This window comes from Actinobacillus equuli, from assembly GCF_900636745.1.
In the GTDB taxonomy this organism is placed as follows: domain Bacteria; phylum Pseudomonadota; class Gammaproteobacteria; order Enterobacterales; family Pasteurellaceae; genus Actinobacillus; species Actinobacillus equuli.
Genome location: NZ_LR134310.1, coordinates 1290172 through 1751544, shown reverse-complemented (window position 1 = coordinate 1751544; position 461373 = coordinate 1290172). Strand labels below are relative to the sequence as shown.

At 40.6% G+C, this 461373-nt stretch carries 419 protein-coding genes, 21 tRNA genes, 3 rRNA genes, 1 other RNA gene and 1 other annotated feature (2 of these 445 cut by a window edge); of the genes, 179 read left to right on the top strand and 265 right to left on the bottom strand.

What is annotated here, in order from left to right; all coding sequences use genetic code 11:
* The 7 genes from EL121_RS08285 to ybaK form a co-directional block, all read right to left on the bottom strand.
* A protein-coding gene (locus EL121_RS08285; RefSeq protein WP_039196057.1) for an ABC transporter ATP-binding protein crosses the window boundary here: on the bottom strand, positions 1-1655 show its 5' portion. It extends 190 nt beyond the left edge of the window; only the first 1655 of its 1845 coding nucleotides appear in the window; the start codon lies at positions 1653-1655; its stop codon lies beyond the left edge, outside the window.
* 104 nt (positions 1656-1759) lie between these two features.
* On the bottom strand, positions 1760-2269 hold the full coding sequence (gene luxS, locus EL121_RS08280; protein WP_039196056.1) for an S-ribosylhomocysteine lyase: 510 nt from the start codon (positions 2267-2269) through the stop codon (positions 1760-1762).
* Between the two features lie 56 nt (positions 2270-2325).
* The gene (locus EL121_RS08275) at positions 2326-4998 is read right to left on the bottom strand and encodes a PqiB family protein (protein ID WP_039196054.1); all 2673 of its coding nucleotides are present in this window, start codon (positions 4996-4998) and stop codon (positions 2326-2328) included.
* 180 nt (positions 4999-5178) lie between these two features.
* Positions 5179-5628, bottom strand: a complete 450-nt coding sequence (fur, locus tag EL121_RS08270) for a ferric iron uptake transcriptional regulator (RefSeq protein ID WP_014990964.1) — start codon at positions 5626-5628, stop codon at positions 5179-5181.
* A gap of 27 nt (positions 5629-5655) precedes the next feature.
* On the bottom strand, positions 5656-6180 hold the full coding sequence (gene fldA, locus EL121_RS08265; protein ID WP_005621908.1) for a flavodoxin FldA: 525 nt from the start codon (positions 6178-6180) through the stop codon (positions 5656-5658).
* A gap of 10 nt (positions 6181-6190) precedes the next feature.
* Positions 6191-6484, bottom strand: a complete 294-nt coding sequence (gene ybfE / locus EL121_RS08260; protein WP_014990963.1) for a LexA regulated protein — start codon at positions 6482-6484, stop codon at positions 6191-6193.
* 208 nt (positions 6485-6692) lie between these two features.
* Positions 6693-7166: a Cys-tRNA(Pro)/Cys-tRNA(Cys) deacylase YbaK gene (gene ybaK / locus EL121_RS08255; RefSeq protein WP_039196053.1), complete on the bottom strand. Its 474-nt coding sequence runs from the start codon at positions 7164-7166 to the stop codon at positions 6693-6695.
* Positions 7167-7255: 89 nt separating this feature from the next.
* Here ybaK and EL121_RS08250 point away from each other — a divergent pair, with 89 nt between their 5' ends.
* The 4 genes from EL121_RS08250 (at position 7256) to EL121_RS08235 (ending at position 11252) form a co-directional block, all read left to right on the top strand.
* Positions 7256-8257, top strand: a complete 1002-nt coding sequence (locus EL121_RS08250) for an oxidoreductase (RefSeq protein WP_039196051.1) — start codon at positions 7256-7258, stop codon at positions 8255-8257.
* 62 nt (positions 8258-8319) lie between these two features.
* The gene (locus EL121_RS08245) at positions 8320-9615 is read left to right on the top strand and encodes an NCS2 family permease (protein ID WP_039196049.1); all 1296 of its coding nucleotides are present in this window, start codon (positions 8320-8322) and stop codon (positions 9613-9615) included.
* A gap of 99 nt (positions 9616-9714) precedes the next feature.
* Positions 9715-10065, top strand: a complete 351-nt coding sequence (locus EL121_RS08240) for a DsrE/DsrF/TusD sulfur relay family protein (RefSeq protein ID WP_014990959.1) — start codon at positions 9715-9717, stop codon at positions 10063-10065.
* Positions 10065-11252 (top strand): BaiN/RdsA family NAD(P)/FAD-dependent oxidoreductase, encoded by a 1188-nt coding sequence (locus EL121_RS08235; RefSeq protein WP_039196047.1) that lies wholly within the window; start codon positions 10065-10067, stop codon positions 11250-11252. The genes EL121_RS08240 and EL121_RS08235 overlap by 1 nt, the downstream gene beginning before the upstream one ends.
* Positions 11253-11405: 153 nt before the next feature.
* On the opposite strand, the gene infA is transcribed toward EL121_RS08235, so the two are convergent.
* Positions 11406-11624 carry a translation initiation factor IF-1 gene (infA, locus tag EL121_RS08230; RefSeq protein WP_005598198.1) on the bottom strand — a complete coding sequence of 73 codons (219 nt, stop codon included), beginning with the start codon at positions 11622-11624 and terminating at the stop codon, positions 11406-11408.
* A gap of 91 nt (positions 11625-11715) precedes the next feature.
* Entirely contained in the window at positions 11716-12393 is a 678-nt protein-coding gene (locus EL121_RS08225) for a YtjB family periplasmic protein (protein WP_039196045.1), read from the bottom strand.
* 93 nt (positions 12394-12486) lie between these two features.
* Between EL121_RS08225 and serB the strand changes: the two genes are divergently transcribed.
* The 4 genes from serB to glgP all read left to right on the top strand — a co-directional run bounded on the left by serB (position 12487) and on the right by glgP (position 16650).
* A complete protein-coding gene (serB, locus tag EL121_RS08220) occupies positions 12487-13356 on the top strand; it encodes a phosphoserine phosphatase SerB (protein ID WP_039196043.1) in 870 nt (289 codons plus the stop codon).
* Positions 13357-13405: 49 nt separating this feature from the next.
* On the top strand, positions 13406-13897 hold the full coding sequence (locus tag EL121_RS08215) for a YajQ family cyclic di-GMP-binding protein (RefSeq protein WP_005598205.1): 492 nt from the start codon (positions 13406-13408) through the stop codon (positions 13895-13897).
* A 48-nt stretch (positions 13898-13945) separates the two neighbouring features.
* Positions 13946-14143, top strand: a complete 198-nt coding sequence (locus EL121_RS08210) for a DUF5363 domain-containing protein (protein ID WP_005620436.1) — start codon at positions 13946-13948, stop codon at positions 14141-14143.
* Between the two features lie 107 nt (positions 14144-14250).
* On the top strand, positions 14251-16650 hold the full coding sequence (gene glgP, locus EL121_RS08205) for a glycogen/starch/alpha-glucan family phosphorylase (protein ID WP_039196040.1): 2400 nt from the start codon (positions 14251-14253) through the stop codon (positions 16648-16650).
* Positions 16651-16713: 63 nt separating this feature from the next.
* Here glgP and malT read toward each other — a convergent pair whose 3' ends face one another.
* The 4 genes from malT to malK form a co-directional block, all read right to left on the bottom strand.
* A complete protein-coding gene (gene malT / locus EL121_RS08200) occupies positions 16714-19431 on the bottom strand; it encodes an HTH-type transcriptional regulator MalT (protein ID WP_039196038.1) in 2718 nt (905 codons plus the stop codon).
* A gap of 114 nt (positions 19432-19545) precedes the next feature.
* Complete coding sequence (gene malM, locus EL121_RS08195; RefSeq protein WP_039196036.1) at positions 19546-20433, bottom strand: maltose operon protein MalM; 888 nt, start codon at positions 20431-20433, stop codon at positions 19546-19548.
* Between the two features lie 71 nt (positions 20434-20504).
* The gene (locus EL121_RS08190) at positions 20505-21770 is read right to left on the bottom strand and encodes a maltoporin (RefSeq protein WP_039196034.1); all 1266 of its coding nucleotides are present in this window, start codon (positions 21768-21770) and stop codon (positions 20505-20507) included.
* Between the two features lie 69 nt (positions 21771-21839).
* Entirely contained in the window at positions 21840-22979 is a 1140-nt protein-coding gene (malK, locus tag EL121_RS08185) for a maltose/maltodextrin ABC transporter ATP-binding protein MalK (RefSeq protein WP_005601766.1), read from the bottom strand.
* Positions 22980-23355: 376 nt separating this feature from the next.
* Here malK and malE point away from each other — a divergent pair, with 376 nt between their 5' ends.
* From malE to EL121_RS08155, 6 genes are all read left to right on the top strand, one after another.
* The gene (gene malE / locus EL121_RS08180) at positions 23356-24540 is read left to right on the top strand and encodes a maltose/maltodextrin ABC transporter substrate-binding protein MalE (protein WP_005601768.1); all 1185 of its coding nucleotides are present in this window, start codon (positions 23356-23358) and stop codon (positions 24538-24540) included.
* Positions 24541-24653: 113 nt separating this feature from the next.
* The gene (gene malF, locus EL121_RS08175) at positions 24654-26204 is read left to right on the top strand and encodes a maltose ABC transporter permease MalF (protein ID WP_039196030.1); all 1551 of its coding nucleotides are present in this window, start codon (positions 24654-24656) and stop codon (positions 26202-26204) included.
* Positions 26205-26254: 50 nt separating this feature from the next.
* On the top strand, positions 26255-27145 hold the full coding sequence (gene malG / locus EL121_RS08170) for a maltose ABC transporter permease MalG (protein ID WP_039196028.1): 891 nt from the start codon (positions 26255-26257) through the stop codon (positions 27143-27145).
* Positions 27146-27237: 92 nt separating this feature from the next.
* Complete coding sequence (gene malQ, locus EL121_RS08165) at positions 27238-29256, top strand: 4-alpha-glucanotransferase (protein ID WP_039196027.1); 2019 nt, start codon at positions 27238-27240, stop codon at positions 29254-29256.
* A gap of 216 nt (positions 29257-29472) precedes the next feature.
* On the top strand, positions 29473-31059 hold the full coding sequence (locus EL121_RS08160; protein ID WP_039196025.1) for a carbon starvation CstA family protein: 1587 nt from the start codon (positions 29473-29475) through the stop codon (positions 31057-31059).
* A 66-nt stretch (positions 31060-31125) separates the two neighbouring features.
* Entirely contained in the window at positions 31126-31920 is a 795-nt protein-coding gene (locus EL121_RS08155; protein WP_039196023.1) for a TatD family hydrolase, read from the top strand.
* Positions 31921-31970: 50 nt separating this feature from the next.
* On the opposite strand, the gene EL121_RS08150 is transcribed toward EL121_RS08155, so the two are convergent.
* The 21 genes from EL121_RS08150 to EL121_RS08050 form a co-directional block, all read right to left on the bottom strand.
* Positions 31971-32642: a hypothetical protein gene (locus EL121_RS08150; RefSeq protein ID WP_039196021.1), complete on the bottom strand. Its 672-nt coding sequence runs from the start codon at positions 32640-32642 to the stop codon at positions 31971-31973.
* A 73-nt stretch (positions 32643-32715) separates the two neighbouring features.
* Positions 32716-34086 carry a glutathione-disulfide reductase gene (gorA, locus tag EL121_RS08145; protein ID WP_039196020.1) on the bottom strand — a complete coding sequence of 457 codons (1371 nt, stop codon included), beginning with the start codon at positions 34084-34086 and terminating at the stop codon, positions 32716-32718.
* Positions 34087-34168: 82 nt separating this feature from the next.
* Complete coding sequence (locus tag EL121_RS08140) at positions 34169-34693, bottom strand: TIGR00645 family protein (RefSeq protein WP_039196018.1); 525 nt, start codon at positions 34691-34693, stop codon at positions 34169-34171.
* 100 nt (positions 34694-34793) lie between these two features.
* Positions 34794-35432 (bottom strand): nitroreductase family protein, encoded by a 639-nt coding sequence (locus EL121_RS08135; protein ID WP_039196016.1) that lies wholly within the window; start codon positions 35430-35432, stop codon positions 34794-34796.
* Between the two features lie 159 nt (positions 35433-35591).
* A complete protein-coding gene (locus EL121_RS08130) occupies positions 35592-35885 on the bottom strand; it encodes an AzlD family protein (RefSeq protein WP_039196014.1) in 294 nt (97 codons plus the stop codon).
* Between the two features lie 3 nt (positions 35886-35888).
* Positions 35889-36575, bottom strand: coding sequence for an AzlC family ABC transporter permease (locus tag EL121_RS08125; RefSeq protein WP_156112310.1), 687 nt, complete (start codon positions 36573-36575; stop codon positions 35889-35891).
* A 29-nt stretch (positions 36576-36604) separates the two neighbouring features.
* Entirely contained in the window at positions 36605-37399 is a 795-nt protein-coding gene (locus tag EL121_RS08120; RefSeq protein WP_005621993.1) for a peptide ABC transporter ATP-binding protein, read from the bottom strand.
* A 124-nt stretch (positions 37400-37523) separates the two neighbouring features.
* Positions 37524-38600: a class II fructose-bisphosphate aldolase gene (fbaA, locus tag EL121_RS08115; RefSeq protein WP_039196010.1), complete on the bottom strand. Its 1077-nt coding sequence runs from the start codon at positions 38598-38600 to the stop codon at positions 37524-37526.
* Positions 38601-38750: 150 nt separating this feature from the next.
* Positions 38751-39926, bottom strand: coding sequence for a phosphoglycerate kinase (locus EL121_RS08110; protein ID WP_039196008.1), 1176 nt, complete (start codon positions 39924-39926; stop codon positions 38751-38753).
* Between the two features lie 156 nt (positions 39927-40082).
* Positions 40083-41438 (bottom strand): SLC13 family permease, encoded by a 1356-nt coding sequence (locus EL121_RS08105; protein WP_039196006.1) that lies wholly within the window; start codon positions 41436-41438, stop codon positions 40083-40085.
* A 291-nt stretch (positions 41439-41729) separates the two neighbouring features.
* Positions 41730-43127: an SLC13 family permease gene (locus EL121_RS08100; RefSeq protein ID WP_039196004.1), complete on the bottom strand. Its 1398-nt coding sequence runs from the start codon at positions 43125-43127 to the stop codon at positions 41730-41732.
* A gap of 245 nt (positions 43128-43372) precedes the next feature.
* Positions 43373-44764, bottom strand: coding sequence for a DASS family sodium-coupled anion symporter (locus tag EL121_RS08095; protein ID WP_039196002.1), 1392 nt, complete (start codon positions 44762-44764; stop codon positions 43373-43375).
* 241 nt (positions 44765-45005) lie between these two features.
* On the bottom strand, positions 45006-46919 hold the full coding sequence (gene parE / locus EL121_RS08090) for a DNA topoisomerase IV subunit B (RefSeq protein ID WP_039196001.1): 1914 nt from the start codon (positions 46917-46919) through the stop codon (positions 45006-45008).
* A 77-nt stretch (positions 46920-46996) separates the two neighbouring features.
* Positions 46997-48289, bottom strand: coding sequence for a phosphate regulon sensor histidine kinase PhoR (phoR, locus tag EL121_RS08085; RefSeq protein ID WP_039195999.1), 1293 nt, complete (start codon positions 48287-48289; stop codon positions 46997-46999).
* The gene (phoB, locus tag EL121_RS08080) at positions 48289-48978 is read right to left on the bottom strand and encodes a phosphate regulon transcriptional regulator PhoB (RefSeq protein WP_039195998.1); all 690 of its coding nucleotides are present in this window, start codon (positions 48976-48978) and stop codon (positions 48289-48291) included. Before phoB ends, phoR begins: the two co-directional genes overlap by 1 nt.
* Before the next feature lie 105 nt (positions 48979-49083).
* Positions 49084-49863, bottom strand: coding sequence for a phosphate ABC transporter ATP-binding protein PstB (gene pstB, locus EL121_RS08075; protein WP_039195996.1), 780 nt, complete (start codon positions 49861-49863; stop codon positions 49084-49086).
* A gap of 9 nt (positions 49864-49872) precedes the next feature.
* A complete protein-coding gene (pstA, locus tag EL121_RS08070) occupies positions 49873-50724 on the bottom strand; it encodes a phosphate ABC transporter permease PstA (protein WP_039195994.1) in 852 nt (283 codons plus the stop codon).
* Complete coding sequence (gene pstC, locus EL121_RS08065) at positions 50724-51677, bottom strand: phosphate ABC transporter permease subunit PstC (RefSeq protein ID WP_039195992.1); 954 nt, start codon at positions 51675-51677, stop codon at positions 50724-50726. The genes pstA and pstC overlap by 1 nt, the downstream gene beginning before the upstream one ends.
* Before the next feature lie 90 nt (positions 51678-51767).
* Positions 51768-52865: a porin gene (locus tag EL121_RS08060; RefSeq protein WP_129545060.1), complete on the bottom strand. Its 1098-nt coding sequence runs from the start codon at positions 52863-52865 to the stop codon at positions 51768-51770.
* 133 nt (positions 52866-52998) lie between these two features.
* A complete protein-coding gene (gene pstS / locus EL121_RS08055; RefSeq protein WP_039195987.1) occupies positions 52999-54042 on the bottom strand; it encodes a phosphate ABC transporter substrate-binding protein PstS in 1044 nt (347 codons plus the stop codon).
* Between the two features lie 130 nt (positions 54043-54172).
* Positions 54173-54559 carry a Cu(I)-responsive transcriptional regulator gene (locus EL121_RS08050; RefSeq protein ID WP_039195985.1) on the bottom strand — a complete coding sequence of 129 codons (387 nt, stop codon included), beginning with the start codon at positions 54557-54559 and terminating at the stop codon, positions 54173-54175.
* A gap of 78 nt (positions 54560-54637) precedes the next feature.
* Here EL121_RS08050 and EL121_RS08045 point away from each other — a divergent pair, with 78 nt between their 5' ends.
* The gene (locus EL121_RS08045; protein ID WP_039195983.1) at positions 54638-54838 is read left to right on the top strand and encodes a heavy-metal-associated domain-containing protein; all 201 of its coding nucleotides are present in this window, start codon (positions 54638-54640) and stop codon (positions 54836-54838) included.
* A 76-nt stretch (positions 54839-54914) separates the two neighbouring features.
* Positions 54915-57065, top strand: a complete 2151-nt coding sequence (locus EL121_RS08040) for a heavy metal translocating P-type ATPase (protein ID WP_039195981.1) — start codon at positions 54915-54917, stop codon at positions 57063-57065.
* 107 nt (positions 57066-57172) lie between these two features.
* Here the strand turns inward: EL121_RS08040 and EL121_RS08035 are convergent, their stop codons facing one another.
* Positions 57173-57994, bottom strand: a complete 822-nt coding sequence (locus EL121_RS08035) for an SDR family NAD(P)-dependent oxidoreductase (RefSeq protein ID WP_039195979.1) — start codon at positions 57992-57994, stop codon at positions 57173-57175.
* 26 nt (positions 57995-58020) lie between these two features.
* Positions 58021-58584 carry a nitroreductase family protein gene (locus tag EL121_RS08030; RefSeq protein WP_039198928.1) on the bottom strand — a complete coding sequence of 188 codons (564 nt, stop codon included), beginning with the start codon at positions 58582-58584 and terminating at the stop codon, positions 58021-58023.
* A gap of 111 nt (positions 58585-58695) precedes the next feature.
* Between EL121_RS08030 and sppA the strand changes: the two genes are divergently transcribed.
* The 4 genes from sppA (at position 58696) to EL121_RS08010 (ending at position 63354) form a co-directional block, all read left to right on the top strand.
* On the top strand, positions 58696-60552 hold the full coding sequence (gene sppA / locus EL121_RS08025) for a signal peptide peptidase SppA (RefSeq protein WP_039195977.1): 1857 nt from the start codon (positions 58696-58698) through the stop codon (positions 60550-60552).
* A gap of 120 nt (positions 60553-60672) precedes the next feature.
* The gene (locus EL121_RS08020) at positions 60673-61443 is read left to right on the top strand and encodes a ribonuclease T2 family protein (protein WP_039195975.1); all 771 of its coding nucleotides are present in this window, start codon (positions 60673-60675) and stop codon (positions 61441-61443) included.
* A complete protein-coding gene (locus tag EL121_RS08015; RefSeq protein ID WP_179130574.1) occupies positions 61444-61962 on the top strand; it encodes a SprT family zinc-dependent metalloprotease in 519 nt (172 codons plus the stop codon).
* 111 nt (positions 61963-62073) lie between these two features.
* Complete coding sequence (locus tag EL121_RS08010; RefSeq protein ID WP_039198926.1) at positions 62074-63354, top strand: NAD(P)/FAD-dependent oxidoreductase; 1281 nt, start codon at positions 62074-62076, stop codon at positions 63352-63354.
* 190 nt (positions 63355-63544) lie between these two features.
* Here the strand turns inward: EL121_RS08010 and EL121_RS08005 are convergent, their stop codons facing one another.
* From EL121_RS08005 to EL121_RS07975, 7 genes are all read right to left on the bottom strand, one after another.
* Positions 63545-65884 carry a Tex family protein gene (locus tag EL121_RS08005; RefSeq protein WP_039195972.1) on the bottom strand — a complete coding sequence of 780 codons (2340 nt, stop codon included), beginning with the start codon at positions 65882-65884 and terminating at the stop codon, positions 63545-63547.
* 75 nt (positions 65885-65959) lie between these two features.
* Complete coding sequence (gene pilW / locus EL121_RS08000; protein ID WP_039195970.1) at positions 65960-66508, bottom strand: type IV pilus biogenesis/stability protein PilW; 549 nt, start codon at positions 66506-66508, stop codon at positions 65960-65962.
* Between the two features lie 54 nt (positions 66509-66562).
* Positions 66563-67744, bottom strand: coding sequence for a bifunctional tRNA (adenosine(37)-C2)-methyltransferase TrmG/ribosomal RNA large subunit methyltransferase RlmN (locus EL121_RS07995; protein ID WP_039195968.1), 1182 nt, complete (start codon positions 67742-67744; stop codon positions 66563-66565).
* Positions 67745-67995: 251 nt separating this feature from the next.
* Positions 67996-68071: transfer RNA gene (locus EL121_RS07990), tRNA-Val, on the bottom strand.
* A gap of 51 nt (positions 68072-68122) precedes the next feature.
* Positions 68123-68198: transfer RNA gene (locus EL121_RS07985), tRNA-Val, on the bottom strand.
* Between the two features lie 50 nt (positions 68199-68248).
* A tRNA-Val gene (locus tag EL121_RS07980) sits at positions 68249-68324 on the bottom strand.
* A gap of 51 nt (positions 68325-68375) precedes the next feature.
* Positions 68376-68451, bottom strand: a tRNA-Val gene (locus EL121_RS07975).
* Between the two features lie 204 nt (positions 68452-68655).
* On the opposite strand from EL121_RS07975, the gene gltX reads away from it, so the two are divergent.
* Both gltX and EL121_RS07965 read left to right on the top strand, forming a co-directional pair.
* Positions 68656-70095, top strand: a complete 1440-nt coding sequence (gene gltX, locus EL121_RS07970; RefSeq protein WP_039195966.1) for a glutamate--tRNA ligase — start codon at positions 68656-68658, stop codon at positions 70093-70095.
* A 49-nt stretch (positions 70096-70144) separates the two neighbouring features.
* Positions 70145-70220, top strand: a tRNA-Ala gene (locus tag EL121_RS07965).
* Between the two features lie 137 nt (positions 70221-70357).
* On the opposite strand, the gene EL121_RS07960 is transcribed toward EL121_RS07965, so the two are convergent.
* From EL121_RS07960 to clpP, 4 genes are all read right to left on the bottom strand, one after another.
* Positions 70358-70525 (bottom strand): Trm112 family protein, encoded by a 168-nt coding sequence (locus EL121_RS07960; RefSeq protein WP_039195964.1) that lies wholly within the window; start codon positions 70523-70525, stop codon positions 70358-70360.
* Between the two features lies 1 nt (position 70526).
* Entirely contained in the window at positions 70527-71507 is a 981-nt protein-coding gene (gene lpxK / locus EL121_RS07955; protein WP_039195962.1) for a tetraacyldisaccharide 4'-kinase, read from the bottom strand.
* 94 nt (positions 71508-71601) lie between these two features.
* The gene (clpX, locus tag EL121_RS07950) at positions 71602-72861 is read right to left on the bottom strand and encodes an ATP-dependent protease ATP-binding subunit ClpX (protein WP_039195960.1); all 1260 of its coding nucleotides are present in this window, start codon (positions 72859-72861) and stop codon (positions 71602-71604) included.
* Positions 72861-73451: an ATP-dependent Clp endopeptidase proteolytic subunit ClpP gene (gene clpP / locus EL121_RS07945; RefSeq protein ID WP_014990900.1), complete on the bottom strand. Its 591-nt coding sequence runs from the start codon at positions 73449-73451 to the stop codon at positions 72861-72863. The genes clpX and clpP overlap by 1 nt, the downstream gene beginning before the upstream one ends.
* Before the next feature lie 124 nt (positions 73452-73575).
* Between clpP and EL121_RS07940 the strand changes: the two genes are divergently transcribed.
* The gene (locus tag EL121_RS07940; protein ID WP_039198925.1) at positions 73576-73956 is read left to right on the top strand and encodes a SufE family protein; all 381 of its coding nucleotides are present in this window, start codon (positions 73576-73578) and stop codon (positions 73954-73956) included.
* Between the two features lie 2 nt (positions 73957-73958).
* On the opposite strand, the gene EL121_RS07935 is transcribed toward EL121_RS07940, so the two are convergent.
* From EL121_RS07935 to ettA, 5 genes are all read right to left on the bottom strand, one after another.
* Positions 73959-74747 (bottom strand): glycosyltransferase family A protein, encoded by a 789-nt coding sequence (locus tag EL121_RS07935; protein WP_039195958.1) that lies wholly within the window; start codon positions 74745-74747, stop codon positions 73959-73961.
* A 66-nt stretch (positions 74748-74813) separates the two neighbouring features.
* A tRNA-Asp gene (locus EL121_RS07930) sits at positions 74814-74890 on the bottom strand.
* 41 nt (positions 74891-74931) lie between these two features.
* Positions 74932-75008 (bottom strand) — tRNA-Asp (locus tag EL121_RS07925).
* A gap of 102 nt (positions 75009-75110) precedes the next feature.
* Positions 75111-75884: a DNA polymerase III subunit epsilon gene (dnaQ, locus tag EL121_RS07920; protein ID WP_039195956.1), complete on the bottom strand. Its 774-nt coding sequence runs from the start codon at positions 75882-75884 to the stop codon at positions 75111-75113.
* 86 nt (positions 75885-75970) lie between these two features.
* On the bottom strand, positions 75971-77641 hold the full coding sequence (gene ettA, locus EL121_RS07915; protein ID WP_039195954.1) for an energy-dependent translational throttle protein EttA: 1671 nt from the start codon (positions 77639-77641) through the stop codon (positions 75971-75973).
* A gap of 163 nt (positions 77642-77804) precedes the next feature.
* Here ettA and EL121_RS07910 point away from each other — a divergent pair, with 163 nt between their 5' ends.
* Entirely contained in the window at positions 77805-78179 is a 375-nt protein-coding gene (locus tag EL121_RS07910) for a rhodanese-like domain-containing protein (RefSeq protein WP_039195952.1), read from the top strand.
* A gap of 152 nt (positions 78180-78331) precedes the next feature.
* The gene (locus EL121_RS07905) at positions 78332-78706 is read left to right on the top strand and encodes a hypothetical protein (RefSeq protein WP_052190369.1); all 375 of its coding nucleotides are present in this window, start codon (positions 78332-78334) and stop codon (positions 78704-78706) included.
* 71 nt (positions 78707-78777) lie between these two features.
* On the opposite strand, the gene murA is transcribed toward EL121_RS07905, so the two are convergent.
* From murA to mlaF, 7 genes are all read right to left on the bottom strand, one after another.
* Positions 78778-80055, bottom strand: coding sequence for a UDP-N-acetylglucosamine 1-carboxyvinyltransferase (murA, locus tag EL121_RS07900; RefSeq protein ID WP_039195950.1), 1278 nt, complete (start codon positions 80053-80055; stop codon positions 78778-78780).
* A gap of 123 nt (positions 80056-80178) precedes the next feature.
* Complete coding sequence (locus tag EL121_RS07895) at positions 80179-80439, bottom strand: BolA family protein (protein WP_039195949.1); 261 nt, start codon at positions 80437-80439, stop codon at positions 80179-80181.
* A gap of 14 nt (positions 80440-80453) precedes the next feature.
* On the bottom strand, positions 80454-80813 hold the full coding sequence (locus EL121_RS07890) for an STAS domain-containing protein (protein ID WP_039195947.1): 360 nt from the start codon (positions 80811-80813) through the stop codon (positions 80454-80456).
* A gap of 10 nt (positions 80814-80823) precedes the next feature.
* Positions 80824-81462, bottom strand: a complete 639-nt coding sequence (gene mlaC / locus EL121_RS07885) for a phospholipid-binding protein MlaC (RefSeq protein WP_039195945.1) — start codon at positions 81460-81462, stop codon at positions 80824-80826.
* A gap of 71 nt (positions 81463-81533) precedes the next feature.
* Positions 81534-82058: an outer membrane lipid asymmetry maintenance protein MlaD gene (gene mlaD, locus EL121_RS07880; protein ID WP_039195944.1), complete on the bottom strand. Its 525-nt coding sequence runs from the start codon at positions 82056-82058 to the stop codon at positions 81534-81536.
* Positions 82059-82076: 18 nt separating this feature from the next.
* Positions 82077-82853, bottom strand: coding sequence for a lipid asymmetry maintenance ABC transporter permease subunit MlaE (mlaE, locus tag EL121_RS07875; protein WP_039195942.1), 777 nt, complete (start codon positions 82851-82853; stop codon positions 82077-82079).
* Entirely contained in the window at positions 82846-83649 is an 804-nt protein-coding gene (mlaF, locus tag EL121_RS07870; protein WP_039195940.1) for a phospholipid ABC transporter ATP-binding protein MlaF, read from the bottom strand. The genes mlaE and mlaF overlap by 8 nt, the downstream gene beginning before the upstream one ends.
* 267 nt (positions 83650-83916) lie before the next feature.
* Here mlaF and EL121_RS07865 point away from each other — a divergent pair, with 267 nt between their 5' ends.
* Positions 83917-85332: a DegQ family serine endoprotease gene (locus EL121_RS07865; protein ID WP_039195939.1), complete on the top strand. Its 1416-nt coding sequence runs from the start codon at positions 83917-83919 to the stop codon at positions 85330-85332.
* A gap of 38 nt (positions 85333-85370) precedes the next feature.
* Here the strand turns inward: EL121_RS07865 and EL121_RS07860 are convergent, their stop codons facing one another.
* Both EL121_RS07860 and argR read right to left on the bottom strand, forming a co-directional pair.
* Entirely contained in the window at positions 85371-86264 is an 894-nt protein-coding gene (locus EL121_RS07860) for a TIGR01777 family oxidoreductase (protein WP_039195937.1), read from the bottom strand.
* The gene (gene argR, locus EL121_RS07855; RefSeq protein WP_039195936.1) at positions 86264-86725 is read right to left on the bottom strand and encodes a transcriptional regulator ArgR; all 462 of its coding nucleotides are present in this window, start codon (positions 86723-86725) and stop codon (positions 86264-86266) included. The genes EL121_RS07860 and argR overlap by 1 nt, the downstream gene beginning before the upstream one ends.
* Before the next feature lie 191 nt (positions 86726-86916).
* Here argR and mdh point away from each other — a divergent pair, with 191 nt between their 5' ends.
* Together mdh and EL121_RS07845 are read left to right on the top strand one after the other, a co-directional pair.
* Positions 86917-87870 (top strand): malate dehydrogenase, encoded by a 954-nt coding sequence (gene mdh / locus EL121_RS07850; RefSeq protein WP_039195934.1) that lies wholly within the window; start codon positions 86917-86919, stop codon positions 87868-87870.
* Positions 87871-87970: 100 nt separating this feature from the next.
* Complete coding sequence (locus EL121_RS07845; protein WP_039195933.1) at positions 87971-88234, top strand: hypothetical protein; 264 nt, start codon at positions 87971-87973, stop codon at positions 88232-88234.
* Positions 88235-88313: 79 nt separating this feature from the next.
* Here EL121_RS07845 and adk read toward each other — a convergent pair whose 3' ends face one another.
* Positions 88314-88958 (bottom strand): adenylate kinase, encoded by a 645-nt coding sequence (gene adk, locus EL121_RS07840; RefSeq protein ID WP_005617774.1) that lies wholly within the window; start codon positions 88956-88958, stop codon positions 88314-88316.
* Positions 88959-89190: 232 nt separating this feature from the next.
* Between adk and EL121_RS07835 the strand changes: the two genes are divergently transcribed.
* Positions 89191-91227, top strand: coding sequence for a TonB-dependent siderophore receptor (locus EL121_RS07835; RefSeq protein WP_039195932.1), 2037 nt, complete (start codon positions 89191-89193; stop codon positions 91225-91227).
* A 124-nt stretch (positions 91228-91351) separates the two neighbouring features.
* Here the strand turns inward: EL121_RS07835 and EL121_RS07830 are convergent, their stop codons facing one another.
* Together EL121_RS07830 and galE are read right to left on the bottom strand one after the other, a co-directional pair.
* Positions 91352-92638 carry an AmpG family muropeptide MFS transporter gene (locus EL121_RS07830; protein WP_039195931.1) on the bottom strand — a complete coding sequence of 429 codons (1287 nt, stop codon included), beginning with the start codon at positions 92636-92638 and terminating at the stop codon, positions 91352-91354.
* Positions 92639-92776: 138 nt separating this feature from the next.
* A complete protein-coding gene (gene galE, locus EL121_RS07825) occupies positions 92777-93793 on the bottom strand; it encodes a UDP-glucose 4-epimerase GalE (RefSeq protein WP_039195930.1) in 1017 nt (338 codons plus the stop codon).
* 504 nt (positions 93794-94297) lie between these two features.
* Between galE and EL121_RS07820 the strand changes: the two genes are divergently transcribed.
* Genes EL121_RS07820 through EL121_RS07790 form a run of 8 tightly spaced genes read left to right on the top strand, consistent with a single transcriptional unit; the run spans position 94298 to position 103998 of the window.
* Positions 94298-95167: a polysaccharide pyruvyl transferase family protein gene (locus EL121_RS07820; protein WP_039195929.1), complete on the top strand. Its 870-nt coding sequence runs from the start codon at positions 94298-94300 to the stop codon at positions 95165-95167.
* A complete protein-coding gene (locus tag EL121_RS07815) occupies positions 95167-96351 on the top strand; it encodes an MATE family efflux transporter (RefSeq protein WP_039195927.1) in 1185 nt (394 codons plus the stop codon). The genes EL121_RS07820 and EL121_RS07815 overlap by 1 nt, the downstream gene beginning before the upstream one ends.
* 13 nt (positions 96352-96364) lie before the next feature.
* Positions 96365-97258 (top strand): CgeB family protein, encoded by an 894-nt coding sequence (locus tag EL121_RS07810; protein WP_039195925.1) that lies wholly within the window; start codon positions 96365-96367, stop codon positions 97256-97258.
* 48 nt (positions 97259-97306) lie between these two features.
* Positions 97307-98314, top strand: a complete 1008-nt coding sequence (locus EL121_RS11640; protein ID WP_197050931.1) for an EpsG family protein — start codon at positions 97307-97309, stop codon at positions 98312-98314.
* 6 nt (positions 98315-98320) lie between these two features.
* The gene (locus EL121_RS11635) at positions 98321-99454 is read left to right on the top strand and encodes a glycosyltransferase family 4 protein (RefSeq protein ID WP_039195922.1); all 1134 of its coding nucleotides are present in this window, start codon (positions 98321-98323) and stop codon (positions 99452-99454) included.
* Between the two features lies 1 nt (position 99455).
* Positions 99456-100664 (top strand): exopolysaccharide biosynthesis polyprenyl glycosylphosphotransferase, encoded by a 1209-nt coding sequence (locus tag EL121_RS07800; RefSeq protein WP_039195920.1) that lies wholly within the window; start codon positions 99456-99458, stop codon positions 100662-100664.
* A 43-nt stretch (positions 100665-100707) separates the two neighbouring features.
* A complete protein-coding gene (locus EL121_RS07795; RefSeq protein ID WP_039195917.1) occupies positions 100708-101865 on the top strand; it encodes a polysaccharide export protein in 1158 nt (385 codons plus the stop codon).
* A gap of 27 nt (positions 101866-101892) precedes the next feature.
* Entirely contained in the window at positions 101893-103998 is a 2106-nt protein-coding gene (locus EL121_RS07790; protein WP_039195915.1) for a polysaccharide biosynthesis tyrosine autokinase, read from the top strand.
* Between the two features lie 90 nt (positions 103999-104088).
* Here EL121_RS07790 and ligA read toward each other — a convergent pair whose 3' ends face one another.
* Both ligA and zipA read right to left on the bottom strand, forming a co-directional pair.
* Positions 104089-106134, bottom strand: a complete 2046-nt coding sequence (gene ligA, locus EL121_RS07785; protein WP_039195913.1) for an NAD-dependent DNA ligase LigA — start codon at positions 106132-106134, stop codon at positions 104089-104091.
* 64 nt (positions 106135-106198) lie between these two features.
* Positions 106199-107191: a cell division protein ZipA gene (zipA, locus tag EL121_RS07780; protein ID WP_039195910.1), complete on the bottom strand. Its 993-nt coding sequence runs from the start codon at positions 107189-107191 to the stop codon at positions 106199-106201.
* 119 nt (positions 107192-107310) lie between these two features.
* On the opposite strand from zipA, the gene cysZ reads away from it, so the two are divergent.
* Entirely contained in the window at positions 107311-108192 is an 882-nt protein-coding gene (cysZ, locus tag EL121_RS07775) for a sulfate transporter CysZ (RefSeq protein WP_039195908.1), read from the top strand.
* Between the two features lie 59 nt (positions 108193-108251).
* Here cysZ and EL121_RS07770 read toward each other — a convergent pair whose 3' ends face one another.
* From EL121_RS07770 to nudE, 9 genes are all read right to left on the bottom strand, one after another.
* Entirely contained in the window at positions 108252-108605 is a 354-nt protein-coding gene (locus EL121_RS07770) for a hypothetical protein (RefSeq protein WP_039195906.1), read from the bottom strand.
* A 93-nt stretch (positions 108606-108698) separates the two neighbouring features.
* The gene (gene gnd, locus EL121_RS07765; protein WP_039195904.1) at positions 108699-110153 is read right to left on the bottom strand and encodes a decarboxylating NADP(+)-dependent phosphogluconate dehydrogenase; all 1455 of its coding nucleotides are present in this window, start codon (positions 110151-110153) and stop codon (positions 108699-108701) included.
* A 272-nt stretch (positions 110154-110425) separates the two neighbouring features.
* Complete coding sequence (locus EL121_RS07760; RefSeq protein ID WP_039195902.1) at positions 110426-111505, bottom strand: acyltransferase family protein; 1080 nt, start codon at positions 111503-111505, stop codon at positions 110426-110428.
* A 16-nt stretch (positions 111506-111521) separates the two neighbouring features.
* On the bottom strand, positions 111522-112211 hold the full coding sequence (locus EL121_RS07755; protein ID WP_039195900.1) for an aspartate/glutamate racemase family protein: 690 nt from the start codon (positions 112209-112211) through the stop codon (positions 111522-111524).
* Positions 112212-112313: 102 nt separating this feature from the next.
* Positions 112314-113639, bottom strand: a complete 1326-nt coding sequence (locus EL121_RS07750) for an MFS transporter (RefSeq protein WP_039195898.1) — start codon at positions 113637-113639, stop codon at positions 112314-112316.
* 132 nt (positions 113640-113771) lie between these two features.
* Positions 113772-114470 carry a 6-phosphogluconolactonase gene (gene pgl / locus EL121_RS07745; RefSeq protein ID WP_039195896.1) on the bottom strand — a complete coding sequence of 233 codons (699 nt, stop codon included), beginning with the start codon at positions 114468-114470 and terminating at the stop codon, positions 113772-113774.
* A 170-nt stretch (positions 114471-114640) separates the two neighbouring features.
* The gene (zwf, locus tag EL121_RS07740) at positions 114641-116128 is read right to left on the bottom strand and encodes a glucose-6-phosphate dehydrogenase (RefSeq protein WP_039195894.1); all 1488 of its coding nucleotides are present in this window, start codon (positions 116126-116128) and stop codon (positions 114641-114643) included.
* Positions 116129-116200: 72 nt separating this feature from the next.
* Entirely contained in the window at positions 116201-117013 is an 813-nt protein-coding gene (gene cysQ, locus EL121_RS07735; protein WP_039195892.1) for a 3'(2'),5'-bisphosphate nucleotidase CysQ, read from the bottom strand.
* Positions 117014-117025: 12 nt separating this feature from the next.
* Complete coding sequence (gene nudE / locus EL121_RS07730) at positions 117026-117580, bottom strand: ADP compounds hydrolase NudE (protein ID WP_039195890.1); 555 nt, start codon at positions 117578-117580, stop codon at positions 117026-117028.
* Positions 117581-117758: 178 nt separating this feature from the next.
* On the opposite strand from nudE, the gene hslR reads away from it, so the two are divergent.
* From hslR to EL121_RS07715, 3 genes are all read left to right on the top strand, one after another.
* Positions 117759-118166, top strand: coding sequence for a ribosome-associated heat shock protein Hsp15 (hslR, locus tag EL121_RS07725; RefSeq protein ID WP_039195888.1), 408 nt, complete (start codon positions 117759-117761; stop codon positions 118164-118166).
* A 129-nt stretch (positions 118167-118295) separates the two neighbouring features.
* The gene (gene hslO, locus EL121_RS07720) at positions 118296-119186 is read left to right on the top strand and encodes an Hsp33 family molecular chaperone HslO (RefSeq protein ID WP_039195887.1); all 891 of its coding nucleotides are present in this window, start codon (positions 118296-118298) and stop codon (positions 119184-119186) included.
* A gap of 228 nt (positions 119187-119414) precedes the next feature.
* Positions 119415-120941 (top strand): alpha/beta hydrolase family protein, encoded by a 1527-nt coding sequence (locus EL121_RS07715; RefSeq protein ID WP_231554679.1) that lies wholly within the window; start codon positions 119415-119417, stop codon positions 120939-120941.
* Positions 120942-121062: 121 nt separating this feature from the next.
* Here EL121_RS07715 and sohB read toward each other — a convergent pair whose 3' ends face one another.
* Both sohB and lpxB read right to left on the bottom strand, forming a co-directional pair.
* Positions 121063-122115, bottom strand: coding sequence for a protease SohB (gene sohB / locus EL121_RS07710; RefSeq protein WP_039195885.1), 1053 nt, complete (start codon positions 122113-122115; stop codon positions 121063-121065).
* A gap of 29 nt (positions 122116-122144) precedes the next feature.
* Positions 122145-123326: a lipid-A-disaccharide synthase gene (lpxB, locus tag EL121_RS07705; protein WP_081978343.1), complete on the bottom strand. Its 1182-nt coding sequence runs from the start codon at positions 123324-123326 to the stop codon at positions 122145-122147.
* A gap of 143 nt (positions 123327-123469) precedes the next feature.
* On the opposite strand from lpxB, the gene EL121_RS07700 reads away from it, so the two are divergent.
* The gene (locus EL121_RS07700) at positions 123470-124600 is read left to right on the top strand and encodes a porin (RefSeq protein WP_039195884.1); all 1131 of its coding nucleotides are present in this window, start codon (positions 123470-123472) and stop codon (positions 124598-124600) included.
* Between the two features lie 126 nt (positions 124601-124726).
* On the opposite strand, the gene asd (EL121_RS07695) is transcribed toward EL121_RS07700, so the two are convergent.
* Positions 124727-125839 (bottom strand): aspartate-semialdehyde dehydrogenase, encoded by a 1113-nt coding sequence (asd, locus tag EL121_RS07695; RefSeq protein WP_014990837.1) that lies wholly within the window; start codon positions 125837-125839, stop codon positions 124727-124729.
* 187 nt (positions 125840-126026) lie between these two features.
* Between asd (EL121_RS07695) and EL121_RS07690 the strand changes: the two genes are divergently transcribed.
* Positions 126027-126593 (top strand): superoxide dismutase family protein, encoded by a 567-nt coding sequence (locus tag EL121_RS07690; protein ID WP_039195882.1) that lies wholly within the window; start codon positions 126027-126029, stop codon positions 126591-126593.
* Between the two features lie 57 nt (positions 126594-126650).
* Here EL121_RS07690 and recF read toward each other — a convergent pair whose 3' ends face one another.
* The 3 genes from recF to dnaA are packed head-to-tail and all read right to left on the bottom strand — an operon-like array spanning position 126651 to position 130268.
* A complete protein-coding gene (gene recF, locus EL121_RS07685) occupies positions 126651-127733 on the bottom strand; it encodes a DNA replication/repair protein RecF (RefSeq protein ID WP_039195880.1) in 1083 nt (360 codons plus the stop codon).
* 59 nt (positions 127734-127792) lie between these two features.
* A complete protein-coding gene (dnaN, locus tag EL121_RS07680) occupies positions 127793-128896 on the bottom strand; it encodes a DNA polymerase III subunit beta (RefSeq protein ID WP_005595575.1) in 1104 nt (367 codons plus the stop codon).
* Between the two features lie 16 nt (positions 128897-128912).
* A complete protein-coding gene (gene dnaA / locus EL121_RS07675; protein WP_197050950.1) occupies positions 128913-130268 on the bottom strand; it encodes a chromosomal replication initiator protein DnaA in 1356 nt (451 codons plus the stop codon).
* Positions 130269-130428: 160 nt separating this feature from the next.
* On the opposite strand from dnaA, the gene prfA reads away from it, so the two are divergent.
* From prfA to lolE, 9 genes are all read left to right on the top strand, one after another.
* Positions 130429-131511, top strand: a complete 1083-nt coding sequence (prfA, locus tag EL121_RS07670; protein WP_015674540.1) for a peptide chain release factor 1 — start codon at positions 130429-130431, stop codon at positions 131509-131511.
* 62 nt (positions 131512-131573) lie between these two features.
* Positions 131574-132104, top strand: a complete 531-nt coding sequence (locus EL121_RS07665; protein WP_039198915.1) for a hypothetical protein — start codon at positions 131574-131576, stop codon at positions 132102-132104.
* A gap of 60 nt (positions 132105-132164) precedes the next feature.
* Positions 132165-133037: a peptide chain release factor N(5)-glutamine methyltransferase gene (gene prmC, locus EL121_RS07660; RefSeq protein ID WP_039198914.1), complete on the top strand. Its 873-nt coding sequence runs from the start codon at positions 132165-132167 to the stop codon at positions 133035-133037.
* Positions 133037-133903, top strand: coding sequence for a SirB1 family protein (locus tag EL121_RS07655; protein WP_039198912.1), 867 nt, complete (start codon positions 133037-133039; stop codon positions 133901-133903). Before prmC ends, EL121_RS07655 begins: the two co-directional genes overlap by 1 nt.
* A gap of 85 nt (positions 133904-133988) precedes the next feature.
* Entirely contained in the window at positions 133989-134843 is an 855-nt protein-coding gene (gene kdsA, locus EL121_RS07650) for a 3-deoxy-8-phosphooctulonate synthase (RefSeq protein ID WP_039198910.1), read from the top strand.
* A 56-nt stretch (positions 134844-134899) separates the two neighbouring features.
* The gene (locus EL121_RS07645; RefSeq protein WP_039198907.1) at positions 134900-135850 is read left to right on the top strand and encodes a 2-hydroxyacid dehydrogenase; all 951 of its coding nucleotides are present in this window, start codon (positions 134900-134902) and stop codon (positions 135848-135850) included.
* 129 nt (positions 135851-135979) lie between these two features.
* Positions 135980-137152, top strand: coding sequence for a lipoprotein-releasing ABC transporter permease subunit (locus tag EL121_RS07640; RefSeq protein ID WP_039198905.1), 1173 nt, complete (start codon positions 135980-135982; stop codon positions 137150-137152).
* A gap of 111 nt (positions 137153-137263) precedes the next feature.
* On the top strand, positions 137264-137944 hold the full coding sequence (lolD, locus tag EL121_RS07635) for a lipoprotein-releasing ABC transporter ATP-binding protein LolD (RefSeq protein WP_009874752.1): 681 nt from the start codon (positions 137264-137266) through the stop codon (positions 137942-137944).
* Positions 137944-139194, top strand: a complete 1251-nt coding sequence (lolE, locus tag EL121_RS07630; protein ID WP_039198903.1) for a lipoprotein-releasing ABC transporter permease subunit LolE — start codon at positions 137944-137946, stop codon at positions 139192-139194. The genes lolD and lolE overlap by 1 nt, the downstream gene beginning before the upstream one ends.
* A 161-nt stretch (positions 139195-139355) precedes the next feature.
* On the opposite strand, the gene EL121_RS07625 is transcribed toward lolE, so the two are convergent.
* Positions 139356-146201, bottom strand: a complete 6846-nt coding sequence (locus EL121_RS07625; RefSeq protein ID WP_039198901.1) for an ESPR-type extended signal peptide-containing protein — start codon at positions 146199-146201, stop codon at positions 139356-139358.
* A gap of 488 nt (positions 146202-146689) precedes the next feature.
* Between EL121_RS07625 and uvrD the strand changes: the two genes are divergently transcribed.
* On the top strand, positions 146690-148888 hold the full coding sequence (gene uvrD / locus EL121_RS07620; RefSeq protein ID WP_015674527.1) for a DNA helicase II: 2199 nt from the start codon (positions 146690-146692) through the stop codon (positions 148886-148888).
* 68 nt (positions 148889-148956) lie between these two features.
* Here the strand turns inward: uvrD and map are convergent, their stop codons facing one another.
* The 13 genes from map to hisG form a co-directional block, all read right to left on the bottom strand.
* Positions 148957-149763, bottom strand: coding sequence for a type I methionyl aminopeptidase (gene map / locus EL121_RS07615; RefSeq protein WP_015674526.1), 807 nt, complete (start codon positions 149761-149763; stop codon positions 148957-148959).
* A 105-nt stretch (positions 149764-149868) separates the two neighbouring features.
* Complete coding sequence (locus tag EL121_RS07610) at positions 149869-150534, bottom strand: 7-cyano-7-deazaguanine/7-aminomethyl-7-deazaguanine transporter (RefSeq protein WP_039198898.1); 666 nt, start codon at positions 150532-150534, stop codon at positions 149869-149871.
* Between the two features lie 120 nt (positions 150535-150654).
* Entirely contained in the window at positions 150655-151296 is a 642-nt protein-coding gene (hisIE, locus tag EL121_RS07605) for a bifunctional phosphoribosyl-AMP cyclohydrolase/phosphoribosyl-ATP diphosphatase HisIE (protein ID WP_039198896.1), read from the bottom strand.
* A gap of 3 nt (positions 151297-151299) precedes the next feature.
* The gene (locus EL121_RS07600) at positions 151300-152175 is read right to left on the bottom strand and encodes a hypothetical protein (protein ID WP_052190406.1); all 876 of its coding nucleotides are present in this window, start codon (positions 152173-152175) and stop codon (positions 151300-151302) included.
* A 38-nt stretch (positions 152176-152213) separates the two neighbouring features.
* On the bottom strand, positions 152214-152987 hold the full coding sequence (gene hisF / locus EL121_RS07595; protein ID WP_039198895.1) for an imidazole glycerol phosphate synthase subunit HisF: 774 nt from the start codon (positions 152985-152987) through the stop codon (positions 152214-152216).
* Positions 152969-153718 (bottom strand): 1-(5-phosphoribosyl)-5-[(5-phosphoribosylamino)methylideneamino]imidazole-4-carboxamide isomerase, encoded by a 750-nt coding sequence (gene hisA / locus EL121_RS07590; RefSeq protein WP_039198893.1) that lies wholly within the window; start codon positions 153716-153718, stop codon positions 152969-152971. The genes hisF and hisA overlap by 19 nt, the downstream gene beginning before the upstream one ends.
* Positions 153719-153845: 127 nt before the next feature.
* Complete coding sequence (gene hisH, locus EL121_RS07585; RefSeq protein ID WP_039198891.1) at positions 153846-154439, bottom strand: imidazole glycerol phosphate synthase subunit HisH; 594 nt, start codon at positions 154437-154439, stop codon at positions 153846-153848.
* Positions 154436-154975, bottom strand: a complete 540-nt coding sequence (locus EL121_RS07580; protein WP_129545058.1) for a hypothetical protein — start codon at positions 154973-154975, stop codon at positions 154436-154438. Before EL121_RS07580 ends, hisH begins: the two co-directional genes overlap by 4 nt.
* A 127-nt stretch (positions 154976-155102) precedes the next feature.
* Positions 155103-156185, bottom strand: coding sequence for a bifunctional histidinol-phosphatase/imidazoleglycerol-phosphate dehydratase HisB (gene hisB, locus EL121_RS07575; protein ID WP_039198886.1), 1083 nt, complete (start codon positions 156183-156185; stop codon positions 155103-155105).
* Between the two features lie 64 nt (positions 156186-156249).
* The gene (gene tnpA / locus EL121_RS07570; RefSeq protein ID WP_039198884.1) at positions 156250-156705 is read right to left on the bottom strand and encodes an IS200/IS605 family transposase; all 456 of its coding nucleotides are present in this window, start codon (positions 156703-156705) and stop codon (positions 156250-156252) included.
* A gap of 130 nt (positions 156706-156835) precedes the next feature.
* Positions 156836-157888, bottom strand: a complete 1053-nt coding sequence (gene hisC / locus EL121_RS07565) for a histidinol-phosphate transaminase (protein WP_039198882.1) — start codon at positions 157886-157888, stop codon at positions 156836-156838.
* 127 nt (positions 157889-158015) lie between these two features.
* Entirely contained in the window at positions 158016-159302 is a 1287-nt protein-coding gene (gene hisD / locus EL121_RS07560; RefSeq protein ID WP_039198881.1) for a histidinol dehydrogenase, read from the bottom strand.
* A 122-nt stretch (positions 159303-159424) separates the two neighbouring features.
* Positions 159425-160324 (bottom strand): ATP phosphoribosyltransferase, encoded by a 900-nt coding sequence (gene hisG, locus EL121_RS07555; RefSeq protein ID WP_039198879.1) that lies wholly within the window; start codon positions 160322-160324, stop codon positions 159425-159427.
* Between the two features lie 35 nt (positions 160325-160359).
* Positions 160360-160503: a sequence feature (His leader region), on the bottom strand.
* A 201-nt stretch (positions 160504-160704) separates the two neighbouring features.
* Between hisG and EL121_RS07550 the strand changes: the two genes are divergently transcribed.
* The gene (locus tag EL121_RS07550) at positions 160705-161562 is read left to right on the top strand and encodes a phosphoribosylaminoimidazolesuccinocarboxamide synthase (RefSeq protein ID WP_039198877.1); all 858 of its coding nucleotides are present in this window, start codon (positions 160705-160707) and stop codon (positions 161560-161562) included.
* 89 nt (positions 161563-161651) lie between these two features.
* Here the strand turns inward: EL121_RS07550 and EL121_RS07545 are convergent, their stop codons facing one another.
* The 5 genes from EL121_RS07545 to EL121_RS07525 all read right to left on the bottom strand — a co-directional run bounded on the left by EL121_RS07545 (position 161652) and on the right by EL121_RS07525 (position 167833).
* Positions 161652-161969 (bottom strand): DUF2322 family protein, encoded by a 318-nt coding sequence (locus tag EL121_RS07545; RefSeq protein ID WP_039198875.1) that lies wholly within the window; start codon positions 161967-161969, stop codon positions 161652-161654.
* A gap of 66 nt (positions 161970-162035) precedes the next feature.
* On the bottom strand, positions 162036-164123 hold the full coding sequence (locus tag EL121_RS07540) for a TonB-dependent siderophore receptor (RefSeq protein ID WP_039198873.1): 2088 nt from the start codon (positions 164121-164123) through the stop codon (positions 162036-162038).
* Between the two features lie 46 nt (positions 164124-164169).
* Positions 164170-166122, bottom strand: a complete 1953-nt coding sequence (fhuB, locus tag EL121_RS07535; RefSeq protein ID WP_039198871.1) for a Fe(3+)-hydroxamate ABC transporter permease FhuB — start codon at positions 166120-166122, stop codon at positions 164170-164172.
* Entirely contained in the window at positions 166116-167069 is a 954-nt protein-coding gene (locus tag EL121_RS07530; RefSeq protein WP_039198869.1) for an iron-siderophore ABC transporter substrate-binding protein, read from the bottom strand. The genes fhuB and EL121_RS07530 overlap by 7 nt, the downstream gene beginning before the upstream one ends.
* The gene (locus EL121_RS07525; protein ID WP_039198867.1) at positions 167069-167833 is read right to left on the bottom strand and encodes an ABC transporter ATP-binding protein; all 765 of its coding nucleotides are present in this window, start codon (positions 167831-167833) and stop codon (positions 167069-167071) included. Before EL121_RS07525 ends, EL121_RS07530 begins: the two co-directional genes overlap by 1 nt.
* 231 nt (positions 167834-168064) lie before the next feature.
* On the opposite strand from EL121_RS07525, the gene EL121_RS07520 reads away from it, so the two are divergent.
* The 3 genes from EL121_RS07520 (at position 168065) to EL121_RS07510 (ending at position 171729) form a co-directional block, all read left to right on the top strand.
* A complete protein-coding gene (locus EL121_RS07520) occupies positions 168065-169114 on the top strand; it encodes an extracellular solute-binding protein (protein ID WP_039198865.1) in 1050 nt (349 codons plus the stop codon).
* Between the two features lie 113 nt (positions 169115-169227).
* A complete protein-coding gene (locus EL121_RS07515) occupies positions 169228-169797 on the top strand; it encodes an acetate uptake transporter (protein ID WP_015674507.1) in 570 nt (189 codons plus the stop codon).
* A 294-nt stretch (positions 169798-170091) separates the two neighbouring features.
* Positions 170092-171729: an ABC transporter substrate-binding protein gene (locus EL121_RS07510; protein ID WP_039198863.1), complete on the top strand. Its 1638-nt coding sequence runs from the start codon at positions 170092-170094 to the stop codon at positions 171727-171729.
* A 71-nt stretch (positions 171730-171800) separates the two neighbouring features.
* Here EL121_RS07510 and pdxH read toward each other — a convergent pair whose 3' ends face one another.
* From pdxH to EL121_RS07490, 4 genes are all read right to left on the bottom strand, one after another.
* A complete protein-coding gene (pdxH, locus tag EL121_RS07505; protein ID WP_039198861.1) occupies positions 171801-172430 on the bottom strand; it encodes a pyridoxamine 5'-phosphate oxidase in 630 nt (209 codons plus the stop codon).
* 74 nt (positions 172431-172504) lie between these two features.
* The gene (gene srmB, locus EL121_RS07500) at positions 172505-173842 is read right to left on the bottom strand and encodes an ATP-dependent RNA helicase SrmB (RefSeq protein ID WP_039198859.1); all 1338 of its coding nucleotides are present in this window, start codon (positions 173840-173842) and stop codon (positions 172505-172507) included.
* 22 nt (positions 173843-173864) lie between these two features.
* Positions 173865-174302 (bottom strand): ribosomal protein S18-alanine N-acetyltransferase, encoded by a 438-nt coding sequence (gene rimI / locus EL121_RS07495; protein ID WP_039198857.1) that lies wholly within the window; start codon positions 174300-174302, stop codon positions 173865-173867.
* Complete coding sequence (locus EL121_RS07490; RefSeq protein ID WP_039198854.1) at positions 174295-174717, bottom strand: DNA polymerase III subunit psi; 423 nt, start codon at positions 174715-174717, stop codon at positions 174295-174297. Before EL121_RS07490 ends, rimI begins: the two co-directional genes overlap by 8 nt.
* A 104-nt stretch (positions 174718-174821) precedes the next feature.
* Here EL121_RS07490 and rsmC point away from each other — a divergent pair, with 104 nt between their 5' ends.
* On the top strand, positions 174822-175811 hold the full coding sequence (gene rsmC, locus EL121_RS07485) for a 16S rRNA (guanine(1207)-N(2))-methyltransferase RsmC (protein WP_129545057.1): 990 nt from the start codon (positions 174822-174824) through the stop codon (positions 175809-175811).
* 451 nt (positions 175812-176262) lie between these two features.
* Positions 176263-177153 carry a LysR family transcriptional regulator gene (locus EL121_RS07480; RefSeq protein WP_039198850.1) on the top strand — a complete coding sequence of 297 codons (891 nt, stop codon included), beginning with the start codon at positions 176263-176265 and terminating at the stop codon, positions 177151-177153.
* Positions 177154-177230: 77 nt separating this feature from the next.
* Here the strand turns inward: EL121_RS07480 and EL121_RS07475 are convergent, their stop codons facing one another.
* Entirely contained in the window at positions 177231-177908 is a 678-nt protein-coding gene (locus EL121_RS07475; protein WP_039198847.1) for a DNA utilization protein GntX, read from the bottom strand.
* 129 nt (positions 177909-178037) lie between these two features.
* Here EL121_RS07475 and EL121_RS07470 point away from each other — a divergent pair, with 129 nt between their 5' ends.
* From EL121_RS07470 to EL121_RS11680, 3 genes are all read left to right on the top strand, one after another.
* Positions 178038-178847, top strand: a complete 810-nt coding sequence (locus EL121_RS07470; protein WP_039198844.1) for a Cof-type HAD-IIB family hydrolase — start codon at positions 178038-178040, stop codon at positions 178845-178847.
* 105 nt (positions 178848-178952) lie between these two features.
* Positions 178953-180416 carry a porin family protein gene (locus tag EL121_RS07465; RefSeq protein WP_039198842.1) on the top strand — a complete coding sequence of 488 codons (1464 nt, stop codon included), beginning with the start codon at positions 178953-178955 and terminating at the stop codon, positions 180414-180416.
* A 204-nt stretch (positions 180417-180620) separates the two neighbouring features.
* The gene (locus EL121_RS11680) at positions 180621-183416 is read left to right on the top strand and encodes an autotransporter outer membrane beta-barrel domain-containing protein (RefSeq protein WP_231554678.1); all 2796 of its coding nucleotides are present in this window, start codon (positions 180621-180623) and stop codon (positions 183414-183416) included.
* Between the two features lie 58 nt (positions 183417-183474).
* Here EL121_RS11680 and ftsX read toward each other — a convergent pair whose 3' ends face one another.
* The 3 genes from ftsX to ftsY all read right to left on the bottom strand — a co-directional run bounded on the left by ftsX (position 183475) and on the right by ftsY (position 186872).
* Positions 183475-184413, bottom strand: a complete 939-nt coding sequence (gene ftsX / locus EL121_RS07455) for a permease-like cell division protein FtsX (RefSeq protein ID WP_039198839.1) — start codon at positions 184411-184413, stop codon at positions 183475-183477.
* A gap of 9 nt (positions 184414-184422) precedes the next feature.
* Positions 184423-185076 carry a cell division ATP-binding protein FtsE gene (gene ftsE, locus EL121_RS07450; protein ID WP_039198837.1) on the bottom strand — a complete coding sequence of 218 codons (654 nt, stop codon included), beginning with the start codon at positions 185074-185076 and terminating at the stop codon, positions 184423-184425.
* Positions 185077-185177: 101 nt separating this feature from the next.
* Entirely contained in the window at positions 185178-186872 is a 1695-nt protein-coding gene (gene ftsY / locus EL121_RS07445; RefSeq protein WP_039198834.1) for a signal recognition particle-docking protein FtsY, read from the bottom strand.
* Between the two features lie 77 nt (positions 186873-186949).
* On the opposite strand from ftsY, the gene rsmD reads away from it, so the two are divergent.
* From rsmD to tehB, 4 genes are all read left to right on the top strand, one after another.
* Positions 186950-187543 (top strand): 16S rRNA (guanine(966)-N(2))-methyltransferase RsmD, encoded by a 594-nt coding sequence (gene rsmD, locus EL121_RS07440; protein WP_039198833.1) that lies wholly within the window; start codon positions 186950-186952, stop codon positions 187541-187543.
* Positions 187544-187607: 64 nt separating this feature from the next.
* Positions 187608-187919: an HI1450 family dsDNA-mimic protein gene (locus EL121_RS07435; protein WP_005598462.1), complete on the top strand. Its 312-nt coding sequence runs from the start codon at positions 187608-187610 to the stop codon at positions 187917-187919.
* A gap of 15 nt (positions 187920-187934) precedes the next feature.
* The gene (gene hpaC / locus EL121_RS07430) at positions 187935-188447 is read left to right on the top strand and encodes a 4-hydroxyphenylacetate 3-monooxygenase, reductase component (RefSeq protein WP_039198831.1); all 513 of its coding nucleotides are present in this window, start codon (positions 187935-187937) and stop codon (positions 188445-188447) included.
* Positions 188448-188560: 113 nt separating this feature from the next.
* Complete coding sequence (tehB, locus tag EL121_RS07425; RefSeq protein WP_039198829.1) at positions 188561-189433, top strand: SAM-dependent methyltransferase TehB; 873 nt, start codon at positions 188561-188563, stop codon at positions 189431-189433.
* A gap of 130 nt (positions 189434-189563) precedes the next feature.
* Here tehB and artM read toward each other — a convergent pair whose 3' ends face one another.
* The 5 genes from artM to EL121_RS07400 all read right to left on the bottom strand — a co-directional run bounded on the left by artM (position 189564) and on the right by EL121_RS07400 (position 193119).
* Positions 189564-190247: an arginine ABC transporter permease ArtM gene (gene artM / locus EL121_RS07420; RefSeq protein ID WP_039198827.1), complete on the bottom strand. Its 684-nt coding sequence runs from the start codon at positions 190245-190247 to the stop codon at positions 189564-189566.
* A complete protein-coding gene (artQ, locus tag EL121_RS07415) occupies positions 190247-190918 on the bottom strand; it encodes an arginine ABC transporter permease ArtQ (RefSeq protein ID WP_039198825.1) in 672 nt (223 codons plus the stop codon). Before artQ ends, artM begins: the two co-directional genes overlap by 1 nt.
* A 5-nt stretch (positions 190919-190923) precedes the next feature.
* Positions 190924-191643 carry a transporter substrate-binding domain-containing protein gene (locus tag EL121_RS07410; RefSeq protein ID WP_039198822.1) on the bottom strand — a complete coding sequence of 240 codons (720 nt, stop codon included), beginning with the start codon at positions 191641-191643 and terminating at the stop codon, positions 190924-190926.
* A gap of 19 nt (positions 191644-191662) precedes the next feature.
* Positions 191663-192397: an arginine ABC transporter ATP-binding protein ArtP gene (gene artP, locus EL121_RS07405; protein WP_039198820.1), complete on the bottom strand. Its 735-nt coding sequence runs from the start codon at positions 192395-192397 to the stop codon at positions 191663-191665.
* A gap of 224 nt (positions 192398-192621) precedes the next feature.
* Positions 192622-193119 (bottom strand): YbhB/YbcL family Raf kinase inhibitor-like protein, encoded by a 498-nt coding sequence (locus tag EL121_RS07400; RefSeq protein ID WP_039198817.1) that lies wholly within the window; start codon positions 193117-193119, stop codon positions 192622-192624.
* Between the two features lie 72 nt (positions 193120-193191).
* On the opposite strand from EL121_RS07400, the gene EL121_RS07395 reads away from it, so the two are divergent.
* A complete protein-coding gene (locus tag EL121_RS07395; RefSeq protein WP_039198815.1) occupies positions 193192-194154 on the top strand; it encodes a calcium/sodium antiporter in 963 nt (320 codons plus the stop codon).
* 67 nt (positions 194155-194221) lie between these two features.
* Here EL121_RS07395 and EL121_RS07390 read toward each other — a convergent pair whose 3' ends face one another.
* Both EL121_RS07390 and EL121_RS07385 read right to left on the bottom strand, forming a co-directional pair.
* Entirely contained in the window at positions 194222-194512 is a 291-nt protein-coding gene (locus EL121_RS07390) for a helix-turn-helix domain-containing protein (RefSeq protein WP_039198813.1), read from the bottom strand.
* Positions 194493-194864 carry a type II toxin-antitoxin system RelE/ParE family toxin gene (locus EL121_RS07385; protein WP_005621659.1) on the bottom strand — a complete coding sequence of 124 codons (372 nt, stop codon included), beginning with the start codon at positions 194862-194864 and terminating at the stop codon, positions 194493-194495. Before EL121_RS07385 ends, EL121_RS07390 begins: the two co-directional genes overlap by 20 nt.
* A gap of 217 nt (positions 194865-195081) precedes the next feature.
* On the opposite strand from EL121_RS07385, the gene EL121_RS07380 reads away from it, so the two are divergent.
* The gene (locus EL121_RS07380; protein WP_039198811.1) at positions 195082-196830 is read left to right on the top strand and encodes a protein-disulfide reductase DsbD; all 1749 of its coding nucleotides are present in this window, start codon (positions 195082-195084) and stop codon (positions 196828-196830) included.
* Between the two features lie 59 nt (positions 196831-196889).
* Positions 196890-197459 (top strand): elongation factor P hydroxylase, encoded by a 570-nt coding sequence (locus tag EL121_RS07375; RefSeq protein WP_039198809.1) that lies wholly within the window; start codon positions 196890-196892, stop codon positions 197457-197459.
* Positions 197460-197502: 43 nt separating this feature from the next.
* Here the strand turns inward: EL121_RS07375 and rsmI are convergent, their stop codons facing one another.
* Positions 197503-198357, bottom strand: a complete 855-nt coding sequence (gene rsmI, locus EL121_RS07370; protein ID WP_039198806.1) for a 16S rRNA (cytidine(1402)-2'-O)-methyltransferase — start codon at positions 198355-198357, stop codon at positions 197503-197505.
* A gap of 72 nt (positions 198358-198429) precedes the next feature.
* Between rsmI and EL121_RS07365 the strand changes: the two genes are divergently transcribed.
* From EL121_RS07365 to dolP, 4 genes are read left to right on the top strand one after another with little or no spacing between them, the layout of a single operon-like run.
* On the top strand, positions 198430-200178 hold the full coding sequence (locus tag EL121_RS07365) for a penicillin-binding protein activator (protein ID WP_039198804.1): 1749 nt from the start codon (positions 198430-198432) through the stop codon (positions 200176-200178).
* Positions 200153-200524: a YraN family protein gene (locus tag EL121_RS07360; protein ID WP_015674478.1), complete on the top strand. Its 372-nt coding sequence runs from the start codon at positions 200153-200155 to the stop codon at positions 200522-200524. Before EL121_RS07365 ends, EL121_RS07360 begins: the two co-directional genes overlap by 26 nt.
* A gap of 8 nt (positions 200525-200532) precedes the next feature.
* Positions 200533-201111, top strand: coding sequence for a D-sedoheptulose-7-phosphate isomerase (locus EL121_RS07355; protein WP_039198802.1), 579 nt, complete (start codon positions 200533-200535; stop codon positions 201109-201111).
* A 19-nt stretch (positions 201112-201130) separates the two neighbouring features.
* On the top strand, positions 201131-201721 hold the full coding sequence (gene dolP, locus EL121_RS07350) for a division/outer membrane stress-associated lipid-binding lipoprotein (protein ID WP_039198799.1): 591 nt from the start codon (positions 201131-201133) through the stop codon (positions 201719-201721).
* A 49-nt stretch (positions 201722-201770) separates the two neighbouring features.
* Here dolP and EL121_RS11585 read toward each other — a convergent pair whose 3' ends face one another.
* From EL121_RS11585 to EL121_RS07265, 18 genes are all read right to left on the bottom strand, one after another.
* Positions 201771-201911 (bottom strand): hypothetical protein, encoded by a 141-nt coding sequence (locus EL121_RS11585; protein ID WP_164997541.1) that lies wholly within the window; start codon positions 201909-201911, stop codon positions 201771-201773.
* A gap of 28 nt (positions 201912-201939) precedes the next feature.
* The gene (gene mltF / locus EL121_RS07345) at positions 201940-203421 is read right to left on the bottom strand and encodes a membrane-bound lytic murein transglycosylase MltF (RefSeq protein ID WP_039198797.1); all 1482 of its coding nucleotides are present in this window, start codon (positions 203419-203421) and stop codon (positions 201940-201942) included.
* A 140-nt stretch (positions 203422-203561) separates the two neighbouring features.
* On the bottom strand, positions 203562-204860 hold the full coding sequence (locus EL121_RS07340) for an NAD(P)/FAD-dependent oxidoreductase (protein WP_039199104.1): 1299 nt from the start codon (positions 204858-204860) through the stop codon (positions 203562-203564).
* 95 nt (positions 204861-204955) lie between these two features.
* Positions 204956-205032: transfer RNA gene (locus EL121_RS07335), tRNA-Arg, on the bottom strand.
* Positions 205033-205104: 72 nt separating this feature from the next.
* Positions 205105-205181, bottom strand: a tRNA-Arg gene (locus EL121_RS07330).
* 13 nt (positions 205182-205194) lie between these two features.
* Positions 205195-205289, bottom strand: a tRNA-Ser gene (locus tag EL121_RS07325).
* Between the two features lie 247 nt (positions 205290-205536).
* The gene (locus tag EL121_RS07320) at positions 205537-207477 is read right to left on the bottom strand and encodes a heme lyase CcmF/NrfE family subunit (protein ID WP_039198794.1); all 1941 of its coding nucleotides are present in this window, start codon (positions 207475-207477) and stop codon (positions 205537-205539) included.
* Positions 207477-208022, bottom strand: a complete 546-nt coding sequence (gene ccmE / locus EL121_RS07315; protein ID WP_039198792.1) for a cytochrome c maturation protein CcmE — start codon at positions 208020-208022, stop codon at positions 207477-207479. The genes EL121_RS07320 and ccmE overlap by 1 nt, the downstream gene beginning before the upstream one ends.
* A gap of 222 nt (positions 208023-208244) precedes the next feature.
* Entirely contained in the window at positions 208245-208436 is a 192-nt protein-coding gene (gene ccmD, locus EL121_RS07310; RefSeq protein ID WP_039198788.1) for a heme exporter protein CcmD, read from the bottom strand.
* 22 nt (positions 208437-208458) lie between these two features.
* Positions 208459-209193 carry a heme ABC transporter permease gene (locus EL121_RS07305; protein ID WP_039198786.1) on the bottom strand — a complete coding sequence of 245 codons (735 nt, stop codon included), beginning with the start codon at positions 209191-209193 and terminating at the stop codon, positions 208459-208461.
* A gap of 71 nt (positions 209194-209264) precedes the next feature.
* On the bottom strand, positions 209265-209927 hold the full coding sequence (gene ccmB, locus EL121_RS07300) for a heme exporter protein CcmB (protein ID WP_039198784.1): 663 nt from the start codon (positions 209925-209927) through the stop codon (positions 209265-209267).
* A gap of 8 nt (positions 209928-209935) precedes the next feature.
* Entirely contained in the window at positions 209936-210571 is a 636-nt protein-coding gene (ccmA, locus tag EL121_RS07295; RefSeq protein ID WP_039198782.1) for a cytochrome c biogenesis heme-transporting ATPase CcmA, read from the bottom strand.
* Between the two features lie 138 nt (positions 210572-210709).
* On the bottom strand, positions 210710-211420 hold the full coding sequence (gene hda / locus EL121_RS07290; protein WP_039198780.1) for a DnaA regulatory inactivator Hda: 711 nt from the start codon (positions 211418-211420) through the stop codon (positions 210710-210712).
* Between the two features lie 273 nt (positions 211421-211693).
* Positions 211694-211809: ribosomal RNA gene (rrf, locus tag EL121_RS07285) — 5S ribosomal RNA — on the bottom strand.
* A 152-nt stretch (positions 211810-211961) separates the two neighbouring features.
* Positions 211962-214861: ribosomal RNA gene (locus EL121_RS07280) — 23S ribosomal RNA — on the bottom strand.
* 268 nt (positions 214862-215129) lie between these two features.
* A tRNA-Ala gene (locus tag EL121_RS07275) sits at positions 215130-215205 on the bottom strand.
* A 51-nt stretch (positions 215206-215256) separates the two neighbouring features.
* Positions 215257-215333: transfer RNA gene (locus EL121_RS07270), tRNA-Ile, on the bottom strand.
* Positions 215334-215414: 81 nt separating this feature from the next.
* Positions 215415-216954: ribosomal RNA gene (locus EL121_RS07265) — 16S ribosomal RNA — on the bottom strand.
* Together the 16S, 23S and 5S rRNA genes with 2 tRNA genes alongside form the textbook arrangement of a ribosomal RNA operon.
* A gap of 473 nt (positions 216955-217427) precedes the next feature.
* Here EL121_RS07265 and EL121_RS07260 point away from each other — a divergent pair.
* The 5 genes from EL121_RS07260 to EL121_RS07240 all read left to right on the top strand — a co-directional run bounded on the left by EL121_RS07260 (position 217428) and on the right by EL121_RS07240 (position 222817).
* A complete protein-coding gene (locus EL121_RS07260; RefSeq protein ID WP_039198778.1) occupies positions 217428-218261 on the top strand; it encodes a DUF5718 family protein in 834 nt (277 codons plus the stop codon).
* A gap of 134 nt (positions 218262-218395) precedes the next feature.
* The gene (locus tag EL121_RS07255; RefSeq protein WP_039198776.1) at positions 218396-219232 is read left to right on the top strand and encodes a DNA ligase; all 837 of its coding nucleotides are present in this window, start codon (positions 218396-218398) and stop codon (positions 219230-219232) included.
* 182 nt (positions 219233-219414) lie between these two features.
* Positions 219415-219672 carry an oxaloacetate decarboxylase subunit gamma gene (locus EL121_RS07250; protein ID WP_039198774.1) on the top strand — a complete coding sequence of 86 codons (258 nt, stop codon included), beginning with the start codon at positions 219415-219417 and terminating at the stop codon, positions 219670-219672.
* Between the two features lie 15 nt (positions 219673-219687).
* On the top strand, positions 219688-221493 hold the full coding sequence (oadA, locus tag EL121_RS07245) for a sodium-extruding oxaloacetate decarboxylase subunit alpha (protein ID WP_039198772.1): 1806 nt from the start codon (positions 219688-219690) through the stop codon (positions 221491-221493).
* A 16-nt stretch (positions 221494-221509) separates the two neighbouring features.
* Positions 221510-222817, top strand: a complete 1308-nt coding sequence (locus tag EL121_RS07240) for an oxaloacetate decarboxylase subunit beta (protein WP_039198771.1) — start codon at positions 221510-221512, stop codon at positions 222815-222817.
* An 89-nt stretch (positions 222818-222906) separates the two neighbouring features.
* On the opposite strand, the gene EL121_RS07235 is transcribed toward EL121_RS07240, so the two are convergent.
* The 5 genes from EL121_RS07235 to EL121_RS07215 all read right to left on the bottom strand — a co-directional run bounded on the left by EL121_RS07235 (position 222907) and on the right by EL121_RS07215 (position 230891).
* Positions 222907-223743 carry a DUF72 domain-containing protein gene (locus EL121_RS07235; RefSeq protein ID WP_039198769.1) on the bottom strand — a complete coding sequence of 279 codons (837 nt, stop codon included), beginning with the start codon at positions 223741-223743 and terminating at the stop codon, positions 222907-222909.
* Between the two features lie 83 nt (positions 223744-223826).
* Positions 223827-224996, bottom strand: coding sequence for a restriction endonuclease subunit S (locus EL121_RS07230; RefSeq protein WP_039198767.1), 1170 nt, complete (start codon positions 224994-224996; stop codon positions 223827-223829).
* 14 nt (positions 224997-225010) lie between these two features.
* Positions 225011-226663: an HsdM family class I SAM-dependent methyltransferase gene (locus EL121_RS07225; protein ID WP_039198765.1), complete on the bottom strand. Its 1653-nt coding sequence runs from the start codon at positions 226661-226663 to the stop codon at positions 225011-225013.
* 70 nt (positions 226664-226733) lie between these two features.
* Positions 226734-229868 carry a type I restriction endonuclease subunit R gene (locus EL121_RS07220; RefSeq protein WP_039198762.1) on the bottom strand — a complete coding sequence of 1045 codons (3135 nt, stop codon included), beginning with the start codon at positions 229866-229868 and terminating at the stop codon, positions 226734-226736.
* A 117-nt stretch (positions 229869-229985) separates the two neighbouring features.
* Positions 229986-230891, bottom strand: coding sequence for an NAD(P)-dependent oxidoreductase (locus EL121_RS07215; protein ID WP_414843498.1), 906 nt, complete (start codon positions 230889-230891; stop codon positions 229986-229988).
* Between the two features lie 171 nt (positions 230892-231062).
* Here EL121_RS07215 and EL121_RS07210 point away from each other — a divergent pair, with 171 nt between their 5' ends.
* The 3 genes from EL121_RS07210 (at position 231063) to fghA (ending at position 234048) form a co-directional block, all read left to right on the top strand.
* On the top strand, positions 231063-232181 hold the full coding sequence (locus EL121_RS07210) for an S-(hydroxymethyl)glutathione dehydrogenase/class III alcohol dehydrogenase (protein WP_005615594.1): 1119 nt from the start codon (positions 231063-231065) through the stop codon (positions 232179-232181).
* Between the two features lie 197 nt (positions 232182-232378).
* Positions 232379-233173, top strand: coding sequence for a glutathione-dependent disulfide-bond oxidoreductase (gene yghU / locus EL121_RS07205; protein ID WP_052190405.1), 795 nt, complete (start codon positions 232379-232381; stop codon positions 233171-233173).
* A gap of 14 nt (positions 233174-233187) precedes the next feature.
* On the top strand, positions 233188-234048 hold the full coding sequence (gene fghA / locus EL121_RS07200) for an S-formylglutathione hydrolase (RefSeq protein WP_039198758.1): 861 nt from the start codon (positions 233188-233190) through the stop codon (positions 234046-234048).
* A gap of 162 nt (positions 234049-234210) precedes the next feature.
* On the opposite strand, the gene mpl is transcribed toward fghA, so the two are convergent.
* A complete protein-coding gene (mpl, locus tag EL121_RS07195) occupies positions 234211-235575 on the bottom strand; it encodes a UDP-N-acetylmuramate:L-alanyl-gamma-D-glutamyl-meso-diaminopimelate ligase (RefSeq protein ID WP_039198754.1) in 1365 nt (454 codons plus the stop codon).
* 122 nt (positions 235576-235697) lie between these two features.
* Between mpl and fbp the strand changes: the two genes are divergently transcribed.
* Positions 235698-236702: a class 1 fructose-bisphosphatase gene (fbp, locus tag EL121_RS07190; protein ID WP_039198752.1), complete on the top strand. Its 1005-nt coding sequence runs from the start codon at positions 235698-235700 to the stop codon at positions 236700-236702.
* A gap of 69 nt (positions 236703-236771) precedes the next feature.
* Here fbp and EL121_RS07185 read toward each other — a convergent pair whose 3' ends face one another.
* Entirely contained in the window at positions 236772-237509 is a 738-nt protein-coding gene (locus EL121_RS07185) for a glutathione peroxidase (RefSeq protein WP_015674439.1), read from the bottom strand.
* 125 nt (positions 237510-237634) lie between these two features.
* On the opposite strand from EL121_RS07185, the gene oxyR reads away from it, so the two are divergent.
* From oxyR to tyrS, 6 genes are all read left to right on the top strand, one after another.
* Positions 237635-238528 carry a DNA-binding transcriptional regulator OxyR gene (oxyR, locus tag EL121_RS07180; RefSeq protein ID WP_039198751.1) on the top strand — a complete coding sequence of 298 codons (894 nt, stop codon included), beginning with the start codon at positions 237635-237637 and terminating at the stop codon, positions 238526-238528.
* Positions 238521-239150, top strand: coding sequence for an HTH-type transcriptional repressor FabR (gene fabR / locus EL121_RS07175; protein ID WP_039198749.1), 630 nt, complete (start codon positions 238521-238523; stop codon positions 239148-239150). Before oxyR ends, fabR begins: the two co-directional genes overlap by 8 nt.
* Positions 239150-239665 (top strand): protein disulfide oxidoreductase, encoded by a 516-nt coding sequence (locus EL121_RS07170; protein WP_039198748.1) that lies wholly within the window; start codon positions 239150-239152, stop codon positions 239663-239665. Before fabR ends, EL121_RS07170 begins: the two co-directional genes overlap by 1 nt.
* A 63-nt stretch (positions 239666-239728) precedes the next feature.
* On the top strand, positions 239729-242095 hold the full coding sequence (rnr, locus tag EL121_RS07165; protein WP_039198746.1) for a ribonuclease R: 2367 nt from the start codon (positions 239729-239731) through the stop codon (positions 242093-242095).
* Between the two features lie 115 nt (positions 242096-242210).
* Positions 242211-242675 carry a hypothetical protein gene (locus tag EL121_RS07160; RefSeq protein ID WP_039198745.1) on the top strand — a complete coding sequence of 155 codons (465 nt, stop codon included), beginning with the start codon at positions 242211-242213 and terminating at the stop codon, positions 242673-242675.
* Positions 242676-243017: 342 nt separating this feature from the next.
* Positions 243018-244208: a tyrosine--tRNA ligase gene (tyrS, locus tag EL121_RS07155; RefSeq protein WP_039198744.1), complete on the top strand. Its 1191-nt coding sequence runs from the start codon at positions 243018-243020 to the stop codon at positions 244206-244208.
* Positions 244209-244453: 245 nt separating this feature from the next.
* On the opposite strand, the gene EL121_RS07150 is transcribed toward tyrS, so the two are convergent.
* From EL121_RS07150 to EL121_RS07085, 14 genes are all read right to left on the bottom strand, one after another.
* The gene (locus EL121_RS07150) at positions 244454-244939 is read right to left on the bottom strand and encodes a hypothetical protein (protein WP_039198742.1); all 486 of its coding nucleotides are present in this window, start codon (positions 244937-244939) and stop codon (positions 244454-244456) included.
* A gap of 225 nt (positions 244940-245164) precedes the next feature.
* Positions 245165-246211, bottom strand: a complete 1047-nt coding sequence (gene fbpC / locus EL121_RS07145) for a ferric ABC transporter ATP-binding protein (protein ID WP_129545056.1) — start codon at positions 246209-246211, stop codon at positions 245165-245167.
* A 50-nt stretch (positions 246212-246261) separates the two neighbouring features.
* Positions 246262-248325, bottom strand: coding sequence for an ABC transporter permease (locus EL121_RS07140; RefSeq protein WP_039198738.1), 2064 nt, complete (start codon positions 248323-248325; stop codon positions 246262-246264).
* A 103-nt stretch (positions 248326-248428) separates the two neighbouring features.
* On the bottom strand, positions 248429-249469 hold the full coding sequence (locus EL121_RS07135; RefSeq protein WP_039198737.1) for an ABC transporter substrate-binding protein: 1041 nt from the start codon (positions 249467-249469) through the stop codon (positions 248429-248431).
* 255 nt (positions 249470-249724) lie between these two features.
* The gene (locus EL121_RS07130) at positions 249725-250240 is read right to left on the bottom strand and encodes a hypothetical protein (protein WP_039198734.1); all 516 of its coding nucleotides are present in this window, start codon (positions 250238-250240) and stop codon (positions 249725-249727) included.
* A gap of 67 nt (positions 250241-250307) precedes the next feature.
* Complete coding sequence (gene manA / locus EL121_RS07125) at positions 250308-251513, bottom strand: mannose-6-phosphate isomerase, class I (RefSeq protein WP_039198732.1); 1206 nt, start codon at positions 251511-251513, stop codon at positions 250308-250310.
* Positions 251510-251968 (bottom strand): DUF986 family protein, encoded by a 459-nt coding sequence (locus EL121_RS07120; RefSeq protein ID WP_039198731.1) that lies wholly within the window; start codon positions 251966-251968, stop codon positions 251510-251512. Before EL121_RS07120 ends, manA begins: the two co-directional genes overlap by 4 nt.
* 167 nt (positions 251969-252135) lie before the next feature.
* Entirely contained in the window at positions 252136-252972 is an 837-nt protein-coding gene (locus EL121_RS07115; protein ID WP_018652372.1) for a PTS mannose transporter subunit IID, read from the bottom strand.
* Positions 252973-252985: 13 nt separating this feature from the next.
* A complete protein-coding gene (locus EL121_RS07110) occupies positions 252986-253810 on the bottom strand; it encodes a PTS mannose/fructose/sorbose transporter subunit IIC (protein ID WP_018652371.1) in 825 nt (274 codons plus the stop codon).
* Between the two features lie 11 nt (positions 253811-253821).
* On the bottom strand, positions 253822-254802 hold the full coding sequence (gene manX, locus EL121_RS07105) for a PTS mannose transporter subunit IIAB (protein WP_039198730.1): 981 nt from the start codon (positions 254800-254802) through the stop codon (positions 253822-253824).
* A gap of 288 nt (positions 254803-255090) precedes the next feature.
* Positions 255091-255183, bottom strand: coding sequence for a methionine/alanine import family NSS transporter small subunit (locus tag EL121_RS07100; protein ID WP_015674419.1), 93 nt, complete (start codon positions 255181-255183; stop codon positions 255091-255093).
* Positions 255184-255192: 9 nt separating this feature from the next.
* The gene (locus tag EL121_RS07095) at positions 255193-256710 is read right to left on the bottom strand and encodes a sodium-dependent transporter (RefSeq protein ID WP_039198729.1); all 1518 of its coding nucleotides are present in this window, start codon (positions 256708-256710) and stop codon (positions 255193-255195) included.
* 370 nt (positions 256711-257080) lie between these two features.
* On the bottom strand, positions 257081-258355 hold the full coding sequence (locus tag EL121_RS07090) for an HlyC/CorC family transporter (RefSeq protein ID WP_129545055.1): 1275 nt from the start codon (positions 258353-258355) through the stop codon (positions 257081-257083).
* Positions 258356-258447: 92 nt separating this feature from the next.
* Complete coding sequence (locus EL121_RS07085; protein ID WP_039198725.1) at positions 258448-259242, bottom strand: cytochrome C assembly family protein; 795 nt, start codon at positions 259240-259242, stop codon at positions 258448-258450.
* Between the two features lie 229 nt (positions 259243-259471).
* Here EL121_RS07085 and yceD point away from each other — a divergent pair, with 229 nt between their 5' ends.
* The 8 genes from yceD to yggU all read left to right on the top strand — a co-directional run bounded on the left by yceD (position 259472) and on the right by yggU (position 264360).
* The gene (yceD, locus tag EL121_RS07080) at positions 259472-259996 is read left to right on the top strand and encodes a 23S rRNA accumulation protein YceD (RefSeq protein ID WP_039198722.1); all 525 of its coding nucleotides are present in this window, start codon (positions 259472-259474) and stop codon (positions 259994-259996) included.
* Between the two features lie 17 nt (positions 259997-260013).
* On the top strand, positions 260014-260184 hold the full coding sequence (rpmF, locus tag EL121_RS07075; protein WP_005598552.1) for a 50S ribosomal protein L32: 171 nt from the start codon (positions 260014-260016) through the stop codon (positions 260182-260184).
* A 24-nt stretch (positions 260185-260208) separates the two neighbouring features.
* Positions 260209-261243 (top strand): phosphate acyltransferase PlsX, encoded by a 1035-nt coding sequence (gene plsX / locus EL121_RS07070; protein ID WP_039198720.1) that lies wholly within the window; start codon positions 260209-260211, stop codon positions 261241-261243.
* A gap of 10 nt (positions 261244-261253) precedes the next feature.
* On the top strand, positions 261254-262204 hold the full coding sequence (locus EL121_RS07065) for a beta-ketoacyl-ACP synthase III (protein WP_039198718.1): 951 nt from the start codon (positions 261254-261256) through the stop codon (positions 262202-262204).
* Between the two features lie 47 nt (positions 262205-262251).
* Positions 262252-263013 carry a tRNA (guanosine(46)-N7)-methyltransferase TrmB gene (trmB, locus tag EL121_RS07060; RefSeq protein WP_039198715.1) on the top strand — a complete coding sequence of 254 codons (762 nt, stop codon included), beginning with the start codon at positions 262252-262254 and terminating at the stop codon, positions 263011-263013.
* 46 nt (positions 263014-263059) lie between these two features.
* Positions 263060-263401: a YggL family protein gene (locus tag EL121_RS07055; RefSeq protein WP_039198712.1), complete on the top strand. Its 342-nt coding sequence runs from the start codon at positions 263060-263062 to the stop codon at positions 263399-263401.
* A gap of 124 nt (positions 263402-263525) precedes the next feature.
* Entirely contained in the window at positions 263526-264059 is a 534-nt protein-coding gene (locus EL121_RS07050) for a YggT family protein (protein WP_039198710.1), read from the top strand.
* Between the two features lies 1 nt (position 264060).
* Positions 264061-264360: a DUF167 family protein YggU gene (gene yggU / locus EL121_RS07045; protein ID WP_039198707.1), complete on the top strand. Its 300-nt coding sequence runs from the start codon at positions 264061-264063 to the stop codon at positions 264358-264360.
* Positions 264361-264418: 58 nt separating this feature from the next.
* On the opposite strand, the gene EL121_RS07040 is transcribed toward yggU, so the two are convergent.
* The 20 genes from EL121_RS07040 to EL121_RS06945 all read right to left on the bottom strand — a co-directional run bounded on the left by EL121_RS07040 (position 264419) and on the right by EL121_RS06945 (position 286667).
* Complete coding sequence (locus tag EL121_RS07040) at positions 264419-265819, bottom strand: cytochrome-c peroxidase (protein ID WP_039198706.1); 1401 nt, start codon at positions 265817-265819, stop codon at positions 264419-264421.
* 175 nt (positions 265820-265994) lie between these two features.
* Positions 265995-266318: a zinc ribbon domain-containing protein YjdM gene (locus EL121_RS07035; RefSeq protein WP_005621693.1), complete on the bottom strand. Its 324-nt coding sequence runs from the start codon at positions 266316-266318 to the stop codon at positions 265995-265997.
* Between the two features lie 155 nt (positions 266319-266473).
* Positions 266474-268330, bottom strand: a complete 1857-nt coding sequence (rpoD, locus tag EL121_RS07030; protein ID WP_039198704.1) for an RNA polymerase sigma factor RpoD — start codon at positions 268328-268330, stop codon at positions 266474-266476.
* A 104-nt stretch (positions 268331-268434) separates the two neighbouring features.
* Positions 268435-270177, bottom strand: coding sequence for a DNA primase (dnaG, locus tag EL121_RS07025; protein ID WP_039198703.1), 1743 nt, complete (start codon positions 270175-270177; stop codon positions 268435-268437).
* A gap of 180 nt (positions 270178-270357) precedes the next feature.
* A complete protein-coding gene (gene rpsU, locus EL121_RS07020; protein ID WP_005598703.1) occupies positions 270358-270573 on the bottom strand; it encodes a 30S ribosomal protein S21 in 216 nt (71 codons plus the stop codon).
* Positions 270574-270786: 213 nt separating this feature from the next.
* Positions 270787-271659, bottom strand: a complete 873-nt coding sequence (rfbA, locus tag EL121_RS07015) for a glucose-1-phosphate thymidylyltransferase RfbA (RefSeq protein ID WP_039198701.1) — start codon at positions 271657-271659, stop codon at positions 270787-270789.
* Complete coding sequence (rfbB, locus tag EL121_RS07010) at positions 271656-272732, bottom strand: dTDP-glucose 4,6-dehydratase (protein ID WP_039198698.1); 1077 nt, start codon at positions 272730-272732, stop codon at positions 271656-271658. Before rfbB ends, rfbA begins: the two co-directional genes overlap by 4 nt.
* A 39-nt stretch (positions 272733-272771) precedes the next feature.
* Positions 272772-273860, bottom strand: coding sequence for an acyltransferase family protein (locus EL121_RS07005; protein ID WP_052190404.1), 1089 nt, complete (start codon positions 273858-273860; stop codon positions 272772-272774).
* 20 nt (positions 273861-273880) lie between these two features.
* Complete coding sequence (wbaP, locus tag EL121_RS07000; protein ID WP_039198696.1) at positions 273881-275296, bottom strand: undecaprenyl-phosphate galactose phosphotransferase WbaP; 1416 nt, start codon at positions 275294-275296, stop codon at positions 273881-273883.
* 70 nt (positions 275297-275366) lie between these two features.
* Complete coding sequence (locus EL121_RS06995; protein WP_197050929.1) at positions 275367-276314, bottom strand: beta-1,6-N-acetylglucosaminyltransferase; 948 nt, start codon at positions 276312-276314, stop codon at positions 275367-275369.
* Complete coding sequence (locus EL121_RS06990) at positions 276314-277333, bottom strand: alcohol dehydrogenase catalytic domain-containing protein (RefSeq protein ID WP_039198694.1); 1020 nt, start codon at positions 277331-277333, stop codon at positions 276314-276316. The genes EL121_RS06995 and EL121_RS06990 overlap by 1 nt, the downstream gene beginning before the upstream one ends.
* The gene (locus EL121_RS06985; RefSeq protein ID WP_039198691.1) at positions 277334-278038 is read right to left on the bottom strand and encodes an IspD/TarI family cytidylyltransferase; all 705 of its coding nucleotides are present in this window, start codon (positions 278036-278038) and stop codon (positions 277334-277336) included.
* A gap of 3 nt (positions 278039-278041) precedes the next feature.
* The gene (locus EL121_RS06980; protein WP_039198688.1) at positions 278042-279052 is read right to left on the bottom strand and encodes a glycosyltransferase family 2 protein; all 1011 of its coding nucleotides are present in this window, start codon (positions 279050-279052) and stop codon (positions 278042-278044) included.
* A 1-nt stretch (position 279053) separates the two neighbouring features.
* The gene (locus EL121_RS06975) at positions 279054-280121 is read right to left on the bottom strand and encodes a glycosyltransferase family 4 protein (protein WP_039198685.1); all 1068 of its coding nucleotides are present in this window, start codon (positions 280119-280121) and stop codon (positions 279054-279056) included.
* Positions 280114-280953: a LicD family protein gene (locus EL121_RS06970; RefSeq protein WP_039198682.1), complete on the bottom strand. Its 840-nt coding sequence runs from the start codon at positions 280951-280953 to the stop codon at positions 280114-280116. The genes EL121_RS06975 and EL121_RS06970 overlap by 8 nt, the downstream gene beginning before the upstream one ends.
* A gap of 21 nt (positions 280954-280974) precedes the next feature.
* Positions 280975-281766, bottom strand: a complete 792-nt coding sequence (locus EL121_RS06965; RefSeq protein WP_039198679.1) for a DUF4422 domain-containing protein — start codon at positions 281764-281766, stop codon at positions 280975-280977.
* Between the two features lie 13 nt (positions 281767-281779).
* Positions 281780-282889, bottom strand: a complete 1110-nt coding sequence (glf, locus tag EL121_RS06960) for a UDP-galactopyranose mutase (protein WP_039198678.1) — start codon at positions 282887-282889, stop codon at positions 281780-281782.
* Positions 282890-282907: 18 nt separating this feature from the next.
* Positions 282908-284326 (bottom strand): oligosaccharide flippase family protein, encoded by a 1419-nt coding sequence (locus EL121_RS06955; RefSeq protein WP_231554677.1) that lies wholly within the window; start codon positions 284324-284326, stop codon positions 282908-282910.
* 7 nt (positions 284327-284333) lie between these two features.
* Positions 284334-285440, bottom strand: a complete 1107-nt coding sequence (locus EL121_RS06950; RefSeq protein WP_129545054.1) for a hypothetical protein — start codon at positions 285438-285440, stop codon at positions 284334-284336.
* A 111-nt stretch (positions 285441-285551) separates the two neighbouring features.
* Positions 285552-286667 (bottom strand): LPS O-antigen chain length determinant protein WzzB, encoded by a 1116-nt coding sequence (locus EL121_RS06945; protein ID WP_039198672.1) that lies wholly within the window; start codon positions 286665-286667, stop codon positions 285552-285554.
* Positions 286668-286911: 244 nt separating this feature from the next.
* On the opposite strand from EL121_RS06945, the gene erpA reads away from it, so the two are divergent.
* Complete coding sequence (erpA, locus tag EL121_RS06940) at positions 286912-287253, top strand: iron-sulfur cluster insertion protein ErpA (RefSeq protein WP_005598685.1); 342 nt, start codon at positions 286912-286914, stop codon at positions 287251-287253.
* A 111-nt stretch (positions 287254-287364) separates the two neighbouring features.
* Here erpA and cysE read toward each other — a convergent pair whose 3' ends face one another.
* From cysE to lysM, 6 genes are all read right to left on the bottom strand, one after another.
* The gene (gene cysE / locus EL121_RS06935; RefSeq protein ID WP_039198671.1) at positions 287365-288180 is read right to left on the bottom strand and encodes a serine O-acetyltransferase; all 816 of its coding nucleotides are present in this window, start codon (positions 288178-288180) and stop codon (positions 287365-287367) included.
* An 11-nt stretch (positions 288181-288191) separates the two neighbouring features.
* A complete protein-coding gene (gene gpsA / locus EL121_RS06930) occupies positions 288192-289202 on the bottom strand; it encodes an NAD(P)H-dependent glycerol-3-phosphate dehydrogenase (RefSeq protein WP_039198668.1) in 1011 nt (336 codons plus the stop codon).
* 193 nt (positions 289203-289395) lie between these two features.
* Positions 289396-289893, bottom strand: coding sequence for a protein-export chaperone SecB (secB, locus tag EL121_RS06925; RefSeq protein ID WP_039195596.1), 498 nt, complete (start codon positions 289891-289893; stop codon positions 289396-289398).
* A gap of 22 nt (positions 289894-289915) precedes the next feature.
* Positions 289916-290365: a rhodanese-like domain-containing protein gene (locus EL121_RS06920; RefSeq protein ID WP_039198666.1), complete on the bottom strand. Its 450-nt coding sequence runs from the start codon at positions 290363-290365 to the stop codon at positions 289916-289918.
* A 132-nt stretch (positions 290366-290497) separates the two neighbouring features.
* Positions 290498-291799, bottom strand: a complete 1302-nt coding sequence (gene tig / locus EL121_RS06915) for a trigger factor (protein ID WP_039198664.1) — start codon at positions 291797-291799, stop codon at positions 290498-290500.
* A 207-nt stretch (positions 291800-292006) separates the two neighbouring features.
* Positions 292007-292450: a peptidoglycan-binding protein LysM gene (lysM, locus tag EL121_RS06910; protein ID WP_005621301.1), complete on the bottom strand. Its 444-nt coding sequence runs from the start codon at positions 292448-292450 to the stop codon at positions 292007-292009.
* Between the two features lie 299 nt (positions 292451-292749).
* Between lysM and EL121_RS06905 the strand changes: the two genes are divergently transcribed.
* The 4 genes from EL121_RS06905 (at position 292750) to EL121_RS06890 (ending at position 297164) form a co-directional block, all read left to right on the top strand.
* Entirely contained in the window at positions 292750-293187 is a 438-nt protein-coding gene (locus tag EL121_RS06905) for a DNA polymerase III subunit chi (protein ID WP_039198662.1), read from the top strand.
* Between the two features lie 16 nt (positions 293188-293203).
* Positions 293204-293638: a GNAT family N-acetyltransferase gene (locus EL121_RS06900; RefSeq protein WP_039198660.1), complete on the top strand. Its 435-nt coding sequence runs from the start codon at positions 293204-293206 to the stop codon at positions 293636-293638.
* Between the two features lie 25 nt (positions 293639-293663).
* A complete protein-coding gene (locus EL121_RS06895) occupies positions 293664-294146 on the top strand; it encodes a hypothetical protein (protein ID WP_039198657.1) in 483 nt (160 codons plus the stop codon).
* Positions 294147-294299: 153 nt separating this feature from the next.
* A complete protein-coding gene (locus EL121_RS06890) occupies positions 294300-297164 on the top strand; it encodes a valine--tRNA ligase (protein ID WP_039198655.1) in 2865 nt (954 codons plus the stop codon).
* Between the two features lie 126 nt (positions 297165-297290).
* Here EL121_RS06890 and EL121_RS06885 read toward each other — a convergent pair whose 3' ends face one another.
* Entirely contained in the window at positions 297291-297824 is a 534-nt protein-coding gene (locus tag EL121_RS06885) for a histone H1 family protein (RefSeq protein ID WP_039198653.1), read from the bottom strand.
* 166 nt (positions 297825-297990) lie between these two features.
* On the bottom strand, positions 297991-301056 hold the full coding sequence (gene rne / locus EL121_RS06880; RefSeq protein WP_197050928.1) for a ribonuclease E: 3066 nt from the start codon (positions 301054-301056) through the stop codon (positions 297991-297993).
* 472 nt (positions 301057-301528) lie between these two features.
* Here rne and EL121_RS06875 point away from each other — a divergent pair, with 472 nt between their 5' ends.
* Positions 301529-302536, top strand: coding sequence for a DUF3298 domain-containing protein (locus tag EL121_RS06875; RefSeq protein WP_039198650.1), 1008 nt, complete (start codon positions 301529-301531; stop codon positions 302534-302536).
* Positions 302537-302605: 69 nt separating this feature from the next.
* Here the strand turns inward: EL121_RS06875 and EL121_RS06870 are convergent, their stop codons facing one another.
* Both EL121_RS06870 and ubiD read right to left on the bottom strand, forming a co-directional pair.
* On the bottom strand, positions 302606-303127 hold the full coding sequence (locus tag EL121_RS06870) for an isoprenylcysteine carboxyl methyltransferase family protein (RefSeq protein WP_039198648.1): 522 nt from the start codon (positions 303125-303127) through the stop codon (positions 302606-302608).
* Positions 303128-303276: 149 nt separating this feature from the next.
* Positions 303277-304740, bottom strand: coding sequence for a 4-hydroxy-3-polyprenylbenzoate decarboxylase (ubiD, locus tag EL121_RS06865; RefSeq protein WP_039198645.1), 1464 nt, complete (start codon positions 304738-304740; stop codon positions 303277-303279).
* A gap of 145 nt (positions 304741-304885) precedes the next feature.
* Here ubiD and znuA point away from each other — a divergent pair, with 145 nt between their 5' ends.
* Positions 304886-305893, top strand: a complete 1008-nt coding sequence (gene znuA, locus EL121_RS06860; protein ID WP_039198643.1) for a zinc ABC transporter substrate-binding protein ZnuA — start codon at positions 304886-304888, stop codon at positions 305891-305893.
* A 75-nt stretch (positions 305894-305968) separates the two neighbouring features.
* On the opposite strand, the gene serA is transcribed toward znuA, so the two are convergent.
* The 9 genes from serA to tsaA form a co-directional block, all read right to left on the bottom strand.
* Entirely contained in the window at positions 305969-307198 is a 1230-nt protein-coding gene (gene serA, locus EL121_RS06855) for a phosphoglycerate dehydrogenase (RefSeq protein ID WP_039198641.1), read from the bottom strand.
* Between the two features lie 130 nt (positions 307199-307328).
* Positions 307329-307988 carry a ribose-5-phosphate isomerase RpiA gene (rpiA, locus tag EL121_RS06850; protein WP_039198639.1) on the bottom strand — a complete coding sequence of 220 codons (660 nt, stop codon included), beginning with the start codon at positions 307986-307988 and terminating at the stop codon, positions 307329-307331.
* Between the two features lie 130 nt (positions 307989-308118).
* Positions 308119-309453, bottom strand: a complete 1335-nt coding sequence (glmM, locus tag EL121_RS06845; RefSeq protein WP_039198637.1) for a phosphoglucosamine mutase — start codon at positions 309451-309453, stop codon at positions 308119-308121.
* Between the two features lie 100 nt (positions 309454-309553).
* Entirely contained in the window at positions 309554-311080 is a 1527-nt protein-coding gene (gene ilvA, locus EL121_RS06840; protein WP_039198636.1) for a threonine ammonia-lyase, biosynthetic, read from the bottom strand.
* A 131-nt stretch (positions 311081-311211) separates the two neighbouring features.
* Complete coding sequence (gene slyD / locus EL121_RS06835; RefSeq protein ID WP_039198634.1) at positions 311212-311817, bottom strand: peptidylprolyl isomerase; 606 nt, start codon at positions 311815-311817, stop codon at positions 311212-311214.
* Between the two features lie 144 nt (positions 311818-311961).
* Positions 311962-312102, bottom strand: a complete 141-nt coding sequence (locus EL121_RS11580) for a hypothetical protein (protein WP_164997540.1) — start codon at positions 312100-312102, stop codon at positions 311962-311964.
* Positions 312103-312176: 74 nt separating this feature from the next.
* Positions 312177-312863, bottom strand: a complete 687-nt coding sequence (gene aqpZ / locus EL121_RS06830) for an aquaporin Z (protein ID WP_039198629.1) — start codon at positions 312861-312863, stop codon at positions 312177-312179.
* Positions 312864-312999: 136 nt separating this feature from the next.
* Entirely contained in the window at positions 313000-313710 is a 711-nt protein-coding gene (locus EL121_RS06825) for an SIMPL domain-containing protein (RefSeq protein ID WP_039198627.1), read from the bottom strand.
* A gap of 43 nt (positions 313711-313753) precedes the next feature.
* Positions 313754-314512, bottom strand: a complete 759-nt coding sequence (gene tsaA, locus EL121_RS06820; protein ID WP_039198626.1) for a tRNA (N6-threonylcarbamoyladenosine(37)-N6)-methyltransferase TrmO — start codon at positions 314510-314512, stop codon at positions 313754-313756.
* Between the two features lie 96 nt (positions 314513-314608).
* Here tsaA and EL121_RS06815 point away from each other — a divergent pair, with 96 nt between their 5' ends.
* Positions 314609-315517 carry a 1,4-dihydroxy-2-naphthoate polyprenyltransferase gene (locus tag EL121_RS06815; protein WP_039198622.1) on the top strand — a complete coding sequence of 303 codons (909 nt, stop codon included), beginning with the start codon at positions 314609-314611 and terminating at the stop codon, positions 315515-315517.
* A 203-nt stretch (positions 315518-315720) separates the two neighbouring features.
* Here the strand turns inward: EL121_RS06815 and tuf (EL121_RS06810) are convergent, their stop codons facing one another.
* The 8 genes from tuf (EL121_RS06810) to EL121_RS06775 all read right to left on the bottom strand — a co-directional run bounded on the left by tuf (EL121_RS06810) (position 315721) and on the right by EL121_RS06775 (position 324341).
* A complete protein-coding gene (gene tuf, locus EL121_RS06810; protein WP_015674055.1) occupies positions 315721-316905 on the bottom strand; it encodes an elongation factor Tu in 1185 nt (394 codons plus the stop codon).
* A 62-nt stretch (positions 316906-316967) separates the two neighbouring features.
* Positions 316968-319073 (bottom strand): elongation factor G, encoded by a 2106-nt coding sequence (fusA, locus tag EL121_RS06805; RefSeq protein WP_039198619.1) that lies wholly within the window; start codon positions 319071-319073, stop codon positions 316968-316970.
* Positions 319074-319174: 101 nt separating this feature from the next.
* Positions 319175-319645, bottom strand: coding sequence for a 30S ribosomal protein S7 (rpsG, locus tag EL121_RS06800; protein ID WP_015674362.1), 471 nt, complete (start codon positions 319643-319645; stop codon positions 319175-319177).
* A 137-nt stretch (positions 319646-319782) separates the two neighbouring features.
* Positions 319783-320157, bottom strand: coding sequence for a 30S ribosomal protein S12 (gene rpsL, locus EL121_RS06795; RefSeq protein WP_005543325.1), 375 nt, complete (start codon positions 320155-320157; stop codon positions 319783-319785).
* A 123-nt stretch (positions 320158-320280) separates the two neighbouring features.
* Complete coding sequence (rfaC, locus tag EL121_RS06790) at positions 320281-321240, bottom strand: lipopolysaccharide heptosyltransferase RfaC (RefSeq protein ID WP_039199094.1); 960 nt, start codon at positions 321238-321240, stop codon at positions 320281-320283.
* A gap of 75 nt (positions 321241-321315) precedes the next feature.
* A complete protein-coding gene (gene waaF, locus EL121_RS06785; RefSeq protein ID WP_039198617.1) occupies positions 321316-322353 on the bottom strand; it encodes a lipopolysaccharide heptosyltransferase II in 1038 nt (345 codons plus the stop codon).
* An 82-nt stretch (positions 322354-322435) separates the two neighbouring features.
* Positions 322436-322891, bottom strand: a complete 456-nt coding sequence (locus EL121_RS06780) for an MliC family protein (protein WP_231554675.1) — start codon at positions 322889-322891, stop codon at positions 322436-322438.
* 73 nt (positions 322892-322964) lie between these two features.
* Positions 322965-324341: a LysM-like peptidoglycan-binding domain-containing protein gene (locus EL121_RS06775; RefSeq protein ID WP_039198615.1), complete on the bottom strand. Its 1377-nt coding sequence runs from the start codon at positions 324339-324341 to the stop codon at positions 322965-322967.
* 328 nt (positions 324342-324669) lie between these two features.
* On the opposite strand from EL121_RS06775, the gene EL121_RS06770 reads away from it, so the two are divergent.
* From EL121_RS06770 to gshAB, 3 genes are all read left to right on the top strand, one after another.
* Positions 324670-325032 (top strand): ComEA family DNA-binding protein, encoded by a 363-nt coding sequence (locus EL121_RS06770; RefSeq protein WP_039198614.1) that lies wholly within the window; start codon positions 324670-324672, stop codon positions 325030-325032.
* Between the two features lie 175 nt (positions 325033-325207).
* Positions 325208-326101: an archaetidylserine decarboxylase gene (gene asd, locus EL121_RS06765; RefSeq protein WP_039198612.1), complete on the top strand. Its 894-nt coding sequence runs from the start codon at positions 325208-325210 to the stop codon at positions 326099-326101.
* Between the two features lie 151 nt (positions 326102-326252).
* Positions 326253-328526, top strand: a complete 2274-nt coding sequence (gshAB, locus tag EL121_RS06760) for a bifunctional glutamate--cysteine ligase GshA/glutathione synthetase GshB (protein ID WP_039198610.1) — start codon at positions 326253-326255, stop codon at positions 328524-328526.
* A 91-nt stretch (positions 328527-328617) separates the two neighbouring features.
* On the opposite strand, the gene EL121_RS06755 is transcribed toward gshAB, so the two are convergent.
* Positions 328618-329238: a MerR family transcriptional regulator gene (locus tag EL121_RS06755; RefSeq protein ID WP_039198607.1), complete on the bottom strand. Its 621-nt coding sequence runs from the start codon at positions 329236-329238 to the stop codon at positions 328618-328620.
* 199 nt (positions 329239-329437) lie between these two features.
* Here EL121_RS06755 and EL121_RS06750 point away from each other — a divergent pair, with 199 nt between their 5' ends.
* Positions 329438-330640, top strand: coding sequence for an aromatic amino acid transporter (locus EL121_RS06750; RefSeq protein WP_039198605.1), 1203 nt, complete (start codon positions 329438-329440; stop codon positions 330638-330640).
* Positions 330641-330702: 62 nt separating this feature from the next.
* Here the strand turns inward: EL121_RS06750 and EL121_RS06745 are convergent, their stop codons facing one another.
* The 10 genes from EL121_RS06745 to napF form a co-directional block, all read right to left on the bottom strand.
* Positions 330703-330996, bottom strand: a complete 294-nt coding sequence (locus tag EL121_RS06745) for a YfcZ/YiiS family protein (RefSeq protein ID WP_039198603.1) — start codon at positions 330994-330996, stop codon at positions 330703-330705.
* A 63-nt stretch (positions 330997-331059) separates the two neighbouring features.
* Positions 331060-331830, bottom strand: a complete 771-nt coding sequence (locus tag EL121_RS06740) for a biotin--[acetyl-CoA-carboxylase] ligase (RefSeq protein ID WP_039198601.1) — start codon at positions 331828-331830, stop codon at positions 331060-331062.
* An 8-nt stretch (positions 331831-331838) separates the two neighbouring features.
* Positions 331839-332867: a UDP-N-acetylmuramate dehydrogenase gene (gene murB, locus EL121_RS06735; protein ID WP_039198600.1), complete on the bottom strand. Its 1029-nt coding sequence runs from the start codon at positions 332865-332867 to the stop codon at positions 331839-331841.
* 111 nt (positions 332868-332978) lie between these two features.
* On the bottom strand, positions 332979-333593 hold the full coding sequence (locus EL121_RS06730) for a cytochrome c3 family protein (RefSeq protein WP_039198596.1): 615 nt from the start codon (positions 333591-333593) through the stop codon (positions 332979-332981).
* 11 nt (positions 333594-333604) lie between these two features.
* Positions 333605-334030 carry a nitrate reductase cytochrome c-type subunit gene (locus tag EL121_RS06725; RefSeq protein WP_005625247.1) on the bottom strand — a complete coding sequence of 142 codons (426 nt, stop codon included), beginning with the start codon at positions 334028-334030 and terminating at the stop codon, positions 333605-333607.
* A gap of 210 nt (positions 334031-334240) precedes the next feature.
* The gene (gene napH, locus EL121_RS06720; RefSeq protein ID WP_039198595.1) at positions 334241-335134 is read right to left on the bottom strand and encodes a quinol dehydrogenase ferredoxin subunit NapH; all 894 of its coding nucleotides are present in this window, start codon (positions 335132-335134) and stop codon (positions 334241-334243) included.
* Positions 335134-336039 carry a ferredoxin-type protein NapG gene (gene napG / locus EL121_RS06715; RefSeq protein ID WP_039198593.1) on the bottom strand — a complete coding sequence of 302 codons (906 nt, stop codon included), beginning with the start codon at positions 336037-336039 and terminating at the stop codon, positions 335134-335136. Before napG ends, napH begins: the two co-directional genes overlap by 1 nt.
* A 186-nt stretch (positions 336040-336225) precedes the next feature.
* Positions 336226-338709, bottom strand: a complete 2484-nt coding sequence (gene napA / locus EL121_RS06710; protein WP_039198591.1) for a nitrate reductase catalytic subunit NapA — start codon at positions 338707-338709, stop codon at positions 336226-336228.
* A 33-nt stretch (positions 338710-338742) separates the two neighbouring features.
* Positions 338743-339003 (bottom strand): chaperone NapD, encoded by a 261-nt coding sequence (locus EL121_RS06705; RefSeq protein WP_015674344.1) that lies wholly within the window; start codon positions 339001-339003, stop codon positions 338743-338745.
* On the bottom strand, positions 338996-339529 hold the full coding sequence (gene napF, locus EL121_RS06700) for a ferredoxin-type protein NapF (RefSeq protein WP_039198588.1): 534 nt from the start codon (positions 339527-339529) through the stop codon (positions 338996-338998). Before napF ends, EL121_RS06705 begins: the two co-directional genes overlap by 8 nt.
* A gap of 199 nt (positions 339530-339728) precedes the next feature.
* On the opposite strand from napF, the gene EL121_RS06695 reads away from it, so the two are divergent.
* The gene (locus EL121_RS06695) at positions 339729-340304 is read left to right on the top strand and encodes an NAD(P)H-dependent oxidoreductase (protein ID WP_039198586.1); all 576 of its coding nucleotides are present in this window, start codon (positions 339729-339731) and stop codon (positions 340302-340304) included.
* A gap of 105 nt (positions 340305-340409) precedes the next feature.
* On the opposite strand, the gene frdD is transcribed toward EL121_RS06695, so the two are convergent.
* From frdD to frdA, 4 genes are read right to left on the bottom strand one after another with little or no spacing between them, the layout of a single operon-like run.
* A complete protein-coding gene (frdD, locus tag EL121_RS06690) occupies positions 340410-340754 on the bottom strand; it encodes a fumarate reductase subunit FrdD (RefSeq protein WP_015674341.1) in 345 nt (114 codons plus the stop codon).
* Between the two features lie 13 nt (positions 340755-340767).
* Positions 340768-341160, bottom strand: coding sequence for a fumarate reductase subunit FrdC (gene frdC / locus EL121_RS06685; protein WP_039198583.1), 393 nt, complete (start codon positions 341158-341160; stop codon positions 340768-340770).
* 8 nt (positions 341161-341168) lie between these two features.
* The gene (locus EL121_RS06680) at positions 341169-341903 is read right to left on the bottom strand and encodes a succinate dehydrogenase/fumarate reductase iron-sulfur subunit (protein WP_015674339.1); all 735 of its coding nucleotides are present in this window, start codon (positions 341901-341903) and stop codon (positions 341169-341171) included.
* 12 nt (positions 341904-341915) lie between these two features.
* On the bottom strand, positions 341916-343715 hold the full coding sequence (gene frdA, locus EL121_RS06675; protein WP_015674338.1) for a fumarate reductase (quinol) flavoprotein subunit: 1800 nt from the start codon (positions 343713-343715) through the stop codon (positions 341916-341918).
* Positions 343716-344062: 347 nt separating this feature from the next.
* Between frdA and epmA the strand changes: the two genes are divergently transcribed.
* A complete protein-coding gene (epmA, locus tag EL121_RS06670; RefSeq protein WP_039198581.1) occupies positions 344063-345046 on the top strand; it encodes an elongation factor P--(R)-beta-lysine ligase in 984 nt (327 codons plus the stop codon).
* A gap of 82 nt (positions 345047-345128) precedes the next feature.
* Here epmA and dapF read toward each other — a convergent pair whose 3' ends face one another.
* Positions 345129-345953 carry a diaminopimelate epimerase gene (gene dapF / locus EL121_RS06665; RefSeq protein WP_039198578.1) on the bottom strand — a complete coding sequence of 275 codons (825 nt, stop codon included), beginning with the start codon at positions 345951-345953 and terminating at the stop codon, positions 345129-345131.
* Positions 345954-346131: 178 nt separating this feature from the next.
* Here dapF and EL121_RS06660 point away from each other — a divergent pair, with 178 nt between their 5' ends.
* On the top strand, positions 346132-347454 hold the full coding sequence (locus tag EL121_RS06660) for an anaerobic C4-dicarboxylate transporter (protein WP_039198575.1): 1323 nt from the start codon (positions 346132-346134) through the stop codon (positions 347452-347454).
* Positions 347455-347513: 59 nt separating this feature from the next.
* Here EL121_RS06660 and EL121_RS06655 read toward each other — a convergent pair whose 3' ends face one another.
* Positions 347514-347885 carry a fluoride efflux transporter FluC gene (locus EL121_RS06655; RefSeq protein ID WP_039198573.1) on the bottom strand — a complete coding sequence of 124 codons (372 nt, stop codon included), beginning with the start codon at positions 347883-347885 and terminating at the stop codon, positions 347514-347516.
* Positions 347886-347887: 2 nt separating this feature from the next.
* Positions 347888-348952 carry an MFS transporter gene (locus EL121_RS06650; RefSeq protein ID WP_039198572.1) on the bottom strand — a complete coding sequence of 355 codons (1065 nt, stop codon included), beginning with the start codon at positions 348950-348952 and terminating at the stop codon, positions 347888-347890.
* Positions 348953-349046: 94 nt separating this feature from the next.
* On the opposite strand from EL121_RS06650, the gene EL121_RS06645 reads away from it, so the two are divergent.
* Together EL121_RS06645 and murQ are read left to right on the top strand one after the other, a co-directional pair.
* Positions 349047-350156 carry an anhydro-N-acetylmuramic acid kinase gene (locus tag EL121_RS06645; protein WP_039198570.1) on the top strand — a complete coding sequence of 370 codons (1110 nt, stop codon included), beginning with the start codon at positions 349047-349049 and terminating at the stop codon, positions 350154-350156.
* 53 nt (positions 350157-350209) lie between these two features.
* Positions 350210-351124 (top strand): N-acetylmuramic acid 6-phosphate etherase, encoded by a 915-nt coding sequence (gene murQ / locus EL121_RS06640; protein WP_039198568.1) that lies wholly within the window; start codon positions 350210-350212, stop codon positions 351122-351124.
* A gap of 66 nt (positions 351125-351190) precedes the next feature.
* Here the strand turns inward: murQ and ffh are convergent, their stop codons facing one another.
* The 8 genes from ffh to mutY form a co-directional block, all read right to left on the bottom strand.
* The gene (gene ffh / locus EL121_RS06635) at positions 351191-352588 is read right to left on the bottom strand and encodes a signal recognition particle protein (RefSeq protein ID WP_015674330.1); all 1398 of its coding nucleotides are present in this window, start codon (positions 352586-352588) and stop codon (positions 351191-351193) included.
* A 393-nt stretch (positions 352589-352981) separates the two neighbouring features.
* Positions 352982-353057, bottom strand: a tRNA-Asn gene (locus tag EL121_RS06630).
* 5 nt (positions 353058-353062) lie between these two features.
* Positions 353063-353138: transfer RNA gene (locus EL121_RS06625), tRNA-Phe, on the bottom strand.
* A gap of 139 nt (positions 353139-353277) precedes the next feature.
* A tRNA-Asn gene (locus EL121_RS06620) sits at positions 353278-353353 on the bottom strand.
* A gap of 5 nt (positions 353354-353358) precedes the next feature.
* Positions 353359-353434 (bottom strand) — tRNA-Phe (locus EL121_RS06615).
* Between the two features lie 124 nt (positions 353435-353558).
* On the bottom strand, positions 353559-354650 hold the full coding sequence (mltC, locus tag EL121_RS06610; RefSeq protein WP_039198566.1) for a membrane-bound lytic murein transglycosylase MltC: 1092 nt from the start codon (positions 354648-354650) through the stop codon (positions 353559-353561).
* A gap of 17 nt (positions 354651-354667) precedes the next feature.
* Positions 354668-354943, bottom strand: a complete 276-nt coding sequence (locus EL121_RS06605; RefSeq protein WP_015674328.1) for an oxidative damage protection protein — start codon at positions 354941-354943, stop codon at positions 354668-354670.
* Between the two features lie 3 nt (positions 354944-354946).
* Positions 354947-356092 (bottom strand): A/G-specific adenine glycosylase, encoded by a 1146-nt coding sequence (gene mutY, locus EL121_RS06600; protein WP_039198564.1) that lies wholly within the window; start codon positions 356090-356092, stop codon positions 354947-354949.
* 97 nt (positions 356093-356189) lie between these two features.
* Between mutY and gloA2 the strand changes: the two genes are divergently transcribed.
* From gloA2 to EL121_RS06570, 6 genes are all read left to right on the top strand, one after another.
* Complete coding sequence (gene gloA2 / locus EL121_RS06595) at positions 356190-356582, top strand: SMU1112c/YaeR family gloxylase I-like metalloprotein (protein WP_039198562.1); 393 nt, start codon at positions 356190-356192, stop codon at positions 356580-356582.
* Positions 356583-356886: 304 nt separating this feature from the next.
* Complete coding sequence (gene sfsA, locus EL121_RS06590) at positions 356887-357600, top strand: DNA/RNA nuclease SfsA (protein ID WP_039198560.1); 714 nt, start codon at positions 356887-356889, stop codon at positions 357598-357600.
* Between the two features lie 78 nt (positions 357601-357678).
* Positions 357679-358200 (top strand): ATP-dependent protease subunit HslV, encoded by a 522-nt coding sequence (gene hslV, locus EL121_RS06585; RefSeq protein ID WP_005613306.1) that lies wholly within the window; start codon positions 357679-357681, stop codon positions 358198-358200.
* Positions 358201-358345: 145 nt separating this feature from the next.
* Positions 358346-359668: an HslU--HslV peptidase ATPase subunit gene (gene hslU, locus EL121_RS06580; protein WP_039198557.1), complete on the top strand. Its 1323-nt coding sequence runs from the start codon at positions 358346-358348 to the stop codon at positions 359666-359668.
* A 52-nt stretch (positions 359669-359720) separates the two neighbouring features.
* Positions 359721-360911, top strand: coding sequence for a pentapeptide repeat-containing protein (locus EL121_RS06575; RefSeq protein ID WP_005599245.1), 1191 nt, complete (start codon positions 359721-359723; stop codon positions 360909-360911).
* Between the two features lie 236 nt (positions 360912-361147).
* Entirely contained in the window at positions 361148-361564 is a 417-nt protein-coding gene (locus tag EL121_RS06570; RefSeq protein WP_039198556.1) for a DUF417 family protein, read from the top strand.
* An 83-nt stretch (positions 361565-361647) separates the two neighbouring features.
* Here the strand turns inward: EL121_RS06570 and mscL are convergent, their stop codons facing one another.
* From mscL to EL121_RS06550, 4 genes are all read right to left on the bottom strand, one after another.
* Positions 361648-362037: a large-conductance mechanosensitive channel protein MscL gene (mscL, locus tag EL121_RS06565; protein ID WP_015674322.1), complete on the bottom strand. Its 390-nt coding sequence runs from the start codon at positions 362035-362037 to the stop codon at positions 361648-361650.
* Between the two features lie 111 nt (positions 362038-362148).
* The gene (hemG, locus tag EL121_RS06560; protein WP_039198553.1) at positions 362149-362673 is read right to left on the bottom strand and encodes a menaquinone-dependent protoporphyrinogen IX dehydrogenase; all 525 of its coding nucleotides are present in this window, start codon (positions 362671-362673) and stop codon (positions 362149-362151) included.
* 21 nt (positions 362674-362694) lie between these two features.
* Positions 362695-364173 carry a TrkH family potassium uptake protein gene (locus tag EL121_RS06555; RefSeq protein WP_039198551.1) on the bottom strand — a complete coding sequence of 493 codons (1479 nt, stop codon included), beginning with the start codon at positions 364171-364173 and terminating at the stop codon, positions 362695-362697.
* Between the two features lie 71 nt (positions 364174-364244).
* Complete coding sequence (locus EL121_RS06550) at positions 364245-364853, bottom strand: YigZ family protein (RefSeq protein WP_039198549.1); 609 nt, start codon at positions 364851-364853, stop codon at positions 364245-364247.
* A 161-nt stretch (positions 364854-365014) separates the two neighbouring features.
* Here EL121_RS06550 and EL121_RS06545 point away from each other — a divergent pair, with 161 nt between their 5' ends.
* From EL121_RS06545 to EL121_RS06505, 9 genes are all read left to right on the top strand, one after another.
* Complete coding sequence (locus tag EL121_RS06545; RefSeq protein ID WP_039198546.1) at positions 365015-365965, top strand: TAXI family TRAP transporter solute-binding subunit; 951 nt, start codon at positions 365015-365017, stop codon at positions 365963-365965.
* A 221-nt stretch (positions 365966-366186) separates the two neighbouring features.
* Positions 366187-367137 carry a methionyl-tRNA formyltransferase gene (gene fmt, locus EL121_RS06540; RefSeq protein WP_039198543.1) on the top strand — a complete coding sequence of 317 codons (951 nt, stop codon included), beginning with the start codon at positions 366187-366189 and terminating at the stop codon, positions 367135-367137.
* A gap of 95 nt (positions 367138-367232) precedes the next feature.
* Positions 367233-368690 (top strand): molybdate ABC transporter ATP-binding protein ModF, encoded by a 1458-nt coding sequence (gene modF, locus EL121_RS06535; RefSeq protein ID WP_039198540.1) that lies wholly within the window; start codon positions 367233-367235, stop codon positions 368688-368690.
* A 148-nt stretch (positions 368691-368838) separates the two neighbouring features.
* Positions 368839-369948 (top strand): alanine dehydrogenase, encoded by a 1110-nt coding sequence (ald, locus tag EL121_RS06530; RefSeq protein WP_039198538.1) that lies wholly within the window; start codon positions 368839-368841, stop codon positions 369946-369948.
* A 221-nt stretch (positions 369949-370169) separates the two neighbouring features.
* Positions 370170-370283, top strand: coding sequence for an LPS translocon maturation chaperone LptM (lptM, locus tag EL121_RS06525; protein ID WP_039198536.1), 114 nt, complete (start codon positions 370170-370172; stop codon positions 370281-370283).
* 126 nt (positions 370284-370409) lie between these two features.
* Positions 370410-371660: a diaminopimelate decarboxylase gene (gene lysA / locus EL121_RS06520; RefSeq protein ID WP_039198535.1), complete on the top strand. Its 1251-nt coding sequence runs from the start codon at positions 370410-370412 to the stop codon at positions 371658-371660.
* A 54-nt stretch (positions 371661-371714) separates the two neighbouring features.
* On the top strand, positions 371715-372332 hold the full coding sequence (locus EL121_RS06515) for a glutathione S-transferase family protein (protein WP_039198534.1): 618 nt from the start codon (positions 371715-371717) through the stop codon (positions 372330-372332).
* A 157-nt stretch (positions 372333-372489) separates the two neighbouring features.
* Positions 372490-374307 (top strand): heme anaerobic degradation radical SAM methyltransferase ChuW/HutW, encoded by a 1818-nt coding sequence (hutW, locus tag EL121_RS06510; protein WP_039198532.1) that lies wholly within the window; start codon positions 372490-372492, stop codon positions 374305-374307.
* Positions 374307-374906, top strand: a complete 600-nt coding sequence (locus EL121_RS06505) for an NAD(P)-dependent oxidoreductase (protein ID WP_039198530.1) — start codon at positions 374307-374309, stop codon at positions 374904-374906. Before hutW ends, EL121_RS06505 begins: the two co-directional genes overlap by 1 nt.
* Before the next feature lie 42 nt (positions 374907-374948).
* On the opposite strand, the gene EL121_RS06500 is transcribed toward EL121_RS06505, so the two are convergent.
* Complete coding sequence (locus EL121_RS06500; protein WP_039198528.1) at positions 374949-375491, bottom strand: RBBP9/YdeN family alpha/beta hydrolase; 543 nt, start codon at positions 375489-375491, stop codon at positions 374949-374951.
* A gap of 229 nt (positions 375492-375720) precedes the next feature.
* Between EL121_RS06500 and yiaK the strand changes: the two genes are divergently transcribed.
* The 7 genes from yiaK (at position 375721) to EL121_RS06465 (ending at position 382951) form a co-directional block, all read left to right on the top strand.
* Entirely contained in the window at positions 375721-376719 is a 999-nt protein-coding gene (gene yiaK, locus EL121_RS06495; RefSeq protein WP_039198525.1) for a 3-dehydro-L-gulonate 2-dehydrogenase, read from the top strand.
* 82 nt (positions 376720-376801) lie between these two features.
* Positions 376802-377263 (top strand): YhcH/YjgK/YiaL family protein, encoded by a 462-nt coding sequence (locus tag EL121_RS06490; RefSeq protein WP_039198522.1) that lies wholly within the window; start codon positions 376802-376804, stop codon positions 377261-377263.
* A gap of 40 nt (positions 377264-377303) precedes the next feature.
* Complete coding sequence (locus EL121_RS06485) at positions 377304-377786, top strand: TRAP transporter small permease (protein WP_039198520.1); 483 nt, start codon at positions 377304-377306, stop codon at positions 377784-377786.
* On the top strand, positions 377783-379060 hold the full coding sequence (locus EL121_RS06480; protein ID WP_039198518.1) for a TRAP transporter large permease subunit: 1278 nt from the start codon (positions 377783-377785) through the stop codon (positions 379058-379060). The genes EL121_RS06485 and EL121_RS06480 overlap by 4 nt, the downstream gene beginning before the upstream one ends.
* 222 nt (positions 379061-379282) lie before the next feature.
* A complete protein-coding gene (locus EL121_RS06475; protein ID WP_039198515.1) occupies positions 379283-380269 on the top strand; it encodes a TRAP transporter substrate-binding protein in 987 nt (328 codons plus the stop codon).
* Between the two features lie 115 nt (positions 380270-380384).
* A complete protein-coding gene (locus EL121_RS06470) occupies positions 380385-381371 on the top strand; it encodes a TRAP transporter substrate-binding protein (protein WP_039198513.1) in 987 nt (328 codons plus the stop codon).
* A gap of 122 nt (positions 381372-381493) precedes the next feature.
* On the top strand, positions 381494-382951 hold the full coding sequence (locus EL121_RS06465; protein ID WP_039198511.1) for an FGGY-family carbohydrate kinase: 1458 nt from the start codon (positions 381494-381496) through the stop codon (positions 382949-382951).
* Positions 382952-383020: 69 nt separating this feature from the next.
* On the opposite strand, the gene mioC is transcribed toward EL121_RS06465, so the two are convergent.
* From mioC to ydiJ, 5 genes are all read right to left on the bottom strand, one after another.
* Positions 383021-383464 (bottom strand): FMN-binding protein MioC, encoded by a 444-nt coding sequence (gene mioC / locus EL121_RS06460; RefSeq protein WP_039198509.1) that lies wholly within the window; start codon positions 383462-383464, stop codon positions 383021-383023.
* A gap of 120 nt (positions 383465-383584) precedes the next feature.
* Positions 383585-384943, bottom strand: coding sequence for a tRNA uridine-5-carboxymethylaminomethyl(34) synthesis GTPase MnmE (gene mnmE, locus EL121_RS06455; RefSeq protein ID WP_039198507.1), 1359 nt, complete (start codon positions 384941-384943; stop codon positions 383585-383587).
* 138 nt (positions 384944-385081) lie between these two features.
* Positions 385082-386710, bottom strand: coding sequence for a membrane protein insertase YidC (gene yidC / locus EL121_RS06450; protein WP_039198506.1), 1629 nt, complete (start codon positions 386708-386710; stop codon positions 385082-385084).
* A 153-nt stretch (positions 386711-386863) separates the two neighbouring features.
* A complete protein-coding gene (locus EL121_RS06445) occupies positions 386864-387289 on the bottom strand; it encodes a hotdog fold thioesterase (protein ID WP_039198504.1) in 426 nt (141 codons plus the stop codon).
* Between the two features lie 124 nt (positions 387290-387413).
* Complete coding sequence (gene ydiJ / locus EL121_RS06440; protein WP_039198502.1) at positions 387414-390503, bottom strand: D-2-hydroxyglutarate dehydrogenase YdiJ; 3090 nt, start codon at positions 390501-390503, stop codon at positions 387414-387416.
* A 424-nt stretch (positions 390504-390927) separates the two neighbouring features.
* Between ydiJ and ompA (EL121_RS06435) the strand changes: the two genes are divergently transcribed.
* Together ompA (EL121_RS06435) and ompA (EL121_RS06430) are read left to right on the top strand one after the other, a co-directional pair.
* Positions 390928-392055: a porin OmpA gene (gene ompA, locus EL121_RS06435; RefSeq protein WP_039198500.1), complete on the top strand. Its 1128-nt coding sequence runs from the start codon at positions 390928-390930 to the stop codon at positions 392053-392055.
* Between the two features lie 285 nt (positions 392056-392340).
* Positions 392341-393468: a porin OmpA gene (gene ompA, locus EL121_RS06430; protein ID WP_039198498.1), complete on the top strand. Its 1128-nt coding sequence runs from the start codon at positions 392341-392343 to the stop codon at positions 393466-393468.
* Between the two features lie 110 nt (positions 393469-393578).
* Here ompA (EL121_RS06430) and tpx read toward each other — a convergent pair whose 3' ends face one another.
* Entirely contained in the window at positions 393579-394079 is a 501-nt protein-coding gene (tpx, locus tag EL121_RS06425; RefSeq protein WP_039198495.1) for a thiol peroxidase, read from the bottom strand.
* Positions 394080-394211: 132 nt separating this feature from the next.
* Here tpx and EL121_RS06420 point away from each other — a divergent pair, with 132 nt between their 5' ends.
* The 3 genes from EL121_RS06420 (at position 394212) to accA (ending at position 397431) form a co-directional block, all read left to right on the top strand.
* Positions 394212-394937 carry a 1-acylglycerol-3-phosphate O-acyltransferase gene (locus tag EL121_RS06420; RefSeq protein ID WP_039198492.1) on the top strand — a complete coding sequence of 242 codons (726 nt, stop codon included), beginning with the start codon at positions 394212-394214 and terminating at the stop codon, positions 394935-394937.
* Positions 394938-394944: 7 nt separating this feature from the next.
* Positions 394945-396360: a multicopper oxidase domain-containing protein gene (locus EL121_RS06415; RefSeq protein ID WP_039198490.1), complete on the top strand. Its 1416-nt coding sequence runs from the start codon at positions 394945-394947 to the stop codon at positions 396358-396360.
* 117 nt (positions 396361-396477) lie between these two features.
* Positions 396478-397431 carry an acetyl-CoA carboxylase carboxyl transferase subunit alpha gene (accA, locus tag EL121_RS06410; protein WP_005625202.1) on the top strand — a complete coding sequence of 318 codons (954 nt, stop codon included), beginning with the start codon at positions 396478-396480 and terminating at the stop codon, positions 397429-397431.
* A gap of 139 nt (positions 397432-397570) precedes the next feature.
* On the opposite strand, the gene EL121_RS06405 is transcribed toward accA, so the two are convergent.
* A tRNA-Thr gene (locus EL121_RS06405) sits at positions 397571-397646 on the bottom strand.
* Positions 397647-397748: 102 nt separating this feature from the next.
* On the opposite strand from EL121_RS06405, the gene pdxY reads away from it, so the two are divergent.
* Entirely contained in the window at positions 397749-398609 is an 861-nt protein-coding gene (pdxY, locus tag EL121_RS06400) for a pyridoxal kinase PdxY (protein WP_039198488.1), read from the top strand.
* 34 nt (positions 398610-398643) lie between these two features.
* On the opposite strand, the gene EL121_RS06395 is transcribed toward pdxY, so the two are convergent.
* From EL121_RS06395 to EL121_RS06370, 6 genes are all read right to left on the bottom strand, one after another.
* Entirely contained in the window at positions 398644-399852 is a 1209-nt protein-coding gene (locus EL121_RS06395; protein ID WP_039198486.1) for a hypothetical protein, read from the bottom strand.
* Between the two features lie 230 nt (positions 399853-400082).
* Positions 400083-401267 carry an elongation factor Tu gene (gene tuf, locus EL121_RS06390; RefSeq protein WP_015674055.1) on the bottom strand — a complete coding sequence of 395 codons (1185 nt, stop codon included), beginning with the start codon at positions 401265-401267 and terminating at the stop codon, positions 400083-400085.
* A gap of 113 nt (positions 401268-401380) precedes the next feature.
* A tRNA-Thr gene (locus EL121_RS06385) sits at positions 401381-401456 on the bottom strand.
* Between the two features lie 3 nt (positions 401457-401459).
* Positions 401460-401534, bottom strand: a tRNA-Gly gene (locus EL121_RS06380).
* Between the two features lie 51 nt (positions 401535-401585).
* Positions 401586-401670: transfer RNA gene (locus tag EL121_RS06375), tRNA-Tyr, on the bottom strand.
* Between the two features lie 35 nt (positions 401671-401705).
* Positions 401706-401781, bottom strand: a tRNA-Thr gene (locus tag EL121_RS06370).
* Between the two features lie 246 nt (positions 401782-402027).
* On the opposite strand from EL121_RS06370, the gene coaA reads away from it, so the two are divergent.
* The 12 genes from coaA to EL121_RS06310 all read left to right on the top strand — a co-directional run bounded on the left by coaA (position 402028) and on the right by EL121_RS06310 (position 410210).
* Positions 402028-402978, top strand: coding sequence for a type I pantothenate kinase (coaA, locus tag EL121_RS06365; RefSeq protein ID WP_039198484.1), 951 nt, complete (start codon positions 402028-402030; stop codon positions 402976-402978).
* A gap of 166 nt (positions 402979-403144) precedes the next feature.
* Positions 403145-403684, top strand: a complete 540-nt coding sequence (locus tag EL121_RS06360; protein ID WP_039199090.1) for a DsbE family thiol:disulfide interchange protein — start codon at positions 403145-403147, stop codon at positions 403682-403684.
* 12 nt (positions 403685-403696) lie between these two features.
* Positions 403697-404722, top strand: coding sequence for a hypothetical protein (locus EL121_RS06355; RefSeq protein ID WP_039198482.1), 1026 nt, complete (start codon positions 403697-403699; stop codon positions 404720-404722).
* Positions 404719-405186, top strand: a complete 468-nt coding sequence (locus EL121_RS06350; RefSeq protein ID WP_039198480.1) for a cytochrome c-type biogenesis protein — start codon at positions 404719-404721, stop codon at positions 405184-405186. The genes EL121_RS06355 and EL121_RS06350 overlap by 4 nt, the downstream gene beginning before the upstream one ends.
* A complete protein-coding gene (ccmI, locus tag EL121_RS06345; protein WP_039198478.1) occupies positions 405186-406100 on the top strand; it encodes a c-type cytochrome biogenesis protein CcmI in 915 nt (304 codons plus the stop codon). Before EL121_RS06350 ends, ccmI begins: the two co-directional genes overlap by 1 nt.
* Positions 406101-406171: 71 nt before the next feature.
* Positions 406172-406756 (top strand): molybdopterin adenylyltransferase, encoded by a 585-nt coding sequence (gene mog, locus EL121_RS06340; protein WP_039198476.1) that lies wholly within the window; start codon positions 406172-406174, stop codon positions 406754-406756.
* A gap of 4 nt (positions 406757-406760) precedes the next feature.
* Complete coding sequence (locus tag EL121_RS06335) at positions 406761-407609, top strand: glycosyltransferase family 8 protein (RefSeq protein WP_039198474.1); 849 nt, start codon at positions 406761-406763, stop codon at positions 407607-407609.
* A gap of 8 nt (positions 407610-407617) precedes the next feature.
* Positions 407618-407956, top strand: a complete 339-nt coding sequence (gene glnB / locus EL121_RS06330) for a nitrogen regulatory protein P-II (RefSeq protein ID WP_039198472.1) — start codon at positions 407618-407620, stop codon at positions 407954-407956.
* A gap of 78 nt (positions 407957-408034) precedes the next feature.
* Positions 408035-408517: a signal peptidase II gene (gene lspA / locus EL121_RS06325; protein ID WP_015674061.1), complete on the top strand. Its 483-nt coding sequence runs from the start codon at positions 408035-408037 to the stop codon at positions 408515-408517.
* Positions 408518-409462 (top strand): 4-hydroxy-3-methylbut-2-enyl diphosphate reductase, encoded by a 945-nt coding sequence (gene ispH, locus EL121_RS06320; protein WP_039198470.1) that lies wholly within the window; start codon positions 408518-408520, stop codon positions 409460-409462.
* Positions 409462-409710: an FAD assembly factor SdhE gene (locus EL121_RS06315; protein WP_039198468.1), complete on the top strand. Its 249-nt coding sequence runs from the start codon at positions 409462-409464 to the stop codon at positions 409708-409710. Before ispH ends, EL121_RS06315 begins: the two co-directional genes overlap by 1 nt.
* A gap of 74 nt (positions 409711-409784) precedes the next feature.
* On the top strand, positions 409785-410210 hold the full coding sequence (locus EL121_RS06310) for a PACE efflux transporter (RefSeq protein ID WP_039198466.1): 426 nt from the start codon (positions 409785-409787) through the stop codon (positions 410208-410210).
* A gap of 102 nt (positions 410211-410312) precedes the next feature.
* Here the strand turns inward: EL121_RS06310 and EL121_RS06305 are convergent, their stop codons facing one another.
* Positions 410313-410693, bottom strand: coding sequence for a helix-turn-helix domain-containing protein (locus EL121_RS06305; protein ID WP_039198464.1), 381 nt, complete (start codon positions 410691-410693; stop codon positions 410313-410315).
* A gap of 231 nt (positions 410694-410924) precedes the next feature.
* Between EL121_RS06305 and EL121_RS06300 the strand changes: the two genes are divergently transcribed.
* The gene (locus EL121_RS06300) at positions 410925-412304 is read left to right on the top strand and encodes a transferrin-binding protein-like solute binding protein (protein ID WP_039198461.1); all 1380 of its coding nucleotides are present in this window, start codon (positions 410925-410927) and stop codon (positions 412302-412304) included.
* Between the two features lie 65 nt (positions 412305-412369).
* Here EL121_RS06300 and EL121_RS06295 read toward each other — a convergent pair whose 3' ends face one another.
* Entirely contained in the window at positions 412370-412747 is a 378-nt protein-coding gene (locus EL121_RS06295) for a glycine zipper 2TM domain-containing protein (protein ID WP_039198459.1), read from the bottom strand.
* A gap of 272 nt (positions 412748-413019) precedes the next feature.
* On the opposite strand from EL121_RS06295, the gene EL121_RS06290 reads away from it, so the two are divergent.
* The 5 genes from EL121_RS06290 to EL121_RS06270 all read left to right on the top strand — a co-directional run bounded on the left by EL121_RS06290 (position 413020) and on the right by EL121_RS06270 (position 416931).
* Positions 413020-413526 carry a TetR/AcrR family transcriptional regulator gene (locus tag EL121_RS06290; RefSeq protein WP_039198456.1) on the top strand — a complete coding sequence of 169 codons (507 nt, stop codon included), beginning with the start codon at positions 413020-413022 and terminating at the stop codon, positions 413524-413526.
* A 257-nt stretch (positions 413527-413783) separates the two neighbouring features.
* Complete coding sequence (locus EL121_RS06285) at positions 413784-414092, top strand: helix-turn-helix domain-containing protein (RefSeq protein ID WP_039198455.1); 309 nt, start codon at positions 413784-413786, stop codon at positions 414090-414092.
* A gap of 248 nt (positions 414093-414340) precedes the next feature.
* Positions 414341-415003, top strand: a complete 663-nt coding sequence (locus EL121_RS06280) for an NAD(P)H-dependent oxidoreductase (protein ID WP_039198453.1) — start codon at positions 414341-414343, stop codon at positions 415001-415003.
* A 76-nt stretch (positions 415004-415079) separates the two neighbouring features.
* Positions 415080-416138 carry an NAD(P)-dependent alcohol dehydrogenase gene (locus tag EL121_RS06275; protein ID WP_039198451.1) on the top strand — a complete coding sequence of 353 codons (1059 nt, stop codon included), beginning with the start codon at positions 415080-415082 and terminating at the stop codon, positions 416136-416138.
* 181 nt (positions 416139-416319) lie between these two features.
* On the top strand, positions 416320-416931 hold the full coding sequence (locus tag EL121_RS06270) for an ACP phosphodiesterase (RefSeq protein ID WP_423841616.1): 612 nt from the start codon (positions 416320-416322) through the stop codon (positions 416929-416931).
* A 56-nt stretch (positions 416932-416987) separates the two neighbouring features.
* On the opposite strand, the gene EL121_RS06265 is transcribed toward EL121_RS06270, so the two are convergent.
* On the bottom strand, positions 416988-417470 hold the full coding sequence (locus EL121_RS06265; protein WP_039198449.1) for a pyridoxamine 5'-phosphate oxidase family protein: 483 nt from the start codon (positions 417468-417470) through the stop codon (positions 416988-416990).
* Positions 417471-417558: 88 nt separating this feature from the next.
* Positions 417559-419367, bottom strand: a complete 1809-nt coding sequence (locus EL121_RS06260) for a monovalent cation:proton antiporter-2 (CPA2) family protein (protein ID WP_039198447.1) — start codon at positions 419365-419367, stop codon at positions 417559-417561.
* Positions 419368-419649: 282 nt separating this feature from the next.
* Between EL121_RS06260 and EL121_RS06255 the strand changes: the two genes are divergently transcribed.
* Positions 419650-421677 (top strand): BCCT family transporter, encoded by a 2028-nt coding sequence (locus EL121_RS06255; RefSeq protein WP_129545053.1) that lies wholly within the window; start codon positions 419650-419652, stop codon positions 421675-421677.
* A 92-nt stretch (positions 421678-421769) separates the two neighbouring features.
* On the opposite strand, the gene EL121_RS06250 is transcribed toward EL121_RS06255, so the two are convergent.
* A complete protein-coding gene (locus tag EL121_RS06250; protein WP_039198445.1) occupies positions 421770-422612 on the bottom strand; it encodes a patatin-like phospholipase family protein in 843 nt (280 codons plus the stop codon).
* A 229-nt stretch (positions 422613-422841) separates the two neighbouring features.
* Between EL121_RS06250 and mglB the strand changes: the two genes are divergently transcribed.
* Genes mglB through mglC form a run of 3 tightly spaced genes read left to right on the top strand, consistent with a single transcriptional unit; the run spans position 422842 to position 426417 of the window.
* Positions 422842-423834 carry a galactose/glucose ABC transporter substrate-binding protein MglB gene (gene mglB / locus EL121_RS06245; protein WP_039198443.1) on the top strand — a complete coding sequence of 331 codons (993 nt, stop codon included), beginning with the start codon at positions 422842-422844 and terminating at the stop codon, positions 423832-423834.
* Positions 423835-423890: 56 nt separating this feature from the next.
* Entirely contained in the window at positions 423891-425390 is a 1500-nt protein-coding gene (mglA, locus tag EL121_RS06240) for a galactose/methyl galactoside ABC transporter ATP-binding protein MglA (RefSeq protein WP_039198441.1), read from the top strand.
* Between the two features lie 16 nt (positions 425391-425406).
* On the top strand, positions 425407-426417 hold the full coding sequence (mglC, locus tag EL121_RS06235; protein ID WP_039198440.1) for a galactose/methyl galactoside ABC transporter permease MglC: 1011 nt from the start codon (positions 425407-425409) through the stop codon (positions 426415-426417).
* Between the two features lie 163 nt (positions 426418-426580).
* Here mglC and rpoH read toward each other — a convergent pair whose 3' ends face one another.
* Both rpoH and EL121_RS06225 read right to left on the bottom strand, forming a co-directional pair.
* A complete protein-coding gene (rpoH, locus tag EL121_RS06230) occupies positions 426581-427525 on the bottom strand; it encodes an RNA polymerase sigma factor RpoH (protein ID WP_039198439.1) in 945 nt (314 codons plus the stop codon).
* Between the two features lie 144 nt (positions 427526-427669).
* Entirely contained in the window at positions 427670-429007 is a 1338-nt protein-coding gene (locus tag EL121_RS06225) for an MFS transporter (protein WP_039198438.1), read from the bottom strand.
* Between the two features lie 179 nt (positions 429008-429186).
* Here EL121_RS06225 and ssrA point away from each other — a divergent pair.
* Positions 429187-429552: a transfer-messenger RNA gene (gene ssrA / locus EL121_RS06220) on the top strand.
* A 101-nt stretch (positions 429553-429653) separates the two neighbouring features.
* Here ssrA and EL121_RS06215 read toward each other — a convergent pair.
* The gene (locus EL121_RS06215; protein ID WP_039198437.1) at positions 429654-430523 is read right to left on the bottom strand and encodes an alpha/beta fold hydrolase; all 870 of its coding nucleotides are present in this window, start codon (positions 430521-430523) and stop codon (positions 429654-429656) included.
* A 49-nt stretch (positions 430524-430572) separates the two neighbouring features.
* On the bottom strand, positions 430573-430800 hold the full coding sequence (gene pptA / locus EL121_RS06210) for a tautomerase PptA (protein ID WP_039198436.1): 228 nt from the start codon (positions 430798-430800) through the stop codon (positions 430573-430575).
* Positions 430801-430920: 120 nt separating this feature from the next.
* Between pptA and EL121_RS06205 the strand changes: the two genes are divergently transcribed.
* Positions 430921-431196: a LysR family transcriptional regulator gene (locus EL121_RS06205; RefSeq protein ID WP_039198435.1), complete on the top strand. Its 276-nt coding sequence runs from the start codon at positions 430921-430923 to the stop codon at positions 431194-431196.
* Between the two features lie 13 nt (positions 431197-431209).
* Positions 431210-431794, top strand: coding sequence for a LysR substrate-binding domain-containing protein (locus tag EL121_RS06200; RefSeq protein ID WP_039198434.1), 585 nt, complete (start codon positions 431210-431212; stop codon positions 431792-431794).
* A gap of 89 nt (positions 431795-431883) precedes the next feature.
* Here the strand turns inward: EL121_RS06200 and lldD are convergent, their stop codons facing one another.
* The 6 genes from lldD to yccS all read right to left on the bottom strand — a co-directional run bounded on the left by lldD (position 431884) and on the right by yccS (position 439965).
* The gene (gene lldD / locus EL121_RS06195; RefSeq protein WP_039198433.1) at positions 431884-433029 is read right to left on the bottom strand and encodes an FMN-dependent L-lactate dehydrogenase LldD; all 1146 of its coding nucleotides are present in this window, start codon (positions 433027-433029) and stop codon (positions 431884-431886) included.
* 245 nt (positions 433030-433274) lie between these two features.
* Positions 433275-434753: a malate dehydrogenase (quinone) gene (gene mqo / locus EL121_RS06190; RefSeq protein WP_039198432.1), complete on the bottom strand. Its 1479-nt coding sequence runs from the start codon at positions 434751-434753 to the stop codon at positions 433275-433277.
* 176 nt (positions 434754-434929) lie between these two features.
* Positions 434930-435439, bottom strand: coding sequence for a hypothetical protein (locus EL121_RS06185; RefSeq protein ID WP_039198431.1), 510 nt, complete (start codon positions 435437-435439; stop codon positions 434930-434932).
* A gap of 73 nt (positions 435440-435512) precedes the next feature.
* Positions 435513-437141: a tannase/feruloyl esterase family alpha/beta hydrolase gene (locus tag EL121_RS06180; RefSeq protein WP_039198430.1), complete on the bottom strand. Its 1629-nt coding sequence runs from the start codon at positions 437139-437141 to the stop codon at positions 435513-435515.
* 42 nt (positions 437142-437183) lie between these two features.
* Positions 437184-437597 (bottom strand): hypothetical protein, encoded by a 414-nt coding sequence (locus EL121_RS06175; protein ID WP_005621446.1) that lies wholly within the window; start codon positions 437595-437597, stop codon positions 437184-437186.
* A 184-nt stretch (positions 437598-437781) separates the two neighbouring features.
* Complete coding sequence (yccS, locus tag EL121_RS06170; RefSeq protein WP_039198429.1) at positions 437782-439965, bottom strand: YccS family putative transporter; 2184 nt, start codon at positions 439963-439965, stop codon at positions 437782-437784.
* Positions 439966-440177: 212 nt separating this feature from the next.
* Between yccS and thrC the strand changes: the two genes are divergently transcribed.
* The gene (thrC, locus tag EL121_RS06165) at positions 440178-441461 is read left to right on the top strand and encodes a threonine synthase (RefSeq protein ID WP_039198428.1); all 1284 of its coding nucleotides are present in this window, start codon (positions 440178-440180) and stop codon (positions 441459-441461) included.
* Between the two features lie 123 nt (positions 441462-441584).
* Here the strand turns inward: thrC and uhpC are convergent, their stop codons facing one another.
* The 3 genes from uhpC to purL form a co-directional block, all read right to left on the bottom strand.
* Positions 441585-442910, bottom strand: a complete 1326-nt coding sequence (gene uhpC / locus EL121_RS06160; RefSeq protein WP_039198427.1) for an MFS transporter family glucose-6-phosphate receptor UhpC — start codon at positions 442908-442910, stop codon at positions 441585-441587.
* A 365-nt stretch (positions 442911-443275) separates the two neighbouring features.
* Positions 443276-444178, bottom strand: coding sequence for a hypothetical protein (locus EL121_RS06155; protein WP_052190403.1), 903 nt, complete (start codon positions 444176-444178; stop codon positions 443276-443278).
* Positions 444179-444293: 115 nt separating this feature from the next.
* The gene (gene purL, locus EL121_RS06150; protein ID WP_039198426.1) at positions 444294-448190 is read right to left on the bottom strand and encodes a phosphoribosylformylglycinamidine synthase; all 3897 of its coding nucleotides are present in this window, start codon (positions 448188-448190) and stop codon (positions 444294-444296) included.
* A gap of 198 nt (positions 448191-448388) precedes the next feature.
* On the opposite strand from purL, the gene EL121_RS06145 reads away from it, so the two are divergent.
* The 10 genes from EL121_RS06145 (at position 448389) to EL121_RS06100 (ending at position 458119) form a co-directional block, all read left to right on the top strand.
* Positions 448389-449231 (top strand): ChaN family lipoprotein, encoded by an 843-nt coding sequence (locus EL121_RS06145; RefSeq protein ID WP_039198424.1) that lies wholly within the window; start codon positions 448389-448391, stop codon positions 449229-449231.
* A 34-nt stretch (positions 449232-449265) separates the two neighbouring features.
* Positions 449266-451506: a TonB-dependent receptor domain-containing protein gene (locus tag EL121_RS06140; protein WP_081978381.1), complete on the top strand. Its 2241-nt coding sequence runs from the start codon at positions 449266-449268 to the stop codon at positions 451504-451506.
* 24 nt (positions 451507-451530) lie between these two features.
* Complete coding sequence (locus EL121_RS06135) at positions 451531-452364, top strand: heme/hemin ABC transporter substrate-binding protein (RefSeq protein ID WP_039198423.1); 834 nt, start codon at positions 451531-451533, stop codon at positions 452362-452364.
* Positions 452357-453343 (top strand): FecCD family ABC transporter permease, encoded by a 987-nt coding sequence (locus EL121_RS06130; protein ID WP_039198422.1) that lies wholly within the window; start codon positions 452357-452359, stop codon positions 453341-453343. Before EL121_RS06135 ends, EL121_RS06130 begins: the two co-directional genes overlap by 8 nt.
* The gene (locus EL121_RS06125; RefSeq protein ID WP_039198420.1) at positions 453340-454146 is read left to right on the top strand and encodes a heme ABC transporter ATP-binding protein; all 807 of its coding nucleotides are present in this window, start codon (positions 453340-453342) and stop codon (positions 454144-454146) included. The genes EL121_RS06130 and EL121_RS06125 overlap by 4 nt, the downstream gene beginning before the upstream one ends.
* Before the next feature lie 200 nt (positions 454147-454346).
* Positions 454347-454988: a YagU family protein gene (locus tag EL121_RS06120; RefSeq protein ID WP_039198418.1), complete on the top strand. Its 642-nt coding sequence runs from the start codon at positions 454347-454349 to the stop codon at positions 454986-454988.
* Positions 454989-455150: 162 nt separating this feature from the next.
* Entirely contained in the window at positions 455151-455810 is a 660-nt protein-coding gene (locus EL121_RS06115) for an amino acid ABC transporter permease (protein WP_039198417.1), read from the top strand.
* Positions 455800-456468: an amino acid ABC transporter permease gene (locus EL121_RS06110; protein WP_039198414.1), complete on the top strand. Its 669-nt coding sequence runs from the start codon at positions 455800-455802 to the stop codon at positions 456466-456468. The genes EL121_RS06115 and EL121_RS06110 overlap by 11 nt, the downstream gene beginning before the upstream one ends.
* Positions 456469-457200, top strand: coding sequence for an amino acid ABC transporter ATP-binding protein (locus EL121_RS06105; RefSeq protein ID WP_039198412.1), 732 nt, complete (start codon positions 456469-456471; stop codon positions 457198-457200).
* A gap of 85 nt (positions 457201-457285) precedes the next feature.
* Positions 457286-458119: a cysteine ABC transporter substrate-binding protein gene (locus EL121_RS06100; RefSeq protein WP_039198411.1), complete on the top strand. Its 834-nt coding sequence runs from the start codon at positions 457286-457288 to the stop codon at positions 458117-458119.
* Between the two features lie 67 nt (positions 458120-458186).
* Here EL121_RS06100 and EL121_RS06095 read toward each other — a convergent pair whose 3' ends face one another.
* Positions 458187-459149, bottom strand: a complete 963-nt coding sequence (locus tag EL121_RS06095) for a hypothetical protein (RefSeq protein WP_039198409.1) — start codon at positions 459147-459149, stop codon at positions 458187-458189.
* A gap of 227 nt (positions 459150-459376) precedes the next feature.
* Here EL121_RS06095 and EL121_RS06090 point away from each other — a divergent pair, with 227 nt between their 5' ends.
* Positions 459377-460351 (top strand): putative oxygenase MesX, encoded by a 975-nt coding sequence (locus EL121_RS06090; RefSeq protein WP_039198407.1) that lies wholly within the window; start codon positions 459377-459379, stop codon positions 460349-460351.
* An 18-nt stretch (positions 460352-460369) separates the two neighbouring features.
* Positions 460370-461373: the 5' portion of a methionine synthase gene (locus EL121_RS06085; RefSeq protein ID WP_039198405.1), read on the top strand. 31 nt of this gene lie beyond the right edge of the window; the window shows 1004 of its 1035 coding nt (coding positions 1-1004); it begins with the start codon at positions 460370-460372; the stop codon falls past the right edge of the window.

Here is a 461373-nt window from a genome sequence, read left to right as displayed (position 1 = left end):
ATTAGCTCGGTTAGGTTTTCTTGAATCGCCGCTTCCACTTCCGAATCCAACGCACTGGTTGCTTCATCCAATAACAGAATCGGCGCATCTTTTAACATCACACGCGCAATCGCAATACGCTGACGCTGGCCGCCGGAAAGTTTTACGCCTCTCTCCCCCACGTGCGCATCAAAACCGGTTCTGCCTTTTGCATCTTGTAGATTCGGGATAAATTCCGCTGCTGCCGCTTTTTCTACCGCTTTCAACATTTCTTCTTCAGTTGCATTCGGGCGACCATAAAGTAAGTTTTCACGCACTGAGCGATGTAATAACGAAGTATCTTGCGTCACTAAGCCAATTTGTGAACGGAGGCTCTCTTGGGTAATATCACGTACATTTTGCCCATCAATCGTAATTGAACCGTCTTGAATATCGTAAAAACGTAGCAATAAGTTAGTGAGCGTGGATTTACCTGCACCGCTGCGTCCGACTAAGCCGACTTTTTCACCGGCTTTAATGGTTAATTCAAAATCTTTAAGCAACGGCTTTTTCGGATCATACGCAAAATTGACGTGCTCGAATTTAATTTCACCTTTGCTAACTTCCAACGGTTTTGCATCCGCTTTGTCCACTACCGTATGCGGTTTTGATAACGTTTGCATACCGTCTTGCACCGTGCCTAAGTTTTCGAATAAACGGGCAAATTCCCACATAATCCATTGCGATAACCCTTTGATACGTAAAGCTAAAGCAGTTGAAGTGGCAATCGCACCGGCAGTAACCAATTCAGCACCCCATAGCCATAAACCGATACCGGCGGTTGCAACGATTAAACCGATACTCATCGCATTAGTAAGGGTTTCGATGACGGTTACCAGACGCATTTGTTTATGTACGGTGACCATAAATTCTTGCATTGATTCTTTCGCATACGCCGACTCACGGTTGCCGTGTGAGAACAATTTTACCGTCGCAATATTTGAATAAGCATCGGTAATACGACCGGTCATTAAGCTGCGTGCATCAGATTGTTCTTGCGCCGCTTCCGCTAATTTCGGTACGAAAATGCGGATCGTCACCGCGAGAGCAATAACCCATAGAATAAACGGCACAAATAACCAACCGTCAAACTGCAATAAGATCACACTTGAGGTAGTTAAGTAAACCGCAACGTAAACCAACATATCCGCACAGGTCATAATCACATCACGTACGGCTAAAGCGGTTTGCATCACTTTCGCCGAAACTCGTCCGGCAAATTCGTCTTGATAAAAGCCCATACTCTGACCGAGCATTAAGCGGTGGAAATTCCAGCGCAAGCGCATTGGAAATACGCCTTGTAACGATTGAAAGCGGATGCTACTCGCTAGAAATACGAATAAAATCCCTAACAAAGCGATGCAAAACATCGCAATAATACTACCGCTTTTCTCCGCCCAAAGTTGCGTCGGAGAATATTGTGCTACCCAGTCAACCAATTCGCCCATAAACTGAAACAATACCGCTTCGATAATCCCGACAGCAGCGACTAACACGGTCAGCATAACTAAATAGCCTCGCATACCTTTGGTCGCTTCAAAAATAAACGGAATAATCCCGGCTTTCGGTGTTTTAGGCGCTTCTTCCGGATAGGTTTCGATTCTCGCCTCAAACCAGCTGAAAATTTTGTTTAACATCTTACTTTCCTGAAAAAACTAAAAGACGCAATGTGCGTCTGTCAAAATTAGAATATATTTTGCAGAAGAAAAAGACGTAATAAAAATTACGCCTTTTTGAATGACTATGGATTTAATAATTTCTCATCAAGCGCTAAATCCTCGTTACGATTTACGCCAATACCTTTGGCTAACACATCACGAGCAATTTGGTGCGCTTCTTCAAGCGAATGCTCTTTGTAAGAGCCGCATTGATATTCGTTTAATTCCGGAATTTTTGACACATCCGGCACTTTATGTAACGCATCTTCCATTGATTTAGTCCATGCCGAAACGACTTCCGCTTCGCTTGGCGTACCGATTAATGACATATAGAAACCGGTACGGCAACCCATTGGTGAAATATCAATGATTTCCACATTTTCGCTATTTAAATGATCACGCATAAAGCCGGCAAATAAATGTTCCATCGTGTGAATACCACGCACCGGTAAAATATCAATATTTGGACGGCAAAAACGTAAATCGAATACGGTAATCGTATCGCCCTTCGGCGTCGTCATCGTTTTTGCAACACGCACTGCCGGTGCGTTCATACGAGTGTGATCAACTTTAAAGCTATCTAATAAAGGCATTTTTTACTCCAATTTAAAATTTAAAGGGGTAACGATAATTCCCCCATATTCTGAAATTATTCTGCGATTCCTTGATCCCATTCAGGGGCTTCTTGCGGAACCTTACGTTGTAATAAGAAATGGCGATTCGGTTTCGCTTGCGGCTGAACCACTCTGCCAGATGGAGTTGAGAACTCGATACCGCCTTTTAATAACTGCGACATTGTTCCCGAATTCATACTCACCCCTTGTAGGCTGACATCCATGGTATAGCCGGAAGCCGCCCAGAATTCAGTATTATTACGCACCAAATGTTGGTATTTACTTTCAATACTCACGTGAATCATCACTCTGTCGCCTAATTCACTTAAGTTTAGACGCTTAACGATCCCCACTTGCATACCTCGGTAAAGCACCGGTGCATCTACCTCAATCCCACGCGCATCACTAGTTTCGACAATCACTGGGAAGCCATTTGCATAAATGGTTTTGTTGGTATCGGTATCGCTTAAATTAAATTGCGTTTTGCGATTGCCGTTCCCAACATCGACATTAATGTAATTTTGTAACGCCGCATCAATATTTTTAACGCCGCTGGTGGTGATTTCCGCTGAGATCGCACTAAATCGACTGCCCTCTTTTGCCACCAAAGCATAATACTGGCTATCAATGTAAGCGGTCGCTTTTATCTGTTTCTTTGCATTTTGTAACTCAAGCGATTCAATCTGACCGATGGTTAACCCCATATATTTGATGTCCATACCTTTTGAAAGTTTGGAGGCATCTTTAGCGATTAACGTAATACGCGTATTGCCCGAAGTCGCTTTTGCTTGGCTGGCATATAAGGTTTTATCACCTTTAGTACCGCCGTTATCAAAGCTAATTGCGCCTTTCAAAGTGCGCATAAGTGGTGCGGCTTGTACATTCAAACCTTTCATTGAAAGCTCGGCAGAAACGGCCGGCTCAATCCAGAAACGGCTCTTATCACTGAGTAAATGGCGATACGCCGGTTCAATAAATAAATCGACTTCAAATTTACTTTTTTGAGGACGCACTTTCAGTACTTCACCGATTTGGAAATTTCGATAAAGCACCACAGAGCCTTTATCAATACCGGATAAATCGTCAGCCGATAAGGTTAAAGTTGTCTTTTTATGATCATCAACAATACCGGCTTCGGCACTTTCAACATCTTTATAAAGCGGATACTGCTTTTTGGCCTCGCCTTGCGCTTTGTCCGTTAATAGTCGAATACCGCCTTTTAACCAATCCGTCGGTGAACCGGCTTGTACTCGCATTCCGTCTAAACCGACCGATACATCTAAGTTTGAAATCGCAACAAATTTACTGTTACCAGCAACTAAATGGCGATATGGCGGATAAATAATGCCTTGGAAGGTTACCCCGTCCAAAGTTAACTTACGTTTCAGCAATTCACCGATTTGTACATCGTTATAGTAAATCCCTTGCCCTTGATCAACGCTATACGATTGCGGCGCAGTAAAGGTTAACGCCAGTAAATTCGGGCGAGAAAGTAAATAATCCGCTTCCTTCTGCACTTCAAATTCAAGTTTAGGCTCGCCTTTACCCGCTTCAATATCAAAATACAGACCACGGAAAAGCTCATTAATTTTACTAATTTGCTCTTTATTTAAATTAAATTTAGGCTCTTTCAGTAAAATTTTACTGCCTTGGCGCAATAAATCGATATGATTAGGATCGATCAATAATGTGCCCTTCATCACACCTTTATCTTGAGGATTTTCAGCGTTTGTTTGTGCATTATTACTATCAACCGGCACCGAAAGTTCTAAGTTCGATAGCACACCAACTTGCATATTTTGGAAAAATACCGGTGTTTCATTCACTTTAAGATTCTGCATAATCGGCAAAGTCACTTTTACTTCCGTACCTCGCTTTGCCGAACTTAAATTTTCATACAATTGGAATTTTTGCCCTTGATCCGCTTGTAACGAATCATCCGGCGAATCAAATGCCACCGCACCTTGTACAACTGAGGCAAGGCTATCTACATTCACCGATACACCACCAAGACCGACGTTGGCATTAATGCCGCTGATGTTCCAGAAATGTGAAGTTTGTTTCACAAGATTGGCATACTTTTTATCAATAACAACATCAATTTCAACTTTCTTTTGATCATTGGTAAAACGGTAATCGGCAATACTTCCGACCGGCACTTTACGGAAGTAAACGCTCGCTCCAACGGTAATTGACCCCAAATCATTCGAGATCAGACGAACTAATAAATCACCGTCGGTTACCGCCACCGCAGGCGGCTCTTCTTCTGCAATAAACTCATTCGCACTTTTGCCTTCACCCGGCAAAAGCGTAATGTAGTTACCAGAAACCAACGCATCCAGCCCGGAAACACCGGCAATAGAAGCACTCGGTTTAACCAACCAGAATTTTGTATCGTCACGTAATACGCTCTTAGCCTCCGGATTGATCTCAGCTTGCACTTCTACCTTTTTCAGATCATCTACGAAATATACCTTTTTCACCTGACCGATCTGTAAGCCTTGGTAACGGATCACCGTTTTACCGGCGGTAATACCATCACCTTCGTTAAAACGGATCGTAATTGTCTCACCTCTTTCTTTCAAAATCTGAAAAAAGAGCAAACAACCGATAGCAAACGCAACAATCGGTAACAACCAAAATGGCGAAATTTTACGAGGCTGACGCACCTTTGCCGGTACGGAGCTTAAAGCATTTTCATCTGTCATATCTATCGTTTATCTCGACAACTTTAGTGGTTTACTTTCGTAAAAAACAAACTAAAAATGACCGCTTGTAAGCGATTTTTAGCATCCTTTAGATAGCATAAAACCGAAGGTTTCAAAAACCTTCGGTATATTTTGCTAGAGATCCATACAAATCTACCGATTTCACGGATTCAAAATCAATTATTTTTTATCTTTTGACGAATCGCAATGCGCAATGTCATTACATTTAGCATAGAGATATAAGCTGTGAGTCGCTAATTCCATACCGTGTTGTTGACTGATTTCGCGCTGACGGCGTTCAATATCCGGATCTTTAAATTCAAATACCTTACCGCAATCCATACAGATAATATGGTCGTGTTCTTGCTCTACGTTAAGCTCGAATACCGCTTTGTTCGCATCAAAGTTATGGCGAAGTAAAATACCAACCTCTTCAAATTGGTTTAATACACGGTAAACCGTTGCTAAACCGATATCAGAACCTTGTTCCAATAAGAGTTTGTAAATATCTTCTGCAGAAAAGTGCTGCATTTGATCGCGATGTTGTTGCATTAACGCAAGAATGGTTAAGCGAGGCTCGGTTACTTTTAAGCCAACACTTTTAAGAAGTTTTGTATTCTCTTCAGACATAACTGTCACCCTTTGTCTATCCAATTACTATGCTAATTGATCTAAGCACATTTCTTCAGTAAGTTGTTTACACCAACGGCTTACGCGCTCACTGGTTAATTCAGGTTGGCGATCTTCATCGATACATAAACCAACGAATGTATTTTCATCAACTAACGCTTGAGATACTTCAAAACTATAGCCTTCTGTTGACCAATGACCAACAATCACTCCACCATTTTGTTCTACTACGTCACGAATAGTTCCCATTGCATCGCAGAAATATTCCGCATAATCTTCTTGGTCACCACAACCGAAAATACCGATAACTTTACCGCTAAAATCAATCTCTTTTAAAGTCGGCATAAAGTCATCCCAGTCTGCTTGAGATTCGCCGTAATACCAAGTCGGAATACCTAATAATAAGAAATCGTAAGCCTCAATATCTTCCTTGGTACTTTTCGCGATATCACGAATATCCACTAAATTCGCACCAAGTTCTTTCTGGATCATTTTTGAAATATTTTCTGTGTTACCAGTATCGCTACCGTAGAATAAACCTACCACTGCCATTTGAATTTACCTATTTTTCTAAGTCGGCGAAATTGTTGCCGATATAATCATTTAAAATAATTTCGATTAACTGTCCGCGTGTCACTCCACGTTGGGAAGCTTCCTCTTCCAAAGTCTGCACTAAGTCCGAATGTAGTTTTAATTCAACACGTTTAAGCCCGGACGAACGATCTCGTTTAAGCTGGTTCCGTTTATTAATTCGAACTTGTTGTTCCCGACTTAAAGGATTAGTGCGTGGTCGCCCAACTTTTGGCACGGTTGCGAACAGATCTAGCGTTATACAATCTGCGTCCTGTTTTGCCATTTGTTCCACACGAGAGATATTTGCCTATCATTCCAATAGATAATTCTAATTGAGAATGAGACGCTACTAACTAATGAGGTGTGAACTATACCATACTAATTTAGTCTTGGAAATTGCACGCCCTAAATTTACATTGGATTTGCGGAACTTTTCAGAAAGCGTAGATTTTTATTTGCTGTGCAAAATTCCGTCCAAAATCAACCGCTTGTTACTCTTTAATATCGGCAAAAGTTGCGTTTAGCAAACTTGCCAAATCTTGCGGCGCAAGCTCCACGTCTAAGCCTCGCTTACCGCCGGAAACAAACATCGTGGCAAATTGTTGTGCGGAGCTGTCAATCACGGTGGTTAAACGTTTCTTCTGACCTAGCGGACTAATTCCTCCCAGCAAATAACCAGTCGTTTTTTGGGCGATATCTTTATCCGCCATTTCCACTTTTTTCACACCGAGCGCACTCGCCGCACGTTTTAAATTTAGCGTATGCGAAACCGGCACAACCATCACCGCTAATTTTTTCTGATCACCATTTTCCGCCACCAATAACGTCTTAAATGTCTGATTGGCATCAATGCCTAATTTTTCCACCACTTCTTGCCCGAAATTGGTGTTATTCGGATCATGTTCATAAGGATGAAGCGTATGTGCAATTTTTTGTTTTTTTAATAAATTTATTGCCGGGGTCATTAGTTTTTCCTCTTAAAAATATTGTACAATTACTCCCTTTGTGTGTGCGTTACGCTAAATTAAGCGTATAAAAAAGGAGCAACTCACCTATGTCTAATTCAATTACATCAGATATCCGTTTAGCTATTGCCGCTGATTTTACCTTGTCATCAAAATTACTTGAAGCATTAGCAGAGAGTGATTTGCGTTTAGACAATATTTCTGCGATCGAAATCGAGCCGTTCGGTGAAGAACAATCCCTTTATATGGGCAGCAAAGCGATCGAGCAAATTGCACTTGATGAAGTAAATTGGGCGGATTTCAGCCACGTTTTCTTTGCCGGAAAAATGGCGCAAGCCGAAATTTTGGCACAAGCGGTGCAAGCCGGTTGTATCGTACTTGATCTTTACGGCATCACTGCATTAATTGCCAATGTGCCGGTGGTCGTGCCAAGCGTAAATGACGAAGCGATCGCAAACTTACGTGAACGTAATATCGTTGCTCTGGCTAATCCGCAAATTTCACAATTAGCCTTAGCCCTCAAACCATTCTTAGCTCAGCCGTTAAGCCATATTTTTGTCACGTCTTTATTACCGGCGGCATATTTCGGTGATGAAAAAGTTAAAGAACTTGCCGGTCAAACCGCTCGTTTATTAAACGGTATTCCGTTTGATGAAAATGCGGAACGTATCGCATTTGATACCGTTCCAGCAAACGTGCAAGGCGAAGAGAAAAAATTACCGTTCTCTCGTGTTTTCGAATTACAACTTGCAAAAGTTTTACCGAATTTAACCGCTTCCACCACCTTCCATTCGGTGCAAACACCTGTCTTTTACGGTATTTCACAAATGGTCACCTTACATTCGGAATATCAATTGGACGTTGAAAGTGTTAGCGCAGAATGGCAACAACAAAATTGGCTACGCTTCCATGAAGAAAGCGTGATGACACCGGTTAAAAACGGTGAAAACGAAGAAGAAAACTTACTTCAAATCAGCCAATTATTAGCAAAATCGGAAAACGAAGTGCAATTCTGGTCTGTCGCTGACGAACAGAAATTCAGCTTAGCGTTTTTAGCGATTCAGCTGCTCAACTTAGTGCTGGAATATTAATTTTATTCGCCACGGAATAAGTAAATCGCTCCGTGGTTTCTTTCCTTTTATTTGAGGTTTTTATGTTAGAACGTTTGTTCCAATTATCCGCAAAAGGCTCTAATGCCAAAACAGAAATCGTGGCAGGTATTACTACCTTCTTCACCATGGTTTACATCGTGTTCGTTAACCCGTCTATTCTTGGTGTAGCAGGTATGGATACCCAAGTGGTTTTCGTCACCACCTGTTTAATCGCCGCATTCGGGACGATTGCGATGGGCTTATTCAGTAATCTTCCTATCGCACTTGCACCGGCAATGGGCTTAAATGCGTTTTTCGCTTTTGTGGTGGTACAAAAATTAGGTTACTCATGGCAAGTGGGTATGGGCGCTATTTTCTTAGGCTCGGTCGGTTTATTCTTATTAACAATTTTACAAATTCGTTATTGGTTTATGTCGGCTATTCCGCTCGGTTTACGTGTCGGTATCGGTGCGGGTATCGGCTTATTTATCGCCCTTATCGGCTTTAAAAATATGGGCTTAGTAGTCGCAAATCCGGCAACACTTGTTGCACTGGGCGATCTGCACGATCCAAAAGTATTAATGGGCATCTTAGGTTTCTTTATTATTGTGGTGTTAGCCGCAAAAGGCATTCACTCAGGCGTACTTATTTCTATCGCCGTAGTCACTGCATTAGCGTTAATTTTTGACCCTGCGGTAAGTTTTAACGGTGTAATGTCTATGCCGCCAAGTTTAGATGCGGTAGTCGGTCAGGTGGATATTGCCGGTGCGTTAGATGTCGGTTTACTCGGCATTATTTTCTCCTTTATGTTAGTCAACTTATTCGACTCATCAGGTACATTAATTGCGGTAACTACCAAAGCCGGCTTTGCTGATGAACAAGGCCGCTTCCCTCGTATGAAACAAGCCTTATTAGTGGACAGTACTGCAGCAATGGCAGGTTCATTTATGGGAACATCGGCAATCAGTACTTATATCGAAAGCGGCTCAGGTGTATCCGTTGGCGGTCGTACCGGTTTAACTGCGGTAACCGTAGGTATCTTATTCTTATTAACCATTTTCTTCTCGCCGCTTGCTGGTGTCGTTCCGGCTTATGCAACTGCCGGTGCATTAGTTTTCGTGGGCATTTTAATGGCTTCAAGTTTAATTGAAGTGAAATGGGATGACTTAACCGAAGCGACTCCGGCGTTTATCACTACAGCAATGATGCCGTTTACTTATTCAATTACAGAAGGTATCGCATTCGGCTTTATTTCATATTGCGTGATGAAAGCTTGTACCGGTCGTTGGAAAGAAATCAATCCATCTGTTGCGGTAGTATCATTACTGTTTATCGCAAAATTTGTTTGGGTTGGCTAATAGCGCTTAACCACGGAATACACAAACAGCAACTTTGGTGAAAAATACGCAAAATTAGACCGCTTGTTTTGTGTATTCCGTCTTTTTAAGGGAACACTTATGCAAAAACTCCTCTTTATCTTCAACTCAGCGCCTTACGGCAATGAATCTTTATTTAGCGGTTTACGTTTAGCGCTACAAATTCAAGAACAGCATAAAGCTCAAATCAAATTATTCTTAATGTCCGATTCCGTCACGGCAGGTTTGAAAAAACAAAATCCGGCAGAAGGCTACAACCTACAACAAATGCTGGAAATTCTCACCGCACAAGGCGCAACGGTTAAACTTTGTAAAACCTGTACCAATGCACGTGGCATTACTGAATTACCACTGGCAGACGGTGTAGAAATCGGTACACTGATTGAGCTGGCGGATTGGACAATCGAAGCAGACAAGGTATTAAATTTCTAATGCAACATTTTGATGTCGTTATCATTGGCGCCGGCGCATCCGGTTTATTTTGCGCCGCACAACTTGGACAAGCCGGCAAACGAGTCGCCGTTTTAGACTCGGGTAAAAAGATCGGACGTAAAATTTTAATGTCCGGCGGTGGTTTTTGTAACTTTACTAATTTAGAGGTTACGGCGAATCATTACCTCAGCCAAAATAAACACTTTGTAAAATCGGCGCTGGCTCGTTATACCAATTGGGACTTTATCGCTTTAGTCGCACAATACGGGATCGGCTACCACGAAAAAGAATTAGGACAATTATTCTGTGACGAAAGCTCGCAGCAAATTGTCGATTTACTGCAAGCGGAATGTGACAAAGGCAAAGTGGAAATCTTTTTACGACAAGCGGTCATTTCTGTCGAAAAATTTGCAAAAAATTTCCAAATTCAGACCGCTAGTGAAACCTTTGAAACCGAGCATTTAGTCATCGCCACCGGGGGCTTATCTATGCCAGCGTTAGGCGCTAGCCCATTCGGTTATAAAATTGCCGAACAATTCAATATTCCGGTGATTCCGCCACGAGCAAGCCTTGTGCCTTTTACTTGGAAAGACTCGGACAAACATTTTGCGACACTTTCCGGCATTGCGTTACCGATTCGCGCTACTTGCGGGCAGCAAAGTTTTAGTAATCAAATGCTGTTTACTCATCGAGGTTTATCCGGCCCGGCAATTTTGCAAATTTCTAATTATTGGGACTTGGGTGAAACGGTAGAAATTGATTTGTTACCTTCTGATGACATTTCAGCAATCTTAACCGAATTGCGTCAATCTTCGCCGAAATTACAGCTAAAAACCGTATTAAGTCGTTACTTACCGAAAAAATTAGTCGAGTTTTGGTTGGAACAAGGTGATTTCAAAGATAATGTGATTGCTCAGCTAAGCAAAGCGGAATTAGCTCAGTTAGATCAACTGATTCACCATTGGCAATTTTTACCCAACGGAACGGAAGGTTATCGTACCGCCGAGGTCACAATGGGTGGTGTAGATACTGATTTTATTTCGTCAAAAACAATGCAAGCGAAACATACCGAAGGGCTTTATTTTATCGGTGAAGTGTTGGATGTGACCGGCTGGCTCGGCGGCTATAATTTCCAATGGGCGTGGTCGTCCGCTTTTGCTTGTGCGGAAGCGATTATTGAAAAATAGTATTTATAAACCACGGAATGCACTGAGAACACGGATATTTGGCTTGGAAGAATAATATTACTCAAAATCAATAAAACAACCTCAAGCCAAACGGGATAAAACAAAAAACGGAAGCTGATTTCTCAACTTCCGTTTTTTGTTTTAAGCTTTCAATTAACGTGCACGGAAAATAATACGTGCTTTGCTTAAATCGTATGGCGTCATTTCTACCGTTACTTTATCACCGGTTAAAATACGAATATAGTTTTTACGCATTTTACCTGAAATATGTGCGGTAACAACGTGACCGTTTTCTAATTCCACACGAAACATTGTATTTGGTAAGGTTTCTAAAATTGTACCTTGCATCTCAATGCAATCTTCTTTAGCCATTGATTCCTCTTTAAATTAGGGTTTGGATATAAATAAAAAAACGGGGTTTATTATACTCTCATCAGCCTAAATTACAATCATTTCCAAGCGATTACTTACGTCTAAATGTACGGCGACGTGAATGAAAACGTTGGGTTTGGGTCTTAGTCTTGGTTGTCGGCAGCTTAACCGATGAATGTATCACCACGCTTTTACGACGGAAGAAATAATGGTAACTACTTGCAAGCAAGATGCCTGCCAAGACTAAAATAATCAGTTGGCCATATAGCTGATGGAAAATGCGCTCCACTTTACTTTTGGTCGTTTGCCCATATTCCGCATCAAATGTCACACGCAAAAAACCGACTAAATCTTGCTGAGAAAAAATCGGCTCTACGATTTGTTGGGTTGCTAGTTGCTGAGCATTCTCTTCCGTCTTGTCTTGCTTAAGTAACGACTTAAATTCTAAAGCATTATGACTTTGGGCAATCAAAGTGCCGGACGGCGAATACAAACTGGCATCAATTACAAAATCTTCTTTCGAAAACGTGTCCAATGCTTCGATCAAATCTTCGTTTTTTACATTTTTCACTAACATCAACGAAAACAAATTCGCTTGCTGGCGTACTAATAAATGCGAAAGGTTGGAAACTTGATTAACACTCGCCAGTTGTGAACCTAATTTAAACTGGTTAACGCCGCTTAAAATCACACTCACAACCATAACGCATAAGGCACTAATTCCGGCAAGTAAACCAATTTTCACGAGTTTTTCACGGGGTAAATACATATAGATTAATTGCTAATAAATGGTCGATAATAGATAATTCAAACACGCATTATCTATGCACAATTCCAAAATGTCTATTAAAAAGAGAACACTATGCCAAACACCATTTTTATCTTTGCCAAGCAACTAAGCAAGCAGCAAATTCAGCAATTCTCAGTACAAACCGATGCAAAATTGTTAAAACAAGCGGCCTATTTAGGCTATAACCTTGCATTTTTTGAAACAAATTTAACCGCTTGCGATTTACGAGCAGCAGCAAGCCAAATAGCAGCAGATGTGGCGGATTTAGCGATTGTGCCGAATCTTGCGGAAGCCGGCTTATTGGTTATGGATATGGATTCCACCGCAATTAAAATCGAGTGTATTGATGAGATTGCCAAACTGGCGGGTTCCGGTGAAATCGTCTCAGCAATCACCGCAAGTGCCATGCGCGGTGAACTGGATTTCGAGCAAAGTTTACGTAAACGGGTTGGTACGCTGGAAAATGCACCGGAAAGCATTTTACAAACCGTACGAGAAAAGCTACCGCTGATGGACGGCTTTGAACAAATGGTCAGCGAACTAAAAGCACACGGTTGGAAATTAGCGATTGCTTCGGGCGGTTTTGATTATTTCGCCGACTATTTAAAAGAGAAATATCAGTTGGATTATGCAGTTTCTAATCAGTTAGAAATTATTGACGGCGAGTTAACCGGTGTCGTGCTGGGTAAAGTGGTGGATGCACAATATAAAGCGCAAACCTTAACCTCATTGGGCGAACAATTTAATATTCCACAAAATCAGTGGGTTGCAATTGGTGATGGCGCAAATGATTTACCAATGATCAAAACTGCCGCTCTCGGGGTTGCGCTGCACGCTAAACCAAAAGTTCAAGAACAGGCGAAATTTGTGATAAACTTTGGCGACTTGAGCGCATTGTGCGTGCTGCTTAATGCGAAAAATCTCTATGTATCATCCAACTAGGCTAATGCAAACTGTGTTAGCCGTAGTTTTCAATAATGAGGAATAAAAAATGCCATCTTTTGATATCGTTTCTGAAATTACCATGCACGAAGTGCGTAACGCCGTTGAAAATGCTAACCGTGTTTTAAGCACCCGTTATGACTTCCGTGGTGTTGAAGCCGTTATTGAGCTTAACGAAAAAAACGAAAGCATTAAATTAACCACCGAATCTGATTTCCAATTAGAGCAATTAATCGAGATTTTAATCGGTTCTTGTGTAAAACGTGGTATCGAACACAACTCGCTTGATATTCCAAGTGATGCGGAACATCACGGTAAACTCTACTCAAAAGAGATCAAACTTAAACAGGGTATCGAAACCGAAATGGCGAAGAAGATCACAAAGCTGATCAAAGATTCAAAAATTAAAGTTCAGACCCAAATTCAAGGCGAACAAGTACGTGTAACTGGTAAATCTCGTGATGATTTACAAGCGGCAATCCAGCTGGTAAAAGGCGCAGAACTTGGTCAGCCGTTCCAATTTAATAACTTCCGTGACTAACAAGCGGTTAAATTTTGCAATTTTTTTGCAAATTTGATGAGGTGAACTATGTCTGGTAAATCGTCAGATACATCACAAAGCTGGTTCAAAAAAATGCTGGCGAAATATGATAAATTTTGTGAAGAACTCGGTGTAAACCAAGGTGCTTGCCGTGGCTGCGTGCCGGTGGTGAAATTCGATCCGGAAAAAGAACCGAAATCAACAAAATCACAAGATAAAAACGCGACAGAACAGCACTCAAGCTAGTCCTACTACTAAATCCTCCCTGACTAATTTTAGCGGGGAGGATTTTTTTATTCAGTGGCTTTTTGATAATAGCGAAAAATTTCTTACTTTCATTCTGGAGAAAATGTATGGCGCTCACGGCACAATTTTCAGCATTATTTGAACGCAGTTTACAAGCTTACTGCGAAGAACGTTCTTTAAACCCAACTCAATTATCCGATCAACAATGGTATCAGCTGGTAGCACAAGTCGCACACCAAGCCGCTTTGCAATTTTTCCCGAAAAACGCACCGCTTGTTGATACTCGCAAAGTCAATTACCTTTCAATGGAATTCCTAGTCGGACGTTTACTCGGTAATAACTTACAGAATCTCGGCGTATATCAATATGTGGTAGATGAAGTGGCGAAATACGGCAAAACGTTAGTCGATATTTTAGAACAAGAAACTGATCCGGCTTTCGGTAACGGCGGTTTAGGACGCTTAGCCGCCTGCTATTTAGACTCAATGGCAAGCCTTGCTCAACCGGCAGTAGGTTACGGTTTACATTATCAATACGGCTTATTCAAACAAAGCTTTGATTGGGCGGGCAGACAACATGAAGAAGGCGACGCGTGGGGGCGTGATTTCTTCCCGTTACAGTCACACCGTGCGGATTTCCGCCAACAAGTCGGCTTTGCCGGCGAAGTTCATCATATTGCCGGCGATAAATACGAATGGCAACCGGCATGGACAATTTACGGTGAAGCATTTGATTTACCGGTGGTCGGTTATAAAGGCGTACAACAACCGTTACGCTTATGGCAAGGCTACAGTGAAACCGCTTTTGATTTAGCCAAATTCAATGACGGCGACTATTTAGATTCTGAGTCTGCGGTGATTGATGCGTCAAAAATTACCAAAGTGCTATACCCGAACGATAACCACCAAAACGGTAAAGAATTGCGTCTAATGCAACAATATTTCCATTGTGCCTGTTCGGTAGCGGATATTATCAAAAATCACTTAGCTAAAGGCAGAACTCTCGACCAATTAGCGGAATTTGAAGTGATTCAATTAAATGACACCCACCCCGCAATTGCGATTCCTGAGTTAATGCGTTTATTACTCGACCAATACGGTTACAGCTGGGAAAAAGCGTGGGCAATCTGTTCAAAAGTATTCGCTTATACCAACCACACCCTGTTGCCGGAAGCGCTAGAACAATGGGATCAAAACCTTGTTGCTAAATTATTGCCTCGTCATTTGATCATCATTGAACGCATTAATCTTGAGCTTTACCAACAAGTCAAAGCTTGCTTTACAGAAGATGAATTAGCCAACGTATGGGACGAAACGGCAATTATCGCCAATAATCGTGTACGTATGGCAAATCTTTGCGTGGTCGGTTCCTTTGCGGTTAACGGTGTAGCACAAATTCACTCGGATTTAGTGATTAGCGATTTATTCCCTGCTTATGCGAAATTATTTAACGGCAGATTCCATAATGTGACGAACGGTATCACCCCACGCCGTTGGATCCGTCAAGCTAACCCGTTATTAAGCGCATTACTCGATCAACATATTGAAGGCGACTGGACACAAAATTTAGAGCTGTTACGTCAAATCGAACCGCTTGCAGAAAATTCGGCATTTCAGACAGCTTACGCTGAGATTAAGCAACAAAATAAACAGGCGCTGGCACAAGTGATTGAGGAAACACTGGGTATCCAAGTGAATCAAAATGCGATCTTTGACGTACAAATTAAACGCTTCCACGAATATAAACGTCAGCACCTCAATTTATTGAATATTATCGCCACTTATCAAGAGCTGAAAGCCAATCCGGATATGCCATTTGTGCCGCGCGTCTTTATTTTTGCCGGCAAAGCCGCACCGGGTTATTTTATGGCGAAGCAAATTATTCAAGCGATTAATAATGTGGCGCACGTCATCAATCACGATCCGGAAATGCAAGGTAAATTACAAGTAGCATTTTTACCGAACTACAGTGTAAGTCTGGCGGAAAAAATCATTCCGGCGGCAGATGTTTCCGAACAAATTTCCCTTGCCGGTAAAGAAGCCTCTGGTACAGGTAATATGAAATTAGCCCTAAATGGTGCGATTACCTTAGGTACACTTGACGGTGCGAATGTGGAAATTGCCGAATTTGCTGGTGAGGAGAATGTTGTGATTTTCGGTCATACGGTTGAATCAGTACGTGAATTACGAGAAAAAGGTTATGTTTCTCGTGAATATTACGAACAAGATGAAGTTTTACGTAAAGCGATTGACGCGTTAGCGGACGGTTCATTTGCCGGCGGTAATAAAGAAATCTTCGAACCATTAGTTTATGATTTGCTAAACAAAGACTATTTCTGCGTATTAGCCGATTTTGCAAGCTACCGTGAAGCACAGCAAGAAGTTGCAAAACGTTACCAAAATCAGACCGCTTGGTTAAAATCTACGATTCTGAATACCGCGCGTCTCGGCAGCTTTAGCTCAGACCGTTCAATTCGTGATTACCAAACAAGAATTTGGAAAAGATAACGAAAGAAATACCCCTCGCCCTTTGTGGGCGAGGGGTATCACTAGTGGGAGTATTTTTTTAAATTAGCTATACCCCATCATTCTCAATAAACTGCGTGTATATTCAATCGCTTCACTACGATTCGCCACACCGATTTTTTGATACAAATTACGAATATGCGTTTTAATCGTAGTTATCGCTACCACCAATTCCTGTGAAATTTGTTCGTTACTATAGCCTGAATAAATTAAGCCGAGCACCTGCCATTCTCTCGCGGTAAGCGGACTGATTTTAAGTAATTCCGGTACTTGTGGATTCTTCAACAAGTTAGCGACAAATTCTTCATCAAAATGCGCAAATTTATGGCGATTGTGCTGGTTAATACTCCGCAAAATAAACTGCGCTTTGTGGGTCGAAAGTTCATCCAACACATTGATTTGTAACAACTGACGGATTTGCTGTGCCATCAAATCGCCTTCAATCACAAAAGCACTGATAAAATTGGTTTGTTGAGTTAAATTTAACGCTCGAATCAAATCTTTTTGTGCAAGATCCATTCTACCTTGGCGATAAAACACTCGGTTACGCAAAATCAGCGCTCGTTGCGTATCACTGATTAAATTAAAGGTTGCAGAAGTTTGTAACAGGCGATTCAAAATATTCAACGCTTGTTCAAAATTATCCTGCAGCAAATAACAACGAGCGATATTACGCCATTGACGTTGCAAAAAGTGATTATTGTCTTGTTCCGGAAAACTGACTTGTGTCAACCAGCTTTCTAAATGCGACTTATCATCACTGATTTGCCAATACAGCATTTGTACTTCATCAAAAGTTGAACGCCAATCCCAATGCACCGCCTGAGCAATAATTAAATTGCGACATTGTTCTATCAAACGTCCTGCATTATTTAAATCACCTTTAGTCAGCGAAACCTTTGCCAACAATGCCAAACAATGCGCTTGCTCGCCCTCTTTTTCTAAGACTTCAATACCGGCATTTGCCATCGCTTCCGCTTGGTCTAAATGATGCCATTCCCATAAGATTTGCCCTTTTAAACGCAATAAAAACTCGTGCATTGGAATTTGGTGTAAATGCTGCGCTTGTAAAGTGGTGTCTTTTAGCAAATCATAGGCAGACTGCCAAAAGCCTTGTGCCGATAAAATTTCCGCTTGTTGCAACTTCGACCATAACCACTGATGATAGGCCCTTTGCTCCAATGCCATTTTCTCCACTTTCTGCATTTGAGCCAAACCCTCTTTCAAATAACCACGGCAATGTTGCGCTTCTCCGATAATAGAGTTTGCAACAATTTGTGCATAACCAAAATCAGATGACAGATGAACAAGTGCCTGTTTTGCTAAATTATAGGCTTGCTCATCATTACCCTCATTAATCGCGACCTGTGCTTTTAGTGCATCAAAACGTGCTTGTAAATCGGCAACAAGCGGTTGATTTGGCTGAAACTTTTGCAAAATACCCGACACTTCTTGATGACGGTGCTGGCTCTGTGCAAGCCACGCTTTTAACAGTACTAAGTTTGAGTCTTGCCAAAGCTGCTGCGCTGAAAGTAATACCAAACAGTCTTCCAATAACTTAAGCTGACCTTGATGAAATAAAGACCAGCCATGTTCTTGTAAAATGGTATAAAGCGTTTGAGAATCTTCCAACATCTGCGCATGATAAAGCGCCTCGGATCCATAGCCTAATTTCAGCCACATCATCGCTGCGATTTTATGTAGCTCTTGCCATTCACAAGGCAGTTCCAAGCGACAACTTTGCGCAAGATAAGATGCTAAGATCGGATGAAATTTCCACCAAATTTCACCATCATCATGTAAGATCCGTTGAATAAAAAGCCCCATTTTTTCTAATTCATCGAGTTTTTTCACGCCGTTTTCATCTTTAGTGAGAGCAAGTACTAATTTTTCATTCATCGAACGTAAAATCGCACAGCGTTGCATAAATAACTTAATTTCCGGCTCAACGTAATGGAATACTTCTTCATTCAGATAATCGGCAATATGTTGTTGATTGAGCTTGGCAAATAATTTTTCCGGAGAACGCAATAATTCAGGATTTTGTTTCACCGCAAAACTGACTAATTGCAATGCCGTTGCCCAGCCTTCAACCCGATCACAAAGCGAAAATACCTCATCATCTGTAAGTGGTTCATTAAATTTTAACGCTAAAAATTGACGAGTTTCGGTCGGCGTGAATGCCAGCTGATACACATCAATTTCTAATAGTTGTTCATGAATTCGTAAATTGGTAATACTTAACGGAGGGGTTAAACGTGATAAGACAATCAGGCTCATCGTCTGTGGTTGATGCTTTAACCAAAAACGAAGCGCATCATGAATTTCGCTATTTTCAATATGATGATAATCGTCTATCACTAAGTAGAAATGGCTACGTACCTGAGAAAGCTGAACCAATAACTGAGAGAAATAATCTACCAAATTATTTTGGTAAACAATTCCGGAAAAAGAGAGGTCGGTCGCTTGCGAGAGTGCAGCGGTAAAATACGCGGAGAATTGTTCTGTTTTATTGTCACTTTCGTCAAGTGAGTACCAACCGATACGCTGGTTTTTCGCTAATTGTTTTTCCTTCCATTGGCAAACCAGCGTTGTTTTGCCGTAGCCTGCCGGGGCAATAACAAGCGTCATCGGGTAAAATTCCGCCCGATTTAATTCATTTAAGAGTAATGTTCGTTCAACGGTTTCTGTCTCTTTGACAGTTCGATTGACTTTACTAGAAATTAGCTTAGTTGGAATCAATCTTGAAAATGTTGCTTGCATTTTTCCTCCATTACATACGATATGGAGATTCTAACAATTTTCTCCTTATTTAGTTAGTGGAAATAAAAAAAGCCACTGAAAATTCAGTGGCAAAAGGATAAAGATAAAAAACATCTATTTTTTAGCAGAAACTTGTTTTAAGAAGATTTGACGAGGTGAAGAAAGCCCTAGTTGCTCCGCTTCGTTTACTAAATTCATTGCTTTACTAATATCATTATTTTTTAATGCTTGCGTAACCGCTTCATTAAAGTATTGTTCTGTGGTTTTCTCTACTGCTTTCGGTTTTGCATTTTTTTGCGGATTTTTAACCGCTTGTATTTCAGCCCCCACTGTTTGGGCAACTGTCGGTTTTGCTTCAAATAATGCCCCGCCATTAGCAACACTGCCTAAACCGACAAATTGAGTACTCTGAATACCATCTACATTAATTTGAATTTGTCCTGAATTAGTGTGTTTTACCAGTAAATCTGCAATTGCAGGCGGTTGGTTACCTTTTGCTTTTTCATATAATTTCACTGGATGAGTAAATGTCGTTTGTCCTGCGAGATCTTTTTCAGTGGTGTAGATCAGTAAATAAATAAAATCTTGTCCGGTTGCCGGCGTTAAACTTAATTCCGCTTGAATTTGCCCGCCTTCAAAGCCTCGTTCTTCCACAACTTTAAATTGCGAAGCGGGGTATGTTAGCGACTCATTAAAATTCGCATCCAGAACTAAGACATTCGGTACAAAAATATGGTCATTATCTACTACCAAGCTACTCACTTTGACCTTGAGTGTACCTTGATTTGCCGGAATTTTATAACCGATTACCGCACTATTTGTGCCTGCCAGCGTTTGGCTAAATGTACGGATTTGTTTTTCTGAAAGTTCATTAACAATCTTTTGTGAGAAAGTAACATCTTGCCAACCAAAACGGCTTAGTTCTGTCTTTGATGGTGTCGCTGCCATAGCAACCGATGCAAATAAAACACTTGATAAAAATGCTGCAATTTTGGTTTTCATAAATGCCTCTCTAAAAAATTATCTGTTACATCGTATAAAGGGGCGTAATACATACGCCCCAAATAGCTCAATTACCACCATGCTTCAAATTGAACACCGCCGATAAACTCGCCGTCTTTCGCTTTATAACCAGCGTCTGTACGATGTGCCGTGTTAAATTTGTCATTCCAGTGTGCATAAGTGCCGAATACACGGATTGCAGGGCGAGCCCAAATGCTACTACCCGCTTGCCATTGTTGCGCAATGGTGTATTTCATTAGATCATTTTTCTGACCGCTTGCTTGATCTTTAATACGGTCATAACCCACTTCTAATAAGGTACTCATTGTATCGTTCCATTTATACATTGGGCGAACACCCGCAGAGTACCAAGTTTTACCTCGTTTATTATCTAAGTCTGTTTTTTCGTAGATTAACGCATACATTACTTCTACTTTATCGCTTGCTTGTACAACACCTTGGTTAATTAAACGAAGCATATCGCCTTTATTATTCGCAGAACCGCCTTGTGAGTGACCTGTACTCCATGATGTCATTGCATCTTTGGCATACTGTGCGGTAAATTTATTAAAACCGCCGAAGAAGTTACCTTGAGTGTGCTCAATAGTTGCCATATAGCCACGTTTAGTCGCATCTTTTTCATAGATTGCACCATCTTTAGTATGCGCATTACCAAAGTCAAAACCGATTTCTAATGAGCCATCTTTATTGGTTTCAATGCCTGCTAAACGAACATCGAATACATCGTTATAAACATCTTTGTCTTGATTATTTTTCCATTTTTTCTCTTTTGGATCATAACCCCAACTATATGCACCATCTTTTTCAGTATTACGAGTTACCGCTAAAGAGAGTTTACCGAAACCGACATCAATATTTTCAACCCCTGCACCCGGACCTGAAATATCCCAGTAGTAGAAGTCATTCATATGTACATCGTGACGTTGGTAGAAACGTTTACCAGCCCATAAAGTTGCGCCCGGTAAGCTGTCAGCGAAGTTCTTGAACTGTACGTTAATTTCACGAAGTGCCGGATTAGTTGCTTCCCAGTCCACTTGTTGGTTCACCGAATAAGCAACGTTAGAGTCTAAATAAATAGATTTCTCACCATTTTTATAAAGCTCTTGACCTAATTTTAATTCCGCATAAGTTTCTGCTTCATTACCTAAACGGTATTTTGAACCGCCACCATTCACGGTAAATGCCGATTGCTCGCCACCACCCGAAGTCCAGCCGATCCCGGAACGTGCATAACCGTGGAAATCAACCGCTAATGCACTGGTTGAAAGTAAAGCACTTGAAACTAAAGTTGCTAACATCGTTTTATTGAGGTTCATAGGAAACTCCTTTCTCTTTTCAGACAGTTTTTTTCATTATTAAAATTTAAGGGAAACCCTTAAGAACATTTATACGCCTTGCTCGACAAATAAACGTTTACATGCCGTGCCATCTTCTCGGAAAAGATGACAACGATTCGGATTAATACCAATCGACATTGAATCACCTTCTTTCACTAATACAATGTCATTTTGGCGATAGACCAAACTCTGTTTAATCGGTGGCATTTCAATATGAACTTGCGTTTCGTTACCCAATTGTTCTACTACTTTTACCGTGCCGGAAATACAAACTTCGCTTTGTTCACACGGTAATAAATGTTCAGGACGAATACCTAATGAAAGGTTATCTCCTACTTTTACGCCACCACTTTCAACCGGTACCCAGAAATTTAAATGGGTTGAATCCGGTAATTCAATTTTCACCCCACCTTCACGCACATCAATCACTCGCACCGGCAAGAAATTCATCTTAGGTGACCCGATAAAACCTGCCACAAAACGATTTGCCGGATAGTGATAAAGCTCTAATGGCTTACCCACTTGAGCAACGTTCGTGGTAAGATTGCTGCCTGCAGAAAGCGCCTGTAAAACAACAATTTTATCGGCGAGCGTCATCGCTTCGATTTGGTCATGCGTTACATAAATCATTGTTCTGCCAAGTTTTTTATGTAATTTTGAGATCTCTACACGCATTTGCACACGTAATGCCGCATCTAAATTTGAAAGCGGTTCATCCAATAAAAACACTTCAGGCTGTGAGACTAAGGTACGCCCAATTGCAACACGCTGACGTTGACCGCCCGACAATTCTTTCGGCTTGCGATTTAGTAAATGAGCGAGTTGTAGAATTTCTGCAACTTGGTTGACTCGCTGATTGATTTCTTCTTTTTTAGCACCAGCCAATTTCAAACCGAACGACATATTCTCTGCAACAGAAAGATGGGGATATAGAGCATAAGATTGGAATACCATACCGATATTTCGATTCGCCGGCGGTACATCATTCATTCGTTTATCCCCGATAAATAAATCACCGGAGGTAATTTCTTCCAAGCCGGCAATCATTCGTAATACCGTTGATTTACCACAGCCTGACGGGCCGACAAAAACAACAAATTCGCCATCTTTAATTTCTAAATTAACATCTTTAGAAATATGTACATTGCCATACGATTTGCATACGTTTACTAATCGAACATCTGTCATTTTTTGCCCTCACTTTCTTATTTAAGAATTATGAAGTTTTATTCACAATCCTACTCTAACCTTGTACTTAGTTTACTTATTTCTTTAATTTGTACATCATACTTCTGAAATTTTTTCAGTTCTTAACTCAATGTTTTTATTCACTTTTTTCTGTTCTTTTTTGTGACATTGATCACAAAAAAAATAACAAAATTTGTGATCGAAATCACAAAAATAGAAAACATTAAGAATTCTGTGAACTATATCAATAAATTGAAAGGGAGGGCGTAGGAAGGGGGATGATGAAATAAAAGATAAATTTTCTCATTATGCGTTACGAAAATGGCTAATCTCTAATTAGTCTATTGATTATTTAAAACCAACTGAGGGAAATCCTATGAAAAAATTAACTAAAACCGCTTTAGCTGTATTAGCAGGATTATGTATTGCTCAAGGTGTGAATGCCAAAATTGTCGAAGGACAATTAAATGTTTGGATTAACGCAGATAAAGGTTATAACGGTTTAGCTGAAGTGGGTAAAAAATTTGAAGCTGAAACGGGTGTTAAAGTCATTGTAGAACACCCAAGTAAACTCGAAGAATTATTCCCACAAGTCGCCTCAACCGGTGATGGCCCTGATATTATTATTTATGCACATGACCGTTTCGGTGGTTATGCTCAAACCGGTTTACTAGCAGAAATTCAGCCAAGTTCAGATTTTAAAGCGAAACTCTCAGATATTGGTTGGGAAGCGACTAAATATAATGGTAAACAAATTGCTTATCCTATTGCTGTAGAAGCTATCTCTCTTATTTATAACAAAGATTTAGTAGCAACACCGCCAAAAACTTGGGAAGAAGTTGAGAAACTGGATAAAGAATTAAAAGCCAAAGGCAAAAGTGCGATCATGTGGAACTTACAAGAACCGTACTTCACTTGGCCGGTTATCTCATCTCAAGGTGCTTACGCATTTAAAGTTACGCCAAATGGCTATGATGTGAAAGATATCGGTGTAAACAATGAAGGCGCACAAAAAGGTTTACAATATGTTGTTGACCTCGTAAAAAATAAAGTAATCAGTGCAGATATGGACTATGCCGTTGCAGAAGCCGCCTTTAATAAAGGTAATACCGCATTAACCATTAATGGACCTTGGGCTTGGGCAAATATTGAGAAAAGTAAAATTAATTACGGTGTAGCCGTTCTTCCAACTTTAAACGGTAAAGCTTCAAAACCGTTTGTTGGCGTATTAAGTGCCGGTATCAACGCTTCAAGCCCAAATAAAGACTTAGCGAAAGAATTCCTTGAAAATCACTTATTAACTGATTCCGGTTTAGATACAGTAAATAAAGATGTTCCTTTAGGTGCTGTAGCGCTTAAATCTTTCCAAGAAAAACTAGCGAAAGATCCTCGCATTGCCGCAACCATGGCAAATGCGGAAAATGGTGAAATTATGCCGAATATTCCGCAAATGAGCCGTTTCTGGTATTCAGAAAAAGCAGCAATTGGTAACGCAACTACCGGTCGTCAATCCGTAAAAGCTGCACTTGATGAAGCTCAAGCAAAAATTGAGAAAGAATAAATATTCTCTCATCCCATAGGTGGGTCTTAAGACCCACCATTATCTTTATCGTTTTTCACAAAGAGGATGAGTTTAACCTTATCCCATTTTGCTCCATTCTTAGGGGAAATTCTATGCAAGCACTAAAAACCGTTACCCCTTCTCAATCTTGGGCAAAACGCCTATTTATTGGGTTACTTTACCTACTCTCTTTTTATCTTGTTTTTACTATTTATTTACAAGGCGAAATCTTATTTGCATTACTTGTACTCGTAGTAGTTACCGCCGGTATTTATATTTTCTCTAACAGATCAACTTATCACTGGCGATATGTTTACCCGGGTGTAGCGGCAATGGGGATCTTTGTACTCTTCCCGCTCATTTGTACCGTTGTCATCGCATTTACCAATTATAGCGGTTCGAACCAACTAAGTTTCGAACAAGTACTCAGAAACTTACAAAGCCAAACGTATGCCGCCGGCGAACGCTTAGATTTCAAACTTATTGAAGTTAATAACAACCAATATCAAATTGCTTTAACCAGTAAAGAATCGCAAAAAAATTATCTTTCCGACCCGCTTGTATTAAACGACCTAGCTTCGGAAATCACAGTAAATGAAGTAGAACAATTTCCGGCTGGTAATATTGCTCCATTAAAAGCCATTACACAAAATCGCCAAAACTTACAGTCTGTGAAACTTGTTCTTCCGACTGAGCAGAAACTCACTATGAGTTCTTTACGCCAATTTGCAGAACAAAAGGCTCGTTATACCTACGATGAGAACCGTGAAATATTAACAAATAATGAAACTCAAGAACGCTATAAAGCGAATGATGAAATCGGTTTCTTCCAAAAAGTAGATGCACAAAATAATTTTATAGACAGTAGATTGGAACCGGGCTATACCGTTACAACCGGTTGGCACAATTTTATCAAAATCTTAACCGATGACGGTGTTCAAGAACCCTTTATTAAAATCTTTATTTGGACTGTCGTATTTGCCCTTTTAACCGTGATTTTTACGACTTTACTCGGTATGATTTTTGCTTCTTTGGTGCAATGGGAAGCCCTACAAGGTAAAGCGATTTATCGTCTGTTACTCATTTTACCTTATGCCGTACCGGGCTTTATTTCAATCTTAGTTTTTAAAGGGTTATTTAACCAAAGTTTCGGTGAAATCAACCTCATTCTGAATCAGCTCTTCGGTATCCGTCCGGAATGGTTTAATGATCCGTTCTTAGCTAAGGCAATGTTACTGATTGTGAACACTTGGTTAGGTTACCCGTATATGATGATTGTCTGCATGGGCTTACTCAAAGCCATTCCGCACGATTTATATGAAGCTTCTGCGATTGATGGCGCAAGTGTATGGCAAAATTTCACGAAAATTACCATGCCATTGTTAATTAAACCACTTATGCCGTTAATGATTGCCAGCTTTGCCTTTAACTTTAATAACTTTGTATTAATTCAGTTATTAACTAACGGTGGTCCAAATATGGTAGGCACAACAACACCGGCAGGACATACCGATTTACTGGTCAGTTACACTTATCGTATTGCCTTTGAAGGTAGCGGTACACAAGACTTTGGTTTAGCGGCTGCAATCGCTGTCATCATCTTCTTGCTAGTAAGCGGATTAGCATTATTCCAAATCAGAATGACGAAATTATCACAAGATTAATTGACATTGCTCCTTCTACATACGAAGAAGGAGCAAAGAGGATATCAACTATGGCTATTGTTCAACCTAAATCAATGAAATTGCGTTTATTTTCCACGCATCTTTTTCTAATCTGTTTTTGTGCGATTATCTTATTCCCGATGCTGATGATTATTGGTATTTCATTACGTCCCGGAAACCTAGCAATTGGTGAATTGATTCCAAGTGAAATTTCACTTGAACACTGGAAACTCGCCTTAGGTATTAGCGTTACTCATGCGGACGGAAGTGTAACTCCACCGCCATTCCCCGTTTTACTTTGGTTATGGAATTCAGTCAAAGTCGCAGGGATTACGGCATTAATTACTCTCGCACTTTCAACCACTGCTGCGTATGCTTTTGCTCGTTTACGTTTTGCCGGTAAAAGCTTATTACTGAAATCGATGTTAATTTTCCAAATGTTTCCGGCGGTACTTTCATTAGTAGCATTGTATGCTTTATTTGATCGTCTAAGTGATTACATTCCGTTCTTAGGTTTAAATACACACGGCGGAGTAATCTTTGCTTACTTAGGCGGTATCGCAATGCACGTTTGGACAATTAAAGGTTATTTTGAAACTATTGATAAATCGCTTGAAGAAGCCGCAGCACTTGATGGTGCAAGCCCTTGGCAAACCTTCCGTTTAATTTTACTTCCGCTTTCTGTACCGATTTTAGCGGTTGTATTTATTCTTTCCTTTATCTCAAGCATTATCGAAGTACCGGTTGCTTCCCTATTGTTACGAGATGTTGATAACTACACGCTTGCAGTAGGAATGCAACAGTATTTACACCCGCAAAACTACCTCTGGGGCGACTTTGCCGCAGCAGCCATTTTGTCTGCAATTCCAATCACGCTTGTATTCTTATTAGCACAACGTTGGTTAGTCGGTGGTTTAACTGCCGGCGGCGTAAAAGGATAGGTATCGGAGGAGCCTCCTCCGAGGCTGCAAAAAATAAATAAAAAATAACCGCTTATGAGGCTATGCTCACTAAGCCCAAAAGGAAAATCACAATGAAATCGCTTCACCCATACCTTAACTCTTATTTCTTTGATGAATATGGCAGACGTCGTTATGCCAGCCAAGCTGTCTGTCGCAAAATTACAAAACGCTTAGGTTCTCCTAAAAGTAAACCCATTATCCCTCCTGTAAAGGTAGCGACAGAAGGACAAGCGGTCTATATTCGACTAAATCTTGCAAATAGCAATAAAGCCTTACAAGCTCGCTGGCAACTTCATTTAGAAAACGGTGAAACACGTTGCGGTAAAGTAAAACGTAATGCGATCAATTTACCGAAAGATCTGCCTCTCGGCTATCATCATTTACAGCTTGAAAGTGAACATTATTCACTTAACTGCCGTCTTATTATTACGCCGAAAACCGCTTTCCAACCGAAAGAATTACAACAAAAACAAAAATTATGGGGAGCAATTTTACAACTCTATACGCTTCGTTCCGAACATAACTGGGGCATTGGTGATTTTAGCGATTTGAAAACTTTCCTAAGTCGACTTGCTGAAAAAGGCGGTGATTTTGTTGGGTTAAATCCAATTCATGCGATTTTCCCAGCCAATCCGGAAAGTGCCAGCCCCTATAGCCCCTCATCTCGTTTATGGCAAAACATTATTTATATCGATGTAACCGCGATTGATGCCTTCCAACAATCTAGCGAAGCACAAGCTTGGTTTCATTCCGCAGAAATTCAACAACAGCTTATTGAGGCAAGAGTAAAAGACTACGTAGATTATTCGCAAGTAATACGCTTAAAACTCGAAGGGTTACGTTTAGCCTATGCTACTTTCGTTCAGCAAGACCAACAAGCTTTCGAACAATTTATCAATGAATACGGAGAAAGCCTAAAAGTGCAAGGCACATTCGACGCACTGCATTATTGGTTATCCAGCCAATTTAGCGAGCAATGGGGTTGGAATTTCTGGGCGCAAGAATATCAAGACTACGCTTCAAATGCGGTACAGGTATTCCAAACGGAACACAGCCAATTAGTTCGTTTCTATATGTGGTTGCAATTTGTGGCGCAACAACAATTAAAAGCGTGTAATCAATTGGCAAAAACACTCAATATGCCTATCGGCTTCTACCGTGATTTAGCGGTAGGTGTTGCCGATAACGGAGCAGAAACTTGGGCGGATAAAGAGTTATTTGTGCTAGATGCCTCTGTCGGTGCACCACCGGATATTATGGCGCCAAACGGACAGAATTGGGGATTATCGCCAATGCATCCGGAAGTATTGCAAAGCCGAGGATACCAGCCGTTTATTGATTTATTACGTGCCAATATGAAAGATTGCGGTGCATTACGTATCGACCATATTCTTGGTTTTGCACGTATGTGGTGGGTGGCAAAAGGTGATTCGGCTAAAAACGGCGCTTATGTGCGTTATCCGCTAGAAGATTTATTAGCAATTCTTGCCTTAGAAAGCCAACGAAACCAATGTTTAATCATCGCAGAAGCGCTTGGTACAGTTCCGAAAGGCATGCTACAGAAATTAGAAGACAAAGGTATTCTTGCTTATAACATTTTCTACTTTGAATGGGATCAGCACGGCAGTAAGCCATTAACTAATTATCCATATCAAGCGATGACTACACTCAGTACGCATGATTTACCGACCGTACAAGGCTACTGGAAAGGCTACGACTTTGATTTAGGTGAGAAATTCGGAGTTTATCCAAGTGAGAAAGTGCTTAATATTCTGAAACAGAGTCGCCATTTCAATAAAGAAGCGATTAGACAAGCGGTCGAAAAAGTCCAAGATCTTGCAAAAGATAGCGAAGGCGTAAACCTACAATTTGTGCACCAATTACAACGCTATGTGGCGGATACTAATTCTGCCTTATTTGGCACCCAGCCGGAAGATTGGCTAAATATGCTCGAGCCGGTAAATATTCCCGGAACAAGTAATGAATATCCGAATTGGCGTAGAAAATTAAGCCATACAATTAATGAGATTTTTAACCACGAGCAAATCAATCAACTACTTGATGCTTTCGAACAAAAACGGAATAGATAACAAAATAGCCACAAATTCTTGTGGCTATTTTTATAAATTGTAACTTATTTAAAATAGGAGGAACAGAACAAAACTTTGAAGTCATTCACATTTATTACATAAACTCCTCTTTATAGTAACGAACTTAATTTACTTTATTCACGTATATCACTAAAATACAACGCCTTTAGGCGATTTGTGATTTCCAAATTCAAACTTTTATAAGGTTACTTTTATATGTTGTGGTTCTTCTTTTGTGTAGCAGTTCTCGTACTAGGCTACTTTGTTTACGGAAAGATCATTGAAAAAATCTTCGTGATCAACCCGAAAAAAACAACACCGGCTTATGCGATGAACGATGGTGTTGACTATATGCCAATGTCAAAAACAAAAATTTGGCTCATTCAATTATTAAATATTGCAGGAACAGGTCCTATTTTTGGTCCAATCCTCGGCGCGCTATATGGTCCGGTTGCAATGCTTTGGATCGTAATCGGTTGTATTTTTGCCGGTGCGGTACATGACTACTTCTGTGGTATGTTAAGTATTCGTAACGGTGGCGCAACAATGCCGGCTTTAGCAGGTAAATTCTTAGGCCGCCCGGTTAAAGTATTCATCAACGTGATGGCTCTTGTTCTTCTTTTACTTGTTGGCGTGGTATTCGTAGCAAGTCCGGCACAATTAATGGCAACTATTACAATGGATGTCTTCGGTGCGACAGGCGGTACTTTACAACTAAACGATGCGGAAGCACTTCACCACGCAGTTGAAGCAGGCGGCTTAACGGTTTGGGGTATGGATAAAGCAACGGTTATCTCTGTTTGGACATTAATCATCTTTGCTTACTATATCTTAGCAACCTTACTTCCGATTGATAAAATCATCGGCCGAATCTACCCATTCTTCGGTGCATTATTACTGTTTATGTCTGTAGGTATGGTTTACGGTTTAATTACGTCCCATTTCAGTGCAACGGATCCAATTGAATTCTTCCGTACGATTAATGCAGACGGTCAAGGTTTAACATGGGAAAAATTCACTCAAAACTTCCAAGTGAAAGGTGATGTTCCAATTTGGCCTTTATTATTCTTAACTATTTCTTGTGGTGCATTATCAGGTTTCCATGCAACGCAAACCCCATTGATGGCACGTTGTGCGGAAAATGAAAGCGAAGGCCGTTTTATTTTCTACGGAGCAATGATTACCGAGGGGGTGATTGCATTAGTATGGTGTATGGTTGGTCTTGCATTCTATGAAAACCCACAAGCGTTACAAGATGCAATTTCTGCAGGTTCACCGTCTAAAGTGGTTTATGACAGCTCATTACACTTCTTAGGCTTTATCGGTGGTATTTTCGCAGTATTAGGCGTAGTAGTATTACCAATTACTTCAGGTGATACGGCATTCCGTGCTGCACGTTTACAATTGGCTGAACTCTTTAAAATTGATCAACGTTCATTAGCTAAACGCTTAATGATTGCAGTACCGTTATTCGCATTAGGCTTCGTGGTATCAAAAATTGACTTCAGTATCTTATGGCGTTACTTCACTTGGGCAAACCAAATGACAGCAATGGTAATGCTTTGGACTGCTGCGGCATATTTATATCGTTACAAAAAATTCCACTGGGTATGTTCAATTCCTGCATGGTTTATTACAACCGTATGCGCAACCTACTTGTTCTATAACAAAATCGGCTTCGGTTTAGATTATCAACTTTCTGTTTACTTAGGTTTTGCAACAACTGCTGTTTGTATCGTATTGTTCTTCACCATGCTTAAACCACTAGGCGAACGTGATGAAGATGCCTATGTAACAAATTAATCCATTGATTGATATTTTAAAAGCGGGGATAATTTCCTCGCTTTTTTATTTTAACCATTCACTTATATGCAATTCTTTGATACCCACACTCATCTAGATTATGTTGCGGAAAATCTCAATCTTTCCATTCCCCAACTTGTTGAAAATGCCAAACATGCAAATGTCACTCGCATTTTAATTGTGTCTGTATTTGCAGAAAATTTTGCAAAAGTAACCGCTTGTGCCGAGCAAGCACCAGAAGATTTAGTGTATGGATTAGGCTTACACCCGCTTTATATTCAACAACACCAAACGGTTCATTTAGATTATTTAGAATCGTTATTAGCACAACAAGACCCACAATGTACTGCAATTGCGGAAATTGGTTTAGAAAGAGCGGTAGAAACGCTTTGTACCCCCGAACTTTGGCATAAACAGTGTGAATTTTTAGAAGCACAACTTGCTTTTGCCAAGCGGTTTAATTTGCCGGTAAATTTACATTCGCGAAAAAGTCATGACCAACTTTCGGTATTTCTAAAAAAAGCCAATCTATCGCATACTGGAGTGATTCATGGATTTGCCGGAAGTTATGACCAAGCAAAACGCTTTATTGATTTAGGCTATAAAATTGGGGTGGGAGGTACAATTACCTATGCAAGAGCCAATAAAACCAGAGAGGCTATTCGTAAGCTACCTTTAGCAAGTTTATTACTAGAAACTGATTCACCCGATATGCCTGTATTTGGTTTTCAGGGAGAACCGAATCGACCGGAAAGGCTGAACGTAAGTTTTCAAGCGCTATGTGAATTACGTAACGAATCGCCACTAGAAATTGCTGAAACGATCTGGAAAACCAGCGAAGATTTATTTTGGTATAAATAAAAATAGGGCAAAATATTTTGCCCTATTTTCCATTTTATATAGCGACTCAATTAGTACGAAATCGTCACGGTTTTTACACCACAATTATTCTCGGCTACCTCTTCTTGAGACATAAACGGATAACGACATTGAATCTTTTGTTGACGAATTTCATTATCCGACATAGGCACCTGCGCACCAACTCGTAACTCTTCCGGAGAGAAGTTACTCACTAGCTTACCATTTTCATAAGTACCATTAACATCTTGACGACGCTTAGTCGATTTAGATTTTGTGGCAGAATGTGTTGTACTCTTCCCAAGTTTCGCTTCGCGAGATGCTGCAACAAATGATTTTTGTGTAACGCTCTTTTCTGGCTTATGGCGTTTTTCAATCATTTTATGCTGCTCATCAGGCTTGCTTGTTTTCAACAATTCTGTTTTTTCTTCTTTCTCAAGATGAATTACAGATTTCTCTTCTTTATCGACATGTGTTGTAGATACAGATTGCTCTTTCTTTTTATCTGTTACATCAACAACTTTTTCAGATTTATCAACATTCTCCGAAGAAACTTTACTTTCTTCGATCCCTTGTTCTGAAGATTTCTCCTCAGGTTTTTCTCCTGTTTGAGGCTGTTTTTGCTCTACGGGCATTTGACTAGAATCAGCATCCTGCTTTTTCGCATCATCAAAACATCCAGCTAAGAGAAAACTTACCCCTAAAGCGGCTAATAAGTTTTTCATTTTAAATTTCATTCCTAATAAGACAAAAGGTAAGCAAACAAAAGAGCTTACTTACCTTGATATATTATTATAATTATCGCATAGTTACAAATTCTTCTGATCCTGTTGGATGGATCGCCACAGTGTTATCAAAATCAGCTTTTGTTGCTCCCATTTTAATCGCTACGGCAAATCCTTGAATCATTTCATCAACGCCGAAACCGATGCCATGTAAGCCGACTATTTTCTCTTCTTGACCGACACAAACCAGTTTCATTCGGCAAGGTTGGCGATGTTGTGTTACCGCAGTATACATTGCCGTAAATGAAGATTTATACACTTTTACATTTTCAGCACCATACTGCTCAATTGCTTGCGGCTCGGTTAAGCCGACCGTGCCGATAGGCGGGTGGCTAAATACAACCGTTGGCACTAAATTGTAATCTAAATGTTCATTCGGTTTATTGTTAAATAAACGTTCAGATAAACGGCGACCCGCTGCTACCGCTACAGGTGTTAATTCAATACCGCCTTCAATAATATCACCAACCGCATAAATATTCGGTACATTGGTATTTTGGAATTTATCTACGATAATTTGACCTTTAGCGTTGGTTTTCACGCCTACTGCATCAAGATTGATTTTATCACACACCGGCTCACGACCAATTGCCCAAATTAAGCAATCCACAGTTGTTTCTCTGCCATCCGCTAATTTTAATACTAGCGAACCGTCAGCATTCTTACTTACTTCTTGCGGAATCGCTTGAGTATGTAGCGTGATACCATCTTGTGCTAAGACTTCCACTAACGTTTCAACAATCAGAGGATCTTGATTACGTAACGGAGCGTGTTGACGTACAAATAAATGCGTTTCAGAACCGAGACTATTTAATACACCGGCAATTTCAACCGCAATGTAGCCGGCGCCGACTACCGCAACACGTTTCGGTAATTCACGTAATGCAAAGAACCCGTCAGAATCAATACCGTACTCTGCGCCTTTAACCGCCGGAATCGACGGACGACCGCCGGTTGCGATTAAAATATGATCCGCAGTAATTTGTTCTGTACTGCCGTCCGCATAAGTGACTTCCACTGTTTTGCTATCAACAAACTTGGCAAAACCATTAAATACATCAACATTATTTTTAGCTAAGACATTGTTGTATGAGGTATGAATACGAGAAATATAGGCTTCACGACTTTCGATTAATTTCGCAAAATCGAAATTATTTACCGTCACATCAAAACCGTAATCAGGCGCATAGCTGTTAATTGCTTCTGCGATATGCGCACCGTAAAACATCACTTTTTTAGGCACACAGCCCACGTTCACACAAGTACCGCCGAGATATTTCGCTTCAATGATCGCACATTTTTTACCATAACTTGCCGCACGATTGATTGAAGCAATACCACCGCTGCCGCCGCCAATGGCTAAATAGTCATAATGTTTTGTCATAATCTTCCCTACTATAAATAAAATAAAAGCGGTTTAATTCTAACCGCTTTTTGTAAAAATGCATTAAATTATTGTGATAGGCCTAATGCTGTTTTGAACTGACTGCCGATGAATGCGAGATCTTATCCGTATAAGCCATCGCTACTGCTGAAATTAAGAACGTCACATGAATAATCACCTGCCATTGCATAGTTTTTTCATCTAAATTTGCCGCATTGATAAAGGTTTGCAGTAAATGAATAGAAGAAATACTAATAATCGACATCCCCAATTTCACTTTTAATACCGAAGCATTCACATGATGAAGCCATTCAGGTTGATCCGGATGATCATCCACATGAAGTTTTGACACGAATGTCTCATAACCGCCGACAATTACCATAATTAATAAGTTAGCAATCATCACCACGTCAATGAGGTTTAATACCGTTAGCATAATCGTATTTTCGTCCATGACACCAAGGTTTACAATTAAGTTATAAAGTGATTTCATAAACTTATAAGCGTAAATGCCTTGCACGACAATTAAGCCTAAATAAATTGGCAATTGCAGCCAACGGCTTGCAAAAATAATCTTATTTAAAATTGAATTATTAACAGATTGCATACTTCCTCAATATAAGCATCATAAAAAAAAGCGGGCTAATTCTAACAACTTTTGGTAAAAGTTTTAATAAATTAGACCGCTTGTTTAACAAATATTACAATTACTTTTTAAAACCCTGTCCGTTATTCCATGAAACGGTATAGTTAAGCGGTAAACGGCTACTCGGTAGTGCTGCTGTCGCAGCTTTGCCAATCGCTAATAGCATCACTGGCAAATAGCGTTCGGCATCTACATCGAGTGCGGTTAATACGGCAGAACGATCAAACACCCCAATAGCATGAGTATCATAGCCCTTATCTTTGGCAATCAGCATAAACTGCATAGCGGCTAAACTCGTGTCGGTGATCACTTGATCACGGATATCTTGTTCACTCGAAGCATTATGTACACTGAGTAGAAAATCCAATGAACGTTGCTTAAATTGAGCATGTAAACAACCTGTCTCAATCGAACGTTCCAAAATATCATCCAGTAACAACTGATATTGTAAATCCGCTAGTACTAAAATCACTGCTGAAGCCGTTTCACATGGCGGTGCATTAAATGCAACAGAACCCAGTAATTTATTTTTTTGCACAGCATCGTCCACCACTACAAAGCGCCATGGTTGTAAATTCGCTTTAGAGGGCGCAAGCTGTGTCAGTGCTAACATTTCTTCCAGCTCTTGGCGCTCAATCTTCACATTAGGATTAAAAACTTTGATGGTTTTGCGCTGTTCAATAACATTCTTTAGTTCCATTTTTCATTCCTTCTACAAATTATTTTTATCAGTGTACGTTTAGCTAAAATAAAGAGAAATAGTCTAAATGAGGTATTTAAAACTTTTTATGAACTAGATCAAAAACCAAACAAGCGGTTAAATTTGCAAATTTTCTCGCAAATTTAACCGCTTGTTCAGCTAGAAAATAGTACGTAGTAAGCCGGTTGCAGCAATAGAAATAATCACCGTGGGAAATAAGGAAAATTTCATCATTGCCAAACAAGTAAGGATGACAGCAATCGTATTGGCAATATCGCCGGACATAATGGTCGGGGCAATAACGGAAATTAAAACACAACCCGGAACAGCTTCCATTACTTTCTCTGTTGTGCGACTTAATTTTCGATTTCGCAGCACAAGAAAGCCAAGAATGCGAGTAAGATAAGTCGAGAACGCCATTAAAATAATCGTGAAGAAAACACTCGATGCCATTATTTATCCTCTCTTAATGCAAAGAAAGGCGGATAAAATCCCCGACAATGCGCCTGCCAGCACATACCAAGCGCCCTCAACCGTATGGAAAACCAATCCTGCTACCAACAGACTAACAAACCATGGTCGAGCAAATGAAAACGACTTCCACATTCCTTTTAACATTACTAAAAAGATGGCGGTAAAAGACATATCGAAACCGTATTTCTCTAGATCACCGACAAAAGGCCCGATATAAGCGCCTAACATACTGGAACTCACCCACATAATATAAAGGCTGATTGCCGTTCCCATATAATAGGGAATACTAATTGCTTTTTGCGGGCGTTTCTGCGCATCGGCTAAATTCATCGCCCATACTTCGTCCGTCATAAAAAAGAGTAAGCCGAGCGATTTCAAACGACCGATGTTTTTCATATAAAGAGATAACGCCGCCCCCATAATAATATGACGGCTATTAATCAACATTGAAACAGCAACAATAACGCTGATGGCAAGCGGATGATTCCAAAGATTCACGGCAGCAAATTCCGAACCGCCGGCAAAATTCAACCCCGTTAACAAGCCGATTTCGTAAAACGGCATACCTTTTTGTGAAGCTTGAGCGCCAAGCACAAGCCCTAATGGAATAAAGCCAAGTGTCATCGGAGAGACTTCCTTTACTCCACGGAAAAATTCATGATGTTGCATAATTTAATTTTTATTTTATGAAAAGTAGGCTATTCAGCCCAAGCTTCCGGTGTAAGTTGCTTGCCAAAATGGCTTTCAATTAAACGGGCGGTAATCGCACTTTGTGGGTTTAACAGGAGGTCTTTGGTTTTACCATACTCTACCACTTCCCCCTCATGCATAACCATTAATTTATCCGCAATATGCTTAATTAAACCTAAATTCTGTCCGACATAGATAATTGAAATGCCCAAACGTTCTTGGAGGGTAAGCATTAAATTAGTCAGTTGTGTTCTCACTGAAAAATCTAATGTACTTAGCGTATCGTCTGCAATCAGGATTTCAGGCTCTAAAATCAGCGCCCGAGCCAAAGCAATACGTTGTTTCTGGCTGCTTGAAGTGTCTTTAATATGAATCAAGGCGTGTTCCGGATACATTCCGACTAATTTTAAGATATGAAAGATACGTTCATTACGTTCGGCTTCGCTGAGATCTGTTGCCAAACGTAGCGGAGCATCTAAGATTTGCCCGATGTTATAGTTAGGATCAAAAGCATAATTCGGGTCTTGGAACATCATTCGAATATGACGAGTACGGAATTGGTAATCGCCGAATTTTAATTTTTTGCCACGGAATAGCATACTTCCGGAAGTCGGCTTGGTTAAGCCGACAATCATTTTTGATAAAGTCGATTTTCCCGCACCGTTTTCACCAATAATCGCCAGCGTCTCACGTTTATTTAAGCTAAAAGAGACTTCTTTTACCGCATAAAAATCTTGCTTGCGAAATAAACTTATTCGGTCAGTAAAACGTTTACTGAGATTTTGAATTTCTAATAATGCCATAACAGTAATAGATAATAGAAAAAAGATAATTTGAACGAATAATTATTGATTATCCTTTTTCAATTATCAATGAAAAAGACCGCCGATAAGCGGTCTTTTTTGGTTAACTTTTTACAATCTGAAATTATAAAACGTTTACACAGTTTAAATCTTCGAAAGATTGCTCTAAGCGTTTAGACATAGATTCTTCCATTTTACGTAACCAAACACGTGGATCGTAGTATTTTTTGTTTGGAGAATCTGGACCTTCTGGGTTACCTAATTGACCTTGTAAGTATGCTTCGTTCGCTTTGTAGAATTGAAGAATACCGTCCCAAGATGCCCATTGCGTATCTGTATCGATGTTCATTTTGATCGCACCGTAGCTGATCGCTTCACGGATTTCTTCACGTGATGAACCTGAACCGCCGTGGAATACGAAGTCGATTGATTTCGCAGGAAGGTTACGCTCTTTAGAAACGAACTCTTGTGATGCACCTAAGATTGAAGGTTTTAATTTTACGTTACCTGGTTTGTAAACGCCGTGTACGTTACCGAATGCCGCAGCAACAGTGAAACGTGGGCTTACTGGGTTTAATTGGTCGTAAACGTATAACACGTCTTCAGGTTGAGTATATAATTTAGACTCTTCAACATCTGAGTTATCTACACCATCTTCTTCACCACCGGTAATACCGATTTCGATTTCAAGTGTCATACCCATTTTATCCATACGAGCTAAGTACTCACGGCAGATTGCCATGTTTTCTTCCATTGGCTCTTCTGAAAGGTCGATCATGTGAGAAGAGAATAAAGGTTTACCTGTTTCCGCAAAGTGTTTTTCACCCGCTTCTAATAAACCGTCAATCCACGGAAGTAATTTTTTCGCAGCGTGGTCAGTATGAAGAATTACCGGTACACCGTACTCTTCTGCTAACGCGTGAACGTGTTTCGCACCTGCGATTGCACCTAAAACATCTGCACGAGCACCTGATGCTGGTTTGATACCTTTACCTGCATAGAATTGTGCACCACCGTTAGAGAACTGAACGATCACGGGTGCTTTTACACGTGCTGCAGTTTCTAATACTGCATTTACAGAGTCAGAACCTACACAGTTTACCGCCGGAATTGCAAAATTGTTTGCTTTAGCATAAGCGAATACTTTTTGAACGTCGTCGCCTGTTACTACACCCGGTTTTACGATGTCTAATAATGCCATTTTTGAGTTTCCTATAGTGTTTGATAGATTTGGTAGGACGCAAGGCATTGCGTCCTTCTTAAATTTTGTAACGGACACGAAGTTTCATGTCCCTACAAGCGGTCGAATTTTGCAAAAATTTTGCGAATTTTGACCGCTTGTTATTAAGAATTAGCCGTTTGCACGTTTCTCTAAGATTTCAACTGCCGGTAATACTTTGCCTTCTACGAATTCTAAGAACGCACCGCCACCTGTTGAGATGTAAGAGATTTTATCTGCAATACCGAATAAATCGATCGCCGCTAACGTATCACCGCCACCTGCGATAGAGAATGCACCGTTTGCCGTTGCTTCAGCGATTGCGTTTGAAATCACTTCAGTACCTTTACGGAAGTTAGGGAATTCAAATACGCCAACCGGACCATTCCAAAGAATCGTTTTTGCAGATTTGATGATATTTGCTAATTCTTCTGCTGATTTATCACCGATATCAAAAATTGATTCGTCCGCTTGAACTTCAGATACGGCTTTTTCTGTTGCCGGAGCGGTTTCAGAGAATTCTGTACCTACACGTACATCAACAGGAACTGGGATATTAGTTGCTGCAGCTAAACGTTTTGCTTCAGGGATTAAATCTTCTTCATATAAAGATTTACCTACAGGGTGACCTTCTGCTGCGATGAAAGTATTTGCGATACCGCCACCAACGATTAATTGGTCTGCGATTTTTGAAAGGCTGTCTAAAACAGTTAATTTAGTAGAAACTTTTGAACCGCCTACGATTGCTAACATCGGGCGTTGTGGCTCTTTTAATGCTTTACCTAAAGCATCTAATTCTGCCGCTAATAACGGGCCAGCACATGCAACCGGTGCAAATTGTGCAACACCGTAAGTAGAACCTTCAGCACGGTGTGCTGTACCAAATGCGTCCATTACGAAAACATCACAAAGTGCCGCATATTTTTTTGCTAGTTCAGGATCGTTTTTCTTCTCACCTTTATTGATACGTACGTTTTCAAGCACAACGATTTCGTTTTCCGCAACATCAACACCGTCTAAGTAGTCACGTACTAAGCGTACCGGCACACCTAAATCTGATGCATTTAAATAATCAACCACAGGTTGTAAAGAGTTTGCTTCTTCGAATACACCTTCAGTTGGACGACCTAAGTGAGAAGTTACCATTACTTTAGCACCTTTTTGTAATGCTAATTTTAAGGTAGGAATGGTTGCACGAATACGTGCATCAGATGTCACTTTGCCATCTTTTACCGGTACGTTTAAATCAGCACGGATAAATAAACGTTTGCCAGCAAGATCAAGGTCTGCCATTTTAATAACTGACATAGTAAGTTCCTCTTTTTTAAGTTTCAAAAATAAAACAGCATGATTATATCATTTTCTACCCATTTTGGGCGAATGTAGATCAAATTCTTGCACAATTTTGCAAAAAACAATCGATTTTTGAGCGCTTATTTGACCTCTTTTACTCCAAATGGAGTGCTACCACCAAGTGGTCCAGAAGAAATACGACAAGCAGCCAAGAATTAACACACAAGCGAGATTCATAATTAACCCGACTTTAACCATCTCACTTTGTTTTATATAGCCGGTAGCAAACACAATGGCATTTGGCGGTGTGGCAATCGGTAACATAAAGGCAGCGGAAGCACCACAAGCAATAATTGCCGCTAGTGAAATCGGTGGCAAACCGAGAGAGTTTGCTACCGAAATAAAAATCGGCATCATCAACGCGGCACTTGCGGTATTTGAAGTAAATTCGGTTAAAAACACAATAAACGCCGCCATAGAAAGCGTCATAATGAGCCAGTGCTTATTACCGATATAATTTACGATACCGTCAGCCAGAATTTTACTTGCACCGGTATCTTTCAACACGATCCCAAGGGTTAAACCGCCACCAAATAACATTAATACGCCCCACTCTGCGCGTTCTTGAATTTGCGCCCATGTTGCCGTATTCGTAATGCAAAGCACGACAACTGCAACCATTGCAATCACCGCATCAAAACTTTTAATTGATTCCTTTAATGCAAAAGCTTGGCGTACAACAGGTTCAATCACGCTACTAAAGGTTAATAAAATTGCGGTCACGCAAAAAACAACTAATGTCGTTAAACGTTGTGCCGTTAATGGAATTTGTTCAACTTTTGCTTCAAACGGCACATTAAAGTTCGGGCGTAGCACAACTAATAATGAAAACACCATCGCAATCATTAATAACACAGCTACTGGCATACCATACGCAAGCCATTCAGAAAATGACACTTTAATATAAGAGGCTAAAATCGCATTAGGCGCTGATCCGACCAAAGTTCCCATCCCACCGATACTTGAGCTAAAAGCAATGCCAAGCAATACAAATACATATAATCTGCGATGTTGTTGAAAATCTAACTGATGCAAAATCCCAAGCGTTAAAGGCAACATTAACGCCGCAACCGCCGTATTATTAATAAATAACGAAAGCCCTGCCGTAACACCAAATAAATAGATAACGGTAAGTTTTAAATTACCTTTGGCTAAACGAATCACATGGTTTGCGATCCATAAATCGATTTTCTGCAAATTAAGTACGGCAGCAATAACAAAACCACCAAAAAACATAAAGATAATCGGTTCAGAGAAAGGAGCGAAAGCCGCTTTGGTTGATAAGACATTCAGGAAAATGGCAAAAATAGGCACCATTAAAGAGGTAACAGTAATATTGAAAGCTTCGGTTAGCCATAAAATGCCGACAAAAATAAGCAATGCCAGCCCTCGATTCTCTTGCGGATTAAATGGTAGCAGTTTAATTAACGCAAAAAACAGTATCAGATCCAGCAATAAAATTATCATGCCCCTTATTGGGCTTTTAGTTGTTTTTGACATAGTTATACCTCTTATTGTTTGCATATTGGTCTTTTATAGACCTTAAATTCGACAATAGCGTATTTTTATCAAAAGTAAAGAGATAAAACGGAAAATCAACTAATTATTTTATCTAGAGTACTCCATTAACTAATTACGCAAAAACAATTACCTTTTTGCTAGAAAATTGAATATAAACTTAAAATCAACAAATAAATATTCACTTTATAAAATAAAAAAGCGTAGCCGATACGCTACGCTTTTCAGAATTCAATCAATTTATTTCAACCAGAAGAAATAACCGATAAGAGAGATGGCTAGAATACAAACGATACTAAGTTTATACGAACGTAACATATCGCTTTGTTTTACAATACCCGTACTAAATGCAATCGCATTCGGCGGCGTACCCACCGGCATCATAAAGGCACATGAAGCACCAAAGCCGATAATTAAGGCAAATGCACGAGGGTCAAGGTTTAATGACTCTGCAATTGAGATAAAAATCGGTACAAGCAATGCCGCACTTGCCGTATTTGACGTAAATTCGGTTAAACACACGATAAACGCTGCGATAATCAAGCAAATAATGTAGTAGTGTTTACCTTCAATTAATGAAACGATACCTTCCGCCATAATTTTACTCGCACCGGTATGACTTAACACATAACTTAAGGTTAAACCGCCACCGAATAAGAACAACACGCCCCATTCGGTTCCTTCTTGTAATTGATTCCAAGTCGTGACACGTGAAGCACATAAAGCAAGTGCCGCCACCATTGCAACCATACTATCGAAATTACCGATATTTTTTGATAATCCTAGCAATGGTGAAATAAAGCTATTTACTTGTTGCCCAAAAACCCAACAAAGCGCAATCACTACGAAAATACTTAGGGTAATCAGACGTTTACGGTTCATTGGAATATCTTCCGCATGATATTCGAAACTACCTGAAAACTTCGGACGGAAATTAAAATACAACACCACTAATGCCATTGGTAATAAGATAGCCACCATCGGCAAACCATAGAGTAACCATTCGGCAAAGCCAATGCCTAATTGTGATGCAGCAATTGCATTCGGAGGACTACCAACTAAAGTCCCCATACCGCCAAGCCCCGCACTATAAGCAATACCTAAAATCACAAAAGCGAATGTGTTGTGATCTCGTTCTTTATCCATATTGCTTAATAAACCTAAGGCTAGCGGTAACATCATTGCGGCGGTTGCGGTGTTACTCATCCACATTGAAAGCACGGCTGTCACAAGGAAAAGATAGAGCACAGCAACAAATAAATTGCCTTTGGCAAGCGCCATTATTTTGTTGGCAATTAATTTATCAATTTTCTGAATATGTAGTGCTGTTGCTAACGCAAAACCACCAAAGAAGAGAAAAATTGTCGGATCAGCAAACGCCACTAACGCTTGCTTAGATTCAACTAAACCTAAAAAGACCGACAGAACCGGAATAAATAATGCGGTAATAGTGACGTGCATTGCTTCCGTAAGCCATAACACAGCCACAAAAGCAAGCAAAGCAAGTGCTTTAGTCGGAGCCGGCTCGAAAGGTAAAAAGTTAAGTAATGCCAAAAACAGAATAACATCAAGAATATAAATGATGGTATTTCGACGATTTTTAGCTACATCTTCTTTAAATTGCTTAGCTTCAGACATCAATGTCCCTCATGTTTCGAATTTGATTAGAATGTTATGATTTATTTAAAACGAGGTGACTATATCAAAAAATCATTTCAAAAAAATAACCAAAATAAAAAAACATGAGGTATATCATAATTTTTAGTAAGAAATTTAAACAGGTACAACCAATTTATATAAAAAACGCCCTATTCCGGTTTATATTTAAACCAATAAATAAGGCGTAAGCAGTTGATTTTAACTAACTTTTGGCAATGCTATTATCATAGCCAAAATAGATAGCCGATAGTTGCAATCACAACGATACAGATTACATTTAGCCAAAAACCGGCCTTAACCATTTCATTTTGTTTAATTTGCCCCGTACCAAATACAATCGCATTCGGCGGCGTTGCTACCGGCAACATAAAGGCACAACTTGCGCCTAAACCAATGATTAACGCCAATCCAAGTGGCGGCATATTAAGCGCTTGTGCAATTGAAATAAAGATCGGCACTAATAACGCTGCACTTGCCGTATTTGAAGTAAATTCAGTTAAGAAAATAATAAAGGCGGCAACAATTAACCCAATTACATAAAAGTGGCTACCGTCAATTAAGGCAACAATACCGTCAGCCATAATTTTGCTTGCACCTGTTTGACCAAGTACTGCACTTAAAGTCAAGCCGCCACCGAATAGGAATAATACGCCCCATTCCGTATTCTCTTGAACCTGCTGCCAAGTTGCTACGCGAGTAATACAAATTAATGCGGCAGCAACCATTGCCATAATACTGTCAAAACTACCGATATTGCCTTTTAGCCCTAATAAACCTGAAATGATCGGATTCAATTGAGAGCTAAACACCCAGCTTAAAGCAATGAAAACGAAAATAACCAAGGTCAGAATACGATCACGATTAAGCTCGATTTTTTCAAAAGTTTGTTCAAACTGCACATCAAATTTAGGTTTGAATACCACATACAGCACTCCCACCATTAACGGCAGCAAAATAAACATAATCGGTAAACCGTATTTCATCCAGTCTGCAAATGACAGATGTAATTGTGACGCCACAATCGCATTCGGCGGACTGCCGACCAAAGTACCCATTCCTCCGATACTTGCGCTATAAGCAATACCCAGTAATACGAATACATAAGTATTATGATGTTGAGAGCGATCCAATTTACTTAAAATCCCCATCGCCAACGGTAACATCATGGCAGCGGTTGCCGTATTACTCATCCACATTGAAAGGAATGCCGTCACCGCAAACAAATAAATCACCGCAACAGAAAGTTTACCCTTTGCCATTGCCATAATTTTATTCGCAATGAGACGATCTAATTGCTGAATATGTAATGCGGTCGCTAAGGCAAAACCACCAAAGAAAAGGAAAATTGTCGGATCAGCAAATGCAACTAACGCATCTTTAGATTTTACTAATCCTAATGCAATTGAGAGAATTGGAACGAGTAATGCCGTTACGGTGACATGTAATGCTTCGGTAAGCCACAATACAGCAACAAAAACTAATAACGCCAAACCTTTATTCGCTTCAGGCGCGAAAGGCAGCGTATTGAGGAGAATAAAAAACAGTACAACATTCGCAATAAAAATCACATTATTACGCATATTGGTTTTCTTAAGAGATACAGAAGTTGCGTCCATAGCGCCCCCACAATTGAACAATTAAAATACAAGGGCACTATACACAAAATTTTACGGAAAGGAATAGAAATGTAATAAAAATGTGAACATTATCAAAAATATTTTTATCTTTTTATTAACATCAATTTAATAAGAACAAGCGGTCTATTTTTACTAAAACTTTGCAAAAGGCGAATGAGTATTCACACCGAATAAATTGCAAAAAATTCGTAAAAATAGGCCGCTTGTTTTTATCAAGAGTTTACACACTAAGCTCCGCTTCATCACCGCGATTTTGTAGCCATTGCTTACGGTCTTCCGCACGTTTCTTCGCCAGTAACATATCCATAATTTCAAAGGTATTCGGCTCGTTTTCTTCGGTTGTATCCAACTCATCCAATGTCAGTTGCACTAAACGACGCGTACTCGGATCCATTGTGGTTTCACGTAATTGGCTTGGATTCATCTCACCTAAACCTTTAAAACGTTGTACATTCGGCTTACCTTTTTTCTTAGCTAGGCGAGCTAAAATCGCTTCTTTTTCCGCTTCATCAAGGGCGTAATGTACTTCGTCTTTACCGATATCAATACGATAAAGTGGTGGCATTGCCACATAAACGTGACCGTTTTTGACTAAATTCGGGAAATGGCGCAAGAACAATGCACATAATAAAGTCGCAATATGTAAACCGTCCGAATCCGCATCGGCAAGAATACATACCTTACCGTAACGCAATTCATCCAAATTATCGTTGTCCGGATCGATCCCAAGTGCTACCGCAATATCGTGAACTTCTTGCGAAGCAAGTACTTGATCGGAAGACACTTCCCAAGTATTCAGAATTTTACCTCGTAACGGCAAAATCGCTTGATAATCTTTATCACGCGCTTGTTTTGCCGAACCGCCCGCAGAATCCCCTTCCACTAAGAACAGCTCGGTACGACTTAAATCTTGCGAAGTACAATCGGCTAATTTGCCCGGCAACGCAGGGCCGCTCACTAACTTTTTACGCACCACTTTTTTCGCCGCACGTAAACGACTTTGCGCCGATGAAATCGCCATTTCGGCAATCAATTTACCGGTTTGCACGTTTTGGTTTAGCCATAAACTGAACGCATCTTTGATTGTGCTATCCACATAACTGGAAGCCTGGCGAGACGAAAGACGCTCTTTGGTTTGTCCAGCAAATTGCGGTTCTTGAATTTTTAACGAAAGCACATAGGCACAGCGATTCCACACGTCATCAGCAGTTAATTTAACGCTCTTCGGCAATAAATTATGAATTTCACAAAATTCCACCATTGCTTTTAACAAGCCGTTACGTAAACCGTTTACGTGCGTACCGCCTTGTGCGGTCGGAATCAAGTTCACATAACTCTCCGCCAATAACTCGCCCCCTTCCGGCAACCAAGTTAACGCCCAACTTACCGCTTCGGTTTCAGTGGTGACATCGCCAATAAACGGTGGATTCGGCAAACATTCGAATTCTTTTAACGCTTCGCTTAAATAATCGGATAAACCGTCTTCGTAATACCAGGTTTCGCTATTGTTATTGATATGGTCAACAAAGTTGATAGTTAATTTCGGACAAAGTACCGCTTTGGCACGTAATAAGTGGCGTAAACGACTTACCGAAAATCTCGGCGAATCAAAGTATTTTGGATTCGGATAGAAACGAACGGTAGTACCGGTTTGTTTTTTCGGACAACTGCCAATTACAGTTAATTCTTCTACTTTTACCCCGTTTTCAAAGGCAATCGTATAAATTTCACCGTTACGCTTAATTTTGATTTCTACACGTTGCGAAAGGGCGTTTACCACCGAGATACCCACCCCGTGCAAGCCGCCTGAGAACGTGTAGTTTTTATTAGAAAACTTACCGCCTGCGTGTAGCTTTGTGAGAATTAATTCCACGCCGGAAATTTTTTCGGTAGAGTGAATATCCACCGGCATTCCTCGGCCGTTATCAATCACTTCCAACGAATTATCCGCATGGAGAATCACATCAATTTGAGAAGCATAGCCGGATAGCGCTTCATCGACACTGTTATCGATGACTTCTTGCCCTAAATGGTTCGGACGGGTGGTATCGGTGTACATTCCGGGACGAAGTTGGACGGGTTCAAGATCTTTTAAAACGGTAATTTCATCAGCACCGTAGCGTTTATCAGACATGACTAAGCTCTCTTAATGGACAGAAAAACAGGCATTTTACTGGCAAATTCCCCATTTGTTGAGTAAAAAATACTGTTTTAATGATTTTTTGTTTCGCCAAGTAAAGATTTTTTGATGATAAAACTAAACTGGCTCCCCTTACCTAATTCACTTTTGATTTGTAATTGCGAACCGTGTTGCTCCAACGCATATTTCACAATCGCCAGCCCTAAACCGCTTCCACCGGTTTGGTTACTGCGTGATTCGTCCACTCGGTAAAAACGCTCGGTCAAATGCGATAAATGCGTTTCTTCAATCCCAACACCGTTATCTCGCACGCTAAACTCCGCCCCTTCATTACACCAATGCCAATCCACTTCAATAGTCGCACCGTCACCGGCATGTTTGACTGCATTATAAATCAAGTTAGACACCGCACTTTGCAGCTGGTTTTCATCGCCTAATACGGTAATATTCGGTGTAATATTAAAAATGATTTGTTGTTTACTGTGTTTTAAAAAATCCGCATTTTTTTGTAATGCCAAAATCATTGCCGACATTTCAACCACATAATGTTCTTTACTGGAAGAGATTTCGATTTTTGCCAATAAATTCAGCTGATCCAATAAATTCCCCATCCGCTTAGCCTGTGATTGCATCGCCTGAATACTTTTCTGCTGTAATTCGGTTTCCGCCTGTCCTTCCAACAATTCCAAATAACCTCGCAATACGGTCAGCGGCGTACGCAATTCGTGATTCATATTGGTTAAAAAGGTTTGTCGGGAATGTAATAGACGAATCATTTGTGTCACGTCACGTGCAATAATTAAATAACTTTCGCTATCGTAATCATTTAAATGAAATTCGATATATCGCTCATCTCGATCCATTAATACAAGCGGTCGATTTTTCTTATTTTGATGAAAATACTTTTTAAACTCTTCATAAAAAATCACACTAAACACGCTTTTTTCGAGTTTTTTATCCCAATAGAAATTCAGCATTTCTTGCGAAACGTTATTGCACCACAAAATGGTGCCATCATGATGACAAATAATGATAGCATCCGGTAAATATTGAATGTTCTTGTTCAATTTGGAGAGTAATCGCAGCGTTTTAATTTTTTCTCGGCGGTTACGTTTTTGATAAAAAGCGACCGTTTGTGAAATATGTTCCCATGTAGTTAAAACCTTTCGGCTACTTTTACGATTCGGGTCGATTAAATGCAATAATCGCTGTTCATTATAGTGATGCCAAATGAGCAATAAGACTAAAATCAGTGCAAACCACGTTAAGAAATGCCACGTAAACAATCCGAATAAAAACGCAATCGCCGCCGCTAACGCCGTTTCAATAAAGAAATGTTTAAAAGAGAGTTTAACCTTTTTCATTAATTATCCCGAAAGTGGTTGGAAAAACGATAGCCGGATCCACGTACCGTTTGCACATAACGTTCAAAACCACAAGGTTCCAAGCTTTTTCTTAAACGGCGGATATACGAATCGACCGTTCTGTCTTCCACATAAATATCATTACCCCACACAAAATCCAATAATTGTTCTCGGCTATAGACTTTTTCCGGATGGGTCATAAAGAAGTGTAATAATTTATATTCGGTACTACTTAAACTAATTTCTTTTTTCTGGAAGGTAACCCGTTTGGCATTTTGATCCAAAATCAAATCATCAATATTAATCACATCATTATTTTGATAGGTACGTCTAAGTAAGGCTTCAATACGAGCAATCAATACTTTGGGAGAAAACGGTTTAGTCACATAATCGTCCGCACCGCTATTAAGGCAAGTAATGCAATCGTCTTCTGAGCTGCGTGCTGTGAGCATTAAGATAGGAATTTGAGCGGTCTCTTCCGATTTTTTTAGATATTGAATAAATTGGATACCGGAGCGTCCTGGCAACATCCAGTCGAGTAAAATCAATTTAGGCTTTTCGTCCAATTTTTTTACTGCGCTATGATAGTCTTCCGCTTCAATAACTTGATAATTTTGCTGTAATAAAAACAGTGAAATCATCTCTCGAATCGCTTTTTCATCTTCGACAATCAAGATTTTCTCATTCATTTCCTGCTCCTAACCTTTTGCTCCAAATAAGCGGTCAAATTTGGCAAAAAATTTGCAAAATTTCAGCAAAATTTAACCGCTTGTTTAAATCGATTCAAGCTAAATTTAACCCATTCGACCTCGAATATAATCTTCGGTACGCTGAAATTTCGGCTTATCGAAAATTTGTTTGGTTTCACCAAATTCGATCAGTTCGCCTAAATACATATAAGCGGTGTAATCCGAGCAACGAGCCGCCTGCTGCATATTATGGGTAACAATTGCCACCGTGTAATCATGTTTTAGTTCACAAATCAATTCTTCAATTTTCATGGTGGAAATCGGATCGAGTGCCGAACAAGGTTCATCTAACAGCAAAACTTCCGGTTTGACCGCAATACCACGCGCAATGCACAAACGTTGTTGCTGACCGCCGGATAAACTGTCGCCACTTTGATGTAATTTGTTTTTTACTTCGTTCCATAATGCCGCTTTGGTCAATGCCCATTCTACACGGTCATTTAATTCCGATTTCGGCAATTTTTCAAACAAACGAATACCAAATGCCACATTGTCATAAATCGACATTGGGAACGGTGTCGGTTTTTGGAACACCATACCGATTCTGGCACGGATTAAGGCAATATCGGTTTCAGTGGTTAGCAAATTTTCACCTTCAAACAAGATTTCCCCTTGTGCTTTTTGATTCGGATATTGTTCGAACATTCGGTTTAAAGTTCGTAATAAAGTCGATTTTCCACAGCCTGAAGGGCCGATAAATGCGGTAACTTTATTTTTGGCAATGCGTAAATTAATGTTTTTTAAAGCATGGAAATCGCCATAGAAAAAATCTAAGTGATTAATCGCAATTTTGGTGTCTTGCAGTGAAATTAATTCGTTACTCATTGCATTTCCTTATCGTTGTTTTTGTTTAAAAAAGATACGGGTGAGAATATTAAGACATAACACAAACCCGGTAATTAATGTTGCGCCCGCCCAAGCAAGGTTATTCCAATCTTGGAACGGACTTGCCGCATATTGATAGATCACCACCGGCAAGTTTGCCATCGGAGCATTCATATCCCACGAACTGAATTGGTTTGAAAGTGCGGTAAATAGAAGCGGTGCGGTTTCCCCCGAAATACGAGCAACTGCAAGTAACACACCGGTAATAATCCCCGAACGTGCCGCTTTATAACAAACCATCGTAATCATTCGCCATTGCGGGCAACCTAATGCGATTGCCGCTTCACGTAAATTATTCGGAATTAAATTCAGCATGCTGTCGGTAGTACGCACCACCACTGGAATCACTAATAATGCCAAAGCAAAAGAGCCCGCCCAGCCTGAATAGTGTTTGACGTGCGAAACGTAAATCGCATAAATAAATAAACCGATAATAATTGACGGCGCAGAAAGTAAAATATCATTCAGAAAGCGAGTGACTTTCGCTAATTTGCTATAACGTCCGTATTCGGCTAAGTAAGTACCGGCTAAAATGCCGATTGGCGTGCCGATTAGAGTTCCGAATAACAACATCATTAATGAGCCGATAATCGCATTACTCAAACCACCTACTTCATTCGGTGCCGGTGTCGGTAAGGTAAATAGCGTTAATGAAAGCTCCGGAATCCCTTTTTGAATTAAGGTAAATAAAATCCAGCCTAACCAAAACAGCCCGAATCCAACCGCAAAGAAAGATACTGAAAGCATAATTTTATTAATGCATTTACGGCGGTAAAAACGCCCATTTTTATTACGATGCATTATTTATTTCCCTCTTTTTTGCTCATTCTTAAAATCATTAAACGAGAAATACTGAGTACCACCGTAGTTATTAAGAATAAGATTAAACCTAATTCCATTAATGCCGATTTTTGTAAGCCTGTCGCTTCGTTAAATTCATTCGCTATCGCGGATGCAATCGAAGCAGACGGTGAAAAGAGTGAATCCGGTAAATTAAATGCGTTACCGATAACAAAAGTGACTGCCATCGTTTCACCCAATGCACGTCCGAGTCCTAACATCATACTGCCGACCACACCGGCTTTGGTGTAAGGTAAAATGATTTTCCAAACCACTTCCCAAGTGGTTGAACCTAAGCCGTAAGCACTCTCTTTCAACATTGGCGGGACAACGCCAAATACTTCTCGCATCATGGAAGCAATATAAGGAATAATCATAATTGCCAATACAAGCCCTGCGGTAAACAGACCTATACCAAAAGGTGCGCCGGAAAACAGTACGCCGATAAGTGGCAGATCGCCGAGTAATTCAATTAAGGTGGGTTGGATATGTTCTTGGAAAAGCGGTACGAAGATAAATAAGCCCCACATACCGTAAATAATGGAAGGAATTGCAGCTAGCATTTCAACCGCAACACTAATCGGACGTTTTAACCATTCAGGTGCAAGTTCGGTTAAAAAAACTGCAATACCAAAAGAAATTGGTACCGCAATCAATAAAGCAATTAATGCAGAAATTAAAGTACCGATAACCGGTACAACCGCACCATAACGTTCATTATTCGGATCCCAATCGTTTGTCCACAAGAAACTTAGCCCAAAGCGAGTTAACGATTCCCAGCTACCGATAACTAATGAAATTAAAATGGCGGCTAACATAGCAAAGACAAGCCAAGCAAAAAATTGCGTTGTATGTTTAAACAAACCTTCTGCTAAAGGATGATTTAAACAGCTTGGTTTATGAATATTAGGCATAAAAAAACTCCAATGTTTATTTTGGAGTTTATTTTAAAAAAAGAATATGACAGTTTTATGACAATATAAAATCGCTTTCCAGTCTGCTATTTACCAATAAATTTCTAACCCGGAAGCAACAATTTTCTCAATGCCTTGTTCTAATTTATTGCCATTAGCATAGGCAAGATCATAGCTATAACCGGCTTCTAAATAAGCGTTCACATTTTGATGCAAGCTATAATCCGTTCCTAATACGGCACTCTTTCTAACAATTCGATCAATCATTTCTTCCGTCATCAGATTTTTACGTTTAGCGATACTGTAGGCATAGCTCGTATAAAAACTTCCTTGCTCCGAATAAGCATATTTAAAACCGGATTTAATCAGAAATAATTTTTCATACTCAAATAAATTCGGTTGTTTGCGATACCGTAAACCGGTATCCAGCCCGAATATCCAATTTTCCGAAAACGCAATCAGACTTAATTGAACCCCTTCACGAGATGCACGTTGGTTCGCTTGGTCAAGATAATTCACAGAACTATAAGCGGCTCCAATAGAAAGCGCCTGCCTGTCATTTAATGCAATATCATACAGACCAGCCAAACCAACGCCGTTTTTTAATTTATGGTTCTGTTGACCGGGAAAACTGTCGATTTTTTCTGAAAAATGGTAATTAGCACTTAGTTGCAAATTCTCTATACCGGTATAGTCATAACGAACAACCGACTTACCGGAGTAAGTTAAAACGTTTTCACTACTTCCGACAAAATAATCGAAATCACTCGCTGAAATATCATTCGCTAGCAAAGATTGTCGACCCATACTTAATTGTCCGTATTTTTGGTGTTCTAGCCCGATATAAGCACGGCGTGTGCTCAATGAACCGAATTTGTCTCCATAGGGATTTTGTTCATAATTATTTAAATTCCACTCAGTACGTGCCAATATATCTAATGTATCAGATAGGGCATATTCAACTCTAACCCCGATTTCCGAACCATTATTTGACAAGTTCGTATTCATTGATTCGTTTAGCGTTTCGTTTAACAAATAATGATGTGTTCGATAATATTGTTTATCCAGCACCACATTCATTTCACCACTAAAATGGATCGTTGTATCATTCCTTTCATAAACCGTAATAGCGTAACTTTCTACACTATATGTACTAGCAAGACCAATAAATAAAAAACTCTTTTTCATATACATAAAATCGTTAATATTTCTTTCTTATTGATGGAGTTTTATGCTGATTTAGTACCAATCAAATTGAAAGCGGTCGAATTCAGGTTGTAACAAAAACCTAAAATTCGACCGCTTGTTGTCTATTTAATGATTAGCGAATCGCTTTGCCATCTTTATCTTTGACTTGATCATGCCATTTTTGCTGAATTTTTTCCACCACATTCTTTGGTAACGGCACATAATCCAACTCTAGTGCGGCATCTTTTCCTTTCTCAAATGCCCAATCGAAGAAATCAAACACTGCTTTGGTTGCAGCCGGATTATCCGCTTGTTGATGAATCAAGATAAAACTTGCCGCCGTCACCGGCCATGAATTTTCACCACTTTCATTAGTAAGCATAATGTCCATTCCCTTTGCTTTATCCCACTGCGCATTTGCAGCCGCAGCCATAAAACTGTCACGTGACGGTTGCACAAATTTACCCGCTTGGTTTTGTAACGAAGCCCAGGCTAAATTATTTTGTTTCGCATAAGCATATTCGACATAACCGATGGAATATTTAAGCTGTTTCACATAAGCGGCAACACCTTCATTACCTTTACCACCGTGACCGGTCGGCCATTTAACCGATTTTCCTTCACCGACTTTTTCTTTCCATTCAGGCGAAACCTTAGATAAATAGTTGGTCCAACCGAATGTCGTACCGGAACCGTCCGAACGGCGTACCACAATAATATTTTTATCCGGTAAATTTAACGACGCGTTTAAGGCTTTAATTGCCGGATCATTCCATTTGGTAATTTTGCCAAGAAAAATATCCGCTAATACCGTACCGGATAATCTCAATTCACCCGCTTTAAATTCCGGTAAATTCACCACCGGTACCGTACCGCCGATAATTACCGGGAATTGTAATAACTTGTGTTGCTCCAATAATTCCGCTTTCATCGGGTCATCCGATGCACCGAAATCAATCGTTTTTGCAATAATTTGTTGCTGACCGCCACCGGAACCAATAGATTGATAATTCACTTTATTGCCCGTTTCTTTTTCATAAAGTGAAGCCCATTTCGCATAAATAGGATATGGGAACGAAGCACCCGCACCGGTAATCGTTTCCGCATAACTTGATGCCATTACGCCTAATGAAAGCCCGATCACTACACATTTTTTAGTTGCTTTTACCAATAACATATTGCTCTCCTCATAGATGTTTGAAATAGCCGTTTGGAATAGATTATTTGGTTTACACGCATTCTAAAAAAACAATATGACGGTTTGATGACAATTCAAAAATAAATAAAACCAGCAATTTGCAAAAAATTTAGCGTTTTAGACCGCTTAATATCGAGCATTCCGGGCTATCATTGCCACAGCAAGACTTACTCCAACTTTTCAGTAAAGAAAGCATTTGTTGTAAATCAGCAATTTTCTGCTGAAGCTCTTCAATATGTTGCTCGGTAAGCTGTTTCACTTCTCGACTGGTGCGATGCGGATCATCATTTAGCTTTAGTAACTCGCTGATCTGCACTAAAGAAAATCCGACCTTACGTGCATTACTGATAAAATGTAAACGTTCTAAATCCGCCGCCGAATAAACTCGATAGCCACTACTTGAACGGGCTGCCTGTGGCAGTAAACCGGCTTTTTCATAATCGCGAATTTGCTTAGCCGATAATCCGGAATGCTCCGCAGCTTGACTGATATTCATATTATTACCTCTTGACCTTAACCTAGGGTTAAGGTCTATGATACGCCAAAATTTTTAGTTATAAATAGGAGAATTAATATGAGTATTACTTTAAAACTTGACGGCTTACATTGCGGTAACTGCGTAAAAAGCGTGGAAAAAGCGCTTAATGCCGTGGAAGGTGTAACCAAAGCGACCGTAACTTTAGATCCACAACAAGCGGTTGTGGAAGGTTCCGCTACCGCCGAAGCCCTTATCACAGCCGTTGATGACATTGGCTTTGAGGCTGAAGTAATCTAACTATTACCACGGAATACACAGAACATTTCCGTGAAATCCGTGTATTTCGTGGTTAAATTCACTAGAAATAAAAGATATGGTTAAAGAACAACAACTTTTAATTGACGGAATGCACTGTGCCGCTTGCGTGCGTCGGGTTGAAAAAATCTTGATGAAAGTGGAAGGTGTCACTTTTGCTTCGGTCAATCTTGCCGATCAAACCGCATTTGTACAAGGTGAAGTGGATCCGCAAGCGATGGTACAAGCGGTCGAAAAAATCGGTTTCGGTGCGGAAATTTTAGAAAGCGAACAAGAACGCCGAGCCAAACACCAAGCGCAAACGCAGCGCACTTTAAACCATAAAAAATGGCAGTTTATTGTCGCCTTAATTGTCGGTTTCGGTTTAGTTGCTTTGGGGCTGTTTATCGGAATGATCCCAAACTCAACCAATTTAATCTATTGGTTTATCGCCGCAGCCGTCAGTTTATTTACCATGTATTTCACCGGTAAAGATTTCTTTGTCGGTGCGTGGATCAGCTTAAAAAATAAAGCATCCACCATGGACACTTTAGTCGCACTCAGTACTGGCGTCGCTTGGCTCTACTCATTTTGGCTAACGCTTTTCCCCCAACCACAAGCGCACGTTTACTATGAAGCCAGCGTGATGATTATCGGCTTTATCAATCTCGGCAAATTTCTTGAACTAAAAGCGAAACAACGTTCCTCACTTGCTTTAGAAAAACTACTCGATCTCGCTCCGCAACAAGCGGTCATTTTTGATCAAAATAATGTAACTCAAACGATTCCGGTAAAAGGCATCAAGCCGAAAATGCGTGTGCAAGCACTCACCGGCGATCGGCTTGCGGTGGACGGCAGATTGGAAAGCGGTTCAATTTGGGTGGATGAATCAATGCTGACCGGCGAAGCGTTACCGATTGAGAAAAAAGTCGGTGATAAAGTGCGTGCCGGAACGCTGATTCAAGACGGTGCAGGCATCTATATTGCCGAACAAGTCGGTAGCCAAACCGCTCTTGCCCGAGTGATCAATGCTGTACGCCACGCGCAATCAAGTAAACCGCCGCTCGCACAGTTTGTCGATAAAGTGGCAAGTGTTTTCGTACCAGTTGTGGTTTCGATTGCGTTGATAAGCGGTCTGATTTGGTTATTTTTAGGCAAAGAATTTTCATTTGCACTCTCTATTTTTACCACCGTATTAATTATCGCTTGCCCTTGTGCGCTCGGTTTAGCGATTCCGCTTTCCACCATTGCCGGTGTGGCTCGTGCCGCCGAATTCGGTGTATTAGTGCGGAATATCGAAGCTTTGCAAGCCGGTTCAGAAATCGACACGCTAGTGTTCGATAAAACCGGCACACTCACCACCGGCGAGATGACGGTTTCGGATATCCAAACCTTTAACGGTTTCGAGCCGAATCGTGTGCTACAACTGGCAAAAAGTTTAGAAGTCCACGCTTCTCACCCAATTGCCAAAGCGATTGTAAAATTTGCTGAAAATCAGACCGCTTGTGAAGTGACTAATGTGCAAGTGGTCAAAGGTGTGGGGATTATTGCCAACTTAGGCGAGGATCAAATCAAGGTCGGTAATGCGAAGTTTGTCAATTTTTCCGGAAATTTAACCGCTTCTCGATCCACGCAAATTTTTGTGGCGGTAAATGATCAATTAGCCGGTATTTTATCGGTGGAAGATCAGCTGCGTGATGAATCCAAAGCGATGATCGAAAAATTTAAAGCGGAAGGTTATCAATGCTTAATGCTGACCGGCGACCGCCAAACGACCGCTGAATATTTCGCGCAGCAACTCGGTTTAGACGGTGTGATTGCCGAAGTTTTACCGGAACAAAAAGCGGATAAAATTCGTGAGTTACAAGCTCAAGGCAAAAAAGTAGCAATGATTGGGGATGGGATTAACGATGCGCCGGCTCTCGCTCAGGCAAATGTGGGGATCTCAATGCACAACGGCTCGGATATTGCGGTCGAAACCGCCGATCTCTCATTGATGCAACACGGCTTAACACCGGTAGTACAAATTCTACCGTTTGCCAAACGCGTATTACGCAATATGAAGCAAAGTTTGCTCGGGGCATTTATGTATAACGTCATCGCCATTCCGCTTGCTGCCGGTGTGCTTTACCCGTTTACTGGCTGGCTACTCAACCCGATGATCGCCGCCGTTGCGATGACAATGTCTTCCATCACCGTAGTGCTGAATAGTCAGAGATTGTTGAAGTAGCTTATAAACAAGCGGTCAAATTCTAAAAAAATTAACCACGGAATACACGGATCAACACGGAAACATTATTCTGTGTAATCCGTGTATTCCGTGGTTTTATTATGCTACTAGCCACCGGACTTACGGCACACAAAATCAAACCATGTAGTCGGTAAAATACGTCTTAGCCACCAGAACAGTTTAGTTGGGAATGTGACTTGATAGCGAGCTTTCGGTTTTTGATCGGTTAAGGCTTTCAGACAGGCTTCCGCCACTGCTGATGCCGGTTTGGCAAACGGGTTATCATTCTTTTTAGTTGCCAATCGCTGATATTGCTTTTGGCTAAATGCTGTTTTAGCGGTATGTTCCACATCAATATATTTGGTGAGTTTATCCAAAGAATTTGAGCGAAAATCACTTAAAATCGGGCCCGGCTCAATCAAGCTGACATAAATATTCGAGCCGTGTAATTCGTGACGTAACGTATCCGCCATTCCCTCTACCGCAAATTTAGAGGCATTATAAGCACCTCGAAAGTGCATTGCGGCAAAGCCTAAAATACTGCTGGTGAGTAAAATACGTCCGTGATTCTGGGCGCGAAAAATTTTAAGTGCATGATTCATCACTTCCCATACACCAAACACATTGATTTCAAATAACTCACGTAATGCTTCACGCGGCAAATCTTCCACACAGCCCGGTTGCCCTTGCCCTGCATTGCAAAAGACCGCATCTAAGCCGCCGTTCGCTTTTATATATTCAAAGGCTTGGGCAATTTGTGCCGAATCTTGCACATCAAGCTGAATACATTCGAAACCTTCCGCTCGCAAGCGGTCAATATCCGCCTGTTTTCTGCAACTGGCAATCACTCGCCAGCCGCTGTCTTTCAATAATTTAGCGGTGGCATAACCGATACCGGAAGAACAGCCGGTGATTAGAATCGTTTTCATACTTTCCTCGATACTTTCTACAATCGTTAACGAATCACACTCACAAAACCTTCGGTAGCTTCCGCTTCTCTGGCTAACGAAATACCATCATCTTCTTTCGGTGATCCGACTAACAATAAACCGATCACTTTATCACCGGCACGGCAACCGAATGTTTCACGCAATAGTGATCCTTCTACCCATTTTTTGCTGATCCAAACCGTTTCAAAACCTTGAGCATTCGCAGCTAATTGCATTGCATAAGTTGCACAACCGGCTGTCACAATTTGTTCCCACGCCGGTACTTTCGGCGATTCATGATCAATTTTTGCCACAATGCCGATCACCATTGGTGCTTGGCTGGAAAGTTTATCCGCCTTAGCCGCATTTTTTTCATCCATATCAAATTCCACTGCGGCAGCGGCTAAACATTCGCGTAATTTCGGCATTCCGCTTTTTTCGATCACCACAAAGTGATAAGGCTTCATTTTGCCGTGATCCGGCGCACGCAATGCGGCTTTAATCATATTTTCCACTTGCTCCTCTGAGGGCACAATTTCACCAAATTTTTTATTTGAACGACGGCGATGTAATAAATCTAAAATTTCCATAGTCTGCTGTACTTTATGTAAAAATTGGCTTAAGAATAACATATTTTATTAATTCTAAGCCGTTTTTATGGTAGCTTATCCCACAAAATACTTACACTCATTAGGACTACTATGTTAAAAATGTTGAAAGGGCTTTATCAGATTTTCCGTTGTATTCGAGAACTTGTCTTAAGCCTATTCTTTATTATTTTCGTACTGATTTGTTTTGCACTTACCACATTATTACAACAAGAATCAAAACATCAAAATCAACAACCTTTTTTCGAAAAAGGGGCATTACAACTCAATTTAGACGGTTACTTAGCTGATAATCATGACGAATACGGTGATTTACATCGCTTAATTCAAAACGAGTTAGGCAATAATGAGCCGATAAAAATTTCAACTTTTGATGTTGCACGCAGTATCAATAAAGCCATGAAAGATGAGCGTATTACCGGCTTGGTGCTTGATTTAGGTTATTTCCAAGGTGGGGACATTGCATCATTACAATTTATCGGTGCACAAATCAGCTATTTTAAACAATCCGGCAAACCGGTTATCGCTATTGGCGAACAATACAGCCAAGCACAATATTATTTGGCAAGCTTTGCCGATAAGATTTACCTGAATAAAGCCGGTTTTGTTGATATTCATGCACTTAGCTATAGCAATATCTATTTCAAAGCCTTGCTCGATAAAATCGAAGCCGTACCACATATTTTCCGTGTCGGTACTTACAAATCGGCTGTAGAGCCGTTTATTCGTGATGATATGTCACCGGAAGCAAAACAAAACGCACAAACATGGCTCACATCAATTTGGAATAATATCCGCCAAGACATTGCGCGCAATCGCCAAATTCAGCCGGAACAAGTTCTACCGGACAGCCAAACTTATATCGAAAAATATAAAGCATTAAAAGGCGATGATGCGCAATATGCACTAAATCAAAAATTGATTACGGAAGTTACCACACCAAGTCAAATTCAAACCGCTTTAATTCAACAATTCGGAGAAGATAAAGAAGGTAACTACAAGCATATTGATTATTTTGATTATGCACACGGACTTACAGATCGTTTTAATGTTAAAGCCGAAAACAAAATTGCAGTGATTAACGTAGAAGGTCAAATCGTAAGTGGCAAAAGCTCTCAAAATTCAGCGGGCAGCGACACCATTGTCAAACAATTACGCAAAGCACGTGAAGACAAAAATGTGAGAGGCGTTATTTTACGAGTAAATAGCCCCGGCGGCAGCGCAATGGCTTCGGAAATTATTCGCCAAGAATTAGAAGCGATTCAACTTGCCGGTAAACCGGTTGTGACATCAATGGGCGGTATGGCGGCTTCAGGCGGTTATTGGATTTCGGCGACCAGCGATAAAATTATCGCCAGCCCGACTACCATTACCGGTTCTATCGGGATTTTCGGCTTAGCAACCAGCTTTGAAAAAACCGCTAAAAATTTAGGTGTAACGGAAGACGGTATTTCACTTTCACCATTTGCCTCTTCCAGCCCGTTAAAAACGTTGCCGAAAGAACAAGCGGAAGTGATTCAAATCAGCATTGAAAACGGCTACGACCGATTCCTAGAACTGGTTAGCCGTGGACGTAATATGTCTAAACCAGCGGTGGATAAAATTGCACAAGGACAAGTTTGGTCGGGTGAAGATGCGTTAAAACACGGCTTAGTGGATGAATTAGGTGATTTTGACACCGCTTATGACGTTATCACCGAATTAGTCAATCAACAACGTAAAGCGAAAGGCGAAGCCGCAATCGAACACTTTAGAGCGCAATGGTTTATTGACAGCGATGATAGCTTGTTAAGTTCATTCCTAAAAGGCTCTAACCTGAAATTACAACTCGGCTCATTATTAGGATTACCTGTAGCAACTCAAGCCCAACAATCGCTCGAATTACTGCAACAGTTTAACGATCCTAAACACGCCTATTTATATTGCCTCAGCTGCGGCACGATAAAATAGCTTGTTACAAGCGGTTAAATTTGCAAATTTTTTTACAAATTTAACCGCTTATTTTTTCTTCCCTCACTTCTCTTTTTTGTTTATAGTAGCGCCCTTTCTAGTGATCCAACCCCATTAAATATGAACCAAAAGCAACTTATAAAATTAGCCGTATTACTGATTATTGCGGCAATCTCTTATTTTTTCGGTAATCAAAGTAATAAGTCAGAACCGGTTAAACAACCACTGCCGCAGCAGCAACAAAACGACTATGCGACGGAAAACGATACGCCGATTGCAAAAGCACCGCAGGCACAATCCGCTTCAGCGACTCAAGCGGCACTTTCGATGAATTATGATTCCAAAATGTATGAAGATAAAATCGGGCAAAACAAGCACGCACCGGTTGATTACTATATGTTGGCACTTTCTTGGTCACCGGCTTTTTGTGAATCACAACGCAATAAAAACCAAGGTGATGTGCCGCAACGTTTAGCTTATCAGTGCGCTGGCGGTCAAAACTTCGGCTGGGTTATTCACGGTTTATGGCCACAAAATGCTAAGGCTCGTTCGGTTGATCAACATCCTCGCTATTGCCAAGGCGATTTACCGGAAGTGTCAGCGAAAATTATTGAGCAATATCTACCGGAATCACCGGGTGCTGCATTATTACAAGGCGAATGGGAAAAACACGGCAGCTGCGCTTTCGATAGTGCGGAAAGCTATTTTGCAAAACAAAAAGAGTTGTTTTACAGCCTGAAACTACCGGCAAAAAATCTACGCCGAAATGATTTATTCCAATGGATGCGTAAACATAATCCGCAGCTACGCGGCGTTTATTTAGGCGCAAGCAAGACCGAACTCTACGTTTGCTACGATAAAAAATGGCAACCAGTGGACTGCCCGAAATAAATGACGGAATCAGTCTCAAATACTGCTCTCATGCGTCAGCTCAAAATGCAGGTTCAGCGTCAGCTAAAACGCAATTTGGAGCAAGCCAATACTCACTTCAATAAAACTTTTACACCACCGACGGTCAGTTATGCCGTGCGTGGTGTAAAAGCCGGTGTTGCTTATCTGCAACGTAATGAAATTCGCTTCAATCCTGTTTTATTGGCGGAAAACGGGCAATCCTTTATTCAGCAAGTTGTACCGCATGAACTTGCTCACGCTTTGGTTTATCAACAATTCGGGCGAGTCCAACCACACGGTAAAGAATGGAAAATGATGATGGAACAAGTTTTCGGTGTGCCGGCGGAAACCTACCATTGTTTTGATACGCAAAATGTCGTCGGCAAACAATTTGCCTATCAATGCGGCTGTCAAACGCATCTACTTTCTTTACGTCGTCATAATGCCATCGTACGAGATGGTCGCCGTTACCTCTGTAAGCAGTGTAAACAAATCCTCACTTCCAAAGACAATTTGTAACAAGCGTTAAAATAACGTTAAAAGGTACTAGACATTATTCTATAAGCGCCTAAAATTAACGCAATTTTTTGACTTTTATCAATTTATTATCATTTGGAGTATTTTATGACAATGGAAACTATCGTTGTTGTCGGTGGCGGTGCTGGCGGTTTAGAGCTTGCTACCTACCTCGGCAATAAATTAGGCCGTAAGAATAAAGCAAAAGTTATTCTTATCGATCGCAATACAACTCACCTCTGGAAACCACTGCTACACGAAGTGGCAACCGGTTCTTTAGATGAAGGCACCGATGCGCTCAGCTATCGTGCACACGCTAAAAATCACGGTTTTGAGTTCCAACAAGGCACACTCACTGCAGTAAGTCGTGATAAAAAAGAAGTAACGCTTGCGCCGATTTATAACGAACAAAATCAGCTGTTAGTAGAAGAGCGCCATATCGCTTACGATAAATTAGTGATTGCAATCGGCAGTAAATCGAACGATTTCAATACTAAAGGTGTGGCGGAAAACTGTATTTTCTTAGACGGTTCGGAACAGGCAAAACAATTCCAAAAACGTATGATGGAATTATTCCTACAGTTCTCTCACAGTGAAGATCAAGATGTAAAAATTGCGATCGTAGGTGGCGGTGCAACCGGTATTGAACTTTCTGCAGAACTTTATAATGCGGTAAAACACTTAAACTCATACGGTTTTGGTAAATTGAATCGAGCGAGCCTAAAAGTCACCTTAGTTGAAGCTGGTTCACGCTTAATTCCTGCATTAACCGAAAAAGTATCGGCTTCAGCCCTCGCTGAATTACGCAAAGCTGGTGTAGACGTTCGCTTAAATACCATGATTACTGAAGCGGTAGAAGACGGCTTAATCACCAAAGACGGTGACAAAATTGAAGCTAACCTAATGGTTTGGGCTGCCGGTGTTAAAGCGCCTGATTTTGTAAAAGAATTCGGCTTTGAAACTAACCGTCTAAACCAAATTGAAATCAAAGATACCTTACAAACAACGGTAGATGACTCGGTATATGTCATCGGTGACTGCGCCTCATTAATCCAAGATGGTAAAGCAATTCCGCCACGTGCGCAGGCAGCGCACCAAATGGCAACACAATGCGGTAAAAACATTGTGGCGGCACTTGAAGGTAAAGAACAAAAACCGTTTAAATTCAATGATAAAGGCTCTCTACTTTCATTCTCTCACTTCGGTACGGTCGGTAACTTAATGGGTAACTTAATGAGCGGCGATATGTTTATCGAAGGTAAAATCGCACGCCTTGCTTACCTCTCGTTATACCGTATGCACCAAGTTGCTTTACACGGCTGGGTAAAAACCGGTCTGATTTTATTAGTCGGTCAAATTAACCGCTTCCTAAGACCGTCAATGAAGTTACACTAAGCAAAACAAGCGGTCATATTTCCGCAAAATTTTGCAAAAACTAACCACGGAACACGCAGACCACTCGGAAATTTATTCAGTGTAATCGGTGTGTTCCGTGGTTTTATTTAAGCTATATTTTACTCTCTCCCCCTTGTGGGAGAGAGACAGCTTGTTGCAGCGTTTAGCGAAAACAAGCAGAGAGAGGGAATTACTTCTTCCAACCTTTTAACGCATCGGCAAACGCATTGTTGGCGAACTGATTACGTTGTGATTTATTGCCAGAGAAGCGGTCGGATTTTTCAGTATTTTTGCGATTTTCTTGCGGATTTCGACCGTTTGCCGGTTTGTCGGTCGGCTTATCTTCTAAACGCATAGTGAGCGCAATACGTTTACGCTGTACATCCACTTCTAACACTTTCACGTTCACTAAATCGCCAACTTTCACTACTTTATGCGGATCTTCCACAAAGCTGTTCGATAACATTGAAATATGTACCAAACCGTCTTGGTGTACGCCAATATCCACAAAAGCACCGAAATTCGCTACATTGGTTACCGTCCCCTCTAAGATCATTCCGACTTTCAGATCCTTAATATCTTCTACGCCGTCCATAAAGGTTGCGGTTTTAAATTCACCACGTGGATCGCGTCCCGGTTTTTCCAACTCTTTGAAAATATCGTTTACAGTCGGTAAACCGAATTGTTCGTCCACAAAGTCTTTTGCATTCAGTTGGTGAATACGAGTCGCATTGCCCATTAATTCCGCAAGGGTTGAATCGGTTGCTTGGAGAATTTTTTCCACCACCGGATAAGCCTCCGGATGCACGCTCGAAGCATCTAACGCATTCTTACCGCCGATAATTCGCATAAAACCGGCACACTGTTCAAAGGCTTTCGGCCCTAAACGAGGCACTTTTTTCAGGTCGGAACGTGCGTTAAAACGTCCGTTTTCATCACGAAACGCCACGATATTTTGCGCTAATGTTTTGCTCATACCGGCAACACGAGCCAATAACGCTGCAGAAGCGGTATTAAGATCCACCCCAACCGCATTTACACAGTCTTCAACCACTGCATCCAGTTTGCGAGCCAGTTGTGACTGGTTAACATCGTGTTGATACTGCCCAACACCAATCGCTTTCGGTTCAATTTTTACCAATTCCGCGAGCGGATCTTGTAAACGGCGAGCAATCGATACCGCACCACGTAATGAAACATCTAACCCAGGGAATTCATTTGCCGCTAATTCGGAAGCGGAATAAACCGAAGCCCCCGCCTCACTGACCACCACAGTTTGCGGAATCACCATATCCGGTTTGCTTTCTTTGATCTGTTTTAATACGTCCTTCGCAAAACGTTCCGTTTCACGAGAAGCCGTACCGTTACCAATCGCAATCAGCTCAACATTATGTTGCTTGATTAATTTATACAGCGAAACTTCCGCTGCCGCTTTGCCTGTTGTATGCGGATAAATGGTGTCGGTCGCCAATAATTTACCGGTATTATCTACCACTGCCACTTTCACACCGGTTCGTAAGCCCGGGTCTAAGCCCATGGTATTTTTTGCTCCTGCCGGCGCCGCCATTAATAACGCAGACAGATTGCGAGCAAATACGTCAATTGCTTCTTCTTCCGCTTTCTCACGCAATGCGCCCATTAATTCGGTTTCCAAATGAAGTGCCGCTTTAATTTTCCACGTCCAAGCAATCACTTGCTCACGCCATTTGTCTGCCGGTTGTTGATTGAATATTACACCTAAATGCTGGCGAATAATTTCTTCGCAATGGCTTGTTCGAACACCTTCTTCCGCTTCGGGATCCGCATTTAACGAAAGCGATAATATGCCTTCGTTCCTGCCTCGGAACATCGCTAATGCACGGTGAGAAGGTACGGTTTTAAACGGCTCACTATGCGCAAAATAATCGCGGAATTTTTCGCCTTCTTCTTCCTTGCCTTCAATCACTTTTGATTCCAACGTTGCGTAAGCGGTTAAATATTGACGTAATTTTGCAAGTAATTCGGCATCTTCTGAAAAACGCTCCATCAGAATATAACGCGCACCGTCTAACGCAGATTTAACATCCGCTACACCTTTTTCCGCATCAATAAAAGATTCAGCTAACACTTCCGGTGATTGGTTCGGATCATTCCATAAGCTATCTGCCAACGGCTCAAGCCCCGCCTCAATCGCAATTTGCCCACGAGTACGGCGTTTCGGCTTATAAGGCAGATAAAGATCTTCTAATTCGGTTTTACTTTCAGTCGTTTCAATTTTGACACGTAATTCATCTGTCAATTTACCTTGATCTTCAATTGACTTAAGGATCGTTTGACGGCGATCGTCCAACTCACGCAAATAAATTAAACGTGTTTCAAAATGACGTAATTGAGTGTCGTCTAAACCGCCGGTGACTTCTTTACGATAACGTGCGATAAATGGAATGGTATTACCCTCATCGAGTAATTTGATTGCAGCGAGGATTTGATGTGAGCCAACAGAGAGTTCTGTGGCAATAATCTGGCTAATTTGTGTATTGAGCTCTGACATTGCGTTTTCCTAACAAATAAAATTCGCTTTATTTTAACAGTAAAAAAAGACAATGCCCAAAAATAAAAGTTCGAGCTAACGCAGTGCCGCCGCTCTTGCTTTATCCAGCTTTTCTAATTGGTTTAACGCTTCGTTTACTTTAGCTAAATTCGGCTCTTGTTTGGCACATAACACAATATTTTCGAGGCTATCGGCTTGATGATAGTAAGACTGCTCGCTTTGCACCGCTTGCTCAAACTGTTGATATGCCTGATCAAACTTGGCTTGTTTACACAGAAAAGTACCGTAATTATTTAATACATCCGGACGATTATCACTTAATTTCAATGCTTGCTGATAAGCTCGCTCGGCGTGAGCTTGATCACCGATTTGCTGATAGTAATAAGCTAAAACAGAATGAGGTAAGTAATCGTTTTGATCGTGGCTTAGCGCTTTATCAATATTCTCTTTCGCTTTGGGTAAATCATGTTGCTCGAGATACGCTAAGGCTAAATTGATACGGGCTTTAACCGCTTCCGAGCGATTAAAAGTGGTTTGAGAGGTAGGAATCTGAGAAGAACAACCGAACAGCACAGATAACAGCATACAAGCGGTCAAATTTCGCAAAAATTTTGCAAGGTTCATATTGTTCTCCTCAAGATATACTCCCTTCGCTTGAGTTGCTTAGGGAGAAATTGGTTAATGGTTTTGTACCGCAATACCTTTGCCAAACTTACGTTTTTCCATGGTACGTTTGGTTCGGTCGATTACATCACCGGCGAGCTGACCGCAAGCGGCATCAATATCGTCACCACGCGTTTTACGTACAATTACCGTAAAACCGTATTCCATTAACGTTTTTTGGAAACGATCCACACGGCTATTTGAACTCTTACCGTAAGGTGCTTCCGGGAACGGGTTCCATGGAATGAGGTTGATCTTACACGGCGTATTTTTTAGTACTTCAGCTAACTGATGCGCATGCTCTGTGCCGTCATTAACGTGATCTAATAAAACGTATTCAATCGTCACTTTACCGTGGTTCGCATTCGATACTTCAAGGTATTTGTGCACAGAATCCATCAACATTTTGATATTATACTTTTTATTAATCGGCATAATTTCATCACGCAATTCATCGTTCGGCGCATGCAATGAAATCGCTAATGCCACGTCAATTTTTTCACGCATAATATCAAGTGCCGGCACTACACCCGCAGTTGAAAGTGTTACACGACGTTTAGATAAACCGTAAGCAAAATCATCTAACATAATTTCCATTGCCGGAATCACGTTATTCAAGTTGAGTAATGGTTCGCCCATCCCCATCATTACCACGTTGGTAATCGGACGCACACCAGTCACACCGAAGTTACCAATGATTTTCGAAGCTCGCCATACCTGACCGATAATTTCAGAAACGGTTAAGTTACGGTTAAAACCTTGCTGAGCGGTTGAACAGAATTTACAGGCTAATGCGCAACCAACTTGTGAAGAAACACACAAAGTCGCACGATCCGCTTCCGGAATATACACCGTTTCAATTTGCTGATCACCTACCTGCATCGCCCATTTGATTGTGCCGTCACTTGAGCGCTGTTCAACAGACACTTTCGGTGCTTTAATTTCTGCAATTTGTTTTAATTTTTCACGCAATACTTTATTGATATTGCTCATATTATCGAAATTATCTTCACCAAAATGGTAAATCCATTTCATTAATTGGTCGGCACGAAACGGTTTTTCACCCATTTCGGCAAATAACTCGCGCATCTCTTGGCGAGTTAAGTTCATGAGGTTAATTTTTTCTGATTTAGGGTGCTGTACTGCGGCATTCGTTGCTTGAATTTCGCTCGCACAAGTTTGGGTTTGTTCTGACATGAGAGTAAAAGCCTCGTTGTTACACGTTTTACGGCAAAAGGATTAGTTTTGCAGGTTGATAAAATAAAAAGACCGCAAATTTTACTCGTCTATAAAGTTTAAGGCTAGTGATTTTTAAACGAAATGGGAAGTTTTTAATCTGAAATTTTCGATCAAGATCGCAAAAACGTGATGAAATGCAAAGATAGAAGGTAAAATAGCAAATTTTAAATGTTATTTGATGATGAATTAAAGAATAAGATAAGAAGTAGTGGTGGGCGATACCGGTCTCGAACCAGTGACCCCCTCCTTGTAAGGGAGGTGCTCTCCCAACTGAGCTAATCGCCCTCATGATATAGCGTTTTGCTATAACTTGAAGTTTATGATGAGAATCTAAAGTGGTGGGCGATACCGGTCTCGAACCAGTGACCCCCTCCTTGTAAGGGAGGTGCTCTCCCAACTGAGCTAATCGCCCACTTGAGATTTCATCAAAGGGAATTGAAAAACGGAACACTTGTTGAAAAGTGGTGGGCGATACCGGTCTCGAACCAGTGACCCCCTCCTTGTAAGGGAGGTGCTCTCCCAACTGAGCTAATCGCCCGTTTTCAATTATTAGATAGATTGTAATCAACACGAAACACTTATTGGAAAGTGGTGGGCGATACCGGTCTCGAACCAGTGACCCCCTCCTTGTAAGGGAGGTGCTCTCCCAACTGAGCTAATCGCCCGTGTTGTGGAGTGGCATTATAGAGATTTTTCACCTATCGTCAAACCCTTTTTTTAACATTTTGGCTTGTTTGTTGAATTTTTCGTCCAAAACCCTCATTTTTTACGTTTTTTAACCTTCAACCGCTAGGTTAACCGTAGTAGAATAGATAAATCTTTTGTTTAAAAAAGCCGTTCTCGGCAAATTACTTAATAGGCTGACAATAATGAATATCGAAACTCTTTTCCCTTTAGATCCGAATGTAAAAGTGCGCACCCGTTTTGCGCCTAGCCCGACCGGCTATTTACACGTTGGCGGCGCACGTACCGCGTTATATTCTTGGTTATATGCAAAACATTTTAACGGTGAATTTGTATTACGTATCGAAGATACCGACTTAGAACGTTCAACACCGGAAGCAACCGCAGCCATTCTTGAAGGTATGGAATGGTTAAATCTTGCTTGGGAACACGGTCCGTACTATCAAACCAAACGTTTTGATCGTTATAACCAAGTTATTGATCAAATGATCGAGCAAGGTTTAGCGTACCGTTGCTACTGTTCAAAAGAACGTTTAGAAAACTTACGTAACGAACAAGAAGCAAATAAAGAAAAACCTCGTTACGACCGTCATTGTTTAGGTGATCACGAACATTCAGCAGACGAACCGCACGTTGTGCGTTTTAAAAACCCGCAAGAAGGTTCGGTAGTGTTTGACGATGCGGTACGTGGTCGTATCGAAATCAGTAACAGTGAGTTAGACGATTTAATTATTCGCCGCACAGACGGTTCGCCAACTTATAACTTCTGCGTGGTGGTAGATGACTGGGATATGGGTATTACGCACGTTGTACGTGGCGAAGACCATATCAACAACACACCTCGCCAAATCAATATTTTAAAAGCATTAGGCGCGCCAATTCCGACTTATGCTCACGTATCAATGATTAACGGTGATGACGGCCAGAAATTATCAAAACGCCACGGTGCGGTGAGCGTCATGCAATATCGTGATGACGGTTATTTACCGGAAGCCTTAGTAAACTATTTAGTGCGTTTAGGCTGGGGTCACGGCGACCAAGAAATTTTCAGCCGTGAAGAAATGATCGAATTATTCGACATTCACTCAGTTAGCAAATCGGCAAGTGCTTTCAATACCGATAAATTACAATGGTTAAACCAACACTATATGCGTAGCTTACCGGCTGAACACGTAGCGAAATATTTAGCGTGGCATATGAATGATCAAGCAATCGATACTTCAAACGGCCCGGCGTTAGAAGAAATTATTCCGGTATTAAGCGAACGTGCGAAAACATTAAAAGAATTAGCGACTGCAAGCCGTTATTTCTATCAAGAATTTGACGGTTATGATGAAAAAGCTGTCGCGAAAAACTTCAAAGCGGAAGCGATTGCACCACTTGCAAAATTATTGGAAAAATTAACCGCTTCAACTGATTGGAGTGTAGAAGCGATTCATGATGCGATGAATGCAACTGCGGCTGATTTAGAAATCGGTATGGGTAAAGTGGGGATGCCATTCCGTTTAGCGGTAACCGGCTCAGGCCAATCACCGTCAATGGATATCACCGCAAAATTAGTCGGTCGTGAGCGTACTTTAGCTCGTATCCAAAAAGCGATTGAGTTTATTCAAGCACAAGCATAATTTCCTATTGACAGCTAAAGTGGCGGCATTTATTATGTTGCCACTTTTCGGGGATATAGCTCAGTTGGGAGAGCGCTTGAATGGCATTCAAGAGGTCGTCGGTTCGATCCCGATTATCTCCACCACTAAATTCAAAAAAACGCTAAGTCATTTGACTTAGCGTTTTTTATTTTCTGCTCTCAAAATAAGCGGTTAAATTTCAGCGAGTTTTTGCAAAAAATCCGTAAAAGTTGATCGCTTGTCCTATAAATTTTCCAAATATTTAGTCTTCAAGCTTTTTACCCGCTTCCGGCAATAAAACTGGAATACCGTTTTCAATTGGATAAACTAATTTCGCTTCACGGCTAATCAAGCGATTATTGGCTTTATCCCACTCCAGTTTGGTATTCGTTACCGGACAAGCAAGATTATTGATAAGTTTTTCGTTCATATTATTTTCCTAATCGTTTTAAAATCGGTTCAAGTAAACAAGCGGTCGATTCCAGCGAAAATTTTGCAGAAACAGGTATATACCACCAATTTGACTGGGCAAAAGTTCGGCATTTTACCGCATCTTTTTCTGTCATCAGTAACGGAATTTGTTCGGATGCAAGCGCTTTAAGCTGAGTTGGTTCAAATGCTTGGTGATCGGCAAAACCTTGTGTTTTAAGTAATTTAATACCTAAATTTTCGAGCATATTAAAAAATCGGGGAGGATGCCCGATTCCGGCAATCGCCACACATTCTTGCCCGATAAAATCAGTTATTGGCTTTTGCTCGCCCGTTCTTAGATTAACGGCAAATTCAGGCTCGAGCGTCATTAAATGTTCATTCGGCAGAGCCACTCCGCCATTACAAATAATCGCCTGTACCGTTTGCAAACGGCTTGGCAGCTCACGCAGGCCACCTGCGGGCAAAACAAAACCGTTACCAAAACGGCGCATGCCATCAACCACAACCCATTCGATATCTCGCTGTAAGGCGTAATGTTGCAAGCCGTCATCAGTGATAATTAAATCCAGCTCAAATTGACTCAGTAATAATTCGATACTTTGCTGACGATTCGGCGAAATTGCTAGTGGCACACCGGTTCGTTGTACAATCAATACCGGTTCATCGCCCACCATTTCCGCTGAACTCTGTTTGGTGACTAACTGAGGAAAGTCTTTGCTTTTGCCGCCATATCCACGAGAAATCACGCCGACTTTAGCGCCACGTTGTTGTAGCTGTTCCACTAACCAAACAACCACAGGCGTTTTTCCGTTCCCCCCCACCGAAATATTACCAACCACTAACACCGGTACCGGAGAGCGGTAAGATTTTAGGATTTTTTTGCGAAACAAAAACAAGCGGATTTGACTAATCAGCCAAAACAGCAATGAAAACGGCGTAAGCAGCCAAGTGATAATTGATGTAGATTGCCAAATGTTCATACTATTTCTTTAAAGATACTATCGTTTGCGTTAACCGCTATGCCTACAGATAAAACAAATGGACAATGAAAAACATTGTCCATTTTAGCTATGCTTACTCTACTTTCGGCTTATCGCCGTTTTCAACACAACCTTTGCCAATCGTCACTTTTTTCACATCTTTCTCTGCTTTAAGTGTTGGTAGGTTATACATCGTATCCAATAGTAGATTCTCAACAATCGAACGTAAACCACGCGCACCGGTTTTGCGTGAAATGGATTTCTGAGCAATCGCAATTAACGCGTCTTTGGTAAATTTCAACTCAACACCTTCCATTTGGAATAATGCTTGATATTGCTTGATAATCGCATTTTTCGGTTCAGTTAAAATTTGAATTAACGCCTCTTCATCAAGTTCTTGTAATGGAGTCACCACTGGTAATCGACCGATTAATTCCGGAATTAAGCCGAATTTGACTAAATCTTCCGGCTCAACTTGTTTGAATAACTCGGTGAGATCTTCACGTTCTTTATCTTTTTTCAGTTCTGCACCAAAGCCGATTCCGCCTTGTTTGTTGGTTCGTGCTTCAACAAGCTTATCTAAGCCGGCAAATGCACCGCCACAAATAAATAAGATTTTAGAGGTATCAACCGGAATCGTTTCGCCTTTCGGGTGCTTACGGCTGCCTTGCGGATTGATATTCGCCACCGTGCCTTCAATTAATTTTAGTAACGCCTGTTGTACACCTTCGCCGGATACATCACGGGTAATTGACGGGCTTTCCGATTTACGGGTAATTTTGTCGATCTCATCAATAAAGACGATACCACGCTCCGCTTGTTCCGCATCAAAATCACATTTCATTAGTAATTTTTGAATCACGTTTTCTACGTCTTCACCTACATAGCCGGCTTGCGTCAACGTGGTTGCATCCGCCACGGCAAACGGTACGTTTAGACGGCGGGCTAAGGTTTCCGCTAATAAAGTTTTTCCGCTACCGGTCGGACCGATTAATAAAATATTACTTTTACCTAACTCTACACCGTTAGTTTCCTTATGACCTGAAAGCGCATTGCGTAAACGTTTATAGTGGTTATAAACCGCTACGGACAACACTTTTTTCGCATGTTCTTGACCGATAACATACTCATCTAAATGCGCATGAATTTCGTGTGGAGTCGGTACATTTTCAAAGAATTTCTCTTCATCTTGTTTTTCATCGATTAACGGCTCTTCTTCGCCGTTTAACAATGCGTAAGACTCTTCAATACAGTGATTACAGATATAACCTTCCGTACCTTCAACAAGCTGATCCACTTCGGTACGTCTTTTTCCACAAAAACTACAATGTGGTTCTTTCTCAAAATTTGCCATTATTTTGTATCTCTGTGTGTTAAAACTTTATCAATTAAACCGTATTCAGCCGCTTCAAATGCTGACATAAAATTATCACGTTCGGTATCTGCCGCCACTTTTTCAAACGGCTGCCCGCTATGTTCTGCCATTCTTCTTGTCAGCATTTCTTTTAATTTTAAAATTTCTTGCGCTTGAATTTGAATATCAGTCGCCTGTCCTCTTGCACCGCCTAAAGGTTGGTGAATCATCACACGTGCGTGAGGTAAAGCAAAACGTTTGCCTTTTGCACCGCCGGATAATAAGAAAGCGCCCATTGAGCAAGCCTGTCCAGTACAAAGTGTTGCAACATCCGGTTTAATAAAGTTCATTGTGTCGTAAATTGCTAAACCCGCCGTAACAACACCACCCGGTGAGTTAATGTATAAATAAATATCTTTTTCAGGATCTTCCGATTCAAGGAAAAGAAGTTGTGCCACGATCAAGTTTGCCATATGGTCTTCAACTTCACCGTTTAAAAAAATGATACGTTCTTTAAGTAAACGTGAATAAATATCGTATGATCTTTCGCCTTTTGAGGTTTGTTCAACCACCATTGGGATTACTGCCATTTTGGGTTCCTTATCCGAAATCTGAGAAATACCGTTAATTCTATCAAACTTTAAGAAAATCATTAACAACAAGCGGTCAGATTGTTACAATCTTTTGCAAAACTTAGCCTTAATCAATAAAAATATGACTTTAGCCGATATTTATCAAAAATTTGAACTTTGCAAATCTTGGGAAGAAAGATACCGCTTGCTGATTCAATTAAGCCGTCAGTTAGCTAAACCGACCGAAGAAGAATTAGCGCAATTACCTGAAATTCACGGCTGTGAAAGCCGTTTATGGTTTGAATTTCAAGCAACACCACGTAAAGTTCGCGCCTATAGTGATGCTCGTTTAATGCAAGGGATTTTATTTATTGTCGTAACACTGTTAAACGAAGCCGATTCGGCACAATTAGCTCGTATTGATTTGGCTCAGCTGTTTGAGCAACTAAAAATCTCACAGAATCTGACGAGTACACGTTTAAACGGATTACAGCAAATTAACAAACTGATTCTTACGGCTTAATTTTAACGGGTTGAGCCTTGCTTGGCTTGCATCACTACATCTCGCCCTGTTTTTTGCTTGATGAAAGCAAGGCGGATTTCATGCCCCGAATCCTTCGGATCCAACGCACAACAAGCCGTACCTTCCGCCAAAGAAAAATGTCGTAGTGTTTTTAGCTGCTCAAACAACATTCGATCTTCTCCGTCTCCTTGCGCTAAAGATTGCGACCAACAATGGAGATAAGGCAGCGTTTTAAGCTTATTAAGTGTTAAGCCCGATGGACGCACAAAGCCGCCAAAACTATCCTTAAAAATACCCTGATCAACACCAACGCTTTCCAATTCGTCTAAACACAGTATTTCACCGGTATTACCGTCAGCGTAGTAACACAAAGCGTGTCCCCAATTTACATCCGGATACTGGCAGAATACGGAATACATTTTGTCGATATGTTGTGGTAAAAACCAATCGTCATCATCGAGATAAGTAACCAGTTCACTATCAGCAAGTAAGGTCAATGCCGAACGCAATGAACCACCGTAATAGCAATCATGTACACCGCCGTGACGTTTAGAAGTTGAATAACCGAGATCTAGCCAAACGATATCCACATTAGCCGGGCGTTCTTGATCAAGTATTTGTCGATAATGCGGAAGCTGACCGGATAAATCGAGATCCACGCCAATCAGAATTTGAATATTTCCGCTAAATTGCTGAGAAAAAACAGAACGAACGGCACGTAGTAAAGATTCACGCCCAACCGTTACTATCACAACGGCAAGTTGGTAGCGGCCGTTAAAGGGTTTAGACATAGAAAAGCCTCAAAAGCCAAATAGCAAAAAAGCCTCTGATTTCTCAGAGGCTTTTTCTTGAAAAAGTGGCGGAACGGACGGGACTCGAACCCGCGACCCCCTGCGTGACAGGCAGGTATTCTAACCAGCTGAACTACCGCTCCACACGGTATTATCGAATTAAATTCAATAATTAAAAATTAATTGGCGGAATGGACGGGACTCGAACCCGCGACCCCCTGCGTGACAGGCAGGTATTCTAACCAGCTGAACTACCACTCCGCAACTGGTAAGGCGCATAATACGGATTTTGCACTAAAGCGTCAAATTATTTTTTATGAAACGAATTTATTTGCTTATTTTAAAATCAAATAAATCAAGCAATTAGTGAATTTGCTCCGATTCCGTTTCATTTGGGCGCATCCAAATACAATTCCCTTTGGATTTCTTATCAATCAGTTTGAGATATTCTTCGTGTGCTGTCTGCTCTTCTTCACTCAGTTGTAACACAATTAAACCACTTGTTTCAAATTTCGTTATTGTACCTAAACCGAGATCCGCAACACTTTCGTGATTAACGGCTGCATCTTCTTCACCTAATAATGCCAGCTGTCCACCGGTCATCATTAGGAAAACATCTGCTAGAATCTCCGCATCCAGTAACGCCCCGTGAAGCACACGTTTACTGTTATCAATGCCTAAACGATCGCACAATGCATCTAAGTTATTGCGCTTGCCCGGATACATTTTTCGAGCCACCGCAAGACTATCGGTCACACTGCACATTTCAGCCGTCTTCGGCGGTGGGTTTTCCAAATAAGAAAACTCTTGATCCATAAATGCCACGTCGAAGGGCGCATTATGAATGATTAGCTCTGCACCTTTAATAAATTCAATAAATTCGTCCGCAACTTCGGCAAATACAGGCTTATCTTGCAAAAATTCATTGGTAATACCGTGAACTTTAATCGCTTCTTCTTCCACTTCTCGCGGCGGTTTAACATAGACGTGAAAAGTACGTCCGGTTAAGCGACGGTTAATCACTTCGACCGCACCGATTTCAATAATATTATGCCCAATTTGTGGCGGCCCGCTAAAACTCATACCGGTTGTTTCGGTATCCAGCACCACCTGTCTTACTATCGGTTGTTCACTCATTTTATTGCCTAATCAAAAGATGCAAGCGGTCGAATTTCAAGGAAAATTTGCAAATTTTCACCAAAATCCGACCGCTTATTCAAGTATTACTTCGCAATACGTTTATATTTGATACGGTGAGGTTGCGTTGCCGCATCACCTAAAGTTTTCTTCTTCCACTCTTCGTAATCAGAGAAGTTACCTTCGTAGAAGGTCACTTTACCTTCATCGCCGTAATCTAAAATATGGGTTGCGATACGGTCTAAGAACCAACGGTCGTGCGAGATAACCATTGCACAGCCTGGGAATTCTAAGATCGCATTTTCTAACGCACGTAAAGTTTCAACGTCCAAGTCATTGGTCGGTTCGTCTAATAACAATACGTTACCACCACGTTGCAGAAGTTTCGCCAAGTGTAAACGACCGCGTTCGCCACCGGATAACTCACCCACACGTTTTTGCTGATCCACACCTTTAAAGTTAAAACGACCAACGTAAGCACGGCTTGGAATTTCAAAGTTACCAATTGTCAGAATATCTTGACCGTTCGACACTTCTTCCCATACGGTTTTCTTATCATCCATCGAATCACGGAACTGATCTACCGAAGCTAATGTAACAGTTTCACCCATTACGATTGAGCCTGAATCAGGCTGTTCTTGACCTGAAAGCATACGGAATAAGGTCGATTTACCCGCACCGTTGGCACCGATAATCCCTACAATCGCACCTTTTGGAATTGAGAATGACAAATCATCAATTAAAGTGCGGTCGCCGTAAGATTTGGTTAAGTTACTCACTTCGATAACTTTATCACCTAAACGTGGACCAGGCGGAATAAAGAGTTCGTTGGTTTCGTTACGTTTTTGATATTCGCCCGAATTAAGCTCATCAAAACGTGCCATACGTGCTTTACTTTTCGCTTGGCGACCTTTCGGGTTTTGACGTACCCATTCCAACTCTTTCGCAATCGATTTTTGACGTGCAGATTCAGCTGCCGCTTCTTGTTCTAAACGTTTCTCTTTTTGCTCTAACCAAGAAGAGTAGTTGCCTTCCCAAGGAATACCCTCACCACGGTCAAGCTCTAAGATCCAGCCTGCTACGTTATCTAAGAAGTAACGGTCGTGGGTGATCGCTACTACTGTACCTTCATAGTCATGTAAGAAACGCTCTAACCACGCTACCGATTCCGCATCTAAGTGGTTGGTCGGTTCGTCTAACAATAACATATCCGGTTTTTCGAGTAATAAACGGCAAAGCGCCACACGACGGCGCTCACCACCCGATAAATGTTCGATTTTCGCATCCCATTCCGGTAAACGTAACGCATCCGCCGCACGTTCTAATTGGTTATCAAGATTGTGACCGTCATGCGCTTGAATAATCGCTTCTAAATTCGCTTGCTCTGCCGCTAATTTATCGAAATCCGCATCCGGATCCGCATATAACGCATAAACTTCATCTAAACGCGTTAACGCATTTTTAACTTCCGAAACCGCTTCTTCAATTGCTTCGCGCACGGTTTGTTGCGGATCTAATTTTGGCTCTTGCGGTAAATAACCGATTTTAATACCCGGTTGTGGACGAGCTTCACCTTCAAACTCTTTATCCACGCCCGCCATGATACGTAATAAGGTTGATTTACCCGCACCATTTAAACCAAGTACCCCGATTTTTGCGCCCGGGAAAAAGCTTAAAGAAATATCTTTAAGAATATGACGCTTCGGTGGCACGACTTTGCCGACGCGATGCATCGTATATACAAATTGAGTTGACATTATGTATTCCTCATAAAAAAAATCTTATCTATTTTACTTGAAAACAGGGGCGAAATATAGGGATTCCTACATTTGCAAATTTTTCATAAAATTCGACCGCTTATTGTAAGATATTTAGACAAATATACACTAAAGGCTATAATCAAAACTAGGAGATACCACTATGCTAAAAAGAACTTTCCCGCTTATTGCTGCACTTTTATTGAGCCTTCCTATTACAGTATCTGCAAATGAAAGCAATCAACAAGTTGCAAACATCCAATCAGTCACTGCAAAAAAAGCGCAAGGCATTTGGATTGACGTACGTACCGCAGAAGAATTTGCCACAGGACATATTGAAGGTGCAATCAATATTCCGGTTGAACAAATTAGTGCAAAAATCCATCAACTGATAGAAGATAAAGATGCACCGATTCACTTATATTGCCGTTCAGGGCGTCGTGCCGACGTAGCATTAACCGAATTACAAAAACTGGGTTATCGCCAAGTGACAAACCACGGTGGCTACCAAGATTTATTGCGTAAAGGCATAAAATAATTGCAAAAAAAACTGCACAAAAGACCGCTTTTATTGCGGTCTTTTGCTTTTTATAAAAAATAATTTGTAAGAAGCCCCATCCCACCACGTCCAATTTGGCGCAACTTACTATTATTTATTATGCAACTTATTATTTATAAAAGGAGACTTTAATGAAAAAATTCGTATCACTTTCAGCTGTTATGATGGGTTTAGCGCTTATGGTTAACGCACATGCAAATGACATGAAAGATTCTCATCAGATGATGAAAGATGACAAAATGATGTCGGACAAACACATGATGAAAGACGATAAAATGATGTCGGACAAACACATGATGAAAGACGACAAAATGATGTCTGATAAACACATGATGAAAGACGACAAAATGATGTCAGACAAACACATGATGAAAGACGACAAAATGATGTCTGATAAACACATGATGAAAGACGATAAAATGATGTCGGACAAACATATGATGAAAGACGACAAAATGATGTCAAAAAAACATAAAAAGAAAATGATGAAAAAAGCTAGTCAATAAACGACATTAACAAAAAAGGGCTGTTTTAGAGTATGAATACTTTAAACAGCCCTTTTAATATTTATATTAAATTATTCGCCTGTAAACGGCTCAGAAAAACGTTCGATTTTCGCACCGATTCCACGTAATTTATCTTCAATATGTTCATAACCACGATCAATATGATAAATACGATCAACAATAGTTTCACCAGAAGCAATACAACCCGCTAGTACTAAGCTAATTGACGCACGTAAGTCTGTCGCCATCACTTCTGCGGATTTTAATTTTTCTACACCGTGACAAATCGCAGTATTCCCTTCGATTTCGCCTTTAGCTCCCATGCGGTTAAGTTCCGGAATATGCATAAAACGGTTTTCAAAAATCGTTTCAGTAATACGGCTTGTGCCTTCCGCAACAACGTTCAACAAAGTAAATTGCGCTTGCATATCGGTTGGGAACCCTGGGTGCGGCATCGTGCGAATATTTACCGCTTTCGGACGCTGACCTTTTGAATCTAAAGTAATGGTATCTTCTGTTACGGTTACTTCCATACCTGCTTCACGTAATTTCTCAATTACTGCATCTAATGTGTCCGCTTTAGTACCACGACAGGTGATTTTACCGCCGGATACCGCCGCAGCAACTAAGAATGTACCGGTTTCAATACGGTCAGCCACAACACGGTGCTGACAACCTGTTAAACGTTCCACACCTTCAACCGTGATAGTATCTGTACCTGCACCTGAGATTTTTGCCCCCATTGCATTTAAGAATAATGCAGTGTCCACAATTTCAGGTTCACGAGCAGCATTTTCAATCACTGTTGTACCTTCCGCTAAAGTACCCGCCATCATCACAGATAGCGTTGCACCCACACTCACTTTATCCATATAAATGCGTGCGCCTTGTAAACGGCCGTTTGACGTTGCTTTCACATAGCCTTCATCCAGCTCAATTACCGCACCCATTTTTTCTAAGCCCGAAATGTGCATGTCAACTGGACGCGCACCAATCGTACAACCGCCCGGTAATGAGACTTGACCTTCGTGGAAACGCGCTACAAGTGGCGCTAACGCCCAAATTGAAGCACGCATGGTTTTTACTAATTCATAAGGTGCAACGTAGTGATCAATATGACTTGCATCAATTTGTACCGCTCCGGTCTCATCACGCTCAACTACCACGCCTAATTTACGTAAGATTTTAAAAGTCGTGTCCACATCCTTAAGATCTGGCACATTCGTTAAAGTAACAGGTTCGGTAGCCAAAATGGCTGCAAACAAAATTGGAAGTGCGGCATTTTTAGCACCTGAAATATCAACCGTCCCACTTAATGTAAAAGGACCGTGAACACGAAATTTTTCCATTATAAAATCCTTAAAGAATAAATAAGTGATAATAGATATAAACAAAACTCAAGCGGTCATTTTTGCAAAATTTTTTACAAAAGCGACCGCTTAGCTATCATTATCTATTATTCATCGAATAGGCTAGCCTACCATATTAAGTAAGCGATCTTTTTTCCACTGTTCTGTCGAGAAAACTTTAATCGTCAATGCGTGGATAGCATTTGTTGCAAAATATTCACCTAATGGTGCATATACCGCCTGTTGTTGTTTTACTTTTGATAATTGTGCTAATTCGTCACTGACAACGATCACGCCATAATGCGAATTTTCACCTTGCGCATGAATCTCCGCAGCTGTCGGTAACGCATTTCTTAAAATTTCTTCGAGTTGTTTTGGTTCCATGTGCTTATAGTTCCTTAAGCTTTTTCACAACATAATTTGCCTTTTTCGCAAACTATAAATCTATTAAGCCATTCTGATAAATCAAATAATTCGGCTAGTGTTTTCACTGTTTCAGGAATATTAATTAACCAGTTCGGCGTTTGTTTTTGATAATGATTGAGCAATTCAGCAAGCAATGTAAAACCGGCGGAATCAACACGCTCAAGATCTTTTAAATCCCAATAAATATGTTGGTTACCTTTCGGCGATAAAAAAGAAGCACGTTGCTTCCAAAGCGGAAGCAACGTGTCTCGAGTTAATTCGCCTGACAATTTTACAAATAGGCTTTCATTATTCTGCTGAACGCCCCATTGTAATGTTTTTTGTGGCTTCATAAAACTAAAATTATTTACTTAATGTAATCGGTTGTTTAGCGGATTGCGCAACTTGTGCCGTTAAAGCATCAATCCCTTTTTGACGTAAGACGCCGCTCCACTCATTTTGTTTGGTCGCAACCATACTCACACCTTCCGCTGCCATATCATATGCTTGCCATTCACCGGTCTTACTGTTTTTACGCCATTTGAAATCTAATTTAATCGGCGCTGCGTTGCCTGATGATAACACATTTACACGAATGCTTACGATAGATTTGTCACCTACCGGTTTCTCGTTCTCAATTTGTACTTGTTGGTCTTGGTATTGCGTTAACACTTGCGCATATGATTGTTCAATAAACTGACCAAAAGCAGTAAAGAATTGCTCACGTTGTGCTTCTGATGCAGAAGAAAGTGATTTACCTAATACTAATTGACCTGCATATTTCACATGCACGCGAGGCATTAAATCATTACGTACAATTGTACGTAAATATTCCGGATTTGCCTTAATTTTACTTTGATTCGCTTTAATATCGTTAAAGAGTTTATCTGCTGTTTGTTGCATTAAAACGTATGGGCTTGTTTCAGCAAATGCTTGTGCTGAGAATAATGTTGCGACTGCTACAAAACCGGTTACGATTACTTTTTTGATGTTTTTTAACATTTAAAATCTCCAAATGTAAGGTGGTTCCCCCACCCGAAATAAAATATCACGCAGTAAAAATCACTGTGTAATTATTGTGCTTTAGGCTCTGTTTCGCCTTCCGCTTTTTCTCCGTCAGCTTTATCCGATTTTTTATCCCCGTATAAGAACTGACCGATTAAATCTTCCAACACCATTGCCGAATTCGTATCAACAAAGCTGCTGCCTTCTTTCATATATTCCGTTTCACCTTCTAACATGAAACCGATATTTAAAGCGATATATTGTTCCCCTAAAAGACCGGAAGTTTTAATTGAAAGTGAACTGGTATCAGGAATTTTATTAAAATCTTCATTAACTGCTAAAGTCACTTTAGGTGTATAGGTTTGCGCGTCTAAATTAATTTCTGCCACACGGCCTACAACGACCCCTCCCACCTTAATTGGCGCACGGACTTTTAGTCCCCCGATGTTATCAAAAGTTGCGTAAAGAGTGTAAGTCTTTTCTGAAGTAAAGCCTTGTACATTCGCAACACGCAAGCCTAAAAATACTAAAGCCGCTAAGCCAAGTAATACAAATAAGCCTACCCAAAATTCATATTTAATTGATTGACGCATTGTCTTTTCCTTTGTGAATTAACCGCCGAACATAATAGCAGTCAAAATAAAATCAAGTCCTAGCACAACTAATGAGGCATGTACCACGGTTCTTGTTGTTGCTTGGCTAATACCTTCTGAAGTCGCAACAGAATCATAACCGTTAAATAATGCGATCCATACTACAGCAAAAGCAAAAATAATGCTTTTGATAGAACCATTAATTAAGTCGCTCCAATCTACTGAGTTTTGCATTACCGACCAAAAGCTACCGCCATCAACACCTTTCCAATCGACTCCGACTAACGAACCGCCCCAAATCCCAATAGCGGTAAAAATTGCCGCTAAAATTGGCATTGAAATCACACCGGCCCAAAAACGTGGTGCAATGATACGTCTTAACGGGTCAACCGCCATCATCTCAAGACTTGATAGCTGTTCCGTCGCTTTCATTAAACCGATTTCTGCAGTTAACGCCGAACCTGCGCGCCCAGCAAAAAGAAGTGCGGTTACTACAGGCCCTAATTCTCTTAGTAACGATAATGAAACAAGCGTACCTAAACTGGTTTCGGCTGCAAAATCGACTAATACCACATAACCTTGCAAGCCTAATACCATACCGATAAATAAGCCTGACAGCATAATAATGAGTAGAGACTGAACCCCTAATACATATAATTGCTTAATTAATAATGGTGTATGCTTACGAAATTGTGGTTTGCCGATCAATGCGCCAAACAACATAAAGGTTGCTCGCCCAAACGCTCGTACAAAACTAATCACAGAAGAACCGATGCCACTAATAAAATTAATCACTGAATAGCTCCTCCGTATATTCTTTAGCCGGATAATGGAAACGAACCGGACCGTCTGCTTTACCTGCTAAGAACTGAACCACTTGCGGATCTTGACTTGCCATCAATGCTTCCGGCGTACCTTCGGCAATCACGCGCTTATCCGCTACAATATAAGCATAATCAGCAATACTCAGCACTTCCGTTACATCATGTGAAACTACAATTGACGTTAAATTTAGTGCTTGATTGAGTTTTCTGATTAACTCGACAATTACACCCATACTAATCGGATCCTGTCCGGTGAACGGTTCATCATACATAATTAACTCGGGATCTAACGCTATTGCTCGAGCTAACGCCGCTCGGCGCGCCATTCCGCCTGAAAGTTCCGCCGGCATTAATTGCGCGGCACCACGTAATCCTACCGATTCTAGCTTCATTAGCACCAATTTTCTAATTAATGCTTCCGGTAATCTTGTATGTTCACGAATAGGGAAGGCAACATTATCAAAGGTAGATAAATCAGTAAATAATGCACCTGATTGGAATAACATACCCATACGCTGACGAATCTCATAAAGTCTTTTATTAGACGCTTTACACACATCTTCGCCATCAAATAATATTTGACCTTTTTCAGGAATAATTTGTCCGCCGATTAAGCGTAGTAAAGTCGTTTTACCAATTCCTGACGGTCCCATAATCGCGGTAATTTTACCTTTCTGCACTTGCAGATTTAAGTTGTCATAAATAACCCTTTCACCCCGACTAAAGGTGAGGTTTTTCACTTCAACTAAGTATTCATTATCTCGCATTGGAATTTCTTTAGTAATTTCTATAAAACATAAAATGGTTGGCAATACTCTATTAACCGCCACATAAAGTCAAAGGATTTTTAACTTTTGACAGAAAATGTACAATTTAATAACCGTTTTTTATAAACTTTTTCATATAAAATTGATTATTTTTTAGCAATACACTTGCTTTTTAAAGGAACCGCCACCAAATTAGGTGGTCTGAATGGACACGAGCAACCGTGGAGCTCGTTGAATTTTTTGACACTACAAAAAGGATAAATATAAATGGATAAAGTAATGAAAAAATCGATCTTAGCTTCATTGGTATTAGGTCTCGGTTTACTCTCAGTTCCAGTAACGACACAAGCCACATTGCCAACCGTAGTTGAAGGTCAAGCATTGCCAAGTTTAGCGTCTATGATTGAAAAGGTTCGTCCGGCTGTGGTAAGTATTGCTGTAGAAGGTAAAACAGAAGAAAGAACCCGCTATCGCCGTGATATTCCCGAAGAATTTGAATTTTTCTTTGGCCCGGATATGTTTGGTGAACGTAGTGCACCGCGTAATTTCCGAGGGCAAGGTTCAGGCGCGATCATCAATGCCGAAAAAGGTTATGTAATTACGAATAACCACGTGATTAAAAATGCGGACAAAATTACGATTAAATTAGAAGACGGTCGTGAATTTAAAGCTAAATTATTAGGCGCAGATCCACTATCGGATGTGGCTTTAGTACAAATTGAAAATCCTAAAAATTTAGTCGAATTGAAATTTGCCGATTCAGATAAGTTACGTGTTGGAGATTTCAGTGTAGCTATTGGAAACCCATTTGGCTTAGGGCAAACTGTGACATCAGGTATTATTTCGGCATTAGGTCGTTCAACCGGTAATTCTGATGAAGGTTACGAAAGTTATATCCAAACGGATGCTGCGGTAAACCAAGGTAACTCTGGCGGTCCATTAATTAACTTAAACGGTGAGTTAATCGGTATTAATACCGCAATTATTTCACCAAGTGGCGGCAATGCTGGTATTGCGTTTGCGATCCCAAGTAATATGGCAAACAGTCTCGTGCAACAAATTATCGAGTTTGGTGAAGTAAAACGCGGTATGTTAGGTATTAAAGGTGGAGAATTAAATGCTGATTTGGCAAAAGAATTCAAAATTGAGGCTCAAAAAGGTGCATTCATCAGTGAAGTTTTAGCTGATTCTGCCGCTGCTAAAGCCGGCTTAAAAGCAGGTGATGTGATTACCGAATTAAACGGCAAGAAAATCAATAGCTTTAGTGAATTACGTGCCAAAGTGGCAACTTCAGGTCCGGGTACAGAAATTGAGCTAACGTACTTACGTGACGGTAAAGAAGAAAAAGCTAAAGTAACGCTTCAATCGGACGGTGCTGATAATACAGCAAAAAATAGCAAAAATTCAGCCAAAGCAACAACCAAAGATATTATTCCGGCTTTAAAAGGTGCAGAATTTGCTAACCTTGATAAAGACGGTGTGAAAGGTATCGAAATTGCAAAAGTAACTAAAGGTTCGATTGCTGAAAACCGAGGCCTAGCGGAAGGCGATATTATCGTTGGTGTAAACCGTGTCAAAGTAGACAATATCAAGCAATTACGTGAAGTGTTAGATTCGAAGCCTTCTGTTATCGCATTAAATATTTTACGCGGTAACTCAAACTTCTACTTAATCCTTCAATAATAAAGCGATAAAAAAATCCCACCAGTCGGTGGGATTTTTTATTGCTCAAAGATCTGTTTAAAATCTAAATCGGGCTGTCGAAAGCGAAAGCCGTTTGCTAATAATTTTGCAGGAGTAAGCGGTTGATTATCCAATAATAATTGCGAACGCTCGCCTAAAACTAATTTAAGTATAAAAGCCGGCACGGCAAACCACGCACAGCGTTTCAAATAAGCAGCTAAACGAGAGTTAAATTCTGCATTCGTAACCGGATGGGGAGCAACTAAGTTAAATGCGCCTCGGCAATTTGCATTTTTCAATAAAAATAAGACCGCTTGTATGTGATCTTCTAAAGCAATCCACGCCCAATGTTGCTGCCCAAAGCCAAGCTTACCGGCTAAATTTAACCGATATAACGGTAACATTTTTAATAATGCGCCACCTTGCGGAGCAAGCACCATGCCAGTTCTAATTAAGCATACTCGTGTTTTTGGGCTCTCAGCTTTTAAGGCGATCGCTTCCCATTGTTGGCAAAGCTCTGCGCTAAAATTCGTACCACTGGCAGCGGATTCATCAATTAAAGAATCAGAGTAAACATTACCATAATAACCAGTTGCTGAGCCCGAAATAAATGTATGAGGCGGCATTCGACTTGCTTGAATTAACTTGACTAATAAAGAAGTGATTTGTAAGCGACTCTCAGAAAGTAGTTGTTTTTGTGCGGGAGTCCAAGCTCGATTAAAAATTGGCTCTCCGGCAAGATTAATTACTGCATCAAATCCGTCTAAACTCTCTAAACTTGCAAGATTTAAGCAAAATTCGACCGCTTGCTTAAAAGTAACTTTTGGATTCGATTGGCGGGTAACCAGTGTTAATGAATGTCCTTGCGCTAATAACGCCTCGACCAAACGCTGCCCGATAAAACCCGTTCCGCCGGTAATTAAAATTTTCATTAGAGCGATGACTCAAATAACTCGGTAATATTTTGGATTAGATCTTCCATTGCGGTTGAGCGTGTTGGAGTGATAAAAATCGTATCATCACCGGCAATTGTACCTAAAATACCTTCGCCTTTTCCCATTGAATCCAATAGACGAGCAATTAATTGGGCCGCACCCGGGCTGGTTTTTACAACAATTAGCACATCGTTATAATCAATATCAACGACTAAATTCTTTAAAGGGCTGGAGGTTGTCGGCACGCCTAATTCCGCCGGTAATTGATAGACCATTTCCATCTTAGTATTACGTGTTCTTACCGCACCAAATTTGGAAAGCATACGAGACACTTTAGACTGATTGATATTTTCAAAACCTAACTCTTGCAACGCATTAACTATCTCACCCTGAGAACCGAATTTCTCTTGTTTTAGCAATGCTTTAAATGCTTCTGATAAATTATCAAGCTTTTCCATCTCATCTCCCTTATGTAATATCGCTTCAATTGAAAGCATAATTTTTGCTTACAAGTGTCAAAAAATCAATCTAAATCAAACATTAGAAAAATTTTTCCCAGAGATTCGTTTTATTTAGCATCAATCTTGAGAAATGTTTGTTAAACTTAGTCTAGTTTTATTTTATAACCATTATTGATTAGGAGTTGTTTATGAAAGTTGCACTTTTAGGCGCTGCAGGTGGGATCGGGCAAACTCTTGCTCTCTTATTAAAACTTCGTTTACCTGCCGGAACGGATCTAGCCTTATATGATATTTCACCGGTCACTCCGGGTATTGCGGTAGACATCAGTCACATTCCAACATCGGTAAACGCTGTCGGCTATTCAGGTGAAGACCCGAGTGAAGCACTTAAAGACGCTAATCTTGTTCTATTAACTGCAGGTGTTGCGCGTAAACCGGGCATGACTCGTGCGGATCTCTTCAATATCAATGCGGGCATCATTAAAAACTTGGTTGAAAAAGTCGCTGAGGTTTGTCCGAATGCTTGTATCGGTATTGTAACAAATCCGGTCAACACGCTTGTTCCAATTGCTGCTGAAGTATTACGTAAAGCCGGCGTATATGACAAACGTAAATTATTTGGCGTAACGACTCTTGATGTTGTTCGTGCTAAAACATTTACGTCTGAATTAAAAGATAAAAATGTTGAAACGGTTAAAGTACCCGTTATCGGCGGTCACTCGGGTCCAACTATTTTACCGTTACTTTCTCAGGCGCTTGCGGAAGGTCTTCCAATTTCATTTAGCCAAGAAGAGATTGAGTCATTAACTTATCGTATCCAAAATGCCGGTACAGAAGTGGTGGAAGCAAAAGCAGGCGGCGGATCTGCAACACTTTCAATGGCTGAATCAGGCGCACGTTTTGCAGTAGCGGTGTTCAAAGCGTTATTAGGTGAAGATTGCGTCCGTTATGCTTATGTAGAAAGTAAAGAAGGTTCTGATTATCCGGAATTCTTTGCTCATCCGGTAAGATTCGGTTTAACAGGTGTAGAAGAAATCTTGCCAATCGGTAAATTAAGCGAATACGAACAAGCTAAATTAGACGAAATTAAACCGATTCTTAAAGCAGATATTGAATTAGGGAAAAATTTTGTAAATTCATAACTTGAGATTTATAAAAGGGTTGAGCAATTCAACCCTTTTTTATAAACTCAAGTACGGCGATAAGTATTAATCGCCGTCTATAATATACAAGGATTTATGTATGAAAGCGCATTTATTTTCTTTAGTAGCTCTTGCAGTAACGATTACGGCTTGTAGCTCGGATCAACCAGTTCAAATCGTTAAAGAACCTTCAACAAAAACGGAATATATTCCCATTCGTAATCCGCATCCTATTCAACAAGTTTTGCCTGCTAATGTCACTGCTATTTGCGTAGACGGAAGTTACTCAACTTCACCGGTACATGAAGCTTGTGTCGGCAACGGTGGCGCAAAACAAATTATTTCTCGCTATCATTCTGAGTAATAAAAATAAATAAGCGGCCATTTTTAAGTGAAATATTGCAAAGTTTTCACCAAAAATGACCGCTTACATCTATAGATAATTAGCCTAAAATTTTTGCTAATTCTGCGCTCACTTCTTCAACCGGTTTTGTACCGTCTAAACGTTCATAACGCGTATTACCTGCTTCAGCTTCCGCTGTGTAGTAAGCAATTAATGGCTTAGTTTGTTTGTGGTAAATTGCTAAACGCTCTAATACCGTTTCAGGCTTATCATCTTGACGAATAATTAAATCTTCGCCGGTTACATCATCTTTACCTTCAACTTTCGGTGGATTATAAACTACGTGATAAGTACGACCTGACGGTTGGTGTACACGGCGACCGCTCATACGTTCAACAATCACCTCATCCGCTACGTCAAACTCTAATACTAAATCAATTTTCACACCTGAATCTTTTAATGCATCCGCTTGTGGAATCGTGCGAGGGAAACCGTCTAATAAGAAGCCGTTTGCACAATCCGGTTGTGCGATACGATCTTTTACTAATGCAACGGTTAATTCATCCGGCACTAATTTACCTTCGTCCATTAATGCTTTTGCTTGTTTACCAAGCTCTGTACCTTCTTTAATTGCCGCACGGAACATATCGCCTGTTGAGATTTGCGGAATACCAAATTTGTTCATAATAAATTGTGCTTGTGTACCTTTACCCGCACCCGGCGCGCCTAATAGGATAATTTTCATTGTAAAGCCTCTTGAAAATAAAAGATGAATGAATAAAAAAGCTAAGGCAGTAACCTTACCGATTACTGCCTTAAATTGCAAATTTTTTACTAAATTTGACCGCTTGTGCAAACATATACCCACAATAAATTTAAATTTATCGTAAAGTAATATTTTTCGTTGACAATACAATTCTTATTGATAATAATTCCCGTTATCTTAAATTACACTCTATATTCATGAGGACTTATCTGTGAAAAGAAATCAACTGACCATCGCCGTATTAGCTGCGATTAGTTCGTTTGCTTACGCAAATCCGGAACAATCAAAAGAAACTGCGGAATTATCTGAAATTGTTGTAACTGATCGCCAAGGTGCGAAAGTTAAAACAAATATTGTGACCCTCGCAGAGAAAAATGAACGTACTGAAACTGATTTACGTGGTTTACTCTCAAAAGAACCTGCCATTGAATTTGCCGGTGGTAATGGTACATCACAATTCTTAACCATTCGTGGGATGGGGCAAAACTCGGTAGACATTAAAGTGGATGGTGCATCATCTGATAGCCAGATTTTATATCACCAAGGGCGTTTCATTATCGATCCATCATTACTTAAAAGCGTTTCTGTACAAAAAGGTGCGGGCTCAGCAAGCGCCGGTATCGGGGCAACAAACGGTGCGATTATCGTAAAAACGGTTGATGCTTTAGATCTCTTGAAAAATAGTGAGCGTGATTACGGATTTAAATTAAATAGTGGTTATTCTAGCAATGACGGGCACTCTTATGGTGCAACGGTATTTGGTAAAGCCGCTCATTTTGACGCATTACTTTCTTTCAATCGTAACGATGAAGACAATTACAAAGCTGGCAAAAATTTCGTAAACGGTTTAGACGGTAGTAATAAAGTACCTTACAGCGCATTAGATAAACGTAACTATATCGCTAAATTAGGTGCAACTTTTGGTGATCATCGCTTTGTATTAAGCCACTTACAAGATCAACACCGCGGTGAGCGTGTTGTACGTGAAGAATTCACTGCATTTGATGCGACTAACAATCCTCGTCTTAGTTTAGCTCGTCAATCTCCATCTTATCGAGAAACAACGTTAAACAATACTAACCTTGAATATATTGGGAAAAACTTAGGTTTTATTAACGAATTAACTGCAAATGCCTATTTAATGAAGAATAAACGCTATTCTGCTGATGATAGAGGTTGTGGATACTGTGGTAACGTTAAGGGCCCAACAACGACCGTAATTAAAACCCAAGGTGCGAATGTGAATTTCGATTCGTTCATTGGAGAAGAAATTTTAGTTAAATACGGTGTAAATTACCGTAATCAGGAAATTGAACCGCATACTAAACGCCCATTCGTAACCAATAATCCGGAAAAAACCGATACCGGTGCTTACGTTGAGATGATTAGTGGAATCAACGACTTCACCTTTACCACAGGTTTACGTTACGATCATTTTGATATGAAAGCGAATGACGGTGTGAAAGCGTCTGATGGTAAATGGAATCCAAGTGTCGGTTTAATTTATCAAGCAACACCTGAGTTAAGCCTTAGCGCAAACCATAACTATGCGTCACGTAGCCCTCGTTTATATGATGCACTAATGGTTGGTCTCAGACGTGTATCGGTAGATCCAAATATTGAAGCTGAACATGCTCGTAATACCGAAATCGGTTTTAACTATAATAATGGCGACTTTACTTTTGAAGGTAGCTACTTCTGGCAAAAAGTGAATAACTTAATCGTAAACCCACAAGATAGACACGGTTCAGCAGGAGTAAAACAAGCAGTAAATGACGGTTATTCTAAAAACCATGGTTATGAGTTAAATGCGTCTTATCGTTATGAAGGTTTAACCGCCCGCTTCGGTGTATCGGAAAGTAAACCAAGATTCTACTTAAACGATACAAAAGCAAATTCTACGTTAAATCCTGAATTTGCCGTACAGGTGGGGCGTACTTGGACAGCCGGTTTAGCATATCGCTTTGAAAACCCTAGCTTAGAATTAGGTTGGAAAGGGCGTTATGTAGAAGATGAAGACGGTTATGCGTTAGCGAATGCAGATCAAACAATTGCAAATACACATCGTGATAGCTATATCAATCATGATTTCTACGTTAACTGGAAACCATTGAAAAACGATAGCTTAAATGTAAATTTAGCATTAAATAACGCATTTAATAAATTCTACTATCCGCATAGCCAACGTGGTACAACCTTACCGGCAGCCGGACGTGATTTCCGTTTAAACGTGAATTACACTTTCTAAACCAAGTTTAGAGATCGTACAAAGTAAATATTTGCCCCCTAAAAGTTGGATTAAATTCCTAACAATTAGGGGGCAATTTTTTATACAGAGACTTAATGACAAGCGATCAAATTTGTATAATTTTTTACGATTCAGATACCTTCCACGGTGCAACCTTAATCAACATCAGCATTCCCGGAATAGCAACAAAGAAACAAATCCAGAAAAACTGATAATAACCGAAGGCTTCGACCAAATGTCCGGTATAAGCGCCTAAGAATTTACTTGGCAACGCCGCAAGACTAGTAAAAATGGCTAATTGCATTGCGGTGTACATCGGATTAGTTTCTCGAGCCATAAAGGCAACAAATGCTGCCGTTCCCAAACCGACACCGAGATACTCACCCGCCATCACAATACCTAATTTAAATAGTTCTGCTGAACCGATAGAAGCGGTCGGGAAATACTCAAAACTTGCAAGATAAGCAAAACCCAAAATGGTAATTAACTGTACCGATCCGAAAATCCATAACGCGCGATTTACCCCTAGTTTCAGCATTGCTATTCCGCCGATAATCCCACCACCGATACTACACCAAAGCGAAGTTGTTTTAACCACCGCAGCAATATGCGATTTGGTAAAGCCCATATCCAAGATAAATTTGGTTTGTAGTGAAGTCGCCAGCGAATCACCAAGCTTATATAAGAAAATAAATAGAATAAGTCCTACTGCACCCCATACACCTTTACGGCTGAAAAATTCCTTAAACGGATCAACAAACACCATATAAAACGGTTTGCTTTTATCAATCGGTGTACTTTGCGGCTCTCTAGCAAATAGCGTAACGAATAGGCATGGCAACATAAAGGCAGCGGTAATAATAAATACCGTTTGCCATGGGTAATGATCCGCCAAGAAAAGCGATAAACCGCCCGGTATTAGACCGGCAATACGGTAGGCATTCACGTGAATTGAATTGCCTAAGCCCAATTCATTGTCCGATAAGATTTCTCGGCGATAAGCATCCACCACAATATCTTGAGTGGCAGACAGAAAGGCTAAAATTACTGAAAGCACGGTAATAATACCGATATCCGCTACCGGATCAAAAAAGCCAAACCCGGCTAAAATTACCAATAAGCCTAATTGCGAGAGAAAAATCCAGCTACGACGGCGACCTAAAAACGGTGGGAAATAGCGATCTAATAATGCTGCCCATAAGAACTTCCACGTATAAGGCAATGAAGTTAAAGTAAAAGCAGCGATGGTTTTAATATCAAGGTTTGCCGAAGTAAACCAAGCCGGCATTAATTGGATAAGCACAAATAAAGGTAAGCCGGAACAAAAACCGGTATAAATACAAAGCAACATATTTTTAGTAAAAATTTGTCGCCAAATTGGGGGTTGAGGTGAAGAATGATAAGCGGTCATTTTTTCCTTTTCTTTTGCAAATGAAATGATAATACGCCAACTTTGTGTTAGCTTAATTATCAAACATCATAACAGAAATATTCAGAGATAAAAAAGGCACAAACGTAAACGCTTGTGCCATCATTTAATTAACGCTTGTTAGCCTTTATAACCGTTTGGGTTATTTTTTTGCCAATTCCAAGTGTCTTTCATCATTTGTTCTAAACCACGTTCGGTTTTCCAACCTAACTCTTTTAACGCCTTAGACGGTTCGGAATAACAAACTGCGATATCCCCCGGGCGGCGATCAACCAATTTATAAGGTACTTTGATGTCGTTTGCCGTTTCAAACGCTTTTACCATATCCAACACTGAATAACCTGTTCCGGTACCTAAGTTATACACGTGGAAACCGGCATCGCCTTGGTGTTTATCTAACGCTTTTAAATGTCCAATAGCTAAATCCACGACATGGATATAATCGCGTACACCTGTACCATCATGCGTATCATAATCGCTACCGAATACTGAGAGCTCTTTTAACTTACCTACCGCTACTTGGCTGATATAAGGTAATAAGTTATTTGGGATACCGTTCGGATCTTCACCGATTAAACCGCTTTCATGCGCCCCGACCGGATTGAAATAACGTAACACCACCGCACTTAATTGTGGGAAGGCTTTTACCGTATCTTCCAATACTCGTTCCACCATATATTTTGATGTACCGTATGGATTTGTTGTGCCGCCAACCGGGCAAGACTCTACAATCGGGATAATTTGCGGATCGCCATAAACCGTTGCGGATGAACTGAATACAATCGTATTCACACCAGCTGCTAACATTTCTTCGACTAAAACAATCGAGCCGGTTACATTATTTTGATAGTAACGTAATGGTTCGCGCACACTCTCACCAACCGCTTTTAAACCGGCAAAATGAATAACAGATTCAATTTTATTTTCTGCAAAAATTTTACGCAAAATATTACGGTCTAAAATATCACCTTGATAAAAAGTAACCGTTTTACCTGTAATCTGTTTTACTCGCTCCAATGAAACTTCACTAGAATTAGATAAATTATCTAATACGACAATTTCACGATTTGCATTTAATAATTCAACGAGCGTATGCGAACCGATATAACCCGCACCACCTGTCACTAAAATAGCCATACAGCCCCCTCAGTTAAGTATCATTAGCCTATTATACTCGTTTTAAGATAACAGTGAACAAGCTTCATATAGGTTTATATCTATCTTTTCACAGGTTATTCAAAGTAACAATATTTGTATTACAAGATTTTAAAAAAGTTCCATATTAAAAACATATAAGACCACTATTTATTTTGCTATTTTACATGACATATAAGACCTCCATTACTATTGATCAATATATAAATATTAACCTATAATGGATTCAGTTATATTTATATACTTTGATATATCAAAAAATACAAAGAAACAATAAATCCCAAGTTATATTAACAAAATCAAACAACATATTTTGACATTTCGTTAAACTAGACGAATAACATTTACCCCGATTTAGAAAAACAACTTATAAATAATAGCGTTCACATACAAAATAATACTCACCGGAAGGTAGAAAATAGAAAACAAATTTTTAGTATAGCTAGAGAGTAAATCTACTAATTAATAAATATTACAGGGGTCATTATGTCTAATTTACATACTATTTTTAAAGAATTATCTGCATATCAACAAGGAAATATTTTTTATTATCCGAATGGAGGGAATGCAGGTGATGCATTGATAGATATGGGCTTTTACACTTTAGCGCAGCAATTTAATCTGAAGTTTTCTTTAATCTCACAAGACAAAATCAACCAATTAAAAAATAATGATATTGTATTAATCGGCGGAGGCGGCTGTTTAGTTCCTGAGTGGAATTCCACTCCTAATTTTTTAAAATCGATCATTAACTTAAAGATAAAACTAAAGTTAATTATTTTACCACATTCCATTCGTGGCATTGACAACTTAATTTCCAACTTGCCGGAAGACAGCATTATCTTTTGCAGAGAAAAATATAGCTTTGAATATTGTCGAAATATATCAAATGCTAAAGAGGTTTATCTTGCCGATGATATGGCATTCTGTATAAATCCAGCACAAATTTTGACAAGCAATCCTCATTTTAAAATTAAATTATCGAGTAAAAATATCATTCGTAAAATATTGATTAATTTCCACCGTTTGCGTGCGTTATTTACCTCTCAAATTAATGCAATGCGCACCGATAAAGAAAGTAATCAAAATTTAAATGTAAAAAGAAGTTTGGCAAATGATTTATCGCTTGTCGCCAGCTTTGGTACAGAAAATTATCAAGCTTCGCTCTATAGCGCTAAGCAATTTTTAAAACTCATTAATTTATACGAAGAAATCAAAACCGATAGATTACATGTAGCGGTCGGTGCTTATCTGCTAAATAAAAAATTAAGCATTTATAACAATGGATACTATAAATGCAAGGGTGTATACGAACAAAGTATGTCCCGCTCTCATAACGTGACATTTATTGAATAATGAAAAAAGTATTTTTCCTCCTTTTACTTAAAGCGATTGGTGCAGGATCATCATTACTGTTAGGTATGGCTATTTCCCGATATTTTGGGGTGGATATATTAGGTCAATATGGGTTGGTTACCACCTATATTTTGATCCTTTCATTGGTTGCCAACTGGGGGAATTATGTTCACATTATTGAATTTAACCAACGCACGATTCGCCCACAATTTCTTGGCTTTTGGGCATTAACTTCATGCTTGATTACCGCTTTCTCGGTATGGTTGTTTCAGTTTGAATTCGGGCTTTGGTATATAGGATTTGTAGTACTGTTCTACTCTTTCTTCTACTGCAAATCCTCTATTTTTATCGTAAATCAGATGCAGTATCTCAATACCTCGATTGATGATGGGTTACGTTATTTGTTACCGCTGATTTTTATCTTGGCATTTAGCTATTTTATGGAAGGCGTAGATTTCTTCTGGTTGTATTTTTATGCCACTTTCTCGCTCTTTTTATTTTCTGCATGCTTAACTAAAAAATATGTAAAAAATGACTCGAAATCGACTGCTTACCACTATAAAGATTTGCTGAAATACGGCACGATTCCGACATTATCGGCACTTTTCGTGCTACTTAATGCACAATTTGACCGTATTATCCTCTCTTATTTTGTAGAGGATAAAGCAGTAGGAGTTTATATCATTTGTTACAGTTTTATGGCGTTAATTTCTTACTTTTCCGCCTCTGTGATGGCAGTCGTAACCCCCAATATCGTTAATTTATACAAACAGCAAGAATATACGAAACTTTATCACTACACTAAAAAATACACTGTTTTTTTATGTGTATTTAGTTTTTCGATTGTTGCGATTAGCGCCTTAATCGGTGATTTTTTATTTTATCTCTATAGTGTTGAAAACACATACGAGGGATATGTTTCGTTACTGATTTTAATGCTAGGAGTATCATTTTCTCAAATATGGGGATTTGGAATGACGCTCGCGAGTTATACAGAAAACAAAAAGATATTACTTAAATATCAAGCGATTGTTTTCTGTATTAGCGCTCTCTTATGCATATTTTTAGCTCACCTATACGGCATTATCGGTGCGGCTATCTCTACGGCACTCGGCGTGAATATGATTAAAGCCTTAGTGTGGAATTATTATCGAAGAGAAAATATTAAGCTTGGCATTATTTAGGTGGTAATAACAATTGAAAATCGGCATTACGTTAAAAAAGCAGGCCTATACCCCAGAAGCCTTTGCTTATAAAGATTATTTAACTAAACGCAATCATTTGGTTCAGTTAGATTATGAAGAAAATTTAGATCCTAATAACGATATTAATATCTATTTTTTAGGAATGCGTCCTTTTTGGAAAAGCTATGCTCCACAATCAGCATTAGAAGTACATGAATATCAAAGTCTTTCTATGCCTAACTATTCCGGCGTAAAAAATTTCATTAAAAAATGTGCTAATACAAAACCTCAAGGTCGCATATTTCTTAATGAAATTGTGAAAAAAGATTTTGGGTTCTCCGATAATATTCCTTATATCTATCGAGATATGGGTATAGATTCAGCATTATTTCAAATGCCAAATCCGCATCCTGAATATGATGTGGTTTATGCAGGATCAATTATTGGACGAACAGGGCTTATCCAAAGCCTTATTAATCTCTCGGCATACTATAAAGTGATCGTTGTCGGTGAAGTCGATAATGAAACCTATGAAATTTTAAAAGTATCCGGTATCTATATGACAGGTAAGGTCAATCGATCCGACTTACCACAAATTTATGCCAATGCGCGTTTCGGACTAAATTACACGCCAGATGTGTATCCATTTAATATTCAAACCAGCACAAAAACATTGGAATATTTAGCGTCAGGATTACGCTTGATTTCAAATCGTTATTACTGGGTTGAAGAATTTTGTAAAAAAATTGGCTATGAACCGATTTGGCTTGAACACATAAATACTAAGCAATGTGATTTATCACAATATAAAAATCATTGTATTGATATGTCTATGTATTCTTGGGAAGCAATTCTAGACAATTGTCATTTTACGGAATTTTTGACTAACATTTTAGAAAGAAAATAATAAGTATTTATGTTTATATATTGGTATATTTGGGCAACAATTGTTGTCATGAACCTCGTAAATCTTCCTAAAAATAAAGGCGGCGAAATTTTCTTATTTATTTTCTCCGCATTTATCTTTATTTTTATCGGCGGTCGCTTTGAAGTAGGCGGAGACTGGTTCAGTTACCTATATATATTTGATTTATATAAGGCTGATAGTTTTTTCAAAGTAGCCGGTTCATCCGAATATGGATATGGATTTTTTAACTGGTTAGCTCACCGATTAAATTATTCTATTTCATTTGTTAACTTTGTTTGCGCATTCTGTTTAATCATAGGTTTTTCTCAATTATCGCGCCAATTTGAACATTTGTTTCTTGCATTTCTAATTGCGTTCTCTTACACCATTATTGCTGTAGGTATGGGTTATACCCGTCAATCTGCTGCAATAGGCTTGGTATGTTATGCGTTTTCAACTTTATTTGCACAAGATCCGAAAAAATGGAAGTTTTTCGTATGGATTGCACTTGCCTATTTATTTCATAAATCCGCAATTATTTTCCTCGCATTCTTACCATTAATTAACTCTGAGTTTTATAAAAATAAAATATTTTATTTATATTCTTTATTCGTCATTCTTTTTTCCTTTTATATCATTTATATGATTTCACAAGGAGAAAGTGCGTACACCTCCGGAGAATTATCTTCCGCAGGTGCAGTATTTAGGATAGCACTTCACTTATTACCTATTGCTGTTTATTTATGGCAAAGACATATTTTTGTAGAAAGCTATCCAAATACTTATCGATTATTAGATTTAATGTGTATCTTAATTCTAATATTCTTACCCGTTAGCTTTGTTTATTCAACTATCGCTGACCGTTTTAATCTTTATTTTGTTATTTTCGACATCGCTGTATTCGGAAAATTTTTTGAGTATTTAGAATCCTTCGAATTAAAAGCATTATTTTTAATTGCTTTGATTATTGAAAATACCATGTTGTTTTTCATTTGGATAAATTATTCGCCTTATGCTTTATGCTGTTTCGATTACAGAAATGTTTTATTTATGTAGCTTATTATGAAAAAGATCGTACTTATCGGCAATGTTGCCTCCATGATTACTAATTTCCGTAAAGAATTAGTCATTGAATTAGTGAATAGAGGCTATACAGTTTACTGTTATGCCTATGGCTATACAGAAAAGGAGCAAAAAGAAGTCAGTGCTTGGGGTGCTATTCCTAAAGCGCATTTTATCAATCCAAAAGGAATGAATCCGGTTAAAGATTTAAAAGCGGTTTATCTTCTGGTGAAGGAATTAAAACAACTTCAACCCGATATCGCATTTAGTACCTTTATCAAACCGGTTATTTTTGGCTCGTTGGCGGCAAAACTTGCTCGAGTACCTAAAGTCATCGGCATGATCGAAGGCTTAGGTAATGCGTTTACACCTTATAAAGAAGGAAAAACTCAAAAAGCGAAGATTGTTCAAGCGATTCAAATCTTGCTTTACAAAGTTTCTCTCCCCTTCTTAGATAAGTTAATTTTTTTAAACCCCGATGATAAAAAAGATTTAGTTGATACTTATCGTATTTCGACAAAATCCACTGCTATCTTAGGGGGAATCGGGGTCGATCTAGAACGATTTGGCTATCAAGAAGTTGATATCACAAAAGAGGTTTCTTTCCTGTTTATTGCTCGCCTCTTAAAAGAAAAAGGAATTTTTGAATATCTTGAAGCGGCTCAAAAAATCAAAGCGGAATATCCGACCGTACGGTTCTCCATTATCGGTGGTTTTGATGAAGGCAATCCTTTTGCTATATCAAAAAATGCGTTAGACGATTATATCAAACGCGGTGTTATCGAATATCTTGGTTATGTAGATAACGTACCGGAAGTGATTGCTAACAGTTCGGTATTTGTATTGCCATCTTATCGCGAAGGCGTACCAAGAAGTACTCAAGAGGCAATGGCAATCGGTCGAGCCATCATTACAACAGATGTACCGGGATGCCGTGAAACGGTTGAGCATCAGAAAAACGGTTTATTAGTTCCGGTATATTCGGTTGATGAACTTGCACAATCAATGCGCTATTTCATTGAAAATAAAAAGGAAATTCGCAATATGGGCATTGAGAGCCGCAAAATGGCCGAACAAAAATTTGATATTGCCAAAGTCAATGACAAACTGATTTCTATTCTAGAGGAGAGCTAAGATGAGATTTATTATTTGTGGAGCAATTGCCGTTTTTCTACCTGCACTTATATTAAATATATTTGCTGATTTACCGGAAGGTTTTATTTCGCACAGTATTTTTATCGGTGCAGTGTGTTATGTATTACATTTATTACTTTCACATAAGCTATCTAATTACCCGGGTAAACATGAAAACCTCATTTTATTACCAAGTGTCATTGTGACATATAGTTTTAGTTTAGTTGTCATCACATTATTCCAAGTAACTTATTCTGCCGCTTACTTTGTGTGGCATATTCCGTTAGTCATTGGTTTAGATTTTTGGTCTAACCGAATGAAATATAGCGGTCCGAATCCGACTATTCACTACATTCCATTAGGTAAAGCCAAAAATCTTGAACAGATCTCCAATGTCAATTGGGTAAAACTCGAAGATCCGAACCAACCTGTTCAAAATATGCAAACTTTGGTGGCTGACTTATATTCTCCAAAATTAACTGATGAATGGGAACGTTTTATCTCGCAAAAAACTTTAGCCGGTGTAGATACTTATAATGTACGTCAGATCCGTGAATCACTTACCGGACGTACTAAAATTACCCATATGTATGAAAATGATCTTGGTTCGCTTCAGCCTTCTGTTGCCTATTTAAGAACCAAACAATTTATTGATTCCGTATTGGTATTACTCAGCTTCCCAATCGTATTACCGGTGATGCTTATTACCGCTATTCTAATTAAATTAGAAAGTGAAGGACCGGTTTTATTTATTCAAAAACGTATCGGTCAGAAAGGTGAAGAATTCAGTATTTATAAATTCCGCAGTATGTGTAAAGACTCTGAGAAAGACGGTGCAAAACTGGCAACCGTTGGTGATATGCGAGTCACTCGAGTCGGTAAATTTATTCGTAAAACACGTATTGATGAATTACCGCAATTTTTCAATGTACTTAAGGGCGATATGGCATTAATCGGCCCTCGTCCGGAACAAAAAGCATTTGTGGAACAATTCGACCAAAATATTCCGTTTTATAGCTATCGTCATATTGTAAAACCGGGCATTACCGGTTGGGCGCAAGTAACACACGGCTACGCTGCAACGGAAGATGAAACGCAAGTAAAAATTGAACATGACTTCTACTACATTAGACATTTCTCTTTTGCACTTGACGTATTAATTTTCTTTAAAACGATCCAAACCATGTTAACCGGTTTCGGCGCCCGCTAAGCGGTCTGTTTTCGACTATTTTTTACAAAAGAGTATTGTATTTATGAATAAATTAGTAAAAAAACTCTCAATTCTTACCGCTTCTTTAGCGCTTGCGAGTTGCTCTATTTTTCCGAGCAGCTATTCTCCGATTCGTTATAAAAATGTCGAAGTAAAGGGTGAAGTGCTTGATGTAGATAAAGCGGTTGATGCTTATCTGATTACCCCCCAATTATTAAAAGAGCTAGCACCTTTTAAAGCGAGCGCACAAAACAATCCGGCATTGGATCAGCAAATTAAAGCTTATCAATATCACGTCGGAATCGGTGACGTACTGAATGTTACTGTTTGGGATCACCCTGAGCTCACTACGCCGGCAGGGACTTATCGTTCGGCAGCGGATAGCGGGAACCAAGTCCACGCTAACGGTACGATTTTTTACCCTTATGTCGGCACAATCAAAGTAAACGGCTTAACCGTTAACCAAATTAGAGACCGTATTACCAGCCGCCTTGCCGACTATATTATGGAACCACAAGTAGAAGTCACTGTAGCTTCTTTCCAATCTAAAAAGGCTTACGTTACCGGTGAAGTAAAAAATCCGGGACAACAATTTATCAGCAATGTACCTTTAACACTGCTTGATGCGATTAATAAAGCCGGCGGACTTTCTGCCGATGCGGACTGGAACAACGTCACCATTACACACCGTGGACAAGACGAAATCGTGTCAGTAGAAGCTCTGTTACAGAAAGGCGATCTTACGCAAAACCGCTTGTTAACAGACGGCGATATTATTCATATCCCACGTAATGACGCACAAAAAGTATTTGTTATCGGCGAGGTACAAGCGCCGCAGTTATTAAAAATCGGACGTAATGGCATGAGCCTTACTGAAGCGATTTCTGCTAGCGGTGGCATTGATAAGCTCGCTGCCGATGCAACGGGTATTTTCGTTATCCGTGGAGAACGAGGTACAAAACAAGTGGTTGAAGATAATAACGGCAACCAAATTGAAAAAGTGGCAAATATCTACCAGTTAGACGTAACCAACCCGACTTCTTATATTTTAGGTACCGAGTTTTTCCTGAAACCATACGATGTCGTTTATGTTACAACAGCACCACTTACCCGCTGGAACCGTGTGATCACCCAAGTATTACCGACAATTACCGGCTTTAACGATTTAACCGAAGGCACACTCCGCATTAAAAATTGGTAATAAAACCTCAATCGAAAAGGTAATGGAATGAATAACAAAAACACCAAAAATGATGAGATCGATTTAATGAGATTCATCAATGTATTACTTGATAATAAGTATTTGATCCTATTCTGCACGGTTGTTTGTGCCGCATTAGGCTTAAGTTACAGTATTCTTTCTACACCTGTTTATACAGCGAATGCGGTAGTACAGGTCGATGAAAAAAAGTCGGGTAATATTTTAAAAGAACTGTCCGATGGTTTTACTCAAGAATCTTCGCCGAATACTGAAATCGAGGTGATTAAATCTCGCTTAGTGTTAGCCAAAACAGTCGAAGATCTTAATCTTACTACGGAAGTAACCCCTGTACGTTCAATTCCTTTTATCAGTAAAGGACTTGAAAACCTTGCTGACTATACGCCGGATATTCTTGTTGCTGAATTTATTCCCGAAAATGAGAACTTAGAAGAATTAGTACTCGAAGTCGGCGCAAATAAAGGAGAATACCGTCTCTATCAAAAAGACGGTGAAACACTAATTTTAGAAGGATTAGTCAATCGTTCTTATGCTAACGATCAACTTAAATTTAAAGTGTCTATCTTGCATGGCAATGCAGGGCAACGCTTTCGTTTGAAAAAGATTGCGGAATTAGCGGCAATTGAGAAATTACAACAACGTTTACACATTAATGAAAAAGGTAAACAAACCGGGGTGATTGAAATTGCTATCCGTGGTGAAAACCAACGAGATATCAAAAACATCATTAAAAGTGTTTCCGAAAGTTATGTGCAACAAAATGCGCATAAAAATGCGGCTGAAGCGTCAAGAAGTTTAGAGTTACTGCAAAATCGCTTGCCGGAGGTAAGAGAAAAATTAGTCGAAGCGGAAAACAGTTTGAATAAATATAAAGAAGACAATAGCTCTATCGACTTAGATTTAGAAGCCAAGTCTTATTTAGACCGCCTTGTACGTATTGATGCGGATTTAAACGCTTTAACCATTAAAGAAGGCGAAATCGCTCAGAAGTTTACCAAGCGCCACCCGACTTATGTTGCCTTGTTAAACCAGAAAAAAACCTTACGTGATGAAAAAGCCAAAATCGCTAAGGAAATGGAAAATCTACCGGCAACCCAACGAGATATGGTCAGCTTAAACCGTGAACTTGAAGTTGATCAGCAAATCTATATGCAGCTTTCTAATAAATTACAGGAGCTGGATGTAGTTAGAGCCGGGGCGGTCGGAAATGCACGCATTCTGGATGCGGCTCAAGTGCTACCGAATCCAAGCGTTTTAAGCAAAGCAGTTTCAACATTGCTATCCGGCTTTTTAGGATTTGTATTAGGGCTTATCGTTTCGTTAATTAAAGCGCTATTTAACCGTACGATTCAATCGCCTACGATGGCGAAAAAATTAGGGCTGACCGCCTATACCAGCGTGCCAAACAGCAAAAAACAGCCGAATTTCTCGTTTGATAAATTCAAACAAGGTCGCTTAAGCCGAAATAACACGAAGTTATTATCAGAAAGTACACCGACAGATTCGGCGATTGAAGCGTTACGAGGCCTGCGAGCGGATATTCACTTCGCTATGCAAGAGGCGAAAAATAAAGTGTTAATGGTTTCAAGTGCTTCGTATGACACCGGTAATACCTTTATTGCTACAAACTTAGCCAATATCGTGGCGAAATCAGGTAAAAAAGTGTTACTGATTGATGTCGATACACGTTACAGCTATTTAGACAAAATGTTTGATACCGAAAATAAAAACGGTATTGGAGAGGTCTTAACTCAGTCATTACCGTTTGAATCTGTCGTCAGCCCTGCAGCTAATGCGCATTTTGATGTGATCTCAAAAGGTAAAATCACGGAAAACCTCTCCGAATATTTACTCGGCGAACGTTTCCAACAACTTCTATCGTGGGCAAATACACATTATGACTTAGTCATTATTGATACACCGCCGGTATTGAGTTCAAGTGACGCCGCAATTATCGGTCGCTATACAGGCACGGCAATTTTAGTCGGTAGATTTGGCGAAACTACTCGTCCTGAGCTAGAAGCAACACTGCAACATTTTGAAAGAGCTGGCGTGAAATTAAATGGTTTTGTTCTGAACTGTACTAAACCAACTGCCAATAATCGTTATCAATAATCAAAACAAAAAAGCCATCCTATTACGGATGGCTTTTCTTTCTTATAATTAAAGCTTACAAGCGGTTAAATTTTCCCATTTTTTTACTCATTAGGTGGGCATTAAATCGACCAACTCTTGTTCGGTTAAGACTTTAACTCCCAATTCCTGCGCTTTCGCTAATTTTGAACCGGCTTTTTCACCGGCAATCAAATAATCGGTTTTGCTTGAAACCGAACCGGACACCTTACAACCAAAACTTTGTAAAAGCGCTTTTGCTTGATCGCGAGTTAATTGAGTCAGCGTACCGGTTAACACCACATTTTTACCTTTTAACGGATTATCCGCAATTTCAACCTGAACCACATCTTGCCAATGTACACCTAGTTCAATTAAATCATCAACTACAGCCACATTGTGTGGCTCTTGCCAGAAACGCACGATACGATTTGCCACCACTTCACCGACATCTTGTACTTCTTGTAATTGCTCAAAGGTTGCCACTCGAATTGCTTCTAAATTATGAAAGTGATTCGCTAAGTTTTGCGCCGTAGCTTCGCCAACATCACGAATTCCTAATGCAAATAAGAAACGTGCCAAAGTGGTATTTTTCGCTTTTTCGATGCTGTTTAACGCATTTTGCGCTGATTTCTCACCCATTCGATCCAAACGCATTAAAGTGGTGTGATCGAGTTTAAACAGATCCGCCGGTGTATGCACCAGCTCACGTTCCATTAATTGTTCGATCAACTTCTCACCGACGCCATCAATATCCATTGCCTTACGAGAAACAAAATGCTTTAACGCCTCTTTACGCTGTGCACCACAGAATAAACCGCCGGTACAGCGAGCAACCGCTTCGCCTTCCACACGTACTACTGCCGATTCACAGACCGGACAAACGGTCGGAAATTCGATTTTTTCTGCATTTTCCGGACGGCGATCCATCACCACCCCAACAATTTGCGGAATCACGTCACCGGCACGGCGAATAATCACCGTATCGCCGATGACAATGCCTAAACGCTCAATTTCATCGCCGTTATGCAAAGTGGCATTACTTACCGTTACACCGGCAACAAATACCGGTTCTAATTTCGCTACCGGCGTAATCGCCCCGGTTCTACCCACCTGAAATTCCACATCATTCAGCACTGTCATTTCTTCTTGTGCTGGGAATTTATAAGCAATCGCCCAACGTGGCGAACGAGAAATAAAACCGAGCTGCTCTTGTAAGCCAATGTCATTCACTTTTAGTACTGTGCCGTCAATATCATAACCGAGCGTCGGACGTTTGGCTTGAATATCAGCATAAAAGGCAAGTAATTGCTCACGTCCTGTTGCCAAGCGAATTTCGTTATTGACCGGAATACCAATAGATTTTAGCCATTGCAAACGTTCAAAATGGGTTGCGGGTAATTCATCATCCGATTCATACACCCCAATCCCGTAAGCATTTAGTACAAGTGGACGCTGACGAGTGATTTTCGGATCTAACTGACGTAATGAGCCTGCCGCCGCATTACGTGGGTTAGCAAAGGTTTTCTCACCTTTTTCCAACGCACGTTCATTCAGTTCTTCGAAACCTTTTTGCGGCATAAACACCTCGCCACGCACTTCTAAACGTGCCGGCGGGTTATCCATATTCAGTTTTAACGGGATATTACGAATGGTACGAATATTTGAGGTAATATCCTCACCGGTTGTACCGTCACCACGTGTTGCCGCTTGGCTTAACACACCGTCCACATACAAAATACTGACCGCCAAACCGTCTAATTTCGGCTCACAGCAAAAAGCCAGTGAGAGCGGGTCCTCTGAGATATAGCTTTCCATACGGCGTAAAAAGCCGTCTAGGTCTTCATCAGAAAAAGCATTATCTAACGATAACATTGGAATCTCGTGTGTCACTTGTGCAAAACCGTCCAGCGGTTTCGCTCCGACACGTTGAGTCGGTGAATCTGCAGTAATCCATTCCGGATGTTGCCATTCCAGATTTTTTAATTCATTCATTAAACGGTCATATTCCGCATCCGGCACTAACGGATTATCCAATACGTGATAATGGTATTCGTATTCTCGTAATTTTTGACGTAAAGCTTCTAATTGTGTGAAAGTCGTGTCCGTTTGAGCTTGCATTTGTGATAATAAAGGCATTGGGAAAATTCTCGATAAAAAAGACCGCTTAACAAGCGGTCATTTATGCTAAAAGTTTTGCAAATTAGCTCACTCGAGCTAAATAGGCTTGACGAGAGTTCTCATCAAAGATTTCTCGATGTTCATTTAACACGAAACCACCGAGGGCTTGTGCAAGATTCTCTGTCGTTTTGAGTAATAATTTGAGGTTCACCGCATCATTACCTTCTGACGGTAAGTGCATAAATAACACTAAACCAACCGTTGAGAACTGCTCAATTTTAGCTAAATCAAACACGCCCGGTTGCATCATATTCGCCACACTGAAAATCACCGGCGATGCGCTGTTGCCCATATGTTGATGGCGGTGGAAAATTTGATATTCGCCATATTGGAAGCCTAACGCTTCAAGGCTTTGTACCACATAATCACCACGGAACTGCTGACCTTCCGGAGCAACAACATAAAGGGTAATCATATTATTTTCTGCAACTGCCGGCTCTTGAGTTTGTTCCGCTTCAACTTGAACTGAATTCTTCGCTAATTCAACACGTACTGAGGCATCCGAATAAATATCTACTTCACCTAATGTAGCTTGACGCTCTAACTCTTCAACAGATTGCTCTAATACTGAAGTTGTTTCAGCAATCGGTGATTGGGGCGCTTGGGTAAATGCCGGTTCTACCGGATGTTGATAAGTAACTTGTTGCTTCACTACCGGTTGAGCAGGCGTTGTGCCATAAATAGGTGCGGCAGGTTCGTTTTGATATACGCTCGCTTCTTGCCCCGGTAAATTAATTTTAATTTCGCGTAATGTGCTTTCGACTTCTTGCTGTATTTGCACCGGATTCTCTGCTTCTTCAATATGAGAGGTTGATGCAGGCGCATTATATTGTTGCGGGTTAAGCGATGCAGGGACATCAGACACAACATTATTAATTGGTGTTGCCGGCGGACGAGTTGAGAACGTATTAGAAAAAATACGCGATTTCTCACGACGTCCAGACCAAATACTGAAACCGATTAACACGGCAATTAATAAGCCGGCTAAAATAAAGAAAAGAATATGAAGCTCCATCTGAGGTCCTCTTTCACTTAAGATAATCTACAAAATTTAAATTTCACTATTTGCGAAAATAATGTGTCTAGCTTACCATATTTCTAATAAAAATTTGAGTTATTAAGGATAGATTAATTATGTCATCTGCATTTAACGAACCGCAAAGCGATTTAGGCTTAGGATTTCATTATTTTATTTATGGCTGGAGGCTTATGCTGCAACGTAAACTCCTGCCATTTGTATTAATTCCAATTGCCATTAATAGCGTACTTATGATCGCATTACTATGGTTTTTTATTGGCAATATTGTAGGCTGGGCGGATTGGATCGTCAGCTTTATGCCGTCATGGTTGGATTGGTTAACCATTATTTTAGTACCGCTTGCCGTGCTGTCTTTAGTTATGTTGTTTTATTTTACCTTTACTACCATCACCAATTTTATCGCAGCACCGTTTAATGCTTTACTGGCTGAGAAAGTCGAATTACAACTTACCGGCGAACAACTCAATAATATGACAGCAGCGGAAATGCTAAAAGACGTACCTCGTATGCTAAAACGTGAATGGCAAAAGATGATGTATAGCATCCCTCGTTTCATTGCGTTGTTTTTATTAAGTTTTGTACCGGTCATCGGACAAACCGTTGTGCCTGTATTAACTTTTATTTTCGGCGCTTGGTTATTAGCCATTCAATATTGTGACTACCCGTTTGATAACCATAAAATCAGTTTTAAACGTATGCGCAACGCCCTTGGGCAACGCAAGATTTTAAATTTTACCTTCGGCACATTTGTGAGTATTTTTACCGCTTTACCTTTTGTGAATTTAGTCGTGATGCCGGTTGCCGTCTGCGGTGCAACTGCAATGTGGGTGGAAGAATATCGTAACTTTATGTTAGGACGAAACAGCGATTTTGACGGTGCAGACTATACCACTAAAACCGGTAGAGAAATCAGTACCGAAACACGTTTAGGCACAATCAATCCCTATGTACGTAACGGCGATATTAAACCTCACTAAGCGGTCTAATTTCTCCTGTTTTTTGCAAAAAGAAGCCTCTCATTTGAGAGGCTTTTTCGCTATTTAGTTTTAGAACTTTTCACTTTTTTGGCTGCTTTTTTAGTACCTGATTTTGCCGTTGCAACGTTTTCTCTTACCGTAGTTTGCTCTTCTTGTACAAACTGTTCCTGCTGCATTGCCGGTCTTTCAAATCCTTTTTCTCTCATACAAGCATCAAATTCAATTTGATCTTTACTTTCACCGACAGATTCTTGGCAAGCTTTTAATGCTTCTTCTACTTTATAAAGCGAATTTGTTTCTGTAACTTGAGGTGCTTGAGCAGGTCCATTTGGTGCTGAACATGCTGTTAACAATACGACTAATAATACCGCTAACAATACCGCCAAAGTAGAAATACCGAATAATTTTTTCATAGTGAAATCCTAATTTGAGTTGAAAAAAAAGCGAGTAATACATTTATTACTCGCTTTTTAGAAGCTTTTCTAAGCAATTAGTTCAGAGATATCTTACACATCATAAGTGGTTGAAGCGGTGTTACCGCCACGACCTGTCCAGTTAGTGTGGAAGAACTCGCCGCGTGGTTTATCAGTACGCTCATAAGTGTGCGCACCGAAGTAGTCACGCTGTGCTTGGAGCAAGTTTGCCGGTACACGCTCTGAAGTATAACCGTCTAAGAACGTGATCGCTGACGCCATACATGGCATTGGGATACCTACTTCGATAGACTTCGCCACCACTTTACGCCAATCTGCCATTGCATTTTCTAAAATACCTTTGAAGTAATCGTCTGAACCTAAGAATACTAAGTCCGGATTCGCTTCATACGCATCACGGATGTTACCTAAGAAACGGCTACGAATGATACAACCTTCACGCCATAACAGTGCGGTCGCACCGTAGTTGATGTCCCAACCGAAGTTTTCTGACGCTTCACGAATTAACATAAAGCCCTGTGCGTAAGAAATGATTTTTGAGGCAAGTAACGCTTTGCGAACCGCTTCAATCCACACTTTTTTGTCGCCTTCAACCGGCGTGATAGTTTTGTTGAATAATTTCGAAGCTGCCACACGTTGATCTTTAAATGAAGATACGCAACGAGCGAATACCGATTCAGTGATTAAGGTTAATGGAATACCAAAATCTAACGCATTGATACCTGTCCATTTACCTGTACCTTTTTGACCTGCGGTATCTAAGATTTTCTCAACTAATGGCGTACCGTCTTCGTCTTTGTAGCCTAAGATATCTGTAGTGATGTCGATTAAGTAGCTGTCTAATTCGGTTTTCTTCCACTCTTGGAAAATCGCTTGCATTTCATCGTAGCTTAAACCTAAACCGTCTTTTAAGAATTGGTAAGCTTCACAAATTAACTGCATATCGCCATATTCGATACCGTTGTGAACCATTTTCACAAAATGACCAGCACCTTCTTTACCAACCCAATCACAGCAAGGCTCGCCTTTATCGGTTTTCGCTGAAATCGCTTGTAAAATCGGTTTAACGTGTTCCCACGCTTCAATGTTACCGCCCGGCATAATTGAAGGCCCGTGACGCGCACCTTCTTCACCGCCTGAAACACCGGTACCGATAAAACGAATACCTTTCGCAGCTAAATCTTTAACACGACGGTTTGAATCAGGGTAATTTGAGTTACCACCATCAATAATGATGTCGCCTTCTTCTAAATGTGGAAGAAGCGCTTCAATAAATTGATCCACCACTTCACCGGCACGCACCATTAACATCACTTTACGCGGTTTTTCTAATTTCGCCGCTAAATCTTCTAACGAATAAGCACCGATAATATTTGTGCCTTTCGCCGCACCTGCTAAGAACTCATCCACTTTTGAAGTAGTGCGGTTATACGCCACCACTTTAAAGCCATTGTCGTTCATATTTAAAATTAAATTTTGACCCATTACCGCTAAACCGATAACGCCAATATCGCCTTTTACTGACATTGTTTTCTCCTGTTGGTTTTGATTCGTTACAAGCGGTTAAATTTGCAAGATTTTTTGCAAAATTGACCGCTTATTTCCCCACACTAACGTATGGGGCTAATAAATTGTATGGTTGCTCTGCAACCAAGTAATCTGTCCTTTGCCACAGGGTGGCAACACTTATATATAACCTAGTACGTAAGTGCTAGGTTACCGCTCTTGACATACGCCCGATAGATGCCGCTAAACTGAGAGTTCAAGCACGCATCAGGAGGTGCTTTATCAAGATAATATCATCCTAAATGGAGCTTCTTTAAAAAATCGTTTTTCTTTAATAATTCTATAAAAATTTTACAAAGAAAAATCACACATAAAGATTGAAAAAAATTAATAATATAATTAATTTCAAAATAACCTTTTGAAATTACTTTTACTCCAAAAGAGATCAATAATTCCTGAATACAATAAAATCCTAATGAATAAGTACCCAAATAGCTAAAAAACTTCCAAATAAAAATATCTTTAGTGCTTTGATAAATCTTATTTATAAGAAAAAGAATAAAAACACTACCGCTTAACCCAATAATAAAACGATATATATTCAACCATAATTGTTCACTTAAAGTTACATTCAACAATGGATTTAAAATATTATACCCTGAGAAATAAATATAATTCTCATAACTAAAAAACGGCAAACAAATAAAGAATATAATAGTACTAATCAGCCAAATTTTTCCGTAATTTTCATTTATTTTCTGCGTATTTACTTTTATTCTTTCAGCGAATAAATAGGCTAGAACAAAGAAACCATAAACAAATGAAATTCGATAAGTTTGCAACCCAAACACTTTATTAGGTATAAAGAACAAGGCAATAAGAATTAAGAAATATAATAATTTACTATCTTTTGCAAAATGCTTAACAAAGATCACTAAAACAGATGAACATAAAATTGCCCACAAAAACCAAAATCCATCAAAGATTCGAAATAACAATCGTTCCAAATTAAACACAACATAAAGATCGCTTTGATAAACTTGGCTATTCATCGCAATATAAACATAAAAATTAAATATTATTATAGGGAATAATATATGTTTAAATCGCTTACAAAGAATATTTTTCCAATCTACATTCCTATTTAAAGAAAAATAAAATAGGTATCCACTAATCAGCATAAAAAGTGGCATATGAAATGAATATATAAAAACTAAGAGTGGAGCTGACCATGTATCCTTACTATGATAAACATATTCACCATTTCCATTTAATATGTTGTGCCCAAAGATCATTAGAAATATTCCAATTCCTTTTGCTATATCTAAAAAATTATTTCGCTCTTGAAACTTTGAGGGCAAATTTGTATCCATACATATCCTAATTAAATTAACCCAAAACAAACCCCACAGCCATTTCACTATGCAATTCCGCTGTATCAAAAAACGGTAGGGCTGAATCCGATTGATTGATTAATAAACCGATTTCCGTACAACCTAAAATAACGCCTTGAGCACCGAGAGCGGTTAGCTTTTCAATTGTTTTAAGATAAAACGCTTTCGACTGTGGTAAAAACTGCCCTAAGCAGAGTTCTTCAAAAATAATGCGGTGAATTTCTTGCTGAGTTTGTTCATCAGGGACTAACGGCGTGATCCCTCGTTGACGTAACCCGTCCACATAAAAATTATCACTCATCGTAAAAGCTGTGCCTAGCAAGGCAACAGTGGTTAAACCTTTCGCTTTTATACTGTCTGCAACCGCATCCAAAATATGTAAAAACGGCACTGAAATCGCTTCAACAATCGGAGAGGCCACTTTGTGCATTGTGTTAGTGGCAAGTAAAATACCTTCCGCCCCTGCTTGTTCAAGTAATTTAGCTTGTTGCGCAAGAATTTCACCTGCCTTTTGCCAATCACCACTTTTTTGGCAATTAACGATTTCGGCAAAATCGACACTCGACATCAAGATCTTAGCACTGGCATTACCGCCTAGTGCCTGATTGACCGCTCGGTTGATATTCAAATAATAAGAAACCGTACTTTCCGGACTCATTCCACCTAAGATGCCAAGTGTTTTCATACTTTCTCCTTACGCAAGCGGTCGAATTTGCAGAAAAGTTTGCAAATTCGACCAACTTAGAAATGCCTAAAGGTGGGAGTATTCCCACCTTAAATAATGAGTTTATACGTGTGACTTCTTGAATGCTAACGCCACAGTTGATAGCAACATCACACCAGCCACGGCAATATATAAATCTTGTTTCGCCAAGCCGCCGTCGAGCAATATTCCCGCTATTGTCGGAGCAAGAATCGAACCAGCACGCCCTGCACCAATCGCCCAGCCCACCCCGGTATTACGGATATCCGCATCATAAGTTGCCGGATTGATGGTGTACAAACCACTGATACAACCGTTCACTAACGCACCGACAACAACTCCCATTGCCATCGCCACACCGAGCGCTGAAGACGAAAGAATAAACACCACTATCGCAATTGCTGATAACACGGTAAATAGCATTAATACCATTCTTGCCTGCCAACGGCTGGCAATTAAACCGTAGATTAATGAACCACCGGCACCGCCAATCGAAATTGCCATCCCCACGTTGATACTATCTTCTACCGTCATTCCCGCTTCTTTGAGCAATGCAGGGGTCCACGAGCTAATAAAGTAGAAACTGAACATAATGGCAAAGAATGAAAGCCATAATAGTAATGTCGAGCGGCGATATTTATCGTTAAACAGTTGTGAAATCGGTAGTTTGGTTTTTACCGCTTCTACTTTTGCCGGTAAATCCCATTCACCATTAAACCCAAAGCCGATTTTTGCTGCAATTTGATTTAAACGCGCTTTCGCATTTGCCGGTTGCTTGGTGGTTAAAAAGTCGATTGACTCCGGTAACCAAATAAATAACACCACCCACACTACCGCAGTCATTGCAGCGCCGGCAAAATAAACCGCATGCCAGCTATAAGCTGCTTGTAATTCTTTTGCCATCATACCGCCGATCATCGCACCAATACCGAAACCTGCCGCATAAACGCTAATGGCAAAACTACGCCATTTCTTTGAAGAATATTCGCTAGTAATCACATTGGTGCCGACTAAAATACCACCAACCCCTAAACCGGTGATCACACGTGAAAAACCAAGTACAAATGGCGTGCTCGCTAAACCTGAAATCAACAAACCAATCGCCGATAATGCCACTGAAAGTAACAATAACGGACGGCGACCGAATTTATCGGCAAGTGGCGCAAGGAAAAGCGAACCAATCGTCATACCGGCTAAACCGGCGCTGATTAACACACCAAATTCGGTTTTAGATAAACCGAACTCTTTAGAAATATTAGTTGCAGTAAAAGCAATCGCTAATACATCAAAGCCGTCTAAAAAGTTCATCACTGCAGCCATGATTACGATTGCCCATTGATATACGCCCATTGGGCTGTTATCAATCGCGTGCCTTAAATTATTTGTATGTTGTTGTGTTTGAATCGTCATAGGAATTCCTTATTAAAGATTTTCATTTAATTGGAATCCTAAATGAAACAATCACAAAGAACAATGCAAATCTGCAATACCAGCATTGAAAAATATTAAGCTTTATTATGAATTTCATTCATAATCTATAAGCTATAATAATTTTGCCGCCTCTTGGTCTAAATACCACTCAGTCACACCGTTTTTCGCTTTAATACGAGCCGCCGGATACGGTAATTTTTCCGCCTCTGTTTCACGGATTTCCTTTAATATTTCCGCTTTTGCCGCACCTGTGACTAAGTAAGTAATACGTTTCGCTTGCTCAAGCAATTTAGCGGTTTTTGAAATACGAATTTGACCGCTTTCAGGATGTTTAGCAATAACCGCCACATTCGGGTCATTAAAATCGGTTTGATGAGGGAAAAGCGAAGCAGTATGACCGTCATTCCCCATCCCAAGAATGATCCAATCAAAAGCTAAATCAGGCACACAAGCGGTCAATTCTTGTGAAAATCTTGCAAGTTCTTGTTCTACCGGTTCTTCGCCACGAATACGGTGAATATTTTGTTGAGGAATTTGAATATGATCGAAGAGTAACTTTTGCACTTCACCATAATTACTTTCAGGATCCGTTGGTAACACCATGCGATCATCACCCCACCAAAAATGTAGATTTTGCCATTGGATTGCCGTATTAAATGGCGCTTGCGCTAATGTTTTAAACAATAATTTCGGGGTTGAACCGCCGGATAATGAAATATGTACCGGGCGGTTTAATTGGCTGTATAACACAAATTCTTGTGCAATTTTTTCCACCGCTTGCTGAGCGGATGGGAAGGTGATGTAATTCATTTTATCTCCATTGTTTTTTCCCCTCGCCCGTTTACGGGAGAGGGAGGAGAAAATCCGTAGGATTTTCGGAGGGAGAGGGCTATGTTACTATTTTTCCCCTCTCCCTGATAAAAATTGCCTTACGCAATTTTATCTATCTCTCGCTCACAAACGGACGAGAGTATCATTTTTTATACTTTTTTCTTCATCATACCTGATGGTTTACGCCATACTTTACCATGTTTCGCGATAAGTTTATCCGCTTCGGTCGGCCCCCAAGTACCCGCTTCGTACTCATAAATTCTGCCTCTCTCCGCTTTATAATCTAAAATCGGCTGCACAAATTTCCAACAAGCGTGTACCGCATCAGTACGAGCGAATAAAGTTGCATCGCCTTTTAACGCATCTAATAATAAACGTTCATAAGCGGTTAATAAGCTTGATGCCGAACTTAAATCCGAATAACGGAAGTCCATTGAAACTTCTTTCGCATCAAAACCTGCTCCCGGTTTTTTCAAGCCGAAGCGCATTGAGATACCTTCATCCGGCTGTACGCGAATAATCAGTTTATTCTCCGGTGCATTTTGGCTGAATACCGGGTGTGGTGTCGTTTTAAAATGAATCACCACTTCCGTGACACGCACTGGCAAACGTTTGCCTGTTCGCACATAAAAAGGAACGCCCGCCCAACGCCAGTTATCAATCTCACATTTAAGCGCCATATAAGTTTCAGTATTTGAATCCGCCGGTACGCCTTTCTCTTCTAAATAGCCGGCAACCATTTGGTCATCCACTTCGCCTTTCACATACTGACCTAGCACCACATTATTTTTCACATCTTCAGCGGTTAACGGATGTAAACAATGCAACACTTTCGCCACTTCATCACGCATTGAATCGGCATTAATAATTGCCGGTGGCTCCATTGCAACCATCGCTAATACTTGTAACAAATGGTTTTGGAACATATCACGCATTGCGCCCGAACCGTCGTAATAACCGCCACGATCTTCCACGCCAATTGCTTCCGCCCCGGTAATTTCTACGTAATCAATAAAATTACGGTTCCATAAAGGCTCAAATAAACCGTTTGAAAAACGAAGTACAAGTAAATTTTGCACCGTTTCCTTACCTAGATAGTGATCGATACGGTAGATCTGATGCTCTTCAAAGTAATGATGGATTTTTTCATCTAATTCTTTAGCAGTTTTAATGTCATAGCCGAACGGTTTTTCCACGATGATACGCTTCCAGCCGAATTCTTCAGTGGTCAAGCCATGAGCAGCTAAACATTCCGGAATAACGCCGTATAAACTTGGCGGTGTAGAAAGGTAATAAAGCGTGTTACCACAGCTACCATATTTATCGTGTAGCTCATCTAAACGAGGTAATAACTTCGCATAATCTACCGCATCAGAAGTGTTAACTGCTTGATAATAAAGGTGAGTACAGAAATCTTCTAATGATTGTCCTTCCGCCTTTTCAAATTTGATTAAGGCATCACGCATTTTACTGCGGAAAGAATCGTCCGTAAGCTCGGAACGAGCCACACCTAATACCGAGAAATGCTCCCCGAGTCGACCAATTTTAAATAAGTTATAGAGCGCAGGGATTAATTTACGAAAGGTTAAATCACCTGATGCGCCAAAAATAACAATACAACTATTTTCGATATTCATTTTTATATTATTCCCGAATTCGTGAGTCATTTAACTAATATGTAACATTTTTACTGATGTTGCAAATAGCTATTACGAATTAAATTGAAAGATTTTTTCCCAATTCAACTGTTTATCCGCCACCATCACAAAATGGGGGTTTACAAAAGTCGGACGTTGATTATAAGTTAACGGCTCAAAATTCAAATCAAAAATTTTACCGCCGACCTCTGCCAATAACACTTCTGCTACAGCGGTATCCCATTCGCCGGTATCGCCAAACCGTACATAACAATCTACTTTTCCTTCGGCAATCAAACCGGCTTTTAAGCTGCTTGAGCCATACTGCAAAATTTCCGTTTGATAAGATGGATTGACCGAATTTAACACTTTACTTTGTGCCGATGCCCCCATCGCAATTTTTAAGCGGTTGTGATTAAGCAAACCTTGATGTCCAACAAGCGGTCGAATTTCACCATTTTTTTGCAAAAATGCACCGTTTCCTGCCATGGCAAAATACGTTTTTGCTAGAATTGGCGCATGGATCACGCCTAATACCGGATGATTATGTTGAACCAAGCCGATCACCACAGAAAATTGATCAGTACGATCAATAAATTGTTGTGTACCGTCTAACGGATCAATAATCCAATATTCTTGCCACGACTGGCGCTCTTCCAATGGAATATTGCAATTTTCTTCCGATAAAATCGGCACATTCGGTGTGAGCTGACGTAATTTTTCCGTGATAAATTGGCTAATAAACAGATCCGCTTCGGTTACCGGCGTATGATCCGCTTTAATCTTGATTTCGACCGAGCGCTGATAAAAACCTTTCAGGTGTTCTCCGGCTTCCTGCGCAATTTGTTTGACTGATTGTAAAAGCGTTGAATTTAATGACTTCATGCTAAAATTTCCCTATTTTTGACCGCTTGTCAGATACTCTCTTAACATAAAAAGGGCGGCTAGATTTCGTGATTCCGCAAAATTTGGATCAGCAAGTAGCTCATCTATTTTTGCCAAAGGCACTCTTACCACTTCTAACGGTTCCGGCTCATCACCTTCTAATTTGGACGGATAGAGATCTTGTGCAATAAATACGTGCATCAACCCAAACATATGACTCGGGCCAGTATAAAGCGAGCGTAAAAATTCAATTCGTTTTGCACCGAAACCGATCTCTTCTTGTAATTCTCTATTTGCACTTATGATGGGTTCTTCGCCCTGATCAACAATTCCTTTCGGAAATCCTAATTCATAGCGCTCGGAAGCAACCGCATATTCTTTAACAAAAATCAGTTCTTGGTTTTGAATCGGAATCACCATTACGGAAGAACGGCGTTGCGGCGTGAGACGCTCAAAAGTGCGCTCTTCACCATTTGAAAAACGCAAATCAACCGCCTGAACCTCAAAAATTCGGGTTTTCGCAATTGTTTCAACGTTCAAAATTTTAGGAAGTTGTTGAGTCTGCATGCTTTGCTCCCACATCAAAATGATGTCACTAAGATACCACATTTACCGAAAATTATTTGTTCTTTTTTATGACCTTGTTATCATAATACTTTCTGAATTTTAATGTGTGTTTACAGGAAATCATCTCCAAAATTGCCTATAGAGAGTGCTTATAAAGAACGCACTAAAGAGAAATAAAATGAAACAGCCGACATCAAAAGAAGATAATGAAGTTCGCCTCGATAAATGGTTATGGGCGGCACGTTTTTATAAAACACGTTCGATTGCCAAAGCGATGATCGAAGGCGGTAAAGTACATTATAACGGGCAACGGGCGAAAACCAGTAAAACGGTAGAAATTGGAGCAACGATTAAACTGCGCCAAGGTAATGATGAAAAAGAAGTCATCGTAACAGCACTCAGTGACCAACGCCGAGGCGCGCCGGAAGCGCAATTACTTTATCAAGAAACCGAAAAAAGTATTAAGCAACGTGAAGTGATTGCCTTTGCCCGCAAAGCAAATGCGCTTTCGATGCCACATCCTGATCGCCGACCGAATAAAAAAGAGCGCCGTGATTTGCTAAAATTTAAAGATCAAATATTGTAATTTATAAATTAATCCCCATATTCAGGCTAAATTTATGGCGCACGTTTTACGTGTGCCTTCTTTTATTTTAACAAGCGGTTAAATTTGCAAATTTTTTTGCAAATCCTACCGCTTTCACTAGGAAAAACCATGAATTATACAAAAGACAACGACAAACTTTATCGCTATTTATTCCAAAACCGTGCCGTGCGTGGTGAATGGGTTCGTTTAAACGATACCTTTACCGAAACGTTGAATACCCACCAATATCCAAAAGCGGTACAAAATTTATTAGGTGAAATGTTGGTCGCAACTAGCCTACTCACCGCAATTATGAAATTTGAAGGGACGATTACCGTCCAAATTCAAGGTGATGGCCCACTCAAATTAGCGGTGGTAAACGGTAACGAACAGCAACAATTGCGCGCATTAGCGCGTACGCAAGCTGAAATTGCCGATAACGCAACATTGAGCGAAATGATTGGTAACGGTGTGTTAGTCATTTCGATTATGCCGAATGACGGCGAACGTTACCAAGGTGTGATCGCATTAGACAAACCGACCATTCGTGAATGTTTAGAAGATTATTTCATTCGTTCAGAGCAGCTTCAAACCCATTTAGTGATTCGCACCGGTGAATATGAAGGTAAAGCGGTAGCCGGCGGTTTATTATTACAAATTATGCCGGACGGTACCGGTACACCGGAAGACTTTGAGCATTTAATGACGCTTGCCGAAACGGTTAAAGACGAAGAATTATTCGGCTTAGAAGCGGAAGAGTTGTTGTTCCGTTTATATCACGAAGAACAGGTAGAAGTTTATCCACCGCAAGAGACCAAATTCCATTGCGGCTGTTCTCGTGAGCGTTCAGGCAATGCGATTTTATTGTTACCAATGGAAGAAATTGATGAAATGCTTGCTGAGAAAAATGGTGTAATTGATATGCAATGCGAGTGCTGCGGTACTCAATATTTCTTTGATAAAAATGCCATTATGGAATTTAAAGAAGAAGCGGATAAATTGACAAAATTAAACTTATAGATCAAAAGCTATAATGATAAGCGGTTGAATTTAAAGAATTTTCTACTAATTCAACCGCTTTTTTGTAAACATTATTGCGGCTAAAATTTGGCTAACATAGAATCTCTTGAGCAATCACTCTAATCTATAATTACTAAGGAGATCACTATGATCAATTTGATAAAAAACGCAATATCAACACCATACTTCAGTACGTTCTTCCCTAGGCATATACAAACAAACCATTTCTTGCCTAAATATGCTTCATTCACTAAACCAACAGCCAACTATCTGACTAAACCGTTTTCCGTATCTCACGAAGATGCCTCCATAAGCAGTAAAGCGAACGCTCTCAAAGAATATGTTGCAAAAAACCAAACCAAATTATTTCAAAATGTCACAAATGCCTATAAAACAGACAGCGATAAAGACGGCATTATTGATATAAATGATAAAAATCCAAATATGTGGAATGTATCGGATAGAGACTTACGCATATTCTCCGCATTATCTTATCAGAATAAAGACAAGCTAGATGCTTACTTTAAACTTAAATCAACAGTGATTGACTCAAATTATGCACAACAAATTAAAGAAGTAGTTAATCACTGGGAAGTTCTACGTACGGAAAGTCCGGGGAGCGGTTTAGACTATACTATTTTCGGTAATGGTAAGAATTCTGATGGTAGTTACAATAATGTCGTAATTGCATTTAGAGGCACAACAAATTTGCCGGATTTAACAGCTGATTTGCGTCTCACATTTGGGGATACCCCAATGCAAACCGCTTATTTAGATCAAGCTGCGAAATATATTGAAGCGTATAAACCGAAAAATGTTTATTCAACCGGTCACTCTTTAGGTGGTTATCTTGCGGAGTATTTCGTTGCACACACCATTCAAAGCCGTGCTGATTGGGCGGGTATGTTTAAACGCAGTGCTTTATTTAACCCTGCAGTTTTAAAACACCACGATCTCTCAAGCCAAACGCTCAAGAAAGCATATAGTTTAGCCAATGAATTTACCAAAACTAATGTAACTGATGATAGTGACAAATCTCATGTCGTCACAAAACATAAAACGGATTCCTATGTAATTAAGGGGGAATTTGTAGACAAGTTCCTTGGTCATTATGACGGCACAACTTTCTTCGATTTCAAACAAGGAAAATTATCAGGTCTTCATGCGCTATCTAGTTTCTTTGAAAAAGATAACCAATTAAAAGATACCTTCTCCCAAGGATATCGCATAGATCATCACTATGATAACAATGATAGCGATAATGATGGCCTGACCGATACGATGGAGAAACGTATTGGAAGTAACATTCATAAAGCCGATACCGATAATGATGGCTATGATGATTCAACAGAAGCTTATTTAGGTTCCAACGTACTTGCGTCAAATATTATTCCAACCCTAACTGAAAAGGGTGTCCAGATTGTTAATCTTAATGCGAATGGTGACAGCACTACATATAGCATTCATGCAGAACAACCTATTGCATTAACGGCCGAATATCGAGCAGCTGACGAAGCAGCACCAATGGCGATCAATAGCGAGCTTGCTGAATCTAGCTTATTAGCGACTGAATTCGAACAACCATTTGAAACTGAAGTATTTAGCCTATCAAGTGAATTTAGCGCTAATGATGATAACTTAAATGCGATCAATGTAGCAGCAAATGATAGCAACTTTAGCTATCCTGCCGCGACTCATTTCGCTGGTTTTACTGCGAATATTGAAGTTCCACAGTATGGCGCTGCCGTAATGTAGGTTTGAACAAGTAGCACTTAATTCGTTCAATAAAACAAGCGGTCGAATTTCGTTAGATTTTTACCAAAACGTAAAAAATTACAGAAATTCGACCGCTTATCGTTCGTTACTAAGCTAAACCTTACAGCATTGGGGTACGATTTTTATGTAGTAACTTCGCAATAATGTTTTCTACCGATTGCTCCATTTGTACGCCTAAACGCTGAGTTAGATTTTTCTTCTCTTTGAAACTTAGCTCAATCACCTCTTTTTCTTTTACCGCATTCAATAATAAATCATCACTTGTTGAAATTTCATCGACTAAATTAAGCGCTAACGCTTGTTTACCGAACCAATGTTCGCCGGTAGCAATTTTTTCAATCTCTAATTGCGGACGATTTTGCGCTACAAATTGCTTGAATAATTCGTGGGTTTCTTCCAATTCTTGCTGGAATTTTTGTTTGCCTTTCTCAGTATTTTCACCGACTAAAGTGACTGTGCGTTTATATTCACCGGCAGTCATTACATCTACATCAATATCGTGTTTTTTCAGTAATCGGTGGATATTCGGTACTTGTGCCACCACACCAACCGAACCGATAATCGCAAAAGGTGCCGAAACAATTTTATTCGCCACGCACGCCATCATATAGCCACCGCTCGCCGCTACTTTATCTACTGCGACTGTCAATGGAATATTGTGATCACGTAAACGCTGTAACTGTGAAGCCGCTAAGCCATAGCCGTGAACTACACCGCCGGGACTTTCCAATTTAAGTAACACTTCATCTTCCGCCTTAGCCAGCGATAGCACCGCACTAATCTCTTTAGCTAACGCATTAACCGCACTGGCTTGTACATCACCGTTAAATTTTAAAACGAATAGGCGAGATTTTTCCGCTTCGGCTTTCTCTCCGCCTTCTTTAAGGCGTTTTTTCTCCGCTTTCGCTTTTTCTTTTGCCGCTTTTTTCTCATCTTTTTCAAGCTGTTTCTGCTCTTCTTCGCTGAGGAAAAAACTCGCTAAAGCTTTTTGCTGTTCTTTATATTTTTCGGTTAAATTCGTCATTGAAATTGCACCGTTCTCAGGTTGTTTTTTCGCTTCTAAAATCAACATAACAACAACCGCAACAATGCCGAATATCGTAAGTAATTCCAATAAGAAAATACCGTAATTAAGTAAAATTTCTTTCCACATTCTGTGAGGTTCCTTTTGTAAAAATAAAATTAATTTTGACCGCTTGTTTCCGCTTCCAACACATCGACCACCGCTTGTGCCGCCTGTGTATCCGCATCACATTGAATCAGTTTATGTAATTCAGTAAAACGTTGTTTTAATTCGTTTCGCTGTTTTTTATGGTCTGCATCATTCGCCAAATAATTACCCAAATACCATGCTAAATTTTCCGGATTGCATTCGTCTTGAATTAATTCAGGTACTAACATTTCGTCCGCTAATAAATTAGGTAGGGAAATATATTTGGTTTTCACTAAACGTTTAGCCAGCCAGTAAGTGCTGGCTTTCATTTTATAGCCCACTACCATCGGTGATTTGCATAGCATTCCTTCTAACGCCGCAGTACCGGAAGCAAGTAAGGTAGCTTCTGCCGCAATCATCGCTTGGCGAGCATTACCTTTAAGAATCTTCACGTCCAGATCCGGCGCAACTTGCACTTTAATCTGTTCAAATTGGGCGATACGTTTGTCATTAACTAACGGCACTAAAAATTCTAATTCTGGATATCTCTGTTTAAGAATCTGTGCGGTTTTTAAAAACGGCTCTGTTAAAAAGCCGACTTCGCTTGCACGGCTACCCACTAAAATTGCAAGATAACGTTTTGTTTCATCTAACTCTAAAGCCGCACAAGCTTCGGAACGGTTCGGTTTCAGTGCAATCGCATCCGCCATCGTATGACCGATAAAGCGACAAGGTACATTAAAACGATCATAGAATGCTTTCTCAAACGGTAAAAATGCCAATACTAAATTAGTCGCGCGAGCAATTTTATGTACACGGCTCTGACGCCATGCCCAAACCGACGGGCTAACATAATGAATAGTCTTAATTCCACTCGCTTTGAGTTTTTCTTCAACCGTTAAATTAAAATCAGGCGCATCAATACCGATAAAAATATCCGGTTTTTCCGCTAACATTGTTTCAATCACTTGCTTACGGCGTTTGAGCAAACGGGGCAAATGTTTTACCACTTCTGCTAACCCCATCACTGCCAGCTCTTCCATATCGAATAAAGTTTCGCAGCCAGCTTGTATCATTCGCGGGCCAGCAACCCCAATAAAACGGGCATTTGGATAATGCAATTTAAGGGCGTTAATCAGCCCGGCACCCAGAATATCACCGGAAATTTCTCCAGCGACAAGGGCAATAAGAGGCGCATCTTTTGTCATCATAATTTCACTCTCATTAATTATTCATCACTTTTATTATAGGCTGATTATAACCAAGCACAATATAAACTCATAAAATCACATTGATTGAATTTTTTACCACGAGTAAAATATAACCTCCAATTTATATTTCATTTGGAGTGAATATGAAAAAAACAGCATTAGCCCTTTTAGCTTCTGCTTTTGTGGCAAGCTCAGTATCAGCGGTTGAATTATTTAACTTAGATTCAACCGGTACTAAAGCGGAATTTATCGGTTCTGCTCGTTTAAAATGGACAAGTAGTTCAACCAAAGACACTCACCAAAACGGTTCGGCAATCCGTAACCATGTAAATAAACCGGTACAAAATAACGGTTCACGTTTCGGCTTCCGTTTAACCCAACAGATTGGTAGCGGCTTCTACGCTTTAGGTCGTGTAGAATGGCGTTTACGTGGTGCGGACGAACGTGGCGTATCTAGTTCTCAACACGATTTAGACCACATCTATGCTCACCAACTTTATGCAGGTTTAGGCCATAAACAATACGGTGAAGTGACTTACGGTAACCAAACGGTAATTACCGATGAAGTAAAACAAACCGATATTCCAAATACCTTAAGTTTATCTGACGGTTTATTAGTTTCCGGCGCACGTCGTTCAGTTCAATATGTTTACAAAGGTATTGAAGGCTTAAAAGTAGGTGCGTACTATGGCGGTCATAGCCAACGTTCAAATACGAATATGGATTTAAGCCAAGATCGCAAAGATGTATGGGGCTTCGGTTCAATTTATAATTATAAATTTGATGATGTTCAAAGCGTACAAGTGGCGACCGGTTTCTCTCGTGAACGTTTTGAGCGTGTCGGTTCAGCGCCTGCTTATGATCGCAATGCGTATTCGGTCGGTGCGGCATACACTTACGATAAAACCACATTCGGTGTGGATTTAGAACGTCGTAAAACCGAAAACCAATCGGTACAAGGCAATGAACGTACCGAAAAAGAAGTGCGTACCCTTATTTATCATCGTTTAACCGATGACTGGCGTGCATACGGTATGTATGCTTATAAAACCAATAAGCTTGAACAAGCGATTGGTCAAGACAATAAAGAAAGAAAACATCAATTTATGGTAGGTACCGAATACTATTTACCAAAAGTGGTTGATCAGTTAAAAACTAAACTTTTCGTAGAATGGCAGGCAACTCGTACCAAACATCCGGAAGCTAAAATAGCACGCGATGTAAATAAATCACGCGATTATACGACGGTCGTCGGTTTCCGTGCTTATTGGTAATTTCACATTATTCGTAAACAACAAAGCCCAAACATTGCTTGGGCTTTTTATTGCAATAAATAAGCGGTCAGAATTTGCAATTTTTTTGCAAAATTCGACCGCTTGTCCGTCTCTAATTAATCCGAATTATTTGGTTAATTGAACTAAGATACGGCGTACCGGCTCTGCCGCCCCCCATAATAATTGGTCACCTACGGTAAATGCCGCAAGATATTCAGGCCCCATTGCTAATTTACGTAAACGACCAACCGGAACGCTTAATGTACCGGTCACTTTCGCCGGTGTTAATTCACGTAAAGTAGTTTCTTTGTCGTTTGGAATCACTTTCACCCATTCGTTATGCGCCGCAATAATTTGCTCGATTTCCGCTAACGGCAGGTCTTTCTTAAGTTTGATCGTAAATGCTTGGCTATGGCAACGTAATGCACCGATACGCACACATAAACCGTCAACCGGAATTGGGTTATCGCTTAAACCTAAAATTTTGTTGGTTTCCGCATAACCTTTCCATTCTTCTTTAGTTTGACCGCTCTCTAATAATTTATCGATCCAAGGAATTAAGCTACCAGCAAGCGGCGCGCCGAAGTTATCGGTTGGGAAGCTGTCTTCACGCATTTTTGCTGTTACTTTGCGCTCAATATCTAAAATTGATGATGCAGGGTTTGCCAATTCTGCTTTTACAGAATCTTCTAATTCACCCATTTGTGAGAGTAACTCACGCATATTTTTTGCACCTGCGCCAGAAGCTGCTTGGTAAGTTGCGACAGAAACCCATTCTACTAAATCTTTTTCGAATAAACCGCCGATCGCCATTAACATTAAACTTACGGTACAGTTACCGCCAACAAATGTTTTTACACCATTTTTCAAACCATCTGTAATAACATGCTGGTTAACAGGGTCTAATACGATAATTGCGTCTTTTTCCATACGTAAGGTTGATGCGGCATCAATCCAATAGCCGTTCCAGCCTGCAGCACGTAATTTAGGATACACTTCGGTAGTGTAGTCGCCACCTTGGCAAGTCACGATAATGTCTAACTTTTTAAGTTCTTCAATATCGAAAGCGTCCTTTAAATCACCGGCATCTTTCCCCGCAAAAACCGGTGCTTTTTGACCCGCTTGTGAGGTAGTGAAAAAAATTGGGTTAATGTTTGCAAAGTCGTTTTCTTGAACCATACGATCCATTAAAACTGAACCGACCATACCACGCCAACCGATAAAACCTACATTTTGCATTGTGTTGCTCCTAAATTGAAAAGTACAAAGTTGTGTTTGAATTTATTTTGGAAAAAATAGATGTGATAAATACAAGATTTTATGTAAAAATGCAATCGATTTTAGGTCATTCAGGTAATATATGTTAAATGGAGCTTACCGACCTAAAATATTTCCCCTTTAACTCTAGAAACTAAAAGGAAATTATATGAAATTCACAAAACTTGCACTCTCTGTAGCATTATTCAGCGCATCGGCTTTTGCTGCGGCACATCCGGGTCACCATACTACTGATAATCCAAATGCAGAGAAACTCGTAGTACAAGTTCAACAACTTGATCCGGTTAACGGAAATAAAGATGTCGGTACAGTTGAAATTACCGAGTCGGCATACGGTTTAGTATTTACACCAAACTTAACTGGTCTTGCACAAGGCTTACACGGTTTCCATATTCACGAAAATCCAAGCTGTGAAGCAAAAGAAAAAGACGGCAAATTAGTAGCAGGTTTAGGCGCTGGCGGTCACTGGGATCCTAAAGGTGCGAAACAACACGGCTTCCCATGGTCTGATAACGCTCACTTAGGCGACTTACCGGCATTATCCGTAATGCAAGACGGTTCGGCTAACAACCCTGTACTTGCGCCTCGTTTAACAAAACTTGAGGAAGTCAAAGGTCATTCATTAATGATCCACGCAGGTGGTGATAACCACTCTGATCACCCGGCTGCATTAGGCGGTGGCGGTCCTCGTATGGCGTGTGGCGTAATTAAATAACATAATTAAATAAATTTAAACGTATGAAAAAGGGGATGTGTTAAACATCCCCTTTTGTTATTTAGTTAGCATACCTTGATGCATCTGGAACAACATATCTTGCTCGCTTTCTTGCCATTGCATTTGGTTTAGCTGATCTTTAGTAATTGCCGTTACAAATACTTGCGAACCGCTTTCTCGTAAACGATGCGCTAGTAATTCTCGCTTAGTCGGATCCAACTCGGAAGCGAAGTCATCAATCAGGAATAAACACTGACGCTCTTTTTGCGCCACCAAATATTCTCCTTGAGCCAAACGCAACGCACACATCAGTAATTTCAATTGCCCACGAGAAAGCACATCTTCCACCGGCAAACCATTCGCCCGAAAACGAAAATCCGCCTTTTGCGGGCCAATCATGGTATAACCCATCGCTTTATCTCGCTCAAAACCCAGAGCAAGAATCTCAGCATAACCAGCACCTTTCTCCCAGCCTTGATGGAAACTCACTCCTATTTCCAATTCAGGTAAGAAAAACTGACAGGTTTTCTCAATTTCCGGTCGTAATGCTTCCGCATAGTTCGCACGCATTTGGCTGACAATCTCCGCCAATTTCGCCAATTCAATATCCCACGGCTTTAATTCGGCATAACGGCGAACTTGATGTAATGCGGCATTACGTTGCTTGAGTAAACGTTTTAAATTCGCCCAACAGCTATAAAATTCGGTATATTGGTGGAATAGCCCCCAGTCTAAAAACGCTCGACGGAAAGTCGGTCCGCCGTTTAATAACGTCAGCCCTTCCGGCGTAATTACTTGCATCGGCAATAGATGTGCCAAATCAGAAATTTTATTACCATCCTCACCGTTAATTTTTAGCAACGTATCGCCCGAACGTTTTTTCTGGATCCCGACCGACCATTGATGTTGCCCTTCATCAATACGACCGTGTAACACAAAATCTTCTGCTTGATAGCTAATGATTCGATTACTGATATGACTTTTAAATGACCGACCGTGCCCTAAGTAAAAAATCGCTTCCAACAAACTAGTTTTACCGCTGCCGTTATGCCCTACGATAAAATTAAAATTCGGACTGAGTTCAAGATCGATAGATTGGAGATTACGGAAATTATTGATGATTAATCTGGATAAGGGCATAAAAATAACCACGGAAAACACGGAGCTACACAGAAATAATCGTAACTCCGCAAATAGGATTAAAGACGCATTGGCATAATCACATATTCGGCAGTGCTATTATCACAATCTTCAATTAAGCAGCTTGAACTTGCATCCACCAAATTGAAACGCACTCGCTCACATTTTAAGGTATTCAGCACGTCTAACAAATAACTCACGTTAAAGCCGACTTCCATTTCCGGGCTTTGATATGCCACGTCAATGATCTCTTCCGCTTCTTCTTGTTCCGGGTTATTTGCGGTAATTTTTAGTAAGTTTTCACTTAACGCTAAACGCACGCCACGGAATTTTTCATTCGATAAAATTGCCGCACGCATTAATGCACGTTTTAACACTTCGGTTTCCGCTTCTAAAATGCGATCCGCATTACGTGGTAATACACGGCGATAGTCAGGGAAACGCCCGTCAATCAGTTTAGAGGTAAACACCACACCGTTCATTGACACACGTAAATTGCTGGTACCGATTTCTAAACGTACCGTTTCATCACTCACGGCGACAAGGCGCGATAATTCTAATACCGCTTTACGAGGCACAATGACCGAATGAGTTAATAACTCTTGATTTAACGCCATGGTACAAACCGCTAGACGGTGTCCGTCCGTTGCTACGGTACGCAATAAATTACCTTCGGTTTCGAACTTCATACCGTTTAGAAAATAACGCGCGTCTTGGTTCGCCATTGAGAATTGCGTCGCATCAATCAAACGAGCAAGGGTAGATTGTTCAATCGAAAAATCCACTTCCGGCTTCCAATCCATTAAATTCGGATAATCGCTTGCCGGTAATGTGGCTAAATTGAATTTACTGCGAGCCGCTCTAACTAAAGCACGATCTTCTTCGAATTGAACCGAAATGCTGCTATCTTCCGGCAAACTACGGCAAATATCGAGGAATTTTTTCGCAGGAATGGTAAATTTTCCAGCAAAATCGACCGCTTGTTCAAGGGTTGCCACCGTGGTTAATTCCACTTCCAAGTCCGTGCCGGTTAACGATAAACGGTCGCCTTCAATTTCAAGCAGAATATTATTAATCACAGGCAAAGTCGGGCGGCTGCTTAATACGCCACAGACCTGTTGTAAAGGCTTAAGTAACTGTTCTCTGGTAATCGTAAATTGCATAATAATCCCTTATCGCCTATGACGATAATTTTCTGGTTAAGTTGGTATAATCTTCTTGAATACCGCTATCGGTATCACGTAATTCATTAATCGTTTTACAAGCGTGCATCACGGTAGTGTGATCACGTCCGCCAAATTCTCGACCAATTTCCGGTAAGCTGTGATTGGTTAATTCTTTTGCCAATGCCATCGCCATTTGACGAGGACGAGCGACCGAACGGGTACGACTTTTTGACTTTAAGTCAGACATTTTAATGTTGTAATATTCGGCAACCGTTTTTTGAATATTTTCAATCGTAATTAAGTGATCGTAAGAAGCGATCAGATCTTTTAACGCTTCACGCACCGCATCAATCGTTATTTGACGCTTAGTAAAGTTACGCCACGCAATCACACGGTTTAACGCACCTTCTAATTCTCGTACATTGGTACGCAATTTTTGCCCGATGAAAAATGCCACTTCTTCCGGCAACTCTACCCCACGTTCTTCCGCTTTTTTCATCAGAATCGCTACTCGGGTTTCTAATTCAGGAGGTTCAATTGCGGTGCTTACGCCCCAACTTAGTCGAGATTTAATGCGTTCTTCGATATTCTCAATATTTTTAGGGAAGTTATCCGAAGCTAAAATAATCTGTTTATTACGTTCGAATAATGAATTAAACGTGTGGAAAAACTCTTCTTGTGAGGCTTCTTTATTAGCAAAGAATTGAATATCGTCAATCATCAACACGTCAAGCGAACGATAGAATTTCTTAAAATTCTCAATCGTATTACCCTTCAATGCTTTGACCATATCTTGCACAAAACGCTCGGAGTGAATATAGACCACTCTCGCTTGCGGGTTACGTTTTAGGATTTCATTACCTACCGCATGCAATAAATGCGTTTTACCCAAACCGGTACCGCCATAAAGTGAAAACGGATTACAGTGGCTTTCACCCGGATTGTCCGCCACCTGCTGAGCAACCGCTTTGGCTAACTGGTTTGATTTACCTTGTACAAAATTTTCAAAAGTGAGTGATTCGTTTAAACCTGTTCTGAAATTCTTATTGGTTTCTGGTACTTCTTCTTTTGAATCGTTGCTTGCCGTACTGGCCGAAGTCGGTTTGTGTTCCGCCGGCTTAATACCAACACGAATTGAAACTGCTAAATTGTCATTTTTAGATAAAAAGCGGGCGAGATCGACAATCTCCGCCAAAAATTTATCTTTTACCCAATTTTCAACAAATTGATTTTGAGCATAAAGAGTGAGCTCCCCGTTTGCAAAACTTGCCTGCAAAGGGCGTAGCCAAGTGCTGTAATCAGTCGGCGATACTTTCGTTTGTAAGTGATTAAGACAATCAGACCAAAGGGAAGACACGATTTGCTCCAAGGAATTAAAGTTAAAATGAACTGTCAATAATACCTTAAAATCCTGTGGAAATCTTGTAAATTTTCAAGAAAAAATCACTCTAGATTTTTATACAAGCAATTTGTCCAAAATTCCGCTATAATTTCCTCTATTTCTGTCCATCATTTACTAAATAAAAGCAATGAAAGAATCTATTATCAACAAATTAGAAAGCCTAAGTGAACGCCATGAGGAATTACAAGCCTTATTAGGCGATCCATCCGTGATTAACGATCAAGACAAATTCCGTGCTTATTCAAAAGAATATTCACAACTTGAAGAAGTGGTGACTACTTTCAATCGTTGGAAAAAATTAAACAACGATATCGAAGAAGCACAAATTCTGCTTGATGATCCGGATATGAAAGATATGGCGGCGGAAGAAATTGCGGAAAATAAAGCCGAAATCGAAAATTTGGAACAACATTTACAAATTCTATTACTGCCGAAAGATCCGAATGACGAATACAACGCATTCTTAGAGATTCGCGCCGGTACAGGTGGTGACGAAGCGGGTATTTTCGCTGGCGATTTATACCGTATGTACAGCCGTTATTGTGAAAGCAAACGCTGGAGAATCGAAGAAATGTCTGCCAACGAAAGCGAACAAGGCGGATATAAAGAAATCATCGTTAAAATCAGCGGTGAAGGTGTATACGGTCAACTTAAATTCGAATCGGGCGGTCACCGCGTACAACGTGTACCGAAAACCGAATCACAAGGTCGTATCCACACCTCTGCGTGTACGGTTGCAGTAATGCCGGAATTGCCGGAATCTGAAATGCCGGAAATCAACCCAGCAGATTTACGTATCGACACTTATCGCTCATCAGGTGCCGGCGGTCAGCACGTTAATACCACCGATTCTGCAGTACGTATCACACACATTCCGACCGGCATTGTAGTAGAGTGCCAAGACGAACGTTCACAACACAAAAACAAAGCGAAAGCGCTTGCAGTATTAGCTTCTCGTATCGTTCAGGTTGAACAAGAGCGCCAAGCGGCAGAACAAGCGGATACTCGCCGTAACTTACTTGGCTCGGGTGACCGTTCGGATAAGATTCGTACTTACAACTACCCACAAGGTCGTGTAACCGATCACCGTATCAATCTAACCGTTTACCGTTTAGATGAAGTGATGAACGGTAAAATTGACGAATTAATTCAGCCGATTATTACCGAATACCAAGCGGATCAGTTAGCTGCGCTTTCTGATAACGCTTAATTTAGATCGAAGGTGGGGCTAACCACCTTCATTCTTTTACTCTTACTTTCTGGAAAGCAATTATGAATAAAATTTTCTTAGCAACTGCGGTTGCACTCTTAAGCGCCTGTACCACTTACACAACCAGTAATGCGCCATCAGCGAGCCGTGAAGCGACAATTCAAAGTTTTATCGGTGAATGGGAATGTCGTATGGACGGTGGTAGCATTGCTACAAGTAATAAAGTGAAACTTAGCCAAGACGGTAAAGCAACCTATTTAGGCAAAATGGTGTTACCGAATGATAATCCGATTTTCAGCTATGATATTAACCGTAACGGTACTTGGAACTACGCTAACCACACCCTAACGTATAAATTTACTCAAGGTAGCGTAACCCGTGCACATACGGATGAAATTCAGCAAGCATTGAAAATGGATAAAGAGTTAAATAGCTCTGAAAAACAATACTACAATGCACTGAGCAAACAGATGACGAAAAAGAGCAACCCAATTAATTTAGCAGTAAGTAACTTCGCTCAGAATTCATTTACTATTCAGCAAAAAGTCGGAAATACAGCGCGTACCGGTCACTGTGTCCGCCCGACAAACTAAACTCATCATTGACAGGGGCAGAAGGCTATCTGCCCTATAATAATCTGATAAAAGGTTCTAATGACTTATACCGAATGGCTCGCTTATGCAGTAAATGCGTTACAAGCAAATTTAGTTCAAGATCCCCATCTTCATCCTAAAACGGACGTAAACATACTGTTACAAGCGGTCACAAAACGCTCAAAATCTGCAATTTTCGCTTTTGGTGAAACCGAACTAAACCAAACGGAAATGTCCCAACTGGAAGCGCTGCTTACTCGTCGCTTACAAGGTGAGCCAATGGCGTATATTTTAGGTGAAAAAGAATTTTGGTCATTGCCATTAAAAGTTTCGCCGCATACGTTAATCCCTCGACCGGATACGGAACGCTTGGTTGAAGTCGCATTAGAATGGGCTTACAAGCGGTTAGAAATCCAAAAAACTTTGCAAATTTTAGATTTAGGTACCGGTACCGGTGCAATCGCCTTAGCGCTTGCTTCAGAACTGGACGATAAAGCGCAAATTCTCGGTGTGGACTTTAAAGCGGAAGCGGTTGCGCTTGCCGAAACTAATCGCCAAAATTTAGGCTTTAATAACGTGAGCTTTTTACAAAGCGATTGGTTTTCTGCTCTTGAAAATCAGCAATTTGATCTTATTGTTAGCAATCCGCCTTATATTGATAAACAAGATGAAAATCTGAAATACGGCGATGTACGCTTTGAACCACTCTCCGCACTGGTTGCCGAAGAAAACGGTTTGAGCGATTTGCAAAAAATTATTCAAAATGCACCGCTTTATTTAGCCAATAACGGGGCATTAATGCTGGAACACGGTTGGCAACAGGCTCAAGCGGTTCAACAAATTTTTCAACAATATCAATGGGATGAAATAGCCTCATTCCAAGATTACAGCGGTAATGACCGTCTGACAAAAGCAGTAAGAAAGGCAAAATAATGGACGATATTATTCAAGAATTACTCAAAGAACTGGAAGATCCAAAAGTAGAAATTAGTCGTAGTGAACTACAAAAATATTTATACCGAGAAATGGTTCGTCTAACGTTACTGATTGATGATTCTTTGAGTGAGCCGCAAGTATTGGGCTTAATGTCGGCGCTAGTAAAAAAAGCCCGTTATCAAGTAAATGCCACATCAGATGCCGAACGTATTCAACAATTACTTGATCTCGTCTATCAAGAATGGAAATTTAACTGCGATTATGAGGGTTATTTCCATACCGATAATTTATTGCTTAACCGAGTGATTCGTCGTCATCAAGGTATGCCGGTTTCTGTTGGCGCGATTGTGTTATATTTAGCGGCAGCGCTTGATTTACCGCTTTATCCGGTAAACTTCCCAACCCAATTAATCTTACGCGCCGAAATGAAAGATGAAAAAGGTAAAACCACAGTACGTTTTATTAACCCTTGGGACGGCAGTTTCTTACCAATGGAACTCTTGATTAAATGGCTTGAAGGCGAAGTCGGTTATGGCGTTGAATTATCGCCGGATTTACTGCGTAAAGCTCAGCCGAACGAATTACTTGAACGAGTAGAAACCGTCTTTAAAATGGCGCTGACGCGTGAAAAAAAATACGAAGAAACCTTACGCGTAATTGAATACCGCCTTGCGTTCAGTCCGGAAGATCCGTATGAAATTCGTGATCGAGGGATGGTGCTGGCAAGTATGGATTGCTACCAAGCGGCATATGAAGATCTCAGTTATTTTATCGATCAATGTCCGGAAGATCCTTCCGCCGTGATGCTCAAACTCGAAATGAAAGGTTTAGAGCAAAAAAGTAAAGAAAGTAGATTACATTAATCCCAGATCACTTTTTTGTAGCAAGAACATCAACATAAAAATCCTTTAACTTACTTAAAATCCTTTTGGATTAAGGAAATAGAACATGAACAACAAAATCGTAAAAGTCGGCAATATCGAAGTGGCGAATGACAAGCCGTTTACTTTATTCGGCGGTATGAACGTATTAGAAAGCCGTGATATGGCAATGCGTGTCTGTGAAAAATATGTAGAAGTCACCAATAAACTTGGTGTGCCTTATGTATTTAAAGCTTCTTTCGATAAAGCGAACCGCTCGTCAATTCACTCTTATCGTGGCCCAGGTATGGAAGAAGGTTTAAAAATCTTCCAAGAATTAAAAGATACCTTCGGTGTAAATATCATTACTGACGTGCACGAAATTTATCAATGCAAACCGGTAGCGGAAGTCGTGGATATTATCCAGTTACCGGCGTTCTTGGCTCGCCAAACGGATTTAGTCGAAGCAATGGCACGTACCGGTGCGGTGATTAACGTGAAAAAACCACAATTTTTAAGCCCGGGTCAAATGGGTAATATCGTGGAAAAAATTGCGGAATGTGGTAATGAAAACGTGATTCTTTGCGACCGTGGTACTAACTTCGGCTACGATAATTTAGTCGTGGATATGCTCGGCTTTAACATTATGAAAAAAGTATCGAAAGGCTGTCCGGTAATTTTTGACGTAACTCACTCACTACAATGCCGTGATCCATTCGGTGCAGCATCAGGTGGTCGCCGTGATCAAGTAACCGAATTGGCGCGTAGCGGTATGGCGATCGGTTTAGCCGGTTTATTCCTTGAAGCGCATCCGGATCCGAACAGTGCGAAATGTGACGGTCCGTCAGCCTTACCGTTATCAAAATTAGAAGCATTCGTTAGCCAAATGAAAGCGATTGATGATTTAGTTAAATCATTCGAAGAAATTGATACGTCAAACTAATGCCTATTACCACGGGGAGTCATTACTTCTCGTGGTAAAAATTTAAGGAGCCTTCCATGACTGTGCTTAATATCGTTTTTCTGGATAAAACCGGTGTACCCACCCACGAAATTCCTCGCCCTTCCTTTCCTCATACTTGGACGGAATACGACAGTACCGATTCTTCACAAACCTTTGAGCGTGCTAAAGATGCGGATATTATTGTCACTAGCAAAGTATTACTCGGCAGAGAATTACTGGCTCAATTACCGAAACTGAAATTAATTGCGATTACCGCCACAGGTACCAATAATGTTGATTTAGTCGCGGCGAAAGAGCTGGGTATTGCAGTAAAAAACGTAACCGGCTATTCCACCACAACGGTGCCGGAACACGTTTTAGGCATGATTTTTGCTCTGAAACACAGCTTAATCGGTTATCACCGTGATCAAATTACTTCGGATCGTTGGGCAACATGCGGGCAATTCTGTTATGTCGATTATCCAGTAACCGATATTCGCGGCTCAACCTTAGGTATTTTCGGCAAAGGCGACACCGGTTCGGAAGTGGCCCGCTTAGCACAAGCGGTCGGAATGAAGGTAATTTTTGCAGAACATAAAGGCGCAGCCGAAATTCGTGACGGTTATACTGCTTTTGAAGAAGTATTCAAGCAAGCGGATGTTATTTCATTGCATTGTCCGCTCACCGATTCAACTCAAAACCTGATTAACGCCGAAACCTTGGCATTAATGAAACCGACCGCTTATTTAATTAATACCGGCAGAGGTCCATTAGTAGATGAAGCGGCATTATTAGCAGTTTTAGAGAACGGCAAGATTGCCGGAGCAGCGTTGGACGTATTAGTCAAAGAGCCGCCGGAAAAAGACAATCCGTTAATGCAGGCGGCAAAACGCTTACCGAATTTATTAATTACCCCGCACGTTGCGTGGGCAAGCGATTCGGCAGTCACTACTTTAGTAAATAAAGTGACGCAGAATATGGAAGAATTTGTACTCAACGGAAAATAATATTCTACGAAATAGCCTCATTTCCAAAAGACGCAAGCGGTTTAAAATTAGCGAAAATTTGCAAAAAATTCGGTAAATTTGACCGCTTGCTTTTTGAGTATTAGGTATAAATAGCTAACAATATAAACTATGAATTTAACAACTCTTTTTATTGCCTTTCGCTATTGGCGTTCTAAAAGTGCCGATCGCTTCGGGCGCTTAGTCACCAATTTGGCAAGTTTCGGGATCGTGCTTGGCGTAATGGCATTAGTGATCGTGCTGTCGGTAATGAATGGCTTGGAGAATATGCAAAAGCGTAATTTACTTTCAACACTGCCGCACGCTATTGTGTTACCACAAGAAGGACATTTCGATAAAAATCAACCGCTTAATTTACCGGCATTTGCAAGTAAAAGCGTAGCGATTAATAAAGCGAATGTAATTATCCAAAGCCAGCAAGGAATCAACGCCGGTCAGTTACTCGGTGTTGAAAATGAAAGTGATGATCCGATGCTATTCGGCGAGAATGTCAAAGCACTCTTGCCACAAGGTGAATTTAACGTGTTGATCGGCTCACGTCTTGCTAACAAGTTAAATATTGGTACGGGTGAAAAGATCCGCTTGATGATTACCGAAAACAGTCAATATACGCCGATGGGACGTGTACCGGTTCAGCGTTTATTTAACGTGGTTGGTATTTATCATAGCAACAATGAAGCAAGCGAATATACTCTTTTCGCCAATCTTGCTGATGTTGGGCGTTTACTGCGGATAACCGAAGACCAAGTGCAAGGTATGCGTCTATATTTGCAAGATCCGTTCCAAGTTACCGAACTTAGCCAACATTTCGCTGCAAATAACTACCAAATTAGTGACTGGCGAGAACAAAAAGGCGAATTTTTCCAAGCGGTTCGTATGGAAAAAAATATGATGGGTTTATTGATCAGCCTGATCATTATCGTTGCTATTTCCAATATCGTGACTTCACTCAGTCTGATGGTGGTGGACAAACAAGGTGAAATCGCCATCTTACAAACCCAAGGTTTAACTAAACGACAAGTAACACAAATTTTTATTTTCCAAGGTGCGATTGTCGGAGTAATCGGTTCGATTTTAGGCGGTATTATCGGTACAGTTATCACACTCAATTTAGATGAGATTGTGGCGTTACTCAATCCGAATATTCATCTACCGACACTAATTTCACCAATGCAGGTGACAACGATTATCGTGACTTCGATTGTGTTGTCATTGGTTTGTACCCTTTATCCTGCATACCGAGCGGCAAAAATCGAACCGGCTCAGGCATTGAGATATGAATAATTTCAACCACGGAATACACAGATAACACGGAAAATAAAATGCAATGATTTCTGAGTATTCAGTGTGTTCTGTGGTTCTAAATATTTCCACTTAAATAAAGATAAAAACAGTATGACCGAATTATTACGCTGTGAAAATATCAGCAAATTTTATGATGAGGGCAACCAAAAGGTGCAAGTCCTCAAAGACGTTTCATTTTCGATGAATAGCGGTGAATTAGTGGCAATTGTCGGCTCATCCGGTTCAGGCAAAAGCACCCTATTGCACACGCTTGGCGGTTTGGATCAACCGAGTTCGGGTGAAGTTTGGATCAAACAACAATCGCTGCAAAAATTAAGTGCGAATAAACTGGCGCAACTGCGTAACCAAAATCTCGGTTTCGTTTACCAATTCCATCACTTAATGGCGGATTTTACTGCGCTTGAAAACGTGATGATGCCAATGCTAATCGGTAATCAAAATAAAAGCGAAGCACGCGATCGTGCCGAAAAAATGCTACAAGCGGTCGGATTATCGCACCGAATTACCCATCGTCCTTCAGCACTTTCCGGTGGCGAACGCCAACGTGTGGCGATTGCCCGTGCGTTAGTCAATAATCCGGCGCTCGTGTTAGCCGATGAACCGACCGGTAACCTCGACCAAAAAACTACAGAAAGTATTTTTGATCTGATCAAACAACTAAATGCTGAACAAAATATCGCCTTTTTGTTGGTCACTCACGACTTAAATCTAGCAAATAAATTAGCTCGCCGCTTTGTGATGCGAGATGGTGTATTAAGCGAGGCAGATTAATGAATACCCCCTTTTTTATTAGCTGGCGTTATCAACGAGGCAAACAAAAAAATCGGTTGGTCTCCTTAATCTCGCTGTTTTCCAGTGTCGGCATTGCGCTTGGTGTCGCTGTATTGATTATCGGCTTAAGTGCGATGAACGGTTTCGAGCGGGAACTAAATCAGCGGGTGCTTTCCGTTGTTCCGCACGCTGAACTGTATTCCTACCATGGTAATGAAAATGCCCCGATACAAGCGGGCAAAAAACTGGAAAATCTTGCAAATAGTAATCCAAATGTGACCGCTTCTTCGCCTTTCGTCAGCTTTACCGGCTTGATTGAAAACGGTACGCAACTGAAAATCGCCCAAGTTCGAGGCGTTGATCCGGTTAAGCAAGATAAAGTCAGTTCGCTTAGCCATTATATTCCGAGTGAGCAATGGCAAGCGTTCCATCAACAAGGCGGTTTGATTCTTGGTGCCGGTATTGCTAAAGATTTGGAAGTGACCGCAGGTGATGAAGTCACGCTATTATTGCCACAACCGACCGAGGACGGCAAATTGGCTCAACCGTTACGTTTCAGCCTACCGGTAACCGGCGTACTGAAACTGGAGGGGCAACTCGACCATAGCTATGCGTTATTGCCGATTGAAAAAGCCCAAGAGTTATTGGAATATCAACCGAATGAATATTCGGGCATTGAGTTGGCATTAAAAGAACCGTTCAAAGTACAAGAACTGCAAATGCCGGAACTCGTTAACTTTAATCAACCGCTGTATCTCAACACTTGGATTGAAAAATTCGGTTATATGTATAACGATATTCAGCTGGTACGCACCGTGATGTATATTGCAATGGTGTTAGTGATCGGTGTTGCGTGTTTTAATATTATTTCTACGCTGATTATGGCGGTAAAAGATAAGCAAGGCGATATTGCGATTATGCGTACGCTCGGTGCGAATAATGGGTTTATCAAACGTATTTTTCTGTGGTACGGTTTGCTGTCCGGCATGAAAGGGGCGTTGGCTGGGATTATACTCGGCGTGATACTGTCGCTGAATTTAACTGCAATGATTAAAGCGATTGAAGGATTTTTCGGGATCAAACTGTTATCTGACGGTGTTTACTTCGTAGATTTCCTACCAAGTGAACTACACTGGCAAGATGTCGCTTATGTGTTAATCGCAACCATTGTATTAAGTCTGTTCGCCAGCCTCTATCCGGCAACCCGAGCGGCAAAATTAGAACCGGCAAAAGTCTTAAGCGGTCATTAACTTTGATATGAAAAAAGCACGAGTTTAGCTCGTGCTTTTTTGTTTTCCGATGACCTGACACAAGCGGTCAAATTTCACTGATTTTTTGCAAATTGTCCTCATAAAAAAACCTCAGCTCTTTCGAACTGAGGTTTTTACTATTACTTACTACAAGCTATTAATTACCACTGATAACCTACACTTGCCGCTGCACCGGAGTCACCACGTGTATTAGTGTTTACAGAGAATTTCACACCAATCTTACCGTTATCCGATAAACGTGAATAACCTACAGCCACTGCACCTTGGTTTTTATAAGTACCAATACCTGCAGACACCATTGATTTACCTGGAATCGTCACATGGTATAAATTACCCGCTGCCATTGCACCTGCAATACCCGCACGTAAGTCACGATCCACTTTATCAACTTTGTTATTTACCGCATTGATATTGTTGTTAATGTTGCTCATCGCACCTTTTAATTGCGCAACGTTTACCGCATCATTATCTTTCTTACCTGCCGCAACATTGGTAATACGAGTTGGACCACCATTTGCATTAGCAACGTTAATTGCACCATCTTCGGTTGTGCTAATTATTGCGGTATTGCTACCTTTACCAATTTTCACACTATCAAAGTTTGGATTTGCAGAAGTTGCAATCGCAATGTTTTTACCTTCTTGAGTAATTTCAATGTTATTGCCTGCTTTAACTGCAACGGTATCACCCATCGCAACTTTAGCTTTCGATTTACCAATCACTTTACCTGTTGAACCATCAACTGTATCAGCCTCAATGTTCCAACCTTTCGCAACAGTGTTTTGAAGGTTTGTGACATTTTGGTTAGTTGCGTGTAATTGGCTACCGTTTACAGCATCTTTCGATGTTGCGCTAATGTCACCATCTGCAATATTAGTCGCTTTCTTACCACCATTATTTAGACCATTTTCGGTTAAACTGATGAGATCACCAATTTTTACCCCTTCATTAGTCATGGTAGTGTTGCCGGTCGCCACTTTAGTGAAGTCAACTTCATCTTTCGTCGCCACAGTATAAGTTGTGCTACCATCTGCATTTTTCGTTGGCGTTACAACCGTATTTTTACCTGCTTCAACTTTTGACGTTGCAGCCGCTGTCGCATCTTTTAACTGGCTCACATTCACTGCATCTGTTGCATTAACACCTGCTGCTACATTAGTAATGGTATTACCGCCATTATTAAGACCTTTATCAGTTAGGTTTACAGTACCGTTTGCACCACCAGTAATTGTCACTCCATTGCCATCAACTTTGGTCGCTACACCATCTTTGCCATTTAGACCGATCGTGCCGTCTTTACCATTGATTGCAACCGTGGTTTTACCGTCCGCATTTTTAAATTCTGCCGAACCGTCTTTACCATTCAGTACAACACCGTCTTTGCCGTTTTCACCTTTTACTGTAACTTTACCCGGCTCTTTACCATTACCAATCGTTACATCATTTGATAAACCGACTTGAAGCGCATCTTTACCGTCTTTGCCTTTTACAACTTTAGTAACAACACTGCCGTCACCTTGTACTGTAACAGTCTTACCTAAATCAGCTTTTGCAGACTTACCGTCATCACCCGTTAATCCAAAACCACCTGTCGTTGCATTGGTTAAATTGTTGATTGAATTCTTCAGATCACCAACGTTAACCGCATTATTTAATACATCGCCAGTTGCATTCGCTAAATCAACTTTCTGACCTTTATTATCAACTAAGCCGCTTGAAACATTAGTAACTTGGTTACCACCGTTATTTAAGCCTTTATCGGTTAAACTTACCGGAGCTTTACCCGAATCTGCTTTAGGTGTAATGGTTAAACCATTACCATCAATAACAGAGCGATTTCCCGCATTATCAACGAAAGTTGCATTTGTTAGTTCTTGTAATGATTTCGCCATTTTTAGAATAAGCGCACCATTTACATTATCTACACGTAAGTTTTTATCCGTTACTTCTGCACCTTTTGATAAGTTACCTTTAATCGTTAAAGTATCGTTCAGCTCTTTTTTGATAACTTCACCTGTATCACCTACAAATTTTAAGCCATCGTTAAGCGTTGCAACATGTTCCGGATCACCTTTTGGATTACCTTTTTCGTCTACAGGTTGATATGTAATACGGGTCTTAGTATCGCCATCCTTGCCATTAACTCCCGGCTTACCTTTTGCTAAGGTTATCGTGCCATTAGAGCCGTCTTTACCATTAATACCGATTGAACCATCTTTACCGTTTAAAGTAACACCGGTTTTACCATCAGCGCCTTTTGCGCCGATAACACCGTCTTTGCCAGGCTGCCCATCTTTTCCTAAACCACCTACAGATAGTGTGCTATTTAAAGCAAACGTCACGTTATTATTATCAGCAGATTTAGTAATCAGAATATTACCGTCTTCATTATTTAAAGATACATTTGCGTTCGGCTTCACATTCGTTTGATTATTGCCATTAGCAGCAATATTCCAACCTGCATTTGCCGTTGCATTAACTTTATTTAATTGGCTTACATTTACTGCGTCATTTGGATCTACACCATCTGAAACATTAGTGATTTTATTACCACCATTGTTTAAACCATTACCGTTGAGCACAACATCTTTACCTGTGCCTCCATTAGTAAATGTGATGGAATTCAATCCTTGCAAATCTTTAGCAATTGCGATCGTAATATTACCGTCAATTACTTTCGTCATCACATTCTGACCTTCATCAAATTTTTTCCAATCAGAATTAGTTGTTGCACCTTTAACATCAACTTGTTCGTTTAGTTTCGCTTTACGAACACCTTCAGTTACATCATTCGCACCGAATTTTAAGCCATCATTTAAAGTTGCAACTTCTTCTTTAACAGGGTTACCATTTTCATCTTTAGTGTCATAAACGATGCGTGTTTTGCTGCCACCATCTTTACCATCAACACCCGGTTTACCATTTGCAACACTAATATTAGTGCTTGCGCCCGGTTTGCCATCCTGACCAGCCGGACCTGTTAAGCCGATAGAACCATCTTTACCATTTAAAGTAACACCAGTCTGACCATCAGCACCTTTAACATCGATCTTACCATCTTTGCCGTTAGCGCCATTCACACCATCTTTTCCACCGATAGTCAAATCATTATTTAATGCAAATGTTACATTAGTTTTATCTTTGGTAATTAGAATATTGCCGTCTTTATTCGCTAAATCAACAGTCGCTTTAGGTGCTACATTTGAACTGTCTTTACCTTCATTTATCGTTAAATTCCAACCTGCATTGGCTGTTGCGTTAACGTCTTTTAATTGGCTTACATTTACTGCATCAGTATCATCTGTACCTTTAGCTACGTTAGTAATTTTGTTACCGCCATTGTTTAAACCTGTATTCGTTAAGCTAACTGGAGATTTTCCAGCTTCTGCAGGTGTAATCGTTACACCATTACCACCAATTGTCGTATTGCCTGCGCCATTTTCATTATTAAATGTTGCACTGGTTAGATTACTTAATGTTTTCGCTAATTTAATAACTAACTCACCATTAGCAGCACCAATAACACCAATATTTTTATCTGTTAATTGGTCTTTATTTGCTCCACCAACAACACTTAATGTAGTACCTAAATCACGATGAATCTTAACGTCAGTATTATCACCAACAAAGTTTAAGCCTTTTGTAGTTAAGGCATTTCCAAGGTTAGTAATATTATTATTTAAATCACCATGAACTTGTTTTAACTGATCTTCAGTCGCCGCTTGCCCAGTGACTATATTATTAGGATCAAATTTAGTATTAGTTAAGCCACCGACCGTACCATTCGTACCATCAATAGTAACAGGCTTCGCAGTACCTACTTTCAATGTTGTATTTAACCCAAATGTCACATTATTATCATTAGCACTTTTACTAATAACAATATTGTTATCATTATTATTTAAACTAACTGTCGCATTTGGCTTAACAGTTGAAACATTTGCATCTTGTTTATTTACAGTTAATTTCCAGCCTGCATTTGCTGTTGCATTCACTTTATTTAACTGACCTACATTTACTGCATCATTTGGAGCTACACCATCTGAAACATTAGTGATTTTTTTATCACCAGCATGAATACCGCTCTTAGTTACTGAAGGTCCGCCGGTAATAGTTACACCATCTTTATTAACTGTTGTATCACCAAGTTTTACTGAACCTGCATCAGTTAGGTTTAAAGTATTATTTAAGGCAATTTTTACTTTATCATTTTCAACTAACGTCTTGATATTGCTATTAGCACCAACAACAGGAACTACTTCACCTAACTGTTTCTTAACATTGTTGTTATCTTCAGCCTGTAAACCAAAACCTTTCGCAATATTCTCTGCATTGGTTTTAATATCATTCGTAACTTTATCAGCTAGCTTAAATTTAACTTCACCATCTTTAGCTGTCGTAACAATCTCATTTTCCGTACCCGCAAATTTAACTTTTTCGCTTAATTTATTCGTACCTTGAGTATTATTATCACCAGTGTAATTCAGATTAGCAGTTACCGTTAAATCATAAACATCAGCATCACCATCTTTAGATGGATTAATAGTGACCGATTTATCTTTAGAAGTAACTTTAGTACGTCCAGAATCTACATATTGTTTAGTTGCAGCATCATTAGCTTCTGTAGGTTTTCCTACATTAGTAATGCGATTGCCACCCATATCAACTTTAGCATTTGGCGCAACAGTTACGTTATTTAACTTTGTATCCCCTGTCGCAGTGAAGTTTTTAGTTGATACATTATCAAAAGTAACATCTTTCTTAGTTGCGATTGTGATACCTTGGTTACTTGCGGTTAATTGAATATTATCGCCAGTAATAAAGTTCGCTTTATTAGCATCTTTAGTTATAGTTTGTGCAGTTTTATCAGTATCTACTGTGGTTACAAAACTTTGTAATGCAGTTGTTGCATTTTGTACGGCATTTGTTAACTTATCTGTTGCTGCAATCTTAATTTTTCCTTCAGACGCTTCTGTTTTTACTAAATCATTATCACCATTAACTGCTAGTTCTTCACCTAATTTACGTAAAGTCTTTTGCCCATTGTCTGCTGTAAATGTTAAACCTTTAGTTGTCACGGTATTATTTGCATTTACACCGTGAGTAATATTAGCTTTAGTCTCATCTGATAAATCAATTACATAATCTGTGACATCCGCATCACCGGCAGATTTTGTACCATTATTGTTCACTGTTAGTGCTTTTGAGCCAGCAGATGCAGATGCAGATGTATCTACCGCATCAATTTTATAAGTAGTGGAACCATTTTCCGCAACAGTCGAAGTGACCGCCGTATTTTTACCTTTTACAACCGTTTCTTTCACAGCTGCAATGGCATCATGAACTGTATTTTTACCAGTATTACCAATACCACTCATAGAAATGGTACCTGTAGGTGCAACTGCTGCATTTCCACCTAAAACCGTTTTAATAGAATCCGCAACATTACCTAAAACTTGCTGGGTTGCATATAATTGTGAACCGTTAATTGCATCTGTTGAAGTAGCAGAAATTTGACCCGCTGCAACATTCTGAATCTGACGTTTTTCTTTAGCAGAGCCTACAGACACAACAGAAGCCGGGTTATTCCCTGCAAAACCAGAATAAGTTAATTTATTTACTGTTGCTGTATTCGTAGCAACTGCTTTAGTTGTCGTTGTATTAGAACCTAGTGCCACAGAATCTTTTACTGATGCATTCGCAGCAGTACCAATTGCAACACCTGAATCTATACCAGCTTCTACTAATGAGCCCACACCTACCGCTATAGAATTAGTTGCATTTGCAGTTGAAAAGGTACCAATAGCTGTTGAATTTAAACCAAAAGCTAATGATAAATGACCTGCAGAAAATGAGCTAACTCCATCAGCAGTTGCTCCAGTTCCGACTGCAGTCGCATAATCTTTGTCAGCAAGGCTAGTAGAACCTAAGGCATTTGCATACTTAGCTCTAGCTTTCGAAGCTTGTCCTAATGCCACTGAAAAGTCATCACTAGCAATTGAGTCAGCACCAATAGCTAATGAAATATTTGATGTTGCCGTAGCATTTGTACCAATTGCCGCAGAGTTTATCGCATTTGCTTTTGAACCTGTACCCATTGCAAGAGCAGATGTTTGTATCGCTGCTGCGCCAACCCCCACAGCCATAGAAGCAAAACCTGAAGCTGTTGTATTTGTACCAATTGCTGTTGCTAAATGCCCTTCTGATTGAGCATAACCACCAATGGCAACAGCTGCGACACCGCTTGCCTTAGCCGGTCTATATAATGTAGTTTTTCCTGCTGTATCAGTTTGAATAAGAGTACTATTCGTTACAACCTTATACCCCGCTGCAACAGACATATTTTTACCATTTAAATTGGTAGTAGTTGTTTTAGCCCCATCAATATCATCCGAACCAATCGCAACAGAAGCATATCCTTCCGCTCTTACATCATTACCAATTGCGGTTGATTGTTCACCAGTTGCATTCGCGCCAAAACCAATACCGACAGCCTGCCCTCCTTTAACCGTAGCATTAGTACCTACCGCAACAGACTCCACACCTGATACGGTCATATTAAAACCAAGGCTAGCAGAACGAGCACCATTAATCGTACTATTTACTGCAACTGCAACTGCATTAATTGCACTTCTATTAGCATTACCTATCTGAGAATTCATACCAAATAAAGCAGACCCACCCGTCAAAACATTTACACTTGTACCCGCCGCATAGGAATTAGTTTCTGCAGAAGTAGCCGTAGCAGCATATGTTGTCGATGTTGATGACATTGCAACTGCAGCATGTGCATTAGCAACTAATATACTACCTAAAATTCCAATCGTAGCGCTACCTACACCAAGGTTTAATAGGTTATTTCCCATTGTAGGTTTGCTGCGCTCATCCGTTGTAGATGAAGATTTTGTTTTTGACTTGGTTAACTCAGATACAACCACAAAAGATTGTGTTGCATGATTCCAAATGACTTTAAAAATTTTATTCATATAAAGTATCCATTACTTACATTACACTTCACAAAGGCAAAAATCATTACTTGCCTTGCACTAAAAACTAAGAAAGACCAATAAAAATTGGTCTATAACTTATTGCATAATAAAATTAATCTGTTCATTTCTCCAGCAAACTTACGCTTTTATACGAAATGCCTTTCTTTTAAATATACAATTAAAACAAATTGATCACATTTTAATAACAAACTGAGACTTTTAAAAATTATAATCAATAATTTCATTGTTAAATCATATCAAAAAACATTAATTCAATAATTAAAAGCTTAAACTATGTTATAAAAACAAGAAAAAAGTAAAAATTCGTCAACATCAATATTAACGACGCTCTATAGTACGTTTGAATCAAAAAAAGTTCCAAACACCTTGAAAAATTTTCATTAAATTTAACCACTCTATTTAATCGCTTTGATCTATAATATGACTAACTGTATAAACGAACATTAATTGAATACGAGGCGGTAATGGATTTTTCTTTATTATTAGACGGTTTAAATGATAAGCAGCGAGAGGCTGTCGCTGCGCCGTTGGGCAATTATTTAGTATTGGCGGGAGCCGGTTCCGGTAAAACACGGGTGCTGACACATCGTATTGCGTGGTTAATCGGTGTAGAAAATGTACCGGAATCGAATATTCTGGCAGTAACCTTTACCAATAAAGCGGCGGCGGAAATGCGTCATCGTATCGAACATACTCTTTCTTCCAGTAGTCATCACCGCCTGTTCGGTATGTGGGTCGGTACGTTCCACAGCATTGCCAACCGCTTGTTACGTTCGCATTATCTTGACGCTAATCTGCCGCAAGATTTCCAAATTATGGATAGCGAAGATCAGCAACGTTTACTGAAACGCTTGTTAAAGTTGCACAATATTGATGAAAAACATTTCCCGCCGAAACACGTAGCGTGGTATATCAGTGCGCAAAAAGATAAAGGAAAACGCCCAAAAGATATTGATCATCATAACGATCCAAACGAGAAGAAATTAGTTCAAATCTACCAAATTTATCAAGATGCCTGCGATCGTGCCGGTTTGTTAGATTTTGCCGAATTATTGATTCGAGCTTATGAACTTTTCCGAGACAAACCACCGATTTTGCAGCGCTATCAGCAACGTTTTCAGCAAATTTTGATCGATGAGTTTCAAGACACCAACAATATTCAATATGACTTAATCCGTCTGCTTGCCGGTGAAACCGGTAACGTGATGATTGTCGGCGATGACGACCAATCGATTTACGGCTGGCGTGGTGCGCAGGTTGAAAATATTCAGCGTTTCTTGAATGACTACCAAAAAGCGGAAACCATTCGTCTTGAGCAAAATTACCGTTCAACCGGACATATTTTGGCGACCGCCAATGAGTTAATTTCTAATAACGAAGACCGCTTGGGTAAGAATTTATGGACCGATCAGGGTGATGGCGATCCGGTTGAAATTTATTGTGCTTTCAACGAATTGGACGAAGCTCGTTTTGTTGCCTCACAAATCAAACAATGGAAAGAAGACGAAGGCAGCCTAAACGAATGTGCGGTGTTATATCGTAGTAACAGCCAATCTCGTGTGATTGAAGAAGCATTGATTCAAGCTAATATTCCTTACCGTATTTACGGCGGTATGCGTTTCTTCGAACGCCAAGAAATCAAAGATGCGCTGGCATATTTACGCTTGATTGCTAATCGCCAAGATGATGCGGCATTTGAACGAGTGATTAACACACCGCCAAGAGGGATTGGTGAACGCACGTTAGATACGATTCGTCAAATTACCCGTAATCGCCAAATAACCTTGTGGCAAGCGATTCAAGTAGCGGTACAGGAAGAACAACTGTCCGGCAGAGCCGCTTCCGCCTTACTCCGTTTTGTCGAATTGATTAATGCGCTCGAACAAGAAACCGAACAAATGCCACTGTTTGAACAAACCGATTTTGTGATTAAAAAATCCGGTTTATACGAAATGTATAAACAAGAAAAAGGGGAAAAAGGCGAAGTTCGTATCGAGAACTTAGAAGAGTTGGTCACCGCTACCAAACAATTCAGCAAGCCTGACGAAGCGGAAGAAATGTCGGATCTCACCGCATTTTTAACTCACGCCTCATTAGAAGCCGGCGAAGCGCAAGCCTCTCCGCATCAAGATTATGTCGAACTAATGACGTTACATTCGGCAAAAGGTTTAGAGTTCCCCCGTGTATTTATGGTGGGTGTGGAAGAAGGAATTTTCCCGAGCGGAATGAGTTTTGACGAAGGCAGACTACAAGAAGAGCGCCGTTTGGCTTATGTCGGCATTACCCGAGCGAAGAAAAAATTAACGATCAGCTATGCCGAACTGAGACGTTTATACGGCAAAGAAGAGCGTCATATCGCTTCTCGTTTTATTGCTGAATTGCCCGAACAACATATTCGTGAAGTGCGTTTAAGAGGCTCTATCAATCGTGCGGCAAGTTTTGCTCAAAGCACACCTTTTGCAAAAAATTCGGCAAAAACGACCGCTTCTTGCTTAGAAGACAATAGTTGGAAAATGGGACAAAAAGTGCAACACGCTAAATTCGGACAAGGTACGATTGTTAATGTGGAAGGCAGCGGCGAAGCAACTCGCTTACAAATCGCCTTTGCCGGGAATGGCATTAAATGGTTGATTGCCAAAATGGCAAATCTTGAAAAACTCTAATGAACCATTGCTAAATAAAAAAATCCGCCGTAAGTGAAAACCTACGACGGATTTTTTATTTATCACGATTACACGTTTTTCATAATGCGAGAAATGCGACCTTCGGCAATTTCTTCATCACGAATTGTCATCACTTCACAACCTTCTTTGGTCACCACAATTTGGTGCTCAAACTGTGCCGAATGGCTACGATCTTTGGTTTTCACCGTCCAACCGTCAGGCATATTACGGATTTCTTTTTTACCCGCATTCACCATCGGCTCAATGGTAAACACCATACCTTCTTGTAACACCACACCACCGTCATCCGAGTTATAGTGAAGCACTTGCGGATCACAATGGAATTCAGTACCGATACCGTGACCGCAGTATTCACGCACCACCGAGAAACCTTGTTTCTCAACATATTGCTGAATGGTTTTACCGATTTCTTTTAAACGAATGCCCGGTTTTACCGTACGTAAACCGATATAAAGCGATTCTAACGTCACTTCAATTAAACGTTTATCACGAATACTCGGCTCACCGACTACGTACATTTTTGAGTTGTCGCCGTAGTAACCGTCTTTAATCACCGTTACGTCAATATTTAAAATATCGCCTTTTTTCAATTTACGATCCGCACTCGGAATACCGTGGCATACCACTTCGTTTAATGAAATACAAGTCGCATTCGGGAAGCCGTGATAGTTTAAACACGCCGGAATCGCCTGCTGTTCGTTCACGATGTACTCATGGCAAATACGGTCTAATTCCGCGGTGCTTACGCCTTCTTTCACATACGGCTCAATCATTACCAATACGTCAGAGGCTAATTTACAAGCGACACGTAATTTCTCAATCTCTTCTTCGGTTCTTAATGGAATCTTGCTCATGCTGTTCTCTCTTCTTAATTCAAGCGGTTAAATTCTCAATTTTCTTGCAAATACGCAGAAAAAAGTAAGGGGATTATACCTTTTTTCAGCATAATCCCCAAACGACTATTTCAGTTTAAATTTTTTGACTAAATAATTGAGTAACACACCGTACAACGGTAAAAACAGCAATAAGCTGACAAACAGCTTAAACGCATAGTCCACCGTACCGATGGTGAACCAATGTTCCGCCATATAAGCATCATCACTTTTATAAAACGCCACCGCAAAGAAAGCGAAGGTATCAATCAATGTACCGAAAATGGTCGAACACATCGGCGCAAGCCACCACGTTTTGCCCTGACGTAAGCGGTTAAACACCACTATATCCAATAACTGCCCCACTACATAAGCACAGAAACTGGCTAAAGCGATACGAAACACAAACAGATTAAATTCGTTTAACGCATTAAAGCCTTGGAATTGTGTCTCGAAAAACAGCACTGAAATCACATAACTAATCAGCAATGCCGGCAACATTCCGACGAAAATAATTTTGCGGGCAAGGCTTGCTCCAAATACACGTACGGTTAAATCTGTCGCCAAAAACACAAACGGGAAAGTGAAAGTCCCCCAAGTGGTCGGAATCACAGTATCGGTAAACGGAATCTTTACCTCAAAAGTAATCTGCACCAAATAGTTACTGATAGCGATAATAAAGATATGGAAAAGGGAAAGTAAAACTAGAGAACGACGCTTTTGTGCGCCTGAAAAATCAATTTGAAAGTTCATATTGTTCCTTTTTAAAAATAAAAAAGCCGAGGTAAGGGAACTCGGCAACCAATTTTGAGGGGCGCATTATACGCAAGCGGTCAAATTTTGCAAATTTTTTACAAAATCTAACCGCTTATGTTATTTATTTGAACCTTCCGGATGAAGCCCGATGCCCTGATGACGCTCTTTTAATTTGGCAATCACATCGCCCCATTCAAGATTCATCGAATGCAATAATACGGTCAAGTGATAGGCTAAATCTGCCGCTTCACTTACCACTTCTTCTTTATCTTGCGACACCGCCGCTAATGCGGTTTCAACGCCTTCTTCCCCCACTTTTTGAGCAATTTTCTTCACGCCTTTAGTATACAGTTTTGCGGTATAAGAGCTTTCTGGATCGGCATATTTGCGCTCGGCAAGTACTTGTTCCAATTTCGCAAACCACGTCCAATCGCCCTCCGACTGGCTTTCAAATTGGTGGAAACAGCTCCCCTCACCCGTATGGCAAGTCGGCCCGATTGGATTTACTAAAATCAATAAGGTATCGTTATCGCAATCCAAACTCATATCCACCACATTAAGAAAATGCCCCGACGTTTCGCCTTTTGTCCACAGGCGTTGTTTGGTGCGTGAATAGAAAGTTACCACTTTTTCAGCGATGGTTTTATTTAACGCCTCTTGGTTCATATAGCCTAACATTAATACTTCACTGGTTTGGAAGTGTTGGATAATGACGGGAAGGAGGTTGTTGATTTTTTGCCAGTTGATAGGGTTTATCATAGATTAAACCCTATCTTTCTCTTGCATTAACGAATATTTTAAGACTTCAAAGATCTCTCTAAATTCATTAGGCGAACGTATATACCTATGAGCATCACAAATATCCATTGCTATTCTATAATCTAAATCTGCTATAGAAATTGGATTATTATCAATAAACTCTTTAAGTCTTAAAGTTGTGCGGATTATAGCTTCTAGATTATTAGGTATAGATCTCCTATTAATAACAGCCTCTCTCTCATTTAGTCTATTAATATCTCTTACAATGTCTCTTCTAAAATCACCCAATAATTCCATTATAACTTGCTGAGATGAACCTTCTTTTTCATCTAATTTTTTAGGCTTAATAGTTGCAAAATGTTTTAAGAAAGTCGTATAGTCAGGATCACTTTTATATGATTTATAAGTAGCTAGTACTTTCTCTGCTAATGCTTTTTTAAAAGTAACAATTTTCGTAAATCTTAGATCTCTTGGGTATTCAAGATGCTCAATTATGTTAGTATCAAAAGAGTACCCTGTTTTATCATCTTTAATAATAATAGTAGGTTTATCAAATGCCAAACGCATCCCTAACTCAAACATTACATTTGGATTTTTGGCACTCACATCGCAAATAATAATATCATTATCATAAATATTCTGAACAATTCTTCTTTGAATAACACCTACATCATCTGCATCACTAACTAACGATACTTTAATATCCAAATCAGAAATACTACCTATTGCATCAGATATAATGCTTTTAATTTCAATCCAATGATCTGAAGAACATCCATCAATTGATGATATAGGCATAATTAATCCGCATTGGATTTTTTCTTTACCGCTATCAGTAGTATTTTCTACTTGAGAATCTATTTTGTCAGATTTTGCCATTTTTTGATCCTATTTATTAAATTTTGGTAATTATATACTTAAGTTCGAACTTCTACACCCTGTTGAGACAAATATTCTTTCAACTCCCCAATCTCAATAATCCGCTTATGGAACACACTCGCAGCCAATGCTCCGTCCACGTTGGCTTGGGTAAAAGCATCTCGGAAATGCACCATTTCGCCAGCTCCGCCAGAGGCGATTAACGGCACGTTGCACACATCACGCACTTTTTTCAGTTGCACCAAATCATAGCCATTACGCACACCGTCTTGGTTCATCATATTTAGCACGATTTCGCCCGCTCCACGTTTTTGCACTTCTTGCACCCAGTCGAGCAGTTGCCAGTTGGTTTGGCTAGTGCGTTTTTCATCGCCAGTGTATTGATTAACCCAATATTTGCCGGTTTCTTTTTCAAACCAACTATCAATACCGACTACCACAGCTTGCACGCCAAAGCGATCCGCCAATGCGGTAATCAAATTCGGATCGTCAAGTGCGGGCGAATTTATCGAAATTTTATCCGCTCCGAAAGCGAACAATTTTTCCGCGTCTTCAATCGTCTTAATTCCACCCGCTACGCAAAACGGAATATCGATCACTTGTGCCACACGCTCCACCCAGCTTTTATCCACCGTGCGACCGTCCGATGAGGCGGTAATGTCGTAAAACACTAACTCGTCCGCCCCTTCTTCCGCATAGCGTTTCGCAAGCGGTACAATATCGCCAATAATTTCGTGGTTGCGGAACTGCACGCCTTTTACCACCTGACCGTCACGCACGTCCAAACAAGGGATTATCCGTTTTGCCAACATTCGATTGCCTCCACCACATTAAATTTGCCTTCTAACAACGCTCGCCCAACGATTACTCCTGCCACGCCTGTGCCTTTTAACGCCTTGATGTCGTCAAGCGAGCCGATTCCGCCTGATGATTGGAATTGGATTTCAAGGTATTTGGCACAGATTTCACGGTAAAGATCCACGTTCGAGCCAGCCAATGTGCCGTCTCGGAAAATATCGGTGCATAAAACGTTCTGTAATCCGACCGCTTGATAATCTTCGATCAGCTCTTCGAGCGACACACCACTCGCTTCCTGCCAACCGCTAATCGCAATGATTTTTTGACCGCTTGCGTCAATGTTCACGTCTAACGCCAAGACGAATTTTTCCGCACCGTATTTTTCAAACCAGCCTTTAACCATAGCTCGATCTTTGACTGCCGTTGAGCCAATCACGACACGATTTGCCCCCACCGCCAATAAATCCGCCACGTCCTGCTCGGTGCGAATACCACCACCCACTTGGATTTGGCAATTTGTCGCTGCAATAATTTTACCGATAAGTGCGGTCTGTCTTTTCGCAGGATCTTTCGCACCCGTCAAATCGACCAAATGCAACTGCTCCGCCCCCTGTGCGAGATAGTTGGCGAATTGCTCAATCGGATTATCGGAATAAGTGGTCTGCTTGGCATAATCGCCCTGATGTAACCGCACTACCTTGCCATCAATCAAATCAAGGGCGGGGATAATTATCGATTTTTTCATTGTGTTTGTTTCCTGTATGCCTAGCACTAACCGTGCTAGGTTAATAATTGTATTGTCGCTCTGCGACAAACAAAATTGGTTGCGGAGCAACCACACTATGCGTAACCTCATACGGCAGTATGAGGTACTAAATAAGCTCCACAAAATTCTTCAACAACATCGCGCCATTTTTGCCCGATCTTTCAGGGTGGAACTGCACACCGTAGAAGTTTTTGCTCGCAATCGCAGCCGAGAAAGGCACACCATAATCAGCGGTGGCAATGGTGTTTTCATTCGGCAACACCGCATAGCTATGCACAAAATAGAAATGGCTGTTTTGCTCAATGCCGTGAAATAACGGGTGGTCGGCTTGATACTGAACCTTGTTCCAGCCCATATGTGGCAACGGCAAACCTGTATTGGGGATTAACTCGGTTTTGCCACTCATAAGCCCAAGCGTTCCTACCTCACCTTCGGCAGAAAATTCAGTCATTAGCTGCATTCCCAAACAAATACCAAGCATTGGCTGAGTGACGTTACGGATCGTGTCAATCAAATCACGATCTTGCAAAATCTTCATCGCAGCCACTGCCGTCCCCACACCGGGCAACAGCAACTTATCCGCCGATTTGATTTTGTCTAAATCACGACTAATCTCCGCCTGAATACCCAAGCGATCGAATGCAAATTTTACAGATGACAGGTTTGCACAGCCTGTGTTGATGATGATTAAATTGGTCATTGCTCTTCTCTTAGATTTAATTCTTGACAAATTTCAGCTAAAAGCTCAATTAATCTTTTTTCTTGACGTTCAATCATTTCAAAGATATTGACTTGTATATGTGAACAATTATCAGAAAAAGAATAATATTCAAAACTAGCTATTGATAATGAAGATCGAATAATTCCATAGCCTTGGAATTTATCTTCTTTTCTAATATATTCAACAGAATGAGAAGTTGCTTTATTTCTAACTTCTCTGATATCTTTTAATTCATTATCTTTATCAGGATTGTATTTTCTATCTAGTAAGCATTTATATATAGCCTTAATTGCATCTTGTTGTAATTCAAGAATATTTAATATCCCATAAACATGCACATAAGAAAGATATTTATCTACCTGATTTTTATCGATTTTTTTATATGAACACATTGCAAGATATGTATCTCCAATAATATCCATAGCTGCTTGAAATCCAGATGTATTTTTATCTGATTTATATTGTTCAGAAACCATATATTTTCTAATCAACTCATAATATCTAAGTAACATCATTTTCCTTTTTATAAATAGTCAAATTTCGCTAAAAACTTCGCAAACCCCAACTGCACTTTTTCAACGTGATTGTAGGGACACACGCAGTGTGTCCCTACCATTCACATTATTTACGTTTTGTGAGAAATCACAACACTCCCTTACTACTCGGCAACTCATTCCCTTCCACTTTAATACACTGTCTTAGAGTTCTACCAAATACTTTGAATAGGCTTTCGATTTTGTGGTGGTCATTGTCGCCACGGGCTTTTAGGTGGAGCGTGGCGAGCATCGAAAAGGCGAGCGATTGGAAAAAATGCTCGGTCAGCTCGGTGCTAAAATCGCCCACTTTTTCACGGTTAAATTTCGCCTTGAATTTGATCCACGGTCTGCCTGACAAGTCCAACGCACATTCGGCACGGCATTCGTCCATCGGCAGCACGAAGCCGAAGCGTTGAATGCCACGTTTGTCGCCTAACGCCTGTTTTAATGCTGTGCCGAGTGCGAGGGCGGTGTCTTCCACGGTGTGGTGTTCGTCAATCCACAAGTCGCCTTTGCATTGCACGTTCATTCTAAAACCGCCGTGCGTGGCGATTTGGTCGAGCATATGGTCGAAAAAGCCCACGCCTGTGCTGATTTGGTTTATGCCAGTTTCGTCCAACCACACTTGCACTTTGATATCAGTTTCTTTGGTGGTGCGAACCACTTCCGCATAGCGGGACGGGCGTTCACAAGCGGTCGTTTTTAGCAATAATTTTTCCACAATTAGATCCCAATCTAATTTTTCTGGGTGATATTGCAACGCCTGAATACCAAGATTTTCCGCCAGCTGCACATCGGTGGCACGGTCGCCGATCACAAAACTGCGGTCAGGATCGAACAAATTTTTGTCGATATATTTTTTCAGCAATTTGATCTTCGGTTTACGGCAATCACAGTTGTCTTCTGGCTTGTGTGGACAAATCAAAATCGCATCAAATTCAATGCCTTGCGAGTGGAAAATCTCTAACATCGCATTGTGTGGTTTATCGAAGGTTTCCTGTGGAAACGACGCCGTGCCTAAACCGTCTTGATTACTGACCATCACAAAACGGTAGTGATCTTTTAATTTCAGTAACGCAGGAATCACATTGCGTTCCAATTTGAGTTTCTCCAAACTGTCAATTTGGAAATCGGTTTTCGGCTCATCAATCAAAGTGCCATCACGGTCGATGAATAGGGTGGGTTGCATATTGGTTCTCCTGTTTCCTAGCACTCTCGTGCTAGGTTAAGCATAGTGGCGATACTCTGTGTCGCTATAGATCTTTTTCAAAAAATTTTTCGTTGATTTCAATACCAGCTTCGGTCAATAAGAATTTGGTTTCATCAACAAAATTCTGCGTTTTATGATGTTCTTTCTGATTTTTAATGTAATTGATGATTTTTGCTTTATCTCGTTCACAATAGGTCAAAGAACAATATCCTCTCGACCACGCATAAAATTCAGGAAATAAATGTTTATTTTCATCAATCCATTTATGGGTTGTCGTTTTCAATTTCTGCACAAATTCCGCTACGGAAAGCATAGGATGCAACTCCACCAAAAGATGAATATGATCTGGCATCCCATTCACTCTATAAAGCACCGAATGATGTTCTCGTACAAAGCCCCAAATGTAGCGATAAAGATATTCTTCATTTTCTTCTACGATACTCGGTACGCCATATTTTGTACGAAAAATAATGTGGTATAGGTTTCTGGTGTAGCTCATATTTCCTCTCTTTTCCTAGCACTCACGTGCTAGGTTATACATAGTGATGATGCTCCGCATCATACCAGATCGCTACGGAGTAGCGACACTATGTATAACCACGTACGTAAGTGCGTGGTACCTATACGGCTCAAGCTAAGCGAATCCCCTCCACCACTCTCTCTAACTCCTCTCTCGTGCCAATCGAAATACGAATACAATTCTGCAATCCCAACGCTTTGTGCTGATCACGCAAAATAATGCCCTTTTCCCACAGCGCTTTAAACACTTTTTGTCCGTCTTGGAATTTGACGAGAACATAGTTAGCTTCGGTATCAAAAATTTCCAGCACGCTTGGAATCGTTTTAAGCTGTTCGATTAACCATGCTCGGTTTTCTAGCACATTTGCCACACGTTGTTTCATCTGATTTATCCCTTTTTCGGACAAAGCTTGGACAGCGATATCGGAAACTGGCACAGGCAACGGATAAGGCGCAATCACTTTTTGCAGGACACCGATTAATTCTTCGTTGGCAAGGGTAAAGCCACAACGCAAGCCCGCTAAGGCAAAGGCTTTCGAGAGCGTGCGAATAATCGCTAAGTGTGGGAAGTTGGCAAGCTCGCTTACCATTGTCGCCTCGGGGCAAAATTCGATGTAGGCTTCGTCCACTACCACAATTACTCGTCCTGCTGTGATTTGTAAAAGTTTGAGTAAATCCGACCGCTTGATTAGCGTGCCAGTTGGGTTGTTTGGGCTACAAACAAATACCACTTTTACGCTGTCTAAATTTTTTTCAATTTCAGGTAAATTAAGCTGAAAATCAGCGGTTAAAGGTACGGTTTTGAGTGAGATACCACAAGTTTCCGCCGATACGCTGTACATTCCGTAAGTCGGAGGGCAGTAAAGCACGCTGTCGGTTGGCTCACAGAAAGCTCGGATAATCAGCTCAATGCTTTCATCGCCACCACGGGTAACGATCACGTTTTCAGGGCGAACGCCTGCATATTTGGCGTAGCCGTTTACCACATCAGCTGGTTGGGCTTCCGGATAGCGGTTAAAAGTGCGGTTTATTAGGTTGAAATTTGGCGAAGTCGGATATTCGTTCGCATTCAACCAAACATCGCCATTGCCCCCCAAACGGCGTGCCGATTGGTATGGGGTGAGGGCTTGAACGTTTTTTCGAGAGAGTTGTGAGATTTGCATATTTTGTTCCTGTTTTTTACCCCATACTGGACGTATGAGGTTAAGCATTGTATGGTTGCTCTGCAACCGATTTACTTGTCGCAGAGCGACAACATTATACGTAACCACGCACGTTAGTACGTGGGGGCTAGGCAATCTTCGCTAATCGAATCGATACCGCCTGCTTATGTGCTTCCAACTGTTCCGCACTTGCCATCACTTCCACTGTTTTCGCTAAATCTTTAAAGCCCTGTGAGGTGAGTTCTTGCACGGTCATTCGTTTGCTGAAATCGGCTAAACCTAAGCTTGATGTGGTTTTGGTGTAGCCGTAGGTCGGCAGAACGTGGTTGGTGCCGCTGGCGTAATCACCCATACTTTCTGGCGAATAAGCCCCCAAGAAAATCGAACCTGCGTTGTCGAGTTGGTCGAGTAGCGAGCGGGCGTTTTCCACTTGAACTACCAAGTGTTCAGGGGCGTATTCGTTGCTGATTTCGACCGCTTGTTCAAGGCTTTCTGCGATGAAAATTCGGCTGTGTTCCAACGCTTTGCAAGCGGTCTCTTTTCTAGGTAATTTTGCAAGTTGGCGTTCAATAGCAAGTGCGGTCTGTTTTGCTAAGGTTTCACTTGGAGTCACTAAAATTACTTGGCTATCCGCCCCATGTTCCGCTTGAGAAAGTAAATCACTTGCCACAAAATCAGGATCTGCATTTTCATCCGCCAACACTAACACTTCCGAAGGTCCTGCCTGCATATCAATCGCTGCACCGTTTACCGTTTGCGAAACTTGGCGTTTCGCTTCGGTTACAAAGCTATTACCCGGCCCGAAAATTTTATCCACTTTCGCCACGGTTTCTGTGCCGAATGCCATTGCTACAATCGCTTGAGCACCGCCCACTTGGTAAATGGTTTCCACGCCGCAGAGATCCGCTGCGTATAAAATCGCATCGGTAATCGGTGGTGGCGAGCAAAGCACCACTTTTTTACAACCTGCAATTTTTGCCGGAATCGCCAACATTAAGACAGTCGAAAATAATGGCGCAGAGCCACCCGGAATATACAAGCCAACACGGTTAATCGGGCGAGTTACCACTTGGCAACGCACGCCTGCTTGAGTTTTGATGTCCACTGGCTGTGGAATTTGTGCGGTATGAAATTTTTCAATATTCGCTTTGGCATTTTGGATCGCCTGTTTTAGTTCATCTGATAAACGATCACTTGCCGCTTGAATCTGCGCTTTTGAAACAACAAGATTATCTAATTTCACTTTGTCGAATTTTTCCGAAAGCTCAAATAATGCCTTGTCGCCCTTTGCCAATACGTTTTCACGAATAGAGTCAACCGCTTGTTGAATATTGAGCGAAGAACTGATTGCCGGACGGGTTAATGCCTCTTTGCGTTGTTGTTCGGTTAGGTTTTTCCAAATTAGGGTTTGCATATTTTTCTCCTGTCCCCACACTCACGTATGGGGTTATTTATAGTGTGGTTGCTCCGCAACCTTATTCTGTATAATGTCGCAGAGCGACATCACCATGCGTAACCACGTATGTTAGTGCGTGGTTAAGCCAACATCTTCTCAATCGGCAGTACTAATACCGAACTTGCACCCATTTCTTTCAGTTGTTCCATCGTTTCCCAAAACAGATTTTCTTGGCTGACTACGTGCATCGCAACACGGGCGGAATCATTAGCGAGCGGGAGAATGGTTGGGTTTTCCACACCCGGTAAAAGTGCGGTGATTTCTTTGAGTTTATCTTTTGGGGCGTGCAGCATAATGTATTTACTTTCCGCCGCTTGTTGTACGCCTTGAATTCGGGTGAGTAGGCGATCGACTAACGCTTGTTTTTCGGTTGAAAGCGGTTCGGCACGTTGAATCAGGCAGGCTTTGGATTGATAAATCACTTCCACTTCTTTTAAACCGTTCGCTTCTAACGTTGCGCCGGATGAAACCAAATCGCAAATCGCATCGGCTAAACCGGCGGAAGGCGCGACTTCGACAGAGCCGTTAAGTAAGGTGCTTTTAAACGCTACGCCCTTTTCGTTCATATAGCGTTTGAGTAAGTTCGGATAGCTGGTGGCGATACGTGAATTAACAAAATCTTGTATGCCGTTATAAGTGCGGTCACGATCGATTGCTAACGACAAACGGCAGCCGCCAAAATCCAAGGTACGTAATTTTTTATATTCAACCTGCTCACCTCGAGCAAGACGACCGAGTTCCTCTTCTTCCAGTACATTTTCCCCAATCACGCCGAGATCCACTACGCCTTCAAAAACTAAGCCCGGAATATCGTCATCACGCACACGCAAAATTTCAATCGGCATATTTTCCGCATAAGCGATTAAGCGCTGTTCATTCCAGTTAATTTTCACGCCGCATTGTTTGAGTAATTCGTTGCAATCTTTGCTTAAACGCCCTTTCTTTTGCAGTGCGATACGTAAACGGTTTGTTGTTGTCATTTTGTCTTTCCCATGTTGTGTTTAAATTTTAGATATAAAAAAACCTCTCGAAAGTTGCCTTCCGAGAGGTTATGTATTTTGCTGCTGTATGCGATTGCGATTTATACGTACTCGGAAGATTGCTATCTTCCGACCACACTCAAATGCCCGAAAGATATCAGGTTGAATGATGGTGATGATGAGTACGGATAAAGTTCATAATAGGTTCTCTTATATAAAATTCGTATAAATTTTGTTGAGTTGCTATTTAAAATACGCTCAAAATTTATAGATTGCAAGTTGTTTTTTGATAAAAATTTCTTCTTTTAGAATAAATTCGCAATCGTTTGCGTAAAAGGGTATAATTCGCTTAATTTTTTGTTCTAAAGGAATTTTTAACCATGCAAATTAGCTTAAAAAAAATCTATTCGGGAAAAGTACGTGATCTTTATGAAATTGATGATAAACGTATGTTAATGGTAGCCACCGATCGTTTATCCGCATTTGATGTGATCTTAGATGATCCAATTCCTCGTAAAGGCGAAATCCTCACCCAAATTTCTAATTTCTGGTTCCAAAAATTAGCGCACATTATGCCGAATCATTTCACCGGCGATTCCGTTTTTGATGTTTTACCAAAAGAAGAAGCGGAAGCAATTCAGCACCGTGCCGTGGTTTGTAAACGCTTAACACCGGTAAAAATTGAATCGATTGTGCGTGGCTATTTAACCGGTTCGGGTTTAAAAGACTATAATCAAACCGGCACGATTTGCGGTTTAAAATTACCGGCAGGTTTAGTGGAAGCAAGCAAATTGCCACAACCGATTTTCACCCCGTCAAGCAAAGCGGAAGTGGGCGATCACGATATTAATATTTCATACGAAGAATGCGAACGCCAAATCGGTGCGGAATTAGCCGCAAAAGTACGTGATGCGGCAATTGCACTTTATACTGAAGCGGCGGAATATGCACTCACTAAAGGCATTATTATTTGCGATACCAAATTTGAATTCGGTTTAGATGAGAACGGCACGCTGACTTTAATGGATGAAGTGCTAACCCCTGACTCAAGCCGTTTTTGGTCGGTAGATACCTATCAAGAAGGCACAAACCCGCCGTCATTCGACAAACAATTTGTGCGTGACTGGTTGGAAAACAGCGGTTGGAACAAACAAGCTCCGGCACCGAAAGTACCGGCGGACGTAATTGAAAAAACCGTGGCGAAATACCAAGAAGCGTTAGATTTATTAACCAAATAATTCTCGCTTTTCCCTAAAAGCAAGCGGTCGGATTCTGCAAATTTTTGCAAATTCCGACCGCTTGTCGTTTATGAATTACTTCACGATGATCACTTTGCGACAGGCTCGAGCGTTAATGCTAAATCTTCGTTAATGACTTTAAATAATAAATCGATATTCGGGTGTTTACCGGCATTTTGTTTTGCGTCTTCCACGTGTTCGGCAAACCATTCAATGCCTTGTTGTGCCGCTGAAGCGGTTAATTTCCCGTCAAATTTTTCCGCTAAGGCGTTGTAAAGTTTAAGTGAACCCAATTTACCTTCCACAGCCGGAATATGATGAATCACTTCCCCTTGTGCATTACGCACATTTAAACCGGCAAGATGATCAACCGCTGAAAAGGTTGCTAAATAGTCTTTAAATTGCATATTGTTTCCTTATGGTTATGATAAAAAAGAGCTGAGATTATCAGCTCTTTTGATAGGTTTTGCAAATTAGAATTTGTAACTTACTGTGGCATTTACTTTACGTTCCGCACCATAGTAGCAGTAGTAGTCACAAGCAGCGACATACTTACGGTTGCCTACGTTATCCACATTAAGCTGTGCCGACCAGTTTTGATTGATATTATAACGAGCCATTAAATCCACCACTGTTGCACTTGGCACACGAACGTGTGAATAGAGCGAGCCTTTTGAAGTTACGCTATGCCCTAAATAACGTACACCCGCTCCCACCGTTAAGCCGTTTAATACGCCATCAGTAAAGTTATAAGCGGTACGAGCCGCTAAAGCATTAGTCGGAATCAGAGACTGACGAGTTTTCTCACCGGTTGCCGCTTTGCTTTCCGCTTTCGTATAAGTGTAAGCTAAGGTTGCATTCCAATTCTCAGTCAAGTTTACATCGGCTTGAAGTTCAAAGCCTTTGCGATAAATTGGATCAGCACTGCTGATCGTTGCACCGGTGCCATTATTCACTAATGCACCGGTATCTTTCGCTCGGAATCCGGCAAGCGTAATCACGCCATCTAACCAAGTCGGCAAATATTTCACCCCGAGCTCATATTGGCGAGTGATATTCGGATCATACAGTGACTGATTACCGCTTAAACCAACCGGTAAGCGGAACGACTCGCTATAACTAAAGTATGGATTTAAACCGTATGCGCCTTCATACATTAATGAGCCGGAGTACGAAGTATGATTGTTTTTAACCGTCTGCTCAGAGGTATATTCGTTTTGACGCGCACGATCATGACGAATGCCAAAACCTAAGAGATATTTATCCGCAATACGAGCTTGATTTTGTAAATAGAAACCTAACTGACGAGATTTAATATGCGTATCCGTGCCAACCGGTGTCCCAGTTTGGTTCCAACTTGCACGATAATCACGTAAATTTGCCGTATAACCTAACGCATATAAGCTATATTGTGCATCCACTTTATTGTGGCGATAATCCGTACCGACTACCACCGTATTTTTTAACCAATCGTTTTTGAAATCCCAGCTAATACGGTTATCCGTTGAGTGTGAGATTGCTTTACCCTGATTAAATACAGTTTGACCCGATACATTATAGCCGTTAGCACTTGGTGCGACTGCCGACCAATCCGCCGCATATGCTGACGGATAAATGTAACCGCCTCGGTGATTGTTTTCTACATGACTGTAGCGATAACTTGAGTTTGCGCGCAAGCCATTACCAAAATCATGACTTAATTCATAACCGATACTGTATTGTTTATTCTCTTCATGATCATTTACCGGATCACCAAAGTTTAGGTTTCGGCTATAGTATGAACCGTCCGGCAATGCACGTAACGTCCCTTCTTGCGGGTAGAAATTAGAACTTGGCGTGCCGCTATCCTTTTGATAGCTGGTTAAAATACTTAAGCGGGTACGCTCCGAAATATCCCATTCAAGGCTTGGCGCAATATAAACCGTTTTATTATCGGTATCTTTCCATTCCCCGTCCGCATGGTTTAATGAAGCCACGACACGATAGCGAACATTTTCATCATCGGTAATTTTGCCGGTGTAATCCGCACCAAAGCCATACAAATTATTGCTGCCAAAATTCGTTTTAAATTCACCACGACCGATTTGATCTCGGTGCGCACGCTTAGTAACATAGTTAATTAAACCGCCTGAATTTGCCGCACCAAACGTCATTGAATCTGCGCCTTTAGTCACCTCTACCGCTTCTAAACCGAACGTTTCCACGTAAGGTGTGAAAAAGCCGTAGCTAAAAGTCGGTAAGCCGTCCACAGCTTGAGAAACTTCCGCACCACGTACTCGGAACCAGTTGGTATTGGTATCATTACCAAAGACTTGGTTAGCAAAACCAGCCTGATAACGCCCGATTTCGTCCGCTTTTTTCACATCTTGTTTATCCAAATCTTCACGGCTGATTGCGACCGCTGATTTCGCTTGATGTACCGGTACTTCGCCCATTTTGTACATTGAACCGGAAGAAACCACCGACACCTCATCCAAGACTGCGGTTTCTTGTGCGATTGCCGGTGAGATGGCTAAGGCTACTGCCGAAGCGACTGTCGAATAGAAAAACGTTTTTTTCATTTTATTCACCCTAAAGTGTTGTTAAGAATTTTTTAAATTGTGAAAGCTAAACTCTTCTTAGCATTAATAAGAAATAAGTTCCGCCGACTAATGTGGCGACTAAGCCTGCCGGAATTTCATACGGAAACAATAACTGTCTGCCGAGCCAATCGGCAAGCGACATGATCAATCCGCCCAAACAAGCTGAGATCAAAATCTGTTGTGGGACTTTTTTTACCCCTAAAAAGCGCACCATTTGCGGCACCAGTAAACCGATAAAACTTAACGGCCCGATAACTAAGGTCGCTAGCGCAGTTAATAACGCACTAAATAAAATTAAACACCAGCGAACTTGTTTTAAATTTAAACCGAGCGATTGTGCCATCGGCGCTTGTAACGCCAGTAAGGCGAGCCAACGGCTGAAAATCAAACTTGCAAAAAGTAGCGCAAAACTGAGCGCTAGCAAACCGATAGCCAATTCATTACTCACATTTTGGGTCGAACCTGATGTCCAGGCAATCAGTTGATTGGCTCGAGGATCGCCACTGGCAACCGCTAAACGTTGCAAGGTATCAAACAATGCGGCAAGACTGATACCGGTCAGCAATATTTTTTCCGGCAACATACCGTTACGTTGATTAATTGCACATAATACAATTAAGGCTACGCACGCCCCAAGAATCCCTGCCAACCAAAACCATTCGGTTTGTTGTGCGCCAAACAGAAATAAAGCGGCTAAAACACCCATTGAAGTGCCGGAAGACACCCCCAATAATTCGGGGCTTGCCATCGGGTTTAAAGTCAAACGCTGTAAAATCACACCGGCGACCGACAATAAAATCCCAACCGCTATCGCCACCATTAAGCGAGGAAAGCGCAACGCAATCAGCTCGCATTGTTGTGTCCACTGCCAGCCGTTGATACCTTTGCCGACAAATAACGCTAAGCAAATTGCCAACGCTAAACCGCCGAGTATCAAAACAAGAACAAGCGGTCTAAATTGACGAATTTTTTGCGAATCCGCTTCTTGCAAACGTCCGGTATGCGGTAAAGCACTAAACATCAGACAAAGCAACAATGGCGTACCTAATAAAGCGACCACCGCACCGGTCGGTAAATGAATCCCGCTAAAAAAGGCAAATAACTGTAACAGCAAATCCGTATTCGCCAACAATAACGCCCCCAGCACAAAAGCAGTACATAGTTGATGACTAAAACGACGAATATGCAGTTGGCGAACGATAGTTGCCGAAGCCAAGCCGATAAAACCTAACATACCGACTTTCGCCACCACAACCGCAATTAAAAATGCCGCAATCAATACACCGATCACTCGCAATTTAGCAACCGGCACACCTAAGCTCTGTGCATTCGCATCATTTAATGCCAAAATGGTTAGCGGACGAATGAATAAACCGATAAGCAATAACACCGGTATGGTTTGAGCAATCAATAATAACGAATCCCGCCAACTTTCTTGCACTAAAGAACCGGCGCCCCATTGCGCCAAACCTCGAGATTCTTCCGGATAAAACAACATCATTAGCGCGGAAAACGAACCGAAATATAGATTTACCACTAAACCGGCAAGGATCAGCAATAAAGGCGACATTGTTTTTCGCATTGCCAAACTCAGCACTAAAATCAGGCTGAGCGCCGCACCGATTAATGCGACCGCACTTGAGCCGTATTCCAGCCAATCCGGTAAAAAAATCGCCGTTAAAAATAAGGCGAATTGCGCACCGCTACTAATGCCAAGCGTATTATCCGATGCCAACGGATTCGCCATCACTTGCTGTAATAATAAGCTTGCTAAACCTAAAATTCCGCCAGCAAGTAATGCCATCACAATACGCGGTAAGCTATAACTTTGAATCAGCAGTAGTTCCAGATTTTCACTTGGCAAAAATAGCGAAACCAACCCGCTTCCGTCCGGCAGTTGTAGCATTAATACGGTCAGTAGCAGTCCGAAAAATAGCACAGCTAATCCGCTGAACAATAATTTGCTTGCTTTTACCATTGTTCGCCTCCGTGCAATAATCCGTTAGCAAACATTTCGGCAAAACGTTGGGCGGAAGGAATACCGCCAAATGTCCACACTGCCGGTAAAATTAACGGATCTTTCGCCATGGCTAAATGTTGCCACAAGGTGTTGTAACGTAAGGCGGAACCGATGTTCGCCGGATACGGTTTTACCACCACTAAACGGCTATTCGGCGCAAGTTTGGCTAACTGAGTGACATCAATCGTCTCAAAGCCCCACGCATTTTGCGAACCGTTCCACGCATTGTGAAAGCCGAGTTGTGATAACACCGCACCAAACGGGCTGTTTGCGGCATAAATGCGTAAATGGCGTGTATCAATAAACTGTACCAAGGCAATCGGGCGCTCCAAATAAGGCTGAACAAGCGGTCGAATTTCACCCATTTTTTGCCAATAGTTGGTCATGAGCTGCTCAAATTCCGCCTGTTTATCGGCAATAAATGCTACTTTACGGCTGGCATTCACAATATTTTGCCAAGCATTGCCTTCCGTATAAAAATCGACTAATGTCACAGTAGAAAACGGCTCGAGCGTAGCGGTGGCTTGGGCGTAAAAACTGCTATTAATAAAATGCAAATCGTGATCGCCCTGTTTTAAGGCAAGAATCTGTTCCGGATTCGGTTGCATTCGCACGCCGAGATCTAAGGTGCCATGCGATAACGCCGGTTCACTGACCCACTGCTGATAACTTTTTACATCACCGACCGCCACCGGTTTCTCACCTAACGCTATTAATGTTTCGGCAACCGTCCAATCCAAGGTCGCAAAAGATTTTGCCTTCACCCCACAAGACATTGCAAAAAAAAGCCCAAAAATGACCGCTAATGTTTTAACCACGGAGAAACACGGAAGCTCACGGAAAATACGATAAATATTTTCTGTGTTTTTCTGTGTGTTCCGTGGTAAAAAAATAAGTCGTTTCATCAATAAAAACTCACCGGTCGTTTGGTTTCAGGATGTTCGATCACATTCAGATCAATGCCGTAAATTTGTTTTAATTTCGGGCTGTTTACAATCTCAAACGCATCACCCTGCGCCAATAATTTGCCGCTATGCAACGCCACAAGCTGATCACAATAACGTGCTGCCAAATTAATATCATGAATCACAATAATCACACCTAAATTCAGCTCGTGCGCTAATTTTTTGACCAATTCCATCACTTCTACTTGATGAGCGATGTCCAAGGCGGCAAGCGGTTCATCCAACAATAAGAATTTGCTTTGTTGCGCCAATAACATTGCCAGCCAAATGCGAGAACGCTCACCGCCGGAAAGCGTATCCACCAACTGCTCGGCAAACTGTTCAGTGTGGGTTAGCGCTAAGGCTCGTTCGATGGCTTCATGATCTTTTTGTTTATTAGAACCGAATAAGCCGTTCCACGCATAGCGCCCCATGGCGATAAGCTCTCTGGCGGTCAGATTGGTAGCTTGCGGGAGATGTTGAGGAAGATAAGCAACTTGTTTAGCAAAATCTCGTGATGACCATCGGCTAAGTTCTTGCTGATTAAATAGAATTCTGCCGCCGGATAACGTATTTTGTTTCGCCAATAATTTGATTAAGGTGGATTTGCCTGAGCCATTGTGTCCGATTAATCCGTACACTTTACCTTGCTCGAATTGCAAAGAAACTGAATGGAGTAAAGTTCGAGTAGGAATAGCAAAAGTCGCATTTTCAATTAAAAACACAATAGCTCCAAATAAATAAAAAGAAGATTATTCTAATTAAAAATTATTAGCATTAAAATAGATTTATTGTATTTTAATATATTCAGTCAATACAAGCGGTCAAATAAACAAAAATTTTTACAATTTTAACGACTATTTATAGAAACTAAGTGCGGTTATCGCTATAATTTTATGTTTTTGGACTAGGTATTACGCCTAGTTTTTTATTGACCTTTTTCAGAGGATAAAAAATTGATTAAATTCGGTCGTGCATTTTTAGCAAAACTTGCTGTATTAAGCCTCGCGTTTTCTGCACTCACCGCACAAGCTGCTGAGAAATTATACGTTTATAACTGGACGGAATACGTACCTTCATCACTCCTAGAAAAATTCACCAAAGAAACGGGAATTGAAGTCATTTATTCGACATTTGAAAGTAATGAAGAAATGTATTCAAAGTTAAAACTTTCAAATTCAAAAGGTTATGACATCGTATTTCCTTCCAGCTACTATGTTGGCAAAATGGCGAAAGAAGGAATGCTTGCCGAGTTAGATAAAAGCAAATTAACTAACTTAAATTACGTGACACCGGAATTGATGGCAAAACCGTTCGACCCAGAAAATAAATACTCTCTGCCTTATGTGTATGGCTTAACCGGTATCGGGGTAAATTCACAAGATTTTGATCCAAGTACGATTTCGAGCTGGGGCGATTTATGGCGTGATGAGTATAAAGGCAAATTGCTGATGATGAACGATCCGCGTGAAGTGTTTCATATTGCCTTATTACTTGATGGTAAATCACCGAATAGCGAAAACGAACAAGAAATTCAAAGCGCTTATCAGCGTTTACAAAAATTAGTGCCGAATGTATTAGTTTTTAACTCGGATTCACCGGAAATGCCTTACTTACAAGGTGAGGTTTCCGTAGGGATGCAATGGAGCGGCTCTGCGCACCGTGCTAAAAGTGAAAATCCGGATTTAAAATTTGTGTTCCCGAAAGAAGGTGCCGTAATTTGGATGGATAACTATGTGATTCCAAAAGGTGCGGTAAATAAAGACGCGGCACATAAATTTATCGATTTCTTATTACGCCCTGAAAGTGCGAAAGAAGTAATCGAAACCATGGGCTTTTCTATGCCGAATGAGGGTGTAAAAAGTCTGCTTTCTCCAGAGCTTGTCAATGACCCGCTAATTTTCCCGCCAAAAGAGGAAATTAATAAAGGTATTTTACAAGCAGACGTAGGCAAAGCCGTTGAAATCTACGAAAAATACTGGAATTTGCTAAAAACGGGCAAATAGTTATTTGCAAAATTTGAAGAAATAACAACTGCTTGTTATTTCTTGCAACTCAAACGTCCTTCCAATCGGAGGGGCGAATACTTTAAACATTAAACAACGACTCGAGGTCTTAAATGTCAAATCATAACTCTTTAACTGCGAATCCGGGCCCACTAGGTTTATGCGGTTTTGCATTAACAACTTGGTTACTTAGCTTAATCAACAACGGAACATTCGGTGGCGAAAACGTAGGCTTAGTGCTTGCAATGGGCTTTGCTTTCGGTGGTACTGCACAAATGATCGCAGGTATGTTTGAATTTTCAAAAGGTAACACCTTTGGTTTCACTGCATTCACCAGCTACGGCGCTTTCTGGTGGTCATTCGCATTATTCAAAGTATTCTTCGCTGAAGGTGTAACTGCACCGTTCATCGGCTGGTACTTAGTAGCTTGGGGTACATTCACATTAATGATGTTTATCGGTACATTAGCAAAAGCACGTGCATTACAAGCAATCTTCTTAGCATTAACCATCACCTTCTACTTATTAGCAGCTGGCGATTTCACCGGTGATCACTCACTTACTCACATCGGTGGTAACTTCGGTTTATTAACTGCATTATTAGCGTTCTACTTAGCGGCGGCAGAAATTATCAATGAAAGCTTCGGTCGCACAGTATTACCAATCGGTGCACCAAAACAATAAGAGTTAATTCTCGCAATAAGGACGCTACGGCGTCCTTATTTTTTGAGAACCTTTTCTTTATTCATACAAGTATGAATACTTGATAGCAGTAAACTGATTCGTGAAACTTATTAAATAATATAAGCGGTCTGATTTCTCACTTTTTTTGCAAAATTCGAGGGGAATCAGACCGCTTTTTATATCTTTTCGTTATAACGAAATGCCTTTTGTTCTTTACTCCATTGCTCAGAAAGGGTAATCTCTCGCAACTTTTTATTTTGCGATTTATTTAAAATCCTACTTGGAGAAGCACTTATGAAATTAGCGACTTTAACTAAAGTAAGTGCAGGTGTATTAGTAGCACTTGCCTTAACCGCTTGTGACGATAAAAACACTGATGCTAAAACCGCAGAGAAACCGGCTGCCGAAAAAACTTTCGTGAACTGCGTTAGCCGTTCACCGCAATATTTCAGCCCGGCACTGGCAATGGACGGTATTTCGTACAATGCAAGTTCTCAACAAGTTTATAACCGTTTAGTTGAATTCAAACGCGGTTCAACCGAAATTGAGCCGGCGTTAGCCGAATCTTGGGATATATCCGAAGACGGCTTAACTTACACTTTCCACTTACGCAAAGGGGTAAAATTCCACTCAAATAAAGCATTCACGCCAAGCCGTGATTTTAATGCGGATGACGTGGTATTTTCATTTAACCGCCAATTAGATCCGAATCATCCTTATCATACGGTATCAAAAGCAACTTATCCGTACTTTAAAGCGATGAAATTCCCAACCTTATTAAAATCGGTTGAGAAAGTGGATGATCATACGGTGAAATTTACCTTAACCAAACGTGATGCGACTTTCGTTTCAAGTTTAGGTATGGACTTCACTTCAATCTATTCTGCGGAATATGCGGATGCGATGTTAAAAGCCGGTAAACCGGAAACCATCGACACCACACCGATTGGTACCGGCCCGTTTGCTTTTACTGGTTACGTGTTAGATCAGGCAAGCCGTTATGTTGCACATAAAGACTATTGGAACGGTAAAGCCGATTTCGACCGCTTAATTTTTGAAATTGTGCCGGATGCCACAACTCGCTATGCGAAATTACAAGCAGGTCAGTGCGATTTAATCGACTTCCCGAATGCAACCGATATTGAAAAAATGAAAACCGATCCGAAAGTGCAATTACTTTCACAACCGGGTTTAAATATCGCTTATGTTGCATTTAACACCGAAAAAGCACCGTTTGATAATGTGAAAGTACGTCAAGCGTTAAATCTTGCGGTTGATAAAAAAGCAATTATTGATGTGGTTTACCAAGGTGCCGGTATTGCGGCGAAAAATCCGTTACCGCCAACCATTTGGGGCTACAATGACAGCTTAGCGGAATCGGAATTCAATATCGAAAAAGCGAAACAATTACTCGCAGAAGCAGGCTATCCGAACGGTTTTGAAACCGAACTTTGGGTACAGCCGGTAGTGCGTGCATCAAATCCGAACCCGCGCCGTATGTCTGAAATTATTCAGGCTGACTGGGAAAAAATCGGGGTAAAAGCAAAATTAGTGACTTATGAATGGGGCGATTATATTAAACGCTCAAAAGCAGGCGAATTCACTGCCGGTACTTACGGTTGGTCTGGCGATAACGGTGATCCGGATAACTTCTTATCACCATTATTCGGTTCAGCAAACGTTGGCAACAGTAACTATGCTCGTTTTAACAGCCCTGAGTTAGATGCGTTATTAGACAAAGCACTCAGCTTATCAGATAAAGCAGAACGTACTAAACTCTACGAACAGGCACAAGTATTGTTAAGAGAACAAGCACCGTGGATTAACGTGGCACACTCAATTAACTTTGCGCCGACTAGTAAACGTGTACAAGACTACAAACAAAGTCCGTTCGGTTACACTTATTTGTACGGTACAAAACTTGCTGACTAAAAATCTTCGATTAATTTAGTCAAATCAACAAAAAATGGTGAGAAATCTCACCATTTTTTATCTCTGCAGCCTTATGGCGATAACCTTTCTTTATGCCACTTTCCTTCAACAAGGCGATAACAAATGCGATCGTGCAAACGACTTGGTCTGCCCTGCCAAAATTCAATACGTTCCGGTAATACGATATAACCGCCCCAATGTGGTGGGCGAGGCACTTGTAACGGGTGTTTCGCCGCAATCAATGCCGCCTTTGCCACTAACTCGCTTTTACTGGCTAACACTTGACTCTGATTACTCGCCCAAGCACCGACTCGGCTGGTATAAGGACGGCTGGCAAAATAGCGATCCGATTCCTCAGCTAAAATTTTCTCAATCTGTCCTTCAATCCGTACCGAACGCTCTAACTCCGCCCAGAAAAAGGTTAATGCGGCATAAGGATTTTGCTCAATCGCTTGCCCCTTACGGCTTTGATAATTGGTAAAAAACACAAAGCCGTTTGGATTCACTTCTTTTAATAACACAATACGGCTGGTCGGTTTGCCATCAAGAACGGTAGCAACGTTCATCGCTGTCGGCTCATTCACTTTAGCAGCAATCGCTTCCTGTAGCCATTGTTCGAATTGCTGAATTGGATCCGCATGGCAATGAGCTTGGGACAGTTCTTGTTTACTATAATCTTCTCGGATGTTGTGTAGATCCATGTTTTTCCTCTACAAACTAGAAAACAAAAGCGGTCAAATTTCTGCAAAATTTTGCAAAAATTTAACCGCTTGTATTACGCAGATTTTGCCGCTTCTGAAGTCGGTTTACGACGTTTACCAATATTTTTGGTGTCTTTATGACGCACTTTTACTTTGGCTTTTGCCGCTTCTTTCTTCGCTTCTTTACGTTTTTTAATACGTGCTTTTTCTTTTTTGGTCGTAGTATTCAACTCACCGTCTTTCGGCGCTTTGGTACGAGGTTCTAAACCTTCAATCACCCTCGCTTTTAACAACTCTTCGGTATAGCGTTTGATTTTGCCTAACAGTTTGTAATCATGCGCTTCAACCAACGAAATCGCCGATCCTTTTTTACCGGCACGAGCGGTACGACCGATACGGTGCAAATAGGTATCTGCACTGTACGGTAAGTCGAAGTTAATCACATAATCGACATCATCAATATCAATACCACGAGCGGCAACATCCGTCGCTACCAATACATTCACTACACCGTCTTTCAAACGGGCGATCGCTTGGTTACGCTGAGTTTGTGCCATATCGCCTTCTAAATAAGTCGAACGTAAGCCACGTTTACGTAACGTATCGCTTAACTCACGCACATCTTCACGACGGCGAACGAATACAATCGCTTTTTCCATTTCCATCGTAGAAATTAAACGAGCAAGCAATTTGGTTTTGTGTTCTAAGTTATCCGCATGGTAATACCATTGTTGGATTTTTTTACGCTCACGGCGACTTGGTTCCGCATCAATTTTTAACGGGTTATCCAAAATACGGTCGGTAAAATCCACCAATAACTCGCCTTCCAGCGTTGCCGAGAATAACCACGTGTGTTTACGCCAACGGGTTTCCGCCGCAATTTTTTCCGCATCTTGACCAAAGCCCATTTGTAACATACGGTCTGCTTCATCAAAGATCAAAATCTCTACCGCACGGCAGTCAAAATTTTCTTCTTTGATATATTGCATTAAACGTCCCGGTGTCGCGACCACAATATCTTGGTTGCTGTTAAACACTTCGCCGTGGTTTTGATACGCCACACCGCCGGTAATCGTCGCAATACTAAGCTTGGTAAATTCGGCAAAAGCTTGCGCTTCTTCCGCTACTTGCATCGCAAGCTCACGAGTCGGCGTTAAAATTAAAATACGAGGTGCGCCCGGTTTACGGCGTGGGTAATCCAATAAATGTTGAATTGCCGGCAATAAAAATGCGGCAGTTTTGCCGGTGCCGGTTGGTGCCGAACCAAGTAAATCACGTCCGTCAAGCGCGTGTGGAATGGTTTCCGCTTGTACGGCGGTCGGGCGTTTGTAACCTTTTTTATTGAGTGCTTTTAACAGTTGAGGAGCTAAATCTAATTCCTCAAAGGTCATGAATGGGGTTTCAGTGGTCATTATGTTTAATGTTCCTAATTATTTATAAATACAGTGCCATCACAACGGCATTTTCTCTTGCGCCACTCGGTGTCGGATAATAATTTTTACGAATAGTGACTTCATTAAAACCGAGTGCGTCATATAATTTTTGTGCGGCGAGATTGGATTCTCGCACTTCCAGCCAAAGCGTTAAGATACCTTGTTCACGCAGTCTTTCAATTAAGGCGGATAATAAACGTTTGCCGTAACCTTTTGCTTGAAAACTCGGATCAACAGCGATATTAAATAAAGTTGCTTCGTCCAATACGGTTTGACAAATGGCAAAAGCCACGATTTGATCTTGCTCGGTCAGCTTGAGATTTAAGTATTTGTCGCCTTGATTGTTGAGTAACGTGCCTTTGCTCCAAGGTACAAGATGAGCGGCTTGCTCAATCTCAAACAAGCGGTCAAAATCCGATTCATTAATGATTTCAATCATGATTATCCTCAAAATGCTGACAAAATGCCGCCATTTGTTGCCAAAGTTGGCGTTTAGTCGCCACACCAGTTAATTCTTGCCACGAGCTATGTTGCCAAGCGGTCTGATTTGCAAATTTTTTTGCAATTTCAACCGCTTGTCCTTCCGATTGGATTAGCCAAAAAATAGGATGATGTTCAAAAGATAAACGCAAGGCTTGTTCTGCATCCAACCATTGATATTGGTTAGGCTGCAACTGCAAAGTGCATAAAATGTCCGAAAACAGACCGCTAGTTTGATGATTCTCTTCACATACCACAACCAGTTTCACCGCTTTATCCAAGCGAATTTGCGCATCGCCCTTTAATACTTGCGGTTTTGTCAGCACCCATTGAGGAATATTCATCTCATTTAATAGCAAATCTCGCCGATTCATCTCATACCTCGCAAAAACAAGTAGGGAATAGTATCAAAAGTCGGTAAAATGCGGAAATGTTTTTATGATTAAGCCCCGTAATATACGGAAATAAAAGGATATTTATGCTCTCTCTTGAAAGTGAAGTGTTAAGCCGTCATTTGCCTTTGTTTGCAAATAAATCAATTTTACTTTTTGGCGATATTCGAGATCGCTTTGTCGATCAAATAAAAGCGAATGCAAAAAGTGTAGCCGTTTTTAGCAGTTATTTCGATTATGCACGCCAATATACCGATGTGAGCTTCGGTTTAGATTGCGAAATCAGAGCCGAATTGGCGGTATTTTTTTGGACAAAAAACAAACAAGAATGCCAATATCAATTACTACAATGGCTTTCGCAAGCCGATGTAGGACAGGAAATGTTGATTATCGGTGAAAACCGTGCCGGTGTGCGTTCGGTAGAAAAATTACTTGAGACTTACGGCGATATCGCCAAAATTGATTCCGCTCGCCGCTGCGGTTTATATCATTTTGAGCTCAAAAATGTACCACAATTTAACCGCAAAGCCTTTTGGAAATCTTACCAGTTATCGGATCTCACTATTTTTGCTTTACCTGCCGTATTTAGTTCGGCAGAATTAGACGGTGGCACGCAATTATTGCTTTCGAGTTTTAATAAAGCAGACCGCTTAAAAGGTAAAGTGTTGGATCTTGGCTGTGGTGCCGGTGTGATTGGGGCAAGTCTTAAACAACAATTCGAAAAAATCAAATTAACCATGTCCGATATTCATGCGATGGCGCTCGAATCATCTCGTCGTACACTTGCGGAAAATGCACTAGAAGGAGCAATTGTGGCAAGCGATGTTTTTTCAAATATCGAAGAACGTTTTGATTTGATTGTATCTAATCCGCCGTTTCACGATGGCATTGATACCGCTTATCGAGCAGTGGAAGATTTAATCGCCCAAGCGAAACAACATTTAAATCGCGGTGGTGAACTGCGTATTGTAGCGAACGCTTTCTTACCGTATCCGGATTTATTGGATAAAGCTTTCGGATCGCATAAAGTGATCGCTAAATCCAATAAATTTAAAGTGTATTCCGCCAAAGCTTAAAAACGAAAAAAGACGGCCAGAAAATCCTTTTCAGCCGTCTTTGAAAAAAAACCAGTCACAAAATACTTCTAATAATAATTCGTAAATCACTATCAAAATTGTTTAGTGTGGTTGATCACTATGCTTATTACTCCAATGTATTATTTACTTATTACAAATAACACTCATTAACAATGGAGATAATAGAAATTTTCCCTATTTCATTAATTCAACAAATCCTTTACATTGGAAATAGAAAATTTTCTATTTTTATACAAAAGTTCGCTAAGCAAAGACACCAAAAAGCCGTAGAATCTCATCGTAATTCTAAGGCATAACTAGTTCATATATGTCATTGCAAAAAAATAATGAAATAGTAAAAATTTCAAATTAATTGTAATGATTTAAAATGCCTTAACAACCCCATTTTACTTAATACACTATTAAGCAGAGCTTAATAAAAGGATTTTGTATGTATGATTACAAGGCAATGTTGGTCTTTGTAACCGTCGTTGAGCAAGGAGCGATGCAAGCGGCTGCAGAGAAATTGTCCATGACGCCTTCCGCGGTAACACAAACGATCAAAAAATTAGAAAATCAGTTAAAAATCAAGCTGTTAAACAGAACAACAAGAAAGCTATCTTTAACAGACGCCGGCAATATTTTTTATCAACATATTGCACATATTCAGCACAGTGCAGAAAATGCGGTTCGTAGTATCGAAGCACTTCGCTCTGAACCTGTCGGTGAATTAAAAGTCGCCTCCGTGAGTGGTTTAATTGATAGTTTTTTGATCAAAACGTTTAAAAACATTCTTGATAACCATCCGGAAATTCGTTTAAACATCACCTTTGAAGATAATCCGATTGATGTTTCAGAGCAAAAATTTGATATTTTATTGCGTTCGGGCAATATTACGGATGACCGTACTGTCGCGCGCCATTTACATAATTTTGAATGGGTAATTGTAGCGCATCACGACTATATTAAGCGCCATGGATTTCCCCAAAATTTATCTGAATTAGAGAAATTGGACTGGATTAATTATCCGAATAAAGGCATAAAAAAATTGCCCATCCAGCTTAATCGAGGACGAGATACCGCAACATTTATGCCCTACTATCGCATTACCTGTAATTCTCTTAATGCGGCCAAAGGGTTACTGTTAAACGGATTAGGTATCACTAAGCTTCCGATGAAATATATTCGAGAACATCTTGAATCCGGCGAATTAATTTCACTTTGTTCAGATTGGAAATTACCTAAAACACCACTGTATTTAGTTACGCCGCAACGTATTCAGTCAGAGAAAGTGAGAGTAGCAAGCCAATTAATCATTGATTACTTTAAAAATCTAACCTAGCCCGGCGACGAACTATTCAATACAAGCGGTTATTTTTGCAAAAAAATCTGTAAAAATGACCGCTTGTTTAAAACGAGCTAGGCTCGGGCTAATGTCCAAACCTGAATATGTTTTACACCTTGCTTGAGTAACTCGGCACAAATCGCATTTAATGTAGATCCGGTTGTCACCACATCATCGATAATCGCTACACTTTGATACGTTCTACTTGGCGTATAACGAAATGCACCTTTTAAATTACGTTTACGTTCATAGGCTGTGAGCTGCCGTTGAGAATATGTAGCCCTCACTCGCTTTAGGCTAACGTTATCTAAAGGAATATTCAGCCAATTAGATAAATGCTCGGCTAAGAGTTGTGCCTGGTTAAATCCCCTCTTCCATTCTTTTTGCCAAAAAAGCGGCACTGGAAACATTACCTCCGGTAATTCCAGTCGATGTGTTCTTTGCGCCTGTTTGATTGCCAATAGTAATAATCTAGCCAGTCCTTGATCCAACCAAAATTGATCTTGAAACTTAAAGCGATGAATCCAGTCGGAAAGTGGCGGCTTATAATATGCAACCTGAACAATTCGATGCCATTTTGGCTCATCACGTAAGCAACTGCCGCAATATAACTGATTTTCCGGTAATAAAGCGCCACAGCAACCACAATAGCAGCTTGTTTCTATTTTCCGATAACAAATGCTACAAATAGTGTGCTTTGCAATCGCTAGCGGCTGATGGCAATGAATACATCTAAATCCCCAATAATTCATATTCTCTCCTTTTTATTTTTGGTTTTATCAAACTTTAATCAGAAAAATAGGAGATTTTTTGCGATATAGATCGAAAAAAGAGTAAAATCTTCTTCAGTAATTCGCTTTTTATTAAGGACAAACCAACGAATGACCAGACCAAGTCAGCCAATCAAAATTATCTTCTTTGATATTGATGAAACCCTCTATGTAAAATCCAAAGCTTATATTCCCGATTCAATCACTCAACAAGTTATTCCTCAATTAAAAGAAAAAGGTATTATCCCTGCTATTGCAACAGGGCGTAACTTTGGCGGTTTTCCACACGCCTTAAAACCACTGATGGGTGAACACGGCTTTGAGTTATTTGTTACGATTAACGGTCAATACAATTTCTATAAAGACCAAATGATTAGCCAATACGGTTTAACTATTGAGCAAATTGAACGTTGTATTGAAAAACTCAATGCATTAGGTATTGCTTATGCGTTTGTCACGCCGGAAGAAATTGCCGTATCGGAAGAAAACCCAATCGTACGAGCAGCCACCGCACCAATAAAATCAGATTATGTGGTTGACCCGAAATTCTATTTAAAAAGTACTGCCGTACAAATGCTTGCTTTTTATCCGGAAAGCCGTGATGAAGAAATTTGTGCTTCCGGTCTTCTCTTAGACGAACTGAAAGCAGTACGTTGGAATCCAAATGCGGTTGATATTCTACGTATCGAAAATTCTAAAGCCCGTGGTATCGAAGATGTTATCCGTCATTTTAATTTAAATATCGAAAATACGATGGCATTTGGAGATGGTTTTAATGATATTGAAATGTTCGATACAGTCGGCTTTAGCGTTGCAATGGGTAATGCCGAAGAAGAACTGAAACAGCACGCCGACTATGTCACTAAGCATATTGAAGAAGACGGTATACTCCACGCATTAAAAGAATTTAAGATTCTTTAAACATCAAAGCTATCCGACAGGATAGCTTTTTTATGTAAAGGTCATTTTAATAAGAATAATTCTCATATATAATTCAAAATTACACTCTTTACTTAATAATATCAGATGAAATTAAAACTACTCATTTCTACCCTTGCTGTATCTACAGCATTCTCAGCATTTGCTAATACGACAGAACAACAGATTTCTGAACATTTAAACGACTTACGCAGCCAAACAGAAGTGGCAATTGAGTCTCGTATTCAAAAGCCGGTAGCTCGTCCAATATCCCAACCAACCGTTCAGCAGAAAAAACTGCCAAGTATGAGCAAAGAAGAGTTTGCTAAACGTCCGGATTTAATTTCGAATGCACTTATTGTGGCATTACATCAATCCAATCCTGATACAGTCAGCTTTCTCTATTCGTTTTATACGAAGCTTCCTTCACAATACCAAGATCCGATTGTAGTTAAGTGGTCTGAAGCTATTTTAGCTCGCCATAAAGGTAACCACGATATTGCAATCACAAACTATCGTGAGGTTTTAGCCGAATATTCAGATCTAGGCTCTGCTCGTTTACAGCTCGCAATGGCTTTATTTGAGAATAATGAATTGGAAGCGGCCGAAGATCAATTTCAAAAAATACGATCCGAAAATCCGCCTTCCCAGATTAAGGATGTCGTTGATCAGTATATTGACGCAATAGCGAATAAAGATCGCTGGACATTCTCTGGCGGTTTTACCTATTTAAACGATCCTAATATCAATAATGCACCAAAATCCGGCACAACTTACGGACAATGGAGCGCACCTAAATCAGAATCTGCACAAGGGATCGGCTTTAATTTTTATGCCGGCAAGAAATGGTCTTGGGGAAATAATTTCTATAATGAGTTCCGCCTAAGTAGTAATGGTAAATATTATTGGAACAACAAAAAATACAATGAGGCCAGCGTAAGAGGAAGCTTTGGTTTAGGCTACCAAACTTCTCGCTTTAACGTAGCCATGCTTCCGTTCATGGAACAAACACTTTATGCAGGTGGTTCAAGTAGTAACGATAGCTTAAAACGGTTCTCTAAAACGGGTGGTGCAACATTAGAAACCACTTACTGGCTCTCATCTAAATGGCAATGGGAGTCTAACTATGAATATGCGGAACAACGTTATATGTCTCGCAAGCATTTAAACGGTAATTATCATTTCATTTCGAGTGGCTTAACCTATCTTGCCAGTGCAAAACAATATTGGTTTGGTAACATAAACTACAATCGTACCGCAACTCGAGATAAAGATGACAGCTATATCCGCCGTGGAATCACTCTTGGCTGGGCACAAGAATGGCCATTAGGTTTATCAACTCGATTAAGTATTAACTATGCGCAAAAAAATTACAAAGCACCAATGCCGATCTTTGGTATTACGCAACGTAATAAAGAATACGGTGCATCACTAAGCTTGTGGCATCGCGCTGTTCATTATTGGGGAATTACGCCTCGCTTGACTTATAGCTTTAATAAAGTAAAAAGTAACCACGTATTTTATAGCTACGACAAACACCGTGCTTTTGTCGAATTTAGTAAACGCTTCTAAATAGAAGCTATCAATAAAACATGATAAAAGACCGCTTCCCCTCCAAGGCAAGCGGTCTTTTTTTACAAAAAATCTGCAAAAAGAACTTACATTTAACTAACATTTCATAAAATATAAAGATAAGTAAATATTCACTCTAGAATATCAAGAAAAGTCAAAACATACTATAAACTATACTAAGTTTCACCTAAGGATATAGTTTATATGAAATTTACTAAAAATCGTGTTGCATTAGCTATCTTATTCGGAGTGCCAGCTTCTTCTGTATTGCTTACTCCACAAATTGTTTATGCTCAGAGCATTATTGCTGTTTCTTCTCAAGCTGAATTTGAGAATGCCGTTCAAAATTCATTAGGAAAAAAAGGTACTGTTATTTCCTTATTGAATAACATTGTAGTAAGCAAATATACCGAAACAGCAAATGGGATCTTGCCTTTCACTTTAGGAAATAGCATCACTATAGAAGGGAATAATAATTCCTTGACTGTACGAGGAGCTCCACTTTCTCTTAGCGGTAATGTCACACTAAAAAATCTAAAACTCGAGCTACCACCAATTACTAATCAAATTAGTTTAGATCCAAATTACGTAATCGATAATGAGTTTGATCAATTTATTTATCTAAATGGTAACAAACTTGAACTTGATAATGTGGATACAAGCATTGCCCGTTGGAATGAACGTACTCGCCCAACAATCGTATTAGGTAATGGTCTTAATACTAACGGTGATAATAATAATGCTGAACTAATCTTAAAAAATACAACGGTAAAAAATATTATTGCAGGTAACTTAAACAATAAAGAAAAAACAACGAACTCAAAAATTATTATTGATAAGTCTTCATCGGTCTTAGATGCTGTCGCATTGGGTATAGAGAACAATCCTGTTTCAGGAAAAGTAGAAGTCATTACAGAATCACAAAACGTAAACCGTTTCAATGGAGCACATTCAACCAATAATAGTCTAGAAATCAAAGGGGTAACAGGGTTTAAGGATACCTCAATTGTTGAAATTCAAAATCTAACGCTTTCTAATAAATCAAATATTTCAGTCAATAATTTAAGCATCAACGGTACACTTACCCTTAAAGAGGGGAGTAAAATCAATGCTAATAACGCTTCTGATGACTTCTTCGGTATAAACCCGATTAATTTAGGTAGTATCAAGAGCGAAGGGGATAATGAAATTCGTCTAAAAGATGACAACAAGCTTACAATCACTGGTGAAGTATCTGGTAATTTAAACGTTGTTATTTCAGGAACTAATATCCAAAAAGACAAAGCATATGTAACCGCAAAAAATAATAAAAATACAATTAATGTTACCGCCCCTAATAGTTTACTCAATTTCAAAAATGAGAATGGTGAATACAAAGCTACCACTGATCTAGCAAATTCTGAAATTAAGCAAAATGGAGATAGCGTAACCGCAGATTCTAAACCCAATGCACCGGTTCCAAATATCAAACAAAATGGGGACAGCGTAACTGCAGATACTAAACCTAATGCACCGGTTCCAAACATCAAACAAAATGGAGACAGCGTAACTGCAGATACTAAACCTAATGCACCGGTTCCAAATATCAAGCAAAATGGAGACAGCGTAACTGCAGATACTAAACCTAATGCACTGGTTCCAAATATCAAGCAAAATGGAGACAGCGTAACTGCAGATACTAAACCTAATGCACTGGTTCCAAATATCAAACAAAATGGAGACAGCGTAACTGCAGATACTAAACCTAATGCACCGGTTCCAAATATCAAACAAAATGGGGACAGCGTAACCACAGATACTAAACCTAATGCACCGGTTCCAAATATCAAACAAAATGGAGACAGCGTAACTGCAGATACTAAACCTAACGCACCGGTTCCAAATATCAAACAAAATGGGGACAGCGTAACCACAGATACTAAACCTAATGCACCGGTTCCAAATATCAAACAAAATGGGGACAGCGTAACCGAAGACACTAATAATGCACCGATTCCAAACATCAAACAAAATGGGGATAGTGTAACCGCAGATACTAAACCTAATGTACAAGTTACAGAATTAGACACCGATGCTTTAATTGCTGCATTGCACCAAGCGGAAATGTTGCTGCAGCAACAGCAAAAAGCTCAGCGAATTTCGAATTTAGTCGAATCAAACGCAGCGGCGCAATTAAATAGTATTGCGGATGTGAATATGGATATCGCTCAGCAAGTGATTGAAAAATTCCCAACCGATGGTAATCAGTTCCGTGTATGGTCTAATAACACGGTTACGAATAGCTCTGCTTATCGTAATGCACAGCAACATTATGAAACAGATAGCTTCCGTTCTCAGCTTGGTGTAAGCGGTTTAGTAAATGCCAATACACAAGTTGGTGCTATCTTAACCGATGTGCGTAATAGCAATGATTTTGCTTATAACAACGGTAAACATCATTTGCAAATTGCTTCCGCATTTGTGAAATATCAAACAAATAATGGTACATTTGCTGCATTGGATCTAGGTGCGGGACGAATTAAAAATAAGCTAAAATCGGCAAACCAAACCGATAGCTTTAGCCGTAAACTTGTACAAACCGGCTTAACTTTAGGACAGGAACTAACTTGGAATCAGCTTGAAGCCACCGCGAAAACAGGTATTCGCTATAATCATTTAGGCCATGCTAATTACCAATTGGACGGACTAAATGTGCAAGAACAAGCGGTCGATTTTGTCAGCTATTTTGCAGGACTTGAGCTAGGCTATAAGTTTGCTCTAAACACTCACTTTAATATTAAACCATTAATCTCTGCAGAGTATTGGGTACATAACGGCGATGCGGAAATTAAAGTGGCGGATCGCGAATTCAGCTTAGAAACCGGCAATCGCCAACATTTAGCGGCAGGTGTGGAAATGGGATATCAAAATCTCAAACTCAGACTTTCAGCCGGTGTTACTGACGGTTCAAAAGTGGCGCAGCAAAATGTCGCAAAATTAAATCTGAACTACCAGTTCTAACCATATAAAAAACGGATATTCATCACTGAATATCCGTTTTTTATTGCCTTAAATTAGCTTAGTAGCGAGAACCGATTCGGTGTATATGACGGTTGGTCGCAATTTTTGCCGATAGCCAGCCAATAAAAATACACGCCACAATCAAGAAAAACATTTCACTAAAATCCAAGCCGTTTAACTCAAATTTCACCGTGAACATATCGGTGACATATTTCACTACACCGGTAAAGTAACTGATTAAAACCGCACTAAACAGAATAGCAAGCAAACTGCCGAAAAAGCCGTAAATCATACCGGTATAAAGGAACGGACGAGCAATAAAGTGATCCGTTGCGCCTAATAATTGCTGCACTTCAATTGAAGCTTTGCTATTTGCTACATCAGTACGCACCGCATTTCCCACCACTAAAAACACCGCAATTAGCATCAACACCGTACAAACCATTGCGATTCGAGCAATCAGCCAAGTTAAAGCGGTTAATTTTTCTAACCAACCGTTATCTAGACGAACCTCTTGTACACCTTTAATCGCCTGTAAACCGTTACGCAATTCAAGCATCGCATCATTACCAGTAAACTGTTTTTTCGGTTTGAGGGTAACCACCGCCGGTAGCGGATTATCATCAATAATATCTAAAGCTTCACCAAAGCCAGACCATGAACGAAATTCATCTAAACTCTGCTGACGAGAAATATAGTTCAATGATTCAATTTTATCCGCATCAAAGTGGCGAATACGTTCTACCACGGCATTCACATCATGTTCAGCAAGATTTTTATGCAAATAAATCGTGAGCTCCGGTTCCGGATAAAACTCTGTCGCTGCCTGATGGGTATTTTTCCAAAGTAAATAACTTACGGTCGGAATAGTGAGTGATACCGCAATCACTAATACGGTTAAAAAAGTTCCAAACTTACGTTTTAGAAGATCTTGCCATACAGAACGTAAGGTATAACGTGTTTGCGCACCAAAGCTGGTATTAAATGAACGAGCCATATTGTTTCCTTAATTTCTGAGATGACCTTGCTCTAATACTAAGCATGGTTTCGGACGTTTTGAAATAATATTGGTATCGTGAGTTGCGACCAATACTGTTGTGCCGGATTGATTAAATTCTTCAAATAAACGGAAAATCTCAAACGATAATTTCTCGTCTAAGTTACCGGTCGGTTCATCGGCTAATAATAAAATCGGACGATGTACAATCGCACGGGCAATATCCACACGTTGTTGTTCACCGCCTGAAAGGTGTAACGGTAAATAATTGGCTTTATTTGCCAAGCCGACACGTTCTAAAGCGATACGAGCTTCACGCTCAACCACTTGTTGATTCATACCTTGGATAATCAACGGTAAAGCGACATTATCCAGAATGGTACGATCGGTAAGTAAACGGTAATCTTGGTGAACCATACCGATTTGGCGGCGTAAAAACGGCAATTCATGTGCTTCAAGACGTGTAATATCATGTCCGTTAAACATCACTTGCCCACCATTTGCACGCTCAATGCCCATAATCAGCTTAAGCAAGGTACTTTTACCGGCACCGGAGTGACCGGTTAAATACGCCATACCGCCAACCGGCAAATGGAAATTAATACCTTGTAATGCCGGCTTGCCGCCTTTATAGGCTTTACTTACATTTGTGAATTTAATCATTGTGTTTACCTTTTTCTACCACGATACACTCAAAAATAGCGGTCTAATTTTGCTTATTTTTTGCAAAAATATCTTTCTCCGCCTGCTCGTAATAATTGTTGTTATTCTTCGTGTTCAAATAATGCTTCGATAAATTCTTCCGCATTAAATGGGCGGAGATCTTCTATTTTTTCACCGACCCCGATAAAGCGAATCGGAATGTTAAATTGGTCGGCAATCGCAAAGATCACACCGCCTTTTGCCGTACCGTCTAATTTAGTTAAGGTAATACCGGTTAAACCAACCGCTTCGTTAAATAACTTCGCTTGGCTAATCGCATTTTGTCCTGTACCGGCATCTAAGGTAAGCATAATTTCGTGCGGTGCGCTTTCATCATATTTTTTCATCACACGTACGATTTTTTTCAGCTCATCCATTAAGTTGTTTTTATTCTGCAAACGACCGGCGGTATCTGCGATTAAGATATCAATCCCTTTTGATGCAGCCGATTGCATCGCATCAAAAATCACCGAAGCGGAGTCCGAACCGGTAGATTGTGCGACCACCGGAATATTGTTACGTTCACCCCAAACTTGTAACTGTTCTACTGCTGCGGCACGGAAAGTATCACCGGCTGCAAGCATTACGGATTTACCTTCCGCTTGGAATTTACGCGCTAATTTACCGATAGTTGTGGTTTTACCCACCCCGTTTACCCCAACCATTAAAATTACATAAGGCTTTTTACTTGTATCGATTTCAAGCGGTTGGCTAACCGGTTTTAATACTTCACCTAACTCAACTTTAAGTTGCTGATAAAGTAAATCCGCATCTTTTAACTGCTGTTTAGTTGCGTGCTGCGTGAGGCTGTTAATAATCTTAGTTGTGGTCGGCATACCCAAATCGGCGACCAATAACTGCTCTTCCAGTTCTTCGAATAAATCATCATCGATTTTTTTGCCACTAAAGAAATTACGGAAACCGGAACCGATGCTTTGTTTCGTTTTAACGAGCCCTTTTAACAAGCGGCTGAAAAAACCACCTTCACTTGGTTTTTCTTGGTAATCATCCGCTTTCTGCTCAGCTTGCGCGTGTTCTGCTTTTTCTGCCTCAAGCTCAACTAATTCTTCCAACTCTTCAAAGTTTTCTTCCGCATCCGATTTTGTTTTCACTTCACCCGCAAGCTCCGCTTCCACAACTTTTTCAACACGTTCTTCGATTTGTTGATGATGATTTACCGGCTCAGTTGTCGTTTCATTTGCAAGATTCTCGCTAAATTCGACCGCTTGTACTGTAACTTCCTCAACGTCTTGTGTTACTTCAGCCTTAGCCGTATCAATAATTGAAACGGATTGTTCTTTCTCTTGCTCAAAAGATTGCTCTATCTTGTCCGCGGTCTCATGCAAAAAGCTTTTGGCTTCTTCGACTTTATCCTCAACAAATTGCTCAATTTGCTCTGATTTTTGTTCAACGAATTCTTCGATTTGTTCAAACTTTTGCTCAATCGCATCTTCAATGCGCTCAACAAAATCCTCAACCTGTTCCGCTTTTTGCTCAACTGAATCAACAAATTCTTTGATTTCCGGCTGCGAGGTAATTTGCTCAAACTTATCTTCAATTTTATCTTCAAGATCTTCTAATTTTTGTTCTACTGTCTCTTGTAGCTGCTCGGCTTTTTGTTCTGCTTGCTCGACTTTTTGTTCTAGCGTTTCTGCTGTAGATTCAACATTTTGTTCCGCCGGAACATCGTCTTGTTTCGGCTCATCTTTTTTACCAAAACCTAGCCAAGACCAAAAACCTTTTTTCTTTTCTGCCATATTTTTCTCACTTTTCCTTTAAAATGGACTAAACTTGTGTAGTTTATCAAATAATCCTTATTTTTCCTTTAGTTAGTATGAAAAAAAATCGTAATTCCACTTTACAAAATAAGCCGACCGGCGAAGTGCGTGTCATTGCCGGGCTTTGGCGAGGGCGAAAGCTGCCGGTGTTAAATGCGGAAGGTTTACGCCCGACCACCGACCGAGTGAAAGAAACTCTGTTTAATTGGCTAATGAATGATGTGGCAGGCAGTCGCTGTTTAGATTGTTTTGCAGGCAGTGGCTCACTTGGTATCGAAGCGCTCTCTCGCCAAGCACAAGCGGTTGTTTTTCTTGAAAAATTTGCAAATGCGGCAAATCTGCTGAAAAATAATTTAACCTCACTTAAAACCACCAATGGTACAGTGATTAATACCGATACGCTGCAATATTTAGCCCAAAAAAATCCTGATCAGGGGTTTGAAGTGGTATTTGTCGATCCGCCTTTTAATCACGGCTTTGTACCGAAGGTACTAAAACTCTTAGCCGATAACCAATGGCTTGCCGACAATGCGCTGATTTATGTGGAAACGGAAAAGAATCATCCGCCGCTTGAATTACCGAGCAATTGGCAAATTATTAAAGAAAAAACCGCCGGACAAGTAATAAGTCGCTTGATCCAATGTCTATAAATTTGACTTTTTTAACCTTTATTGGCAAATTAGGTCGCTATTTTTTACATAAAAGAAACAAATTATGAACAAATTAACTCCAGATGAAGCGATTGATCTCGCTTATGATATTTTCCTTGAAATGGCAGGTGAGAATTTAGATCCTGCGGATATTTTATTATTCAATTTACAATTTGAAGAGCGTGGCGCCGTTGAAATGGTTGAAACCTCAGAAAATTGGGATCAAGAAATAGGCACATTAATCGATCCTGACGCTTTTGCTGAAGTATGGGTCGGTTTAGTAAACGATAAAGATGAAATGGACGATGTATTCGCACGTTTCTTGATTTCTCACGATGCGGATAACCGAGAATATCACGTTATCTGGAAAGAATAATTTAAAAGGAGATTTATGTCTTGTATTCCAAAACCTCAAGAGGTACCTGAATTTTCACAACAATTTCGTAATGCGATGGCGCATTTATCTGCTGCGGTAAGCATTGTTACCACCAATGGCGCCGCCGGCAAAATCGGGATCACTGTATCATCAGTTTGCTCGGTTACCGATACGCCACCGACATTACTTTTCTGTATTAATCAAAACAGCTCCGTACACGATATCATCAAACAAAACGGTAAAGTGTGTATTAACGTATTAAGTCATGAACAAGAAGACATGGCGAAGCATTTTGCTTGTATGCTGAATAGCAGTATGGAAGAGCGTTTCGCTTGGGATATTTGGGATGAAGGGATTAACGGACAACCGGTGTTACGCGGTTCAATCTCGTCTTTACAAGGTGATATTGTTGATACGCATTCGGTGGGTACGCATACGATTTTTATGGTTGAACTGAAACATATTGATGTCACCCCAAATACCGGTTTAGTCTATTTCGGTCGCCAATTTAAAAGCTTAGAGATCTAATAAATCTTAGGTATTTTTGATATAACCGACTATTTTAGTCGGTTTTTTTATTGCCTAGAGAAATCAGAGGAGTAAAATTCAGCATTATCTTATTTTGTTAGAGAGGATCAATTATGCAAAACTTAATTTGCTACAAACAAATGCCGGTTTGGACGAAAGAAAGCCTGCCACAAATGTTTCAAGAAAAACACAACACTAAACAAGGGACTTGGGCAAAGCTGACTATTCTTAAAGGCGAATTAAAATTTTATGAATTGACCGAACAAGGTGAAGAAATCAGCAGTGTGATTTTTACCTCTGAAAATCAGCCTCCGTTTGTTGAACCCCAACTTTGGCATAAAGTTGAAGCGCTTTCCGATGATTTGGAATGTCAGCTCGCATTTTATTGTGAAGCAAAAGATTACTATGCGAAAAAATATAATCTCACGACGACACACTCCGAAGTGTTAAATGCAGTTAATTATGTAAAAGCCGGTAAAGCGTTGGATTTAGGTTGCGGACGCGGCCGCAATTCACTCTATCTGAATTTATTAGGTTTTGATGTGACAGCGGTTGATCATAATGCCGAGAGTATCGAATTCTTAAATTATATGATTGAGAAAGAGAATCTGAGCAATATCGAAACGGGTATTTATGATATTAACCAAGCGACAATTGGTAATCAAAACGGTGAATATGATCTGATTGTTTCGACAGTTGTGATGATGTTCTTAAATCGTGAACGCATTCCGGCAATTATTGAAAATATGCAGAAAAACACCAAAGTCGGCGGCTATAACTTAATTGTGTGTGCGATGAGTACCGAAGAATATCCGTGCCCGATGCCATTCTCATTTACCTTCGGCGAGCGAGAATTAGCGAACTATTATCAAGGTTGGGAATTAGTGAAGTACAACGAAGATTTGGGTGAATTGCATAAAACCGATGCGAACGGTAACCGCATTAAAATGCGTTTCGCGACCATGTTAGCTAAGAAAGTTGCGTAATTTATCCATTTTATCCTAAAAACAAGCGGTCTGATTTAACGGGAAATTTGCAAATTTCTCTCAAAATCAGACCGCTTGTTCGTATATAAAAATAAAGGTACTCGTCAAAGACGAGTATCATCGCAAAAATTTACGCTTTATCCGTTGCCGGACGTTCAAATGCCAGCACTTTCGCCTCTACTCTACGTAACAGAATCGTCATAATACCGGTAATTACTAAGTAAATCGCTCCGGCAATACCGTAAATAGTAATCGCATCGTATTCCGTACCGTATAACTGGCGGGCATAGCCCATAATATCCAATAGCGTGATAGTCGAAGCTAACGATGTACCTTTAAACACTAAGATAATCTCATTGCTATACGACGGTAACGCACGGCGTAATGCGTATGGAATTAAGATTTTCAAGGTGTCTAAACGACTTAAACCAAGTGCCGCACAAGTTTCCCATTGTCCTTTCGGAATTGCTTTTACCGCCCCGTGGAATAATTGGGTTGAGTATGCCGCACTATTTAATGCCAACGCTAACGCCGCACAAAACCACGCATCCGATAAAAATTGCCATGCAAAGCTATCGACAATCCATTGGAACTGCCCCGGCCCGTGATAAATCAAAAAGAACTGGACTAATAAAGGCGTACCGGTAAATAACATTAAATAACCGTTTACCATCACTTTAATCAGCTTGTTTTCCATTGATAGCAAGAAAGTAAAAACCACTGCTAACACAAAGGCAATCAGCAACGATACGGCGGTTAAACTTAAACTGGTCGGAATTCCTTGCGCTATGACGGCTAAATAATCTTGAAACATTATTTACCCCCTCTTTCAAAGCGTGTGAAACGTTTTTCAAGTCTGGCAATAATTACTTGGCTGATTAAAGTAATCGCTAAATAAATTAATGCCGCCAAGCCGTACCATGTGAAAGGCTGATGTTCATTGGTATTAATTAAATCCGTTTGGCGCATTAAATCGTCCACGCCAATTAATGAGATTAAAGCGGTATCTTTTAATAGTACTAACCATTGATTACTTAAACCCGGTAAAGCATGACGCCAAACCTGCGGCATAATAATTCTTAAAAACGTATGCGCACGACTTAATCCTAACGCAGCACCACTTTCCCATTGTCCGTTTGGCACAGCTTGAATCGCACCACGCAACGATTGCGAAGCATAGGCAGCAAAAATTAAGGAAAGCGCCAATACCCCGCAGCTAAATGCACTAAATTCAACATATTCACCGGTAATTTTTTCTACCAATTCGGTAGAACCGAAGAAAATCAGTAAAACAACTAAGATCTCCGGTAAGCCACGTAATAAGGCTAAAAAAACAGAAGTCGGTTTACTCATACAAGGCTGTTTACTGGTCTCTAGTACCACAAACAACATTGAAAGCAATAAGCCGACTACTAAAGAGGCGAGTGCCAACCCTAAGGTCATTAGGGTTGCACTATAAATAAGCGGAAGATATTCTGAAAACATAAAAATTATTTAGTCATCCATTTATCGTAAATTTTTTGGTATTCGCCGTTCGCTTTAATTGCCGCTAAACCTTTGTTTAACTCTGCAACTAATTCGCTATTTGATTTATTTACTGCAATACCTAAGCCGTTACCGAAATATTTTTGATTGGTTACTTTTTCACCCACAAATGAAAGTTCCGCTTCTTTTGATAGCATATCCGCTAATACCGCGGTATCACCGAAGATAATATCAATACGACCATTTTTTAAATCAAGCACCGCATCTTGTAATGAGGCGTATGATTTCGGTGCATATTGTTTTGCTTCCGCAACAACATATTGTTGGAAGGTCGAGCCGTTTTGTACGCCGACATTTTTAGCCGTATTTAAATCCGCTTTACCTTTCACCGCAATAAAACTTGCTGAACTATCGTAATACGTATCAGTAAATGCCACTTGTTTTGCACGCGCTTCGGTAATATCAATTGCTGAGATTGCCGCATCAATACGTTTTTGTTTTACTGCTTGTACCAAACCGTCAAACGCTTGACCTTTAAATGAGCAATTCGCTTGGATTTCTTTACAGATTGCATTGGCAATATCGACATCAAAACCGATGATTTCACCTTTTTCATTGGTTAATTCAAACGGCGGATAGCTAGGTTCCATAGCAAAGGTTAAATCTTTTGCTTGTACTGAAAATGCACTAAGTGCGATGGCTGATGCTAATAATAATTTTTTCATAATGTGTCCTTGCATATAATTATTCTGAGTGAGAAAGATAATTTTCAAATTGAGCAGTTTTCGGATGTTCAAAGCAGTCCGCTCCGCCTTGTTCGATAATTTTGCCTTTTTCCATATACACCACTTTGGTAGCCACTTTACGAGCTACACCGACCTCGTGGGTAACGATAACTTGGGTAATACCGGTTCCTTGCAGTTCTTTAATAATATCAACCACTTGTGCGGTAATTTCCGGGTCAAGTGCGGCAGTCGGCTCGTCAAATAATAACACCTGTGGCTGCATCATTAATGCACGGGCAATTGCTACACGTTGTTGCTGCCCACCGGATAACTGTAACGGAAAACGATCGGCAAACTCGCCTAAACGTAAACGTTCTAAATGCGCCTTGGCGCGTTGAATCGCTTCTTCTTTAGCTAAACCTAAAACCTTCATCGGCGCTTCGATCAGGTTTTGCATCACGCTTAGATGCGGCCATAAATGGTATTGCTGAAACACCATACCGACTTCACGGCGTAATAATGCGATTTCTTTTGCATCGGTTTTTGCAGAAAGATTGAATTTATGTTGTGCGATTTCAAGCGTACCCGATTGTGGAATTTCCATTAAGTTCAGCGTACGAATCAGGGTACTTTTACCCGCACCGCTAGGGCCTAACAGCACCACCGTATCGCCTTTTTCGATATCTAAATTAATATCGAATAACGCTTGGCTTGAACCGTAAAAAAAGTTGACGTTGTGAATGCGAATTGCCATTCGTTTAAAATCCTGTACATTTCAAATAACTGAATTAATATTAGAATTTATTGCATAATTATGCAAGATGTTTTTCTTATGATTTTGTAAAATTTTTATAAAAAACGACCGCTTGCTCTCAAATATAACAAGCGGTCGTTGTTCTCAAAAGTTTTACCATGCCGGCGCGAGTGTCCTCACTCGTGCCGTCTGTCCAATGCTCGCACCAGCAATTAGCTTAACGCTTAAACGTCGTAAGTTCCCATAACACTTGCGCTGGCTAAGATATGTCCTTGCATTGCAAAATGCAGATCATTAAAACGGAAACCGGAAGTTAAATTCAGTTTAGTATCCAACGCATAAACAATAAGTTCATAGCGGTGTTTGCAATTCGGTGGTGCCATACCGCCATAATTTGAAGCTTCTTCGATCGAGAAATTACCTAATTTACTTGCCCATGAGTTTGCACCTTGTACAAAATCGGTTGCCGTTAGACTTTCGTTTTCGGCAATTTTTGTGCGCTCTAAATCGGCAATTAACCAATGAATCCAGACAAAACCGCTTGCGGTAATCGCATCTTTATCTTCTAAGACGACAGCAAAAGATTTCGTACCTTGCGGCGCATCGCTAATTTCAAACGGAATGGAATAACTCGGCATTCCATTTGGACTAAATTGGCTACCACGTTTACCGTATTGGTCTTCAAACGCCCCATTTTTGATTGCTGAACTAATCACTTTCATCGCTGGTTCCTTATAGTCAATAGTTAAAAATTAACCTATACTATACGCCCATTTTTACTCGTAGGAAACATAATGTTATACGCTTCTCTTGCCATTGTAATCGGCTTAATTTTACTCGTTTGGAGTGCTGATAAATTTGTAGAAGGCGCGGCTTCATCCGCTCGCCATTTTGGTATGTCACCGTTGTTAATCGGTATTGTGATTGTCGGTTTCGGTACATCCGCTCCGGAAATGATTGTTTCGGCGTCTTCAGCACTAAAAGGCGCATCGGGCATTGCACTTGGTAATGCTTATGGCTCCAATATTACTAATATCGCCCTTATCTTAGGGGTTACCGCTCTGATTAAGCCCATTATGGTGGCTTCGGAAGTGATTAAACGTGAATTGCCAATCCTGATTTTGGTAACACTCGTCTCAGCTTATATGTTGTTTGATGCGCAAGTCACCCAGTTAGAAGCTGTCATTTTATTAGTGATTTTCACTTTATATATGGGCTGGACAATTTGGGTTGGTGTACGCAATAAAGATGATGCGTTAGCACAAACCGAATCGCTTCAAACCGAACAATTACCGCTAAAAAAAGCACTCTTTTGGGTTGTGATCGGTTTAGCATTTTTAATGGCGAGTTCACAGCTTCTCGTATGGGGTGCGGTTGAAGTAGCAAAATACTTTGGAGTAAGTGATTTGGTGATTGGTTTAACCATCGTAGCGGTTGGTACATCATTACCGGAGCTAGCATCTTCAATCATCGCTGCTCGTAAGGGTGAATCGGATTTAGCGGTAGGAAATATCGTTGGTTCAAACCTATTTAATTCACTTGCGGTTGTCGGTATTGCCGGCGCAATTGAACCGATGCAAGTAGAAGCGGCGGTATTCTCTCGTGATATGTTAGTAATGTTTGCCTTAACACTACTGCTGTTCTTCTTTGCTTACAGCTTTAAGAAAAAACAAGCTAAGATTACACGTTTAGAAGGTGGTATTTTCCTATTATGTTATATCGGTTATACCCTCTACTTACTCAAAACAGCGCTGTAATTATATTGAAATAGAACAAGCGGTCGGATTTGCAAAATTTTTTACAAATCCGACCGCTTGTTTGCCTTTATTTAGAATGAGTTTCGTCTAAAGAGACAATTTGTAATGTTTTCCCCAAAGGCACCAGTAACTTCAGTAACGTACCAAGAGAAGGATTGGAACTTCCCTTTTCAATGCGAGCAATCATAGATTGTTTAACGCCGCTTAGTTTTTCTAATTTACGCTGTGAAATGCCTAGTGCTTGTCGGGTTTCAATGATTTCAAGAATTAATTTAACGCGGAAATGGTTTTCTTCCATTTCCAACTCATTAAACACCTCTCGTTCAAATGATGTCCAACTAGAACCAATGGGGCTCATCTTTTATCCTCTCCTGTAGATCTGCCAAACGACTTTTTGCTCGCTCAAGCTCACGCTTAGGAAGCCGACTACTGCTTTTGGCAAAATGATGCAACAATACAAACTGACCTCGCACAATACCGGCGAAGAGCAAACAATCGCTAATTGGACGTAACTGCCAAATACGATCTTCTAAATGCTTAATATAGCTTTCGCCTGCTCGAGTGCCGTGCAAATGTAAAATTGTCAAATGATGACTAATTTTGTGCAAACGCTCTCGATTTTCGTCTTGTTGTTCATTAATAAATTCCTGCAGGAATTCCTTGACGGGTTCTCGCCCACGTCGGTCTCGATAAAAGACTATTTCATACATCGTTTTTTCTCCTCTGAATTAAAACGCGTAAATTTATTATGGCTTTATCGAACAACTTTCTCAACATTTAAGGTAATTTTTTGTCAATCTTTACCATTATCAATCAAAGACTATATTTGGGTAAGAAATCACAACTTTTCCCGACTTTACCTATTTGCATTACAATATCGCACCTTTTAGGTAAAATATCGCATCTTTATTATTTGTATTAACTCGTATGTTGAAACGTTTCATTCTCTTATTTGTTAGCTTGGCGCTAACACTTCCAGTACAAGCCGGCTTGTTTGGCAATAATCAGCCAAAATATTTAAGCGGCGCAGAGGCTTTTGCTTTCTCGGCGACACCGAAATCTAATAATCAAATTGAGCTGAATTGGCAAATTGCGGACGGCTATTATCTATATAAAAAAGAAATACAGGTCGCGCCGCAAAACGCCGAAATCCAACCGTTAGCTTTCCCTGCTGCGGAAAGTTATCATGATGAATTTTTTGGTAATGTGGAAATTTTCCGTGATCAGCTTACGCTGCCGGTAACATTCTCTGCAGCACAAGCGAACGGCAGTCTTTCGGTTCGTTATCAAGGTTGTACCAAAGGTTTCTGCTATCCGCCTGAAACAGTCACCATTGCATTAGGCGAACAACAAGCGGTCGATTCCGCACAAAATTTTGCAAAAAATAGTGAAAATTCAACCGCTTCTCAGCCGTTAGCGAATGCACCGAAAGCAGAACAGGATCAGCTTGCCGAGAACTTGGCGAATAATCGCTTATCGATTTTTTGGTTCTTTGTGCTGGGCATCGGTTTAGCCTTTACCCCATGCGTATTACCGATGTTGCCGTTACTGTCTGCGATTGTAATTGGTAATAAGCAACGCCCTAATACGTTCAAAGCGTTATTACTCAGCTTTGCTTATGTACAAGGTATGGCGCTTACTTATACGCTATTAGGCTTAGTGGTGGCGGCGATCGGCTTACCGTTCCAAGTAGCGTTACAAAGCCCGCCGGTGCTGATTTCACTTGCGATTTTATTCACCATTTTAGCCGCTTCGATGTTCGGCTTATTTGAAATCCGTTTGCCGAATTCATGGCAACAAAAACTGAATGCAATGAGCCAAAAACAGCAAGGTGGTGCATTTGGTAGCGTTTTTGTAATGGGAATGATTGCTGGCTTAGTGGCTTCGCCTTGTACTTCCGCGCCGTTATCCGGCGCATTACTGTATGTTGCTCAAAGTGGGGACTTGCTCACCGGCGGATTAGCACTCTATTTATTAGCATTAGGAATGGGGATTCCGTTAATTCTGATTACCTTATTCGGCAACCGTATTTTACCGAAATCGGGCGATTGGTTATTAAAAGTAAAAACCGCATTCGGTTTTGTGATGTTAGCATTACCGGTCTTTTTACTTAGCCGTATTTTACCGAGCCATTACGAGTCGTTTATGTGGTCGGCACTGGCGATGGTATTTGTCGGTTGGTTGATTAGCGTGATTCCTACACAAGGCTTAATCAAACAAGCGGTCAGAATTGCATTGTTTTTTACATTTGCGCTTGCTTCTTACCCTTGGGCGAACTTAGTCTGGAATCAAGGTAACGCTCATTCGGTGCAAGTAAGCAATCACTTAGCGTTTGAACGCGTGCAATCACTTGCAGAATTACAAGCAAAATTGACCGCTTCACAAGGCAAAAAAGTGATGTTGGATCTATATGCCGATTGGTGTGTGGCGTGTAAGGAGTTTGATAAATACACCTTTACCGATCAAGCCGTACAGCAAAAATTGGCGGAAATGGTGGTGCTGCAAGTGGATATGACCAATAACTCGACACAAAACGATGAGTTAATGAAACACTTTAATGTATTAGGGTTACCGACCATTTTATTCTTTGATGAGAACGGTAATGAGCTGACGCAATCAAGAGTTACCGGCTTCTTAGAAGCAAATCAATTTTTAAGTTGGCTAAATCAGTTATAATCTTATGGCACAAGTTGATCGCTTGTGCCATTTTTTTCTTAATCACAGATAAGTTTGCTATGAACCAAGACAATCATAAAATTGAAGACATTATTCGTATTTTCGATGAATGTTTCGCCGAAGAATACAATACCCGCTTAGAAAAGGGCGAAGACTATCCGATTTACTTACCCGCATTTTTAGATGAAGACGGCGTGAAATCCGATCGTCCATATAACGTGATTTTATTTGCACACGGCTATTACAGCAGTGCATTACATGAGATAGCCCATTGGCTTGTGGCAGGAACCGAACGCCGTAGATTAGAAGATTTCGGTTATTGGTACGAACCGGACGGACGCTCGGCGGAACGTCAGCGTGAATTTGAATCGGTGGAAGTTAAACCGCAAGCGATTGAATGGGTGTTGGCAACTGCTGCGGGCTTCCGCTATTTTGCCAGTGCGGATAATCTTTCCGGCAATCCGGGCGATAATTCTGCGTTTAAACAAGCGGTTTTTGATCAAGTAAAAATTTATGCGGAACGAGGTTATTTACCGAAACGTGCCGAAACGCTACGTAAAGCGTTAGCCAAATTCTACGGCACAGAGGATAAAATTGATTTAGCAAATTTTGATTTGGCGAGAATCTAACAAACAAGCGGTTAAATTTTTAGGAAATTTAACCGCTTGTATTTTAGTTATCGGAAAGATGTTCTAATCCGTATTGGTAAAGTGCATTCTTTTTATAGCCGAAAGTCTCCGCCACAATTGCCGCCGCTTTTTTCAGCGGTAATTCTTGGCAAAGTAAACCGAGTAATTTAACCGCTTGGGTGGAAAATTCTTCATCTGCCTGTTCCGGTTTTCCTTCCACGACTAACACAATCTCACCTTTAATGCGGTTGCTATCTTCATTTAACCACGCAATTAAATTGGTTAACGTATCGCCATAAATGGTTTCCCACGTTTTGGTAATTTCACGAGCCATCACCACATAACGATCCTTGCCTAGCATTTTTTGCATATCTTCAAGCGTATCTAAAATACGGTGGGTAGATTCGTAAAAAATCAGTGTACGTGGTTCATCAGCCACTTCCGCTAATTTATCGCAGCGTGATTTTGTCTTAGCCGGTAAGAACCCTTCAAAACAAAAGCGGTCTGAAGCAATACCGGATGCGCAAAGTGCGGTAATCGCTGCACAAGCGCCGGGTAACGGCACGACTTTAACCCCGGCTTGGCGGCAATGGCGCACCAAGTGAAAGCCCGGGTCACTAATTAATGGCGTGCCGGCATCGGAAATCAGGGCAATATTCAGCCCTTGTTGTAATTTTTCGACTAATACGGCAGCTTTTTGTTGTTCATTATGATCATGTAAGGCAAAAAACGGTTTTTTGATACCGTAATGGCTAAGTAATAAACCGCTATGACGGGTATCTTCCGCAGCAATTAAATCGACTTGGGCAAAAGTGTCTAATGCTCGTTGAGTTATATCTCCAAGGTTACCGATTGGCGTTGCGACAATATACAAAGTACCGTTTTGTTCGTTTTTCATTTGCTTTTCACTCGTTTGGTAAGTAAGATTTCAACATTATTCTGCCTATTATAGTCTATTAGGAGCAATACAATGGCGACTATTTTAAAACAGAAACTAAAAACTGTCTTTGTCCCAACGGCAATGGCACTTTTTCTTTCTGCTTGTACCGGTACAAGTTTTTTTGAAAACCCGTTAACAAAAACGGTAAAAAATGAAGCGTACGCAACTTCTGAGTTTTATATCAATAAAGCGGAGCAAGCGACGGATAAAGAAGATAAAATCACTTATCGCTTACTCGCAATTCGTAAATTGATTGATGAAAATAAAGCGTTCGAAGCACAAAATATGTTTGATGAATTAAATGCTTCGCTTGCTGAAATTCAAAAAAATGAAATTCAAAAAGTCGAATATAACTTAGTTGCGGCGCAGCTTTCCGCTTTACAAGCCAACAACGCCCAGGCGGCAGCACAACTTAAACTTGTGCCAATGGCATTGTTAAGCAAGTCACAATTATTACGTTATCACCAAACTCAAGCGCGTATTGCCGAAAATAAAAAAGATGTTATCGAAGCGGTACGTGCCCGTTCTTTGATGAGCGCACAATTCTCTGAAAATCGTTTACGCCAAGAAAATAATGACCAAATTTGGGCATTATTACGTAATGCCAATAAAGGTGTGCTTTCAGTCGCAAGCGCAGGCCCGGGTGAAACGGAATTTGCAGGTTGGCTAGCACTTATTGCGGTATATAACCAAAATGTTTCAACACCGGCACAAATGCCACAAGGTATCAATAACTGGAAGCAACTGTATCCTAATCACAGTGCGGTTTCTTTTATGCCGGCTGAACTACAAAATGTATCAAACTTCCAACAAACTCAATTAAATGGTGTGGCGTTACTTTTACCATTAAGCGGTGATGCTAAAATTTTGGGTGATATCATTAAAAAAGGGTTTAATGACGCCAAAGGAAGCGACTCAATTGCAGTGCAAACCTACGATACTGACAGCGGCTCTGTTGAAAGCATTTTAGCGCAAGCAAAACAACAAGGCGCACAAACGATTATCGGGCCGTTACTTAAATCTCGTGTTGATGAAATGCTCATTAGCCCTGAAATTAAAGGTGTTAACGTGTTAGCGCTAAACTCAACCCCAAATGTTAAAGCGATTCCGGGCGTATGTTACTACGGTTTATCACCGGAAGCTGAGGCAAGAGCCGGAGCGGATCGTTTATATCGTGACGGTTACTCTCGTGCGATTGTTGCGGCACCACAAGACGATTTCGGACAACGTTCTGCGGATGCGTTCGCTCAACGCTGGAGACAATTAACCAATACGGATGCAGATGTTCGTTATTACAACATCCCGCAAGATTCTGTTGTAGCTATTCAAAACTCAGGCGGTACTCAAGGCGCGGCATTATACGCATTAGGGACGGCTGAACAATTACTTGAATTAAAACAAGGCGTTGATAACTCTGTACTCGCCGGACAGCTTGCAATTTATACTTCTTCGCGTAGTAACTCACCAAATAACGGTATTGAGTTCCGTACTTCAATGGAAGGCGTAAAATTCAGCGAAATTCCATTATTATCTGACACCGATTCGGATGAGTACAAAAAAGCAGATAGCCTAGCGGCAAGCGATTTCTCCATGATGCGCTTATATGCAATGGGTTCCGATGCTTGGGCGCTTGCAAATAAATTTAATGAGTTCCGCCAAATTCCGGGTTATAGCGTATCCGGTTTAACCGGAAACTTAACTGCAGGCCCGAACTGTAATATCGAACGTGAAATGACTTGGTTGCAATATCGTAATGGTGCTGTTCAAAGCGCTAACTAAGCGTTCCCAAGGAGCTTGTTTTGAAGATAAAGCCCGCGCCTTTTTAGAAGGGCAAGGGCTTAAATTCATTGCGGCTAATCAGACTTTTAAATGCGGTGAACTTGATCTTATTATGCAACAAGGTGAAACCTTGGTTTTTGTAGAAGTTCGCCAACGCAAAAGTAAGCGCTTCGGCTCTGCAGTCGAAAGTATTGATTATCGAAAACAACAAAAATGGTTGGATGCCGCAAATATGTGGCTGTTTACGCAACGTAAACAGAGCTTAGACACTGCGAATTGTCGTTTTGATGTTGTTGCCTTTGAAGGAAATGATCCGCCTCTTTGGATCCCCAATTTTTTAGGATAGTTCTTTTCATGCTAGAAAAAATTCAAGATCGTTTTACCGAAAGCATCCAGATCCAAATTGCAGCGGCGGAATTACTGCCTAAAACGCTTAGCGAGGCCGCTAATCGCATTGTTGCCTGTTTATTGAGAGGTAATAAAATTATCGTATGCGGACATGGGCGTTCGTACGCGAACGCACAGCTTTTAGTCAGCCACTTATTGCATAAATACGATCTTGCTCGACCAAGCTTTGCAGCTCAATTATTGCAATTTGACGGTGTATTGGCTGGCGTGATTGCACAAGATAATGACCTTGCGCAAATCTACCGTAAACAGTTACAAGCAATTGCAAAAGAGGGAGACTTATTTATTAGTTTTTCGCCTCTAGGTGACGAAGAAGCGGTCTTAAATGCGCTACATTCTGCAAAAAATGAAGGTTTAGAAGTTTTAGCATTTACCAGTAGTCGTAATGACCATACGCAAGGTTTGCTTGATGATCACGACCTTGAAATTTCAATGCCTTCCAGTAATGAATTACGAATTATCGAAGGCCACCAATTCTGTGTAAACTTACTCTGTGAATTAGTTGACCAGTTACTCTTTTCTTAACATTTAGAAGGATATTGTTATGCTTACTTTAGCCAAACGAATCAGTGTAGCGAGTTTATTCGCTGTAAGCCTCCTATCATTACAAGGTTGTATTGCTACAACCGTCGTAACCTCGGCAGCCATTGCGACCAAAGTAGCAACCGATCCTCGTTCTACCGGCACACAAGTGGATGATGAGATCTTAGAAGAACGTGTTGCTTACAACATCAATAAAGACGAGCAACTGAAACAAGAAGCTCGAATTAACGTGGTCGCTTACAATGGTAAAGTATTGCTAGTTGGCCAAGCACCTAGTTTTGACGCGGTTGAAAACGCTAAGAATCTTGCCGCCGGCGCAGAAGGTGTTACTGAGGTATATAACGAAATCCGTACTGGTTCAAAAATTGGTGTCACTCAAATCTCTATCGATAGTTGGATTACTACCGCAGTGAAATCAAAATTACTGATTAATTCGGAAGTAAAATCAACGGAAGTGAAAGTCATTACTGAAAACGGAGAAGTATTCTTAGTCGGAAAACTTTCGCCTACCCAAGCAGATGCGGCGGCTGAGGCGGCTCGTACAGTAAGCGGAGTGAACAAAGTTATTAAAGTGATTAGCTATGCGCAATAACTTATAAAAAAAACCGTCCTTACCGGACGGTTTTTTACGATTTAAATTATTAAACTTCATTCTGCAACATCATAAAAGCTAAACTATGACGAGCTGCAATCCGACGTTTTCTCTTTAGAATTTGCAAAATTCGACGAGATTTATTGTTACGCGCTAAGGTCTTTTTGCTTTTCAGTTTACGTTTTCTCATAAAACTATTCCTTAATGACTTCGTTGGATTATTCCGGTTGAGTAAGCATTTTATCCGTAAAAGGCGCTATTGGAGAAGCTTCCAATAACTGACTTTCTTGGGCTTGTTGCTTCGAAAGCTGTAACGCCTGTACTTTCTGCTCCTCAACACGTTGGTGATTCATTATACTACTATGATAACGGCGAATATTTTCAACATACTGAAAGGCCTCAAAACCTCTTGCATATCCGTATTTTAAGCCACTATAGTGGCGTTTCTCCGCTAAAAGCGGTAGATTTTTCTTCACATCCAACCAATTATCCGGATCTCCTCCCAGTTGTTTGGTCAAGCGTCTAACATCGAGAAGATGTCCAAGCCCCATATTATAAGCAGCTAAACCAAACCAAATTCTGTCTTCCTTGGCTACTGTTTCTGGAATTTGTCCCATTAATAGATGTAAATATTCCGAACCGGCGCGAATACTTTGTTCCGCATTCGTTCGATCGGTAATTTTCATTCTATCAGCCGTATCTCGTGTCAACATCATCATGCCACGCACACCGGTCGGTGAAGTTGCATTCGGATCCCAATGCGATTCTTGATAAGCAATTGCCGCTAACATTTGCCATTCCAAATCACCTCGATACTTTTCGAATAACGGTTGATATTTAGGTAATACCGATTTAATTGCATTTAAATAACTTTGAGTATCGACATAATCAAAGCGAGATAAATGATTAAAATATTTTTCCTCAATACGTGAAATCAACCCCGTTTCATTCGCATTATCCATAAAATCCAGCACTGCAGCCTGTAATTCGCTGTATGAACTGCTTGGTAAATACCAAAGTACCGGCATTTCATCCGTTAAATCAAAGCCAACCGCAATATTCGGACTAATATGTTGAGCGGCAGAAATATCGACAGAAACGGCAACGGTATAAGGAATTTTTCCTTCCGCCACTTGCAATAGCAGCTCCTCTTGAGTGAATTGATCGGTCGTATGCCAACGTAACTTAGGATGTTCCTCTTTTAGTTTCTGTAAAATAGGCAACACTGCGGAACCGGACGGCACCACTAACTCATCTTGCAGATCCGCTAATTTATACGGTCTTGTTTTACCTTTTTTATATGCTACTTGCCATGAAGCCGAATAATAGGTCGCACCAATTTGAAATTGTTCACCTAGCTCAGGCTGATACAATAAACCGGCAGCGGCAATATCAATTTTATTCTCTTTTAATGCCTTAAAAAGCTGTTCACTGTGTTCAAATGATTTAACTTCTAAGCCTACACCTAAGTACTCAGAAAACGATTTTGCCAATTCATACTCAATGCCGGCTGTACCATCCGCACCGACAAAATAAGAAAGCGGATGATTGATCATTCCTACTTTTAATACTTGTCGCTGTTGAATCTGCCCATAACGATTCTCTTCCGCTTGCATGAGTTGTTGCCAAGGGTAAACCATATCCCATGCCCATAACAACAATGCCATACCAACAAATAATCGTGCTAGTAATCCTTTCAATATGAAATCCTCATTATTTCCCTTTGGTTCGCAAGTCTAGCTGAATTTTATACATTGCGAAATAACCCGCCTCGAGATTTATGCGGCGTAAAAATTAAAAAAGACGTAAGTTAACACTTACGTCCTTGATTTTATTAGTATTATTTATATTTGTCTAAAAAACGATAATAAGGAATACCAACCTTCAATGCCATTCTTTTTACCCATTTACCGCCATAAAGACTAGGTACTTTCAAACTCTCAAAAAGCGCTAACCGTTCGTCATTGCCTAAAATCGCCTCTTGAATAATACGCCCGGCTAATCCGGTTAAGGCGACGCCATGCCCTGAAAAACCTTGAGCGAAATAGATATTCGGTTTGATCCGCCCAAAATGTGGAGTTGAGTTCAGCGTCATATCAATCGGCCCGCCCCAACCATAATCAATTTTAGCATCTTCTAACTGTGGAAACACTGCTAACATTTCCGAACGCATTTTTGCCACCATATCCACATTGGTACTAGAATCCGATCCAAACAACAAACGGTTATCCGCCGATAGACGGTAATAATCCAGCAATAAATTATTGTCGCAAACCGACATCCCATTATTGATTAGGCTATCCGCCATTGCTTGAGACAGTGGCTCCGTGGCAATAATAAAGCTTTCGACCGGTAGAATTTTTTTCTCAATACCAAACGTAAGCTTTTTAGAAAGCGCATCAATATAGGCATTAGTTGCTAAAACCACCGATTCACACGAAATGGTAAATTTTTCGGAAAAAACGACCGCTTTACTCTCACTCACACTTCGAATTTCAGTCGCTGGCGAATGTTCATAAATGACCACGCCTGCGTTAACACAGGCTTGTGCTAGACCTAAGCAATAATTTAACGGATGCAAGTGACCAGAATTACTATCAAATAAAGCACCGACATAAATATCACTGCCTAAATACTGCTTAAGCTGTGTTTTATCCCAAAGCTGCATTTGTTGGTACCCAAAAGTCTCTCGGCTTGCTTGTTCCATAGCAATCAGGTCATCCATGCGGCGATGATTAAGGGCAAGCGTCGCATAGCCTTTTTTCCAATCACATTGGATATGATGTTTTTTTACACGCTCATCAATGATATCGATCGCTTCCAATGACATTTGCCATAATTTGTGCGCTTTCTCTAAACCTACCTGTTCAATATATTCATCAATCCCGTCTTCAAAACCGTTAATCGCTTGGCCACCGGAACGACCAGACGCACCGAAGCCAACTCGTGCACCCTCTAAGATAATAACTTTTTTACCTTTTTCCGCTAACTCAAGCGCTGTGGATAAGCCAAGAAAACCGGCACCGATAATACAAACATCAGCATCTTGATTTGCGCTAATAGAAGGAAATTGAAGCGATAAGTTACGAGAATCGTAATAGTAAGATTTAAAATGTTCTTGATAAGCAAATTTAAGCATAAAATCATCAATAAAATGCATCTAATCCGTAAAGGATAAATTTTAAAATTATTGGAAAATTTGCTGAATTACGAAAAAGATTTGAATATTTGAAATGGCGCACCCGAGAGGATTCGAACCTCTGACCGCTCGGTTCGTAGCCGAGTACTCTATCCAGCTGAGCTACGGGTGCGTTGTATTTTGAATGGTGAGTTATTTAGTTTTATCAGCGACCATTTTAATTTGAATAGAGTAAAAATTAACATGGCGCACCCGAGAGGATTCGAACCTCTGACCGCTCGGTTCGTAGCCGAGTACTCTATCCAGCTGAGCTACGGGTGCGTGATAAAGTAAATGGCGGTGAGAGAGGGATTCGAACCCTCGATAGAGCTTTTGAACCCTATACTCCCTTAGCAGGGGAGCGCCTTCAGCCTGCTCGGCCATCTCACCACTCACTGTGTCTGTGGCGCACATATTACTAGAATTTAGAAATATGTCAAACCCTTTTTCTTAAAAATTCGAAAAAATTAGACGTTTGCCTACATTACAAACAAAAAGAGTGATTTTCAGCAATTTTGTGAATAATTCTCAACCTTTTCATAGAGTTATAAAACAAGCGGTCGAATTTTTCGAAAATTTGCAAAAAAATTCGAAAATTCGACCGCTTACCTAAGTGTAACTAAGAACTCAACCCAATTTAGGCATGAATACGAACGCGATAGCGTTTATCCATCATACACAATAGACCGCCTAATGCCATAAATAATCCGCCAATCCAGATCCAGCGAATAAACGGTTTGTAATATAAACGAACGCCCCATGAGCCGTCTTCGAGTTTTTCACCTAAAGCAGCATAAAGATCCCGGCTAAAGCCCCAATCAATCGCTGCTTCGGTCATACCCATTTTACTCACGTTATAAAAACGCTTTTCTGCATTTAAGGTTGCTTCATATTCGCCGTTTTTAGTAATCGCAATTTCTGCTGTGCCACCTTGGTAGTTCGCTCCGTCAGTAATCTTGATCCCTTTAAATTCAAAATTGTAATCAAGAATTTGTACCTGATCGCCAACGTTCATACGAACGTCTTTCTCAATACTGAAATTCTGACTAAATGCGATACCAAATACAGTCATCGCCACCCCAACGTGCGCTAACACCATTCCCCAATGCGAACGAGATAGTTTGAAAATACCGCTAAAGAAGGTATGGCGATGTGTCGCACGTTGATGTAATTCATATAAGCTCAAAATAATGATAATTGCCGCCATCATTACCCCTAACACCGAAGTTGCGGTAATACGATCAGCAAATAAATATGGTAACGCAAAACCAAGCACCGTCATTAACACTAATGAGATAAGTACCGGCGTACGAATCGCTGAAATTTGATCTCTGCGCCATTTCACTAATGGGCCGATACCCAAAATAAAGGCAAACGGTACCATCAATATGACAAACATTTGATCAAAGAACGGCGCACCAATAGAGATTGAGCCTAAACCGATCTGCTTATGAATTAGCGGTAAAATCGTACCTAAAAATACCACGGATAAAAATGCCATTAATAAAATATTATTAATTAATAACATTGATTCACGTGAATATCTTTCATAATTATCTAAGCTTTTAATTTTTGAACCTTGGAAAGCATAAAGTAATAATGAGCCGCCAATAACCAGCACTAAATAAGCCAAGATATATAAACCACGCGTTGGATCCGAAGCAAACGCATGCACCGAAACTAATATGCCTGAACGCACCAAAAACGTACCTAGCAAGCAAAGCGAAAATGCTAATATCGCAAGCAACACCGTCCAAGCTTTAAAGGTACTGCGTTTTTCCGTTACCGCTAATGAATGAATCAGCGCTGTGCCTGCAATCCAAGGCATTAAAGAAGCATTCTCGACCGGGTCCCAGAACCACCAACCGCCCCAACCCAATTCATAATAAGCCCACCAAGAGCCTAACACGATACCTAGCGTTAAAAATACCCAGGCTGCCATGGTCCAAGGACGAGACCAGCGTGCCCAAGCGGTATCCAATCTGCCGGTCATTAGGGAAGCAATCGCAAAGGCGAATGCCACCGAAAAACCAACGTATCCCATGTATAGTAATGGTGGATGGAAAATTAAGCCGACATCTTGCAACATCGGGTTTAATTCTCGACCATCAGCGGGGAAATTAGGGAAAGTACGCGCAAACGGATTCGAACTAAAAAGAATAAATAGTAGGAATCCAATACTAATCAAGCCCATGATACTCAATACGCGCGCCACTGCTTCTTCCGGCATCTGACGACTAAAGGCAGCTACAGCAACTGCCCAAAGTGCTAGCAACCAAATCCAAAGCAATAAAGAGCCTTCATGAGAACCCCATACCGCAGATAAACGGTATTGTAGCGGTAAGGTTGAATTCGAGTTATTCACCACATACTGCACACTAAAATCATTTACGGCAAATAAATAGAAAAGCGAGCCGAATGAAATCGTGAGTGCCAGAAACATTCCCCATGTCATCGGGCGAGCTAACGACATTAAGGTGATATTACCTTTCTGTGCACCGATAAGCGGTAAGATTGCCAAGAAAATTGACAATCCTAGCGCAAGTGCTAAGCCATAATTGCCTAATTCCGCAATCATTATTTAGACTCCCCTTGCAAAGTCTTCAGGGTCTCTTCTATTTCCGCTCTATCACGCTCTGATTCACCTTTTAAATCAGATTCTGAAACACCCATCTTATTGTGTTTTTGTTTTAATTTGTCACCTAACTCCGGCGGCATATAGTTCTCATCATGCTTCGCCAAGACTTCCGTTGCTCTTAAACGAGTCGGCTCAATTAATACGCCTTGCGCCACAATGCCTTGCCCTTCACGGAATAAATCCGGCAAAATACCTTCGTATTCAATCGTAATCGAGGGTCCAACATCATTCACATCAAATTCAACTTTTAAGGTTTTCTCATCACGCTTTACCGTGTCTTCCACAACCATTCCGCCAACACGAATACGTTGACCCACTTCCGGTTTTTGATTCGGGTCATCATTCTTACCATTTACAATTTCCGATGGCGTATAAAATAAATCGATATTCTGACTTAGCGCATAAAGCGTCAGACCGGCGGCAACCGCCACACCGAATAAAATTGAAACCACCACTTTCAATCGCGATTTACGTCTTGGATTCATAGTAATCACCTTTCAAAATGTGCCGATTGCACAAAAAAATTTAAATAAAAAACTCTGCGTAGAATAACAAAAAATCATTTAAGATTCCGCTATTACTTTAATCTCTAGAAAGAATCTTTGCTTTTTCTCAAACCCTATACCTCAAAATAAGTAAGCGGTCATTTTTTCTAACTAACTTGCAAAAAGTTATATAAAAATGACCGCTTAATTCCATAGCTATAACTACTTCTTATTGAGTTGTGCTTCTCGTGCTAACTCTTTTTTGACTTGTTGCACAATTTGTTTTTCTTCTCGACGAGAGAACCAAATCAAGCCGCCCATCGCAATAATAGAAACCGCATAAGAAAGCCAAACATAGAAACCGTAATTTCCCATTGAAAGGAAATCACTTAATGATTCAAATTGAAATTGCATCTTTTTCTCCTAATTTAACCGCTTATTTTGTCACAAGTGCTTTTACCCAAGGGCGCTTACGCTCATCATTTAAGAGCGCAATACGATAACGCCAAATACTAAACCAAGCGGTAAAAATTAAGCTGCCGAAAATCGCCAATAATAACGGAATCAACATTTCTACAGCCATAGACGGCTTATCTAATTTCGTAATGGTTGCGCCTTGATGTAAGGTGTTCCACCACTCCACTGAAAAGTGAATAATCGGAAGATTAATCACACCAACTACCGCTAACACACCGGCTGCTTTCGCACCGGTTTGCTTGTCTTGGAAAGCGGAATAAAGTGCCATTACCCCAATATATAGGAAGAATAAAACTAAAGCAGACGTCAAGCGAGCGTCCCAAACCCACCAAGTTCCCCACATCGGTTTACCCCAAATAGCACCGGTTGCAAGCGAAATAAAGGCAAACACTAACCCGATTGGCGCCATTGAAATCATCGCAAGGCTTGCTTGACGAATCTGCCACACTAATGCCACCAATGCGGCAACCGCCATTGAACCATATACCCCCATCGACCAAATTGCTGCCGGCACATGGATAAAGATAATACGATAACTATCGCCCTGCTGATAATCCTTAGGTGCGAAACCAAGTCCCCACACAAACGCAACCGCTAACATCATAAAACTTAACCAACCTAATACCGGTTGAACTTTCCCAAGCAATCGATATTGTGTTTCCGATTTAGCGTAGGGGTGAAGCCATTTCCACATAACATCTCCAAATTACAAAAAATAATAAAAATTTAACCGCTTACTTACTATGCGATCTTCAAAAGTATTTGCTATTGAATACTTATTCTTAACGCCCCAGCAATTGCAAAAGGTGAGAAAGTTAAGGTTAGAGCCAAAATAGCACCGATGATCGCAAGCTGACCACTATATCCCATATTCAAAGTTGCAGCTTCTAATACTGCGGCGGCAAAAATCAATACCGGTAAAAATAATGGCAAAATAAGTAAACTGAGTAATGTCCCGCCTTTACGTAAACCGACCGTAAGCGCAACACCTATCGCCCCTAAACAGCTAAGAATCGGCGTTCCCAGTAATAAAGTAAGAACGAGTGCCCACCAAACTTGTGTTTCTAACGAAAGCAAAATCGCCGCAACCGGTGACAATAAAATCAGGGGCAATCCGGTTAATAACCAGTGTGCAATCACTTTTGCTAACGCAACTTGTGGCAAACCAATCGGCAAAAGCATAAGCTGTTCCAAAGAGCCGTCCAAATAGTCATCCCGAAATAACCGCTCAAACGATAATAATGCCGATAATAATGCGGCAACCCATGCCACTCCCGGTGCAATTTTGCCTAATAATTCAGGATTTGGCCCCATTAATAACGGGAAAAGGGTAATCACAATCAGAAAGAACCATAAGGGATTTAAAATCTCCGCCGGCTTGCGAAAAGCAATAGTCAGTTCTCGCTGAATAATATTAAATAAAATCATATCAATATTTATATCTTAAATTTATCTAATGAAAGAATCTGTACTTGGCTACTTTCTGCTGCCTGATGGCTAGTGAATATCACTATCCCACCTTCCTCACAGTGGCGTTCGATATGAGAGATCAAATCAGCCACACCTTTTTTATCAATTGCGGTAAAAGGTTCATCTAAGATCCAAAGTTTCTGCTTAGTCAGCCACAATTTTGCTAAAGCGACACGACGCTGCTGGCCTGCTGAGAGGTGTGAACAAGGTAAATCCTCTCGCCCAACTAATCCCACTTTATCCAAAGCATTCCAAAGCACATCATCACTTAACGGCAACTTTTGCATTTTTTGGAAAAAACGTAGATTTTCCCACGGACTAAGTTCCGGTTTCACTCCGGCATGATGCCCCAAATAAAATAGCTCTGTATAATATTCTTCACGGCATTTCTGAATAGGCTCATCATTCCAAAGGACATCGCCTTCGGCGGGTGTCGATAATCCGGCAAGAATTCTTAATAAACTTGTTTTACCAATACCGTTATGTCCTTCAATTTGTAGCCAATCTCCGCTTTTCACAGAAAACTGACAACCTTCAAAAAGACGGTTCTCGCCCCGCTCACAAGCTAAATTAATCACTGAAAGTTGATGCATATAAGACATAATTATTTATTGGTAGTAAAGTTAACAAAGTTTAACATAAGCCTACATTTTAGCGTAGCAAAGCCGTTACCTCTTTAGAGGTAACAAGCGGTTAAATTTGGCGATTTTTTTGCAAATATTGATAGGAATCAAATCGCATCAAAGCCCTAAAATTTCTTTCACAAAAGGCACGGTTAATTTCCGCTGTGCCTGTAAAGAGGCTCTATCGAGACGATCCAATTCAGTGGAAAGTGTTTGTAAATCTCTATCCAAACGTTTTAGTAAGAAATTAGCAACCTCATCGGAAAGCTCCATTCCTTTTTGGTATGCATTACGCTGTAAAATGATTCTCTTTTGATCATCAGTTAAATCATTTAACTGATAAACCTCTCCCCAAGTAAGGCGAGAACGAAGATCAGGTAAATTGATCTTTAATTGATGCGGAGGACAATCAGCACTTATCAGCAGCAATGTCTTATGACCGCTACCAAATAAACCTTGTTGCTCCCGGATCTGGTTAAAGAGATTAAAAATAGCGAGTTCCCAAGCTTCATCACCGGCAACTACTTGGAGATCATCCAAACAGATAACATCTAATTGTTCGGCATTATCCAAAACCATTGGCGAAAAGTATTGTGATTTTTCTAAAGGAATATAGCTAGACGTTTGCTGATTCAGTAAATAATGATTACTTACCGCTTTTAGGAGATGGCTCTTACCACTACTTTTCCCGCCCCAAATATAAAAAAATGGCTGCTGCACATCGACAAAATTTTGGCGCAAAGAATCCAACAGCACAAGGCTGTTTTCTGCGTAAAAATTATCGAAAGTCTCATCATCAACTTGATGAATGGGTAATGGTAATTGCAAAGAAATGTTTAAATCCTATAGATATAATCAATAGTAGAAGAATAACGGAAAAGAGTGATTTTGAGAAGTAGTCAAACCAGAAAATACTTTCCTTCGCATTAAAAGAAAACAAAAGTGTAAGCTCACTTTTACTTCGCTTGTAGACTACTTTGATTTTTCGGATTGTTTTATTTGGATTTTCAGCCTTTCGAGTGAACTATGCCCTTTAGCTCTCAAATCCTCAAAAAAGCAAAAACCCCGTGGTTATCTCTAACCACAGGGTCCCTAAATGCAATCTGGCGATGCCCTACTCTCACATGGGGAAACCCCACACTACCATCGGCGTTACTGCGTTTTACTTCTGAGTTCGGAATGGAATCAGGTAGAGCCACAGCACTCTGGTCGCCAGAATATTCTGTCGATGACTTCGGCTATCGCCTTCGTCTTTATCTGTCTTTTTCTTTGTTCTTTATCTGCTTTTTATTCGCACTTTAAATTCGAAACAAGCTGTTACTGATTTTCTAGTCTTTAGTCTTCATGCCCAAAAACACTTGAGCGTTGTATAGTTAAGCCTCTCGGGCAATTAGTATCCGTTAGCTCAATGGCTCACACCACTTACACACCAGACCTATCTACGTCGTAGTCTCCAACAACCCTTACAGTCTTATAGACTGGGAGAACTCATCTTGAGGCAAGTTTCGTGCTTAGATGCTTTCAGCACTTATCTCTTCCGCATGTAGCTACCCAGCAATGCCTCTGGCGAGACAACTGGAACACCAGTGATGCGTCCACTCCGGTCCTCTCGTACTAGGAGCAGCCCCTCTCAATTCTCCAACGCCCACGGCAGATAGGGACCGAACTGTCTCACGACGTTCTAAACCCAGCTCGCGTACCACTTTAAATGGCGAACAGCCATACCCTTGGGACCTACTTCAGCCCCAGGATGTGATGAGCCGACATCGAGGTGCCAAACACCGCCGTCGATATGAACTCTTGGGCGGTATCAGCCTGTTATCCCCGGAGTACCTTTTATCCGTTGAGCGATGGCCCTTCCATTCAGAACCACCGGATCACTATGACCTGCTTTCGCACCTGCTCGACTTGTCTGTCTCGCAGTTAAGCTTGCTTATACCATTGCACTAACCTCACGATGTCCGACCGTGATTAGCAAACCTTCGTGCTCCTCCGTTACTCTTTGGGAGGAGACCGCCCCAGTCAAACTACCCACCAGACACTGTCCGAGACCGCGTTCCGCAATCTTCGTTAGAACATCAAACGTTAAAGGGTGGTATTTCAAGGACGCCTCCACAATCACTGGCGTGACTGCTTCAAAGGCTCCCACCTATCCTACACATCAAAATTCAATGTTCAGTGTCAAGCTATAGTAAAGGTTCACGGGGTCTTTCCGTCTAGCCGCGGGTACACCGCATCTTCACGGCGATTTCAATTTCACTGAGTCTCGGGTGGAGACAGCCTGGCCATCATTATGCCATTCGTGCAGGTCGGAACTTACCCGACAAGGAATTTCGCTACCTTAGGACCGTTATAGTTACGGCCGCCGTTTACTGGGGCTTCGATCAGGAGCTTCTCTTTCGATAACACCATCAATTAACCTTCCAGCACCGGGCAGGCATCACACCCTATACGTCCACTTTCGTGTTTGCAGAGTGCTGTGTTTTTAATAAACAGTTGCAGCCAGCTGGTATCTTCGACCGGTTCAACCTTCGAGAGTAAATCTCTACAATCTACGCCGGCGCACCTTCTCCCGAAGTTACGGTGCTATTTTGCCTAGTTCCTTCACCCGAGTTCTCTCAAGCGCCTGAGTATTCTCTACCTGACCACCTGTGTCGGTTTATAGTACGGTTTAGTATAACCTGAAGCTTAGTGGCTTTTCCTGGAAGCGTGGTATCGGTTACTTCGTCTCCGTAGAGACTCGTCATCACTTCTCGGTGTTAACGGAATTCCGGATTTGCCTAAAATTCCCACCTACCGGCTTAAACAGACATCCAACAGTCTGATAACCTAACCTTCTCCGTCCCCACATCGCAGTTATACCAAGTACGGGAATATTAACCCGTTTCCCATCGACTACGCTTTTCAGCCTCGCCTTAGGGGCCGACTCACCCTGCCCCGATTAACGTTGGACAGGAACCCTTGGTCTTCCGGCGAACGAGTTTTTCACTCGTTTTGTCGTTACTTATGTCAGCATTCGCACTTCTGATACGTCCACCAAACTTCTCAATTCAGCTTCATCCGCTTACAGAACGCTCCCCTACCCAACAGTATTTCTACTGATGCCGCAGCTTCGGTGACTAGTTTTAGCCCCGTTACATCTTCCGCGCAGGCCGACTCGACTAGTGAGCTATTACGCTTTCTTTAAATGGTGGCTGCTTCTAAGCCAACATCCTAGCTGTCTAAGCCTTCCCACTTCGTTTCCCACTTAACTAGTACTTTGGGACCTTAGCTGGCGGTCTGGGTTGTTTCCCTCTCCACGATGGACGTTAGCACCCACCGTGTGTCTCCTGAGTATCACTCTTCGGTATTCGCAGTTTGCATCGGGTTGGTAATCCGGGATGGACCCCTAGCCGAAACAGTGCTCTACCCCCGAAGGTGTCCGCTCAAGGCTCTACCTAAATAGATTTCGGGGAGAACCAGCTATCTCCCGGTTTGATTGGCCTTTCACCCCCAGCCACAAGTCATCCGCTAATTTTTCAACATTAGTCGGTTCGGTCCTCCAATTAGTGTTACCCAATCTTCAACCTGCCCATGGCTAGATCACCGGGTTTCGGGTCTATACCTTGCAACTCAAACGCCCAGTTAAGACTCGGTTTCCCTTCGGCTCCCTTATTCAGTTAACCTCGCTACAAAATATAAGTCGCTGACCCATTATACAAAAGGTACGCAGTCACCCCATTAAGAGGCTCCCACTGCTTGTACGTACACGGTTTCAGGTTCTATTTCACTCCCCTCACTGGGGTTCTTTTCGCCTTTCCTTCACAGTACTGGTTCACTATCGGTCAATCAGGAGTATTTAGCCTTGGAGGATGGTCCCCCCATCTTCAAACAGGATTTCTCGTGTCCCGCCCTACTTATCGTTAGCTTAGTACCACAATTGAAACTTCGAATACGGGACTATCACCCTTTATAGTCGAGCTTCCCAGCTCGTTCTTCTGTGTCTACTGCTATCACTAACAGGCTCTTCCGCTTTCGCTCGCCGCTACTTACAGAATCTCGGTTGATTTCTTTTCCTCGGGGTACTTAGATGTTTCAGTTCTCCCGGTTTGCCTTTACTACCTATGTATTCAGTAGTAAATACTAGATTCTTCATCTAGTGGGTTTCCCCATTCGGATATCTTGGATTAAACGCTTCTTATCAACTCATCCAAGCTTTTCGCAGATTAGCACGTCCTTCTTCGCCTCTGATTGCCAAGGCATCCACCGTGTACGCTTAGTCACTTAACTATACAACCTCAAATGTTCTTATTCTTTCAAACTTCGCATTTGACGTTAGTTTTTAAACTAAACACTTAGCTGCTTTTGTTCAGCTAAGATTTTTTAACTACTCAGACTTTCAATGTATTCGTTATCACTTCCGCTTTAACGAACTTGAAAAATCTCTCAGTTTTTCAGCTTGTTTCCAATTTTTTAAAGAACAATTTAAGACAATAATTTGACTTATCATCATGACTAAATAAACAAACATTCTATTTATTCACTTAGTCATGATGATTGGTGGAGATAAGCGGGATCGAACCGCTGACCTCCTGCGTGCAAGGCAGGCGCTCTCCCAGCTGAGCTATATCCCCATACATCATGACTGAACATAATCTCACCTTTCAGTTTTCACTCGTTTAGAGTGGTGGGTCTGAGTGGACTTGAACCACCGACCTCACCCTTATCAGGGGTGCGCTCTAACCACCTGAGCTACAGACCCAAAAGGATGCCGGATTATATCCGTTTTCGTCTTCTTTCTATCAAACAATCTGTGTGAACACTTGCAGTCGCTTAATCTTGGTAAGGAGGTGATCCAACCGCAGGTTCCCCTACGGTTACCTTGTTACGACTTCACCCCAGTCATGAATCATACCGTGGTAAACGCCCCCCTTGCGGTTAAGCTATCTACTTCTGGTACAACCCACTCCCATGGTGTGACGGGCGGTGTGTACAAGGCCCGGGAACGTATTCACCGCAACATTCTGATTTGCGATTACTAGCGATTCCGACTTCATGGAGTCGAGTTGCAGACTCCAATCCGGACTTAGACGTACTTTGTGAGATTTGCTCCATGTCGCCATATTGCTTCCCTCTGTATACGCCATTGTAGCACGTGTGTAGCCCTACTCGTAAGGGCCATGATGACTTGACGTCATCCCCACCTTCCTCCAGTTTATCACTGGCAGTCTCCTTTGAGTTCCCGGCCGAACCGCTGGCAACAAAGGATAAGGGTTGCGCTCGTTGCGGGACTTAACCCAACATTTCACAACACGAGCTGACGACAGCCATGCAGCACCTGTCTCATGGTTCCCGAAGGCACTCTCGTATCTCTACAAGATTCCATGGATGTCAAGAGTAGGTAAGGTTCTTCGCGTTGCATCGAATTAAACCACATGCTCCACCGCTTGTGCGGGCCCCCGTCAATTCATTTGAGTTTTAACCTTGCGGCCGTACTCCCCAGGCGGTCGATTTATCACGTTAGCTTCGGGCACCAGACTTAAAGTCCAATCCCCAAATCGACAGCGTTTACAGCGTGGACTACCAGGGTATCTAATCCTGTTTGCTCCCCACGCTTTCGCACATGAGCGTCAGTACATTCCCAAGGGGCTGCCTTCGCCTTCGGTATTCCTCCACATCTCTACGCATTTCACCGCTACACGTGGAATTCTACCCCTCCCTAAAGTACTCTAGTTGACCAGTATGAAATGCAATTCCCAGGTTAAGCCCGGGGCTTTCACATCTCACTTAATCAACCGCCTGCGTGCCCTTTACGCCCAGTTATTCCGATTAACGCTCGCACCCTCCGTATTACCGCGGCTGCTGGCACGGAGTTAGCCGGTGCTTCTTCTGTAGTTAACGTCAATTGATTGTTCTATTAAAACAACCACCTTCCTCGCTACCGAAAGAACTTTACAACCCGAAGGCCTTCTTCATTCACGCGGCATGGCTGCATCAGGGTTCCCCCCATTGTGCAATATTCCCCACTGCTGCCTCCCGTAGGAGTCTGGACCGTGTCTCAGTTCCAGTGTGGCTGGTCATCCTCTCAGACCAGCTAGAGATCGTCGGCTTGGTAGGCCTTTACCCCACCAACTACCTAATCCCACTTGGGCTCATCTCATGGCATGTGGCCTTGCGGTCCCACACTTTAATCCGAAGATATTACGCGGTATTAGCTACAGTTTCCCGTAGTTATCCCCCTCCATAAGCCAGATTCCCAAGCATTACTCACCCGTCCGCCACTCGTCACCCAAGGAGCAAGCTCCTTCGTGCTACCGTTCGACTTGCATGTGTTAAGCCTGCCGCCAGCGTTCAATCTGAGCCATGATCAAACTCTTCAATTCAAAAAGTTTAATCGCTCAATAAACTGCTTAGCTAAGTTTACATATTACTTTAAAAGTAAAAATGAATTTCTAGTTTAAGCACCTATTAAGACTTCAAAATCAAAAATATTTTTTAATTAAGTCAATCAACAAGTGCCCACACAGATTGTCTGATAAATTGTTAAAGAACAAAAAGAAACGACGCACTGGCAATCAATTTTAAATCGTTCACAACAGTGCGTCGTTGTGTGAGGTGCATTATAGAGAAATCTAAAATCCTTGCAAGCACTTTTTGCAAAAAAATCTTGAAAAAATGATTAAAAGAACACATTTAGTACAATTCGAATGTTTTTTATTATTTTTCTGTTAAAAAAGTAACAGACCCCATCTTTAAACGGCAAATAGCGCATCCTTACTTTTCCTAAAAATTCACTTTCTTTTTCTAAAATTAATCGCTACATTCCGTATAACTTATTTATATAGAGGTAGATATTATGCAAAAAGAACATTTTATTGGTTTAGGCGTAGCTGGAAATTTTGCCGGTCATTTAGAACAAGCGGGTGAAGCGGCTGATTTCTTGCAAGTAAAGACGGAAGAAGCGATTCAACCGAAAGCGATTTTTCCTTTCTACGTGCCAAGCCAAACCTTAAACCCAACGGAACAATTCCTCGCAACTTATCCCTTATCTCACGATACGATTACTTTTCCAAATGATGCTGACAATCTGCAAATTGAACCGGAAGTTGCATTGATTTGCGAAATTGAATATCAAAACAATCAAGTCATCGCCCTCAAGCCTACTCATTTTGCCGCTTATAACGACTGCTCTATTCGCCGTCCGAATGCACGTAAAATTTGTGAAAAGAAAAACTGGGGCAATGCGTCAAAAGGGATCTCTGAAACACTGATTCCTTTAGATCATTTTGCTCAAGGTGGTATTTTAGATAATTACAATATTGCTTGTTTCCATAAACGTGACGGTAAACTTAATGTATATGGTGAAGATAGCCCTGCAGTAAGCTATAGTTATTTTCATCAAAAACTGCTGAACTGGATTGTAGATAAGATGAATAACCAACCGGATCAAGGGCCAATGAATCATATTGCCGAATTGCTTAAACAAGCGAATTATCCGACAAAAGCAGTGATCAGTATCGGTGCTACCCGCTATACTGAATTTGGTGAAAGCAACTTCCTTCAAGTTGGCGATACAAGTATTGTGGTGGTTTACAATGCTAAACAATACTCACATAAGCAAATTGTAGAAATGGCTAGCACGGAACAATTCCCTGTAGACATCTCGGCATTAGTTCAAACCGTACGCTAATCAATCCCACACTATACAAGCGGTCTAGTTTGATAAAAATTTTGCGATCCTGATCGGAAAAATTTTCTTAGAATCAGACCGCTTGTTCGATCCTCTATATATTGGTTTACCTCTTCACTTAATAGGTAACGAATATGAAAACTCTCCTTCTTATACTTTTATGCTTCAGTACGTCATTATTTTCCAAAACACCGGACTTGATGTTACTAGGTCAATATCGAGATCAAGATATAAACGGCTGGGTAATGAGCGAAAAACTGGATGGTGTACGGGGCTATTGGGACGGCAAGCAACTTATCAGCCGCCAAGGTAATCCGCTTGCACCTCCAGACTATTTTATTAAAGATTTCCCACCTTTTGCGGTTGACGGAGAACTTTTTAGCGAAAGAGGAAAATTTGAAGAAATCTCAAGTACCGTCAGAGCCAGTGAGCCTAAAGGCTGGTATAAGTTGAAACTTTATGTTTTTGATGTACCGAATGCCGATGGCAATTTGTTTGAAAGATTAACTAAATTGAAAAATTATCTTTCACAGCATCCTACCCCTTATATTCAAATCATTGAACAGATTCCGATTCAAGACAAAGCCCATTTAATGCAATTCTATCAGCAAGTACTTGACCAACACGGCGAAGGCGTTGTGGTACGTAATCCGAATACTGCTTACATAAAAGGACGTTCTGCACAAATTCTCAAATTAAAACCTGTATTAGATGAAGAATGTACCGTCATTGCTCACCATAACGGCAAAGGGAAATATCGCGATAAACTGGGCGCAATCACTTGTGAAAACCAGCGTGGACGTTTCCGTATCGGATCCGGTTTTAAAGATAAAGATCGTGAAAATCCGCCACCCATTGGGAGTTTGATTACTTATAAATATCGAGGCATTACTGAAAAAGGTAAACCTCGCTTTGCCACGTTCTTCCGCCAAAGAATGGATGTAACGCCAAATACCTTACCACTCCAATAACATCATACAAGCGGTTATATTTAATGTGAAATTTGCAAAAAATTTGTTAAATCTGACCGCTTGTTAGCAACAAAATCAAAAAAATTGTGAAGCACTTGGCATTTCTTAGGGAAACCGTTTGCAGAGTAAAAATGATTTGATTATCTTGCTCTATGCAGCACAATAGATTCAAAGGTATATTTATGACAGACGCAGAACTTTTTAGTGAAGGCATAAATTTAATGATTTCAGGAATGGGCTTTGTGCTTACTTTTCTGATCGTACTCATTTATGCAATTAGTTTTATCTCTAAGATAATCAATAAATTCTTTCCTGAACCACTTCCAGCTCCGCTAGCTAAACCAACGCCAAGCGCTGTTCCAACTGATAATTTAGACCATTTACGCCCCGTGATTGTGGCTGCTATTGCCCATCATCGTCGTCAACAAGGATTAAAATAATAGAGGATTTTTATCATGACTATTCAAAACAAAAAAATTGCGATTACTGATGTTGTTTTACGTGATGCACACCAATCTTTGTTTGCGACACGACTACGTTTAGACGATATGTTACCGATTGCGGCTGAATTAGATAAAATCGGCTATTGGTCTTTAGAAGCATGGGGCGGTGCGACTTTTGATAGCTGTATCCGTTTTTTAGGTGAAGATCCTTGGGTACGTTTGCGTGAGTTGAAAAAAGCGATTCCAAATACACCACTGCAAATGTTATTACGCGGACAAAATTTATTAGGCTACCGTCATTATGCGGATGATGTGGTAGATCGCTTTGTGGAACGTTGTGTTACCAATGGGATGGATGTGTTCCGTGTGTTTGATGCGTTAAATGACCCTCGCAATATGCAAGCGGCACTACAAGCGGTCAAAAAACACGGTGGGCATGCACAAGGTACGTTAAGTTATACCACCAGTCCGGTACACACGTTACAAACGTGGTTAGACGTAACCGAACAATTATTGGAAATCGGGGTAGACTCTCTCGTTATCAAAGATATGTCAGGTATCTTAACCCCAATGGCTGCGTACGAGTTAGTCAGTGAAATTAAAAAACGTTATGACGTAGAACTTCACTTACACTGCCACTCAACCACCGGTATGGCGGAAATGGCATTATTAAAAGCGATTGAAGCGGGTGTTGATGGTGTAGATACCTCTATTTCTTCAATGTCCGGCACTTATGGTCATCCGGCAACCGAATCTATTGTCGCAACACTTCAAGGCACGCCTTACGACACCGGCTTGAACATTCCTCAACTTGAAAAAATCTCAGCTTACTTCCGTGACGTTCGTAAAAAATATGCGAAGTTTGAAGGGCAATTACGTGGTGTAGACAGCCGTATTTTAGTTGCACAAGTGCCGGGCGGTATGTTAACCAACCTTGAAAGCCAGTTAAAACAACAAAATGCAAGTGACAAACTTGATCTTGTATTACAAGAAATCCCTCGCGTACGTGAAGATCTCGGTAATATTCCGCTTGTTACGCCAACATCTCAAATCGTCGGCACCCAAGCAGTAATGAACGTGTTAATGGGCGAGCGCTACAAAACCATCGCCAAAGAAACCGCCGGTATTTTAAAAGGCGAATACGGTCGCACACCTGCACCAGTCAATAAAGCGTTACAAGAACGTGTGCTTGAAGGTGCTGCACCGATTACCGATCGTCCGGCAAACCATATCGCACCGGAAATCGATAAATTAGTGGCGGAAGTAACTGCACAGGCTAAAGAGAAAAGTATTACTCTTTCAGAAAATACGATTGATGACGTGTTAATCGTGGCGTTATTCCAACAAGTCGGTTGGAAATTCTTAGAAAACCGTAATAATCCGGCAGCATTCGAACCGGCTCCGACCGCAGAAGTTGCAAAAGAAGCGGCAAAACCGACCGCTTCTCACACAGCAAAAGCAGGTGAACCAGCCGTTTATACGGTTGAACTTGAAGGCAAAGCCTTTGTAGTGAAAGTCAGTGAAGGTGGTGATATTACAAATATTGCACCGACAGCACCAACCGCAGCACTACAAGTTGCAGCTCCTGCAGCAACCAGTGCAAATGCTGAACCAGTCAAAGCACCGATGGCAGGTAACATTCTTAAAGTTGAAGTTAGCGAAGGTCAGCAAGTTGCAGAAGGCGATGTGTTATTAATTCTTGAAGCAATGAAAATGGAAACTCAAATTTGCGCACCAAAAGCCGGTAAAGTCCAAGGCATTGCGGCAAAACAAGGTGATGTCGTTGCAGTTGATCAAGTATTAATGAATCTTGCTTAAACGATAAGGAGTTGATATGGAAAGTATTATCGCTCTGTTTCAGGGCATGGGCATTATGCATATGGAGCTAGGACAAGCCATTATGATTGCGGTAAGTCTGCTATTGCTCTGGCTTGCAATTGCCCGTGGCTTTGAACCGCTCCTTCTCCTGCCAATCGGCTTTGGCGGTTTGTTATCCAATATTCCGGAAGCCGGTTTGGCAATGACCGCTTTAGATAATCTGTTACATCACGGCACAACCGAACAGCTAGCGATTATTGCGGCGAAAGTAAATAGTGCAAGTTTGGATGTACACAGCATTAAAGAAGCGATTGCACTAGTTGCGCCTTCGGTACAAAACGAGCTAGAAGTGATTGCCGGAGATATGGGCTATACCGCCGGTGTGCTAGCGCTATTCTATAAAGTTGCAATTGGTTATGGTGTTGCACCACTCATCATCTTTATGGGCGTGGGCGCAATGACGGACTTTGGCCCGTTACTCGCGAACCCTCGTACACTTTTATTAGGTGCAGCAGCACAATTCGGTATTTTCGCAACCGTACTCGGCGCTTTAGGTTTGAACTGGTTAGGTATTATTGACTTTACTCTACCGCAAGCGGCAGCGATTGGTATTATCGGTGGTGCGGACGGCCCGACCGCAATCTATCTGGCAAGTAAACTTGCGCCTGAATTACTCGGTGCGATTGCAGTAGCGGCTTACTCTTATATGGCGTTAGTGCCGTTGATTCAGCCGCCGATTATGAAAGCGTTAACCACAGATGCCGAACGCAAAATTCGTATGGTGCAATTACGCACGGTAAGCAATCGAGAAAAAATTCTGTTCCCGATTATCTTACTCTTATTAGTAGCATTATTACTACCGGATGCAGCACCGTTGCTCGGTATGTTCTGTTTCGGTAACTTAATGCGTGTCAGTGGTGTGGTGGAACGTTTAAATGATACGGCACAAAATGCGCTAATCAATATTGTGACAATTTTCCTTGGCTTATCGGTCGGGGCAAAACTAGTTGCAGATAAATTCCTTCAACCACAAACTTTAGGCATTTTAGTATTAGGCGTAATTGCATTTTGTATCGGTACCGCAAGCGGTGTATTAATGGCGAAATTGATGAATAAATTCAGCAAAAACAAAATTAACCCGCTTATCGGTTCTGCCGGTGTCTCTGCCGTACCAATGGCAGCTCGTGTATCAAATAAAGTCGGTTTGGAATATGACAAACAAAACTTCTTATTAATGCACGCAATGGGGCCAAACGTAGCCGGTGTAATCGGCTCTGCTATCGCGGCCGGTGTAATGTTAAAATACATTGCGGCGATGATGTAAAGCCTTTCATATTGCCCGCACGTCAAGTTTCTACCTTGAAGTGCGGGTTTCTTATTTTTAGCGACTACGCTCTTACTTCTCTGAACCGACTAAAACAAACTCCCTTGCTCTCCACTACGTTCATTCACCTCGGTTTTCACCTCAAATCCTAACTCGGCTAAATAGCCTTTAAGTGTTGCGATATTATAGAAAGAATGGCTTTTCGTCGTGTTTTGGAAGTAAAGATAAAGCACATCAAATGTATTGCGTTGTTGAAAAAGTAAATTTGCCAGTTGTTTTAACTCGTCATCGCGATAGCGATAATCATGTCGTTCTGCGGCTGAATCCGCTTTCCACCAGTTGGGATTGTGTCCGTGTAAACGTAAATAAGCCGTGCGTTGAAAACTCTGAAAATGAAAAGCCGGTAAGCCGATATTCGGCGGGTAATCGACATTACACCAAATAAGATTAGGCTGTTTGGCAAAGGTTTGAAACACGGGCGGAATATGCCAACTGGCGTGGCGAAATTCCACCGCCAGCGGAAAATCAGCAAACCAGTGACAAAGTTGAGCAAGATAAAGGCGGTTTGCCGGAGTACGGTCAAAAGTATGCGGAAATTGCACAAACAAATTAGCCAAACAATTTTGCTCGATAAGCGGCTGCAAAGCATCCCAAAAATAACGAGCTTGTTCAGCGGTAGCGGTGCGGTTATGGCTAAAGTCTTGATGCAATTTTACTGAAAATTTTAACCGCTTCTCAGCCTTTTCCACCATGCCTTGTAATGCCTTTTCACCAATAGGCGCATGAAAAGAGCTATTGATCTCAATCGTATCGTAATGACAACTATAAATCGTCAAAAAATCACTTTTTGCCGTACCATGCGGATATAGCGTCCCAACCAAATCCGTGTCGCTATAACCGCCGGTACCGATGTAGATTTTAGGCATGGTGTCGTGCAATCTTGGTTCTCCTTTAATACCAAATTCGGCTATTATTGTAGGGGCGCCACGTGGCATCCTGTTTTTTCGCCCTACGCCACCTCAACCTGCCCATTCATTAACATTGGCAAAAGAAAATCTCGAAGTTGGATGAGTTTTTTATTTTCTTTTTCAACTATACTTTGTTTTTCAAAAAGTGCGGTTATTTTTGACACAAAATTTTCAATAATTTCTTTTTGTGGTAAAAGGCAAGGAATATTTTTTAAACCTGTTGCTGAAATTTCTTTAAATGTTGAACCAGATGCATTTTGTTCAATCACAGGAATTAAATTTTTAACTGCATAATAGATAAAAATTTCAGAATAACCCTTATTAGGAATAAATGATTTAAATCCTTGATTTGTGGTTAATTCATTTTGAGCAATCGCCATATAACCAACTGGTGCTCGTGAGCTTAATAAAACCGTTCCTTTGGGGTAAATCTTCAATGATGCTGATTTTATTCCTTGTTCTGAAACATCTATTGCTCCGTGAGATATAAATTTATTGCCTTGATTGTTTGAAAGATCATTTGGTGTAATCCAAGCGATCGCATTTTCAGAAAAGTTTGCATTTTCTGTTGTTGAAGGTGTGCTTCCACCTACAATTTGTCCTAAATCATCAAGCATTCCACACACCCACCCCTTCGGTACTTCTCGTTTTAGTTCGGGGTGGTAAAACATCTCGCCGCCTGATGATTTATAGGGGTTGCCGTTTTCATCGGGGAAGTCGAATTGCACAAACCAGTAGTCGTAGAGTGTTTTCGCCATTTTTTCTAGTTCGGCGTTAATTTGTTGGTTTAGGGCAATTTTGCGATCCAATGTGGACAGCACTTGGGCGATTTTTTGTTGGTTTTTTTTATTAGGCAACTTAACAGGAATGGAATAATAAGCCGTTGAGGTCATACTTGGTAAAGTTGAACCAGAATCTAACGCACTTAAATTTAGTTGACTTAAATAAGCATAAAGATAATACGGATCTGCTTTTTCATTTACCAAAGCATAATACATTGTATCCACAGTCCATAATTTTCCTTTGGAATACATAATATTATTTAGCGTACCTTTACGTGGCAAAAGTACAGCTTCGCCATCATAAAGATAATCATCAACATAAGTCATTATCCCACCTGAGCCATAAACAGGAATATTGCCTTTATTCAAATGGTCATATTTCTTGCCATTTTTAATGCTGATTAAATCTTGTAATTTATATTCTTCCATCTCGCAAACTTCCCCTAATTTTCCACCGCTTGTGCGTTAAATTTTAACGTTGCCATTTGTTGCTGAATTTGGCTTTCTAACGCCTTGCTTTCGGCAAAAAGTGCGGTCAGATTTTGCTGAAAATCTGCCATTTTCTGCTCAAACTCGGCAGCGGTGATGTCGATGTGGTCGATTTTCACGTCAAAATACTGCCCTGCGGATAGGCTATGATTTTTGGCTGCGATGTCGGCATAAGAGACCACCACCGAGAAATCGTCTTCCGCTTTTTTCTGGTTGAATACGTCAATAATGCGTTGCTCTTCTTCGGCGGAAAGCACGGTTTTTTGGTTTTTGCCCTCTTTGATTTTTTCGCCCAAGTTGCTGGCATCAATCAGCACCACGTTCTCTTTGTTGGCTCGGTCGAGAAAGAGAATAGAGACGTTCGTGCCTGTGGTGGCGAAAATGTTAGACGGCATCGACACCACGCCCGCTAACATTTTTTCGCTCACCAGAAATTCTCGGATTTTCTTATCAATGCCAGATTGAGCGGTAATAAAGCCCGTTGGCAACACCACAGCTGCTTTGCCGTCTGCTTTAAGCGAGTGAATGATGTGCTGAACAAAAAGTTGATAAATCGCCATTCCCTCTTTTTTGGCTTTTGGCACGTTTGGTACGCCCGCAAAAAAGCGATCCTTATGGGCGGGCGTGGCTAATTCTTCTCGCACTTCGCTAAAATCCATTTTGAACGGTGGGTTAGACACGATGTAATCAAACTGGCGGAGTTGATCGCCCGATTTATGGTAAGGGTGTGTCATCGTGTTGCCTTGCACCACGTTAGGAATGCTGGCGACAAGATTGTTTAAGATCAGATTTAATCGCAACAAGTTTGACGATTTTTGCGAAATATCCTGTGTGTAAATGGTACATTTTTTTTCGCCGATGGCGTGGGCGATGTTCATCAACAATGTGCCAGAGCCTGCGGACGGATCGTAACAGCTGACATTTTGCAACTGCCCGCGCACGTTTTCAGGCACGAGAATTGCCGCCATAATACGAGCCACCGCGTGTGGCGTGTAGTATTCGGCATATTTTCCGCCCGAGTTGGTGTTGTAATCTTTGATGAGATACTCAAAAATCGTGGCGTAAAAATCAAATTTTTGGTTGAAAATATGCTCGAAACTAAATTCCACCAATTTGTTAATTACCGCACGGCAGAATGCGTCTCGCTTGCTGGGGTCGGCAATATATTGGCTGACACGGTCAAACAAGTTGATTTTCGCCCCACCTTCGGTTTTTACCGAGAAAATATCCGCATTTTGAGCGGCGATGTCCATTAGGGTTTCATCGAACAGATTAGCAAAATTGGCGATATTCGATTGGTTGAACAAATGGCTGATAAATTGATTTGGTCGCAAAATGGCGGTGTCGCCGTTCATATTCATTGTTAAAAAGTCAAAATCTTCAGCGGACATTTCACCCAACGCTTGCTCCCAGCTATCATGCTCCGCCAAAGACGGTTTAATCTGCTTGATTTCAAAGGCAAATTTGTCATTAAGAAATTTATACAAAAACACTTGGGTAATGATTTTAAATTCATTGCCATCATTCCCTAGCCCATAGTTCGCACAAATGGCTTTTAAGCTGTCGATCAATTCTTTGGTTTTTTGTTGAAAAAGTTGTTCGGTCATTTTTATTGCTCTAGTTTATTTTTTGTTCAGCAGTGACACGTTGTGTCCCTATATTTATATTTGTAATGGGCTATGCCCCTATATACTCACTCACAATCAATTTATTTAAGTTCATTAAGGCTTTGTTATCGAGCGGCAATTGGAACTCGCTTTTGAGTTTCGTCACCGTACGTAAACTCTCTTTTTCAAAATAGCTCGAAGAGCTTTGGAGTAAGTCACCCTGATTTAGCACAAATTGGTCGTTGCTAAATTTAATCTGCTGTAAGCCTTCCATAAAATGGCTACGGTTTTGTTGCAAGCCAAAATCTTGTACGCCACGTTTGAAAATGCGGACAAATTTAGCATCGCCTGCAAATTTAAGCGACAAGCGGTCGTTTTCGGCATTTAATTTACCAATTTGGCGTTCTAGTTTGGCGAATTCATCAATGTGCATTTGCATTTCCGCTTGGCTTACAGATTGCACGTTACGTTTTTCAAACAGATGTTTCAATTCATCTAGTAAACGGACAAATTCAGGATCTTTTTGGTCTATGTTGCGAGCGAAGGCTTCACGAGTTTTCCGCATTTGGTCTTGCAAACTGTCGGCTAATTTTAATTCTGCCTCACTTTTTTTGTGGAATGTGAAGTAGATATTTTCCAATGCCTCGTTTAACACGCCTTGCAAATCGCCTGAATCCACTCGTTCCATAGTATTTACTTGGAACAGACGGTCTAGCACTTGGCGGTAAAGCACGTTGTATTGCTCAAAATCAAGGCGTTCTAAGCCTGATTTTTCGTCCACTTTGAGCTGGTTATACAGGCTTCTTGCCAATTCCAACGTGCGTTTTAATTCGAGTAATTTTTGTTTGTCGTCAATTTCATCAAGCTGTTGGCGGAAAATTTCGGCATTTTCAGTTTCAAAATCAAAAAGTACCTCTTTGATTTGAGCGATGTCTTGATCGATTTCCGCTTGCGATTTGAAAAGTTGGGAATAATGTTCCGCTTCATCGCCTAATTCAAGTTGTAATTCCGCTTGGTAGGCGGCATTGGTTTTATCAAATTCTGCCTGAATATCGGCAAAATCTACCACATAGCCAAACTCGTAATCTTTGTAGGTACGATTTACCCTTGTGAGAGCTTGCAATAAGTTATGTTCTTTGATTACTCGCCCTAAATAGAGTTTTTTCAGACGTTTTGCGTCAAAACCTGTGAGCAACATATTGTAAACAAACAACAAATCGGTTTTGCCGGCTTTGTAATCATCCACAAGGTCTTTACGGTAAGTTTTATCGCCTTCGTCCGATAAAATCAAACTTGCTGATGTTACCGTACGTTTAGCTAGGTTATAGGTTGCAGTTGACTCGGCAACTTTCGGTAATTCATCAAAAAAGTGCGGATCATTTTCAGCCAGTTTTTCACGGTAAGCGGTCAAATCTTGCGGATTTTCTGCATATTTTTGGTTGAATAGAAAATGCATCATTCGGGCTTGATCGCTACTGTCGCAAATCACCATCGCCCCGAGCGAATTGTCGGCTTTTTGTCGTCTGAATTTTTCAAAATCCTGCACGATGTAGTCTAGCATTGGCTCAACAAAACGGCGGCGACTGGTAATGGTTCGGCTTTTAATACTGCCTTGTTGAATTTGCAAATCCGCCAAAATTTGGCTAAGTTCCGCTTTGTAATTACTTTCGATTTCTTCACGAATCAGGCGGAGCGTGTAACCGTCCGCAATGGATTGATTGTAGTAATACTTATGAATGTAATCACCAAAAATTGCCGTTGAGCCAACTCGGTTTTTACCGCCTCCGAGCAATGGTGTGCCCGTCAAGCCAATATGTACTGCACTTGGATCGGCTTGGATTAGGCTGGCTAAAAATTGGCTCACGGTTTGTGCTTGATTACCAAAACTGCGGTGTGCTTCATCAATAAAAAAGATACGCTGCACACTGATGTCGTAATCAGGAATAAATTCCGCTACATTACTATTTTGGAATTTTTGGATATTGACCACCGTAATTTCAGGATCACCGCTATAGTTACTCAATGCAGCGGCTTTTCGCATTTCTTGAGCAAACTCTTCACGGCTGTTAATACTGTTTACTTGTAATCCACGATGACTAAATTCCGACATTGCCTGATTGCGTAAATCGAGTCTGTCCACAATGAAATAGAATTTAGGAATCACATTTTGGCGTTGATAAAAATCGGTTAGCACTCGTACGTTGTAATACGCCAACGCCGTTTTACCACTGCCTTGCGTATGCCAAATAATGCCTTTCTTTTTACCTGCTGCTAAATGGCGGCTGATCGCCTTAGTCGCAAACAGTTGTGGATAACGCATTACATGTTTTTCCATGCCACCTTGTTCTTCTACATAGGCAATGCCGTATTTCAACAAAAATAACAAACGTTCTTTGTGCAATAGTGCAGTACAAAGACGATTAGTCGGCGAATTTGGATCAAGATTGGTACGAAATTCCGCATCGTTTTTCAACATCGGCTCATTAAAGTCTAGCAAAATACGGTTTAATTCCGCCTCTGGTAAAATTGCAAGATTTTCGTTTAATTTGACCGCTTGTTCTTCGGCAATTTCGCCTTCATCACGGAAATAATTGAACTGTACACCGTGAAAACCTGTTGTCGCATAAAACGCCCCCTGAGTTTTATGGCGATCAGCAGTTTGATATTCCTGATTATTAGAAAAAACCATCAGTTGTGTAGCGTTGATGTAAGGACGGAAAGCCGGCTTTTTACAGCGATATTGCATACGCTCAAATTCCGACTGCAATCCATTTTGGGCATTCGGCTTTTTCACTTCTAAAAACACTAACGGTAAACCGTTAATCAGTAGGGTAATATCCGGACGGAAATTGTCACCGTCTTTGTCACCACAAGTTAGTTCGGCAACAACGTGAAATTGGTTGTTCTCAATACAGTCAAAATCAATCAGGCGAGCTGTGCCAACTTGCAGTAAACGCTTATAAAACGCTTGCCCTAAATCTTCATTTTTGAGCAACATCGCCACATTTTTCAGCTCTCGTTCGAGATCAAAAGTAGTCAAATTTGGGTTAATTTTTGCAATCGCCGACTTAAAAACCTCACCAAAAATGTTATTGCTAACATCCCATTGCGCTGTTTTTAGCGAAAGATATTGATATCCCAAACGCCCTAAATGTGCTACTGCGGGAATTTGAACTCTGGTTTTTTCATTATAGCGAGCCGTCATTGCTGTTTTCCTGTATTTATTGAGATAAGTATATATTACACTAATTTCAGCTTTCTTCAGAATATAAAAAACGCCGTCAGGCTTTGTCTGACAGCGTTTCTTTTCAAATAAGGAGGACTATTTCGCCAACTGCAAATAGATGCCTGAAACGTCCTGTTGACCAAGATCTGCAGTAACAGCATTGCGATATTGTTCGGCGACGGTTTTTACTGCAGGTAGATCTAGATTTGCTTTTTCCAGCTCGCCACAAGCGAGATTGAGATCTTTACTTGCGTGTTTGAGCATAAATGCTGCTGGGAATTCTTTCGCGAGTAACAATGGCTTTTTGGTTTGGAACATCGGTGAGTTCATTGCCGAGCCGCCAATCGCTTCAGCTAATTCGTTTAAGTCAATGCCGAATTGTTCGCCCATTAACATTGCTTCCGCATAAGCTTCGCCGAAAATACCGAGCAATGAATTTAACACTAATTTTGCACCGGAGCCTTTACCCACATCACCAAAATGGAAAGTGCGTTGCCCTAAGATGCTGAAAACATTACGTAACGGATTAAGTACCGCCTCATCACCACCAAATAAAATTAATAACGTACCGTTGGTCGCAGGCACAACAGAACCTGAAACCGGTGCTTCGGCAAAACGTCCGCCGTGTTGTTCAACAATTGCTTTTAACTGATTATTTTCAGTAGGTGAAACGGTACTCATATTCACAATAATTTTGCCGTTTAAATTGGCGCAAACTTCCTCATTGAGAATATCTTTTGCCGCAGCAAAATCAGACACCATCAAAATAACCGCTTCGTAAGCACGTACAAGTTCAACGGTAGAACCATACACTTTTGCACCTTTTTCAGCAAATTCGCTGCATTTAGCGATATTTCGATTAAACACACCGACTTCAATATCGTGCGCTAATAAACGATTTACCATTGGTACACCCATTTGACCTAAGCCAATCCAACCTACTTGTTTAAATTCTGTTGTCATCATATTTTCCTTCTGTGAATGGGTAAAAACTGTCCGGATTGTATGCCATTTTTTCTCAGGCGAAAAGGGGGGTTTTCAGTACCAGATACACAGGTTAAGACATCAATTCTATTTATATCTCTTATTACGAAAAGTGATTGGCATTTATATTAAAACAAGCGGTAAAATTTATAGAATTTTTTACTGCAATCTATAAAAAGAAGGAAAGCAATGGAATTTATCAAAACCCGCGCGGCGGTCGCTTGGGCGCCGAATGAACCGCTAAAAATTGAAGAATTGGATTTAATGCCACCGCAAAAAGGCGAAGTATTAGTCCGTTTAGTGGCAACCGGTGTGTGTCATACCGATGCTTATACCCTTTCCGGTCAAGATAGCGAAGGGGTGTTCCCGTGTGTACTTGGTCACGAAGGTGCAGGGATTGTGGAAGCAGTCGGCGAAGGCGTAACCGATTTTAAAGTGGGTGATCACGTTATCCCGCTTTACACCGCAGAATGTCGTAAATGTAAATTCTGTTTATCAGGCAAAACCAACCTTTGTTCGGCAGTACGTGAAACCCAAGGTAAAGGCTTAATGCCGGACGGAACGGTACGTTTCTTTAAAGATGGTCAGCCGATTTTCCACTATATGGGGACTTCAACTTTCTCTGAATATACAGTTGTTTCCGAATACTCATTAGCAAAAATTCAGGAAAATGCACCGCTTGACGAAGTGTGTTTACTTGGTTGCGGCGTAACTACCGGTATCGGTGCGGTAACCCGTACTGCAAAAGTGAAAAAAGGCGATACGGTCGCGATTTTCGGTTTAGGCGGTATCGGCTTAGCGGCAATTATCGGTGCAAGAATGGCTGGCGCAGGTCGTATTATTGCGATCGACATTAATCCGGCTAAATTTGAGAAAGCTAAAGAGCTTGGTGCAACGGATTGTATCAACCCGAAAGATTACGATAAGCCAATCCAAAATGTAATTATCGAGATGACTGACGGCGGTGTGGATTTCTCATTTGAATGTGTGGGTAATGTGGATTTAATGCGTTCGGCATTAGAATGTTGCCACAAAGGTTGGGGTGAAAGTATCATTATCGGTGTCGCACCGGCAGGTGCGGAAATCCGTACTCGTCCGTTCCAATTAGTTACCGGCCGTGTGTGGCGTGGTTCGGCATTCGGCGGCGTGAAAGGACGTACCGAATTACCAGGCATTATCGACCAATTTATGAAAGGCGAATTTAAATTGCGTGATTTCATCACTCACACTATGCCGTTAGAAGACATCAACAAAGCCTTCGATTTAATGCACGAAGGTAAATCAATCCGCACGGTGATTCATTTCTAATTTCATTAAATAAGGGGCGTAAGTCCCTTTTGTTTTTCTTATCAAATTTCTCGCAATCAAAATCTTCCTTTATCTTCGATCTATATAACCAGACATCAATCCGTTTTATATTAAACATCAGAAAAAGTGATTAGCCTTTATAACTTAACAAGCGGTAAAATTTATACAATTTTTTGCAAATTCAATGGAGAAAAGCAATGACAACCGAATATCAACCGCCAAAAGTATGGCAATGGGAAGCGCCAAACGGCGGACAGTTTGCCAATATCAATCGCCCGACTTCTGGTGCGTTATTTGAACAGCATTTACCGAAAGGTGAACACGATTTACAGCTTTATTCTCTCGGTACACCAAACGGTGTAAAAGTTACCGTTATGCTTGAGGAATTATTGGAACTTGGTATCTCAAAAGCCGCTTATGATCTGTTTCTGATCGATATTAGGCAGGGCGATCAATTCGGTTCGGATTTTGTAAAGATTAATCCGAATTCAAAAATTCCGGCGTTACTCGATTACAGCCGTGAAAAACCGCAGCCGGTATTTGAAAGCGGTGCGATTTTGCTTTATTTAGCTGAAAAATTTAATGCGTTCTTACCGAGTGATTTCAACGAACGAACCGAATGTTTGTCTTGGCTATTTTGGCAAATGGCAAGTGCGCCTTACGTAGGCGGTGGTTTCGGACATTTCTACAAATATGCACCGACCAAACAAGAATATCCGATTAACCGTTTTACTCTTGAAACGAAACGACAGTTAGACTTGTTAAATAAACAGCTTGCCGACAAAAACTATATTTGTGGTGAACATTACAGCATTGCCGATATTGCAATTTGGGGCTGGTATGGACAAATCGTGTTAAATCGTGTGTATGACGCTGCTGAATTTTTAGCGGTACACGAATATCCGCACTTGATGCGTTGGGCAGAACAGATTGCTAACCGTCCGGCTGTGATTCGTGCCTTAGCAAAAGAATATCATCCAATTAAATCGTAAAAAAAGGGAGAAAAATGACCGCACTTACACAAATTGCCCGCTATAAAATGTTTGGCGGCTATCACGAACGTTATACGCATTATTCAAACAGCACCCACTGTGAAATGACTTTTGCTATCTACTTGCCACCGCAAGCGGAACAAGGGCAAAAAGTACCGGTGCTTTATTGGCTTTCAGGGCTGACTTGTACCGATGAAAACTTTGCGACCAAAGCCGGCGCACAACAATTTGCCGCACAGCACGGTATTGCGATTGTGATGCCGGATACCTCACCACGTGGCGAAACTGTTGCAAATGATGAAGGCTATGATTTAGGTCAAGGTGCCGGTTTCTACCTCAATGCCACCCAACAACCGTGGGCTGCGCATTTCAGAATGTACGATTACATTGTGCAAGAACTACCGGCGCTTATTGAAGCGAACTTCCCGGTCAGCGATAAACGTTCGATTTCCGGGCACAGTATGGGCGGACACGGTGCAATCCAAATCGGTCTAAAGAATCCGGAACGTTACTGTGCGATCTCGGCTTTCTCGCCGATCGTTACCCCAAGCCAAGTGCCGTGGGGACAAAAAGCCTTCACCGCTTATTTGGGTGAAAATCAGACCGCTTGGGCGGAATATGACAGCTTTGCATTATTAGATAACGTATCACCTGCTCGCCCTATTTTGATTGAGCAAGGACTTGCCGATAGCTTCTATCCAACGCAATTACAGCCGGAAATATTTACCGAAAAAGCGCAAAAGCTAGGCTTTGATGTTACGCTCAATTTGCATGAAGGCTATGATCACAGCTATTTCTTTATCGCGAGTTTTATCGAAAAACATATCGCATTTCATGCAAAAGCTTTAACGGAAGGCAAGCAAAAGAATCGATAAGATAATCACTTCAAAGCTAATTTTATACTACTTACAAGCGGTCGGATTTTGTAAAATGTTGCAAAAATCTGACCGCTTGTCGTTTTTAATGAGGGAACTAGAAATATATAAAAAAATAGACCGCCTAGCTCTCCAGGCGGTATTTTTACATAGGCGGGAAAACTAGCTTTTTAGTGCATTTAAGAGTTTATTGTGAATACCGCCAAATGCACCGTTACTCATCACTAAAATATGATCGTTCGGCTTCGCTTCTTTTACCACTAACGCCACCAATTCATCAAGATTTGCTGACCATGCCGCTGGTTGTGAGAGTGACTCGGTAATCACCGAAACTGACCACGGAATCGTGTCCGGTTGGTAAACAAATACCGCATTCGCATCGGCTAAACTTGGTGCGATTTCTTCTTTATGCACGCCCATTTTCATCGTATTGGATCGAGGCTCAAGCACCGCTAAAATGCGCTGTTCTTTTCCCACTTTGCCACGTAAAGCATCAATGGTTGCCGCAATTGCGGTTGGGTGGTGGGCAAAGTCATCATAGACGGTAATGCCATTCACTTCGCCTTTCACTTCTAAACGGCGGTTCGCATTAATAAATGAACCGAGTGCTTCACAAGCGCCAGTTACTGATACGCCTGCATGATGTGCCGCTGCAATCGCCATCAGAGCATTGTGCATATTATGTGCACCGATAATATTCCATTTTACCTCGCCGGCTTTTTCACCTTTGTGGAATACTTCAAAATGCGAACAATCTGCTGAAATCGGTTTTGCAAACCACTGTTTATCTTCACCGATAAATTGCAGCTCGCTATAACTACCCATTTTTAGTGTATTTTGTACATTTTCATCCGCTGCCGCCGAAAGAATACAACCGCTACTCGGCATAGTACGTACTAAGTGATGGAACTGGCGTTGAATCGCTTTTAAATCGTCAAAAATATCCGCATGGTCAAATTCAATATTGTTGATAATTAGCGTTTTTGGCGTGTAATGCACAAACTTAGAACGTTTATCAAAAAATGCCGAATCGTACTCGTCCGCTTCAATCACAAAGAATTTGCTGGAACCGGCACGCGCCGAAATGCCGAAATTACCGGCAACCCCACCGATTAAAAAGCCGGTATCAATCTGATTTTGATCTAAAATCCACGCTAACATACCGGTAGTAGTAGTTTTACCGTGCGTGCCAGATACTGCCAGAACCCAACGATCTTTTAACAGATGATCATGCAACCATTGTGGGCCTGAAGTGTAATTTAGCTGATTATCCAATACATATTCTACGCAAGGATTACCACGGCTCATTGCGTTACCGATAACCACTAAATCCGGTGCCGGCTGAAGCTGTGCCACATCATAATTAGGAATAATTTCGATGCCGTGATTTTCTAAAAATGTACTCATCGGCGGATAAACATTGGTATCCGAGCCTGTCACTTTATAGCCCAGTTCTCGTGCGATCATCGCCACACCGCCCATAAAAGTGCCACAAATACCAAGAATGTGAATGTGTTTTTGCGTCATAAATTAGCCTTTAATGTAAAAATTTTGTGATCAATGTCACAAACTTGTTATACCCCGTTAGGGGGAGCTTTAATTTCTTTCTATAATACCGCTGCTATTTTAGCATACCCCAAGGAGAAATTATGAAAACACTCGGCGAATTTATTATTGAAAAACAAGCAGAGTACCCGGAAGCGAAAGGTGAATTAAGCGGTATTTTATCGTCTATTCGCCTTGCGGCTAAAATTATTCATCGTGAAATTAACCGTGCCGGTTTAAGCCAAGATATTTTAGGCGTTGCCGGATCTGAAAACATTCAAGGCGAAGCACAAATGAAATTAGATGTGTTTGCCAATGAAACGATGAAAAAAGCATTAATTGCACGTGAAGATGTGGCAGGTTTTGCCTCTGAAGAAGACGATAACTTCGTTGCTTTTGACAACGAAAGAGGCAGAAATGCAAAATATATTTTAATGACCGACCCTTTAGACGGTTCTTCAAATATTGATGTAAACGTTTCGGTCGGCACGATTTTCTCGATTTATAAACGTGTTTCACCGATTGGTACGCCGGTTACGATTGAAGATTTCTTACAAGAAGGGCGTAAACAAGTGGCGTCGGGTTATGTCACTTACGGTTCATCTACAATGTTAGTTTATACGACCGGTAATGGCGTCAACGGCTTTACTTATGACCCGTCCCTCGGTTTATTTATTCTGTCTCATCCGGATATGAAAATGCCGTTTGCAGGAAAATATTACTCAATTAACGAAGGACAATATGTCACTTTCCCGATGGGTGTGAAAAAATTCATCAAATATTGCCAAGAAAGTGACGAAGCGACTAAACGTCCGTATTCATCGCGTTATATCGGTTCATTAGTATCGGATTTCCACCGCAATCTGTTAAAAGGTGGTATCTATATCTACCCAACCTCAACTGTATATCCGAAAGGTAAGCTACGTTTATTATATGAAGGCAATCCAATGGCGTTCTTAGCTGAGCAAGCAGGCGGTATGGCAACAGACGGTTTTAATCCGATTTTAGATATTAAACCGACCGAACTGCATCAGCGTGTACCGTTCTTTGTCGGCTCAACCTCAATGGTGCAACAAGCGGTCAAATTTATGCAAGAGTTTGCAGAATAGTCCTAATAAAAACAAAAAACCGAACGCTTTTAAACGTTCGGTTTTTTTATAAGCGGTTAAATTTGCCTATTATTTTGCAAAATACGCTTCTAAAGCATCGCTACCGCCGATTAATTTACCGCCGATAAAGATTTGTGGAACAGTTTGGCTACCTGCCACCGCACGTACCACTTTACCGCGTTGTGAATCGTTGTCTAACACGATTTCTTCAAAGCGTAAGCCTTTTTCAGCTAATAACGCTTTCGCTTTTGCACAGAATGGGCAATCTGTTTTGCTGAATACCACGATTGGATCTTGGTCTTTCCATTCTGGGTTTAAGAATTTGATCATGGTTTCCGCATCAGATACTTCAAACGGGTCGCCATCTTTTTCCGGCTCATCAAACATTTTAACTACTTCGCCGTTTTTCACGAGCATAGAATAACGCCAAGAACGTTTACCAAAGCCTAAGTTCGCTTTATCAACTAAACGACCCATACCTTCAGTGAATTCACCGTTACCGTCTGCTAATAAGATCACATTTTCCGCATCTTGGTCTTTCGCCCATGCGTTCATTACGAAAGTATCATTTACAGAGATACAGATGATTGAATCTACACCTAATTTTTTGAACTCACCCGCTAATTCATTGTAGCGCGGTAAGTGAGTTGATGAACAAGTTGGCGTGAATGCACCCGGTAAAGAGAAAACTACAACAGTTTTGTTATCGAATAAATCTGCAGTAGTTACATTAACCCATTCGCCACCTTTACGAGTTGGGAAGGTTACGTTAGGCACTTTTTGCCCAGTCATATCTTTAAATGACATAAAAATTCTCCTGTTTTACATAATGTTTTCAAAAACCGCACGCATTCTACACCTAAATATGCCATAATTCAGCCTATTTGATTAATAGGAAAAATGGTCATTCTTCGATCTAACTGGGAGTTCCTGTGAATATTAGAGATTTAGAATATTTAATTGCCTTAGCAGATTATAAACACTTCCGCCGTGCGGCAGACGCGTGTAATGTGAGTCAGCCGACACTCAGCGGTCAAATTCGCAAATTAGAAGACGAATTAGGTACGGTTTTACTTGAGCGTACCAGCCGTAAAGTATTATTTACGCAAGCCGGTTTAACTCTGGTTGAACAAGCTAAAGCCGTATTACGCGAAGTAAAAGTGCTAAAAGAGATGGCAAGTAACCAAGGCAAAGAAATGTCCGGCCCACTTCATGTCGGCATTATCCCAACGCTTGGTCCGTATCTTTTACCACTTGTATTGCCTGCATTAAAATCGGCATTTCCCGAACTAGAACTTTATATTTACGAGCTACAAACTTCACAATTAGTCGATCAGCTGGAATCCGGTCAATTAGATTGCGGTATCTTAGCTTTTGTAAAAGAAAGCGAGCCATTTATCGAAGTACCTATTTTCAACGAGCAAATGTTATTAGCCGTTTCACAACAACACGACTGGGCTGCTCAAAAAGGCTTAGATATCAGTGCATTAAAAGATAAAGAATTGCTCTTTTTAGATGACGGTCATTGTTTACGTACACAAACATTAGATTACTGTTTATCGGTCGGCGCAAAAGAAAGCACGCATTTTAAAGCGACTAACCTTGAAACATTACGTAATATGGTAGCGGCAAATGCCGGCATTTCACTGATTCCGGAACTGGCAGCTAAACCTTGTGACGGCTTAAAATACCTCACATTTAACGATCCAAAACCATATCGTTCCGTAGGTTTAATTTATCGCCCGGGCTCACCATTACGCCTTCGCTATGAACGTCTTGCAAAAGAAGTTTCAAATATCATGAAGCAAGAGAACATCAATGAGTAACATCGGTATTCGCGCACAGCAAAAAGAAAAAACACGCCGCGCATTGGTAGATGCCGCGTTTAATCAATTAAGTGCAGAAAAAAGTTTTTCTAACCTCAGTTTACGAGAAGTCGCAAGAGAAGCCGGTATTGCACCGACCTCGTTCTATCGTCATTTTAAAGATATGGACGAATTAGGCTTAGCCATGGTGGATGAGTCCGGCTTATTGCTTCGTCAGCTCATGCGCCAAGCTCGTAAACGTATTGAAAACGGCGGCAGCGTGGTTGCGGTTTCAACCGAAACGTTCTTTGAATTTATTACAGACAGACCAAACGTTTTCCGTTTGTTACTCCGTGAAAGTTCCGGTACATCACAGGCATTCCGTACGGCAGCATCAAGAGAAATTCAGCATTTTATTGCGGAATTGACCGACTATATTATGAGTAAAGATGTAAACAGTAGCCGTGAAATCGCCCATATCCAAGCGGAAGGACTGATGACGATTGTGTTTACTGCCGGTGCTTATGCACTCGATATGAATACGCAAGAACGTGAAAAGCTCAAAAAACGAGTCATTATGCAACTAAGAATGCTTGCTCGTGGTGCTGCGTCTTACACTTATAGCCATAAGAAGGATCAATAATGCAGAACAAAAACGCTATGCTTTTCCGCTTCGGTAAGAATCTGTTCGTTTACGGACTGATGTTTATCGTGTTAAGCATAGCGGTTGATTGGTATCGCAAACCCAATGCGCCAAATGAATTTGCTCAACAGGTTTTATACGATTTACAACAACAGCCGAAAGTGATTGCACAACTCAGTCATCAAAAGCCTATGCTGCTCTATTTCTGGGGGAGCTGGTGTAACTACTGCAAATTCACCTCACCGGCAGTTCAACAATTGATGGACGATAACGTAGTGGTGTTAAGTGTTGCACTTAAATCCGGTACTCCACAACAAGTTGCAGATTATCTTAACCAAGAAAATTACCACTTCCCTGCCATCAATGATCCTGATGGCGAAATATCAAAAAGCTGGAACATCCAAGCCACACCAACGATTTTAATCATTAAAGACGGTAAGGTTGTACAGCACACAACAGGGCTGACAAGCTATTGGGGACTAAAAGTCCGCCTATGGCTCAGTAACTTAACTTAATTCAAGCGGTCTGATTTGTAAATTTTTCTGCAAATCAGACCGCTTTAGCGTATAGAGAACATTATGATAGTAGATCCTAATTACCAACAAGAACTCGAGAAATACGAGAATCCCGTCCCGAGTCGGGAATTTATTTTAAACACTATTCGAGAATTTGATGCGCCGATGAGCCGTGAAGAATTGCTTGAAGCATTTCATATTTATGACGAAGAGCGTATTGAAGGCGTCCGCCGCCGCTTACGAGCGATGGAAAATGACGGGCAATTAATTTTTACCAAACGCAAACGTTATGCCCTGCCGGAAAAAATGGATTTGATTAAAGGTACGGTTGTCGGTCACCGTGACGGTTACGGCTTTCTTCAAGTAGAAGGTGGTGAAAAAGGCGATGACTGGTTTATTCCGAATAACCAAATGACACGTGTAATGCACGGTGATTTTATACTTGCTCAACCAAACGGAACTGATCGCCGAGGTCGTCGTGAAGTGCGCATTGTTCGTGTTTTAGAAGCGCGTAAAAAACAAATTGTCGGTCGCTTCTTCCTTGAAAGCGGCATCGGTTTTGTCGTACCGGACGACAGCCGTCTCACCCAAGATATTTTGATTCCTGACGATCAGCGTATGGGCGCAAGAATGGGGCAAGTGGTTGTAGTGGAACTGCAAGAACGTAAGGCTAGCTTCAATCGTCCGGTGGGTTTTATTACCGAAATCTTAGGCGATAACCTCGCACCGGGGATGGAAATCGAAATTGCTCTGCGTAATCACGATATTCCGCACGTTTGGCCGGAAGGTGTAGAAAAACAGATTCGCCAATTTAATGAAGAAGTACCGGAAGAAGCTAAACTCGGTCGAGTGGATCTACGTGATTTACCATTAGTAACGATTGACGGTGAAAGTGCGCGAGATTTTGACGATGCCGTTTTTGCTAAGAAAGAAGGTGACGGTTGGCGTTTATGGGTAGCGATTGCCGATGTAAGCTATTACGTTCGCCCGAAAACCGCGCTTGATTTAGAAGCGGCAAACCGTGGTAACTCGGTTTATTTCCCGAATCGAGTGATCCCGATGTTACCGGAGATTTTATCAAATGGTTTATGTTCACTGAATCCACAAGTTGACCGCTTATGTTTGGTGGCGGAAATGACCGTATCCAAAAAAGGCGAACTGACCGGCTATAAATTTTATGAAGCGGTAATGAACTCACACGCCCGTTTAACCTATACCAAAGTCTGGAAAATGTTAGAAGGCGATGAAGCATTACGTGAGCGTTACGCACCGCTTGTACCACATTTGGAAACCTTGAACGAAATGTTCCAAGTGCTGGTAAAAGCTCGTCAAAACCGTGGCGCAATCGAATTTGAAACCGTTGAAAACCAATTTATTTTCAATCCGCAAGGTAGAATCGAACGAATCGAACCGCTGATTCGTAACGATGCACACAAAATTATCGAAGAATGTATGATTTTGGCAAATATCGCTTCGGCTCGTTTTGTCGAAAAAGCAAATGAGCCGGCATTATTCCGTATTCACGATAAACCAAGCGAAGAAAAACTGACCAGTTTTAAATCCTTTATCAAAGAATGTGGACTAACGTGGAATGTAGGTTTAGATCCCGAACCAAAAGATTATGCCGAGCTAATTGAACAGCTTGCCAATCGTCCGGATCGTGAGTTAATTCAGACCATGTTGCTTCGCTCGCTTAAACAGGCAGTGTATGCGGCGGATAACGTGGGGCATTTCGGCTTAGCGTTAACCGAATATGCTCACTTTACCTCACCAATTCGCCGTTATCCGGATTTGCTGTTGCACCGTGCAATTAAATACTTAATTGAAAAAGAAAAAGGTAACACTCGCAATTATACGGACGGTGGCGGTTACCACTATAAACTGGATGACATCGATCAATTTGGTGATAAATGCTCGGCAACCGAGCGCCGTGCGGATGAAGCAACCCGTGAAGTAGCGGATTGGCTGAAATGTGAATTTATGCAAGATCATCTCGGTGAAACGTTCGAAGGGGTGATTTCAAGCGTTACCGGTTTCGGTTTATTCGTTAAAATCAATGAGTTACTGATTGACGGTTTAGTGCATATTTCAACATTAGACAACGATTACTATCATTATGATGCTGATCGTCAGCGTTTAGTCGGCGGTAGTGGCATGATTTATCGTTTAGGTGATCCGGTCAAAGTGAAAGTCATCAATGTGAGCTTAGATGATAAGAAAATCGACTTTGCGTTAATTGATAACCTCCGTAAAGGCATTGCTGTGGGTAAAACAGCGAAGCAGAAAGCGAAGAAAAATGCAGGCGACAAACCGATTTTCAAAGAACCTAAAACAATCAAAGCAACGAAGTCGAAGCCGAAAAAAGAAAAAGCTGCTCGTAAAACCACAAAAAAAGCTAAGAAGTCAGCAGCAACTAAACGTAAGAAATAGCGAATAAGCGGCCAATTTCGCAAAATTTTTTACAAATTCTACCGCTTGTCAGTGCTAAAATTTGAACTATCATAGCCTAGCCAAAACTAGGCTATTTTTATCGGAACTTATTTATATGAAAAAACTTAAACTTATCTTCTTAATCTCAACACTGACAACCTTATTTGCTTGTACCTCTTCATCACCAACCAAAAAAGCGAAAACAGGTTATTTAAAGGATAATATTAGTCAAACCGAATTAGCAAACCGAGCTAACTATAAGCGCTATCATTATCTTTGCAGCAATTTTGAAACCGGTACAAGTTCTTACTTATCCAGCTACTTTCCGCTTTCAAGAGAAAGTCGTATGAAAGATAACTTTGGTTTCTACTTCCAATTGGACGGAGGAAAAATCGAGCCGTTTGATCATATTGAAAATAAAACGCTCAATGCACGAGGCTCTCGTTTTGAAGTAACTTATCGCTCATACAATCCGATTCAAGGCAGCTATGTTGAGTTAATCGCTCGTGAGCAAAGTTCCGCTTATTACAAAAATATCAATGGCATACGTGTACCTTGGCTAAATTGCCGAGAAAGTTAAGTCTCTGTAAAACTTCATTCAGGACGGACTTGTAACTTTTGGCTATATATTAAGCTTTTTTAGGCTTGAATAAGATGCTAAAAAAATCTATTATTTCGCAAATAAATGATAAGGATTCTCATTTGTAAGAGTTTGTAAAGTCTCTTGCTTATTATATGAGAATCATTATCATTAACTCACTTCAAAAATAATAGGTAATCACTCCAACTCTTACGCCTCATTCCCCCACAAAATGAGGCGTTTTTTTTCGTCTATTGCTGATTAAGCCTTATCAATCACAACGTATCTCGTTATAATAGATTCCATTTTCATATTTAAAACAAGATATAAGGAATCAAGCAAATGGCTCAATCTATTGAAGCAACATTAGCCGAACTGAAACGCGGTGTTGAAAATATTTATTCTGAAGAAGATTTAATTGAAAAGTTAAAAGAAAATCGTCCGTTACGCGTTAAATTAGGCGCAGACCCGACAGCACCCGATATTCACTTAGGTCATACCGTTGTTTTAAATAAACTCCGCCAATTCCAACAGCTTGGTCATGAAGTGATTTTCTTAATCGGTGATTTTACCGGTATGGTAGGCGATCCGTCAGGTAAAAACTCAACTCGCCCACCGTTAACGCGCGAAGACGTACTACGTAATGCGGAAACTTACAAACAACAATTATTTAAGATCTTAGATCCGAATAAAACGCGCGTGGTATTCAACTCTGAATGGTTAGGTGAATTAGGTACCGAAGGTATGATCCGCCTTGCATCTAATTACACGGTTGCACGTATGCTTGAGCGTGACGATTTCAAAAAACGTTTTACCAATAACCAATCTATCGCAATTCACGAATTTATTTACCCGTTACTACAAGGTCATGATTCTGTTGCGTTAGAAGCGGATGTTGAATTGGGCGGTACAGACCAAACCTTTAACTTATTAGTAGGTCGTGAGTTACAAAAATCAGCGGGGCAAAAACCACAGGTGGCAATGACATTACCACTACTTGTCGGCTTAGACGGTGAGAAAAAAATGTCAAAATCACTCGGTAATTACATCGGTGTTACAGACGCACCAAGCGATATGTTCGGTAAAGTGATGTCGATTTCAGACGAATTAATGTGGGATTGGTATAATCTACTTTCATTCCGCCCATTAGATGAAATCGCACAATTAAAAGCAGATGTTGCAGCTGGCAAAAACCCACGCGATGTGAAAATTTTATTAGCGAAAGAGTTAATTGCACGTTTCCACGATCAAGCGGCGGCAGATGCAGCAGAACAAGAATTCATCAATCGCTTCCAAAAAGGCGCAATTCCAGATGAAATGCCGGAATTTACTTTTGAAGGTGAAATCGGTTTAGCAACCTTGTTAAAAGAAGCCGGTTTAGTCGCATCAACCTCAGAAGCTATCCGTTCCGCACAACAAGGTGGCGTAAAAATTGATGGTGAGAAAATCGAAGATGTTCGTCAAAATGCTCAGCAAGGTACCTTTGTTTACCAAGTCGGTAAACGTAAATTTGCCCGCGTAACAGTTAAATAAGTTCATTGAAAAGAAAAAAAGGAAGCTTAAGCTTCCTTTTTTATTACATATTCTTAATTAAATGGGTTAAGTAAGTTATTAAACTATGCTCACTTTATGAAAGCTATCAATAATATTAAAAAATAGTATGTGCATCCGTGCTTTAAATAAATGCCTTTATTATTATTTTATTGGCATCTAGCTGTAAAAAATTCGTTATATCGACTAGGTAAGAATAATTAATTTTCAAAAATATGATTTTTATATTAAGTAACACAAACGTAAGCCACATTATCATCGATGAAAATAATATTGAGCCTATCGCCTTTCTTCTCAATAAATTTAAAAGTTGTTTCTAAATCGTAACTAAAAACCGTTTCTTGAGTAACACTATCCAATTGAACAGGACTTAACTCACGAAAAAATAAACTTTCTTTCAGATTTTTAGCAAGTTTAAGCATATAGTATTCAAATTCGTCTGGAAGTAGCATATCTCGCTCATAAACGAGAAACTTACTGTTTAAGTTATATTCCTCTTTTATTCTCACGTACCGTATTAATTGTGGCTGACACTCAAGTAGCTGATAGAAATTCTCTAATCCGTACTTTTGTAAGTAAATCTCACTATTTAGAATATCAGCTAAAATTAACCGATCTTCATACGTCTGTTTGGTACGGAATAGCCATTTGTTAAAGCGATGTGCGTTATTCTTTATCAACTCGAGTGCAGGCAATGTAATTTGTTTGAACATAGCGCCCTCTTATGAATGAAAATCGCATTTTACCATAACTTACATTATCAGAATGGCCTTATGTAAAGAAAATATAACTTTATGCGACATTTTTTCAAAAATTTACAAATAAAACGCTACATTATGTAATATATAAATACCTATAAATAGGTATACAAATATAAAAATAAGCGGTCATTTTTGCAAAAAATTTAGCAAAAATGACCGCTTACTATTTTCTATAGCTTATTCTTTTTTAAGTAAAAAAATACCTTGCTCGGTGAAATGGATAAATGCCTCTCTTAATTCGGGTTCAAATTGATCCGGATTCGCATTCACTAAAACTTCTTTACCGTTCCACTCTGTAACAATTTCCCAATGGTTACCCATATAAACCGCACTCTTAATTTGGCAACGCTGGCAAGCCTCACCTACGGCGGTAAGTCGGATAGCTTCAGGACGCACACCCACTAAGCACTCACCATCAGCAATACCGAAATCAGCGGCGTTGTGAAGTGGAAAGCGGTAATCACCAATTGATACTATGCCTTGATTTAATCTACCGTCAAAAATAGTCGATTCGCCCATAAAATTCGCAAGGAATAAAGAATTCGGGCGTAAATACAAATCTTTTGCCGGTGCTTTTTGCATAATTTTACCTTTATTCATCACGATCACCTCATCGGACACGGCAAAGGCTTCAGTTTGGTCGTGCGTAACATAAAGCGAGGTAATACCTAAACGCTGTTGCAGTTCACGAATTTTTTCACGCATTGAACGGCGTAAGTTGGCATCCAAGTTACTTAATGGCTCATCGAATAGTAACACTTTTGGTTTTAATACTAAGGCTCGCGCTAATGCGACACGTTGTTGCTGACCACCTGAAATTTGATCGACAAATCGGTCTTCAAAACCGGCTAAATCAACCAGTTCTAACGCCTCTTTTACACGCTGTTTACGTTCTTCATTACTCACGCCCTGCATACGCAAACCATAACCGACGTTATCGCCAATCGACATATGTGGGAAAAGTGCATACGACTGGAACACAATACAAATATCTCGATTTTGAATTGAAGATTTGGTTACATCTTCGCCATCAATAAAAATTTGACCGCTTGTCGGGTTCTCAAGCCCTGCCACTAAACGTAACACCGTGGTTTTACCGCAGCCGGAAGGCCCTAATAAGGTTACCATCGTGCCACGCTTAATGACTAAATCTAAATTATCAATTACCGTTGCTTTACCGAAAGATTTGGTAATATTTTTCAGTACTAAGAAATCGTTGTTCATAATATTTTGCCTTTTATATGCGGGCGGCGCACATACCGCCCGTTGACTAATTAATCTGCTTTTTTCGCTTTTGATTTCGCGATACGTGTATCTCCGACAATCCAGTCGAAGAATAAAATAATCGCCATCATCACAACAATTAAGATGGAACCGTATGCGATCGCCACTCCGTATTCACCGTCTTCAACGCGATTTAAAATATAAGCGGTTGCAACACGGGTATCTGCGGTCACAAGGAACACAATCGCACTCACGGTTGTCATCGCACGTACGAAACTGGTAACTAATGCGGATAACAATGCCGGTTTGAGTAGCGGGAAGACGATAAACCAAATGGTTTTTAACGAACTGCCTTTCAATGATAATGAAGCTTCATCCAACGATTTATCCAACTGACCAAGTCCGGCAATCGCCGCGCGCATACCAATCGGCAAATCTCGCATCACCATTGAAATAATAATGATGATACCGGTGCCGGTAATATACATTGGCGCATCATTAAAGGCGAGAATATAAGACACACCGGCAACCGTACCCGGTACGGCAAAGCAAAGCATAGTTAAGAACTCAAGGGTTTTCTTACCTTGGAAATCTTTACGCACCACAATATAAGCGATGAGTAAGCCGAATAACGCTGTTAACGGTGCGGCAATACCCGCGTAGATCATAGTATTGATTAAAGACGGCCACGCCCCGTCACTTAAACCTTGTCCGAATAACATTGCATAGTTATTTAGCGTTAAGGTGTAATCTACCCCCCAGTTTACCGTGAAGCTGCCGTAGAAAATACTGCCGTATAAAGCAAGGTTGAATATCACCCAGAAGCCTAACATCGCAATAATTGTAGCTTTCAAACCGCTTGGTAAATCTTGTACATCGCCACGATAAGATTTACCTGAAACGGTTACATACGAGCGGTTACCAATCCACATATATTGAATGATAAAGATCAGCAATGAGAAAATCAGCAACATCGAGCCTAAGGTACTTGCCGAAGCATAATCTAATTGTGAGCCGGCAATATAGAAATAAATTTGAGTAGCGATTACGTCAAAGCTACCGCCTAAAACCAACGGGTTACTGAAATCGGCGAGCGATTGGATAAACACGATTAAAAATGAATTCGCCAATGCCGGACGTAATAACGGGAAAATAATGTTATAGAACGTTTGATAACGGTTCGCCCGTAACGTATAAGACGCTTCTTCAATCGAAGGATGAATCGATTTTAACGCACCGTCTAAAATCATAAATGAAATCGGTGCAAAAGCGAGAATCTGAGCGATCGCAATCCCGTTAAAACCATACAGCCAGTTATGATCTTTAAAGCCGAAGTAAGTATCTAAAAATTCGGTCACATAACCTGACCGACCAAGCATTAAGGTCACGCCAAGCCCCACCACAAACGGCGGTGTCACAATCGGTAGGATTGAGAAAATTTTCCCGATAAAGGCGGTACGGCGAGCGATACGAGTAGTATAAAGCGCAAAGGCTAAACCGAAAACGGTTGAAACAATACCGACAAAGCCGGAAAGGAACAACGAGTTACTGATTACTCGAACGATATAACCCTGCCCTAAGATTCTGACAACTTGTTCCGGTGCGAACGTTTCACCGTCATAAAACATCGAAATAAAAATCGCAACAGTCGGATAAACGATAAAGAAAAAAATCAGCAAGATAATACTAAGCAATGCCGCAATAATAAATTTATCGCCTTGCATCATTTTTAACTTAGCAAAGGCAAAGGTGGCAAGTGCGGTTAGACTTGCGATCAGCACCATCACTGAATAGCCCATGCTGACTTGATAAATCGTTGCCGAAATAAACGCAAACAGCAAAATAAAACTCACCAATGCCAGTTCTAGTTTTGCCTGTGCTTCGTTTGACAGTTTAAAGAAAGGAAGTAACCAAAAACCTACTAAAGGTAAAAACCACAGAATAGTTAGATTAACTGAAGACCAACCCATCGCATCTAAAAATTCATCTGAGGTACTTTCCAATAAGCCGTAATCAAGCGCTTTTGAAGGCAGAACTATAAATGCAATAAGTGAGAGCAGAATCCAAAAGTGGCTAGATTCAAACAGCGATCTTTTATTTGTAATAGAATCCATATAGCCTCACAACAATTAATAAAAAATATCGAAAAACAAGCGGTCGTTTTTCGTAGATTTTTTTGCAAAATTTTTACGAAAAACGACCGCTTATAACAGGCAATTATTTCGCTAATTTCACTTCATCAACCCATTTATTGATTAAGCGTTTACGTTCATCACTTGCACCGTATTTTTCAAAATTGTAATCAATCAATTTCAGTTTGGTGAGATCAAACGCAAGTGGCGATTGCTCAGCCGTGGTATTGGTTAACGTTTGTAACGCTTGACCTTTTTTCCATGCGGTTTCCTGACCTTCTTTTGAAAGAGCGAAATCTACAAATAACTTAGCGTTATCTAAGTTTCTCGCACCTTTTAAGATACTTACGCCGCCTAATTCATAGCCGGTGCCTTCACACGGCACAACCATTTCAAGCGGTGCACCCTGCTCTTTTTCTAACGCATAGTCATGTAAGAAGCCGATACCGACTGTGGTCTCGCCACGAGCGGCATTACGTGCCGGTGTGATACCTGATTTGGTATATTGAGAAATATTCGGATGGAGATGTTTGAAGTAATCGAACGCTTTATCTTCGCCCCAAAGTTGAGCGAAAGTTGCGATAGCGGTATAGGCTGTACCTGAACTTTGCGGATCAGCGATTTGAATTTCACCTTTCAATTTAGGATCAGTTAAATCATTCCAGCATTGCGGAATCTTCTCAATGCCTAATTTTTTCAAACGTTCGGTATTTACCGCAAAACCTAAAATACCGATATACACCGCAGAACTTAGGTTTCCTTTTACTTTCGCCGGATCTTGGAATTTCGGCATAATTTGGTCGATATTCGGCGAACGATATGCTTCTAATAAACCTAATTCACCCGCTTGAGATTGCGGATCTAAAGTCCCGCCGTACCAAACATCCGCTTGCGGATTATTTTTTTCCGCTTCAATTTTCGCAAATGTACTGCCGGAACCATTACGAATAAAAGAGGTTTTTACATCATATTTTTCTTCAAATGTTTTTGCCGCATTCTCGCACATCACATTAGTTGCGCTACAGTAAATCACTAAACGCCCTTTTGCTTGAGCTGCCGAACTAAACATTAAGCCGGCACCAAGTAATGCGGTTGAAATCGCTAAAGAAAGTTTTCCAAATTTCATAATCAAAACCTTATTTGAGTGTAAACCAACAAAACATCACGAACTGTGCTTATCACATTCGCTTTTCAATATTAATTTACAATAAATGAGCGAAAAATACCGTGAAGCAGCTCACAAAACATAAGATTTGATTGAAATTTAAAAACGTCCTCTTCCTCTATCAAACATAGAAGTAAAATAGAAAAACAAGCGGTCGGATTTCACTGATTTTTTTACAAAATTTTAGTGAAATCCGACCGCTTTTTTAGATAAAAATTATTTAGCTACAATAATTTTAGCACCGTTTGAGAAGACAATTTGGCGAGCGTCAAATTGCGCATTTAATTTCGCCTGTGGGTTTTGGAATACCGCTTGTGCTTCTGCCGGCAATTCCGCTACCGGTACAGAAAACACCAATTCAGCCGTTGTTCTACGTTTTAAATTATCTTTAAATGTGACCGGCGTATCCTGTGTCAGAATGATTTTACCGTCATGGATATAGTTTACCGCCCATTGCACAATACGAATGTTACGTTTTGTTTTATTCTCAATACTATATTTGAAACTGAGCATTGGTTGGCCCTGTGGATCTTGCGTAAGCTCATAACCGAAAAAACGTAACGCAACACTGTCGTTAAAACGTTGTTGATTGATCTCTTTTGCTGAAAGCGGTGCATTTTTTGTCACGGTTTTATGTTCGACAGTCGGCTTAATTTGATTACCTTCCGCATAAGCATTCATCGCCAAAAACATAGACATTGCTGCACTTGTAAGTAATGTTGAGTATTTCATAATTTACCTCAATAGTTAAAGCCAAAAACATTACGCCATATATTAATCACAATATATATTGTCAGATTTACGGCAAGGTTGCAATCACTGCATAGCCGTCTGTTTCCGCAATAATATCCACTTGGCTTTCCGCCGCGATAAAAATTGACTCGCCTTGCTGTAGATGAATCGCCTCTTTGCCTAAATCAATGTATAGGCTACCTTTCATAACTAACAGAATACTTGCGCAATCTGCGGTAAAGTTTTCTTCATCAAAAGGTTTAAATTCGAGATGCTGTAAGGCAAAATCTTTGGCTTCCGGTGTTGGGTAAAGATGAATAAAGCCATCGGTTTCCCGATAAGCCGGAATAATTTTAGGTGTAACCGGACGATAGTCAATCGAATGCAGTAAAGCGGGAATATCAATGTGTTTAGGTGTTAATCCGCCCCGAATAACGTTATCCGAATTTGCCATTAATTCAATATTTTGTCCGCGTAAATAAGCGTGCGGCAAGCCCGCACCTTGATATAAGCCTTCACCTTTTTTGAGATAAACGATATTAAAGAAATAAAAACAAATAATACCACCGTCTAAACTGTGTAATGGTGAATTCATCGCATCAGAAATGTAGCATATCCAATAATCCGGATTATCCGGTTTCAGTTTCCCGGCTTGGTATTCTTCAAATTTTTCTTCAATAATCGGTAACAACCACTCAGCAATTTGTTGCTTGTCCGCCTGCATAATATCGGCATAAACCAAAGGTAAACCCTTTTCATCTAAAGCTTTAGCAATCGGTTTAAGTGAATCATGCTGTTCTAAACTCGCTTTAATATCAGTAATCGGTTTGAAGCCATGTAATCCCCAAAAGTCAGAAAGAGCGATCATCATCTCCGGCTTATGGTTGCGATCTTTATAAACGCGCTGGGGGGCAGTAAGAGGAACACCTTGCTGATTTTCTAAGGCAAAACCATGTTCAGCTTCGGCTTTAGTAGGATGAATTTGAATAGAAAGCGGTTGTTTTATATCTAAAATTTTCAATAAATAAGGAAGATTATCACCAAATAGGCTTCGGCTTTTCTCACCTAATAATTCGGGAGCAACTTGAAGAACTTGATCCAAGGGGAGCCATTTTTGTTCAAATAAAATATCCGAGGGTGCCGAGGGATGGGCTCCTAACCAATATTCCGCGTACGTTTTTTGTTCGGGCGCATCCAACTTCAAAAAATGAGGAATAAAAGTTGAACCACCCCAATCATAATGTTGAAATTTGCCTTTTAATTTAAAAATCATTTTTTGTATCCTCCAAAGAAGTTTACAACTTTCTCTATATCTTCAGGCGTTTGAATACGTACTAGTAAACGTCGTCCGCTTTTTAAATCAATCACAATAATTTGTGATTGAGCTAAGTTAATTTGATGAATATTAGCATACTCAAAAAAGACATTGGCAAAAAAGAATCCTTGTTCTTTTAATAACAAACGTGGCGAACGTAAAAAAGTGACATAAACACAAAGTATAATTGAAAACGCCAATAAATAAATGGTTAACGATTCGATTCCATTTTGTACTCCATAAACCATCGTAAGCGTAATCAAACCAATTAAGATCCACGCATCTCCTTTTACTTGGCGTTGTAATTGCACGGTCAATTTCGTTTCACCTTTCAGGTTAGGCATAATCACTTGATCGTAAATTGCAAAAGCAAGCACTGCTGCGATACCAATAAGAAGAATAATGTTTGTCATTGAAATTTACCACTTAGCAATAAGGAGTTCACAAAAAAACAAGCGGTCAAAATTTATTGAATTTTTGTAAAAAAATCCGCAAATTTTACCGCTTGTAAAATAAAACCACGGAAACACAAATTATATCTATATTATTAGAGTAAGTCGGTTTCCGTGGAAAAGCAATATTAAGCTAATGCACCTGTTGCTGCACCTAAGATACCGATAACAAAGAAGCCTACGATAATCCAAAGTGCATTGACACGGTTACGTAGTAACCACATACAAGCAAATGTTAATAATAACGGTAATAAACCTGGCATTAAACTATCAAGAATCTGTTGTACGGTTGTTGTTTGTTCCGTACCGTCTTGCATTTGAATCGTAGAAACTACAAGTGGTACATTGATGCTTGTCCATTTCTGAACTAACGCCCCCATGATAAATAAACCAAGGATTGATGCACCTTCCGTTAATTTTTGTAACAAGCCGCCACTCATATCTTGTACTACGTCTAAACCTTTTTTATAACCGTAAGTTACACCGTAGTAACGGGTCGCTAAACGAACAAGGTTAAATAATACGAAGAATAAAATCGGACCAAGGATTGAACCGTTTAATGCGATACCCGCACCAAGCGCTGCAAATACCGGACGAACCGTACCCCAGAAGATTGGGTCACCCACACCGGCAAGCGGTCCCATTAAACCAACTTTAATACCGTTGATTGCCGCATTGTCGATCTCTTTACCGTTTGCACGCTCTTCTTCCATCGCAATCGTCACACCTAATACCGGTGCAGCAACGAATGGTTGAGTATTGAAGAATTCTAAGTGACGTTTAATCGCATCTTTACGTTCTTGTGAGTTTTGATCCGGATATAAACGTTTGATAACCGGTACCATTGAGTAAGCAAAACCTAAGCCTTGCATACGTTCAAAGTTCCATGAACCTTGGAATAAGTTTGAACGACGAACAACCGCATTCAAATCACTTTTTGTTACTTTTTTGATTTCAGTAGTCATAGTAAATTCCTTCTTAGTCTAAGCGGTTGTCTAAGCCGTTATCAGCTGCTTGTGCTACCACAACTTGTTGGCTTTTGTTGTATTTAGGATGTAATTGGATGTAAAGCAATGCCATGATTGCACCTAATGCACCTAGTGCAACAAGGTTGAAATCAGTAAAGCCTGCAATAACGAAACCTGCGAAGAAGAAAGGCATTAAGTGACCCGCACGCATCATATTGATAACCATTGCGTAACCTACTACCGCAATAAAGCCACCTGCAATTTTAAGACCTGTTGTCACAACCGGCGGAATTGCATTTAACATTGTTTGTACAACGTCAGTACCTGCTGTTAACGCAACAACAAGCGCCGGGATTGCAATACGCATTACTTGAAGCATTAACGCACCACGGTGTAACCAGTCTAAGCGAGTTAAGCTACCGTCTTCGATTGATTTATCTGCCGCGTGTTGGAAACCAACGGTAATTGCACGTACTACATAAGTTAATACTTGACCTGCCGCTGCAAGTGGAATTGCAACTGCGATACCTGTTGCGATTTCTTGACCGCCAACAATAACAAGGATAGTTGAAACAACAGAAGCTAATGCCGCATCCGGTGCAACTGCCGCACCGATGTTCATCCAACCTAATGCCATTAATTCAAGCGTACCACCGATAATGATTGCATTTTTAATCACTTCCGCAGAATCCGGCGCACCTACTGATAACGCTAAACCGACTAATGTACACGCCACGATTGGACGCTGGGTTTGCCATTCATCAAGGATTGAACCTGCGCCTGAAATACAAGCGGCAAGGAACACTAAAAGAATTTGTAAGAATGAGAGTTCCATAATAATTTCCCTTAAATTAAGTTATTCTTTTTCAATAGATCCATCATTGCTTGACGGCTATCGCTTGATACTTTACGCACTTCTAATTCAACGCCTTTTGCGTCAATCGCTTTAAATGCATCAATATCTTTTTGATCCACGGCTACCGCATGGCTAACCATTTGTTTACCCTCTTTATGAGAGATACCACCTACGTTGATTGAAGTTAACGGAACACCGCCTTCAATTAACGTTAATACATCACTCGGGTTAGTAAATAATAGCATTACACGATCATCGGCATATTCAGGGTTGTTATATACACGAATCATTTTCGCAACATCAACTACGTGAGCCGTTACACCTAGTGGAGCCACACTTTTCAGCATCGTAGAACGTACTTTATCTTTAGCCACATCATCATTTACTACGATGATACGTTTTACTTTACTTTCTTTTGTCCATACGGTTGCAACCTGACCGTGAATTAAACGGTCATCAATACGAGCTAACGCAATCGTCATACGGCGACCGTCATCCACAATTTGTTGTTGTGGTGCAGGCGCTGCCTGTTGCGGTTGTGCCGCAGGTGCTGCCGGTTCTGCTGCAGCCGGTTGGTGATTTAATGAACGTACGCCTGTTGAACCAGCTTCTAACGCGACCTCAACTAATTCTTCTAGCGATTCAACATCATCACGAGCCATACACGCATTTACCAGCATTGGAATATTCACGCCGGTTACTACGTCCATATTGGTTTTGCCTTCTTGGAAACGGTTTGCCGCATTAAACGGACTACCGCCCCACATATCAACAAGGAAAAGCACTTGATCACAATGTGATAATTCGCCTTCCACCAATGCTTGATATTTACCCATAATGGTTTCTGCATTTTCGCCAGGCACGAAGTCGATATAGGCAACGTCTGACTGCTCGCCGATCAACATCTCAGTCGTTTTGAGAAGCTGCTCTGCTGCAACACCGTGGGTCGCTATGATAATAGCAATGCTCATTATTTACTCCTTAATGGGATTCTTATGAAATTTCTTTTCAAATAGAGTGAAAATCGGAGTAAATTGTAGATAAATCTTTACATAACACAAATGACATTTATTAGATTTGTGATCTAAGTCTCATTTATCTGATTTGGCTGATTAATTATTAATCATTATCATTTAAATTAATTTATTTATTAATGAAATTAATTTTCACAGATAGAACATTTTTTGAAATTTTACTGTAAAAAAAGACCGCTTATTAAGACAACAAGCGGCCAATTATTTACTTATTTTTGTGAATTTTTATTCTTTTGGTAAGCGTTTAACCGCAAAAGCTAATCCGCCCCAAATAATCACGAGCGCAATGCTCATCATAATAATTGCTGGAGTACTCATACTCTTCTCCTATTCGTTTTCCGGATTAAATTCCGTTTCGTTATGCCATTTTAAGCGAGACAGAATAAACGCTACGATAACCAACGCAACTGCCATGCCCCAACCGAAGCTATTCACAAACCAACTCGGATAACCTTCGTATCCTTCGTTAAACACTTTGATCGCTTCACTGAATAACATAAAGGCTAATACCCCAGTGGTAACTACTACAGATAAACGCCAGAACGTGCCAACCTTAATTGATGAAGTTTTATTGATATGGTGACCAAGCGTACTGAGCTTACCTTTTGCCACAATCGCCACTAACGAAGCAAAGGCTACCGCAACAATACCGAAGTTATTAACAAATTTATCCATCACATCCAACATCGGTAAGCCAGTTGTGGTACCGAATAACACCACAGATACCACCATCATTGGTAAACCAACAATAAATGTTGAAGCCACACGACCAAGTTTTAATTTGTCTTGAACTGCGGCAATAATTACTTCAATTACTGAAATGAAAGAAGTTAACGCCGCAAAGGTTAATGAACCGAAGAACAACACGCCAAGTAATGTCCCCATTGGTGCTTCATTGATAATCGTCGGGAAAGCAAAGAACGCTAGACCGATACCGCCTTTCGCCACTTCACTCACTTCCTGACCGGCAGCGGTTGCCATAAAACCTAATGCTGCGAATACCCCGATACCGGCTAATACTTCAAAACTTGAGTTGGCAAAGCCTACCACCATACCCGTACCGGTAAGATCCGCATCTTTCTTCAGATATGAAGAATAGGTAATCATGATACCGAAGCAAATTGAAAGCGAGAAAAAGATTTGGCCATACGCTGCAATCCATACGCTCGGATCGGCTAATTTCGTCCAATCCGGTGTAAATAACGCATTTAAACCTTTCGCTGCACCCGGTAAAAATAACGATGAGATTACCAACACAATAAACATGATAACCAATACCGGCATCAAAATGCTTGATGATTTTGCGATACCTTTCTCTACCCCTAATGCCAATACGATTAAAGCAATAATCCATACGGCAATAAGCGGGCCAACTACCATACCCACAAATTCAAAGCTGATACCATTTGCGATATCACCCATTTTTAAGAATTCGCCGACAAAAAAATCAACCGGTTTATCTCCCCACGCTTTAGTCAGAGAAAAATAGGTATAAACGGCCGCCCAACCAAGCACCACAGCATAATAAATACCGATAATCACATTTACTAATACTTGCCACCAACCAAATACTTCAAAATGACGGTTTAAACGGCGGAATGACAATGGCGCCGCACCACGGTGGCGATGACCGATTGCAAAATCTAAAAACAATAACGGAATACCTGCGGTTAAAAGCGCTACGATATAAGGAATAATAAATGCACCACCGCCATTTTCATAAGTGGTATAAGGGAAACGCCAAATGTTTCCTAAACCAACGGCAGAGCCGATGGCTGCGATAATAAAAGCATTACGGCCGGAAAACGTGGCTCGTTTTGCTGAAGTTGCGTTGCTAGAAGACACGAGAGACACCTCAAATGTTAAATTTTAAATACATTAGTTTTATTTAGAATCAAAGAAAATCGGTTGCGAATAGAGATCGCAAGGACGAGAAATATGCCGAAGAATTGTTAAGATGTAAAGAGAATAAAATAAAATTTAGACGTGATTTTTTAGAGTTTATCAGTGATTTAAACTAGAATGATATTATAAATTTAGCATATTCATCTAACATCAATATAGATTCAGATATTTATATAAATTCATTGTTAAATTTGTAGCACAACTGTTTGAATTTTATTAGCTTAAAAAACAAACTAAAATAGGACAGCTATACAAAATAAACAAGCGGTCGATTTCGCAAAAAATTTTACCAAATCGACCGCTTACTGGTTTAGTTTTCTTCTGATGTGGATATTGGCTCAACTTTCGCTTGTTTTACCATATTGTCTGCCACTTCCAACACCGTCACTTTTAAATTATTCAGTTCAAATTGAGTGTCTTCATCCGGAATCTTTTCAAGATGTTCCAAAATTAAGCCATTGAAAGTTCGCACTTCATCAACTGGCAAATTCCAACCGAACAGCTTATTCAGATCGCGTAAATTTGCCGAGCCTTCAATAATGACCGAACCATCCGATTGTTGCTTCACTTCTTCTGCCAAACTTGGAGCAGTTGAGGTGGTAAATTCACCGACAATCTCTTCCAAAATATCTTCTAAAGTGACTAAACCTTTAATATCACCATATTCATCTACCACTAAACCAATACGTTCTTTATTGGTTTTAAAATTCATTAGCTGAGTCGTCAAAGGCGTACCTTCCGGAATAAAGTAAACCTCATCCACTGCTCGAATCAGTGTTTCTTTACTTGGTTCGTCTTTTTCCAACAGTAAGCGGAAAGCTTCCCTTACACGCAACATACCGAGTACATTTTTATCCATATTGCCTTTATAAAGCACCACTCGGGCGTGTGCCGCATGGTTTAATTGACGCATAATTGATTTCCAATCGTCATCAATATCAATACCGCCAATGTCGTTGCGGGGCACCATAATGTCTTCGACCGTCACTTTTTCCATATCTAAAATGGAAATTAACATCTCTTGGTGCTCGGTCGGAATAAATTTTCCGGCTTCTAAAACCACACCGCGTAATTCTTCCGCACTCAATCCTTTATTTTCATCTTTTTTAACGCGTAATAATTTCATTAAAGCACTAATGATTAAATTCATTAAAAATACTAACGGCATTAATAATTTTTTTAACGGTGTTAAGATATAACTAGCAAAAAATCCGATTTTTTCCGGGTAAATCGCCGCAATGGTTTTCGGTAAAATTTCTGAGAAAACCAGCATTACAAAGGTCAATGCACCGGTTGCAATCGCCACACCGGCATCACCGGCTAAACGCATACCAATCACCGTAGCAATCGCAGAAGCGGCAATATTGACTAAGTTATTACAAATAAGGATAAGACTGAGTAATACATCCGTCTTGTTGAGAAGTTTTTCCGCAAGTTTCGCCCCCTTGTGACCGCTTTCGGCAAGGTGACGCATTTTATAGCGGTTGAGCGACATTAGCCCTGTTTCAGAACTTGAGAAAAATGCAGAAAGGAATAAAAGAATTGCGAGTGAAATAAAAAGAGTACTCAGGGGAATACTGTCCAAAATAAAAGTCCTATATAAATGAATAATTAAGCGGTCAAATTTGAAAAATAATTTGCAAAAAATGCCGAAAATCCGACCGCTTCCGCTCGTGATTAAGAAATCACATGACTACCGAAATAACCGATAGTCAATAATATTGTACCTAAAATCGAATAAATTAGCACCCGATTTCCACGCCAACGGAATTTCCATTGTCCGAGTAATAAAATCGTATAAACGATCCAAGCGATAAAAGAAAAAATCGCTTTATGAATTTGCTCTGGCGCAAAGAAATTATGCAGATAAATCATGCCGGAAATTAATGTTACCGTCAGCATCGCCTGTGCCGCTAACGTCAAAGTGAAGAAATGACGTTCAACGGTCATTAACGGTGGCAACATACTGCAAAATACCGGTTTTTTGCTTTTCAGTTTTTTATCTAACCATTTTAGCTGTAATGCATAAAGCAACGCTAAAAAGAATAAAGCATACGAAAATAGCGCAATACCTAAGTGGAATACTAAACCCGGATTATCCGCTAAGTTTTTAATAAAATTCCCTGTCGCAAAACTTGACACCGCCACGCTGCAAATACCAAAGGTATAAACGACCATAAGCGGAAACCAAATCGTTCTCCAACGAGGTAACGCCAGTGTCGCAAATGCACTGAGCAAGAAGCTCATCAACGAATTGACATTAGAAAGCGAAAAGTTTTGTCCGTTCTCAGTTGAAATAAACGCTTGAGACAAGCTAATCGCATGAAATAACACAGCAAGCAAACCGATGCCAAAGACCGCTTTAATATTCGGCTTTTGGTTATTGGCTTGGTTTTCTAAATTGGCTACGGTCGGAGCCACCCATAATAAAGCGCCTAAATAAGCAAGGATCGCCAGAATAGCAGATAACATTATTGTCCCGTGTTTAACGTAAAATAAGAATAATTTTCAGCTAGATGATAAAAGTACCAGTTTTATGTCTTTTTTGCTATGGTTAGTGGTCAAATTACCTAGAAAAAATTAGCATAATTTACCTTATGTCAAACCCGAGTGAGAGATTCATTATCAATCCGGACATATTTTAGAAAAATCCGATTTTCTCTTTGACTATTTTGCTTTCTATCTGTAATATGCACACCCTATGCAAAAGGTAAAACTACCCCTCACCATTGACCCATATAAAGACGCACAGCGTCGAATGGATTACGAAGGCTACATTTCAAGTAGTCTCCTTAGTCGTTTGGGTGAATCTGTGAGCAATGTGCTAAGCGATGCACAAGTTACTCTCTCGTTATATATCGATCCACAACGCTTAACCGTCATTAAAGGTATGGCTAAAGTTGAGGTGGAATTTGATTGCCAACGATGCGGTAACCCGTTTACACAAACACTCGACTGTTCATTTTGTTTCAGTCCAGTGTCTAATATGGATCAGGCGGACAATTTGCCCGAAATTTATGAACCTATCGAAGTAAACGAGTTTGGTGAAGTAAATTTACTAGATATGATTGAAGATGAGTTTATCATCGAATTACCTCTAGTCCCGATGCATAGTGAAGAACACTGTGAAGTGTCCGTGAGTGAACAGGTGTTTGGCGAATTGCCTGAAGAATTGGCGAAGAAACCTAACCCGTTCGCTGTATTAGCTAATTTAAAGAAAAACTAGATCTAGGAGTATAGCCAATGGCTGTTCAACAAAATAAGAAATCTCGTTCACGTCGTGATATGCGTCGTTCACACGATGCATTAACAACAGCAGCAGTTTCAGTAGATAAAACAACTGGTGAAACTCACTTACGTCACCACGTAACTGCTGACGGTTACTACCGTGGTCGTAAAGTAATCAACAAATAATCTCGGTTAGTTTCGAGGTATCAGTTGAATCGTCTAACCCTTGCGTTAGATGTGATGGGCGGGGACTTTGGTCCCCGTGTTACTATCCCTGCATTATCTCTAGCATTGGCAAAAAATCCGATGCTATCTTTTATACTATTTGGCGATCAACGCCAAGCAAGTCCTTTTCTGAATGTTCTCCCTAACGATCAGCTAAAACGTATTCAATTTGTCCATACGCCGCATACTATTGATGCAAATCTTCCTTTTATGCAAGCATTGCGAAAAAGTAAAGGAAGTTCTATGCGTTTGGCATTAGAAGCGGTCGCCAATGGTGAAGCACAAGGGTGCATTAGCGGTGGAAATACTGCTGCATTAATGGGCTTAGCTAAAATATTAATAGAACCGCTACCGAATATTGAACGTCCGGCTCTTGCAACGCTCATTCCGAGTATGGACGGAAAATCTAGCGTGATGCTTGATTTAGGTGCTAACGTTGAAGCGGATGGTGATTTACTTATCCAGTTTGCCGAAATGGGAAATATTTTTGCCGAAGCGATGTTAGACTTAGTCTATCCACGTTTGGCACTATTGAATATCGGTGTAGAAAATAGTAAAGGTACTCAGACCATTCGTGACACGGATAAACGTTTACAGCAACGAAATGATTTAAATTATATCGGTTTTCTAGAAAGCGATAAGCTGATGAATCATATGGCGGATGTCATTGTGTGTGACGGTTTTACCGGAAATATAGCCCTAAAAGCGGTGGAAGGTGCGGCAAAAAATATTCTTTCACTACTCAAGCGCTCCTCTGAAGGTTCTTTTATTTGCCAAAGTGCTAAACGTTATTTATTACGAGTTATTTTTTATCGTTCTTATCGGAAATTGCAACAAATCAATCCGGATCGCCACAATGGGGCAACCTTACTAGGATTATCTTCTGTGGTTGTAAAAAGCCATGGAGGAGCAAGCGCTAATGCATATTTTTATGCAATTGATCATGCAATTGGGCAGATCCAAAAGCAAATTCCTGATAAAATTTCGCAAGGTTTAAACAAATTACATCAAAATTTATAGAGAACAAAATATGTACAGCAAAATTTTAGCAACAGGTAGCTATTTACCTGCTCAAATTCGTACTAATGCTGATTTAGAAAAGATGGTTGATACTACCGATGAATGGATCTTCACCCGTTCTGGTATGAAAGAACGCCGTATTGCTGCTGCAGATGAAACTGTTGCAACGATGGGTGCGCAAGCAGCTAAAAAAGCACTAGAAATGGCGAAAATTGATCACAATGAAATTGATCTCATTGTAGTTGGTACCACAACTAATTCACACGCTTATCCAAGTGCAGCCTGCCAAATTCAAGGTATGTTAGATATCCAAGATGCGATTGCATTTGATGTTGCTGCCGCTTGTACGGGTTTTGTTTATGCATTAAGTGTTGCTGATCAATTTGTACGTACCGGAAAAGTAAAAAAAGCGCTGGTAATCGGCTCTGATTTAAATTCTCGCGTATTAGATGAAACTGATCGTAGTACCGTGGTGCTATTCAGTGATGGTGCGGGAGCAGTCATCCTTGAAGCAAGTGAAGAGCCGGGCGTCATTTCCACTCACTTACATTCTTCTTCTGATACTGAGTATATGCTGACATTACCGGCACAACAGCGTGGTAATGAGAAATCCGGCTTTATTCAAATGCAAGGGAACGCAACCTTTAAATTAGCGGTCGGTCAACTTTCAAGCGTGGTAGAAGAAACACTCGAAGTCAATAACTTACAAAAATCGGATTTAGACTGGTTAGTGCCGCATCAAGCGAATATTCGTATTATTGCCGCAACCGCTAAAAAACTCGAAATGGATATGTCGCAAGTGGTATTAACTGTTGAGAAATATGGTAACAATAGTGCGGCAACCGTTCCTATTGCGTTAGATGAAGCGGTTCGTGACGGACGTATTCAACGCGGTCAATTATTATTACTTGAAGCATTTGGTGGCGGTTGGACTTGGGGTTCTGCCCTTGTTCGTTTTTAACCAAAATCGTCTCTAACAAGCGGTCAAAAAAGATAGAATTTTTACAAATGTCAGAAAAACAAACTTTTGCAGATAAAAAACGTAAAACCGTAGAACAAGCCGAATTCACTGAAGACGGTCGCTATCTCCGTAAAGTGCGTAGTTTCGTATTACGTACCGGGCGTTTGAGCGATTACCAACGTGACATGATGAATAACAACTGGGCGAATCTCGGTTTGGATTATCAAAACACGCCTTTCAATTTTGAACAGATTTTCGGTAACAACAATCCGGTTGTGTTAGAAATCGGCTTCGGTATGGGACGTTCATTGGTTGAAATGGCGGAACAAAATCCGGATCGTAACTACATCGGTATTGAAGTGCATACACCGGGTGTTGGCGCTTGTATCGCTTATGCATTAGAAAAAGGTGTAAAAAACTTGCGTGTGATTTGCCATGACGCAACAGAAATTTTACGTGATGCGATTGCTGACGGAGCATTAGGCGGTTTACAACTCTATTTCCCAGATCCGTGGCAAAAAGCGAAACACCATAAACGCCGTATCGTACAGCCGGAATTTATCACTCGAGTGCTAACTAAATTAGGTGATAATGGTTTTATCCATTTCGCAACCGACTGGGAAAACTACGCAGAACATATGTTGGAAGTATTACGTCAATTCGAGAAAGAATTACGCAATACTTCGGCAACCAATGACTTTATTCCACGCCCGGATTTCCGTCCTTTAACCAAGTTTGAAGAACGCGGCCATCGTCTTGGACACGGTGTGTGGGACTTATATTTCGTTAAACAAGCACAATCGGTTTAACGATTGATTTTAACTATCCATTCTCATTAAATAAGGGGAGATACAAATGGCTATTCAGCGTAACGCGCGTCAGCGTAAAAAAATGCACTTAGCAGAATTCCAAGAATTAGGCTTCTTAGTAAAATTCCAATTTGCGGAAAACACAGGTATTGATCAAATTGATTTAACCGTAGATCGTTTTATCTCAGAAGTAATCAAACCAAACGGTTTAGCTTATGAAGGTAGCGGTTATTTACATTGGGAAGGTTTAGTTTGCTTAGAAAAATTAGGCAAATGTGATGAATCTCACCAACAATTAGTAAAAACTTGGTTAGAAAACAATGGTTTAACTCAAGTTGAAGTAAGCGATTTATTCGACATCTGGTGGGATTATCCGGTTCAAGGCTAATGTTTTAGCAACAAGCGGTTAAATTTTGCAAAAAAATTGCAAATTCCGACCGCTTTCTATCATGAGGGCGGGTGTATTCCCGCCCGAATAGTTTATAGAGATATTTTTTATAAGAGGAAGATAGATGGAATTTCTAGCCCCGGTTCTTTCAATCATTATTGGCTTTTTTAGCTTTGTATTAATTTTGCGTACTTGGCTTCAATTTTGCCGTGTTGATCCCTATATGCCGTTATCCCAATCCCTTTTACGCCTTACTTCACCCTTAGTGAATCCGGTAAGTAAAGTGATCCCGACCGTAAAACACATCAATTTTGCCGCATTACTGATTGCGTTGCTATTGCTTGCATTCGAGAAATTTGTGTTAGGCGTACCCGTTGCAATGGCAGTATTAGCTGGCTTACTCGGCGTGGTTAAAACCTTCGGTCAAATTCTGTTTTTCACCACTTTAATTCGTGCCTTAATGAGTTGGGTCACACGTGGCGATCACCCGTTAGATTATATGGTGGCACAAATTACCGAGCCGGTATTAGGCTTTATCCGTAAATTATTACCGCGTACCGGTATGTTAGATTTTTCGGTGATGGTACTCGGGTTCGGCTTAATTCTGCTCAATAACCTTTTCTATCGCGTATTTGGCGTACTTTGGGCGATCGCTTAATATGAAAGCGGTAGAACGTATTGAAAATCCGCGTGGCATCCGCCTGCGGATTTTTTTACAACCAAAGGCAAGTCGCGATCAAATTGTCGGTTTACACGATAACGAACTCAAAATTGCGATTACCGCACCACCGGTCGACGGTGCGGCTAACGCGCATTTGCTGAAATATTTGAGCAAGTTATTCAAAGTGCCTAAAAGTAGTATTGTGTTGGAAAAAGGCGAGCTACAGCGGCACAAACAATTGTTCGTACCGGAACCCAAATTGCTTCCGAAGGAAATCGAAGCATTGCTGAATAAATAAAAAAACGGTGGGATGTTTGCAAAGTTTTGCAGAAATCCCACCGCTTGTTTATGTGAAATTATTTCACTTTTTCATTAGTTAGCAATTTGCCTTTATATTCACCGGTTAGTGATTCTAAGAAAGCAACTAACTCATTAAGCTCCGTATCAGAGAACTGTTTATTGCTTTGGTAAATACCCATAATGCGAACCGCTTCTTTTAAGTCTTTCGCACTTGCATCGTGCATATATGGTGCAGTTAACGCCACGTTACGTAAAGTCGGCACTTTGAAACGGTGCATATCACTTGGATCCTTAGTTACCGCATAACGACCGTGATCCGCTTCCGTTAATTCCGTACCGCGATCTTTGAAGTAATCGCCGTATAAGCCCATATATTCAAATGATTGTCCGCCCATTGCCGTACCGGTATGACAGGTATCACATTTCGCATTTTTGAAATGCTCATAACCACGTTTTTGTACGTCAGTTAACGCATTTTGTTCACCTTTTAAGAAACGGTCGAATGCACTATTTGGTGTGATAAGCGTTTTCTCGAATTCACCAATCGCATCGGTCACATTTGCTTGATCAAGATGTGGATAAACCGCAAGGAAACGTTGCATAAAGTCTTCATCTTTGCTCAACTTAGCCAAAATCTCATCCCAAGTTTTTGACCCCATCTCAACCGGATTGGTTGGAGGACCACCCGCTTGATCTGCTAATGTTTTCGCACGGCCGTCCCAGAATTGCCATTTATTAAACGCCGCATTAAATACAGTTGGTGCATTAATACCGCCTTTTAAGCCATGAATTCCTTCCGATACCGGTAAGTTATCCACCCCACCCTGCGTTAATTGGTGACAAGTATGACACTGGATTGAGCCGTCATCAGATAAACGTCCGTCAAAATAAAGTCCTTCACCTAACGCCACTTTATGCGGATCAGTGGCAAGTTGCTCAGGAATCGGTTGGACTAAACGTGTTGCATCTGCCCCTTCCGCTTTTGGTAAAAAGTGTGCTTGGCGCTGTGCGGTAATCCAATCCAAAATCACTTTCTTCTGTTCCGCATCCGGACGAGCGCCCCAGTGAACATGAATATATTTCGCAATCGGCATTTCATCATTGCGAATAACTTGCTCCAACTTAGCCAAATCAGCTTCTGAAAGTTTGCTTGGATCTTTCATTCCTTCAATTAAACGGTCAAAACGGAAAAAGCGAGTCCCTTTTTCAATATCTGCTGCCATCATTTGGCTTGCGATAGGTAATTTTGAATAAGCAGGTAATTCTGCATTTGGTGTATGACAGTATTGACAGCCATTTTCAAACATCACACCCGCAACGGCTTGATGTGATTCAGGTAATTCGGCTGCAGCAAGTAATTTAGGCGCTTGTTCTTTATCGAACCAATACGCATATCCCACAAGTGAAAAATAGCCAATGCCAGCTACGGCTAAGGCTGAAAGTAAATATTTTTTCATATTAGTCCCCCATCAGAAATATGAAATCTTATTATCCCTAAAAAAGACAGAATATTATTTGAGTTTAATCAATAGTTTTAATCTATAAAATCTATATCAATAATATGTATAAACTATAAAATAAAAAAACGCCCACCAAAGTGAGCGTTTAAAATAAGCAAAATTTAATAAGCAATTAAGCTTTTTTCAAGAATTCCGATTTCAACATAATTTTGCCACAATCAACATTGTGGTCACCGTTTACTAAGCGGATATTTTTGAATTTAGTTCCTTTCTTCAGTACTTCTGACGAACCTTTTAATTTTAAATCTTTGATTAAAAGAACATCATCACCATCAGCTAATAAATTACCGTTACTATCTTTAACGATTAACTGATCTTCATCATGCTCTTCAACTTCCTCACCCGTCCATTCATGTGCACAATCAGGGCAAACGAATTGAATTGAGTCATGGTAAGTATTTTCGCCTTTACATTGTGGGCAAGCTGGATATGTCATAAAAGTAAATCCTTAATCTGATAAAAAACCGTTATTTTATAATGAAATGCTATAAAAAGTAAGCCTGTGCCTTGTAGCCTAGGCGGGCAGCAATTAAAACCGATAAAAGAAAAATGCCCAAACTTCTTATAGTTGGGCATTTTCTAGTTAATTTATTAGTCGTCTAAGAAACTACGTAAAGTTTCTGAACGGCTTGGATGACGAAGTTTGCGTAACGCTTTCGCTTCAATCTGACGAATACGTTCACGTGTTACATCAAATTGTTTACCAACTTCCTCAAGAGTGTGGTCAGTATTCATATCGATACCAAAACGCATACGTAATACTTTCGCTTCACGTGGTGTTAAGCCTTCTAACACTTCATTGGTTGCGATACGTAAGCTTTCCGCCGTTGCAGAATCTAACGGTAATTCAAGACTTTCATCTTGAATAAAATCACCTAAATGTGAATCGTCATCATCACCAATCGGGGTTTCCATTGAGATTGGCTCTTTCGCAATCTTCAATACTTTACGAATCTTATCTTCCGGCATTCCCATACGTTCCGCTAACTCTTCCGGAGTCGCCTCACGTCCCATTTCTTGTAAACATTGACGAGAAATACGGTTAAGTTTATTAATCGTTTCGATCATATGCACCGGAATACGGATTGTACGCGCTTGGTCTGCGATTGAACGAGTGATCGCCTGACGAATCCACCATGTTGCATAAGTCGAGAATTTGTAACCACGACGGTATTCAAACTTATCTACCGCTTTCATCAAACCGATGTTACCTTCCTGAATTAAATCTAAGAATTGTAAACCACGGTTGGTATATTTCTTCGCAATAGAGATTACTAAACGTAAGTTAGCTTCCACCATCTCTTTTTTCGCACGGCGAGCTTTTAACTCACCATTTGCGATACGACCGCCGATTTCACGAATTTGCGCCACAGTCAAACCGGTGTTTTGCTCCATACGCTGTAAGTTGGCGATATTGACACGAATTTGATCAACATAGTTAGCCAGTTTCGGCGCTGCGCCTTTTTTCGCATTAATCGCTTTTTCAATCCATTCTTCCGAAGTTTCGTTACCTTGGAATAATTTCAAGAAATCCGCCTTCTTCATTTGCGCATATTCAACCGCATAACGTTGAATCTGACGTTCTTCCGCACGCACTTGCTTCATCATTTTTTGCATTGACTCAACAAGTAGATCAAATTGCTTCGGCACTAAACGGAACTCACGGAAAATATCTGAAAGTGCTTGAATATGTTCTCTGGATTTTTTATGGCCACGACCGTGCTTTTGAATCGCTTGTAGCGCTTTTTCATGCTGTTCACGTAGCGCATAGAATTTTTCACGAGCTAACTCAGGATCAATCGAGTTATCATCACCCGTATCTGCGCTGCTATCGCTTTCTTCGTCTTCACTCTCATCATCCACATCGGCAACTGCTTCCGCATCTTCATCATCAAGCACAGCTTCTAGATCTTCTACCGTTGCTTCTTCTTGCGCATTCGGATCAACAAACGCCGTCACTAAGTCGGACAAACGCATTGTGCCTTCTTCAACTTGCGCATAAAAGCCAATTAATTCAGTTAACGCTTCCGGATATTCTGCAACCGCACATTGCACTTCATTGATACCTTCTTCGATACGTTTTGCGATATCAATTTCGCCTTCTCGAGTAAGTAATTCCACCGTACCCATTTCACGCATATACATACGTACCGGATCAGTCGTTCTGCCTAATTCCGATTCTACGGTTGAAAGTACTTTAGTCGCTTCTTCCACGACATCTTCATCAGCGATATTCTCTGCGAGCATTAACTCGTCAGTATCCGGGGCGGTTTCTAATACCTTGATCCCCATATCGTTGATCATTTGAATAATATCTTCGATCTGCTCCGCATCAACCAACTCTTCTGGTAAGTGGTCGTGCACTTCTGAAATGGTTAAATAACCTTGTTCACGCCCTTGGGCAATCAGAAGTTCTAATTGAGATTGCTGTTCTAATTGTTGTTCCATAATTGTATCCGTTTTGTGTGCGAGCAAAAATAGTGTTGGATTATACCATTAATTGCGATTTTCTTGATAGTTTTGCAAAAAATTTCTTAAAAATGACCGCTTAATTACTGTGCAATTAACATCACCAACTCTTGCTTTTCTTCTGCATTTAAACCTACTGTACGATCTTTAGCAATCAATACTTCGATCCGTTTTTCCACTAATTTCGCATAAAGAAAATCAAGCGTTTCAATAAAGGTACTTTCAATATTTTCCGGTGTTACCAGATGATCCCAATTCGCTAACAGCTCAAGAGTGCGATAATTCGGTTTATCTCGCCAATGTTCAAGTAATGCGCCCATTGAGACTCCGACTTTTTGTTGGCAAACATCAACCAGTTCCAGTAATAACTCAAATCCCGGCTCATCCAACGTTTTGAGAGCAGAAATATCCGGTACAAATTTAACCAATTCAGGGTTTTGCAATAATAAAGCAACGAGTAGACGCATTGGTGTTCGCTTAATTTGCAATGTTTGTGCCGCCGGTTTCTGTACGGATTGTGCTCGACTTGGCAACATTGCCTCTAATTGTGCCGGATCTAAAATGCCTAATTTTTGCCCGAGAATATTACGTAAATAAACACGCAACATTTCCCCCGGAATACGGTTAATCAGTGGCACTGCCAGCGCTGCCAATTTCGATTTACCTTCTTTGCTAGAGAGATCAACCTGCGCAATCAACGAATCAAACAAAAAATCACTAAGCGACATTGCATTTTGCAAATATGCCTCAAAGCCTTGCTTACCATGCACTCGTACAAAACTGTCCGGATCTTCGCCATCCGGCAAGAAAATAAATTTCAGCTGACGCCCGTCATGCAAATACGGCAGCGCATTTTCAAACGCTCGCCATGCTGCTTCTCTTCCGGCTCTATCACCGTCGTAACAACAGATCACTTGTTCTGTAACACGGAACATTTGCTGTATTTGTTCGCCGGTAGTTGCCGTACCAAGTGAGGCCACCACGTTATCTACCCCGAATTGCGCCAATGCGACCACATCCATATACCCTTCGACCACAACCAGTGAGGTAGGGTTTTCATTCTGTTGTAAAGCTTGGAATAAGCCGTATAGTTCATTACCTTTATGGTAAGTTGCCGATTCCGGCGAATTCAGATATTTAGGTCGCTCATCTCCCATCACTCGCCCACCAAAGGCTATCACACGTCCGCGTTTATCACGAATCGGGAACATCACTCGATTGCGAAATTTATCATAAATTCGACCGCTATCATTTTGCGTAATCATGCCCGTATCAAACAATTTTTGTACTTCATCACGATTCGTGCCGAATTTGCGTAATACGGAATCCATTGAATTATGCGCAAAGCCAATCTCAAAACGAGCAATGATTTCTGGTGACAATCCACGGCTTTGTAAGTAGCTTTGGCTAGGAATATCTTGAGTTAAGTTTTGTTGATAAAACTGACTAATCGCTTCTAACAGCTCATATAAATTACGTTTAGTTTTATAACTCGCCTGAGGCTTGCCGTCACGAGCGATCACATTTTCACGTGGTACTTCCAAGCCCTGCATCGCAGCAAGTTCTTCAACCGCCTCCGGAAATTCCAGTTTATCGTAATCCATCAAAAAGCTAATCGCATTACCATGCACACCACAACCAAAGCAGTGATAAAACTGTTTAGATTGACTTACGGTAAACGAAGGACTTTTTTCGTGATGAAACGGACAACAGGCTTGATAATCTCGCCCTGCTTTCTTGAGTTTGACTCGGCTATTGATCAGCTCAACGATGTCGGTACGTGCAACAAGATCATCAATAAACGAACGAGGAATTGTGCCTTTCATTGATTCTCCTTGTCATAATGGCAAGCGGTCAAATTTGCGTTAAATTTTGCAAAAAATTATGAAAATTTGACCGCTTATTTACTAATAGGTTACATAGGTGGGTTCACTAAAAACACTAAAACCGTGATTCCAAAAGGTTTCACGGTTTTAGTTAATTTAAGCTAAATAGCAAACTGCTAATTAGTATAAACGAGTGTTACGTGCATTTTCACGTGCATTACGTTTAGCATGACGTTTAGCTAAAGATGCTTTTTCACGTTTACGAATTGTTGTTGGTTTTTCGTAGAATTCACGAGCGCGAACTTCTGCTAATAAACCTGCTTTTTCGCAAGAGCGTTTGAAACGACGTAATGCAACGTCAAATGATTCATTTTCACGAACTTTAATTACTGGCATATGCCATCACCTCAGGAAATATATGTTTAAATAAAGTCGCACATCAATTTTTGGCGACATAGAACTAAAAAAGGTAGCGTATTTTACCGCAGCCAGCCTTTAAAGTAAAGGGTAATTTCACCTAGAAAATGGTTCAAAACTTACTATTTTTTCAACTATTTTTGTTCATTAACTCGATCATAAGGCTTTTAGGATCTCTAAATGATCCTAAAATCACCTGCCTGTCTGAACTAATCGCAATAAATATTGCCCATAGCTATTTTTCGCCATCGGTTTGGCTAACGCTTCAACTTGCTCGGAGCTCAACCAATTATTACGCCAAGCAATCTCTTCCAAACAGGCAACTTGTAGGTTTTGCACATGCTCAATCGTTTTCACAAACGAAGCCGCCTCATGCAAACTATCGTGCGTACCGGTATCCAACCAAGCAAAACCTCGTCCAAGTAGCTGGATATTTAAAGATCCGTCCTGTAAATACATTTGATTAATCGAGGTTATTTCAAGTTCACCACGCTCTGACGGCGTGACTTTTTTGGCGAAATCGATTACTCGATTATCATAAAAATATAAACCGGTGACCGCCCAATCTGATTTTGGTTGAAACGGTTTTTCCTCAATCGAGAGTACACTGTAGGCTTGATCAAATTCTACCACCCCGAATCGTTCAGGATCTTTAACTTGATAACCGAAAATTGTCGCACCATGTTCACGCCCAGCAATTTTACGTAATGTCGGCGTAAAGCCCTGGCCATAGAAAATATTATCTCCCAAGATCAAACAAACGTTGTCCGTACCGATAAAGTCTTCACCGATTAAAAATGCCTGCGCTAAACCGTCCGGGCTTGGCTGGATAGCATAAGAAAGTTGAATACCGAAATCAGATCCATCTCCTAATAAGCGTTTAAAACTCTCATTATCTTCTGGTGTGGTAATCACCAAAATTTCTTGGATCCCGGCTAACATTAACACCGATAACGGATAATAGATCATCGGCTTATTATATACCGGCAGTAATTGCTTAGAGACGCCTCGTGTAATCGGATACAAACGCGTACCGGATCCGCCGGCTAAAACGATCCCTTTCATGATTCCTCCCTCAGCCCTAAACGCTCACGGTTATATGTACCATCTAAAATCGCTTGCCACCAATCTCGATGCGTTAAATACCATTGCACCGTTTTACGTAACCCCGATTCAAATGTTTCTTGCGGCTGCCAGCCTAATTCATTGGCAATTTTACTCGCATCAATCGCATAGCGAACATCATGCCCCGGTCTATCGGCGACATAAGTAATTAAATCTTCATATTTTTCTATGGTGTTTGGTTTAGTGGGGACAAATTCTTCTAATAACTGACAAATCGTACGCACAACTTCAATATTTGTCTTTTCGTTATGACCGCCAATATTATAGGTTTCGCCCACTTTACCTTCGCACACTACTTTATAAAGCGCACGCGCATGATCTTCCACAAATAACCAATCTCGAATTTGTAAACCATCGCCATAAACCGGCAACGGTTTACCTTCTAACGCATTTAGAATCATCAGTGGAATTAGCTTTTCCGGAAAATGATAAGGACCATAATTATTCGAACAATTCGTGACGAGTGTCGGTAAGCCATAAGTACGAAACCAAGCTCGAACTAAGTGATCGCTTGCTGCCTTCGAAGCTGAATACGGACTACTTGGTGCATAAGGAGTTTGCTCGGTAAATAGCTCTTTCACACCATGTAAATCACCATAAACCTCATCTGTTGAAATATGATGAAAACGAAAAGCGACCTTTTTAGCTGCACTTAAACCGTTCCAATAACTACGAGCCGCCTCAAGTAAAGTGTAAGTACCAATAACATTAGTTTTTATAAAAGCCGACGGCCCGTCAATCGAGCGATCAACGTGACTTTCCGCCGCAAGGTGCATAACTGCATCCGGCTGATATTTGCAAAAAAGTTGCGAAATTCGACCGCTATCACAAATATCAACTTGCTCAAAATGGTAACGTGAACTCTTACTCACACTTTCCAATGAAGCAAGATTACCGGCGTAAGTCAACTTATCCACATTCACAACACTATCTTGCGTATTTTGGATAATATAACGAATAACGGCGGAACCGATAAAACCGGCCCCGCCTGTGATGAAATATTGTTTAGACATAATTAATCATCATAAGATCATTTTCTTTATCCCAATATTTTATGAAGTATACTTTACTCGTAGTGACATAAATGGCTTCTCAATAAGAGTAAACGTTAACCATGCAATCATTGCAACAATCGTGACTTTCCATGAAAATGCCATAATAGAATCAATTAATGTCGTTGGAGAAGCAAGCCCAAACATTCTATTTAACATATCAACAATAGGTAGATGCAATAAATAAATAGAAAAACTTAATTCTCCTAACTTAGCCAATAATTTATCCATAAATGAAGAATTAAACAAATTCATTGATAAATAAGAAAGAATCACCCCTCCCCAGCAAATTGCTTCTATAGTAAAAGATAACGTATTCTTTTTACCGAAATAAGCCATTAGAACCAGTAAAGAAACCATCATTAAACATAATGAAAAGATATTCTTATTCTTAAATTTTTCTATAAAGCAACTCTTATAAATAACCGCAAAAATCATTCCAATAATAAACTGGTCTAAACGGCCAATAATTGAATGATATAAGTTATAATAAACGCCACTACCTTTCAAAATAAATAAATTATATTTAATCAGCACTATTAAAACCACTAACCCAACTAAATATTTAACTCCATATTTTGATAAAAATAATGCTAAAAACGGAAATAACAAATAAAACTGAAACTCAACACCAATGGTCCAAATTGGACCACTAGGATAAAACTCGTGCCCCCAACCGGTATATTTATGACCTGTATTAAGTTGTAATGTAAGAATTCTAAATATATCCATTGGTGTTGAAGTTTGCCTACTTACAGTAATTACTATAAAAGTAAGTAGAATCATCATCGGAAAAATTCTCAGAATACGATTATATATAAATCCCGAATATTTAATCTTTTTATGACCATTATCACTAATAATACAAAATAAAAATCCTGTTAATACAAGAAATAAGCTCACTCCTGTAGAACCATTAAAAATCCAATTCTTTATAAAATGACTAACTGATAGAAAAGCCCCCGGAAATCCAAAATCCTCAGGAGCTAATGTGATTTTTCCTTTGATATGGGTAAATACAACAAGTAAAGCTGCGAAAAACCTTAAATGATCTAACCTAGTCATATAATTAATATTCAATGATTTCATAATGTAATTAAATTCCTTTCCTAGTAAGCTCCATTACGGTTTAAAACAACATTTACCGTTTTAAATAAAATAGCAATATCATTCCATAACGACCAATTTTTGACATACCAAGAATCAAAATAGACACGAGTATCATAATCTACATCATTACGTCCGCTTACTTGCCATAAGCCTGTCATGCCAGGTTTAGCCATAAGATAATAATCCACATCTTGATCATAACGTTCTAACTCATCTTTGATAATTGGTCTAGGTCCGACTAAACTCATTTCTCCTTTTAATACATTAAAGAGCTGAGGCAATTCATCCAGGCTTGTTTTACGAATAAATGCACCAACTTTAGTAATTCGAGGATCATTTTTTAGCTTAAAATCTTTTTCCCACTCTGCCCTTGCTTCAGGGTTTGTAGCTAGTAACTCTTCTAATACCTCTTTAGAATTTACAACCATAGAACGGAATTTTAAACAATCAAAAGGCTTACCATTCTGACCAATTCGACGATGACCATAAATCGCATTCCCGCCATCTTTCTTAATCAAGAAGTAAAGTGTGAGTAGAACAGGTGAAAGTAAAATAATAATTGAAATAGAGCCGACAAGATCCATCATTCTTTTTAAAATACGAGAAGAACGCTTTGCAAGATTGTTATTTATACGTAGCAATAACATCTCATGGCTAAATAAAAATGACATATCTGTACCATATAATGGGATACCTCTCATATTTGGAATAACAGACACCGAACGACATTTATTTTTGGCTAAGTATCTCAACCAAAAATCTAATGTAGATTCATTATCCAAAGCTAAAATAAATTGTATATTTTCTTTATCGATATCCAACAATTTTAATAAATCTTGCCCTTGTACATTAATAATAGAAACACCATTTATCTCATCTTCTTTAATACTATCCGAAGAAACAAAATATCTTAGATTAAACCCTAAATAAGTTTCATCACTTAAGGCTTTATATACTTCTTTTGCATTTGCTCCTGTCCCAATAATAACTGTATCTTTCTTATACCCACCAAACTTAATTAAAGATTTCTTTAAAAATATTCTTATAATCGGTGTTAGAAAAAAAATAATGGACCAAGTTAAGATCCAAAATGTTCTTGAAACATAAAGTTTTGATAATGCAATAATAGATAATTCTATTACAAAGAAAATTACTAATGTTCTAAGTATTTCTTTCAATTCAAACCAAAACGGTTTTCGATAAGTATAATGACGTAATCTAACCCAAAACCATCCTACACATACCAAAGCTGTAGATAAATGAACCATCACATAATTATCTACATCTTCAATAGGAAAGTAAGTCTGCCCCTCGCCAAAGAAAAAAAGTAGATATAGCGCAATAAAAAGCGAACAGAAAAATGATATAAAATCACCACATAAAAGTAAAAACTTACTTAATGTCACTTTATTCATAAGAAACCTTTATTTATTTTTAGAATAAACTCTCTTGATTAAAATATATTTATATAATAATGAACATCTTTTACGACTCTTCAATTAACTCTTTAATGAATAAAGCCATTCGGGGATATGTAACCAAATCAAATTTTCTTGAAAATAAGTGACCGCGTTTTTTGGCATAGCGTAACTGCTCAAAATCCTGTTCAGAATCTCGCCACGTATGTGGAGAACCATCCCACCAGTTGATATAGCGAAGATTTCCTTGAAAATCCTCAGGTTTATCATTAATTCGCTCGCAAGAATAAATCTTATCTGTTAAGCCTAGCTTTGATAGCATTGTTGGAATAAAAATTTCATCACTAAATACAGAATATTTAAAAACTTGTCGTACAAATGCCTCATTTTTCAGCAACATTACTACTGTAGCATTATCTAAACTTACCCAATTTGATGCATATCCAACTGTTAAATCATGCTTTTTAATCAGATCTATACCTAGCAAAGACTGTACTTCTCTTTCCATTCTACGATAAAGTGATAGCGCTTTCTTTAAGACTCTATTATTGAAAGTACGAGAACTCACATTTGAAAAAAGGTGATAATATTTCAACCTATTTTGAACTTGATTTTTTATTGCTATTTGTTCATTTACTAATGAAAGAAAAACTTTATTTGGGTTTGCTTCAAAAAAATCATAGATATGCTTATTACTTGCTAATGGTAAATCAACACCAGAAAGTAAATGGTAATAACTATACTCACCTTTATTGTACGCTGTATTAAATAGTACTAATTCAGCCGAAATTTGAGATGTTCCCCCCCAATAAATAGGAAGACGCTTAGTAAAGAAAATAGAAGAATACTTAACCTTACTTTTTATTTTAAATATCCACTCATCTGAAAAATCAGATTTTTCATCAACTAAAATAAATATATCATGATATTTATAATCTAATAGTGAAGATAAAAATACTAATTGCTCAAAATTATTATGTGCAATAATTAAATAAGCATGTTTATTCATTTTCATTATATATCCCACTTAAAAATAGTTTTAAATGATGTAGATAAGTCCACTTCAAATACCCGATGAATATCTGTTATACTCTTAACTGGTCTCTCCTCATAGAGGATATTTTTTAGTCGGTTCTGAATACGTTTATTTTCTAACATTTTAATTGTATTCTGGAAATCCACACGTCCTGAACGAGATGAGCCGACCAATATCAATCCTTTTTCAAGAATATCTCTTGTATTAATAGCAACTTTCATATCACTTACGCCCATCAATACAACCGTCCCTTGTGGATTGATATATTTAATAATATCATTTACTGCTTGCTCACTTCCCATCCCTCCACAGCATTCAAAGGCATGATCGAAACTTATATTTTCTGGAACCTCATTAGTAAGGTAAGTATGTTCTACAAAATTAAACATTCTTAATTTTTCATGGTTACGCCCAACAACGGTTACCTTAATTTCAGGATATAAATAAGTTAAGGATGTTGCTAATACATAAGATAAACTACCATCACCAAGTATCACTACTGACTTTCTCATTGAATGTGCAATTTTTTCAAAACGATCTATTGCATGCATTGTTACACTCACAAACTCAGAAATAACAGCAATATGATCATCTATATCATCATATTTCACTAACCGATCTTGCGGTAAAGCCACTATTTCCTGCATAAATCCATCAAAACCACTTGAAAGAAACTTAGTACCCTTCATATAGTTCTCATAAAATTCTGCATCACTTTCCCTTGGTGGCGAATTTGGTATCATCACCACCTTTTGCCCAACTTTAAAAGTATTAGTTGGATCAGAAACAACAACGCCACAAGCCTCGTGAATCAATGCCATTGGCAATTTTTTTGCTAAAATATGTGGTTCTCGTTTTCCTTGGTAATATCTCTGATCAGCGTGACAAAGTGCCATATAAATTGGTTTAACCAATACCTTTGCATCATCGATATTTAACTCTTCATGTTTAACTAAAAAGTTCCTTGGACTAACAAGCTGGAATACTTGATTTAACATCTAAATATCCTCAATCATACTTTTTGCAATTTTCAAATCAGTAATGGTAGTAATTTTAATATTTGAATATTCACCTTTCACTAAGGCAACTTTTTTCCCACTAATAACGAAAATTTTACAAGCATCTGTTAATATTTCCTTTTGTTCTGCTGATAGCGCATAATACAAATCTAAGAAATCTTTCATTCTAAATGTTTGTGGTGTTTGTCCTTGATATAAGTATTGACGTTCTGGAATATCTGTAATTATTTCATTATTTTTACTTTCTACAATCGTATCTGTTGCCTCTACAACTGTATCTGCTGCATCATATTTTGATAATAATTCAATATTATCTTTAATTGTGCGTACACTAACAAACGGACGAACAGAATCATGTGTTACAATGATATCTTCAGAATTAACCGATTGTATTGAATCAATCTTTTTAATGATATTTTCAATGGTAGAATTCCTATCGTCCCCCCCTTCAGTCAGAACGATTCTCTCTGCATAGTTACTAAGATGTTTATCAATCAAATCTTCAGTATAACCAATCCAATCAGGGTGTACACCAATAATAATTCGGTCAAACTGAGGAATTAATAAAAACTTCTCTACTGTATGTATTAAAATTGGCTTTGAGCCTAATTCTAAAAATTGTTTTGGAATATCTAATCCCATACGAGATCCAGTTCCACCCGCTAAAATACCTGCGTAAATCATATACTACCCTTTATTTTTTTGAATAAAATTTCTATTTAGAAAACTCATTAAACTAAAACTAATATAATTAGTTTTCCTTAAAATAGTCAATTTTTTCCCAAAACTATTCTCAAAAAATAATTTATTTAAGTAAGCCAGCTCACCCTCAAATTCTAATAAATCATTTTTAGCTTTTTTAACATCATTCCGAGAAAGATGAATATTTGCATGGATAGCAATAATTTCACTAATTAACTGCTTTAATAATCTTTTTTCTATTAAAGATGCCATATTATAATTATTAAAAAACTTGACTAATGCAAAAATTACTGTTTTATGCATTCTTACATTTTTAATGTAACTCCCAATACTCACGCTTTGTGTAGGTGAGCCAAGTCGATAACGGTACACAGGCTTCTCAAAATAAGAAATCGTCTTAATATATGGCATTGGAAAAGTGTTATATTCTAAATCTACATAGAAACAATTTTCATCAATTTGAATATTATTATCTCGAAGGATATTTGTTTTTATTGTAATTGAATGCATTACCGGTAGCTCATTAATCTCCGATAAAAAATCCCTATAATCATAAGTTTCTCTTATTTTTCCTACTTGATAACTATAAATTCTTTCAGTTTTAGTATTCATATATACCTTAGCGAACGGAGAGATAACTTGATCATCTGATATATTCTCTAAATAACTAATTAGCTCAGATAAATTATCCGTATCAACCCAATCATCTGCATCAACTACTTTAAAATATTTACCTGTTGCTACTTTGATACCAGCATTAATAGTCGAACCATGTCCACCATTTTCTTTATCAATTACCACTACTGTCTCCGGATAATCAGACTTTAATTGATGAGCAACAGCTAACGTATTATCTTTCGAACCATCATTCACAATAATAAGCTCTAATTTATGGACATTGCTAATAGATAATATAGTAGGCATTGTTTCCAACAAATAACTTTCCGCATTATATGATGGAACTACAATACTCAATATTTTATGAAATATACCCATACTATAAATCCTCTATTAATTCTAACCATTTAGCCACAACGACATCCTTAGCAAATTTTTCAACATCTAACTTAGCATTATCGGAAAAAGATTTTCGCAAATCTTGATTTTCAATTAAGCAAGAAATTTTTTCCGCCATTTCATTAATATCATAATTCTTTACTAAAAAACCATTTATACCATCTCTAATAATCTCTGATGGTCCTGTGGGACAATCAAAGCTTACTATAGGTAATCCAAATTTCTTTGCCTCTAATAAAACTAGTGGTAATCCTTCAAAATATGAAGTCATAACATAAATAGAGTGCCCAGGATAAATTCTCTCTACCCCCTTAACTAATCCCTTTAGATTTATATTGCTTAAGGCCTTCAAATCATTAGTTATTTCCTCTTTCCCTTCACCATAAATATCCCAAGTCCAATTAGGATGTTTCTGATAAATTTTTTGAGAAACTAATTTTAACAAGTCATATCCTTTTACTTTTTCTAGACGACCAACTGTAATTATCTTATTAGACTTAATATCAATAGATTCCTGAATTCCAATATTATCAATCCAATTATAAATAACTTCTACTTTACTAGAAGGTATATTATATTTATCAATATAGCCTTTTTTGTTTTCTTCAGTTAAAACAACAGACTTATCAGAAAAATTAGCACCTAAGAATCTTTGCAAAGCATAAAATTTATTTCCATAATCATGGTGGATTGTCATATGATCACAATTAATAGTTTTTACATCTGTAAATAAAGTACTTAATAACATTATAGCATTAGAATGTACACCTATCGAAAAGACTATATCAATAGAATTATTCAATACATATTCTCTAAGTCTTTTAGAACCTGAGACTATAGCATTTCTTACTCTTATCTTCTTATCAAAAATATTATAAAACGGTATATTATCTAAATCATAGATATTATCTTGAATTGATGTTGCAATACTCACAACATGCACGTTATGGTAATTAGAAAGCTCTTTTGCTAGTTTTATGGCAACAACTTCTGTACCACCTAAAATATCAAAACTATATTTTAAAATAACAATATTTTTTTTATTCATTATTATCTCCTAGGGAAATAACATCATATTGATGTGGAACTCTAGAATTTTCTGGAGGTAATTGCATATAATTTCTTCCATAGATAGCTTCAAGATATTCTTTATATTTACTAGGTACCTTGACCTGAATCGTTTCAAAGGGTAATAATACACCATGACCAAAATAGTCTGCAGGTACTAATTCTTTTAGTTTGTAAGCACCTGTATAATTTCCAGCATAATATTCACTCATATCATATTTAGAAATCACAGATACATAATATTTTTGGCAAGTCTCATATCTCAAGAGTTTCTCAGTATTCAAAATAGAAGCTAATTTAATAATTAGCTTCTCAATAAAAGGTCTATCTGATTTATTCTGGTTAACAATTTTATTAAATTGGGATAATTGAACTAGCATACGAGAAAATAAATAGTTTTTCTCATGCAACCATTTTTTTATTGGATTTTTAGGTAAACCATCGATAGGGAAAATATCAATCCATAAGCTTTCTTCATGTGGAATATTACTATATTTCATCAAGATCTTTGTTGAAGAATCTTGTAAATTCATAAATGCCTTAGTAAAGTTAGGTGTATTTCTCTCATTTACTAACTTATAAGGAGAATTAAATTCGCTTGGTTTTAATTCCATTAACTTATTATAGTCTTTTCTAGGCATTCCAATATCAATATCATCATCCCAAGGAATAAACCCCTTATGTCTTACTGCACCTAATAATGTTCCACCTAGTACATAATAAGTAAGATTATATTTTTCACATATACGAATAAACTCTCTAAGAATATTTAATTCCTTATATTGAATTAATTTTATAGTTTCAGTTGTCATACTTGTCCTTCCAAACCAAATTTAGAAGCTATCTTTATATTTCTTCCCAAGTAGTTTAGCCATTAAAAAAGATTTCCCTTTTTTAAATAAATCCACCTTTTCCATATACATAAAAGGTACACTTATACTATTCAGTTGTTCATAAGACAACCAAACATTGAAGAGCCGCTCACTTACTCGACCAAATAATCTTGCTTCAAAGGGTGTATATTTACGAAGATCAATTTTTCTATACATTTCATCTAGGATAGGAAATAACCATTGGCAATATTTATCAACCAATGGTTTTTTCATAATAAACATATTGAACATATAACCACTTCGCTGTTTCATTACCCTATCGAAAGATGCAAGATACTCAGGACAATTCCTTTTAATAATATCTCTTGCTAAATCTAAATGAGAACTTTCGAAAGTATGTGCATAATGTGAATATAAGGTTTCAATATAATATCTACGCTTTTGGGGTAAAATTACATCTACCTTGTCTAATAAATCCTCAATATCAGACTGAGATAAAACTACATTATCAATGTTAATCCCAGAATGATACGACTGTTTTTTCGCTGTCAAATAACGGCGATAATGCACTAACCCAAGATAATCACAATCCAAATTTTTCCAAGCCCAATATAATCCTGTTAATTCACAATAATAAGGGTTTAATTGTGAAATATGCTCCCCAGAATTATCTTTTAAATAGCCAATATCAGTTTTCCCTTCTGCACCAACATGAATTGGTATATACAGCAAATTATCTTTTGGCATATGAAATTGCTTATGGGTTGCAACAATAATCTTAACGTTTTTCAATTAAGCATTCCCTTTAGTTAATTAACTCTGCTCTCGCAACCTTCAATGCAATTGCAATCACTTGGTGCATATCAAAATAACGATACATACCTAAACGTCCACCAAAAATTACATTTTTTTGCTCATCAGCAAGTTTAGTATATTGAGCATACAATCGGTTATTTTCCTCATTATTTACTGGATAGTAAGGTTCGTCGCCTTTTTGCCACGTTTTTGAATGCTCTTTAGTAATAATTGTTTTTGGTTGAGTACCAAATTCAAAATGCTTATGCTCAATAATACGAGTATATGGCGTTTCTGAATCAGTATAATTTACTACCGCATTACCTTGGTAGTTATCCATATCAAGTAATTCTGTTTCGAAACGCAAACTTCTATATTCTAACTCACCTAACTGATAATCAAAAAATTCATCAATCATACCAGTGAAGACAATTTTAGGGTAAGCGGTCAAATATTCCTGTTTTTTTGCAAAAAAATCTACATTTGTTTCAACATCAATATTTTCATGATCAAGCATTTTTTCCACAATTTGGGTATAGCCACCAATCGGTATGCCTTGGTAGATATCATTAAAGTAGTTATTGTCATAAGTTAAACGTACAGGCAAACGTTTAATGATAAATGCAGGTAATTCTTTACATGCTTTTCCCCATTGTTTTTCAGTGTAATCTTTAATAAGTTTTTGATAAATATCTATTCCCACTAAAGAAATCGCTTGTTCTTCCAAGTTTTCTGGCTCTTTGCCATTTAATACTTGGCGTTGTTCGTCAATTTTTGCCAAGGCTTCCGCTGGCGTTACAACGCCCCAAAGTTTATTAAAAGTGTTCATATTAAAGGGTAAGTTATAAATTTCGCCCTTATAATTAGCAATAGGCGTATTAGTATAACGATTGAATTCGGCAAATTGATTTACATAATCCCAAATTTCTTTATCACTAGTATGGAAAATATGTGCACCATATTCATGAACTTGAATACCTTCCACTTCTTTGGTGTAGATATTGCCCGCAATGTGATTACGCTTTTCAATCACTTTTACCTTTTTGCCTGCAAGAGCTGCTTCTCGTGCAAATACTGCACCAAATAAACCAGCGCCTACTACTAAATAATCGTATGCCATAGAAACCCTTATTTTTAATTAAAAACTCAATTTATGTTTTACTATTACCAAAATATTTTCAGACAAGAATTTCTCTTTTAATAGTACTAATAAAATGAGATATACACTAAAGAAAATAATCGCAGCTAATACCAACATAAAAAATATCGAGAAGTTAGCCACATCCAATATCAATTTAGTAGTTATCGCACTAACTAAAATTGCACCAAAAATTTTGCAATACTGAATATCTCTAAATAGAATATTCCAATACTCTTTTACAAAAATAAATTGCAAAATTAAAACCACAAGTTCTGCAATTGTGGTTGAAATAGCCGCACCTGTTGCCCCTAACTTAGGAATAAAGTATAAGTTTAATCCAATATTAGCTATAGCTCCTCCTACAACTGAAATGAGTAGTATCCCATCTTTTTTAAGTGGAAGTAAAATTTGAATACCTAAGATATTTGTAATTCCCACCAATACTACTGTGAACATTATTATTTTTAAGGGAATAATTGATTCTAAATAAGCATTACCCGCTAAAACTAAGATTGTTTCTTTTGAAAATACGGCAAAAAATACTGCAACAGGTAAAGAAATCAACATAATAAAATTAACTGATTTCTTTAATGCTAAATTAAACTCTATCGTCATATTATGTTGTATATAATACGATAACCTTGGCAATAAAACTACTCCAAGTGAGGTCACAATACTTAGTAAAATTGCTTTAATTCTTACTGCTGCATTATAGTAACCAACATCTGTATCTGTTCTTAAAAAACCCAGCATTGTTGCATCAGTATTCGTATAAACAGAAATTGCGAAACTCGTTAAAAAAAGCAAAAACATTGGCTTTAAATGCTTTTTCAACTCATAACTTGAATACCATTTAAAAGAAATATACTTTCTGACATTGATAATATTTAGAATGCTGGAACCAACAGCGGCAATCATACTAATCAATGCAAAAGTAATATAATCTGATTTTGAATTAATAAAGATGAAAGTTGCAACTAAAGCAATCAACCTAAATAAAATAGTTCTAACCGTGATATATTGATATTGCTCAATACCCTTATAAAACCACTCAATGCCAATAATTGTGAATAAGATAAGTAATGATGTGATGTTTAATAAAGCCTTCTCTTGCCCTAATTTATCAGAGAAAAATAATAAGGTGAAGAAAACCAAATATGTAAAAAACATCATTACCAAATTAATAAACAGAATCTCTTGCGTAACTTTACTTAATTGATATTTATTATCTCTAACTTGAGCAACAGCCCTTACTCCATAATTTGCAACGCCAAACGACGATAACATAATAAAATAGGTAACAAAAGATGTAGCAAAAGCTACTTTACCCGTTCCTTCTGGTTCTAATATTCTAGAAACATAAGGAAAAGTAAGTAGCGGAAATAAAAAATTAGAACCTGTTAAAATCAAGTTCATAAAAAAATTAAACTTGACGGATTTTATTTTTTGCATTTTTAATAGGTAATGATGAATTATGATAATAGGCTAACATAAGAATCCAATATACATTTATTGATATGTCTAATAAACGGTCTTCAATCATACTATTAAATGAAAGTATAATAATTACAGGTATAAACTTATAATCATTAAGCTTTAAACGTTTTGATGTCAACCACATAAAACTAAAAGTCGATAAAATAGTGAAAACAACACCGTATTTCATCATAAATTGTAAGTAGGAAGAATCAACATAGTTATAGTCTTCTCCCATTTCTTGAACAGAGCCACCAAGCCCTATAAACTCTATTTTCTGACCTAATAGAGGAATAGAATATTCTTGAAATGCTTTATACCCTAGGTACAAACGCCCACTTAATGCTTTATTTATAAGTTCAAAAATTTCATCCTGTGGCGTATAGTTATATGACAAATAATAAATAATTAAAAAACCAATCGGGTAACAAAATATAATGCATAACTTTAAAAAGTTATGCCTATAAATATTGTTAAATAAAAACAAGCTTAAATAGTATAAGCATAGAAATAAAATAATGCTATAAGCTGCCATTCGAGCATCTGAAAATTCCAATGATAAATATGCTGCTACAGCAGATAACATCCATAAAACTATATTATTAATTATTCTTTTGGGGTTCATTAAATATGCAAAAGCAATAACTAAACTTTGTAAATATGCAGCAAAAACCGTTGGATAACTAGTACCAAATGAATTCCTAATTTTAACTTCACCTTCCCTAATTCTTACATATTGTAGATTTGATATGATATCCAATAATGTAGATATATATGTAAAAAGTAATAATATTATTATAGAAATCAGAAAAGCAGAAAGAATATACTTAAAATTAACATTCTTAGCACTAAGTATAAGGGCTATTAAAGTAATTAATTGCCTATCTCCTGTATTTAAACTAATAACACACATTAATAAAAATAAAAAAGCATAAACAACTATTTCTTTTAAGAAGAAAGTATCAACTAAAATTAGTTTCAACAATAAAAATAAAATTACTATTGAAAAGAAAATTACTTTCACCAAACCATACGAAGTTATAGAATTATACATTGTATGGTTCAGAAAAGTATTAATTAGATAAAATACAAAACTTATCAAATAGAACAGATTAGCATAGTATTTACTACCTTTTATACTTATTCTATGACCCATAAATAATCTCTAATTCTTTCTCATCAAGACCACTTGGGCAAAAACCACCAAGCATCCTAAAATCCCACCAAGCACAGCACCAACAATCAATAAAATAAAACGCTTTGGCCAATCTCGTTTTACAGGAAGTTCCGGGCTTGAAACATAGCTATAAGCTTGACCTGTTACTTTTTCTGCTTTAGGAAGTAAAATATTTAATTTAGAAAGCTGTTCTTGAATCTGATAGTATCTTGGGGAATAAACAATTTCTCTTGCTTTTATAACATCTAACTGAGCTTGTAGATTTTTTTCACCAAGCATAAATAAATATACTCCATCAGCTAATTTAGAATCTGATAATGGAATTTTTGTATCACTCACCGCAAAATTAGCTACAGAACCAGTCGATGAAAATGCCGAACTGTATTCTTTAATTCCGGCTTTTTTTGCCATTTCAAGTGCTTTTTCTAGGTTTTGAACTTGAACTTTGCGTTGAATCTCTTGGTTTTGTTCAATCAATTCCTTTTCATAATTAAGATTAAAGATACGTTCTTTTACCCAATAAATAAATTCATTTTTACTAAACTTAAAAGATGTATCGCTTACATGCTGAATAAAATCATTCAACATTTTTTGTGACGATACTGCTGTGTCATATGAAACAGTTATTTTGCTGCCTAATGCATTAGGATCTTTCTTAACATCTGGCTTTGTCACTTTGAGCAATCCTGTTGCAAACCCAGTAACTGAGTTCTGCAAACTTGCCTCATTTTCTGCTTCCGCAAGCTTCTTATAAGCCTCTGTTGTCTTAAAAAAAGATTCGGCTTCATCATAAGAAAGTACATAACGCGAAAACAGCTCATATAACTCATTACGAACATCATTCGCATTAAATTCAGAACCAACAATTAAATTATATTCTTTTCTTAATGATAAATATTCAGATATGTCTGTAACTCGAGGCGATACAACTTCAGCCTGAGATGTCCATTTTTCTTTCGCAGTAAAAGCATAAACTGCAGATAACGCAGTAAAAAGAAGTGTTACAAAAATGATAGTAAATTTTCTTGCCCAAAGGATACGAATAAGTTCAATAAGATCAACTTCATCATCTCGCTCTAATTTTGTTTGTTCAAGTATTTTCATAATAAAATGTCCCTATATATCGGCAACCAACGAACAATTATATATAAGACTTACTCAATTAACAAATAAAGCATCATGCATAGCGTGTAAACTTCTGTAAGACGCTTATGCATTGACTATTTATAGTACTCATTAGCTCATCAGAGTATTGTGGCATATAGCCAAAGGAAAAGAATATTATTGAAGAACTTCAAATATTGATAGATAATATTAGGAATTTTTCCATTCAATTTGAGCATAAAAAATGAGCGATATTCAAATCCCTCTTATCTTTACCGATGCTGCGGCGAAGAAAGTTAAGAGTTTAATTGAGGGCGAAGATAACCCGAATCTTCGTTTACGAGTGTATATTACGGGTGGTGGTTGTAGTGGTTTCCAATATGGTTTTACCTTTGACGACCAAATTAATGAAGGTGATTTAACTATCGAAAACCAAAATGTTGGTTTGGTGGTTGACCCAATGAGTCTGCAATATTTAATTGGCGGAACGGTAGATTATACCGAAGGTTTGGACGGTTCTCGCTTTGTGGTACAAAATCCAAATGCGAGTTCAACTTGTGGCTGCGGTTCGTCATTTAGCATTTAAAATTGACCGCTTGTCATACGACTTTCTACAGTATTAAACCAAAATTAAGGGCTGAATCGGTAATACTTCGGATTCAGCCCTTTCAATTGGCTTAAATAGCGCTATGTAAGGTTAGATACCGTCACCATAAGTCCCTTCGATATCCTCAAAATATTGGTTCATATCAAACGCTGGTTTTTGTGCGGAAGATTGTCCGATAATACGAGCCGGGACACCCGCCGCAGTAGCGTGATCCGGCACCGGTTGTAATACAACTGAATTTGCGCCAATTTTCGAATAACGTCCAATTTCAATATTACCTAGGATTTTTGCACCCGCCCCTATCATCACACCTTCACGAATTTTCGGGTGACGATCGCCGTGTTCTTTACCCGTACCACCTAGGGTTACGCCCTGTAAAATTGACACATCATTTTCAATTACTGCCGTTTCACCCACTACAATGCCTGTCGCATGGTCAAACATAATGCCGCAGCCTAATCTCGCTGCCGGATGAATATCAACATCAAATGCCACAGAGATTTCATTTTGTAGATAAATTGCTAGCGCTTTGCGACCTTGTTGCCAAAGGTAATGTGTCACACGATAACTTTGAATCGCATGATAGCCTTTTAAATACAACAGTGGTGTTGTCCATTTATCTACAGCAGGGTCTCGAGTACGAACCGCATCAATATCGCAAGCGGCACTGGCAATAATTTGAGGATTTGCCTGATAGGCTTCTTCAATAATTTCTTTTAACGCAATCGCCGGCATAATTGGGTTAGCCAGTTTATTGGCTAAGATATAACTCAGTGAGCCACCTAAATTACTATGCTTTAAAATGGTTGCATGGAAAAAGCTGGCAAGCATCGGCTCATTCTCGACCAATTCCTGCGCTTCTTCTCGGATATTCTGCCAAATTTGATTAAGTTCGCTTTCGTTCATGTAAAACCTCTTTATTCGCCTTTGCGTTCACGCCCTAATAAAGTTGCAACAACATCATGTGCATTTTTACCACAGAATAACATCTGGTAGATCTGTTCGACAATCGGCATTTCAACCCCTTGGGTTTGAGCCAGTAAATACGCCTCTTTCGTATTGTAAAAACCTTCTACCACTTGCCCGATTTCCGCCATGGCTTCCTCAGCAGATTTTCCTTGCCCGAGCATTAAACCGAACCGACGGTTACGTGATTGATTATCGGTACAGGTTAGTACTAAATCGCCCAGCCCAGCCATTCCCATAAAAGTATTGGCATTTGCACCCAATGATGCACCTAAACGGCTAATTTCAGCTACACCACGGGTGATAAGTGCCGTTCGTGCATTTGCACCGAAGCCCATTCCATCAGAAATACCAGCTCCAATGGCAATTACATTCTTAATCGCACCGCCTAATTGTACGCCAATCATATCGCTATTCAAATAAACACGGAAAGCCTTAGAACAATGGATACGCTGCTGCATTTCATCAGAAAATTGGTGGTCATTTGAAGCTAAAGTGATTGCTGTCGGTAAACCTTGTGCTAACTCTTTTGCAAAAGTCGGGCCGGAAAGCACCGCTAGCGGATATTGAGTACCAAGAATTTCTTCAGCGACAGTTTGTAATAAGCGCCCGGTATTACGTTCCAGCCCCTTCGTTGCCCACATAATACGATGATGAGCATTCAATAATGGACGAATTTGCATCAATACATCAGCAAACACATGGCTTGGCACAACAATTAAGATATCCTTTGCTTTTGCCAGAGCCTGTGCTAAATCACTTTCAATTTCCAAAGCATCAGGAAAAGTAATACCCGGTAAAAAAGCATTATTCATTCGTTCTGCAGCCAAAATCGCCATTTTTTCCGGCCGGTGTCCCCATAAATAAGTTTTATGGCCATTACGAGCCAGCGCAATAGCTAGTGCCGTACCATAAGAACCTGCACCTAAAACCGTGACGGGTGCGGAATACATTTCACTCATTAATATTATCCTTATGCGATGAAGTATTTAGAGATTGGAATCAAAATTGGCTAATTAAAATAGAAAAGCTCAATATATCATTTGATGTGAATCCGTCAATTCCGGCAATTTAAACCTATGCAAAGTTTTACGCTGTTATGAGAAGAATGGGATAAAGAAAAAGGTATGCAAAATTGCATACCTTTAAAAAAGATTAGTTTACTGCCGGCGCTTCTGCGTTTTGCTCTGCTTCTTGGCGTTGTAAGTAATCCATAAACAGTGCATCGAAGTTTACCGGTGATAAATTCAATGCCGGGAATGTACCACGGTTTACTAGGCTAGCAATTAATTCACGTGCATAAGGATAAAGCACGTTAGGACATTGTGATGCTAAACAATGTGCTAATTGAAGACCTTCTAAGCCCTTAATTGTAAATACGCCCGCTTGTTTTACTTCACAAATGAATGCGGTATCACCACTATCTTCTAATGTGGTTGAAACATTAATGTGTAATACTACTTCATAAAGATCTTCATCTAACTGTTTAGTTTCAGTATCAAGCTCAAAGCCTAATTGCGGTTTCCACTCTTGATGAAAAATAGTTGGTAAGTTCGGTGCTTCAAACGAAACGTCTTTGATATAAATACGTTGAATTTGAAGTTCAAATGGGAGCTGTTCTTCTTGAGCAGCAACTTGATTTTCTTCAGCCATAATATTTCCTTAATTAACTAAATTATTTATGTTTTTTAACGGTTGGAAGGTTTGCCGAACGCCAGCCTAAAATACCTTCTTTTAACACATATACTTTGCTAAAGCCTTGTTTTGCAAGTAAATCTGCGCTTGATCCAGCCGAAAAACCATTGCTATCCACTAAAATGACCGGACGATCTTTATATTTTTCAATCGGATGAACGTTATTCGCTTTAATTTCGCTAGGCAGAATATGGTGGCTATCTACGATATGACCCGCACGGAACTCATCTTCTGAACGTAAATCGAGGAATACCCCCTCTTCTTTGTTCACAAGTTGTGTCGCTTGTGCATTTTCGATTGTTTTAAATTTACTAGTAGCGCCTTTATAAAGACTAAATAACACTGCAACAAATACCGCAATCCACGCAAAAACAAGAATTGGGTGAGCGCTAACAAATTGCTGAAGTTGCTGAGTAAAGGTTAAATCCATGACTAAACTCTCTTTCGGTTAAAATAAAAGCGGTTACTTTTAGAGAAATTTTTGCAAATTTTTTCCTAAAATCAACCGCTTATAAAATGCTAATTAAAAGCCCTCCAGAATGGAGAGCTTTGTATTTGAGAATTAGCCCTGAGCTTGTTGAGCCATTACTTCATCAAAAGAGGTTGCTTTTTCAGTTACTTTCGCTTTTGCAAGTACTGCTTCAACCGCTTGTTCTTCTAATACCACGTTACGGATATTTTCTGTTAATTGACGGTTTTTCGCATAGTGAGCAACAACTTCTGCCGGTTGTTCGTAAGCTGAAGCGATTTCTGCAATTGTTTCTTCAACGCGTTTTTCATCAACTTTTAATTCGTTAGTACCGATTACAGTTGAAAGTAATAAACCTACTTGAACACGACGTTTTGCATCCGCTTCGAATAATTCTGCCGGTAATTGTGCAGCCATTTCCGGTTTACCACCGAAACGTTGAACCGCTTGACGACGTAATACATCAACTTCTTCTGCTACTGCTGCAGCTGGCACTTCAATTTCGTTTTGTGCGATTAAACCGTTGATTACTTGGTTTTTAACACGTGCAGTTACTGCATTTTTAAGTTCACGTTGCATATTTTTCTTAATTTCTGCACGTAAATCTTCTACAGTTTTTGCCGAACCGAATTTTTTCACGAATTCTTCTGTTAATTCAGGTAATACGATGTTTTCTACTTTCTTAAGGGTGATTGCGAATTTCGCCGCTTTACCTTTTAAGTTTTCAGCGTGGTATTCTTCAGGGAAAGTTACATCGATATCGAATTGTTCACCAGCTTTGTGACCAACGATACCTTCTTCGAAACCAGGGATCATACGACCTTGACCCATTGCTAAAGCGAAGTCTGTCGCTTTACCGCCTTCAAACTCTTCACCGTCAACAGAACCAACGAAGTCAATTACAACACGGTCTTCCGCTTTTGCAGCTTCTTGTGATTCAACCCAAGTCGCTTGTTGTTTACGTAAAACATCGATCATTTTGTCTAAATCAGCTTCTGTGATTTCTACAACCGGTTTTTCAACTTCGATGTTTTCTAAGCCTTTTAATTCAACTTCCGGGAACACTTCAAAAGTTGCTGTGAAGCTGAATTCTTGACCCGGTTGGTAGTTGTTAGGAGTGAATGTAGGACGACCTGCAAGGTTGATTTTCTCAGCGATTACTGCATCAAAGAACGCACGTTGCATTTCATCAGATAATACATCTTGGCGAGCCGCTAAACCGAAACGTTGTTCGATAATTGCGTGTGGTACTTTACCTTTACGGAAACCGTCTACACGAGCGTTTTTCGCATAGCCTTTTAATTGTTCTTTATAAGCTGCTTCGATTTTGTCTGCAGCTACAGTAATAGTTACACGGCGTTGTAAGCCTTCTAAAGTTTCAATAGAAATTGACATTCTTAAACCTCAAGTTGTGGGTATATAAAAGATACAGAAATAGACATCCATTGTAACGTTATGTCAATGGGCTGTCGAGGAATATTGCGCAGAACATCGCCAAATGATGGCGCAGAAATGAAAAAATCAGCAAAATTTACCGAACAAGCGGTGCGATTTTACTGATTTTTTGCAATAGCGTTAGGTTACGCCTTCTTTCCTAAAAGATTATAAGCTTTTTGGAATACGAATTTTTTGACCCGGGAAGATTTTGTTCTCGTCTTTGATCACTTCTTTATTCGCTTCAACGATCGCTTTATATTTTGCACCGTTGCCGTAAGCTTTGGTTGCAATTTCCCATAAAGTATCGCCTTTTTGAATCACATAGAATTCGTCATCACCTGCAAGCGCTTCGCCATTAGCAATTTGAACACCGTCGATTTTCACTTCTGAAATACCTTCAATGTTACCCGCCATTAATACCGCTTTTTCTACCGCAGCTGCCGTTGCCGCCACACCGCTTAAATTTGCCACACCGTTTTCAACGGTTACTTGTACATTTTCAACGCCCGGATTGTCTTCGTTCAAATGTTCCGTTACGGCTTGTGACGCCTCTTCTTCTTTATTAAAAAGTTTTTTGCCGATATTCGCTGCAAAATCAAATAAACCCATGGTAAAGTCCTCTAAAGTTAGGTTTAAGGGAGGCTATATTTTACACCATTATAAGGTGATTGAAATAGCCAAATCATAGAGTTAGAACCTTAAAAGCAAGATTGGTTCAATAGGCAAAGCATTACAAATTGCGCTCAATACAAACCTCATTTCAGATAGATTTCACTAAATTCAAACAGCAAGCGGTTAAATTTGCAAAAAATATCGCAAAAATGACCGCTTGCATTTCAAATTTTCCGCATTTTCGGCTAAAATTAATCCCTTTTTGTATTTTTGATTATTTTGATTAGGGCAGTCAGGTGAAACAAGTTAAATTTTATTTACTGAGCCAAGCGTCTTCTGAAAACCTCAGCGCCGCCGAAGCAATGGCTTGTGAATTAAGCGCTCAGGCTTGGAAACTCGGTAAACGAGTACTGATCGCCTGCGAAACCGAACAACAAGCTCTAAAAATTGATGAAGCGTTATGGGCGAGAGATCCCGATTCTTTTGTACCGCATAATCTTTCCGGCGAAGTTACTCAATATGCTACGCCGATAGAAATATCGTGGCCAGGCAAACGCAATGCGCAGCGTCGTGATTTACTTATTTCGCTCCAAAAAAATCTACCGGACTTTATTAATAGCTTTAATCAAATTATTGATTTTGTACCAGCGGATGAAACGGAAAAAGCGCAAGCGCGCGAACGTTACAAACAATATCGCCAACTTGGTTGGCAACTTGAAACGGTACAAGCATAGAACGGTACAGACGAATATGAAGTGGCAAACCAAATCGTTCGAACAACTTTCTACAACGGAATTATTTGAAATTTACAAATTACGTACCGCCGTTTTTGTGGTTGAACAAGATTGCCCTTATCAAGAAGTGGATGACAAAGATCTTATCTCTTATCACCATTTCGCAAAAAAACAACAGAATTTGACCGCTTATTGCCGCATATTCCTGCAAGAAGATGGCGTACATATCGGTCGAGTGCTGGTTGCGATTGAAGCTCGAGGCTCCGGCTTAGCTCGTGAATTAATGCAAACGGCAATTGCTTACGCTAAACAAACTTGGCCGCAGCACACTATATATATCCAAGCACAATCTCACTTGGCCCGGTTTTATCAATCGCTCGGCTTTAGTGCGATTTCCGATGTTTATTTGGAAGATAACATCCCACATCTGGATATGGCGTTAACGCATTAACAAATTGTATGTATGGAAAGCATTGATGATGGACAATCTTTATTACCTTACTCTCATCATTTTATTATTGAGTGCGGCGTATTATGTATATCGTCAAATCGATAGGGAAATGATGTATTTTCGCTTTAGCTGTGAAAATATTTTTGACATAGATTATTACGAATATGTCAATAACTATAAATTCTTCAACTTTTTTAATGAACAACTTAGCGAGCATCTAAGGCTGTATGTACAAGACAACTTCCATGCGCTACGCATCCCTTATAAAGATTTGCAACTCAGCGCACAAGTTGAATTCGATACAGTAACCATCGCCTGTTATTTAGAAGCAAGCCGTAACAAGCATGACAAGATCCAAGAAGAAATCATTCGTACGGTAAACTTGGAAGATGAAATCCGAAAATTCCACGCATTTTACGAGAAAGCTCGAGATCCGGAGTTTCAGCACGTGTTTAAATTAAAAGAATGCCATCAAACACCAGCGAACCAAGAACACGCTAAAAGCTAACCTAACTACAATGCCTAGCTAGAGCTGGAAATTAGAAAAATACAGAGCCACAGTGTGGCTCACTCAGCCGAAGGCTGATCCTAACCACGTACGGTTTGCTGTGCGTGGATTGAAAGTTACCTAAATAAATTTATATCAAAGAGAAAAACATAAATGACCCAAAACCTCCAAATGGCAGATCGTTTCGATGCGTCTGCAGTAGAACAAGCACTTTATAAACACTGGGAAGAACAGGGCTATTTTAAGCCAACTGAAAATCCTGACGTTCCAAGTTACTGTATCGCAATTCCACCGCCGAATGTAACCGGTTCATTGCATATGGGACACGCTTTCCAACAAACGTTAATGGATACATTAATCCGTTTCAACCGTATGGAAGGTAACAATACCCTGTGGCAAACCGGTACAGACCATGCGGGTATCGCAACCCAAATGGTGGTGGAGCGTAAAATCGCAGCGGAAGAAGGCAAAACTCGCCACGATTATGGGCGTGAGGCTTTCATCAACAAAATCTGGGATTGGAAAGCTTATTCAGGCGGCACAATCAGCCAACAAATGCGTCGTTTAGGCAACTCAATCGACTGGGATCGTGAACGTTTCACCATGGACGAAGGCTTATCGAATGCGGTAAAAGAAGTGTTCGTTCGCTTACACGAAGAAGGCTTGATTTACCGTGGTAAACGCCTCGTAAACTGGGATCCGAAACTTCACACCGCAATTTCAGATTTAGAAGTGGAAAACAAAGAGAGCAAAGGTTCACTTTGGCATTTCCGCTATCCGTTAGCAAACGGTGCGAAAACCGCAGACGGTAGAGATTATTTAGTCGTGGCGACCACTCGTCCTGAAACTGTATTAGGCGACACAGCAGTGGCTGTTCACCCAGAAGACGAACGCTATCAATCATTAATCGGTAAAACGGTGGTATTACCGCTTGCAAACCGTGAAATTCCAATTGTGGCGGACGAATACGTTGATCGTGAGTTTGGTACGGGTGTGGTAAAAATTACCCCAGCACACGACTTCAACGACTATGAAGTAGGTAAACGTCATAGCTTACCAATGGTAAACGTGATGACGATGAATGCGGATATTCGTGCGGAAGCGGAAATTATCGGCACAGACGGTAAACCGTTAACGACTTACGAAGCCAAAATTCCTGCGGATTATCAAGGCTTAGAGCGTTTCGCTGCACGTAAAAAAGTAGTGGCGGATTTTGAAGCGTTAGGTTTATTAGATGAAATCAAACCGCATGATTTGAAAGTACCTTACGGCGACCGTGGTGGCGTGCCAATCGAGCCAATGCTCACCGATCAGTGGTATGTGAGTGTGAAACCGCTTGCCGAAGTGGCGACCAAAGCGGTGGAAGACGGCGAAATCCAATTCGTACCGAAACAATACGAAAACCTTTACTTCTCTTGGATGCGTGATATTCAAGACTGGTGTATCTCTCGTCAATTATGGTGGGGACATCGTATTCCTGCATGGTATGACGAAGCAGGTAATGTGTATGTAGCACGCAACGAAGAAGAAGTGCGTCAAAAACACAACTTACCAGCAGATCTTGCATTACGCCAAGACGAAGACGTATTAGACACTTGGTTCTCATCAGGTTTATGGACGTTCTCAACTTTAGGCTGGCCAGAGCAAACCAAAGAACTGAAAATGTTCCACCCGACCGATGTGTTAATTACAGGTTTCGACATCATCTTCTTCTGGGTTGCGCGTATGATTATGTTCACAATGCACTTTGTGAAAGATGAAAACGGCAAACCGCAAGTTCCGTTCAAAACCGTGTATGTAACCGGTTTGATTCGTGACGAGCAAGGTCAAAAAATGTCGAAATCGAAGGGTAACGTACTTGACCCGATCGATATGATTGACGGTATCTCCCTTGAAGATTTACTCGAAAAACGTACCGGCAATATGATGCAACCACAACTTGCGGAAAAAATTGCTAAAGCAACTCGCAAAGAGTTCGAAAACGGTATTGCTGCTCACGGTACGGATGCATTGCGTTTCACGCTTGCAGCATTAGCAAGCAACGGTCGTGATATCAACTGGGATATGAAACGTTTAGAAGGCTACCGTAACTTCTGTAATAAATTATGGAATGCAAGCCGTTTCGTATTAACTAATGATAAATTAGATTTATCATCAGGCGAAGTAGAATACAGCTTGGCAGATCGTTGGATTGAATCTACGTTCAACCGCACAGTTGGTACATTCCGTGACGCATTAAGCCAATATCGTTTCGACTTAGCGGCAAATGCCATTTACGATTTCACTTGGAACGAATTCTGCGACTGGTATTTAGAACTCACTAAACCAGTATTCGCCAACGGCACAGAGGCTCAAAAACGTGGTGCAAGCCAAACGCTTGTGCGTGTGCTTGAAAAATTATTGCGTTTAGCACACCCAATTATGCCGTTCATCACCGAAGAAATTTGGCAGAAAGTGAAAGGCTTTGCAGGCATTGACGCTGATACCATTATGTTACGACCGTTCCCGAAAGTGGTGGAAAGCGAGTTAGACGAAGCAGCGGAAGCGCAAATCGGCTGGATTAAAGAGTTAATCATCGCTGTGCGTAATATCCGTGCGGAAAGCAATATTGCACCAAGCAAAGGCTTAGAATTCCTTGTTCGCAACGTATCTGACGAGCAACGCAAAATTCTTGCGGAAAACGACCGCTTGTTAAAAGCAATGGCGAAATTAGATAGCGTACAAGTGCTAAGTGCGGACGAAACTGCACCACTTTCAGTGGCGAAATTAGTGGGTAACGTGGAAGTGCTAATCCCAATGGCAGGCTTTATCAACAAAGAAGCAGAGCTTGCTCGATTAACCAAAGAAATCGAGAAAATGCGTGGTGAAATCACTCGTATTGAAAACAAACTCAGCAACGAAGCCTTTGTGGCAAAAGCGCCGGAAGCAGTCATTGCTAAAGAGCGTGAAAAAATGCAAGAGTACCAAAACGGTTTAGAGAAACTTCAAACGCAATACCAAGCGATTGAAAATCTTTAATCAAAGTAAGTAGCAAAAAAGCGGTCAAATTTGACCGCTTTTTTATCGGATTACATCCGTTACCTAAAAGAAAAGCCCGCAATTTTGCGGGCTTTTTGCTTTGGTTTGGAGATACCTTAGCAAGAATTATTTAGTTTCAACTGCTTCTTTTACTTCAGTTGCTTTTTCTTTTACAGCTTCAGCGGCTGCTTCAACTTTAGTTGCCGCTGCATCTTTCATTTCAGCTGCTTTATCCGCTACTTCTTGTGTAGCATCTTGAGTTGCCGCTTTTGCTTCTTCAGCTTTCACTGCTGCTGCGTCTTTTACTTCAGCCGCTTTGTCTGCCGCAGCCGCTTTCATTTCAGCTGCTTTATCCGCTACTGCTTGCGCTGCTGCTTTTGCTTCTTCAGCCTTAACTGCTGCTGCGTCTTTCACTTCAGCTGCTTTATCCGCTACCGCTTTTGCAGCCTCTTGAGCTGCTGCTTTTGCTTCTTCAGCTTTAGCTGCTGCCGCATCTTTCACTTCAGCCGCTTTATCTGCTACTGCTTGTGCTGCTTCTTGAGTTGCTACTTTTGCTTCTTCAACTTTCGCTGCTGCCGCATCTTTCGCTTGGTTTGCTTGATCACAAGCGCTTAATGTAAACGCTGCACCTAATACTAATGCTAAAAGAGATTTTTTCATTTGCTTTTCCTTATGTAAAAAAGATTGTTTGCGACTTATTAAATTAAGTCGCATTCGGAATCTTTAGACTGAGCTTATTCTCAGAAGTTGCACTATAACAGCTTTATTGCACAAAAAAAAGCCAATTGACTAAACAATTGGCTTTTTAAACACGATTAGTTAGCGATTATTCTACATCTGCACCGGCAATACGTGGTGCTGAATGTACATGGCTTACCGCACTAGAATGACCGCCAAAACCTTTACCATGGAAGTAATATTTTGATTGTGTCCACTCCGTTACATTTGCTTCAGCAGGCATTTCTGCTGGTGCTGATGCCACTGTCATCGCCGCTTTAGTATGTTGTACACGAGAGAATGTACCTAAATGACCGGAGAAACTATAGCTACTTTCATAACTTGATACCGGAACAACTATCTCTTCCGTGCTTACATTTTCAAGCGCCGGCGCAGACGTTGCTTGTGCTTGGTGTTTCTGTACACGCTCATTCTTCTCTTTTACTAAATCACGATCAGTATGTTGAGAAACAAAGCCTCCGAGTGGTGCAACGTGTTTTGCCATTGCTTTTTCAACTAACTGAGCATCTTCTTTCGGCTCATCAGACACAATATGCTGTGCACGTTCTTTGTTTTCTTTCACTAAATCACGATCAGAATGTTGAGTCACAAAGGCGCCAAAAGGTGCTGCAGAGTTCACACTTTTCTCAACGATTAACTCTGTTGATACGACTTCCGGTTCTTGTTGCTGCTCTAACATTTCATCTACGGATAAGAAGCGCGGTTTCTCTTCCGCTTTTGGCGCTGCTTTAGTAGCTGCTGGTGCTTGATTGCTAAATTTCACCCAAATCTTACCGCTTGCCATTTCCGGAGAAGCAACTGCTGCCGCTAAAGGCATTGCTGCAACCACAGAATGTTCACGGCGATTATTTTCACGGCGACGCTGATTACCTACACGTAAATGGCGAGGTAAACGACGTTGACGATTATTTTCACGCTGTTCAGCACGTTCTTCCGCAATCACTTCCGCTACGCTGTCTTGCGCTGATGCTTTCACACTTTCGTCTGATGGTTTGCTCTCTGCTACAGCTGGAATCACTTCCGGACTCACAAATGCCTGAGGCTTCGCTTCCGCTACTGCTTTTTCAGGAGCGGCTTTTGCAACAACCGGACTCGTTGCTTGGTTTGCTTCAGTAACATTGTTGTCATTCACTTCAACACGTACCTTCTTACGTAAGTCACGACGCTGGCGGCGTTCCGCTACTTGATTTTCACGTTGCGGACGTTGTACTTGTTCCGTTTGAGTTTCTGGAGCACCTGCAACTTCTTCAACAACTTGACGGCGAGCTTTCTTCGATTCCGCACGCTCTTGGTTACGTTCCTGACGCTGTGCCTTTTGCTCGTCTTGTTGTTGCTGTTTACGCTCTTGGCGTTCTGCACGATTTGGACGCTCACGACGGTTACGGCGCTCACGTTGGTTACGAGCCTTCGGCTTCGGTTTTTCTTCAACTTTTTCTTCCGCTGCAAATAAGCTCTTCACTTTTGCAATTAAGCGACTTAGGAGTGAAGGTTTTGCCGGTGCTACCGGTGTCGGTGCAGGTTGAAGATTTAACTCAGAACTTTGTAACACTGATTCTACGGTAATCACCGGTTCATTACGTGTCACTAACGCTTCTTCCGAAACTGTATGTGTATTCGGTTGAGTATCTTCTTCACGAGCATGATAGTGCTTCGCTAAATCATAGCTAAGAGTTGGCAACACTTCGTTTTCACGTAAACGATATACGCTGAAATGCGGTGTTTCCATGCTTTCTGTCGGCACAACCACCACTTGTACATCATGGCGTTTTTCAATACTTGAGATCGCTTTACGTTTTTCATTGAGTAAGTAAGACGCAATTTGTACCGGCACAATAGTGTGAACTTGGGCGGTATTTTCTTTGATCGCCTCTTCTTCTAATAAACGTAAAATCGAAAGTGCGATAGATTCGTTATCACGTACTTTACCCGTACCTTGACAGCGAGGACATACATGGCTTGATGCTTCACTTAGTGACGGACTTAAACGCTGACGGCTCATTTCTAATAAACCGAAACGTGAAATACGACCGAATTGAATACGCGCGCGGTCTTGGCGTGTCGCTTCACGGATACGATTTTCCACTTCACGTTGGTGACGCACCGGAGTCATATCGATAAAGTCGATGACAATCAAACCACCTAAGTCACGTAAACGTAATTGACGAGCAATTTCATCCGCCGCTTCTAAGTTGGTATTTAACGCAGTCTCTTCGATATCGCCGCCACGGGTTGAGCGTGATGAGTTAATATCAATCGCCGTTAATGCTTCAGTTACGTCAATAACAATTGAACCGCCGGACGGTAAACGCACTTCACGTTGGAATGCCGATTCGATTTGTGATTCGATTTGATAATGGCTGAATAACGGTACTTCACCTTCATATAAACGCACACGATTGATGAAATCTGGACGCACTAAACGAATATGGTTTTTCGCTTTTTCGAAGATTTTTTTGTTATCAATTAAAATTTCGCCGATATCGCGACGGAGATAATCACGGATCGCACGAACAATCACGTCACTTTCTTGATGGATAAGGAACGGAGCCGGGCGAGATTCCGCTGCTTTTTTGATCGCTTCCCAATGGTGTAAAAGCACTTTTAAGTCCCATTGAAGCTCTTCCGGTGATTTGCCTACACCGGCGGTACGTACGATTAAACCAACGTCTTCCGGCACATCTAAGCAATCTAACGCTTCTTTTAATTCTAAACGTTCATCACCTTCAATACGACGAGAAATACCGCCCGCACGCGGGTTATTCGGCATTAATACTAAATAGCTACCGGCAAGTGAGATAAAAGTCGTCAGCGCAGCACCTTTGTTACCACGTTCTTCTTTACTCACTTGGACAATCACTTCTTGTCCTTCTTTGATAATATCTTTGATATTCGGGCGACCGTTGAATACGTAATCCGCTGGGAAGTATTCACGAGAGATTTCTTTTAAAGGAAGGAAACCATGACGTTCTGCACCATAATCAACGAATGCAGCTTCAAGGCTTGGTTCAACACGGGTAATTTTCCCTTTGTAGATATTTGATTTTTTTTGTTCGTGTCCCGGGCTTTCGATATCTAAATCGAATAAACGTTGCCCGTCAACGAGCGCAACGCGCAACTCTTCTTTTTGAGTTGCATTGATTAACATTCTTTTCATTGTGTTTTCTCATTATTTGTTTTTTGTTTTTAAATTGCCGCTCCAATTAAACATACTTTTTAAGCATTAATACGCTGAATTAAATCCTTCTTATATTACGTGAAATACCTTTGTATTCTTATTGGATTTCGGGCAGTCTCCCGACTGTCAAAAAGTAGGTTTTAATTAAGTGGCTCAATTTGTGTTGATTTTGTCTTACGTTTCATTCTTCTTGTCTCGAATTAACCGCAGAATCAATCACTTAGCTTTTCGACTTGCAACCTAGCAAGCGGTGCTTTTTACGTCATTTTTTACTAAATTGCCGTGCAATTTTTATGACAAGAAAAAGCATACCATTATTGCATTTTAAGGGCTTAATAGGCAAGGCAAATATCGCTGGTTTGAGTAGCCTATTTATTTAGAAAATATTGCAATTTGTTGAATTTTTGCTATTTTTGTATGGAATTTAATCTTTATTTTAAAGGAGAATTTAATGAGAAAGTCATTATTAGCAATAGTGGTTGCAATGGGGATGCTAGTCTCCGCTTGCGATGAGAAAAATTCTGCATCCACTACAACACAATTACAACAAGCCGAACAAAAAATTTCTCAATTAAATGAACAACTTGCAAAATCTCAGCAAGAATTGACCGCTTTACAGCAATCGATTGCGGGAAACACCGATTCTTCATTAGCTATTTTTCCGGCGCTAAACGTAGAAATTTATCCGTTTTTTTCTCAAGCGGAGCGTATAAAATTCAAACCGCAAGCCAATCAAGAACAAGCGATTCTTTCTGCGGAACAATACTATTTTGTCAGCCTAGCTAAAACCGGCTTTGAGTGGTTAGATAATTTATTGGCGAAACAGATTTTAATTAGCTATCAACCTGTTCCGGCGGATGCCGACAGTAAAATCGATCGTAATGTGATAACCGGCGATGAGTTAAATCAGTTGAAAACGGTATTAGAAAAAGATTATCAGGAAAGTTTAGAAACTTTAAAAGAAGGAATGACACTCGGCATTTCTCGCACCGCCGAAACCATTTATTTAGGACAACGCCATAATATCGTGACCTTTTTCCAAAACTACGATGAATACAGCGGCGGCGCTCATAACAATTACCACACAAAATACTTTAATATCGATGTAAATAAAAAACGTATCATTTTACTGGATGACCTACTTTCACCGGCAAAACAAGTAGAGTTATCTGCAATGTTATGGAGCCATTACGAACAACGTAACGAACCGGATGCAAACGGCAAATACAGCACCTTTACTCCGAAACAAGACTTTTATGTTTCAGAAGATTTCTTATTTACCGATGATGGGGTGAAATTTATTTATCCGCCGTATGCGTTAGGTCCATTCGCTGAAGGTGAAATCAGCCTTACTGTACCTTGGTATGAAATTAATCAGTTACTCAATACGGAATATCAACGTAAGTCTAAAGATGGCTATGATTTAGCACCAGATCATATCCAAGCTGAAAATGAGTAATTAAGCCATACGAGCAAGCGGTTAAATTTGCAGAAAATTTTGCAAATTTAACCGCTTGTTATTTATTGCTTATTTAACTTGCTCAAATAACGGCTTCATCACTTTTTCTTCTTGATAAATGCGAATACCTAACACAACGAGGTAAACAGGGAATAAGTACATCAATGTGTTCCACGCATGACAAAGTAGTACCACGCCAATTAATTCAGGAATGATATTGAGGAAATAGTTAGGGTGTTTAATCGTTCTGAATAACGTTGAAGTATTAATTTTATGGTTTGGCAAAATATAGAGTTTTACCGTCCAAATTTCTTTTAATTCGTTGATCACCCAAAAGAGTGCAATATAAGCGAAAAATAAGGTAATTGTGCCGATCGTGCTGAGATAATCCCAATGATGTACAAAATAATTCGCTTCAAATAATGCCGAAAAATAGAACAATACATGCACAATAGATAATAGTTTTGAATTCTTACTGCCGTGTTGTGTAGCACCTTTTTGGATAAGCGCTTTCTCATTTCTAATCGAAATGCTCAAACTATACAAACGAACAATAAAAAAGCTAACAAAGGTAAGATTTACCAGTAACATAAGTTCTCCTTTCATAAATGGTAATAGAAAATAAAAATCAAACACTGTGAAAGCTGCTGAAATAAGCTGTCTTTATTTGGTAAATTTTTAAGGAAATTTAACCGCTTGTTCTTGTAATTTTCAGCGAACTTTTCACAGTCTTCTTAAAGTTATAGCCCCAATTGATCCCAAATTTCATCAACACGTTTAACGACATTCGGATCTTTTTTAATCGGTGTACCCCATTCACGGTTGGTTTCGCCCGGCCATTTATTGGTTGCATCAATCCCCATTTTTGAGCCTAAGCCCGCAACCGGCGAAGCGAAATCCAGATAATCAATCGGCGTATGATCGATTAAAGTGGTATCTCGGCTTGGGTCACAACGTGTGGTAATCGCCCAAATTACGTCTTTCCAATCCCTTGCGTTTACATCGTCATCACAGACAATCACAAATTTGGTGTACATAAACTGGCGAAGGAACGACCATACACCCATCATCACCCGTTTGGCGTGACCGGCATATTGTTTTTTAATCGTTACCACCGCAAGACGGTAAGAACAACCTTCAGGTGGTAGATAGAAGTCCACGATTTCCGGAAATTGCTTTTGCAAAATCGGAATAAATACTTCGTTTAACGCTTCGCCAAGAACTGCCGGCTCATCCGGCGGACGACCGGTGTAAGTCGAGTGATAAATCGCATCACGACGCATGGTGATATGCGTAACAGTAAATACCGGAAAATACTCTTGTTCATTGTAATAGCCGGTATGATCGCCGTACGGGCCTTCTAGTGCAGTTTCATTCGGGTCGATATAACCCTCCAACACAATTTCCGCACTTGCCGGCACTTCTAAATCATTACTAATTGACTTAGTTACCTCGGTTTTCTGACCACGTAATAAACCGGCAAACGCATATTCCGATAAGGTATCGGGAATCGGTGTGACCGCGGCTAAAATAGTTGCCGGATCGGCACCGATAGCCACCGAAACCGGAAACGGTTTATCCGGATTAGCTTCCTTCCATTCGTGAAAATCCAGCGCTCCGCCACGATGCGATAACCAACGCATAATCAGCTTGTTTTTGCCGATCAGCTGTTGGCGATAAATCCCAAGATTTTGGCGTTTTTTATAAGGCCCTTGGGTAATGGTTAATCCCCAAGTAACGAGCGGTGCAACATCACCTTCGTGGCAATGCATAATCGGTAATTTATACAAATCAACCTCATCACCGCTCAATACCACTTGTTGACAATCCGCTTTACCCAATACCTTACTTGGCATATTCAACACTTGTTTCCATTGCGGTAATTGTCCGATAAGCTCTTTAAAACCTTTCGGCGGCTCTGGCTCTTTAAGAAACGCTAATAATTTGCCGAGTTCTCGCAAAGCTTGCGTATCTTCTTGCCCCATACCTAACGCAACACGTTTCGGTGTACCGAACAAATTACACAGTACCGGCATTTGATAGCCTTTCGGGTTTTCAAATAAAATCGCCGGCCCACCCTTGCGTAAAGTACGGTCGGAAATTTCCGCCATTTCAAGATAAGGATCGATCTCCTGCTTAACTCGCACTAATTCGCCTTGGCTTTCTAGCAGCGCTAAAAATTCACGTAAATCTTTATATTTCATATTGGTAAAAAATCAGAAAAATCTGACCGCTAGTATATAGAAAACAGCAAATGAAAAATACCCATAAAAAATTTATGCTAAACTATATAGCAATTTTACGAAAGTTTGATAGAATCGCTCAACTTTAATCCAAAAGGAGAATACTATGTTTAAGAAAACAGCTTTAGCATTAGCTATGCTAGGCGCAACCACAGTCGCAAATGCCGATGTGCTTACCACAGTCAAACCGTTAGGCTTTATCGCAAGCGCAATCACAGAAGGAGTTACAGAGAGCAAAGTGTTATTGCCTGTGACCGCATCTCCGCACGATTACAGTTTAAAACCGTCTGATGTAGAACAGTTAAAATCTGCGCAACTTGTAGTTTGGGTGGGTGAAGATTTAGAAACGTTTTTAGAAAAAAGTATCGATAAATTACCGAAAGAGAAAGTGCTTAGTTTAGATGATGTGCCGGCAATTAAAGCGATTGTTGATGCGACAGAAAAACATGATGATCATGATGACGATGAAAAACATGAACATGATCACGACCATAAGCATGAACACGGTCATAAACACGAACACCACGATCACAAACATGAGCATCATGAACACGCTCATAAAGGTCATGATCATCACCATGATCACGAAGGTCACAGCCATGATAAAGACTGGCACATTTGGTTCTCGCCTGAAGCAAGCCTTGCCGCAGCAGAACAGATCGCAGAACGCCTAAGCGCACAATTACCTGAACAAAAAGCGAAAATTGCGGAGAATCTCGCAACATTTAAAGCAAATTTAACCGCTAAGAGTGAACAGATTCGTCAACAATTAGCTGCGGTGAAAGGTAAAGGTTACTATACTTTCCACGACGCCTACGGTTATTTTGAACGTGCTTACGGTTTAAATTCATTAGGTTCGTTTACGATTAACCCGAGCGTAGCACCGGGTGCGAAAACGTTAAGCGTAATTAAGAAAAATATCGCAGAACACAAAGCGCAATGTTTATTTGCCGAACCTCAATTCACACCGAAAGTAATTGAAAGCCTCAGCAAAGGTACACAAGTTAAAGTGGGACAATTAGATCCGCTTGGTGCGAAAATTGAATTAAGCCAAACGGCTTACCCGCAATTCTTACAAGCGATTGCTGATGAATTCAGTCAATGTTTGAAGTAATCAAAAGATAAAAAATAAGCGGTGGGATTTGCAAAATTTTCTGCAAATTCCACCGCTTGTCATTTGATATAAATATTATGAAATCACTCGAGCCTTAATTGTGCCGTCAATTTGCTGTAAGCGTTCAAGCGCTTCGCTCGCATCGTCTAATTCCACATCAATTACCACATAACCGATATTCGGATCAGTTTGTAGATACTGACCGGCAATATTCACGTTACCATCTACGAACACTTGGTTGATCTTATTCAAAATACCCGGACGGTTTTCGTGAATATGTAACAAGCGTTTCGCATCACTATGTAGAATCGGTAACGATACTTCCGGGAAGTTAACCGCTGAAAGGGTTGAGCCGTTATCCGCATATTTCACGAATTTATTCGCTACTTCCGTACCGATATTCGCTTGTGCTTCTGCAGTTGAACCACCGATATGCGGAGTCAAAATCACATTATCGAATTGGCATAGCGGTGATTCAAACGGATCATTAACTGAAGCCGGCTCTTCCGGGAATACGTCAATCGCTGCCCCACGTAACGTACCTTGTGCTAAGCGTGCAGCTAAAGCGTCAATATCAACCACCGTACCGCGAGCGGCGTTAATTAACACCGAATCTTCTTTTAATTGCGCAATACGATCCGCATTCATTAAATTTTTAGTTGAAGCATTTTCCGGTACGTGTAACGAAATTGCATCACAACTACTTAGTAATTCCTCTAAACTGGTGATTTGCTGTGCGTTACCTAATGGTAGCTTGTTTTCAATATCATAGAAATAAACCTGCATACCGATAGATTCCGCCATCACACTGAGTTGTGAACCGATATGACCGTAACCTACAATCCCTAATTTTTTACCACGTACTTCATTTGAGCCGGCTGCCGATTTATTCCATACGCCACGATGTACTTCCGCATTCGCTTTCGGTACTTGGCGCATCAAAAGAATAATTTCGGCTAAGACTAATTCCGCTACCGAACGAGTATTTGAGAACGGCGCATTAAACACCGGAATACCTAAACGCTTCGCTTCATTTAAATCAACTTGGTTGGTACCGATACAGAAACAACCGATTGAAACAAGGTTCTTAGCGTGTGCTAAGATTTCTTTAGTTAAATAAGTGCGAGAACGTAAGCCGACAAAATGCGCATCTTTAATGGCATTAATTAAGTCATCACCGTCTAACGCTTTTTTATGATATTCAATATTGGTATAACCGGCCGCCTGTAATACGTCTAACGCATTTTGATGTACGCCTTCAAGTAAGAGAAATTTAATTTTTGATTTGTCAATTTGAACTGTCATACTGGATTCCTGTTGTGTTTGCTTTTTATTGTTTTACCATTTTATAAAACGAAACACACGAAAAATTTTCGAATTTGATAGAAGTTATCATCATAACAAATCAAGAAAATAGTTCGTGTGTTTTACGAATTTACTCAATAACTTTCGCACCTTCAGGAGTCCCGACAATGGTTACGTTTGCATAGCGCTGTGCAAAGATTCCGTTTGTCACGACACCGGCAATATTATTGATGGTATGTTCCATTTTTAATGGTTCAAGAATTTGGAAATTATGTACATCTAAAATAACGTTACCGTTATCGGTCACTACGCCCTCACGATATTCCGGTGAACCGCCTAACGCCACTAATTGGCGAGCCACGTAAGAACGTGCCATTGGGATCACTTCTACCGGTAACGGGAAAGTTGAACCTAATACGTTCACTTGTTTTGAGCTATCCACGATACAAACAAATTTTTTCGCCAGCGAGCTGACGATTTTCTCACGGGTTAAGGCTGCACCGCCGCCTTTAATCATTGCACCTTGAGGAGTAATTTCATCCGCACCGTCAATATACACGTCTAATTCAGTCACTTCATTGGCGTTAAAAACTTCAATACCGATCGCACGTAAGCGCTCTTCAGAAGCTTTTGAGGCAGCTACTGCACCTTTAATTTGATCTTTCATTGACGCTAATGCATCAATAAAACAGTTTACGGTAGAACCACTGCCCACGCCTACAATAGTGTCCGGTTTTACAAATTGAAGCGCAGCTTGAGCGGCAATTTTTTTCATTTCTTGTTGGGTCATAATTAATCCTTTATTAGTCTTCTTTTAAAAATATGAGGCTGCTTTTCATCGGCAAGACAACAAATTTGCCATAAATCAAAGCGGTCGAATTTCCGCAAATTTTTGCAAAAATTCGACCGCTTGTCATTAGTTAGTTATTTTTAACCGCTTCAACGATTTCTTCGGCACAGCTTTGCGCTAATGCACCGTCTTCACATTCCACCATAACACGAATGAGTGGCTCTGTACCAGACTTACGTAAAAGAATACGTCCTTTGCCGGCTAAACGTTTTTCCACGTCTGCCGCAACCGCTTTTACCGCATCGCTCTCTAATGGGTTGTTACCGCCTTCAAAACGAACATTAAGCAATACTTGTGGGAACAATGGAACTGCACGCGCAAGATCATTTAAGCTCATTTTATGCGCTTCCATCGCTGCAAGTACTTCAAGAGAAGCAATGATACCGTCACCGGTGGTGTTTTTATCTAACACGATAATGTGACCTGAGTTTTCGCCACCCAATTTCCAGCCTTTTTCTTTTAATTGTTCGAGTACGTAACGGTCGCCTACATTCGCACGAGTAAATGGAATTGCTAAGTGTTTTAACGCCACTTCTAAGCCCATATTACTCATTAACGTACCGACAACACCACCGTGTAATTTGCCTGAACGTAATGCTTCACGAGCAATAATAAATAGGATTTGGTCACCATCTACTTTATTACCTAAATGGTCAACCATCATGATACGGTCACCGTCACCGTCATAAGCAAGACCTACGTCCGCACCTGATTCAACGACAACTTTTTGTAAAGCAGTAATATCAGTTGCACCACATTTTTCATTGATATTTAAACCGTCCGGTTTAGTACCGATTTCAATGACTTCCGCACCCAGTTCACGCATGACGTTAGGTGCGATGTGGTAAGTTGCACCGTGCGCACAGTCCACTACAATTTTATAGCCTTTCAAGCTTGAGTTTGCCGGGAATGTTCCTTTACAGAATTCGATATAACGACCCGCTGCATCATTGATTCGCGTTGCACGACCTAATTGTGCCGATTCAACACAATCCATCGGTTGATCTAACAGTGCTTCAATCGCTTCTTCTACTTCATCCGGTAATTTTTCACCGACATTCGAGAAAAACTTAATACCGTTATCGTAATATGGGTTATGCGATGCCGAAATCACTATACCCGCTTCGGCACGGAAAGTACGAGTAAGATAAGCAATCGCCGGTGTTGGCATTGGGCCTACAAATGCAGCCGAAAGACCTGCCGCCGCAAGACCTGCTTCTAATGCTGATTCCAACATATAACCGGAAATACGCGTATCTTTACCGATTAAAACAGTTTTAGTTCCTTGGGTTGCAAGAATTTTACCTGCTGCCCAACCCAGTTTTAACGCAAAATCCGGAGTGATAGGAAATTGACCTACTTTGCCACGTACACCGTCCGTACCAAAATATTTACGTTCTGCCATATTTAAATCCTCGAAAGAGAGTAGAAAAAGTTAATAAGAAAAAAGCCAAAAATTGCATAGGCTTCGACAACAAATTAATCAAATAATTCGCACCCACCGTTTATTTTAAAAAATAACGATATGCGGGACTATCTGTCACATTTTGATAACGGTATCCAAGCTGTTCTAAATGTTGTTTAAATTTGGCTTCGTCTTCACTATTTAATGCAAAAGCAGCCAAAATATCACCGTAATCCGCCCCGTGCGCACGGTAATGGAATAAGGAAATATCCCAATCGGTTAAGGTTTGCAAGAATTTTAATAATGCACCTTTTTGCTCCGGAAATTCGAAGCTATAAAGTTGCTCATTTTCAACAGTAGTAGGACGTCCACCCACCATATAACGAATGTGTGTTTTCGCAATATCATCATCCGAAAGGTCAGTTACGTCATAACCGTTTTGCTGTAAATCTCGAATAATCTCTGCCTTTTCCGCACTACCGCTAATACGTACGCCGACAAAAATACAAGCTTGATGATCATCTGCATGGCGGTAATTAAATTCGGTTACCGCACGATTACCTAAAATTTCACAGAATTTTAAGAAACTACCTTTTTGTTCCGGAATGGTTACCGCTAATAAGGCTTCGTGTTTCTCACCGATTTCACAACGTTCCGAAACATAACGTAATGTATGGAAATTCAAATTCGCACCGGAAAGCACGCAAGCTAAGTTTTTACCTTCAAGCTGATGCTCTTTAACATATTTTTTTAATCCGGCTAATGAAGTCGCACCGGAAGGTTCTGCCACCGCACGTACGTTTTCAAAAATATCTTTCATTGCCGCACAAATTTGATCATTATCGACCAACACCACTTCATCAATGTACTGCTGACATAAGCGGAAAGTTTCATCGCCGATACGTCTTACCGCAATCCCGTCTGCAAATAATCCGACACGTTCCAAGTTATCCGGTTTGCCGACTTTCAACGCATGTTGCAAACAAGCTGAATCTTTGGATTCAACACCAATCACTTTCACATTCGGTAAAACCTGTTTAATCAACACCGCAATACCTGCCGCTAAACCGCCACCGCCGACCGGCACAAACACATAGTCTAAATCGGAACGTTGCTGTACTAATTCCATACCGATTGTACCTTGTCCGGCAATCACCATCGGGTGATCAAAAGGCGGTACAAAAGTCATACCGAGTTCTTCGGAAAGTTCTAATGCTTTCGCTTTCGCTTCATCAAAGTTAGCACCGAACAATAATGCCTCACCACCGAATCCTCTTACCGCATCCACTTTAATTGCCGGTGTATTCTGCGGCATCACGATAAGCGCACGAAGCCCTAAATGTTTTGCTGAAAGTGCGACACCTTGAGCATGGTTACCTGCCGAAGCGGTAATAACGCCCGCCGCTTTTTGGCTGGCTGAAAGATTTGAGATCATCGCAAAAGCGCCGCGCAGTTTGAAACTGTGTACAGGTTGGCGATCTTCACGTTTGATGAGAATTTGGTTGCCTAGACGCTCGGAAAGCTTTTCCATTTTCTGGAGTGGCGTCACTTGTGCAAGGTCGTAGATATTGGAACTTAAGATAGCACGTAGATAATCGGTGCCGGATTGAATTGTTGGATTGCTCATAACACTGCTCTGTATTTTTTATATTTTTATACTTTAACTATCGGCGTATTGAGAGGTACGTCAGGTTGATTTGAAAAAACTAAAAAGGCACAAGCGATAACCGCTTGCGCCAATCATAATATCAATCGAAATTAGTGGTGACCGCCGCAGCCACAACCACCGTGGCCGTGGTGATGGTCGTGGTCGTGGTCGTGATCATGGTCATGACCGTGGCCGCCACATCCGCAACCGCCTTCTTCACCATGACCGCCACAGCAACCGCCGTGTTCGTGGCCAGAATGGATGTGACCGTGTGCGATTTCTTCTAATGTCGCTTCACGTGTTGCAACCACTTCAACAGAGAATAATAACTCTTGACCTGCTAACATATGGTTACCGTCAACCACAACTTCATCACCGTCAACTTCAGTGATTACCACCGGTAATGGACCTAAATCCGTATCTGCGATAAAACGCATACCGACTTCTAATTCATCAACGCCCATGAATACATCTTTTGGTACGCGTTGAACCATGTTTTCGTTGTATTCGCCGTAACCTTCTTCCGGTTTAACGCGAACTTCAAAAACATCGCCTACCGCTTTGCCTTCAAGCGCTTTTTCTAAACCTTCAACAAGGTTGTTATGGCCGTGTAAATATTCTAACGGTTGGTTTACCGGTGCTTCATCAACTAACACGCCGTCTTGAGTACGAACTTGATAAGCAATGCTTGGAACAACATTTTTTGCGATTTTCATTAAAGATTCCTTTTTATATATTTAGGTAAAAATACGATTCATTGTAGCGGTTTATCGCAGATTTGCAAAGGTTTGCCAAAATATAGAAATAAAATGACCGCTTCGTTAAAACAAGCGGTCTGATTTTGCACGAAATTTGCAAATTTAATCGGTAATATCCGGTGTAACCGTATCAACCACATCAACAGCAGTACCGACAACACCACTCACAACCGAAGTGACTAAACAGCCGCTTAATAGACCACAGCCTACAGTAAGCGCCAAAAGTTTAAGTAACGATTTCATATTTATCCTATATCTCTTATAAACAAAATGCAGCGCTACCGAAATAGCACTGCATAATTATACGATACTAAAGCTTATTTTTCTTCAGCAATAAAACGGTATACTAATGCACCGATAATCGCGCCTACAATTGGTGCAACCCAGAATAACCATAATTGCTCAATTGCCCAAGAACCTTGGAATAACGCAACACCGGTTGAACGAGCCGGGTTTACCGAAGTATTGGTTACCGGAATTGAAATTAAGTGAATTAACGTTAAACCTAAACCAATCGCAATCGGTGCAAAACCTGCCGGTGCACGTTTGTCGGTTGCACCCATAATGATAATTAAGAAGAATGCGGTTAACACCACTTCAATCACAAGTGCCGCCACCATTGAATAACCATGCGGAGAATGTTCTGCAAAACCGTTACTTGCAAAACCAGCCGTCACATCAAAGCCTGCCATACCTGAAGCTACCGTATATAACACCGCAGCTGCTGCAATTGCTCCGACAACCTGGGCAATAATATAAGGCACTAAATCTTTTGCATTAAAACGACCACCGACTAATAAGCCGATCGAAACTGCTGGGTTAAAGTGACCACCTGAAATATGACCTACTGCATAAGCCATTGTTAATACGGTTAAACCGAATGCAAGTGATACGCCTGCATAACCAATACCTAACTCAGGAATACCCGCTGCTAATACTGCGCTACCACAGCCGCCAAATACTAACCAAAATGTACCGAAAAACTCGGCGAAATATTTTTTCATTATTGTTTCCTTAAAAATAAAATTAAATGACACACACGTGTCTGTGCTTTCCAATACTATCAAATTAAATTCGATAGCCCTTCTAAAAAACGTCTAATGCAAATAACACTACACATTTTCTTAGAAAAAATAACGCTTACTCGAAGGTCACCGTACCGGATGCTCTTGCTGAAATCGTTTCACTACCCGCTTCAAGTGGCAAACTGCTCTCCTCTGCGGCATAACTGCTTTTTGCCATCGCCATCATCGGACGTTGATGCATTCCTTCACCATTCGGCGTTTCTAATTGCACTTGGCTTAAGGTATAACGTTTCGCATTTAAACCTTTCTGTACTACTTCCGCTTTATGCTGAAATTGTTTGATAATATCTAAGGTCATTTCATCTTCCAATGCCGCCATTTTTTCCGGCGAAACACTAAATGAAATATGACTAATCGCCACTTCATCTCCTAAATTATCAAGCACTTTCGCCATCGCCGCAAAATCTTTGGTTTCAAAGAGAACTCGACCTTCTACTACCCAACCATCTACTTTATTTTTTTGATTATAATTAGGGTAACTGCTCACACCTTCCGTCTGAATTTTAATTCCCATATAAGGTTTCGCATCCGCAATCACTTTATTCAGATTTGTCGATACCGTTGATTTGAGTTCTGATAATGACTTGCCGACTTTCTGGCTATAAACCATTGCTCGCATTAAGTCTTTTTCTACCGTACGGCTAACTTCTGTAGAGAAAGAAAATTGAGTTGGCATACTGTTTGTCGTTGTTGCTTTTTCTTCGGCATGACTTACCATACTAGTGAAAGCAAGCGGTAGAATTGCAAGAATTTTTTGTAATTTCATCCTGTCTCCTTGATGATTATGAGTTCAACTCAAAGTTGCTAGCTTAGAGGTTCGTTTTCTCGTTAAGTTCATTTTCGATGCTCAGAACGATAGCTTTATTGGCGTTTTGCCTACAAATTTGCCAACGAATATTATAGCCGGCAAGGTTCATGCCATAAATCCGCTCAGTAATTTTACCTTGTTGATAAGCCGGACGAGGGTCTTGCTCAATCACATTACGAATAAAATCAAGTGGCCGTGTAATACCGAAATTTGCAAAATTTTGGCAAAATTTGACCGCTTGTAGCGCTTGTTCGGAGAACTCAACCGCCAGTTTGGCTTGCGGTTTATCTTGCGCAAAACCGGAACGCGCATCAGGTTCACTGTCGGCATACGCAATATAAGGTTTGAGATCTAGAATCGGTGTGCCGTTAACCAAATCCACACTGCCAAGTTTTAATAACACTTCTCCATTATTTATCTCAATGCCTTCTAACGCTACTTTAGATAAACCAATTGGATTTGGACGATGTGTCGCTCGGCTGGCAAATACTCCAACTCGTTCATTCCCACCTAAACGAGGCGGGCGTACCGTTGCGTGCCATTCACGCTCAGGGATTTGATGAAATTGGAAAATCAGCCACAAATGACTAAATTGCTCGATACCTCGTACCGCATCAGGCGAATTATAAGGCGGTAACAGTTTCAGTATACCTTTGCCTTCTTGAACCAAATTCGGCTGTCGTGGCACTGAAAACTTTTCATCATAAGGGCTATGGATAATTCCAATTGGATTTAGCATTAAAGGTTGTAAAGTCGTCATAAAATTGTACTTTTTCTGTTAAAAATCAAAACCTGCATAGGCATTTTGTATTAATATAAATTATTTTAGTTCTTACTATCTTATTTAAATCTATTTATGAATCAGCATTCAACTTTTTCCATTTGGTTTAGTACCGCACGCCCAAGAACATTACCTTTAGCCCTGGCCTCTATTATCGTCGGTTCAGCATTGGCATATTGGGCAGGACATTTCAATGTAATCACTACGTTACTTGCTTTTATTACCACCATTTTATTACAAGTATTGTCTAATTTTGCCAACGACTATGGTGATCATGTTAAGGGATCCGATACTAAAGAACGCATTGGTCCATTACGCGCCATTCAGCATGGTGCAATCACCGGTGGACAATTAAAAAATGCAGTGATCCTGTTGAGTTTTTTATCATTTATTGCCGGCGTTGGCTTGACGGTCTACGCCTATCAATCCATCCAAGACTTAGTAGTCTTTATTAGCTTAGGGGTGATTTCGATTGTGGCGGCCATTACCTATACGGTCGGCAAAAAAGCCTATGGCTATTTAGGACTGGGAGATTTATTCGTACTGATTTTCTTTGGGTTTGTGGCGGTAATCGGTACATTCTACTTACAAGCACACAGTATTCCGACGATGATTTTTATCCCTGCCTTTGGTTGCGGTTTGCTATCTGTAGCAGTATTAAATATCAATAACTTACGTGATATTAACCAAGACAAACAAGCGGGTAAAAATACCCTGATTGTCCGTATCGGTAGTCAAAACGGGCGAATTTATCACGTTACGTTATTAATACTAGCGGTTGTTTCTTATCTGATTTTTGCAATCAGTGAATTTCAGCATTGGTATAGCTTCCTCTTCCTGCTTGCCGTACCCTTACTTGCAAAACATGGCTTATTTGTTTATCGCCACAAGAATCCGATTGAATTACGTCCCATTTTAGGGCAAATGGCTGGCCTAGCATTGATCACTAACTTACTGTTTAGCCTAGGTATTTTCCTAGGATAATTATCTATATATCATTCAGCACACTCTTTTTAAAAGGCAGAGTATCAACTCTGCTTTTTTATTTTCGGAAACTCCATCCCTATCTATCCCGAATTGATTTAGCGAGTCATTAAGCTTCATTACCCAACAACCAACAAAAAAGGCGTGTCTTTCGACACGCCTTCTCTAGCATTTCGCGCTCAAATATTAAGCTAAAAACTTAATTATTTGATGATTTTCGCTACAACACCTGCACCTACTGTACGGCCACCTTCACGAATCGCAAAACGTAAACCTTCGTCCATCGCGATTGGGTGAATTAAGCTCACAGTCATTTTGATGTTATCGCCCGGCATTACCATCTCTACGCCTTCAGGTAACTCGATTGTACCTGTTACGTCTGTTGTACGGAAGTAGAACTGTGGACGGTAACCTTTGAAGAATGGAGTATGACGACCACCTTCTTCTTTTGATAATACGTATACTTCTGATTCGAAGTCTGTGTGTGGTGTGATTGTACCTGGTTTCGCTAATACTTGACCACGTTCGATTTCTTCACGTTTTGTACCACGTAATAATGCACCAACGTTTTCACCCGCACGACCTTCGTCTAATAATTTACGGAACATCTCAACACCAGTTACTGTTGTTTTCGTAGTCTCTTTGATACCTACGATTTCAACTTCTTCACCTGATTTGATGATACCACGTTCTACACGACCTGTTACTACTGTACCACGACCTGAGATTGAGAATACATCTTCGATTGGTAATAAGAATGGTTTATCAATCGCACGCTCTGGCTCTGGAATGTATGTATCTAAGTGGTTCGCTAACTCAAGAATTTTTTCTTCCCACTCCGCTACGCCGTTTAACGCTTGTAACGCTGAACCACGTACGATTGGTGTATCGTCACCTGGGAAATCGTATTGAGAAAGAAGTTCACGAACTTCCATTTCTACTAATTCTAATAACTCTTCGTCATCTACCATGTCGCATTTGTTTAAGAATACGATGATGTATGGTACACCTACTTGGCGACCTAATAAGATGTGCTCACGAGTTTGTGGCATTGGACCGTCTGTCGCTGCTACTACTAAGATTGCACCGTCCATTTGCGCCGCACCAGTAATCATGTTTTTAACATAGTCCGCGTGTCCCGGGCAGTCAACGTGCGCATAGTGGCGAGTTTCTGTATCGTACTCAACGTGTGAAGTGTTGATGGTGATACCACGCGCTTTTTCTTCCGGCGCGTTATCGATTTGGTCGAATGCACGAGCTGCACCACCGAAGTGTTTCGCTAATACAGTTGTGATCGCTGCTGTTAAAGTTGTTTTACCATGGTCAACGTGACCGATTGTACCCACGTTTACATGGGGTTTTGTACGTTCAAATTTTTCTTTAGACACTTTGATAGCTTCCTAAAAAATGAGCCATAACCCTATTGCTATGGCTCAGGTTAAAAATAAAATTATTTAGCTTTACGAGCTTCAATAATTGCTGCTGCAACGCTTGTAGGCGCTTCAGCGTATTTTAATGGTTCCATTGAGTAAGATGCACGACCTTGAGTTTGTGAACGTAAGTCTGTTGCATAACCAAACATTTCTGATAATGGAACTTCTGCATTGATCTTAACAACGAACTCATTCGCTTCTTGACCGTTAACCATTGCACGACGACGGCTTAAGTCACCGATTACATCACCAACGTAGTCTGGTGGAGTTTCCACTTCAACTTTCATGATTGGCTCAAGTAATACTGGGTTAGCTTTTGCGAACGCTGCTTTAAACGCTAATGACGCTGCAAGTTTGAACGCTAACTCAGATGAGTCAACATCGTGGTATGAACCGAAGTGTAAACGTACACCGATGTCTTCTACTGGGTAACCCGCTAATGGACCAGATTTAAGTTGTTCCTGGATACCTTTATCAACTGCTGGGATAAATTCACCAGGAATCACACCACCTTTGATCTCGTTCACGAACTCGTAACCAGGACCTTCTGGGTCTAATGGGTATAAGTCGATTACAACGTGACCGTATTGACCGCGACCACCAGATTGTTTTGCGTGTTTACCTTCAACATCGTTAACACGTGTACGGATAGTTTCACGGTAAGATACTTGTGGTTTACCGATATTCGCTTCAACTTTGAATTCACGACGCATACGGTCAACGATGATATCTAAGTGTAACTCACCCATACCTGAGATGATAGTTTCACCTGACTCTTCATCTGTGTGAACACGGAATGAAGGGTCTTCTTGTGCAAGACGACCTAATGCTAAGCCCATTTTCTCTTGGTCAGCTTTAGTTTTTGGTTCTACCGCTACAGAGATTACCGGCTCTGGGAATTCCATACGCTCAAGGATGATTGGCGCATCTTGTGCACATAATGTGTCACCAGTACCAACTTCTTTTAAGCCGATTGCCGCTGCGATATCGCCCGCACGAACTTCTTTGATTTCTTCACGTTTGTTAGCGTGCATCTGTACGATACGGCCGAAACGTTCACGTTTTTGTTTAACTGAGTTGTAAACTGTATCACCAGAGTTGATTACACCTGAGTAAACACGGAAGAATGTTAAGTTACCAACGAATGGGTCAGTTGCAATTTTGAATGCAAGAGCTGCAAATGGCTCTTCATCGCTTGCGTGACGCTCACCTTCAGTCTCGTCTTCGTTGATACCTTTGATTGCTGGGATATCTGTAGGTGCTGGTAAGTAGTCGATTACCGCGTCAAGCATTGCTTGAACACCTTTGTTTTTGAATGCAGAACCACAGCAAACTGGGATAATTTCGCTTGCTAATACGCGTTGACGTAATGCCGCTTTGATTTCTTCTTCAGAAAGATCGCCTTCTTCGAAGAATTTTTCCATTAACTCTTCTGATGCTTCAGCTGCAGCTTCTACTAACATTGCACGACGTTCTTCACATTCAGCAACCATGTTTGCCGGAATATCTTCGTATGTGAAAGTCATACCTTGGTCAGCTTCGTTCCAGTTGATTGCTTTCATTTTGATTAAGTCAACCACACCTGTGAAGCTGTCTTCTGCACCGATAGGAAGTTGTAATGCAACTGCGTTACCACCTAAACGAGTTTTGATTTGCTCAACAACACGTAAGAAGTTTGCACCTGTACGGTCCATTTTGTTTACGAATGCGATACGTGGAACACCGTATTTATTCGCTTGACGCCATACAGTTTCTGATTGAGGCTGAACGCCACCAACCGCACAGTAAACCATTACCGCACCGTCAAGAACACGCATAGAACGTTCTACTTCGATTGTGAAGTCTACGTGTCCCGGAGTATCGATAACGTTGATACGGTGTTGTGGATATTGTTGTGACATACCAGACCAGAATGCTGTTGTTGCAGCAGATGTGATCGTGATACCACGTTCTTGTTCTTGTTCCATCCAGTCCATTGTTGCTGCACCATCGTGAACTTCACCGATTTTGTGACTTACGCCTGTATAGAACAAGATACGCTCTGTAGTAGTTGTTTTACCCGCATCGATGTGCGCACTGATACCGATGTTACGGTAAAGTGAAATAGGGGTTGTACGAGCCATTTTTATTTATTACCTTGTTTGGGATTTAAATTAAAATTCTTAATAAGGGTAAGGCTTCACCACACATTTGGATGAAGCCTTTAAGATGTAAAGCTAAGCGATTACCAACGGTAGTGAGCAAACGCTTTGTTCGCTTCAGCCATACGGTGCACGTCTTCACGTTTCTTAACAGCTGAGCCTTTGTTATCTGCCGCATCTGAAAGTTCGTTAGCTAAACGTAATGCCATTGATTTGTCACCACGTTTACGAGCTGCTTCAACGATCCAACGCATAGCTAATGCGTTACGACGAGCTGGACGAACTTCAACTGGTACTTGGTAAGTAGAACCACCAACACGACGAGATTTAACCTCTACTGTTGGACGTACGTTTTCTAACGCTGCTTCGAAAGCTTCTAAAGCTTCTTTACCAGTACGTTGTGCTAAAGTTTCTAAAGCACCGTAAATAATTGATTCTGCAGTAGATTTTTTACCATCTACCATTAAAACATTAATAAATTTTGCAAGTAATTCTGAACCGAACTTCGGATCTGGAAGAATTTTGCGAGGTTCAACACTACGACGACGTGGCATTGCAAATACTCCGTTTATATATTCAGGATAATCCAAAACTCATCTATTGTGTGTGATAGCACATCACGATTGACTGGAGTTTATGGTTTAAATTTTTTGATTAATTTAGACGTTTGGCCTTACTTAACGGAGATCCATTAAGCTTTAGGACGTTTAACGCCGTATTTAGAACGACCTTGTTTACGGTCTTTAACGCCTGCACAGTCAAGTGCACCACGTACAGTGTGATAACGCACACCCGGTAAGTCTTTAACACGACCACCACGGATTAATACAACACTGTGTTCTTGTAAGTTATGACCTTCACCACCGATGTATGAAGTTACTTCAAAGCCATTTGTTAAACGAATACGGCATACTTTACGTAATGCTGAGTTCGGTTTCTTAGGTGTAGTAGTGTATACACGAGTACACACGCCACGTTTCTGCGGGCAAGCCTCTAATGCAGGAACGTTGCTTTTTACAACCTTTTTCACACGCGGTTTGCGTACTAATTGGTTGATAGTTGCCATTTAAAAGCTCCAGTTAAAATTATTAAAAATAAAATTAAAAAAACATCCTTTCAAAGACGAAAGGACGGTAGATTCTAGTGTTATACGGACTAAAAGTCAAGTATTCGCCACGGGATAAATTGATTATTCTGTGATCAGCGTTTCTAAGGTTTGCAAGACACGATAAGGTAAAATATTCGCCATACCGTTTCCGGTCAGATAATGTTGGTTTTTGCCGTAAGCGCCGATTAATTTCGGGTCGGTTGCGCCGTATAAAATTACGTTTTGTTTATCCAATGCCGCAGCTAAATGGCTCAAACCGGTATCCACCGACAACACGGCTTTCGCACCGGCAATTTGTTCCGCTAATTCAGTGAGAGACAATTTCGGTAATACCGTCACATTGGCACTCGCTTCCGCCAAACGCATGGCTCTCTCTTTTTCTTGTTGAGTGCCCCAAGGTAAACGTATCTCAATCCCTTGTATGCTTAGCTCTCGAATCACTTCCCGCCAATAATCTTCTTTCCAATGCTTATCCGCTCTTGTTGTCGCATGAATCGCAAGCAGATAAGCGGTTGAATTTTCAGATTTTTTTGCAAAATGTGTGGCAATGCCATAATCACCTAATCCATCGGGAAGTACATAATTCAGAGAGTTAGCAAATAACTTTCGAATCCGTTCTACGGCGTGTTGTTGGTAAGCGATATTAAAAGTTTGATCATAAAACAGGCTGCTTAACCTTTCTCGAGCAGAATGCTTGTCGTAGCCGTATTTTGTTCCCTTTGCCTGCTTGGTTACCAATACCGCACTTTTAATCAACCCTTGCGCATCAATCACCGCATCATATTCTTCCGAGCGAAGTTGCTTTAGGTAATGTTGCCATTCCAACCAAGTTTGCCGCTTACACAAGTTCTTGCGCCAACGGCGAATCGCTAACGGGATAACCTTATCTACCGCCGAATGCCAATACGGAATTTCACTAAAATTTTCTTCCACCGCCCAATCGAATTGGATATTCGGAATCGCATTTTTAGCATCCGTCAACGCAGGCAAAGTATGAATCACGTCCCCCATCGAGGACGTTTTTACAACTAAAACTTTCATTTCTTTATCTTTCATGATGAACACGAACAAGCGGTCGAAATCTGCAAAATTTTTGCAAAAAATGACCGCTTGCAATTAGCCTAATAGCGTCTCTAATTTCTCAATTACCATTTTCGGCTGAATATCAATCAGGCTCTGATGATAGCCTTCGGCAGCTTCGCCTTTACGAACTTTAATCAAACCGCCTTCGATTAAACGAATAATCACCGCTTTATCGGAAAGCGGTGGCGTATATTGCGGACTGGTTGGCCCGTAAAGCGCTACTAGCGGTTTACCCAATGCAGCAGCAATATGCATTAGTCCGGAATCATTACTGACTACCGCACAACAATCGGCAATTAAATCAACCGCTTGATTTAAATCGGTTTGTCCCGCTAAATTGACGCAATAACGCTGCAAATTTTCCGCTAAACTTGCACGGATTTGTTCGCCGACTTCTTTATCTTTATTTGAGCCGAACAGATGTACCGCATAGCCTTTTTCAATCAGCAATTCCGCTAATTTCGCATAATGATAATGCGGCCAACGTTTTGCCGGCCCGAATTCTGCTCCCGGACAAAAACCAATTGCCGGACGCTGTTCGGCATATTCAAACTGTTTAGCAAATTTCGCTTTGGTCGCAGTGATCTCATCCACTTGCGTTTGTAGATAAGGTACCGGCATCGGCAATGCTTTAGCATCCGGCACGGCATTTTTCTCAAAAGCCAGCGCAACATAACGCTGTACCATCATCGGGTAATCTTGCTTGTTATTACGCAAATCATTTAAAAAGAAATAGCGACTTTCACCTTTCCAACCTCGGCGCACCGCAATTTTAGCAAATAGCGGAATAAATGCCGATTTAAGCGAATTAGGTAACACTATCGCCATATCATATTGATTTCGCAGCGATTTTCCTAATTGATAACGCTCACACAGACGGAACGAACCATGCCCGATCGGCATCGAAATCGCTTTTCGAACTTCCGGCATTCGAGCAAGGAGCGGGCGACACCAATCCGGCGCCATCACATCAATTTGACAATTCGGATATTGAATTTTGAGTTGTTGATACAGTGCGTGCGACATCATCATATCGCCGACCCAAGACGGGCCAATAATTAAGATATTCATTGTCTTCCTTTCATTCAAATGACAAGCGGTCAAATTTAGCCTGTTTTTTGCAAAAAACTAAGCCAAGATGACCGCTTGTTCTCTACGGTTTAAGTTTACACTCGCTGGCAAGGACATTATTACTATTATCCGAGAGAGAAGCTTCGCCATTTCGCCCCTCTCTCCACGTCCAGCGGATATTACTATACTTTTTACCGTCTCTCGTAACTGCCGGTGATAGCGTATGCGTTGTGTGACCGTAAGTGACTAAAATCGCTTGTTGACTACTTACTTTACGTTTCGCTTTATTATTCACTTTTTTCGCTTTCGGGCGCTGAACCTTCACTACCACATCATTTTTACAAATAAACTGCATTGAGGTCTGATTCTTTACTACCGTTACTTTTTCTGTCGGCTTAATTTCCGTTTGAGCCTGTTGTATAACCGATTGAGCTCGCTGAACCTGTTCAATCGGCGCATCTAAAGGCTTACACCCTGCCAGCGCCAACAAACCGGTACATACTGCTAAACAACACGGCTTTTGCAAAAAAACACTCATTTTACAACCACTCTCCTTCTCAAAATTTTGAGAAAAAAAGAGCAACGTTTGTAGCGTTGCTCTTTGATGTTAATTATTTAAAGCTATAGCTACCGTCTGCTTGACGAGTAAACTTACCGCCAGAGCCGATACTCATTTCAACTACGCGGTTATTTTTATCTAAACGCACGCTTACACGCTCGCCTACTTTAAGATTGCTTACCACTTTGTTGACTTTGCTCATTGCATTCACATCCGAGATATTTAAACCGTTATCACGGAATACTTGCATTAATGATGTACCTTTTGGCACTGTCATTGTTTTATTTGCCACTGACGACGCTGCCGCTGCTGGTTTTACCGGTGCTGCTTTAACTGCTGCAGGAGCTGCCGCTTTTGCTACCGGTTTACCCGTTTCTACATTTTTCACAAGCTGATCTAATTGTGCATTCTTCGCTTTTTTCGCATTGAATTCATCTGCAGTAATTGCTTTCACTTTCGGCTGTTTAGGCGTTTCCGACTGATGAATCACGCTACCTTGCGTTTTAGGTTTAACTGGTGCAGGTTGTACAACCGGTTTATTCACAACCGGAGCCGGCTCAACTTTTGGCTCCTCAGTAACGACGTTCGTATTTGCTGTCGTAGCGGCTGGAGTTTCAGTTGTTGGTGCTACACCTGTTGTTGCCGGTGCCATATCAGTCGTTGCCGGCTGTGTGGTCGCAACATTCATATCTTGCTGAATTTGTTGTGCCTGTTGTGCTTGTTGCTGAGCAATTGCCTCTTGCTCGGCTTTTGCTTGCGCTTCCGCACGTTTCGCTTCTTCTTCATCTACCGGGCGGAATTCAATTGGTAATGAACTGCCTTGTTGAGACTGTAACTCTTCAACGGTTTCCGGCGCACTTGGTTTTAACCAAAAGAAGATTGCCGCTAAAATTGCAGCTAAAATCGCTACTAAACCTAAACGACGGAATTTAGACGGATTAGCTACCGCAACAGATTCGGCTGCCGCTGTTGTCGGATTCACGGCAGGAATCACACGATCTTCATTACTTGTATTCATCGTTGGCTTTTCCTCTGTAACTAATTTTTCAACTTGTTCCGGTTCTGCTTTTTTAGACTCTTCCGCAGCTTCGTCCGCTACAGGAGAGAAAGCAAAACCTGAATTTTGTGCAACTTTCGGTTCTTCTGCTTCCGAAATTGCCTCTGAAGCTTCTGTATTCACCTGTTGAGTTTCTTCAATAGATTTTAATGGTGTAGTATCATCAACGGGGCGTTTCATTATCGGCGTAAAGGTATAGCTTGGCGCTTTACTTGAATGTAATGATACGGTTGCATTCGTTGCAACGACTTTTGCCGCCTCAGCAGCTTTGGCGTTCTCTGAATTAATTATTGCTTCTGCTACTTGTTCCGCTGACTGTGCAACGGTCGGCTCGCCAAAAGTTGGCTCTTTACGAAAATGATTTTGTGACATTTAACTTTCCAATTTTAGGTGAAAAATAATAATGGGAAATTCCCCGCTGAATAAATTATCCCCATTTTAAAGTATTTCTCTTTAATCAGCACACGATTTTTCAGAAAATTTATGTCTGGAAGCGGTAATATTTGTTAAATATTTTGCAAAATCACGAAATCTTCATTTTTGGCTACACATTTGTCTCTTTGCCTTATTATTTTTGACCATAAGATAAACAATTTTCTCGATCTTGATCGCAAAAATAATGTCAGCTAATTGCTCGCCTATTTCTTTAACTTGTAAAGTAGTTCAAAGCAAAGCTACCTAAAAAGAAAAGGAGACATTTATGAAAACACGTTCAAAATTTGGTCTAAGTTTATTAATCGGTATGTTATCTACCGGTACGTTTGCAGCTGAAAAAGTAAAGCCTACCGACACAGAACCTACTCCTGTAGTTCAAAACGCACAAGCAGTCACAGGGCATAACCATGCCGAAATGATGACCAATGCAAACTTAGTGAACATTAACACAGCGACCGCCGCTGAAATCCAAGATAAATTGGTTGGTATTGGCACTAAAAAAGCACAAGCGATAGTTGAATATCGTACGAAAAACGGCGCGTTTAGCAGTTTGGAACAACTTACCGATGTATCTGGCATAGGTAAAGCTACGCTTGATAAAAATCGTGATCGCATTGCATTACAATAATCCTTCCCTTGTATAACATTTGCTGAGTTAAGGTAATATGTAGTTCACATCCTCTATCTTTATGCTACATCTTAACTCAGCGCCTAGTTACTTTTTGATAACATTAGGTAATTCACTTTTCTTTCTGTTATACTTCGCGCTTATTTCTATAATTGAATAAAAAGGATACAACTTAATGTCTCTTAAACCCTATTCAATGCCGACTTATTGGCAGCGTGCGAAAGTCGCATTTCAATATATATTCCCACAATTACCTGTCACGCGTTTAGCAGGTTGGCTGGCAGAACAAAAATGGGGTGCCGTGACCCACTTTATTATTCGTGCATTTGCTAAACAATATAATGTGAACCTATCGGAAGCACAAAAAAGCAATGCGTCTGATTACGCAACGTTTAATGAATTCTTTATTCGTCCGTTAAAAGAAAATGCTCGTCCGATTAACCAAGATGCACAAGCGCTTTGCTTACCGGCAGACGGTAAAGTCAGTGAATCAGGTAAGATTGAAGACGATCGTTTACTACAAGCAAAGGGGCATTTCTTCACACTTGAAACCTTATTAGCGAATGATCAAGAAATGGCGAATAAATTTAAAGACGGCCATTTTATTACTACTTATTTATCACCGCGCGATTACCACCGTGTACATATGCCGTGTGATGCTACATTAACCAAAATGATTTATGTGCCGGGCGAATTATTCTCAGTAAATCCGTTCTTAGCTGAGCATGTGCCGAATTTATTTGCGCGTAACGAACGTGTAATCTGTGAATTTGAAACTGAATTCGGACCGATGGTGCAAATCCTTGTCGGTGCAACAATTACGGCAAGTATGAGTACCGTTTGGGCTGGCGTGATTAATCCACCTCGTGCGAAAGATGTTGTGGTATATCACTATGAGACCACCGGCGAAACTGCCGTGCACCTGAAAAAAGGTCAGGAAATGGGTGCTTTCCGCTTAGGTTCAACCGTAATTAATCTCTTCCCGAAAGATTGTGTTGAATTCGAAGCACACCTACAAGCCGGCGTAGAAACTCGAATGGGTGAACGTTTGGCGAAAGTGATTAAATAACCTCCTTTTAATTAAGCACGATTATAACAATCGTGCTTTTTTATAACAAAATCATCTACTATCTTACCAATCAGCTATAAACCCAATCAAAAAAGTATGTTATTTTAAGAGCAAAACTTCGTCTAACGCATTTGTCGCGAAAGGGAAAGCTATGAAATTACAACAACTAATTAAAACTCATCAACTTGGTTTACTGTTTCAACAAGGCAAATTTGGCATTGAGAAAGAAAGCCAACGTATTGATAATAAAGGGAATATTGTTACTACTGCTCATCCTAGCGTTTTTGGTAACCGCAGTTATCACCCATATATTCAAACCGATTTTGCAGAAAGCCAACTTGAGCTAATCACACCGCCAAACGATAAATTGGAAGACACATATCGTTGGCTATCGGCTATTCACGAGGTAACGTTACGTTCATTACCTGATGATGAATATATTTTCCCATTCAGTATGCCTGCCGGTTTACCACCGGAATCCGAGATCAAAGAAGCACAATTAGATAACGAATGGGACGTGAAATATCGTGAACACCTTTCTGCCATTTATGGCAAATACAAACAGATGGTGAGCGGTATTCACTACAATTTTCAGATTTCTGACGAGTTTGTCGAGAGCGCTTTTGCGTTACAAACGGAATACAGTGATAAAATTGCGTTCCGCAATGCGTTATATATGAAATTAGCCAATAACTTTTTACGTTATCAATGGATTCTTGTCTATTTGCTTGCTGCAACACCAACCGTAGAAGCGCAATATTTTGGCGAAAATCGACCGCTTGCAGAAGGACAATTAGTGCGTAGTTTACGCTCTAGCCCGTATGGCTATGTAAATGCGCCTCATGTAGTAATCAATCACGATAGCTTGCAAGAATATGTTGAATCATTAGAACATTTTGTGGCAAACGGTGATTTATTAGCGGAAAAAGAATTCTATTCAAACGTACGTTTACGTGGCGCGAAAAAAGCACGTGAATTACTTGAAAAAGGGGTTAAATATGCGGAATTCCGTTTATTTGATCTCAACCCGTTCTCGCCTTACGGTATCGAGCTCGCCGATGCCAAATTTATTCATCTGTTCTTACTTGCTATGCTATGGATAGATGAAACAAGCGGTCAAAAAGAAGTCGAACTTGGTAAACAAAAACTATACCAAGTTGCACTTGAAGATCCTCGTTCGCACACTGCATTCCAAGCAGAGGGTGAAGCTATCCTTAACCTAATGCTGGCAATGTTAGAAGATCTTTCAGCGCCACAAAGCGAGAAAGATTTATTACAACAAAAACTAGCTCAATTTGCTGATCCAAGCCAAACGGTAAACGGTCGTTTATTAGCAGCAATTGAACAAGCCGGCAGCTATAAAGCACTCGGTGCACAACTTGCTCAACAATATAAAGCGCAAGCGTTCGAGCGTTTTTATGCGATTTCCGCTTTCGATAATATGGAGCTTTCTACACAGGCTTTATTATTTGATGCGATCCAACAAGGCTTACAGATCGAATTGCTGGATGAAAACGATCAGTTCCTTGCACTCAAATTCGGTGATCATCTCGAATATGTAAAAAACGGCAATATGACCAGTCACGATCAGTACATTTCGCCATTAATTATGGAAAATAAAGTCGTGACCAAAAAAGTGTTGGCGAAAGCCGGTTTTAATGTGCCGAAAAGCGTTGAATTTACCTCGGTAGAACAAGCGGTGGCGCACTATCCGTTATTTGAAGGTAAAGCGGTGGTGATTAAGCCGAAATCGACCAATTACGGTTTGGGCATTACGATTTTCCAACAAGGCGTAACGGATAAAGCCGATTTTGCGAAAGCGATTGAAATTGCGTTCCGTGAAGATAAAGAAGTGATGGTGGAAGACTATTTAGTCGGTACCGAATATCGTTTCTTTGTGCTAGGTGATGAAACACTGGCGGTATTGTTACGTGTACCGGCGAATGTAAAAGGTGACGGCATACATACGGTGCGTGAATTGGTGGAAGCAAAAAACAGTGATCCGCTACGAGGCGACGGCTCTCGTTCGCCATTGAAAAAAATCGCCCTAGGTGACATTGAATTGCTTCAGCTCAAAGAACAAGGTTTAACACCTGATTCAATTCCGGCTGAAGGACAAATCGTACAATTACGTGCCAACTCTAATATCAGTACCGGTGGCGATTCAATTGATATGACCGATCAAATGCACGACAGCTATAAACAATTAGCAGTCGGTATTGCCAAAGCGATGGGGGCAAAAGTCTGCGGCGTGGATTTAATCATTCCGGATTTAACCAAAGCAGCCGAGCCGTCTCTGCGTTCATGGGGCGTGATTGAAGCAAATTTTAATCCGATGATGATGATGCATATTTTCCCTTACCAAGGAAAATCTCGCCGCTTAACCAAGGCCGTGTTAAAAATGCTGTTCCCAGAACTGCCTTAATCAAAAATCAAGCGGTCAAATTTGCAGAAAATTTTGCAAATTTGACCGTTTGTAACATGATAGATATCGCTAAAATAGTGAAAAGTAAGAGTTAATACTTAACTAATTGTGAATTTAGGATATACGGCTTTAATAGTAATAAAATATTAAAAAAGTGTTTCAAACGCTCTTCTTGACCTTTTTCTTGCATCAAGATTTCCCCGCCGATTGCCATTTCTTGACGCGCTAAATTTTTCGCCACTTCCGCATAACTTTCTAATAATTGGAATTCCTGCGCATCACATTGGCTAAGAATAGCCAACATATCACGATCTTTCGCACTAAAGTCGCCATGGGTCGGATTAATTAAACCCATTTCCACAAATTCATTCAATTCAACTTCGGTAATACCAAATTCCGAACAGATCTCACTCACTAATAAGCGTTCACCTTCCGTACCGTTTAGAATGTCCAACGAGCCCATTAAGCTTTTATAAGGATTATTCAGATCAAAATCCGGCTGAGCAAATACCGTTTTAATCTGTGAAATGGTTGCATTAAAGTTTGCTTGAAGATATTTAATAAATTCAATTAATTGGATATTGCTTTCATCATATAAGTGAAAGTTCGGTTTATCTTTCAAAGGTTCCGGTAACAATCCCTCTTTAATGTAATAAAGAATGGTTGATTTAGGCGTATTAGTTAATTTAGAAAGATCGTTCATCTTCAGCATAATAAGTTCCTTTGGATCTAATTTTGGATCTATTTTAGATAATCTATACAAAAGCGTAAAGTTTTAGTATTCACTATTTGGCTAAAAATAGCGTTTTACGATGATAAAAATACACTTTTTCTCTATAAGACTATTTTTTAATAAGTTAGTTTATGGCACAATACTATTACTTTAATGTACTACTTCAATAGGATATTTTATGAAAAAACAGCCAACACTTTTTGGTGGCGCTTGTATCATCGCAGGTGTCTGCGTAGGAGCAGGTATGCTTGGACTCCCAACTTCTGGTGCGGGAGCTTGGACAATGTGGTCTATTCTTGCACTTGCTTTCACCATGATTGTGATGACATTTTCAGGCTGGTTACTCCTTGATGTTTATAAAGGCTATGACCTACGCGCGTCTTTCAATACCGTTACCAAAGACTTATTAGGTAATAAGATTAATGCATTAAATAACCTTGCGGTTTATTTTGTCGGCGGGATTTTACTTTATGCTTATACCACCGCTTCCGGTGGAATTTTAGAGAACCTAACCAAGTCAGTGATTGATTTCGGTGAATTCGGATCTCGTATCTGGTCTGTGCTATTCGTGCTGATTTTCTCGTTCTTTGTATGGCACTCTACTCGATTAGTTGATCGCATTTCTGTGTTATTAATTATTTTTATGGCATTGTCGTTTACATTCAGTATCTCGGGCTTAGTCAGCAATATTGATAGCAATATCTTATTCGATCAGCAAAACGATAGCGGTGAATACGCCAAATATGCGTTAGCGATGTTACCGGTTGCATTAACCTCTTTCGGTTACCATCATTCTGTCTCTTCAATGCGTGCTTATTATGGTGAAGTGAAGAAAGCGAAATACGCAATTGCCGGCGGTACACTTATTGCTTTAGTGCTTTATTTACTTTGGGTAATCAGCATTTTCGGCAATTTACCACGCGCGCAATTTGCGCCGGTTATCGCAAGTAACGGTGATTTAGACGTATTATTAAATACGATTGGTGAAGTAGTGCAATCGCCGTATGTGAAACAAGCGATTAATGCGTTTTCTATGGCGGCAATTCTGTCTTCTTTTATCGGGGTTGGGCTAGGTACATTTGATTTCTTGGCAGATTTCTTTAAATTTGATGAGAGTAAATCAGGCAGAACAAAAGCATGGGCGGTGACTTTCTTACCTCCACTAGTATTCTCATTACTTTCGCCGCTCGGTTTCTTAAAAGCAATTGGTTATGCAGGTGCGGTGGCAACCCTTTGGACTTGTATGATTCCGGCGTTATTAGCCTATAAAGCGAAAAAAGGTAATCTATTTATGATTGGACTGGTATTCTTATTCGGTGTGTGTACCGCGGTATTCCATTTCCTTTCAATGTACGAAATGTTACCAATGTTTAAAGGCTAAACCATTTATTTCTAACCACAGAAAACAAAAAAATAAGGGGCAACAAATGTTGCCCCTTTGTTTTATCTAACTGCCATTTGGAATAACACCACTTCCGCCTGACAACTAAATTCAATCTGCATTTGCATTAAAAAACCGTCTTCAACTTGGCTAATATTATGTTGAATAACACAAGCTTCGGTTTCTACCGATTTTGCTTTTTCTGTGAAAAATTCAACCGCTTGCTGCGCTTGTTCTTCACTATCATACACCGCTTCAAAGGCGATTTGGCGATCGCTATTATCCAACATTGAATCGCCTTTCAGCTTACACATATTATGTGCTTCCGCCGCTTTCTGTTGCATGGTTTTGTGCATAATGTTTCCTATCTATATTTCTACCAAAATTTTGTGAAAAACTAACCGCTTATCCGAAAATACTCAATTTGAGTCAGCACGCAATGACATCTCACCAATGCCGAACGGGGTAATAACACTGTTTTGCTCAAGCAGTAATTCACCGTGTTGATTGATACCACGTGAAATACCGTGAATTTCACTACCTTCCGTGACCAGCTTTACCGGCCGATCACGAAAAATATCAAATGCTTGCCAACGCTCGGCATAATGTTCAAAGCCAACAAGCGGGTAAATTTTGAGATTTTTTTGCAATTCATAAGCGAGGCGACACACCAGTGCATTACGATCAAACTGATAACGTGATAAATCAGACCATGCTTGGGTCACGATATTTTCATCCACTTTGGTCATTCCCAAATTCAAACCGATGCCGATCACTAAATGGATACCATTGCGATCCGCTTTGGTTTCAATCAGAATCCCGCCCATTTTTTTGCCGCAATAATAAATATCATTCGGCCATTTGATTTGGATATTTTCAACCTGTTGCGCTTGCAAACTTTCAGCAATAATCAGTGAAACCACCAAACTCAGCGAAGAAATATGCGCAGCGTCTTCAGTCGGGTAATGCCATAAAATCGAAAAATAGACATTTTCACTTTGCGGTGAATACCAAGTGCGCCCACGTCTGCCTCTGCCGGCGGTTTGTTGCTCCGCCAAACAAACCGATCCTTGCGGCAAGGTTTGATAATGTTTGAGTAGATATTCGTTGGTCGAATCAATTTCATCAAACACCAACGCTTGCCCGCACAATAACGCCGTTTGGATCTGAGATTGGTTTAATTTGCTCATAACTTTAGTTATCTCGTGACTTCTTCGCTATTCACTTCGCCATTTTTGCCCATAAAACGCACTTCCGGATGCAATTCAACCCCGAATTTTTCACGTACACGGCGGCGTACTTCTTTCGCTAATGCCACTACATCTGAACCAGCTGCCGCTTGCTTATTAATCAATACCAACGCTTGTTTTTCATGTACCGCCGCGCCACCTACTTGAAAGCCTTTCAATTCGCATTGGTCAATCAACCAACCTGCCGCCAATTTTACTGTGCCGTTTGCTTGCGGATAGTTTGGAATATTCGGGTAGGCGGTCTGAATTTGCGCAAATTTTGCATCATCAATCACTGGATTTTTAAAGAAACTACCGGCATTACCGAACTCGTCCGGATTCGGTAATTTTGCCGAACGTACCGCACACACTTCGTCAAACACTTGTTGAGGCGTTACGCTTTGCGGATCAAACTGAGTTAATGAGCCATAACTTAATACCGGCTGCCATGCTTTTGTCAATTTGATTCCGACCGAGAGAATCGCAAACTCGTCTTTGTATTGGTGTTTAAACACACTTTCACGATAACCGAATTGGCACTCTTGTTTGGTCAAACGGAAAATTTCACCGGTGCGCAAATTCAGCACTTCGACAAAATCACACACACGTTCAAATTCCACCCCGTAAGCACCGATATTTTGAATCGGTGCAGAACCTGCCACACCCGGAATGAGTGCGAGATTCTCAAGACCTGCAATATTGTTTGCTAGCGTCCATTTCACCAGCTCATGCCAACTTTCACCGCCTTGCACGTGCAGATAGTGGAATTGTTCATCTTCGTGATGCGTAATACCTTTTAATTTGTTGATGAATACGCAACCGTCAAAATCATCTAAGAAAATCACATTTGAGCCTTGTCCTAAAATCAGTACCGGCTGATGATTGTTTACGGCGGTTTGCCATTCGTTAAGTAATTGTTCGGCACTGCTGAATTCAACGATTTTGCTTGCATTTGCCGGTAAATGGAAAGTATGGAAAGGAGTTAAACTGTGTTTCATAAAGGATTGATCCGTAACAAAAATTGCACAAAGTATAGCATAATTCGCAAAAAAATCCCCAAGTACACCGTACTTGGGGATCGTAAAATCGAATAAAAATCCGACCGCTTGTTATTTGCCTTCCGCTGGTTGTTCTTTTTTCAACATATCTTCAGGAATGAAGCTCTTTTGAATTTTTTCCATATGTGGAAGGTTGTGTGCAATACCTTTGTGACAGTCGATACAAGTTTTGCCTTGATCTTGTGCCATTGCGTGCATTTGTTGCGCCACGGTTTTCTGTTGAGTAAAGTCCATATCTTCAAAGTTATGGCAGTTACGGCACTCTTGCGAATCGTTAGCTTTCATACGCGCCCATTCACGTTCCGCCATTTCTAAGCGGTGTGCTTCAAATTTTTCTTTGGTATCCACTTTACCGGTAAAGTGTGCATACACTTCTTTTGAAGCGATGATTTTACGTTTCCACTTATCAAGGAATTCGTGTGGCACGTGACAATCTGAACAGATAGCTTTCACACCGCTACGGTTTGAGTAGTGAGCCGAAGCACGATATTCAGGCACTACGTCATTCATATGACAGTCTGAACAGAATTGTTCGGTATTGGTATGTTCTAAACCTTGGTTAAAACCGCCCCACGCTAAAATACCGCCAATCGCAGAAATGATAATGAGTGTACCGGCAGCCATTTTGCTCGGCGTACGGAACCAGTTCCAAAATTTCTTAATCATCACCTTTCTCCTTATTTACTTTGTGTTTGACGAATCGTGTCAAATTTATTTTGAATAATCGGATTTACGTCCGTTTGTTGTACGTGGCACTGTAGGCAGAAGTAACGACGTGGCGAAGTTCCTTCAGTCGGTTTACCGTCACGATCCATAAAATGGCTTGCCGGTACACGTGTCGCACCGGTTGTTGGCGCAACTTCAGGGCTATGACAACCTAAGCATTGGTTGGTATTTTTCGTTACTTGTAAACCACGAATACTGTGCGGAACAAGCGGTGGTTGGTGAGGGAAAGTCACAGGAATGTTGCCTGCATCTTTCTGGGCATTGGTATAAGCAGGGGCAACACTTTCCACTGTGCTATCAATACTTTTTGCCACTTGCGTTTCCGCCACGGCAAAGCCCGCCAATGCGGTCAATAAGAGGGTGAGATATTTTCTCATGTTAAATCACTCCGTTTTAAAAATTAAAAAGGGTTATAAATCCCCCTCTTTAGTAAAGAGGGGTTAGGGGAGATTTGCCTGCGGTCATTTTTGCAAAATTTTAGCGAATTTAAACCGCTTTCCCCTTCTATACCAGAAATTGCCTAACGCAATTTCTGCCTATCTTTCTCCTGTAAACGGACGAAAGGAATGTCCCTTTACTGGGCTTTATTAAACATTTTTCACTTCAATACTGCCTTGAAAGCGTGTACCGAATGCAAAGACTTTCTCTGCACATACATCGATACAACGTCCGCAGCTAATACAGTCTTTCGAAAGTACAACGGTACTGTCTTCCGGTTTACCGTGTAACGGAACTCTTAATACTTGAGGTTCCGGACATACGTTGTAGCAGTCCATACAGCGGTCACAACGGTTACGATCCACTACATTCACTTTTATGACACTTTTTGCACCAATCAATGCATAAGTTGCACCGATTGGGCATAAATGTCCGCACCAGCCGTGTTCCACAACCAGCAAGTCAAACAGGAAAATGATCGCAACCAGCCATACGGTTGCGCCTAAACCAAAGACAAAGGCTCGTCCTAATGCAGCAACTGGGTTAATCCACTCCCACAATAGAGTTCCCGAGATTGCACTGCCGACTAAAATCATCACTAAAATTACATAGCGTAAATTACGCGAGATTTTCGCACTTTGGCGAATACCTAACTTACGTCTCAGCCATGCGGCAGCATCGGTCACCATATTCATTGGGCAAACCCAACTACAAAAGGCTTTACTTGCCACAATCGCATAAAATGCCACGATAATCAGAGCGCCTAAAATCGTTGTCCATTCCGGTAGATAACCGGTCGCTAGGCTTTCTGCCGTCATCAGCGGATCGCTCATTGGCACGCTATCAAACAGCATACTGCCGCTATAATTGCCTTTTAGAATCCAAACATTCCAGAAGGGCCCGCTTAAAAACATTAAGATAATGCTTAATTGGCTCAAACGGCGCAGAATGAGGAAACGATAAGCTCGCCACCAACCTAATTTTTGTCGGGCCTCAAGTCCCGCATCTTTAGGTTTATTCGGTACGTATTTCACTTCAGCCATTATTTCACCCCCTTAATGTTTAAATCTAAGTTAGGGAAATGTTCCGCTTCCGGCACCGTGGTTGATTTCGGTACGTAATCGTAAGTAGCACGATTTGGCGTTGCTACTTTCTGATTCGGCTGAACCTGCATAAATTGGTAAGTCGGTTCGCTCATTCCTTCCGGCATACGGGCGTCTAACGCTGGACGTAAACCGTCCGGATGTTGATCTTCCAATAACGCCTTACCGGCATTTTGTTTTTCTTTCCAACCTAAGCGGTAATGTCTGCCAAGTAAACCTTTAGCAAGATCCATCGGTAATACTTTGATTGCCGCTTCTTCTAATACACAAGCCTGTTCACACTTCCCGCAACCGGTACAAACATCGGAATGTACGGTTGGAATCAACTTAGCATGAATATGAGTTCGGTTATTATGTACTTCTTCTAATGTGATAGCTTTATCAATCAGAGGGCAAACACGATAACAAACATCACAACGTAAGCCTTGCCAGTTCAAACAAGTCTCATGATCCAGTAACACGGCTAATCCCATGCGAGCATCATTGATATCGGTGAGTTCCTCACTCAATGCACCGCTTGGACAAGCATTCATACAAGGAATATCCACACACATCTCGCAAGGCTTATCACGGGCTACAAAGTAAGGCGTACCGGCTTCCATTGGCGAAATCAGGCTAGCCAAATGCAACATATCGTACGGACAAGCCTGTACGCACTGCCCACAGCGGGTACAAGCCGCTAAAAAGTCTTTTTCAGGTAATGCACCCGGTGGACGAAGCGCTACACCTTCTTTTGCATTCGCTTGTTGTTGCTGTAATCCGAGAATCACACCAACACCGCAAATACCGGCAGCCGTTCTGGTCGCATTTTTCAAAAATTGACGGCGATTTGGGTCAAGTTTCATAGTAGTATCCTTATCTTACCCTCGCCCCTTACGAGAGAGGGACAGATAAAAATTGCGTAAGGCAATTTTTATCAGGGAGAGGGAAAATTCAGATTAAATGTAACCGCTTACCCTCTCTCTGGCTAACTCACTAAACGTTTCGTTAGCCTGTCTCTCTCCCATAAAGGGAGAGAGTAAAATGTCTCATTAAGCCTTAACCACTTTAACCGCACATTTCTTGAAGTCTGTCTCACCTGAAATCGGGTCTGTCGCATCTAACACTAATTTATTGGCCAACTGACCGGCATCGAAGAAGGTCGTGTAAATTAAGCCTTCCGGACACTTGTTACGACCACGTGTATCTAAGTGGGTAATCATTTCACCACGACGGGTAATTAATTTCACCTTGTCACCATGACGTAAACCACGTTTTTTCGCATCTGTCGGGTGCATCCAACATAAGTTGTTCGGGAACGAACGGTGTAACTCCGGCACACGACGTGTCATCGTGCCGGTATGCCAATGTTCAAGTACACGACCGGTACATAGCCATAAATCGTATTCTTCATCCGGGCTCTCTGCTGGTGCTTCGTAAGGTACGCCTAAGATGATCGCTTTCTTATCCGGATAACCGTAGAACGATACACCTTCGCCAGCTTTCACATACGGGTCAAAGCCTTCACGGTAACGCCATAAGGTTTCTTTACCGTCAACCACCGGCCAACGTAAACCGCGTACTTGGTGGTAAGTATCGAAATCCGCTAAATCGTGACCGTGACCACGACCGAATTGTGCATACTCTTCAAATAAACCTTTTTGTAAGTAGAAACCGAAGTGCTCCGCCTCATCATTGATATAACCCGGCACGTTAGTCGGCACTTTATATTTGTTTACTTCGCCGTTGAGATAAAGCACTTCATAAAGGGTTTTACCACGGTATTCCGGCATTTGCGCTAACAGTTCTTCGCCCCATACTTCATCCGTTTTGAAGTATTTTGAGAACTCAACAATTTGCCATAAATCTGAACGAGATTCGCCCGGGCCTTTCACTTGCTGACGCCAGAATTGGGTACGGCGTTCCGCATTACCGTAAGCACCTTCTTTTTCTACCCACATACAAGTTGGAAGAATTAAGTCTGCCGCCACTGCTGATACTGAAGGATATGGATCTGAAACGACGATAAAGTTTTCAGGATTACGCCATCCAGGGAAAATTTCTTCATTAATGTTCGGACCACCTTGCATATTGTTAGTACAAAGCTGCCATAAGAAATTTAATTTACCGTCTTTCAACATACGGCTTTGCATTACCGCAGGGTAACCCGGTTTAGTCGGGATTGTGCCTTTTGGTAATTTCCACGCTTTTTCTACGATCTCAACGTGTTTCGGATTGGTTACCACCATGTCCGCCGGTAAACGATGTACGAAAGTACCCACTTCACGTGCCGTACCACAAGCTGACGGCTGACCGGTTAATGAGAATGGACCACAACCCGGAATTGAAATCTTACCGGTAAGTAAATGTACGTTGTACATCATATGGTTTACCCACACACCACGTGTATGTTGGTTAAAGCCCATTGTCCAGTAAGAAACCAGTTTTTGTTCCGGATCCGCATACATTTTCGCTAAAGTTTCTAGCTGATCTTTCGGCACACCGGAAATTTCATGTGCTTTTTCTAATGTGTAAGGCTCAACGATTTTCTTGAATTCTTCAAAATCAGAATCGTACATTTTGCCCGCAGTTTTCGCATTTTTAGCCGCTTGTTGGAGCGGATGTTCCGGACGTAAACCGTAACCGATGTCGGTTTCACCACGTTTGAACTTGGTGTGTTTATTCACGAAATCCCAGTTCACTTTATCGTTTTGGATAATGTAGTTTGCGATATAGTTAAGAATCGCTAAATCCGAATGCGGTTTGAAGATAATCGGTGTATCCGCAAGTTCAAACGAACGATGTTCAAAAGTGGACATTACTACGACTTTTACTTTATCGTCAGATAAACGGCGATCAGAAATACGGCTCCATAAAATCGGGTGCATTTCCGCCATATTTGAACCCCAAAGCACGAATGCATCGGTTTTCTCAATGTCGTTATAACAACCCATCGGTTCATCCATACCAAAGGTACGCATAAACGCAACTGCCGCAGACGCCATACAGTGACGTGCATTCGGGTCGATTGTGTTAGAACGTAAGCCGGCTTTCCAAAGTTTTACTTTCGCGACACCTTCAAAAATGGTGGTTTGGCCTGATGAGAACATACCTACCGCATTACCGCCTTTCGCTTTTAAAGTCGCTTTAACTTTTTCCGCCATAATGCTGAAAGCTTGATCCCAAGAAACCGGTGTGAAATCACCTTCTTTATGGAATTTACCGTCTTTCATACGTAACAAAGGCGTTTGTACACGGTCTGCACCGTACATAATTTTTGAAAGGAAGTAACCTTTGATACAGTTTAAACCACGGTTTACTTCTGCATCCGGGTCACCTTGCGTTGCAACAACACGACCGTCTTTAGTACCGACAAGTACACTACAACCCGTACCGCAGAAACGGCATGGCGCTTTGTCCCATTTAATACCGTCATCAGCAGCATAAACATTTTTGACAGGAATCGTCATTCCTGCCGCAGCAGCCGCAGCAATTGCCGCGTTTGCTTTCATAAAATCTCTACGATTGAGTTCCATAATGTTTCCCACGTTTATTAAAATGATTAAAAATTATTGCTCATCAATATAATTTGAAATAAGTGATACTACGATAACACCACTAATATCTTTCACTTGTTCAATTAAATCGGCAAGCGCAAGCTGTCTGTCACTTTCTAGCGTGACCACTAATTTACCTTCTTCGGCTTTCTCGCCATGAATCTCTGCATAAGGAATCGTTAAGATATCCGCTTTCACTTGCTCAAGTTTAGCTGGCTTCGCTTGTACCACAAGGCTGCAGACATACCAGTTCTGGCTTTCTAAATTACTCATTATTTTCCCTATTAATTCTAATTGCTTTGGTCGGGCAAACACTCAAACAAGCGCCACAACCATTACAAGCGGTCAAATCTAGCACTAAATTTGCAATTCCGCCCAATGCCGGACGAAAACGAATGGCTCGGCTTTCACAACTATCACCGCAAGAGCGACACTCAACACGTTGTTTTAGCAAACAACTGTCTTGCACTTCCACTTTATGCGTCCAAGGCTGTTCCGTTATCGCTAAGAAAACATTCGCCTCACAACTTTTCACACAAGCTTGGCAAAAGGTACATTCACCACGGTTAAAATCTATTTCCGGATAACCGCCGGCACCTTTGATGATAATTTGGGTTTCGCAAGCAGATATGCAGTTATTACAAGCGGTGCATTTTTGATAAAAATCTGCAAGATTTGTCCAAGGCGGGCGAATCGCATTATGTCCTTGTTGCTTTACCTGCTCCGTTTGTAACGCGTTTAAAAAATGTCCACATAAAAAACTGCGCCGAGGTAATGATTGTTGGCTAAAATCGGACAAAGCATCCCCATTACAAGTCTAATTAAATGGTCGGCATTATCCGATTTTTACTGGTCTGCTTTTATTACTCGAAGGAGGTATTTGCTGAGGAACAACAGGAAAGATTGATAATTATCAAAGAATAATTAGAGGAAGTTTTGTATGTAAAGCAAGATTTTAGCGATAATTAGGAACCGTTATTATTTAGCCGAGAAATACGATGAACCATCTGATTATTTATGCACATCCGAATCCGCAAAGTTTTAACCACGCGATTCTTTCGCAAGTCGTTCAAGCAAGCCAAGATCATCAAGTTATCGTACGGGATTTATATCAACTAAAGTTTGATCCGAACTTAGCTTGGCAAGAATTTCAGTCCAGTCTCACCAGCCAGTACCCGACAGAAATCCAAATCGAACACCGATATTGGCAACAAGCCGATGTCATTACCTTGATTTACCCACTGTGGTGGATGGGCTTTCCGGCAATCTTAAAAGGTTACTTAGACCGAGTGTTAAGCTATGGATTTGCTTATCAAAATGGCGAAATTGAAAGTGTCGGTTTATTGAAAGGTAAAAAAATGCAGCAATTCGTTACCTTAGGTAACCCGAATGAAAAGTATCAACAAAAAGGTTTTTTACAAGCTTTCGAACATACCATGGGCAACGGGCTATTTAACTTTTGTGGTATTGAACAAGTAAAAATGCACTACTTTGGTTGTATAGGACTAAAAGAGACCGATTATGCTGCCATATTACAAGAAGTAACGGCCAAATGCCGTGAAATTTTAAGTTAAACCAATAAACATCGTACATAACAAGCGGTCAAAATTGCTCGATTTTTTGCAAATTTCGGATCAAAAAAGCCATCCTGACGGATGGCTTTATTCACGTTATATTGATTACAGTGCGATTACTGCAAAGAACACAATCACTGAGTAGAGAGCCGATAATCCGTAGAATACCCAGCCACCCGCAGGAAAGTGAATTTTGAGGTCATGTAAACCATGGTGCACACGGTGCATACCTGCCCACATTGGGAAAATAGTTACCGCCAAAATCACTAATTTACCTAACCAAGTGTGAGCAAATGCCACGATATTATCCACCGGCACCAAACCAAGCGGTAATAACACACCTAAAATTAAGATTAAGATAGGAAAGCAAATTGCACTAATTGTACCGCCGGCACTAAACATCAACCATACAGGTGGCTCATTAGAACGTTTAGGATCTTGTTTACTCATTGCCATTCCTCCCCTAAATATAAGTAAATACTAACGCAACTAAGCTTACTACGCCGGTTACCGCCCAAAGTACATTTCTTAAAATGTTTGGGTTAACACGTTCATTATTCACAATGAAAGTAAGCACTTGCGGTGTCATCACATAAAGTGTCGCTGCATGATAAAGCAATGCGGAAATACTGATAACGTTTAAAATAAATACGATTGGGTTTTGTAAGAAACTAATAAAGTTTTCTAAACCTTCCCCACCGAGACTAATTACACCATAAAGCAATACAAGGCAGAACCATACGGTTGCTAAACAGGTTGCTTCACGTACCATGTACATTTTGTAGAAACCGAGTTTTGTCCACCAGTTCGCTTTCATTTCGCGTACATACGCTTTACGTTTAGTTGCTGTTGTCATATTGCCCCCTAGCCTTTTGGTTTAAGCATTGAAATTACGTAATCTTTCGCACTTTCTAATTTACCTTGGTTAATTGCAGAAGCAGGACCTACATGTTTCGGACATACTTCTGAACAATAACCGACGAAAGTACAACTCCACACCCCGTTTTTAGAGCTTAAGAGTTTCATACGTTGCTCACGACCGTTATCACGGTTATCCAAGTTATAACGGTGAGCAAGGGTAATCGCTGCCGGACCGATAAACTCAGGGTTTAAACCAAATTGCGGACAAGCTGCATAGCATAGACCACAGTTAATACACATTGAGAATTGACGATATTTCTCTAATTGTGCCGGTGTTTGTTTAGTACGCTGACCTTCCGGTGCTTTATTATCGATAACATAAGGTTTGATTGCTTCGATGCTATCAATAAAGTGGCTTAAATCTACCACTAAGTCACGCTCAATCGGGAAGTTTGCAAGCGGTTCGATTCGCATAAAGCCGCTGTAATCACGTAAGAATGTTTTACATGCTAATTTCGGTTTACCGTTTACCATCATACCGCACGAGCCGCAGATCGCCATACGGCAAGACCAACGATAAGAAAGCTCAGGCTCAAGTTCGTCTTTAATATAACCGAGTGCATCTAATAATGAAGTTTGGCTGTCGAACGGCACTTCATATTTGTCTAAATGTGGTTCGCTATCTGTTTCCGGATTGTAGCGAAGCACTTCGATGGTCATTTTGTTTAAATTTGCCATATTATCGCTCTCCTATTTTTGTGCCTGTTCTGCTGCTTTTTTCGCTTTTTCTTGCGCTTCTGCTTCCGCACCATATACACGTTTTGCAGGTTGTGATTTAGTAATTTTCACATCTGAATATTTAATGGTTGGCGTGCCGTCTGCGTTGTAGAATGCTTGGGTGTGTTTTAAGTAATTCACATCGTCACGTTCGGTATAGTCTAAACGTTGGTGTGCACCACGAGATTCTTTACGTTCAACAGCCGAGCAAGCGATTGATTGCGCCACATCTAAAATGAAGCCTAATTCGATTTTGTAAAGTAAATCGGTGTTAAACACGCTTGATTTATCTTTTACGCTGATATTTTTGTAACGCTCTCTTAACTCATGGATTTTGTTTACCGCACCTTCCATACTTTCTTGTGTACGGTAGATACCACAACCTTCTTCCATTGCGTCACCCATTTGGTTACGAATATCCGCCCAAGATTCATTACCTTCTTGACGAGCTAAAGCGTGTAAGCGTGCAACGACATCCTGTGCTTGCGCATCAATTTGCGCTTGGTTACGAGGTGTTGCTTCTTGTGCACGGCGAGCCGCATTTTCACCGGCTACTTTACCGAATACCACTAATTCCGCCAGAGAGTTAGAACCTAAACGGTTTGCACCGTGTAAGCCTGAAGACGCACATTCACCTACTGCGAATAAACCTTTAATTGAAGTTTCTGCATTCATATCCACTTCAATACCACCCATGGTGTAGTGAACTACCGGGCGAACTGGGATTGGTGAAGTTACCGGATCTACACCTTCATAAGCACGCGCTAATTCGCAGATAAACGGTAAACGTTCGGTTAAGTGTTTTTCACCTAAATGACGTAAGTCTAAGTGAACAACATCAACACCTTTGTCAGTTTTTAAAGTGTTACCTTTTTTCCATTCTTGCCAGAATGCTTGTGAAACTTTATCACGCGGACCAAGTTCCATATATTTGTTTTCCGGTTTGCCGATTGGTGTTTCAGGACCTAGACCGTAATCTTGTAAGTAACGGTAACCGTCTTTATTCACTAAGATACCGCCTTCACCACGGCAGCCTTCGGTCATTAAGATACCGGTATTCGGTAAACCGGTCGGGTGATATTGAACGAATTCCATATCACGTAATGCCACACCGTGACGATACGCCATTGATAAACCGTCACCGGTTACGATACCACCGTTAGTATTGAAACGATAAGTACGGCAACCACCACCTGTTGCGATAACGACTGCATTTGCATTGATTTGAACAAGCGTACCTTCCATCATATTCATCGCTACACAACCGCGAGCTTCACCGTTGTCGGTCAGAATATCTAAGACGAAATGTTCGTCAAAACGTACGATGTTAGGATATTTGATTGAAGTTTGGAATAGTGTATGTAATAAGTGGAAACCGGTTTTGTCCGCCGCAAACCAAGTACGTTCGATTTTCATACCACCGAAACGACGTACGTTTACTTCACCGTCCGGACGACGAGACCAAGGACAACCCCAACGTTCTAATTGCGTCATTTCAATCGGTGAATGCTCAACAAAATATTCTACGATATCTTGTTCACATAACCAGTCACCGCCGCCAACGGTATCATTAAAGTGGTTATCGAAAGAGTCTGTATCTTTAATTACCGCCGCTGAGCCGCCTTCTGCCGCCACAGTATGGCTACGCATCGGGTAAACTTTTGAAATTAAAGCAATTTTAAGATTTGGATTTGCTTCCGCTGCTGCGATCGCTGCACGTAAACCGCCACCGCCAGCACCGATAATTGCGACATCAAAATTAACACTTTGCATAATGCACTCCAAAATAATAGATAAATTAATCAATATAACTTGCTCGCATTGTGCCACTAATTTTTACACAATATAAGTTTATTTTGCGTTTTCACGGCACAAAAAATATGTTTTGTGATCTACCTCAAAAAAGGTACAAAACCTTTGTGCTGTATTGATAATTACTCGTAATTACAGATAAGAATCTGTCGCATTAAGCGGTTAAATTTAGCTAAAATTTTACCAAGGATATAACAAAATTTTTAGGGAAAAACCCTTGAGAATTCTCCTCTAAACGGAAATTAAACTTCACAAACTGAAATAAATACCGCTACAATCTCTCTTTTTAACGTTCGATAATCCCTGCAATGAATGAATTAATTTTAGAAAATATTGAATGGAAACCGACCGCGTCCATCCAAAACCTAATCAAACGCAGCCAAATAATGGCGGAAATTCGCCAGTTTTTTAAAGATCGCGGCGTATTAGAAGTGGAAACACCCGCACTAAGTGAGTTTTCCGTAACAGATGTGCATCTTTCTACTTTCAGCACTCAATTTCTTTCACCCTTTGCCAGCGAAGCGAAAACGCTGCATCTGATGACAAGCCCCGAATACCATATGAAACGCCTATTGGCGGCGGGTAGCGGTTCAATTTTCCAATTGTGCCGCGTGTTTCGTAATGAAGAAGCCGGCAAGCGTCATAATCCGGAATTTACCATGTTGGAATGGTATCGCCCGCATTTTGATATGTATCGTTTAATCAATGAAGTGGACGATTTACTCCAGCAAATTCTGGATTGTGAACCGGCGGAATCTTATAGCTATCAGTTCGTGTTCCAAACCTATGTCGGTTTAGATCCGCTTTCGGCAACTCGCGCACAATTAGTTGAAAAAGCCCGTAAGCACGGCTTCCCATGTGAAGATGACGAGAATCGAGATACTTTGTTGCAATTTCTATTCAGTGAAATTGTGGAAGCGAATATCGGTAAAGAACGCCCGACTGCGGTCTATCATTTCCCGTCGTCGCAAGCGGCACTGGCTCAAATCAGTTCGGAAGATCACCGTGTTGCGGAACGTTTTGAGGTTTATTACAAAGGCTTAGAATTGGCAAACGGCTTCCATGAGCTAAGTGATGCGAAAGAACAAATGCGCCGCTTCGAACAAGATAACGTACAACGTGCACAAATGGGCTTACCGGCTCAGCAGTTAGACACTCGTTTTCTTGCCGCATTAAAAGCGGGGATTCCAAATTGTTCCGGTGTCGCATTAGGAGTGGATCGTTTGATGATGATTGCAATGAATGCCGAGAAAATTGATGAAGTAATGGCGTTTGGTGTAGAAAACGCTTAGGGACGATTAGCCATAAATAACAAGCGGTCAAATTCTTGCAAAATTTTGCAGAAATTTGACCGCTTACTTTTGGCTAAAAGGCTTAGAGTTTAATAAAGCCGTCATAAATATGGGTAGCATCACCGGTCATATATAACGGATGACCGACACCTTCCCACTCGATTTGGAGTGAACCACCGGGTAAGTCGACTTGTACATTACTATCCAACAAGCCTTGCATAATCCCTACTGCAACCGCACCACAAGCACCGCTACCGCACGCCTGAGTTTCGCCGGCACCACGCTCAAATACTCGTAATTTAATATGATTGCGATTCACTACTTGCATAAAGCCGATATTCGCACGCTCAGGAAAGCGTTCATGATTCTCCAACAAAGGTCCTAATTCATTTACCGGTGCTGTCTTAATATCTTCAACTTGTAACACACAATGCGGATTGCCCATTGAAACCACGCCGCATAACACCGTTTGCAAATCCGTTCTTAGAATATAATTTTTTTCAAATTTATTTGCCGTAAACGGAACCTGTGCCGGTTCCCAAATCGGTTCACCCATATTCACACGAACTTTTTCTTCACCTTTTAAAGTTAATACCATTTTGCCTTTGGCAGTACTCACGTGAATATCTTGTTTATTGGTTAAACCTTTTAGCGTGACAAAACGGGCAAAGCAGCGCGCACCATTACCGCATTGTGCAACTTCACTACCGTCCGCATTAAAAATACGGTAATGGAAATCTAAATCCGGGTCGTAAGGCGGCTCTACAAGCAATAATTGGTCGAAGCCAACGCCGGTATGACGATTAGCTAATTTTCGGATCACATCCTCGGTAAGATAGACATTTTGCGTTACACCATCAATCACCATAAAGTCATTGCCAAGCCCGTGCATTTTTGAAAATTGCATATTATTTCCTATCATAAAAAAATTTAATTATTGATTCTTATAGCGATTAGTTTTATTTATTGCTATATTAAGCACCCTTTTCAAAGAGTTTAATTCTGCTTTGAGAAGGCTTATCTCTAAGGACTATTTCCTCAAGTATGAGGATTTTTTTACTGAATTACAATGGAGTAATCAAATTATGTCTGCAATGTTTCTTTTGCAATTTGCCATAGTTTTACTATGCATTTTGATTGGTGCCCGTGTCGGTGGTATCGGTTTAGGGGTATTTGGCGGGTTAGGCTTAGCGATCCTTTCTTTCGTGTTTGGTTTAAAACCAGCTGGCTTACCGATTGACGTAATGTTTATGATCATGGCGGTAGTTGCAGCCGCAGCGGCAATGCAAGCGGCCGGCGGTTTAGACTATATGATCAAACTGGCGACAAACATTTTACGTCGTAATCCAAAATATATTACTTTTATCGCACCGCTTGTTACTTGGACATTCACCGTGTTAGCGGGTACAGGTCACGTAGCGTATTCAGTATTACCTGTTATCGCTGAAGTTAGCCGCCATAACGGTATTCGTCCGGAGCGCCCTCTCTCAATGGCAGTAATCGCTTCACAATTTGCGATCGTAGCAAGCCCGATTGCGGCGGCAGTCGTTGCAGTAGTAGCATTTTTAGAGCCGCAAGGCATTACTTTAGGTGATGTATTAATGGTAACCGTGCCGGCAACTTTACTTGGCTTAATGCTTGCTTGCGTATTTGTGAATAAAATGGGTAAAGAGTTAAAAGACGACCCTCATTACCAAAAATTATTACAAGATCCTGATTACGTAAAAGAAAATCACACTTCTGTCGATCCTGCCAATATCCAAATCAAATCAACGGCGAAAACTTCTGTAGGTTTATTCTTATTCGGTGCATTATTAGTTGTATTAATGGGTGCGGTACCGTCACTTCGTCCTGTGTTTGACGGCAAACCGATGGGTATGGCGCATACGATTGAAATCGTAATGCTTTCTGTCGGTGCATTAATTATCCTATTCTGCAAACCGGATGGTGATGAAATCACTAAAGGTTCGATTTTCCATGCCGGTATGCGTGCGGTTATCGCAATTTTCGGTATCGCATGGTTAGGTGATACGTTAATGCAAGGTCATATGACTGAAGTAAAAGGCATGGTTCAAGGCTTAGTAGAAACCGCACCATGGGCATTTGCTTTCGCATTATTTGTTTTATCGGTATTAGTAAACAGCCAAGGTGCAACTGTGGCAACACTCTTCCCGCTTGCGATTGCAATCGGCATTCCAGCACCGGTATTAATCGGGGTATTTGTTGCGGTAAACGGTTATTTCTTTATTCCGAACTACGGTCCGATTATCGCCTCAATTGACTTCGATACAACCGGTACAACAAGAATTGGTAAATACATCTTTAACCACAGCTTTATGTTACCAGGCTTATTAAGTATGATTTTTAGCATTGGCTTCGGTCTTTTATTAGCAAATATTTTTCTTTAATTAGCTAACGAAAAATGCCCTCCAACTTTAAGTCGTGAGGGCATTTTTTTGCAAAAAATTTAGTAATTTTGACCGCTTGTAAAAAGGCGTACTAGCAAGATTCCTATCACTGTACACAAAATCCCCCCGACCAAATGCAAACCGATAATACCGAAGGCTTGGTAATATTTCTCCGCCAGTAACTTTTCACTCACTTCTAACGAAAAGCTCGAGAAGGTGGTGAAACTGCCTAGAAAACCGGTAATAAATAATAACTTCTGCCCGTCATTCAAATGCATTCCGATCACGATTCCAATTAAGAAGCAACCGAGCAAATTGGCTAACAATGTCCCAAAGGCAAACTGGCTGAGAAAACCGTTAAACCACACGCCTAATTGCCAGCGAGAAATTGCACCTAATACCGCACCGAGAGAAATCCAAAGAATAGTCATAGCTACACCAAAAACAAATGAGGAATTAAATTCATCACCACTACCGTCGCAATCGAAAGCAGCAGACGTGATGCACCGAAAATGAAGCCTCGATTGGTACCGTTATCAAATTTTACTAACAAATTCGCCATTGCCGTCAGCGCATACACCTCAATCACGGTAAAAATCACCAAATAGACATAAGCGCTAAACAGCGAAATATAATGCAAGGTAATAAACCACGGCACAATGATACCAATCGCTAACAGCGGTGCAACCCAAACGGTTTGCTTCGCAGTGAGATTAATTTTGCGCGAGAAATAACTTTGTAGCGATACCGTCATCAAGCCGTTCACAAATAATGCGATTGGGCTATGTTCCGGCGCAGCTAATTTGTTATCAAATAAAAACGGAAAAATGACAAAAAATGAAGTGGCAATTGATAGCGGAATAAACAACATCAAATGCACAAATAAAAATTCTTTGGTGATAATTTCTCGAATTTGCCCGAAACGGAATTTCACCAAACTTTGTAACGTTTGAATCTGATAAAACGGCTTGACCATCAGCGCAAATAGCACCGCCTCCATCGCAAAACAAACCCAAATTAATAACTCGATTTGCTCAAATTTAATAAACGGAATCACCAGTAACGGCGCAAACATCGAAGACATACTGGTCACTTTCAGATACTTGCCCTGCAAACGGGTTTTCTCGCTATATTCATCGCCCGCCAAAGCCAGTAAACACGCCTTTGCATTGGTACCGAACAAACAGCTCCCCAGCCCGAAGCAAGTAGTGGCTAGCAATAATAGTCCGTAATTATCCGCTGAGAGAAAGAAAATATAAGCCAATACGTCCAGCAAACAGCCTAGTAACATCATTTTAGCCAAGCCGTAACGGTCGCCCCAGATGCCGGCTAAAATCGCCAACGCTTGATTACAAAAGAATAATAAAGACAACGAAAAAGCGATTTCGCTATTGCTTAAGCCTTTTTTCTGTAAATAGATAAAAAACACGGTTTGCATTGAGAAAAATGCAAGAGTGGAGAAAAATCGTCGAATCAATAAAAGTTTTTGAAGGTTCATAAATAGATAAATTTGTAAAAATCAGCCGAGATCTTACCGCTTTTGTGGCGGATATTCGATATAATTCAACAAATTTTCCTTTCCTTTCATTTTTATGACTAAAAACCTCTACCTCGGCGTGATGTCCGGCACCAGCCTTGACGGCGTTGATTTATGCGTGATGGATTTTGCAAAAAATCCGCCAAAATTGACCGCTTGCGGCTTTACTCCTATGCCGGAAGATTTACGTACCGATTTATCGCAATTACTCAAAAACGGCGAAACTTCGTTACAAAAATTAGGTGAAATCGATCACCGTTTAGGCTTGCTGTATGCCAAAAGTATCAACTGCTTTTTAGCCGAGCACCAATTAAGCGCCAGTGATATTCAAGCGATCGGTTGTCATGGACAAACCGTATGGCATTCTCCAAACGGCAAAGTCCCGTTTACCATGCAAATCGGTGATATGAATCTGGTTGCCGCTCATACCGGCATTACCACTATTGCGGATTTTCGCCGTAAAGATATGGCGGTCGGAGGACAAGGCGCACCGCTGGTTCCCGCTTTTCACGAAGGGATTTTTGCCTCGCCGGAACGCTTAACCGTGGTGCTAAATATCGGTGGTATTTCCAATATTTCGGTACTTGCGCCGCAGCAACCGACCATTGGCTATGATGTCAGTGTCGGTAATGCACTGATGGATTCTTGGATAGAATTGCACCAAGCCAAACGCTACGACAAAAATGCCGAATGGGCAAAAACCGGAACACTGATTCCGGAATTACTCGACAGTTTACTTGATGAGCCTTTTTTCAAATTACCTGCCCCGAAAAGCACCGGACGAGAATTATTTAACCTTGAATGGCTTGCAAAAAAATCGGCAAATTTAACCGCTTATCGTCCTGAAGATGTACAACGTACACTGGCGGAATTTACCGCACAAAGTGTAGTAAATGAGTTAAAAAATTTAGAAAGTGAAAAGCAATGCTTATTACTTATATGTGGTGGTGGCGCACGTAACCCATTGTTAATGCAGCGTTTTAGTGAATTACTACCGAAATGGACGGTCACAACCACTAGCGAATATGGATTGGATATTGATTATGTCGAAGCAGCTGCTTTTGCCTGGCTGGCTTATCAACGAGTGCATAATTTAACGAGCAACTTACCAAGTGTAACCGGAGCAAAACAGCCGGTGAGTTTAGGGGTGATTTATCCTAAGTAATCACTTCCTCACTTGTATAAAACACCAAAAGTAAAAGGTGGTTGGAGATAAAAATGTCAGAAAAAAATTTATTAACGGCGTTGTCAAAAATGATTACCGAACAACGCAATCCTCACTCAATGAATATCGATCAGCTCTCTGCACTTGAGCTAGTGAAAGTGATCAATCAAGAGGATAAACAAGTCCCACTTGCGGTGGAAAAATGTTTAGCGCAAATTGCTCAAGCAGTCGAAAAAATCGTACAAGCATTCCAAAATGGCGGACGTTTAGTGTATATCGGTGCCGGCACGAGTGGGCGCTTAGGCGTATTAGACGCTTCGGAATGTCCACCGACTTACGGCGTTCCACCGGAAATGGTGGTCGGCATTATTGCCGGCGGTGAACGGGCGTTACGCCACCCGATTGAAGGAGCGGAAGATAATACGGAACGAGGCAAAGCCGATTTACAAGCGGTCAATTTTTCACAAAAAGATATATTGGTCGGCATTGCAGCAAGCGGACGTACTCCTTATGTGATTGGAGCGTTAGAATATGCCAAATCTTTGGGTGCGACTACCGTTTCGATTGCCAGCAACCCGAATTCAGCGATGGCACAAATTGCAGAGATTACGATTGATACGGTTGTAGGGCCGGAAGTGCTAACCGGTTCAAGCCGTATGAAATCCGGCACGGCACAAAAGCTGGTGTTGAATATGCTGACCACCGCATCAATGGTGATGATCGGCAAATGCTATTCCAATTTAATGGTTGATGTGCAGGCAAGCAACGAAAAACTCAAAGCCCGTGCGATTAAAATCGTAATGGAAGCCACCGAATGTGATCGAACGGTTGCTGAAAATGCGCTAAAAATTGCCGAAAATAACGCAAAATTAGCCATTATGATGATACTGAGTGATTCGGATAAAACTACTGCCGAACAATTACTTTCTGTGCATCACGGAAAGTTGCATCAAGCACTCGCCAAATAAGGCATAAAAAAGCGGTCGGATTTTGCAAATTTTCTACAAAATCCGACCGCTTGGATCGTCAGCTAATTAGCGTTTACCGCCAAACATTCCGCCTAAGCCACCGAGGCCGCCTAAACCGCCTCCGCCCATTAAGCCTTTCATGCCGCGCATCATTTTCGCCATACCGCCTTTACGCATTTTCTTCATCATACGCTGCATTTCATCGAATTGCTTGAGCAATTTGTTCACGTCTTGCACCTGTGTACCGGAACCTAACGCAATACGACGACGACGAGAACCTTTAATAATATCCGGATTCGCACGCTCTTTCAGCGTCATTGAGTTGATGATCGCTTCCATTTTCACGAACATTTTATCATCCACCTGATTTTTTACGTGATCAGGTAAATTCTTTGCACCGGGCAGTTTATCCAGCATCGACATCATACCGCCCATTTTTTTCATCTCGATGAGCTGTTCACGGAAATCTTCAAGGGTGAAGTCATCACCTTTCTTGAATTTCTGTGCCATTTTCTCGGCTTTTTCTTGGTCAACCGAACGCTGTAAATCTTCAATTAACGATAACACATCGCCCATACCAAGAATACGCGAAGCGACACGATCCGGATGGAACGGTTCTAACGCATCGGTTTTCTCACCCACACCGAGGAATTTAATCGGTTTGCCGGTGATTTGACGAATAGATAACGCCGCACCACCACGTGCATCACCATCTACTTTGGTTAAGATTACACCGGTAAGCGGTAATGCTTCATTGAAAGCTTTCGCCGTATTCGCCGCATCTTGACCGGTCATCGCATCCACGGTGAAAAGTGTTTCAATCGGATTTAATACGCTGTGGATTTGCTGGATTTCTTCCATCATCTCACCGTCAACGTGTAAACGACCTGCGGTATCCACAATTAAAACATCAAAGAAATTCAGTTTTGCGTGTTTTAAGGCAAGTTCCGCGATTTCAACCGGTTTTTGGCTTGTCTCTGTCGGGAAGAAATCGACTTTTAACGCTTCCGCTAAGGTTTGAAGCTGTTTAATCGCCGCCGGACGATAAACGTCGGCAGAAACCACTAATACTTTCTTCTTGTGGCGCTCTTTAAGGAATTTTGCTAATTTACCGACCGAAGTGGTTTTACCCGCCCCCTGTAAACCCGCCATTAAAATTACTGCCGGCGGTTGGGTCGCAAGATTTAACTCCTCATTCGCCTCACCCATCGCTTTCTCAAGCTCGCTTTGTACGATCTTAAGAAACTCCTGACCCGGCGTTAAACTTTTATTTACCTCTTCACCAATCGCACGCTCTTTCACTTTATTAATGAATTCACGCACAACCGGTAACGCTACATCGGCTTCTAATAACGCCATACGTACTTCACGCAGCGTATCTTTAATATTATCTTCAGTTAAACGACCTTTACCGGTAATGTTACGCAAGGTTTTCGATAGTCTGTCAGATAGGTTTTCAAACATAATTTTCTCTTTGCAAAATTTTTCTAAAATCAGACCGCTTTTCTTTTTAAGTTTTAAGCCCAAGAGAGCTTCAGCGGAAAATTATTTTCATTATACAAAAAATCCACCTTTATGACAGGATAAAAGGTGGATTTTCAGGTATAAAAAATGCGACACCACTCGTATTAAAAGTGATGTCGCAAAATTGACGATATTCGAGGAATCATTTTTATTGTTTCGCTAATAATACTCTGTCTCACACTTTTTTGCGAAGGGAAATTTCAAGTTTTTTTCAAAAATTGGAGAGAGATCACAAAATTTCAGCAACACACTTCATTTATATACAAATAAGTTTTTAAATGCTGAAAAAAGCGAAACCCTGACAGTTTTAATAACTATCAGGGTTCCTGAATATGGCTCCTCCTGCGGGACTCGAACCTGCGACATATGGATTAACAGTCCACCGTTCTACCGACTGAACTAAGGAGGAATAGATGGTGCCTCGAGGCGGAATCGAACCACCGACACGGGGATTTTCAATCCCCTGCTCTACCGACTGAGCTATCGAGGCATCTCGTTGATTGCGAGGGTCTATTATGCAATTATTTTAACTCAGCGTCAAGCTCTCCAAGATAACTTTTTGAAAAGCTAGCAAAAGCAAATTGCTAATAAAGTGAAGCCCTAATGAAAATCATCAGGGCTTCGAAATATGGCTCCTCCTGCGGGACTCGAACCTGCGACATATGGATTAACAGTCCACCGTTCTACCGACTGAACTAAGGAGGAATAGATGGTGCCTCGAGGCGGAATCGAACCACCGACACGGGGATTTTCAATCCCCTGCTCTACCGACTGAGCTATCGAGGCAACGTCTTGTTGCGGGGTGCATTATGCTGATTTCACCCTGCTTCGTCAAACACTTTTTTTAAAAATTTAAAAAACTCGGTTCAAACGTGCTTTTTTTGTACTTTTTGCTTTAAAAAACAACAGATTATCTAACGTGTAAATACTTTTCTCGCGCTTTTGTTACTTTTTTCAAATAATTTCGTGCTTGGCTTGACGGATGTGCCGTTGTCAAAATACGATAAACCGCATCCGGAGATAAATCATTAATACGATCAATCGCATCATATTTATCATAATCAAATACTTTAAGCACTGCTCCCGCACCGCTGTTATAAGCGGAGATCATTGCATAACGTTTTGCAACCGGGTTTGTAATACCGTCTAAATACTCATCTCGTAAAATGGTTAAGTATAACGTCCCCGAATCAATATTTTGTTCCGGATTATACAAATAAGCGCGATCCGGCTGACCACCAAATCCCTTACGAGCAAAAATATCACGTCCGGCAGTACGAGGCACGACCTGCATCAAACCGATCGCATTCGCATAACTTACCGCATACGGGTTGAATGCCGATTCAACTTCCATAATACCTAAAATAAGGCTTGGTTCGATACCGTAACGCTTCGCCATTTTACGTACCAACGGTAAATATTGACGCGCACGAACTTCAATATGTCCCGCCACCATTTTAATCGCCACGTAAGTTACTGTTCTACCGTTTTGAAGACGGCGAGTTTGTAATTTATTTTGAATTAAATAAGTCGCAAAATCATTAGCGATCGCAATATTATTAATATCACGCCCAAATTGATCGTTCACCTGACCGGCAAGGAACGGATTATTACTAATCGGCGCATCGCCCGAAGCAAATAAGTCAATCCCCTTCGGGTCTGATCCCATTAATAAGGTGTGCACAATACTGTTACGTAAGTGATTTTGGTCACCTAAGGTTTCAATCGTAATCTGACCGTCTTCGAATGAAATATGGCTACGTGTATAGAACTGGTCCGTATATTTTACGTAGTCTTTTTTACTCGCGACTAAAAGTTCATTACTTCCCCAAATATCATCGATATTATGCGAGAATTGTCCGGTTAAAATATCTAAACCGTTAGTGTCTTTGGTGTAATCAACTTTCGTTTTAGTTCTTTTCACTTTTTTGGTACTGCTACCACAAGCGGCTAAGAACGGGATTACCAACAACAACGGTAAATACTTAGTATATTTTTTCATTAAAAATCAATGCCTTATTACTTCTGTTCGACAGGAACATAACCATCAATCTGAACCTCTTTGCCTTCAAACAAGAAATTTACCATTTCTGTTTCCAGCAATTTACGGTGTTCCGGGTTCATCATGCTTAACTTTTTCTCATTCACGAGCATAGTTTGTTTTTTAATCCATTCCGACCACGCTTGTTTACTAATAGAATCAAAAATACGCTTACCCAATTCGCCTGGATATAATTGAAAATCTAAGCCTTCGGCTTCTTGTTTTAAATACTCACAAAATACAATACGAGCCATTTTTTATTCCTTATTAGTGCTAGTTAGCGTTAAACTGAGTTCATCCAAAATACGTTTTACGGGCGTTGCCAAACCTACTTCGCTCGGTAATTGTAAATCATACCAATAATTAGCGGTTGAAGATACTGAAAGGCGATAATTTCCGCAATTTTCTTGTACGACAAGCGGTTGATTTTTAGCATTTTTTTGTAAATCCAGATCTACCAAAATCGGGGTAATATCTAAATGAAAATGGCTGAATGTGTGGCGAAATGCGATTAATTGCTGAGAAATTTGCAAATTCTGTTCAGAAAGCGACCGCTTAAGCTCATCCATATCTTCAAATTGCGGAAATACGTATAATCCGCCCCAAAGCCCTTTTGCTTCACGCTGTTCCAATAAAATCTTGCTGCCCGATTTGATAATCAAAAAATAAGCTTGACGTTCCGGCAAAACTTTTTTCGGTTTTTTCGCCGGAAATTTATCCCATGCTTCAAGCCGATTCGCTTCGCATAAATTCGCTAACGGACATAACGAACATTTCGGTTTGCTGCGGGTACATACCATTGCACCGAGATCCATCATCGCCTGATTAAAATCGGCAACTTGACGATTCGGCGTAACACTTGCAGTTAATTGCCACAATTTATTTTCTACGCATTTTTCACCACTCCAACCTTCCACCGCAAATGCACGAGAAAGCACCCGTTTTACATTACCGTCTAAAATCGGATGCGGTGCATTTAACACGGACGATAAAATCGCACCCGCCGTACTGCGCCCAACACCTGAAAGCGCCAAAACATTATCAAAATCGGTCGGAAATTCACCACCGAATTGATCTCGAATTTGCTGTGCCGCTTTATGCAAATTTCTGGCACGCGCGTAATAACCTAAACCGGTCCACAAATGCAAAACTTCATCAATATGTGCATCAGCTAAGTCCGTTACCGTTGGAAAACGTTCAATAAAACGTTCAAAATACGGAATAACTGTTACAACCTGCGTTTGTTGTAACATCACTTCCGACAACCAAACACCATATAAGGTTTTATTTTGTTGCCAAGGTAAATGTTTACGCCCATACTGTGCGAACCAAGTTAACACTGCTTTGGCAAACGGGTGATTCGGGTCAGATTCTGCTAAAGGGAACTGCAATTTTGTTTTCACTCGAAACCTTTTCATATCGAAATAATACCAAGCCGTGCATCATAACCTAAGCGGTCATATTTAACAGTTTTTTTGCAAAACTTTTACAAGGAAATCTATGCTAACACCCATTCTCGGCTTTCATCATGTGGCGATTATTGCCGGTGATTATGCCAAATCCAAACATTTTTATACGCAAATTCTCGGTGCGGAAATTATTGAAGAAACTTACCGTGCGGCACGTGAAAGCTATAAACTCGATCTTCGTTTTGCCGACGGCTCGCAAATTGAATTATTTAGTTTTCCGAATCCGCCACAACGCCCAAATAGCCCTGAAGCCTGCGGCTTGCGCCATTTAGCGTTTCGTGTGAAAGATGTGCAACAAGCGGTCGAATTTTTAGCAAAAAGTGCGGTGGAATGTGAACCGATTCGAATTGATGACTTGACCGGTAAACGCTTCACTTTCTTTAAAGATCCGGACGGTTTACCGTTAGAATTTTATGAAATTTAAGGGTTGAAAATTTAATCAACTCGACTTATAGTAAGAACACGGCAAGCGAATACCTGCCGTGTAGTTGGTGCTTAAGTTATTATAAAGCTGGTGGGCTAACAAGTAATAACACTAAGCAGATAATTAATATTCAACGGATGTTCATATCTCATTCTCCTTTATCAGATTTTAAACAAAGCTGATCGAGATTAAGTTATTACCTGAGGACCAGTCAGGTAATAACAACCTGACCAACCGTTAATCAGTTTGACACAAAAACCGCTTTGCAAAAAGCGGTTTTTTTCTTTATAAATCAAAGACTATTATGCAATTTCCTTCTCTTTCTTGCGGCATATTAATCAAACGCTATAAACGTTTTTTAGCCGATATTCTGCTGCCCAACGGCGAGCAAATTACCCTACATTGTCCGAATACCGGTGCAATGACCGGCTGTGCCACTACAGGCGATACCGTTTGGTTTTCCACCTCTGATAATCCGAAACGCAAATATGCCCACACTTGGGAACTGACTCAAACCCAAGCGGGCAATTTTATTTGCGTGAATACCCAACGAGCTAATCAACTTGTGCAAGAAGCATTAGAAAAGCGCTGGATTACAGAACTTACCGATTACCAAACCATCTTACCCGAACAAAAATACGGCACGGAAAACAGCCGCATTGATTTTCTGCTAAAAGCGGATAATCGGCCCGACTGTTTTGTAGAAGTAAAATCCACCACCTTACTCACCGAAAACGGTTTGGGTATGTTTCCTGATGCCAAAACAGAACGAGGACAAAAACACTTGCGAGAACTGGCTGCCATTGCCGAATCAGGACAACAAGCGGTCATATTTTTCGCAATTTTGCACACCGGTATCCAACGTTTTTCCGTGGCAAAACAGATTGATCCGCAATATGCCGCCTTATTTGAACAAGCGAAAAATGTTGGGGTAAAAGTATTAGCGTATAAAGCCCAAATAGAATTAGTACTCGGCAAGCCAATATCAATGAATTTGCAATTTTCCTGTGAAATCTGACCGCTTATCCTTGAAAAAGGCAAATTTTCCCCCATTTAACACCCCAGTTTTCCCTAAAATAAAGGACAAGGATTTAATATGACAACAATCGTATGTGTTCGTAAAGATGGCAAAGTCGCTATCGGTGGTGACGGACAAGCAACGCTAGGTAATTGTGTAGAAAAAGGTACGGTGCGCAAAGTGCGCCGTATGTATAAAGATAAAGTGGTAACCGGTTTTGCAGGTTCAACTGCCGATGCGTTTATCTTACGTGATTTATTCGAGAAAAAATTAGAATTACACCAAGGTCACTTAATCAAATCTGCGGTGGAACTGGCAAAAGAATGGCGTACCGAACGTTCACTACGCAAATTAGAAGCGATGATGATTGTGGCAAACGAAAGTGAATTTTTATTGGTGTCAGGCTCTGGTGATGTGATTGAGCCAGAACAAGACGTGTTAGCTATCGGCTCTGGCGGTAACTATGCCAAAGCAGCGGCACTTGCACTACTTCGCACGCAAAATAATTTATCTGCAAAAGAAATCGTGGCGGAAGCATTAAAAATCGCCGGTGATATTGATATTTACAGCAACCATAATCACGTAATCGAAGAAGTTTAAAAAAATGTCCCCCTCTTTAGAAAAGAGGGGTTAGGGGAGATTTGATGACAAGGTCAAATTTTCGTATGAGCGTAATGCTATTCTGCCAAATCTCCCCCTGCCCCTTCTTGCTAAGGAGGGGAGTTATTTAGAAGGAACAAAAAATATGTCAATGACCCCTCGTGAAATTGTGTCGGAATTAGACGCACATATTATCGGACAGAACGAAGCAAAACGTGCGGTGGCAATTGCCCTACGTAACCGTTGGAGAAGAATGCAATTACCGGAAGAACTTCGCCAAGAAGTTACTCCGAAAAACATTCTGATGATCGGCCCGACCGGTGTGGGTAAAACCGAAATCGCACGCCGTTTAGCAAAATTAGCCAATGCACCTTTTATTAAAGTGGAAGCGACTAAATTCACAGAAGTAGGTTATGTTGGTAAAGAAGTCGATTCGATTATCAAAGATCTAACCGATGTAGCTGTGAAATTAGTCAAATCACAAGCGGTTGAGAAAAACCGTATGCGTGCACAAGATGCAGCGGAAGATCGTATTTTAGATGTGTTATTACCACCGGCAAAAGATCAATGGGGTAACGTACAAGAAAACGATAACAGCTCAACCCGCCAAGTGTTCCGCAAAAAATTGCGTGAAGGTCAGCTTGATGACAAAGAAATCGAAATCGATGTAGCGGCACAAGTGAGCGTAGAAATTATGACGCCGCCGGGTATGGAAGAAATGACTTCGCAGCTTCAATCGTTATTTGAAGGTATGTCGCCGAACAAAACCAAAAAACGCAAAATGAAAATCAAAGATGCGTTAAAAGTAATGGTAGACGAAGAAGCGGCAAAACTGGTGAATCCGGAAGAGTTGAAACAACAAGCGATTGAAGCGGTTGAACAGCACGGTATCGTATTTATTGATGAGATCGACAAAATCTGTAAAAAAGGCGAACATTCAGGCGGCGACGTTTCTCGTGAAGGTGTACAACGTGATTTACTGCCGATTATCGAAGGTTCTACGGTCAATACCAAACACGGTATGGTAAAAACCGACCATATTTTATTTATCTGTTCAGGTGCATTCCAAGTGGCTCGTCCGTCAGATTTATTACCGGAATTACAAGGTCGTTTACCGATTCGTGTCGAATTAAAATCACTCACAAAAGAAGATTTCGAACGTATCCTCACCGAACCTAACGCTTCATTAACGCTACAATATCGTGAGTTAATGAAAACCGAAGGCGTGGAAATCGAGTTTACTAAAGGCGGTATCAGCAAAATCGCCGAATCGGCATTCCGTGTAAACGAAAAAACCGAAAACATCGGTGCTCGTCGCTTACACACCGTATTAGAACGCCTTATGGATGGCATCTCATTCGACGCAAGCGAACGCTCAGGCGAGAAAATCGTAATTGATGAGAAATACGTACAAGATGCGTTAAATGACGTAGTAGAGAATGAAGATTTAAGTCGTTTTATTCTTTAGTTTACATAAAGGCACAAATTTTGTGCCTTTATAAAATAAGGCATTTTATCATATGAGTACAATCAGGGCTTATAGTAACTCTAATATAGATATTGAATTAGCAGAACATGAATTATGGATTCTTAGTAATAAACAAAAGGGTAAACAAGCTAATTTTTCTGGTAGAAATTTATCTGGAATGACTATTGAAAAACGTAATCTTAGGGATGCTCAATTTATTAATAGTATTTTGATTGGATGTACCTTTAAAAATTCCGATCTAACTAATGCTAACTTCACAAATGCAAACCTTACAAATACCAACTTTGAAGAAATAAATATACTAAATACAAATTTCACAAATGCGAATCTTACTAAAACTTCCTTTCATAGGATAAATTTATCTGATGCTAACTTTGATAATGCAAAATTTGAATCAGCTAATATTAAAAATATTATTAAAACTAATTACTCACAAAATCATTTAAAAGAAGATATTTCTAAACTAAAAAAAGAAGTATCACAGAAAAATGTAGAACTAGCAAAATTAGATAGTCAATCACAAGAAAAATTCAAGTTAGAAAAAGAGGTCCAAAACCTTAAGATATCTATTCAAGAAAAAGAGGAACAACTAAATAGCAAACAGATAGAAATAGATAATCTAAAAACCTCACTATCTGAAAGAATTATAGATGCAAAAGACTCGTTGGAAACAGCTTTAAAAAATACAGATACACAGATTACAGAAAATACTAATGAGTCAAAATTACTACGGGAAACCGTAAAAAGATTATTTTATTTAGACATTATTCTTTTAATTCTTATTCCATTGTTAATTTGGAATCCTGCTAACTGGAGCTTATTAAGTACAGTACAATATAAATTTATTATATTAAGTGCTTACTTAGGGCATTGGGCAATTCTATTTTATACCTTACCTATCTTAGTTATCTTAATTATGGCAACAACATTACTTCGTCATGATCAAAAATTAATAAATGAGATACGGCATTTTTCTGCTATGAAACATGAAATTGAATTATTCAGTGGGCTACTTGAAGCCTCTCAGCATGCTGCAAACAGCTTTGGAGATCCTGAAAAAGCAGCTAAATATGTAGAAGATACATTTACATTAATTCGGAATAAATTGTTAAAAGTTGAAAAACAGATTATCCAAAATACTGATAATGATGAAATTGATAGCAATAGAACTATTGACTTATTAAATAAAGTTGCTGACTTACTAAATAAGTTATCTAAATAATACTTCAATGACACTTATCAGGATGATTAGCGCAATAGCTTTTACAAAATCTTTCGAGAATTCGACCGCTTGTTGTCCACGCACGGCAAGCTGTACGTGGTTACGATCAGCCTACGGCTGAGTGAGCCACGCTGTGGCTCCAAATCTGTCTATGATGAGGCTTGTAAATCTCCGTGTAAGAGTCTACCTATTTTTGCGTCCCTTATAAGTATCACAATTATTTATAGGGAGATATTATGCAAGGCTTACTTCGCCGTTTTCAAAAATCTGAGATTGATATTCTGATCTTACGTTTATCACTTTTTGTTGTATATGCAACTTTTGGGCTGTTTAAATGGTTTGATTTTGAGGTGGAAGCACTCAAGCCATTGATTTCGAATAGCTGGTTAAGTTTTTTATATGATTGGTTTGGTTTTTATGGCGCAAGCTATGTATTGGGTGTGATTGAAGGGATTACTTATATTAGCTTACTTATGGGAATTTTCTCACCGAGAGCGGGCATTATCGGTGCATTAGGTTTATTAGGTACCGGTGTCGTGACGCTCAGTCTGTTGTTCCAACTCGGCTTTAGTAGCTTTATTTTCAAAGACTTCTTGCTGATCGGTGGGGCAATTGTATTATTAAAACACGAGTTAAACCGTATCAATCCGTAAACATAAAAAAATAGCGAGTAATCTACTCGCTATTTTTTATTCCTTAGATAAGATGAGCTTACGCTCCCTCTTTTTTATCCGCATTATTTTTTCAATAAATCACGGATTTCTGTTAATAATTTTTCTTCTGCTGATGGTTCAGCCGGTGCAGCTTCTGCTGGTTTTTTAAGTTTGTTGATCACTTTAACCATACCGAATACTGCGATTGCAATAATTAAGAAATCAAATACGTTTTGGATGAATGCACCGTATTTTAACATTACCGCTTCAGCACCTTCTTTTGCCGGTGCGATTTCAACTGCAAGATCTTTAAAATCTACGCCGCCGATTAACCAGCCGATAGGTGGCATTACTACATCGCTTACTAATGAAGATACGATTTTACCGAATGCACCACCGATGATCACACCGACAGCCATATCAACTACGTTACCTTTAACGGCGAATTCACGAAACTCTTTTAAGATACTCATTTGCTTTTCCTTTGAAAAATAAAACACTCTATGCCCACTATTAGGCAGTGGCGGGCGATTATAAAGCAAACGTTAAAATCCGATTAACATATTTAACTAAATTTACACTCATCAGAATTTGTTTAACATTTGTCCAAATTGCGCAACCTGTTGCCAATTTGTATATTCATATTCTCGACTTGCATCCGTTTCGCCTTTGGTCAATTTCATAATTAATTGAATACAAAGGCGATCAAATAACGTATAGCGAGGATATAACAACGCACCGGCAATCACTTCCACTTTAGTCGGTTTCCACTTAATTCTAGCGAGAAACTTACGGGTATAAACGTTGGTTTCCGGCGTCTTTCGGTTCTCTTTACGCGCAGTCAAATTCACACTAAAAAATGCGGACGGTTTTTGATTCAGCACTTGATGATACTGCTCAATAAACTTATACACCGTTTGATCAAAATGCCCGTATCGAATCGAAGCACCCATTACAATTTGATCGGCACTTGCAAGTTTTTCGGCAAAATCGACCGCTTGTTGCTTAAGTGAAACTAATTCCACTTCATGTTCAATTTCAGCGGCAATCGCTTGTGCGATGCGCTGAGTTTGCCCGTCCGTCGTAAAATAGAGAATTAGGGTTTTCATTTATTCATTCCGTTTTTATGATTAATCTTTCCAAAATACCGGGCTTAGAATAACCAATAAGGTAAATACTTCTAAACGTCCGCACACCATCGCAATAGTCAGTACCCATTTAGCGCCGTCCGGTACTTGTGTGAAATTGCTACTTACGCTGCCTAGTGCCGGCCCCAGATTATTTAATGAGGCAATCACCGCATTAAACGCATCAAAAGTTTCCATACCAAAGGCGATACTGCCAAGCCAACACATAATAAACACAAACACATAAGCAGAGAAAAACGCCCAAATACCTTCTTCAATGCGCTCTGAAAAAATATGCGTACCTAGCTTAATCGGTTTAACCGAATTTGGGTGTACGAAACGGTGAATTTCTCGATTGGCTTGCAAATACAGTAACATCACACGAATCACTTTCAAGCCGCCACCGGTTGAGCCGGCACAACCGCCAATAAATGACGCCATTACCAATAAGATCGGTAAAAATGACGGCCATTGGCTAAAATCATTGGTGGTAAAACCGGCTGTGGTTGAAATCGAGACCGATTGGAACAACGCTTGCTGGAAAGTCATCTGCGAATCTTCAAAATAGTTATAACCGCTCAAAATTGCCAAACAAACTAGAAATAAGCCAAGCTGAATAAAGGTAAACGAACGGAACTCATAATCCTTCCAATATAAGCGCTTAAACATATTACCGGAACGTTTACTATTTTTATCTTTAAGGCGATCGATTAGGGCAAAATGTAACCCGAAGTTACAAGACGAAATCAATAAAAACACCACAGTGATCAGATTAATTGCACCACTATTAAAGTAGCCCATACTGGCATCATGCGTTGAAAAACCACCGATGGAAATCGTGGCAAAACTATGGCAAATCGCATCAAACCATGTCATCCCCGCCATTTTAAATGCAAGGGTACATAAGACGGTTAAAGTGAAATAAATCTGCCAAAGTAACTTGGAAATTTCCGCAATCCGAGGGCGCATTTTTTGGTCTTTTAGCGGCCCCGGCATTTCGGCTCGGTATAACTTACCCAAACCAATCAGCGGAATAATCGCAATCGCTAATACGATAATCCCCATACCGCCCAACCATTGCAGGAATTGGCGATAGAACAAAATCGCTTTCGGTAGGCTGTCCAAACCGGTAATTACCGTTGCACCGGTGGTGGTAAGCCCCGAAAACGATTCGAAAATCGATTCACTGATATTTAAATTCGGATGCTCTAAAATAATAAAAGGCACTGCCCCTAATGAGCCCAATACCACCCAGAACAAGACCACGATTAAAAAACCTTCTCGTGAACGGAGTTCTTCTTTTCGATCTCGGCAAAACCACCATAAAAGTGCGCCGACCGAAAATGTGAGTAGGAACGATTGTAAAAATTCTCGACCGCCACCATCACCATAAATCAGTGCGACAAACGCCGGTAAAAGCATCGTAACCGAAAAGCTCATTACCAAAATTCCGACAATGCGGATAATAGTTAAAAACTGCACAAAGTCCTCAAAGTGTTTCTATAAGCGGTTAAATAAGGCGGGATTTTAGCAAAAAAGCGCCCATACATAAATTAATCCGGTTTGTTAAGCTGCAACTTGCCAGAAAAACGCTGCGTCAATTGTTCACTTAGCGGCGCAATATCCGCCGGATTAATCGCTAAATTCAGCTCAATTACCTCGGTAAAATGCTGCTCAAGCAGCTCAATATCGTAGCTATTCAGCAAATGTTGCACGGTATTGAATTGATCGTATTCACATACCAAGCGGTAATTTTGGCGCAGCACTTTACGTTGCTTTTCCACCTGCAATAACGCCTGTTGCACACCGCCACCGTATGCTTTAACCAAACCGCCGGTACCTAATTGAATACCGCCGTAATAACGCACCACCACCGCAGTAATTTCACCCAGTCCCGAACCTAACAGATAATTGAGCATCGGCTTACCAGCGGTGCCGGAAGGTTCGCCGTCATCCGAAAAACCATATTGTTGCGAATCATTCGGCATTCCCGCCACTGTTGCCCAACACCAATGGCGAGCTTGAGGATGAAGCATTTTCATTTCCGCCCAAAACGCTTTCGCCTGTTCCATACCTTCCGTATGACGTAAGTATGTGATAAATCGGCTCTTTTTGATCTCTTCTTCAAAAATTACCGGCTGTTGAGGGATAAAGTATTCCATATGTCATCATGCTCAAATAAAAGATTAGATCATACCCTAATTGCAAGAAATTGGCGATTTTTGACCGCTTGCGGTTAAAAAATGGAGAAAAAAGTTGCATATATTGTACAAAAAAGGATATCTTCAACCGGCAAACACCATTCTATTTTGAGGAAATTTCCATGAAAATCCCACCAAAACTCTCATTCTTAGCCACCATGCTACTTGCAGGCTTCGCACAGGCGGAACAAACCCAAATTAAATTAGGCACAGGCAGTGACACCGGACTTTATTTCGTGGCCGGCAACGCGATTTGCCAATTTGTAAATCGCAGTGAAAATCACACCGCTTGTAAACCGCTTGCCAGCGATGCTTCGGTTGATAATTTGAATAAAATTGCGAACGGTCAGTTAGAAATGGGCATTGTGCAGTCGGACTGGCAATATCATGCTTATCACGGTACCAGTTCATTTGAAGGCAAACAGAACGACAAACTACGAGCGATTTTCTCAATTTATCCCGAGCCGTTTACCTTAGTAGTACGCAACGATTCCGCTATTCAATCGGTCGATGATTTACAAGGTAAAAATGTCAATGTCGGCGTGGACGGTTCCGGTACACAAGCAACGATGAATGTATTACTAAAAACCAAAGGCTGGACTGAAGCGAATTTCAAAGAAGCGTTAAAACTCACACCGGCTGAAATGGGCAAAGCGTTGTGCGAGAAAGATGTCGATGCGATTAGCTATAATGTCGGTCATCCGAATGCAGCGTTAAAAGAAACCGCGAATAGTTGCGATATTCGCTTGATTCCGGTTACCGATGAAGTGGTTAGTAAATTAGTCGCTGATCAAAGCTATTACGCTAAAGCAACCATTCCGGCTCACGTTTATAAAGGTGTTGAACAAGCGGTCGATTCTTTCGGGGTTTATGCAACTTTAGTCACGTCAAGCGATGTAAGTGAGCAACAAGTTTACCGAGTAGTGAAAGCGGTATTTGAAAACTTTGATCGCTTCAAAAAATCACATCCGGCATTTGCTCATTTATCCGAAACGGAAATGGTCAAAAATGCGCTATCCGCTCCGCTCCATTCCGGTGCTGTGAAATATTATAAAGAACGCGGTTGGTTGTAATTGCCCACTCTGCGACTTTTCAAATATCTTCCTGATGGCGCTCATCTCTGACGAGTGCCTGTATTTTTCATATATCAATAATTATCAGCACCCGTCGGGAGACGGGCGCTATCTTCCGTGCAATCTGCGCATTCCGTGGTTAAAAATGTTGAGCATGAAACACAGTTGCTGCATTTCTTCTGTTACAATTCCGTTATCCATTCACTTATCAACGAAAAATTATGTCAAAACTTAATATTATTTTTGCCGGCACACCTGATTTTGCCGCACAACACTTACAAGCGTTATTAGATTCAGAACATAATGTGATTGCGGTTTATACCCAACCGGACAAACCTGCCGGCAGAGGTAAAAAACTGCAAGCCAGCCCGGTAAAACAATTAGCCGAACAACATAACATTCCGGTATATCAACCAAAATCATTACGTAAAGAAGAAGCACAAGCGGAATTAAAAGCACTGAATGCCGATGTGATGGTAGTGGTAGCCTACGGTTTAATCTTACCGGAAGCAGTACTGAATGCGCCGAAATACGGTTGTTTAAATGTGCATGGTTCGCTGTTACCACGCTGGCGTGGAGCGGCTCCGATTCAACGCTCGATTTGGGCGGGCGATCAGGAAACCGGCGTGACCATTATGCAAATGGATATCGGCTTAGATACCGGCGATATGTTACACAAAGTTACCACACCGATTGCCGCAGACGAAACCTCCGCTTCGTTATATGCCAAATTAGCCGAACTTGCACCGCCGGCATTATTAGAGGTGTTAAACGGTTTAGAAAGCCAAACATTTAAAGCGGAAAAACAAGATGAAGCGCTTTCCAACTATGCGGAAAAGCTCTCAAAAGAAGAAGCAAAATTAGACTGGAATTTGACCGCTTGTCAGCTGGAACGCAATATTCGAGCGTTTAACCCATGGCCGATTAGTTTCCTCACGTTAGAGGTGGACGGCGTAGAACAAAGCGTGAAAGTGTATCAAGCGAATGTGTTACCACATCAAGCTAAGGTTGCCGGTACAGTATTACAAGCGGATAAAAATGGTATTCAAATTGCAACGCAAGACGGTGTGTTAAATATCACTCAATTACAACCTTCCGGTAAAAAACCAATGTCCGTGCAAGACTTCCTTAACGGACGTGCCGATTGGTTTGCGGTGGGTAAACAACTCTAAAAATCAACGCATTTCTTAATAGAAAACCTCGCATACACTTACCTATCATAATTATTCCGTGTATGCGTTGTTTTCTGCCATCTCAGGAACACAATATGCCAAACATCAACATCCATAACGCCTTATTTTCCCTTGCTCAACACAATAAACTGTCGATTGAATCACTGGAAATCAATACTCACGATTTTTGGGTAATTGTCGGCGGTAACGGCTCGGGCAAAACTGCCTTCGCCCAAGCGCTACATAATTCACTTTCACTATATTCGGGCGAATATCAAAACAGCTTCCACCATATCGCTTTACTTTCCTTCGAGCAGCAACAAAAAATCATCGAGCAAATCTTTAAACACCGTAACAACGATATGGTTTCACCGGATGATTTCGGATTGACTGCCCGTCAAATTATCTTAAACGGTAGCGAAAAAACGCAATTATGCGAGGAATATGCGGCTAAATTACGTATTCAGCTGTTATTAGATCGCCCGTTTATTCAGCTCTCCACCGGCGAAAGCCGCAAAGTGTTATTTTGCCAAATGTTGGTTAGTGAACCGGATTTATTGATTCTAGATGAGCCTTTCGAAGGGTTAGACCAAGCCTCGGTCGCTTATTGGCAAGACGTTATGGCGCAACTCGGCAAGCAAATGGCGGTGGTTCTGATTTCTAACCGCTTTAACGATATTCCCGACTGTGCTACGCATATCGCTTTATTGGATAATCTACAATTAATTTTGCAAGGCGAACGCCAAGAGATTGAACAACAAGCGGTCTATTCTCAGCTAAAATTTGCAGAACAGAATGTGAATGCACCGTTGCCGAACAGTGCTGCACCGCTGATTCAACTCCCACCGAATACTAATCCGTTCGAATTGAAAAACGTAATGATTCGTTACGGCGAAAAAACCATTATTGATGATCTAACTTGGACGGTTGCCCCAAAACAACATTGGTGGATTAAAGGTCCGAACGGAGCAGGGAAATCGACCTTGCTTTCGATTATTACCGGCGATCACCCGCAAGCCTATGCCAATTACGTACATTTATTCGGACGTCAGCGTGGTTCGGGCGAAACGATTTGGGATATTAAGAAAAATATCGGCTATGTGAGCAGCCAATTACATATGGATTATCGGGTGAATTGTTCAGCGCTAGACGTGATTTTATCCGGTTTTTTCGATTCAATTGGCGTTTACCAACAAGTGTCGAGTGCTTTACAGCTCAAAGCAATGGAATGGCTGGAACGCTTGCATTTAGCCAATCTGGCTAAAAAACCGTTCCGTTCACTTTCGTGGGGACAACAACGGTTATTATTGATTACTCGTGCTATGGTAAAACACCCGCCGATTCTAATTTTAGACGAACCGCTGCAAGGCCTAGACGGCGTAAACCGCAAATTGGTTAAACAGTTTATCGAACAGCTTGTGACTAATAGTCAAACCCAGTTGCTATTTGTTTCGCACCAAGATGCGGACGCCCCAAATTGCATCACGCATTTATTTGAATTTGTCCCGCAAGATAACGGCGGTTACCGCTATATGCAAACGGCGTTAAGTTAAAAAATATATTCACTCATTTTGTAAAACTGTGAGCAGCTTCACATCAATTTCCGGTAAGAGATTGCATAATGTTTCGTAAAGTTACAACTTTGTTAAAAGTAGTAATGGGATGTTGTCAGCAGAAGAATTGCCTTTTAAGGAGAACATTATGATTATTGGTTGCCCGAAAGAAGTGAAAATCCAAGAATATCGCGTTGGTTTAACACCTGCGAATGTTCAATCCTATGTAGAAGCCGGTCATACCGTTTATATTGAATATGGTGCCGGTGCTGAAATTGGTTTTAGCGATGAAGCCTATCAAGCTGCAGGTGCTACGCTCACAGACAAAGCGACACTCTTCGCAAACAGTGAGATGATTATCAAGGTAAAAGAACCGATTGAAAGTGAATATCACTATTTCCGTGAAAATCAGATTCTCTATACTTATTTGCATTTGGCTGCGGATAAACCTTTAACGGAAATGTTATTAGCGAAAAAAATTCAGTCCATTGCCTATGAAACAATTAAAACGCCGACAGGCTTACCCTGTTTAGCACCAATGAGTGCGATTGCAGGACGTTTATCCGTGTTAGAAGCGGCTAAATTTAGCCAAAAAACCTTTGGCGGAACCGGTACGTTATTAAGTGGTACTGCCGGTACACCAAAAGCGAAAGTAGTAATTTTAGGTGCCGGTGTAGTCGGGTTAAATGCGGCACAAATTGCGATGGGAATTGGAGCGGATGTCACAATCTTAGATATTAATGCTACTCGTCTGGCTTATATTGATCAGATATTTGGTATGCGCATTACTACGCTTACTAGTTCTAGAGGCAATATTTTAAGTCTTTTGCCTCAAGCGGATGTGATCATCGGAGCGGTATTAATTCCTGGCGCCAAAGCTCCGCATTTATTACGCCGAGAAGATCTAAAACTCATGAAAAAAGGTGCGGTATTGGTGGATGTTGCAATCGATCAAGGCGGTTGTTTTGAAACCTCAAAACCCACTACACACAATGATCCGATTTATGAGGTTGAGGGAATTATCCATTACTGTGTAGCCAATATGCCCGGTTGTGTTGCTCGCACTTCTACTCTTGGGCTAACGGATGCAACTCTTGAATACGGATTAGCCATTGCTCAATATGGTGTACGAGAAGCCTGTTTACATAATGCAGCGCTCTTACAAGGTTTAAATACCTATAATGGTCATTGTACGTTTAAAGGAGTAAGTGACGCTTTTGCTCTGCCGTATGTCGAACCTAAAATTGCACTAGTTTGATAAATGATAGCGCCCAACGCAGTCGGGTGCTGGATCTTGATGAGAATGTAGGTAAAAAGTCACTCAGCAGAGACGAGCGCCAGCGGAGGCTATAAGCGGTCAAATTCTCGAAAAATTTTGCAAAAGCCATTTCTTTAAAAACGGGAGAAACGGCTTTTTTACTTTTTCATTACTGCAATTTGTTTTAGAATCAGCAAACAATTCACTCTCAAGGATTTATGATGAAAAAATTACTTTTAGTGGCTTTGGTTGCCTCATTCGGGTTGGCTGCCTGCGGTGTAAAAGGCCCGCTTTATTTTCCTGAGCAACAACCTGCTCACCAACAAACAAAATAATTTCTAACCACGGCAATTCAAAAACATGCGTATAACAAGCGGTCAAATTTACCCGATTTTTTGCAAATACGAGTGTGGCTACTTTGCCGTGGTTTTATTTTTCAAACACAACGGACAAGTAAATAAATGAATCATTTCAACTATAAAAACCAACAGCTTTTTGCGGAAGACGTTTCCGTCTCAGGCATCATTAATCAATACGGCACACCGGCTTATATCTATTCTCGTGCAACACTTGAGCGCCACTGGCACGCTTTTGATAAAGCGTTTGGCTCACACCCGCACTTAATTTGTTTTGCGGTGAAATCCAATTCAAATATCGCTTTATTAAATGTGATGGCACGCCTTGGTTCGGGCTTTGATATTGTATCGCAAGGCGAGCTTGAACGTGTACTTGCCGCAGGTGGCGAGCCGAGTAAAGTGGTATTTTCCGGTGTGGCAAAATCACACAGCGAAATTCAGCGTGCGTTAGAAGTCGGCATTCGTTGCTTTAATATCGAATCCATCGCCGAGCTACACCGCATTAATGAAGTTGCCGGTCAATTAGGTAAAATCGCACCGATTTCATTGCGTGTAAATCCGGATGTTGATGCACATACTCACCCTTATATTTCCACCGGTTTAAAAGAAAATAAATTTGGGGTAAGCGTGACGCAAGCACGTGAGGTGTATCGTTTAGCGAAAAGCTTACCAAACGTGAAAATTACCGGTATGGATTGCCATATCGGTTCGCAATTAACCGAATTACAACCGTTTTTAGATGCGACTGATCGCCTGATTGTGTTAATGGAACAATTAAAAGAAGACGGTATTGAGTTACATCACTTAGATTTAGGCGGTGGCTTGGGCGTGCCGTATAACGGTGAAGAGCCGCCGCACCCAACCGAATATGCCAAAGCATTACTCGAAAAATTAAAAGGTTATGCAGATCTTGAGATCATTTTAGAGCCGGGGCGTGCGATCACGGCAAATGCAGGGATCTTAGTCACTAAAGTGGAATACCTTAAAGCGAATGAAGATCGTAATTTCGCGATTGTTGATACCGGTATGAACGATATGATCCGCCCGGCGCTTTATGAAGCTTATATGCAGATTACCGAGGTAGATCAATCACTTGTGCGTGAAAAAGCGGTGTATGACGTAGTTGGCCCGATTTGTGAAACCTCAGACTTTTTAGGTAAAAGCAGAGAACTGGCGATTGAACAAGGCGATCTGATTGCAATGCGTTCGGCAGGTGCTTACGGAGCGGCGATGTCTTCAACCTACAATTCACGTCCGCAAGCGGTCGAAATTATGGTTGACGGCGACCAAGCACACCTAATTAAAGCACGTGCAAATTTTGCGGACTTATGGCGTTTAGAGAAATTATTGCCATAAAATGGCTACTTCCTTGGCTAGAAATGGTCGAGGATACTTGATTTGGAGAAAGATATGAAACTTTATTGTTTAAAAGGTGCTTGCTCATTTGTTCCCCACGTTGCGTTAGAATGGACGGGTGCGGAATATCAAGCGGAGCTAGTGAGCCGTGATTTTATTAAATCAGCGGAATTTTTAGCGTTGAATCCACGTGGCGCTGTGCCGTTATTAGTGGACGGCGATTTAGCGCTTTCGCAAAACCAAGCGATTTTGCACTATTTAGATGAGAAATATCCGGAAGCAAAATTATTCGGTAGCAAAACCTTACGTGATAAAGCGAAAGCGGCACGTTGGTTAGCCTTTTTTAATAGTGATGTACATAAATCATTTGTACCGTTATTCCGTTTACCGAGCTATGCGGAGGGTAATGAAGAGTTAACTCGTATTATTCGTCAGCAAGCGGCAGAACAGATTTTAAATCAGCTAGCGACCGCCAATGAGCATTTAGAAAGCCATATTTTCTTCGGTGAAAATATTTCGGTCGCAGATGTGTATCTTTATATCATGTTAAATTGGTGTCGCCTGTTAGGCTTGGATTTCTCACACCTTGAGCAACTCTCGCCGTTTATGCAACGTGTAGAAGCAAATGCCGACGTAGATGCAGTACGTATTGCCGAAGGTTTAAAAGGTTAACCGTTTATCAGTAAGCGAAAAAGCAGAGCAAAATGCTCTGCTTTTTTTATGCGAATAATTCCTGTTAACTTGACAAAAGTTGATAAAAATCAATATCATTTACAACTATATTCGGTATAACTCTTTCCTTATTCTGTTACAGATCGAGAGAGTGATTATGATTACAACAACAAATTGGCAGGCAACCCAAGCTGCTCCAAAAGCATTCCCTGAACGCCAGGCGTTAATGCCGATTTGGGGCGGTGAAGCGGTACCGCAAGAAGAATGGCAGAACGTATGGGGGCAAGCTGCTATTCATGCACTCAAAGAAGACGGTTTGGCGTATTTCCATATTCCTTTTTGTGCCAGTCATTGTATTTTCTGTGGTTTTTACCGCAATGCGTGGAAACAAGACTATAGCAAAATCTATACCGATAAACTGATTGAAGAGTTAGCGTACGAAGCAAGTATCCGCCAAGGTAACGGTAAAATCAAAGCGGTTTATTTCGGTGGCGGAACGCCAACCGCATTGGATACCGAAGATCTAGTACGCTTAATCAAAGCCTGCTACCAATATTTACCGCTGGCTAATGATTGCGAATTTACGATTGAAGGTCGTATTAGTCATTTTGATATTGAAAAGGCTCGTGCTTGCGTAGCCGCCGGCGTGAATCGTATTTCAATCGGTATTCAAACCTTTAACTCAAAAATTCGTAAACGTTTAGGACGTAAACATAGCGGCGAGGAAGCTTACGAATACCTCAAAGCCTTGTGTGAATTGGATGCGGTTGTTGTTGCTGATTTGATTTTCGGTTTACCAAATCAAACGGACGAAGTTTGGGCAAATGATATTCAAGTGGCAAGTAGCCTACCGTTATCGGGTTTGGATATTTATGCGTTTAATAATTATCCGTTTTTACCGATTAATAAAATGATTGAACACGGTTCTCTGCCTGCCGCCGCAAGTTTTGAGGTACAAGCGCAACATTACGCCTATGCGGTAGAGAATTTACAAAAAGCCGGTTGGCAACAAGTAAGTAATAACCACTTTGCTTTCCCGAATCGAGGGGAACGAAACCGTTATAACACGTTAGTTAAATCCAATATGCCGTGCCTTGCTTTCGGCTCCGGTGCAGGCGGTAATTTCGACGGTTATAGCTTCCAAGTGCATTCCACATTACAAACTTATTTAGACACACCGGCAGATAAAAAAGCGCTGTCGTTTTTAAGTAAACACGGCGCAAATAAGCCGTTACTTGGTGTCGTGCAACACGATTTAGAACTGGGTTATCTGGATATTAAGTTATTTAAACATAACCCGAAAGCAATGAAATTGCTGATGCAATGGCAGCAATTATCTTTATTAAACATTGATCAAGAAGGCTTCGCTCGCTTGAATATTAGCGGCCGATATTGGTCACCGACCTTGATCCGCAAATTAATGCTCACGCTACCCACAGAAGATAAAAAGGAGAACAGCATGGTTAAATTAAGTGAAGAACAATTAAGCGAGTTACGCCAATCACTTGCCGAAAATCCGGGACAAATTTTAGAAATGGTTGCCGGTATGAAACAATGCAGCTTAGAAGAAGTGATTAGCTGCTTACCGGCGGAAATGGTCACAAAAACGGACGGCGCACGTTTTGTGGAAATTATGCAAGCGTTAGCAACGCTAGAAGATGCGGTGACCTTTATTGCACACACGCCGGATGCAGTGGTTGAGGTCACCGGCAAGCTACCAAGCGGTCAAATCGGCAGAGGTTTTTACAACTTCGATCACGCTCAGGAAGGCGGCGTACACGGTCACCTACGTTATGAAAACTGTGCGGCGATTTATTTACTTGAACGTCCGTTTATGGGCAAACATACCGTATCACTTAACTTTATTAACCATCAAGGCGGCGCAATGTTTAAAATCTTTGTCGGACGTGATGAGGCTCGCAATTTACGTCAAAACCAAATCGATTTTATGCGTCAATTAATCAAGGGTGAATAATGATTTTATTATTTGGAGCCAACGGCTTAGCCGGACGCGCATTACTGGCGGCGGCTGATCAGCCAATCGTCTCGGTGCTGCGCCAACCTTCGGCAGATCCGTTTTTTGCGGATCGCCAAACAGCGGTTGCCGATGTAATGTCACCAGAAGCCTGTGAAGCGGTGATGCAGCAATATTCGCCAAAAGTGGTGATCAGCTATATCGGTGGCAAAAAAGACGGTGTGCGTAGCGATGCTGTCGGCAATATCAATATTATTCGTGCCATGCTGAAATATGCACCTGCCGCTCGTTTTATTTTTATTACCAGTATGGGTTGCGGTGAACAGTGGTTATTCTTGCCTGAGCCGGTAAAACAAGTGCTGGGTGAAGCGCTACAAGAAAAAACACAGGCGGAAAACTTACTGCGTGAAAGCTCGCTAAATTGGACAATTCTCCGCCCGTGCGGGCTGAATACCACGGAAGGCGAAACCTTCCGTTTAATTGAAAGTGCGGCTGAACTGCCCGGCAGTTATATGAGCCGTAAAGCATTAGCCAATGCGGTGTTGTCCGTGCTTAACAATGAAGACACAAACCATAAAATCTTTTCAGTCTGTGCCTAACTTCACACTCCTCTCACTTTGGCACAAGCCGCCCGCTTGTGCCTATTTCAAAATTTGTTTTAAGAGTTCCAATAAAATCGGTAATTCGGTTATTCCGTCTCGATCAATAAAATGCCCGCCCTGCGCCAAGCGAATATAATCCGCTTGTAAATATTGCGCCAATCTGTCGCTGAATAAATGCGGCACAATCTCATCATCTAAGGCAGAAATCACATAAGATTTTGTCGGCAAACAAGCGGTCTGATTTGCGTAAAAAGTTGCAAATGAATCCAGCTCCGGCAAAGTCGGCAATTTTTCATAAAAGCCGGAAACAAAAATTGCGGTATTCACTTTTTGTTGTGTCGCCGCCAGATAATTCAGTAACGCAATACAGCCCAAGCTATGCCCGATCAACACCGTCTCTTCATTTAATTTCAGTGTATTTTTATGATGTTCCAACCACGCTTGCGGATTCGGGTTATTGGCATCCGGCATTGCCAAACACTCACACTCAACCCCCAATTTTTCCAATGCTTGTTTTAACCACGGAAACCAATTTCGGCTCGGATTCGCCGTATAACCATGAGTTACATATACTTTTTTCATTATTTATCCTTTTTACTTGTCATTGCGAAAACGTTTGCTTTGTACTTAATTTAGCCCAAAAAATTGACTTTGGAAAGTGAGATCTCTGTCACAAATTGACAAAAAATTTTATAACTGATTGATTATAAAGAACTTTTATTTTTCTCATTTAATTGACTTCCTTAGTGGCGAAGCGTAACTTATGAAACACCATTTTACTATTTGAAACGACATAAATTAGAGGTGTCCAATGAGAGTTTCTTATCAAGATTTAAAAGCTGAATTTAAACGTGTTTTATTGGCTCGTAACGTACGTGAAGAAATTGCCGAAGAATGTGCAACCGTATTTGCCGATACCACTCAGGCGGGTGCGTATTCACACGGGGTAAACCGCTTCCCACGTTTTATTCAGCAGTTGGAAAACGGTGATATTGTACCGGAAGCTGTTCCGACTAAAGTGCTTTCATTGGGTGCAATCGAGCAATGGGACGCTCATCAAGCCATCGGTAACCTCACTGCGAAAAAAATGATGGATAGAGCGATGGAACTCGCTTCACAAAACGGTATCGGTGTGGTGGCGTTGCGTAATGCAAACCACTGGATGCGTGGCGGTTCTTATGGCTGGCAAGCAGCGGAAAAAGGCTATATCGGTATCTGCTGGACCAATGCGTTAGCGGTAATGCCGCCTTGGGGGGCAAAAGAATGCCGTGTCGGTACTAACCCGTTAATTGTTGCCGTACCGACCACGCCAATCACAATGGTGGATATGTCTTGCTCAATGTATTCCTACGGAATGTTAGAAGTTCACCGCTTACAAGGTCGCCAAACCTTTGTCGATGCCGGTTTCGATGATGACGGCAACCCAACTCGTGATCCGGCAACCGTTGAGAAAAACCGCCGCTTAATGCCGATGGGATTCTGGAAAGGTTCGGGCCTATCAATCGTGTTAGATATGATCGCTACTCTACTTTCTAACGGTGAATCCACCTGTTCGGTAACCGAAGATAAAGATGATGAATACTGTGTTTCACAGGTGTTTATCGCGATTGAAGTGGATCGTTTAATCGATGGCAAAACCAAAGACGAAAAACTTAACCGCATTATGGATTATGTAAAAACCGCCGAGCCGGCGGATCCGAATGTGCCGGTACGTTTACCGGGACACGAGTTTACCACCATTCTTGCCGATAACATCGCAAACGGTATTCCGGTTGATGAAACCGTATGGGCGAAATTGAAATCGTTGTAAATGACATAACTCTCTCCCCTTGCGGGAGAGAGGAACTAATACAAGCGGTCAAATTCTTTAAACATTTTACGAGGAACAAACGATGTTTTTCGGACACATTTCAAACTACAACCCAAAGCAATATCCGGAAGCGATCCAATACGCATTGCGTTATTTAAAAAACACCGACTTTGATGCGATGGAGACGGGTGTTTACGAACTGAAAGGTAGAGATATTTACGTCCAAGTATTGGATTTGGAAACCAAAGACATTTCAGCATTCCAACCCGAAGTTCACCGTAATTACTTAGATGTGCAATATCTTCACAAAGGTAAAGAGAAAATGGCTTTTGCGGTGGATAACGGTAACAATCCGATTCACACCGCTTACTTGCCGGAACGAGATATTCAGTATTATCAAGCGGTCGAAAATGAGCAAATTTTTACCTGTGAAACCGGTAATTTTGCCGTGTTTTTCCCGGAAGATTGCCATAGAACAGCGATTTTTAATGGCACTGAAACGATTAGGAAAGTGGTCGTTAAGATTGCAATGACAGAAATCTAGCCAAGGGCGTAAGCCTTAGGATCAAATCAAGGAGCAAAAGATGAAACCCATCGCTCAATTTGTTGGAAAAGCGATTGAAGCCTTTGCCGTGATTATTTTATCGGCAATGTCAATTTTGGTTTTTCTCAATGTAGTGCTGCGTTACGGCTTTAACAGCAGTATCAATGTGACCGAAGAAGTTTCTCGCTATATGTTCGTTTGGCTCGCCTTTTTAGGTGCGGTATTGGCATTTAGCGAGAACCAACACGTTAGCGTCACCGTACTCACTGAGAAACTCTCGCCAATCGGTCGTAACGTTTTAAAACTATTTACCGATGCGGCGATGTTATTCTGCTGTTATCTCATCGTGGACGGCAGCTGGATTCAATTCCAACTCAACCTCAACAACCTCGCCCCGATTTCAGGTTTACCGCAAGGGATTACCTTCCTCGCCAGCGTGGTTGCAGGTGTGTTAATCGGTATTTTGATTATTGCAAGAATGGTGGCAAATTTGACCGCTTTAGTTAAGGGAGAAGTGCAATGACCGTCGTAATTTTCCTTGCCGTATTACTTGGCGCAATTATTTTAGGTGTGCCGGTTGCCTTTGCATTACTGATTTGCGGTGTGGCGTTAATGCTTCACTTAGATTTATTTGATGCGCAAATTCTTGCTCAACAACTTGTTAGCGGTGCAGACAGCTTCTCGTTAATGGCGATTCCGTTCTTTATTCTCGCCGGTGAAATTATGAATGAGGGCGGACTTTCCAAACGTATTATCGACTTACCGATGAAATTAGTCGGTCATAAACGCGGCGGCTTAGGCTTTGTGGCAATTCTTGCCGCAATGATTATGGCGAGCCTTTCCGGTTCGGCGGTCGCAGATACTGCAGCAGTAGCAGCGATGTTATTACCGATGATGAAAACCACCGGCTACCCGATTGACCGCTCAGCCGGTTTAATCGGTACCGCAGGTATTATCGCACCGATTATTCCGCCAAGCATTCCGTTTATCGTATTTGGGGTAGCAAGTGGCGTATCTATCACTAAATTATTCTTAGCGGGGATTTTCCCCGGCATTATGATGGGTATCTGTTTAGCCGCACTCTGGTGGTGGCAAGCCAAACGCCTTGATTTAATGACCTTCTCAAAAGCGACTAAACAAGAACTTTGTATTTCATTTAAAAACAGTATTTGGGCGTTAATGTTGCCGGTGATTATTATCGGTGGTTTCCGTTCAGGTATGTTCACCCCAACCGAAGCCGGTGCGGTAGCAACTTTCTATGCGTTAGTGGTTTCACTGTTCGTTTATCGTGAATTGAAATTCAAAGACCTCTACAAAGTGATTTTAGCGGCGGCCAAAACCACTGCAGTGGTAATGTTCTTAGTCGCAGCGGCAAACGTAACCGGCTGGTTAATTACCGTGGCGGAATTACCGACTATGTTAACCGAATTGCTTGAGCCGTTAATCGAAAGCCCGACAACGTTATTATTAGTGGTGATGTTAGCGGTATTCGTGATCGGTATGGTGATGGATTTAACTCCAACCGTTTTAATCTTAACCCCGGTGTTAATGCCGTTAATTGAAGAAGCGGGAATCGACCCGGTTTACTTCGGTGTGTTATTTATTCTTAACACCTCAATCGGCTTAATTACTCCACCGGTCGGTAATGTATTAAACGTAATTACCGGCGTGTCAAAACTGCCGTTTGACCAAGCGGCAAAAGGCATTATGCCGTATCTATTTATGATGATTGGTTTATTATTGCTCTTCGTATTCGTACCGGATTTAATTTTAGTACCGTTAAGCTGGATGCAGTAACAAACATTACTCTCTCCCGTTTACGGGAGAGAGACAGCCAGTGAAGCGTTCAGCGAACTGGCAGAGAGAGGGAATATAAGCGGTAATTTTTCATAAATGTTTGCATTGAATATAGTTTCCCCTCTCCCTGAAAAAATCGCTATACGCTATTTTTTCTGTCCCTCTCCCACAAGGGGAGAGGGTAATAAAGCAACAAATTCCCAACCTACTTAGGAGACCCCTATGAAATTTTTTAATCTAAAAACTTTATCAGCTTTCGTTGCCAGCGCAGTGGCATTTTCAGGTGTAGCAAATGCGGAAATCTCGCTTCGTTTCGGTTATGAAGCACCACGTTCCGACAGCCAACACGTTGCGGCGAAAAAATTTGATGAATTATTAAAAGACAAAACCAAAGGGGAAATTAAACTTAAATTGTTCCCGGACAGCACATTAGGTAATGCACAAACCATGATCAGCGGTGTGCGTGGCGGTACGATTGATATTGAAATGTCAGGTTCACCGAACTTCACCGGTTTAGAACCGAAATTAAACGTGATTGATATCCCGTTTATCTTTAAAGATCGTGAACACGTTTACAAAGTGTTAGACGGGGAAATCGGTCAAGGTTTATTACAAGACCTTGAAAAACAAGGCTTAAAAGGCTTGGCGTTCTGGGATGTCGGCTTCCGTGCCTTCTCTAACTCAAAACATGCCGTCAATAAACCGGAAGATATTAAAGGCTTAAAAGTCCGTACCAACCAAAACCCAATGTACATTAAAGCATTCAGCTTATTGGGCGGCAACCCGGTACCGATGCCGCTTTCCGAACTTTATACCGCACTTGAAACCCGTGCGGTGGATGCACAAGAACATCCAATCGGTATTTTCTGGTCGGCAAAATTATATGAAGTGCAAAAACATTTAAGCTTAACCAACCACGGCTACACACCATTAATCGTCGTGATGAACAAAGCTAAATTTGACGGCTTAACACCGGAATTGCAAAAAGCGGTGTTAGACGCAGCAAAAGAAGCGGGTCAATTCCAGCGTGATCTCAACGTGAAAAACGAAAAAGACATTATCGAAAAACTTCGCAAAGCCGGTGTAGAAGTGATCGAACAAGTAGATAACGCACCGTTTAAAGCGGCAATTGAAGCGGAAGTTCGTAAAGACTTTATCGAAAAACACGGCAAAGAATTAGTCGAAAAAGTAGATGCCCTAGCTAAATAAGCCATGACAAGCGGTTTGATTTGCAAAATTTTTTGTAAATCAGACCGCTTGTTCTTCTCTCCCTCAAGGGGAGAGGGTGTATAGGAAACTGCTTAGTACCTTCTTGGAGAACGTTATGAAATGTTTTAATCTTAAAGCACTTGCGACATTGGTTGCGAGTTTCTCTTTATTTAGCGGCGTTCAGGCGGCGGAGACCACTTTCCGTTTCGGTTATGAAGCGCCACGTTCCGACAGCCAACATATTGCCGCCAAAAAATTTAACGAGTTATTACAACAAAAATCCAATAAAGGATTAAAACTGAGCTTGTTCCCCGACAGCACGCTCGGTAATGCGCAAACGGCAATTAGCGGTGTACGTGGCGGTACGATTGATTTAGCGATGTCCAGCTCATCAAACTTCACAGGGCTTGCCTCCGAATTAAACGTGATTGATATTCCGTTTATTTTTAAAGATCGCAGCCACGCCTACCAAGTGTTAGACGGTGAAATCGGACAAACACTGTTGGCAAAACTCGAAGCACACGGCTTAAAAGGTTTAGCGTTCTGGGAAGTGGGCTTCCGTGGCTTTACCAACTCCAAACATCCGGTGGCCAAACCGGAAGATATTAAAGGTTTGAAAGTTCGCACCAACCAAAACCCGATGTATATCAAAGCGTTTTCTATTTTAGGCGCAAATCCGGTGCCGATGCCGCTTTCCGAGCTTTATACCGCATTAGAAACCAAAGCGGTAGATGCGCAAGAACACCCTATCGGCATTGTATGGTCGGCAAAGCTGTATGAAGTGCAAAAATATTTCAGCCCGACCAATCACGGCTATACACCGTTGATTGTGGTGATAAACAAAGCCAAATTCGATGCACTGCCGGCAGAGCAACAAAAAGCACTTAGTGAAGCTGCACTTGAAGCGGGCAAATATCAACGCCAACTCAATTTAGATAATGAACAAGGCATTATCGAGAAAATGAAAAAAGCCGGCGTAGAATTTGTCGAAACACTAGATACCGCACCATTTAAAGCGGCGGTTGAAGGCGAAACTCGCAAAGCCTTTATTGAAAAAAATGGCGACAGCCTTATCAAACAAATTGATGCGTTAGCGAAATAAGCTATTACAAGCGGTCTGATTTGCAAAATTTTTCGCAAAAATGACCGCTTGTAACAATTAGGATAAAAAACATAGCAATGATGGGAGGCTCTCTTTCACCTCTCGAATAATTGGAGCAAAAAATGAACTACTACCTAGGCATAGACTGTGGCGGTACTTTTGTCAAAGCCGCACTTTTTGACCAAACCGGTGAGTTACACGGTATTCATCGTGAGAATGTGGCGGTTATCAGCGAACAGGCGGGCTATGCCGAGCGAGATATGCAACAACTCTGGCAAGTGTGTGCCGAGGTAGTACGTCAAACTATTGCAAAAAGTGGGATAAATCCGACCGCTATCAAAGGGGTGGGCATTTCGGCACAAGGCAAAGGCGCATTTTTACTTGATCAGCAAAACCAACCGCTTGGCAGAGCGATTTTGTCTTCTGACCAACGTTCTCTATCGATTGTGAAACAGTGGCAGGCGGACGGTATTCCGGAAAAACTTTATCCGCTTACTCGTCAAACATTATGGACCGGACACCCTGTTTCGATTTTGCGTTGGGTACAAGACAATGAGCCGGAACGTTATGCGCAAATCGGCTCGGTACTGATGTCACACGACTATTTACGTTTCTGTCTAACCGGCAAATTATTTGCCGAAGAAACCAATATTTCCGAAAGCAATCTCTACAATATGGCAACCGGCGAATATGACCAAACGCTTGCCGATTTACTCGGTTTGCAAAATATTTTAGAAAAGCTACCGCCTGTGATTAAGCCAAATCAAATTGCCGGCTATGTCACCGAATCAGCAGCCGAACTCACCGGCTTAGCATCGGGAACGCCGGTAGTTGGCGGTTTGTTTGATGTGGTTTCAACTGCACGTTGTGCAGATTTGGACGACGAAACGAAACTGAATGCGGTATTAGGTACGTGGTCTGTTGTTAGCGGTATTACTGATAATCTTGACCCGACTCAAACCTTGCCGTTTGTTTACGGTCGCTATGCGGAAAAAGGCAAATTTATCGTCCACGAAGCCAGCCCGACTTCTGCCGGCAATTTGGAATGGTTTGTGAAACAATGGAAATTGGATTATGCGGAAATTAATCAGCAGGTGGCGAGTTTACCGCCGGCAGCCAGTTCCGTGTTATTTGTGCCGTTTTTATACGGCTCGAATGCCGGCTTAGGTATGCAAGCGGGCTTCTACGGCTTGCAAGCGCACCATAGCCAAGCGCATTTATTACAGGCAATTTATGAAGGCGTGCTGTTTAGTCTTATGCACCACCTCAACCGTATGAAGCAACGTTTCCCAAATGCAAATGTATTACGTGTAACCGGTGGACCGAGCAAATCACCGATTTGGCTGCAAATGCTCGCCGATTTAACCGGTATGCAATTGGAAATTCCGCAGGTGGAAGAAACAGGCTGTTTAGGCGCAGCATTAATGGCAATGCAAGGCACCGGTGCAGAGATTTCACAAGTACAAGCATTGAAAACAGAAATGTTAAAAGTGCAACCGAATCCGGCAAATTTCGTAGCCTATCAACAAAAATATCAGCGTTATCAACAGCTCACCGAAGCGTTAAAAGCAATGCTTTAAGCGTAAAAAAGCAGTCGGAATCTGCAAATTTTTTGCAAATTCCGACCGCTTGTCATTTCAAACTGTTCGTTATAACTGCTCAACAAAACTTGGCAGCCATTCTTCTGCGGTGCCGTCGTGGTCAAAATTATTTGCCACATCAATGCGAACCGATTCGCATACCCGTTTCGCACCTTTTGCGGTCAAGCTGTTTTCAACGATATCCACCGAATGGCAGAATGTGTCGTAATCGGTACTGCCTAAACCGACCACACCGAATTTCATACCGCTGAGATCTAAATCGCTTGCCGTCAGTTCGTCAAATAACGGTTTGATATTATCCGGCAACTCACCTGCGCCATGGGTTGAAGTCACCACAATTAAATGCGCTTGCTGCTGAATATCCGCCAAGGTTGCTTGGTTGAATAATTCCACTTCAAAATCTTGCGCCTTTAAACAGCTTTCAAGATGGTCGGCAACGTATTCCGCACCGCCTAATGTACTACCTGTAATAATGCAAATTGATTTAGTCATAATGTTCTCGAGTAAGAATGAAAATTAAGCCATTGTAACCAATAATGAATGGAGAGCAAGCAGTCATTTTCTTGAAATTTTTTGCAAAATTTTGGTGAAAAGCAACCGCTTGTTTCATGATTACTTACCGATACAGAATGAGCTGAAGATATTACCCAACAGATCATCCGAGGTAAATTGACCGGTAATTTCGCTTAACGCATTTTGTACCATACGCAATTCTTCTGCGAGTAATTCGCCGGCAAAAAATTGGGTTAATTGGATATGACCGCGTTCCAAATGCTCTGCCGCGGTTTCCAATGCTTGTAAGTGACGGCGGCGAGCTAAGAAGCCACCTTCAGTCGAGCTTTGGTAACCCATGGATTTTTTGAGATGTTCACGCAGTAAATCCACACCCACTTTGGTTTGTGCCGATAAACGAATCAAAGTAAAGCCATCCAACTCTTGTAAGCCTTCAGCCTCGCCCGATAAATCTACTTTGTTACGAATCACGGTAACCGGAATGTTTTGCGGTAATTTGGCTAAAAAGTCCGCCCATTCAGTCTTAAATGCTTCGGCCGTTTGTTCGGTGCTGTCGATCATCAATAAAACATGATCCGCCTGTTCGATCTCATCCCAAGCACGTTGGATGCCGATTTTCTCAACCTCATCGCTCGCTTCACGTAAACCGGCGGTATCAATAATATGTAACGGCATACCGTCAATATGAATATGCTCACGCAATACGTCACGGGTGGTACCGGCGATATTGGTCACAATCGCCGCTTCTCTGCCCGCTAAAGCGTTTAACAGGCTTGATTTACCAGCATTCGGGCGACCGGCAATCACCACTTTCATCCCTTCACGTAAAATCGCACCTTGTTTCGCTTCTTTGCGTACGCCGTTAAGTTGGCGAATAATATCGTTTAAATGCCCTTCGATTTTACCGTCAGCTAAAAAGTCAATTTCTTCATCGGGAAAATCAATCGCCGCTTCCACGTAGGTACGCAGATAAATGACCGAATCAACTAGCTGATTAATCTTATTAGAGAACTCGCCTTGTAGCGATTTTAATGCCGAACGTGCCGCCTGTTCGCTGGTCGCATCAATTAAATCGGCAATCGCTTCCGCTTGTGCAAGGTCGAGTTTATCGTTTAAAAACGCTTGTTCGGAAAACTCACCGGCACGGGCAATACGCACGCCTTTAACCGCTAAAATGCGTTTCAGTAAAATATCTAAGATGACTTGGCCGCCATGCCCTTGCAGTTCTAACACGTCTTCACCGGTAAACGAATTCGGCGCTTTAAAGAACAATGCAATGCCTTGGTCTAACACCGTGCCGTCTTGATCTTTAAACGGCAAATAGTTGGCAAGACGGGGGTTTAGCTCTTTGCCCAGCACTTCTTTTGCCACCTCTTGAGCCAATGGCCCCGAGATGCGTAAAATGCCCACGCCCCCACGACCAATCGGGGTTGCCTGGGCGACAATCGTATCTTTCATTTGGTATCCTTTTCTATTAAAGAAGCGGTCGTTTTTGCAAAAAAATTTGCAAATCGGACCGCTTGTCGTTGCTTTATCATACCATAAAAACAAAAAAGCACCGTTGGCGGACAGTGCTTTTTTAGTTAAAACGCTCGTTTATTTTTTACGAGAGTGTAAACCTTTTTTCTCAAGGTTACGGTAAATCAACCATTGTTGTGCAATCGTGATTAAGTTTGAAGTTAACCAGTAAAGCACTAAGCCTGATGGGAACCAGAGGAAGAATACCGTGAATAAAACCGGCATGAAAGTCATCACTTTTTGTTGTACCGGATCTGCCACTGGTGTCGGCGACATTTTTTGTAACAAGAACATCGAACCACCCATTAATAATGGAAGAATGTAGTACGGGTCTTGTGCCGATAAGTCTTGAATCCAGCCGAAGAACGGTGCGTGACGAAGTTCTACCGCTTCCATAAACGTCCAATATAATGCGATGAAAATCGGCATTTGGATAAGAATCGGTAAACAGCCGCCCATTGGATTTACTTTCTCATCTTTATAGAGCTTCATCATTTCTTGGCTCATACGTTGACGATCATCACCGAAACGCTCACGCATTTCTTGGATTTTCGGCTGTAACATACGCATTTTCGCCATAGAAGTGTATTGCGCTTTGGTTAACGGATAAAGAATCGTTTTAACCACAAGCGTTACACCGATAATCGCTAAGCCCCAGTTAGTCACTATGCTTTGAATGAAAGTCAGTAACGCAAATAACGGTTTTGCAATAAACCACGCCCAACCGTAATCTACGGTTAAATCAAGGTTTGCTGCAGTTGCTTCCATCTCTTTTTGATCTTTCGGACCGGTCCATAATTGACTGGTAATCGTCGCTTCGCTGTTTGGCGCCACTTCTGTTACCGGACCACGGTAGCCGATAGTCGCAATACCGTTGCTAGTACGAGAGTAAAGTGAGTTTTGAGCATCTTGATTCGGAACCCAAGCAGAAACGAAGTAGTGTTGTAATACCGCAACCCAACCGGCTTTCGTATCAATGTTTAAATTCGCTTTTGCCATTTCATCGAAACTATATTTTTTATAGTTGGTTTCCGATGAAGAATACGCACCACCGGTATAAGTTGGCATGGTTAAGTTACCAGAGCTTTCTACTAAGGTATGTTTTAACTGACCGTAAGGCTGAACTTCGATTGCTTGCGCAGATTGGTTTTTCACATTGAAGTTCACCGCAACATCATAGCTACCACGTTTTAACACGAAAGTTTTAGTGTAAAGCACACCGTCTTTTTCAAACGTCATCGGCACACTGATTTCATTTTGACCTTCAGCTAATACAAATGCGTCTTGCGCAACTTGGTATTGCGGACGACCTGTATTGGTATCAATACCGTTTTTACCCACTAAACCACTCTGAGCAACATAAGTTGTTGCACCGGTTTGTAATAATTTAAATGGTGTTTCAGAATTTAATTCCGCATTATGCGCTAATAAATCCGAAGCAATCACATCGCCACCTAAAGTGTCGATGGTTAAACGTAATACATCACTTTGGATAGTGATGGTTTTACCTTGGGTTGCATTCTCCGCAATAACGGTATTTGCGTTAGATGCAGCAGGCACATCGCCTGATTGTGATGCAACTTGAGCTTGTTGTTGTGCTTGTTTTTGCGCCTGAATTTCAGGGTTAAAATCTTGTTGCCACTGAGTGAATACAAGGAAAGACACCAATAACAGCCCCAGTACCAGTAAACTACGATTTGAATTCATGTTGAGTTTCTCTTGGGTTAAGGACAGATAAAAAGAAAGGCATTTTATAATAGGTTGGCACTAGATCCAACCGCCTTTTGCGAATAGCGGTCGGATTTATCAAGAATTTTGCAAAAAGTTGATCAAAGTCGACCGCTTATATTTGATAAGAAACTAACGTTTATCTAAGGTTTTGGTTGAAAGACGAGCCACGGCGCAAAGATTGCCTTGTTCGTCTTTAATGTCGATATTCCACACCTGCACTTCACGCCCTAATTTAAGCGGTGTTGCACGTGCAATCGCCTTTGTGCCAGCCGGCACAGATTTTAAATGGCTGATATTCAGTTCCATTCCGACCGCAATTTGATGCGCTTCACACACCATTAACGCACCGGCATTGGCAGTGGTTTCCGCTAAAGCGGCTGACACGCCGCCATGCAATACGCCGAACGGTTGTTGGGTACGCTCATCCACCATAAGCTGCGCTTCAATCCAATCTTCACCGATTGCGGTAAATTCGATACCTAAATGCGCTACCGCCGATTTTTGGCTAAGTGCGTTTAATTGTTCACAAGTTGCAGTTTGCTTCCAAATAGTCATTATGTTTCCTTTATGAAAAATCTTTAGTCTTCTTTATAAAAGAAGATATGAATAAAAAGTCGCGATCTCTATTGCCTTCAATATAGATCCCCCTCTTTAGTAAAGAGGGGTTAGGGGAGATTTACTACACCACCTCAAGCAATGCCTGAATCGGGTGTTTAACCGAATAATGCTCAAAACGTTTTACTTGCGAACGGCAGGAATAGCCGGTAGCGAGGCAACGCTCAAGCGGTTTATTTTTCAATTTAATTTGCCACGATTGCTGATAAATCGCTTTCGACATTTCAAGGTGTTTGGTTTCGTGTCCAAACGTACCCGCCATGCCGCAACAACCGACATTTTCATTCACTAGCTGTTCACCGAAATGAGAGAAAATCGCTTGCCACTCTTTCTGCGCATTCGGCAATTCGGTCGTTTCGGTACAGTGTGCGAATAAATGCCAGCTCAAGCGGTCAAAATTTACTGATTTTTTGCAATGTTCCAGTTCACCGGCTTGAATCACATCTCGTAGCCATTCGTGAGCCAGTTGCACTTTGAAATCACCGCGCGCTGCTTTTAAGATATCACGATATTCGTCACGGTAAACTAAGGTCAGAGCAGGATCTACCGCCACCATCGGTAAGCCGAGTTGAGCGACACGATTGAGAAATTCCGCCTGATTGCGTGCAGTTTTAGCAAACTTACTTAAAAAACCCTTGATATGTTGCGCCTTACCGCTCGGTTTAAACGGTAATACCACCGGACGGAAACCAAGTTTTTGTAATAACTGTACAAAATCCGCCACCACTTTCGCATCATAGAACGAAGTGAACGGGTCTTGTACTACTAACACTGTTTTGCAAAATTCCGCTGATTTTTGACCGCTTGCTTGTGCCTCCAAAGCCTCTAAGGTTACACCCTGATAGCCAATCTCAACTAATTGCTGTTGTAAATTCGGTACGGAAAGTGCCGGTAAATACGTCATTCCGATCGTTTTATTCGCTACACTTTCCGCTAATTTTGAGCTGCTGAAAAAGTTAAAAAACTTCGGTGCTTTCGCCATCATTGGTGCGACAAATTCCAGATTGGAAACCAGATAATCTTTTGCCGGACGCAAATAACGGCTATGGTACAACTCATTAAACTGCGATCTGAAAGTCGGTACGTCAATTTTGATCGGACACTGGCTGGCACAGGCTTTACAGGCAAGGCAAGTGTCCATTGCCGCTTTTACTTCGTGCGAAAAATCGTATTCTTTCTGTTTATTCAGCGTGTTGCGAATTTTTGCAACAAAATCGGTTAATTTGACCGCTTGTTTACGCGATTTAAAGATCAAATCGTCCGGCGATACGTTTTGTTCGGCAAGTAATCTGAGCCATTCTCGAATCAAAGTCGCACGCCCTTTCGGTGAATAAAGGCGGTTACCCGATACTTTCATTGATGGACACATCGTACTATGTACATCAAAGTTAAAGCACAGCCCGTTACCGTTACAGTTCATCGCCCCTTTAAATTCTTCACGCACTTGAATTGGAATTTGGCGATCAAAATCGGCACGCATTGATGAGTCGATCGGGTAAAGTGCCGCATTGTTCTCCAACGGAGTACAGATTTTGCCCGGATTCAAGCGATTTTGCGGGTCAAACAACTGTTTGATATAACGTAATTCTCTCCATAATTTTTCACCAAAGAATTTCTCGCCATACACCGAACGCATACCTTTGCCGTGCTCACCCCAAATCAAACCGCCGTATTTAGCGGTGAGTTCGACCACTTGATCGGAAATCGCTTTAAATTTTTGTACTTGCGCGCGGTCGGTTAAATCTAATGCAGGGCGAACGTGTAGCACACCGGCATCCACGTGACCGAACATACCGTATTCCAAACCGTGATCATCTAATAATTGGCGGAACTCAGCGATGTAATCGGCAAGATGCTCCGGCGGTACGCAAGTGTCTTCCACAAACGCAATCGGCTTCGCCCAGCCTTTAGCATTACCCAATAAACCGACTGCTTTTTTACGCATCGCATAAATTTTTTCGATAGAGGCAATATCGTTGCAAATTTGATAGCCGATAATACCGCTGGTTGAATCCGCCAGTTTTTCATCTAACGCTTTAATTAAGTCAGCCACTTGTTGTTCGATTAACGTCTGATCGCTACCGGCATATTCCACAATATTAATACCGAGAATCGGGTTATTCGGATCTTCGGTCAATAAATCAGACACCGAATGCCAGATAATGTCCTGTTTCGCCAAATTCAGCACTTTAGAATCGACCGTTTCAACCGACAGTGCATTGGCTTTCAGCATAAACGGTGCTGAACGTAATGCCGCATCAAACGAATGATATTTAATATTAATTAGGGTACGGAATTTCGGCAGCGGCAATAAATTGAGTTTCGCTTCGCAAATAAAAGCAAGCGAGCCTTCCGAGCCGGTTAAAATACGAGTCAGATTGAATTCACTCTCGTCTATATTAAACACATTTTTTAAATCGTAACCGGTTAAAAAGCGATTGAGTTGCGGCAACTCGGCAAGAACGGTCGGACGTAACTCACGACAACGCCTAAAAATTTCACGGTGGAGCTGTTTACCGGTAGCAGTTAAGCCCAAGCGGTCGATTTCTGCAAAAAAATCGCAAGATTTAACCGCTTGTGTTTCTAACACTTCGCCGTTCATCAATACCGATTTGATCGCTAAAACATGATCGGAAGTTTTGCCGTATTGCAGTGAGCCCTGCCCGGAAGCGTCGGTGTTAATCATACCGCCTAAGGTCGCGCGGTTACTGGTGGAAAGTTCAGGAGAGAAAAATAAGCCGTGCGGTTTTAAGAATTGATTAAGCTGATCTTTAACCACTCCGGCTTGCACCCGCACCCAACGTTCTTCTACATTTAATTCGAGGATTTGATTCAGATGGCGAGAGAGATCGATAATAATATTGTTATTCAGCGATTGCCCGTTCGTGCCGGTACCACCGCCACGAGGGGTAAAAGTCAGATGTTGAAAATGCGGACGTTGTGCCAATTTCGTTAGAATCACCACATCCGAAACCGATTTAGGAAATAAAATCGCCTGCGGAAGTTGCTGATAAACACTATTATCTGTCGCTAAAGAAAGGCGGTCAGCATAATTAGAAGCAATATCACCGCTAAAATGTTGATATTTGAGCTCGTCTAAAAACTGTATAACCGTTTTATTAAGCTCCGGTATTTTTGATAATTGTGGAAGCATATTGATTATTATAGGAATATAAATTCGAGGTAAACCGATATTAACAAGATTTGTGAATATTGAAAATGAAAGTGAAGAAAACAAGTTGAATGATTGAATTTATTACATATTAACCATTAAATAAACAGTTCTATACATTTTCTTACACTTTTGAGGGGGCTGGGTTATTGATTTTGTGAATTTGAACTCCGATAATAGACACATTCTTGCTCGTTTGATTAGAGAACAAGAATATGTTGTATAGGAATATTGCAACTTTATTTTGGCAAAAAGACAAATTTTTGTTGTACTTTTGTTCAGTATCCTAGAAAATTAACTATCTTTCTTCTCTAATGAGGTGGAAGCATATAAGTTAAACTTTAGTACCGGGCGGTATTGAAGTTATTTATTTTTTTAATCGATGACAATCTAGAGGATCATCAAAATGAAAAAATCATTAGTTGCGTTAGCAGTATTATCTGCTGCAGCAGTAGCTCAAGCAGCTCCACAACAAAACACTTTCTACGCTGGTGCTAAAGCAGGTTGGGCAACACTTCACGAAGGTGTTCGTCAATTCAACCAAAAATATGAAAATGATGCTCGTTACCAAAATGGTACAACAGATGCAGGTATCAACCGCAACTCTGTAACTTACGGTGTATTCGGTGGTTACCAAATCTTAAACCAAAACAACTTTGGTTTAGCAGCTGAATTAGGTTACGATTTCTACGGTCGTGCTCGTGGTAACCAAGATGAAGGTAAACACACTACATACCGTCACTCTGCTCACGGTTTAAACTTAGCATTAAAACCAAGCTACGAAGTATTACCTAACTTAGACGTTTACGGTAAAGTTGGTGTTGCAGTTGTTCGTAACGACTACAAATTCTCAGAAGTAAATACAGGTAAAGACGAAGCTGAAAAATACCACAAATTAAAAGCATCTACAATTTTAGGTGCTGGTGTTGAATACGCAATTACTCCAGAATTAGCAGCTCGTGTTGAATATCAATACTTAAACAAAGCGGGTAACTTAAACAAAGCTATCGAGCGTACAGGTAATGGTGCGAAAAACCCAGTTGACCAATATGCTCCAGATATCCACTCTGTATCTGCAGGTTTAAGCTACCGTTTCGGTCAAGGTGCTGCTCCAGTTGAAGCGGCTCCAGAAGTTGTAACTAAAAACTTCGCGTTCAGCTCTGACGTATTATTCGCTTTCGGTAAATCTAACTTAAAACCAGCGGCAGCAGCAGCTTTAGATGCAGCTAACACTGAAATCGCTAACTTAGGTTTAGCAACTCCTGCTATCCAAGTTAACGGCTACACAGACCGTATCGGTAAAGAAGCTGCAAACTTAAAACTTTCTCAACGTCGTGCTGAAACTGTAGCTAACTACTTAGTTTCTAAAGGTCAAAATGCGGCTAACGTAACTGCTGTAGGTTACGGTGAAGCAAACCCTGTAACTGGCGCTACATGTGACGCCGTTAAAGGTCGTAAAGCGTTAATCGCTTGTTTAGCTCCTGACCGTCGTGTTGAAGTTCAAGTTCAAGGTTCTAAAAACGTAACTATGTAATTTAGTTCGTTCTTTATTACTAAAGAATAGAAAAACGCCCGCAGAAATGTGGGCGTTTTTTATTATCTGATAGAACTAAAAGCTGCAACTCTTTATAGCAAACCTTTATCTATCTGAAGGAAATAGCGGTTTTATTGTATTTTTAGCTCATAATTTGATAAAATGAAATAGTAATAGCAGTTTTCTTTCTTGCACAGTGAGAAAGAAAGTAACAAAACTGATATTCATAATCCCCTTGAAAGGGGATTTTAATAGATGACGATAAAAATTTAGAGGATTATCAAAATGAAAAAATCATTAGTTGCGTTAGCAGTATTATCTGCTACAGCAGTAGCTCAAGCAGCTCCACAACAAAACACTTTCTACGCTGGTGCTAAAGCAGGTTGGGCAACACTTCACGAAGGTGTTCGTCAATTCAACCAAAAATATGAAAATGATGCTCGTTACCAAAATGGTACAACAGATGCAGGTATCAACCGCAACTCTGTAACTTACGGTGTATTCGGTGGTTACCAAATCTTAAACCAAAACAACTTTGGTTTAGCAGCTGAATTAGGTTACGATTTCTACGGTCGTGCTCGTGGTAACCAAGATGAAGGTAAACACACTACATACCGTCACTCTGCTCACGGTTTAAACTTAGCATTAAAACCAAGCTACGAAGTATTACCTAACTTAGACGTTTACGGTAAAGTTGGTGTTGCAGTTGTTCGTAACGACTACAAATTCTCAGAAGTAAATACAGGTAAAGACGAAGCTGAAAAATACCACAAATTAAAAGCATCTACAATTTTAGGTGCTGGTGTTGAATACGCAATTACTCCAGAATTAGCAGCTCGTGTTGAATATCAATACTTAAACAAAGCGGGTAACTTAAACAAAGCTATCGAGCGTACAGGTAATGGTGCGAAAAACCCAGTTGACCAATATGCTCCAGATATCCACTCTGTATCTGCAGGTTTAAGCTACCGTTTCGGTCAAGGTGCTGCTCCAGTTGAAGCGGCTCCAGAAGTTGTAACTAAAAACTTCGCGTTCAGCTCTGACGTATTATTCGCTTTCGGTAAATCTAACTTAAAACCAGCGGCAGCAGCAGCTTTAGATGCAGCTAACACTGAAATCGCTAACTTAGGTTTAGCAACTCCTGCTATCCAAGTTAACGGCTACACAGACCGTATCGGTAAAGAAGCTGCAAACTTAAAACTTTCTCAACGTCGTGCTGAAACTGTAGCTAACTACTTAGTTTCTAAAGGTCAAAATGCGGCTAACGTAACTGCTGTAGGTTACGGTGAAGCAAACCCTGTAACTGGCGCTACATGTGACGCCGTTAAAGGTCGTAAAGCGTTAATCGCTTGTTTAGCTCCTGACCGTCGTGTTGAAGTTCAAGTTCAAGGTTCTAAAAATGTAACTATGTAATAGTTATTTTGCATTAATACTAAAAAAGCCCACGCTTTGATGCGTGGGCTTTTTTGTCGACAAGCGGTCATTTTTGCTAAATTTTTTGCAAATTCTACCGCTTGTTAAGATTACGCTAAAACGGCTAATGCTGCTTCGTAATTCGGTTCATTTTTGATTTCGGAAACTAATTCGCTGTGTAATACACGATTATTTTCATCTAATACAATTACCGAACGAGAAGTTAAACCGGCTAAGGGTGCGCTCTGGATATCAACACCAAGTTGTTGATGAACCTCTTTATTACGGAAAGTAGAAAGCGTTTGCACATTTTCAATACCTTCCGCACCGCAAAAACGCGCTTGCGCAAAAGGTAAATCCGCAGAAATACATAAAACAACCGTATTTGTTAAATCCGCCGCTTTTTGGTTAAACACACGTACTGAAGTCGCACATACACCGGTATCAATACTTGGGAAAATATTTAACACTTTGCGTTTACCGGCAAAATCCGCCAAAGAAACATTCTCTAAACTGTTATTCACTAATGTAAAATTCTCAACGGTTTCGCCCGCTTGTGGAAAGTTACCCGCTACATCAATCGGGTTACCCATTAATGTTACCTTGCTCATATCAAACTCCTATCATTGGTTAAAAGCCAACCTAATATATCGACTTTTAATTGCCGTTTAAACCTTTTAATAAAATAAGTAAATTTTGTTATACTGCGTGCAATAAAATGTTGATTTTTTGAAGGGCTTATTATGCTAAAACTCGCTCGTATTCTTGCAGTCGCGGTGACTGCGATTATTATTTCTATTATTGGTACGGTGTACGCTTTTATCCGTTTCCGTCATCCTAGCACGGTCGGCATCGTAGCTAGAATGTATGCGTCGATGCACAAACTGGTCGGCTTGAAAGTGATTTATCGTCCACGTCCGGAATTTTCTCAACCGGCAATTTATATCGCTAACCATCAAAATAACTACGATATGCTTACTATTGCCGGTATCGTGCCACCACGTACCGTCACGATCGGTAAAAAAAGCCTGATTTGGATTCCGTTTTTCGGTTTAGTGTATTGGGCAACCGGCAATATTTTTATTAATCGAGAAAAACGTAGTAGCGCAATTAGCACGATGAATAAAGTGGGTGAAATTATTCGTGAGCGTCAAATTTCCATTTGGATGTTCCCAGAAGGCACTCGTAGCCGAGGCCGTGGCTTATTACCTTTCAAGACCGGCGCATTTCATACCGCAATCGCAGCGGGCGTGCCGATTGTGCCGATTGTGTGTTCTTCGTTACATAATAAAGTTGATCTCAATCGTTGGAACAACGGTACTGTTATCTGCGAAAGTTTAGAACCGATTGATACGACCGGTTACAATCGTGACAATATCAAAGAATTGATTGAAAAATGCCATAGCATTATGGCAGCTAAAATAGCTGATTTAGATGCTGAAATTGCAGCGTTAGATGCCAAGAAATAAGCACATAATGAAACAAAATCTGACTCGAAGACAACTACTCAAACGCTCCGCATTAGCCGGAGCGATGCTTTCTGCACCCAACACACTTTTTGCCGTAGAACGCCAGCCATTACGCATTCCACCGATTATTGAAGTGGGACGAGGTCGCCCTGTTCGTTTGGATTTACGTCCGGCGCAAACACAATTTAATAAAGGAAAATTGGTGGATGTTTGGGGCGTTAATGGGCAATACCTTGCGCCGACTGTCCGAGTAAAATCGGATAATTTTGTCAAATTAACTTATGTGAATAATCTACCACAGCAGGTTTCCATCAATATTCAGGGGCTATTAGCACCGACTGAAATGATCGGTTCGGCACACCGTAAATTAGCGCCGAAAAGCAGTTGGTCACCGATTCTTTCCATCCATCAACCCGCGTGTACCTGCTGGTATCACGCTGACACTATGCTAAATTCTGCATTTCAGCTGTATAGAGGCTTGGCTGGACTTTGGATTATTGAAGATGCCAATAGTAAAACGGCATCACTACCCAATAAATATGGAGTGAACGATATTCCATTGGTCTTGCAAGACCAGCACATTAATAAAGACGGCATTCAGTTACTCGATCTGAATCAGAAGCAATTCTTTGGCAAACGTTTATTTGTTAACGGACAAGAATCGGCTTATCACAACGTGGCACGAGGCTGGGTACGCCTACGTATTGTTAATGCTTCCTTATCGCGAGCTTATGAGCTACGTTTAGATAATGATAAGCCGTTACACGTGATAGCAACCGGAATGGGAATGCTTGCCGAGCCGGTGGAAATGCCTAGCGTCACGCTTGCTCCTTCCGCTCGTATTGAAGTGTTAGTCGACCTCAATGACGGCAAAACCGTCTCACTAATAAGCGGTCAAAAACGGGATATTTTTTACAAAGCGAAAAGCCTATTCGCCGATAATAACGATTTAGTGGACAATGTCATTTTAGAATTGCGCCCCGAAGGTATGGCATCGGTATTCACCACCAAACCTTCATTACCGGTTTTCGATTTAGATTCGTTCCAACTGAAAATCACTCAGGAACGCCGTATCGCATTACGCCCGTTAGATCGTTTAATTAACCAACAGCGATTTGACCCTAAACGTATCGACTTTACCATTAAGCAAGGCAGCGTGGAGCGCTGGTATATTACCAGCAACGAAGCGGTTGGTTTTACCCTACAAGGTGCAAAATTTATTGTCGAAACCAGAGATCGTAAACGTGAACCGCATAAACAGCTAGCTTGGCAAGATACCGTTTGGTTGGAGAAAGACCAAGAAGTCACCTTATTGGTTCGCTTTGACCATCTTGCTTCTGACCAACTACCGTTCACCTTTGGTGTTTCCGACTTTATGTTAAGAGACCGAGGAGCAATGGGACAATTTACCGTTGAGGAATAAGCGGTCGGATCTGTTGTGAAAATTGCAAATTTTTGCAAAAAAACACCGCTTTTCTGCCTATTTTCCTTCTATCACTGATAGAATAGATAGAATTTTCTGCAAAACAGGACTGAAATAATGAGCCAAGAATATTTAGATTTTGAATTACCAATTGCCGAGCTTGAAGCCAAAATCGAATCGCTTCGTGCTGTGAGTGCGCAAGACGGTAAAATTGATTTGGATGACGAAATCAAACGCCTACAAAAGAAAAGCGAAGAACTGACTAAAAAAACCTTTGCGAACTTAGACGCGTGGCAAGTATCACGTATGGCACGTCATCCGAATCGTCCATACACTTTAGATTATATCGAACATATTTTCACCGAATTTGACGAATTAGCCGGTGACCGTGCTTTTGCTGATGACAAAGCGATTGTCGGTGGTATTGCGCGTTTAGAAGGTCGCCCGGTAATGGTTATTGGTCATCAAAAAGGTCGTACAACCAAAGAAAAAGTAAAACGTAACTTTGGTATGCCGGCACCTGAAGGCTACCGTAAAGCCTTACGCTTAATGGAAATGGCAGAACGTTTTAATATGCCGATTATTACTTTTATCGACACACCGGGCGCATACCCTGGTATCGGTGCGGAAGAACGTGGTCAGGCGGAAGCTATCGCGCGCAACTTACGTGAAATGGCGCAATTAAAAGTGCCGGTTATCTGTACGGTGATCGGGGAAGGCGGTTCAGGCGGTGCATTAGCGATCGGTGTGGGTGATAAAGTGAATATGTTGCAATATTCAACTTATTCGGTTATTTCGCCGGAAGGTTGTGCTTCAATCTTATGGAAAAGCGCAGAAAAAGCTTCAACCGCCGCAGAAGTTATGGGCTTAACCGCACAACGTTTAAAAGAGTTAAACTTAATTGACGGTATTGTTGCCGAGCCATTAGGTGGTGCGCATCGTGATGTGGCCCAAATGGCACAAAACCTTAAAGAACGTATTTTAGCAGACTTAGCTGATCTCTCGCCATTAAGCACCGAAGATTTATTAGATCGTCGTTACCAACGCTTAATGAGTTACGGATACGTTTAAGCGAAAACAAGCGGTCGGATTTTGGCAAAATTTTGTGGAAATCCTACCGCTTTTTTATGCGCAAAAAATAAATAACAAATTTAAAATTAGAAACTTTTGTAAAGAAAAATTTGAAGAAATAAAAGAGAAGATATAAGAATGGTGCCGACTACCGGAATCGAACTGGTGACCTACTGATTACAAGTCAGTTGCTCTACCTACTGAGCTAAGTCGGCATACTTCGTTGGAAGAGCCGTTATTATAGGTATTTTTATTTCACATGCAAGTTTATTTCGCCCAAATTATCCACAATTGAACACAAAAAAGGAATCAAAAGAATGAAAAATATCCTCTCTATTCAATCCCATGTTGTATACGGTTATGCAGGAAATAAATCCGCAACTTTCCCAATGCAATTACTCGGCGTGGATGTATGGGCATTGAATACCGTGCAATTTTCAAACCATACGCAATACGGTAAATGGAAAGGTATGGTGATTCCAAAAGAACAAATCGGCGAAATCGTACAAGGTATTGCCGATATTGATGCACTTAAGCATTGCGACGCTGTGTTATCCGGTTATATCGGTTCGGCAGAACAGGTGGAAGAGATTGTTAAAGCCTATCAAGCGGTTAAATTACAGAATAAAAATGCAATTTACCTGTGTGATCCGGTGATGGGTCATCCAGATAAAGGCTGTATCGTGGCGGACGGAGTTAAAGAAGGCTTAATTAATATCGCAATGGCACATGCAGATATCATTACACCGAATTTGGTCGAATTACGAGAACTTAGCGGCTTACCCGTTGAAAACTTTGAACAAGCGATCGAAGCGGTTAAGGTTATTTTAAGCAAAGGCCCGAAAAAAGTCTTAGTCAAACATTTAAGCAAAGTAGGCAAACAAGCGGACAAATTTGAGATGCTTTTTGCAACGGCTGAAGGCATTTGGCATATTAGCCGTCCACTCTATCAATTTGATAAAGAGCCGGTTGGTGTGGGTGATTTAACTGCCGGACTATTCTTAGCAAATTTATTGAATGGTAAGTCAGATCTAGAAGCGTTTGAACATACTGCAAATGCAGTAAACGATGTTATGGAAATCACCGCAAATTCCGGCGTATATGAATTACAAATTATTGCCGCAAGAGAACGCATTGTGAATCCGACCAGCGCATGTAAAGCGGTCAAGATCGCCTAATATCATATAAAAAAGCCGACAATTGTCGGCTTTTTTATGCTGAAAAACTACAATAATACACCTGTTCTTGGCTAACTAATTGCATTTCTATCATTGTTTGTGCAAGTGCATATTGTTTGATGTAACCGTCAGAACGATTACGTTCTTGTTCCTCTGCTGAGGTCAAAAAGAATAAATTCGCTAACTTACGCTTTTCACTATTTACATGTAGTGTACTCGCAAATCCACCAATTTTCTCCGGCACAAAACCGAATAACGCCAGTACTTCAAACGGAATATTGTCAGGTAAAAATATCACGTCAGAATAATACTCTCGTAACGCCTGATTAATCTCAGGACTATTCGGATGTCCTTTAAATACGAATACATATGGCTCACCAATAAACAGTTGGCTATTAGGATCCAAATGTTCACGAATAAGTATCGCATGAATATCTGCCAAACGCTGTTTATCCTCAAAGCTAATATTAAAGAATGTCGTACCGCTGAAAAAATAAACTGGTTGAGCAGTTAATTTTTGCATTAGCGCTTCTAATTCAACATCGATCTTTAATATTTGTTTTAACCATAATAAATCTTCACCTGATAAATTTCGGTATGCTGCAAAATTTAGTAATTGATAATTACCTAATTCTGCCTTCAACGGTTGTAGCTTTTCATGCACTAAAAAGTGATCGGAAAGCAAATAATAATGCGTTTCGAACACAGCATTCCAGACATAACGAATCAAATCAATATGGGTAAACGAGCCTTCTCCGATTTCAAATAAAGACACCAAAGATGCTTTTGTTGAAGCCAAATCTTGTGCAAGTGAATTAGATTGCTGTAACTGATACTGACTCATCACGCCTTCAGAACCATCATCATACAAATGTAAAACAACCTTGCTGACTTTGTCTTTATATTTCGTATAAGTCGGTGATAAATTCAGAAACATCTCAACACTATGGAGCAAGTTTAAATGTAAATGTAATTCAAATTGCTTCCCTTCTTGAGAAAGAATGGTACGTAATTGCTCAAGTAATGGGTCAACATTATGTGCTACATTACGAGAAAATTGAATGATGCCCTCTTCATATCGCTCGATGATTGTTTCCGGTATCTCGAAACGGGCTAATGAAAATAGACGTAATCTTTGATGATCATGTTTGTGTTTAAGAAAATGTAAGAAGTAACTTAAACTGGGAACTGTTGCAAAATCAATATAGATATCGATTGCCTGTACTTGTGTTGTGTTTTCCATAATTTTTTTATTTTAAATGATAATTTAATCAGGCAATCAAACTAGAGCGAGGTCAAATTATTTATACGCGCTTTATAAATTAGAAAATCAAAAGCAAACATTAAATCCTCTAATTTTCTGTAGGGGCTGAATTATACTCTGAGATTTAAATTGATACAAAATAAAAAAGGCGTGTCTTTCGACACGCCTTCTCTAGCATTTCGCTCTCAAATATTAAGCTAAAAACTTAATTATTTGATGATTTTCGCTACAACACCTGCACCTACTGTACGGCCACCTTCACGAATCGCAAAACGTAAACCTTCGTCCATCGCGATTGGGTGAATTAAGCTCACAGTCATTTTGATGTTATCGCCTGGCATTACCATCTCTACGCCTTCAGGTAACTCGATTGTACCTGTTACGTCTGTTGTACGGAAGTAGAACTGTGGACGGTAACCTTTGAAGAATGGAGTATGACGACCACCTTCTTCTTTTGATAATACGTATACTTCTGATTCGAAGTCTGTGTGTGGTGTGATTGTACCTGGTTTCGCTAATACTTGACCACGTTCGATTTCTTCACGTTTTGTACCACGTAATAATGCACCAACGTTTTCACCCGCACGACCTTCGTCTAATAATTTACGGAACATCTCAACACCAGTTACTGTTGTTTTCGTAGTCTCTTTGATACCTACGATTTCAACTTCTTCACCTGATTTGATGATACCACGCTCTACACGACCTGTTACTACTGTACCACGACCTGAGATTGAGAATACATCTTCGATTGGTAATAAGAATGGTTTATCAATCGCACGCTCTGGCTCTGGAATGTAAGTATCTAAGTGGTTCGCTAACTCAAGAATTTTTTCTTCCCACTCCGCTACGCCGTTTAACGCTTGTAACGCTGAACCACGTACGATTGGTGTATCGTCACCTGGGAAATCGTATTGAGAAAGAAGTTCACGAACTTCCATTTCTACTAATTCTAATAACTCTTCGTCATCTACCATGTCGCATTTGTTTAAGAATACGATGATGTATGGTACACCTACTTGGCGACCTAATAAGATGTGCTCACGAGTTTGTGGCATTGGACCGTCTGTCGCTGCTACTACTAAGATTGCACCGTCCATTTGTGCCGCACCAGTAATCATGTTTTTAACATAGTCCGCGTGTCCCGGGCAGTCAACGTGTGCGTAGTGACGTGTTTCTGTATCGTACTCAACGTGTGAAGTGTTGATGGTGATACCACGCGCTTTTTCTTCCGGCGCGTTATCGATTTGGTCGAATGCACGAGCTGCACCACCGAAGTGTTTCGCTAATACAGTTGTGATCGCTGCTGTTAAAGTTGTTTTACCATGGTCAACGTGGCCGATTGTACCCACGTTAACGTGCGGTTTTGTACGTTCAAATTTTTCTTTAGACATTTTTAAAAGCCTCTTAAACAAACACGGTTACAAATGGTACATAACCACATTAACCAAATGTAGAAATTGTTACTAAGATTTAAAACACTGAAAAGAAGATTTTAGAAGAGTAGTGGTGCTGATAGGCGGATTTGAACCGCCGACCTCACCCTTACCAAGGGTGCGCTCTACCAACTGAGCTATATCAGCGCTTGGAGCGGGCAGCGGGAATCGAACCCGCATCATTAGCTTGGAAGGCTAAGGTAATAGCCATTATACGATGCCCGCTGTTCTAAATTCGTCTGTCCGATGTCATATGCGATTCAATTAAGTAAGAAATGGTGGAGGGAGAAGGATTCGAACCTTCGAAGGCTGAGCCAACAGATTTACAGTCTGCCCCCTTTGGCCGCTCGGGAATCCCTCCACGATAATTGAATACTTAATCACGATTTGCAATAATGGTGCCGACTACCGGAATCGAACTGGTGACCTACTGATTACAAGTCAGTTGCTCTACCTACTGAGCTAAGTCGGCGTTGCGTTGTCGTAAGCAAGTGAGGTGCATTATAGGGAAATTTTGAAACTGTGCAAGCATTTTTTCAAAAAAAATTGAAAAACTTGTTTTTTCGCTTGTTTAATACGCAAAACGTCTGTTTTTTGTATGTTTTACGTGATTTTAACGAGATAAAACGCCCTATTTTTAGATTTATATTGTATATTTGTGACTGCGCATTCCATTGGAAATGCAATCTGCACTACCTGAAAACTAGAGAATTTGGCTATGAGCCTGCAAAAATCAAACAAAATTACTCCTTTTTTAACTTTTGATCGCCAAAAATGGGCTGAATTACGTAAATCAGTGCCATTAAAACTCACAGAACAAGATTTAAAACCGCTACTCGGTTTTAATGAAGATCTTTCATTAGAAGAAGTGAGTACGATTTATTTACCTTTGGCACGTCTGATCAACTATTACATTGAAGAAAATCTCAAACGCCAAACGGTATTACATCGTTTTTTAGGTGTTGCTTCGCCAAAAGTGCCTTATATTATCAGTATTGCCGGCAGCGTTTCCGTTGGCAAAAGTACTTCGGCACGTATTTTACAAGCCTTGCTTTCGCAATGGCCGGAAGAACGTAAAGTGGATTTAATTACCACGGACGGCTTCTTATATCCGTTAAAAACGTTGGAAGAAAAAAACCTATTAAAGAAAAAAGGTTTTCCGGAATCATACGACATTCATCGTTTAATCGGCTTTGTATCAGACATCAAGTCAGGTAAGCGCCATGTGCAGGCACCGATTTACTCGCATTTAACTTACGACATTATTCCGGACCAATATAATGTGGTTGATCAACCGGATATTGTGATCTTAGAAGGATTGAATGTGTTGCAAAGCGGTATGAACTACCCTTCCAGCCCGCATAACGTCTTTGTATCAGATTTTGTCGATTTTTCCATTTATGTCGATGCGGATGAAGATTTGCTAAAAGAATGGTATGTACATCGTTTTTTAAAATTCCGCCGTAGTGCGTTTTCTGATCCGAATGCTTACTTCCACCATTATTCTAAACTTTCGGAGCAAGAAGCCATTCAAACCGCTTCCACTATTTGGGACGAAATTAATGGCCTAAATCTGAAACAAAATATCTTACCGAGTCGTGAACGCGCGAATTTAATTTTGGTAAAAGGCGAAGATCACGCCATTCAAACCGTTAAGTTGAGAAAATAACTGATAGGCACTGAGAGATAGTGCCTTTTTTATAGGTAAAATTTAGCAAAAATTTAACCGCTTAGATAAAACGCAAAATACAGAGAATTAGTAGGCGATTAATACACAAATTTTTGTTAAGCTAACGTTCTATTTGCAAAATTTTAAACAAAACAGACCGCTTGTTATGAATAAGAAACTTTTACTTCCTCTCATCATTTTTTTAGCTTTAACCGTTACTTTTATGGTGCAGCTTTCACGCAATGCTCAAGGTGATGATCCGAAAAAACTTGAATCCGCATTAGTGGGTAAAACCATTCCAAATTTCCAATTAGAGTCCGTTTTAGATGAGAAACAGCTACTTGATCAAAATGTCGTAAAAACAGGCAAACCTCGTTTATTAACCGTTTGGGCAACGTGGTGTCCAACCTGCTATGCCGAACACGAATACTTAACCCTACTGGCAAAACAAGGTGTGGAAATTGTCGGTGTGGACTACAAAGACGAACGCTCAAAAGCAATGAAATTCCTCGCCAATTACGGCAATCCCTACAAAGCAAATATCTATGACCCGAAAGGCTCACTGGGCTTAGATCTCGGCGTATACGGCGCACCCGAAACATTTATTATTGACGGTAAAGGTGTTATCCACTACCGCCACGCCGGTGATGTAAATGATCAAGTATGGAATGAAGTGTTAAAGCCGATTTATGATGGATTGAAGTAAGGTTAATGTAATATGAGCTTCATAGATTATAAGAAAAGAAGAATTATTCAGCGTTATTTATCATATATAACAATTGCAAGAATCACATTCTGTTCTTTTCTTTTTGGAGCATTCACTACATTTATATACTTAAACGAAATTGGAGTAAGAAATTTATTTTCTCTCTCCACTTCAAAAGAGATATTTCTATCTCTAACTGGGGCAGCTATCTTTTTTACAACACTTTTTATGATATATGGAATATCATCTATATCATTTAAAAAGCTCAACAAAAAAGAAAATAATAATGTTATTAATGAAGAAGCACAAATTAAAACCATTATATTATTCAATCTTATAACATCTATAGCATTTTATTTTTACCCAGAATATTTTTGGCATATGCTTATAGGATTAAGCGTTGTAACAATAATCACTATAAAAAGACTTTTAACAAAAAATAAAAAATACACATTAATTGATTATATAGATATATATTTAGGATATGGATTTTATATATGGACAACAACTACAGTTTCATTATTCATATCATATGCTGCATATATATTTTTTAATGAAAGCCTGCTTGCTTACGGAATAAGTATACTTATATTGACCTTGCTACATACAAGCTATTCCTTTTACGTTATGGGAAAGATAAAAAGTATTAAAATAATTATCAATCTACATATCATTACATTTTTTATTATTATGCTATGCATAGCAGCCAACGGAAAAACATTGATGAATGCACTCGGGATTCATGACAACAACGAGAAACCCTATGTAATTCTAAACCATGAAGAATATATATTAAACCATCCTAAAAATATTATAAATGGCATAGCAAACAAATTAAATAAAAGAAAAAGAATTTATTGCGGAAGTATCTTATACGAAGATAACAAATATAAAATATTTCTTCCTCACCACGAAACAGACGTTAAAAACAACATAATAATTCCAGACCAAAATATAAAGTTATATCAAGGATTATTTAAAGATCTTATTTGCGAACAATCAATTACATTATGGAATGTAGGATATTTAATAAAATGAAAAAACTCCTCCCAATTTTTTTAATGGCAAGTGCCGTAGCGACTGCCGCACCGGTTGAATTCAACCAATTTGATAATCCGCAGCAAGAGTCGGATTATCGTGCATTAATTCAAGAATTACGTTGTCCGCAATGTCAAAACAACAATATTGCCGATTCAAATGCAACGATTGCGACCGATATGCGTGCTAAAACGTTAGAATTACTAAAGCAAGGCAAAAATAAAGAGGAAGTCGTGGATTATATGATTGAGCGCTACGGTAATTTTGTCACTTATAATCCACCGATGACGCCGGCTACCGTATTACTTTGGGCGTTACCCATCGCATTACTGTTATTTGGTTTTGCGTTGATTTGGAGACGTAAATCTAAGCCAAAACAAGCGGTCGAATTTAGCCAAAATTCTGCAAATTCAACGCTTGATCAAGCACGTTTAAAACAAATTCTTAACGAGAAGGACAACTAATGAACTTTTGGATTATTGTAGTAGCAATGACTGTGGTTATCTGCTTAATTGCGTTTTATCCTTTGCTTACCAAGCAAACAAAACGCCAAAGCTTAAAACGAGATAACCTGAATAAAGCTTTTTACTTTGACCGTTTAAAAGAAGTTGAACGTGAAGCGAATGAAGGGGTAATTGATGACCCTGAAAAAACTAAATTAGAGCTTCAACAAAGTTTATTAGACGATATTCCTGAGCAAGCTGAAGCAGTGCAGGCTAAACAAAGCCATATCGGCAAAATTTGGTTTGCGGTATTACTGATTGCTGTAGGGATTATCGGCACCAGCGCTTATGTCAGCGTTGGTTCATGGCAAGCCGGTACTATGATTGATATGACCCATAAAAAATTAGAATATTTTTATGAGCGTATCAAAGAGGAAGATACCAATCCGCTATCTGAGCAAGAGTTAAATCAATTTGCCATGGCGTTACGTGTCGAATTACAAAATAAACCGAATGACGCCAAAGGTTGGTTTATGTTAGGTCAAATCGGGATGGCGAAAGATGACGGTCAATTGGCGTTGGAAAGCTATGAAAAAGCGAGCAAATTAGACCCAAAAAATCTGCAATATAAAGGCAGTTATGCACAGATACTGATGTTCTCGCAAGATCAAGCGGATAAAAACAAAGGTAAAGAGGTATTAAAAGAAATTTTACGCCAAGACCACACCAATTTAGATGCACTGAGCCTACTCGCTTTCAGCTCTTTTGAAGAAGAAGATTACAAAATGGCGGCAATGACTTGGGGTATGATGTTAAAACTGATTCCTGAAGGTGAGCCACGCCGTGCTACGGTTGAAAAAAGTATCAATATGGCAATGTCGATGCTAAAAGAGCAAGAAAGCAAACAACCGGCAAAAGCGGAAGAGAAAAAATAATCACGTTTTAGTGAATTTATAACTGATTCGGGCGGGTTTCAACCCGCCTTAAAATTGCAAAAGGATAAATAATGTTAAGTAAAGAGACATTAAAAATCGGTTTGGTTTCTGTTTCAGACCGTGCTTCTAGCGGTGTTTACCAAGACCAAGGCATTCCTGAATTACAAGCGTGGTTGGAATCCGCATTGACTGCCCCGTTTGAAGTTGAAACACGTTTAATTCCGGACGAACAAGCTGTAATTGAGCAAACATTGATTGAATTGGTGGATACACACCATTGCCATCTAGTATTAACCACCGGCGGTACTGGGCCGGCAAAACGAGACGTCACACCGGATGCGACCCTTGCAGTAGCACATCGAGAAATGCCGGGCTTTGGCGAACAAATGCGTCAAGTAAGTCTGCATTTTGTCCCGACGGCAATTCTCTCTCGTCAAGTCGGTGTCATTCGTCACGATTCGTTGATTTTAAATTTACCGGGACAACCGAAAGCGATTAAAGAGACGCTAGAAGGGGTAAAAGATGAACAAGGTAACACGCTGGTACGAGGTATTTTTAGTGCTGTACCGTACTGTCTGCAGCTATTAAGTGAAATTTATATCGACACGCATCCTGAAATCTGCGAAAGTTTCCGCCCAAAATCTGCAAGAAGATAATGTAATGACTCACTCTAAACAAACTAATTATCAAATAAATATCGTTTTAGCCGCTAATCATGCTTATGCAGAACAAATTATTACACTTATAAAATCCGCCAGCTATTTTCATAAAAATATCAATTTTTATTTATTGCATAATGCACAATTTGCACAACCTTGGTTTGATAGCCTAAATAAATATTTGCAACCATTAAATTCGCAAATTATTTCTTGCCAAGTAAATATGCCAAATGCAAAGAGCTGGAAAACAATAGAACATATTACAGAAGAAACTTTTTTTCGTTATCTCTTAGGGCAGATACCTGTTGAAAAATTACTCTATTTAGACTGTGACCTTATAATAGATGGTGATATTTCATCGTTATACGATGTTGATCTTAAAAACGATATTATTGCTGCAGTCCCTGATATGTTTATAAATTATGTAGAACATTACTATGCAGAGATACCTGACTTTAAACCTTATTTCAATGCTGGTGTTTTATTAATTAATGTACCATTGTGGAATAAAGAAAATATTGAATATACATTATGCGAATTAACTTCTCAATTTGCGAATGTGATATATGCAGACCAAGATATTCTTAATATAGTTTTCCACAAAAAATGGAAAATTCTAGATAAAATTTATAATTATCAAGTCGGTGCAAGACATGCATTATTAGAAAGAGGTTTAGAATCTGAATGTTTACAAAGTGAAGATCTAGCTGGAAAATCTCCTGTCGTTATTCACTATACTTCACACCGTAAACCTTGGAAGGGTGCATTACAAAATAACCAAATTTTCGCTGAAAAATATTGGTTTTATTATAATTTAAGCTGGGAAGCGATTTTATCTAAACATCAATAGAGAACCATATGAAAAAAATTGAAGCAATTATTAAACCATTCAAACTGGATGATGTACGTGAAGCATTAACCGATGCGGGTATTACCGGTATGACCGTCACCGAAGCGAAAGGCTTTGGTCGTCAAAAAGGTCACACCGAGCTTTATCGAGGTGCGGAATATGCGATTGATTTTTTACCGAAAATTAAACTGGAAATCGTGGTAGCGGATGATCAAGTGGACGCTTGTATCGAAGCAATTATCGATACCGCACAAACAGGTAAGATCGGTGACGGTAAAATCTTTATCTATGATGTCGAGCGAGTGATTCGTATCCGTACCGGTGAAGAAAACGAAGATGCCATTTAACCGTTTTTAGTGATGTTACCCCTGTGAGAAGGGCAACATACCAACCAGACATACTATTCACATTCAAATAGGGAAACTATGAAACAGACCGGAATCAAATGGTTGTGGCTAAGTTTAGCGACTATTATTATTGATCTATGGACCAAATACATTGTGGTACAACGCTTTGAGCTGTATGAAAGCGTAAACGTATTACCGATTTTCAATTTAACCTACGTACGCAACTACGGTGCGGCATTCAGCTTTTTGGCTGATCACGGCGGTTGGCAGAAATATTTCTTCTTAGGATTAGCTATTGTCATTTCACTGGGTTTAATTGTAATGCTGTGGCGTAATCAAGCGGTCAAAAAATTGGAAAATTCTGCGTATGCACTGATTATCGGCGGCGCAATCGGTAATGCAATTGACCGTGCTTATAACGGCTATGTAGTTGATTTCTTTGATTTTTATTGGGATATCTATCATTATCCTGTGTTTAATGTGGCGGATATTGCCATTGTAGTGGGTGCGGGATTGCTCATCTTGGAAGCATTCCTCGACAAAAAGAAAAAGAGTGATTAAATGAATATTTTATTAGCAAACCCAAGAGGTTTCTGTGCCGGTGTAGATCGAGCAATTTCTATTGTAGAACTCGCTCTCGAAATTCACGGTGCACCAATTTATGTACGTCACGAAGTGGTACATAACCGCTTTGTGGTGGACGGTTTAAAAGCCAAAGGTGCGGTGTTTGTCGAAGAGTTGGACGAAGTGCCAGACGATGCGATTGTGATTTTCTCGGCACACGGTGTTTCACAAGCGGTTCGCCAAGAAGCTAAACGTCGTGGTTTAAAAGTATTTGATGCAACTTGCCCGTTAGTAACCAAAGTACATATGCAAGTGGCGCGTGCCAGCAAAAAAGGTACCAAAGCGATTTTAATCGGACACGAAGGCCATCCGGAAGTGATCGGCACGATGGGACAATATGACAACCAAGACGCTGGCATTTTCTTGGTGGAATCGGTTGAAGATATTGCAAAACTGCCGGTCAGCAATCAAGACGAACTGACCTTTATGACGCAAACCACGCTTTCGATTGACGATACCAGCGGTGTGATTGAAGCGTTAAAAGAGAAATATCCGGCGATTCAAGGCCCGCGTAAAAACGATATTTGTTATGCGACAACCAATCGCCAACAAGCGGTACGAGAATTGGCAAAACAATCACAACTGGTATTAGTGGTCGGTTCTAAAAATTCTTCAAACTCAAATCGTTTAGCAGAACTGGCTTCACGTATGGGTGTGCCGTCTAAATTAATTGACGGCCCGCAAGATATTGATCCGAACTGGCTGGAAGGTGTTAACACCATCGGTATTACCGCCGGCGCTTCAGCACCGGAAGTTTTAGTACAATCGGTAGTGGAACACTTAAAAACCTTAGGTGTAACCGGTGTGAGCAACTTAGAAGGTTGTGAAGAAAATATGGTGTTTGAAGTACCAAAAGAACTACGTATTCACGAGGTGAAATAATGGCTGAATTAAATCGTTTTAGAATTGAGTGGGAATGCCGCCGTGGTATGCGCGAATTAGACAAAATGATTATGCCTTTTTACAAAGCGCATTTTGATGATTTAAGCGAAGCACAGCAGCAAACTTTTGTAGCAATGCTTAAATATACCGATCCGGAATTATTCCGTTGGTTTATGCATCAAGCCCCTGCTCCAACGCAAGAAATGACCGATTTAATCGAATTGATTCGTTCTAAAATCGAGCGTTAATTTAACCGACTACAAGCGGTTGTTTTTGGTAAAAAATTTGCTAAAAACGACCGCTTATTTTTTGGAAAGCGACTATGCCAATGAGCCGTTTAGAGCGAATCTTTCACGCTGTTTTGTTTGAACTCTTCGCCATTTTGTTTACCGTTATCGGTATGAGCCTGTTTACTTCGCATCATACCGGTTTACTCACTGGTACGATTGTCTCCATCTCAATTGTGGCGATGTTATGGAATATGCTGTTTAACACGGTTTTCGATCATATTTTTACCGCCCCTCGCGAAACTCGCACGGTCGGATTACGCATTTTCCACACCTTAGTCTTTGAAGGCGGTTTACTGTTCTTCACCATTCCGTTGGTGGCGTATATGCTCGATGTCGATTGGTGGTCGGCGTTTATTATGGATATCGGCATGACGCTTTTTGTGATCGTATACGCCTTCTTCTTTAATCTTAGTTACGACCATCTGCGTGCTTGGTGGCTTAAACGTTCAACCCAATAAAACAGCAAAAGCACGAATGAGGACACTCGCGCCAGCATAGCTCGACCCGATAAAACAAGCGGTCAAATTGTAGAAAATTTTGCAAATTTACCCGCTTATACCTTAGCGTTCTAATAACGTAATAATTTTACGTAAATGCTCAAGTTCTTTGTCTTTTTGTATTAATAATTCTTCTTTATGAGAAAGTAACAATTTCAATTTTTCCACTTCTAATACATCTGTAAAAAATGGATTGCACGCTCCTATATCGCTTAAATTTACCTGATGATCGCTTTCTGAAATATCTTCAGCTACGCATATCAGCTCCTCCAAACGGATATGAAAGATATTTGAAATTTGCACTAACTTTTCATAGTAAAGTTTTGTTTCTCCTCGCTCAATTTTGGCATAACCGCTTAATGACATATTCATTTTATCTGCCATTTTCTCTTGCGACCATTGCTTCATTTCCCGAATTCTACGAATCTTATTACGTATTTCCATTTTAGTTTCATTATTAGAATAGTGAGAATTACGGTAGCTAAAACCACCTGATTTGATACTAGTAAATTATATAAAATCTCATAACATTACGAATACAAATCATTACCAATACTATACAATTTTGACGGATTTATCCAAAGGTTTATTCTTAAAAAGATATAAATCTTATCCGATCGTATATAAACAACATGGTTTGTATCACTTTTAAGCTTAAATTTTAAGGAGAAAATTATGGAAAAATTTCGTCGCCATTCAATTGCTATTGCTTGTAGTCTATTTTGTACCGTTGCATTAACAGCATGTTCTTCTAACAATTCTGGTTCATCAGCGACTAAGGTAGAAAACACAGCTCAAGTTCCTAAACAACAAAATGCAGTCAAAAAAGAGGAACAATCTACAGAAGCCTCAAAAAAATCAGAACAACCCAAAACGGATAACACCCAATCTAAAGAACACGAGAACACCACCCCAAAAGTAACTTCAGAAACTAAACAAGAAGTATCGTTAGATACTCATAAAGAAGAACAACCGCAAAAAGTAGATAACAGCCAAGACCAAAGTAATACAAACGTTAGTCACCTTAAGAATGAGCTACCAAAAGAAGATAGTAAAAAACAGGATAAATTAAAGATTGATGATTCTAAAGAAAAACAAACATTAAAAGCAGATAATAGTCAAATCCCAGACGGGACAAGCGTTAATAACCCTAATAATGGACAATCACAAAGTGTTGTAGATAACCATCAAAATCAAGATAAATCAAAAGTAGAGGATGCTACAGAAAAACAAGCACTAAATGCTACGAAAGTAGATACCCATCGAGAAGAACCTCACCAAGCTGATATTGATAAAACTGATGTACCACAAGAGAAAAAAACTCAAATAGATTTGAGTTCGACTTTTAACCCTATGGCTCTTGGTACTGTTGATGGAGGAATTATCAGTATCAATAAAGAAGGAAACAAAGTATCTAAGCCCACAAGCACAGATTATGAAATGATTGAAATTGATGGGATCACCTTAAACTTATTAAAAGACAAAACAACACAGCAAGCATATCAAGCAGCAAAATATGCCGCACCAAAACAAATGCAAGATAAAGTAGAAGGATATATTGGCAGCAGAGCAGATAAATTCGATTATAGTAAGTGGGAAAATATGCGCTGGGGAGTTATAAAAAGTAATGGAGAAAATATCACCGCCTTTATTCAAGGGATTCCTGCAGCTATATCCACATCAACGTCTAAATATACATACGAAGAAGTAAATGGTGCATACGCTAAAGATAATAAAATTAGTAAATTGCGAAATCCATCTGTAATTGAAGTAGATTTCGGTACAAAAGATATTGCTATTAAATTAGGACTAGCCGATAAATGTAATTACGAAGCCTGTTCTATTTCTTTAAAAGGAAAGATTAAAGATAATACCTTCACTGCTGAAGGAAATGGAATCCATTCCAAAGGAGGATTCTTTGGAGGAGTCGGAGATAGTGTAGGTGGGCTATTTGAAGGAAAAACAGAATACGATAATAAAAATATTGTCGGAGCTTTTGGCGCTTCTAATAAAAAATTACTAAAAGATACTGACGTAAAACTACTAAACAAATAACAACTAATAAAACAAACGGTCAAATTTGCAGAAAATTTTGCAAATTTGACCGCTTACAATCTTAATTAATCATCGTCGTCATCATGGCGGCGATGTTTTTTATAATGCCAGCGATGATGACCGTAATATCGATGACCTACTTTATGTTTATGATGCTTCTTATAACAGCACCCAGCATGAGAATGTCTTTTATGGTATCGTTCAGAACGATAACGTTCATCACGCTCTTTTTCGATTTTATGCGCATTCCATTGGCTACCAACCACACCACCCAATGCCGCACCGGCAACCGTTGAAGTGATATCTTGCCCTGCAACTGCGCCAGCAACTCCGCCTAGCACCGCTCCTACAGCAGTATCATGTTGTGAACGACTTAAAGCATGTGCCGTAATCGACGTAGATAATAAGGCAATCATTAAGCCTTTGATCATTACTGATTTCATAAATTACCTCGAATTTTCAATTTTAAGTCTGTGAAAAAATAAATAAACATAGTAAATCCATTTCCGAGGCGTATTTTCAATATTGGTCTTAAACTCGTCAAGCCTGGAAAAGCTAACTGAAACAATAAGATAGATTTGTAACAGCGGTAAAAAATTTTTGAACTTTTTGCGTTTGTATTATCTATATGCAACTGCTCACTTTTTTGTAAAGCAGAGAACTTCATCTTTTGATTTGCCTCTAACACAAGCAAGATAAGGAACTGATAATAATTATGAAAAAAACTGTGAATTGCGTAGTGAAGGAAAGTATTACCGAGGCACTCCTTCGTTTAATGCAAAAGAAAGATTTTTATGCAATCAGTATTACCGAGCTGACTAACTTGGCAGGCGTCAGTCGCATTTCGTTTTATCGCAACTTCGAATCAAAAGAAGATGTTTTAATTAAGCATATGCACGAACGTTCTATTGCTACCTTTGCCAATTTGAACGCAACCAATGTGCGGGAACGTTTAATCGGTTTATTTAAAGTAACTGATGAGTTAGGTGATATTTTAGATCTCCTTTATTCACAAAATCTCTCACACCTCTTTTTACAATACTTTGCCTGTACGATCGGCGCTAAACCGGAACAAACAAACCGGGAAGCATTTCAAAATTCAATGATGATGGGGATTTGCTTCGGTGCATTAGACGAATGGGTCAAAAGAGGTAGAAACGAAAGCCCTGAACAAATGGTTGAGCTACTACAACAAGTGGTCAGACGTTGTTTAATTGACTAAATCCTTACTATAGATTTACCAATATTCCCTTCAATCCCAACATATCTAAACCAACCAATACTTAATAGAATCTTTTTGACTTTAAATTACAAAACTTGACTTTTCTAAAAAATCAAGTACATTCTCATATTTATGCGATATAGATCGAAAAAGCAATGATTACGAAATGCAATATTAACCATTATTCGTTATGGTTATGCTTTAAGTAAACTGTTTGCCATTCATCGACTGGTCGCAGTATAACAACGAGGTCCAAAATGAAAGAAACAAATCTGGATGCAGTACTTGAACAACGTTCTCCCGAAGATAAGAAACTTAAACTTCGCCAAACCTTGGCTGAAGTAAATGTCGAGCTCAAATTGAGTCATTTACGTGAAGAACTACAAATAACTCAACAAGAACTCGCCCATAAACTCAATATTAGCCAACCGTCTGTCGTTGCGTTGGAAAAACGAGGTAATGATATCAAGTTATCCTCCATCCAACGTTACATTGATGCAATCGGTGGCAAAATCCATTTGGCAGTTTCGCTGCCTACTGGTAAATCTGTGATTTACCGCCTCTAATAATAAAATTTTCTCGTTCACCAAGCGGTTTAATTTCACTTATATTTGCAAAAATTGAGTGAAATTAAACCGCTAATTTTTTTCTACATTCCTTTCTCTAACCCCTTCTTATATCAAATCTATTTATATTGCATATAACAAATAGTGATTGGATTTTATATCTAGAGATGATTAGGATCTGTACGATTTGTCGAATGATGATAATGATAAAGTTATCGCTATCACAAAATTTACTAGAAGGAAGTTTTATGTTTAATATCCAAAAAGAAAATGTCTTAGAAGCTTTCAAATACCGTCGTGCAACACGTAACTATGATGCGTCTAAAAAAATCAGTGATGAAGATTTTGCTTATATTTTAGAATTAGCTCGCCTTTCACCAAGTTCTGTCGGTTCTGAACCGTGGAAATTTGTAGTGATTCAAAACCAAGAATTACGTAACAAATTAAAACCGGTTGCATGGGGTATGGCGTCACAATTGGATGCGGCAAGCCATTTAGTGGTGTTACTTGCCAAGAAAAATGCAAGCCACGACAGCGACTACTTCAAAAAAGCACTTGAACAACGTGGTTTAACTGCTGAAGAAATGGAAAAAACTTTAGCGTTATATAAACAATTCCACGAACAAGATATCAAAATTGCCGGCAATGAGCGTGCGTTATTCGACTGGTGCTCAAAACAAACCTACATCGCATTAGGTAATATGATGAGCGGTGCGGCGATGATTGGTATTGATAGCTGCCCAATCGAAGGTTTCAACTATGATGCGGTAAATCAAATTCTTGCCGAGGCAGGCGCATTCGATCCAAATGAATACGGCGTTTCTGTGATGGCAACTTTTGGTTATCGTGCCGGTGAAATTGCACCGAAATCACGTAAACCAATCAGCGAAATCGTAAGCTGGATTAAATAACCACAAGCGGTGTAAAAAAGCCTAATTTTTACACCGCCTTTTTATTGGTACTCTAAACGCAAAAAAGGAACACACTATGACATTCAAAGTAAAAGGCTTTGCTGCCTTAGATCCGAAATCTCCTCTCGTTCCACACACTTTTGAACGCCGTGATGTGCGTGAAGATGATGTGGAAATTGATATTCTTTACTGCGGCGTATGCCACTCAGATTTACACCAAGCGCGTAATGACTGGGGAGTATCAATGTATCCGGTTGTACCTGGTCACGAAATTATCGGGCGTGTCAGCCGTGTAGGTAATAAAGTCAGTAAATTTAAAGTAGGCGATTTAGTAGGAGTAGGTTGTATCGTAGATAGCTGCCGCCATTGTCACCCTTGTGAACAAGGCTTAGAGCAATACTGCGATCATACCGCAGTACAAACCTATTGCGATACAGACCGTTTTGGCGACAATATGCCGACCTTCGGTGGTTACAGCGAAAAAATCGTAGTAACCGAAAACTTCGTGCTAAGCGTACCGGAAAATCTAGATACTAAAGCGGTTGCCCCATTACTTTGCGCAGGTATCACCACTTGGTCGCCATTGCGTCATTGGAACGTAGGTAAAGGATCAAAAGTGGCGGTTGTCGGTTTAGGTGGCTTAGGTCATATGGCAATCAAACTGGCACACGCATTAGGTGCAGAAGTGACGTTATTTACACGCTCACCGGGTAAAGAAGAAGACGCTCACCGTTTAGGCGCAAGTCGTGTAGTGATTTCAACTGATGAAGAACAAATGAAGTCGGTTGCTAATACCTTCGATGTCATTATTGATACCGTACCTTATACACACGACCTCAAACCTTACGTACCAACCTTAGCAATCAGCGGCACGCTTGTATTAGTAGGTTTAATCGGCGATCTTGATCCAAGCATCACGACCGTACCACTCGTATTAGGCAGACGCTCAATTGCAGGTTCAATGATTGGCGGCATTAAAGAAACGCAAGAAATGCTAGATTTCTGTGGCGAACACAATATCGTGCCGGACGTGGAGATGATCAACATTCAAGACATCAACCACGCTTACGAACGTATGCTCAAATCAGACGTGAAATACCGCTTCGTGATTGATATGCAATCATTGAAAGCGTAATCCAAATTCGGGCGGGTACTGACCCACCCCTACGATGGATTCGTGCAATTACTACATAAAATACTCCCCCCAAACTTACCGCACTGTCCCAAGTGCGGTTTTTTATCTCTCTTCGTCCAATTTCTTTATTCTACTAACTAAGCTATGATGCGCTGATGATAAATAGTTATAGCGAGCCGCCATGAACTTTCTTGCCCACAGTATGATTTCCTTTGAGTTAGACAAAATAATGCCGAATAGCCATACCTTATTTGGTAATTTTGCCGGTGATTTTTATAAGGGGCGAGTTGAGAATTTAGCGGTAGCAAGTCATATTCAAAACGGGGTAAGGCTACATCGTTTGATCGATAGCACAACAGATCGACGAGAAAACTTCCTCAATCCGTTACTTGCCGAAGAATTGGGGCGATTTAAAGGGATTGTGTCGGATATTGTGATTGACCACTTTATCGCGAAAAATTTTAATCGCTTGTTTGGGCAAGAACTGGCACAAGTTGAAACCGACATTCTGGATAACATTATTCAACATCAACCGATTTTCCCACAAGGTTTCTCCTCGCTATTTAATTGGTTGGCACAGAACCGAGCCTTGTCTCACTACGCTGACGTTGATTTTTTAACTGACCGAGTATTTACAGGAATGGCGCAGCGTATCACACGTGGCGAGGTACTGCGTTCAGCAGGAGATGTGCTAAAAAAGCACTATGTAGAACTGGAAACGTTGGCGATACAAGAATTTAGCTACACCAAACAGGAAAGTTTGCGCAAATATTTAGCATTGTTGAACCAGTAAACAGCAAACAAGCGGTTAAATTTCACAAATTTTTTGCAAAATTTAACCGCTTGTCATTAATGTTCCTTACACGCCCATTCCGTAACAATTAGTTTCATCACGGCGATGCGGTTCAGTTCGTTTTCCTCAAACTGCCAATCGGATTTGCCGGTGTAATGTTCCATTAAATATTGCAGAATCGTGATTTTTTCCGAACGTTCTTCAATCAGAGAAATTTCGCCCTTGCCGATAATACTTTGATAGCGGAAAGAATAATGGCAAGCAATCTCTGCCGTCACCAGTTCGTGTTTACGATCCATTTGAAAGCCCACAATCTTTTGTTGTTTGATTAAATCGATCTTCTTACCTTTTTGATGACCGTGAAAATAAAGCTCTAAGCGATCATCAAATTGCTTAAAGGCGAAGTTGAGCGGCAGAATGTAAACCCCTTGTTCTTCTTGAAAACCCAATCGACATACATCGCACTGGCGCATAATTTCAAGCATTTGTTCATAATCATTCACCGCTCGGTCTTTACGTCGAATTTTGTTGTGTTGCATATTTTTCCTGTAATTTTTAAGTTTGATATTGCAAAACAAGCGGTCAAAATTCGCAAACTTTTTGCAAAATTTAACCGCTTGCTTAATGTTACTCTCTCGCCAAAATCTTCTGGATTTCCGCCATAATTTCTTGGTCTTGTTCGAGAGCGATACGATACATTTCTTCGTTTTTAAAACGTTCGATTTTTGGGTCATACACTTCTGACATAAGCTTCACACTATGGCGATCTTTGCCGAAGTACATATTACCGATTTCATGCACTTTATCCGCATCTAAGCCTAGTTCTCGTAGCGCTTGTTTACCGGTACGCAATGCCCCGTCAAAGGTTTCTCGCACTTCAATATCCGCACCGGATTGTACCAAGTCGTAAACGTGGTAACGGTCATAAGCACGAGCGATGATTTTAATATGTGGATTCACACTACGTGCGTATTTCACGATTTCTAACGTTTGTTTCGGATTATCAATCGCCACAATCAGCATTTGTGCGGTTTGAATGCCTGCCGCTTTAAGTAAATCAGGGTGAGCACCGTTACCGTAATAACTTTTTACGCCACGTTTTTTCATTGCAGCGATAAGTTTTGGATTCAGTTCAATAATAGTCGGGTGGTAACCTGTCATTTGTAATAAATGATTAACCACTTGTCCGAAGCGACCTAAGCCGACCAAGATAATCGGGTTCTGTTCTTCAATATGATCATGCGGTTTGATTTCGTCAATTTTTTGCAAACGAGGCACGATAAATTTCTGGCTCACAATAATCATTAACGGCGTGAAGACCATCGATAGCACCACAATTGCCGTCATATTGGCGTGTACCGTGTCATCAATTACTTTTTGGGCGTGCGCTGCAGCAAATAATACAAACGCAAATTCACCACCCTGCGCCATTACGATTGCACGGTCGTGTGCGTCTAAATTGTTACTGCCGGAAAGGCGAGCGACTAAGAAAATCACCCCACCTTTAATCAACATCATTAATGCCACACCCGATAAAATCAGCCCTAAGTTGTCCCACACCACATTTAAGTCGAGCGACATCCCGACCGCAAGGAAAAATAAGCCTAGCAATAAGCCTTTAAACGGGTCGATATCCACCTCTAATTGGTGACGGAAACTGGAAGTGGAAAGCAATACGCCGGCAGCAAATGCCCCCATTGCTGCTGAAAGCCCGCTCACTTCCATTAATAACGCTGAGCCAAGCACCACGAAAAGTGCTACGGCGGTCATCATTTCTCGGATTTTGGTACGTGCCAGCATTTTAAAGAATGGATTTAGTACCTTGGTTCCGATAATAAATAAGAAAACCATCGCAAACACGGCAATCGAAATTTTTTGCCAAATCGGCGTGCTAGCGCTTTCTGTTGAATGAATTGGCGAGAGAAAAGCGACAACCGCCAATAACGGTACAATTAACATATCTTCGAATAACAGGATGGAGACCATTTTACGACCACGTTCAGAGGTCATTTCGCCTCGTTCGCTTAATACTTGCATCACAATCGCCGTGGAGGTCAACACGAAACCTGCCGCACTGACAAATGCCACTTGCCATGAATAACCGAATGCCATCACTAAACCGGTGAGCGCAATCGCCGCACCAACCACCTGAAAGCTGCCTAAGCCGAAGATATATTTGCGTAAGCCCCATAAATGCGCCGGTTGCATTTCCAATCCGACTAAAAACAGGAACATTACCACACCGAGTTCGGCAATGTGCAAAATGGTATGCGGATCGGAAAATAAGCCCAAACCGAACGGACCAATCGCTAGTCCCCCCGCTAAATAACCTAATACCGAACCTAAACCGATACGCTTAAAAATCGGCACGGCAATAATTGCCGCGCCCAATAAAGCCACCACACTTGTTAATTGACTTGCTCCTTCTGCTGCCATAAAACCTCCAAACTCAGAGACAAAAAAACAAGAATAAAAATAACATAAAATATATAAATGTTTGATAAGAATTGAAAAGTTAAAAAAATTCAGCAAAACACGTTAATTTTTCAAACTGCTTATTTTGTGATAGTATCTAGATTATATTTTTTTCAATCAGAGCTTTCCTGCTCGTCAAAATAAGGTTTCTGCCTTTTCATTCGTCCGCTTCGGACGTTCAATTTAATCGTTAGATTACACTTTTTTAATTTAAATTATCTTCATGTCAACCAAGGAGTAATTATGAACTTAGCCACGCTTGTTCGTGACAAATCTTCATTTAATCCGTTTGTGACAGGCATTACGTTATTATTTGTTATTTTACTTGTCGCAGCGATTTTAATTTTCCCCAACGGAACACAAACTGCCTTAAATGCCGCTAAAGCGGGTATTTTTGCTAATTTCAGCTGGTTCTATATTTTAATGTGTTCTATTTTCTTATTTTTCTTGCTGATTTTATCGGTGAGTAGTTTAGGTAATATTAAACTCGGTACCAATGAAGAAGAACCGGAATTCAGCTTTATGTCTTGGATGGCAATGTTATTCGCCGCAGGTATGGGGGTTGGATTAATGTTCTTCGGCGTTGCCGAGCCGCTTTCTCATTATTTGTCTTCCATTACCAGCGGAACAAGTGAGCAGAAAACACAACAAGCCTTACTCCACACGGTCTTCCACTGGGGAATGCACGCTTGGGCGATTTATGGTGTGATTGCGCTTGCGCTCGCCTATTTCGGCTTCCGTTATAAACTGCCGCTTGCTTTGCGTTCTTGCTTTTATCCGTTATTAAAAGATCGCATTAACGGCAAGATCGGGGACGTTATCGACATTATGGCATTAGTTGCCACCTTATTCGGTATTATTACTACTCTGGGTTTCGGCTCGGCACAGTTAGGTGCCGGTTTAGTGGAAATGGGCTGGATTGACGAAAATAGTTTCGGTTTACAAATTAGCGTAATTGTTATCGTTATGTCGCTTGCTATTTTTTCAGCGATCTCCGGTGTGGGCAAGGGGGTGAAAATTTTAAGCGAAACCAATTTAGTGCTAGCGGTTTGTTTATTAATTTTCGTATTACTTTCCGGCCCAACACTCTATCTATTAGCCGCATTTAGCGACAATATCGGTACATATCTCACCCATTTAGTGCAACTTAGCTTTAAAACTTATGCGTATGAACAACAAAATACCGAATGGTTTAACGGCTGGACGATTTTGTATTGGGCATGGTGGTGTTCTTGGGCGCCATTTGTTGGCTTATTTATCGCCCGTATTTCTCGTGGGCGTACCATTCGAGAATTTGTATTTGGTGTCTTAGCACTACCAAGCCTATTCGGCATTCTGTGGTTTACCGTATTCGGTAATAGTGCGATTTGGCTTGATCTGAACCAAGCGCAAGGCTCATTGGCACAGTTTGTTGCTACACCGGAAACCCTATTATTTAAATTTTTAGATTATTTACCGCTTTCTACGGTAACCGGACTAGTTGCATTATTAAGTATCGCACTGTTTTTTATTACCTCCGCCGACTCCGGGATTTATGTTCTGAATAACATTGCGTCACGTGATAAAAGCCTCTCTGCACCTCGTTGGCAAGCCGTGATGTGGGGCGTATTAATGTCAGCTGTGGCAATTACGTTACTTACTACCGGCGGTTTAGCCAACTTACAAACGATGACATTAATTACCGCCTTACCATTCTCCATTTTAATGGCAATCATGTGTGTGAGTTTGTGGTTTGGGCTAAGTGCGGATAAAAAATATTTTGAGGTGAAACTCACTCCGACTTCCGTACTTTGGACAGGCGATAAATGGCGAGATTACCTCAGCCAAATGCTTAACCAAACGGAAGAAAAAGACGTGAATCGGTTCTTGAAAAAAACAGCGTTACCAGCAATGCGAACCTTACGCCGAGAATTGATTGCCGAGTACGGATTAAGTGTTGATGTAAACGCCTATTTCGAACAAGACGAACCGGCGGTAGAATTAGTCATTCATAAAGAATCTATGCGTGATTTTATGTACGGTATCAAATCCGTCAGTCGTGAAGTCTCGGAACAGTTAATCAATGACGAGAATTTACCGCATATTCAAAATAGCGTGACCTATGAGCCAATCACTTATTTCTTTGATGGGCGTGCCGGCTATGACGTGCAGTATATGGAGGGGGATGAATTGATTGCCGACATTCTCAAACATTACGAACGTTATTTGTCACTGCTGGATTCTGTCGGACAAGAGTTGATGGCACATGAGCAAACCGAATTAGCCGAATAGCGATCGGTGGCTTAAACAAGCGGTCGAATTTCGATAAAAACTTGCAAAAATTTTGCCAAATTCGACCGCTTGTCCTTGGAAGCTTATTGGGACTAAGCTGCCAAATACTGACGTAACGCAGATATTGCCTGCTGAGCGTCAGAAACACCCAAATCGTACATTTGTTGTAACTTGTTAGGATTTTTTTCCAAACGACTTAACGGAATAGTTTGTGACGGGCGAATCACGAAAATTTGTTGTGCTTGGTTTAACTGAATAATGCGCTCCACCGTTTGATTGTAATCTTGATAACGCTGTTGCCAACGCTCAATCAAGTGGGGGTAACCGCGATAAATCCACTTAAACAATGCCATCGAACTTGGCTTTTTGCGGTATTCCAACGGGCGAGTTAAAACCAATACGATTTTGTCGTAGCCCAAATCAAGGCACTTCTGTAACGGAATGCTATCGGCGATGCCACCGTCCAAATATTTTTTGCCGTTAATTTCAACAAATTGAGACACAAACGGCATGGCTGAAGTGGCACGAAACAACTCCATTTCCTTAAACACGTCTTGCACCTTAAAATATTCCGGTTCACCGGTTTCCACATTGGTTAGCGTAACCCAAAAGTCCATTTGCGATTGGGCAAAAGTAGCTTGATCGAACGGATCATGAATAGTGGGCAATTCATAGAAAGCGAAATCACGATTAATTAGATTACCGGTAGTAAGCCAGCTTTTCAGACTTAAAAAGCGCTTATCATTCATATATTTTTTATTGTAGCGCAACACTCGCCCACGTTGTTTAGACGGGAGATTCACCCCAAATAATGCCCCTGCAGATACGGTAACTGCCCCATCAAATTCAAGCTGCTCATCCAAAAATACATCGAGTACGCCGGCGGTAAACATACCTCGCATCGCACCACCTTCCAACACTAACCCTACTTTCATTGTTTTCTCCTCATTTGCTTAATTATTATAGGCAATAAAAAGATTAGGCTCTATATTGATACTATAAACGAAGTAAAATTCCACAAACATCTTGTATATTTAAGTTATTTACTTCATTTTTTCGGATTTGTGAAAATGATCACAGTATTTTTTTCTTAGATTTTGTATGCTTCGCCCAACTACTTTAACCGTAGCTCATCATAATACTTTTATACCAGAGGGTAACTCTATGAAAAAAACCGTATTAAGCACCTTAGCATTAGCGATTGCATTAGGCGCAGGTATTAGTACCGCACAAGCAGAAACACGTATCGGTGTGACCATCTACAAATATGACGATAACTTTATGGCGTTAATGCGTAAAGAAATCGACAAAGAAGCGCATCAATTAAAAGATGTGAAGTTATTAATGAATGACTCGCAAAACACCCAATCTATTCAAAACGACCAAGTGGACGTATTACTGTCTAAAGGCGTAAAAGCATTAGCGATCAACTTGGTTGACCCTTCAGCGTCAAAAACCATTATTGATAAAGCGAAAAGTGAAGATTTGCCAATTGTATTCTTCAATAAAGACCCGGGAGCAAAAGCGGTTGCAAGCTATGACAAAGCTTATTACGTGGGTACAGATCCGAAAGAATCCGGTTTAATCCAAGGTGACTTAATTGCAAAACAATGGAAAGCGAATCCGGCATTAGATTTAAACAAAGACGGTAAAGTGCAATATGCGTTATTAAAAGGCGAACCGGGTCACCCTGATGCGGAAGCACGTACTAAATACGTGGTGGAAGGCTTAGCGGCACAAGGTATTCAAAGCGAACAGATCTTTATGGATGCGGCATTGTGGGATGCGGCACAAGCAAAAGATAAAGTGGACGCTTGGTTATCCAGCGGTAAGGCGAAAGATATTGAAGTGATTATCTCGAATAACGACGGTATGGCGTTAGGCGCATTAGAAGCTACTAAAGCGCACGGTCGTAAATTACCGATCTTTGGTGTAGACGCATTACCTGAAGCATTACAATTAATCAAAAAAGGTGAATTAGCCGGTACGGTGCTTAACGATGCTGCCGGTCAAGGCAAAGCCGTAGTGCAATTAGCGGCAAATCTTGCAGAAGGTAAAGCGGCAGGTGAAGGCACCAGCTGGAAAATTGAGGAACGTGTTGTACGTATTCCTTATGTTGGCGTAGATAAAGATAATTTAGATAAATTTTTAAAATAAGTGAAGTTGTTTAGGCACGGGTGGATCACTCGTGCCTATTTTTTAGGGAGTGAGATATGACAAGTGAAGTACTGCTCACAATGACAAATGTTAGTAAGTCTTTCCCCGGCGTAAAAGCGTTGGATAAAGCTAACTTAACCGTAAAATCCCATAGCGTACACGCCTTAATGGGCGAAAACGGCGCAGGTAAATCCACCCTACTCAAATGTTTATTCGGGATTTATGCCAAGGATGAAGGTGAAATTTTATTTTTAGGCAAACCGGTCAATTTTAAAACCTCAAAAGAGGCGCTTGAAAACGGGATTTCGATGGTTCACCAAGAACTGAATCTAGTAAAACAAGTAAGCGTCATGGATAACCTTTGGCTTGGGCGTTATCCGCTAAAAGGGCCGTTTGTCGATCACGATAAAATGTACCGTGATACCAAAGCAATTTTTGATGAATTAGATATTGATGTCGATCCACGTGATAAAGTGGCGAAATTATCCGTATCACAAATGCAGATGATTGAAATTGCCAAAGCTTTCTCGTACAACGCCAAAATTGTAATTATGGATGAGCCGACTTCTTCGCTTTCTGAAAAAGAAGTCGAACATTTATTTAAAATCATTCAGAAATTAAAAGATCGTGGCTGCGGCATTATTTATATTTCGCACAAAATGGATGAAATATTCAAAATTTGTGACGAAATTACTATCTTGCGTGACGGTAAATGGGTAAACACCGTTGCGATTAAAGATACCTCAATGGAACAAATCGTTTCCATGATGGTAGGTCGTGAACTGACTCAACGTTTCCCGGAAAAAACCAATATACCGAAAGAAACCGTACTCGTGGTAGAACATTTAACCGCCAAAAATCAGCCGTCCATTCAAGATGTTAGCTTTGAATTGCGTAAAGGCGAAGTGTTGGGTATCGCCGGCTTGGTCGGTGCAAAACGTACCGATATTGTCGAAACTATTTTCGGTGTGCGTGAAAAAGCCAGCGGAACTATTACCTTAAACGGCAAAGCGGTCAACAATCGTAATGCGTTTGAAGCAATTAATAACGGTTTTGCGCTGGTTACCGAAGAACGCCGCTCAACCGGTATTTATGCGAATCTCAGCATCGAATTTAACTCGTTGATTTCAAATATGAAATCTTACTTAGGTAAATTAGGTTTACTCAGCAATAAAAAAATGAAAAGTGATACCCAATGGGTGATTGATGCGATGAATGTTAAAACACCGTCTCATCAAACCAGTATTGGGTCACTTTCCGGCGGTAACCAACAAAAAGTGATTATCGGCCGTTGGCTGTTAACCCAACCGGAAATTTTAATGTTGGACGAACCGACCCGAGGCATTGATATCGGGGCGAAATTCGAGATTTACCAATTAATTCTCGATTTAGCCAATAAAGATAAGGGAATCATTATGATTTCATCCGAAATGCCGGAGTTATTAGGGGTAACCGACCGAATTTTAGTCATGAGTAACGGGAAAGTGGCGGGCATTGTTGAAACCGCCAAAACCTCTCAAGAAGAAATCTTGCAGCTCGCTGCAAAATATTTATAAAAGCAAGGAGTGATGTATGTCCGCTTTAAAACAGAATCGCACCATGGATTTTTTTAAACAAAATGCGATTTATTTTGTGTTATTAATTTTGTTAATTGTCATTATCGTACAAGACCCAAGTTTCTTAAGTTTACGTAACTTCAGTAATATTTTATCGCAATCTTCCGTGCGTTTAATTATTGCATTAGGGGTTGCCGGTTTAATTGTGACGCAAGGTACCGACTTATCCGCCGGTCGTCAGGTGGGATTGGCAGCGGTAATTACCGCAACCTTAATGCAATCGATGGAAAATATGAACCGAGTATTCCCCGATTTAGCTGAGATTCCGATTCCGGTTGTGATTCTTGCCGTATGTGCTATCGGCGCGGTTATTGGTTTATTAAATGGTTTTGTTATTGCTTATCTCAACGTAACGCCGTTTATTGCCACGATGGGGACAATGATCATCGTTTACGGTATCAACTCACTTTATTATGATGCGGTAGGCGGTTCACCGATTGCCGGTTTTAGCGATAGTTTCTCCTCTTTTGCTCAAGGTTTCTTCCGCTTCGGTGATTTTAAACTCTCTTACATCACGATTTATGCGGTAATCGCTACGTTAATTATGTGGACGCTTTGGAATAAAACCCGCTTCGGTAAAAACATTTTTGCGATCGGTGGTAACCCGGAAGCAGCACGTGTTTCAGGGGTAAACGTCCCGCTTAACTTAATGGGTATTTATATGTTATCCGGCGTGTTTTATGCATTCGGCGGTATGTTAGAAGCAGGTCGTATCGGCTCGGCAACCAATAACCTCGGTTTTATGTATGAAATGGATGCAATTGCGGCTTGTGTCGTGGGCGGCGTGTCATTTGCCGGTGGAGTCGGCACCATTATCGGCGTGGTGACCGGGGTAATTATCTTTACCGTTATCAACTACGGTTTAACCTATATCGGTGTAAACCCGTACTGGCAATACATTATTAAAGGCGGCATTATCGTGCTTGCGGTAGCGATTGACTCGCTCAAATACGCGAAGAAAAAATAAAGATTGTCCTTGTCCAAGCGGTGCTTTTTGCAAGATTTTTTGCAAATCGTACCGCTTTTTTATTGCCTAAAGCGGTTAACTAATAGATACAACAAGCGGTCTATTTTCATCCCAAATTTGCAAATTTCAGGTGAAAATAGACCGCTTATCTACGTATAGCACATTACTCTAAAGTAATTGCGTCTTTGATTTTTTTCAGTGCCGCATTTTCTAATTGGCGTACACGTTCGGCTGAAATGCCGTATTTATCCGCCAGATCTTGTAAAGTAGCTTTGTCTTCATCCAACCAACGGGTTTTAATAATATCTTGGCTACGTTCATCCAATGTCGCCAGCGCATAAGCCAATTGAGCAGTTGCTTCGCCCGTATGCTCTTCGTCTTCCAGTTCATCGGCAAAGTTTGAGCTATTATCTTCAATATACATTGAAGGCGCATAAGCCTCGTCATCATCTTCACCGGCAGGCAAATCAAAACCTAAGTCTTGACCGGTCATACGAGATTCCATTTCTCGCACTTCTTCAACCGACACCCCTAAATCCTCCGCCACTTTTTTGATTTCTTCTTCATTAAACCAAGCGAGACGATTTTTGTTTTTACGCAGATTAAAGAATAACTTACGTTGCGCTTTGGTGGTCGCCACTTTCACGATACGCCAGTTTTTTAATACGTATTCGTGAATTTCTGCTTTCACCCAATGCACTGCAAAAGACACTAAACGCACACCGACATTCGGGTCAAAACGTTTTACCGCTTTCATCAAGCCGATATTCCCTTCTTGAATTAAATCGGCAAGCGGCAGTCCGTAACCCAAATAGCCGCGCGCAATATGAATCACGAAGCGCATATGCGAAAGAATCAGTTGTTTTGCCGCTTCTAAATCTTCATCATAATAATAACGTTCCGCCAGCTCTTTTTCTTGTTCGGCACTGAGAATAGGATATTGATTTGCCATACGAATATAGCTATCGAGATTCCCTTGCGGAACAGGCATACCGCCTTGTACTAAAGCAGGATGCATCGCCTCACTCGGCTCGTTTTCTAGCACTTCTACTTCATCCGGCTCAATAATTTCTGCATCTTCTATCTCGTGTTCGTCAAATTTTTTCATCTTATTTCTCATTGGCTATTCATGACCCGTACATTATAACAGCGTTAGAATGATCCGGCGTGGATTTCTTACGAAAGCGTTGGACGACAATAAAAAAGCGGAGTTCCCGCCTGAGAAATCCGCTTTTTGAGTATATGAATTTATTTAAGCTTTAATGGTTTTTTCTTCGTGTTTCGCTAACACTAAATACCCCACCGCAGAGAACACGGAAAGCGCTGCAATCACCACATAAGACCAGAACCAACCGAAGTTATCCGCCATAATCGGCATAATCCAGTTTGCGCCCATATTACCGATTAGATAAGCAGTTACACCGACAAAGCCGATTGCCGTACCGGCAACATTTAACGGTACAAAGTTAATGGTTAAGATATTTACGATTAATTGCGGACCGTAAATCAACGCCCCCAAAATACCGCAAATCACCAACAATAACGGATAATTCGGCGTACCGCTCGCCGTGACATATTCATAAGCGAAAACAACTCCCGCCATAATAAATAAGCCGATCGCCCCCATTTTTGCCATTTTATTCGGATATTTAACCGCTAGCCAAGCAAACACCAATGACCCCGGAATCGCTACCCATTCTAAAACGGAAATCGCCATATGCGATTCGGCATCCCCCATTTTCGCCACTTCATGCAAATAAATCGGCATCCAGTCTTCCACCCCAAAGCGGATAAAATAGAGCGCCACATTCACCGCAGCAACTAATAATAATGCCGGATTTAAAAACACATATTTCCAAATCAACTGCCAATAGCTCAGGCTATTTTTTTCTTCTTCGGTCGCCACATTGGATTCACCCGCTTCACCGTACATAGTACGTAACGAATCCAACCCCTCACCTTCCGGTGTATCGCCGCCGAATTTCCAACAAAACAGCGCAAAACATAGCACTAACACAGCAGGCACTAAGAACGCCATTAACACATTACCGCTGGAAGGCACAATAAAGCCCATGGTGGTCATGGTTGCAATCATCATCGGTAACAGTGCAGAGCCCATATTTTGCGAAATATTCCAACCGGCAATTGCCGCACCTCGGGTTTTGTTCGGATAGTAATTGGCAATCATACTTTGCGATGCCGGCGCTAGCGCCCCTTGCACCACACCGCATAACACCAATAACACCGCAAGCGTAATGATTGAGGTATGGTAGAAACCGATCGTAATACAAATCACCGCACTTGCCGCTAAGCAAATAGCGAATAACTTACGCAAACTCACACGGTCGCCCAATGCGCCCATATAAAATTTTGCCAAGCCATAGGAAATAGTCAGACAGGACAGTAACATCGCAATATCCGCTTTTTCCCAGCCGTTGGTCACCATAATGGACTTCGACATAAGTTTAAAATTATTACGCACTAAATACGCACAGACATAGCCGAGAAACGCCACAATAAAAATCATTTTTTGGCGTTTAAGAAAAGTGGCGAACTTTTCCGGCTCTTTTTGTTGGTATGCGAAAGTCATAATGACTCCTTATCAAAAGAAAAAAAGATTAACTGCGCGAATTACAATAAATCGGAGTCTATTTGTCAAAATAAAAAAGTGAAATATTTGAACTACTCCGCAAATTAATTTACTAAGCGGTCGAATTTGCAAAATTTTTTGCAAAATCAACCGCTTTCCATTAGAATTGCAAGACTTTTGGGGCTGATTCTGGATTCGACGGGATTAGCGAAGTCCAAGGTGCACGTCGAGGTGCGGTAGGCCTCGTAAACAAACCGCAAAAAAATAGTCGCAAACGACGAACAATACGCTTTAGCAGCTTAATAACCTGCTCATAGCCTTATCGCCTCAGCTTCCGCTCGTAAGACGAGGGCAACGATAAGTCACCCAAAACGAGATCGTGTGGACGCCGCCGTTTGAGGATCGAAACACTAAATTGAATCAAACTAGCTTATTTCTTGCGTGTCTGTCCGCTGGAGATAAGTGAAACTAAAGACTAGACTAAACGTGTAGTGCTGAAGATGGAGTAATTTCGGACGGGGGTTCAAATCCCCCCAGCTCCACCAAATTTCACAAAAAAAGCCCTCGCTCGCAAGAGCTGGGGCTTTTTCTATTCTTATATGTCACGCTTTTGATAAATAGCGGTAAACACCATGGCTGATAACATTTATTTATCATGCTTTAAAAACGGTTCAATATTCTCCCACACTGCGGGGAAATTCACTTGAAATACAGGATGCGGAGCATTTGGGATAATAGCAAGCTGAGCATTTGGTATCGCTTTATAAGCCGAAATTATCGTATCTAACGGGGCATTTTGATCTTTCTCGCCAGCTAATACTAAAACGGGCTGTGTGATTTTTGATAAGCTTTCAGCTGATACTTCCAATTGATTGAAATACATAATATTTTGCTGATACCACTCATTCATACGATCAGGCTCCGGACGAATACCTTGTTGCTGTTGCCAATAATTTGTATCCAGTTTACTAAAATCCGTAAATGAGCCATCAAAATGGCGAAAACCTTTCTTCCAAGTCCCTGCTCCAATTGCAATGATTTTGCTCACTTTTTCAGGGTAATCGAGAGCAAATTGATAAGCAGTATAGGCGCCATCACTAAAACCTAAAAGAGTGACGGGTTCTTTTACTTGACCTAATACGGCATTTAAATCTTTAGCTTTTTGTGAGTAACTAGGGGTTAACGAGCCAATGCCTGATTTTCCGTGTCCACGAGTAGAAACAGCTATCACTTGATAATTTGGAGATAATTTATCAATAAATTGCCCCATTTCAGCAATAGAGCCAACTAAACCACCATGCAACACAACCACAGGTTTACCTGAACCATAGATTTCATAATAAATTTGCGTATCACCAACATTCTGATAGTGTCCTGCTTGGCGATTATTACCGTAAGCTATGGAACTTATGTAGCTATTTTCCTGTTGCCCAAAATAACGCAAGGCATTCTCAGCAAAGCTACTTGTACTTAAACAAGTGCTCGAAATAATCAGAAATTTTGCCAATTTATTCATAATTTTTTACCGAAAAGATTGCTAATTTAATGTTCACGAAGCATGTTTATTACATTTCATAATCTGGTTTTTTCGCCAATTTAGCCAAGTTCGGCTTGATTTCCTGATGATAAACATCACCCCAATTTTCAGGTTCAATTTCGGTGTATTGAATAGAAACAACATCATCTGTTGCTTTTAAGTGTTTTTGCACAAGTACATTGAGCTCTGAAATAAAATGATTAAATTCCGTTTCAGTTAAATTTTTTGGATAACATTTTACATTGATATGTGGCATAACATTTCCCTCTTTTAGATGATGTTTTTGTTAAGACTCATTATATATATTTAGATTATCTTGATAATCCTTTGTTTCCTTAATACACTTTGAAGAAAAACTTATAAATATGAGGTAATTATGGAAACCGTTAAGGCATTATTAATTCTGGGAAAAGTACTAGATGCAGGAAATATGTCTCAGGTAGCGAGAGAGTTAGGTATTAGTAGTTCTGCTGTTAGCCAACATATTCGCCAACTAGAAAAACATTACGGTATTCGTGTACTTAATCGTACTACACGGAAAATAAGCCCAACGGAAGCTGGACAGATATTATGGCAAGGTGCGAAAGAAATTGAACATGCACTAGTAAGTAACATCTCAACAAAATCTGACCGCTCTTCAAACAGATTTTAAAGGCAAAATTCGCATGAGTTTACCGAGCGGTTTTATTGAAAGCAGAGAAATACAGCACTTTATTCAACGTTTAGAACAAGCTTATCCGCAAATTGAACTGATTTTACTGACGGATGACAGTATTGCAGATTTAATGGATGGCTCAATTGATATTGCTATACGTGCTGCCGAACCAGCCCCTAATAGCCAATTGATCGTCCGTTACCTTACTCAATGGCGACTTTGTCTATGTGCTTCCCCCGCATATTTAGCTGAAAATCCTATTCGTACGCCAACGGATTTATTAGCACAAAAATGGCTGAAATATAACGATAGCGTATTTAATAATGCTTTTAGCAATCTAAACTTGGGGCAATTTCGTAGTAGTAAAATTCTACACTGCCCAACTATTCTTGCAGCGAGAACCTTGGCTATTGCAGGCTTCGGACTCACCTTCCAACTTGAAGGTGAAATTGCCTCAGCAATTAAAAAAGAAGAATTGGAAATAGTACTGCCGCATATTCAAATGCCGTACTACAATCTATATGCCGTCACTGCTCACCGTAAACAATCCGCCAAAATGGAATGTGTTTTGAAATTATTAAAAGAAAGTTTTTAACAAAAAATAGTCCAAATACTCCAGCTAATCCCACAAAAAAAGCCCTCGCTCGCAAGAGCTGGGGCTTTTTGTTTATATAAGAGTTAATGTTACAACTTACTTAAATCCACTAGCGCATCACGGGTGATGTCGCTGATTTTTTGGTTGCTGGTAAGGGTCATTGCGACGTGCATTTCTTTCTTGAAGATATCTAACATATTTTCTACACCGGCTTTGCCTGCTGCGCCGAGAGCATACACAAACGCACGTCCAAGCATAGTAGCGTCCGCACCTAATGCGAGCATACGTACAATATCTAAGCCGTTACGAATGCCTGAATCGGCAAGAATTTTAATATCGCCTTTCACCGCATCCGCAATCGAAGGTAAGGCTCTTGCGCTGGATAATGCACCGTCTAGCTGGCGACCGCCGTGATTTGAAACCACAATACCGTCCGCACCGAAACGTACCGCATCTTTCGCATCTTCCGGATCTAAAATACCCTTGATCACCATTGGGCCGTCCCAGAAATCACGAATCCATTCCAGATCTTTCCACGAAATTGACGGGTCGAAGTTCTCGCCTAACCACACGACGTAATCATCTAAACCCACTGCTTTACCGGTATAAGCCGAAACGTTACCAAGCGTATGCGGTTTACCTTTAATACCAACATCCCACGCCCAGAACGGGTGAGTTACCGCTTGTAATGCACGGCGAATTTCTTTGTAATCACCACTCATACCCGAATGGCGATCACGATAACGTGCGCCCGGTGTCGGCATATCCACGGTAAACACTAAGGTTGAACAACCAGCCGCTTTGGCACGTTCTAGCACGTGTTTCATAAAACCACGGTCTTTTAACACATAAAGTTGGAACCACATTGGGCGTTTAATTGCGGCAGTCACTTCTTCAATCGGACAAATTGAGACAGTCGAAAGCGTGAACGGAATGCCTTTATTTTCTGCCGCTTGCGCCGCCTGCACTTCGCCACGGCGAGCATACATACCACAAGCGCCCACCGGTGCTAACACCGCCGGAATTGCCAGTTTTTCACCGAATAATTCAATTTCGGTATCAAGCTTCGACATATCTTTTAACACACGTTGACGTAATGCGAGATCGGCGAGATCAGTCACATTGCGCTCTAGAGTACGCTCTGCAAATGATCCGCCGTCCGCATAATGAAACATAAACGGGGGAACACGGCGACGTGCGGCTTCACGATAGTCATTGGCTGATGAAATAATCATTTTTACCTCTTTATTCTAAATATTATGGAGCTAATTAAAATGCGAATAATTAATATTTAGATTCTAGATCAAAAATGTTAGTGAAGATATAACAGAATGTGAATTTTTTGTGAAAATGCGTCAGAGATCACACAAATTTTCGAAATATGCTGGAAAGTAGGTAAAACAGAGGGGGAAGCAAGCGGTCAATTTTGGCAATTTTTTTGCAAATTGCAAAAATCACACTAAAAACGACCGCTTATCCGTTAGTTGAGGGTAAGTTTCAAACTTGAGGCAAAGCGTGCTTTAAGCTGTGTATAAAGTTCCGGCTCATTGCGTAACGCTTTATTGAAAGAAGGCATCATTTGTTCAAGTTTAGTCTGCCATTCAGGCAACTCATCAACAAAGCAGCGACAAATCACATCTAGCATCGCTTTTACCGAAGTGGATGCGCCCGGAGACGCACCAAGCAGCACCGCAAGCGAACCGTCTTGAGCGTGAATCACTTCCGTACCAAAACGCATATCGTTTTGACGAATCACCTGTACGCGCTGACCGGCAACTAACAAATCCCAATCTTCGCTTTTAGCATTCGGCATAAACTCTCGCAGCTCCGCCATACGCTGTTCTTTGGTTAACATCGCCTGTTTTACTAAATAATTAGCTAGTGGTAAGTTTTTAACACCGGCAATCATCACCGAGCTAAAATTCGCCGGGCGAATAGAGGTAATTAAGTCGAAATGGCTGCCTTGTTTTAAAAATTTAGTCGTAAAACCGGCAAAAGGCCCGAACAATAATGTTTGCTTACCATTGATAAAACGGCTATCTAAGTGAGGCACGGACATTGGCGGTGCACCCACTTTCGCTTTGCCATACACTTTAGCCTGATGCTGGGCAATCACTTGCGGATTGTTACACACCATAAATAAACCGCTAACCGGAAAGCCGCCGATACTTTTCGCCTCGGCAATACCGGATTTCTGTAACAAATGCAAACTACCGCCACCACAACCGATAAACACAAATTTACTACGATGTTTACGTAGCTGATTTGAAGCGTCAATCACGGAAATTTCCCACTCGCCATTCGGTAAGCGAACTAAATCCGAGACTTGATGATTTAAGTTGAGTTCCGCTTCTTGCGTAGCTAAGTAAGCGAATAATTTGCGGGTTAACGCACCGAAATTGACATCAGTGCCTCCCGCCATATAACTGGCGGCAACCGGCTGATTCGCGGAGCGATCCGTCATCATCAACGGTATCCATTGTGCCAATTGTTCCGGCGCTTGGCTAAATTGCATCTCAGCAAAAAAATGATGTTGGGTTAATGCTTGATAGCGTTTTTTCAGAAACGCGACATCGGCTTCGCCCTGCACGAAACTGATATGTGGAATCGGCTGAATAAATTGCTGCGGCTGACTAATTTTTCCGGTTTCAACCAAGTAACTCCAAAGCTGTAACGACAACTGGAAATCTTCGAAAATTTTCAATGCGCGTTCGGTTTCAATTTCACCGTTCGCTTGCTGTGCGGTGTAATTCAGCTCACATAATGCCGCATGGCCGGTGCCTGCATTGTGCCATTCGTTTGAGCTTTCTAAACCTACTGCCGATAATTTTTCAAAGACACTGATGGTCTTGTGAGGTGCAAGTTCTTTTAACAACGTACCTAAGGTTCCGCTCATAATCCCAGCCCCGATTAAAGTGACATCCGAAAATGAGGAAACGGCAGAAGGCGAGTTACTCATAACATTCCTTATTAAATTATTGTTAAGTTTTTGTGAAATTATACCGTGAAATAGGTATCAAAAATGTGAACCAGATCACATTTTTATAAACTCTATGTAGAAATGAGGCAAAATAAAAGCGGTCATTTTCATGCAAAGTTTTGCAAAAAAATGACCGCTTATAAAGGCTTAATACGCTATAGATCGTCAATCAAACTATTCGCCTTTTTCGGCTGATAACGCAAATTCAATTGCGCCGGTACGGTAGTCTGCCCCTGTGGGGTATCAACTTTTGTCGCCGGAATGAAGATCAAGCGAATACTGTCATCATCAAATACCATAAACCATTTTTGATCGGTTGGTAACAGCTGTCCTAATTTGATATTGCCGGAAATATGAGTCGGCTCACCGTATTTTTGGCGTAAACCTTGGCTCACACGATCTCGTTCATGCGCCGCCAGCACTAGATTGATTAATTCTAATCTCTGATCAGCAAAACGGATAATAGCTTTTATCGGCTGTTCGGCAAACTTAAACTGATTACAGCGCCAAACATTATCCGCTTCAAGTTCTTCCCACATACTTAGGCATAATTTGCTTTTTCGCACCTCATCAATCGAGCTGCCAAATTTCAGATCTTTATAGCCTTCTGCCGCAACAGAATTTAAAGCAAATAGGCTGATTAATAAAATTAGATATTTTTTCATTAGAATCCTCAGTAAGCGGTCAAAATTGCGAAAAATTTTGCAAAATCAACCGGTTGTCTATTAGAGTTGCACCCTATTTACATTCAAAGCTGGTGGCTTTGTTTTCATCTCCACCGACATAAGTCGCAATTTTCGGATATGGACACAGCGGCATTTCTTTCGCTTTATTTGACATCTCAGGTCCAGCTTTTGCAAGAATAAAATCAGGCGCTTTGCCCTCATCCGTCCATTGCTCTAACGCCGTAAGCGGATCGAAGTTCTCCGTGGCCGGCCCCATACCGCAATGGTTCATACCCGGCACCATAAATACCCGAGCAAAACCCTGTACATCTTTCATATTCGCCTGCAATTGGTTATACCAATCTCGTAAATCATGTGCGGAAAATACCGGATCGGACACACCCTCAAAAATAATCATCTTACCGCCTTTCGCTTGGAAGTAAGATAAATCCGTTTCATCGGCATCATTTACCCCGGCGATTTCAGCCGTTTTGGCAACATCTTTATCAAAATCGAATGTGAGCGTATCAAACGCCGGATTATGCGGTGTCATAAAATATTGCGCTAAACTTTTCACGCCCATGGTAAAATTGATGGCATTCGGTTCAGCCGTTTGCGAAGAACCGTGTTTCCACACTCGCCAACCGTTGGTATTCAGACCAGCGTCATAAGGCCAAGAAGCATATACGTTTTCACCACGGCTATTTTTCGCCCCGCCAAAAATGGCATTTAATAACGCGACTTTTTGTTCCGCACGCTCACCTAATTCCGCTTTTACCATTTCCGGTTTAAAGTCGCACTGTTCCCAAGCGTTAATGATGCCGTCCGCTAAGCCGTCTTTGGCATCACACTGTTTAAGCACGCCTTTTACCACCACGTCCAAATCCGCTTGCGTCAGCGCATTGGCAACAATTTTTTCGCCTTTTTCATTGGTTGGCGCATATTTCAAGAAATGTTGGTTATCCCACGCTTCCGCCACGGCGGCTCTCGATAAACGGAAACCTGGATTACCGGCGACTACCCCGTCAAATTCGTGCGGATAACGCATTGCCGCTTGCATCGCCTCTCGTCCGCCATTCGAGCAGCCCATGAAGAAGCTCTTGCTCGGCTTCGTTTGATACATTTGTTCGATAAGTTGTTTAGCAACCGCTGTTACTTTACCGGTGGAAGCTAGCGCATAGTTAAAACGAGCCAATTGATCTTCCGAAAACGAGGTGTCCCGAGAACCACCGCCATGGCCGCTATCGGTACTCACCACCGCATAACCACGAGACAGCGCTGGTAAAGCGTCCGAACCACGCACCGGTGTTTTACCAATCGCAGGAGATACTACACCGTTCGTGCCGCCACCGCCTTGAAATAAGAATTTCTTATTCCATTGTTCCGGTAAGCGAAGTTGGAAACTAATCGCATACGGTTTGCCGTTTACCCCGATACGTTTTTCTATTTCACCGGTGACAATACAATGTGCGCCGGCAGTCACCGGCTTCGCACTTGCACCGCTCATCGCCGCATTCTTATCTTGGGGTAATTCGCCGGCTGGCAACCATTCAATTTTGATAATCTGCGTATCGTAAATTTTCGCCTCTTTTAATGCGGCACATTGCTGCACCGCCGACCAATCGGTTTGAGTTTCTGCATTTGCCACTTGGCTGATGCCGATCAATGCTAGCGCACTGGAAATTGCCGTGAGTTTGTGCATAAGTTCACTTCCTTATCATTATGTTATGAAAAATTTAGCCGTCTAATAATAACGGCCTTTAAAAGCGTTGATTGCCGCCAACCCGAAGAAAAGACCAAATAAGAAATCGCCGAAACCATAGCTAGCAAAAAAGCAAAACATCAGCATAGATTGTCCGGCAAGCGCATCTAATTTTTCGGGCTGGGTCGCTAGCCAATATGCCCAAGCGGCGGCATACAACATTTTTTCCAAACAAAAAATTAATACTAAGTGAGGCGTTAACCAAAAGCGACGAGCGACCGACCAATAAGCCAAGCCCCATAAAATAATCGCAATTTGACCAAGCCAAGAAAAAACGATCGGATCATTTTCCATTAAGGTGGGATTGGTGAAAAACTGAGTAAAACCTAAAATACCGACAAGATTATATAACCCTGCCAAAATAAAGCCTTGAATTGCAGACTGTTTACTTAACACTAAAACTCTCCATAAATAAATCTATTCCACACATCAATATAGGCAGACTAAGGATGTGCAAGTTCGCATTCTAAGACTATTTTGCGAAATTTCATACAATCTATGGTGCATTGTTATACGTATATGTAATAAAAAAGCGGTTCGATTTGCAAAAAATTCGGCAAATCGGACCGCTTGTTGACGGTTAATGCTGCTGTGAATAGAAATGTTCTTTGTTTACCAATGCCTGAAGTTGAGGCAAGAGCTGCACAATCAAACGCAATTGTTGTGTTAACACCAAGGCTAATCGGTCTTCTCCGGCTTGATGTTCAATTTCAAATTGATTTAACGCCTGATCTATGTCCGCTAGCTGTTGCTCAATATGCACACCGCTAACTTTCGCATAAGTCATTTCATCTAAAACCTTCACGACTTTTTTACTCTGGCTAAAGAAAATTGCGGAAAAATCAATATGATGATTCAGTTCATGACTTTCTACCCGATAAGCACCCAATGCGGAAATATAACCTAACAATGTATAAGTTACCCCCAATAGCGTCGGGGCAAAATGCAGCGCATTTTGGTATTTTTGCGGCTCGCTATGCATATTTGAAATTACCGCACTCAACGCTGAAATATGGTTATGTACGTCTCGGCGTGCCACTCGATAGCCAAGCTGATCGTTATAACCGAATTGCAACTGCGCCAAAATATGGCGTAAATATTGCCCGCTTGCTTTCAACGTATTCTGTAAATTTTGATGTAAATTCAAATATTTCCAGTCCGGATAAATAAACGAAACCGCCAACCACGCAATTGCTGTGCCTAATAACGTATCAAATAAACGAGGCAATAAGGCATTTTGTGCGCCCAAGCCCGCCACATCTAGACTCACAAACACCAATAGCGTAATAAAGAAGGTGGAAGAGCCGTAATTACTTACCCTAAAAAAGTAATACAAACTGCCGGTTAAAGTAATTAGCCCCAATTGCGCTTCCAAACTGGGTGAAAAATATTGGAAACAATAGCCGACAAACACCCCGAGCATTGTCCCGATCACCCGTTGAATCAGGCGTTTTTTAGTGGCGGAATAATTCGGCTGGCAAACGAAAATAGCGGTCAGCAAAATCCAATAACCTTTGTTATCTAAGCCGGATAAAAACACGATTAAACTACAAGCAAATACCACTAACGATAAACGTAACGCATGACGAAATAGCTGTGAAGAAAGCGTACATTGGCTGCGAATCGCCGAAAACATATTACGTAAACCCGATACGTTTTCCGCTGTTAAGCGGGCGGATTTGGCAAAATCTTTGCGTAAATTATCTACTGATGTCTGTTGCTCAATTTGGCTTAACTGCCCTTCAATATTGCGTAAGTTCTCGGCAATCGATAACCAACGATGCGCACTATGTAACCCTCTTGCCTGATGATAATTCAATGAATTCAACAAACCTTGTAACGCTTTCTCGCCCCGCACACTGTGTTGATAGCTTTCTCGATGACGCAGCGCTGAAGCGATTCGTTGGCAAGCCATCGCCTGAAGTTCCATCACCCGCTGAAAACGGAACATTAAATCGCTATTGCTGAGTTGTTGGAAAAGTTCGTGATATTGATAATGGCTGGAACTCGCACGCTCTAAAATATCTTGCGCGGTAAAGTAATAGCGCAATAAACGACGGGTGCGGACATGGCGATGTTGCCCTTGTAAACGATAAAACAGCGAAACTCGAGTTTGGTCGAAAGCCGCCATCACTTGCTGATTTGCCTTTGCCAACGCCAATTGCTTAGCAGGCAAATCATCATCGTCCGGATCAAAATATTCTGATTTTGCCTGTAAATAGGCGGCTAACGCATCATACGCTTTCGCTAAGTTTTCCTGCACCAAACGATTCGGAAAACATAAATGCACGACAATACTGACCAGCCCATATAACAGCGCACCGGCTAAAATCATTAACGGACTGCCGTACCAACTATCGTCTGCGCTGTAGGTCAAGCAAGTATAAACCGACACAATTAACGTACCGAAAGCAATCGTACTATAACGCTGCCCAATCGCCCCCAACATCACTAACGCAAAAGTGCTGACCATTGCCACCGGCAAAAACAACCAGCCTACACTGAGCGACCACTGCGCACTCAAAGTGGATAACGAAAAAGCGACTAAACTCAGTGCTAAATTCTTCACTTTGCCGGTTAAACTGCTATCCAAATCCACTAAACCGCCGGCAATTACCCCCAGCACCAACGGCATAGCAAGATGTGACATCTGTAATTGCCACACCACAACCGAAACAAGATTTATCGCAATAAAGATAGGAAGCGTTTTAATGATATTTTCCGACAACCAGTCGGTTTGAATCTTTTTGAATAGGCTTTTCATAGGCTACAAGCGGTCGAATTTATGCAAAAGTTTGCAAATTTTAAAGCAAATTCAACCGCTTGCAAAAGAGAATGGCGAGATATTTCTTTGTACTTTACCTAAGCGGTGAAGATTTTAAAAATTTGCGCAAATAATCACGCCTTTTGCATTGACTAACGAAGGATAATGGCTAGAATCAGATAAATCACTCTTAATATAAAGGACCCATCCTAATGAACTTATACAACATCAAACACCCCGAAGAACAAGTGAATTTTGCACAAGGCGTGCGCCAAGGTTTAGGTAAAGATCAGGGTTTATTTTTCCCTGAAGTGTTACCAAAATTTGACGATATCGAGGCGTTACTCGATTTACCTTTAGTTGAGCGCAGTCAAAAAATTCTTACGGCGCTGATTGGTGAAGAGCTCCCGCAAGAAACGGTAAATGCTATGGTAAAAAATGCATTTACCTTCCCCGCACCGCTCGCAAAAGTGAATGACGACATTTATGCACTTGAGCTGTTCCACGGCCCGACACTGGCGTTTAAAGACTTCGGCGGTCGTTTTATGGCACAAGCGCTTGCAAGCGTGCGTGGTGACGGCAAAATCACCATTTTAACCGCAACCTCAGGTGATACCGGTGCGGCGGTTGCACACGCATTCTACGGTTTAGAAAATATCAATGTGGTGATCCTTTATCCGAAAGGCAAAATCAGCCCGTTACAAGAAAAATTATTCTGTACCTTAGGCGGCAATATTCGTACCGTTGCGATCGAATCGGACTTTGACGCTTGCCAAGCCTTAGTAAAACAAGCGTTTGACGATGCAGAATTACGTCAAGCGATCGGCTTAAACTCAGCAAACTCAATCAATATCAGCCGTTTATTAGCGCAAGTTTGTTATTACTTTGAAGCGGTAGCACAATTACCTAAAGAAAAACGTGCTGACGTAGTGGTTTCGGTACCAAGCGGCAACTTCGGTAACTTAACAGCAGGTTTAATCGCAAAAACTCTAGGTTTACCAATCAAACGTTTTATCGCTTCAACCAATGCGAACGACACTGTACCTCGTTACTTAAAATCAGGTAAATGGGAACCGAATGCAACGGTTGCAACCCTGTCAAATGCAATGGACGTAAGCCGCCCGAACAACTGGCCACGTGTAGAAGAATTATTTAAACGTAACGGCTGGGCGTTAAGCGATTTAGGTTCAGCGGCATTAAATGATGCAGAAACCGAAGCGGCATTAAAAGCACAATATGCGGAAGGCTACTTATGCGAACCGCACGGTGCGATCGCTTACCAAGTGTTAAAAGATCAGCTTCAAGCAGGCGAAACCGGTATTTTCCTCTGCACCGCCCACCCGGCGAAATTCAAAGAATCGGTAGAGCGCATTTTAGAGATCGAATTACCACTACCGGAAGCATTGGATAAACACAACAAAATGGAATTGTTATCTGACACCATGCCGGCAGATTTCGCAAAATTACGTGAATATTTGTTAGCAGGTAACAACTAATCTAGCGATCAAAACAAAAGCGCTCAAAGATGAGCGCTTTTCTATTCTCCTAAAAACACGATAGCACCCGCACTGACAGTTCTCCTAGCACGGCAAGCAGTTCTAGGTTAAGCATAACAACACTTAGCTAATCGCTTGATTTCGTCTGTTTTGCAATACAAACACTAAAACGAGTAATAGCGCACAAGCTAATGAGATAATGAATAACGTGCTGAAGAAACCGTTCCATTTGAATTGTTCGATAATCAATGATAACGGTAAACCGGCAATTGCCGCACCAATATAGGCGAATAAACTCACAAAACCGGTTGATGCGCCGGATGCATATTTATGTGAGTTTTCCGCTGCCGCCATCGCAATTAAGAATTGTGGTCCGAAGATAAAAAAGCCCATCAAGAAAAATAAACTCGACATAATGAATTTATCATCACTTGGAATCAGCCATAACCCCAAAGCAACCGAAATAATCCCTAACACATAAATAATGTTCATTTGTGTGCGGTTACCTTTAAAGAATTTATCGGAACCCCAGCCGGCAAATAACGCCCCTAAAAAGCCCCCGATTTCAAAGAATGCGATAACCGTATTCGCTTGCAATAAATCATAATGATGGGTCTCGGTTAAATATAAATTACCCCAGTCATTAATACCGGTTCTGACGATATAAACCAAACCATAAGAAATCGCCAACGCCCAAATAATTTTATTTTTAAATACGTATTGTTTGAGAATTTCCCATGTGGTTAAGCCCAAGCCGTCACTTTCATGTTTTTGTTCCGCAATATCATTACGCCACTCCCCTACGGTCGGCAGCCCCATTGAAGCCGGTCTGTCTCGCAATAAAACACACAAACCAATCCCGACCACAACCGCAATCACACCGGGAATAATCATTCCGTAACGCCAGCCCCAAGCTAAGGTTGCCGCCCCTGCGAGTAACGGAATCACCGCACCGCCTAAATTATGCGACGTATTCCAAATCGCCCACCACAAACCACGCTCATTACGAGAATACCAAGTGTTTAAAATTTTTGAGCATGGCGGCCAGCCCCAGCCTTGGAAGAACGCATTAATCATCCACAATGTAACGAACATAAAAATGGAAGAACTCATCCCGAAGAAGATATTCACCAAGCCGGTTGCCATTAAGCCTAATCCCATAAAATATCTCGGATTAGAACGATCTCCGATGACACCGGATAAAAACTTAGATACGCCATAGGTCAAATAAAATGCCGTCCCCATCATACCAATATCCGCTTTTTGCAGACCCAAATCGGTCAACATTGCCGGCATCACAAAATTAAAACCTTTACGGGTAAAATAGAAAACTGCATAACCGACATAACTGACCAACATTAACTGTATCCGCCAATAACGATAGGTTTTATCGATCTCCTCTTTTGTTTTGGTAATAGGAAGATCCGGTGCTTCTTTAAAAATATTCATTTGATACTCCCAATCAGAAAATTTACTCATCTGACCGGACTATATATGAAAACTCACGCTAAAAAAGTGACCACTATCACATTTTAATAATGTGCGAGAACAGTATTTACAGCTATTTGATTTCGCTAAAGGTTTTCACCAAGAGCCACAGCGTGGCTCAACAGGCTCGAAGAGCCTCCTAACCACGTACGGCTCGTGCGTGGTAGTGAATAACAACAAGCGGTCGAATTTTCCTGATATTTTGCAAATTTTTAAGAAAATTTAACCGCTTGTTTTACTTAGTAACGATAGCGAAATAGATTAACTTTCTTTTTGAATAGTTTTTCCAATTATTTCTCATCAATAATTGGAAAAACAAACTTATATTAGTTAGTAGGATCTTCATCTAATATATTATATATTTCCATTACATTATTTATATATCGTATGTCAGGATTATAATTTTTGATACTTTCTCTTATTGCATTATATTCATTCTTCTCAGAAGAAAGTATTTCTCTATATTTTAATATTAAAATATTTCCTCCTATCCTTATACTATCGATATCAGATAATTTACTTGGGCTATTTACTTGCATTACACCAGTAGTTTTTATACATCTAGTAAAGAATAAAACTCTTTCCAAAAATCTTATAACTAGGCCTCTATTAAAGTTTTCATAAATCATAATGGAATAAATTAAATTTGTTTCTTTTTCAGAAGAAGTTAATTCCTTAACAACATAATCAAAACGATAAGAAAAATCACTCTTCATTTTCAAAATATATTTTTGTTCTCTCTCATAGCTATCACCATTATTAGATATTGTATTTAATGTTTTATAAATATATCCTATAAAACCAAACCATAATGCAGTTGCTATATCTTCCTTTGATGGTATTAAAAACTCTTTAGTTAATAAAAATTCATTATATACTACATATGATATGCTTGTAGAAACCACACTAATTAGAAATATGGTTTTCCAGTCAGTTATGCTATGTCTCCCCATGACAATAATATATGTCACTCTAATTAGAAAACTATACACCACGACATAATATATATCAATAATACATGAATCAAACCCTAATTTATGAAATAACAATGATGCTATAAATATAAAGACCACAGGGCTAAATGACTTATACAATAGATCAAATACAGTATTATATTCTTGTTCATAAAATGAAAACTCATAATACCCATAATCTACAGATTTTTTTCCAAACCAATTAGTTATTAAAAATAGAAATAAAGCTAATATAAAATGTAATAATACAACCATAAAACAATATCCTTTAAATAATAAAAATAAAATTATCTAAAAATAGATCAAAATATAAAAGTAAAAAAGACAACCACCTTTTAGTAGTTGCCTTTTCTCATCAATTTACACTTAATTATTTAAGTGCCACCCTCGCATTTCTAAACAATCTCATCCACGCCCCATCTTCTGTCCAATCATCAGGACACCAAGAGTTAGATACTGCGCGGTAAACACGTTCTGGGTGTGGCATCATGATGGCTACACGTCCGTCTGTGTTTGAAATTGCGGTGATGCCGTTTACCGAGCCGTTCGGGTTAGCCGGGTAAACTTCGGTCGGTTGTAAGTTGTTGTCGATATATTGTGCGATCACAAGTTTTTGTGCGGTTAAACCGGCAAGTTGTTGTGCCGATTTGAACTCCACTTGACCTTCACCGTGTGAAACGGCAATCGGCATATGTGAACCCGCCATACCTTGGAACCAGTGGCTGTTGGTTTCGTTGATTTTCACTAAACCGACACGTGCTTCAAAGCGTTCCGATTTGTTACGTACGAAACGTGGCCAGTTTTCTGTACCCGGGATAATTTCCGCTAGGTTTGAAACCATTTGGCAACCGTTACACACACCTAATGCAAGCGTGTTCGGGTTCGCAAAGAATTGGCTGAACTGTTCACGCAACATTGGGTTGAATAAAATCGATTTCGCCCAACCACCGCCGGCACCGAGTACATCACCGTAAGAAAAGCCGCCACACGCAACTAACGCATTGAAATCTTTAAGATTTCTTCTACCCGCCATTAAGTCTGACATATGTACGTCAATCGCATTAAAGCCGGCACGGTCGAATGCTGCCGCCATTTCGTAATGGCTGTTTACACCCTGTTCACGCAAGATAGCAATAGTCGGCTTCACGCCTTTATTGATAAACGGTGCGGTAATATCTTCGTTAACATCATAGGTTAAGAAAGTCGATAAGCCTTTGTTATTCGGGTCTTTTTTAGTTTCAAACTCTTGGTCGGCACATTCCGGATTATCACGTAAACGTTGCATTTGATGGGTCAATTCCGCCCAAATTCCACGTAATTCCGAACGTTTTTCGTTAAGAAGTTTGAGGCTGCCACGGCTAATCACAAAACGATCGTCTTCGTGTACCGTACCTAAATCTTTGGTTAAGCCCAGTAAATTATGTGCATTTAATACTTCACGCACACGAGCTAAATCCGCATCTTTTACTTGAATAACCGCACCAAGCTCTTCGTTGAATAATACCGCTAAATCGTCATCGCCTAACGCTGAAATATCAATTTCTACGCCGCAGTTGCCGGCAAACGCCATTTCCGCAAGCGTGGTAATTAAACCACCGTCCGAACGGTCGTGATAAGCAAGTAATTTGTCTTCCGCCACTAAAGTTTGCATTGCATTAAAGAAGTTTTTGAGGCTTTCTACATTGACTACATCCGCCGGTTTGTCGCCGAGTTGTTTGTAAACTTGCGCTAATGCGGTTGCGCCTAAACGGTTTTTGCCTTCACCTAAGTCAATTAATAATAGGCTTGATAGGCCTTTATCGGTACGTAGCTGTGGTGTAACGGTTTTACGTACGTCTTCCACACGAGCGAATGCCGAAATCACTAATGAAAGCGGTGCAGTTACCGATTTTTGCTCACCATTTTCTTCCCATGTAGTGCGCATTGACATTGAGTCTTTCCCCACCGGAATTGTAATGCCTAACGCCGGGCAAAGCTCTTCACCGACTGCTTTTACCGCTTCATAAAGACCGGCATCTTCACCTTCGTGACCTGCCGCCGACATCCAGTTTGCCGAAAGTTTAATGCGTTTTAATTCACCGATATTAGTCGCTGCGATATTGGTGATCGATTCTGCCACCGCAAGGCGTGCAGACGCACCGAAATCTAATAAAGCAACCGGCGCACGTTCGCCCATCGACATTGCTTCACCGTGGTAGCTGTCTAAACTTGCCGTGGTTACCGCGCAGTCCGCTACCGGAATTTGCCACGGACCAACCATCTGATCACGTGCCACCATACCGGTTACCGAACGGTCACCGATAGTGATTAAGAAGGTTTTTTCTGCGACAACCGGTAAACGTAACACACGATGTAGCGCTTCTTTTAATTGGATTTGTTGGCTATCAAGCGGTTGATTTTCAACAGTTTTTGACGAAACGTCACGGTGCATTTTCGGCGTTTTGCCGAGTAACACATTCATCGGTAAATCAATCGGGTTATTGTCGAAATGATCGTCTTTAAGGGTTAAATGTTTCTCTTCGGTCGCTTCACCGATCACTGCAAACGGCGCACGTTCACGCTCACATAATTCGGTAAATAACGCTAATTTTTCCGGCGCAACCGCTAATACATAACGTTCTTGCGATTCATTACACCAAATCTCAAGCGGTGACATACCTTTTTCGTCACATAAAATTTTACGTAAATCGAATTTACCGCCACGATCGCCGTCGTGAACTAATTCCGGCATTGCGTTTGATAAACCGCCTGCACCTACATCGTGGATAAATAAAATCGGGTTGTCTTCACCTAACTGCCAGCAACGATCGATCACTTCTTGGCAACGGCGTTCCATTTCCGGGTTTTCACGTTGTACCGAAGCAAAGTCCAAATCTTCTTTTGATTTACCGGAAGCCATAGACGAAGCCGCACCACCACCTAAGCCGATGTTCATTGCCGGACCGCCAAGCACGATTAATTTCGCACCGACCGGAATTTCGCCTTTTTGTACGTGTTCGGCACGGATATTACCGATACCGCCTGCGAGCATAATCGGTTTGTGGTAACCACGTACTTCTTCACCGGCAAAGCTGTTTACTTTTTCTTCATAGGTACGGAAATAACCTAATAACGCCGGACGACCGAATTCATTGTTAAATGCCGCGCCGCCCAATGGACCTTCGATCATAATATCGAGTGCTGAAGCGATACGATTCGGTTTTGAAAGTGGGTTTTCCCACGGCTGTTCAAAGTTTGGAATCACAAGGTTAGACACCGAGAAACCGGTTAAACCTGCTTTTGGTTTTGCACCGCGACCGGTTGCACCTTCATCACGAATTTCACCGCCTGAACCGGTCGCTGCACCCGGGAATGGTGAAATTGCAGTCGGGTGGTTATGGGTTTCTACTTTCATTAAGATATGCGCATCTTCTTGGTGCGCACGGTATTGACCGTCTTGATCCGGGAACCAACGACCAACTTTTGAGCCTTCCATTACCGCCGCATTATCTTTATAAGCTGAAAGCACGTAGTCCGGCGTTTTCTCGAAGGTGTTTTTAATCATTTTGAATAATGATTTTTCTTGTTTTTGACCGTCAATCGTCCAATCCGCATTAAAGATTTTGTGGCGGCAGTGTTCCGAGTTCGCCTGTGCGAACATATAAAGTTCGATGTCGTTCGGGTTACGATTTAAAGCAGTGAAATTTTCGACTAAATAATCAATTTCATCATCCGCTAACGCTAAACCTAAGTTCACGTTCGCTTCTTCTAACGCTTTACGACCACCGTTTAAAATATCTACGGTGGTAAACGGTTTAGGCTCTTGTTGAGCAAATAAATTTGCCGCTTGCGCTTCGTTATCTAACACCGTTTCTAACATACGGTCGTGTAATAAACCTTTTAAGGTTTCGATTTGCGCTGCTGTCGGCTCTGCGCTGAATTCAAAATAGTAAGCTAAACCGCGTTCGATACGATTTACCGCTTGTAAGCCGCAGTTGTGCGCAATATCGGTCGCTTTTGAAGACCATGAAGAGATGGTACCGATACGAGGGGTCACAATTAAACAAAAACCGACCGGTTCGTGTTCGGTGAGTGTCGGACCGTAATGTAAAAGTTCTTTAATTTCAGCGGTTTGTGCTGCGCTAAGTTCAGCATTTAAATCGACAAAATGCACATATTCCGCATAGACCGATTTTACCGGTAACGCATTTTGTTGGAACTTGGTTTGGAATTGGTTAAGACGAAATTCAGAGAGGGCAGGAGAGCCACGAAAGGTTTGTACAGTCATTGTTGATTCCGTATTTGAGAAATAAAAAAATTCTCTGCCATTATAGCGGATAACGCAAACGTTTGCATTGCAAAATTTTACTCAAATAACACGAAAATCGGATTTTATTTCCATAGAAATTTTATAAGCGTTCTCTTGAAATTTTTTAGATTAAAAATATAATGCAAATCATTTTTATTATTATAAAAATGATTTTATATGCTAAAGAAATTTTCATTATTGCTCATTTTGAGCATTTTTTTATTTGGTTGCGCTCATAAACCACTTTCAGAACAACAATTACATTCACTTGGCAACATCGTTGATTTGAAGACTCAACAACCGATCCGCTTATCTGAGTTATTGCAAAAACTTCCCGCCTATTCTTATGTGTTAATCGGCGAAGAACATAACCAGCCCGTGCATCACCAAATCGAAACTTATCTGGTGCAAAAATTAGCGCAAAAACGACCGCTTGCCGCAGTGATATTAGAAATGCTGTCGGTCGATCAACAAGCAAAAATCAATCAATTGCAACAACAGCAAACAACATTGTTAGCCGAAGAAGTTCCGGCACAAATCGGCTGGAAGCACTGGGATTGGCATCAATATCAAGACTTAATCATTAGCCGTTTGTCTTCAACGATACCGTTAATTGCCGCTAATTTAACTGAAACTGAAGTAAAGACCTTATATGCGGGAGCGCAGCCGTTACGAGGCTCAATTTCTGTTACACCACAAGTACGAATGCAATTGGCGCAACTGATTCAAGCGCATCACTCGTTACCACCGAACATCTTAGAAAAAGCGGTTACCGTACAGCAATTTCGTGACCGCCGTATGGCGGAAATGTTGGTAAAAAATACGCAAAATTCGACCGCTTATGCCCTCTTGGTGGCGGGTAATAATCACGTGCGTAAAGACCTAGCCGTACCGCTCCATTTACAAGACTTTGATCACAAAAATAAAGCAAAAACCATTTCAATAATGCTTAAAAGCCAACGTTCGGAAGCTGAAGCCGTCACGCTACAGCAAGCCGATTACGTTTGGTTTACCGAGTAACTTTTACAACAACCATAATAACTAAGGAGAATGAATGAAATTAAATCGTTTAAATCAACTATTGCTCGGTAGTTTAGCCGGTATCTCAAGCCTACCGAGTATGGCGACGGAACAAAATCTGGCACTCGATCCGGTTTACGTATTAGAAAAAAGCCAAACTAATGCGAATTTCGAATCATACGGTAAAGCCGGTGCGGCAAGCAGCCGAGGTGTCGGCGAAAATGCTATGCAGAATCTGGATAGCGTAGTACGTTCGATTGCCGGAGCTTATACACAAATCGATCCCGGTCAAGGTGCGGTAAGCGTGAATATTCGCAATATGACCGGGTTAGGGCGAGTAAATATGATGGTAGACGGCGTACCACAAACGCAACTCGGTACATCAGCAAACGGCGGCGGAAAATTCCATGAGGGAAACGGGCCGATGAGTCAATTCGGTGCATTAATCGACCAAAACTTTTTGACACGTGTTGACGTTGCGAAAGGGCATTCAGACGGTGCGGCCGGTGTAAACGCATTAATGGGTAGTGCCAATTTTAAAACCCTTGATGCGGAAGACATTTTATTAGAAAACCGTAAAGTCGGTGCATTAACCAAACTGAATATCGGCTCGAACGGTTTAGGGCGCAACGGTATGATCGCCGTTGCCGCCAAAGACAATGTGTTACAAGCCGGTAGTCTCAGCGGTTTATTTGCATTGAGTAAACATAAACTTTCTCAAAGCTATAGCCGTGGTGACGGTTCTCGTTCAGAAGAGGCAAGCTACCTTAGCGGATTAGAACAACAACCACGTTCTTATTTAGCGAAAATTGCCTTTAAGCCGCAACAGAACAGTGAATTAAAGGTTTCTCGCCGTGCTTATCATAACAACATAGCCGGACGAGAAATCGACAGTTACACCAATGCGCTCGAAGCGAAATACGATGCGCATCCGTGGCTGAATTTACACCTACTCGCATCGGATGCAAAAACAACTCAAGTTTACAACCAAGGCGCAACCTTATGGACATTAGATGATGCGGCAACCTTAAACCGAGCAAGAACATTCGATATTCACAATAACGCGAAATTTGATTTTGGGCATAGCAAATTGGATTTAGCGCTAGGTTTTAACCTATTCAATAACAAATATGTGCGTGACTTGCCGATAAATGAAAACGGTAACAACAGCGGTGCGGTCGCCAATGCGGCTTTTGCTCCGCAAGGCAAGCAGCGAATCAAATCGTTCTACTGGAATAGTGTTCTTGAGGCGGGCATTTTTACCCTCAAAGCCGGCGCAAGCCATTCACACTATCGTTTAAGCGGAGATAAACCGGCATGCGATATTGATGATGCGATCTATTGCGTCCCCTCTTGGCATTTACATGTGAAGCGAAAATACAGCTCTGCCGATCCTTCGGTAAATTTATCGGCAAAAGTGACCGCTTGGCTTGAACCATTTATCGAATATGCTGAAACGACCCGCGCACCGAATGTTCAAGAAATATTCAACACCAGTCGTAATGGCTTAAGCGTTAATCCGTTTCTTCGCCCGGAAAGTGCGAAAACCGCCCAAGTCGGCTTTAACATTACCCAAGACAAACTGTTAAGCGAGAACGATATGTTAGGGCTAAAAGTAGTCTATTTTAACTCACATATTAAAGACTATATCTTTAAAGAATCGTTTTACGGTTGCGGTAATCATTTATGTAATGACTTGAACTTATCGGATGATGATTTGCAAGCTCAACTTTATGTGAATGCGCCAAACAAAGTAAAAAGCAAAGGCTGGGAAGTGGAACTCAACTATGATGCAGAGCAATTCTTTACCAATTTCTCCTACACTCGTAGCGCAACCACGCAGCCAACTTCTGTCGGTGCCATTATTCTCGGCGGGTTTGGTACGGAATCTTATACGGTGCAACCGAAAGATCATGCAACCTTAGAACTCGGCACTCGATTACTGGAGAAAAAACTGACGCTCGCCACCACTTTCAAATATACCGGTAAAGCGAATCGAGTTCATATCGAAGGTGTTGATTCGGACGGCAAAATGTTAATTGAAAGACTGCCGAAAATTCCGGTGATCATTGATTTTTACGCGAACTATAAGATCAACCGACACGTGACGTTAAAAGCCGGTGTACAAAACTTGATGAACAAAAACTATCTGGATGCGCTTAATTCATATAACTCTTCAACTCAAGAAGATTACGACTATGACACCGGGCTATATAAATTCAGTAATACCGCACGTGGTAGAACCTATACCGCCGGTGCGGAAATTCGTTTCTAAGTGCGGAACAAGCAGGAGAACAATATGAAACTGGTAAAATTTTTGGCTTTTTTAACCGCTTGTATCGGACTGAATCCGGCGCTGGCACAAGAACGTATCGTTAGCATTGGCGGCGATGTCACTGAAATTATCTACGCATTGGGGGCTGAACAGGCGCTTGTCGGACGAGACAGTACTAGTATCGCACCGCTTGCCGCACAACAATTACCGGATGTCGGTTATATGCGTCAATTAAATGTGGAAGGGATCTTGGCACTAAAACCGACTAAAGTGATCAGTTCCGATGTGGCCCAGCCTTCCGTCGTCTTTGAACAACTAAAAAGTGCTGGGGTGACGGTCGAACGCGTCCCTTTCGAATATACACCGGAAAGCGTGATACAAAAAATCCAACGAGTTGGAAAATTAGTTAACAAGCCGCAACAAGCGGTTAAATTAGCCGAAAAGTTTGCAAATGAGCTGAAAGCGATTTCCACTTCGCCTTTAGATGTCCGTATTTTATTTATCCTAAATCATGCGGGTTCAAATTATATGGCGGCAGGCAAAAATACGGTGGCGGATAGTATTATTCGCTTAATTGGTGCCACGAATGCTATGCAGAATAGCATTCGTTTTTCGCCGATTTCACAAGAAGGTGTCATCGCCGCACGTCCGGATTTATTGGTACTAACAAAAATGAGCTTAGAGAGTTTAGGTTCGATCGATAAAGTATGGTCATTACCCGGTATGGCGCTAACGCCTGCGGCTAAAAAGAAAAATGTTATCGTACTAGATGATTTAGCCGTTCTTGGTTTCACGCTAACGACACCGACCGAATTGTTAAAAATGCGCCAAGCCGCCGAACAGGTGCGACATGACTAAAACAATTTGGTTATTCGGATGCATCTTTATGCTCTTATTAAGTAGCATAATCGCCGCAAATCTCGGCGCACTCTCGATTACGTGGCATGATTTGTGGCAATTAACTTTTGACGATAGCCAGTGGCAAATTTGGTTAAACATTCGCTTACCTCGCATTTTACTTGCGATCTTAGTCGGTGCCGGGCTAGCGATTGCCGGTACTTTATTTCAAGGTTTGTTTCACAACCCGATGGCTGATCCGGCATTAATCGGCGTGAATAGCGGCGCTTCTTTAGCAGTCGCACTGTTTATCTTGCTGCCGAATATTCTGCCGGAACAATGGCTATTGTACGGCACAATGTTGGTCGCCTTTAGCGGCAGTATGTTAGTTGCTACGTTGATTTATTGGTTAGGTTATCAAGGGCAAGCTTCGGTTAATAAATTATTGCTAGCGGGGATTGCGGTTAATGCACTCTGTTTTTCTTTAGTCGGTATTTTGACTTATGTGAGCAATGACCAACAATTACGCCAATTCAGTTTATGGACAATGGGCAGCCTTGGACAAGCGCAATGGCAACCGCTCATAGTTGCAAGTTGTGTGATGATTCCGACTGCTTGTTTTGCATTAAGCTTAGCCCGATCATTAAACTTACTGCAGTTAGGCGAGGAAGAAGCACATTATTTAGGCGTGAATGTCGTACGTTTAAAAAAAGCGTTGGTCTTAAGCGGTGCATTATTAGTCGGTTGTGCCGTAGCGGTCAGCGGTGCTATCGGCTTTATCGGTTTAGTGATTCCGCATTTGGTACGCTTTAAATTCGGTGCGGATCATCGTTGGGTTATCCCCGCTTCCGCCGTATGTGGTGCAATCCTATTGTTATGGGCGGATACCTTAGCACGTACTATGGTTGCACCGGCGGAAATTCCGGTAGGAATGCTGACCAGCTTTCTTGGCGCACCTTACTTTTTATGGCTCGTGATTAAATATAAGGAAAATCGATGATTTGCAAAAAAAATGTCAAATTTGACCGCTTATCTGAGGTATTAAACGCCAAAAATCTGAGTTATCAAATTGCTGAGCGCACGATTTTGCAGTCGATAAATCTTTCGCTTAAAGCCGGTGAAATCAGTGTGTTAATCGGCGCCAACGGCGCGGGCAAATCGACCCTGTTGCGATTGCTTGCCGGTTATCTGCCGCCAACCACAGGCGACATTCGGCTCAATCAGCAAAATTTAGCCGATTTTCGACCGCTTGCATTAGCCAACCAACGAGCGGTAATGCAGCAACATAGCCAAATAAACTTTCCGTTTTTGGCGGAAGAAGTGATCCGAATGGGCGGCTATCAGCGCCATATTCACGATAAGGATATAGAACAGGTGGTCGTGGCAACCGAATGCCATGCCTTACTTAAACAACAATATCGTTATTTATCCGGTGGCGAACAGCAACGAATCCAACTGGCGAGAGCATTATTACAGCTATGGCAACCTGATATGCAAGGTAAAATATTGTTTTTAGACGAGCCGACCTCCGCTTTCGATTTACATCACCAACAACACTGTTTGCGTTTATTACGCAAGCTCTGTGACGAACGAGGGTTAAGTGTTTGCGCCATTTTGCACGATCTTAACCTCGCTTCGCTTTACGGTGATCAACTTATGCTATTAGCCGAAGGTACCATTCAAGTACAAGGCAGCCCGCAAGCAGTTATAAGCCAAACCAATGTTGCAAAATGGTATCGTTCGGAAGTAGAGGTCGTTGCCCATTGTGTACATAAGATCCCGCAAGTCATGCTATTACGTTAAAAAATTGTAACAACCAAGTAACATTAAAATTACACATAAACGGAATTTTTTTAAATCTTAAAAAAATTCCGTTTAAGCGGTTTCTTTCACAGTAAATTAGATTGCAATTTATATTAATTAGGCGGAAAATGATATGTAATTTCTGAAATGCTATTTCAGAAATCAATTTCATCTTAATTTTCATTTATAGGATTATTAGTATGGGTCTTTTTGAACAAACTAACCCTAATCGTCGTCGTTACGGTTTAGCAGTATTTATCGGTATTATCGCCGGCATTATTTCAGCATTCGTAAAATGGGGTGCAGAACATCCGTTCCCACCACGTAGCCCGATCGATTTATTCCAAGCAGCGTGTCCACAACCTGTTTTAGATGCGTTAAATTCAGGTTCATTAGCGATGGAAGGTGCATTAGCACAATGTTCACGTGCGGTTTTAAACCCACCGGCAGTTTTCTTACGTGATTACATTGGTATCGACCCTTATAACACCGTTGCATTTACTTTTGCGGATCACCCGTTTAACTCAATCGGTGTAACACATATGATTTTCTCATTAGTGTTTGCTATCGGTTACTGCTTAGTAGCGGAAGTGTTCCCGAAAATCAAATTCTGGCAAGGTATCGGTGCAGGTATCATCGCAAATATCTGTGTACACTACATCACATTCCCGGCATTAGGTTTAACACCACCTGTTGCAGAATGGCCTTTATACGAACACATTTCTGAATTAGTCGGTCATATCTTCTGGTTCTGGACAATTGAGGTAATTCGTCGTGATTTACGTAACCGTATTACCAAAGAGCCGGATGCGGAAATTCCTTTAGAACAACCGCACCGCTAATCAAACTTCTCATTTCAGTAATAAAGCCACCCAATTGGGTGGCTTTTTCATAACAAAAAGCTATAAAGAATAGCTTCTGAGCCTTTCCATTTCCGCTGAATTCGATCCAAAATCCTTATCAGTTTTTTAAGCATTTTGTCTTAACCTCACCTACTATTTACTATGAATTGGTCTTACGTTGTTCATGCGATCCCACGCTTTATTGATGCGGCAATCATTACCCTCCAACTGTCGTTTTGGGGAATTTTGTTGTCGTTGATCTTCGGCTTATTGATCGCCATTGTTACCGCTTATCAAGTTAAACCGTTTAATCGGTTAGCTCGCAGTTATATCGAATTATCCCGTAATACTCCTCTGCTCATTCAACTCTTCTTTCTTTATTACGGCTTACCGAAAATCGGCATTAAATGGGACGGTTTTACCTGCGGTATTATTGCATTAGTTTTTCTTGGAGCAAGCTATATGGCGGAAGCGTTACGTGCCGGTTTACTTGCAGTACCAAAAGGGCAAACCGAGGCGGCAAAAGCGATTGGGTTAAACCGTTTTCAAGTATTTCGCTATGTCATTTTTCCGCAAGCATGGGCGGTATCCATCCCAGCTATCGGTGCCAACGTCCTGTTTTTAATTAAAGAAACTTCCGTGATCAGTGCGGTTGCTGTGGCGGAATTAATGTTTATCACCAAAGATATTATCGGTATGGACTACAAAACCAACGAAGCCTTGTTCTTATTATTCGCCAGCTACTTAGTAATTTTATTGCCGATTTCACTACTAGCTCGCCACTTTGAAAATAAAGTACGGAGTGCCAAATATGGGGTTTGATTGGTTATTTGAAGGGCAAAATGCCGCTAGACTCGCACAAGGCTTATGGCTAACCGCCCAGATTTCATTTATTTCGGTCGGTTTATCCTTGGTATTCGGCACACTATTCGGCTTATTAATGCGAGCAAATAATATTTTAGTGCGTGCTGTTTGTCGCTTTTATTTAGAAACTATTCGGATTGTGCCGATTTTGGTGTGGTTATTTGCGCTCTACTTTGGGCTATCCACTTGGTTTAATCTGCATATCAGCGGTTTCTGGGTGTGTATTTGGGTATTTACCTTGTGGGGTATCGCCGAAATGGGCGACTTAGTACGAGGTGCATTAGCTTCGATTGAAAAACATCAAATCGAATCTGCGCGAGCGTTAGGTTTAAATCGTTGGCAGATTTTCCAATATATTGAATTACCGCAAGGTACTCGCCGTGTATTACCGGGGGCAATTAATCTGTTTACCCGTATGGTAAAAACCAGTTCGCTTGCCGCATTAATCGGTGTGATCGAAATGGTTAAAGTTGGACAGCAAATCATTGAAAATGCGTTATTGACGAACCCAAGCGCCTCTTTTTTTGTCTATGGATTAATCTTTATTTTATATTTTCTGATTTGTTATCCGTTGTCACTACTTGCAACACGCTTAGAACACAAATGGGAGAGCTAAATGGCGTTACTTTCTATCCGTAATTTACATAAAAAATATGGCGAAACGGTCGCAATTCCCAATTTAGATTTGGACTTAGCCAAAGGTGAAGTGGTGGTGATTTTAGGTCCGTCCGGCTGTGGCAAAAGTACCTTACTACGTTGCGTAAACGGCTTAGAGGAAAAACAAGGCGGCAGCATTGTGATGCAAGATGTCGGTGAATTCGGCAAAGATTTAAGCTGGGAAGCCTCTCGCCAAAAAGTCGGTATGGTGTTCCAAAGTTACGAATTATTCGCTCATTTAAATGTGATCGAGAATATTTTATTAGGCCCGCTCAAAGCGCAAAAACGCTCACGCCAAGAAGTGGAGGCGCAAGCGGATAAATTACTCGCCCGTGTTGGTTTATTAGATCGAAAAAACGCCTTCCCTCGAGAATTATCCGGCGGACAAAAGCAACGTATTGCGATTGTACGTGCCTTATGTATGAATCCGGAAGTGATTTTACTTGATGAAATTACCGCCGCGCTCGACCCGGAAATGGTGCGAGAAGTGCTTGATGTCGTACTGGAACTGGCGGAAGAAGGTATGTCGATGTTAATCGTCACCCACGAAATGGGCTTTGCCGAAAAAGTGGCGGATCGGATTATCTTTATGGATAAAGGTGTAATTATCGAACAAGCGCCACCGCATCAATTCTTTAGTCAACCGCAAACCGAACGAGCCAAACAGTTCTTAACCGGTATGGATTATTAATTTGCAATATGCAAGCGGTCAATTTCGCTAAAATTTTACAAAATACGGCTTTTAGCCGAGCAATGATTTTAAACAGGAGTATTTTATGAAACTGAACACAACATTAAAAACATTACTGGCAACCGCAATTGCCGCTTTTGCCTTAACGGCATGTGACAATGGGAATAGCGCACAATCTTCTTCTCAAGATAGTATTGCGCAAATTAAACAAAACGGCGTAATTCGTATCGGTGTATTCGGCGATAAACCACCATTTGGTTATGTCGATGCAAACGGTAAAATCCAAGGCTTCGATATCGAAATTGCCAAAGAAATTGCCAATGATTTACTCGGCAGTCCGGATAAGGTGGAATTTGTCTTAACCGAAGCGGCAAACCGTGTTGAATATTTAAAATCGAATAAAGTTGATCTGATTTTAGCTAACTTTACCAAAACGCCGGAACGTGCCGAAGTGGTTGATTTTGCTGCTCCTTATATGAATGTGGCGTTAGGTGTCGTTTCACCGAAAGAGGCGTTAATTACCGATCTGAAACAGTTAGAAGGCAAAACCTTATTAGTCAATAAAGGTACGACTGCCGATGCCTATTTCACTAAAAATCACCCTGAAATCAATCTGTTAAAGTTCGACCAAAACACAGAAACCTTTGATGCGCTTAAAGACGGGCGTGGTGTGGCATTAGCACACGATAACGCGTTAGTCTGGGCGTGGGCGAAAGAAAACCCGACTTTTGACGTGGCAATCGGCAGTGTCGGTCCTACGGAACAAATCGCCCCAGCTGTACAAAAAGGCAACCAAGCTCTGTTAGATGCTATCAATAAAGAAATTGCCGAATTAAAAGCAAACGGCAAATTAAAAGCGGCTTATGAGAAAACCTTAGTCCCTGTTTACGGTGATAAACCTGAATTGCTTGCGCAATAATCCGTTTTCTTTACAAAAAAGACTGCATAATTATTTTTATGCAGTCTTTTTCTTGATATGGAAAAAGTTAAAAAACAACCTCTAAACGTATAAAGGTATTAATGAAGTGGTTACGGTCTTTGTCTTTATCGTTATAAAAACTGATTTCCGGTTGAATAAATACCCAATTGCGGAAAATTGGTTGGCGATAACTAATAAATGGTCCATAGGAATTAAATTTTGAGTACCCCTTATCCAAACGTCCTCCCATAAAAATACCGTAACTTAGACGTTTAAGCGGTTCAAAGTTATGCTGACGATACAAACTATTGCCCCACCTGGTTTCTTCATCCACATCATGCGTATATTGCAAGAAAGAATGATTCATAATAAAGGTGTTTTCACCATCAATATAACGATTTTCTAAATTGGTACGGAGGTAATGTTTACTATTGGTACCATAACGATAAATTTGTTCTAAGCGAGTACCGAAGTTATCGGTAATCTCCCAAGTTTTACTTAAACGTAAACGCCCGAAGATATCACCACCCGAACGTAAACCGCCGTCCAAATCACTTTCAATTCCTAAACGCTTAATCTCATTCGACCAACGTAAACCGATAGATGCGTTATCGTTACGAGCTTGGCGGCTGTCATAATTACGATCACGAGGCAGATTACGGTAATTTTGTCCAATACGGTTTTTATCACGTGCTTGGTTTTCCAAATCCTCATCACCAAATACCACGCTGACATGTTTTTTCAATACCGGTAATTTGATTTTGCCTCGCACACGCGGTTTATAGGAAAAACGATCATGCTTATTCCATTGATTGTCTAACATCACACGTAAACTTGCCGATGCCGGTTTACTTGGGTCCGTTTCACCCAACCAATCATTAATGCCGTTTGACCAATCGTGTAATTTAGTACGAATCGAACTGCGTTGTTGGTCCGCCCAAGTGTTCTCTGCATCATTGGTTTCATTCGCAAGAGCCGAAGCGGAAAGCATCGTAAGAAATGCGATACAAGTAAGTTTAAAATGTTTCATATTAGCCACCTTCATCAAGGAATTTGGTCGTATCATAATCCAAATGAGTAAGTGATTCAAAAAATACATTTTGTTTTAATTATAGCCGATTATCCACTTAACTCATGAAGCTTATAATTTATGAATATATTTCATATTTGTTAAGAAAATGTTTCATTTTAATTCATAACAAATATGAGATAGATTACCTCTATCGATTAGCAATGAAGCTTAATACAGAGGTAATAATGAGTCCATTTCACTACACTATTAAAACACTGAGATTTGATGAAGACTATGCCCCCGCTCAAAGCACACGTTTAACCACAAATTTTGCCAACCTCGCTCGAGGAGAAGATCGTAAGAAAAATTTACACAATACCTTACGTATGATTAATAACCGTTTTAATGATTTCGCTCATTGGGATAATCCGAAAAATGATCGTTATGCGGTTGAGGTTGAAATTGTGTCTGCGGATATTGTGATTGAAGGGCAAGAGGAACATTTCCCTGCGATTGAAATGCTAAAAACCTACATTGTGGATAAGCACACAAATCAACGTATTGATGGCATTGTTGGCAATAGTTTCTCATCTTATGTACGCGATTATGATTTTAGTGTCTGGTTGATCAACCATAATAAAAACCAAGAAAAATTTAGTGCGCCCGCTAATTATGGTGAGTTGCACGGTAAATTGTTCAAATTATTAGTCGATTCAAAAGCTTATCAACAAATTTCGGCTAAAGCGCCTGTATTCTGCTTAAGCGTGGCGAGTACCCGTACTTATACGCAAACTACTAACCACCACCCTATTTTAGGTACGGAATATACTCAAAATGCTTATTCATTAACAGATGATTACTTTGCGAAAATGGGAATGAAAGTTCGCTACTTTATGCCACCCAAATCGGTTGCCCCGTATGCATTTTATTTTACCGGCGATTTGTTGAACGATTACTCTAATTTAGAGTTAATCGGCTTGATCAGCACAATGGAAACCTTCCAAAAAATCTATCGTCCAGAAATTTACAATGCTAACTCGGTTGCAGGACAAGTATATCAACCAAGTTTAACTTACCAAGATTATTCATTGACCACCATTGAATATGACCGTGAAGAACGTACGCAATTAGCGATTAAACAAGGCGAATTTACCAATGAATGCTTTATCAAACCGTATCGTGAATTACTGGCTAATTGGGCAAAAACAGAAGTAATTTAATGAGTTAAAGAGAATTTTATGAAAACATTATTACCAACCTCAACCGCTGGCAGCTTACCGAAACCTTCTTGGATCGCCGAACCAGAAAAATTATGGTCAGAATGGAAATTAACCGGCAATGATTTACTGCAAGCAAAACGTGATGCGTTACTTATCTCATTACAGGAACAAATTCAAGCGGGCATTGATATTGTGAGTGATGGTGAACAAACTCGCCAACATTTTGTGACGACTTTTATTGAACATTTAGAGGGTGTGGATTTTACCAAACGTGAAATTGTACGAATCCGTAACCGCTATGATGCCAGCGTACCAAGCGTAGTCGGTGCAGTGCATCGTCCCAAACCGGTTTTTGTTGAAGATGCTAAATTTTTACGCGCTCATACCGACCGCCCTATTAAATGGGCATTACCGGGTCCAATGACGATGATCGATACGCTATATGATGGACATTACAAGAGCCGTGAGAAATTAGCATGGGAATTTGCCACTATTCTTAATCAAGAAGCAAAAGAATTAGAAGCAGCCGGTGTAGATATTATTCAGTTTGATGAACCGGCATTTAATGTATTTTTTGATGAAGTAAACGATTGGGGCGTTGCGGCGTTAGAGCGTGCCATCGAAGGCTTAAAATGCGAAACAGCGGTACACATTTGCTATGGTTATGGTATTAAAGCCAATACCGATTGGAAAAAAACATTAGGTTCGGAATGGCGTCAATATGAAGAAAGCTTCCCTAAACTACAAAAATCAAACATCGATATTATTTCTTTAGAGTGCCAGAACTCTCGTGTACCGATGGATTTAATCGAGTTGGTACGTGGTAAAAAAGTGATGGTAGGCGCAATTGATGTCGCTACTAACGAGATTGAAACGCCAGAACAAGTGGCGGATACTTTAAGAAAAGCCTTGCAGTTCGTTGATGCCGATAAACTGTACCCTAGTACCAACTGCGGTATGACACCGTTATCTCGCCAAGTTGCCCGTGGCAAATTGCAAGCCTTAAGCGCGGGGGCCGAGAT

Bases quoted from the DNA above. Each gene is read 5' to 3' on its own strand.
- luxS (WP_039196056.1), bottom strand. From the start codon at position 2,269: ATGCCTTTATTAGATAGCTTTAAAGTTGATCACACTCGTATGAACGCA.
- EL121_RS08275 (WP_039196054.1), bottom strand. From the start codon at position 4,998: ATGACAGATGAAAATGCTTTAAGCTCCGTACCGGCAAAGGTGCGTCAG.
- fur (WP_014990964.1), bottom strand. From the start codon at position 5,628: ATGTCTGAAGAGAATACAAAACTTCTTAAAAGTGTTGGCTTAAAAGTA.
- fldA (WP_005621908.1), bottom strand. From the start codon at position 6,180: ATGGCAGTGGTAGGTTTATTCTACGGTAGCGATACTGGTAACACAGAA.
- ybfE (WP_014990963.1), bottom strand. From the start codon at position 6,484: ATGGCAAAACAGGACGCAGATTGTATAACGCTAGATCTGTTCGCAACC.
- ybaK (WP_039196053.1), bottom strand. From the start codon at position 7,166: ATGACCCCGGCAATAAATTTATTAAAAAAACAAAAAATTGCACATACG.
- EL121_RS08250 (WP_039196051.1), top strand. From the start codon at position 7,256: ATGTCTAATTCAATTACATCAGATATCCGTTTAGCTATTGCCGCTGAT.
- EL121_RS08245 (WP_039196049.1), top strand. From the start codon at position 8,320: ATGTTAGAACGTTTGTTCCAATTATCCGCAAAAGGCTCTAATGCCAAA.
- EL121_RS08240 (WP_014990959.1), top strand. From the start codon at position 9,715: ATGCAAAAACTCCTCTTTATCTTCAACTCAGCGCCTTACGGCAATGAA.
- EL121_RS08235 (WP_039196047.1), top strand. From the start codon at position 10,065: ATGCAACATTTTGATGTCGTTATCATTGGCGCCGGCGCATCCGGTTTA.
- infA (WP_005598198.1), bottom strand. From the start codon at position 11,624: ATGGCTAAAGAAGATTGCATTGAGATGCAAGGTACAATTTTAGAAACC.
- EL121_RS08225 (WP_039196045.1), bottom strand. From the start codon at position 12,393: ATGTATTTACCCCGTGAAAAACTCGTGAAAATTGGTTTACTTGCCGGA.
- serB (WP_039196043.1), top strand. From the start codon at position 12,487: ATGCCAAACACCATTTTTATCTTTGCCAAGCAACTAAGCAAGCAGCAA.
- EL121_RS08215 (WP_005598205.1), top strand. From the start codon at position 13,406: ATGCCATCTTTTGATATCGTTTCTGAAATTACCATGCACGAAGTGCGT.
- EL121_RS08210 (WP_005620436.1), top strand. From the start codon at position 13,946: ATGTCTGGTAAATCGTCAGATACATCACAAAGCTGGTTCAAAAAAATG.
- glgP (WP_039196040.1), top strand. From the start codon at position 14,251: ATGGCGCTCACGGCACAATTTTCAGCATTATTTGAACGCAGTTTACAA.
- malT (WP_039196038.1), bottom strand. From the start codon at position 19,431: ATGCAAGCAACATTTTCAAGATTGATTCCAACTAAGCTAATTTCTAGT.
- malM (WP_039196036.1), bottom strand. From the start codon at position 20,433: ATGAAAACCAAAATTGCAGCATTTTTATCAAGTGTTTTATTTGCATCG.
- EL121_RS08190 (WP_039196034.1), bottom strand. From the start codon at position 21,770: ATGAACCTCAATAAAACGATGTTAGCAACTTTAGTTTCAAGTGCTTTA.
- malK (WP_005601766.1), bottom strand. From the start codon at position 22,979: ATGACAGATGTTCGATTAGTAAACGTATGCAAATCGTATGGCAATGTA.
- malE (WP_005601768.1), top strand. From the start codon at position 23,356: ATGAAAAAATTAACTAAAACCGCTTTAGCTGTATTAGCAGGATTATGT.
- malF (WP_039196030.1), top strand. From the start codon at position 24,654: ATGCAAGCACTAAAAACCGTTACCCCTTCTCAATCTTGGGCAAAACGC.
- malG (WP_039196028.1), top strand. From the start codon at position 26,255: ATGGCTATTGTTCAACCTAAATCAATGAAATTGCGTTTATTTTCCACG.
- malQ (WP_039196027.1), top strand. From the start codon at position 27,238: ATGAAATCGCTTCACCCATACCTTAACTCTTATTTCTTTGATGAATAT.
- EL121_RS08160 (WP_039196025.1), top strand. From the start codon at position 29,473: ATGTTGTGGTTCTTCTTTTGTGTAGCAGTTCTCGTACTAGGCTACTTT.
- EL121_RS08155 (WP_039196023.1), top strand. From the start codon at position 31,126: ATGCAATTCTTTGATACCCACACTCATCTAGATTATGTTGCGGAAAAT.
- EL121_RS08150 (WP_039196021.1), bottom strand. From the start codon at position 32,642: ATGAAAAACTTATTAGCCGCTTTAGGGGTAAGTTTTCTCTTAGCTGGA.
- gorA (WP_039196020.1), bottom strand. From the start codon at position 34,086: ATGACAAAACATTATGACTATTTAGCCATTGGCGGCGGCAGCGGTGGT.
- EL121_RS08140 (WP_039196018.1), bottom strand. From the start codon at position 34,693: ATGCAATCTGTTAATAATTCAATTTTAAATAAGATTATTTTTGCAAGC.
- EL121_RS08135 (WP_039196016.1), bottom strand. From the start codon at position 35,432: ATGGAACTAAAGAATGTTATTGAACAGCGCAAAACCATCAAAGTTTTT.
- EL121_RS08130 (WP_039196014.1), bottom strand. From the start codon at position 35,885: ATGGCATCGAGTGTTTTCTTCACGATTATTTTAATGGCGTTCTCGACT.
- EL121_RS08125 (WP_156112310.1), bottom strand. From the start codon at position 36,575: ATGCAACATCATGAATTTTTCCGTGGAGTAAAGGAAGTCTCTCCGATG.
- EL121_RS08120 (WP_005621993.1), bottom strand. From the start codon at position 37,399: ATGGCATTATTAGAAATTCAAAATCTCAGTAAACGTTTTACTGACCGA.
- fbaA (WP_039196010.1), bottom strand. From the start codon at position 38,600: ATGGCATTATTAGACATCGTAAAACCGGGTGTAGTAACAGGCGACGAC.
- EL121_RS08110 (WP_039196008.1), bottom strand. From the start codon at position 39,926: ATGTCAGTTATTAAAATGGCAGACCTTGATCTTGCTGGCAAACGTTTA.
- EL121_RS08105 (WP_039196006.1), bottom strand. From the start codon at position 41,438: ATGATAATTTTATTGCTGGATCTGATACTGTTTTTTGCGTTAATTAAA.
- EL121_RS08100 (WP_039196004.1), bottom strand. From the start codon at position 43,127: ATGTCTGAAGCTAAGCAATTTAAAGAAGATGTAGCTAAAAATCGTCGA.
- EL121_RS08095 (WP_039196002.1), bottom strand. From the start codon at position 44,764: ATGGACGCAACTTCTGTATCTCTTAAGAAAACCAATATGCGTAATAAT.
- parE (WP_039196001.1), bottom strand. From the start codon at position 46,919: ATGTCTGATAAACGCTACGGTGCTGATGAAATTACCGTTTTAAAAGAT.
- phoR (WP_039195999.1), bottom strand. From the start codon at position 48,289: ATGAAAAAGGTTAAACTCTCTTTTAAACATTTCTTTATTGAAACGGCG.
- phoB (WP_039195998.1), bottom strand. From the start codon at position 48,978: ATGAATGAGAAAATCTTGATTGTCGAAGATGAAAAAGCGATTCGAGAG.
- pstB (WP_039195996.1), bottom strand. From the start codon at position 49,863: ATGAGTAACGAATTAATTTCACTGCAAGACACCAAAATTGCGATTAAT.
- pstA (WP_039195994.1), bottom strand. From the start codon at position 50,724: ATGCATCGTAATAAAAATGGGCGTTTTTACCGCCGTAAATGCATTAAT.
- pstC (WP_039195992.1), bottom strand. From the start codon at position 51,677: ATGCCTAATATTCATAAACCAAGCTGTTTAAATCATCCTTTAGCAGAA.
- EL121_RS08060 (WP_129545060.1), bottom strand. From the start codon at position 52,865: ATGAAAAAGAGTTTTTTATTTATTGGTCTTGCTAGTACATATAGTGTA.
- pstS (WP_039195987.1), bottom strand. From the start codon at position 54,042: ATGTTATTGGTAAAAGCAACTAAAAAATGTGTAGTGATCGGGCTTTCA.
- EL121_RS08050 (WP_039195985.1), bottom strand. From the start codon at position 54,559: ATGAATATCAGTCAAGCTGCGGAGCATTCCGGATTATCGGCTAAGCAA.
- EL121_RS08045 (WP_039195983.1), top strand. From the start codon at position 54,638: ATGAGTATTACTTTAAAACTTGACGGCTTACATTGCGGTAACTGCGTA.
- EL121_RS08040 (WP_039195981.1), top strand. From the start codon at position 54,915: ATGGTTAAAGAACAACAACTTTTAATTGACGGAATGCACTGTGCCGCT.
- EL121_RS08035 (WP_039195979.1), bottom strand. From the start codon at position 57,994: ATGAAAACGATTCTAATCACCGGCTGTTCTTCCGGTATCGGTTATGCC.
- EL121_RS08030 (WP_039198928.1), bottom strand. From the start codon at position 58,584: ATGGAAATTTTAGATTTATTACATCGCCGTCGTTCAAATAAAAAATTT.
- sppA (WP_039195977.1), top strand. From the start codon at position 58,696: ATGTTAAAAATGTTGAAAGGGCTTTATCAGATTTTCCGTTGTATTCGA.
- EL121_RS08020 (WP_039195975.1), top strand. From the start codon at position 60,673: ATGAACCAAAAGCAACTTATAAAATTAGCCGTATTACTGATTATTGCG.
- EL121_RS08015 (WP_179130574.1), top strand. From the start codon at position 61,444: ATGACGGAATCAGTCTCAAATACTGCTCTCATGCGTCAGCTCAAAATG.
- EL121_RS08010 (WP_039198926.1), top strand. From the start codon at position 62,074: ATGGAAACTATCGTTGTTGTCGGTGGCGGTGCTGGCGGTTTAGAGCTT.
- EL121_RS08005 (WP_039195972.1), bottom strand. From the start codon at position 65,884: ATGTCAGAGCTCAATACACAAATTAGCCAGATTATTGCCACAGAACTC.
- pilW (WP_039195970.1), bottom strand. From the start codon at position 66,508: ATGAACCTTGCAAAATTTTTGCGAAATTTGACCGCTTGTATGCTGTTA.
- EL121_RS07995 (WP_039195968.1), bottom strand. From the start codon at position 67,744: ATGTCAGAACAAACCCAAACTTGTGCGAGCGAAATTCAAGCAACGAAT.
- gltX (WP_039195966.1), top strand. From the start codon at position 68,656: ATGAATATCGAAACTCTTTTCCCTTTAGATCCGAATGTAAAAGTGCGC.
- EL121_RS07960 (WP_039195964.1), bottom strand. From the start codon at position 70,525: ATGAACGAAAAACTTATCAATAATCTTGCTTGTCCGGTAACGAATACC.
- lpxK (WP_039195962.1), bottom strand. From the start codon at position 71,507: ATGAACATTTGGCAATCTACATCAATTATCACTTGGCTGCTTACGCCG.
- clpX (WP_039195960.1), bottom strand. From the start codon at position 72,861: ATGGCAAATTTTGAGAAAGAACCACATTGTAGTTTTTGTGGAAAAAGA.
- clpP (WP_014990900.1), bottom strand. From the start codon at position 73,451: ATGGCAGTAATCCCAATGGTGGTTGAACAAACCTCAAAAGGCGAAAGA.
- EL121_RS07940 (WP_039198925.1), top strand. From the start codon at position 73,576: ATGACTTTAGCCGATATTTATCAAAAATTTGAACTTTGCAAATCTTGG.
- EL121_RS07935 (WP_039195958.1), bottom strand. From the start codon at position 74,747: ATGTCTAAACCCTTTAACGGCCGCTACCAACTTGCCGTTGTGATAGTA.
- dnaQ (WP_039195956.1), bottom strand. From the start codon at position 75,884: ATGAGTGAACAACCGATAGTAAGACAGGTGGTGCTGGATACCGAAACA.
- ettA (WP_039195954.1), bottom strand. From the start codon at position 77,641: ATGTCAACTCAATTTGTATATACGATGCATCGCGTCGGCAAAGTCGTG.
- EL121_RS07910 (WP_039195952.1), top strand. From the start codon at position 77,805: ATGCTAAAAAGAACTTTCCCGCTTATTGCTGCACTTTTATTGAGCCTT.
- EL121_RS07905 (WP_052190369.1), top strand. From the start codon at position 78,332: ATGAAAAAATTCGTATCACTTTCAGCTGTTATGATGGGTTTAGCGCTT.
- murA (WP_039195950.1), bottom strand. From the start codon at position 80,055: ATGGAAAAATTTCGTGTTCACGGTCCTTTTACATTAAGTGGGACGGTT.
- EL121_RS07895 (WP_039195949.1), bottom strand. From the start codon at position 80,439: ATGGAACCAAAACAACTCGAAGAAATTTTAAGAAATGCGTTACCGACA.
- EL121_RS07890 (WP_039195947.1), bottom strand. From the start codon at position 80,813: ATGAAGCCACAAAAAACATTACAATGGGGCGTTCAGCAGAATAATGAA.
- mlaC (WP_039195945.1), bottom strand. From the start codon at position 81,462: ATGTTAAAAAACATCAAAAAAGTAATCGTAACCGGTTTTGTAGCAGTC.
- mlaD (WP_039195944.1), bottom strand. From the start codon at position 82,058: ATGCGTCAATCAATTAAATATGAATTTTGGGTAGGCTTATTTGTATTA.
- mlaF (WP_039195940.1), bottom strand. From the start codon at position 83,649: ATGCGAGATAATGAATACTTAGTTGAAGTGAAAAACCTCACCTTTAGT.
- EL121_RS07865 (WP_039195939.1), top strand. From the start codon at position 83,917: ATGGATAAAGTAATGAAAAAATCGATCTTAGCTTCATTGGTATTAGGT.
- EL121_RS07860 (WP_039195937.1), bottom strand. From the start codon at position 86,264: ATGAAAATTTTAATTACCGGCGGAACGGGTTTTATCGGGCAGCGTTTG.
- argR (WP_039195936.1), bottom strand. From the start codon at position 86,725: ATGGAAAAGCTTGATAATTTATCAGAAGCATTTAAAGCATTGCTAAAA.
- mdh (WP_039195934.1), top strand. From the start codon at position 86,917: ATGAAAGTTGCACTTTTAGGCGCTGCAGGTGGGATCGGGCAAACTCTT.
- EL121_RS07845 (WP_039195933.1), top strand. From the start codon at position 87,971: ATGAAAGCGCATTTATTTTCTTTAGTAGCTCTTGCAGTAACGATTACG.
- adk (WP_005617774.1), bottom strand. From the start codon at position 88,958: ATGAAAATTATCCTATTAGGCGCGCCGGGTGCGGGTAAAGGTACACAA.
- EL121_RS07830 (WP_039195931.1), bottom strand. From the start codon at position 92,638: ATGACCGCTTATCATTCTTCACCTCAACCCCCAATTTGGCGACAAATT.
- galE (WP_039195930.1), bottom strand. From the start codon at position 93,793: ATGGCTATTTTAGTGACAGGTGGTGCGGGTTATATCGGTTCGCATACG.
- EL121_RS07820 (WP_039195929.1), top strand. From the start codon at position 94,298: ATGTCTAATTTACATACTATTTTTAAAGAATTATCTGCATATCAACAA.
- EL121_RS07815 (WP_039195927.1), top strand. From the start codon at position 95,167: ATGAAAAAAGTATTTTTCCTCCTTTTACTTAAAGCGATTGGTGCAGGA.
- EL121_RS11640 (WP_197050931.1), top strand. From the start codon at position 97,307: ATGAACCTCGTAAATCTTCCTAAAAATAAAGGCGGCGAAATTTTCTTA.
- EL121_RS11635 (WP_039195922.1), top strand. From the start codon at position 98,321: ATGAAAAAGATCGTACTTATCGGCAATGTTGCCTCCATGATTACTAAT.
- EL121_RS07800 (WP_039195920.1), top strand. From the start codon at position 99,456: ATGAGATTTATTATTTGTGGAGCAATTGCCGTTTTTCTACCTGCACTT.
- EL121_RS07795 (WP_039195917.1), top strand. From the start codon at position 100,708: ATGAATAAATTAGTAAAAAAACTCTCAATTCTTACCGCTTCTTTAGCG.
- EL121_RS07790 (WP_039195915.1), top strand. From the start codon at position 101,893: ATGAATAACAAAAACACCAAAAATGATGAGATCGATTTAATGAGATTC.
- ligA (WP_039195913.1), bottom strand. From the start codon at position 106,134: ATGCCTTTATTATCACAAATGCAAGCTCAAACGGACACGACTTTCACA.
- zipA (WP_039195910.1), bottom strand. From the start codon at position 107,191: ATGGAGCTTCATATTCTTTTCTTTATTTTAGCCGGCTTATTAATTGCC.
- cysZ (WP_039195908.1), top strand. From the start codon at position 107,311: ATGTCATCTGCATTTAACGAACCGCAAAGCGATTTAGGCTTAGGATTT.
- EL121_RS07770 (WP_039195906.1), bottom strand. From the start codon at position 108,605: ATGAAAAAATTATTCGGTATTTCTACTTTGGCGGTATTGTTAGCGGTA.
- gnd (WP_039195904.1), bottom strand. From the start codon at position 110,153: ATGTCAGTAAAAGGCGATATTGGCGTTATCGGTTTAGCGGTAATGGGT.
- EL121_RS07760 (WP_039195902.1), bottom strand. From the start codon at position 111,505: ATGGATACAAATTTGCCCTCAAAGTTTCAAGAGCGAAATAATTTTTTA.
- EL121_RS07755 (WP_039195900.1), bottom strand. From the start codon at position 112,211: ATGAAAACACTTGGCATCTTAGGTGGAATGAGTCCGGAAAGTACGGTT.
- EL121_RS07750 (WP_039195898.1), bottom strand. From the start codon at position 113,639: ATGACGATTCAAACACAACAACATACAAATAATTTAAGGCACGCGATT.
- pgl (WP_039195896.1), bottom strand. From the start codon at position 114,470: ATGAATTACATCACCTTCCCATCCGCTCAGCAAGCGGTGGAAAAAATT.
- zwf (WP_039195894.1), bottom strand. From the start codon at position 116,128: ATGAATATCGAAAATAGTTGTATTGTTATTTTTGGCGCATCAGGTGAT.
- cysQ (WP_039195892.1), bottom strand. From the start codon at position 117,013: ATGAAGTCATTAAATTCAACGCTTTTACAATCAGTCAAACAAATTGCG.
- nudE (WP_039195890.1), bottom strand. From the start codon at position 117,580: ATGCAGACTCAACAACTTCCTAAAATTTTGAACGTTGAAACAATTGCG.
- hslR (WP_039195888.1), top strand. From the start codon at position 117,759: ATGAAACAGCCGACATCAAAAGAAGATAATGAAGTTCGCCTCGATAAA.
- hslO (WP_039195887.1), top strand. From the start codon at position 118,296: ATGAATTATACAAAAGACAACGACAAACTTTATCGCTATTTATTCCAA.
- sohB (WP_039195885.1), bottom strand. From the start codon at position 122,115: ATGTGGAAAGAAATTTTACTTAATTACGGTATTTTCTTATTGGAATTA.
- lpxB (WP_081978343.1), bottom strand. From the start codon at position 123,326: ATGATGACAAAAGATGCGCCTCTTATTGCCCTTGTCGCTGGAGAAATT.
- EL121_RS07700 (WP_039195884.1), top strand. From the start codon at position 123,470: ATGAAAAAAACAGCATTAGCCCTTTTAGCTTCTGCTTTTGTGGCAAGC.
- asd (WP_014990837.1), bottom strand. From the start codon at position 125,839: ATGCAAAATGTAGGTTTTATCGGTTGGCGTGGTATGGTCGGTTCAGTT.
- EL121_RS07690 (WP_039195882.1), top strand. From the start codon at position 126,027: ATGAAATTCACAAAACTTGCACTCTCTGTAGCATTATTCAGCGCATCG.
- recF (WP_039195880.1), bottom strand. From the start codon at position 127,733: ATGCCCTTATCCAGATTAATCATCAATAATTTCCGTAATCTCCAATCT.
- dnaN (WP_005595575.1), bottom strand. From the start codon at position 128,896: ATGCAATTTACGATTACCAGAGAACAGTTACTTAAGCCTTTACAACAG.
- prfA (WP_015674540.1), top strand. From the start codon at position 130,429: ATGAAAGAATCTATTATCAACAAATTAGAAAGCCTAAGTGAACGCCAT.
- EL121_RS07665 (WP_039198915.1), top strand. From the start codon at position 131,574: ATGAATAAAATTTTCTTAGCAACTGCGGTTGCACTCTTAAGCGCCTGT.
- prmC (WP_039198914.1), top strand. From the start codon at position 132,165: ATGACTTATACCGAATGGCTCGCTTATGCAGTAAATGCGTTACAAGCA.
- EL121_RS07655 (WP_039198912.1), top strand. From the start codon at position 133,037: ATGGACGATATTATTCAAGAATTACTCAAAGAACTGGAAGATCCAAAA.
- kdsA (WP_039198910.1), top strand. From the start codon at position 133,989: ATGAACAACAAAATCGTAAAAGTCGGCAATATCGAAGTGGCGAATGAC.
- EL121_RS07645 (WP_039198907.1), top strand. From the start codon at position 134,900: ATGACTGTGCTTAATATCGTTTTTCTGGATAAAACCGGTGTACCCACC.
- EL121_RS07640 (WP_039198905.1), top strand. From the start codon at position 135,980: ATGAATTTAACAACTCTTTTTATTGCCTTTCGCTATTGGCGTTCTAAA.
- lolD (WP_009874752.1), top strand. From the start codon at position 137,264: ATGACCGAATTATTACGCTGTGAAAATATCAGCAAATTTTATGATGAG.
- lolE (WP_039198903.1), top strand. From the start codon at position 137,944: ATGAATACCCCCTTTTTTATTAGCTGGCGTTATCAACGAGGCAAACAA.
- EL121_RS07625 (WP_039198901.1), bottom strand. From the start codon at position 146,201: ATGAATAAAATTTTTAAAGTCATTTGGAATCATGCAACACAATCTTTT.
- uvrD (WP_015674527.1), top strand. From the start codon at position 146,690: ATGGATTTTTCTTTATTATTAGACGGTTTAAATGATAAGCAGCGAGAG.
- map (WP_015674526.1), bottom strand. From the start codon at position 149,763: ATGAGCAAGATTCCATTAAGAACCGAAGAAGAGATTGAGAAATTACGT.
- EL121_RS07610 (WP_039198898.1), bottom strand. From the start codon at position 150,534: ATGAACTTTCAAATTGATTTTTCAGGCGCACAAAAGCGTCGTTCTCTA.
- hisIE (WP_039198896.1), bottom strand. From the start codon at position 151,296: ATGATAAACCCTATCAACTGGCAAAAAATCAACAACCTCCTTCCCGTC.
- EL121_RS07600 (WP_052190406.1), bottom strand. From the start codon at position 152,175: ATGGCAAAATCTGACAAAATAGATTCTCAAGTAGAAAATACTACTGAT.
- hisF (WP_039198895.1), bottom strand. From the start codon at position 152,987: ATGTTGGCAAAACGGATAATCCCTTGTTTGGACGTGCGTGACGGTCAG.
- hisA (WP_039198893.1), bottom strand. From the start codon at position 153,718: ATGAAAAAATCGATAATTATCCCCGCCCTTGATTTGATTGATGGCAAG.
- hisH (WP_039198891.1), bottom strand. From the start codon at position 154,439: ATGACCAATTTAATCATCATCAACACAGGCTGTGCAAACCTGTCATCT.
- EL121_RS07580 (WP_129545058.1), bottom strand. From the start codon at position 154,975: ATGATGTTACTTAGATATTATGAGTTGATTAGAAAATATATGGTTTCT.
- hisB (WP_039198886.1), bottom strand. From the start codon at position 156,185: ATGCAACCCACCCTATTCATCGACCGTGATGGCACTTTGATTGATGAG.
- tnpA (WP_039198884.1), bottom strand. From the start codon at position 156,705: ATGAGCTACACCAGAAACCTATACCACATTATTTTTCGTACAAAATAT.
- hisC (WP_039198882.1), bottom strand. From the start codon at position 157,888: ATGCAAATCTCACAACTCTCTCGAAAAAACGTTCAAGCCCTCACCCCA.
- hisD (WP_039198881.1), bottom strand. From the start codon at position 159,302: ATGCAAACCCTAATTTGGAAAAACCTAACCGAACAACAACGCAAAGAG.
- hisG (WP_039198879.1), bottom strand. From the start codon at position 160,324: ATGACAACAACAAACCGTTTACGTATCGCACTGCAAAAGAAAGGGCGT.
- EL121_RS07550 (WP_039198877.1), top strand. From the start codon at position 160,705: ATGCAAATTAGCTTAAAAAAAATCTATTCGGGAAAAGTACGTGATCTT.
- EL121_RS07545 (WP_039198875.1), bottom strand. From the start codon at position 161,969: ATGCAATTTAAAGACTATTTAGCAACCTTTTCAGCGGTTGATCATCTT.
- EL121_RS07540 (WP_039198873.1), bottom strand. From the start codon at position 164,123: ATGAAAAAAACGTTTTTCTATTCGACAGTCGCTTCGGCAGTAGCCTTA.
- fhuB (WP_039198871.1), bottom strand. From the start codon at position 166,122: ATGGTAAAAGCAAGCAAATTATTGTTCAGCGGATTAGCTGTGCTATTT.
- EL121_RS07530 (WP_039198869.1), bottom strand. From the start codon at position 167,069: ATGAAACGACTTATTTTTTTACCACGGAACACACAGAAAAACACAGAA.
- EL121_RS07515 (WP_015674507.1), top strand. From the start codon at position 169,228: ATGTCAAATCATAACTCTTTAACTGCGAATCCGGGCCCACTAGGTTTA.
- EL121_RS07510 (WP_039198863.1), top strand. From the start codon at position 170,092: ATGAAATTAGCGACTTTAACTAAAGTAAGTGCAGGTGTATTAGTAGCA.
- pdxH (WP_039198861.1), bottom strand. From the start codon at position 172,430: ATGGATCTACACAACATCCGAGAAGATTATAGTAAACAAGAACTGTCC.
- srmB (WP_039198859.1), bottom strand. From the start codon at position 173,842: ATGACCACTGAAACCCCATTCATGACCTTTGAGGAATTAGATTTAGCT.
- rimI (WP_039198857.1), bottom strand. From the start codon at position 174,302: ATGATTGAAATCATTAATGAATCGGATTTTGACCGCTTGTTTGAGATT.
- EL121_RS07490 (WP_039198854.1), bottom strand. From the start codon at position 174,717: ATGAATCGGCGAGATTTGCTATTAAATGAGATGAATATTCCTCAATGG.
- rsmC (WP_129545057.1), top strand. From the start codon at position 174,822: ATGCTCTCTCTTGAAAGTGAAGTGTTAAGCCGTCATTTGCCTTTGTTT.
- EL121_RS07480 (WP_039198850.1), top strand. From the start codon at position 176,263: ATGTATGATTACAAGGCAATGTTGGTCTTTGTAACCGTCGTTGAGCAA.
- EL121_RS07475 (WP_039198847.1), bottom strand. From the start codon at position 177,908: ATGAATTATTGGGGATTTAGATGTATTCATTGCCATCAGCCGCTAGCG.
- EL121_RS07470 (WP_039198844.1), top strand. From the start codon at position 178,038: ATGACCAGACCAAGTCAGCCAATCAAAATTATCTTCTTTGATATTGAT.
- EL121_RS07465 (WP_039198842.1), top strand. From the start codon at position 178,953: ATGAAATTAAAACTACTCATTTCTACCCTTGCTGTATCTACAGCATTC.
- EL121_RS11680 (WP_231554678.1), top strand. From the start codon at position 180,621: ATGAAATTTACTAAAAATCGTGTTGCATTAGCTATCTTATTCGGAGTG.
- ftsX (WP_039198839.1), bottom strand. From the start codon at position 184,413: ATGGCTCGTTCATTTAATACCAGCTTTGGTGCGCAAACACGTTATACC.
- ftsE (WP_039198837.1), bottom strand. From the start codon at position 185,076: ATGATTAAATTCACAAATGTAAGTAAAGCCTATAAAGGCGGCAAGCCG.
- ftsY (WP_039198834.1), bottom strand. From the start codon at position 186,872: ATGGCAGAAAAGAAAAAAGGTTTTTGGTCTTGGCTAGGTTTTGGTAAA.
- rsmD (WP_039198833.1), top strand. From the start codon at position 186,950: ATGAAAAAAAATCGTAATTCCACTTTACAAAATAAGCCGACCGGCGAA.
- EL121_RS07435 (WP_005598462.1), top strand. From the start codon at position 187,608: ATGAACAAATTAACTCCAGATGAAGCGATTGATCTCGCTTATGATATT.
- hpaC (WP_039198831.1), top strand. From the start codon at position 187,935: ATGTCTTGTATTCCAAAACCTCAAGAGGTACCTGAATTTTCACAACAA.
- tehB (WP_039198829.1), top strand. From the start codon at position 188,561: ATGCAAAACTTAATTTGCTACAAACAAATGCCGGTTTGGACGAAAGAA.
- artM (WP_039198827.1), bottom strand. From the start codon at position 190,247: ATGTTTCAAGATTATTTAGCCGTCATAGCGCAAGGAATTCCGACCAGT.
- artQ (WP_039198825.1), bottom strand. From the start codon at position 190,918: ATGTTTTCAGAATATCTTCCGCTTATTTATAGTGCAACCCTAATGACC.
- EL121_RS07410 (WP_039198822.1), bottom strand. From the start codon at position 191,643: ATGAAAAAATTATTATTAGCATCAGCCATCGCACTTAGTGCATTTTCA.
- artP (WP_039198820.1), bottom strand. From the start codon at position 192,397: ATGGCAATTCGCATTCACAACGTCAACTTTTTTTACGGTTCAAGCCAA.
- EL121_RS07400 (WP_039198817.1), bottom strand. From the start codon at position 193,119: ATGAAAGTGATTAGTTCAGCAATCAAAAATGGGGCGTTTGAAGACCAA.
- EL121_RS07395 (WP_039198815.1), top strand. From the start codon at position 193,192: ATGTTATACGCTTCTCTTGCCATTGTAATCGGCTTAATTTTACTCGTT.
- EL121_RS07390 (WP_039198813.1), bottom strand. From the start codon at position 194,512: ATGAGCCCCATTGGTTCTAGTTGGACATCATTTGAACGAGAGGTGTTT.
- EL121_RS07385 (WP_005621659.1), bottom strand. From the start codon at position 194,864: ATGTATGAAATAGTCTTTTATCGAGACCGACGTGGGCGAGAACCCGTC.
- EL121_RS07380 (WP_039198811.1), top strand. From the start codon at position 195,082: ATGTTGAAACGTTTCATTCTCTTATTTGTTAGCTTGGCGCTAACACTT.
- EL121_RS07375 (WP_039198809.1), top strand. From the start codon at position 196,890: ATGAACCAAGACAATCATAAAATTGAAGACATTATTCGTATTTTCGAT.
- rsmI (WP_039198806.1), bottom strand. From the start codon at position 198,357: ATGAAAAACGAACAAAACGGTACTTTGTATATTGTCGCAACGCCAATC.
- EL121_RS07365 (WP_039198804.1), top strand. From the start codon at position 198,430: ATGGCGACTATTTTAAAACAGAAACTAAAAACTGTCTTTGTCCCAACG.
- EL121_RS07360 (WP_015674478.1), top strand. From the start codon at position 200,153: ATGGTGCTGTTCAAAGCGCTAACTAAGCGTTCCCAAGGAGCTTGTTTT.
- EL121_RS07355 (WP_039198802.1), top strand. From the start codon at position 200,533: ATGCTAGAAAAAATTCAAGATCGTTTTACCGAAAGCATCCAGATCCAA.
- dolP (WP_039198799.1), top strand. From the start codon at position 201,131: ATGCTTACTTTAGCCAAACGAATCAGTGTAGCGAGTTTATTCGCTGTA.
- EL121_RS11585 (WP_164997541.1), bottom strand. From the start codon at position 201,911: ATGAGAAAACGTAAACTGAAAAGCAAAAAGACCTTAGCGCGTAACAAT.
- EL121_RS07340 (WP_039199104.1), bottom strand. From the start codon at position 204,860: ATGCTTAAATTTGCTTATCAAGAACATTTTAAATCTTACTATTACGAT.
- EL121_RS07320 (WP_039198794.1), bottom strand. From the start codon at position 207,477: ATGATTGCGGAATTAGGCAATTATGGCTTAGCACTTGCGCTAGGATTG.
- ccmE (WP_039198792.1), bottom strand. From the start codon at position 208,022: ATGAATCCAAGACGTAAATCGCGATTGAAAGTGGTGGTTTCAATTTTA.
- ccmD (WP_039198788.1), bottom strand. From the start codon at position 208,436: ATGCAATTTCAATTTGAATCATTAAGTGATTTCCTTTCAATGGGAAAT.
- EL121_RS07305 (WP_039198786.1), bottom strand. From the start codon at position 209,193: ATGTGGAAATGGCTTCACCCCTACGCTAAATCGGAAACACAATATCGA.
- ccmB (WP_039198784.1), bottom strand. From the start codon at position 209,927: ATGATTTTATTTAATATTATTCAGCGAGAACTGACTATTGCTTTTCGC.
- ccmA (WP_039198782.1), bottom strand. From the start codon at position 210,571: ATGTCTTATATGCATCAACTTTCAGTGATTAATTTAGCTTGTGAGCGG.
- EL121_RS07260 (WP_039198778.1), top strand. From the start codon at position 217,428: ATGCAAAAAGAACATTTTATTGGTTTAGGCGTAGCTGGAAATTTTGCC.
- EL121_RS07255 (WP_039198776.1), top strand. From the start codon at position 218,396: ATGAAAACTCTCCTTCTTATACTTTTATGCTTCAGTACGTCATTATTT.
- EL121_RS07250 (WP_039198774.1), top strand. From the start codon at position 219,415: ATGACAGACGCAGAACTTTTTAGTGAAGGCATAAATTTAATGATTTCA.
- oadA (WP_039198772.1), top strand. From the start codon at position 219,688: ATGACTATTCAAAACAAAAAAATTGCGATTACTGATGTTGTTTTACGT.
- EL121_RS07240 (WP_039198771.1), top strand. From the start codon at position 221,510: ATGGAAAGTATTATCGCTCTGTTTCAGGGCATGGGCATTATGCATATG.
- EL121_RS07235 (WP_039198769.1), bottom strand. From the start codon at position 223,743: ATGCCTAAAATCTACATCGGTACCGGCGGTTATAGCGACACGGATTTG.
- EL121_RS07230 (WP_039198767.1), bottom strand. From the start codon at position 224,996: ATGGAAGAATATAAATTACAAGATTTAATCAGCATTAAAAATGGCAAG.
- EL121_RS07225 (WP_039198765.1), bottom strand. From the start codon at position 226,663: ATGACCGAACAACTTTTTCAACAAAAAACCAAAGAATTGATCGACAGC.
- EL121_RS07220 (WP_039198762.1), bottom strand. From the start codon at position 229,868: ATGACGGCTCGCTATAATGAAAAAACCAGAGTTCAAATTCCCGCAGTA.
- EL121_RS07210 (WP_005615594.1), top strand. From the start codon at position 231,063: ATGGAATTTATCAAAACCCGCGCGGCGGTCGCTTGGGCGCCGAATGAA.
- yghU (WP_052190405.1), top strand. From the start codon at position 232,379: ATGACAACCGAATATCAACCGCCAAAAGTATGGCAATGGGAAGCGCCA.
- fghA (WP_039198758.1), top strand. From the start codon at position 233,188: ATGACCGCACTTACACAAATTGCCCGCTATAAAATGTTTGGCGGCTAT.
- mpl (WP_039198754.1), bottom strand. From the start codon at position 235,575: ATGACGCAAAAACACATTCACATTCTTGGTATTTGTGGCACTTTTATG.
- fbp (WP_039198752.1), top strand. From the start codon at position 235,698: ATGAAAACACTCGGCGAATTTATTATTGAAAAACAAGCAGAGTACCCG.
- EL121_RS07185 (WP_015674439.1), bottom strand. From the start codon at position 237,509: ATGTCATTTAAAGATATGACTGGGCAAAAAGTGCCTAACGTAACCTTC.
- fabR (WP_039198749.1), top strand. From the start codon at position 238,521: ATGAGTAACATCGGTATTCGCGCACAGCAAAAAGAAAAAACACGCCGC.
- EL121_RS07170 (WP_039198748.1), top strand. From the start codon at position 239,150: ATGCAGAACAAAAACGCTATGCTTTTCCGCTTCGGTAAGAATCTGTTC.
- rnr (WP_039198746.1), top strand. From the start codon at position 239,729: ATGATAGTAGATCCTAATTACCAACAAGAACTCGAGAAATACGAGAAT.
- EL121_RS07160 (WP_039198745.1), top strand. From the start codon at position 242,211: ATGAAAAAACTTAAACTTATCTTCTTAATCTCAACACTGACAACCTTA.
- tyrS (WP_039198744.1), top strand. From the start codon at position 243,018: ATGGCTCAATCTATTGAAGCAACATTAGCCGAACTGAAACGCGGTGTT.
- EL121_RS07150 (WP_039198742.1), bottom strand. From the start codon at position 244,939: ATGTTCAAACAAATTACATTGCCTGCACTCGAGTTGATAAAGAATAAC.
- fbpC (WP_129545056.1), bottom strand. From the start codon at position 246,211: ATGAACAACGATTTCTTAGTACTGAAAAATATTACCAAATCTTTCGGT.
- EL121_RS07140 (WP_039198738.1), bottom strand. From the start codon at position 248,325: ATGGATTCTATTACAAATAAAAGATCGCTGTTTGAATCTAGCCACTTT.
- EL121_RS07135 (WP_039198737.1), bottom strand. From the start codon at position 249,469: ATGAAATTTGGAAAACTTTCTTTAGCGATTTCAACCGCATTACTTGGT.
- EL121_RS07130 (WP_039198734.1), bottom strand. From the start codon at position 250,240: ATGAAATACTCAACATTACTTACAAGTGCAGCAATGTCTATGTTTTTG.
- manA (WP_039198732.1), bottom strand. From the start codon at position 251,513: ATGATTTTTAAATTAAAAGGCAAATTTCAACATTATGATTGGGGTGGT.
- EL121_RS07120 (WP_039198731.1), bottom strand. From the start codon at position 251,968: ATGACAAACATTATTCTTCTTATTGGTATCGCAGCAGTGCTTGCTTTT.
- EL121_RS07115 (WP_018652372.1), bottom strand. From the start codon at position 252,972: ATGACTACTGAAATCAAAAAAGTAACAAAAAGTGATTTGAATGCGGTT.
- EL121_RS07110 (WP_018652371.1), bottom strand. From the start codon at position 253,810: ATGGAACTCTCATTCTTACAAATTCTTTTAGTGTTCCTTGCCGCTTGT.
- manX (WP_039198730.1), bottom strand. From the start codon at position 254,802: ATGAGCATTGCTATTATCATAGCGACCCACGGTGTTGCAGCAGAGCAG.
- EL121_RS07100 (WP_015674419.1), bottom strand. From the start codon at position 255,183: ATGAGTACTCCAGCAATTATTATGATGAGCATTGCGCTCGTGATTATT.
- EL121_RS07085 (WP_039198725.1), bottom strand. From the start codon at position 259,242: ATGTTATCTGCTATTCTGGCGATCCTTGCTTATTTAGGCGCTTTATTA.
- yceD (WP_039198722.1), top strand. From the start codon at position 259,472: ATGCAAAAGGTAAAACTACCCCTCACCATTGACCCATATAAAGACGCA.
- rpmF (WP_005598552.1), top strand. From the start codon at position 260,014: ATGGCTGTTCAACAAAATAAGAAATCTCGTTCACGTCGTGATATGCGT.
- EL121_RS07065 (WP_039198718.1), top strand. From the start codon at position 261,254: ATGTACAGCAAAATTTTAGCAACAGGTAGCTATTTACCTGCTCAAATT.
- trmB (WP_039198715.1), top strand. From the start codon at position 262,252: ATGTCAGAAAAACAAACTTTTGCAGATAAAAAACGTAAAACCGTAGAA.
- EL121_RS07055 (WP_039198712.1), top strand. From the start codon at position 263,060: ATGGCTATTCAGCGTAACGCGCGTCAGCGTAAAAAAATGCACTTAGCA.
- EL121_RS07050 (WP_039198710.1), top strand. From the start codon at position 263,526: ATGGAATTTCTAGCCCCGGTTCTTTCAATCATTATTGGCTTTTTTAGC.
- yggU (WP_039198707.1), top strand. From the start codon at position 264,061: ATGAAAGCGGTAGAACGTATTGAAAATCCGCGTGGCATCCGCCTGCGG.
- EL121_RS07040 (WP_039198706.1), bottom strand. From the start codon at position 265,819: ATGAAAAAATATTTACTTTCAGCCTTAGCCGTAGCTGGCATTGGCTAT.
- EL121_RS07035 (WP_005621693.1), bottom strand. From the start codon at position 266,318: ATGACATATCCAGCTTGCCCACAATGTAAAGGCGAAAATACTTACCAT.
- rpoD (WP_039198704.1), bottom strand. From the start codon at position 268,330: ATGGAACAACAATTAGAACAGCAATCTCAATTAGAACTTCTGATTGCC.
- dnaG (WP_039198703.1), bottom strand. From the start codon at position 270,177: ATGAAAGGCACAATTCCTCGTTCGTTTATTGATGATCTTGTTGCACGT.
- rpsU (WP_005598703.1), bottom strand. From the start codon at position 270,573: ATGCCAGTAATTAAAGTTCGTGAAAATGAATCATTTGACGTTGCATTA.
- rfbA (WP_039198701.1), bottom strand. From the start codon at position 271,659: ATGAAAGGGATCGTTTTAGCCGGCGGATCCGGTACGCGTTTGTATCCG.
- rfbB (WP_039198698.1), bottom strand. From the start codon at position 272,732: ATGTCTAAACAATATTTCATCACAGGCGGGGCCGGTTTTATCGGTTCC.
- EL121_RS07005 (WP_052190404.1), bottom strand. From the start codon at position 273,860: ATGAAATCATTGAATATTAATTATATGACTAGGTTAGATCATTTAAGG.
- wbaP (WP_039198696.1), bottom strand. From the start codon at position 275,296: ATGAATAAAGTGACATTAAGTAAGTTTTTACTTTTATGTGGTGATTTT.
- EL121_RS06995 (WP_197050929.1), bottom strand. From the start codon at position 276,314: ATGAAAATGAATAAACATGCTTATTTAATTATTGCACATAATAATTTT.
- EL121_RS06990 (WP_039198694.1), bottom strand. From the start codon at position 277,333: ATGTTAAATCAAGTATTCCAGCTTGTTAGTCCAAGGAACTTTTTAGTT.
- EL121_RS06985 (WP_039198691.1), bottom strand. From the start codon at position 278,038: ATGATTTACGCAGGTATTTTAGCGGGTGGAACTGGATCTCGTATGGGA.
- EL121_RS06980 (WP_039198688.1), bottom strand. From the start codon at position 279,052: ATGGGTATATTTCATAAAATATTGAGTATTGTAGTTCCATCATATAAT.
- EL121_RS06975 (WP_039198685.1), bottom strand. From the start codon at position 280,121: ATGAATAAAAAAAATATTGTTATTTTAAAATATAGTTTTGATATTTTA.
- EL121_RS06970 (WP_039198682.1), bottom strand. From the start codon at position 280,953: ATGACAACTGAAACTATAAAATTAATTCAATATAAGGAATTAAATATT.
- glf (WP_039198678.1), bottom strand. From the start codon at position 282,889: ATGGCATACGATTATTTAGTAGTAGGCGCTGGTTTATTTGGTGCAGTA.
- EL121_RS06955 (WP_231554677.1), bottom strand. From the start codon at position 284,326: ATGAACTTGATTTTAACAGGTTCTAATTTTTTATTTCCGCTACTTACT.
- EL121_RS06950 (WP_129545054.1), bottom strand. From the start codon at position 285,440: ATGTATAATTCTATAACTTCGTATGGTTTGGTGAAAGTAATTTTCTTT.
- EL121_RS06945 (WP_039198672.1), bottom strand. From the start codon at position 286,667: ATGAAAATACTTGAACAAACAAAATTAGAGCGAGATGATGAAGTTGAT.
- erpA (WP_005598685.1), top strand. From the start codon at position 286,912: ATGAGCGATATTCAAATCCCTCTTATCTTTACCGATGCTGCGGCGAAG.
- cysE (WP_039198671.1), bottom strand. From the start codon at position 288,180: ATGAACGAAAGCGAACTTAATCAAATTTGGCAGAATATCCGAGAAGAA.
- gpsA (WP_039198668.1), bottom strand. From the start codon at position 289,202: ATGAGTGAAATGTATTCCGCACCCGTCACGGTTTTAGGTGCAGGTTCT.
- secB (WP_039195596.1), bottom strand. From the start codon at position 289,893: ATGGCTGAAGAAAATCAAGTTGCTGCTCAAGAAGAACAGCTCCCATTT.
- EL121_RS06920 (WP_039198666.1), bottom strand. From the start codon at position 290,365: ATGGATTTAACCTTTACTCAGCAACTTCAGCAATTTGTTAGCGCTCAC.
- tig (WP_039198664.1), bottom strand. From the start codon at position 291,799: ATGTCAATTTCTATTGAAACTTTAGAAGGCTTACAACGCCGTGTAACT.
- lysM (WP_005621301.1), bottom strand. From the start codon at position 292,450: ATGGGTTTATTTGATTTTGCAGCGAATATCGGCAAAAAACTTTTTAAT.
- EL121_RS06900 (WP_039198660.1), top strand. From the start codon at position 293,204: ATGAAGTGGCAAACCAAATCGTTCGAACAACTTTCTACAACGGAATTA.
- EL121_RS06895 (WP_039198657.1), top strand. From the start codon at position 293,664: ATGATGGACAATCTTTATTACCTTACTCTCATCATTTTATTATTGAGT.
- EL121_RS06890 (WP_039198655.1), top strand. From the start codon at position 294,300: ATGACCCAAAACCTCCAAATGGCAGATCGTTTCGATGCGTCTGCAGTA.
- EL121_RS06885 (WP_039198653.1), bottom strand. From the start codon at position 297,824: ATGAAAAAATCTCTTTTAGCATTAGTATTAGGTGCAGCGTTTACATTA.
- rne (WP_197050928.1), bottom strand. From the start codon at position 301,056: ATGAAAAGAATGTTAATCAATGCAACTCAAAAAGAAGAGTTGCGCGTT.
- EL121_RS06875 (WP_039198650.1), top strand. From the start codon at position 301,529: ATGAGAAAGTCATTATTAGCAATAGTGGTTGCAATGGGGATGCTAGTC.
- EL121_RS06870 (WP_039198648.1), bottom strand. From the start codon at position 303,127: ATGTTACTGGTAAATCTTACCTTTGTTAGCTTTTTTATTGTTCGTTTG.
- ubiD (WP_039198645.1), bottom strand. From the start codon at position 304,740: ATGAAATATAAAGATTTACGTGAATTTTTAGCGCTGCTAGAAAGCCAA.
- znuA (WP_039198643.1), top strand. From the start codon at position 304,886: ATGTTTAAGAAAACAGCTTTAGCATTAGCTATGCTAGGCGCAACCACA.
- serA (WP_039198641.1), bottom strand. From the start codon at position 307,198: ATGACAGTTCAAATTGACAAATCAAAAATTAAATTTCTCTTACTTGAA.
- rpiA (WP_039198639.1), bottom strand. From the start codon at position 307,988: ATGACCCAACAAGAAATGAAAAAAATTGCCGCTCAAGCTGCGCTTCAA.
- glmM (WP_039198637.1), bottom strand. From the start codon at position 309,453: ATGGCAGAACGTAAATATTTTGGTACGGACGGTGTACGTGGCAAAGTA.
- ilvA (WP_039198636.1), bottom strand. From the start codon at position 311,080: ATGAGCAATCCAACAATTCAATCCGGCACCGATTATCTACGTGCTATC.
- slyD (WP_039198634.1), bottom strand. From the start codon at position 311,817: ATGAAAATCGCAAAAAATGTTGTTCCAAGCATTGCTTATCAAGTTCGT.
- EL121_RS11580 (WP_164997540.1), bottom strand. From the start codon at position 312,102: ATGAAATCGTTACTTAAACTTTTGGCGCTTACTGTAGGCTGTGGTCTA.
- aqpZ (WP_039198629.1), bottom strand. From the start codon at position 312,863: ATGAAAAAATATTTCGCCGAGTTTTTCGGTACATTTTGGTTAGTATTT.
- EL121_RS06825 (WP_039198627.1), bottom strand. From the start codon at position 313,710: ATGAAATTACAAAAAATTCTTGCAATTCTACCGCTTGCTTTCACTAGT.
- tsaA (WP_039198626.1), bottom strand. From the start codon at position 314,512: ATGACGACTTTACAACCTTTAATGCTAAATCCAATTGGAATTATCCAT.
- EL121_RS06815 (WP_039198622.1), top strand. From the start codon at position 314,609: ATGAATCAGCATTCAACTTTTTCCATTTGGTTTAGTACCGCACGCCCA.
- fusA (WP_039198619.1), bottom strand. From the start codon at position 319,073: ATGGCTCGTACAACCCCTATTTCACTTTACCGTAACATCGGTATCAGT.
- rpsG (WP_015674362.1), bottom strand. From the start codon at position 319,645: ATGCCACGTCGTCGTAGTGTTGAACCTCGCAAAATTCTTCCAGATCCG.
- rpsL (WP_005543325.1), bottom strand. From the start codon at position 320,157: ATGGCAACTATCAACCAATTAGTACGCAAACCGCGTGTGAAAAAGGTT.
- rfaC (WP_039199094.1), bottom strand. From the start codon at position 321,240: ATGAAAGTTTTAGTTGTAAAAACGTCCTCGATGGGGGACGTGATTCAT.
- waaF (WP_039198617.1), bottom strand. From the start codon at position 322,353: ATGAATATCTTAATTATTGGCCCGTCTTGGGTCGGCGATATGATGATG.
- EL121_RS06780 (WP_231554675.1), bottom strand. From the start codon at position 322,891: ATGAGTGTTTTTTTGCAAAAGCCGTGTTGTTTAGCAGTATGTACCGGT.
- EL121_RS06775 (WP_039198615.1), bottom strand. From the start codon at position 324,341: ATGTCACAAAATCATTTTCGTAAAGAGCCAACTTTTGGCGAGCCGACC.
- EL121_RS06770 (WP_039198614.1), top strand. From the start codon at position 324,670: ATGAAAACACGTTCAAAATTTGGTCTAAGTTTATTAATCGGTATGTTA.
- asd (WP_039198612.1), top strand. From the start codon at position 325,208: ATGTCTCTTAAACCCTATTCAATGCCGACTTATTGGCAGCGTGCGAAA.
- gshAB (WP_039198610.1), top strand. From the start codon at position 326,253: ATGAAATTACAACAACTAATTAAAACTCATCAACTTGGTTTACTGTTT.
- EL121_RS06755 (WP_039198607.1), bottom strand. From the start codon at position 329,238: ATGCTGAAGATGAACGATCTTTCTAAATTAACTAATACGCCTAAATCA.
- EL121_RS06750 (WP_039198605.1), top strand. From the start codon at position 329,438: ATGAAAAAACAGCCAACACTTTTTGGTGGCGCTTGTATCATCGCAGGT.
- EL121_RS06745 (WP_039198603.1), bottom strand. From the start codon at position 330,996: ATGCACAAAACCATGCAACAGAAAGCGGCGGAAGCACATAATATGTGT.
- EL121_RS06740 (WP_039198601.1), bottom strand. From the start codon at position 331,830: ATGAGCAAATTAAACCAATCTCAGATCCAAACGGCGTTATTGTGCGGG.
- murB (WP_039198600.1), bottom strand. From the start codon at position 332,867: ATGAAACACAGTTTAACTCCTTTCCATACTTTCCATTTACCGGCAAAT.
- EL121_RS06730 (WP_039198596.1), bottom strand. From the start codon at position 333,593: ATGATTAAGAAATTTTGGAACTGGTTCCGTACGCCGAGCAAAATGGCT.
- EL121_RS06725 (WP_005625247.1), bottom strand. From the start codon at position 334,030: ATGAGAAAATATCTCACCCTCTTATTGACCGCATTGGCGGGCTTTGCC.
- napH (WP_039198595.1), bottom strand. From the start codon at position 335,134: ATGGCTGAAGTGAAATACGTACCGAATAAACCTAAAGATGCGGGACTT.
- napG (WP_039198593.1), bottom strand. From the start codon at position 336,039: ATGAAACTTGACCCAAATCGCCGTCAATTTTTGAAAAATGCGACCAGA.
- napA (WP_039198591.1), bottom strand. From the start codon at position 338,709: ATGGAACTCAATCGTAGAGATTTTATGAAAGCAAACGCGGCAATTGCT.
- EL121_RS06705 (WP_015674344.1), bottom strand. From the start codon at position 339,003: ATGAGTAATTTAGAAAGCCAGAACTGGTATGTCTGCAGCCTTGTGGTA.
- EL121_RS06695 (WP_039198586.1), top strand. From the start codon at position 339,729: ATGAACCATCTGATTATTTATGCACATCCGAATCCGCAAAGTTTTAAC.
- frdD (WP_015674341.1), bottom strand. From the start codon at position 340,754: ATGAGTAAACAAGATCCTAAACGTTCTAATGAGCCACCTGTATGGTTG.
- frdC (WP_039198583.1), bottom strand. From the start codon at position 341,160: ATGACAACAGCAACTAAACGTAAAGCGTATGTACGCGAAATGAAAGCG.
- EL121_RS06680 (WP_015674339.1), bottom strand. From the start codon at position 341,903: ATGGCAAATTTAAACAAAATGACCATCGAAGTGCTTCGCTACAATCCG.
- frdA (WP_015674338.1), bottom strand. From the start codon at position 343,715: ATGCAAAGTGTTAATTTTGATGTCGCAATTATCGGTGCTGGCGGTGGC.
- epmA (WP_039198581.1), top strand. From the start codon at position 344,063: ATGAATGAATTAATTTTAGAAAATATTGAATGGAAACCGACCGCGTCC.
- dapF (WP_039198578.1), bottom strand. From the start codon at position 345,953: ATGCAATTTTCAAAAATGCACGGGCTTGGCAATGACTTTATGGTGATT.
- EL121_RS06660 (WP_039198575.1), top strand. From the start codon at position 346,132: ATGTCTGCAATGTTTCTTTTGCAATTTGCCATAGTTTTACTATGCATT.
- EL121_RS06655 (WP_039198573.1), bottom strand. From the start codon at position 347,885: ATGACTATTCTTTGGATTTCTCTCGGTGCGGTATTAGGTGCAATTTCT.
- EL121_RS06650 (WP_039198572.1), bottom strand. From the start codon at position 348,952: ATGAACCTTCAAAAACTTTTATTGATTCGACGATTTTTCTCCACTCTT.
- EL121_RS06645 (WP_039198570.1), top strand. From the start codon at position 349,047: ATGACTAAAAACCTCTACCTCGGCGTGATGTCCGGCACCAGCCTTGAC.
- murQ (WP_039198568.1), top strand. From the start codon at position 350,210: ATGTCAGAAAAAAATTTATTAACGGCGTTGTCAAAAATGATTACCGAA.
- ffh (WP_015674330.1), bottom strand. From the start codon at position 352,588: ATGTTTGAAAACCTATCTGACAGACTATCGAAAACCTTGCGTAACATT.
- mltC (WP_039198566.1), bottom strand. From the start codon at position 354,650: ATGAAAAAATATACTAAGTATTTACCGTTGTTGTTGGTAATCCCGTTC.
- EL121_RS06605 (WP_015674328.1), bottom strand. From the start codon at position 354,943: ATGGCTCGTATTGTATTTTGTGAGTATTTAAAACAAGAAGCCGAAGGC.
- gloA2 (WP_039198562.1), top strand. From the start codon at position 356,190: ATGCTAACACCCATTCTCGGCTTTCATCATGTGGCGATTATTGCCGGT.
- sfsA (WP_039198560.1), top strand. From the start codon at position 356,887: ATGCAATTTCCTTCTCTTTCTTGCGGCATATTAATCAAACGCTATAAA.
- hslV (WP_005613306.1), top strand. From the start codon at position 357,679: ATGACAACAATCGTATGTGTTCGTAAAGATGGCAAAGTCGCTATCGGT.
- hslU (WP_039198557.1), top strand. From the start codon at position 358,346: ATGTCAATGACCCCTCGTGAAATTGTGTCGGAATTAGACGCACATATT.
- EL121_RS06575 (WP_005599245.1), top strand. From the start codon at position 359,721: ATGAGTACAATCAGGGCTTATAGTAACTCTAATATAGATATTGAATTA.
- EL121_RS06570 (WP_039198556.1), top strand. From the start codon at position 361,148: ATGCAAGGCTTACTTCGCCGTTTTCAAAAATCTGAGATTGATATTCTG.
- mscL (WP_015674322.1), bottom strand. From the start codon at position 362,037: ATGAGTATCTTAAAAGAGTTTCGTGAATTCGCCGTTAAAGGTAACGTA.
- hemG (WP_039198553.1), bottom strand. From the start codon at position 362,673: ATGAAAACCCTAATTCTCTATTTTACGACGGACGGGCAAACTCAGCGC.
- EL121_RS06550 (WP_039198549.1), bottom strand. From the start codon at position 364,853: ATGGAATACTTTATCCCTCAACAGCCGGTAATTTTTGAAGAAGAGATC.
- EL121_RS06545 (WP_039198546.1), top strand. From the start codon at position 365,015: ATGAAAATCCCACCAAAACTCTCATTCTTAGCCACCATGCTACTTGCA.
- fmt (WP_039198543.1), top strand. From the start codon at position 366,187: ATGTCAAAACTTAATATTATTTTTGCCGGCACACCTGATTTTGCCGCA.
- modF (WP_039198540.1), top strand. From the start codon at position 367,233: ATGCCAAACATCAACATCCATAACGCCTTATTTTCCCTTGCTCAACAC.
- ald (WP_039198538.1), top strand. From the start codon at position 368,839: ATGATTATTGGTTGCCCGAAAGAAGTGAAAATCCAAGAATATCGCGTT.
- lptM (WP_039198536.1), top strand. From the start codon at position 370,170: ATGAAAAAATTACTTTTAGTGGCTTTGGTTGCCTCATTCGGGTTGGCT.
- lysA (WP_039198535.1), top strand. From the start codon at position 370,410: ATGAATCATTTCAACTATAAAAACCAACAGCTTTTTGCGGAAGACGTT.
- EL121_RS06515 (WP_039198534.1), top strand. From the start codon at position 371,715: ATGAAACTTTATTGTTTAAAAGGTGCTTGCTCATTTGTTCCCCACGTT.
- hutW (WP_039198532.1), top strand. From the start codon at position 372,490: ATGATTACAACAACAAATTGGCAGGCAACCCAAGCTGCTCCAAAAGCA.
- EL121_RS06505 (WP_039198530.1), top strand. From the start codon at position 374,307: ATGATTTTATTATTTGGAGCCAACGGCTTAGCCGGACGCGCATTACTG.
- EL121_RS06500 (WP_039198528.1), bottom strand. From the start codon at position 375,491: ATGAAAAAAGTATATGTAACTCATGGTTATACGGCGAATCCGAGCCGA.
- yiaK (WP_039198525.1), top strand. From the start codon at position 375,721: ATGAGAGTTTCTTATCAAGATTTAAAAGCTGAATTTAAACGTGTTTTA.
- EL121_RS06490 (WP_039198522.1), top strand. From the start codon at position 376,802: ATGTTTTTCGGACACATTTCAAACTACAACCCAAAGCAATATCCGGAA.
- EL121_RS06485 (WP_039198520.1), top strand. From the start codon at position 377,304: ATGAAACCCATCGCTCAATTTGTTGGAAAAGCGATTGAAGCCTTTGCC.
- EL121_RS06480 (WP_039198518.1), top strand. From the start codon at position 377,783: ATGACCGTCGTAATTTTCCTTGCCGTATTACTTGGCGCAATTATTTTA.
- EL121_RS06475 (WP_039198515.1), top strand. From the start codon at position 379,283: ATGAAATTTTTTAATCTAAAAACTTTATCAGCTTTCGTTGCCAGCGCA.
- EL121_RS06470 (WP_039198513.1), top strand. From the start codon at position 380,385: ATGAAATGTTTTAATCTTAAAGCACTTGCGACATTGGTTGCGAGTTTC.
- EL121_RS06465 (WP_039198511.1), top strand. From the start codon at position 381,494: ATGAACTACTACCTAGGCATAGACTGTGGCGGTACTTTTGTCAAAGCC.
- mioC (WP_039198509.1), bottom strand. From the start codon at position 383,464: ATGACTAAATCAATTTGCATTATTACAGGTAGTACATTAGGCGGTGCG.
- mnmE (WP_039198507.1), bottom strand. From the start codon at position 384,943: ATGAAAGATACGATTGTCGCCCAGGCAACCCCGATTGGTCGTGGGGGC.
- yidC (WP_039198506.1), bottom strand. From the start codon at position 386,710: ATGAATTCAAATCGTAGTTTACTGGTACTGGGGCTGTTATTGGTGTCT.
- EL121_RS06445 (WP_039198504.1), bottom strand. From the start codon at position 387,289: ATGACTATTTGGAAGCAAACTGCAACTTGTGAACAATTAAACGCACTT.
- ydiJ (WP_039198502.1), bottom strand. From the start codon at position 390,503: ATGCTTCCACAATTATCAAAAATACCGGAGCTTAATAAAACGGTTATA.
- ompA (WP_039198500.1), top strand. From the start codon at position 390,928: ATGAAAAAATCATTAGTTGCGTTAGCAGTATTATCTGCTGCAGCAGTA.
- ompA (WP_039198498.1), top strand. From the start codon at position 392,341: ATGAAAAAATCATTAGTTGCGTTAGCAGTATTATCTGCTACAGCAGTA.
- tpx (WP_039198495.1), bottom strand. From the start codon at position 394,079: ATGAGCAAGGTAACATTAATGGGTAACCCGATTGATGTAGCGGGTAAC.
- EL121_RS06420 (WP_039198492.1), top strand. From the start codon at position 394,212: ATGCTAAAACTCGCTCGTATTCTTGCAGTCGCGGTGACTGCGATTATT.
- EL121_RS06415 (WP_039198490.1), top strand. From the start codon at position 394,945: ATGAAACAAAATCTGACTCGAAGACAACTACTCAAACGCTCCGCATTA.
- accA (WP_005625202.1), top strand. From the start codon at position 396,478: ATGAGCCAAGAATATTTAGATTTTGAATTACCAATTGCCGAGCTTGAA.
- pdxY (WP_039198488.1), top strand. From the start codon at position 397,749: ATGAAAAATATCCTCTCTATTCAATCCCATGTTGTATACGGTTATGCA.
- EL121_RS06395 (WP_039198486.1), bottom strand. From the start codon at position 399,852: ATGGAAAACACAACACAAGTACAGGCAATCGATATCTATATTGATTTT.
- tuf (WP_015674055.1), bottom strand. From the start codon at position 401,267: ATGTCTAAAGAAAAATTTGAACGTACAAAACCGCACGTTAACGTGGGT.
- coaA (WP_039198484.1), top strand. From the start codon at position 402,028: ATGAGCCTGCAAAAATCAAACAAAATTACTCCTTTTTTAACTTTTGAT.
- EL121_RS06360 (WP_039199090.1), top strand. From the start codon at position 403,145: ATGAATAAGAAACTTTTACTTCCTCTCATCATTTTTTTAGCTTTAACC.
- EL121_RS06355 (WP_039198482.1), top strand. From the start codon at position 403,697: ATGAGCTTCATAGATTATAAGAAAAGAAGAATTATTCAGCGTTATTTA.
- EL121_RS06350 (WP_039198480.1), top strand. From the start codon at position 404,719: ATGAAAAAACTCCTCCCAATTTTTTTAATGGCAAGTGCCGTAGCGACT.
- ccmI (WP_039198478.1), top strand. From the start codon at position 405,186: ATGAACTTTTGGATTATTGTAGTAGCAATGACTGTGGTTATCTGCTTA.
- mog (WP_039198476.1), top strand. From the start codon at position 406,172: ATGTTAAGTAAAGAGACATTAAAAATCGGTTTGGTTTCTGTTTCAGAC.
- EL121_RS06335 (WP_039198474.1), top strand. From the start codon at position 406,761: ATGACTCACTCTAAACAAACTAATTATCAAATAAATATCGTTTTAGCC.
- glnB (WP_039198472.1), top strand. From the start codon at position 407,618: ATGAAAAAAATTGAAGCAATTATTAAACCATTCAAACTGGATGATGTA.
- lspA (WP_015674061.1), top strand. From the start codon at position 408,035: ATGAAACAGACCGGAATCAAATGGTTGTGGCTAAGTTTAGCGACTATT.
- ispH (WP_039198470.1), top strand. From the start codon at position 408,518: ATGAATATTTTATTAGCAAACCCAAGAGGTTTCTGTGCCGGTGTAGAT.
- EL121_RS06315 (WP_039198468.1), top strand. From the start codon at position 409,462: ATGGCTGAATTAAATCGTTTTAGAATTGAGTGGGAATGCCGCCGTGGT.
- EL121_RS06310 (WP_039198466.1), top strand. From the start codon at position 409,785: ATGCCAATGAGCCGTTTAGAGCGAATCTTTCACGCTGTTTTGTTTGAA.
- EL121_RS06305 (WP_039198464.1), bottom strand. From the start codon at position 410,693: ATGGAAATACGTAATAAGATTCGTAGAATTCGGGAAATGAAGCAATGG.
- EL121_RS06300 (WP_039198461.1), top strand. From the start codon at position 410,925: ATGGAAAAATTTCGTCGCCATTCAATTGCTATTGCTTGTAGTCTATTT.
- EL121_RS06295 (WP_039198459.1), bottom strand. From the start codon at position 412,747: ATGAAATCAGTAATGATCAAAGGCTTAATGATTGCCTTATTATCTACG.
- EL121_RS06290 (WP_039198456.1), top strand. From the start codon at position 413,020: ATGAAAAAAACTGTGAATTGCGTAGTGAAGGAAAGTATTACCGAGGCA.
- EL121_RS06285 (WP_039198455.1), top strand. From the start codon at position 413,784: ATGAAAGAAACAAATCTGGATGCAGTACTTGAACAACGTTCTCCCGAA.
- EL121_RS06280 (WP_039198453.1), top strand. From the start codon at position 414,341: ATGTTTAATATCCAAAAAGAAAATGTCTTAGAAGCTTTCAAATACCGT.
- EL121_RS06275 (WP_039198451.1), top strand. From the start codon at position 415,080: ATGACATTCAAAGTAAAAGGCTTTGCTGCCTTAGATCCGAAATCTCCT.
- EL121_RS06270 (WP_423841616.1), top strand. From the start codon at position 416,320: ATGAACTTTCTTGCCCACAGTATGATTTCCTTTGAGTTAGACAAAATA.
- EL121_RS06265 (WP_039198449.1), bottom strand. From the start codon at position 417,470: ATGCAACACAACAAAATTCGACGTAAAGACCGAGCGGTGAATGATTAT.
- EL121_RS06260 (WP_039198447.1), bottom strand. From the start codon at position 419,367: ATGGCAGCAGAAGGAGCAAGTCAATTAACAAGTGTGGTGGCTTTATTG.
- EL121_RS06255 (WP_129545053.1), top strand. From the start codon at position 419,650: ATGAACTTAGCCACGCTTGTTCGTGACAAATCTTCATTTAATCCGTTT.
- EL121_RS06250 (WP_039198445.1), bottom strand. From the start codon at position 422,612: ATGAAAGTAGGGTTAGTGTTGGAAGGTGGTGCGATGCGAGGTATGTTT.
- mglB (WP_039198443.1), top strand. From the start codon at position 422,842: ATGAAAAAAACCGTATTAAGCACCTTAGCATTAGCGATTGCATTAGGC.
- mglA (WP_039198441.1), top strand. From the start codon at position 423,891: ATGACAAGTGAAGTACTGCTCACAATGACAAATGTTAGTAAGTCTTTC.
- mglC (WP_039198440.1), top strand. From the start codon at position 425,407: ATGTCCGCTTTAAAACAGAATCGCACCATGGATTTTTTTAAACAAAAT.
- rpoH (WP_039198439.1), bottom strand. From the start codon at position 427,525: ATGAAAAAATTTGACGAACACGAGATAGAAGATGCAGAAATTATTGAG.
- EL121_RS06225 (WP_039198438.1), bottom strand. From the start codon at position 429,007: ATGACTTTCGCATACCAACAAAAAGAGCCGGAAAAGTTCGCCACTTTT.
- EL121_RS06215 (WP_039198437.1), bottom strand. From the start codon at position 430,523: ATGAATAAATTGGCAAAATTTCTGATTATTTCGAGCACTTGTTTAAGT.
- pptA (WP_039198436.1), bottom strand. From the start codon at position 430,800: ATGCCACATATCAATGTAAAATGTTATCCAAAAAATTTAACTGAAACG.
- EL121_RS06205 (WP_039198435.1), top strand. From the start codon at position 430,921: ATGGAAACCGTTAAGGCATTATTAATTCTGGGAAAAGTACTAGATGCA.
- EL121_RS06200 (WP_039198434.1), top strand. From the start codon at position 431,210: ATGAGTTTACCGAGCGGTTTTATTGAAAGCAGAGAAATACAGCACTTT.
- lldD (WP_039198433.1), bottom strand. From the start codon at position 433,029: ATGATTATTTCATCAGCCAATGACTATCGTGAAGCCGCACGTCGCCGT.
- mqo (WP_039198432.1), bottom strand. From the start codon at position 434,753: ATGAGTAACTCGCCTTCTGCCGTTTCCTCATTTTCGGATGTCACTTTA.
- EL121_RS06185 (WP_039198431.1), bottom strand. From the start codon at position 435,439: ATGAAAAAATATCTAATTTTATTAATCAGCCTATTTGCTTTAAATTCT.
- EL121_RS06180 (WP_039198430.1), bottom strand. From the start codon at position 437,141: ATGCACAAACTCACGGCAATTTCCAGTGCGCTAGCATTGATCGGCATC.
- yccS (WP_039198429.1), bottom strand. From the start codon at position 439,965: ATGAAAAGCCTATTCAAAAAGATTCAAACCGACTGGTTGTCGGAAAAT.
- thrC (WP_039198428.1), top strand. From the start codon at position 440,178: ATGAACTTATACAACATCAAACACCCCGAAGAACAAGTGAATTTTGCA.
- uhpC (WP_039198427.1), bottom strand. From the start codon at position 442,910: ATGAATATTTTTAAAGAAGCACCGGATCTTCCTATTACCAAAACAAAA.
- EL121_RS06155 (WP_052190403.1), bottom strand. From the start codon at position 444,178: ATGGTTGTATTATTACATTTTATATTAGCTTTATTTCTATTTTTAATA.
- purL (WP_039198426.1), bottom strand. From the start codon at position 448,190: ATGACTGTACAAACCTTTCGTGGCTCTCCTGCCCTCTCTGAATTTCGT.
- EL121_RS06145 (WP_039198424.1), top strand. From the start codon at position 448,389: ATGCTAAAGAAATTTTCATTATTGCTCATTTTGAGCATTTTTTTATTT.
- EL121_RS06140 (WP_081978381.1), top strand. From the start codon at position 449,266: ATGAAATTAAATCGTTTAAATCAACTATTGCTCGGTAGTTTAGCCGGT.
- EL121_RS06135 (WP_039198423.1), top strand. From the start codon at position 451,531: ATGAAACTGGTAAAATTTTTGGCTTTTTTAACCGCTTGTATCGGACTG.
- EL121_RS06130 (WP_039198422.1), top strand. From the start codon at position 452,357: ATGACTAAAACAATTTGGTTATTCGGATGCATCTTTATGCTCTTATTA.
- EL121_RS06125 (WP_039198420.1), top strand. From the start codon at position 453,340: ATGATTTGCAAAAAAAATGTCAAATTTGACCGCTTATCTGAGGTATTA.
- EL121_RS06120 (WP_039198418.1), top strand. From the start codon at position 454,347: ATGGGTCTTTTTGAACAAACTAACCCTAATCGTCGTCGTTACGGTTTA.
- EL121_RS06115 (WP_039198417.1), top strand. From the start codon at position 455,151: ATGAATTGGTCTTACGTTGTTCATGCGATCCCACGCTTTATTGATGCG.
- EL121_RS06110 (WP_039198414.1), top strand. From the start codon at position 455,800: ATGGGGTTTGATTGGTTATTTGAAGGGCAAAATGCCGCTAGACTCGCA.
- EL121_RS06105 (WP_039198412.1), top strand. From the start codon at position 456,469: ATGGCGTTACTTTCTATCCGTAATTTACATAAAAAATATGGCGAAACG.
- EL121_RS06100 (WP_039198411.1), top strand. From the start codon at position 457,286: ATGAAACTGAACACAACATTAAAAACATTACTGGCAACCGCAATTGCC.
- EL121_RS06095 (WP_039198409.1), bottom strand. From the start codon at position 459,149: ATGAAACATTTTAAACTTACTTGTATCGCATTTCTTACGATGCTTTCC.
- EL121_RS06090 (WP_039198407.1), top strand. From the start codon at position 459,377: ATGAGTCCATTTCACTACACTATTAAAACACTGAGATTTGATGAAGAC.